The following is a 451236-nucleotide window of genomic DNA, read 5'->3' on the forward strand; positions in this document are numbered from 1 at the left end:
GACCGGCTGTACCGGATGGCCCGCGCGGTCGCGCTGCTGCAGGCCACCGGGCCGACACGCTTCCAGCTCCTGATCCGCTCCGAGGCCGACCTGCCGCCGGAACTGGTCAAGCGGTACACGGACAGCCGGCGGAAGGTGCTGCACGAGTTCGTCGCGGTCATCGAGGCGGGCATGAAGAGCGGCGAGTTCCGCACGGTCGACGCCCGGATCGCCGCACTCTCGATCATCGGCCAGTGCAACTGGATCGCCTGGTGGCACCACGACGGCACCCCCGAGGAGAACGAACGGGTAGCCGACCAGATCGCCGACCTGGCTGTGTCCTCCGTCCAAACCGCCGAAGACCGCTACCCCGAAGACAACGCTCGCCACCGAGCCCTGGCCCGCCTCCGCCGAGAACTCGACTACCTAGAACAAGTAATCGACGACTGACCACCCCCCGCCAGCACCCGCCAACCCAGCCGTCGACAAATCTGTCGTCCGGCAGGCTTTGGCGGTTCCGCTCAGTGGGTTGAGGTGTCGATCAGGGGTGATCGGTCAGCCAGTCGGCTATCGCTTGGGCGGCTAGTTCGGTGCCGGTTGGGGCTCCTTCGGAGAGGGGGCCGCCGAAGTGGGTGCCGGGGACGGATGCGACGGCGACGTCGTCTGTTGCGAGGGCAGCGCGGAAGCGGGCGATGTCTGCTGGGAACGACGCTTGGTCGCCGGTGAGTTCGAGGAGGAGGGATGGGACGGTGACGCCGGGGGCGCAGCGGGCGAAGTCTGCGTTGGTGGTGTTGGCGGACCAGGTCGAGAGCCACGCCTCGGCGGTTGCGATGCGGGCGAAGCCAACCAGGCCGTAGTTCGTCAGATCGGGGCGACGGCCGAAGAGCGAGCCGTACGGCCGTTCGTTGGGGTCGAGCGACAGATCTACGTTCCGCAGGTCGGCGTCGGTTCGGTACGTCGTCAGCAGTCGCGGCGCGATCGCCCGCCGTCGGTCGGCTACAGCGTCGGAGGTTTTGAACGCACGGTTCGCCGTACGCGACTCGGCCACCCACTCGAGCGCTCGCTCGTCGATCCGGGCCACCCGGGCCGCCTGCGCGGCGCGGTACGCCGCGACGAACTGCGCGTCATACGACGTCGACTCCGGAGCCGGAACGAAGCCGTTGGCCGCGGCGAACGGATCCAGCGAGGGATCAACCGACAATGGATCCGACTCGTCGACCACCGACGGATCGATCACCCGCAACAGCAGGGCTCCCTGCCCGGGATGCGGCGCCATGAACACGCACCCGTCCGGCAACGGCATCTCGGTCTCGCCCAGCGGCACCGGCCGCCCCGCCGGCGTCGCCGTCAAGCGCGCTCCTGGAGACAGCCCTGCCTGCTGACAGTAGAACGCCGCCAGCGTCGCCCCACCCGAGTGCCCGAGACACACCACCCGCTCGAACCCGAGCTCCCGCAACCGGACATGACCGGCCGCGAAGTCCACAATCGCCTGCTCGTGGAGCAGATTGAGGTCGTTGTTCGGCGAACGCGATCCCTGCGTCCACACGGCGTACCCGTAACGCAGCAGATACGGCACCGATGCGTGGTGCGTCACGTCCTGCCGCGGATGCATCAGCGTGACAACAGTACGAGCGCCGGGAGGCACCCGCAGTACTCCGCTCACCGTCGCGCCGTCACTCGTGGTCAGCTGGTGCACCGTGGTTTCGACGTTCTCGGGCTCGTCGAGCAGTTCGGCGTAGCGCCTGGCGCCGAGTCGGCTGATCGTCATCGGGCCTCGACTCGCAATGCGTCCTTGTCCCATTGGGTGATCCGGCACCCCGCCAGCCCGGCGACACACGAGTACCAGACGGCGTGCCGGCAGCCGGTCGCGCGCCGGTCGACGACGATCGGCTCGTCCGATTCGAGCACGACGTACGGGCCGATGCGCAGGGTCTTGACGGTCTCCTGTGCCGCGGCGACCTCGTGGACGCGAGTGTTCTCGGGGACATCGAGGACGAACAGCCGATGGGTCATGGCGCCACCGGGCCGGTCTCTTGCCAACGCTCGGCGCGCTCGACGATCAGTTCCGCCTTGCGGAGCAGGAGATCGTCCATGGTGTGGCCGGGCTGCTGCACTATGTCGACCAGCGCGTCGATCGTGAGGTTCGCGTCCAGGTCCTCCTGCGGGGTGACCGGGCGGAGCGCGCGGGTGATCTCGACCATGTACCCGTTCGGGTCGTGCGTGTAGATCGACTCGATCGTCTCGTGCTGGATCTGCATCTCGACCGGCCACTCCGACGCGTCGAGGCGACGCCGGTACTCCATCAGGTGGTCCTCGGAGTCGACGTGCAGCGCCAGGTGCCGCGAGCGCACGAAGAACTCCGGGGTGTTCGCGTCGAATCGTGCGTACACGTCGCCCTTGCCGACCGAACGATCCGCCGCCTCCAGGCCGAAGTAGTAGAAGAACGCGATCCGGTCGTCGTTGCCGATGTCGAAGAAGAAGTGGATGAAGTCCGGGTGGTCCTCAGGCCCCCAGCCCGCGGCGCAGATCGAGTGCACGACCGGGAAGCCCAGGACGTCGCGGTAGAACCGCACGGTCCCGGCCGGATCGAATGTCGGGAACGCCGCATGGTCGACCCCACGGACGAGGTGACTGCTCTCCAGCATCACAGCTCCTTCACTAGTTGCCCACGACGAAGCAGCGACCCCGCGCCCGCGATCGTCAACGGCAGGTCGAGCGCCTTGAGGATGCTGTACGCACCGGCCGTCGCAGCAGAGATCACGGGTACGCCGAACTCACGCTCCGCATCGTCGATCAATGGCAACGACGGCATCTGTACGCACGCCGACAGCACGAGCGCGTCCGCGTTCGACAGGTCCAGCGAACGCGCGGCCGCCATCACCTGCTCGCCGGGAATGCAGCCGACGGCGTGGTTGTCCTCGACCTCGAGCGCCCGCCAGTCGACGATCTCGAACCCCTCCGCCTCCAGGTACGTGACGACCTTCTCCGCCAATGGACGCAGGTACGGCGTCACCAGCGCGACCCGACGGGCCGGGATCGCGTGCAGCGCCTCGACGAGTGCGCCGGCACTGGATCGAACCTTCGACTCGGACCCGCCCGTCGCCAACTGCTCGGCGATCAGGCCCTCCACTCGTTGGTGCTCCCCCGGACCGGCCGCCATCAGCGCGACCAGGCACGCATACAGGATCACGTCCGGGCGGGCATCGCCCAGCTCCAGCACGCATCGCTCCCGCTGCGCGTTCATTGCCGCCAGCTGCGCGGGAGACACCGTCGCCATCCGCATCCGGCTCGAGTGGAACGAGAACCCCTGTCCCAGCAGAGCAGGCAGCTCCGTCTCCACCGTCACGTTCGAACTGGGAACGACGAGGCCGACCCGCGCAGTTGAAGTGTTCACCCCCTCAGTCTTCGACGCCAATGACGAAAAGTCAACACTAACGTCAGATCTGTGGATGCGCCGGATCCCTCGGCTAACCTCAGCCCCATGGGAAAGATCGTCGCCATTGCGTTCGCCGGACTTCTGATCGCGATCGGCGCCGTCTGGACCCTCCAGGGGCTGGGCTACCTCAAGGGCAGCTCGATGACCGGCCAAACGCTGTGGGCCACGGTCGGCCCGATCGTCGCGGCCTTCGGTGTAGCCCTCGTGATCGTCGCGATCCGCGGCCCTAAGAAGCGCTGACCCGCAGAACGGCCCACTGGTAGTGCATGACGCGACCGTCCTCCCAGGTCGCCCACTCCTCAATGTCGCCGTACTGCTCCAGCGCCGCGCGCAATCCGTCGTCCGACCGAATACTGAAGAACCGCCCAGGCCCGTAGCCCGTGCCGTCGCCCCAAACGCGCGGACGCAACCTCGGCCCGCAGCCCCAATCCCCGGCACGCCTCCACACTCGCCGGTGACAGATCGACCCCGGTGTAGGCGAACCCGGCTGCGGCGATCGCCTCGCCGTCGCGACCGGGTCCACACCCGATCTCGAGGACAGCGGTGCGGTTCTCGCAGCGCAGTCGGTCGAGGTACGCCGTACGCCGGGCGACTCGCGGCTCGGGAAGGTCGCGGTCGACCCGAGCCTGGAGTTCGCCGGTGTAGTAGGTGATCAGGTCCTGCTCACGTTCCGCGCGCGTCATCGGGTGGCTTTGAGGGCGAAGAAGAGGGGGATGCGCGGGGCGGCGTCGGGGAGGCGCCACCAGCCTTTGGGGGTTTGTTGCATCGACGGCCAGCGGGGCCAGGGGAGGACTTCGGATTCGCGGAGGGTCGTCAGTTGGAAGCCGGCGGAGGCGAGGGTGGTGACGATTTCGCCGAGGCCGTGGCGCCATTCGTAGCTGGTTTGGCGGCCGGGGACCTCGTCGCCTGTGTAGGTGACGGTGGAGTCGTGGGCGATCGGGCCGCGACCCTCGAGATAGTCGGCGCGCAGGATGAGATCGTCGGTCTCGCCCGGCAGCGAGACCTCCCGGAGGGCGTTGAGAAGCGGGTGGAACTCGACAATGTAGAGGACCCCACCGGGCTTCAAGAGCTCACGTACGACGTCCGCCCACTGCTGTAGGTCCGGGAGATAGCAGAGCGCACCCTTCCCCGTGTACACGATGTCGAACTGCCGCCCGCCGACGGCATCCACCGCGTCGTACACATTGGCGTGCACATACTCGACGTCCACCGCAGCATCGGCAGCGATCCGCCGGGCCGCCTCCAGCGACTTCTCCGACAGATCGAGACCAGTGGTTCGCGCACCACGGCGGGCGAACTCGATCGTCTCCGTGCCGAGATGGCACTGCAGATGCAGTACGTCGCGACCGTCGAGCGGCCCGAGGTCCGTCCACTCGTAGTCGGCGAACCAGAACTCGGCCGGCCGGTCGTAGAACGCACTGGCCGCGTGCAGCGGCGCCCGCGCGTTCCAGTCGGCCTCGTTGGCGGCCACCATCTGCTGCGTCTGCGCATCCAGAGTCACAACGAGCAGTCTCCCCCACTGACGGTCGACTCGAACGGCTACATTTCCACACCTCTTGTTCAAGGTTGGTGGATAAGGTTGAATAAGGGTATGGCACGGGTTGAGTTGCACCGCTGGCCCGGGCAACCCGACGGGTTCACCCGGGCGGAGCGCCTCGGCGGGTCGTACGAGCTGTATCTCCCCGACCCGCTGGCCGGGCGGAAGTTCGACCTGCCCGACGACGTGCTCGCGCTGCTCGAGGACGCCGCCGGCGATCTCGCCCGTCTGGACGCGACCGCGGCCGTGCTGACGAACTGCGAGGCGCTCGCACGCCTGCTGCTCCGGGCGGAGGCGGTCGGGTCGTCGCATATCGAGGGCCTGGTCGTCGGTGCGCGCCGGTTGCTCAAGGCCGACGTACTGCGGGACCGCATTCATGACGTGACGGCCGAGGAGGTGCTCGGTGCGGTCGACGCGATGACCTGGGTGACCGAATCGGTGCAGGCGGGCGACAAGCTCGAGGTCGACCATCTGCTCGAGGCACACCGGCGGTTGATGGCGCAGTCGCCGAACGCCGAGTACGGCGGCGAGATCCGCTACCTGCAGAACTGGATCGGCGGCCGCTCCCCCGCCGAGGCGTACTACGTCCCGCCGCCCGCGCAGCTGATCCCGGAACTGCTCGCCGACCTGATGACCTTCGTCCGCGAGTCGCGACTGCCGGTGCTGGCGAAGACCGCGATCGCGCACGCGCAGTTCGAGACGATCCATCCCTTTGCCGATGGCAACGGACGGACCGGCCGGGCTCTGATCCACCTGATCCTGCGCGCCGACGGCCTGATCACCCGTACGGTGCCACCCGTCTCGCTCTCGCTCGCCACGCACGCCACCGAGTACGTCGAGGCGCTGACCGCGTTCCGGTACGTCGGACGCGCGACGAGCGTCAAGGCCCGCGCCGCCGCGAACCCGTGGTTGCGGATGTTCGCCATGGCGTGTACGCAGGCGACCGCCGAGGCGGCCCGCTTCGAACAGACCGCGTCCGACCTCAAGAACGAATGGCGCGAACGAGCCGCACCGGTCCGCGCCGGCTCCGCGGCCGAGCTGCTGATCGAGGCGCTGCCCGCTGCGCCGGTGCTCACGCTCGCGGCCGCAGCCCAGCTGATCGACCGCTCCCAGCAGGCGGCGAACCAGGGCCTCGCGCGACTGGTCGACGCCCGTGTCCTGCGCGAGGTCACCGACGGACGACGCAACCGCGTCTACGAGGCGTCGGAGCTGATCGATGCGTTCACCTTGCTGGAGCGCCGGTTCGCCAGCCCGGCTGCGGACACGCGGATCGCACCGCCTAGCAGACCGATCCCGTCGAGGCCAGGACCGACACACTAGGTGGTTTGACTTTCCTGTCGCTTGCGAGCAAGAATTCGAACATATGTTCGAAGCGTACAGGGGAGCTTGTGATGGCGTTCGACTGGGACATCCTGCACCGGCCGTCGGCGATGGCGATGGTGCGCGGCCAGCTGGGCTTCAGCTGGATGGTGCTGTCCGGACGCCTCGCCCAGCTGACCGACGAGCAGTATTTCTGGCGGCCGAGCAGTGAGGCACTCACCGTTGTCCGGCGGCACTACGCCGCACCGTTCCGACCACTCGGGTCCGGCGAATGGGTCGCGCAATGGCCGGACGAGCCGGACCACCGGGGACCGCGGACGATCGCGTGGCTGATCGCGCACCTGACCGAGACGTTCTTCGAGCGCTGGGAGTGGACGTTCGGCGCGAGCCGGCAGAGCGGCGCGGACATCACCTTGCACGGCAACGCGCAGGACGCCGTCGCCTGGCTGACGTACTGGGTCGAGGCCTGGCAGGACGCGATCGCCGAGCTGGACGAGGGCGAAGTGATGACGATCGGCCTCAGCCAGGCCAACGAACTCGACGCCAGCGAACCCTTCGGGCACGTCGTGCTGCGGCTCAACCGCGAGCTGATCCACCACGGTTCAGAGATCATGACGCTCCAGGACCTGTACGCGGTCGCGGCGTGAGGACACAAGATGTGCGACATGCGGCGTGGCGCTACCACTAGATCTAGAGAAACCCGCTTAGCATCGCTACTACTGGTGGTTCGGATCGGTGAATACCACAAGATGTTGATCGATCCGAGGCAACAGGGGAATCCGGTGCGACTCCGGAGCTGCCCCGCAACGGTGTGCGGCCGTGCGGACAGTGCTGCCCAGGCCGGCGATGCTGCCGGTTCGGTCCGTGCTGCCCGGACACGTCCGCGAGTCCGGATACCTGCCACCGGTGCGTGCACCGCCGGTGCACGCGGTCCGAGACCTCGCGGGTGGGTCGCCGGGCGGACGGCAGTGTTCCCGGCCGGTGCTGCCGGTGCTGCTGGTTCCGTCGTGCCGCCTGCTCGCGGGTTCCCGGGTATCCGAACTCTTCTGGAGCGCACAGCTGTGACGATTGCTTCCTCATCCCCCGCGGCAACCCCAGCAGTATCGGGGCAGGCCGTCGAGCTGACCGTCGTCCGCCGCGACGGCAGCAGTACGCCGTTCGACACCACCAAGATCTCCGTCGCCATGACGAAGGCATTCCTCGCCGTCGAGGGCGCCGACGCCGGAACCACCCATCGGGTCCGTGACCTGGTGACCGACCTGACCGGCCGGGTCCTCGCGGCCCTCACCAGCCGCGGCCCGAATTCGTCCCCAGGTCGCCGCAGCGTGCAGGTCGAGGACATCCAGGACCAGGTCGAACTGGCGCTGATGCGTGCCGGCGAGCACCAGGTCGCCCGCGCCTACGTGCTCTACCGCGAGGAGCGGACCAAGGCCCGCACGCCCGCCGACCCGTCCGGGATCACCGACAAGCCGGCGCCGACCGTCCGCGCGGCCGACGGCAGCCGCTCCCCACTGGACGTCGAGCGGCTCCGGGTGATCGTCACCGAGGCCGCCCATGATCTCGACGCGGTCGACGCCGAGCTGATCCTGGACGCGACGCTCGGCTCCTGTTACGACGGCATCGCCGAGCACGAGGTCGAGCTCGCGCTGGTAATGGCCGCCCGGTCGTACGTCGAGACCGAGCCGCAGTACAGCTTCGCCGCCGCCCGCCTGCTGCTGGACCAGATCCGCCGCGAGGCACTCGGCCGTGTGCACGGCGAGCCCCGCCAGGCGAGCCAGGCCGACATGGCCCAGGGGTACGCCGAGTACTTCCCGCACTACATCCGGACCGGTATCGAGGCGGGACAGCTTGACCCGGAGCTCGGCGGCTTCGACCTCGAGCGCCTCGCCGCCGCGATCAGGCCCGAGCGCGACCTCGGCTTCACGTTTCTCGCGTTGCAGACGCTCTACGACCGCTATCTGCTGCACATCGACAAGGTGCGGTACGAGCTGCCGCAGGCGTTCTTCCTCCGGGTCGCGATGGGCATAGCGCTCCGCGAGGACGACCGCGACACCCGCGCGATCGAGTTCTACGAGCTGCTCAGCTCGTTCCGCTTCCTGTCGTCGACACCGACCCTGTTCAACTCCGGCACCACCCGCCCGCAGCTCTCGTCCTGCTTCCTGACCACCGTCGAGGACGACCTGTCCGGCATCTTCACCGGCATCCGCAACAACGCCCTGCTCGCGAAGTACTCCGGCGGCCTCGGCAACGACTGGACTCCGATCCGCGGCATCGGCGCTCACATTCGCGGCACCAACGGCGAGTCCCAGGGCATCATCCCGTTCCTGAAGGTCGCGAACGACACAGCCGTCGCAGTGAACCAGGGCGGGCGTCGCAAGGGCGCGGTGTGTGCGTATCTGGAGACGTGGCACATCGACATCGAGGAGTTTCTCGAGCTGCGGAAGAACACCGGTGACGAGCGGCGGCGGACGCATGACATGAACACCGCCAACTGGGTGCCTGACCTGTTCATGCAACGGGTCGAGGCCGATGGCGAGTGGACGTTGTTCTCTCCGGACGAGGTTCCGGACCTGCACGACCTGTACGGCGCGGCCTTCGCGGAGGCGTATGCCGGTTACGAGGCGGCGGCCGATCGTGGCGAGATCCGGGTCTTCAGGCGGGTCAAGGCGGTCGAGTTGTGGCGGCGGATGCTGACCGTGTTGTTCGAGACCGGGCATCCTTGGATCACGTTCAAGGACGCCGCCAATCTGCGGTCGCCGCAGCAGCACGACGGCGTGGTCCACTCGTCGAACCTGTGCACCGAGATCACGCTGAACACCACCGTCGACGAGACCGCGGTCTGCAACCTCGGCTCGGTCAACCTGGTGGCTCATCTGACCGCAGACGGTGTCGACGACGACCTGCTGCGAGAGACGGTCAGGACCGCGGTGCGGATGCTCGACAACGTCATCGACGTGAACTTCTACACCACCCCTGAAGCGGAGCGGGCGAACCAGCGGCATCGGCCGGTCGGTCTCGGCCTGATGGGATTCGCGGACGCGCTCGCCAAGCTGCGGATTCCGTATGCCTCCGACGCCGCGGTCGAGTTCGCGGACACGTCGATGGAGCAGGTCAGCTACCACGCGATCGAGGCGTCGAGCGAGCTGGCGGCCGAGCGCGGCAGCTACTCGTCGTACGACGGATCGCTGTGGAGTCTCGGGATCCTGCCCATCGACTCGCTCGACCTGCTGCACACCGCCCGCGACGGCGACGTGATCCTCGACCGGAGCACCCGGCTGGATTGGAAGACCCTGCGCGCGAAGGTCCTCCGCAACGGCATGCGGAACTCCAACGTGATGGCGATCGCGCCGACCGCCACGATCTCGAACATCTGCGGCGTCAGTCAGTCCATCGAGCCGACGTACAGCAACCTGTTCGTGAAGTCGAACATGTCCGGCGAGTTCACCGTCGCGAACCCGTACCTGGTCGCCGACCTGAAGGCGCGTGGGCTGTGGGACCAGGTGATGGTGTCGGACCTCAAGTACCACGACGGCGTGCTGGCCGGGATCGAGCGCGTCCCCGCCGACCTGCGCGAGCTGTACGCGACCGCGTTCGAGATCGACCCGCTGTGGCTGGTGAAGGCGGCCTCGCGGCGGCAGAAGTGGATCGATCAGTCGCAGTCGTTGAACCTCTACATGGCGAAGCCGTCCGGACGCGCGCTCGACGAGCTGTACCGGTCTGCGTGGCGCTACGGCCTCAAGACGACCTATTACCTGCGTTCCCAGTCAGCGACCCACGTGGAGAAGTCCACGCTGCAGGGCACCGACGGCCGGCTCAACGCCGTACCGGTTGCCCTGGCCGAACCAACCGGAGCGGTCTGCTCCATCGACGACCCCGACTGCGAGGCCTGCCAGTGAGCGCCATCTCGATCGGAGCCGACCGCGTCCAGGTCTCCGAGAAGCCCATGATCAACTCGCGCGCGGACGTCAACCAACTGCTCCCGCTGAAGTACACGTGGGCCTGGGAGAAGTACCTGAACGCCTGCAACAACCACTGGATGCCCACCGAGGTCTCGATGCAGGCCGATATCTCGCTGTGGAAGTCTCGCGACGGCCTCACCGCGGACGAACGGCTGATGCTCAAGCGGAACCTCGGCTTCTTCGCCACCGCTGAGTCCCTCGTCGCGAACAACATCGTCCTCGCGGTCTACCGCCAGCTGAGCAATCCCGAATGCCGGCAGTACCTCCTCCGCCAGGCGTTCGAGGAGGCTGTGCACACGCACACCTTCCAGTACATCTGTACGTCGCTCGGCCTGGACGAGGGCGAGCTGTTCAACATGTACCGCGAGGTCCCGTCGATCTCCGACAAGGACGCCTGGGCGCTGAAGTACACCCAGCACCTGGAGGACCCCGACTTCCGGACCGGTACGCCGGAGACCGACACGGCGTTCCTGCGAGACCTGATCGCGTTCTACGTCGTGTTCGAGGGAATGTGGTTCTACACGGGGTTCGCGCAGATCCTCTCGCTCGGCCGGCGGAACAAGATGGTCGGCATCGCGGAGCAGTACCAGTACATCCTGCGCGACGAGTCGATCCACCTGAACTTCGGTATCGACTGCATCAACCAGATCAAGCAGGAGAACCCGCACCTGTGGACGACAACGTTCCAGGCTGAGGTCCGGCAGATGCTGGCCGAGGCGTGCGAACTGGAGGTCGCGTACGGCCGCGCCACCCTGCCGAACGGCATGCTCGGCCTGACCGCGGAGCTCTGTGAGCAGTACATGCGCTTCGTCACCGACCGCCGTGCAGAACAAATCGGACTCGATCCGCTGTTCGGTGAAACGCGAAACCCCTTTGGATGGATGTCAGAGGTGATGGACCTGAGGAAGGAGAAGAACTTCTTCGAAACCCGAGTGATCGAGTACCAGTCCTCCAGCGGCCTGAGCTGGGACTGACCAACCCCTGACAGGGAGGCCCGCGGCGCAACTCGCCGCCCCGCGGGCCTCCCGCCGCCCAGAACCTGTGGATCAACGAAGGACTACCTGGTCAACCCATCGCTGCGGCTGTCCACCGCCGGCCGGACGCGGAGCATCTCCGCCACAGCCTGGCGCTTCCCGGCGGGCTGTTGCTCGTGCGGCAACCCGTCGGTCTGCCAATCGATGCAGTCCACGTAGGTGTCCCAAGGGTACGGCTTCAGATCGTCGGGAAGCTCCCAGTAAGGCTCCGTGCCCACTTCGTCGGCCAGGGCATTCAGGGAGGCGATCGAGTTGACCACCGGAGCCAGGGGTGCCGTACCAGGAGCCGGCCGGCCGGTCTGCCGGATCCGCCGCAGCCGTTCTTCCAGCTTGGCGATCGAGTTCTGCCACGGCGGCCGTCCCATCGCGTCGATCAGGTGAAAGGTGCCATCAGCATCGAAGTACACGTTGTTCCGGCCCCGGAGAGCGAAGAGTTCGCCGGTGCCGCGGGTGTACTCGCGGGCCGAATCGACAAAGGCGCGCGCAGCGGCAGCGAGCGGTGGACGGTTGCGGACAGCGTCGACGAACGCCGGCACCGTACTGTCCGGGGCCAGCCGGGTCAGCAACTCTGGCTCGAACCCCGGTGGCACCGATCGTTCGAGCCACTTCTGTCCCATCCGGGTGACATCGGCCACCGAGACCTGGCTAGGCGGTCGCATTCCAGTGGCGAAGTCGAGGCCACCCTCGAGGCTCCGCCACTCTTGTACGACGATCGGCGTCGTCAGCGTGTGCCGCGTCGTCGGGTCGATCACCTCGGGGAACCCAAGTTCGCGGAGCACGCGTCCCGGGAACGGAAACTCGAGCGCACCGCAGCCGCGAGGGACCGAGTGGCCCTCGCCGATCACCGACCGCATCCGCTCCAACCGTTCAGCGGTCAAGAGGGCCTGCGACAACAGCCGCGCGCGACCGACGTCGGCAATCGTCCCGTTCACCCAGTGCGCGAGTGCGTCGACGCCGAGGCTCTCGAGGATCAGCTTCGTGTCGAACCACTGCACCTTGAATGCCACGCCAGGGTACTGGACCGCCGTGTACACGAGTTGCTCATTTCCTCGTGCGCGGTAGGTCAGGTCGAGGCCGAGCACCGGCTGCTCCTCCTGGCGAAGCGCGAACACCTGGTCGGCCTCGGGGGGAACCGGCAGGTCCGTGGTCGACGGCGGAGGTCCGATCCGTTCCTCGACCAGCCGAGCCGCTTCGGCGTGAATCCGGCGAACGGTTCCGGCTCGCGATTGCCGAGCCACATCGGCTTGGTCCGCGGCCCCTCCCCCACTCGTCGCGGTCATGATCGATGCTACCAACGCCACCGGCGGCGAGCGAAGCTCACCCTCAGTCGAGGAGGGTGAGGATTTCTGCGGTGGTGCCGGTTTCGCCTAGGCGGGGGAAGATGCGGGTCAGGGAGTTCTCGTGGGCGTCGGCGGACATGTCCGTCATCGCGTCGGTGGCCAGCGTCACGTGGTAGCCGTGTTCGAACGCGGCGCGGGCGGTCGACTCGACGCCGATGCTGGTGGCGATGCCGGTCAGGACGATCTGGGTGATGCCACGACGGCGGAGGTGGAGGTCGAGGTCGGTGCCGTGGAACGCGCCCCAGTTCCGCTTCGTGACGATGATGTCGTCGGCATGACCGGCCAACTGGTCGACGATCTGGTCGGCACCCGGCTGCGCCTGGCGGGCGGATCGCCGCGGCTGCTCGGTGCGGCCGGGTACCCAGTCCGCGCCGTCGGCCGCGATGCTCACCCGGACGAGTACGACCAACAGGTTACGTTTGCGGAATGCCTCGGCGAGCTCGACGGTCTTCGCGATCACGTCCGGAGTCGCGTGCGGTTCGCCCGGGAGCGCGGTGACGCCGTTCTGCAGATCGATGACGACGAGTGCCGTCTTCGGGTCAAGAGTGGTGACAGGCACAGCAGGACCTCTCTAGTCGGGGAGTTGCAGGAGGGTGACGAGCGCGAGCAGACCGGCGACGACGAGCAGGAAGATCGCCATCTCGTGCAGGCCGGCCGTGGTCGCGCCGTGCTGGAAGAAGTGGGCGTTCGCCGCCGCCGAGATCAGCGCACCGACGTAGACGCAGGTCCGCAGCAGTCCGGCGGACGAGCCGATCCGCGCAGGATCGGCCTGCTTGTACAAGGCTGTCTGATTGGCGAGGTTGTTCAGGCCCTGCGGCACACCCGCGATCACACCGACGACGGCGAGGATCCAGATCGGGGTACGCGCGTCGACGAACAACTGCGCGGCCGCAGCCAGCAGCAAAAAGGCGCCGCCGGCAACTAGTTTGCCGCGGACCGCCGCCCGCCGGCCGGTGATCGCGGTGACCACGACGGCGGCCAGTGACAGCGGCAGCAGGAGCAGACCCGCCTTCGAAGCGTTCAGCCCGCGCGCCTCCTCCAGCCATTGGGTGAACCCGTACAGAAACGAGTACGCACCGACGTACGCGAGCACCTGTCGCGTGTACGTCATGATCAACGGGCGGTTGCCACCGAGTACGCGGAGATCGATGAACGGCGCAACGACCCGCAACTGCGCGATCACGAACGCCACGCCCACCAGGACAGCGAGCACCAGCAGCCACCACCGCGAGAGGGCAGGCCGCATCAGGAACAGCATCAACGAGACCAGCGTCGCGGCGAACAACACGATCCCGGCATAGTCGAGCCCTCCCCCGGTCCGCGAGCGAGCAGTCCGCGGCAGCCACAGCGAACCGAGGACCACGCAGATCAGCGACAGCGGGACGTTGATCGTGAAGATCAGGTGCCAGCCACCGAGCCCGATCAGCAGCCCGCCCAGCGTCGGGCCGATCACCGCGATCACCTGGTTCGCGATCGAGAGACTGCTGAGGATCGCGGCCGGGGTTTCCATCCCGGTCCAGTCGGCCTCGGTCCGGATCAACGACATCGCCGCCGGGTACGCCGCCGACGTACCGAAGCCGAGCAGCACGCGGGAGGCGATCAGTACGCCGAGGCTCGGGGCGAGCGCACCGAGCAGACCGGCCACGCCGACGAGCGAGGTGGCGATCAGGTACAGCGGCCGCGGCCCGAAGAGGTCGACCAGCCGACCCATCACGGGCTGGCCGACGGCGGTCGCCAGGTACAGGCCCGTGACCAGCCAGGCCGTTTGCGAGGGCGGTACGCCGAACGCGGCGCCGATCGGGATCAGCGCGACCGCGAGCATCGACGAGTTGATCGGGTTCAGGATCGACCCGACCAGCATCGGCGCGATCAGGCGCCGGTCGAAGCGTTGCTCCGTCAAACCCCAGCCGCCTCGATCGCATGGTCGAGCAGCGCGAGCGCCTTGATGATGGTCTGCCGGTCAGCCTCGGTGCAGTGCTCCTGCAGTGCCTGCGCCAGCCATTCCTGACGCACCTTGCGGTCGCCCTGCAACCGATGCCGGCCGACGGTCGTCAGCGACACCACCTGCCGCCGGCCGTCCGACGGATCGGGGTGCCGCTGGATCAGGTCGGCCTCGCGCAGCGCGCTCAGGATCGCGGCCATCGACTGCGGCCGGATCCGCTCCGCCGCCGCCAACTCGCTCGCCGACGCCGGGCCGTCCTTGTCCAGGCGGCTCAGCACCGACGACTGTGACGGGGTCAGGTCGTCGGTCTCGGCGAGCGCCTTCAGCCGGCGCTTGACCCGGCCGAAGACCACCCGCACCTCAGCCGCAGCTTGGGTCGCCGATGCAGAGATCACCGGACCACAATAATTTAGACAGTCTGAACTGTCCAGTTCAGACTGATCAGTTCGAGCTGACGGTTACGTCGAGAACCCCGATCACCTTGTTCAGCCGGGCGGCCACCCGCTCGGCGTCGAACCCGTTGCCCTCGACCACGACCCGCAGCTCGCCCCGGTCCAGCGACAACGCCAGCTCGCGGACGTCGTACGGATTCAGCAGTACGGCGATCCGCGCCAGCATCCCCTCGACCTCGACGACCGAGGCCGAGAACACCGTCACAGCCCTCTCCACCGCTAGCAGACTCATCGCGCGACCTCCTTGTGGCGGAGCAGACCGAACGTGAACCCGTCGACCAGCGCCCCCCAGGACGCCTCGACGATGTTGTGCCCGACGCCGACCGTCACCCACGAGCCCTCACCGTCGGCGGTCTCGATCAGGACCCTGATCACCGCGTCCGTCCCGTGCCCCTGGTCGAGGATCCGGACCTTGTAGTCGACCAGCTCGAACTTGTGCACCGCCGGGTACGCGCGCTCGATCGCCGTCCGCAGCGCGTGGTCGAGCGCGTTCACCGGCCCGTTGCCCTCGCCGGTGACGATCTCCCGCTCTCCCCCGGCGACCAGCTTCACCGTCGACTCCGACACCGCCTCGCCGTCGGCGCGCGACTCGGTGATCACCCGCCACGACTCGACGTCGAAGAAGCTCGGCCGCTTGCCGTCCACCTCCTCGGTGAGCAGCAGCCAGAACGACGCGTCGGCCGCCTCGAACGTGTACCCGCGCGACTCCAGGTCCTTCACCCGATCGGCCACCCGCCCGACGAGGTCCCGGTCGTTGCTGAGGTCGAACCCGAGCTCGCGACCCTTCAGCTCGATACTCGCCCGGCCGGCCATCTCCGACACCAGCATCCGCATGTCGTTGCCGACCAGCGCCGGATCCGTGTGCTGGTAGAGGTCCGGGTCCACCTTGATCGCGCTCGCGTGCAGCCCGGCCTTGTGCGCGAACGCGGAGAGCCCGACGTACGGCGCTCGGTTCGACGGCGGCACGTTCGTCACCTCAGCGATGGCGTGCGCGATCCGGAACGATTCGGCGAGGTTGCCCTCCGGCAGCAGTTTCATCGACCGCTTGAGCTCGAGGTTCGCGACGATCGCGAGCAGGTCGGCGTTGCCGGTACGTTCGCCGTACCCGTTGATCGTGCCCTGGACGTGCGTGACGCCGGCCTCGACAGCGGCGATCGAGTTCGCCACCGCGCAGCCGGCGTCGTTGTGACAGTGGATGCCGAGCCTGGCCCCGGTCGATTCCAGTACGTCGCGGACGACGTCCTGCAGCTCCCGCGGGAGAGTGCCGCCGTTCGTGTCGCACAGCGCCACCACGTCGGCCCCGGCCTCGGCGGCTACTCGTACGACCTCGAGCGCGTACGCCCGGTTCGCGCGGTAGCCGTCGAAGAAGTGCTCGGTGTCCAGGAAGACCCGCTGCCCGTTCTCCCGCAGGTGCCGGACGGTGTCCGCGACCATCCGGAGGTTCTCGTCCAGCGTGGTCCGCAGCGCCCGCTCGACATGCGCGTCGTGGCTCTTGGCAACGAGGGTGACGACCCCGGCGCCCGAGTCGCGGAGCGCGGCGACCTGCGGGTCGTCGGCGGCCGCGACCCCCGGCTTGCGGGTCGCGCCGAAGGCGGCGAACGTCGCGTTCCGCAGGTTCAGCTCGGTCCGCGCCCGCTCGAAGAACTCGGTGTCCTTGGGCACGGCACCCGGCCAGCCGCCCTCGATGAAGCCGACCCCCAGATCGTCCAGGTGCTGCGCGATGGCGATCTTGTCCGCCACGGACAGCGCCAACCCCTCCTGCTGCGCGCCGTCGCGCAGGGTGGTGTCGTACACGTGGAAGTCGTCCGAGATGCTCATGCGGGTCGGCCTTTCGGAGGAGCTGCGTTATTTCTTGGGCGAGGCAAACAAAAAACCCCTCGCATGGGTGCGAGAGGTCTGCGCGCTCAGGTACAGCTTGCTGAGCGCGCCTAGGGAATAATCACCCGATAGTGCTTCATGACGTTTTGCAGTCTGCCACACAATGTCCGGACCATGAGGCCCTCGTCTCGCATCCCGACCATTCAGTACGCAAACGGGTACTGGAGTTCAGGCCGTAAGTGACCAGCCCGGGTCGTCCCAGGCGGTGTAGAAGTCCTCGCGGGTCAGCGGCCGCAGGCCCCAGTCCTCACGGTCGAGGGCCTGGTCGGTGAGCATGCCCTCGTCGTCCTCGAGCCGCTGCCACCAGTACCGCGTGACCTCGCCGTCCTCGCCGACGCCGAGCTGGCGGATCACGACCCACTCCGCCTCGTGCCAGACGGCCTCGTAGAGCCAGTCGGTCCCGTAGTCGTCGACGGCCGCGCCGAACGTCCGGGGTGCCGTCCCGCGGTCCAGGTCCCGGATCAGCTCGACGGTGGACCGGATCGCCGACGCGGTGGCTTCGTCCCACCCCCGCCGTTCCGCGAGCTCCGCGTAGTACCCCTCGACCTCAGCCGGAAAGCCGCTCATGCCGCCCGACCCTATCGGGTTCCGCCGACGTCCGGCGCGTACGTCCCACCCGCCGAGCTGAGAAGAACCTATGAAAAACGCCCGGCAGCCGAGGCTGCCGGGCGCGGTTCAACACAGGTCAGAACGCGCGGGTCATCCAGCCGTGCGGGTCGGCCGCGCGCCCGTACTGCACGTCGAGGAGCGCGGAGCGGACGGCCGCGGTGACCGGGCCGCCGTTGCCGTCGCCGATCCGGGTCTCGCCGCCGCGCCACTTCAGCGAGGCGACCGGGGTGACGACCGCCGCCGTACCGCAGGCGAAGACTTCGCGCACCGTGCCGGAGGCGGCACCCTCGCGCCACTCGTCGACCGAGACCTTGCGCTCGGTGACGGTGTAGCCGAGGTCGGTGACCAGCTTCAGGATCGAGTCCCGGGTGACGCCCTCGAGGATCGTGCCGGACAGCTCCGGCGTGACGACGGAGTTGTCGTCGAGGACGAAGTACAGGTTCATCCCGCCGAGTTCCTCGACCCACTTCTTGTCGACGGCGTCCAGGAACGCGACCTGGTCGCAGCCCTGCTCGATCGCCTCGGCCTGGGCGAGCAGCGACGACGCGTAGTTGCCGCCGGTCTTCGCCGCGCCGGTTCCGCCGGGGGCCGCGCGGGTGTACTCCTCGCTCAGCCAGATCCGGACCGGCTTGACGCCGTTCGCGAAGTACGAGCCGGCCGGGGACGCGATCACGCAGTACGTCACCTGGGCCGACGGGCGGACGCCGAGGAACGGGTCCGAGCCGAACATGAACGGTCGCAGGTACAGCGAGGTCTCGCCGCCGCTCGGCACCCAGGCCTGGTCGAGCTCGACCAGCTTGTGCAGCGAGTCGAGGAAGACCGGGGTCGGCAGCTCCGGCAGCGCGAGCCGTTGCGCGGACCGCTGGAACCGGGCCGCGTTCGCCTCCGGGCGGAACAGGTGGATCGAGTCGTCGGGATGCCGGTAGGCCTTCATCCCTTCGAAGATCGTCTGGGCGTAGTGGAACACCGAGGTCGCCGGAGACAGCTCCAGCGGTCCGAAGGCGGTGATCCGTGCGTCGTGCCAGCCCTTCTCGGCCGTCCAGGTGGCGATCGCCATGTGGTCGGTGAAGTACTGCCCGAATCCCGGGTTCGCCAGGATCTGGGCGCGCTGGTCGTCGCTGGCCGGTTGGGTGTTGGGCTCAACGGTGAACTCTGAGGCGCTCATAGCCGCACCGTACCTCTCGACCAACTGGTCATGCGAGCGTCAGTGTGGGCCATCGGTCAGCCCGCCGCGCGCTTGGCGATCGCGTCGCCGATCTCGGCGGTACTGCGGGCGGCGCCCGTGCGCTCCTCGATGTCGGCCTCGACGGCCGCCTCGATCGTGCGCGCCGCCTCGGTCAGCCCGAGGTGCTGGAGCAGCAGCGCCGCGGACAGGATCGCCGCGGTCGGGTCGGCCTTCTGCTGGCCGGCGATGTCCGGCGCGGAGCCGTGCACCGGCTCGAACATGCTCGGCGCGGTCCGGTCCGGGTTGATGTTGCCGCTCGCGGCCAGCCCGATACCACCGCTGATCGCGGCCGCCAGGTCGGTGATGATGTCGCCGAACAGGTTGTCGGTGACGATCACGTCGAACCGCGCCGGGTCGGTGACCAGGAAGATCGTCGCGGCGTCCACGTGCAGGTAGTCGACCGTGATGTCCGGGAACTCCTCGGCGACCTTGTCGACGGTCCGCTTCCAGAGGTGACCGGCGTGCACGAGCACGTTGTTCTTGTGGACGAGCGTGAGCTTCTTCCGCGGCCGCGCCTGCGCCCGGGCGAAGGCGTCCCGGACGACGCGCTCGACGCCGTACGCCGTGTTCACCGACACCTCGGTGGCGATCTCGGCCGGGGTCCCGACCCGGAGCGCGCCGCCGTTGCCGACGTACGGGCCCTCGGTGCCCTCCCGGACGACGACGAAGTCGACGGTGCCCGGGTCGGCCAGCGGCGAGCCGACCGACGGGTAGATCTTCGACGGCCGCAGGTTCACGTAGTGGTCCAGGGTGAACCGGAGCTTGAGCAGCAGACCGCGCTCGAGGACGCCGGACGGGACACTGGGGTCGCCGACCGCGCCGAGCAGGATCGCGTCGTGCTTGCGGATCTCCTCGAGCTCGGCGTCCGGCAGCGTCTCACCGGTGGCGTGCCAGCGCTTCGCGCCGAGGTCGTACTCGGTCCGCTCGAACGTCACGCCGTGCTGCGCGGCTACCGCGTCGAGGACCTTCAGGGCCTCGGTGGTGACCTCGGGTCCGATCCCGTCACCCGGGACGACGGCCAGCGTGAAGTTCTTGTTCTCGCTCACTTGTTGGGTTCTCCCCCATTGTCACGGCGGTTCATGGCCTCTTGGACAGCCTTGACCTCGGCAGCACCTGAGGGCGCCGGGCGAGCCGGACGGCGCCGGCGGGCCGCCTTCCGCTCGCGGCCGTCGACGGCCGGCCAGTTGGCTGGATACATGTCGTACATGCTGTCCTCCCAAATATGTCGTGGGCGGCAGGGTGTGCACGAATTTACTCGCACGTCCGACTATTTCTCCACAATGCGGGCAGGTTGTCCCGGAATATGAGATTCGGGTGAGGTCCCCGGCCCGGACATGTGCAAGTCTCACCGAGTGAGTGCTCCTCCAGAACTGCCGCCGTTGGTGTCGGCAGCCCTCAGCCTGTCCGGCCGCCGCGGATTCGTCAGCTCCACCAGGAACGAGACCGGCCGGTTGCTCGCCACCCTCGCGGCCTCGAAGAACGGCCTGCTCGGTGAGCTCGGGACCGGCTGCGGCGTCGGATCGGCCTGGCTGCGCAGCGGCGCCGGCGAGGGGACCAACATCGTCACCGCGGAGAGCGACCCGCAGCTCGCGCAGGCGGTCGGCGAACTGTTCGCCGCCGACGAGCGGATCGAGGTCGTGTCGGCGGACTGGACCGCGCTGATCGAGCGCGGCCCGTTCGCGCTGCTGTTCGTGGACGCCCGCGAGGCAAAGCTGTCGGCCCGGGACGTGATCGCGGACGTGGTCGAGCCCGGCGGCTTCGTCGTCCTCGACGACTTCACGCCGTCGGCCGTCTGGCCGCCGATGTACGAGGGGCGTGTCGACACGCTCCGCCAGGAATGGCTGATGGACCAGCGCTTCACCACCGTCGAGGTGATGGTCGCCCCGGACGCCGCCGTACTGCTCGCCACCCGGCGCTAGAGGGCGCTCAGACGCCCTCCTAACTGAAGCGGGCCCGAGCTATGGAGCTCGGGCCCTTGTCAGCCGCCATGCGCCTGCGGGCGGCTGACCGCCTTCAGTAAAGCAGTCGTTGGGGCGAATCAGTCCTCGACGTCCACGGTACGGGCAGTGGCGGCCTGCACCGCGGTGGTGATCTCGTCCAGTACAGCAGGCGCGATCTTCGAGTCGACCGACAGCGCGACCAGCGCCTTGCCGCCCTTGCGGTCCCGGCTGACCTGCATACCGGCGATGTTCACGTCGGCGTCGCCGAGGATCCGGCCGATCTGGCCGACCGCGCCCGGACGGTCCTCGTAGGTCAGGAACGCGAGGTGCGCGGCGAGCTCGATCTCGACGTCGAACCCGTCGATCTCGACCAGCCGCTCCGACTGCCGGACACCGACCAGGGTGCCGGCCACCGACACCTGTGCACCGTCGGCGAGCGTGCCGCGGAGCGTGATCAGGTTGCGGTGCTCCGGGCTGTCGTGGTCGGTGAGGAGCCGGACCTCGAGGCCCCGCTCGGCCGCGAGCAGCGGCGCGTTCACGTAGGAGACGTTGTCCTCGACGACGTCCGCGAACACGCCCTTGAGCGCGGCGAGCTCGAGCACCTTCACGTCGTACTGGGTGATCTCGCCGCGGACCTCGACGTCGAGCTGCTGCGCGACGCCACCGGCCAGCGCGGTGAAGATCCGGCCGAGCTTCTCGGTCAGCGCGATCCCCGGACGGACGTCCTCGGCGATCACACCGCCCTGGACGTTCACGGCGTCCGGCACGAGCTCACCCGACAGCGCCAGCCGGACCGACTTCGCGACCGCGATGCCGGCCTTCTCCTGCGCTTCGTCGGTGGACGCGCCGAGGTGCGGCGTGACCACGACGTTCTCGAACTCGAACAGCGGCGAGTCGGTACACGGCTCGGACGCGAACACGTCCAGCCCGGCGCCCGCGACCCGGCCTTCCTTCAACGCGCTGTAGAGCGCCTGCTCGTCGACGATGCCGCCGCGGGCCGCGTTCACGATGATGACCTCGGGCTTGACCTTGTGCAGCTGCTCGTCGCCGATCAGGCCGATCGTCTCCGGGGTCTTCGGCAGGTGCACCGAGATGAAGTCACTGGCCGCCAGCAGCTCGTCCAGGGAGGCGAGCCGGACACCCATCTGCGCGGCCCGGCCGGCCTGCACGTACGGGTCGTAGGCGATCACGTTCATGCCGAAGGCGGCCAGCCGCTGCGCGACCAGGACACCGATCTTGCCGAGGCCGACGATGCCGACGGTCTTCTCGAACAGCTCGACACCGGAGTACTTGCTGCGCTTCCACTCGCCCTTCTTCAGCGACTCGTTCGCGGCCGGCACCCGGCGGGCGGAGGCGAGCAGCAGCGCGACCGCGAGCTCCGCGGCGCTGACGATGTTGGAGGTCGGGGCGTTCACGACCATCACCCCGGCCTGGGTGGCGGCCTTCACGTCCACGTTGTCGAGGCCGACGCCGGCGCGGGCGACGACCTTCAGCTTCTTCGCCGCCGCCAGTGCCTCGGCGTCGACCTTGGTGGCGCTGCGGATCAGGATGGCGTCGACGTCGGCGATGGCCGGAAGCAACTCGGCGCGGTCGGCGCCGTTGGTGTGCCGGATCTCGAAGTCGGGGCCGAGCGCCTCGACGGTGGCCGGGCTGAGCTCTTCGGCGATCAGGACGACGGGCCGGGTTACGTCAGTCAGGGAAGACATGGAGGAATCTCCTGCAGAAGCGGTAGGGGCTCGTGATCTTCAGAGCACCGCGCTGTGCCCGCTGAATTGATGGTACCGCGTCCGTCGCCGTGCGTTGTGCGGGGACCCGCATCCCGGTCAATCGGTCTCGCAGGCGACCGGGTCCGACGCCTTTACAGCACTGTTGATCACGAGCTTGCCGCCCGCCCGGACCAGCGTGAACCTGTTGTCCAGCCGGTTGCAGGTCCCGCCGCCGGCGCCCGCGGCGGTCGGCGAGAACAGCACGTCGTACGACATCCGCGCGTACGAGCCGTCCGGAGCGAGGGCGGTGATCCGCGGGTTGAAGAAGTACGCCGTACCGCGGCTCTGGCGATCCCGCTCCGGGGTCAGCGACTTGGCCAGCTGCGGCGAGTACAGGACCTGTACCGCGTTGAAGTCGTGCTTGTTCTGCAGCGTCAGATAGTTGGTGAGCAGCCCTTGGACCTCCAGCGCCAGCGGTGTCTTCGCCACCTGCAGCACCGGCGCCATCGTGCCCTGCGGACCACGCGAGTTCGGGCAGGTACCCGCCGCGGCAACGGTGATTCCGGACGGCGCGGGCGCGACGTACTCGCGGAGCTTGGCGAGCGGCACGACCGTGGCGGCCTGGACCGTCGCGCCGGTGACCAGGCCGACGAGCTCGCCGGACTTGTCCAGCACCGGGCCACCGAGCTTGGCCGCGTTCATGACCTCGCTCAGCGCCGTCGGGTCGGCCTCCGAACCGATCGCGTTGATCACCTGCCGGCCGGCCGCGGTGTACCCGATCAGTGCGCGTTCGGCCTTCCGCTCCGGAGCGTCCTGCGGCAGCTGCAGCGGTACGTCGTCGAAGCCGATCGACTGCAGTACGGCGACACCGTCGGCACTCGTCCCGAGCAGGTTGGCCCGCCGGATCCGCCCGTCGGGGGCCACCACGACGATGGCCATCGCCTGGTCGACCGCCGACGCGGCGGTGAGCACGCGGCCGTTGTCGACGAGGGCGCCCGAAGCCTCACCGGTGCCACCGCAGGTCGTGGCGAGCACCCGGACCACGGCCGGGCCGGCGGACTTCAGTACGGCGGCGGTGTCGATCCGGACACTGCGCTGCCGCAGGTACCAGCCCGTACCCGCGCCGGCCGCGACGATCACCATCAGCACGATCAAGCCGGCCAGGAAACGGCCGAAGATCCACGGTTCGCGCGGTGGCGGTTGCGGTCCACCCGGCCGGCTGGGTGCTTCCAGCTGGGTCAGCGACCCGGCGTCGGCCGGTAGCCGCCGGGGCGGTCGCGGCAGCGCGTTCCTGCCGTCCTGCACGCCCGCTCACCCCCGTCGTCGGTATCCGCTGCGTGACCGATTGTGCCAAAAAGAAAGGTCCGGGCCATCCACCTGGACAGCCCGGACCTTGATCAGCTGCCGGGTCAGCGGGCCGCGCTGCCCTCGACGTAGTCGTCGTCGTGCGACTTGACCCACGCCATCAGGCCGCGCAGTTCCTTGCCCACGGCCTCGATCGGATGCTCCTGGCTCTTCTTGCGGAACTCGGCGAACTCCGGCGCGCCGGCGTCCTGGTCGGCGATGAAGCGGGCCGCGAAGGTGCCGTCGGTGATGTCGTTCAGCACCTCCTTCATCCGGGCCTTCACCGACGCGTCGATGATCCGCGGACCGGACACGTAGTCGCCGTACTCGGCGGTGTCGGAGACCGACCAGCGCTGCTTGGCGATACCGCCTTCGTAGATCAGGTCGACGATCAGCTTGAGCTCGTGCAGGCACTCGAAGTACGCGACCTCGGGCTGGTAGCCGGCCTCGGTCAGCGTCTCGAAGCCGGCCTGGATCAGCGCCGACACACCACCGCAGAGGACGGCCTGCTCACCGAACAGGTCGGTCTCGGTCTCCTCGGTGAAGGTGGTCTTGATACCGCCGGCCCGCAGACCGCCGATGCCCTTCGCGTACGAGAGCGCCAGGTCCCAGGCCTTGCCGGTGGCGTCCTGCTCGACGGCCACCAGCACCGGTACGCCGCGGCCCTCGGAGTACTCGCGCCGGACCAGGTGGCCCGGACCCTTCGGCGCGACCATGAAGACGTCGACGCCGGCCGGGGGCTTGATGTAGCCGAACCGGATGTTGAAGCCGTGCCCGAAGACCAGCGCGTCGCCGTCGACCAGGTTCGGCTCGATGGCCTCCTTGTAGAGCTTGCGCTGCGCCGGGTCCGGAGCCAGCACGACGATCACGTCGGCCTCCTCCACCGCCTCGGCGGGCGTGACGACCCGCAGGCCCTGGGCCTCGGCCTTGGCGCGGCTCTTCGAACCTTCCGGCAGGCCGACGCGGACGTCGACGCCGGAGTCGCGCAGCGAGAGCGCGTGGGCGTGGCCCTGAGAGCCGTAGCCGAGGACGGCCACGTGCCGGCCCTGGATCACCGACAGGTCGGCGTTGTCGTCGTAGAACATTTCAGCAGCCACTTCGGGCACTTCTCCTTAGTGTTGATTCGGTACGGCGGCAGCGGTACGGCCCGGCGGCGGCGCCGGTACCGGGTGCGCGGGCTGGCGCTCGGCGGGTCGCGCCTGCACGTTCGGGGGTCCGGACTGGACATGCGGCGGCGGCACCGGAACCGGCCGCAGCGCGCGGTCGGAGATCGAGCGGCTGCCGCGGCCGATCGCCACCATGCCGGACTGCACCAGCTCGCGGACGCCGAAGGGTTCCAGCACCCGGAGCATGGCCTCGAGCTTCTCGGGGTTGCCGGTCGCCTCGATCGTGATCGCGTCCGGAGCCACGTCCACCACCTTGGCACGGAACAGCTGGACGGTCTCCAGCACCTGCCCGCGAGTCAGGGTGTCGGCCTTGACCTTGACCAGCAGCAGTTCGCGCTGGACGGTCTGGGTCGGTTCCAGCTCGACGATCTTGATCACGTTCACCAGCTTGTTGAGCTGCTTGGTGATCTGCTCCAGCGGCTGCTCGTCGACGGTCACCGCGATCGTCATCCGGGACACCTCGGGGTGCTCGGTCGGGCCGACCGCGAGCGAGTCGATGTTGAACCCGCGCCGCGAGATCAGCGCCGCCACCCGGGCCAGCACACCGTGCTTGTTCTCCACCAGGATGCTCAGCGTGTGTTTGGACATCAGAGCTCCTCGCCTTCCCAGGTCGGGGCCATGTCGCGGGCGATCTGGATCTCGTCGTTGCTGACGCCGGCGGCGACCATCGGCCAGACCATCGCGTCCCGGTGCACGACGAAGTCGACCACGACGGGAGCGTCGGTGACGGCCATCGCCTTCTCGATCGTGGCGTCCACAGAATCCTTGTCGGTGCAGCGCAGACCGACGCCGCCCATCGCCTCGGCCAGCTTGGCGAAGTCCGGGATCCGGGTCGAGTGCAGGTCGGTGTTGGAGTACCGCTTGTCGTAGAACAGCGTCTGCCACTGCCGGACCATGCCGAGCGACTGGTTGTTGATCACGGCAACCTTGATCGGGATGCCCTCGAGCGCGCAGGTGACGAGCTCCTGGTTGGTCATCTGGAAGCAGCCGTCGCCGTCGATCGCCCACACGGTCTTGTCCGGCCGCGCGACCTTCGCGCCCATCGCGGCGGGTACGGCGTACCCCATGGTGCCGAGGCCGCCGGAGTTCAGCCAGTGGCCGGGCTTCTCGAACGGCAGGAAGTGCGCGGACCACATCTGGTGCTGGCCGACGCCCGCGGTGTACACCGCGTCCGGTCCGGCGATCTCGCCGATCCGCTTGATCACGTGCTGCGGCGACAGCGTGCCGTCCTCGGGTTCGTCGTAACCGAGCGGGTAGCGGGTCCGGACGTCCTCCAGCTGGTGCCGCCAGGTCTCGTACGACGGGGTGCGGCCGGCGCTCGCGATCTCGGTCTTGAGGGCGCCGATCAGGTCGGTGATGACCTCCTTGCAGTCCCCCACGATCGGCACGTCCGCGGCGCGGTTCTTGCCGATCTCGGCCGGGTCGATGTCGGCGTGGATGACCTTCGCCTCCGGCGCGAACGAGTCCAGCTTGCCGGTCACCCGGTCGTCGAAGCGCGCACCGAGACAGATCAGCAGGTCCGAGCGCTGCAGCGCGCCGACCGCGGACACCGAGCCGTGCATGCCGGGCATCCCGAAGTGCAGCTCGTGGGTGTCGGGGAGCGCGCCGCGGGCCATCAGCGTGGTGACGACGGGGATGCCGAGCATCTCGGCCAGTTCCTTCAGCTCGGCGCTGGCCTGCGCGCGGATCACGCCACCGCCGACGTACAGCACCGGCTTCTCGGCCGCGGCGATCAGCCGGGCCGCCTCACGCACCTGCTTCGGGTGCGGGCGGGTCACCGGCCGGTAGCCGGGCAGCGACAGCTCGGTCGGCCACTGGAAGTCGACCATCGACTGCATCGCGTCCTTGGTCACGTCCACCAGCACCGGGCCGGGCCGGCCGGTGGAGGCGATGTGGAACGCCTCGGCGATCGTGGTGGCGATGTCGTTCGGGTCGTTGACCAGGAAGTTGTGCTTGGTGATCGGCATCGTGATGCCGCGGATGTCGGCCTCCTGGAAGGCGTCGGTACCGATCGCGGCGCTGGCGACCTGCCCGGTGATCGCCACCAGCGGCACCGAGTCCATGTACGCGTCGGCGATCGGCGTCACCAGGTTGGTCGCGCCCGGGCCCGAGGTCGCCATGCACACGCCGGTCTTGCCGGACGCGGAGGCATACCCCTGGGCGGCGTGGCCGGCGCCCTGCTCGTGACGTACCAGGATGTGGCGGATCTGGGTCGAGTCGAGCATCGGGTCGTACGCCGGGAGGATCGCGCCACCCGGGATGCCGAAGACGGTGTCCACTCCGGCATGTTCCAGTGCGCGGATCAGAGCCTGTGCCCCGGTCAGCTGCTCACTCATGAGAGAGCCTTCCTGTCCTGTCACGAATTGACTTGTTCGCGACCGATCCATCCTCGCTCGTGGCCGTTCCCGCCGCGCTACTGGGTCGCAGATAGTCGCATTGGCAACAAAAAACCCCTTCCGCCGGGTTGGCTGAAGGGGCGCGCTCGACTCTGTGGTCGCGTCAGTCGGCGCGCCGCACAAGTACGAGGAGAATCGATCGCATGTAGGCATTATTCGCCCCGAACCGGCGGCCGGGTCAAGCTGAGCCGTCCGGCGTCTCACTTGTTGAGACACCCGTCTTACGTTCGCTGTCTGCGTTGTTCGGGCCCGGGGTGGCTCCTAGGCTGCCACGGTGACCGACGATCCGTACGGCGATGAGCAACTGGTAGCCCTCTACGACCTGGACAATCCAGCCGGCGAGGACCACGCGTACTACCGGGCGCTGGCCGCGGGCGCGTCGAAGGTCTTGGACTTCGGGTGTGGCACCGGCCTGCTCACGCGATCCCTGGTCGCGCCAGGGCGGACCGTCATCGGGATCGACCCGAGCCCGACGATGCTCGGCTACGCGCGCCGTCAGCCCGGCGCTGACGCGGTGACGTGGATCGACGGCGACCACCACGCCGTACGGCCGACCGGTGACGTGGACCTGATCGTCAGCAGCGGCAACACGATGATGCATGTCGCCCAACATCTGCCCGCGTGCACCGCGTTGGCCGCCGCGCTCCGTCCCGGCGGGGTGTTCGCGTTCGAGTCGCGCAACCCGGCGGCGCGGGCCTGGGAGCAGTGGACGAGCGAGGCGACGTACGGCGAACGCGACACGATCGCCGGTCACCTCAAGGAGTGGCTCGAACTGATCGAGATCGCCGACGGCCGCGTGGTCTTCGACGCCCACAACGTCTTCGAAGACGGCCACGACGCCGTCTACCGCAACGTCCTGTACTTCCGCTCCGCCGAGGAAATCACCGAAGACCTGCGGACAGCCGGCTTCTCCGACATCACCATCAAGGGCGGCTGGCACGACGAACCCCTGACCACCGACTCCCGCCTGCTGGTGGTTCGCGCGACGAAGTAGGCTGAGGGCACCGCGACTGGCGTGGGTGGGGTACCACCGGGGAGCTTCGGGCGGGGCGTCGTCCGCCTGGGCGCCTCCGAGTTCGTCGGAGGTTGTGATGCGGTTGCGGTACGGGATGAATCCACAGCAGGCGGCGCGCGTCGAGGACGCGCCGTTCACGGTGCTCGCGGGTGCGCCGTCGTACATCAATGTGCTCGACGCGCTGACCGGGTGGCAGTTGGTGCGGGAGGCTTCGGCGCGGTTCGGCGTACCGGCGGCGGCGTCGTACAAGCATGTGTCACCGGCCGGTGCAGCGCTCGGTGCATCCGTGACCGAGGCGTACCGGCGAGCGCGCGACGCGGATCCGAAGTCCTCGTACGGCGACTTCGTCGCGGTCTCGCATCCGGTGGACCTCGAGCTGGCCGGCCTACTGAAGCGGGTCGTGTCGGACGGCATCATCGCGCCCGGGTACGACGAGGGCGTCCTGGAGATCCTCGCGGCGAAGAAGCGCGGGACGTACCTGGTGCTGGAGATGGACGCGTCGTACGAGCCGCCGGCGAAAGAGGTGCGCGACGTGTACGGCGTACGGCTCACGCAGGAGCGGGACGTTGCGCCACTCCCCCAGGATCTGCCGGACGACGCCGTCCTCGGGATGATTGTTGCCCGCTACACCCAATCGAACACCGTCGTGATGGTGAAGGACGGGATGACGATCGGTGTCGGCGCCGGGCAGCAGTCACGCGTCGACTGCACGCGCCTGGCCGGCGAGAAGGCGGCACTCTGGTCCTCCGAGCCGCTCACCGGGGTGACGATGGTCTCCGACGGGCACCTGCCCTTCGCGGACAACGTCGAGGTCGCCCACCGGTACGGCGTCACCCACATCGTCGAGCCCGGCGGCTCGATCCGCTCGTCCGAGGTCGCCGCCGCCTGCGCGGACCTCGGCATCACCTGGTCCGCTACGGGTCTGCGGCTCTTCAGACACTGAGCAGATAGGAGCCCGAGGCAACAGCCTCACGGACCTTGGCAGCCGTCTCCTCCGCGTCGAGCCTCGTCGTGTCGAGCGCGTGGCGTTCGAGCTCACCGAGGTCCGCGAAGGCCGCGTGCAGCCCGGTGAGCGCGTCGGTGTCGGTCAGCTCGACACCGGCGCGCGCCTGCCCGCGCTCCAAGGTGGTCGCGAGATCCGGCCGGAGTACGACGTACGACATCCGCCACTGCCCCTCCGCGGCCGCGGTCCGGTACGGCGGCAGGAACCACGGTCCGATGATGCCGTCCACCACGACGTCGTACCCGCCGTCGGCGAACACCGCGACCGCAGCGACGATCGCGTCCACCACCACGACGTTCTGCCGTTGCGATTCCGGCAGGTACGGCGGGATGAAGCCGGTCCGGATCGCCCGGAAGAACTCGTCGGTCGTCACATGCACCGTCGGACGCGCCGCGTCGGTTGCGACCAGCCGGGCCACCGTGGTCTTGCCTGAGCCGGATGGCCCGGTCAGCAGGAGGACATCACTCATAGTGCTGACGGTAACGGCTTCAGCCTCCCGCGACGCTCGGCAGGATGAGCAGCTCGTCCCCTTCCGACAATGGGGTCTGGAGGCCGTCGAGGTCGCGGATGTTGTCGTCGCGCAGGTACACGTTGACGTGCCGCCGCACCGCACCCTGCTCGTCGGTGAGCCGGCGCCGGAGCGGCGGGTCGAGCGCGGCGAAGGCCTCGGCCACCGTGGCGGCCTCGACCTGCACCCGTTCGGCCCCGCCCGCAAACGGGCGGAGCACGGTCGGCAGGCGTACTGCGATCATCCGACGACCGCCGCGCGCACGGTGAGGATGTCGGGCAGGTGGCTCGCGACCTCGGTCCAGGTGTCACCCGCGTCGGCGCTCGCGTAGACGCAGCCGTCCCGGGTGCCGACGTACACACCGGCCGGGTCGGCGGTGTCGGTCGTCATCGCGTCCCGCAGTACCGGGATGTAGGAGACGTCGGGCAGCCCGGACGACAGCGCCTCCCAGGTCGCGCCGGCATCGCGGGAGCGGAAGACCCGGCAGCGCGCGTCGGTCGGGATCCGGTTGCCGTCGGCGACCAAGGGGAACACGTACACGGTGTCGGGCTCGTGCGGGTGCACGACGATCGGGAAGCCGAAGTCCGACGGCAGGCCGTCCGCGATCGACTGCCAGCTCGCGCCGCCGTCGTCCGACCGGTACACGCCGTGGTGGTTCTGCGCGAACATCCGTTCCGGTACGTCGGGGTGCGCCGCCAGCTTGTGCACGCACTGGCCGAACTCCGGGTCCGGATCCGGCATGAAGTAGGCCTTGATCCCGTGGTTCGCCGGGGACCAGGTCTCACCGCCGTCCGTCGTCCGGTAGACGCCGCCGGTCGACATCGCCACGCTCAGCCGCAGCGGATCGGTCGGGTGCGGCAGCACGGTGTGCACCGCCTGCCCGCCGAACCCGGCGCCCCAGTCCTTGCGGTGCGGGTGGTCCCACAGACCGCGGACCAGGTTGAACGTGACGCCGCCGTCGGTCGACTTCCACAACGCCGACGGCTGCGATCCGGCGTAGACGACGCCGGGCTGGTCGGCCGGTGCCGCCTGGATCTGCCAGACCCGCTCGAGCGAGGCCTCGGCGTCCTGCGGGAAGCCGATCGAGCCCTCCGGTGGCTCGGCCCAGGTCTTGCCGAGGTCGTCGGAGTGGAAGACCGCGGGGCCCCAGTGTTCGCTGGTGCCGCCGACGAACAGCCGAGCGCCGTGCGCGCCGTCGCCACGCGTGTCGATGCCCACGGCGTACACGCCCTGCATCTCGAACTCCGGCACCGGCCCGTCGAGCTGCCAGTCCTTGCGGGCAGCGTCGCTCCGGCCGATCCAGAGCCCCTTCTTGGTCCCGATCAGCAGTACGGCCTCGGACATCGTCGTCCTCCCTCTACCGTGGTGGACCCCCCACCACATTGATCAACGGTTCCCCGGACGCGTAGCGCTCCATTTGCGCCCGCACCAGCCTGGCGACCCGCGGCGCGAACGCCGTCGAGGCCCCGCCGCGGTGCGGATTGATCAGCACGTTCGGAGCAGACCACAGCGGATGTCCGGCAGGCAACGGCTCGGGGTCGGTCACGTCCAACGCGGCCCGGATCCGGCCGGTGCCGAGCTCGGCGACCAGCGCGTCGGTGTCCACGACGACACCGCGAGCGACGTTCACCAGCAGGGCGCCGTCCTTCATCCGTTTCAGGAACGTCGCGTCCACCATCCGTGTGGTCTCCGGCGTCGCCGGAGTCAGCAGCACGACGACATCCGCGCGCGGCAGCAGCTCCGGCAGCTCGGTCAGCGGGTGTACGCCGTCCCGCTCCCGCCGCGCGACCCGGATCACGTCGCACTCGAACCCGCTCAGCCGGCGCTCCAGCGCCTCGCCGATCGCGCCGTACCCGAGGATCAGCACGGTCCGGTCGGCGAGCGAGTCGTCGACCTGGTCGTAGGAGTTCGGCCAGACCTGGCGCTCCTGGTCGCGGACCGCGCGCGGCAGGTTGCGGAACGAGGCGATGATCAGCCCGACCGCCAGCTCGGCCGTCGACGCGTCGTGCACGCCGCGGGCGTTGCAGAGCGTCACGTCGTCGGCGAGCCGCGACTGGACGTGCTCGAACCCGGCGGTCTGCAGCTGGACGACCTTCAGCGAGGGCATCTCCCGGACGACGTCGAACACGTCACCGCCGCCCATGTAGCTCGGCACGTAGAACTCCACCTGCTCGAGCGACTTCGGCCGCTCGCCACCGGCGAACCACTCCACCTCGATCCCCGCGGGGACCCCGCCGAGGAACGCCTCGGGATCCTCCCACGGCAGCCATGCCTTCACCACATCACCCATGCCGCAGAACCTACTCGGGGTCTGGGACACTTTTGAACTCCCGTGCCAGACATCGGGTGCCGTCGTAAGCTGGATCGGTGCCTTCGACATCGGATGTGGCGGCGGTGGTGGCGCACGATCAGGCCGTCGGCCGGCTGCGGGAGTCGTACGAACAGATTCCGCCGGGCGTGCCGGTCCGGCTGGCGAAACGCAGCTCGAACCTCTTCCGCCCGCGGACCGAGCTCGACCGCCCGGGGCTGGACGTCTCCCGGCTGACCGGCGTGATCAGCATCGACCAGGACGCGCGGACCGCCGACGTCCAGGGAATGTGTACCTACGAGGACCTGGTCGCGGCGACCCTCCCGTACGGGCTGACGCCGATGGTCGTACCGCAGCTCAAGACGATCACCCTCGGCGGCGCGGTCACCGGCCTCGGCATCGAGTCGTCGTCGTTCCGCGCCGGCCTGCCGCACGAGTCCGTCCTCGAACTCGACATCCTGACCGGCGCCGGCGCGTTGGTCACCGCACGTCCCGTGGGCGAGCACGCGGACCTGTTCCGGATGTTCCCGAACTCCTACGGCACGCTCGGCTACGCGACCCGGTTGCGGATCGAGCTCGACCGGATCTCGCCGTACATCGCGCTCCGCCACGTCCGGCTCGAGCTCGACGCGCTCGCCCCGGCGATCGACGAGATCGTTGCCTCCGGCACGTACGACGGCGAGCCGGTGCACTTCGTCGACGGGGTCGCGTTCAGCCCGTCGGAGGCGTACCTGACGCTCGGCCGGAACAGTGACGCCGCGGTGAAGACCAGCGACTACACCGGCCAGCAGATCTACTACCGGTCGATCCAGCAGCGCCCGACCGACTTCCTCACGGCGCACGACTACCTGTGGCGGTGGGACACGGACTGGTTCTGGTGTTCTGCTGCGTTCGGCGCCCAGCGTCCGGTCGTACGGCGATTGTGGCCGCGCCGCTGGCGCCGCAGCGACGTGTTCCACAAGATCGTCGGCTTCGAGAACCGGCACCACTTCGCCGCCCGGCTGAACCAGCGGCGCGGACGCCCGGACCGCGAACGCGTCATCCAGGACGTGGAGATCCCGGTCGCCCGGCTCGCCGACTTCCTGCGCTGGTTCGACGCGCAGGTCGGGATGCGGCCGGTGTGGCTGTGCCCGCTGCGGCTGCGCGGGTCGGAGTCCTGGCCGCTGTATCCGCTCAAGCCCGGGGAGACGTACGTGAACGTCGGCTTCTGGGGCACCGTACCGATCGCGCCCGGCGCGACCGACGGCGACGTCAACCGGCGCATCGAACAGGCGGTCACCGACTTCGGCGGCCACAAGTCCCTGTACTCCGACGCCTACTACGACCGCGACACCTTCGACCGGCTCTACAACGTGCCGGCTTTGACCGAGGTCAAGAATCGCTACGACCCGAACAACCGACTCACCGGACTCTACGAAAAGGCGGTGACGCGCCGATGACGACGCTAGCTACCCAGGTTTCCATCGCTGACGCGCTCACGACCGTGACCCCGGACGGTTTGCCTTTCCGGTTCACGGCGTACGACGGCAGCGCCACAGGCCCGGAAGACTCACCGATCCACATGCACCTGGCCTCGGAGCGCGGCCTGTCCTACATCCTGACCGCGCCCGGCGACCTCGGACTGGTGCGCGCGTACGCGATGGGCGACCTGGAGATCACCGGCGTGCACCCGGGCAACCCGTACGACCTGATGCGGATGATGCTCAACCAGGTGCACTTCGAGCGGCCGACCGCGGCGGAGGCACTGCGGATCGTCCGCGGGCTCGGCTGGAGCCACCTCAAGCCACCGCCCCCGCCGCCGCAGGAACACCTGCCGAAGTGGCGTCGTACTTTCGAAGGACTGCGGCACTCCAAGACCCGGGACAAAGCGGCGATCCACCACCACTACGATGTCTCGAACACCTTCTACGAGTACATCCTCGGGCCGTCGATGACCTACACCTGCGCCGTGTACCCGACGGCGGACTCGACACTCGAGCAGGCGCAGTACGAGAAGTACGACCTGGTCGCCCGCAAGCTCGACCTGAAGCCGGGCATGCGGCTGCTCGACGTCGGCTGCGGCTGGGGCGGCATGGTCCGGCACGCGGCCCGCGAGTACGGCGTGACCGCGCTGGGCGTCACGTTGTCGGCGGCCCAGGCGGAGTGGGCGACCGAGGCGATCAAGCGCGAGGGCCTGGAGGACCGGGCCGAGGTACGTTTCCTGGACTACCGCGACGTGGCGGAGCGGGACTTCGACGCCATCAGCTCGATCGGCCTGACCGAACACATCGGTGTCCGCAACTACCCGTCGTACTTCGGCTTCCTGCTGGACCGGCTCAAGCCCGGCGGCCGGCTGCTGAACCACTGCATCACCCGCCCGGACAACCGGTACCGCTCGACGGGTGCCTTCATCGACCGCTACATCTTCCCCGACGGTGAACTGATCGGCTCCGGCCGGATCATCGCCGAGGCGCAGGACGCGGGCTTCGAAGTCCGCCACGAGGAGAACCTCCGCGAGCACTACGCACTGACCCTGGCCGCCTGGTCCGACAACCTGGTCGCCCACTGGGACGAGGCGGTCACCGAGGTCGGCTACCCCACCGCGAAGATCTGGGGCCTCTACCTCGCCGCCTGCCGCGTCGGCTTCGAACGCAACAACACCCAACTCCACCAGGTCCTCGCCGTGAAACTCGACGAGAACGCCGACGCCCACTTCCCCCTCCGCCCCACCTGGGGAAGCTGACCCATCCGAGCTGCCGGTCGGCGCGGTCTTCAGCCGCGCCGGCCTTCGCGCCCACCGGTCGGCCGCCCATGCGGCGGCTAGCGTAGGGAGAGGGCTAGCGGAGGAGACGGGTGTGCGCGGTAGGGCTGCGGTGGTGGTGGCTGGGTTGGTGTTGGTGAGCGGGTGTTCGGAGGCGACGCCGAGTAGTTCTGGCTCGGCGTCGGCGCCGGCCACTTCCGGTACGACGGCGCAGGTGCGGACGTTGAAGCTCACGGTGGCCGGGACTGTGGCCACGGGGATCCAGGTCCCGTGGGGGTTGGCGTTCCTGCCGGACAAGAGTGCGCTCGTGGCGGAGCGGGACTCGGGGAAGGTGGTCCGGGTCGCCGGAGGGCAGGTCAGTGATGTGGGGGTTGTCGACGGGGTCAAGTCCTCGTCGGAGGGTGGGTTGCTGGGGTTGGCGGTGGATCCGGGGTATCCGGGGCGGCCGTACATCTACGCGTACTACTCGGGTGAGGGTGCCAACCGAATCGCGCGGATCACGTACCGGGATGGAAAGCTGTCGGATCAGCAGGTGATCCTCGACGGGATTCCGGAGGCGCCGATCCACAACGGTGGGCGGTTGCGGTTCGGGCCGGACGGGTTTCTGTACGCGGGGACGGGTGATGGGGCGGATCGGCCCAACTCGCAGGACGACAACTCGCTGGGTGGGAAGATCCTGCGGATCACGACCGATGGCAAGGCCGCGCCGGGGAACCCGGACGGGCGGGTGTGGATCACGAAGGGCCACCGGAACGTGCAGGGGCTCGCGTTCGACGGGAGCCAGTTGTACGCGTCCGAGTTCGGGCAGAACACCTGGGACGAGCTCAACGTGATCACCCCGGGGTCGAACTACGGCTGGCCGGCCGCGGAAGGGATGGAGGGCCTGGACGGGATGACCGACCCGATCGCGCAGTGGCACACCGCGGACGCGTCGCCGTCAGGGATCGCGTTCGCGAAGGGGTACATTTTCATGGCCGCGCTGCGCGGGCAGCGGCTGTGGGCGATACCTGTTGCCAATGGCAAGCGAATTGGCGAGCCGCAGGCGTTTTTCACCAACCGGTACGGGCGTTTGCGGACCGTCGAGGCCGCGCCGGACGGGTCGTTGTGGGTGACGACGTCGAACACCGACGGGCGCGGGCAGCCGCGCGCCGGCGACGATCGCATCCTGCGGGTGACGATCAGCACGTCCTGACGAGTCAACCGTTTGAGCTCTTCGGTCGTCTGGTACTTGTTGAAGGAACACGACACCGAGGAGGAGATCTTTATGCCGACCGGCCAGGCGTCTGGCGTCCCCAGCAGTGTGATCGCAGCGGTGAGCAGGTACGAGGATGCTCAGCGAACCGCTGACTACTTGCGAAGCTACGGGATGGACGCGAGGAGCCTGGAGATCGTCGGCGCCGGTCTCCGTCAGGCGAGCAGACGCAGCGTGGTACCGGTCGCGCGGATGACCGCGGTCGGCGCGGGCGTCGGTGCGCTGATCGGCGTACTCGCAGCCGTCTTCGTCACGCTGGTCGCCCAGACGACGCTGACGAGCTTCGCGGTTGTGCTGTGGGGCTTCGTGTACGGCGTACTCGTCGGGGCGCTGTGGAGCCTGTTCCGCGGGCTGGTGCGCAACCGCCCGGAGCTGGTCACCACGGAGATCGTCCCCACCCACTACGAACTCCGCTGCCCCACCGACGAACTCTCCGTCGCCCAAACCCTCCTCGCCGACGCCACCGACGTCGAAGACGCCCGAGCCGAACGCACCATCCTCGCCGACGCCCTCCAAGCAGAAGAAAACCAACGACACGCAGCCTGACCCCCCTCGCGCTGGGGACAGGAATCAGCGCGCCGGACCGGTCCGGCGCGCTGAGCGGGTTCCCAGGCGCCTCGTCGACGCGTGAGCGGGTCGCCGGGCGCGTGGTGGCGCCCGGCGGGGGGTGTTAGATGCCGAGTTTTTGGTTGAGGAGTTGGCGGACCTTGGCGGCGTCGGCTTGGCCTCGCATGTCTTTCATGACGGCGCCGATGAGGGCTCCGGCGGCGGCAGGTTTGCCGGAGTTGACCTTTTCGACGACGTCGGGGTTGGCGGCGATGGCTCGGTCGATCGCCTCCAGCAGGGCCGAGTCGTCGGACACGAGTGCCAGGCCGCGCTTCTCGATGATCTCGGCCGGCGTACCTTCACCGGCGAGCAGGCCCTCGAAGACCTGCCGTGCGAGCTTGTCGTTCAGCGTGCCTTCGTCGACGAGCTTCTGCACCTCGGCGACCTCCGCAGGACCGACCGCCAGCGCGTCCAGCTCCACGCCGGACTCGTTCGCCGACCGGGCCAGTTCGCCCAGCCACCACTTCTTGGCAGCCGACGCCGGGACACCCAGCTCGACCGTGGCGACAATCTGCTCGAGCGCGTTGCCGTTGATGACGTCGCGCATCTCGAGATCGGTGAAGCCCCAGTCCTCCTGCAGTCGCCCACGACGGGCCGACGGCAGCTCGGGCAGCGTCGCGCGCAGCTCGTCCACCCACTCCCGCGACGGCGCCACCGGTACGAGGTCAGGCTCCGGGAAGTACCGGTAGTCGTCCGCGTCCGACTTCTCCCGCCCGGACGTGGTGATGCCGGTGTCCTCGTGCCAATGCCGAGTCTCCTGCAGGATCTTCCCGCCGGACGCCAGCACCGCCGACTGGCGGGTGATCTCGTACGTCACAGCACGCTCGACCGAACGGAACGAGTTCACGTTCTTGGTCTCGGTACGAGTGCCGAGCACCGTGGACCCGGACGGCTTCAGCGACACGTTGACGTCCGCCCGCAGCGACCCCTGGTCCATCCGTACGTCGGAAACCCCGAGCGCCAGCAGCAGATCGCGCAGCATCGCGACGTACGCACGCGCCACCGCCGCGGCCTTGTCCCCCGGTACCTCGATCGTCTTGGTGACGATCTCGATCAGCGGGATGCCGGCCCGGTTGTAATCGACCAGCGAGTGCGTCGCACCGTGGATCCGGCCGGTCGAACCACCGACGTGCGTGGCCTTCCCGGTGTCCTCCTCCATGTGCGCGCGCTCGATCTCGATCCGGTACGTCTCGCCGTCGACGACGACCTCGGTCCAGCCGTTGAACGCGATCGGCTCGTCGTACTGCGAGGTCTGGAAGTTCTTCGGCATGTCCGGGTAGAAGTAGTTCTTCCGGGCGAACCGGCACCACTCGGCGATCTCGCAGTTCAGCGCGAGGCCGATCCGGATCGCGGACTCGACCGCCTTCGCGTTCACCACCGGCAGCGCGCCCGGCAGGCCGAGGCAGACCGGGCAGGTCTGGGTGTTCGGCGGGGCGCCGAACTCGGTCGGGCAGCCACAGAACATCTTCGACTTCGTGTTCAGCTCGACGTGCACCTCGAGACCCATGACCGGGTCGTACTGCGCCAGCGCGTCGTCGATTTCGAGAACTTGAGCGGTCATCGGGTCACCTCCAGCTCCGGAGCCTTCGTCATCAGTACGCCGCCCCACTGGTCGGCCAGTGCCGCCTCGAGCGCGCCGCCGACCTGGTACAGCAGGTCGTCGCGCATCACCGGCGCCATCACGTGGAAGCCGACCGGCAGGCCGTCCTCGTCGGCCAGCCCGCACGGGAACGACGCGGCCGCGTTGCCGGCCAGGTTGGACGGGATCGTGCAGAGGTCGTTCTTGTACATCGCGATCGGGTCGTCGATCCGGTCGCCGATCGCGAACGCCGTGGTCGGCGTGGCCGGCGACACCAGTACGTCGACCTGCTCGTAGGCGTTGGCGAAGTCGCGGGCGATCAGGGTCCGCACCTTCTGCGCCTGACCGTAGTAGGCGTCGTAGTACCCGCTGGACAGCGCGTGCGTGCCGAGAATGATCCGGCGCTTGACCTCGGCGCCGAAACCGGCCTCGCGGGTCAGCGCGGTCACCTTCTCGGCGCTGTTCTCGCCGTCGTCGCCGACGCGCAGGCCGTACCGCATCGCGTCGAACTTGGCCAGGTTGGACGAGGCCTCGCTCGGCAGGATCAGGTAGTACGCCGGGAGGGCGTACTGGAAGTGCGGGCAGGAGACCTCGACCACCTCGGCGCCGAGCTTGGTGAGCAGCTCGACCGCCTCGTGGAACCGGGCCTCGACACCTGGCTGGTACCCCTCGCCGCCCAGCTCCTTGACGACACCGATCCGCAGACCGGCGACGTCACCGTTGCGGGCGGCCGCGACCACCGGCGGCACGTCCTGGTTGATCGAGGTCGAGTCCATCGGATCCCAGCCGGCGATCGCCTCGTGCAGCAGCGCCGCGTCCAGGGTCGTCCGCGCACACGGGCCCGGTGTGTCGAGCGACGACGCCAGCGCGATGAGTCCGTACCGCGAGGTGCCGCCGTACGTCGGCTTGACGCCGACCGTGCCGGTGAACGCACCCGGCTGGCGGATCGAGCCGCCGGTGTCGGTGCCGATCGCGAGCGGCGCCTCGTACGCCGAGATGGCCGCGGACGAACCGCCGCCGGAACCGCCCGGGATCCGGGTCAGGTCCCACGGGTTGTGGGTCGTGCCGTACGCCGAGTTCTCGGTGGAGGAGCCCATCGCGAACTCGTCCATGTTGGTCTTGCCGAGGATCACGATCCCGGCCGCCTTGAGCCGCTTCACGACAGTGGAGTCGTACGGGGGCTTCCAGCCCTCGAGGATCTTCGAACCGGCCGTGGTCGGCACGCCCTCCTGGGTGAGCACGTCCTTCAGCGCCAGCGGCACACCGGCCAGCGGAGCGAGCTGCTCACCGGCGGCGCGCTTGTCGTCGACAGCCTTCGCCTGCGCCAGCGCACCCTCGGTGTCGACGTGCAGGAACGCGTGCACGGCACCGTCGACGGCGGCGATCCGGTCCAGGTGGGCCTGGGTGATCTCCACCGAACTGGCCTGCTTGGACGTCATCAACTCCGCGAGCTCCGCCGCGGTCTTCCTGGTGAGATCGCTCATGATCAGTCCTCCTCCAGGATCCGCGGCACCCGGAAGCGCTGCTCCTCCGCGGCCGGCGCGCCGGACAGCGCCTGCTCGGGGGTGAGGCACGGGACGTTCTCGTCCGCGCGCATCACGTTGGTCAGCGGCAGGGCGTGCGAGGTCGGCGGGATGTCGTCCGCCGCCACCTGGCTGACCTGCCCGACCAGGGTGATGATCTGGTCGAGCTGCGGCGCAAGGTGGTCGAGCTCCGCGTCGGAGAGCTCGATCCGCGCCAGTCGCGCCAGGTGCGCAACCTCTTCGCGGGTAATCGATGGCATGAACTGATCCAATGGTTCGCAGGACTTCCGCGGCGTTTCCCGCCGCACCCAAGTCATCCTAGTGGGCCGCTGTGACAGGTACGTTTCCTCGTCCCCCGACCTGTGGACAACGGGATGTTGAGATGGGCGGGCGTGTCTGTCCCTACCGCTCTGTAACATGGGCGGCGACAAGGCGTTACGCGCATGGTGATGGCTGGGAGATGACGTTCGGTGTTCCTGCTGCGCTTGATCATCCCCGACCGGCCCGGTTCGCTGGGCGTCGTGGCGACGGCCCTCGGTGAGGTGAACGCCGACATCCACGCGATCGAGATCGTCGAGCACCGCCGGGAGAACGGCACCGCGGTCGACGACATCGTGGTCGACCTGCCGCCCGGCGTGCTGCCGGACCGCCTGGTCTCGGCCTGCAACAGCGTTCCCGACGTCGAGGTCATCTGGTTCTCGCGGTACGGCGCCGGCGGCGGACTGCACATGGATCTGGAAGCCGTCGAGCAGATGACGTCCGCGCCGTCCGAGGCGATCGACATCCTGGTCGAGCAGGCACCGGCCGTGCTGCACGCGGACTGGGCTGCGCTCCTGGACGGTACCGGCAGCGAGGTGAAGGTCGCGCTGGAGACGAGCGCGACGCCGGAGTTCGGCGACGTGGCCGGTCAGTGGCTGCCGCTGGAGAAGGCGACCACGCTGGAGGCCCCGGATCACAAGGGTCTCGCGGAGTCCGTGCTGGTCGCGGCCCCACTGGAGTCCGACCGCCGGATCCTGGTCATCGGCCGCCGCGGCGGACCGGAGTTCCTCGGCTCCGAAGTGGCCCGGCTGTCATACCTCGCGTCACTCGCGGTCACAATCCGCGCGACAGCCTGATCACGCAGAGAAACACCCCGCTCAGCTGCGAGCGGGGTGTTCTCAGGTGAACTGGAAGTAGGCGAGAGCCCAGAGGCCGGCGATGACGAGCAGGATGACGACGCCGACCAGGGAAACGATCAGGATCGCCTGGCTGTTGCTGCCGTTGCGGTCCGGGAGGTCGAACTGCGTCGGACCCCAGGGTCCGCCGCCGTCGACGCGTCGGCTCGCCTCGGGCGGCGGCTGCGCCACCGTCCGCGACTCGCGCTTCTCCCGGGGGAACTTCAACTCCGGCCTCCCGTACCGCTGACTCAGGCGTAGAAGGTCTCGTACTCGATCGAGACGCGCTGCGAGCCGTAGCTGCCCGAGCTGTCGCCGTCGATCTCGACCTTCCAGCCGCCGACATAAGCAGCGTACTGCTTGCCGTCAGTGTGCGCCTCGACGTACGCCTTCACCGCTGCCGCGTTACCGCCCTGCAGGACACCGAACGCGTCGCCCAGCACCGACTTCATCGCGGTCTTCACCGCGCTGCCGTCGGCGGAGACGCTCAGCTCGAGGTCCTTGATGCCCTTGCCGGCGCTGGCGTAGAAGAACACGCGCTGCGAGCCGTACTCCCCGACGTCCTTGCGGCACGAGGTGGTGCAGACATATGACTTGGCCTTCAGTGCCGTGGTCATCTGGGCCGCCGTCGTGTCGAAGGTCTGGTCCGGCAGATCCAGCGACTCCTCGCCGTTCTTGTGGCCGGACAGCCGCAGGCTCGACCCGGAGTTGCTCAGCTGGAACTCGCCCCAGCCGGTGCTGACCTCGTCGGAGCGCTGGCCGGTCTTCACCGAGTCCTGGACCTTCGTCACCGAGTCGCCGCCGAACGTGTCGTTGCCGACCGCCTGCAGCACCTGGCCGAACGCGACCTGGGCGTTGTTGTTGTTGTCGTCGTCCGTGGTCTCCAGCCGGACGGCGATGATCGTGCCGTCGGACTTGAACTGGAAGATCGCGTCCGCCTGCTTGCTGCCGTCGTACTTGAAGCAGCCGCGGTGTGCGCCCTGGCCGGTGTTGAACAGGTCGCTGCAGCCGAAGCCCATGCCCTGCAACTTGTCGGTGATGCCCTTCGCCTGTCCGGTCGCGTTGCCGAGCTGGCCGCCGGTGCCCGGACCGGTGCCGGTGGACGGGGACGTCGAGGTCGACGGGTCGCCGCCCTGGGTCGACTGGCCGCTGGTCGGCTGGCTCGTCGGGGTGTCGTCATCGCCGCTGAACGCACGGATGCCGAGGAAGACCAGCAGTGCGATCACGATCAGGCCGACGACGCCACCGCCGATGAAGAACGGCAGCTTGTCCTTGCTGATACCGAACGGGCCTTTGTCGCGGCCACCCGGGCCGCCCGGACCGGTCGGCTGCCACTGACCACTGCCCTGGGGCTGCCATCCGCCCTGCTGCGGCGGACGTTGGCCCCAACCCTGCTGCTGGTACGCGCCACCCTGCTGCGGCGGCTGACCCCAACCGCCACCAGGCTGACCCTGCGGCTGGCCAGGCTGCTGCCCGGGCTGCTGTCCCCAGCCGCCACCGGGCTGACCCTGCTGCGGCGGACGCCCCTGCTGCGGAGGCTGACCATGCTGCTGCGGCGGCTGCACCCAGCCACCACCTTGAGCAGGAGGTTGTTGCCCCCAGCCACCTTGCTGCGGCGGTGGTGGCTGCTGCGGCCCGCCTGGTCCCCCGTGCTGCCCGCCTGGCTGGCCCCCCGGCTGCCCAGGACCCCACGGTCCCTGCGGCGGCGTCGTCATATTTGTTGCTCCTTCTGACCCAGATCTCGACGTGCAAAGTTAACAGTCGGACGGCTCAGCCGGTCCGCCGGATCCACCCGTCGCGAAAATCGTTTACGACCCGTCCGCAGCGGGTCTGCTCGCCACCGCCGCGGCGGCCTCGGCACCCTCGTCCAGCAGCACCTGGAACCCGGCCGAGTCCAGGATCGGTACGCCGAGCTGGACGGCCTTGTCGTACTTCGATCCGGGCGAATCGCCGACCACCACGAACGACGTCTTCTTCGACACCGAACCCGCGACCTTCCCGCCGCGCCCGACGATCGCCTCGGTCGCTTCGTCGCGGCTGAATCCCTCGACCGTCCCGGTCACCACGACGGACAGCCCGGTCAGTGTCTGCGGCAGCGTCGGACCGGTGCGTTCCTCGCGCATCACCACGCCGGACGCCTGCCACTTGTCCACGATCTGCTGGTGCCAGGGCACCTGGAACCACTCGATCATCGCCCGCGCGATGGTCGGCCCGACGCCCTCGATCTCGGCCAACTGCTCCTCGCTCGCCGCGCGGACGTCGTCGATGTTGTCGAACACCTCGGTGAGCGCGACAGCCGCGGTCGGTCCGACGTGCCGGATCGACAGCGCGACCATGACCCGCGACAACGGCTTGGTCTTCGCCTCCTCGAGGTTGGCCAAGAGCTTGCGCGCGTTCGCCGACAGCGCGCCGGCCTTCGTGGTGAAGAAGTCGCTCTCGGCGAGCTTCTCCTCGGTGAGCGCGAACAGGTCGCCCTCGTCCGCGATCAGGCCGCCGCGAATCAGCGCGTCCGCCGCCTTGAAGCCGAGCCCCTCGATGTCGAACGCGGACCGCCCGGCCAGATAGAACAGCCGCTCGCGCAGCTGACCCTGGCAGTACTGCGAGTTGGGACAGCGGATGTCGACGTCGGACTCCTTGGCCGGCGCCAGCAACGTGTCGCACCACGGGCAGTGCGTCGGCATCTCCCACGCGGGCAGGCCCTTCGGGCGCAGGTCGACGACCGGGCCGAGCACCTCGGGGATCACGTCGCCGGCCTTGCGCAGTACGACGGTGTCACCAGGGCGGACGTCCTTGCGGGCGACCTCCTTGGCGTTGTGGAGGGTCGCGTACTCCACCGTAGAGCCGGCCACCCGGACCGGCTCCATGTGCGCGAACGGGGTGACCCGGCCGGTGCGGCCGACGTTCACCTCGATCTCGATCAGCTTGGTGTTCACCTCTTCGGGCGGGTACTTGTACGCGATCGCCCAGCGTGGGGCGCTCGACGTCGACCCCAGCGCGCGCTGCAGGTCGAGCTCGTCGACCTTCACCACGACGCCGTCGATCTCGTGGTCGACCGAGTGCCGGTTCTCGCCGTAGTACGCGATGAACTCGTTGACCTCGGTGAGTGTGCCGACCCGGCGGGCGCGGTCGCTCACCGGGAGGCCCCACGCCTTGAGCTGCTCGTAGGCGTCGGAGAGCCGGCCAAAGGTGTGCCCCTCGACCTTGCCGAGGCCGTGGACGACGAACCGGAGCGGGCGGCCGGCCGAGACCCGCGGGTCCTTCTGGCGCAGCGATCCGGCCGCGCTGTTGCGTGGGTTGGAGAAGACGTCCTTGCCGGCCTCGACCAGTTGGGCGTTCAGCTCCTCGAAGTCCTCGACCCGGAAGTACACCTCGCCGCGGACCTCCAGGAATGCCGGGAGGTTGTCGCCCTTGAGCTGCTCGGGGATGCTCTTGATCGTGCGGACGTTGGGCGTGACGTCCTCGCCGGTGCGGCCGTCGCCGCGGGTGGCGCCACTGACGAGCTTGCCGTTCTCGTACACGAGGTCGAGGGCGAGACCGTCGACCTTGAGCTCGCAGAGGAACCCGCTGTCGTGGATCTGCTGCAGCGTCACCTCGCGCTCGAGCCGCTTCGCCCAGGCCTCCATCTGCTCGGCGGAGAACGCGTTGCCGAGGCTCTCCATCCGCATCGGATGGTTGACCGGCGTGAACAGCGTGGAGATCGGCGCGCCGACCTTCTGCGTGGGCGAGTCCGGCGTCCGAAGCTCCGGGTACTGCTCCTCGAGCCCCTGCAACTCGTGCATCAGCGCGTCGAAGTCGGCATCGGAGATGATCGGACTGGCCAGGTAGTACCGCGCGCGGTGGTCCTCGATCTCCTGGCTCAGCTCCGCATGCCGGGTCAGCACGTCCGCAGGTGCACCAACGTTCTCGCTCATAGGCAGAACTTACATCGGGCGACTGACAGTTTTCGGTTACTCGTCGGCGGCTTCGCCTACTACCTCGACGACCTCGCGGAGCAGTTTCAGGCGGGCTCGGGCGTCGGTGGGGGTCGGCGCGGCGGCCAGCCCGCAGGCGGGGGTTATCGCTACTTGCTTCAGGAGTTCTGGGTCGAGGCCCAGTTCGCGCCAGCGGCGTACCAGGGGCTCGGCGGCCTGGTCGGGGCGCGGGATCGGGCCGGTGGTCGGTACGACGCCCGCATAGATCTTGGTGCCGGCTTCTGCTGCGGTGGCGACCTGGTCCCAGGCGCCGTTGTTGAGCAGCGAGACGTCCATAGCGATGCCGCTGGCGCCCGACTTGGTGAATGCCTCGATCGGCGGACGTGCTGCGCAGCAGTGCAGAAGAGTGGGCGCAAACCCAGTGAAGAGGCTCAGCAGCTCCACCGCACCGGGCCCGTCGACGGAGCGGTGCTTGCTCCAGCCGGACGCTGTTGGCACAGCTCCGGCCAGTACGGCGGGCAGCCCGGGCTCATCGACCTGCAGGAGCACCTCCGCTCCAGGCACACGCTTGCGTACTTCGGCCACGTGCTGCTCCACGCCGTACGCCAAGGCCTGCGCGAGATCGCGCCGCGCACCGTAGTCGGCCAGGACCTTGTCGCCACGCGGACGCTCGACAGCAGCCGCAAGGGTCCACGGGCCGGTGACCTGTACCTTCAGCTGGCCCTCGTAGCCGTCGGCGTACTCCTCCAGCACGTCCAGGTCTTCCTGCAGCAGCGCCCGTGCGCGCCGCTGGTCCAGACTCGCCCGTGCGTCCCCGCCGCCGGTCAGCCGCCACCCGACCGGTTGCAGATCAGCGGCAAGCTCTGTGAGTACGGCGATCGTCCGGCTGATCATGTCGCCGTACGGGCGCGCCGGGAGCTCGGGCAGGAACGGGAGGTCGACCAGCTCGAGGACTGCGCGCATCCACTCGCGGATGTCGTCGCCGGGGACCGAGCCGAGTCCGGTGGTGGTCATACGGTGGCGCTGACGCGCTGGACCGAGTCGATGGTCGCTGAACCGATGACCCGTGTCCCGTCATACAGAACCACAGCCTGTCCTGGAGCGACAGCGGACGTCGGTTCCGCGAAGGTGACCTGTACGTGATTGCCCTGAACTGTCGCGACCACAGGGACCTCGTCCCCGTGCGCGCGGAGTTGGGCGGTCGCGTGGACGACGGAGTCGGCTGGGGCCGGGCCGCACCAACGGGGGTTGGAGGCGGTCAACTCGGAGACGGCGAGCTCCTCGCGGGAGCCGACGGTGACGGTGCGGTCGACGGGGCTGATGTCCAGGACGAAGCGGGGCTTGCCGTCCGCGGCGGGCGTACCGATCTTCAGGCCCTTGCGCTGGCCGATGGTGAAGCCGTGCGTCCCGGAGTGCTCGCCGAGCTTGTTGCCCTGTGCATCGACGATGTCACCGGGCGCCTCGCCGAGCTGCGCGCCCAGGAACCCGGCCGTGTTGCCGTCGGCAATGAAGCAGATGTCGTGGCTGTCCGGCTTCGCCGCCACCGACAGCCCGCGCCGCTCGGCCTCCTCGCGGACCTCGGTCTTCACCGTGTCGCCGAGCGGGAAGAATGCGTGCGCGAGCTGCGCCTGGGTCAGGACGCCGAGCACGTACGACTGGTCCTTGGCCGGGTCCACCGCCCGGTGCAGCTCGCGAGCGCCGTCCGGTGTGTCGACGATCCGCGCGTAGTGCCCGGTCGCGACCGCGTCGAAGCCGAGCGCCAGCGCCCGCTCCAGGACCGCGCTGAACTTGACCTTCTCGTTGCACCGCAGGCAGGGGTTCGGCGTCCGGCCGGCCGCGTACTCGCTGACGAAGTCCTCGACCACGTCGGCATGGAACCGCTCGGCCAGGTCCCAGACGTAGAACGGGATGCCGATCACGTCCGCGGCCCGCCGCGCGTCCCGCGAGTCCTCGATCGTGCAGCAGCCGCGCGCGCCGCTGCGGTACGACTGCGGGTTCCGGCTGAGTGCGAGGTGTACACCGGTCACGTCGTGCCCGGCCTCGGCCATCCGCGCCGCCGCGACCGCGGAGTCCACTCCGCCGGACATGGCTGCGAGTACCCGCATCAGGTGTTCCTTCCCACGTTCTGCAATCCGGCGGACTTCGCCCGCTCCACCACAGGTCCGATGTTGTCCAGGACCGCGTCGATATCGGCCCGGGTCGAGGTGTGCCCGAGGGTGAACCGGAGCGAGCCGCGGGCCCGCTGGTCGTCGTACCCCATCGCGAGCAGCACGTGGCTGGGCTCGGCGACGCCGGCATTGCACGCGGAACCGGTGGAGACCTCGATCCCCCGCGCGTCGAGCAACAGCAACAGCGAGTCGCCCTCGCAGTCGCTGAACGACAAGTGTGCATTACCGGGCAAGCGGCCGACCGGGTCACCGGAGAGCTTGGCGCCCTCGACGGTACTGGTGATGCCGTGCACGAGCGTGTCGCGCAGCTCGGTCAGCCGCGCCGCCTCCTCGGCCTGGTGCTGGACGGCGTAGTCGGTGGCGACCGCGAACCCGGCCGTCGCGGGCACGTCCAGGGTGCCGGAACGGACGTCGCGCTCCTGTCCCCCGCCGTGCAGGATCGGCGTCAGCTGCGTCTCCTTGTGCACGACCAGCGCGCCGATTCCGTACGGACCGCCGAGCTTGTGCGCCGACACCGTCATCGCGTCCACTCGGAGCGCGGCGAAGTCGACCGGCACCTGCCCGATCGCCTGGACGGCGTCGGTGTGCACGGGTACGCCGTACTCCTGGGCGATGGCCGCGACCTCGGTCACCGGCTGGAGCGTGCCGACCTCGTTGTTCGCCATCATCAGCGTGACGAAGGACACCGACGCCGGGTCGCGCTCGATCGCTCGCCGGACGTCGTCCGGGTCGACCCGGCCGAGCTCGTCGACCGGGAGCCACTCGATCTCGGCGCCCTCGTGCTGCCCGAGCCAGATCGCCGGGTCGAGGACCGCGTGGTGCTCGATGCCGCTGAGCAGGATCCGGCGGCGGCCTGGGTCCTGCGCCAGGCGAGACCACCACAGGCCCTTCAGCGCCAGGTTGTCCGCCTCGGTGCCGCCCGAGGTGAACACGACCTCGCTCGGCTGCGCCCCGAGTGCGGCGGCGATCGACTCGCGCGCCTCCTCGACGGTACGGCGGGCGCACCGACCGGAGCCGTGCAGGGAAGACGCGTTACCGGTGCGGCTGAGGTGATGGGTCATCGCCTCGATCGCGGCCGGGAGCATCGGGGTCGTCGCCGCGTGGTCGAGATACACCGTGCGACGGTCGGTGGCAGTCATATCGGTTTCAAGGGTATGTCCGGCGCGAATGTTCCCGCTCCCCGGGCGGGTCCTGGATCCGGTGACCCCGCTCGCACGTCATTCTTCCCGGGGGCACGAACCGGGCACGGAAGGCGGAATATGAACGACTGGTGGACCGAGCGCAGGCAGAACCAGCAGTTGTCCGATCTGCAGAGCGAGATGTCGTACGCGCGATCGGAGACGTCCAGCCTGCGGTCGCAGCTGTCCCGGATCCAGGGCAGCCTGCAGACCCGGGTGGAGAGCCTGTCGCGGGCGTTCGACGCGTTCGTCGAGCTGTCCGACCTGCGGCACGAGACGGTCGGGTTCACCGACGAGGCCGAGCTCCGGCGGTACGCGGCGCGGGTGGTGAGCGCGCTGGCGTCCGGTACGGAACTGCCACCGGCCGTCGATCCGGTACCGCAGTACTGGCTGGAGCCGGCTGTCACCGCACTGATCTCACTGCACGCCGGGGCACCCGACGAGGAGGCGGTGAGTACGGCGATCAAGCTCGACGAGCGCCGTACGTCGACGTTCCTGGCGCTGGCGTTGGCCGCGCTCGGGGAGCGGCACCTGGTGCGGACCGAGTGGCTGGAGGCGGCGTTCGGCGTACCGAATGACGACGGGACGTTGACGCGGGTCCAGCGGGTGCTGTGGACGACCGCGGCGCGCGGTGGGTTCGGGCCCGAGGCGCTGGAGCTTGTCGTTGCGAAGCTGCGGTTGGGAATGACGGCAGATGGCGCATGGCTGTCGAAGCTGGAATCCCGCGGGAGTGCGGGGTCGCGGCCGCGGGGGTTGAAGGCCACGGAGAAGCAGGACGACGCTTGGTACCGGTTGAGCCGGGTCGCGGACGCTGTGCAGTCGATCGTCGGCAACACCGAGGCGCGGGAGCCCGACCCGAGTCTGACCGCAGACGCCGAAGCGGAGCCGGAGAAGAACAGTGCGGCCGCGCTGTTGCGGTTGCTGATCTCGGAGGGCAGCGAACCGGAGCGCGAGACGCTGGCGCGGATCGCCGTACTCCGGGCTCGGGTCAGCGGGGGCTCCGACACGGTGGAGACGTTGGCGGACTCGGCCGGTACGGTCAACCAACTGCTCGCCGACGACCTGGCGATGTCCGCGGATCCTTATCTGGCGGCGACCGCGCTGCGCGTGATCGCGCCGTCGGTGCTGCCGGCGGTGGAGCAGCTCGCGCAGACCGCTGACCAGCCCGCGCCGACGCAGGTCACGGTGGACAGCGGCTCGCGGACGATCACCGTCCGCGCCGACGGACCGGACAAGCTCGAGCTCGGCGCGGCAACGACGGCCCTGACGTCCGGCGTAGGTGTCGCGACCGGCAAACAGAACGCACTGCCGATCGGGCTCGTCGTCGGCGGTCTGGTGGTCGCTGTCGGGCTCGGGCTGATCGTGCACTGGTTCTGGATCGTCGTCGGCGTGGTGATCGCGGGATTCGGCGTGAACAGCTACCTCAGACTCCGCTCGGCGTTGAAGGCGGACCGCGAACGCGCCGCCGGCGAAGCAACCAACCTGAACGACCGCTGCACCACCGCCGCCAATTCCCTGACGGACTACCTCGACAACACCCCGGCCCGCAAAGCCTCCATCACCGCCTCCCTCACCACCCTCCGCCAGCAGCTCGCAGGCTGACCGCCTCCCCCGCTGGCGGGTTGTTTGATCCCTGGCCCGTTGCAACCCGCCACCGGCCCAACAACCCGCCAGCGAGCAACTGGGCATGACGAAGGCCCGGCTCGGGGAACCGGGCCGGGCCTTCGGGGTGCTGGGTCAGGACTTGCGCTTGGTTACTTCTTCGGTGGCTGTGGGGAGGACCTTGTGGAGGTCGCCGACCACGCCGAAGTCGACCAGCTCGAAGATCGGGGCCTCGGGGTCCTTGTTGATCGCGACGATCGTCTTCGAGGTCTGCATACCGGCCCGGTGCTGGATGGCGCCGGAGATGCCGGCGGCCACGTACAGCTGCGGGGACACCGTCTTGCCGGTCTGACCGACCTGGTAGGCGTGCGGGTACCACCCCGAGTCGACCGCGGCACGGGACGCGCCGACCGCGGCGCCGAGCGAGTCGGCGAAGGCTTCGACCGGGCCGAAGTCGCCGCCGGTACCGCGGCCACCCGAGACGATGATCGCGGCCTCGGTCAGCTCCGGACGGCCGGTCGCCTCCCGCGGCTTGGAGTCGGTGATCCGGGCCGTCTTCGCGGCATCGGAGATCGTCACGTCGAACTCCTCCACCTCCGGAGACGTCTCCGCGACCTCCGGGGTGGCGGCATTCGGCTTGACAGTGATGATCGGCGTGCCATGGGTGACCTTCGCCTGCACGGTGAAGTTGCCCGCGAACACCGACTGCGTGGTCACCGGACCACCATCACCGGCCTGGACGTCGACGGCATCCGTGATCAGCCCGGAGTCCAGCTTGACCGCGAGCCGGGCCGCGATCTCTTTGCCCTCGGCGTTCGACGAGATCAGGATCGCCGACGGCTCCACCTTCGCCGCGACCTGCTGCAGCGCCTCGGCCTTCGGAGCCACCAGGTACTGCGAGAGCTCCGGGTTGGACAGTGCGATCACCTTGGTAGCGCCGTACTGCCCCAGGGCGGGCAGGGCGGCCTGCACATCGGAGCCGATGAAGACGGCGACCGGCTCGCCGAGCCGGCGGGCGATCGTGAGGAGCTCGGCGGTCGTCTTGCGGACAGTGCCCCCTGGGTTGTCCGTGTGGTCAACGAGAACCAGAACGTTCGACATGACTCAACCGCTCCTCAGAGGAACTTGTTCGTGGACAGGAACCCGACCAGCTCGGCAGCACCGCTACCGTCCTCGTCGGTGACGATCGTGCCGGCGCTGCGCGGCGGACGGGCGGTCACCTCGACCACCTCGGTCCACGCGCTCGAACCACCCACCTCGTCGGGGGTCAGCTCGAGGTCGGCCAGCGACCAGGTCTCGACCGGCTTCTTCTTCGCGGCCATGATGCCCTTGAACGACGGATACCGCGGCTCGTTGGCCTGGTCCGACACCGACAGCACCAGCGGCAGCGTGCCCTCGATGGTCTCGCTCGCGGTGTCGCCGTCGCGGCGGATCCGGACGGTCTGCCCGTCGACGGTCACCTCCGAGCCCAGCGTCACGGCCGGCAGCCCGAGCCGCTCCGACACCATCGCCGGAACCACACCCATGCCACCGTCGGTGGAGCCCATCCCGAACACGACCAGGTCGGCCTCGAGCTTGGCCAGCGCCTTGGCCAGGATCAGCGAGGTGGCCACCGCGTCCGAACCGTGGATCGCGTCATCGAGAACGTGGACACCGGCGTCGGCACCCATCTGCAGACCCTTCTTCACCGCGTCGGCGGCCTGCTCCGGCCCGACCGTGAGAACGGTCACTTCGGCGTCGCCGGCCTCCTTCACGGTGAGCGCGGTCTCGACGGCATACTCGTCCAGCTCGGACAGCAGCCCGTCGACACCGGCACGGTCCACCGTGTTGTCCTCCGAGCGGAAGCGGCGGTCCGCCGTGGCATCCGGCACGAACTTCGCGCAGACGACGATCTTCATAGCGTGTGGGACCCCTTCTGGTTAACGGTCTCTCCAAGCCTGCCACGGATGTTACCCGCGAGAAACATACGTCCGATGCGAGTCCCATCACAGTCTCCGGCACGACTAGTGTTGCGAACGTGACAGAGACGCTACCGCTCACCGGGGAGAGAACAGCGCCGGGGATCTGGCACGAGAACTATTGGTTCGCGCGTCATGACGCTGCCTATCGCTGGATCACGGCGAATCTGCCGGTCGGGCGAGCCGGCCGGGTCCTCGACGCCGGCTGCGGCGAGGGCTACGGCGCGGAGCTGCTTCGGCTGGCCGGGGCAGGCTCCGTGACCGGTCTCGACTATGAAGATACGACGTTGCGGCACGTCCGCCGGGTTTATCCACAGGTCAATGTCGCGCGCGGCAATCTCGTGCAGACGCCCTTCACCGACAGGGCTTTCACGACGATCACCTCACTGCAGACGATCGAGCACCTGTGGGAGCAACCGCGTTTCGTCGCCGAATGCGCCCGGATCCTCGCACCACAAGGCACCTTGGTCCTCAGTACGCCGAACCGCCTGACCTTCCCGAGCGGAAACTGGTACCACACCCGCGAACTGACCGCCGCCGAGTTCGCCGAGCTGCTCGAACCGCACTTCGAGATCACGCACGCGCTCGGGCTGCACCACGGCGCACGGCTCACGGCCTGGGAGGCGCAGCACGGCTCCTGTGTGGACGCACAGCTCGCCGCGCCGCACGAGCAGTGGGACGACAACTTGAACCGGCTGGTGCGCAGTACGACGTACGAGGACTTCGAGATTCGTCCAGGCGACCTGGACGAATCTCTCGACCTCATCCTGGTCGCTAGGGCCGGATGATCTTCTCGACGATCTTGCCGGCGATCAGGTAGACCAGCGCCGCGATTCCCCAGTTCACCAGCAGGGTGTTCTTCGCGGTCTGCAGCCGGAACAGATCCTTGAACGGGCCGACCAGGTCGTGCCCGCGCTCCAGGATCCAGCGCACGATCTCGTTGCTCTGGTTGGTCTGGTCGAGCGCGGTGAACAACGCGCCGAGAGCCAGAACAGCGGCCGCGAGCACCGCGATCAGCCAGATCAGCGAGGCGATCAGGGTGCGCAGCTTCTTGACGCCGGATCCGACGGAGCTCAGCGCCTGCTTGCCCCGGCCGGACGAGCTCACCGAAGAGCTCTTCGACACCACCGATTTGTTGCCCGAGGCACCTGACGGCTTCACCGGCGGCTTGCCGGCCGCACCCGTCACGGCAGCGGCCGGCCTGTCCGCGTCCTTACCGGCGTCGCCGGCACCCGCGCCCGCCGGACCCGCTACGGCATCCTCCGAGCTCGCCGCTGCCGGTTCGGCCGCCTTCTCCCGGGCCCGCTGCTCGGCCACGATCTCCGCTGCCGTCTTGGGCCGCGCGGTCTTCGTCGCGGTCACACCCGTACCCGCGGCACCGGTAGCCGCGTCATTCCCTGGCTCGTTCCCCGGCGTCGCGCCGGCCTTGGCGGCGTCGGCGGCCTTGGCCGCTTCCGCCTTCTCGTCCTGCGTACCCACGTCGTCCATCTCCTCAGCCGGGGTCGGTTCCTCGTCCGTGGCGGCCGGCGCTCTCCTCCGCCGGCCGACCGGGACCGGGCGCGGCGACAACCGCCGACGGGCACCCGCTACCGGTGCCGTCGCCGTACTGCTGTCCGCTGCCTGTCGATCCGGGTTCACGCTCACGCCCATGTCTGGTTCGTTCGTTTCAAGCACTGGTTCCAACGTAGCGCTACCGGGTACCGGCTCGGTCACGATGGGTACCGGATCGACCGCACGCGTCGGCGCCTGGGTGATCGAGCCATCGGCCGCGGCCTGGTCCAGCGGCGACCGGGCAGCCTGACCGGCCGGATCGATCGCAGCCTGGTCAGCCACGCTACTTCTCCTCTCCGATGCGCATCCGGTCGAGGCCTTCACTGCCGTCCCAGACGTCCGACCGGATGTGGGGGCCATAGTGCCCGACTGGTGAGTAACTTGAGAACCCCTCGGAGCTCTCTTTTTCACCACCTGCTTCTACCTCATCACCAGCCGCATCTTCCGGCGCCACGCTCGCAGGCTGCTCGACCGGCGGCATCCCGGCCTGCAGCAACGCGGCGGTCCGGTCGTTCGCGGCGGCCAGACCGGCCAGGTACTTGCGTCGCTCGGCGTCCTCGGCGTACCGCTTGGTCCGGTCCGCGAGCACCTTCGCCGGTACGCCGGCCGCCACCGCGTACGCCGGGATGTTGCCGCGGGCAACACTGTTGGCGCCGATCACCGCACCGCGGCCGATGTCGGTACCGCGGGTGACCGTGACCTTCGTGGCCAGCCAGCAGTCCGGACCGATCCGGACCGGCGACTTCACCAGGCCCTGGTCCTTGATCGGCAGGCCGAGGTCCTCGGTCTTGTGGTCGAAGTCGCAGATGTAGGTCCAGTCCGCGATCAGCGTCGACGCACCGATCTCGATGTCCAGGTAGCAGTTCACTGTGACGTCGCGGGCGAACACGACCTTGTCGCCGATCCGCAGCGTGCCCTCGTGCGCGCGCAGCCGGGTCTCGTCACCGAGATGCACCCAGCGGCCGAGCACGATCCGCCCGTGCCCGGGCCGCGCCACGATCTCCAGGTGCTTGCCGAGGAACACGAACCCCTCGGTGATCACCTGCGGATGCCGCAGCTTGAACCAGGCGAACCGCCAGTAGCGCTTCAGGTAGTACGGCGTCCACGCCCGATGGCGTACCACCCAGCGCAGATTCGCCACGGACAGCAACCGCATCGACACACCCTACTGCTTGTGCTACTGCTTGCCCCTACTGCTTGTTCGCGACCCCGGTGATCGAGACGTTGTAGTACAGCTCGTCCGGTACGACGGACGACAGCACCTTGTCGACCTTGGACAGCTGTAGCCACGACTTGTACGCGAACATCCTCCACCCGAACCCGAGCTTCTGCTCCGGTACGGCGGCCTCGAACGTACGGATCGGCCACCCGACCCACGCGGCGAGCAGCTCCTCGGTCACGGTCTTCACCTCGACGGCACCGGCCCGCTCCGCCGTCCGCGCCAGGGTGTCCGGGTCGAACGTGTGCAGGTCGACGACCGCCTCCAAGGCAGCCGCGCGGGACGACTCGTCGAGCTCCTCCTGCGGGCGCCGCCAGTGCGCGAGGGCCGGGAGCTTGGTGACGTTCGTGGTCGCCCACCAGGTGAAGCGGGACAGCCGCCGGGCCACGAAGTCGCCGTACCGCGTGGGCTCGCCGCAGATCACGAAGCGGCCGCCGGGCTTGAGCACGCGGAGCATCTCGCGGAACGCCAGCTCGACGTCCGGGATGTGGTGGATGACCGCGTGCCCGATGACCAGGTCGAACGTGTTGTCGTCGTACGGCAGCTTCTCCGCGTCCGCGACCCGGCCCTCGATCGCGAAGCCGAGGGTCTTCGCGTTCTTCTTCGCGGCCTCGACCATGCCCGGGGACAGGTCGGTGACGTGCGCCTCGTCGAGGACGCCGGCCAGCTTGAGGTTCAGCGTGAAGAAGCCGGTACCGGCGCCGATCTCGAGGGTCTTGCCGTACGGCCAGCCGCCGGTGCCGGCCACCGCGGTGAAGCGGTCCCGGGCGTAGTCGACGCAGCGTTCGTCGTACGAGATAGACCACTTCTCGTCGTACGTCGAAGCTTCCCAGTCGTGGTAGAGGACCTGGGCCAGCTTGTTGTCGTTCCAGGCGGCCTCGACCTCTTCGGCGGAGGCGGCGGGCTTCTCAGCGGAGGTGGTCATTCACTTTCCCTTGAACTCGGCCTTACCCGGGCCGTTCTCGACGAAGGACTTCATCCCGATCGTGCGGTCCTCGGTGGCGAACAGCGCGGCGAACTGCTGCCGCTCGATCTCCAGTCCGGTGCCCAGCTCGACGCCGAGGCCGGAGTCGATCGACTCCTTCGCGGCGCGGAGGGCCATCGCGGCGCCGGCGCTGAACTGCGCGGCCCAGGCGACCGCGGCGTCGTACACCTCGGCGGCCGGGACGACCTGGTCGACGAGGCCGATCCGGAGCGACTCGGCGGCGTCGACGAAGCGGCCGGTGTAGATGATGTCCTTGGCCTTCGACGGGCCGACCAGGCGGGACAGCCGCTGGGTACCGCCGGCGCCCGGGATGATGCCGAGCAGGATCTCCGGCTGGCCGAGCTTGGCGTCCTCGGCGGCTATCCGGTAGTCGGCGCAGAGCGCGAGTTCACAGCCGCCGCCGAGCGCGTAGCCGGTGATCGCGGCGACGGTCGGCTTCGGGATCGCGGCGACCGCGGACAGGGAGGACTGCAGCGGGCCGGAGCGCTTGGCCATGTCGGCGTACGACATGTCAGCCATTTCCTTGATGTCCGCACCGGCGGCGAAGACGCGTTCGCCGCCGTAGATCACCACCGCGCGGACGTCGTCGTCGGCGGTCGCCTGGAGCGCGGCGGCGCGGATCTCCTCCTGCACCTGCACATTCAGCGCGTTCATCTTCGGCCGATCCAGCCGGATCGTCCCCACACCTTCACTCACGGTGAGATTCACGAACTCGCCCATGCCTGAAGCTCCTTCGCTCTGGCCTACCCACGGGTCACAACTCCGGGAACGGTACCGGATGCGGACGTCCGGCACTCACCAAGCCCCGTGGCAACAAGCCGGACGGCCGCCGGTGAGCGTGCGCGGCGGCCGTCCGGAGGGGTTGGTGAGTGTTAGACGTCCACCGCTTGGCCTGACACGGCGGAGCGGCGGGCGGCGTCGACTATTTTCAGGGTGCGGAGGCCTACGGCGCCATCGGGTTGGGGGGTTACTGCCGGCGGCTTGCCGGGGGTGGCGGGGCCGCTGGTGCGGACGGCGTCGAGGAAGGTGTCGAGCATGGCCTCGTCGAGGTTGCCGCCGATCGCGAGGTAGACCTCACCGTTCTGGTCGGTGCCGCCGATGTGCGGCAGGAACGGTTCGATCTCGACCGAGCCGTTGGTGCCGGTGACCTGCAGCGAGACGCCACCCCAGGTCGGCCCGTTGTCGGGCACGCTCCACGAGCAGTCGATCGTTGCCATCAGCCCGTTGTCGTAGTTGATCGTGACCAGTCCCCCGGTCTCCACCTCGACGTTCTTGTCCTGGTGCAGGATCCGGTTCGCGGCGGCGTACACGCGGGTCGCGGTCGCCCCGCCGGTCAGCCCGTCGATCAGGTCGGCGCAGTGCACGGTGTGGTCGACGAGCGCTCCCCCACCGGCCAGTTCCGCGTCGGTGAACCACTGCCGGGCGTCGTACGGGATCTTCCCGTTGTTCGTTCCGAGTACGGCGAACACGTCGCCGAGCCGGCCCGCCTCGACGTTCGCGCGCAGCTGCAGGTACTCCGGCGCGAACCGGACCGGGTACGCGATCATCAGGATCGTCCCCGCCGCCTCGCACGCGGCGAGCATCGCCTCACCGTCGGCAACCTCGGTGGCCAGCGGCTTCTCGCACAACACGTGCGCACCGGCCGCAGCGGCCCGCTCCACGAGCTCCCGGTGCCCCGAGTTCTCCGAGGTCACCACCACCGCATCAGGTCCCCACGCGAACAGCTCGTCGTACGTGTCGACGTACGGAATGCCGAAAACCTTGGCAAGCTCGGCCCCGCGCGGACCGGCATCCGGCGCCGACGCGCCGTCGGGATCCGCGGACAACACCTCGACATCAGGCATCGCCCCGAGCAACTGCGCGTACGACCCTGCATGCACATGGGCAAACGACGCGATCGCAACCTTCAAGCTCATGCCACTGCTCCCGTCGAGACGAAGGTCTTCATGTCGATCGGCTGACCCGACTCCATCGACGCGCGCGCCGCCTCGGCCAGATACACCGCGGCCGCACCGTCGGTCGCGACCACCCGCGGCTCGGGCCCACCACGCAGCCCGATCGCCAGCTCCCGCAACTGCGTGAGATAGGGGCTCTCCCCCAACGACGACGGGATCAGCAGGTCACCGCCCCCGCTGTCCTGCAGCTCTTCCTTGTACCCGGTGTCCGCATCGGAGGCGAACTTCAGCACGCCGCTCGACCCGGCGATCTTGAACCCGGTCTGGAACGTCGTACCGGTCGCACCCCAGGTCGCCCGGCAGTGGCTGATCGCGCCGCTCTCGTGCGTCAGCGTCACGTGCGCCGCGACGTTCACGGGGCTGATGCCGTCCACGGTCGGCGGGTTCTGCGCCGCGTACACCGTGGTGACCTCGCCGCACAGCCAGCGTGCCTGGTCGAGGTCGTGCACCATCAGGTCCATGATCACGCCGCCCGAGCGGGCCACGTCGCGGTACCAGCCCGCGCCGGCCGGCGAGGACGCCTGCCGGTAGAACCGCGCGACCGCGACCTCACCGATCCGCCCGGCCTGGATTGCGTCGTACGCCGCCTTGTACGCCGGGAAGTACCGGACGACATGCGCCGGGTACAACCGGACGCCGGCCGCCGTCGCCGCGTCGATCACCTCGTGCGAATCGGCCGCGGTCAGCGTCAGCGGCTTCTCGCAGATCACGTTCTTGCCGGCCCCGATCGCGGCCAGCGTGATCTCCTTGTGGGTCGCCGACGGCGTGACGATGTCGACGAACTCGACCCCCTGCTCCGGAGCCAGGATCGCGTCCAGCGACGGGACGACCTCCAGGCCGTACTCCTCCGCCAGTGCCTCCGCGCCTTCCAGTGAGTAGACCAGGACGCGAGCGCCGACGGCCTTCCAGGACGCGGCGTGGACGTGCGAGATGTTGCCCGCGCCGATCAGACCTACGGTCAGACCGGCCAACTCTTCCGACATGTGAGTCCCCTGAAGTGGGTAAATTAGTAACGGTCCTTGCGTATCACTGCGCACAGGCGTTCGCAACCACCGTCTCACGAACACAACCACCTCACTATCGTGAACTGGCGCCGACTTGTGCAGAATGTGCCGGTGACAGAAGCGACCGCCGCCCCGAGCGCTCCCGGCCTGTCCGGTGAGACTGCCCCGCGTCCGGGGGCAGTGGTCCAGACCGGCGGGACGACGTTCACGCTGTGGGCGCCGGCCGCGGAGCGGGTCGAGCTCGCGCTGATCGCGGACGACGGGAGTCAGCGGAATCTCGACCTGACGCACGCCGGCGAGTTCTGGACCGGCTTCGTCCCGGGCGTCGGCGCCGGCCAGCGGTACGGGTACCGCGTGCACGGGCCGTTCGACCCCTCGCACGGGCTGCGGTTCAACCCGTCGAAACTGCTGCTCGACCCGTACGCGCGGGCCGTCGACGGTGACCTCGACTACGACAGCCCGCTGATCTACGACTCGTCCGACGGCGACTCGGCCGGGCACGTACCGGTCGGTGTCGTGGTCGCGGACACCGATCCCCCGCCGCCGATCAGCAAGCCGGTGCACTGGGGCGAGACGGTCATCTACGAGCTGCACACGAAGGGCTTCACGAAGCTGCATCCCGACGTACCCGAGCACCAGCGTGGGACGTACGCCGGTCTCGCCCACCCGTCGGTGATCAACTATCTGACCGACCTCGGCATCACGTCGGTGGAACTGCTACCGATCCATCACTTCCTCACCGAGCCGCCGATCGCGGCCCGCGGCCTGCCGAACTACTGGGGTTACAACACGCTCGGCTTCTTCGCGCCGCACGCGCCGTACAGCTCGTCGGGGTCGCGCGGTGAGCAGGTCACCGAGTTCAAGGCGATGGTCGCCGCGTTCCATGCCGCGGGCATCGAAGTGATCCTCGACGTGGTCTACAACCACACCGCCGAGGGCGGGTTCGACGGGCCGACGCTGAGCTTCCGCGGGATCGACAACCGCGCGTACTACCGGCTCTCCCAGGGCGCCGCGATGTACGACGTGACCGGTACGGGCAACTCCGTCGACACCTCGCACCCGCAGGTACGCCGGCTGGTGATGGACTCGCTGCGCTACTGGGTCGAGGAGATGGGCGTCGACGGGTTCCGGTTCGACCTGGCTGTCACGCTGGTGCGCAACGAGCGGCACGAGGTCGACATCCCGGACCACCCGTTCCTCGCCGAGGTGGCGGCGGACCCGGTGCTCGGCCGGGTGAAGCTGATCGCCGAGCCGTGGGACGTCGGCCCGTTCGGCTACCAGGTCGGCAACTTCGGTACGCCGTGGTCGGAGTGGAACGGCAAGTTCCGCGACAGTGTTCGCGACGTCTGGCGGAACACCTCCGACGGTGTGAAGGACCTCGCGTACCGGCTCTCCGGATCGAGCGACCTCTACGGCGACGACGGCCGGTACCCGTACGCGTCGATCAACTTCGTCACCGCACACGACGGGTTCACGTTGCGGGACCTGGTCAGCTACGACCACAAGCACAACGAGGCCAACCACGAGGACAACCGGGACGGTACCGACGACAACCGCTCGTGGAACTGCGGTGTCGAGGGCGAGACCGACGATCCGGGCGTGATCGCCTTGCGCAAACGGCAGATGGCGAACCTGATGTCGACGTTGATCCTGTCGACCGGCGTACCGATGATCACCGCCGGCGACGAGTGCGGGCGGACGCAGCACGGCAACAACAACGCGTACTGCCAGGACAGTGAGATCTCCTGGTTCGACTGGGCTCTGCCTGCCACCTGGTCCGACCACCTGGAGCTGACGAAGAAGCTGCTCGCGCTGCGGGCCGCACACCCCGCTCTGCGCCAGTGGCACTACTTCTCCGGGCAGCCTGTCGTTCCTGGCGGACGCAAGGACTTGTCATGGATCGCCCCGCACGGTGGCGAGATGACCGACGCGGACTGGTTCAACGGGAACCTCCGGACGATCGGCATGTTCCTGCGCGGCGACGCCCTGCGGGCCACCGACGCTCACGGCAACGCACTGACCGACAGCTCGTTCCTGCTCGCGCTCAACGCGACAGCCGAGACGCGGAACGTCGTCGTACCGGACGCGTCCTGGGCACCGGCGTACGAACTGGTCCTGGACACCAGCAACAGCATGGTGACCGAGGTCGAGGCCGGCGCGACGGTCCCGCTGGCACCACGCTGCCTGGTGCTGCTGCGCGCACTCTGAGCCATCGGAGGGGTTGTTAACCTTCCGCCTGTACATTCTTCGGTCACCTGCCGTTCATGTTCTGGGGGGATCGATGACACCGATCGGAGCGCTGCATCGCGCGATCATGCGCTGGGGCGAGGCCGAGCGGACCAGCTCGCGGCTCGCCCTGCAGCGGTGGGTGGACGGCGTGGCCTACGTCGACGTACAGGCGCGGACGTACGCGGACTACTGGACCCAGCAGAACGCGGCTGCACTCTCGGGCAGCGGGCCGTTGTGGGTTGTGCTGGGTGACTCGACTGCACAAGGCCTGGGTGCTTCCTCTCCACTGCATGGGTACGTCGGACAGGTGCTGAATGCCCTACGCCGTCAGGGAACGCCGTGGCGCGTGCTGAACCTCTCGCGGTCCGGTGCGCAAACCAGGCACGTGCTGGAAGACCAGCTGCCGTTGCTGGACGGTCTGACGCCGGCACTCGTCACCTGTGGCATCGGCAACAACGACATCCTCGCAACGCCTCCCCGACGATTCCGGGACCGCCTACGTCAGGTCATAGACAGCCTCCCCACGTCGTCAGTGGTCATGGACCTGACCGTGCCCGACCGGCTCTGGCGGATCGGTGGCGCAGTGAGCCCGTACGTCTCCGGTATCAACCAACTGATCTCCACCACAGCCACGTCGCGCGGCCTGCCGGTCGCACAGGTCTCGCGGTACGCACGGCCACCGTGGCGCGGCATGCTCGCTCCCGACGCGTTCCACCCCAACAACCTCGGCTACCGCCGCCACGCCGACGCCCTCCTCGCCGCCCTGCCGACCGGCGTACTCCAGCCTCAATAAAACCCCTGGGAAATTACTACGGATCCGGATAATCTGGATTCGTGGGAAATGATGAGTTGTTGTTGGTGTTGTTGCAGCGGGCGACGCACGTGACGTTGCACGTGTTGGGCCGGGAACTCGCCGACCTGGGGTTGACGCCGTCCGAGGTGAACGTGCTTGCGAACCTGGCGGACCGGGAGCCGCGGACCGTGTCCGAGCTCGGTGCCGCCGCGGGCGTGCGGCCTACGACGCTGACCGGCGTGCTCGATCGGCTTGCGGACAAGGGTCTGCTGGCCCGGGCACCACGACCAGGCGATCGGCGGGCGATCGAGATCGCGTTGACTCCCGACGGCGCCAAGAGCGCGAAGCGGGTTGCAAAGGCGTTCAAGGCCGTGGAGAGCGAGGCGGTCGCCGACCTGCCCGCATCGGCAGTCGAACAGGCCAGACAAGTACTCACAGCGCTGGCGGCGTCATGAGTACCTTCGACGAGCTGATGGGTGAGGTGATGTCGGGCGCGGAGCGCTTCGGGCATCGAGAGCACGTGCAGCTGACCTGGCTCGCCGTTCGGCGTTGCGGGACAGCCGGTGCCATGGAGCTGATCAGCGACGGCATCCGGCGGACGGCGCGGTACGCGGGAGTACCGCAGAAGTACAACGCGACCGTGAGCCGGGCCTGGGTCGAGCTGACGGCGTACCACATGAGCGAGGCGCCGGCCGAGAGCTTCCCGGAACTCCTCCGGCGGAACCCGGGCCTGCTCGACAAGCGCCTGCTGACCCGCTTCTACAGCTCGCGGACACTGGCGTCTTCACAAGCACGTACCGGATGGGTCGAGCCGGACGTGAAACCCTTCCCCTTTACTCTGCCCCAAGGGCAGGGGGTGTGATGGGCGCGTGTTGACGATCAGTGAGTTCGGGCGTCGGGCCGGCCTTTCGTTGAAGGCGTTGCGGCTGTACGACGTGTCCGGGCTGCTGGCTCCGGCGCAGGTGGACCCTGCCAACGGGTACCGGTGGTACGACGAGGAGCAACTGGAACGGGCGCGGCGGATCAGCGTACTGCGGCAGCTGGACATGCCGCTGACGACGATCTCCGAAGTACTCGGCGGGACCGACGAGGAGGGGTTGATCCGGCTCGACCGCTGGTGGGCCGCCGAGGAGGCGACCACCGCGGCGCGGCGGGCGACCTGGCAGTACCTCCGCGATCGGCTGTCCCGGTCGGGTACACCCGGCCTCGCGCCACGTCCGGTGCGGACCCGCGACGTACCGGCGACCAAGATCGCATCGATCCGGGCGGACACCGATCAGCAGTTGCTGGTCGGGGTGATCGTGACGTGCACCGACGAGATCATGACGTACCTGCGCGCCGCCGGTGCGACCGCGACCGTCGGGTCGTGGGTGATCTACCACGGCGCGGTCACGCCCGAGGCCGAGGCGACCGTCGAGGTGTGCGTCCCGTTCGACGGGCTCGTCGATCCGTCCGGGCGGATCGGCATCCGGGTCGAACCGGCACACCGCGAGGCGTACTGCACGATCACGATGGACGAATGCGCCTATCCGCGGATCATGCTCGCCTACGACCTCGTCTTCGATCACGTGCGCGCGTCCGGCGTACCCGAAGCCGGCCCGCCGCGCGAGGTGTACCGCCCGAACTGCCAGCTGCTCCCCCGCGACGAACCGGCCGTCGACATCGCACAGCCCATACTCCGCTGAAAGGACACCCCTGATGGACTACGCGATCCAGACCCCGTGGAGCGACCCCGGTCCGTACGCCGAGCTGTTCCACGCGCTCCCCGACGGCATCAACGGCATACCCGGCATCGCCGCGGTGGTACGCAACCTGCTGATCCACTACCGCGGCGGCGGCATCGAGTTCACCGGCGAACGCCTCGCCGAGATCGACAACCGGTGGGTGGCGGCGATCCTCGCGACCGACCAGAAGCGCAACGGTACGGCGCTCGCCGTCCCGCGGGAGCCGTTCGACCGGGTGGTCGGCTGCTGCCGGGACTACACGTTGCTGTTCGTCTCGGCCCTGCGCCACAAGGGCATCCCGGCACGTAGCCGAGTCGGGTTCGCGGACTACTTCGCCGAGGGTTTCAACCACGATCACGTCGTCGCGGAGTACTGGAACGGCGAGCGGTGGGTGATGATCGACGCGCAGATGGAGCCCGGCTCGGCACCCTTCGACGTCGCGGACATGCCGGCCGGGCCGCTCCGGTCCGCGGCCGAGGTGTGGCTCGGGTACCGCTCAGGTGAACTCGACGGCGATCGGTACGGCGCGAACCCGGAGCCACTCGGCGACCTGAAGCTGTACGGCGGCTGGTTCATCCGGAACTACGTGCACTACCAGCTCGCCCACCTGAACGGCGACGAGCTGCTGCTGTGGGACAACTGGGGCGCGATGTCGGACACACTCGACGGCGCCGACCTGGACCTGACCGACCGGATCGCCCAGCTGATGGTTGCCTCCGACAACGGAGACGAGACGGCAACCAAGGAGGTCGACGAGCTGTACCGGACGGACCCGGCGCTGACGTTCACCGGCCGGTCCTTCGTCACTTCTCCCGCAGGCGGCGCCTTCGCCTGGCAGGACCTCAACCGCTGAACCCGTGGCCGAGCCTCTCGAAGAGACGCTCGACCCGGGCACGGTGATCGTCGACGAGGTCAGCTGGTGCAGCTCCGGCCAGCTGGCGTCGTGCTGTCTCGGTGAGCACCGCGGTGTAGCCGGCGATGAAGAACGCGGCGAGCAGGTCGTCGTTCAGTTCCTCCGCGAGGGTCCGGCGTAGGTCGTCGGCGATCTCGCGGGCGCGGGCGATCAGCGCCGGGGACGCGGCGACCGTGGCGAAGAACGGTACCGATCCGTCTTTCAGCCCGGACAGCGCATGCCGTTCCTCGACGAGGTCGAGCGTCATCCGCCGCAGGGACACCAGTACGTCGCCGTGTGCCGCCGTACGCAGCAGCTCCACCGCGTCGTCGTAGCGATCGAGGAGCAGGTCTTCCTTGCGCGGAAAGTGCTTGAACACGGTCACACTCGACACACCCGCCGCGCGCGCGACCTCGGCCACCGTCACCTCGTCGAAGCCGCGCTGCAGGAACAGCTGGGTCGCGATCTGCGAGATCCTTGCGCGCGTCTGCGGGCCGCCGCGGGCCGCGGTTCTAGGCATCTGTGACCTCACTCTCTTGTGTCACTAAGCTTAGTCAGTTAACTTAGTGGCATGTCATCAGCTCCGGCAACTGTCATAGCAGGCGCCCCGCGCTCGCTGCGGGAGGCGTGGGTCGCGTTGGCCGGCCTCTCGGCGGTGTTTCTGTTCGAGATGCTCGACAATTCGATCCTCAACGTCGCGCTGCCCACCATCGGCCGCGAACTGCGCGCGTCGACGACGCAACTACAGTGGGTCGCCGGCGCGTACGCAGTGGTGTTCGGCGGGCTGATGCTCGCGTTCGGGGCGGTCGCGGACCGGTTCGGGCGGCGCCGGGTGATGCTCGCCGGGCTGGTACTGCTCGCAGCGGCGAGTCTGGCAACGGCGTTCGTGCGCTCGGTCGAGCAGCTGATCGCCGTACGTGTCGCGATGGGCGTCGCGGCCGCGATGACGACACCGGGGTCGATGGCGCTGACCTTCCGGTTGTTCGAGGACGACGGGCTGCGGGTACGCGCGACGACGCTGATCTCGACGGTCGGATTGATCGGGTTGGCGATCGGGCCGACAGCGGGTGGTTTCGTACTCGCGGTCGCGCCGTGGCAGGTGCTGTTGCTGGTGAACGTACCGATCGCGGTGCTGGCGATCATCGGTATCCGCCGCGGCATCGTTGCCGATCAGGCCGCCGACCTGCACCGCGATCCGATGGATGTGGTTGGCGCGATCCTCGGTACGACGACGATCGTGCTGGCGTTGGTCGCACCGACACTGATCGTCAACGAGGGCGCGGGGTCGTGGATCCCGTGGGCGTTCACGGGCGCGGCCGTCCTCGGAGCCGTCGCGTTCGTCGTCCGCGAGCGCGCTACGCAGTACCCGCTCCTCGATCTCAGGCTCGTGGCGCATCCACTGGTGTCCAGTGGCCTGGCGTTCAAGGCGGCCGCCGGGCTGGCGACCGCCGGGCTCGGGTACCTCGTGACGCTCCAGCTCCAGCTCGACTGGCGCTGGACTCCAGTCCTCGCCTCGCTCGGCCTACTCCCCGAGGTGGTCGTACTCGTCGCCGGAGGCGCACTGATCCGCCCGTTCGTCGAACGCGTCGGTCTCGAGCGCGCCGCGTGGACCAGCGCCGTGTCCGTCGTCCTCGGTCTGGCCGTGTACGGCGTGCTCGGTCGCCTCGGCTACCTCTGGGTCGCCGTCGCCCTGGTCCTGGTGGCCGCGGGCATGCGCGTCGTCGGAGTGGTTGCCGGAGTCAACGTACTGCGTGGTCTACCGAAGAACCGCACCACCATCGGCGCCGCTCTCACCGACACCGCCACAGAGGTAACGTCCGGCGCCGGCCTTGCCATCACCGGCACCGTCCTCGCGTCGATCTTCACCGGGCCAATCACCAGCCCGCACTGGACCGCCCACCAGACCGCCCAGTTCCACACCGCGACCACCACAGCCGCCCTGACGCTGACCGGCCTGGCCGCCGCACTGGTTGCCTACGGCATCATCCGCGCGAGGCGAGCCTGATCCGCAACCCGAGAGCCCTCCCGGGGACCGGAGAGAGGCTATGGCGTCTTCCTGGTCCCCAGGACCTCTTCCCGGTCCGCAGCCGAGCCGGGTGCGCGCGTAAACGCCCCCGCCTGGTGAGGCAGGCGGGGGCGTGTCTCTCAGATGGTGTTGGACCAGAACTCCGAGCCGGCGGGGAGGTCGGGGGTGGTGGGGTCGTCGGGGTCGGACGGGCCGGCGGCGAGGCCGAGTTCGGCGGCGGAGGCGAGGCCCTTGTGGTTCGGGACGACGCGGACCGTGTAACCGAACGGACCGGTGCGGTCCAGCTTCAGCTCGCCCTCGTAGCGGTGCCGGTTGCCCTCGTACGTCTCGGCCAGCGACAGCGTGGCGCGGACCGGATCGGTGATCTCGTCGTTGGCGTCGACGCGACCGTGCAGGACCTCGACACAGATGTCCGACGGCTCGAGACCACCGAGGGCGGCGAACGCCCGGATCCCGACCGTCGTACCGAGCTGCGGTACGTCGCCGAGACCCTGCAGCTCCACGTGGTCGACCCGGATCTCCGGCCACGCGGCGCGGACCTTCTGCTTCCAGGCGGCCAGCTCACGCGCACCGTCGTACGTCGAGTTCAACGCACGCGAGGACTGCGCGGCCGGTACGTACAGCTGCTCGACGTAGTCGCGGACCATCCGGGTCGCGAGCACCTTCGGGCCGAGCTCCTTGATCGTGTGCCGGAGCATCTCGATCCAGCGGCCCGGGACCTCACCGTCGTAGAACCGCGGCGCGACCTGCTTCTCGATGATGTCGTACAGCGCGTGCGCCTCGAGGTCGTCGCGGCGCTCGGTGTCCTCGATCCCCTCGGCGGACGGGATCGCCCAGCCGAACTCGTCGTCGTACCACTCGTCCCACCAGCCGTCCCGGATGGACAGGTTGAGCGCGCCGTTCAGCGCCGCCTTCATGCCCGACGTACCGCAGGCCTCGTACGGACGCAGCGGGTTGTTCAGCCACACGTCGCAGCCCGGGTACATCGGCTGCGCGAGCGCGATGTCGTAGTCCGGTACGAACACGATCCGGTGCCGCACCTCCGGGTCGTCGGCGAAGCGGACCATCTCCTGGATGAGCTTCTTGCCGCCCTCGTCGTGCGGGTGCGCCTTGCCGGCGATGACGATCTGCACCGGCCGCTGCGGGTGCAGCAGCAGCGCCTTCAGCCGGGCCGGGTCGCGCAGCATCAGCGTCAGCCGCTTGTACGACGGGACGCGCCGCGCGAAGCCCATCGTCAGGATGCCGGGGTCGAGGATCGAGTCGACCCAACCGAGCTCGGCCTCGCTGGCGCCCCGGTTCAGCCAGGACTGCCGCACCCGCGCGCGGGTGTCGTCGATGAACCGCTGGCGGAGCAGCCGCTTGGTCTCCCAGATCTGCGCGTCGGTGGTCTTGTCCAGACCCTCGAACACCTCGTCGCCCTCGGTCGTGTAGTTCGCGTAGGTCAGGTCGTGGATCTCGCGCGCGACCCACGTCGGCGCGTGTACGCCGTTGGTGATCGAGGTGATCGGTACGTCGATCGGGTCGAAGCTCGGCCACAGCCCCGCGAACATCCCGCGGCTGACCACGCCGTGCAGCTTCGACACACCGTTGGCGCGCTGGGCCAGCCGCAGCCCCATGATCGCCATGTTGAACAGCGCCGGGTCGCCGCCCTCGAAGTCCTCGGCGCCGAGCTCGAGGATCCGCTCGACCGGGACGCCCGGACCGAACACGTCCGGCGAGAAGTGCTGCTGGATCAGCTCGACCGGGAACCGGTCGATACCGGCCGGCACCGGGGTGTGCGTGGTGAAGACGGTGCCGCCGCGGTTCACCTCGAGCGCGGTGTCGAAGTCGAGGCCCTTCTCGACCGACAGCTCGCGGATCCGCTCGACGCCGAGGAAGCCGGCGTGGCCCTCGTTGGTGTGGAACACCTCGGGCGCGGCGTGACCGGTGATCCGGCAGTACGTACGCACCGCGCGGACACCGCCGACGCCGAGCAGCAGCTCCTGGAGCAGCCGGTGCTCGGTCGAACCGCCGTACAGCCGGTCGGTCACCTCGCGCTCGGACGGCTCGTTCTCCTCGATGTCGGAGTCGAGCATCAGCAGCGGCACGCGGCCGACCTGGGCGACCCAGATCTGCGCGTGCAGCTCGCGGTTGCCGGGCAGCGTCAGCGTGACGGTCGCCGGGGTCTCACCGTCGCGGAGCAGGCTGATCGGCAGCCCGTCCGGGTCCACCAGCGGGTAACGCTCCTGCTGCCAGCCCTCGGCGTTCAGCGACTGCGCGAAGTAGCCGTGCCGGTACAGCAGGCCGACGCCGATCAGCGGGACGCCGAGGTCGCTGGCCGCCTTCAGGTGGTCACCGGCGAGGATGCCGAGACCGCCGGAGTACTGCGGCAGGACGTGGGTGATGCCGAACTCCGGCGAGAAGTACGCGACCGCGTCGAGCGGTGAACCGCCCGCGGTCTGGAACCACCGGTCGTCGGTCACGTAGCTGTCCAGGTCGGCTACCGCCAGTTCGAGGCGGCGCAGGAAAGCATGGTCGTTCGCCAGCTCGTCGAGCCGGGCCGCCGGGATCTCACCGAGCAGCTTGACCGGGTCACCGCCGGTGCTCCGCCACAGCTGCGGGTCGACGGCCTCGAAGACGTCCTGCGTCTCCGGGTGCCAGGCCCAGCGGAGGTTGTTCACCAGGGTGCCCAGACCGGTCAGCGGCTCGGGCAGGACAGGGCGGACGGAGAATCGTCGTATCGCTCGCACCGGGACACCGTACCGGGCGACGGTGCGCAAAACACCCTCGGGATGCATCGATCTTGCAACGCGAGCAAGATTTTGCAGCCCGGTGTGTCACGAGCGGACTGTGGGAACCGATAACGTCAGACCTGCAGTGCTCGCCATTCGAACAGGGAGTTCATCCACGCCATGACTGGGCGCATCCCGATCACCGACGTCACCCCGACCGTCGACGCCGGAGCGTATCCGGCCAAGGCAGCCGTCGGCGAGACGTTCACCATCGCCGCGACCGTGTTCCGTGAGGGCCACGACGCGGTGAACGCGAACGTCGTGCTGACCTCGCCGTCGGGGCAGACCAGACGGATGCTGATGACCCCGGTCGGCCAGGGCACCGACCGCTGGACCGTCGACGTGACGCTGCAGGAGCAGGGCGCGTGGACGTTCGCGGTCGAGGGCTGGAGCGACCCGTACGGGACGTGGCGGCACAACGCCGAGATCAAGATCCCGGCCGGGATCGACGTCGACCTGATGTTCATGGAGGGCGCGGCCTTCTTCGACCGGGCGGCGGCCGGCGTACCACCGGCGGTCCGGGCGGACCGGTCCACGCTGAGCGACGCGGCGCATGCGCTGGCCAACGGCGCGCTTCCGCCGGAGGCGCGGCTGGCCGCGGGGATCTCCCCGCAGGTCCGCGCCGCGCTCGGGCGGTACCCGGTGCGCGAGCTGATCACCTCCTCGGAGACGTACCCGGTGTGGGTCGACCGGACCCGCGCCCTGTACGGCAGCTGGTACGAGTTCTTCCCGCGCTCGGAAGGTGCGGAGTACGACGAAGCCACCGACACGTGGAAGTCCGGCACCTTCCGGACGGCGGCCCGCCGGCTCGAGGCGGTCGCCAAGATGGGCTTCGACATCCTCTACGTGCCGCCGATCCACCCGATCGGGCACTCGTTCCGCAAGGGTCCGAACAACACGCTCGACCCGAAGCCTGGCGACCCGGGTTCGCCGTGGGCGATCGGCTCCGAGGACGGCGGGCACGACGCGATCCACCCGGAGCTCGGCACCTTCGAGGACTTCGAGTACTTCGTCGGCCGCGCGCGCGAGGTCGGCCTCGAGGTCGCGATCGACCTGGCGCTGCAGGCCTCGCCGGACCACCCGTGGGTCAAGGAGCACCCGAAGTGGTTCTCGGTCCGCGCCGACGGCTCGATCGCGTACGCCGAGAACCCGCCGAAGAAGTACCAGGACATCTACCCGATCAACTTCGACAACGACCCGGAAGGGATCTACGCCGAGGTCCTGCGGATCATCCGGCTGTGGATCTCCAAGGGCGTCACGGTGTTCCGGGTCGACAACCCGCACACGAAGCCGGTCAACTTCTGGGAGTACGTGCTCGGCGAGATCCGCAAGACCGACCCGGACGTGGTGTTCCTGTCGGAGGCGTTCACGCGCCGGCCGATGATGCAGGAGCTGGCCAAGGTCGGGTTCCACCAGTCGTACACCTACTTCACCTGGCGCAACGAGAAGTGGGAGCTCGAGGAGTACCTGACCGAGCTCACCAAGGAGACCGGCCACTTCCTGCGGCCGAACTTCTTCGTGAACACCCCCGACATCCTGACCGCCTACCTGCAGTACGGCGGGCCCGGCGCGTTCAAGATCCGGGCCGCGATCGCTGCCACGTCGTCGCCGGCCTGGGGCGTGTACGCCGGGTACGAACTGTTCGAGCACGTCGCGCTGCGGCCGGGGTCGGAGGAGTACCTCGACACCGAGAAGTTCCAGCTCCGCCCGCGGGACTGGGAGGCGGCGGAGCGGGAGGGGCGCACGCTGGCGCCGTACCTGACGCTGCTGAACAACATCCGCCGGCGGCACCCGGCGCTGCAGCAACTGCGCAACCTGACGCTGCACACGGTCGAGGACGAGGCGATCATGTGCTACTCGAAGCGCTCGACCACGCCGGACGGGCACAGCGACACCATCATCGTCGTGGTGAACACCGACCCGCACGCCGTCCGCGAGTCGATGGTCCACCTGGACATGGCCGCTCTCGGCATGCGTCCCGAGGACACCTTCACGGTCTACGACGAGATCAGCGGCGCGACCTGGCGCTGGGGTCAGCAGAACTACATCAAACTGGACCCCAACGCCGAACCCGCCCACGTTCTCGCCGTCCGCCGCGGCCAAGCCTGACAGGCCGAGGGTCTCCTCAGAGCGGAACGGTCTCCGGGTATTTGAGGCCCGCGCCGGTGTTCAGGGCGACCACTTGGTCGTCGGCGCGGATCCAGCCGGACTCGCGGAGCGAGCGGATGGCAGCGAAGTTGGCGGCTCCTTCGGGGCAGATGAACATCCCCTCCAGGCGGGCGACCCGGTGTTGTTCGGCGAGGATGTCCGCGTCGTCCACGGCGATCGCGCAGCCGTCGGTCTCCTGGATCGCCTGGAGCACGAGGAAGTCGCCCAGCGCCTTCGGCACTGTGATGCCGAAGGCAACGGTCTGGGCGTCTTCCCAGGGTTCGCTCTCGGCCAGGCCCTTCTCCCAGGCGCGGACGATCGGGGCGCACCCGGTGGATTGGACGGCGACCAGGCGCGGCAGCGGACCGTCGATCCAGCCGAGGTCACGGAGTTCGTTCAGCGCCTTCCAGATGCCGATGATGCCGACGCCGCCGCCGGTCGGGTAGACGATCACGTCCGGCAGCGACCATCCGAGCTGCTCGGCGATCTCCAGACCCATCGTCTTCTTGCCCTCGATCCGGTACGGCTCCTTCAGCGTCGACGCGTCGAAGTACCCGGTCTGCTCCCGGACATAGGCGGCCGCGTCCCCGATCAACCCGTCGATCAGCTGCAGCCGCGCCCCGACCACGCTCACCTCGCGCCGGCAGATCTCCGGCGCCGCGAGCGGCATCGCGATCAGCGCCTCCATCCCGGCCCGGGCCGCGTACGCCGCCCACGCCGACCCGGCGTTCCCGTTCGTCGGCATCGCGATCGTCCGGACGCCGACCTCGTACGCCCGTGATACCCCGACCGCGGCACCCCGCGCTTTGAACGTACCGGTCGGGATCAGCCCCTCGTCCTTCATCAGCAGCCGCTGCACGCCGAGCTCGGCGCCGTACCGCCGCAACGGCAGCAGCGGCGTCATCCCCTCGCCCATCGTCACCACGTTCTCGGGCGACCGCACCGGCAGCAGTTCGTGGTACCGCCACAGATCGGGCGCCCGCCCCACCAGGTCCGCTTTCGTCAGAGTCGGTACGCCGTACCGCGCGAGCAGCGGTGATCCGCACGGGCACAGGCCGATGATCTGATCGGCGTCATGGGTCGCACCGCACCGCGGGCATTCGAGGTGGCTCAAGGCAGAGAAGGTCACGCCCGCCGACGTTACCCGGCGCGGAGATCGGTGATCCGCGGGCGGTGGTCGGTGAGCCGGAAGCCGATGCCGCGGACCGCGTCGATGGTGGCGGTCGTGCCGAGGTCGTCGAGTTTGCGGCGTAGCCGTTTCACCACCGAGTGGACGTCTGCGGTGCCGCGGACGTTGCGGTCCCGCCAGACGGTGTGGTGCAGGGCCTCGTACGACCAGACCCGCGGCGGCGCCGACATCAACCGGCCGAGCAGCTCCACCTCGAGGTCGGTGAGCGGCACCTCGCGACCAGCCCAGCGGGCGACCGAACGGTCCGGGTCGATCGTGAGTACGTCGTCCGCAGCGGACTCGGTCTGCGGCTGGAGCGATGGTGCCGCGGGCGGTGGCGGCGTCGCGGCGACAAGCAGCCGGCGGAGTTCGTCGAGGCTGGAGACGAGCAGCAGCGGTGCAACGTCGTCGACGAGCTCGGCCAGCCGGACCCGTTGGTCCGGGGAGGCCGCGACCGCGATCAGCAGCGGGAAGTTCTCTGTCAGATCGGCGTCCGTCGGGGCGGGTTCACGGGCGGTGACCATCTGATCACGATGTCAACAGCCGACCGCGATCGTCAACGGAACTGACAACGTTTGCTCAGTTTGCTCACAGTTGCCTCGATCCGCGCGACAGTTAGTCACGAGTTGCTCACCAAGTGTGCTTGTTACCACGTTGTTCTGACACATAACGTCCTGCTGCAGCAAGTGACTCGGGGGAGTCGACTCGGGGTCTTTCAAGTGAGGGGCTGCAGAGATGTCACATCAACGAAAGGGACTCGCCAGATCGCTGGTGAGCACCCTGGCGGCGCTGGCCGTCGTCGCGACCGGGATGGCCGCCGCCGGCCAGGCCCAAGCGTCACCGCCGACCAAACCGGAAGCCACGCCATCGCCCGCCGCCAAGATCAAGCCGGAACTCCAAGCCAAGCTGGAAGGCAAGGACGCCAAGGCCGCGACGGACTACTGGGTCCGGTTCGCGGCGAAGGCCGACCTGACCGCCGCCAGCCGGATCACCAACTGGAACGAGCGCGGTACGGCGGTCGCCGCCGCGCTGAAGAAGGCCGCCGCGGACAGCCAGGCGAAGGTCCGCGCCGACCTGGACGCGCAGCACGTGAAGTACCAGGCGTTCTGGGGTACGAACGCGATCCGGATCGAGAACGGTTCGCTCGCGCTCGCCCAGGACCTGGCCACCCACACCGAGGTCGAGGGACTGTACGCACCGGTCCAGATCGAGGTACCGAAGGTCACGCCCGGCCAGCAGGAGAAGGCGGTCCAGTCGGTCGAGTGGGGCGTCGCGAACATCAAGGCGAACCAGGTCTGGTCGCAGTACGGCGACAAGGGTGAGGGCATCGTCGTCGCCAGCATCGACACCGGTGTGCAGTACGACCACCCGGCGCTGGTCCACCAGTACCGCGGCAACAACGGTGACGGCACCTTCAACCACAACTACAACTGGTTCGACGCGGCCGGCACCTCGCCGAACGCGCCGTCCGACGGCAACGGCCACGGCACCCACACGATGGGCACGATGGTCGGCGACGACGGCGGCGGCAACCAGATCGGGGTCGCGCCGGGCGTCAAGTGGATCGCCGCGAACGGCTGCTGCCCGAGCGACGCCGCGCTGATCTCGTCCGGTCAGTGGATGCTCGAGCCCACCGACCTCCAGGGGCAGAACCCGGACGCCAGCAAGCGCCCGAACGTGATCAACAACTCCTGGGGCTCGACGCTGCCGTCGAACGACCCGTTCATGGAGGACATCACCCTGGCCTGGACCGCGTCCGGGATCTTCGGTGCGTTCGCCAACGGCAACAGCGGATCGGCCTGCCAGAGCAGTGGTTCGCCAGGCAGTCTGACCAGCAACTACTCGGCCGGCGCGTACGACATCAACAACAACATCGCGTCGTTCTCCGGCCGCGGTGCGGGTCAGAACGGCACCATCAAGCCGAACATCTCGGCGCCCGGTGTCAACGTCCGCTCCAGCCTGCCGGGCAACACCTACGGCGCGTTCAACGGTACGTCGATGGCGACACCACACCTGACGGCCACCGTGGCGTTGCTGTGGGCCGCCTCGCCGGCGCTCAAGGGTGACGTCGCCGCCACCCGCGCGCTGCTGAACCAGACCGCGATCGACACGCCGGACAGCCAGTGCGGTGGTACCGACGCGAACAACAACGTGTACGGCCAGGGCCGCCTGGACGCGCTGGCGCTGGTGAGCGCCGCGCCGATCGGCGACACCGGCACGCTGTCCGGCACTGTCACCGCCGCCACCGGTGGTGCCCCGCTGGCCGGCGCGAGCGTGACGATCAAGGCCGCCGGCCAGCCCGACAAGACGCTGACCACGAGCAGCAACGGCACGTTCTCGTCGGTCCTGCAGGCCGGTGACTACAACCTGACGGTCGCGTCCTTCGGGTACAAGACCGCCACCGCCACGGCAACTGTGACCACTGGTCAGACCACCACCAAGAACTTCGCCCTGGAGAGCACTCCGCAGGTGAGTGTCGGTGGCACCGTCACGGACGGCTCCGGCCACGGCTGGCCGCTGTACGCGAAGGTGTCGGTCGAGGGTCCGGGTGGAGTATTCGACTACACGACCCCGAGCAACGGCCGGTACAGCCTGAAGGTCCCGTCGGGTGCGGCGTACTCGCTCAAGGTCGAGACGAAGTACCCGGGTTACACGACCGTCAGCCAGCCGATCACGGTCGGCAGCGGCAACCTGACCAAGAACATCGCGGTCCCGGCCGACGCCAACTCGTGCACCACCGCGCCCGGTTACAAGTGGGGCTCGGACGGCGTTTACGAGACCTTCGACACCGGCGCCGTACCGAACGGCTGGACCGTTGTCGACGGCAAGGGCAACGGGCAGGTCTGGAAGTTCGACGACCCGGGCAACCGGGGCAATCTGACCGGTGGCAGCGGCAAGTTCGCGGTCGTCGACAGCGACAAGTACGGCAGCGGCGGCTTGCAGGACACGTCGCTGGTCAGCCCGGTCGTCGACCTGAGCTCGGTCACCGCTCCGGTGATCCGGTTCAGCCAGGACCTGAACTGGTACCAGGGCGAGAAGGCCGACGTGGACCTGTCGGTCGACGGCGGCGCGACCTGGACCACCAAGGTCACCCAGATCGCGGACATCCGTGGAGTAAAGGAGATCGCGATCCCCGAGGCTGCCGGCAAGTCCGCCGTCCAGGTGCGGTTCCACTACTGGGACGCGTCGTACGCCTGGTGGTGGGAGGTCGACAACGTCCTGATCGGCAGCCAGGTCACCTGCGTGCCGACCGGCGGCGGCATCGTCGTCGGCAACGTCAAGGACGCCAACACGAACGGTTTCGTGAACGGTGCGGTCGTCACCCACGACGGCACCACCGAGAGCGCGACCACCGTGGCGACGCCGGAGGACACCGGTCTGAACGACGGCTTCTACTGGCTGTACTCCGCGGCCGACGGCAACCAGAACTTCACCGCCAAGGCAGGCAACTACGTCAGCTCGACCGCGACCGTTCCGGTCGAGGCCGACTGGACCACGACGGCCGACTACACGCTGAAGGCCGGCCAGCTGGCCGTCACGCCAGGGACCATCTCCGGCAACCTGAAGCTGCCGTCGGGCAAGGTGACCAAGTCGTTCAAGGTCACGAACACCGGTGGCGCGAACGTCGACGTGAAGTTCGGTGAGAAGGACGGCGGGTTCGTCCTGGAGAACGCGAACGGCACCAAGACCACCAAGGCGCAGGTCGAGAACGGGACCGGCGCACCGCTGCAGCGGCTCGCGGTCGGCACCTCGTTCGCCCGGATGCTGTCCGGCAAGACCGGCAGCACGCCGGCCGTCGCGAAGCCGCAGGCGGCTCCGTGGGCCGACATCGCCGACTACCCGGCGACCGTGATGGACAACCGGGTCGTCAACCTCGACGGCAAGGTCTACTCGATTGCCGGCGGCGACGGTAGTGCGTCGACGGCGAACAGCTACGTGTACGACCCGGTCGCGCTCGCGTGGACTGCGATCGCCCCGCTGCCGGGCGCCCGCAACGCGATCACCGTCGGCGTCGTGGGTGGCAAGATCATCGCCAGCTCCGGCTGGGGATCGTCGGGCCCGGCGTCGGAGACCTGGTCGTACGACCCGGCCGCCAACGCCTGGACCGCACTGGCCGCCAACCCGGCCCCGCGGGCCGCGGCGGGTCAGGCCGTCCTCGACGGCAAGCTGTACGCCGTCGGCGGCTGCACCACCGCCAACTGCCTCCCGATGAGCAACACCGTCGTCCGGTACGACCCGGCGGCGAACGCCTGGGAGACGCTGGCGAACTACCCGCAGTCGGTCGCGTTCGCGTCCTGCGGTGCCATCGACGGCAAGCTGTACTGCGCCGGTGGTAACGACGGCACGAACTCGCTCAAGGCGGCGTACGTCTACGACCCGGGGGCGGACTCCTGGTCCGCGATCGCTGACGCACCGGCCGACCACTGGGCGGCGTCGTACGCGGTCGCCGGCGGGAAGCTGCTGATCGTCGGCGGCGTCCAGGCCGGTGCGGTCACCAACGCCGGGTTCGCCTACGACCCGTCGGCCGAGACCTGGTCGGCGCTGCCGAACGCCAACCTGCCGCGGTACCGCGGTGGTGCGGCGTGTGGCTTCTACAAGGTCGGCGGCTCGTCCGGCGGCTTCACGGCCACGGCGGACAGTGAGGCCCTGCCGGGTCTCGAGGACTGCTCGGAGTCGTCGGCGGACGTGAGCTGGATGTCGCTCGACCAGACCGAGGTCACCCTGGCCCCGGGACAGTCGGCGACCGTCAAGGTCACGCTCTCCGCGAGTGTCGACCAGCCCGGTGTCTACTCGGGCGCCGTGACGATCGGCGAGAACACGCCGTACACCGTCCCGGCCGTCGGGGTGACGATGAACGTCACGCCGCCGACCACCTGGAGCAAGCTGATGGGCACGGTCACCGGCGTCAGCTCGGCCGGTGCGTCCGCTCCGCTGCCGGGCGCGATCGTCGAGGTGGACTCGTGGGCCCAGTCGTACACGTTCATCACCGACAAGGACGGTAAGTACGCGTACTGGCTGGACCGCCGCAACAACCCGCTCACCCTGATCGCCGCGAAGGACGGCTACAAGCCCCAGACCCGCACCACCAAGCTGGTCGCCGGCACGCCGGTCGTCGAAGACTTCGCCCTGAAGTCGATCAAGTAATGCAATGAAACACTCGGCCCCCGCGACCAGCAGGTCGCGGGGGCCGAGCCCTTCCCGGGTCTAGCATCCGGTGCATGGCCATGCTGCTGCTCGGGTCCGTCCTCACGGTCGTGACCGCGTGGTTCGTCGCGAGCTCGGTCCGCGAGGTGCTCTGGCTGCGCGGAGTACGCCGTACCGGCCGGAAGCTGACCGGCGAGGTCGTCGACAACGAAGCACGGCGTCGCTCGTACTACGGCGGGTACCTGCTCTATCCGGTGGTCAGTTATCACCTCGACGGCAAGCAGTACCGTGCCACGGTCCGCAACTGGCAGGGCAAGATCGAACTGGGCGCCGGGCTGCCGCTGCTGGTCGACCCCGACGACCCTTACTCCCCCGCGGTCGCCGACCGGGATGCGCTCGGGCGCAGCCTGCTCATCTCGTTGGTGATGCTTGCTGTGGCTCTGCTGCTGACCTACTGGGGCTGGCAGTACCGCTAGGCGGTCGGAAGTAGATGGAAGCCGACGCCGCGGACGGCGTGGATGGTGACGGTGGCGCCGAGGTTGCTCAACTTCTGGCGGAGGCGTTTGACCACCGAGTGAATGTGCGAGCCGTGGCCGAGGTGTTCATTGCCCCAGACGGCGTGGTGCAGGCGCTGGTAGGTCCAGACCCGGCCGGGTTCCGCGACCAGACAGTGCAGGAAGTCGTGCTCCAGCCGGGTCAGCGGCATTTCGCGGTCCTTCCAGCGGACCACCCGGCGGTCGACGTCCAGCTGTAGTTCGGCGACCGGCTCGGGCACCGCCTTGATCGGCGTGGGTCGCGGCGTACCGGCGACGAGCGTCTGCGTCGCGTTCGTGACACCGGTCAGTTCGAGGAACGCGCGCGCCTGGTCGGCATTCGACACCAGCAACAGCGCGTCGGCCTCACCCAGCATCCGCGCGAGCTGCACACGTTCGGCGGTGGACGCGGCCACGCCGATGATCAGCGACGAATCGGACGGTCTGTCTTCTGCCCCAGCGGCGATCGGCATCACGGCATGCCCCTCCCAGTCGAAACCGGCCCGCCACAAGTACTCTTCACGTCGCGAACCAAGTCAAGGGATTCACTGCGCAGCGGGCTGGCACATATGCGTCCTGTCCGAGACAGGACAACCAGCCAGGACAGGAAAACCCGCGACGCTCCCCGGAACCGCGTGCGATCGGCCGCCGGTACGGAGTACTCTCCTGGCGCACGGTCACTCTGACCGCATCCACGGAGGAACAGTGCTACCGCGGTTACCCCGTCTCGTTCGACGGCCACTTGTCATCTGGCTGCTCGCGGCCCTCGCGGTGCCGATTCTGCTGACGGCCGTGCTGGTGCCGGCCCGGGCCGGCACCACCGAGGACGACCTGCGTGAACGAACACAGGCGGCCTTGAAGGCTCGTGGGATCGAGACCAGCACGGTGGATTTCGACGGGCGGGACGCACACATCACTGTGCCGGCCGGCGTCGACGAGAGCACTGTCCGGGACGTCGTCGCCGGTGTCGACGGGGTGCGATCGGTGCAGGTCTCCGGAGGACAAGCGGCCACGCCGACTCCTACGCCCGCTCCTACGACATCAGCGCCGGTGCAGGCCGGCGTACCGGCGTTCGAGGTCGGGCGGACGGACCGGTCGATCCGGGTGCAGGCCCCGGTGCGGAGCCAGGCGGTTAAGGACGCGATCTCCGCGGAGGTGGCGCAGTTGCTCGGTGCGGACCGCGAGTACGACGACCGGACGACGATCTCCGCGGACGGTCTGGCCGACGCGTCGACGCTGTCCGCCCTGCTGCGGGCGCTCGCGATCGGGTCGGGTGACGCGTCGGTGCGGTACGACGGGAACACCGTGACGTTGTCCGGACAAGTACCGGACCAGGCGACCAAGGCGACGCTCGGACGAGCCGCGGCGAAGGCCGTACCGGGCGCGGTGATCGCGGATCAGCTCGTCCTGCCGGTGCCGTCGAAGACCGCGGTGAGCGAACCGTGCCGGACGTTCCCGAGCCGGCTGGCCGAGTTCGGCCGGGTGTACCGGATCAACTTCCTGTCCGGTACGTCGATCGTCAACGACGCGTCGAAGCCATCGATACCGAAGGCCGCCGCGTTGCTGAAGTCCTGTCCGACGGCCCGCGTCGAGCTGGCGGGTCACACCGACAACCTCGGCTCGGTCGCGTCCAGCCTGCCGTTGTCGGAACGCCGGGCCGCCGAGGTGAAGGCGGAACTGGTCCGGCTCGGCGTCGCCGCGGACCGGATCGTCACCAACGGGTACGGCGAATCGTTCCCGATCGCGTCGAACGCCACCGGTGCCGGGCGGATCGCCAACCGCCGGGTCGAGATCCGGCCGCGCTGACGAACCTGAATACCTCCGCGGTGCCTGACGGAGTAGTCTCACCGTGGTCCACAGCTTCTCCAGAGCTTCTCCAGGGGAATCCATGAGTTGGCTGATCGCACAGGTCTGGGTCTTGCTCCTCGTCGCCTTCGTCCTCGGCAGTGCGGCCGCGTGGCTGCTGCACCGCCTCCGCCCGTCGAAAGGCACCCGCTGATGAGCTGGCTGCTGAGAGACAACTGGCTGGGCTCCCTGCTCGCCTTCCTGCTCGGCGCCGCCATCACCTGGCGCCTCCTCAACCGCCCCTCCCCCGCGCCGACGTCTGCTCCGGCGGAACGTATGGCGCCGCCTGCTCCGGCGGAACGCGTAGCGCCGACGTCTGCTCCGGCGGAACGTGTGGCGTCGCCTGCTCCGGCACCGGTCGAGCGCCCCGCGCCGCCTGCTCCTGTGGTTGTGGACAAGCCCGCGTTCTCTCAGCTGATGGACGACGAGGCCACCCTGTTCGACCACATCGAGGAGGAGAAGCCCGCCGTACCGGCCGGGAGGTACGGCGAGGGTTCGGCCGACGCCGTGCCGCACCAGGGTCCGCCGGACGGCTTCACGATCAAGGGAAACGCACAGTCGATGCTGTTCCACACCCCGGACTCGCCGTACTACGGCCGCACCAAACCCGAGGTCTGGTTCCGCACCGAAGCCGACGCCGAACGAGCCGGCTTCACCAAGTACACCCGCCGCCCCCGCAAATCCCCCGACCCCCGCAGCTGACCCTCCCGCGTTCTGACCCGCAAACCGGCCTACGATCGCGACAGATCCACTACCCAGGAGGCGGAGTTGCAGCGCGAAATCACAGTTCCCTTCACCATTGCCGAGGACACCGAGGACGGCGGTTGGTACGCCGCGGCCGCTCTGACGCCGGAAGCGTTCGCCAACGGCGAGGGCGACACCCGTGAGGCGGCCATCGAGGATCTCAAGTCGGCGATCGCGCTGCTCGTCGAAGAGGTCGGCGTGCCCGAACAGCTCGTCCTGACGGTCGAGGTTCCGTAATGCCGAAGAAGTTCCGCGACGCCGACAAGGAGCTGAAGAACGCGGGCTTCAAGCCGGTCCGGCAGAACGGCAGCCACATCACCTACAAGGACGACAAGGGCAGGAGCGTCACCGTACCGAAGCACGGTGAGATCAAGACCGGCACCTGGGGCAACATCGAGCGGCAAGCTGGTCTCAAGCAGTCCGGGCAGCAGTCCTCGAGCGCCCAGGACACGCGGGCCGCACAGCGCGCGGCCGGCTCGGGCGTTGCGCCGCCCGGGCAGGGGGCTCGCGGCTCGGGGCAGGGCCAGCAGGACCAGTCGAGTGGTCGGCAGGACAAGAAGGAGTCCAAGCGGCGGTTCGGCCGCGGCGGTCGTTGACGGGCGGATCGACCCGGCGGGCGACGTACCGTGTTGTGCATTGACAGGCACAGCTTGGTGCGTCGCCCGATTGGTTGAAGGAGAACGCGATGGGAAGCGATGCGCTGGAGCCGCAGCAGCCGAGCGAGGTGCTGACGCCGGACGCCGTGTTTCTGGCCGGTGAAGGGGGCGAGGGGCGGGGGGTGAATGCGGACGAGGCCTACCCGGGTTTGCAGTCGGTGAATCTTCGAGGGGCGGCCCGCCGGCGTGGTGGTGGGCGGCGTGGTGGCATGGGTCAGCAGACCGCCAAGGAGCGCGAGGAGCGCGGCCGGAACCGGTGACGCGGTCCGTCATGTAATCGCAGTGTGGACTGAGCGCGAGCCCCATTTGCTTGTACTGGCAAAGGGCCGCCAGACTGTCCTGAACGCCTTGCGGGACCGCCTACCGACGGCGTCACCACATCACGGAACTGCTTCGGCCGCACGCACTACCGCCTCTTTTGAGTACGCCGTAACGGGGTACACGGAAGCAGTGCCCGGCCGAGCGGACCACACACTGTCGCCACGTCGTGGCAGCACGCTGTTGTCAAGCTGTAGTACCGCTAGGTTTGGAGACACCCGATGGAGGTGAGCGTGACCGACATGCTGCCGGAGCAGCACCACGGACTGACGAAGAGTGACCCGCTGTGGTTCAAGCGGGCCGTCTTCTACGAGGTCCTCGTGCGGTCCTTCAAGGACTCGAACGCCGACGGCATCGGCGACCTGCAGGGTCTGACCGAGAAACTCGACTATCTCGAGTGGCTCGGTGTCGACTGCCTCTGGTTACCCCCGTTCTATCCGTCGCCGTTGCGCGACGGCGGCTACGACATCTCCGACTACACCGAAGTGATGCCCGAGATCGGCACGGTCGCCGACTTCGGCGCGTTCCTCAAGCAGGCGCACGCCCGCGGTATCCGGGTGATCGTCGACTTCGTGATGAACCACACCTCCGACCAGCACCCCTGGTTCCAGGCGTCGCGGACAGACCCCGAGGGTCCGTACGGCGACTTCTACGTGTGGTCCGACACCGACGACAAGTACGCCGACGCGCGGATCATCTTCGTCGACACCGAGACCTCGAACTGGACCTGGGACCCGGTCCGCGGGCAGTACTTCTGGCACCGGTTCTACTCCAACCAGCCGGACCTGAACTTCGAGAACCCGGCCGTCGGCGACGCGATGATCGAGGCGCTGAAGTTCTGGCTGGACCTCGGCGTCGACGGTTTCCGGCTGGACGCGGTGCCGTACCTGTTCGAGACCGACGGCACGAACTGCGAGAACCTGCCGCGCACCCATGAGTTCCTGAAGCGGGTCCGCAAGGAGGTGGACGCGAACTACGAGGACCGCGTCCTGCTCTGCGAGGCGAACCAGTGGCCGGCCGACGTGGTCGAGTACTTCGGCGACCGCGACTCCGGTGGCGACGAGTGCCAGATGGCGTTCCACTTCCCGGTGATGCCGCGCATCTTCATGGGCGTCCGCCGGGAGTCCCGGTTCCCGATCTCGGAGATCCTGGCGCAGACGCCGGAGATCCCGGACACCTGCCAGTGGGGCATCTTCCTGCGCAACCACGACGAGCTGACGCTCGAGATGGTCACCGACGAGGACCGCGACTACATGTGGTCGGAGTACGCGCAGGACCCGCGGATGAAGGCGAACATCGGCATCCGCCGCCGGCTGGCGCCGCTGCTGGACAACGACACCAACAAGATGGAGTTGTTCACCGCGCTGCTGCTCAGCCTGCCGGGCTCCCCGATCCTGTACTACGGGGACGAGATCGGCATGGGCGACAACATCTGGCTCGGCGACCGCGACGGTGTCCGGACCCCGATGCAGTGGTCCCCGGACCGCAACGCGTCGTTCTCCACCGCCACCCCGGGCAAGCTCACGCTCCCGGTGATCATGGACCCGGTGTACGGGTTCCAGGCGGTCAATGTCGAGGCGGAGATGGAGAACGCCTCGTCCCTGTTGCACTGGACCCGGCGGATGATCCAGACCCGCAAGCAGCACCCCTGCTTCGGGATGGGCACGTTCACCGACCTCGGCGGCTCGAACCCGAGCGTGCTGTCGTACGTGCGCGAGTTCGGTGACGACGTGGTGCTGTGCGTCAACAACCTGTCCCGGTTCCCGCAGCCGATCGAGCTGGATCTGCGGCAGTGGCAGGGCGTGGAGCCGATCGAACTGCTGGGTGGTGTGCACTTCCCCGCGATCGGTGAGTTGCCCTACCTTCTGACCCTCGGCGCCCACGGTTTCTACTGGTTCCGGCTGCCGGCGGTGAAGCCGGAAGACCACGAGGAGAGCATTTAAGTGACTTCCCATCTGGACCAGGTCCAGTCCTTCTGCGCGACCCAGCGATGGTTCGGCGAGAAGGGACACGACGTCCACGTCGAAGCGCTGGCCACGTCGGCCTGGCTGTCGGACGCGGGCGCCTGGCCGGCGGTCCGGATCGGGTTCGTCTACTGTTCGGGCCCGCCCGGATCGGAGTTCCCGATCCGGGTGTACCAACTGCCGCTCAGCTATCACCGCGAACCGGCCGACAACCTCGGCCACGCGCTGGTCGGCGAGTGGATCGAGCAGGACCTCGACGACACCGAGGTCTGGGTGTACGACGCGCTGCACGACAAGGAAGCGACGCCGTACTGGCTGGACGCGCTGACTCACGGGCGCACACTGGACGGACTGGAGTTCCATCCCGTCCAGGCACCGGAGGGTTCGGTCGAGGTGCCGGAGGACGCGCAGTCGCTCGTCCTCACCGTCGAGCAGAGCAACACGTCGCTGGTGTTCGGTGACGTGGCCCTGCTGAAGGTGTTCCGCCGGCTCGAGCCCGGGAGCAACCCGGGCGTCGAGATCGAGTCGGCGCTCACCGAGGCCGGATCCGAACTGGTCCCGGCGGTGCTCGGATCCGCACGCGGTCGGTGGCCGCGAGCGGGCGGCGGCACCGACACCGGTGAGCTGGCGATGATGACGGTGTTCCAGAGCAACGCGACCGACGGCTGGTCGTTCGCGACCTCGTCGGTGCGGGACCTGTACGCCGAGGCCGACCTGCACGCCGAGGAGGTCGGCGGTGACTTCGCGCCCGAGTCGCACCGGCTCGGCGCGAGTACGGCACAGGTGCACTCGGAGCTGGCGAAGGCACTCGGCACCGACATCTGGGAGCCGGCCAAGCTGGTCGAGCACGCGTCCGCGATGCAGCGCCGGCTGGACCACGCGGCGTCGGTGATCCCGGAGCTGGAGCCGTACCGCGAGGGTCTCGGGCGGTGGTTCGACGCGTTGGCGGCGTACGACCAGCCCGTCACCGTGCAGCGGATCCACGGCGACTACCACCTCGGGCAGGTGCTGCGCACGATCGACGGCTGGAAGCTGATCGACTTCGAGGGGGAGCCGGCCAAGTCGCTGATCGAGCGGCGCGCGCTGGACACCCCGGTGAAGGACATCGCCGGGATGCTGCGCTCGTTCGACTACGCAGCCCGGTCGTTGCTGGCCGACCACCAGGGCGATCAGCAGATCGCGTACCGGGCGGCCGAATGGGCGGCCCGCAACCAGCAGGCGTTCTGCGAGGGGTACGCGGAGGTGTCCGGCACCGACGCGCGGCAGCAGAGCGTGCTGCTGAACGCGTTCCTGGCCGACAAGGTCGTGTACGAGGTCCTCTACGAGGCCCGCAATCGTCCCACCTGGCTCCAGATCCCACTGTCCGCAGCCGCCCAGCTGGCCGAGCAGTAACAGGAGGTTCCGATGAGCGAGCGTGAACCCTTCGAAGCGCCCGTGGTGCCGGCCGACGAGCCGGTGGTGACCGCGGTGGCGGTCGACCGGACCGCGCTGGAGCGGCTGGTGGCGGGCACGTTCCACGATCCGCATCAGATCCTCGGCCCGCATCTGGGTGAGCACGGGGTCACGGTGCGGGCGCTGCGGCCGTACGCGAAGAGCGTCACCGTGCTGTACGACGACCAGCGGCTCGAGCTGCGGCACGAGTTCGAGGGCGTCTGGGTCGGTGTCCTGGACACCGACAAGGTGCCGGACTACCGCCTCGAGGTCACCTACACCGACGGGCCCGCGACCGAGGTCGACGACCCGTACCGGTACCTGCCGTCGCTCGGCGAGGTCGACCTGCACCTGATCGGCGAGGGCCGGCACGAGCAGCTGTGGACGGTGCTCGGCGCGCACGTGCGCCGCTACGACGGCCCGGGTGGCCAGGTCACCGGGACGTCGTTCGCGGTCTGGGCGCCGAACGCACAGGGCATCCGGCTGACCGCGGACTTCAATTTCTGGGACGGCCGCGCGCATCCGATGCGGTCGCTGGGCGGCTCCGGCGTGTGGGAGCTGTTCGTCCCCGGCGTCGGCCCCGGCACCCGGTACAAGTTCGACATCTGCGGGCGCGACGGTGTCTGGCGGCAGAAGGCCGACCCGATGGCGAACCTGGCCGAGACGCCCCCGGCGAACGCGTCGGTCGTCCACGAGTCGACGTACGAGTGGGGCGACGACGCGTGGATCCAGCAGCGCGCGCGGAGCCAGGCGTACGCCGAGCCGATGAGCGTGTACGAAGTACATCTCGGCTCCTGGCGCAAGGGCAGGTCGTACCGCGAACTCGCCGACGAGCTCGTTGCCTATGTCAACGACATGGGGTTCACCCATGTCGAGTTCATGCCGGTGATGGAGCACCCGTTCGGCGGCTCCTGGGGCTACCAGGTCACGTCGTACTTCGCGCCGACCTCGCGGTTCGGTGACCCGGACGACTTCCGGCAGCTCGTCGACCGGCTGCACCAGGCCGGGATCGGCGTGATCGTGGACTGGGTGCCGGCGCACTTCCCGAAGGACGCCTGGGCGCTGGCCCGGTTCGACGGTACGCCGCTGTACGAGCACCCGGATCCGCGCCGCGGCGAGCAGCCCGACTGGGGCACGCTGGTGTTCGACTTCGGCCGCCCACAGGTACGGAACTTCCTGGTCGCGAACGCGATCTACTGGGCCGAGGAGTTCCACATCGACGGCCTGCGCGTCGACGCGGTCGCCTCGATGCTGTACCTGGACTACTCGCGCCAAGAGGGCCAGTGGGTCCCGAACCAGTACGGCGGCCGCGAGAACCTGGAGGCCGTCTCGTTCCTGCAGGAGATGAACGCGACGCTGTACAAGCGCGTCCCGGGCGTGATCACGGTTGCCGAGGAGTCGACGTCCTGGCCGGGGGTCACCCGCGCGACGCACCTCGGCGGGCTCGGGTTCGGGTTCAAGTGGAACATGGGCTGGATGAACGACTCGCTCCGCTACCTGGAGCACGAGCCGGTGCACCGGCAGTACCACCACCACGAGATGACGTTCTCGATGATGTACGCGTACTCCGAGAACTTCGTCCTCCCGCTCTCCCACGACGAGGTCGTGCACGGCAAGGGCTCGCTGCTGCGCAAGATGCCCGGTGACCGCTGGCAGCAGCTGGCGAACCTGCGCGCGTACCTGGCGATGATGTGGGCGCATCCGGGCAAGCAGCTGCTGTTCATGGGGTGTGAGTTCGGCCAGGAGTCGGAGTGGTCGGAGAAGGGCGAGCTCGACTGGTGGCTGCTGGAACACAGTGACCACAAGGGCCTGCAGGACCTGGTCCGCGACCTGAACGCGGTGTACAAGGACAACCCGGCGCTGTGGGGTACCGACCACGACGCGGAGAAGTTCAGCTGGATCGACGCGAACGACGCCGGCAACAACGTGTTCTCGTTCGTGCGGTACGGCTCCGAAGGTGAGCCGACCGTTGCCTGCATCACGAACTTCTCCGCGATCCCGCACCACGGGTACCGGCTCGGCCTGCCGTACGCGGGCCGCTGGGAAGAGGTCGTGAACACCGACGCGAACTCGTACGGCGGGTCCGGGGTCGGCAACTACGGCGCGGTCGAGGCGAACGGGACCGAGTGGCACGGGCTGCCGTCGAGCACGGAGCTGTCCGTACCACCCCTGGCGACGGTGTACCTGCGCTTCACCGGGTAGCGTTCACGGCGTGACCGTAGATCCGCTGTCCGATGGTGAGCTGACTCTGCGACCTTCGGAGCCGAACGGACAAATCACGAAGTTCACGGTCGAGCATCACTTCCCCGGCCACACCGGCGACACCATGGGCACGGTGGAGGTGCACCGGACCACGCCAGGAGTCGCTCTGGTCGTCTGGTCGCTCGAAGGCGGCCCCGGTGTGGCGGAGCAGGCTCTGCGGCTCGTCGCGGAGTACGCGTTCGGCGAGCTCGGGCTGGAGCGGTTGCAGGTCGAGGTGGATCCCGCGCTGCACACGTCGGCGCGGGTCGCGATCCGGTCGGGTTTCCGGCGCGAAGGCGTACTGCGTGGGGCCGCGCTGGTGGACGGTGAACGCCGGGACATCGCGATCTACGGGATGCGCGCCGGCGATCCGCGGCCGGACACCGTGACGGGCTGGACGGCGTTGATGGATTCGGCGCTGCCGAAGAAGCGCGTGATCGCGCACGTCGTCGTCCGGGACACGGCCGGCCGGGTGCTGCTGTGCCAGGTCAGCTACAAGAAGGACCTGGAGCTGCCGGGTGGTGTGGTCGAGCCGGACGAGGATCCGGCGACCGGTGCGTCCCGGGAGATGGAGGAGGAGCTCGGTACGGCGTTGCCGCTGCTCGGGATCCTCGCGATCGACTGGCTGCCGCGCTGGGAGGGCTGGGGCGACGCGGTCGAGATCCTGTACGACGGCGGCGTCCACGACCCGTCGCTGATCGACCGTCTCCACCCGGACGGCTTCGAGATCAAGGGCATCGCGTGGCGCGCGCCGGATGAACTGGCCGGACTGGTCTCACCGTTGAACGCCCGCCGCCTGCCGCTGCTCCTCGCGTCCCCCGACCAGCTTCACAACCTGAGCAACGGTTCGCCCATCAGCGATTGAGCTGGCCGACACACCACTGATAGTGCCCGTCACCCGCGTTCTCGTCGTAGATCGTGGCGGTGACGATCGCGTACGCCCGCCGGTAGAGCCGCATCAGCTGCCGATCGTGCCCCAACTCGACGAACCGCTCGGTCAGCAGATTATCGAGCCGCCGTGCGTCCGGCGAATACATGTCGAAGAACCCCGCCGCCAGCGAGGCCTCGAACGTACTGTCGCCCGCCGTCGACCAAAATCCCCAGTCCAGCACCGCCGCCACCCGCGCCCCGTCCATCAACACGTTCGGCGGACAAACATCCCCATGCACCACATTCAACTGCCGCTGACCCCCGAGCTGGGCCAGGTCGGCCACTGTTTCTTCCAGCAGTTCAGGGAAACCACGGACGTCCCGCTCCAGAAAGACGTTCGAGGCTGCAGCACGCCGCAGTACCAAGGCAGCCAGACTCTCACCCCACGACCCCACCCAAAACGCCTCACCTACCACCGGCAACAACGTGCTGGCCGGGCCAGGCTGCGCGGACCGCAGGGCCTCGACGACGGAAACGAACGCATCCAGCGCCACCGACTCAGCCAACCCGGCCTCGGACAGCGGCACCCCGACCAGCTTGTCCTCCACGCTGATCGCCAGCCCATCGTGCCCGGCGTCGACCGAGCGAATCCGCGGCGTCCGGAACGGTAACTCCGGCAACTCGTCCAGAAACGCCTTCAACGGCAACACGTCCTCGGGCCGCCGATCGAACCAGACCTTGCGCACGGTCCCGTCCCCGAGGTCGTAGACGGCACCTTCCATCCCCTGCCCGATCAGCTCCACCCGCCCGACCCTACCGATTCCTTTCCGGGCAGTCGCCGGTCAGTACAGCAACGGAAAGGAAACAACCATGGCAAGCACGGAATCTGAAGCCGTCCGCCGCCACTGGGCAGCCGCCCGGGAAGCCGGCCAGCAGGTGCGGATGGGACAGTGGGGACGGCAGGTGCTCGGGCTGTGACCGTACAAGGGGTGATCGTGAGCGAATTCTCCGAGCTGGCGGAGCCGTTCCGGAAGGAGCTGCTGGCGCACTGCTACCGGATGCTCGCGGCCGTGCACGAGGCCGAGGACGCCGTCCAGGAGACGTACCTGCGGGCCTGGCGGGCCTGGGACGACTTCGAGGGCCGGTCGTCGGTGCGGGTCTGGCTGTACCGGATCGCGACCAACGTCTGCCTGACCGCGCTCGAACAGCGCGGCCGGCGCGCGCTCCCGTCCGGAATCGTTGCCCCGAGCACCGATTTTGGCGGGACTCCGGCACCGGTGCCGGCGGGCATCGGCTGGATCGAGCCGATCGCGGAGTCACTGGTGGCTGCCGATCCCGCCTCGATCGTGACGCAGCGGGAGAGCCTGCGGTTGGCGCTGATCGCGGCGTTGCAGTACCTGCCGCCGAAGCAGCGCGCCGTACTGATCCTGCGTGAGGTGCTCGGGTTCCCGGCTGCCGAGGTCGCGAGCATGCTCGACACCTCGGTCGCGGCGGTGAAGAGCACGCTGCAACGCGCGCGGGCCCGGATCGACGAGACGGCTCCGACACAGGGCGAGGTCTACGAACCCACCGATCCCGCGGCCCGGGCGCTGCTCGACGACTACATCGCCGGCTTCGAGAACGCCGACACCGCCGCTCTCGAACGGGCGCTCCGCGCCGACGCGGCGCTCGAGATGGTCGGTACGACGACCTGGTTCGACGGCATGGTCTCCTGCCTGAAGGTGATGTCGGACGCGGCCGGCGAACCCGGCGACTGGCGGATGATCCCGATCATCGCGAACGGCCAGCCCGCCGTCGGCTCGTACTACAAGGGTGAGCCGTACGGCATCGCCGTCCTCACGCCTGCGCCCGGCGGCCTCACCCATATCCACGTTTTCAGCACCCCCTCGCTGGTCATGCACTTCGGGTTGCCTGCTACAGCTCCTGCACGGTGAGGCGGGCGCGGCGGCTGGTGCTGATCAGGGCGAGTGCGACGACGACGAGGCCGACGGCGATCATCGGCCACCACACGGTGTGCGCCGCGCGGACGAAGCGGTGTGGGTCGGTGGTCGCGGTCGCGCCGACGATCGAGCCGGCCACCGCGACGCCGAGCGACGTACCGGTCTGACGGCCGACCGAGGCGAGCGAGCCCGCCAGGCCGGCCATCGACGCGGGCATACCGGACACCGCGGAGTTCGCGATCGGCGGGTTGACCGTGCCGAGGAACACGCCGAACAGCAGGAAGATCGCGAGCACGATCGGAAGCGGGGTGGTCAACCCGATCGTGAGCGAGGCCGCCGCCCCTAGTGCGAGCGCCGTACCGGCGACGGTGAGCGGTAGGCGCGGACCGTGGGCGCCGACCACTCGGCCGGTGAGTGGTGAGAGTACGCAGATCAGCAGGCCGACCGGGAGCAGGCTGAGGCCGGCGTCGAGCGCGGACAGGTGGCGGACGCTCTGCAGGTAGAGCGTGGTGATGAACAGGAAGACGCCGAAGCCGCTGTACGCGACGAGCGCGATCACCACGGCCGAGCTGAACGGGACGCTGCGGAAGAGGCGGAGCTCGAGCATCGGTTCGGTGCGGCGGCGTTCGTACTGGATCAGCGTGACGGCCGCGATGGCGGCGACGACGAGCAGGGCGATGATCGGCGGGGCGGCCCAGCCGTGCTTCTCGGACTCGATGATCGCGGTGACGACGCCGCCGAGCAGCAGTACGACGAGGAGCTGACCGATCGGGTCGAAGCGCCGGCCGTGTGCGGCGCGGGACTCCGGGACGTACCGGCTGGTGAAGATCACCGCGAGCACGACGATCGGCAGGTTCACCCAGAAGATCGAGCGCCAGCCGGGACCGTCGACGAGCGCGCCACCGAGGATCGGACCGAGGACGAGCGAGAGTCCCGCGGTGGCGCCGAAGATACCGATCGCGCGGGCCCGTTCCGCACGGTCCGGGAAGACGCCGACCACGATCGCCATCGCGACCGGGTTGAGCATCGTGCCGCCGACCGCCTGCACGGCGCGGGCGGCGATCAGCGTGTCGATTCCGGGCGCGAGGCTGCAGAGTAGTGAGCCGAGCCCGAAGACGCTCAGGCCGAGGCGGAACATCCGCTTCCGGCCGTACCGGTCCGCAGTCGAGCCGGCCAGCATCAGGAAGCTCGCGAGCACCAGGGTGTAGGCGTCCACGGTCCACTGCAGCCCGGCCGTCGAGGCGTGCAGGTCGTCGCGGATCGCGGGCAGGGCCATGTTGACGATCGAGATGTCCATCACCGAGATCAGCAGGCTCGCGCAGCAGATGAGGAGGACCAGGTACCTCCGTACACTGGTCTGACCAGTGGCCTCGGTTGTTGTGGCGATCATGGGAACGACGTTACGATTTAGAGCGTGCTCGAAGTCAACGAACGCGGAATCAGCATCGCCGAAGCCGCCGAACGCACCGGCGTCAGCGTCCACACCCTGCGGTACTACGAACGCGCCGGGCTGGTCATCACCACGGTCGACCGCACCGCGGGCGGCCGCCGCCGGTACCGCCAGGTCGACCTCGACTGGATCAAGATCTGCACCAAGTTCCGGGCCACCGGCATGCCGATCCGCACCATCCGCAAGTACGCCGAACTCGTCACCGCGGGCCGAGGGAACGAGAAGGATCGCCTCGAACTCCTGGAGATGCACCGCGCCGAAATCCTGACCCAACTGGCCGAACTCCAGGAAAGCCTCGAACTCATCGACCACAAGATCGACGTCTACAAAGGTCGACTCCAAGCCGGTGACGCCGATCGTCTGTGGGCACCTACTCCAGAGAACTGAGTCTGTTGGTCAGGAAGCGGCGTTCGGTTTCGTTGGCGGTCAGGCGGATTGCCAGCTCGTAGCACCGGGCGGCTTCGGTGGGGCGGTTCAGGCGGGTGAGGATGTCGGCTCGGGTGGCCGGCAGGTAGGCGTAGCTTGCCAAGGCGGGTTCTTTGGCGAGGGTTTCCAGTTCGGCGAGGACTGCTTCGAGGTCGGCCCCCGGGACGAGACTGTGGGCGGCGGCTCGGTTGAGGGCGACGATCGGAGTCGGCCAGCTCAGCATCATCGCGTCGTACATACGGACCACCTGTTGCCAGTCCGTCTCCTCCCACGACGGCGCCGTCACATGCAAGCCAGCGACAGCCGCCTGCAACGCGAACCGCCCGTACCCACGCCGCAACGCCGCCGTCGCCCGCGAAACACCCTCCGCGAGCAACTTCCCGTCCCACCGCGACCGGTCCTGGTCCGCCAACAACACCAGCTCACCGTCGGCGCTCACCCGGGCGTCACCCCGCGCCTCGGTCATCAGTAGTAACCCGAGCAGCGCCTGCGGCTCCGGCTCGTCCGGCATCAACCGCTGCAGCAGCCGAGCCAACTCGATCGCCCGCCCGGTCAGGTCCGTCCGCGTCAACTCCGCCCCGGTCGCGACGTACCCGGCCGTGTACACCAGATGCACGACGGTCAGCACCACATCCATCCGCTCCGGCAGCTCGTGATCCGCCGGGATCCGGTACGGGATGCCCGCCGCCGCGATCTTCTTCTTCGCCCGCGTGATCCGCGCCGCCGCCGTCGCCTCGCTGATCAGCAGGACCGCGGCGACCTCCCGCGTCGTCAACCCGCAGATCAGTCGCAACGTCAACGCCACCTGCGACTCGCGCGCCAACGCCGGGTGACAGCAGGTGAACACGAGCCGCAGCGGATCCGTCGGCTGTTCGACCTCGCCGGGCTCCTCCACCAGCAGCGGCAGCTTCCGCCGCAGGTTCGTCTCCCGCCGTAGCAGATCCAGCGCGAGCCGCCGAGCGACCGTCGTCAACCACCCGCCGGGGTTGTCCGGGATCCCGTCCGGCCAGGTTCGCAGCGCCCGCACGAACGCGTCCTGCGTACAGTCCTCCGCCAGATCCAGGTCCCGGGTCAGCCGCACCACGGACGCCAGCACCGTCGACCAGCACTCCCGGTGTGCCTGGTCGACGACGCGGGTCACCTCGACCGCTTCGGTCACCTGCTCCCCCATTCCACTTCCGGGCGCGGGTACGCCGACGCCGACGAACGCCGGCGTACCCAGGCCACTGGTCAGACCGCCGGCGCGTCGCTCTCGGACGTCGGCATCACCGGACGGACCTCGACGTTCGCCGACGGGCAGAGCTTGGCCAGCTCGAGCGCCTGGTCCAGGTCGCGCGCCTCGAGCAGGTAGAACCCGCCGAGCGCCTCGCGGGTCTCGATGAACGGCCCGTCGGTGACCAGCGGCTCCGCACCCTGGCGGTTCTTCACGGTGCTCGCCGTGCTGGACCGCTCGAGCGCCTCCCCACCGAGGATCTGCGCCCCGGCCTTCTCCACGGCCGCCGCGAACTCGCCGTGCAGCTTCATCGCCTGCTCCCACTCGTCGCGGGTCAGGTTGTCGTACCAGTCCTCGCTGTCGAACAGCAGGAACATGTACTGCGCCATGTCGGACTCCCTCGTCTAGCGCTTCTTACTGGGCCTTGCTGGGCCTCTTACCGGACATCTTGCTGACGATCGCGACGACACGGAATCGACAACACCGGATCGGAATCTTTATTACCGTGGGGTACATGGAGCACTACGACGTTCTGGTCGTCGGCGCGGGACTGTCCGGGATCGGAGCGGCGTACCGCTTGCAGACCCGCTGCCCGGAGCGCACGTACGCGATCCTCGAGGCGCGGGAGACGCTCGGCGGCACCTGGGACCTGTTCCGGTACCCGGGGGTGCGGTCGGACTCGGACATGTTCACGCTCGGGTTCCCGTTCCACCCGTGGAAGGCGGCGAAGGCGATCGCCGACGGGCCCTCGATCCTGTCGTACCTGCACGAGACCGCGGCGAAGTACGGCATCGACAAGCACATCCGGTACGGCGAACGCGTTGTCCGCGCGTCCTGGTCGTCGGCGGACGCGCGGTGGACCGTGCACACATCGGCGACGTCGTACACGTGCTCGTTCCTGTACGTCTGCAGCGGGTACTACGACTATGACTCGGGGCACGTGGTCGACTTCGTGGGGCAGGACGAGTTCGAGGGGCAGGTCGTCCACCCGCAGCACTGGCCGGCCGACCTCGACTACACCGGCAAGCGGGTCGTCGTGGTCGGGAGCGGCGCGACGGCGGTCACGCTGGTGCCTGCGATGGCCGGTACGGCGGAACACGTCACGATGCTGCAGCGCTCGCCGAGCTACGTCGCGTCCCGTCCGGCCGTCGACGCGTTCTCGGACCGGATCCGTGCGGTACTCCCGGAGAACGCGGCGCACCGGGTGATCCGCGGGAAGAACGTTGCCCTGAGCACCCTGTTCTACAACGCTTTCCGGAGGTTTCCGGCGCATGCGGCGTGGTTGCTGAACAGTACGGTGGCGAAGCAACTGCCCGACTCGATCCCGGTGGATCCGCACTTCACGCCGCGCTACAAGCCGTGGGACGAACGGCTCTGCCTGGTGCCGGATGCCGACCTTTTCGAGGCGTTGCGGAACGGATCCGCCTCGGTGGTGACCGACGAGATCGACCGGTTCACTCCCTCCGGACTACTGCTCCGCTCGGGTCAGAAACTGGAGGCCGATCTCGTGGTCACCGCGACCGGCCTCCGCATGGTTGCACTCGGCAACATCAACCTCACCGTCGACGGGCGGACCGTGAACCCCGCTGACCGGTTCGTCTACAAGGGCATGATGCTCGACGGCGTACCGAACCTCGCCTGGTGCATCGGCTACACCAACAATTCGTGGACGCTCCGCTCGGACCTGACCTCACAGTACGTCTGCCGCCTCCTCAACCACCTCACCACAACCGGCACCCACACCTGCCGCGCCGACGTCGACCCGACCGACTACGACACCCCACGCCGCCCGGTCGTCGACCTCACCTCGGGCTACATCCGCCGAGCCGCCAACATCCTCCCCCGCCAAGGCCCCCACGGCCCCTGGCGCCTCCGCCAGAACTACCCCCGAGACCTCCTAACCCTCCGCTTCAGCCCGGTCGAGGACGGCATCATGCACTTCAGCTAGCACCTGTGGATAACTCGGCTCGCCTGGTGCGGAACTCGATAGACTTGAAGCGGAAAGGGCAGGGGCGAGGCACGCGATGCTGCTCCCTCAGCTCGGGACCGGCGCCGGGGGTTGCGGGCCGACGTAGGTGGCGATGGGGCGGATGATTTTCGGGTCGGTGGATTGTTCGAGGATGTTGGCGGACCAGCCGATGATGCGGCTGACGGCGAAGGTGGGGGTGAACATCGGGCGCGGGATGCCGCACAACTCCATCACCACGCCGGCGTAGAACTCGACGTTCGCGTACAGGTTGCGGCCGGGCTTGAGTTCGGCGAGTACGTCGACGATGCGCTGCTCGACCGTCGTCGCGAAGTCGACCAGGTCGCCGCCGATCCCCCGGGCGATGTCGCGGAGCATCAGCGACCGCGGATCCTCGGTCCGGTACACCGCGTGCCCGAATCCCATGATGCGATCCCCTGCGGACACCTTCGCGCGCACCCAGGCGTCGATGCGGTCCGGCGTACCGATCTCGTCCAGGCTCGCCAGCGCACGGTCCGGTGCGCCGCCGTGCAGCGGACCGGAGAACGCACCGATCGCGCCCGCCACCGCCGAGACGACGTCGGCACCGGTGGAGGCGATCACGCGTGCGGTGAAGGTCGACGCGTTGAACCCGTGGTCGACGGTCGACACCAGGTAGTGCTCGATCGCGGCAGCGTGTACGGCGGTGGGCTCGGCGCCGGTGACCAGGTACAGCCAGTTCTCCGCGGCGCTGAGGTCCGCTCGCGGCTCGAGCGGCTGCTGACCTTCGCGGAGGCGGTAGAGCGCGGCGAGGATCGTCGGGGTGACGGCGCAGACGAGCATCGCGTCGGCCTTACGGCGTACCGGATCCGCGTCCCAGAGCGGCGGCAGCGCGCGGACAGCGGCGAGGAGCGAGAGCGCCGTACGGAGGCCGGCGAGCGGGTTGAAGGTCGGACCAGCGGTCGCGATCGCCGGGAGTACGGCGCTGACCTCGTCGGGCAGGACGCGCAACGGGGCGAGCTCCGCGACGAACCGCTCGCGTTCGGCGGCGGTCGGGAGATGGCCCTCGAACATCAGGTACCAGACGTCTTCGAGGGTCTTGGACTTGGCGAGGTCGATCGCCGAGTACTGCCGGTAGTGGTAGAACCCCTCGTCACCACGGACGTCGCCGAGGGTCGTCTCGGTGACGACGACGTTGCGGAGGCCGGGCGGGACAGTGATCGTTGTTGACATAACTTCAGAGTTGACAGGCAATCAACTATTGTCAATATTGATCCAGTCAACATGAACGCTGGGAGGAGCGCGGATGCCAGCCGAAGGTGACGAGGATTACCTGACCACCGCCGAGGTCGCCCGCCGTCTGCAGGTCAAACCGGCCACCATCTACGCGTACGTCAGCCGAGGTCTCCTCACTAGCGTCCGCGCCCGCGGGCGCCGCGGCAGCCTCTTCCCCACCACCGAGGTGGAACGTCTCGCCGCCCGCTCGGTAGAACACTCCGGCGTGGTCGAACGCATCGAGTCAGAACTCACGCTGCTGAAGGACGACGAGCTCTACTACCGAGGCCACTCAGCCCGCCTGCTCGCTACCACCGCAACAGTCGAACAGGTCGCCAACCTCCTGTGGACCAACCAGCTCCCCGCCGCGGACGCGGCGGGCGCAGGCGGGGCGGGCGAGCGCGACGCCGGCGGCGCGGGTGCAGGCGCTGCGGGCGGGACGGGCACGGGCTGGGCGGGTGCGGGCGGGGCCGGCGCGGCAGGCACGAGCGGGACGGCCGCGGGCGGGGCCGGCGCGGCAGGCACGGGCGGGACGGCCGCGGGCGGCGCGGGCGCGGCGGGTGAGGGCGGGGCAGGTGCAGGCGGGGCCGGCGCGGCGGGCACGGGCGCGGCGGGCACGGGCGCGGCGGGGGCGGGTGCAGGCGGGGCAGGCGCGGCAGGCACAGGCGGGGCGGGCGCGGCAGGCGTGGGCGGGGCGGGCCTGGGCGTGGCGGGCGTGGGCGGGGCGGGCGTGGGCGGGGGGTTGTTTGCGGGTGATGCTGGCGAGGTCGAGTTGGCGCGGCGGGGGATGGGGGTGGTGCCGGAGGGGGCTCGGTTGGTGGATGGGGTTCGGGTGGGGGTGGCTGTCTTGGGGGCTGCGGATGGGTTGCGGTTCGATTTGTCGCCTGGCGCGGTGGTGGCTTCGGCTGGGCGGTTGATCGGGAATCTGGTGGCGGCCTTGCCGGGGCCAACCGTGAGCGGGACGTTGGGGGCTCGGTTGTGGCCGAAGTTGTCGGACGAGGACCCTCGGGCGGAGTTGCTCGATGCCGCGTTGATTCTGCTGGCCGATCACGGGCTCGCGGTGTCGACCGTGGCTGCTCGCGTCGCCGCGAGTGCTCGCGCCAACCTGTACGCCGTCATCTCCGCCGGACTCGGCGCACTCGACGGGCAGTACCACGGCGCCGCGCCGACCCTCGCGTACGAGTTCCTCGCGCGCGCCAGACACGACCCGCTGAAAGCCTTGTCGGACCAGTTGCGGACCGGCGAACCGATCCCCGGCTTCGGGCACAAGATCTACCAACAGCACGACCCGCGGGCCGAAGTACTCCTCGAACTCCTCGGCGACCATCCGATCGTCAGCACCGTGCGGGCGATCGCCGAGCGCGCACCGACGTTCCCCAACAGCGACCTCGCGATCGCAGCGCTCATGCACGCCTACAACTTCCGCCCCGACGCCGGCGACGCGCTCTTCGCGCTCGCCCGGATGATCGGCTGGACCGCCCACGCCCTCGAGGAGTACGCCGCCCCCGCCCTGCGCTTCCGCACGATGGGCATCTACACAGGCCAAGGTGGGCTGCCCTGAGGACAGCCCACCCACCACGTCCTACTTGGCCGTCAGCTTGAGCAACGTCGCGGCCCCCGGCGCGAGCGGGACCTGCACCGGGCCCACACGCTGCGGGACGTACGTCTGACGCCCCGGCTGGAACACACCGACCGACCCAACCGTCTGCGGGTTCACGGCAACGACCGCCTTCGCCCGCGCACTGTGCGACCGGTTCGCGACGAGCAACCATCGATCGCCCGACGCCGCATCGCGTGACCGGAAAGTCCCGACCACCACCGCGTCCCCGCTCACCCCCGACACCAGCGGGGTCGGCGTGAACCCGACCGCCCCGTTCGGCAGCGGCGTTTCGTTGGCGTGCTCAACGGTCTCGGACACCAGCGGCTTGAGCTCCCGTCCGACCGGATGCAACCAGTTCGTGTTGATCTGCTGCGCCGCGTAGTACCGCGAGGTCCGCTGCCCGTCGACCGTGATCAACGCCGGCCCGAATCCCTCACCGCGCGCGGCCTCGGGCGTCCAGTAGGTGAAGTACTGGATACCTTTGGCACCGTACGCGAGGCTGATGTTGATCTGCCACAGCAGCTCCGCCGGCGTCGGTTCCCGATGGTTGTTGTAGGCAAGCGTCTGGATGAACACCCAGGCCGGGACGTCGCCGTACAGCGCGGCGTCCCGGACGATCGCCCAGTTGTGGAAGTAGTTCGCGTCCTCGCGGCCCTCCGACAGCAGCGGATACCGGTCGAACGAGATCAGCGACGGCTTCACCACGTCCACGAAGTTCCGGTAGTACGTCGGATCGTCCGAGGGCAGCAGGTTGACGTACGGGAGCAGCTGCGGCGCGAGGTCCCGGGAGATCGCGAGCGCCTTGGCCAGCGTCGCGAACCAGCCCGCGCCGGGTTCGTCGTAGAAGTTGAAGCCGGCCAGCGACGAGTACGGGCCGTACGCGTCGCGCGCCCGGATGTAAAGCGCCTGTGCCTCGGCCGGCGTGACGCTGAGGAAATCTGTCGGGGTGTCAGAGATCGAGAACCAGCGGGACATGTTCCGGATCTGGATGTCGTCGGAGATCAGCATCTTCAGTCCGGCGTCGCGGGCCAGTCCCAACTGGTACTGGAAGATGTTGCCGTCGCCGGCGTAGTTCCCGGAGATGACGAAGTCGAAGCCGGCGTTCTTGATCTCGGCGAACCGCGCCGCCGTACTCGCGTACGGATGCGGCGGCCAGAACAACCCGATCGGAAACTCCGGCCCACCGGTGAGCGGGAGCGTGTCCGGCGACGGAACAGCGGCCGGGGCGGCACCGGCGGAAGCACCGCTGGCAGCGGCACCACCGGCAGACGCGGCCGAGGCAGCGGACGCGGTGCCGGTGGACGTGGCCGAGGCAGTGCCGGCGGAGGTGGAGGCGGCGGCCGTCGCGGCGACGGCGGTGGCACCGGCGCCGAGGAGCAAGGTACGGCGGCTCGGGCCGAGGATCTGGTGCGGACTCTGCATGACTCTCCTTCGGAAGGCGGACGAACGGAGAAAGCTCAGGACCGCCGGCGATGACCGGCGACCGCGTCGGCGGTGACATCGAAGGCCTGTTCGGCCAGCGGATAATCGCGTTGCGCCACCCCGAGGTACAGCGCGTCGAGCACGAGCATCTGCGCGTGCCGCCCGGCCAGTCCCCCGGTCCGGAACGTCACGTCGCGAGCGGCGGTGACCAGAACGATGTCCGCGACCTGCGCCAGCGGCGACCGCGGATAGTTGGTGATGGCAACGGTCGTGGCACCCTGCCGCCCGGATCTCGCCAACGGCTCGAGCACCTCGACCGTCTCGCCACTGTGCGAGATCCCGATCGCGACGTCCCCGGTCCCGAGCAACGCGGAACTGGTGAGCGCGGTGTGTACGTCGCTCCAACTGCTGGCGCTCCGGCCGATCCGGTGCAGCCGCAAGCGCAGGTCCTCGGCCACCGCAGCAGACCCGGCCACGGCGTACAGATCGATCCGCCGCGCGTCCGCGATCGCCTGCACGGCTCTCCCGAGCGCAGCGACGTCGAGCGCCGCGACGGTGTCCTCGAGCGCGCGGCTGTCGGCGCGGAGCAGCGTCCGGAGTACGTCGTCGAGCGAGTCGTCCGGTCCGACCTCGGACCCGGTCCCCCGCTCCCAACTGAGACTGGTCCGGCCGGTCTCAGCCGCCAACGCCAACCGCAGCTCGGCGTACCCGGACAGGCCGAGCGCGAGACAGAACCGAGTCACACTCGGCAGCGACGTACCGCACCGGTCGGCCAATTGCCCGATGGTCGACGACGCCACCGCCGCGGGATCACGCAGTACCTCGGTCGCGATCCGCGCCTGCGCCGGACTGAGCGCCGGCAGCAGGCCGTGGATCCGCGCCTCGAGACTGGGCAGCGGTGACTCGACAGTGCTCATGTAAAGAATTCTCAGAGCACGTCGACACCGATTTCAACAATTCACACTGACCGGTTCCGGTCACGCCGCCTAGAACAGCGCGGCCATCAACCGCCGGCGGGCCTTGATCACGCGCTCGTCGTCGCCGCCGACAACGTCGAACAGCTCGAGCAGGTGCAGCCGTACGGCGTTGCGCTCGTCGCCGGCTGTCACCTGGATCGTGGAGATCAGCCGCGCGAACGCATCGTCGACATGTCCGCCCATCAGGTCCACGTCCGCGACCAGCATCTGCGCCTCGACATCCGCCGGATTGTCCGCGGCGCGCGTCCGTACGTCGGCCGGCACGTCCTGCGTACGCTTCACCAGCTGCACCCGGGCCAGCCCGGACTTCGCCTCCGCGTCGTTCGGCGACTCCTTGAGCAGCTCCTCGTACGCCGCGATCGCGCCGTCCAGGTCGCCCGCGCCCAGGGCGGTCTCCGCCTTCTCGTACCGCGGGTTCGGCGCGTCCTCGTCGACCGGCTCGGCCGCCGGGCCGACCGGCTCCGCGCGCCCGGTGATTCCGTTCGCGACGGCGACAGTCAGCAGCTGGTCGAGGTACTGCCGGACCTCCGGCTCACCCAGCACGCCCTGGAACAGCGGGACCGGCTGACCGCGCAGGATCGCGATCACGACCGGTACTGCCTGGACGCCGAACGCCTGCGCCACCTGCGGGCTCGCGTCGACGTCGATCCGCGCCAGCAGGAACTTGCCGGCGTACTCGGTGGAGAGCTTGGTCAGCGCGGCGCTGAGCGTGGCGGCGCCCTGCGAACGAGGCGAGTACAGCTCGACCACGACCGGCGCCTGCAGCGAGCGCTCGATGACGTCGGCCTGGAAGTTGGCCTCGGTCACCTCGATCACATAAGCACCAGCGGCCCCGGCAGCACCGCCACCGGCGGGGGCGGCGGGCGCCGATCCGGCCGGTCTGCGCAGGGACGACAGGTCGACCGCCCCGGGACGGGAGAAGTTGGACTGGCTCACCGTGGTCCTCGCATTCCGTGCCTGCTCCGCATGTTCACAAACCTATCCTCTACGACGCCGCCGACTTGCGCTGCGCCCGGGTCACCATCAGCAACCGTGCCAGACCGGCACGCGTTCCCACGACCGCGACGCGATCGCCCGCGTTGACGGCCCGAGTGGCCGCCGGCTGCCAGTCCCAGGGCCCGTTCAGGTCCTGCCGTGCCAGGATGCGCAGGCCTTCGGCCTCGTTCAAGCTGCCCAACGGCCGCCCTTCGGCGACCGAGCCGGACTCGACCACGACCTCGGTCAGCAGCAGTACGCGCCGACCGGCCGGCACGATCACCTGACGGCGCTTGTCGCCGACCGCGGCCGCGACCGCCGGTGCGACCAGCATCGACACCGACCGGCTGTTGCCGAGGCCGAGCTGCCGCTCGACCCGCTCCGCCAGGTCGTGGTCGAACATCCGCATCGTGATCCGCGCGTCCGGGTTCAGCTCCTGCGCGACCATCGCCGACTCCAGGTTGGTGATGTCCCCGTCGGTGATCGCCAGCAACGCCTGGCAGCGCTGTACGCCGGCCAACCGCAGCGTCTCCTCGTTGCTGCTGTCGCCCACCACGACCGGGATCTTCAACCGATGCGCGACTTGTACGCCGGGCGCGTCGTCGCTCTGGTCGACCCCGACCACCGCGACGCCACGCTCGACCAGGATCTCCAGCACGCGGGCGCCGACCGTACCGAGGCCGCAGACCACCACGTGGTTGCGCGGCCGCCCGCGCACTCCGCCGATGATCCGCGACAGCCGCGCCCCGATCAGCGAGTCGACCACGACAGCGGTCAGCAGCGCCATCAGCACGATGCCGGTCAGCTGTACGACGACCGCACTGACCTTGACCCACGGCTCAGCGTCCTGGAACTTGTCGTCGTCGATCCCCGCCGACGTGACCACCCCGGCCGCGAGGTACAGCGCCCGCCACCACTCGATGTGTCCGAAGTAGTGCACGATCGCGGTCCCGATCGCGATCAGCAGCGCCATCAGCGCGGCGATCTTGCGGACCCGGCTGTCCAGGATGTCGCGGACCGCCATCACCCATCCGGCCGGGCGCACGCCGCGGCTGTACCAGAGCGTCCGTACGCCGGTACCGAGCACGATGTCGCCCGCCGGGTCGACGCCGGCCTGCGGCAACAATTGCGGCGTCGCGGACGAGGTGGTGTCGGCGAGCACGGTCAGGTGCGGCTCGCGGATCAGGTCGGCCTGACCGACGACGACCATCCGGCCGCCGAGCTCCATCCAGGTCAGTTCGTCGTCGTCGAGCGCGTCCGAGACGAACGCCGGCGCGGCGAGCGACGGTCCGTTGATCACCACGCAGTCGCCGAGCAGGCTGTTCAGCTGCCTGCCGAGCCGCGGATTCACCATCTGCAGGATGATCCGCAGGTCCCGGTCCATGTCGCGGGCGGTCAACGCGGTGTGGACGTTGTGCACGTCGTTGGTGTCGAGCAGCACCAGCGCGCGGGCAGTTGACGGCGTACCGTCGCGCGCATCGATACCGGCCTTGCGGAGCAGGGATTCACTGATCACCGGCGCGAGGATCACGGTCGCGCCGAGCTCCCCGATCCGGTCCCGGTGCCGCGACACCGGGTTGACGATCGCGGTCACCCGTTCGCCCGAGCTGACCAGCTCGGTGACCACCCGGAGCATCGTGCGGTCCGAGCCGCAGACCACGACCGGCCGTTCGTCGGCGGTCCCGGTCGCGGCGGACCGATAGGACGGTTCCTCAGAAGCGGGCGGGCTCTCGGTACTCGCCCCACTGTTCCCGAAGAACGTGACAGATTTCCCCCATCGTGGCCTCCGCACGCACTGCCTCCAGCATGGGCTCGATCAGGTTGCCAGTGCCGCTGGCCGCCTCCACCAGAGCCGATAGCGTACGACGTACCAGGTCCTCGTCGCGGTGGGACTTGCGCTCCGCGAGCACCCGGCACTGCTCGACCTCGACCTCGTGCGAGACCCGGAGGATCTCCAGTTCGCCGGAGACCGTGTCGGTGAGCGTGTTGACGCCGACGATCTTCTTCTCGCCCTTCTCGAGCTTCTGCTGGTACTCGAACGCGGCGTCGGCGATCTCGGCCATGAACCAGCCGTCCTCGATCCCGCGCAGGATCCCGCCGGTCATCGTCTCGTCCGGGCTCATCTCCTTGATCCGCGCGAAGATCTGCTCGGCCTCGGCCTCGATCTCGTCGGTGAGGGCCTCGACGTACCAGGAACCGCCGAGCGGGTCGGCGACGTTCGTGACGCCAACTTCCTCCATCAGCACCGACTGCGTGCGCAGCGCGATCTCGGCCGACTCCTCGGTCGGCAGCGCGAGCGTCTCGTCCAGCGCGTTGGTGTGCAGCGAGTTCGTCCCGCCGAGGACGGCGGCGAGCGCCTCGACGGCGGTCCGTACGACGTTGTTGTACGGCTGCTGCGCGGTCAGCGAGACGCCGGCGGTCTGGGTGTGGAAGCGCAGCCACTGTGCCTTGTCGGTCTTCGCGCCGTACACGTCCCGCAACCAGCGGGCCCAGATCCGGCGGGCGGCGCGGAACTTCGCGATCTCCTCGAAGAAGTCCAGGTGGCTGTCGAAGAAGAACGACAGACCGGGCGCGAACACGTCGACGTCCAAGCCGCGGCTCAGCCCGAGTTCGACGTACCCGAAACCGTCGGCGAGCGTGTAGGCGAGTTCCTGCGCGGCGGTCGAGCCGGCCTCGCGGATGTGGTACCCCGAGACGCTGAGCGGCTTGTACGCCGGGATCGTGGTCGCGCAGTACTCCATCAGGTCGCCGATCAGCCGCAGGTGCGGTTCCGGCGGGAACAGCCACTCCTTCTGCGCGATGTACTCCTTGAAGATGTCGGTCTGCAGCGTGCCGTTGAGCTTGGAGATGTCCGCGCCCTGCCGCTCGGCGGCGACCAGGTACATACAGAACGCCGGTACGGCGGGGCCGGAGATCGTCATCGAGGTGGTGACGTCCTGCAGCGGGATGTCCTTGAACAGCCGGTCCATGTCCGCGGCCGAGTCGATCGCGACGCCGCAGTGCCCGACCTCGCCGAGCGACTTCGGGTCGTCGGAGTCGCGGCCCATCAGCGTCGGCATGTCGAACGCGACCGACAGGCCGCCACCGCCGCCGTTCAGGATCATCTTGTACCGCTCGTTGGTCTGCTCGGCGTTGCCGAAACCGGCGAACTGACGGATCGTCCAGGTGCGGCCGCGGTAGCCGGTCGCGTACAGCCCGCGGGTGAACGGGAACTCGCCCGGCCAGCCGATCCGCTCCATCCGCGGGTCGTCGCTGCCTTCGGGCGGACCGTAGACCGGGGCGACCTCGGTGCCGGAGAGCGTGGTGAAATCCGCCTCCCGCTTGCGCGCGGCGTCGTACCGCTGCTGCCACCGGCTCCGGCCGGCCGCGATCTGCTCGGCATCCATCAGTCAGACCTCCCTAGGGACTGGTCCCTAAAATACTAGGACGTCCAACTATTTCCAATCGCGGGGTGCGTCACATCGCCGTGCTGTGGATCAGAAGTCGCCGGCGTTGTGGCGGAGGGGTTCGAGGACCGACCAGAGCATCTTCAACTGCTCGTCGGTCAGGCCGCGGAGCGCGAAGTCGGCGGCGACCAGGTCGGCGGTGGCGCGTTCGACCAGGTCACGGCCCTCGGGGGTGATCTCGCAGAGCACCGCGCGGCCGTCGTCCGGGTGCGGCGTCCGGGTCACGAGTCCGGCCGCCTCGAGCCGGCGGACGATCGACGTGACCGAGGTCGGGTGCACCTGGAGCCGCTCACCCATCTTCCCGAGCGGCAGCGACCCGCGGCGCGAGAACGTCAGCAGGACGAGCGCCTCGAACCGGGCGAACGTCAGCCCGTGCTTGCGGAGGATGTCGTCGAGCTCGTTGATCACGATCTGCTGCGCCCGCATCAGCGACGTGACCGCCCGCATCTGCTCGACCGCACCCCACCGCCGCCCCCACTGCCGCGACGCCTCGTCGATCGGATCGAACGGCAACGCCCTTCTCCTGGCCATGACCGGAACCTTAGCGCTGAAGGTCCGGACGGCGTCGAAGGGCTGAAAACTGTCGGGGGACTCTGGCAGGGTGCGGAGCATGAGATATCTGGAGCATCTGCGTGCCGACAGTGCGCGGCTCGGTGAGGTGGCGCGGACCGGGCTCGGCGCGGCGGTGCCGAACTGTCCCGGCTGGACGGTCGACGACGTGGTGCGGCACGTCGCGCAGGTGTACGCCCACAAGCTCGAGGTGCTGAAACACGGCGCGCTCCCCGATCCGTGGCCGCCGGACTTCTCCGGCCTCGACAGCCTCCAGTGGTACGACGAGATGCGGCAGGCAATCGTCGTCGCGCTGGAGAGTGCGGGCACGTCGACGCCGACGTGGACGTTCAACCCGCGCGACAGCACCTCCGGGTTCTGGTACCGGCGGATGGCGCACGAGACCGCGATCCACCGGATCGACGTCGAGCAGGCGCACGACGCGGTCACGCCGATCGACCCGTCGCTGGCCCTCGACGGTATCGACGAGGTGCTGTACCCGACGCTCGGCGGCCCGTGGTGGGAGGAGGGCGACACCGAGTACCCGATCGACGCCGCGATCCGGCTGCGGGCCGGCGGCCGGTCCTGGACGGTGCACGCCGACGCGACGAGTGTCGACGTACAGCACGGGGACAAGGGAGTGGTGGCGGCCGAGGTGGGTGGCGAGCCCGAGCAGGTCTACCTGTGGTTGTGGGGGCGGGCCGGCGAAGATGTGATCGAGATCCTCGGCGATCCGAACGTGGTGCGCGCCTTCCGGGGGAGAATTTCCGAGGCGTCGCAGTGAGGATGTCCTCTGTGGGAGTGGGCCGTTCGTTCCCTTCGTAGAACCCTGAGAAGGAGGACTCCGATGGCGCAGTACCTAGCACTCACTTACACGGCGGACGTCGACTGGTGGGCGCCCGAGCAGGCGGACGAACTGGCGGAGTACCGGCGCTTCGGCGTCGAGTACGCCGACCAGGTAAAGGCGAGCGCCGTCCTGCACCCGACCGCGACGGCAACCGTCGTCCGCGTGGAGGGCGCACGCGGCGGACCCGCCGTCACCACCGACGGCCCGTACGCCGAAACCAAAGAAGCCCTCACCGGCTACTACCTGATCGAGGCCGACGACCTCGAAGCAGCCATCAAGATCGCCGCCCAAATCCCAGCCGCCTGGTCCGGCGCCGTCGAAGTCCGCCCAGTCATCCTGGCGAAATAACACCCCCGAGACGTCCGGGGTGTGTGAGGGGCGAGGGTTGGAGTTGGTGTGGACGAGTTGTATGAGGTGGTGGCTGAGACGGTTCGGGTTGAGGGGGCGCGGATTCTTGCGTCCTTGATTCGGACGGTGGGGGATGTGCAACTGGCGGAGGATGCGGTGCAGGAGGCGGCGGTGGCGGCGTTGGGGGCTTGGCCCGTCACCGGGGTGCCGCCTGAGCCGCGAGCCTGGCTGACTGTTACCGCGCGACGGAAGGCGATCGACATCATCCGGCGAGAACGGGCCCGTGGCGCCAAGGAACGCGGCGGCCAGGACCTGATCGAACTCACCCGTCGCGACCTCGAGCCGGAGGAGGTCGTCCACGACGACCTGCTCCGGCTGATCTTCACCTGCTGCCACCCGACCCTGTCTCCGCCGACCCGGGTAGCGCTCGCGCTCCGCACCCTCTGCGGCCTCACCCCGGCCCAGATCGCCGGCGTACTCCTCACCACCGAGGCCGCGACAACCAAACGGCTCGTCCGCGCCCGGCAAAAGATCGCCGCCGCACGGATCCCGTACCGCGTACCGTCCGAGGCCGAGCTGCCCGAACGTCTGCCCGCCGTCAGCGCGGTCGTCCACAGTCTCTACACGGCAGGACACGCACCGGCCGAGGGCGAAGCAGCATACGACGTGGACCTCTGCGCGGAGGCGATCCGGCTGGCGGAGCTGCTGCACGCATTGCTACCGGACCAGCCGACCCCCACCGCCGTACTCGCGCTGCTCCTGCTGACCGAAGCGCGCCGACCGGCCCGGCTCGACGAGGACGGTCAGGTGGTCACGCTCGATCTGCAGGACCGCACGCAGTGGGACCAGCAGATGATTGCCCGCGGCATCGATCTCCTCAACGAGTCGCTGGAACTCTCCGGGCGGCAGGCGGACGCGTACCAGCTGCAGGCAGCGATCGCCGCCGAGCACGCCCGCGTCCCGAGCTACCACGCGACCGACTGGCACGAGATCGTCCGGCTGTACGACCTGCTCGTCGAGGTCTCCCCCAGCCCCGCGGCCGAACTCGCCCGGGTCGTGGCGATCGCCGAGACCGGCGACGTCGACACCGCGCTGAAGCTCCTCGCCGCGATCCCGGTCAGCTCCCGCCACCACGCCGTACGCGGCGAACTCCTCGCCCGCCAGTCCCGCTACCGAGAAGCCGCCGATGCACTGGCCGAGGCCCTGGCCGATGCCCCGGCCAACCATCCCGAGCACGCCCACCGAGAACGCAGACGCGACCACTTCCAGCAGCTCGCCGCCAACCAACCGCCAACCCACCCCCACACCGGCTGACCCCCGGCGGGCAGGGCGTTAGTCGTTGTCGGTCCAGTTGCCGCGTTCGCTGTTGAAGATCGACTTGGCTCCGGACGACGACGATGGCGGCGGGCTGGGCTGCGGTGGCTGCTTGGTCGTCGCGGTGACCGGCGCGTAGGCGCCGACCTCCTGGGCCGAGTCCATCCCGATCGGGCCGGTGCCGTCGTCGTCGGAGTCCTCGTCACCCTGCACGACGTCGACACTCGCGGACGCCCGCAGGCCGGTGCGCTGGATGACGCGCTGGATGGTCAGGTCCCGGTCGTCCGGACGGCTGACCCACTTGATCTCGCGGAAGCCCTGGTCCTGCGCGGCCGACTCGAAGACGAAGTGGCCGTAGCCGAGCATCCGCCCGATGATCGGCTTCTGCAGCGTGATGTCGAGGACCCGGGCGATCGGGGTGGTCGCGACCGTCTGCGAGAAGACGCCGCGGATCCGCATCACCCGCATGTTCGTGACCACGAACCTGTCCCGGTGCTGGGTGAGGAACTGCCAGAACGCATGCGCGAGCAGGACGAGCACGATCGCGAGCAGCACCGGCTGCCCCCCGATCGCGGTGGTCGCCATCGTCAGCAGCAGCGCCGCCGCGAGGATCACCTCGAGCATCGGCACCGTGAACACCACCCAGTGGTGCCGCACCTCGTCGATGACGACTTCGCCCTCGTCCGAGATCAGATGGCGCCGGACCTTCGGGTCGAAGATCCGGAACAGGCCTATTCCGGCCATCCACTCACTCCCCTGTCACGCGCTGATGTGTGACCCCGTGCACCCAAGTGTCCCGCACGATCACTCGCCACGGGACACCGTCAGGCACCTTTTCAGGGGCAGGTCACTTGAACAGCGCGGTCAGGAAGGTGATGACACTTCCGAACGCATCGCCCACGGCAGAGAACGCGCCCCCCACCGCTCCCGCGGCGTTGGCCGGCTGAGTGAACAGATAGAAGCCGGCAAAGGCGATGAGCGACCAGATCAGCAGCTTCTTCGGCATGTCGCCACTCCCTTGTTCCTAACCCACTCGGTCGACTGTGCTTTGAGTTTGTATCACGGACCGTCACCAATTGTCACTGACTGAACACAGCCCACCGCACAATGCTCACCAGCTACAAGGTCCATTCTGTAACGGATTCGGGGGCACGGCAGCCACCGGCGCGCCGCCCTGAGACGCAACTCCCCTTGCGGAGCGTAAATCCTGCGCTATTTGCCCGAAATCGGCACAACTCCCGGTGATCGAAAAGCAAAGACACGAAGTGACAGTGCGTGGCCGATTGTTCCACAGGGAGACAATCCTCACAAAGCGGCGATGAGTTCGTCGGCCGCCGAATACGGGTCGGTGCCGCCGTCGGCGACCTTTGCGGCGAGTACGTCGAGGCGGGCGTCGCCGTGCAGGTGCGCGAACCGTGATCGCAGGGCGGTGGTCGCGATCGCCTCGATCTCGTCCCGGGCGCGGCTGCGCCGGCGCTCCGTGAGTACGCCGTTCCCGGACATCCACGCGAGCCGGTCCTCGATCGCCTGGACGACCTCCCCGACTCCCTCGTTGCGCGAGGCCACCGTCTTCAGGATCGGCGGGGTCCACGAGCCCTCGGAGCGCTCGGCCAGTGCGAGCATCGCCCGGAGATCCCGGGTGACCGACTGGACGCCGTCGCGGTCGGCCTTGTTCACCACGTAGATGTCGCCGACCTCGAGGATTCCGGCCTTGGCGGCCTGGATGCCGTCGCCCATCCCGGGCGCGAGCAGCACCAGCGTGGTGTCGGCCATCCCGGCGATCTCCACCTCGGACTGACCGACACCGACGGTCTCCACCAGTACGACGTCGAAGCCGGCCGCGTCCAGTACGCGGAGCGCCTGCGGCGTGGACCACGACAGCCCACCGAGGTGCCCGCGGGACGCCATCGACCGGATGAACACACCCCGATCGGTCGCGTGGTCCTGCATCCGCACCCGGTCGCCGAGCAGGGCCCCACCGGAGAACGGCGACGACGGGTCCACCGCGAGTACGCCGACCCGCTTCCCGGTCTCGCGGTACGCCGAAACCAGCGCGGACGTCGACGTCGACTTGCCGACGCCCGGCGATCCGGTGATGCCGACGATGTGCGCGTTCCCGGCGTACGGCGCCAAGGCTGCCATCACGTCCCGCAACATCGGCGACTCGTCCTCAACCAACGAAATCAACCGAGCCACAGCCCGCGACTCCCCCTCCCGAGCCCGCCCCACCAACTCCCCCACAGGCGGCGTCCGACGCACCATCACCGCTCCCCCCGCTCACAAAGGCCGTTGGAGCGGACGGTGGGTGGGGTCGGTTTGGTGGGTGGGGCGGGGGGTGGGGTTGGCATCAGTTCTTGGGGACTCGGATGATCAGGGCGTCGCCTTGGCCGCCGCCGCCGCAGAGGGCGGCTGCTCCGGTCCCGCCGCCGCGGCGGCCTAGCTCGAGGGCCAGGTGCAGCACCAGTCGCGCGCCGGACATCCCGATCGGGTGGCCGAGGGCGATCGCACCGCCGTTCACATTGACCTTGTCCTCGGTGACCTGCAGCTCACGCGTCGATGCGATCCCGACCGCCGCGAACGCCTCGTTGATCTCGATCAGGTCGAGGTCGGCCGGCGCGATGCCTTCCTTCGAGCACGCCTTGACGATCGCGTTCGCCGGCTGGCTCTGCAGGGTCGAGTCCGGACCCGCGACCGAACCGTGCGCACCGATCTCGGCGATCCAGCTCAGCCCGAGCTCCTCGGCCTTCGCCTTGCTCATCACGACGACAGCACACCCGCCGTCGGAGATCTGCGACGCCGAACCGGCCGTGATCGTGCCGTCCTTGCCGAACGCCGGCCGCAGCTTCGCCAGCGCCTCCACCGAGGTGTCACCGCGAACACCCTCGTCGGTGTCCACCACGATCGGGTCGCCCTTACGCTGCGGCACCTCGACCGGAATCACCTCGTCCGCGAACACACCGTTCTTCCACGCCTCGGCGGCGCGCTGGTGCGAACGAGCGCTGAACTCGTCCTGCTCCTCGCGGGTCAGCTTCTCGACCGCGTTGTTCTGCTGGTCGGTGAGCGCGCCCATGGCCTGGTCGGTGAACGCGTCCCACAACCCGTCGTACGACATCGAGTCCACCAGCGTGGTGTCGCCGTACTTGAAACCCTCGCGGGACTTCGGCAGCAGGTGCGGCGCGTTGGTCATCGACTCCATCCCGCCGGCCACGACGATCTCGTACTCACCGGCCCGGATCAGCTGGTCGGCGAGCGCGATCGCGTTCAGCCCGGACAGGCAGACCTTGTTGATCGTGATCGCCGGTACGTTCATCGGGATGCCGCCCTTGACCGCGGCCTGGCGGGCCGTGATCTGACCGCCACCGGCCTGCAGCACCTGGCCCATGATCACGTACTCGACCTGGTCCGCGGCGACGCCCGCCTTCTGCAGTGCGCCCTGGATCGCGAACCCGCCGAGGTCCGCGCCGGTGAAGCTCTTGAGGCCGCCCAGCAACCGCCCGATCGGGGTCCGTGCACCGGCGACGATGACGCTTGAGTTCCGCGTGTCAGACATGCTGTCACGATACCTGCGGCGGCACTGGTACGCCGCTGGTCGGCGACGTCAGACCGGTCACACGGATCGTGTCGGGTGGACCACTTTCGATGGCCTCGGCCCCGGTCGTAGGCCACCCTGGCGGCATGGATCAGCTGTTCGACGCGATCGACCACGTCGGCATCGCGGTGGCCGACTTCGACGAGGCCGTCCGGTACTACGCCGACGTGTTCGGCATGACCGTGGCGCACGAGGAGATCAACGAGGAGCAGGGCGTCCGGGAGGCGATGCTGTCGGTCGGCGACTCCGGTTCCTCGATCCAGCTGCTGGCGCCGTTGTCGGACGCGTCGCCGATCGCGAAGTTCCTCGACGAGCGCGGCGCCGGCATCCAGCAGCTCGCGTACCGGGTGCACGACCTGGACGCGGTCTCCGCCGTACTGCGCGAACGCGGCGCGCGGCTGCTCTACGACGAACCGAAGCGCGGCACCGCCGGGTCCCGGGTGAACTTCATCCACCCGAAATCCGCCGGCGGCGTCCTGGTCGAACTCGTGGAGCCATCGACCTCGCACAGCCCGTGACGGCGCGCTGAACCCTCCTGGTTGTCGGTTCGGCGGACTACTCTGTTCGGGTGCTGAAGGACAGCGCCACCGACTCCTTGCACGGTGCGCCGGCCGGTTTCCAGCACGAGTTCTTCGTCCATGCCTCGGACGAGGAGTTCGTGCAGCGTTCGGCTGCGTTCATCTCCGAGGGTCTGGCGGCGGGGGAAACGATCGTGGCCGTGCTGCCACCGCAGCGGTTCGCGGGACTGCGCGACGCCCTCGGTGCGGCTCACGACGAGGTCCGTTTCGTCGACATGACCGTTGCCGGTGGCAACCCTGCGCGCCTGATCCCGTTCTGGCGCAGCATCCTCGAGGAGCATCCCGGACCGGTCCGCGGCCTGGGCGAACCGGCGTACCCGGGCCGGAGCGCGGCGGCCTACGACGAGGTGCTGCTGCACGAGGCACTGTCCGCGCTGGCGTTCGCGGACGACCGGTCGTTCCGGTTGTGCTGCGCGTACGAGGCGACTGTCGGGATCGATCCGACGGTGACGCACTCGGACCCGGGGGCCCTTGCGGAGAAGGAGTTCCGGACCGCGCTGGACGGCGTACCGGACCGGGCCGAGCGGTGGGAGTTCGGGCCGGCCGAGCTCGGCCAGGTGCGGCAGTGGCTGAGCGGCCAGGCGGCGTCGCACGGGGTATCGCGGGACCGCCTCGAGGACCTGTCGCTGGCGTTGCACGAGATCTGCACGAACAGCATCCGCTTCGGCGGCGGCCGCGGGAGGCTCGCCGTGTGGATCGCGAGCGGTGCACTGATCTGCGACGTGACCGACGGCGGCCGGATCGACAACCTGCTGGTCGGACGAGTGCTGCCGCCGCTCGACGGGCTCGGCGGCCGCGGTGTCTGGCTGGCGAACCAGCTCTGCGATCTGGTGCAGCTGCGGTCGGGGGACGACTTCACCCAGGTGCGGCTGCACACCCGCTTGCGCTGACCCGGCCGGCGACCGGACCGGATAGGACCACTGACAACGGTGGACTGATCGAGTGACGGTCGTCTCACCCGGCCTTCGCTGTGTTACAGCGCACAGCCAGGCGTGCATACTCAACGGTAAGTTCCGCTCACTGACCGCCTTTGCAGGAGGTACTCGCGTGTTGCAGATCCTCGAAGCGATCCTCTCCGGTGACACTGCCGCCGTCGGAGCGCTCGACGTACCGGAGCACTACCGCGGGATCACCGTGCACGCCGACGAGGCGACCATGTTCGAGGGGCTGGACGCCAAGGACAAGGATCCGCGGAAGAGCCTGCACCTGGACGACGTACCGACGCCCGAGCTCGGGCCGGGCGAGGCACTGGTCGCGGTGATGGCCAGCGCGATCAACTACAACACCGTGTGGACGTCGATCTTCGAACCGGTGTCGACGTTCTCGTTCCTCAAGCGGTACGGGAAGCTGTCGCCGCTGACGGCCCGCCACGACCTGCCGTACCACGTGGTCGGCTCCGACCTGGCCGGCGTCGTACTGCGGACCGGGCCCGGTGTGAACGCCTGGAAGCCCGGCGACGAGGTGGTCGCGCACTGCCTGTCGGTCGAACTGGAGTCGCCGGACGGGCACAACGACACGATGCTCGACTCCGAGCAGCGGATCTGGGGATTCGAGACGAACTTCGGCGGACTCGCGGAGCTCGCGCTGGTGAAATCGAACCAGCTGATGCCGAAGCCGGCACACCTCACCTGGGAGGAGGCGGCGTCGCCGGGGCTGGTGAACAGTACGGCGTACCGGCAACTGGTGTCGGCGAACGGCGCCAACATGAAGCAGGGCGACGTCGTACTGATCTGGGGCGCGTCCGGCGGACTCGGGTCGTACGCGACGCAGTTCGCCCTGAACGGCGGCGCGATCCCGGTCTGCGTGGTCTCGTCGCCGGAGAAGGCCGAGATCTGCCGCTCGATGGGCGCCTCGCTGATCATCGACCGGTCCGCCGAGGGCTACAGGTTCTGGAAGGACGAGCACACCCAGGACCCGAAGGAGTGGAAGCGGCTCGGCGCGCGGATCCGCGAGCTGACCGGCGGGGACGACCCGGACATCGTGTTCGAGCATCCGGGGCGGGAGACGTTCGGGGCGTCGGTGTTCGTCGCGCGCAAGGGCGGCACGATCGTGACGTGTGCGTCCACGTCCGGCTTCATGCACGAGTACGACAACCGGTACCTGTGGATGAACCTGAAACGGATCATCGGCTCTCACTTCGCCAACTACCGCGAGGCCTGGGAGGCGAACCGGTTGATCGCCCGCGGCATGGTGCATCCGACCGTCAGCCGGGTCTACCCGCTGGAGGAGACGGCCCAGGCGGCGTACGACGTACACCGCAACCTGCACCAAGGGAAGGTCGGCGTCCTGACGCTGGCCCCGACCGAAGGTCTCGGCGTCCGCGACCCCGAGCTCCGCGCCCGCCATCTGGACGCGATCAATCGCTTCCGCAACAGGTAGTTCGTTTGGGCGTTTGAGTGGGGTTCTGACAGGCTTAAGGTGAAGGATTCACGCTGAGCCGCCAGAAGGGAAACTCCGGAATGCCTGACGAGTCGAGCCTGCCGTTCTTCGACCGTACGGCGACCGCGGCCGGGGGCTTCCCGGTCAGCCGTCGCGGGTACGACAAGCAGGCGGTGGACGACTATGTCCGCGCGCTGGAGATGCAACTCGTCGAGGCGCGGAACCGGGCCGACGAGCTGCAGCGCAACGTCGCGCCGCTGCAGCACCAGCTCGAGGAGACCCGGCGCCAGCTCGAGGCCAGCGCCAACCCGTCGTACGCGGGGCTCGGCGACCGGGCCGCGCAGATCCTCCGGCTCGCCCAGGACCAGGCGTCCGAGGCGCTCGAGGAGGCCAAGCGCGAGGCCGAGGAGCTGCGCGCGAACGCCGCCAAGGAGGCCGCGGCCGCGCGGGCGGCCGGTGAGCGCGAGGCCGAGGACATCCGTACGGTCGCGCTGAACGAGGCCGACAGCATGCGCCGTACCGCCGAGGGTGACGCGGCCGAGCTGCGCCGGACGGCGGAGACCGAGGCGGCCGAGGTGCTGGAGGCGGCCCGCCGGAAGGCGGAGACGCTGCAGCTGACGGCCGAGTCGCAGGCGAGCACGCTGAAGAACGGCGCGCTGCACGAAGCGGAGAAGATCCGCACGGCGATCCAGCGCGAGTCGGCGGCGCTGCGCGCGCGGCTGGCGGACGAGCGCGAGCAGCAGGCCAAGGAGCTCGCGGACAAGCACCAGCAGATCGCGGCCGACACCGAGAACCTGACCACCCAGATGAAGGAGGCCGCCGAGGCGTCCGAGCGCCGGGTGGCCGAGGCGACCGAGCAGGCCCGCAAGATCCGCGCCGAGGCCGAGGAGTCGGCCGAGCGCACGCTCGCCCGGGCGCGGCGCGAGGCGGAGCAGTTGCTGACGACCGCGCGGACGCGGGCCGAGGCCGAGCTGGCGAACGCGGCCGACGAGGCGGAGCGGTCCCGTACGGTCGTCGCTCGCGAGACGGAGCGCCTCGCGAAGCGTCGGGACGGCATCCTCACGCAGATCGCCGGCCTGAACGAGATCGCCAGCAACATCGCCCGCCAAGCCGCCGAACTCGACTCCGAGACGGCCACACCGTACGCGAACCCATTCGCCCGCCCGGCCGAGTCTCCGCGCTCCACGCCCGCCACCCCAGGCACCGGCGCCGGCAGCCCCTTCGCCCCGGAGTCCTCCACCTTCGCCAGCGACAACCCGTTCGGCGCCAACACCTCCTCCCCCAGCGCCCCCAGCGCCCCCAGCGCCCCCAGCGCCCCCAGCGCATCGTCCAGCCCGTTCGGCGCAGCTTCAGGCGGCTCGCCGGCTCCGGGCGGCTCGGCGGCTCCGGGCGGTTCGGCAGCTGCCTCCGGCCCGTTCGGCGCAGCGCCGGGCGACAGCTCGGCTGCTCCGGGTGGCTCACCTGCTTCGGGCGGCTCGGCAGCCGCCTCCGGCCCGTTCGGCGCAGCGTCGAGCAGCAGCTCGGGCGCTCCGGCGACACCTGCCGCGGGCGGCTCGCCTGTTTCGGGTGGGTCGGCCGCTTCCTCTGGTTCGTTCGGGACCGACCCGTCTTCCGCGCCGGAGGCGTCGGCGGGTGGGACGGGACCGGTTGCTGGTAAGGCGCCCGGCTCCTCCACCGAGGGTGCTTACCCGGCGGCGACGGAGGACGACAACCCGTTCCCGGGTGCTACGCCGGGGCCGTCCGCTTCGTCGTACGACGACGAGGACGGACCGTTCACCGGCGCGAGCCCGTTCGTCGGCACGGGTGCGGGCGACGCACGAGTGGACGAGACGCGGATCGACAGCGGCCTGCGGGTCGACCCGAAGGACGCGGGCGACCTGTCCGACAAGACCAGCAAGACCGCCGGCGGCCCGGCGACCGGCGCCACAGCCGGCACCGCAGCCGGCACCGCAGGGAATGACGAGGACCCGAAGGACTCGACGATGGTGGACGAGTTCCGGCTGGGTGACCTCGACGCCGAGGACACTCGGGTGAACACGCGGCCGTCCGCCTCGGCGAAGTCCTCCGGGGGCAAGTCGTCCGCGGACGACAAGACCGATGCGGCCGGTTCGGGCGCACGATCCCCGAAGGACAAGATGTGACGCCACCCGGCGACGACACCTCCACAGCGACCACCGACGCGGACCTCGCCGCCAGTCAGGCGAGATCCGCGGCCGCCGAGGCCGAAGCCGCCGCCGGCAAGAGCGAACGAGCAGCCGCCGACGCGGCAGGCTCGGCCAAGTCCGCGGACGCCTCCGCCGACGCAGCCGACGACTCGGCCGACGACGCCGGGGCGTCCGCGCTGAAGGCGGGCGCAGCCACCGCCAAGGCTGACGACGACGTCGACATCGCCAGCGAAATGCTGATCGACGAACGGCACCCGTCCGAGGGGATGGGCCAGCCCGGCCCGCCGATCCGCCGCGGCAACCCGTTCACGTTCGGGTTCTTCGCGGCGCTCGGCGTACTCGTCGCCTGGGGACTGTGGAACGCGCTCGGCCAGGCGCGCTCGGTACTGATCCTGCTGCTGGTCTCGATCTTCATCGCGGTCGGCCTGAACCCGCTGGTCGAATGGTTCATGCGCCGCGGCCTGAAGCGCGGGCTGTCCGTCGGCGTGGTGTTCCTGCTGATGATCCTGGCGGTCGTCGGCGTCGGTTTCGCGATCGTCCCGGTGGTCACCGACCAGATCGATAGCCTGATCAAGAACGCGCCCGGCTACCTAGACCTGCTGCAGAAGTCGAAGACGCTGACGAACCTGAACAACAAGTACCACTTCATCCAGAAGGCGCAGGAGTACATCCAGGACCCGGCGCTGGCGCAGCGCGCGTTCGGCGGCATCCTCGGCGTCGGCAAGGTGGTCGCGAACGCGCTGTTCAACATGTTCACGATCTTGGTACTCACGCTGTACTTCCTGGCGTCGCTCCCGTCGATCAAGCGGGCCGCGTACAGCCTGGTCCCGAGCACCCGGCGCCGGCGCTTCTCGATCCTCGGCGACGAGGTGCTCGGCCGGGTCGGCGGCTACGTCAGCGGCCAGTTCATGGTGGCGCTGTGCGCGGGCGTCACGATGTTCGTGTTCCTGGAGATCATCGGGCTGCGCGAGTACGCCGTGGCGCTGGCGATCGTGGTGATGTTCTGCGACTTCATCCCGATGGTCGGCGGTTTCATCGGCGTCGTCGTGGTCTCCCTGATCGGCTTCACCGGCGGCCTCTGGACCGGCATCGCCTGCCTGATCTACGGCATCATCTACCAGCAGGTCGAGAACTACGTAGTAGCCCCCCGCATCATGCGCCGAGCCGTAGACATCCCCGGCGCCGTCACCGTCATCGCAGCCCTCCTGGGCGGCGCCCTCCTAGGCGTAGTAGGCGCCCTCCTCGCCATCCCCTCCGCAGCCGCCCTCCTCCTGATCATCCGAGAAGTCTGGGTCCGCAAAGCCGACGCCTCCTGACGAAGCTGTCGAGCAGTTGGGGAGGATTTCCGCCCAATCAGGGCAGGCAATCCTCCCCAACTGTTTCGTCGTGCGGGCGAGCGGCGGCCAACAGTTCGCGGTATCGGATGGAGAGTTCGGGTTCGTCGACACTCACCAACCCGACCCACGGAAAGCGGTCCCGCACATCACTCGCCTGAGCCAACTGCGAGACCCGTTGATGGGACACACCGAGAATCGTGCTCGCGTCTCTTACCGGGACGCCGGCGTGGGCCAGGGACGACGCGAGCTCGCGGGTCAGTTCGGCCATCATGAGCTCGAGGTCCTTTGCACGCCTTCGCAGGTCGTCGACCAGACCCTTCGCCGCAAGCAGATCCCGGCCGCCGGCCTCGATGCTGGACACCTCCACCGCAACCGTCGAGAGGGGTACGTCGGTCGACACCGCGATGTACTCCCGAGCCACCCGCTCGACCTCGTCCAGCCGCCGTGCCTGAGTCAACCCGTCAATCGCAGGCACCGCCACCAGCCACCAGCGCCCCTCACGCCTGACGGTCACCTCATACGTCTTCACCCGAACATTTTCGTCTATCCAGCTAGACAGCTTCAAGGCAAATCGATTGGACGGTTCAGGCGGTGACGTCGAGGATGAAGTGTTGGGCGGGGGTTAGGCGGTTGTAGGTGTTGACGCGGATGTAGGTCTGTTGGTCGAGTTGTTGGGGGAGGGTTCGGTGGGTGAAGTAGGCGTGGAGGGCTCGGCGGGGGGATTGGGTTCGGTTTCGGGTGCCGCCGTGCCATAGGTGGCTGTTGAAGATGACGACGGTGCCTGCTCGGCCCAGGAGTTGGAGCTCGTCGGGGTGGGCGGCGGCGGGGTCGGGCATTTCGTCGGCGGGGAGGGTGCCTCGGCGGTGGGAGCCGGGGACTACTCTCGTCGCGCCGTTCTCGGGGGTGAAGTCGTCGAGGAGCCAGATGGAGTTGCAGACCTGGTACTCGCCGGGTTCCACGGGGTGCCCGAAGTCGGCGTGGAGGTGCTGGTGTCCCTGGCCTGGTAGGGCGGCGCGGCTGTTGAGCGACGACAGGCGGAACTCGCCCAGCACGTGATGCATCGCGGCCAGTACGCGCGGGTGGCTGAAGCAGACCTCGAAGAGCGGGTCCTTGTTCACCAGGTCCGCCAGGCGGTCGGCGCCTTTCTCCTGGTGTACTTCGAGGCCGGCGCGATCGCCCTCGGCCGCGGTCAGTTCGGCGAGGCGCTTCGTGATCGCGGACACCTCCTCCGCGGACAGGATCCCCTCCAGCGGAAGGAATCCGTCGCGATCCAACTGTTCCTTCTCGGCCGGTGTCAGTACGTCGTCGGTGACGCCGAGGTCGCGTAACGCGGTCTGCATGTCCATCGCGGCTACTCCTTCACAAGATGCACGGATCGATGCAAGCATCAAGGCGGCGTACCCGCGAAACAATGCAGAAGGCGACAGAGGTTATGCACAAATCGCCACGGCTGCTCGGCGCCGGCGTCCACACCGCCGGCCCGGGCAAGGACTACCCGCTGCACGCGCACACCTCCTGGGAACTCGTGTACTACGTCCACGGCCGGATCACCTGCCCGGTCGGCGACGAGACGTACGACGCGACGCCCGGCACCGTGCTGCTCACTCCGCCGAACACCTGGCACGCGGAGCAGAGCCGCACCGGGTACGCGAACCGCTTCCTCCTGGTAGATGCCTCGAGCAACCACCCGTGGCCGCGAAGGTGCTACGACGACACCGACCACACGCTGCGCCGGGTGTTCGACGCAGTGGTCCGCGAGACCGACAGCGACGAGCTCCGCGCGATCCTGCTCGCCGAACTCGACCTCCGGCTCCGCCGCGCCGCCACCCCACCGCCCTCCCCCGCGGAACAGCTCGTCGCCCAAGCCGAGCAACTCTTCGAGGAACGCTTCGCCGAACACCCCCGGATCGCCGACATCGCCGTCGACCTGGGCATCTCCCCGTCAGGTCTGCGCGCCGCGTTCGCCCGAGTACGCCGTACCAGCCCGCAGGCCGCCCTCCAAGCCGTCCGCCCCCGCCACGCCCTCGCCCACATCCGCAACTCCACACTCCCCCTGCAAGCAATAGCCGACCTCACCGGCTACCACTCCGTCAGCCACCTCTCCCGCCACATAAAATCCACCACCGGCACCCCACCCGGCACCCACCGCGCCGCCTTAGGCTGACCCGATGGCGTACTTCGAACGGGTCGGTGACATGGCCTACCGGGCGACGGATGAGGTTGGGGGCGCGTGGGATACCGCGACGCAGCACATCGCGCCGGCGCTCGGGTTGCTGGCTCATGTGGTCGAGCGGGATCGGGACGTGCGGCGTACCGACGGGCTCATCGTCGGGCGGTTGTCGTACGACATCCTCGGCACGATCCCGATCGACGTGATGGACGTGCGGGTCAGGGTTGTGCGGCCGGGGCGGACCGTGGAGTTGGTGGAGGCGGCTCTGGGGCACGGTGGGCGGGATGCGGTGCTGCTGCGGGCGTGGTTGATGCGGCCCGGCGACACCGCGGCGATCGGCGGTACGGCGTACCCGAAGATCACGCCGGTCGACGACATGGAGCCGTGGGACCCGTCGTCGATCTGGCCGGGTGGGTTCATCGCGTCGGCCGAGGTACGGCGGCAGCAGGTCGAGCCCGGGCGCGCTTCGTTCTGGGTCCGTACGCCGGTACTCCTGATCGACGACGAGGACGTCAGCCCGCTGGCCCGCGCCGCCGGGCTGTTCGACATCGCGAACGGGATGACCGTCCGGGCGGACCCGAAGGAGGTGGCGTTCCCGAACGTCGACCTGACCGCGCACCTGTTCACCACACCGCGCGGCGACTGGCTCGGGTTCGACACCACCGTCACCTTCGGGCCCACCGGGATCGGCCTGACGAGCAGCGTCCTGCACGACGAACACGGCCCCATCGGCACCCTCGCCCAACTCCTCACCGTCCGCCCGAACTAGAAGGCCTCCTGCACGGTCGTGAGCTCGATCCCCCGATCCTCGATCGCCTGGCGGATGGCGGGATCGAGCACGATCTCCTGATCGGACAGCCGGTACTCCTCCGCCCACCGGTACGTGTCCGAGCCCGGCCGATGCAGCGCGCCGAGCTCGGGCTGCGCCGCCGCGCAGTGCGTCACGAGCAGATGCACCCCGGGCGTGAGCTTGTCCAAGTACTCCAGCACCCAGGCCTTCTTGTCGGTCTGATCGCTCAACGTCGAGATCGACCCGAAGCGTTGCGCCTCCACCGGCGAGTAGATGAACGGCTTCCCGACCGCGGCCGACACCTCGTCGTACGCCGACGGCACCGAAGCCCCCATGTGTACGTCGAGATACCCGATCGTCAGCCCCTCCGCGGTGAACTTCTCGACCTGCGCCGACAACTCCCGCACCGCGTCCTCGTGCGTGACGGCCGCCTGCGCGTCTGCCACCGTGCGCAAGAACGTTCCATCGGGCCCCACCAACGAAGCACCCGAGGTCAACGGCCGCCACCGGAGGAAGTCCCACTCACATGTCAACGTCTGATGCACGCCGAGCGGGATCCCGAACTCCCGCGCCAGCGCCGCCGCCTCGGTGAACCACGGACACGCCGCCATCGTCGAGACCTGCGTGACGATCCCTTCCCGGAACGCCTGCACGGTCCCTACGTTCACCGCATGACACATCCCGAAGTCGTCGCCCTGAACCACCAGCCGAACCCCAGCCACGTCCCAGCTCCTCTCGTTGACCGAACAAGAACAACCTACGGCCCGGCCAGCTTGCTGACCTCGGGGGTCGGGCTCGTGTGGAACGCGCAGGCGCGTGGGTACGACGCGAGGCAGCCGCGGGTCGTCATCAAGGCCGTGTAGTAGTCGATGTACCGGAACCCGTAGGTCTCGCCGCGCGCGAACGCCTGATGCCGGATCGCGGAGACCCAGCGGTAGAACGCCTCGTCGGAGATCGGCACGTACCGGGTGGGCGTGAAGCCCTCCATGTCCTCCCAGTTCTCGGCGTGCATGAACGTCCGGACGCCGTGCCGTGGCAGCTCGGCCACCCGCGCGGCGAGTTCGGCGTACGGCGTGAGCGCCTTGAAGTCCTCGTCCGCCTCGATCGGGAGTCCGGCCAGGAAGCGTGCCCGCTCCGCGACCAGTGCGGTGTTCTCGTGGTCGCCGTGGATCGAGTTCTTCCAGTGCGTGATGATCGTGTCGGGCTTCTTCTCCCGGATGATCCGGGCCAGCTCGAGTGCCACGTCGTCGGTCGACGGCAGGAACCCGTCGCTGTGGTCGAGCACCTGGAAGCCTGCGCCGATCGCCTCCGCGAACGCCGTCCCTTCGGCGATCTTCTGCTGCTTGTAGTCCGCCGGCGTCATCCGCGGGTGCCCGCGCTCGCCGGGGGTGAGCGCGACGATCGTCGCTGACGCGCCCTCCAGCACGAGCTTGGCGAGCGTCGGCCCGGCGGTCAGATCCATGTCACCGATGTGCGCGCCGATCGCCAGTACGTTGTTGGTCATAGCGGACTCCTCATTTCAGGCCACTGAGTACGACGCCCCGGACGTAGTACTTCTGCAACAGCAGGAACACGACCAGCACCGGCAGTGTGCTGATCACCAGCCCGGCCATCACGATCGGCATCGTCCGGTCCGGGTCGAGGAAGCTCTGCAGCAGTTGGATGCCGACCGGCAGGGTCTGCAGGTCCGGGTCGGACGACGAGATCAGCAGCGTCCAGATGTACTCGTTCCAGGTGCCGATGAACGTGATCAGGCCGAGCGTGATCGCCACCGGCTTGGTCTGCGGCAGCACGATCAGCCGCCAGGTCTGCCACTGGTTCGCGCCGTCGATCTTGGCCGCCTCGAGCATCTCGTCCGGCAGCGAGACCATGAACTGGCGCATCAGGAAGATGCCGAAACCACTGACCGTGAACGGCAGGATCAGCGCCACCAGGCTGGTGGTCAGCCCGCCGTCGCCGCCGCGACCGAGAATGTCGTTGCCGCCGGCAAGCGGCCAGTTCAGCATGATCAGGAACGTCGGGATCAGCAGCAGGAACGGCGGCAGCATCATCGTCGCGAGAATGAACCGGAAGATCACCGCGCGGCCCCGGAACCGTAGCTTGGCCAGCGCGTAACCGGCCATCGAGGACGTCACCAGCACGGAAACCGTGACGGACAGAGTGACGATCACACTGTTCCGGAACAGCCGCGGGAGCTCCAACTGCGAGAACGCTTCGCGATAGTTGTCCAGGTTGAACGACGACGGCAGGAACTTGTACGGAATCACGCCGTACTCCCCCGCGCCCTTGAACGAGCTCATCACCATGTCGAGGAACGGCATCACCATCGCCACCGCTCCGAGGATCACCACCAGGTACGCGAACCACGGGAACCGCCGTCTCACGAGGTTTCCTCCCCACGCCGCCGGGCGATCCACAACTGCAGCAGCGTGATCGCCAGGATGATCACGAACAGCACCATCGCCATCGCACTCGCCGTCCCCCAGGCGCCGTACTTGAACGCCCGCTGGTACATCTCGAACGCGGCAACATTGGTCGCGTTCACGGGGCCGCCGTCCCCGGTCATCACGATGATCAGCGCGAACGACTGCAACCCGCCGATGAACTGGGTGATCAGCACGAACAGCAAGGCGGGCCGGAGCAGCGGCAACGTGATCGACCAGAACAGATGCCACGAGTTCGCACCGTCCACCTCGGCCGCCTCGTAGTACTGCGTGGGGATCGCCTTGAGCCCGGCGGTCAGGATCAGTACGGCGCCACCGATCGACGCCCAGGCCTGGACAACGGTCACCGACGGAAGCGCGTACGACGCGTCGGACAGGAACCCGATGCTGTTCACGCCGAGCTTGTTCAGGACGCCGTTGATCAGGCCGGCCGGCTGGTACATCATCTTCCACACGTTGCCGATGGCCACCACCGTCGCGACCACCGGCAGGAAGTACAGCACCCGCCAGAAACCCTGGAACGACAGCCGGTCGATGCAGTAGGCCACGAGGACGGAGCCGAACGTTGCCAGGAACACCGACCCGAAGGCGAACAGCAGCGTGTTCACCAGGATCGGCTTCACGAAGATCCCGTTGAAGCTCAGTACGTCGCGGAAGTTCGACGTACCGGCCCACTTCAGCGTGCCGAGGTCGAAGCCGCCCCAGTCCGAGAACGCGAGCACGATCGCGAAGACGAACGGCAGGATCAGGAACACGCAGAAGAACAGCAGTGCGGGTGACAGGAACAGGTACGCCGCCCGCCCCTCGCGATGCAGCTTGCCGAGCCGCCGGGTGGGCGCGACCACAGCGCTCACCCTGCTGACCGCGGTCGTCATTGCGGCTTGACCGCCTTCGCGGCCTGGGCCAGGGCGTCGTCGGAGTTCTTGCCATCGGCAAGCACTCCCATGATCGCGTTGTGCAGCGCGGTCTTCGCCTCGTACGCGCCGGGCTGGTTCGGTTCGGCCATCGCGTACGTCGCCGCGTCGTAGATCGGGGCGAGGTTCGGGTCGGACAGCGACTTCTTGTACTCCGCCTGGTCCGCGGTCCGCGGTGGGATCAGGCCCTGGTCGGCAAGCCACTTACCGGTCTCCGTGACCTTGCCGTCGGGTGTCTTGTGCTCATTCATCCAGGTCAGGAACTTCCATGCCTCGGCGGCGTGCTTGCTGCGCTGGTTCACGCCCATGAAGAACCCGTACGCCAGCGAGCCCTTGCTGCCCGGCGTCGGGCCAGGGATCGCGGCGACGCCGACGTCGGTCGAGTAGTGGTCCTTCATCTGGGTCTTCAGGCTGCCGATCCACCAGCCGGCCTGGATCGCCATCGCGACGCCGCCGCTGCGGAACTGCTTGGTCGGCGAGATCGACGGGTTGGTGGCCTTCGCGGCCGCCAGGTCCGACTCGAACTTCAGCGCCGCCTTGCCCGCGGCATCGTCGAACTGCGCGGTGCCGTCCGGTGCGAGGAACTTGCCACCGGCGGAGTCGAGCAGCGACAGGAACGGGTGGACCGACTTGTTGTCGCCGTCCTGGATCAGGCTCAGGCCCTCGACCTGGATGTTGCCCTTCGCATCACGCTGCACCGTCTTCTTCGCGGCGTCGGCGAGCTCGGCCCAAGTCGTCGGTGGCTTGCTGATCCCGGCCGCGGCGAGGATCTTCTTGTTGTAGAAGAGCACGTAGGTGTTCAGCTCGGTCGGGTAACCGAGCAGTGTGTCGCCGGTGGTGACCGCGCCGAGCGCCGCCGGGCTGTACTCCGCCTTGATCTTGGCCGCGATGTCGTCCGGGACCTTCGCGACGACGTTCGCCTTCAGCAGCTGACCGCCCCACAGGCCGTACGCGCTGACGATGTCCGCGCCGCGGCCGCCGGTCTGCCGGACCGTCATCGTGGTCAGCAGGTCGTCGAACTTGACCACCTGCGACTTCACCTGGATCTTCGGGTTCTCCTTGTTCCACTCCTGGATCATCTTGTCCAGGCCTTCCTTCGACGGGCCGTCGCTGTAGTGACTCAGCAGCGTCAGCTCGACCTGGTCCCCGCCGCCACCAGAGCCGCTGCCGCCACCACAGGCGGCAGCACTCGCGAGCAGGCCGAGTGCAACAGCAAGCTTGATGCCCCTGGAAATCCTCATGGTCATTCCTTCTCGCCGGCCGGGAGCAACGGCGCCCGGAGGATGGTGAACGTGCGGGTGATCTCGAACCCGGTCTTCAGGTACAGCTGCCCCGCGGCGGACTTCTCGCCGGTCCACAGGAACCAGGCACTGTGCGCGCCGGCGGCAACCATCCGCTCCAGCGTCAGGTGCAGCAGCACCTTGCCGAGGCCGGTGCCGCGCGACGCCGGCAGGACCCCGAACGGCCCGAAGCGGTCGATCACGCCTTCATAGGTCCCGTGCATCGCCCAGCCGAGGATCGCCCCGCCAGGTGCCCGCGCCACCACGATCCTGTCCAGTGGCAGACCGGAGAGGACGCCCTCGCGGATCGCCCGTGCCCAGTCCGGGTTGAAGTCCGCGCCGGCGATCGCGATCAGTGCGGTCAGTTCGTCGTCGGACGGTGTGCCGAAGCTGTAGCCGTCGGCGCCCAGTTCGTCGATGCTTTTGCGAACGTCGTCAGGTACGGCGTACCCGACGAGACTGCGGTCCATCGCGACGGCGTCGTACCCGCGCTCGAAACCAAGTACTTTCAGCAGACTGGTCGCGGCTGGGTAGCGGGCGGAGTCGAGGCCGGGGAGGAAATAGTTGGGTGTGTAGGAGGAGAAGAAGACCTCAGTCCGGCCGTGGGAGCGCAACCAGTCAGTTGCTGCGGTCAACAATGCGCGGCCGACTCCGTGGCCCCGATGCTCGGGATGCACGAAGAAGAACGGGATCCAGCCGGTCGTAGGCTCGAGGTCATCGGCGTCCGCCGCGATCAGCCGGCGGACGGCGTACGCGGCGCCGACGATCTGATCATTGATCACGGCTACCTGGAGACCGGACGCGTCGAAGTTTCGATCGAGCAGGAAGAGGTCGCGGAAGCGCTGGTACGAGATCGGGTCGGCGGGTGCGGCGGCGGTCCATGCGGCCGCGATCGCCGGCCCGTCGCCGACCTGGAAGGAACGGATCATTTGGCATCTCTTTCGTAGACAAGTACGTCGGAGCGCACCCACTCCGCCGGGGTGGTTGCCGCAGGCAAGAGGTCTAGTGGGTTGTCGCCGGCTTCGAGGGCCTTGCGTAGGGAGTCCGAGCCCCACAGGCGGTCCAGCGACGGCAGCATCGCGAAGTCGTCCGGGTACAGCTCGCGCAGCACCCGCAGCATCGACAGCGCGGTCCGTACCGGCTCGAACGCGTCCCGGTCGACCAGATGCAGCTGTACGCCGGATACCGCGACGCCGGCGTGCTTGCTGAACACCGGCTCGAACCACGTCCGCCGGAACATCACCCCGGGCAGCCCGAGCGACCGCAGTGCCGGCACGAAGCGGTCGTCGACGTACGGCGCACCGATCGTCTCGAACGGTCGCGTCGTACCGCGCCCCTCGCTGAGGTTCGTACCTTCGAACAGCCCTGTGCCGGGATAGACCAACGCCGTGTCGAGGGTCGGCATGTTCGGCGACGGCGGTACCCAGGGTTCGACGCCGCGGGCGTCCGGGGTCCAGCCCTCCAGTTCGACGACGGTCGCCGTACCCAACTGCCGCGCGAGCTCGCCGACCGTCAGCCCGTGCCGCAGCGGGATCGGCGCCCGGCCGACGAAACTCTCGAACCCGGGCTGCAGCAGCGGTCCCTCGACCCGGACGCCGCCGAGCGGGTTCGGGCGATCGAGGACGACGAACGGTTTGCCGAGCCGTGCGGCCGCCTGCTGGCAGTCGTACATCGTCCAGACGTAGGTGTAGAACCGCGTCCCGATGTCCTGGATATCGAACAGCAGTACGTCGACGTCGGCGAACAGCTTGTCGAGCGCCTCGCCCTGCCGCTCGTACGTGTCGAAGACCGGCAACCCGGTGTCGGGGTCGACGCCCGCACCTTCACTCGCACCGGCTTGGGCCGTACCGCGAAGGCCGTGCTCGGGACCGAACAACGCCGTCAACGGCAACCCGGCCGCGCGCAACGCGACCGAGGTGGGCGTGAGATCCGGCAGCACACCGGTGAAGTTCGTGATCAGTCCCAGCCGCCCGTCCGGCACCAACCCCGGCTGCTCGGCCACCCGCTGCGCGCCGGTCCGGACCACCATCGCCACCACCAACCCAGATCGTGGATCCTGCAGGAACTGGGTTGAAAACTTACCGACGAATTCCGTCGAAGGTCAATGGATTACGGACAACCGTTTACCGGAGGAATGGCGTCAGCACCGCCAGGAAGTCGTCGAGGCGTTCGGCATGCACCCAATGGCCGGCCTCCGGAACCTCGGCGTACGCCGCCTGCGGGAAGTACGACGCGATCGTCGCGCGGTGGTCCTGCTGGACGTAGTCGGACTTGCCGCCGTAGATGAACAGCGTCGGGCCGTCGTACACCAGGCCCGCCGCCTCGGCCGGCCATCCGGAGATGGCCGGGAGGGCGGCCTCGATCACCGGGAGGTTGGGGCGCCAGCGGGCGCCGTCGGCGTCGAGAATCAGGTTCTGCAACAGGAACGCCCGCGTGCCGGGCGTTGGTACGGCGTCCACGAGCTGAGCGTCGACCTCGGCGCGGCGGGTGACCGAGGAGAGGTCGGCGTTGCGCATCGCGCGGGCGTACTCGACGAAGGCCGGCGGGTACGCGACGGGCGCCGCGTCGACGACCACGAGACGCTCCACCACGGACGGGTGCTGGAGCGCGGTCAACATCGCTGTCTTGCCGCCCATCGAGTGCCCGACCAGCGCGACCGGTCCGGCGCCGAGCGACTCGATCGTCTCGCGCACGTCGTCGGCCATCTCGGGGTAGCTCATCGTGTCGACGTGCGGCGAGCTGCCGTGGTTGCGCAGGTCGAACGCGAACACCCGGTGCCGGTCGGCGAGCCGCCGGGCCGCGGTCATCCAGTTCCGCCCCGAGCCGAACAGCCCGTGCATCACCACGACCGGCGTACCCGTTTCACCGTACGACGTGACCGGAAGCTTCATCCGCACAACACCTTTCAACGACTCCGTTGCCAGCACGCGGTGTGCCAGTGGCGTCGTTCGTCGAGGGACTGCGCGCCGCCGAGCGCGCCGAGCAGGCTGGGGTTGTCCGGCCACACCACGACGTGCGGCGTGGCCGGTGGGATCAGCTGGTCGCAGCCCGGGCAGCGGTACGACTTCGCCGACGCGGACCCGGAGACCCGCCGCACGTTCCACTCGCCGTCGGCCTTCAGCTCACGGGACTGGGTACCACCGAGCAGCGGCCGGTCACTGACCGGCCGCTGCCACTTGGAAGGCCTTCTGCGCGACATAGCCCTTCAAGGCTAGTCGTATGACCTAGCTCACCTGGCCACCGCGTACGTCGCGCAGCCGATCAGCTCCATCGACACCTGGAGGCGTTCGAGGCTGACGTTCTTGGCGATCGTGTCCTCGGGCGAGTGGTACGGCGGCTCGAGGTACGACGGCGCCAGCTCGCCGCGCCAGGAGAAGTTCGCCGACGCGATCCCGGCCTCCTGGAACGACTGGTGGTCGGAGGCGCCTCGTTGTACTGGTCCGACCAGTTGCGCGTCGTACCCGAGCCGTTGGCCGGCCGCGCGGACCGCGTCGGTCGCGGTGTTGGCGAGCCCGGTGAACGACAGCAGCCAGTACGTGACCGCCGGATCCCAACTGGTCGCGACCATGTCGTTCTGAAAGACGGCGCGATACCGGTCGCGCTGGTCCTGGGCGAGCTGCGCAACGTGGTACCGCGAGCCGAGCAGGCCCTGCTCCTCCGAACCCCAGAGCGCGAACCGGAGCGTCGCGTGGGTCGGGATCCGGCTGAACACCCGTGCGAGCTCCATCGTCAGCACGGTCCCCGAGCCGTCGTCGTTCGCCCCCGGAGCACCAGGAACGGTGTCGTAGTGACCGCTCACCATGACGACCGGCCCCTTGCCGCGACGTTCCCCGATCACGTTGTTCGAGATCAGCCCGCGGTGTGCCGTCGTACTGATCTTCAGCGGCAACGACGTGACCACGGCCAGGGCCTCGCGGATCAGGCGCTTCTGCACCTGCGCCACCCCGATCACCGGAATCGGTGCACTGGTCAGACCACTCGGCGAGAACGCCGACGCCCGCCGCGGGTACACCTGGTCGGCCGGCAGCAGGATCACGCCGACCGCACCACGCGCCGCGGCCTCCGCGACGAGGGCGGGACGCGCGGCCGCGGTGTCGTCCGCGATCACGATCGAACCCGCGACATCAGCCGGCCAGACCGGCGCAGTCGCCGGGCCGACGTCGCGCACCGGACCTTCGACCGTGACGTCGAGCTTGCCACCGGGTGCGGCCCCGGCCTGCCAGCACAGGTCGTCCGGCAGCATCCCGCGGACGTCGGCGATCTGTGCGAGGAACTTGTCCGCGACCGGGAACGGCTCCAACCGGGTCCGGTACCCGAACTTGTCGAGCTGACCGGCGATGTAGTCGGCGGCCCGCTTCTCGCTCTCCGTACCGCCGATGCGTGGACCGATCCGCTCCGACAGCACCTGGAGATGCTGCAGTGCGCGTTCGGAGGACAGCCCGGAGACGATCTCCCGGTCGTACCTGTCCAGTTTCGGCCGGGTCACTGCACCCGGCCGAAGATCGTCGGCGCCCCACGCGGGCGCGGCGGTCAAGGTTGAGGCTGCGGTGACGCCGGCTACGGCGCCGAGCAAGCCACGGCGACTAGGTCCTGGCTGGCGCTCCAGCGCCGTCGCGAGGAGGTGCTCGGTGCGGTGCATCGGCGTGCGGGAGCGAAGGACTCGATGCGGAGCATCGTGGCCTTCGCTCACGTGCGGCGAGGTGCCGTGCCGAGTGCCCCGCAGTAGGCGCTGGAGCGCCAGCCAGGACCTGGGACCGGATCTGTCGGTCATGAAGGTCTCCCTCAGAAAGGTGGGCGGCCCCGAGAGCCCAGACCGTAACTGAGAGCCAGCTGAGTGCCTAGGGTTTACGCAGCATTGCTCCGAAGTTCCTCGCCGACCGCATGCATATGGCGCAACCCCATTCGGTACGAATCGATCAAACCCGTTGAAACGTAGGGCATTCCGATGCTTTCGCAGTACTCGCGGACGATCGGCTGGGCGAACCGGAGGTTGGCCCGCGGCATGCTCGGGAACAGGTGGTGCTCGATCTGGTAGTTCAGCCCGCCCATCAGCCAGTCGGTGACCAGGCCGCCGTTCACGTTCCGGGACGTCAGCACCTGCTTCTCCAGGTGGCCCCAGTTGCTGTCGGCATCCGGCATCTCCATGCCCTTGTGGTTCGGCGCGAACACGCTGCCGAGGTGCAACCCGAAGACCATGTGGTGCACGAGCGCGAACACCAGCGCCTGGGCCGGCGAGAGGATCAGGAACAGCGCGCTGAAGTACAGCATCAGATGCGCGGCCATCAGGCCGATCTCCAGCTTCTCGGTCCGGCGGCGGGCGAGCAGGAACCGGATACTCGACACCTTCAGGTTGAAGCCCTCGAGCGTGAGCAGTGGGAAGAAGACTCGCGCCTGGTTGCGGGTCAGCCAGCCCTCCAGTCCCTTGCGGCCTTCGGCCTGCTGCAGCGTCCAGACGAAGACGCCCTCGCCGACGTCCGGATCCTTGTCGGTGTGGTTCGGGTTCGCGTGGTGGCGGTTGTGCTTGTCGACCCACCAGGCGTAGCTCATCCCGAGCACCAGGTTGCCGTGCAGCATCCCGATCCAGTCGTGCAGCTTGCGCGAACCGGCGATCTGCTGGTGCCCGGCGTCGTGCCCGAAGAACGCGGCCCGAGTGGTCAGGATCCCCAGCGGAAGTGCCAGCAGGATCACCCACCAGGACGCGCCGATCGCGGCAATCCCGGCCCAGGTCAGTGCCATCAGGACGACGTTGATCCCGATCGCCATCGCGTACGCCGCGGTCCGTCGTTCAAGGAGTCCGGCCGCCTTGATCTCACGTAACAGCGGGGAGAAATCACTACCCTTGGTGATTGTGGTGGTCGTCATGGGTCCAGCCTCCGCAACGTAGGTCGCACGCACACTGGGCCTGAACCCCGAGCGCTCCTGGAGCCAGCGCCCCACTCGAAAGGGGACTTAACCCCACCGCGCCTGAGCACACGCTGAGTCATGATGGGTGTCATGAGCATCGTCGCCACCACCTCCGACGCACCGCCGATGCGGTACCCGAAGTTCGCGCAGCCGTGGATCGCGCTGTTCCTGGCGATCCTGGCCGAGCTGGGGATCGCCCTGTTCGTGCTCAGCGTGGTGTCCGTGCCGCTGATCGCGGTCTGGGTCGGCATTCCGCTGCTGCTGGTAGTGGTTCCGGCCGCGCGCTGGTTCGCGAACTGTCACCGCACGATGCTTGCCGGTTTCCTCGGCGAGCGGATCCCGCGGCCGTACAAGCAACCGCCGATGCCCGGCATGCTGATGCGGTTGCGGACGATCCTGACCGACCCGCAGACCTGGCGGGACATCGTCTGGTTGCTGGCGAACGCCGTCGTCGGCTTCACGCTCAGCCTGCTCAGCGCCGTACTGTTCCTGGCCGGGCTCTTCTATTTGGTCTACCCGCTGCTCGTGGGCGTGACGCCGAAGGGTGTGTTCACCGAGCCGTTCGGCGGACTGTTCACGGTGAACTTCTGGACCAGCTTCCTGATGATGCCGGTGGCGCTCATCGCGTTCCTGATCTGGAACGCGGCCGGGGAGCGGCTGCTCAAGGCCAACGCGTTCCTGGCGCGCTCGCTGCTCGGCCCGACCGAGAGCGCCAAGCTGGCGATGCGGGTCCGTGAGCTGTCCGAGTCCCGGGCCGAGACCGTCGACACCCAGGCGGCCGAGCTGCGCCGGATCGAGCGCGACCTGCACGACGGCGCCCAGGCCCGGCTGGCCGCGCTCAGCATGAACCTCGGAATGGCCGAGGAGATGGTCGCCCGTGACCCGGCCCAGGCCGCCGCGCTGCTGACCGAGGCCCGGGAGTCCGCGAGTACGGCGCTGTCCGAGCTCCGCGACCTGGTCCGCGGCATCCACCCGCCGGTGCTCGCCGACCGCGGTCTCGAGGGTGCGGTCAAGGCGCTCGCGCTGACCTGCCCGTTCACGGTCGACGTCACCTTCGACGTCCCCGGCCGGCCGGCCGCTCCGGTCGAGTCCGCGGCGTACTTCGCGGTCGCCGAATGCCTGGCGAACGCGGTCAAGTACTCCGCCGCGACGAACGCCTGGATCCAGATCACCCACGAGGACGAGAAGCTGCACATGATCGTCGGCGACGACGGTGTGGGAGGCGCTACCGTCAGGCCGGGCGGCGGTCTGTACGGTATCGAGCGGCGGCTGGCCGCCTTCGACGGTACGTTGACCGTGGTGAGCCCGAGCGCCGGGCCGACCACTGTGATCATGGAGCTGCCTTGCGAGTCCTCATCGCTGAAGACCACGCCCTCCTCCGGGACGGCCTGATCCGCCTGCTGGAGGCGCACGACTTCGAGGTCGTGGAGGCGGTCGACAACGGACCCCGGCTGGTGCCCGCGCTCGTCGAGCACCGGCCGGACGTCGCGGTCGTCGACGTCCGGCTGCCACCGACGTTCACCGACGAGGGCCTGAAGGCCGCGATCGAGGCCCGGACCAAGGTCCCCGGCTTGCCGATCCTGGTGCTCTCGCAGTACGTCGAGCAGCTCTACGCCCGCGAGCTGCTCACCGGTGGCGGCGGTGGTGTCGGGTACCTGCTCAAGGACCGGGTCTCGAACGTCGCCGAGTTCCTGGACGCGGTCCGCCGGGTCGCCGGCGGCGGTACGGCGATGGACCCGGACGTGATCGGCCAACTGCTGGCCCGCAACACCAAGGACTCCCCCGTCAGCCGGCTCACGCCTCGCGAGTCCGAGGTCCTCGGCCTGATGGCCGAAGGCCGCTCGAACGCCGCCATCGCCGCCGCCCTGTTCGTCACCGAGAAGGCGGTCAGCAAACACACGAACAACATCTTCGCCAAACTCGACCTGCCCCCGTCGGAAGACGACAACCGCCGCGTGATGGCGGTCCTCACCTACCTGTCGTCGCGCTGAAAGCGGTCGGGCCGGATCCGGCGCAGGAACTCGCGGGTCCGGGGCTCGCGCGGGTTCTCCAGGACCTGCGCGGGCGGTCCGACCTCGAGGGGGCGGCCCTGGTGGAGGAAGCAGACCTGGTCGGCGACCTCGCGGGCGAAGGTCATCTCGTGGGTGCAGACGAGCATCGTCATGCCCTCGGACTTCAGTTCGCGGAGCAGGTCGAGGACCTCGCCGACGAGTTCCGGGTCGAGGGCGGAGGTCACCTCGTCGAGCAGCATCAGCTGGGGTGAGTTGACCATCGCGCGGGCGATCGCCGCGCGCTGCTGCTGACCGCCCGACAGTTCGTCCGGTTTCGCCGATGCCTTGTCCGACAGGCCGACCCGCTCGAGCATCTCCCCGGCCCGTGCCCGGGCGACGTCCCGCGGGACGCGATGGACGCGGATCGGGGCGAGCGTGATGTTGTCCAGCACGGTCAGATGCGGGAACAGGTTGTACGACTGGAACACGATCCCGATCCCGGAGCGGATCTTGTCCGCGTCGGCCCGCGGATCGGTGATGTCCTGGCCGGCCAGCTCGATCACACCGTCGTCGACTGTCTCCAGCAGGTTCACGCAGCGCAGCAACGTCGACTTCCCGGAGCCGGACGCCCCGATCAGGACAACGCACTCCCCCGCCGCGACGTCCAGGTCGAACCCGTCGAGTACCACGTTCTCGCCGTACGCCTTCCGCACCCCACGTAACGTCAACAGGCTCATACCTCCACCTCGCTTCGCTCGGTTCCGGTCTGAGCCAGGGCTGCTGTGTTTGATTGTTCGCTCGCTACGCTCACTCACAGCGGTCCGCCTCCCCCGCCGTACCAGCCCTGTCTGCGGGCGACGTAGTCGGTCAGCCGCGTCAACGGGATCGTCAGCGCGACGAACAGCAGCCCGGCCACGACGTACGGCGTGAAGTTGAAGTCCACGGCCGTCTCCAGCTGCGCGGCCCGGATCGCGTCGATGACGCCGAGGACCGCGATCAGTCCGGAGTCCTTCTGCAGGCTGACGAAGTCGTTCAGCAGCGGCGGCAGCACCCGGCGTACCGCTTGCGGGAGTACGACGAACCGCAGCGTCTGGCCGTACGTCAGCCCGAGGGAACGCGCGGCTGCCCGCTGCGACGGATGCACCGACTCGATCCCGGCGCGGAAGACCTCCGCGACGTACGACGAATAGGTCAGTACGAGCGCCGCGCCGCCCCAGATCACTGCCTGATTGGGCAGACCGCGCAACTGCAACGCCGGTACGCCGAAGCCGAGCAGGAAGATCACCAGCAGCAACGGCAGCCCGCGGAAGACATCTGTGTAGGCCGCCGCGAACACGCGCAACGGGAAGAAGATCGGCCCGCGCAGCGTCCGCATGATCGCCAGCGTCATCCCGAACACCACGATCAGCACCGCGCAGACCAGCATCACCCGGACGTTCAACCAGAGGCCTTGGGCAACGATCGGCAACGCCTGCCAGCCGCGGTGAACGTCGAAGAACGTCTCCCGGACCCGCGGCCAGCCCGGCGTCGAACCGATGCCCACGACAACCAACGCGAGCACGACCAGCGAGCTGACGACGGCGATCAGCGTCGACCGCCGCGCCTGCCTGCTCCGGTATGCGATCCGCTCACGCTGTACCTCGGACGGTTGCCAGCTACTCACGAGAGTTCTGGAGCGCCGGACTCGGTCAAGTACTGCTTCTGCAGGTTGGCGAGCGTGCCGTCAGCCTTCAGCGCGTCCACGGCCTGGGTGACGCAGGCGGTCAGCTTCGAGTTCTTCTCCAGTACGTAGCCGAACTGCTCGGCCTTCGCGCCGGCCGGAAGCTGCCCGACGATCTTGCCGTTGTCGAGCTGCGCCGCGGTCATGTAGAACGCGGTCGGCAGGTCGACCACGATTCCGTCGAGCTGCTTGTTCTTCAGCGCCTGCACCGCCAGGTCGTTGGAGTCGAACACGGCCGGCGTCTGCTTCGGCTTCACGACGTCGCGCAGCTCGGTGTAGCTCGTCGTACCGACCTGGGCGCCGAGTTTCGCGTCCGCCAGGTCGGCGACCGACTTCGCGTTCGCGATCTTGCTGCCCGCGGTGGTGATCACGGTCTGCCGAACGTCGTAGTACCCGGAGGAGAAGTCGACGGCCTTACGGCGCTCGTCGGAGATCGACACCTGGTTCACGTCCAGGTCGAACGCCTTCGGACCGGGCGCGAACGCGGTGTTGAACTGCACGGTCTGCCACTTCACCTCGCCCTTGTCGAACCCGAGCTTCTTGGCCAGTGCGTAGGTGACCGCCGACTCGTACCCCTTGCCGTTGCTCGGGTCGTTGTTGCTGAACCACGGTTCGTACGCCGGCTTGTCGGTGCCGACCGTCAACGTACCGGGCGTCTTCACCGCCAGCTTGTCCTTGGCGCAGGCATCCGCCCCCGACGGCGTCGACGGGCCGGAGGAGTTGTTGTCCTCCGGCGCACACGCTCCCAGTCCGATGACCGCCAGTACGGCCAGCCCCGCCACAACTGCACGCGTTCTCATGCGGAGAAGACTAAGACCTCCGGCGGTAGTCGGTGGGGCTTGATCCAGTGTGTAGACGGAAGCGGGTGGAGAAGTAGAGCGGGTCGGCGTACCCGACCTGGGCGGCGACCGAGGCGACCGGGCGGCTGGTGAGCTCGAGCAGGCGGGCGGCCGCGTCCAGGCGGCGGCGTTCGACGAACTGCTGCGGCGTGACGCCGAGCTGCTCGCGGAACAGGTGCGCGAACCGGGAGGTCGACAGATTCACCGCCCGGGCCAGCCGCGGTACGTCGAGGGTGGCGGTCAGGTCCTGGTCGATCAGTTCGATCGCGCGCAGCAGCCGGTCGTCGATCTGGACCGCCTTCGGGTTCTGGGTGTCGCACCACAGCAGCGCGGCCTCGAGCGAGTTCGCACTCAGCTGCTCGGCCTGCGGCAGGACACTGTGCTGATGCCGTACGGCGTCGCGCAGATGGTCCGCGATCCGGTGGAAGGTGGCCTCCGCCGGGCGCAGCTGGATGATGCCGGGGGCAACCTCCGGCCAGTCGAGCAGCGGCAGCCAGTCGGGCTTCGGGTGCAGGTGCGTGTACAGGAAGTGCCAGCGGTCGCCGACTGTCGCGTAGTCGTGCTCGGTGCCTGGTCGGACCAGTGTCACGGTGCCCGGGGTGGCGGCGACCTGACCGAATCGTCCCTGGCCGTCGAGGGTCTGGACCAACAGCCAGTCGGTCGTTCCACGGCGCCGATATGTCGCGTACTCAGGGCCTTCGTCGAATTCGCCGGTCACCAGCCGGCGTACCACCGGATGCGGCGACTCAGCAGGATGTCGAAGGTTCATAGCCAGATAGACTATCGCCGGTCCGACCGCCCGGACCACATCCTGGAGCCATGACCCAGACAGTCGTGGACATCTACCAGCGGGACGGCATCGTCCAGGTCCCCCAGTTGCTCGAGCCCACTGAGGTCGAGCGGATCAAGACGGTTTTCATGGAGCAGGTCGCCGTCGACCACTCGCTCGCGATCGACGACGGCGTACCGGACGACGACCCGCTGGCGAAGTACCCACGGTTCGTGCACCCGCACCGAGCGACCGGCACCGAGGCGGGGAAGATCTCGCTGGAGCTGATGCTCGACGGCCGGATCCTCGATGTCGTCCAGGCCCTGATCGGTCCGGCGCTCGGCGCCCAGTCGATGTTCTACTTCAAGCCGCCGGGCGCCCGCGGGCAGGCCCTGCACCAGGACAACACGTTCCTGCGCGCGGATCCGGAGACATGTCTCGCGGCCTGGATCGCGATCGACGACGTGGACGCGGACAACGGCGGGCTCGCGGTCGTGCCCGGCTCCCACAAGACCGAACTGGTCTGCCCGGAGCCGGCCGACCTGACCGAGTCGTTCACCAGCGTCGAGGTGCCGGTTCCCGACGGCCTGAGCAAGGTCCAGACCCGGATGAAGGCGGGCGACGTCCTCTTCTTCCACGGCAGCGTCGTCCACGGCTCCCGCCCGAACTCCACGGCGGACCGCTTCCGCCGTTCGCTGATCTTCCACTACATCCCCGAGGACAGCCAGGAAATCGCCGCCTTCTACAACCCCCTCGTCCGCCCCGACCGCCGCGAAACACTCCTCCCCGAAGCCCTCGGCGGCGGCCCCTGCGGCGACTACGCCGAAATGGAGCCCTAGGGTTCCCGCACCCCGCCACCGACCGACCGCGGCCGGGCCGCTCCCGGCCGCGACCCCGCGCCGGCGCCACCTGGACCGGCACCTGCACCGGCATCTGGGTTGGGGGTGGCACTCGGGGCGGCGAGGCCGGCTCCGGTGATCCGGCGCAGATCGGTCAACCGCTCGTCGAGGCGGCCCGGCAGCACAAGTCCGTGGGACTGCGGTCTCCCGCGGGCTTCGTGCTGTGTCACCGCGGCCTCGACCTCGGCGACGACCCACTGCGGAAGTTCTGCGCTGCGGTCGAGCAGCGGTTGGGCGCTCGCGTGGAACAACTCGTCCTCCGCCGGCGTCGGCGGCAGGTTGCGCAGGGCAAGGATCTGCTGTTCGGCCAGCCACGGTTCGGGGATCAGTCCGTCCGCGCCACGATGGCTCTCGTACCACACGTACCCGTCCCGGTCGACGATGTAGAGGTCGTCGACGGACGACTCCGACTCGATCGTCTGCGCGGTGCCGGGCACCAGCCGGTACGCCAGTCGGCCGCGCTCGGGCGGTACCCACCGGCCGATGCCCGTGTCGTCGACGGCCTGCTGGTACCGGCCCGCCCGGCCGAGCCGGCAGTTCGCCTCGTGCGTCACGACGTACACCAGGGCTACGCGGTAGTCGACGTCGCGGAAGCCGTCCACCCAGCCCCGCGCCAGTTCGGGCCGGTGCAGCGGCGCACTGGCGATCACGTCGTACTGCGGCGTGCCGCGCCTGAGGTGTTCCAGGCAGCGCCTGATCATGCCTGGCGGAAGGCTGCGCGCGATGTCGTCCGCGGCCAGGATCCCGCGTGCCCGCATGATCGCGTCGTACCGCGGATGCGCCGTGATGTCGTCGTCGAAGTCGTACACCGCGACCGTCCCCGGGCCGAGCGACGCCTGCAGCAGCCACTGCGTTGTCGACTTGCCCGAGCCCGGCGGACCGCCGATCAGCATCGCCAGCGGACGCTGCCCGGGCGCCCGCACCGGCTGCTGTTCCGGGGTGATCTGCGCGAGCCGCCGATCGACCAGCGCCCGCGCCTCGTACGCCGTGAGCTCCAGGCGGCTACTGGCGATCATCCGTCGAGCTCGGCCCGCAACCGGGCCAGCAACTCCGGATACGTGCTGATGACGGTACGTCGCTCCGCACCCGACATCGCGTCCAGCCGCCGCAGCTCGTTGTCCTGGAACCCGACCTGCGCAACGAGCTCGGCCCGGCGCTCCGGATCAGTCTCGCGTGCCGCGAGCGAGTTGTAACACGAAGCCACTGACTGGAGCAGCGTGCGGACCCGCTCCCGCTCGACCCGCTCCGCGGGACCGTGCGGCGGGACGGGTCGCCCACCGAGCGCGTCCGTCAGACGCTTGCGCACTTCGTCCGGCACCGTGCCTCCCTCCCGCGAGGCAAGCGTAGGTTCGCGGTGGGTCAGTTGGAGTAGTCGCGGAAGCCTCGGCCGGTTTTGCGGCCTAGGTAGCCGGCGGTGACGAGGTGTTCTAGGAGGGGGGCGGGGGCGAAGCCGGGTTCGCGGAATTCGAGGTAGAGGGTGCGTTGGATGGCCAGGGCTACGTCCAGACCGACGACGTCCAGGAGAGCGAAGGGGCCCATCGGGAGGCGGCAGCCGAGTTTCATCGCGGCGTCGATGTCGTCGACGCCGGCGTAGTGGGCCTCGAGCATCCGGACGGCGTCGTTCAGGTACGGGAACAGCAGCGCGTTGACGATGAAGCCGGCGCGGTCGCCGCAGCGGACCGGGTGCTTGCCAGCGGCAACGGCTACGGCGGCGACCGTGTCGGCGACCTCAGGGGCCGTGCTGACAGTGCTCACCACTTCGACGAGCTGCATCACCGGGGCCGGGTTGAAGAAGTGCAGGCCGACCACATCGGCGGGGCGCTTGGTCGCCATCGCCAGGTCGATCACCGGGAGCGACGAGGTCGTGGTCGCCAGGATCGCGCCCGGCTTGCAGATCTCGTCGAACGTCTCGAACAGCGCCTGCTTGACGCTCAGCTCCTCGACCACGGCCTCGATCACCAGGTCGGCGGAGGCGAGGTCGTCGAGTTTCGCCGTACCGGTCACCCGGCGCAGCGCGGCGTCCCGCTCCTCCGACGACGACTTCCCGCGCTGTACGCCCTTCTCCAGCGACCGTTCAAGCACGGCCCGGGCCCGTTGAACCTTCTCGGTCCCGCGAGCCACGTACAGCACGTCGTACCCAGCCTTGGCCAGCACCTCGACGATGCCGACCGCCATCGTCCCGGACCCGACCACGCCGACCTGCTTCACCGTACGGACCGCGACGTCGTCACCGGCGACAGCAGGCGTGTGCTCGTCGTCCACCACGACCGGTGAGTCCGCCGACTCGTAGGTGTAGAACCCGCGCCCGGTCTTCCGGCCGAGCAGCCCGGCGGTGACCATCTGCTTGAGGATCGGCGCCGGCGCGTGCAGCCGGTTCCGGCCCTGCTTGTACATCGTGTCGAGGATCTCGTACGCCGTGTCGAGACCGATCAGGTCCAGCAGCGCGAGCGGCCCCATCGGGTACCCGCAGCCGAGCCGCATCGCCGCGTCGACGTCCTCACGCGTGGCGTAGCGGGACTCGACCATCGACACCGCGTGGTTCAGGTACCCGAACAGCAACGCGTTCGCGATGAAACCGGCCCGGTCGGCCGCGACCACCGGGACCTTGTCGAGCCGGCGGGCCAGCGCCTGCACGTCCTCGACCACGTCCGGCTCGGTGACCACGGTCTTGATCACCTCGACGAACTCCTGCACCGGTGCCGGGTTGAAGAAGTGCATCCCGACCACCCGCCGCGGCCGCTGGGTGGCGACCGAGATCTCGGTGACCGACAACGACGAGGTGTTGGTGGCGAGGATCGCGTCCTCGCGGACGATCTTGTCCAGCGCGGCGAAGATCTCGCGCTTCAGTTCGAGCCGCTCGACGACCGCCTCGATCACCAGGTCGCAGTCCGCCAGCGCCTCCATCGAGGTGGCGAACGTGACCCGGTCGAACAGTGCCTGCTGGTCCTCGACCGACAGCTTGCCGCGCTTCACGGCCCGGTCGGTGGAGTGCTGGATGTGGCCGCGGCCGCGCTCGGCGGCCTCCTCGTCCCGCTCGACGCCGACCACGGTCAACCCGTGGCGCGCGAACACCTCGGCGATCCCGGCGCCCATCGTGCCGAGACCCACCACACCCACTGTCGTCAATTCCCGAGCCATGCTCTGCACTATGCCAGTCCCGATACTGGTCCGCCCATGAGTTGCGTCACCGGCGAGGTCAACCTCACATGGCTTCGTCAGTCACGACCGCGTCGCCAGGACCTGGAACCACGAGCCGATCTTGGAGTCGGTCCGGGTCAGCGCGTCGACGGTCCATCCGGTCGCGTTCAGCAACTCGCGCAGCGGTTCCTCCTGCCACAGGACGAAGTGCCGGGGCAGGTCGAGATGCCGGTTCGACCACTCCTCGCCCTTGCCCTCACGGGTCGCGAACGCCAGTACGGGCGCGCAGCGGGCCGCTTTCCGCAGTACGGCGGTCAGCTCGGCGCGATCGAAGTGCAGGAACACCGCGCTCGCGTACACCGCGTCGTACGGGCCGCCGTACTCGTCGGTGATCGCGTTGAGCCGGTCGGCGGCGTACCCGTCGGCCCGCATCATCTCGACGAACGCCTGAGTCGCGTCGGTACGGCGTACCAGGTAGCCGCGGCGTTCCAGCTCGAGCGCGTCCCGGCCGGTGCCGCTGCCGAGCTCCAGCAGCCGAGCCGGCGGCGCGACACGCGCGGCGAGCAGATCGATCAGCGCGTTGTTCGGATCCTGCGGGATCGTGTCGCGGAACTTGTCCGGGGCCTGCTCGTACGCGGCCAGCGTGACCTCGTTGTCCGAGGCGACCCGCGTCCATCCGTCACCGGTGTGCTCGACGACGGCGGGGAGCTTCAGGCCGAGATCGAGCCCGAGGACGACGACGGTCTCGCCCCGGTGCAGGTCCGCGATCGCCTGCAACTCCGCGTCCGGCCGCTGGGTCAACTCCGGTACGACGGTCAGCTTCACGCCGAGATGCTCCGCCAGGTTCGACCCGGCCGCCGCCTCGAACGGCCCGGCGTACACCTGGGCCACCCGCTCACCGACCACCGCGTCCTGGACGTCCCCCGGCAACAGCAGAATCCGCGCGGGACACATGAGATTCATCGGGCCACGTACTCCAAGGCGTCGGCGGCGTACTCCGGCCAGACGTCGGAGCGGTCGAGCGGGATCTTCACCCACTCCTTCATCGGCCTGCCCATGCCCGGATCGAACTGCTCCACGCCGTCCAGTTGGAGCGCCTTGGCCAGCGCCTCCGGCGGCAGCTTGAACGTCATGGCGTCGCCGAACATCCCGGCGACCACCTTCTTGCCGATCTTCAGGCACGGCATCCCGAACATGCTCCCGCGCACCACTCCGGCCGCCTCCAGCCCGGCCGCCACCGCGTCGTACGCCGCAACCGCCTCATCACTCACCTTCGGCATCATGCTCACCACCTTCCCACTCCTGCGCCCTCGTGCACTACGGTGCTTTGTCGTGCGCTTGGTGATTGCTACGTGTTCTGTGGACTACTCGGGGCGGCTGACGGCTCATCTGCCGATGGCGCCGCGGTTGCTGATGGTCAAGGCGGACGGGTCGGTGCTGATCCACGCCGACGGCGGGTCGTACAAACCGCTGAACTGGATGTCCCCGCCGTGCAAGCTGGTGGAGGAGGACAACGTCTGGAGCGTCACCAACAAGGCGGGCGAAGAGCTCCGGATCACCCTCGAGCAGGTGCACAGCGACACCGCGTACGAGCTCGGGCAGGACCCGGGACTGATCAAGGACGGCGTCGAGGCGCACCTGCAGGAGCTGCTCGCCGAGCACGTGCACACCTTCGGCGACGGCTGGACGCTGGTACGGCGGGAGTACCCGACCGCGATCGGCCCGGTCGACCTGCTGCTCCGCGACGCCGACGGCCGGCACGTCGCGGTCGAGATCAAGCGCCGCGGCGAGATCGACGGCGTCGAGCAGCTCACCCGGTACGTCGAACTGCTCAACCGCGACCCGCTGCTCGCCCCGGTGCGCGGCATCTTCGCCGCCCAGCTGATCAAGCCGCAGGCCCAGTTCCTGGCCACCGACCGCGGCCTGGAGTGCCTGACCGTCGACTACGACCTCCTGCGCGGCATGGAGTCCGACGTTCTGCGACTCTTCTAGATCCTGACAAAGCAGGAAATTTGCCCGATTTCGGGCAGAAGCTTTGCCATGGACCCCGAAACACTGCATGGTGGAGCCGTGATCAGTGAGGCGGCGGCGGTGGAGCCGGTGGACGAGTTGGCCGATCAGGTCAGCCGGACGACCGGACTGTCGGCGGATGTCGCGCGGCGCGTGGTCGCCGACGTACTGGCCTATTTCACCGAGACGACCGAGGAGTACGTCCGGCGCCGGCACCGTGAGCTGCAGACCTACGGTGCCCGCAACGACGAGATCTTCGCCCGGCTCGGCGCCGAGCTCCGGCACTGGCCGGTCCGCTCACCCGAACTCTCCGCCCGGCAGCTGCGACGGATCGTCTACGGCTGACCGGCACCAAACCCTTTCGAAAGGCACCCACTACATGTGCGGAATCGTCGGGTACGTCGGCACGAAGCCGGCCGCGCCCATCCTCGTGGACGGATTGGCCCGCTTGGAGTACCGCGGATACGACTCGGCGGGCGTTGCGGTCCTCGGCTCCAGCGAGCTGAAGGTGCACAAGGACGCCGGCCGGGTCCGTGAGCTGGAGGCGTCGCTGCCCAAGCGGTTCGGCGGCAAGCTCGGCATCGGGCACACCCGGTGGGCCACCCACGGCGGCCCGAGCAAGGACAACGCGCACCCGCACGCCAGCGGCAACGAGCGGATCGCGGTCGTGCACAACGGCATCTTCGACAACGCCGGGGCGATCCGCGCCCAGCTCGAGGACGCCGGCGTCAAGCTGCGCTCCGAGACCGACACCGAGGTGCTCGCGCACCTGATCGAGCAGGCCGACGGCGACACGCTCGAGGAGAAGGTGCTGGCCAGCCTGCGCCGGATCGAGGGTACGTACGGCATCGCGGTGATCGACCTGGACTTCCCGGACCGGATCGTGGTCGCCCGGAACGGCAGCCCGCTGATCCTCGGCATCGGCGACGGCGAGATGCACATCGCCTCCGACGCGGCCGCGCTGATCCGCTACACCCGCCAGGTCGTCTACTTGGACGACGGCGAGCTGGCCACCGTCCGCGCCGACGGGTACCGCACGTTCACCCAGGACGCCGCCCCGACCACGAAGACCGCCAAGACGGTCGAGTGGGAGGCCGAGGAGTTCGAGCGCGGCCTGCACGAGCACTTCATGATGAAGGAGATCCACGAGCAGCCGGACGCGGTCGGCCGGGTGATCCGCGGGCGGCTCGACGAGCGCTTCCACACCGTGCACCTCGGCGGCCTGAACATGGACGCGCGCGAGGCGCGGGAGATCAAGCGGGTCAAGATCCTCGGCTGCGGTTCGGCGTACTACGCCGGCCAGATGGGTGCGCAGTTCATCGAGGAGGTCGCGCGGATCCCCGCCGACGCGGAGCCGGCCTCGGAGTTCCGGTACCGCAACCCGGTGGTCGAGCGGGACACGCTGTACGTCGCGGTGTCGCAGTCGGGCGAGACGCTCGACACGCTGGTCGCCGTGCAGGAGCTGAAGCGCAAGGGCGGGCGCGTCATCGGTCTGGTGAACGCGGTCGGGTCGAGCATCGCGCGCGAGGTCGACGGCGGTGTGTACCTGCACGCCGGTCCCGAAGTGTCGGTCGCGTCGACGAAGGCGCTGACCAACATGGCGGTCGGGTTCGCGATGCTCGGCATCCACCTCGGCCGGATCCGGGACGTCTCCCCCGCCGACGGCCGGCGGCTGATCGAGGGCCTGAAGAAGCTGCCCGAGCACATCGCCGCGATCGTTGCGCAGGAGCAGGAGCTGGCGAAGATCGCCGGCCGGCTCGCGCAGCACGAGTCGCTGTTCTTCGTTGGCCGTACCCGCGGTTATCCGGTCGCGCGGGAAGGTGCGCAGAAGCTCAAGGAGATCTCGTACCGGCACGCCGAGGCGTACCAGACCTCGGAGCTGAAGCACGGTCCGCTCGCGCTGATCTCCCCGGACGTGCCGAGCGTCGCGATCGTCCCCGACGACGAACTGCTCGACCGGAACATCGGCGCGCTGCACGAGATCGGCGCGCGGTCGGGCCCGCTGTACGTCGTCACGCACCCGGGCGTCGAGGTACCGGACGGGGTCGCGGCGAAGATCGTCGTACCGAAGAACGAGCCGGAACTCGACCCGATCCTGCTCACGATCCCGCTGCAGATCATCGCGTACTACGCAGCTGTTGCCCTCGGCCACGATGTCGACAAGCCGCGGAACCTGGCCAAGTCGGTCACCGTCGAGTAGAACAACCCGCAGCCCCCGTCACGCTTCGCGTGACGGGGGCTGCACTGTTCGGTGTGCACCCGATCCCGAGGCTCTGTGGCCGCACCCGCCGCGCGGCACGGCGGGTGCGGCACTGCGGGTGGTGTGTTCAGAGCTGTTGGGTGGGTGGCTGCGCCCGGCGGGTGACGGTGGCGGCTTCTGCGGTTTCAGGCGTGGGTTGTCTCGTCAGGTTGGTGCCGGTGCCGACGGGGGTCATGCCGTCCAGGGCTCGGCGGATGAGTTGGGCCATCTCGGCCTTGCGGTCGGCTTCGGTGAGGGGGCGGGCGGCTTCGGTGGTGCGGGTGCGTTCGGGCTGGGTAGCGCCGTACGGGTGCAGGTTGAAGTCGTTCACCAGGCGCTTGCAGACCTCGACGCCGCGGACCGAGTTACCGGCCGCGTCGAGGCGCGGCGAGAACGTGACGACGGCGAGCCGCTTCGACGGGACGACCATCATCACGTTGCCGGACACCCCGCTCTTGGCCGGCAGCCCGACCTGGTGGGCGAAGTCGCCGGAACCGTCGTACATGCCGCTGTGCCCCATCACCGACAGCACCCGCCTGGTGGTTTCCGGTGAGAACACCCGCTCCCCCGAGTACGGCGCGACGCCGCCGCTCGCGAGCGTGGCACCGGCGGCCGCCAGCCGGGCCGCATCGACCTCGAGCGAACAGACCTGGAAGTAGAACTGCGCCGTCGCCGCGGTCCCGGCCAGTCCGCCGCCGCCCTTCAACCGCCCCTTCGCCGCCATCGCGAACGCCAACTGCCGGTTCCCGTCCCCGGTCTCGTCCTCGGCGTAGAAGGTCTCGGTGTCGGAGCCGGGCCGCTGCCCCATCATCGCGGTCCACGTCTCCTTGACGGTGTGGAACCGCTCGCTGTGCGCCTTCCCCGAACCGACCAGCGCCAGCGTCGCGATCGCGCCCGCGTTGATCATCGGGTTCCGCGGTTTGCGGTCCGGGTCGAGCGACAGCGTGGGATCGTTGAAGGTCCCGCCGCTCTGCTCCGTCCCGACCCAGCGGTCGACCTCGTCGGCGCCCAGTTCCTCGAGCGCCATCGCGTAGCTGAACGGCTTCGACGTGGACTGGACGCTGAACGGTACGGCGGCGTCACCGACCTGGAACACCTGGCCGTCCGCGGTACAGATCGCGATCCCGAACTTCTCCGGATCGGCGTCCCGCAGCGTCGGGATGTAGTCGGCGACCGCGCCGTCCCGGTTCGGCAGCAGGTCGGCGTAGATCTGCTCGATGCCCCGGCTGAGCTCCGCGAACTCGGCGGGCGAAATCGCCAGCTCGCCGTTCAGCGCCCGGGCGATCACACCGTCGCCGTGCTCCGCGATCCGGGCGAACTCCGGATAGTCGAGCTGCACCGGCTGTTGGTCGCTGCCGAGCCGCAGCGGCCGACCGTCGGCGTCGCGGGCACCGGCCAACGCCGACCGCACCCGCGGGTCGAGCGGATCGATCCCCGCCTGCCCCAACCGGCTGAGCAGTTCCCAGGTCCAGACCCGGCCGTCACCGTCCTTGTCGACACTCTCGAATGACCGGAGCAGCTTCTCCATTGCACCTTCCCCAGCTCGGCGGCAGACAGGGCACTCGCGACAGCGTTGTCGGCGGCAACAGGTTCGCCTGCTCGTATTTCCGGCGCGGTCACGTGGTGTTACGACCACATCAACCGGACAACTTGTTGGACAAGTCGAGTACTTGTACGATCACTCGGCATGGACCGCATCCGCCGCGTGCAGCTCTCGTCCGTCGTACTTCCGCTCGATCAACCGATCAGTGATGCGAAGGTGCTGACCGGGCGGCAGCGGCCGATGACCGAGGTGGTCTTCCTGTTCGCGGAGATCTGGACCGCTGACGGTCTTCAGGGGATCGGCTTCAGCTACTCCAAGCGCGCCGGCGGTCCGGCGCAGTACGCGCATGCGAAGGAAGTCGCGGCGGGCTTGCTCGGCGAGGACCCGTCGGACATCGCCAAGGCGTACGACAAGTTGCTCTGGGCCGGCGCTTCGGTCGGGCGTTCGGGTGTGGCCACGCAGGCGCTCGCGGCGATCGACATCGCGCTCTGGGACCTGAAGGCGAAGCGCGCCGGTCTCCCGCTGGCCAAGCTGCTCGGCGCGTATCGCGACTCGGTCCGTACGTACAACACTTCCGGCGGTTTCCTGCACGCGCCGATCGAGGAGGTGAAGGAGCGTGCTTCGCAATCACTTGCCGACGGCATCGGTGGGATCAAGATCAAGGTCGGGCAGCCGGACAGCCGGATCGACCTCGAGCGGGTCCGGGCGGTTCGCGAGCACCTCGGTGACGACGTACCGCTGATGGTGGACGCGAATCAGCAGTGGGACCGGCCGACCGCGCTACGGATCGGGCGCGTGCTCGAGCAGTTCGGTCTGGTGTGGATCGAGGAGCCAGTGGATGCGTACGACGCTGTCGGACACGCCGAACTGGCAGCCGCGCTGGACACCCCGATCGCGACCGGCGAGATGCTGTCCAGCGTCGGCGAACACGTCCGGCTGATCGAGACGCGGGCGGCCGACATCATCCAGCCGGACGCACCGCGGATCGGCGGTATCACGCCGTTCCTGAAGCTGGCGACGCTTGCCGACCACAACGGTCTGCAGCTCGCCCCGCACTTCGCGATGGAGATCCATCTGCACCTCGCGGCGGCGTACCCGCGGGAGCCGTGGGTGGAGCACTTCGAGTGGCTGAATCCCTTGTTCAACGAGCGTTTGGAGACGGTCGACGGGCGGATGCTCGTCCCGGACCGCCCCGGCCTCGGCTTCACCACCAGCGAGCAGTGCGCGCGCTGGACGGTCGACCGCTGCGAGTTCACGTGAGCGGGCTGGCGTACCAGGTCGTTGAGGATCTGAAGCAGCGGATCCTCAACGGTGAGATCGCGCCTGGCGAGAAGTTGCCGGGTGAGAACAGTCTGGTCGAGGAGTTCGGGGTCAGCCGGACCGTTGTCCGCGAGGCGGTGTCGCGACTGCAGGCGGCCGGGTTGGTGGAGACGTTCCAGGGCCGCGGCTCGTTCGTGCTCGAGATTCCGGAGCGTACGGCGGGACTGCGCGCGGTCCGATCGCACCGCGACGTACTCGAGCTGATGGACTTCCGGATCGGCGTCGAGAGCGAAGCGGCCGGGCTGGCGGCGGCACGGCGTACCGCCCATCAACTGCAGGGGATCGCGCGAGCCCTCGACGAGTTCCGCCGGGTCGGTGACGACCCGGCGCGGTCGGTGGAAGCCGACTTCGCGTTCCACCTGAAGGTCGCCGTTGCCTCGGGCAACCGATTCTACGCCGACTTGATCAACGACCTCGGCCCCATGATGATCATGTTGCCGCGAACCCGCCTGAACCCGGTCTACGAGATGTCCGACCCCGACCACCTGACCCGCGTCGTCCACGAACACGAGAACATCCACGCCGCGATCGCCCGCACCGACCCCGAGAGCGCCCGCGCGGCGGTGCGGGTGCACCTCGCGAACACCCGGCGGCGACTCACCAGCACGCAGCATCCGAGCTGAACCCGCACTGAACCGTCCAGCCGGCAGTGCGGGCGTCACAAGACTGGGCACAGACCCAACCTACCGGCAGGAACGCGGTCCGTCCCGGCTTGGGTCGACGTGGAATCGGGAGCCGGGGGTTGGGGAGGATCTGCCTCCCGAAAAGGAAGGAGATCCTCCCCAACCGATCAGATCTCCTGCGGATCGCGATCCTTTGCTTGATGGGCGCGGCGCTACCAGCGCGCTGTGTTGGGGGTGAACCCGGGATCCACAGACCGCATGTACGCCGTGTCGTCGCGCTTGCGGAGCCCGCATGCCAGGTACTGCTCGTGCAATTCGCCCAGCGCGTCGGCGTCCAGTTCCACGCCGAGCCCCGGCCCGTCAGGGACGGGCACGCTCCCGGACCGGAACGCCAGCACACCGGGCTTGATCACGTCCTCCGTCTTCCATGGGTAGTGCGTGTCGCACGCATACATGAGATTGGGCGTTGCGGCGGCCAGGTGGGTCATCGCGGCGAGGCTGATGCCGAGGTGCGAGTTCGAGTGCATCGACAGGCCCATGCCGAACGTGTCGCAGATACCGGCCAGCAGTTGCGAACGGCGTAGCCCACCCCAGTAGTGGTGGTCGGACAGGACGACCTGGACGGCGTCCGCGAGCACAGCAGGCTTGAGGTGGTCGAAGGCGATCACGCACATGTTGGTGGCGAGCGGGACATCGGTCCGGCGCGCGACTTCCGCCATCCCGTCGATCGTCGGCGTCGGATCCTCGAGGTACTCGATCACCCCGTCGAGCTCACGCGCGACCTTCACGGAGGTGTCGACGGTCCAGGCGCCGTTCGGATCGATCCGCAACTTGTGCTCCGGAAACGCGTCCGCCAGCGCCAGTATCGCCTCAACCTCGCGGTCCGGCGCGAACACACCGCCCTTCAACTTGATCGCCGTGAACCCGTACTCGCGGATCATTTTCCGCGCCTGCAGCACGATCCCGCCCGGGTCGACAGCCTCGCCCCACTCATCCAGTTCCGCACCCGGATGCGCAGCCCACTTGTAGAACAAGTACGCAGAGAACGGCACCGACTCGCGCACCGCACCACCGAGCAGGTCGACCACCGGACGCCCGAGCGCCTTGCCCTGGATGTCGAGCAGTGCGACCTCGTACGGCGACAGCACCACGTCGGCCGGATCTTGCAGGTTGAGCATCCCGCCGACCTTCGTACCACCGGCCGTCAGGACGTCGCGGACACGCCGGCGGAGTTCGTTGAGGTCGAACGCATCCAACTCGGGCAGGACGCCCGCGACGGCTTTCAACCGTTCTAGATGATCGTCGGCCGCATACGTCTCGCCCAGGCCCACCAGACCGTCGTCCGTGTGCACCTGGACGATGGTGCGGAGGGCGTACGGCTCGTGGACGCCGACGACGTTGAGGAGTGGCGGGTCCGCGAACGCGACCGGGGTCAGCTCGACTCGGGAAATTCGCGTCACACGTGTTCCTTCCGCTTGGCGAGTCGCCTGACGCCTGGTAGCAGCAGGACGAGGACGAGGACCGCGAGGACGGATCCGGAGATCGGACGGGTGAAGAAGCCGGCCGGGTTGCCGCCGAAGATCAGCAGGGACTGGCGTACGGCGGTCTCCATCACGCTGCCCAGCACGAACGCCAGCACCAGCGGTCCCGGCTCGAAGCCGAACTTCTTCATCAGGTAGCCGAGGACGCCGAACACGATCACCAGGAAGATGTCGAACACCTGGTTCGCCACCGTGTAGACGCCGAGCAGCGTGATCAGCACGGTGATCGGCGCGAGCACGGCCGGCCGGACCTTGAGGATCTTCACGAACAGCCCGACGAGCGGGATGCTCATGATCAGCAGCAGGATGTTGCCGAGGTACATCGAGTTGATCACGCCCCAGAACAGGTCCGGGTGTTCGGTCACCAACTGTGGGCCGGGTGGGATGCCCTGGATCAGCAGCGCACCGAACATCAGCGCCATCGTCGCGTTCGCCGGGATCCCCAGCGTCAGCAGCGGGATGAACGACGAGGTCGCGGCCGCGTTGTTCGCGGTCTCCGGTGCCGCCACGCCCTCGACCGCACCGCGCCCGAACCGCTCCGGCTGCTTGGCCCGGCGCTTCTCCACCGCGTAGGCGACCAGCGACGACAGCGTCGCGCCGCCGCCCGGAAGTACGCCGAGCACGAACCCGATCACCGAGCCGCGGGCGATCGCACCCCGCGACTGCCGCAGGTCGGACCGGGACGGCCAGGCGTTCGCGACCGCGATCGGCCGCTGCTGTCTGTGGTGCCGCTCCTCCAGGTTGTAGAGGATCTCGCCGAGCCCGAACAGACCCATCGCGATCGGTACGAAGTCGATGCCGTCGGCAAGGTTCAGGCTGTCGAAGGTGAACCGGTTCGCGCCGGTGAACGTGTCCCGCCCGACCGTTGCCAGCAGCAACCCCAGTCCGGCCGCGATCACCGCCTTCAACCGCCCGCCGTTTCCGACCGTCGCGACCAGCAGTACGCCGAACAGCGACAACGCGGCGTACTCCGGCGGACCGAAGTCCAGTGCCACTCCGGCGACCACCGGCGCGAGCAACGTCAGCCCGATGATCGACACCGTGCCGCCGATGAACGAACCGATCGCCGCGACCCCGAGCGCCGTACCGGCCCGCCCTTGTCTCGCCAACGCGAACCCGTCGAAGACAGTCACCACCGAGGACGCCTCGCCCGGGAGTCGGAGCAGTACGGACGTGATCGTGCCGCCGTACTGGGCGCCGTAGAAGATGCCGGCCAGCATGATGATCGCCGACACCGGCTGCACGCCGTACGTGATCGGCAGCAGGATGGCGATGGTCGCGGCCGGTCCGAGTCCGGGCAGGACGCCGATCAGCATGCCGATGACGACGCCGAGCAGGCAGTAGAGCAGGTTCGTGGGTTGCAGGACGACGCCGAAGCCGTCGATCAGAGCGCCCATCAGATCAGCCTGGGCAGCGGGATCTGCAGCAGCAGCACGAACAGTACGTAGAACGCCGCGACGGTGACGACGGTGATCACGACCGACGACACCCACGACTCCTTGCCGAGGAAGCGCAGCCACACGAACGTCAGCAGCAGCGACGGGATCTCGAATCCGATCGTCGGCAGCAGGGCGGCGAAGACGATCAGCGACAGTACGGCGATCGCGGTCAGCACACTCGCCCTGGAGAACTTCTCGGTGTCCGTACCGTGCCGGCCGACCAGTGCGAGCGCGACGGCGAGCACGGTCACGACCACGCTGACCACGAACGGCCACAATCCCGGCCCGGGGTGCGTCAACTGTCCCAGACCGAGCGCGACCGAGCCGACCAGCCCGCCGATTCCGATGGCACCGGCTACGATCGCGGCGCCCAGCTGCGACCACGGCCCGGCGTGCGGCGGCCGGTCCTCGGCCAGTTCGGCCTGCAGGCTCTCGGCGTCGATGCTCACTTCTTCGCCGCCAGCGAGATGCCGTACTGCTCGAGCTGCGCCTTGTACTTGGTGGAATATCCCTCGAGGATCTTCCGCACCTCGTCCGGCGACACCTCGATCGGCGTCAGGCAGTGCGCGTCGTTGAACTTCTTGTAGGCGTCGGTCGCGTACGTCTTCTTCGCCGCGTCGAGGAGTTTGGCCTTGACGGCGTCCGGCGTACCCTTCGGTGCCGTGAGGAAGCGGTACTGCGACACCACCACGTCGTACCCCTGCTCCTTGGCCGTCGGTACGTCGGGCAGGAACTTGATCCGCTCGGCCGAGAACACCGCGAGCGGGACGACCTTGCCGGCCTTCACCTGCTCGATGCCGTCGCCGACCTGGATCGTTGCCACGTCGACCTGACTGCCGAGCAGCGCGGTCAGCGCCGGGGCGCCGCCGTCGAACGGTACGTCGGTCGCCGGGATCGCGGCCTGCTTGAACGTCAGCGCCGACGCGAGTTGCGCGCCGGTCCCGACGCCGGTCGTGCCGTACTTGATGTTCTTGCCGGACTTCTTCAGATCGGCGATCGACGTGTAGCCCGAGCCGACCGGCGCGATCAGCACGTAGTCGTCCTGCGAGATCCCGCCGAGCAGGTCGAAGTCGTCCAGCTTGACCACCTCGTTCGCGGTCACCGCCAACGGGGTGATGGTGAACAGCGACGCGTTCTGGACGGCGATCTTGTAGCCGTCGGGTTTGGCCGCCTGGAGTTCCTTGGCGTTCAGGGCGCCGTTCGCCCCGGGCTTGTTGATCACCGGCACCGAGACGCCGAGGTCCTTGCTGATGCCCTCGGCCAGCGCCCGGGTGATCAGGTCGGTACTGCCACCGGGAGAAGCCCCGACGCTCATCTGGATGTTGCCGGTCGGGAAGTCGCCGTTGCCGCCGGTGGAGGTCGTCTTGACCGCATCGCAGCCGGCCAACACGACAGAGGCGCTGACCGCCGTCACCAGGACGCGGCGGCTGAGCTTGCTGGACACCATCGGTTCGTCCTCCTCTACGGGGCGTGGTCTGCGTGAGCGTAGGGACGGCGCTTCATGCGTGTCCAAGGCCGATGAGGCATCGAGTGATACCTTTCCGGCATAATGTTTTCGCTCGATCAGTTGAGTGCGTTCGTCGCGGTCGCCGAGGAGCTGCACTTCGGGCGGGCCGCCGAGCGGCTGAACATGACCCAGCCGCCGTTGAGCCGGCAGGTGCAGAAGCTCGAGCGGGCCGTCGGCGTCCGGCTCCTGGAGCGCGACAACCGCAAGGTCGAGCTGACCGAGGCCGGGCGCGCCTTTCTGGTCGAGGCCCGGCGGTTGCTGGCTCTGGTCGAGACCGCCGGGGACCTTGCCCGGCGGGTTGATCAAGGGGCCGCGGGCACTTTGCGGCTCGGGTTCACCGCGACCTCGGCGATCCGTACGTTGGGGCCGTTGCTGCGCCGGCTGTCCGAGGAGTTGCCGGACGTCGACGTGATCCTGCACGAGCGGGTGACGCCCGCGCAGCTCGACGGGTTGCTGCGCGGCGAGCTCGATCTGGGGCTCGGGCGGCCGCCGTTCGATCTCAACGTACTCGCCTCCCGGGTCGTGTTCCGCGAGCCGTTGTGTGCTGTTGTCCCCGGCAACCATCCGCTCGGGTCGCTCGGCCGGCCGCTGACCGCCGCGGACTTCGCCGGCGAGCCGGTGATCAGCTACTCGCCGACCCAGGCGCGGTACTTCCACGAGCTCACCGTCCGGTTCCTGGCGGCGTCGCACCCGCGGATCGAGCAACGGGTGCAGCAGATCCTCACCGTGATCCTCCTCGTCGCAGCCGGGCGCGGCGTCGCGCTGGTCCCGGCGTCGGCGCGCAGCCTCGGGGTCGACGGTGTGACGTACTGCGACCTCGACGGACCGGCCGATCTCGTCGAGCTGCACGCGATCTGGCGGCGGGACAACACCAGCGCCGTGCTGCGCCGAGTGTTGGCGATGCTCTCAGAGCATCAGTAGATCCAAAAACGATCTTGGACAGGTATTCACCCCGCTTCCTACGCTGAACTCTGTGTACTCCCCCGATGAACTCGCCGCGCAGCTCAAGACCGGGCTGCTCTCGTTCCCCGTCACCGCATTCCACGACGACCTGAGCTTCAACGAGGCGGCGTACCGCGAACACCTCTCGTGGTTGAGCCAGTACGACGTCGCAGGTCTGTTCGCCGCGGGCGGTACCGGCGAGGGGTTCTCGTTGACGCCTTCGGAGATCGACACCGTCGTACGGGCCGCGGTGTCCGAGGTCGATGGACGCGTGCCGGTGATCGCGCCTGCGACCGGTGGTACGGCGTCGGCGATCGAAGGGGCGCGCGCCGCGGAGGCTGCGGGCGCGGACGGGATCCTGCTGTTCCCGCCGTACCTGACGGAGGCCGGGCAGCGTGGTCTGATCGAGCATGTGTCTGCGGTGTGCCGTAGTACGAGTCTGGGCGTGACTGTGTACAGCCGGGCGAACGCGGTGCTCAGCGACGTGACAGTGGCTGAGCTCGCGGAGCGGAATGCGAACCTCGTCTGTTTGAAGGACGGGGTCGGGAACGTCGAGCAGATGACGCGGACGTACGCGCGGGTCGGTGAGCGGCTGACGTACATCGGCGGTCTGCCGACGGCGGAAACGTTCGCGCTGCCGCTGCTGCAACTCGGGTACAGCACGTACTCGTCGGCGATCTTCAACTTCGTCCCGGAGTTCGCGCTGGGGTTCTATGCGGATGTGCTGGCGCAGGATCGTTCAGCGGTCTACCGGAAGCTGAACGAGTTCGTGCTGCCCTATCTGGACATTCGCGATCGGACCAAGGGGTACGCCGTGTCGATCGTCAAGGCCGGTGTGAACGCGATCGGGCGCAATGCCGGGCCGGTGCGGCCGCCGCTGCAGGATCTGAACGCTGACGAGGTTGCCTTGCTCGCCGACCTGATCGGGAAGGTGTCATGACGCCGACGGTCGCATCGGTAGAAGTCGTACCGGTGGCCGGCCGCGACAGCATGCTGCTGAACCTCAGCGGCGCCCACGGCCCGTTCTTCACCCGCAACATCGTGCTGATCACCGACAGCACCGGAAACGTCGGCGTCGGCGAAGTCCCAGGCGGCGAGCCGATCGCCCAGACCATCCGCGCCGCCGCGCCACAGTTGGCAGGCCAAACCCTTGCCAAGTACCGAGGCCTGCTGCACACCGTTTCCAGAACCTTCGAAGGCCTCGACAGCAGTGGACGCGGGCTACAAACTTTCGACCTCCGTACGACGGTGCATGCCGTCACCGGGCTGGAGTCCGCGCTCCTCGACCTACTGGGCCAGCACCTCGGTGTACCAGTGGCCGAACTATTGGGCGAAGGGCAGCAACGCACCGAGGTCCCGGTACTGGGTTACTTGTTCTACGTAGGTGATGCGGCACAAACGGACCTGCCCTACCCCACCGACGAGGGTGGTGACGGGTGGGAGCGGCTGCGGCGCCGGCCCGTGTTGACGGCTGACGCGGTGGTGGAGCTGGCTGTCGCAGCTCAGGAGCGGTACGGATTTGTCGACTTCAAGCTGAAGGGCGGCGTGTTCGACCCGCACGTGGAGATCGACGCCGTGCGGGCGCTGCACAAGCGGTTTCCGGAGGCCCGGATCACCGTCGATCCGAACGGCGCATGGCTGTTGCGGGAGGCCGTGGCCGTCTGCGCGGGACTGGACGACGTACTCGCGTACGTCGAGGACCCGTGCGGCGCGGAAGGCGTGTTCTCCGGGCGGGAGACGATGGCCGAGTTCAAACGCCGGACCGGGCTCCGGACCGCGACGAACATGATCGCCACCGACTGGCGCGAGCTCGCGCACGCGATCCGTACCGAGGCGGTCGACATCCCGCTCGCCGACCCGCACTTCTGGACGATGGCCGGGTCGGTACGCGTCGCCCAACTGTGCAACGATTTCGGGCTCACCTGGGGGTCGCACTCCAACAACCACTTCGACATCTCGCTCGCGATGTTCACCCAGGTCGGCGCCGCGGCGCCCGGCGAGATCACCGCGCTCGACACGCACTGGATCTGGCAGGACGGGCAGGCGCTGACCAAGAACCCGTTGCGGATCAGCGGCGGCAAGATCGCCGTACCCACCGCTCCGGGCCTCGGCATCGAGCTCGACCGCGACGCCCTCGCGGCTGCTCATGAGCTCTATCTGGAGCACGGTCTCGGCGCGCGCAACGACGCGATCGCGATGCAGTACCTGATCGAGGACTGGCGGTTCGACCCGAAGCGGCCTTGTATGGTGCGGTGATGAAGGTCTTCTTGTCCACCGACATGGAAGGTACGGCGGGCGTCGTCGACTGGAGTCAGGCGCGCGGGCCCACCACCGAGTACGAGTACTACCGCCGCCAACTGCAGGCCGAGGTGAACGCCGCGATCGACGGCGCGCTGGCCGCGGGCGGGACGGAGTTCCTGGTCAACGACTCGCACTCGACGATGCAGAACCTGCTCCCGGACGAGCTGCACGGCCGGGCGAGCTACCTGTCCGGCAAGCACAAACCGCTGTACATGATGCAGGGCCTGGACAGCTCGTTCGACGCCGCGTTCTTCGTTTCGTACCACGGTTCGGCCGGGGCGACCGGGTCCGTGCTGCCGCACACGTACAACCCGCGCGCGATCGCCGAGGTCCGGCTGAACGGCGCGATCACCGGCGAGGCCGGGATCAACGCACTGGTCGCGCTCGCCCACCAGGTGCCGGTCGCACTGATCTCCGGCGACCGCACCACGATCGACGAGGCACAGCCGTTCTGCCCGGACATCGAATCGGTCGTGGTGAAGGAGTCGATCTCGCACAACGCCGCGCTGTCCGTACACCCCGAACGCGCCCGCGAACTCATCCACGACGGCGCCCGCCGAGCCCTCGCCCGGTTGAGCGACATCCGCCTACCAAGCATCACGCTCCCGGCCGAGCTCACCGTCCGCTTCCACAACCGCGCCTACGCCGACCTGGCCTGCCAACTCCGCAACACCGAACGCCGGGAAGACCGGGTCATTGCCCTACACAACGAAGACCCTCTGCAGCTCTACCGGACCTTCATCACCACAGTCTTCCTGACCCGCGGCGTCACCGACTGACAACGACGCCCGTCGCCGGCGGGTGGCGTGATCGGGGTTGGCGGGTAACAATCTGTTATGCGCGTGATCGTGGTGGGTGCGGGCGTGATCGGGTTGAGCTGTGCCATTCGGCTCGCCGAGGGCGGGTTCGAGGTGGCGGTGTTCGCCCGGGACCTGCCGTTGGAGACGACGTCGTCGGTGGCGGCCGCGCTCTGGTACCCGTACCTGTCGGCGCCCGAGGACCGGGTGGCGGGTTGGTCGCGGACGACGTACGAGGAGTTCGCCAAGCTCGCCGAGGTCGAGCCCGCGGTCGAGCTGCGGCACGGGCGGGAGTTTCTCACCGAACGTACGCCGGACCCGTCGTGGGCCGACGTACTGCCGGATCTCACCCGGGTCGGGTCGCCGCCGCCGGGGTTCGTCGACGGGTGGGCGTTCACGGCGCCGGTGATCGACATGCCGGCGTACCTACCCGCGCTGGTGAAACGGCTCGAGGCCGCCGGCGGAACGCTGACCCGCGCGGCACTGTCCGCGCTACCGACCGCTGCCGATCTGGTGGTGAACTGCGCCGGGCTCGGCGCCCGCCTGACCGCGAGCGACCCGACCGTGACGCCGGTCCGCGGCCAGGTGCTGACGGTCGAACCGTGCGGCCTGACCGACTGGCTGCTCGCGGACCGTTCGCCGAGCGAGTTGACGTACGTCATCCCGCGCAGGAACGACGTCGTCGTCGGCGGTACCAGCCAACCGGGCGACTGGAACCTCGCGGTCGACCCGAAGACCACCGAGCAGATCCTCGACCGCGCCGCCGAACTCGTCCCCCAACTGCGCAAGGCGAACATCATCCGCCAACGCGTCGGCCTCCGCCCCGCCCGCCCGGCGATCCGCTGCGAGCTGGTCCGCACCCGTGCCGGCGAGCCGATCATCCACTGCTACGGCCACGGCGGCTCCGGAATCACCCTCTCGTGGGGCTGCGCCGACGAGGTCCTTGACCTTGCCCGCACCGTCTGACCCCCTGATCATCCTCGACGGCGGCCTGTCGAACGCCCTCGAGGACCGCGGCCACGACCTGTCCGACGCGCTTTGGTCCGCCCGCCTGCTGCGCGACGACCCCGCGGAGGTCGCCGCCGTCCACCGCGCGTACTACGAGGCCGGCGCGATGGTAGCCACCACCGCGAGCTACCAGGCCAGCGTCCCCGGCTTCGAACGCGCTGGCGTCTCCCGCACCGAGGCGGAACGCCTGATCACCAACAGCGTCCGAATAGCCCGCCAAGTCCGCGACCAGTTCGACGCCGACCACCCCATCCCACCCCCGAGTCGACCACTACCCACGGCACCCACCAACCAGCCGCGGGCCGCGGGGGCGGGTGGGGGGCGGTTGGTGGCGGCTTCGGTTGGGCCGTACGGGGCGGTGCTTGCGGACGGGTCGGAGTATCGGGGACGGTACGGCGTGAGCCGGCGGGTGCTGCGCGACTTCCACGGCCCGCGGCTGGAACTGCTCGCGTCGGCTGGTCCGGACCTGCTCGCCGTCGAGACCATCCCCGACGCCGACGAGGCCGAGGTGCTGGTCGAGCTCCTCGCCGAACTCGACCTCCCCGCCTGGTTCTCGTACTCGATCGAAGGCACCCAGACCCGCGCCGGCCAACCGTTGGCAGCCGCCTTCGCCATCCCCGCCGCCATCAACCAGGTGATTGCCGTCGGCATCAACTGCTGCAACCCCGAGGACGTACTCCCCGCCGTCCGAACCGCCGTCGCCACCACCGCCAAACCCGCCGTCGCCTACCCCAACCGCGGCGAGACGTGGGACCCGGTCACCCGCACCTGGGTCGGCCATGGCGCGGGACCGGCGGAGTTCGCGCGCGACTGGACCGAGGCCGGAGCGACATACGTCGGCGGTTGCTGCCGAGTCGGCCCGAACGACATCCGCTCACTCGCGGCGCGCGTGGCCTAACCACCGCTGTTCTTCCAGTTTGCGGCTCAGACGCCGAGGACTTGGCAGAGGAGGTCTAGGGCGCCGGGGTAGGCGTGGTCGGGTGGGGTGCCGTAGCCGACGATTACTGCTTGGCGGGTGGCTGGGGTTGGGTTGAAGTGGTACTTCGTCAGGGTGGCCAGGCCCAGGCCTTGGCGGGCTGCTCTCGTGACGATGTCTTCGGCGTCGCCGGGGACGTCCAGGAGGACGTGGAGGCCTGCGGAGATGCCGGCGACCTTCACCTTGGGAGCTCGAACGGCGAGGAGTTCTACCAGGCGGTCCCGGCGGCGGCGGTAGTGCAGGCGGGAGCGGCGGACGTGGCGGTCGTAGTGGCCCGAGGCAATGTATTCGGCGAGGACGAGTTGTTCGAGCGTCGCGGTCTGGAAGTCGGCGGTCCGCTTGGCCGCGACCACCGGTTCGATCAGGCGTTGCGGCAGGACCATCCACGCCAGCCGTAGACCCGGCGCGAGGCTCTTGCTGGCCGTACCTGTGTAGACGACGCGTTCAGGATCGAGAGCCTGCAGCGCCCCGACGGCCTGCCGGTCGTACCGGAACTCGCCGTCGTAGTCGTCCTCGATCAGTACCGCCCCGGTCTCCCGCGCCCACTCGACGGCGGCGGTACGGCGTTCCGGTGCGAGCGGTACGCCGGTCGGCATCTGGTGCGCCGGCGTCAGCAACACTCCGGACCCGGTCAACTGCGAGGTGTCAGCACCCAGCGAGTCGACCGGTACGGCGGCCACGGACAACCCGCGCGCCCGGATCACGTCCCGGTGCAGGCCGTACCCGAACTCCTCGACCGCGATCGTCGTACCGCCGAGATTCTTGATCGCCTCGCTCAGCAGACTCAGCGCCTGGACCCACCCCGAACAGATCAGGATCCGCTCCGGGTCGGCTCGCACGCCGCGCGCCCGGGCCAGATAGTCCGCCAACTGATGCCGCAACTCGATCCGGCCGCGCGGATCGCCCAGCCCGAACGCCTCGTTCGGCGCCAAGGTCAACGCTTTGCGCGCCGCGGCCAGCCACTCGGTCCGCGGGAACGTCGCCACGTCCGGCGCACCCGGCGTCAGGTCGTACCGGAAACTACGGGCCTCCGGCAACGAGATCGGCGGCGTCGGCGGGGCGACGGCCCGCTCCGCGACGACCGTTCCGGAGCCCTGCCGCGCGGTCAGCCAGCCCTCCGCGACCAACTGCCCGTACGCGTCCGCCACCGTGTTCCGCGCGATGCCGAGGTCCTTGGCCAACGACCGCGACGACGGCAACCGGGTTCCCGCCGCCAGCCGGCCGCTCCGGATCGACTCGTGCAACGCCCGCACCAGATCGCTGCGGCCCCGGGTCACGCCGAGCTCGAGGTGCAGGTCCGCACCCGCCGAATTGGCCCGCTGTTCTGCCATAGAAGTGGACCATACACCTGGGCCGATCGCGACATAGGTTGGAGCCATGACAACGACATCGACAACGACGCGGCGGGTCAAGCTCGCCAATCTGGTACCGGACTTCTACAAGGCGATGATCGAGCTGGACGCGGTGTCCGACACCGGGCTCGACCCGAAGCTGGCGCACCTGGTACGGATCCGGGCCTCGCAGATCAACGGCTGCGCGTACTGCACCGACATGCACTCCCTCGACCTCCGTGAGCTCGGCGAGGACCAGCAGCAGCGGATCGCGCTGCTCCCGGTCTGGCGGGAGGCATCGAAGTTCTACACCGACCAGGAGAAGGCCGCGCTGCAGCTGACCGAGGCGATCACGCTGATCAGCGTCGACCACGTCCCGGACGACGTGTACGAGGTCGCGGCGCAGGCGTTCGACGAGAAGGAGCTGGCGCAGCTGATCGCGCTGATCATCACGATCAACATGTGGACCCGTGTCGGCGTCACCGGCCGGATGGAGCCCGGCCACTACAAGCCATGACGGCCGAAGACTTCCGGGCACTGCATCACGGCGGCACTCCGCTGGTCCTGCCGAATGCCTGGGACCCGGTGAGCGCACGCCTCGTCGCCGAGGCCGGCTTCCCCGCTGTTGCCACCAGCAGCGGGGCGGTCGCCCGTGTCCTCGGGTACGACGACGGCCAGCTGACCCCGGCGGCGACGATGTTCGACGCCGTGGCGCGGATTGCCCGCGCGGTCGACGTACCGGTGACGGCCGACATGGAGGCCGGGTACGGTCTGCCGGCGAAGGAGTTCGCGGAGCGGTTGCTGGAGACCGGCGCGGTCGGCTGCAACCTCGAGGACTCGGTCGACGGCGCGCTCGTCGACATCGCGCGCCAGGCCGACTATCTGGCCGAGGTACGGGCGGCCGCGGGTGCCGAGCTGGTGATCAACGCCCGCGTCGACACCTTCATCCGGCCGGTGGGCGACCCGGTCGGCGAAGCGGTACGGCGCGGACGCGAGTACCGCCGCGCCGGCGCCGATTGCGTCTACCCGATCCTCGCGCCGCTCGACCAACTCAAGCAGGTGGCCGAGGGCGTCGGCGGCCCGATCAACGGGCACGCGAAGACCGGCGGACCCGGGCCGGCTGAGCTCGCCGCGGCGGGCGCGACCCGGATCTCGTACGGGACCAGCGTGCACGACTACCTGATGAACCAGTTGCGCGAGCTACTCCCCCGGCTCTGAGAGCGTCCGCGGCAGGCCGAAGTACGGCGCGACCGTGGTCTCGAAATGCACGATCTCGTCGATCCGGTCACCGGACAGGCCGATCACCAGCACCCCGATCAGGTGCAGGCCGCCGGTGACCGGATCGCGGATGTACTCGCCCCAGGCCGGCTGCCCGTTGGCGCGGACCGGCACCATCGCCGCGATCTGCCGCTCGTGGGCGGCCAGCGCGGTGAAGAACCGGTGCGCCGCCTCGCGGCCCTGGTACTCGAACGGCAGCGGCGGCATCCGCACCCACGCGTCGCTGGTCATCAACGCGACCAGCGCATCCACGTCCTGCGCGGTGAAGGCCGCCACGAACCGCTCCGCCAACTCCTGCTCGTCCACAGTGGCCGGCGCCTTGGCCGGCACGTTGCCCGCCATCGTCACCCGAGCCCGGGCGAGCGCGCTCGTAACCGCCGCCTCGGTCAACCCGAGCAACTCAGCGGTCTCACTGGCGCGATACCCGAGAACGTCGCGCAGCAACAACACCGCGCGCTGGTTCGGCGGCAACAACTGCACCGCGGTCACGAACGCCAACGAGATCGCCTCGCGGGACTCGTACCGCGCCTCCGGTCCCGGCAACCGGTCCGGCAATCCGTCGAGCAGGTTGTCAGGATACGGCTGTAGCCACAATACCTCACCGGACCGCGACGGCTCCGGCGCCGGAACCGGCAGCGGTACGGCGTGCTGCGGCCGGCGTGACGACGACCGCAGCACGTTCAGGCACCGGTTCGTGGTGATGCGGTACAGCCAGGTCCGCACCGACGACCGGCCCTCGAACCCGCTCAGCCCGATCCATGCCGACAGCAAAGCCTCCTGCAGCGCGTCCTCCGCGTCCTGCAACGACCCGAGCATCCGGTAACAGTGCAGTTGCAGCTCCGCCCGATGCGGCTCGACCAGCGCCGCGAACGCGTCCCGGTCACCCTCACGCGCCCGCTGCAGCAGTTCGTCCGGCATGAGACACCTCCGTTCCCATTCTTCTCCCACCGTTGCTGACACCGGCACACGGCCGAATTGATCGCTACTGGTCCGACCAGTTCACTCGGCAGACGTGGTCTGTCCTCTGTGCAAGCACTGAGACAGCTCGAACGGAGAAACACCATGCAGAACACGGTGCAGAACAAGGTGCAGAACGCCACCGTCCTGATCACCGGCGCCAACCGGGGCATCGGGCAAGCACTCGTCGAGGAAGCCCTGCGCCAGGGCGCCGCCCAGGTGTACGCCGGTACCCGGGTCCCGCGCACGCACCAGGACCCGCGCGTCACGTACCTGAGCCTGGACGTGACCGATCAGGCGCAGATCGAGGCGGCGGCGAAGACCGTCGAGTCCCTGGACGTCCTGATCAACAACGCCGGGCACGCCGCGTACGACAATCTCAGCGACCGGGCGCTGCTCGAACGGCACCTGGCCGTGAACCTCTTCGGCCCGCATGCGGTCACCACGGCGTTCCTGCCGCAACTGGTCGAGTCGCACGGCGCCATCGTCAACGTGCTGTCCGTGGCAGCGTTGGCGTCGCTGCCGATCATTCCGGCGTACTCGATCTCCAAGGCGGCGGCGTTCTCGATGACCCAGGCGCAGCGGGCGTTGCTCGCACCGCAGGGCGTCCGCGTGCACGCCGTACTCACTGGTCCGACCGACACCGACATGTCCCGGGACCTCGACGCGCCGAAGGCGTCGCCGGAGTCGGTCGCGCGGGCAATCCTCGACGGTGTCGCGGCCGGTGACGAGGAGATCTTCCCGGATGCGATGTCCGCGATGCTCGCGCCGACATGGGCGAACGGTGCGGTCAAGGCGATGGAACGCCAGAACGCTGGGCTGGTCGCGGGCTGATCAGCTGAGCCGGCGCAGCGCGTAGACCAGCGCCCAGTCCTGGTCGTTCGCGATCGGATCGGCGACGTGGGCCGGCTGCCCGTTCACGCAGCTCGGGTACACGAAGGCGCACGTCGCCGATCCGTCCGGCGCGAAGCTGACCAGGTTCGCCCTGAGAATCGCTTCCTCGGCGCGATCGAGCCACGCGGCTTCCTCGGGCGTGACCAGCTCGCGCGGCCACGCGCCGTACACGACCGCACTCAACGCCGACCAGTAGTGCGGGAAGACGTCGCCCCACAGCCGCAACCGGCCGAACCAGTAACCGTCCCAGTGCCGGATCGCGATGTGCCGGAGCCGGACGTCAGGCTGGTCGCCCGCGAACGCGGTCAGCCACGGCAGACGGCGGGTCAGCTCCGCTCCGTCGATCTCCCCCGTCCGGTAGGCAGCGGCGAGCAGTTCGAGCAGCGGCGCGACCATCGACTGCTCGTAGTTCACCTCGTGCGGCGGCAGCTCGTCGCCGTACTGGATGAAGGTCTTGGCGTGCCGGACCAGGTGCTCGTGCAGGCCGAGTTCGCTGAGCAGCGGACCGAGGTCGAAGGCGAGGAAGTGGTCGCCGCCGAGTTCGTAGTACCGATCGAGGATGCGGGTGGCGCCGTCGCGGTCGCCCTGCCCGAGCAGGAAGCGCGCGAACCACGGGAAGTTGTACAGCCGCACGGCGTTCTGGTGGATGCTGTCGTCCTGGATCGTGCCCTCGGCGTCCATCAGGTACTCGCGGACGAACTCCTCGTACCCCGCCAGCGCCTCGTCCAGCTCGGTGCGATCACCCCAGCCGCGGTCGCGGACCTCCTGCAACAGCAGCGCCATACCGACGCGCTCACGGGCGTCGGACCAGTCTCGCCAACCGCTGGCCAGCACGGTCAGACCACTGTCATTGTCGTACGGCACGAACGCGTACCGGCGGCTCCCCGCGAGCTCCGGCCGACGCTGGTGGTCGAGGATGAACCGCACCCGGCGCTCGGCGATCACGCGGAGCGGCTCGTGGAAGAGCACCGCGATCCGGGACCTACCGTCCGTCGACGAGACGTACCGGACGCCAGGAGCGTCAGCCGTGACGGTCTGCCCATCACTCAGCTCCAGCGTCTCCCCCACCTCGAGTGCCAGTCTGTCCGCGTCGACCCGCGGATTCCGCTCGAACGCTGTGAGGTCGTCGTACCAACGGAGCTGCCAGGTCCAGCGGTACGTCGTACCAGGCGCGAGCGTGATCACCGGCTGACCGCCCATCGAGTGCGGCGACCGCGCGTGGTCAGTCACGTGCAAGTAGATGTGCCCGCGGACGTTGCTGCTCGTACCCGGCTCGCGGGACTCGACGGAGTACGCCCAGAGCTCGCCCTCCGTCAACTGCAGCCCCAGCCCCGGTCCGCTGCCGTCCATGGGCACCGCCCAGACCCAGGCGTCGGCACCACCGGTCCACACGTGCGCATGCACCGACCCGGTCAGACTCTCCCGGCTGGACGCATAGACGTCGCGGTACGGCGTACTGACCGCGACCGATCCGAGCTCGATCGGGCTCGAGCCGGTGTTGCGGAGCTCGTACGTCTCGGTCCACTGCTCCCCGAAGCGGCGGCCGACCCGCAGTTCGAGGTCGCCGAACTGGTACATCAGATCGATGCCGCTGCTCCGCCAGCGCGTGTACGCCGGGTTATCGAACCGGTACGATCCGCGGTCGGTGATCACGAAGCCCTTGCCCCACGCATGCAGGTTGTCGTGCAGTACGACGTCATCTGCGGAGGCGTCGAGCAGCAGACGCCGGCCGTCGGGGTGCAGCACCTGCGCCACTGCACCGTCGTCGAACAGCTGGACCCGGCCCGGCCCGAAGTCAAAACTTTCCACGATTCGCCAACCTATCGATGTCGAGAACCCCTCGGCGGCTCCGTCCCCCTGATGAGAACCACCCACCGAACAGACAGGAAGAAGCCATGAACCAGCAGCAGATCGCCGAGATCCTCGCCAAGCCGTACGCCCAGCAGCTCCTGCACGGCTCCGAGCCGGCCCGGTTCGCCTACGACGGCCTGGACGGGGACCCGCGGGTGATCCCGATCGGGTTCTGGGTCGAGGGCGACGACATCCTGATCGCGACCGTGCCGAAGTCCGCCAAGGTCGCGGCGCTGCGGAAGAACCCGAAGGTCGCGCTCACCATCGACACCGGCGCGTTCCCGCCCAAGGTACTGCTGCTCCGCGGTACCGCGGACCTCCAGCTGGTGCCCGGCGTACCCGAGGGCTACCTGACCGCGGGACACAAGGTGATGACCGACGAGCAGTACCCGGCCTGGGCCGAGGGCGTGAAGGCGCTCTACGACGAGATGGTCGTCATCCGGATCACGCTGACCTGGGCGAAGCTGCTCGACTTCGAGACCACGATCCCGAAGGCCGTCGAGGACATCATCAAGGAGAAGACGGCGAGCTAGTGGGATGCCGGTGGGTGGCCTGCAACGCTGCGGCCGCGCCCCGTACCGCGGCCGTGTGCGGCGCCGGTGCGGGGCGGACCACGGCACCGAGCCGCCGGCCGAGCTTGTACGTGATCTCCGGGCGGAGCGCGCCGCCTCCGGTGAGCAGGACGCCCCGGTCCAGGGCGTCCACCACCTGCGATCCACACGGCCCCTGCAACAGCTCGAGCATGGCCTCGCCGACAACGTCGACAACCGTACGGGCGTCGCCCAGCCCGATGTCGGTACGCCGGGCCTGCACCACGACTCCTTCCGCGATCAACCCGACCTCCGTGAGCTCGGCGCCTACATCCACAACCAGGAGCGGCTCGTAGACATCCACGCCCGCTCCGAGCGCGGCCGCCTTCACACCGTCGATCAGCACAACCGCCCCAAGCCCTCGCAGGACAGCGAGTAGATCGTCCCGGTGTTCGTCGTCAGACACCACCGGCGTGGTGGCGACCACAGTCAACCGCTCAAGCCGTTCCGACACCCCAGCCAGCACCGCTCGTCTCGCTGCACAGGTATCCACAATCCGCCCTCTCGAGACCAGACCGGCCGACGGCAGATCCACCGTGCGTCCGCTCGGGGTCCACAGGCGAAGGCGCGCACTACCCAGATCCAGCGCCAGGCCGCGCGCCCTCGGCTGCGGCATGCGACCGTGCGACCACTTCATCGGCCGGTTTCCCGGAGGCGGTGGCACTCCGCGCAGTAAAGGGTCTGTGGGCAGATGCGAAGGCGCGAGAGCTCGATCGGGCCGCGGCAGCTGCGGCACTCGCCGTAGTGACCGGTGTTCATCCGGTCCAGCGCGGCCTCGACATCTGCCAGCACCAGGCGAGCAGCACCCACCAGCTCCTCCAGCACAGCACCCCTGCTGAAACCGGCCAGCTGTTCGCGCCGGAACGCTCGCTGGTCCAGCAGGGTTGCTCGTAGTGCTGCCAGTTCCTCCCGCGGCAGAGTCCTCACCAGTCGTCCTCAGAGCGCCTGCTGCTGGCAGCGGACGCAGTACCGGACATACGGGAGAATCTCCAGCCGTCCCACCGGGATGTTGGCGTTGCAGCCGCCGCAGACGCCGTACGTACCATCCGCCACGCGCTCTTCCGCTGCGTCGATCTCCTTGAGCACCAGCCGGATCGCGGTGGTCTGCGCTGTGACCAGGTCCTCATTGGAGTTGGGTTTGTCGGCCTCCATCGCGTTCAGCTGCGCCAGGCGGGTGTTCCGCTCGTGCTGCAGCCGCTGGAGGATCTCGTGCACCCGGTGGTCGACGGGTGCGGTCTTCGGGCTGTTCATGTCCCCACCATGGCCGCTGCCACGACCGTTTCCCATGGGGACCAGCACCCATCTTTCGCCGGTGCGGCTGGGCAGAGCCTGCGATAGTGACTGAAACCCCGTCGCCCGAAAGGAGGGTGCGAGCAGTGTCGTTGTTCTGGCGGATCTTCGCCCTCAACGCGGTCGTTCTCGGTGCTGCGACCGCGCTGCTGCTGTGGGCGCCGGTGACGGTCTCGGTGCCTGTCCTGTTCACGGAGGCAGCCGTGCTGATCGGTGGTCTCGCGGTGATGCTGGTGGCCAACGCGGTACTCCTGCGCGTCGGTCTCGCCCCGCTGGCCCGGTTGAACCGGCGGATGTCGACGGTCGATGTACTGCGGCCCGGGCAGCGGCTGCCGGTCCGCGGGCACGGCGGCGTACCCGATCTGCTGCGGGCCTTCAACGACATGCTCGACCGGCTCGAGCAGGAGCGGGCGACCAGCGCGGCGCGGGCGTTGTCGGCGCAGGAGTCCGAGCGCCGGCGGATCGCCCGCGAGTTGCACGACGAGGTCGGACAGACGCTGACCGCCGTACTGATGGATCTGAAGCGCGCGGCGGACCGGGCGCCGGATCCGGGGCTGCGCGGCGAGTTGGTGCAGGCGCAGGAGACGACCCGGGCGAGTCTGGACGAGGTACGGCGGCTCGCACACCGGCTGCGGCCCGGCGTACTGGAGGATCTCGGGCTGACCAGTGCGCTGACCGCGCTCGCCGACGAGGTGTCGGATCACACGGGGTTGGAGATCCGGCGACGGTTCGACAGCGGCCTGGAGCTCGATGAGCAGACAGAGCTGGTGCTGTATCGGGTGGCTCAGGAAAGCCTGACCAACGTCGCTCGGCATGCGGGGGCTTCGCAGGTCGAGCTCGCGTTGGTTCGGGAGGGTTCGGCAGTGGTGCTGAGGATCGAGGACGACGGGCGAGGTACTGGGCTTGCGCACGAAGGCGCGGGCATCCGCGGGATGCGGGAACGGGCGTTGCTGATCGGCGCGACGCTGGAGATCGGAGACGGACACCACGGCGGCACGCGGGTCACTCTGACCGTCCGGCAGGCGTCATGACCACGAAGATCCTGCTGGCCGACGATCACGCGTTGGTCCGGCGCGGCGTGCGGCTGATCCTCGACGGCGAGCCGGATCTGCAGGTGGTCGCGGAGGCGTCCGACGGCAGCGAGGCGGTCGCGATCTGCCGCCGACAACCGATCGACCTCGCGATCCTCGACATCGCGATGCCGCGGATGACCGGGCTGCAGGCGGCCCGGGAGCTGTCGACGGTGGCGCCGGACGTGCGGGTGCTGATGCTGACGATGTACGGCAACGAGCAGTACTTCTTCCAGGCGCTGAAGGCCGGCGCGTCCGGGTACGTACTGAAGTCGGTGCTGGACCGGGATCTGGTCGAGGCCTGCCGGGCGACGATGCGCGGCGAGCCGTTCCTGTACCCGGGCGCGATGACGCGGCTGGTGCGCAGCTACCTGGACCGGATCAAGCGGGGCGCAGACCTGCCGCAGCAGATCCTCACCGCGCGCGAGGAGGAGATCCTCAAGCTGGTTGCCGAGGGCAACTCGTCGAAGGAGATCGCGGAGCTGCTGACGATCAGCGTGAAGACGGTCGAGCGGCACCGCTCCAACATCCTGCAGAAGCTGGGCCTGCGCGACCGGCTGGACCTGACCCGCTACGCGATCCGCGCAGGCTTGCTCGAACCGTGAACCGGCGCGTGGATAATGGAATACCAAATCGGAGGAGGTTCGGGTGGGTGAGGCCGAACGCGTGACGCGGCAGTTGCGCGAGGAGATCCTCGACGGCGTCCGCGCGCCCGGCGACCGGCTCGTCGAGCGTGAGCTCGCGAGCGCGCTCGACGTCAGCCGGGTGCCGGTGCGGGAGGCCCTCAAGGCGCTCGTCAGCGAGGGCCTGGTGACACTGCGGCCGCGGTCGTGGGCGGTGGTGCGGACCTTCACGGACTCCGACATCGCGGATCTGATCGAGGTACGGACGGCTTTCGAGCCGCTGACGTTCCGGCTGGCGGCGCAACGGCGTACCCGCGATGGGCTGGAACGCTTACAGGCAACGCTGGACGAACACCTGGCGGCGGCGAAGGCCGGCAACGCGGTGCTGGCGCGGCGGAAGGCGGCCGACTTCCACGAACAGGTCACCGAACTGGCCTGCAACGAACTGCTGACGGAGATCGAACGCCCACTCCGCAGCCGGATGCGCTGGCTGCTCACCCAGCACGACGACCTCCTCGGCGTCGCCCGGCAACACCGCGAGCTCTGCACAGCCATCGCCAACCGGGATGTCGAACTCGCCGAACGACTGGCCGCCGAACACCTGGCCCACTCCCAGCAAATCCTGCGCGACCTCCGCTCGTAGGTTTGGTATACCATTCAGCCCATGACCTCTGTGCTGCTTGCCGACGTGCGCCCGTGGGGTGGGGATGCGGTCGACGTGACCATCGTCGACGGTCTCATCTCGGAGCTGTCCCCCGCCGGGAGCGGCGGTGCGGCCGATGAGCGCATCGATGGGCGTGGCCTGCTCGCGCTGCCGGGGTTCGTGAACGCGCACGCGCATGTAGACAAGAGCTGGTGGGGCCAGAAATGGGTCTCCTACGGCGGCGAGCCGACCACCCAGGGCCGGATCGCGCACGAGCGGGCTGAGCGGGACAAGTACGGGATCCCGAGCGTGGACAGTACGAAGGCGGTACTGCGGGAGTTCGTCCGGCACGGCACGACGGCCACCCGGACGCATGTCGACGTCGACCTCGGCGTCGGGCTGCGCGGGATCGCCGGCGTGCTCGAGGCAGCCGACGACCTGAACGGTGCGGTCGAGATCGAGCTGGTCGCGTTCCCGCAGGACGGCGTACTGCGGCGTCCCGGCGTACTCGAGCTGCTCGACAAGGCGGCGGCCGAAGGGGCGACCAGTATCGGCGGCCTCGACCCGGCGACGATCGACCGCGACCCGGTCGGCCAGCTGGACGCGCTGTTCGAGATCGCGACCCGGCGCGACGTCGGGCTCGACCTGCACCTGCACGACCACGGCGACCTCGGCGCGTTCCAGTACGAGCTGATCGCCGAACGCACGATCCAGGCCGGCCTGCAGGGCAAGGTGAACGTCTCTCACGGGTTCGCGCTCGGCGAGCTGCCCTCGGCGCGACGCGCCGACCTGGTCCAGCTGCTCGGCGAGGCCGGGATCTCCTGGACCACTGTCGCCCCGCCGGCGTCGGCGCCGCTGCCGTTCCGCGAGATGCGCGCCGCGGGCGTGCCGATCGGCCTCGGTACGGACGGCATCCGCGACCTGTGGTCGCCGTACGGTGATGGTGACCTGTTGCAGGTCGCCCGCGGATTCGCCCGGCTGCACGGACTGCGCACCGACGAGGACCTGACGTATGCGGTCGAGCTCGCGACGACGTACGGCGCTCCCTTCGTCCACCGGGAGAACCACGGCCTGACCGTCGGAGCCCGCGCCGACATCGTGCTGCTCGACGCGGAGAACGCGCCGGACGTACTGGTGCGCGCCCCGCGCCGTGAAGTCGTGATCGCCGCTGGACAGGTCGTGGTCCGCGACGGCGAACTCCAGGTGTGAGCACCGCGACGAACTACCGTAGGGCTTGTGACAGTGCGAGTGCGGCGCATCTACGAGGCTGTGGAGCCTGACGACGGGGTCCGAGTGCTGGTGGACCGGCTGTGGCCACGCGGTGTCAGCAAGGCACGGGCTCAGCTGGACGACTGGTGCAAGGACGTGGCGCCGTCCACCGAGCTGCGAGAGTGGTACGGGCATGACCCTGAGCGGTACGACGAGTTCGCACGGCGGTACGAGCTCGAGCTGAAGGAGCCTGCGCAGACTGCTGCGTTCGCCCGGTTGAGGGAGTTTGCGGGTGGCCGGCTGACGTTGCTGACGGCGACCAAGGAGCTGGAGATCAGTCAGGCGGCTGTTCTGGCCGAGCTACTTCAGAAGAAGTGAGCGGGAACCTTTCTCGTGGCAGCGACACATGAAGGGTGTCAGCCGGCCCGAGATCGGAGTGTGCATGCGGAGCAGTCCATGAATGGCCTGCGGGTAGTCGAACTGTCGGACGGGAGTCTGTGGGAGCGGGCGACCGCCGGGGACGCGGAGGCGTTCGGGGAGTTGTACGACCGGCATGCGCAGGCCGTGTACTCGTTCCTGTACCGGCGGACCGGGTCGTGGAGTGATGCCGAGGACCTGACCTCGACGGTGTTCCTGCACGCGTGGCGCCGGCGGGCGGACGTCGTACTCGACCGCGACTCGGCCCTGCCGTGGCTGCTGCGAGCGGCTGACTACACCGCCCGCAACGAGTGGCGCGCCAAGCTCCGGTACCGCCGTGCGGTCGCGGCCGCGCACGTGCTGGTCAGCAACGTCCGCGACCACGCCGACGAAGTGGCAGGGCGGATCGACGACGACCAGCGGCTGCAGCAGGCGCGGGAGGCGATGAAACGGCTGCCGAAGCACGAGCGCGAGATCGTCGAGCTGTGCATCTGGGCCGGCCTCGACCAGCAGGCCGCGGCGGTAGCACTGGACGTACCGCTCGGCACCGTCAAGTCCCGGCTGTCCCGGGCCCGCAAGCACCTGCGTGAGCTGGACCTTCTCACCACCCTGGAGTCACCGGCATGATCACCTCCGCACCCGACCTCCGCCCGGAAACCCGGGCACGCCAGCGGGCCGAGCTCACCGCGATCGTCGCGCACGAGGCCGCCCACAAGCCACGCAACCGCGTCGTACCGCTGCTGGCGGCCGCGGCCGTCCTCGCCGTCACGGCCGGCCTCGCGTTCGGGGTCCCGGCGCTGCGGCACACCAACGCGCCGGCTCCGGTGACGCAGCCGAGGCAGACCGTGGAGCCGCTGGACACCGCGGACAAGGCGCGGCTCGGCAAGCTCTGCGCAGCACGATTCGGCTTCCCGCCGGCCAAGCAGCCCCACCAGGTGCTGGACGGATTCCGGTTCACGGACCCGCCGGCCGGCGCCTACACGACGACCTGGGTGGTCATCAAGAGCGCCGGATCGTGGACACCCTGCGGGTTCGATGCCAAGGGCAACCTGAACTCCGGTTTCCCGCAGGGCCGGGACCAGGACCTGTACCGGCCGATCGAGCTGCGCGGGATCGGCTCCGGCGCCTACGCCGCGCAGATCAAGCGCATCACCGTTGCCGTCGGCAACCAGGAACCGGTCGAGGCGGTACTGCGGAACGGCTACTACTACAGCGCCGTACCGTACGTCCGTCTCCGCGGCCCGCACTCCGACAGCACGCCACGCGTCTACGTGGTTCGCGGGTACGACGCCGACGGCAAGCTGGTCTACACCAGCCCGCGGACCGACGGCGAGGTCCACGCGCAGAGCAACACCTGCTACGTGAACCCCAGCGGCAAGGTCATCGTGTGGGTGACGCCGCACCCGGACCCGAAGACCTGCCGCAAGTCGTACGTCTGGAACTACGGGCCGAACTGATCAGGGACGCAGTACGACGCTGGACTCCGCAGTGAGCGCAAGGAAGGTCAGGGACTCCTGCAGGTACAGAGTGACGTTGTCGGCGTCATGGGACAGGTATCCGATGGAGAGGTCCTGGCCGAGGTGCAGCTCGTAGTCCCCGCCGCGCGTGGACACCAGCAACGCACCCTCGAGCGCCGGAGCCCAGATGATCTCGCCGTCGCCGACCAGCCGGGACAGGTGGTCGCGGATCGGGTAACCGTGGTCAGTGGTCTCGGCCACGGCCGTGTACACATCGGCCGACAGCAGCAGGCTGTACGGCCCGCTGACCCCTGCCAGCCGCAGCGCCTGCAGGGCCTTGGCGACCGCGTCCGGAAGGTCCTTCGGGTCACCGGGCAGCGTCAGTACGTCGTTCGATGAACTCGGGGCGAGGCCGAGGATGCCGGCGGGGCCGGAGCCGTGGAAGACCAGGTGGTCCTCGGCGTACGCGATCCGCTTCGCCGCGTCCTTCACCGGCTGCCAGTCGGAGTCCTTCGCGCCACGCTCCACGTCGTCGACCGCCTGCCTGGTCACGGTGAAGGGCACACGCAGCTCGATGATCGGCTGCGACTGCCGCCGCAGTGCCTGCACGCCGTCACCCAGAGACGCCCCCAGGGCCTCGACGGACTCCGTGTGACCGGTACCGACCGAGGACAGTCCCGGTCCGGCCGGGCCGACCAGGTCGACGACGCGGCGGCCGGCGATGTCGCGGGTGAACGTACGCCGAGCCTCCTCCTCGATCTCGCCCCAGGCGGCGTCCGAGATCGGGGCCAGCTCGCGGTGCAGGTTGTTGGTCATGTACGACTCCTTCTCAGACTGCCGATCCCGAGCGAGCCGTCCGGACTGGTCGCCGGCCCCCGGGTGCTGGGTGCTTCGAGGAACTCCGCGGTCGGTACGAAGAACAGACTGCCCGTGACCGCGGTCGAGAAGTCAAGGATCCGGTCGTGGTTGCCGGGCGGCTCGCCGACGAACATCCGCTGCAGCATCCGCTCGATCACCGCGGGCGTCGCGGCGTACCCGATGAAGTAGGTACCGAACTCGCCCGCGCCCGGCGTGCCGAAGGCCATGTTGTCCCGGACGATCTGCCGCTCGGTGCCGTCCGGGTCGACGATCGTGGTCGCGGCGACGTGCGAGTTCGCCGGCTGGTCGGTCAACTCGATGTCGCTGAGCTTCTGCCGGCCGATCACGCGTTCCTGCTCCGCAACCGGCAGCGCCTGCCACGCGTCCAGGTCGTGCAGGTACTTCTGGACGATCACGTAGCTGCCCCCGGCGTACGCCGGATCCTGGTCGCCGATCGTGACCGCAGCGGTCGCCGCGCGACCCTCCGGGTTCTCCGTACCGTCGACGAAGCCGAGGAGGTCGCGCTCGTCGAAGTACTTGAACCCTTGGACCTCGTCGAGCACCTGCACGTGGCCGGCGAGCCGTCGCAGCACCTGGCGTTCCAGTTCGAAGCACAGGTCGAGGCGGCGGGAGCGGAGATGGAACAGCAGGTCGCCGTGCGTCGCCGGAGCGGTGTGCCGCGCACCGGACAGCCCGCGGAACGGGTGCAGGTCACGCGGCGGCGGGGCTTGGTACAGCCGCCGCCACAGCGACGAGCCGATGCCGACGACACAGCTGAGCTGGTCCTCCGGAGCACGGAAGCCGACCGCGCGGGTCAGACCGGCCAGGTCCGCCAGCAGAGCCCGCGCGGTGTCCTCCGAACCGGGACGTACATCGACCACCAGGAAGATCGCCGCCTTCGCGGGCTCCCGTAGTACGTCCTGGCTCATCGGGTTACGACCACCACTTGCCGCTCGCCGACAGCGCGTCCGCGGTCCCTCCGGTGGTGTCGAGGCCGTCCAGGCCGGCCATCGCGCCCTCGTCCAACTCGAAGCCGAAGACGTCGAAGTTCTCCACGATCCGGTCCTGGTGGATCGACTTCGGGATCACCGACAGGCCCTTCTGGATCGCCCAGCGGATCAGCACCTGCGCCGGCGTGTGCCCGGTCTCCTCGGCGAACCGGGTGACCACCGGCTCGTCCAGGTGCCGGCCGGTGCCGAGCGGGCTGTACGCCTGGACGACGACGCCGGCCGCCTCGCAGGCGTCGACGAGCCCGGCGCGGTACTCGAACGGGCTGAACTGGACCTGGTTGACGACCGGCTGGATCCGGGCGACCTTGCCCAGCTCGGCGAGCTCGGTGGCGCTGAAGTTCGAGATGCCGATGCCCTTGGTGAGCCCGGCGTCGACCGCGGCCTCCATCCCCGGCCAGGCCCAGGTCGGGCCGCCCTGCGGCCAGTGGATCAGGTACAGGTCGAGGTAGTCGGTGCCGAGCCGCTCGAGGCTCTTCTCGGCCTCGACCCGGGCGTCCTTGCCGCCCGGGTAGAACTTCGTGGTCAGGAAGATCTCCTCGCGCGGGATCCCGCTCTCCCGGATCGCCTTCCCGACACTGGCTTCGTTGCCGTACGCCTGCGCGGTGTCGATCAGCCGGTACCCGGCCTCGAGCGCCCAGGTCACCGCCCGCTCGGTCTCCACACCCTCCTGGACCTGCCAGACGCCCAGGCCCAACTGCGGCAGTTCGGTTCCATTCGAAAGCGTGCGCGTGGTCATGGACCTCTTCCTACCACGCCCTACAACTTGTTGGCCTGGCGGATCACGTCCACCACGTCGGACATCATGCCGGTCAGGTCGTAGTCCTTCGGTGTGTAGATCGCGGCCACGCCGGCAGCGCGCAGGGCGGCGGCGTCGGCTTCGGGGACGATGCCGCCGACGACGACCGGGACGTCTTCGAGGCCGGCTTCGCGGAGCCCCTCGACCACCTGCGGGACCAGTTCCATGTGCGAGCCGGACAGGATCGACAGGCCGACGCAGTGCACGTCCTCGGCGACCGCGGCGGCGACGATCTGCTCGGGGGTCAGGCGGATGCCCTGGTAGACGACCTCGAAGCCGACGTCGCGCGCGCGGACCGCGACCTGCTCGGCGCCGTTCGAGTGCCCGTCCAGACCGGGCTTGCCGACCAGGAACCGAAGTCGTCCGCCCAGCTCGGCCGACGTCGCGCCGACCTTCTCCCGGACCGCGGCGATCTCGGCGCCACCACCGGACACCCCGACTGATCCGGAGACGCCTGTCGGTGCGCGGTACTCGCCGTACATCTCCCGCAGTACGCCGGCCCACTCCCCCGTCGTCACACCGGCGCGGGCGCATTCGAGCGTGACCGGCATCAGGTTGTCGGTCGTCTTCGCGGCCGCCCGCAGCCTGGCCAGCGCGGCCTCGACCGCGTCCGCTTCCCGCTCGGCACGCCATATCCGCAGCGACTCGAGCGCGGCCGACTCGGCGGCCGGGTCGACGGTCTGGATCGCGGTGTCCAGGTCGGCGGTCAGCGGCGACGGCTCGGTGTTCTCGAACTTGTTCACGCCGACGACGATCTGCTCGCCGGACTCGATCCGCTGCCTGCGTTCGGCGTGCGAGGCGACCAGCGCCTGCTTCAGGTATCCGCTCTCGACCGCGGCGACCGCCCCGCCCATCGCCTGGACCCGGTCGATCTCCTCCTGCGCGCCCGCGACCAGTTCGTCGACCTTCGCCTCGATCACGTGCGACCCGTCGAAGATGTCGTCGTACTCCAGCAGGTCGGACTCGTAGGCAAGAACCTGCTGCATCCGCAACGACCACTGCTGGTCCCAGGGCCGCGGCAGCCCGAGCGCCTCGTTCCAGGCCGGCAGCTGGACCGCGCGCGCCCGCGCGTTCTTCGACAGCGTCACGCCGAGCATCTCCAGCACGATCCGCTGCACGTTGTTCTCCGGCTGCGCCTCGGTCAGCCCGAGCGAGTTCACCTGGACGCCGTACCGCAGGCGGCGCGCCTTCGCATCGGTGACGCCGTACCGCTCCAGCGTCAGCGTGTCCCAGAGGCGGACGAACGCGCGCATCTTGCACGTCTCCTCGATGAACCGCACGCCCGCGTTCACGAAGAACGAGATCCGCTGGACGACGTCCCCGAACCGCTCCGGCGGTACCTGCCCGCCGTCGCGGACCCGGTCCAGCACCGCGATCGCGGTCGACAATGCGAACGCGAGCTCCTGGACGGGCGTCGCGCCGGCCTCCTGCAGGTGGTAGCTGCAGATGTTGATCGGGTTCCACTTCGGCATGTTCGCGACCGTGTACGCGATCAGGTCGGTGGTCAGCCGCAGCGACGCGTCCGGCGGGAACGCGTACGTGCCGCGGGACAGGTACTCCTTGACGATGTCGTTCTGCGTCGTACCGGTCAGCTCGTCCGGCAGCGCGCCCTGCTCCTGCGCGGCGACCTGGTAGAGCGCGAGCAACCACATCGCGGTCGCGTTGATCGTCATCGACGTGTTCATCTGCGCCAACGGGATCTGGTCGAACAGCGCGCGTACGTCACCCAGATGCGCGACCGGTACGCCGACCTTCCCGACCTCGCCCTTCGCGAGCGGATGGTCCGCGTCGTACCCGGTCTGCGTCGGCAGGTCGAAGGCGACCGACAGCCCGGTCTGCCCCTTCGCCAGGTTCCGCCGGAACAGCGCGTTGGACTCGGCCGCGGAGGAGTGGCCCGCGTACGTCCGCATCACCCAGGGTCGATCCATGTACCCGAGAGTAGGACTCTGTGCCCTTGTGAGTCCCGTCCTCGTGACTGGTGTCACCAGGGGTGTGGATCACACTCAGGCGCTGATCGGGAGGGGTGTTCGCTCGACGTTCAGGACGCGGTGCAGGCGGGTGACGGCGAGGATTCTGATCACCGAGGGCATCGGGTGCCAGAGGACCAACTGGCGGCCGAGGAGCTGGGTGCGGCGGTGGGTGGCGACCAGCAGGCCGAGGCCGGTGGCGTCGACCGCGTCGACCTCCTCGAGGTCGACGATCACGTCGCCGACGGAGGTGTCGATCAGGTGGTTGAGGGTTTGACGGACGTCACCCACAGATCGGACGTCCAGGATGCCGGTCAGGTGTACCACGTTGTCGGGGTCGCCTGTTGTGTCAGGGTTTTCAGTGTTTCCAGGGTTGTCAGGGTTGTCAGCAAGCTCGAGCATGTCCGGGCCCTCCGCTCTTCCGGCGGCCCCCGAGTTCATCGGCCGCGTGACAGCGTCTGTCATGGCTTGTGTTGGTAAAGACTCCCCGAAGACACGGAAGGTTGCCAACCTCTCGCGATCTTTTGTTTCGCGAGACAATGTGATGGTGTTCGCCGAGGATTACTTCCTGTTCCCGGTGGTGGCCATCGCCCTGGCCGGCGTGATGGTGCTGCTGTGCCGCTGGGCGTTCTCGAAGGCGAAGGGCGGGTCACTGGTCCGCCGGGTCGACCAGACCCCCGCCGAGCGGGACTCGTTCGGTCTGCTCACCGACATCCGCACGGTCTCGAACTACAACGACGCCCGGGTGCTGGTCGCGCGGCTGAAGGACTTCGGGATCAAGGCGACCGCGGCCCGCACCACCGACGGCTGGACGATCTACGTCTGGCCGCGGGACGAGGCCGCCGCCCGCGGTCTGCTCGATCATTCCTGATGTACACCTGAGAGCCCTCTCGGACGTCTCCACACCATGACGTCCGAAGCCGGTATGGCGTTTCCCTGGCGAGCTGTCGTACCTGCTGACGAGGACGCCGGGGTCCTGGAGGCGTCGGTGCACGACCCCGAGCGGTTCTCGGTGGTCTTCGACAAGTACTTCGGCCAGGTCCACGGCTACGTCGCCCGGCGGCTCGGGACCGATGTCGCGGACGACCTGGCGGCGGAGACGTTCCTGATCGCGTTCCGGCAGCGGGAGCGGTTCGACCGGCGCAACGGCGTGGTCCGGGCGTGGCTGTACGGCATCGCCACCAATCTGATCCGCCGGCACCGGCGGGACGAAGTACGTGCGTGGCGGTCCGCCGCGAGGTTGCCGGCGCCGGTACCGGCCGCACCGCACGAGGACCGCGTCGCGGCTCAAGTGACGGCGCAAGGCCTGTCTCGCGAACTGGCTGCCGCGTTGGCGAAGCTGAACGCCAAGGACCGGGAGGTGCTCCTGCTCGTGGCGCTCGGCCAACTGACGTACGACGAGGTCGCCGCGGCGCTGGGGATCGCGTACGGGACCGTATGCTCGCGGCTGTCCCGGGCGAGACGGGTCGTCCGTGCAGCAGTCGCCAACCCGGCGGAGGACGAGTCATGAACGAGTTCGACGTACTGCGGAAAGCGTTCCCGGAGCAGGAGCCGCCGGCACCGGAGGTGGCCGAGGCTGCCCGCCGTCGGCTCGTTGACCGACCACGTGAGTCGTTCGCGCGGACAGGCTGGCTCGGCACGGTGATCACGGCAGCCACTGCACTCGTAGCGGTGGCAGGCCTTGGCGGCGCGCTGTTGATGGGACGCAGTGGTGCTCTACCGGCACCTCCGGCCACCACTACTGCCCCTCGGGTCACGACTGCGGCCGAGGTATTGATCGCGCTCGCGGTCCAGCAGGAGAAGAACGAGAAGGTCTCCGGGAAGTACTTCCGCGTGCGGAGCCTGCAGGTGACGACAGGGAAGTACACCCGGCGAACCATCATCGAGAGCTGGATGCCGATGAAGCCAGGGGTCGCCTCCTGGTTCGGCTGGGTCGACCTGCAGCATCCGGCACCGGTCGTGAACAAGATGTCGTTCGGCGACGTACCGCCCGGCTACTACTTGACCGGTGAAACACCGCTGAGCGCCGAACAGATCGCTGCGCTGCCTACTGACCCCGCAGTTCTCCGCAAGACGCTCTCGACACCGGGACTGACTGGGGCCAACCAGGACTACTCGGTGTTCTCAGCCGCCGGCCGCCTCCTGTTCGAGATGCCCTCACCCCCGAAGCTCCGCGGCGCCACACTCCGCGTACTGGCCGCCCTCCCCGGCACCCGCATCCGCGCCGGCGTCAAGGACCCGATCGGCCGCACCGGCACCGAGATCAGCATCACGCCGCCGCGCACGACGATGTTGGCCCTGTCGACGACGTACATCATCGACCCGACCAGCGGCCGCCTCCTGAGCTCCACAACCCACGGCCCGAAGACCGGCTCGACCGTCGTCCTCGAATCCGGCTGGACCGACGCCAAGCCCACTCCGCCGTCGACCCACATCCGGTAGTGCGGCTTCGGTCGGGGTCTAGGGTCGGGGTATGGGGACTCTGCTTGAGCTGGATCTGACCCGCGGTGTACTCGAGACGCCGCCTGCCTCGCCGATCGCGGCGTTCCGTGCGCGGCATCTGCCGACGTTGCGGGAGTTGGTGGGGGCGCTGCGGAAGGGCGCCCGCGACGACGGTGTTGTCGGGGTGGTTGCCCACCTCGGTGGTCATCGGCTGTCGCTCGCGCAGGTGCAGGAGCTGCGCGAGGCAGTCGCGGACTTCCGTACGTCGGGGAAGCCGGCCGTGGCATGGACCGAGTCGTTCGGCGAGACCGGCCAGGGCACGGTCCCGTACTACCTGGCCACGGCGTTCGAGGAGATCTGGGTGCAGCCCTCCGGCGACCTGGCGATCACGGGTGTGACCGTGCAGGCCGTCTTCATCCGCGGTGCGCTGGACAAGGCCGGGGTGATCCCGCAGTTCGGCAAGCGGGCCGAGTACAAGACGGCGGCCGACACGTTCACGGAGCGGGAGATGACGGAGCCTGCCCGGGAGATGGCGTCGCGGCTGGCGGAGTCGGCGTACGAGCAGATCGTCGAGGGCATCGCCGTACGTCGGCGGCTGGACACCGCAAAGGTGCGGGAGCTCGTCGACAGTGCGCCGATGCCCGCGCAGGCAGGTCTCGATGCCGGTCTGGTGGATCGGCTCGGCTACCGGTCGGACGTGTACGACGAGCTGGAGAAGCAGCTGCAGTACGACGACAGGCTCCTGGCAGAGCGGTACATCCGCCGTGGTCCGCGGACGCTGGAGGAAGTACGCAAGACGCTCCCGTGGCCGCAGAAGCCGCTCGTGGCGGTAGTACGCGTCACGGGTGGTATTTCCGTCGGCCGCAACTCCAACAGTCCCATGGGTGGCCCCGGCTCCGGCTCGGACACCGTGGGCGCCGCCTTGCGCGCTGTAGCCGACAACGACCACGTCAAGGCAGTAGTGCTGCGCGTCGACAGTCCTGGTGGTTCGTACGTCGCCTCCGACGCCATCCGCAACGAGGTACTGCGCCTGCGCTCCACGGGACGGCCTGTCATCGCGTCGATGGGTGGTGTCGCCGCCTCCGGTGGGTACTTCGTCGCGATGCCCGCTGACGTCATCGTGGCTCAGCCGGGCACCATCACGGGTTCCATCGGCGTCCTGACCGGCAAGGGCGTCGTACGCGATGCACTGGGTCGCATCGGGATCTCCCGCGAGGCCGTGTCCGAGGGAGCGAACGCCGAGATGTTCTCGGCGCAGGAGGAGTTCACGGAAGAGCAGTGGGCGCGGCTGGAGGAGATCCTCGACCGCATCTACAAGGACTTCGTGGCGAAGGCCGCCCAGGACAGGGGTCTCCCGGAGGAACGGCTGGAGTCGCTGGCACGCGGGCGGGTGTGGACCGGGGCGGACGCGCACAGCCACAAGCTCGTCGACGAGCTGGGCGGGTTCCAGCACGCGCTGACGCTGGCTTGCAACCGGGCCGGTCTGGACCGCGACGAGATCGCCGTGACCTCAGTACCGCACCGCAACCTGCTCAGCCAGCTGAAGGCGCCGACGACGACCGATGATCTGGCAGTCAGCGCGGCACCGTTGACACTCGACGGCCTGACCACCGGTCTCTACAACGCGCTGGGGCTACCCCATGCGGGCGTGCTGCGGATGCCGTTCTCCTGGGAGATCAGCTAGTCGCGTTCGCCGCCTGGCACCCAGAGGACGTCGCCGCCGGAGGAGAGGTTGGCGACCCGGCCGAGGATGAAGAGCAGGTCGGACAGGCGGTTCAGGTAGGTGATCGCGAGCAAGTTGATCGCCGGGCCGTGCGCCTCGACGGCGGCCCAGCCGGCCCGCTCGGCCCGGCGGACGACCGCGCGGGCCACGTTCAGGTACGCGGCGCCCTCGGTACCGCCGGGCAGGATGAACGAGCGAAGCTTGGTCAAACGATTGTTGTACTCGTCGCACCAGCCCTCGAGCCGGTCGACGTACTCCTGGGTGATCCGCAGCGGCGGGTACTCCGGATCGGGCGTGATCGGGTTGCACAGGTCCGCGCCGACGTCGAACAGGTCGTTCTGGATCCGGGTCAGCAGCACGACGATCGCGCTGTTCAAGTGCCCGGCGGCGATCGCCACCCCGATCGCCGAGTTCGCCTCGTCGACCTCGCCGTACGCGGCCAGCCGCGGATCGGTCTTCGACGTCGTCGAATTGTCGCCGAGGCGGGTCTCGCCCGCGTCACCGGTGCGGGTGTAGATCCGCGTCAAGTTCACAGCCATGCGAGGACTCTACGCAAAGGCGGATCTGCTCAAACGCTACAGTCGACCGGTGGAACGGTTTCGGATCGCGGGTGAGGCACGGCTCGACGGCACTGTCGAGGTGTCCGGGGCGAAGAACAGCGTGCTCAAGCTGATGGCGGCAGCGCTGCTGGCGGAGGGTACGACGACGCTGCGGCAGGTGCCGGGCATTCTCGACGTGACGTTCATGGCGCAACTGCTGGACACGCTCGGTTGCGAGGTGAAGGTGGACGGCGAGCTCGGGATCGCGACGATCGCGGTGCCGGGGAGCATCGGGCACCAGTGCGACTACGAACTGGTCCGCAAGCTGCGGGCGTCGATCTCGGTGCTCGGGCCGCTGCTGGGCCGCTGCGGCCAGGCGGAGGTGGCGCTGCCGGGCGGCGACAACATCGGATCCCGCGGGCTGAACATGCATGTCGCCGGTCTGGAGGCGATGGGCGCGAAGGTGCACATCGAGCACGGCTTCGTGATCGCCGAGGCGCCGCAGGGCCTGCACGGCGCCGAGATCTGGCTGGACTTCCCGAGCGTCGGCGCGACCGAGACGATCATGATGGCAGCCGTGCTCGCGAAGGGTACGACGATCATCGAGAACGCCGCCCGCGAACCGGAGATCCAGGACATCGCCGCGATGCTGGTGGAGATGGGCGCGCTGATCGACGGCGCCGGGTCGCCGCGGATCGAGATCACCGGTGTCGACGGCCTGCTCAACCCGGTCGACCACGTGGTCGTGCCGGACCGGATCGTGTCCGGTAGCTGGGCGTTCGCGGCCGCGATCACCAAGGGTGACATCACGGTCAGCAACGGGCACGCGGAGCATCTCGAGCTGCCGCTCGACAAGCTGCACAAGGCCGGCGCCGAGATCACCGTGCTGAACCCGGGCTTCCGGGTCCGGATGCACGACCGGCCGAAGCCGGTGGACGTGGTGACGCTGCCGTACCCCGGGTTCGCGACCGACCTGCAGGCGTTCGTGATCGCGCTCAACGCGCTGAGCGACGGCGCCGCGATGGTCACCGAGAACCTGTTCGAGGGCCGGTTCACGTTCGCGCAGGAGCTCACCCGGCTCGGCGCACAGATCCAGACCGACGGGCATCACGCGGTCGTCCGCGGCGTACCGCGGCTGTCCGGTGCGCCGGTGGTCGCGTCCGACATCCGCGCCGGCGCGGCGCTGGTACTCGCGGGTCTCGCCGCCGAGGGTGAGACGTTGGTGTCGGCCGCCCACCACGTGCACCGCGGCTACACCGACTTCGCCGGCAACCTGCGCCGGCTCGGCGCCGACGTCGTGGTCGAGCCGGACGAAGCGGAACTGTACTGGAACTGAACCGGCATTCTTCCGGCACTCTTCCGGAACTTCGAGCCGATGGGCCGATTCTCCGGGTTAGGGTCTCTGCATGAGTGAGCGCGTGGTGAAGCCGGTTGGGCGGGGATTCCTGTTTCTCGACTCGCATCCTGCGGGGTGCGCGCGGGTGGTGCGGGACATGGCCGCGGAGGCCTCGTCGCGACCGGCGGACAAGCGGCGGACGGCGCTGGTGATCGGGTCGAGTTCGGGGTACGGGCTGGCCACCACGATCGCGGGGCTCGCGCGGTTCGGGATCGACGGGATCGGCGTCTGCTTCGAGAAGGCAGCCACCGCGCGCCGTACGGCGACCGCCGGGTGGTACCGCACTGCCGAGACCGCCGCACTCGCGGAAGAGCTGGGCCGCTCGTGGACGTTCGTGAACGCGGACGCCTTCGCAGACACCACCAAGGACGAGGTGCTCGACCTGGTCGCGGCGAAGCTCGGCAAGCTCGACCACCTGATCTACAGCGTCGCCGCCCCACGTCGTACCGACCCGCGCACCGGCGAGACGTACCAGTCGGTGCTGAAGGCGATCGGCGCGCCGCACAGCACGAAGAGCCTGACCTTCGAGGACGGCGCGCCCGTCCTGCAGGAAGCGGTTCCGATCGAGGTCGCGAGCGACGACGAGATCGCGCAGACCGTGAGGGTGATGGGCGGCGAGGACTGGACCCGCTGGGTCACCGCGCTGCAGGACCGCGACCTGCTCGCGCCTGGGTTCAACACCGTCGCGCTCACCTACATCGGCTCCGAGCTGACCGGCCCGCTGTACCGCCAGGGCTCGATCGGCGCGGCGAAGGCCGACCTCGAGCAGACCGCGCTGAAGCTCGCCGCCGACGGCGTGACCGCGATGACCTCGGTGAACGGCGCCGCCGTCACCCAGTCGTCGTCCGCGATCCCCGGCATCGGCCTCTACGTGAGCATCCTGCACAACGTGACCGCGCTGCAGACCCCTGTGCAGCAGTCGATCGAGCTGTGGAACCAGCTCACCGGCGAGACCCCGCTCGACCTCGACACCGAGGGCCGTATCCGCCTCGACCGGTGGGAGCTGTCCGACGAGGTGCAGACCGCCGTTCGAGCGAACTGGGAGGCCGCAACCCAGGACAACCTCGCCGACCTCGCAGACGCCGAGTGGTTCCTGGCCGAAGTGCGCCGCCTGTACGGCTTCGCCGTACCGGACGTGGACTACGAGGCGGAGACCGAGGTCGATGTGGAGTGGCCTACAGGGGCTTGAAAGACTCCATTTCCAGGACGAGTTCGGCTGCTTCGTCGGAGGCCGTCAGATCGACCGAGGCGGTGATGCGCCAGTCGTGGTTGCCCTCGGGGTCGTCGATGATCTGCTGGACCTCCCAGTAGCCCGGGTGCTCCTCGACCAGGAACAGCGCGGGACCGCGGGCCGCGGGGCCGGTGCCGACGACCTCGTGTTCGGCGTAGTACGCCGTACCCGCCTCGGCCCAGCGGCCCGCGTCCCAGCCCGCTTCGCCGTCGAGTTGGCCCAGCTCGGCCCAGCGGTGCAGGGCGAGCAGCTCGACGCGGCGGAACATCGCGTTGCGGACGAGTACCCGGAAGGCCCTTGTGTTCAAGGTGATCCGGCGCGGTCCGGCAGGCGTCGGCGCGACGGCCTCCTCGTCGGTCGGGTTCGTCAGCTCCTCCCACTCGTCGAGCAGGCTGGAGTCGGTCTGGCGTACCACTTCGCCGAGCCACTCGATCAGGTCGGCCAGGTCGTCGTCCACCTTGTCCGGCGGTACGGTCTGCCGCAGCGCCTTGTACGCGTCGCTGAGATACCGCAGTACGACGCCCTCCGAGCGCGCGAGCCCGTAGAACCCGATGAACTCGCCGAACGTCATCGCCCGCTCGAACATGTCCCGGACCACAGCCTTCGGAGACAGCCCGGTGTCGGCGATCCACGGATGCGTCTGCCGGTACATCTCGAACGTTGCCTCGAGCAACTCCTGGAGCGGCTTCGGCCAGCTGACGTCCTCGAGCAACTCCATCCGTTCGTCGTACTCGATGCCCTGGGCCTTCATCGCGTTGACCGCCTCGCCCCTGGCGTGGTGCTCCTGCGCCCACAGCACCGCACGCGGATCCTCCAGCGTTGCCTCGATGATCGAGACGACGTCGAGGGCGTACGACGGATCCGCGGGATCGAGCAGGTCCAGCGCGGCCAGTGCGAACGTCGAGAGCGGCTGGTTGAGGCTGAAGTCCTTCTGCAGGTCCACGGTGAGGCGGAGGAACCGGCCGTTCTCGTCCGGCTCGTCGAGGCGTTCGACGACACCCGCGGTGACGAGGGTGCGGTAGATCTGGATCGCGCGGCGGATCAGCCGGACCTGCGCGCGGGAGTCCTCGTGGTTGTCGCGGAGCAGGCTCCGCATGCTCTCGAACGCGTTGCCGTTGCGGGCGATCACGTTCAGCAGCATCGCGTGGCTGACCCGCATCCGGGACTGCAGCGCCTCCGGCTCGGCCGCGACCAGCCGGTCGAAGGTGTCCTCGCCCCAGGTGACGAACCCCTCCGGCGGCTTCTTCCGCTGCACCTTGCGCTGCTTCTTCGGGTCGTCCCCGGCCTTCGCCAGGGCCTTCACGTTCTCGACGACGTGGTCCGGGGCCTGGACGACGACGGTGCCGGACGTGTCGTACCCGGCGCGGCCGGCGCGGCCCGCGATCTGGTGGAACTCGCGCGCCTTCAGGATCCGCTGGCGGCGTCCGTCGTACTTGCTGAGCGCGGTGAGGACGACGGTCCGGATCGGGACGTTGATGCCGACGCCGAGCGTATCGGTGCCGCAGATGACCTTGAGCAGCCCGGCCTGCGCGAGCTGCTCGACGAGCCTGCGGTACTTCGGGAGCATGCCGGCGTGGTGGACGCCGATACCGTGCTTCACGAGCCGCTGCAGTGTCCGCCCGAAACCCTTGCTGAACCGGAAGTTCCCGATCAGCTCGTTGATCTTCTCTTTCTCCTCCTTCGAGGAGACGTTGATGCTCATCAACGCCTGCGCGCGTTCGAGAGCGGCGGCCTGGGTGAAGTGGACGACGTACACCGGGGCCTGGTGCGTGGTGAGCAGCTCTTCGAGGGTCTCGTGCAGGGCGGTCGTGACGTACTTGTAGATCAGCGGGACCGGGCGCTCGCCGGACGCGACGATCGCGGTCGGACGGCCGGTCCTGCGGGACAGGTCGATCTTGAAGCGCTCGACGTCGCCGAGGGTCGCCGACATCAGGATGAACTGCGCCTTCGGCAGCTCGAGCAGCGGCACCTGCCAGGCCCAGCCGCGGTCCGGCTCGGAGTAGAAGTGGAACTCGTCCATCACCACCTGGCCGACCTCAGCGTCCGAACCCTCGCGGAGCGCGATGTTGGCGAGGACTTCCGCCGTACAGCAGATGATCGGCGCACCGGCGTTCACCGAGGCGTCACCGGTCAGCATCCCGACCTTGTCCGCCCCGAAGATGTCGCACAGCGCGAAGAACTTCTCCGACACGAGCGCCTTGATCGGCGCGGTGTAGAACGTCCGCTGGTTGTTGGCAAGCGCCGCGAAGTGCGCCCCCGTCGCGACGAGGCTCTTCCCGGACCCGGTAGGCGTCGACAGGATCACGTTCGACCCCGTCATCACCTCGATCAACGCCTCTTCCTGAGCCGGGTACAACGAGATCCCCTGCTCGGCCACCCAGCCTTGGAACCCATCGAACAGCGCATCAGGCTCGGCAGTCCCCGGAAGTTTCTCAATCAGCGTCATCAGGACCCATTGTCCCTGAACAACCAACCGGCCAACTCCCCCGGGTCCTATCCCTCCACGACTGGCTTGCCGGTGGTCGTTTCCACTACGTGGGCCAGGAAGTCGCGGGTGTCCGCGAGTAGCTCCGAGTGGCCGTCGTACGTCGACACGCCCTCTCCGGCGCGAAGGTACAGACCCTCCTTGAGGACGCGGTGCCAGCGCTGGTCGTAGGCGGTCAGCGCCCAGCGACCGGCCCGGCACTTGGCGGTCTGCTCGCCGGTGGCCAGCAGATGGTGGAGGCGCGTGGAGGCGAGGATGCAGTGGGTGAGGATGTAGTCGCGCCGACGCTCGTCCGCCGGGAGATCCGCGACAGTCGCGCGGGCGAGACCCTCCGCGTTGCGGCGCCAGTAGGTGTCGAGATTGCCGACGGTGTACTCCCGCAGCGCCTGCTTGTCCGTCCACACCGTCAGCGTCGACAACTCAGGACCGGTGATGGTGATACCAGCGGACGCCAGCTCGTGCCACGCGACCATCCACGCCGGTGAGCAGTGCACCAGAAGCTCACCGGAGTTGATCACCTCCGGCCTGGCCGGCACCGTCCGCGGATCGCGCGCCAGGTCGTCGGCCAGCACGAACGGCCCGTCGAACCTGATCGGCGAGTACTCCGCAAGCTCCGCGTGCAGTTCTCGCAGTACCTCAACCTCCCGGACGTCGGGCGGCCGCGCAACGGTAGCCAGGAAGTCGACGTCCGACTCTTGCGGCGCCCACTCCCCGAAAGCCAATCCGCCGTGCAGATAAAGCCCTGTCACGAACCCGGGCGGCAGCTCCCGCTCGACCAGCAGCAGGAAGCGATCACACAACTCCCGCACGGGACCGGGCAGTGTCACAGCACGTCCATCCACGGTGGCCATGCTTCAACCGACGCCCGCCAACCGAAGTTTGTTCGCGGTCAGTTGAAGGTGAGCCAGGTGCCCGCGAGGGGCTGCTGGCCGATGCCGGGCTTGGACCAGTCGCAGACGCCGGTGGGGAAGATCGTTTGGAGGCGGTGCCAGTCGGCATCGGTGAAGGTGGGGTAGTCCGACCGCACCGGCGCGCGGAGCTTGCACTTGATGATGTCTGCGGCGATGCCGGCGCCCGCGACCTCGCGGGGGAAGGACGCCGACGGGTAGAGCTTCTCGCAGGTTGAGGACGGGTTGCGGTCCAGCGGCTGAGCGACGAAACCGGATGGACCGCGGCAGCCCTCGACCAGGGTGGCGGGCCGGGCGGCGATGATTTTCGCGATCCTCGGGCGCGCTGTCTCGTCGGCCGTCAACACGGTCAGCCATTGGTCCATCGAGTCGACGGCATGCTGCAGTAGCGGGCTCGCGGTGGAGAAGAGGCCGTAGCGCGCGTCCTCGAGCAGGCTGACCTGGTTCGCCGCCGTGCCGTTCGCCTTCAGCAGCCGAGCCCGCAGCGAGAGTGTGTGGTACCGGACGTGGATGTCGCCGTACGACTGCGTGTCGTAGTACGCGCGGTAGTCGATGATCGGCACGTCCTTCAACCCACCGCCACCGCTCGTCAGCCGCCCGGTCCGGTACGCCGCCCGCACCGCCAGCGGATCCGCGACGGTACGGCGTGGTACCAGGTTGGCGTCGGCGTCGAACCCGCCGATCGACGCGTTCAGGTCGAGGAACTGCGCCGGCGTGATCGCCCCGGACTTCAGCACCTTCCAGCCGTACTGCACGCCGACGTTGTCGAGCGGCCGCCGTACGAATCCGGTCGACGGATCCACCCCGTACACGTTGATCGTGTGGTCGAACACATCGCACCGCGTGCCGCGAGGGTTGGTCACCGGGTCGTACCGCAGGCCCACAGGTGCCATCCCGCAGTTCTGCCGCGGGTCGATCCGCGCGGCAGAGAGCGCCATACTCGGCAGCGTCGCGTACGTCTGGAACCCCGACACCTTCCGCTTCTGCTCCTGCGTCCACGGCACCCGGGCCCGGGACGCGAAATAGGAGTCCAGCAACCGCGAGTCGCTGATGAACGACACCGTCCCGAACCCGACCTCCGGGAACGAGCACCCGACGAGGATGCCGTCGAAGATCCCCGGATAGTTGTCGGTGATCTGGTGCGCCTGGTACGACCCGCCCGAGCACCCGAAGCCGACAGTGAAATCGGGCCGCCCGTAGTGCTCGACGAACAGTTCCTTCGTCATCATCGCCGACTCGGCCGCCGTCAGGTCGTTGCAGTTCTGCCCGAAGACGTTCAGCGACGACGACAGCAACGCGTACCCACGCCCGAGCAGGAAGGCGTCCGTCACACCACCGGTCGTCGTCCCGGACCGGTACCACCCACCGGCGCACCCGCCGCCGAGCGTGAAGATCACCCGGCCGTTCCAGCTGCTCGAACGCCGCGTCGGCGTCGGCGCAGCCTCTCGCAGTGGATCGTGCAACATGGTCGTCTGGACGACGGCCCGGTTCGCGCTCCCGGTCTCCATCCGCACGATGAACGGATCACCGTCGTCGGTCTGCGCGAGATCGGCCGGATACGACCTCGTACCGGCCGGCCAGGCAGCCCATCGCCCCGCGGTGGTCCGGTAGAAGTAGTCGACGCGCGGCGCAATCGTGCAGTTCTCGTCCAACGGAGCGCCGAGCGTCCCGCCGATCACCGGGATCGTGAACTGCGCGGTCTCACACCGGAACGGCTGCTCGTGCGGCCCGGAGAACACCGGCCCTTCGCGCGGATAGTTCCGCACTTCCAGCGTCGTACCGCGTCCGTTCCCGGCGGCCCGGAGTACGTTCGTACCGAGCCGCAGGCCGCCGACCAGGCCGGTCAGACCGTCGCCGTCGGCAACGAACAACGACGAGACGTCGCGACCGTTCAAGGAGACCTGCACGTGCGCGTCCGGCGAAGCGACGTGCACCAGCGCGTCGCCGCCGGTCACCTTGTCGGGGTGCCCGGACAAGATCTCCAGCTTCAGGTCCCGGGACGCGGCAGCCGGGACCAGCGGTACGACGAGCGCACCGGCGAGCAGCGCGAGGAGCAGGCGGACCGGTCGGGAACGAAGCACGGATCCTCCTTGCTCGGCGACTACCTCATTGTCACGCGCTCAGGAGTCACGGTGGGTGCGGATCTCTTCCGGCCAGGCCAACGGGATCTTCAGGTTCTCCGACAGCAGGCGCTGGTAGTCGGCCAGGTGGGTGGGATCGTTACGGACCTTGCGTGGGGACAGCCCTTCGGTCAGGCAGAACCCGACCAGTGCGCCGACCGCCTCGCCGATACTCCATTCGACCGGGTGCAGGCGGTAACAACCGTTGGTGATGTGCGTGGTACCGATGTTCTTGTTCGCCGGGAGCAGGTTGTCGACCCGCACCGGGATCAGCGCGCCGAGCGGGATCTGGAACGGGTACGCCTCGATGTCGACGTAGCTGCGGCCGGCCGTACTCGGGTGCAGGTCGATCCGGTACCGGCCGAGCCCGACCGTGTCCGCGAAGATCTCACTGCCCGTGGAGGAAGCCCGGGCCTCGACGCCGACGTGCTGCTCGAGCACAGTGAACTCGGCCTGGATCCGGCGCGCTTCCCGGATGTACGGCGTCTTCGCGAGACCGTCCGCCGTACCGGTGACATCGGGGCGCAGGCGCAGCCCGGGGTACCCGCCCTCGGTCTGCATCCAGTACAGGAACGACAGCGACAGGTCTCGGCTCGCCGCCAAGGCGTCCGAAGCCTCCGGAAGCAACGGCTTCTCCCAGTAGTCGAGCTGCGGCCAGTTCACCACCGTGACGTCCGGGATCGCCTTGTCGACAAAGTTGCTACTAGCAAGGATCTGCCGGTACCGCCAGAGCGAGAACGGCGCGCGCTTCGACGGGTTCGCCTCGAGCAGCTTCCACTCGCGCCGCTCCAGCGTCACCGGTACGACGTCCGTCCAGGACAACTGTGATCCCGGCCAGAACGGCGCGACCGTGTCCCGCCAGTGCTCGTAGCCGGCGGGGCGGTCGATCGTGTGGTCCTCCCCCGGCCGGTGCTCGAGCGCGAAGCACCACGAGAACGCCTGCTGATCAAGGGGATTCGCGACCTCGGGCGCATGCAGCTCGCCGGTCTGGTCGCGGCCTTCGGCGCCGATCACATGCTCGACGCCGCCGAGCTCCAGCAGGTCGCCGAGCTCGGTCGCGTCCACGACGTACGACGCCGACACCGTCACCTCGTCACCCGTCCGGAGGTCCTTGAGCGTGACCGCCTCGATCACGTCGCCGTTCGTACCGACCTCGACCGGCTCGTGCTCCATGAACACGATCAGCCGCCCGGACGCCCGCCACGGCGCGAGCATCTCCTCCAGGACAGCGGCGGCGACACGCGGCTCGTGGCAGAACCGGCTGACCACGCCGAGCCCGGGATCGAGCAGCGGATCGGCCGCGGCCTCGGGCGTCAGTGGGTAGTTGCGCCGGTAGTACTCGCGGATCCGGCGGCGGAGTTCGGCGTACCCGGAGGCCGCGTACTGCTCGATCCACGGGTGCTCGTCCGGCGGCACCAGTTGGCTGGTCAGCTGCCCACCGAGCCAGTCGGTCGGCTCGGTCAGGACGACGCGGCGGCCGAGGCGGACCGCGGTCAACGCGGCGGCGACACCACCGAGCCCACCGCCGACGACCAGGACATCAGTTTCCACCGATTCACTCCTTAGCTCGTGGCGCGGCGACCGTTTCGCCCGCCACCAGGTCACAGGCCACCAGTCGGCTGACCGGCGCGGCCTCCGGATCCTCGACCCGCGCGACCAGCGCGTCGATCGCGATCCGGCCGATCTCCTTGCGCGGGATCGCCAGGCAGTCCCAGCGCTCACCCGATCCCTCCAGTACAGCGACCGAGAGGTCCTCCGGCACCTGCCTGCCGCGCGCGGCCAGCCCCGTCCGCAGTTCCTCGGCCAAACTGATGCTCTCGGCAACCACCGCGGTCTCGGGACCGGTCGCCAGTTCGTCCAGCCATTCCTCGGACAGCCCCGGCTCGCCTCGGAACCCGGGCGACCGGTCGTGCAGCCCGAGCCGCTCGACCGCGGCGCGGTACCCGGCACGGCGGTCGAAGTACGCCTCCTGCTCGATGCCCTGCCGCAGGTAGGCGAAATACCGATGACCGCGATCGGCGAGCGACGCCACCAGCCGGTCGGTGCCGTCGATGTAGTCCGGGACGATGCATGGGATCTCCGCGCCGGGCACCTCCCGGCGGCCGATGTGGACGAACAGGTACCCGTCGTGCCACAGCCGGGCGAGCTCCTCGCGATCGGTCGCGGCACCGAGCAGGACCGTCCCGTCCGCGAGGTTGAGCCGGTTGGTCCCGTCCCGGTAGATCCGCCGCCGGCCGTCGCTCGTACCGGTCGAAGTGAACAGGACCAGGTCGTACCCAAGCTGTTCGGCGCGCTCCTCGATCCCCAGCAGGAACTCGAAGTAGAAGTCCTCGCGGGCGTGCGGGAAGACCGCCTCGAAGGTGTGTACGCCGAGCAGCCGGTTGCGCTTGTTCCGCAGGTTCCGCGCGGCGGCGTTCGGGACGTACCCGAGCTCCTTGACCGCGGCCAGGATCCGCTCCCGCGTCTCGACCGGGATCCGGTCCACGTCGCCGCTCACGACCCGCGACACCGCGGACTGCGAGACGCCCGCGAGCCGGGCGACGTCGGACTGCCTTGGCGCTTTCATACTTTCTCCCAGTGTGCATTCATACGTATGAGCGCTCATCGGCGAGCTGCTCTTACGTATGCGCAGAACCTACGAAGGCGACGGACAACCTGTCAAGGCCGAGCAACGACAATCACCGGATGCTTACCGGCCACCGCCACGTCGTACCGCGCCTCCACCCGCCACCTCCGCCGCAGCAGCTCGGTCTGCTCCGGCAGCAGAATCGTCACCACCAGCCCACCCGGCAACAGCACCTCCCGCCACCGCCGTAGGGCCGACGGAACGTCCTCAGACCCGACGCGCACATCCCACGGCGGATTGCTGAGCACCCGATCGAACCCACTCTCCACCCACCGAGCATCCCCGCGCCGCCACACCACCCCCGCACCCTCCGAATGACGTGCGCCCCGGCGGTCAGCGGCGCCTGCTGCGGTCGCCCAGTTTGCCCTGGCCGCTGCTGTGGCGGCGGGATCTCGGTCTATGCCGAGGTAGTGGGCTCTCGGCTCCAGGTGATGGGCTTCCAGAAGGATGGTTCCGGCGCCGCAGAAAGGGTCCAGTACTCGGTGCTCGGGCGCCGGGCCGGACAGGCGGGCCATCGCGGCGGCCACAGGTGGGTGGAGGCTACCGGGGACGGTGTGTTGGCGGTATGGCCGCCGGTGAAGGGGTTCGGCGTACGGACGCAGCGCGATCCAGAGCGTCTTGCCGTCGAGGACCACGCGCCACTCGGCCCGTTCGTCAGGCGGTACGACGCCGTGCCGGCGCGAGTGGTACCGCCCACCGGTCAGCCGGGCGATCCGCTCCCCCACCGCGTCCTCGACGTCGTACCGGTTGAAGTTCCGTACCCCGACGAACGACGCCGACACCGCGAACGCCCCACCCGTGACAGCCACCGACGGCAGAGCGGCACGTATCGCAGCGACCACGCCGGCCTTCGCCCGCCCCGGGTCCGGCGTCAGCCCGTACACGACGAACAGGTCGTCGGCCACCCGCGGCGGATCGACCAATCCCTCGACCACCACCTGCCGCTTGGACACCTCGACCACTCGATGCCCCGCGGCGGCGACCTCCTCGGCCACCAACCATTCCAGACCTGCAACAGCACGCAGCAACACCAGTGCAGAACGCACGAAGAGTCTCCCGGCAAGAACCCGGGAGCAACCAACCGGCTACTCCCGCGTCGCCGGCCAAGGGCAGAACGCCACACGAAGGGCCGGCGGAGCTCAGCCCAGTCGGAAGAAGAAACTCTTCATGCGCGTGATCCTGGCACACCAGCGACGGAGTGCCCACCGATTTTCAGGCGGAGAACTACTGCTCCAGGTCCCTCAGAGGTAGGTCTGGGTGCTCGGCGGAGCCGACTCCATCCAGGCCAGGACGCCGGTCAGCGCTTCTTCGGTCATCGCGAAGTGGACCGTGCGGTCGGTGAGCTTCGCGTCCACGATCACGTGGCCGGCGTACGTCACCAGCGGCTCGTTGCCCATCGGGCGGCGGGTCGTGACACCCTCGAGCTGGCGGCGGTTCACGGTCAGCTTGGGCCACCAGGCGAGGCTGAAGACCCGGAACCACTGCAGGTCGTCGCCGACGTAGCGGGCCAGGCCGAGGGCCCAGCCGCGGCCGTGTTCCTTCTCGGCGAGCTGCAGGCTGCAATCAAAAGTTCCGCCGTCCCTGGACAACCAGCGACGGCGGAACGCGACCAGCACGATGAACAGTACGGCGGCAAGCAGACAGACCCCGACGACATCGAGGACTGTCCTCATACGTTGCCAACCTCATTTCCGGTGCCATGAGCGGGTACTTGCCCCGGGCACCCCGGAGAACCGTACTGCCAAGTGACGATATTCGATTGTGCCGATTATGGCAGGTCGACTCAGGAGGTCTGCTCGGCGGCCCGAACCCTGGCCTCGGCGAGTCGGACCTCGTCGTTGGCGTCGTCGGTGTCGAGGCCGGCGGCAAGCGCCTGCTCGAGGTCCCGGCGGGCCTCTTCGAGGTCGATGTCGTGACCCATCTCGGCGTTCTCGGCCAGGATCGAGACCCGGTCGTTCGCCACCGAGATGAAGCCGTCCGGCGCGGCCGCGACGAAGTACTCGTCGTCGACGGTCCGCACCTGGACGGTGCCGCCCTGCAGCAGGCCCAGCAACGGCGCGTGGCCGGGCAGGATACCGACGTCACCGTCGGTGGTGCGGGCGATGACGATCTTCGCCTGCCCCTGCCAGACCGTCCGCTCGGCGGCGACCAATGCCACCTCCAGGTGGGCAGCCATCAGTTGTCCTTCTGCAGCTCGGCCCACTTGCGGTCGACATCCTCCAGCGAGCCGACGTTGAAGAAGGCCTGCTCGGCGACGTGGTCGTATTCGCCCTCGGTGATCTTCTTGAACGACTCGACGGTGTCCTTCAGCGGCACCGTCGAACCCGGCACGTTGGTGAACTTCTCCGCCATGTAGGTGTTCTGCGAGAGGAACTGCTCGATCCGGCGCGCCCGCGCGACGGTGATCTTGTCCTCTTCGGAGAGCTCGTCGACACCCAGGATCGCGATGATGTCCTGCAGTTCCTTGTTCTTCTGCAGGATCTGCTTCACCCGGACGGCGACGTCGTAGTGCTCCTGGCCGATGTACTGCGGGTCGAGGATCCGCGACGTCGAGGTCAGCGGGTCGACGGCCGGGTACAGACCACGAGCGGCGATGTCACGCGAGAGCTCGGTGGTCGCGTCCAAGTGCGCGAACGTGGTGGCCGGCGCCGGGTCGGTGTAGTCGTCGGCGGGTACGTAGATCGCCTGCATCGAGGTGATCGAGTGACCGCGGGTCGACGTGATCCGCTCCTGCAGCACGCCCATCTCGTCGGCCAGGTTCGGCTGGTAACCAACCGCGGACGGCATCCGGCCGAGCAGCGTGGAAACCTCGGAACCGGCCTGGGTGAACCGGAAGATGTTGTCGATGAACAGCAGCACGTCCTGCTGCTTGACGTCGCGGAAGTACTCCGCCATCGTCAGCGCCGACAGTGCCACCCGCAGCCGCGTGCCCGGCGGCTCGTCCATCTGACCGAACACCAGTGCGGTGTCCTTGAAGACGCCGGCCTCTTCCATCTCGTTGATGAGGTCGTTGCCCTCACGGGTCCGCTCGCCGACGCCGGCGAACACCGACGTACCACCGAAGTTGTGGGCGATCCGGTAGATCATCTCCTGGATCAGAACGGTCTTGCCGACACCCGCACCGCCGAACAGACCGATCTTGCCGCCCTGCACGTACGGCGTGAGCAGGTCGAGCACCTTGATGCCGGTCTCCAGCATCTCGGTCTTGGACTCGAGCTGGTCGAAGGCCGGCGCCTTGCGGTGGATCGGCCAGCGCTCGGTGATCTCGAACTCGGACTCGTCCTGGTTCAGGCACTTGCCGGTGACGGACCAGACCCGGCCCTTGGTGACGTCACCGACCGGGACGGAGATCGCCGCGCCGGTGTCGCGCACCTCGGTGCCGCGGACCAGGCCGTCGGTCGGCTTCATCGAGATCGCCCGGACGATGTTGTCGCCGACGTGCAGCGCCACCTCGAGGGTGATCGTCTGGGTGGTGTCGCCGAGGGTGATGTCCACCTCGAGCGCGTTGTAGATCTCGGGCATCGCGTCCGCCGGGAACTCGACGTCGACGACCGGGCCGATCACCCGGGCGACGCGGCCGATACCGGCGGCACCAGCCTCGTTGTTCTTCTCGGTAACCGTGGCAGTCATCTCTCTCACTCGCTCCCGGCGTTCGCGTCGGCGAGCGCGCTCGCGCCACCGACGATCTCGCTGATTTCCTGGGTAATTTGCGCCTGGCGGGCCTGGTTCAGGTCCCGCGTCAGCTTCTCGATCAGGTCCTGCGCGTTGTCGGTCGCGGACTTCATCGCCCGCTGCCGATTGGCCAGCTCGGAGGCGGCCGCCTGCAGCATGCACCAGTGGATCCGGCTGGCGACGTACTTCGGCAGCAGCCCGTCGAGGACCTCCTCCGCGGAGGGCTCGAACTCGTACAGCGGCAGGACCTCGTCGTCGGCCGGGGCCTCTTCACCCTCGACGACCTCCAGCGGCAACAGCCGGATGACGTCGGTGCGCTGGGTGAGCATCGACACGAACCGGGTGAAGACGATGTGGATCTCGTCCACGCCGCCCTCCTCGGTCGGGGTCAGGAACGCCTCGATCAGCGCGTCGGCGATCTCCCGGGCCCGGGCGAAGCTCGGGCTGTCGGAGTCACCGGACCACGACTGCGCCACCTCGCGCTGGCGGAACGTGTAGTACGCGATGCCCTTGCGGCCGCTGAGGTACGGGACGATCTCTTTCTCGTCCTCGCGGAGCAGCTGGTTCAGGCGCTCACCCTCACGGATCACGTTCGACGAGTAGGCGCCGGCCTGACCGCGGTCGGAGGTGATCAGCAGCACCGCGGCACGCCGCGGGTTCTCCTTCTCGGTGGTCAGCGGGTGGTCGACGTTCGAGAACGTCGCCACCGCCGACACGGCACGGGTGAGCTCACGCGCGTACGGACCGGCCGCCGCGGCGCGCTGCTGCGCCTTGACGATCCGGGACGCCGCGATGAGCTCCATCGCGCGGGTGAGCTTCTTGATCGTCGTGACCGAGGCCTTCCGATCGCGTAGCTCCCGCAGGTTGGCTGGCACGGTGGATCAGCCCCGCTTCTGCTTGACGATCTGCTCCTGGTCGACGTCCGCCTCGTCCATCGCCTCGGCCTCGGCCTCGGTGCCGAGCAGCGTGCCCTCGGAGGTCTGGAACGTCGGCTTGAAGGACTTCAGCGCCTCCGTCACGGCCTGCGCCTCGTCGTCGCCGAACAGCCCGGACTCGCGGATCGCGTCGAGCACCTTGCCCTCCCGGCGCAGGTAGTCCAGGAAGTCCCGCTCGAAGCGCAGCACGTCGTTCACCGGTACGTCGTCGAAGTGCCCGTTGGTACCGGCCCAGATCGAGACGATCTGGTCCTCGACCGGGTACGGCGAGTACTGCGGCTGGCGGAGCAGCTGGACGAGCCGCTGGCCGCGGTCCAGCTGCCGGCGCGAGGTGGCGTCCAGGTCGGAGGCGAACATCGCGAACGCCTCCATCGCGCGGAACTGGGCGAGGTCGATCTTCAGCGTGCCGGACACGTTCTTCATGCCCTTCACCTGCGCGGCGCCGCCGACCCGGGAGACCGAGATACCGACGTCGATGGCCGGCCGGATGTTGGCGTTGAACAGGTCGGACTGCAGGAAGATCTGCCCGTCGGTGATCGAGATGACGTTGGTCGGGATGAACGCCGAGACGTCGTTCGCCTTGGTCTCGATGATCGGCAGACCGGTCATCGAGCCGGCGCCGAGCTCGTCGGACAGCTTCGCGCAACGCTCGAGCAGCCGGCTGTGCAGGTAGAAGACGTCACCCGGGTACGCCTCGCGGCCGGGCGGGCGACGCAGCAGCAGCGACATCGCGCGGTACGCCTCGGCCTGCTTGGTCAGGTCGTCGAAGACGATCAGCACGTGCTTGCCCTGGTACATCCAGTGCTGGCCGATCGAGGAGCCGGTGTACGGCGCGACGTACTTGAAGCCGGCCGGGTCGGACGCCGGGGAGGCGACGATGGTGGTGTACTCCATCGCGCCGGCCTCTTCGAGCGCGCCGCGGACGGCGGCGATCGTCGAGCCCTTCTGGCCGATCGCGACGTAGATGCAGCGGACCTGCTTCTTCGGGTCGCCGGACTCCCAGTTGGCCTTCTGGTTGATGATCGTGTCGATCGCGATCGCGGTCTTGCCGGTCTTACGGTCGCCGATGATCAGCTCGCGCTGGCCGCGGCCGATCGGGATCATGCCGTCGATGGCCTTGATACCGGTCTGCAGCGGCTGGCGGACCTCCTGGCGGTCCATCACGCCGGCGGCCTGGATCTCGAGCGCGCGCTGGCCCTCGATGCCCTGGATCTCGCCGAGGCCGTCGATCGGCTTGCCGAGCGGGTCGACCACGCGGCCGAGGTAGCCCTCGCCGACCGGGACGGACAGGATCCGGCCGGTCCGGCGGACCTGCTGGCCCTCCTCGATGCCGTCGTACTCACCGAGGATGACGACACCGATCTCGCGCACGTCGAGGTTCAGCGCGATGCCCTCGGCGCCGTTCTCGAAGACGAGCAGTTCGTTGGTCATCACCGACGGCAGGCCCTCGACGTGGGCGATACCGTCACCCGCGTCGACGACGGTGCCGACTTCTTCAGCGGTGGTGTCGGCCGGTTGGTACTCGGTGACGAACCGATCGAGCGCGTCCCGGATCTCCTCCGGCCTGATCGTGAGCTCAGCCATTGTGTTTCCTTTGTCTAGGAGGGCCGTCAGCCCGCGATGCGCCGTTGCGCGTCGTCGAGCCGGGCCGCGATGGTTCCGTCGATCACTTCGTCGCCGATGTCCACCCGGACGCCGCCGACCACTCCTCGGTCGACGATGACGTTCAGCTGGATGTCCCGGCCGTACTGCCTGCCGAGTGCTGCCGCGAGCCGGGTGCGCTCCGCCTCGGTCAGGTCGGTGGCCACTCGCACGGTCGCGATGCTGGCGTTCCGCCGGGCCGCCGCGGCGACCTGGTAGGCGCGCATCGAGCCCGCGAAGTTCCGGCCCCGGCCGTCCACGGCCCGCTCGGCCAGCCGCACCGTGGTGGAGTCGGCCTTGCCCTGCAGCAGTCCGCGGATCAGCTCCTGGCGGTGCTCGACCGGGATCGCCCGGTCGCCCAGCTTCTCGGCCAGGGCCCGCTCGGCGGCGACCACCCGGTCCAGCCGGAACAGCTCGTCCTCGACCTCGTCCAGCTTCCGCCGGCTGTCGGCGTAGGCCACCTCGGCCTCGACGCTGAGCTGGTCGAGGGCGTCACCGAGGTCGCGGCCGCTGACCCAGCGACCGGCCACCGCGGCGGACAGGATCTCCTGCGCCTGGGCGGAGATCTTGCCGGCGAACAACTGCCCGGCCAGGGCGACCTTGGCCTCCGACGGCCGGGCCGGGTCGGTCAGGGCACGCCGGAGCGCGCCGTTGCCGTCCAGCAACTTGGCGATCGAGAACAGCTCGCTGCCCAGGCCTTCGGCCGGGGCGGCACCCGCCAGGGCCTGCTCGGCCCGGGCGAGTGACTCGTTCGACGCGCCGCGCATCAGCCGTCCGTTCCGACTGCCTGACGAGCGGACTCGGACTCTTCCAGCTCGGCCAGGAACCGCTCGACGGTGCGGCGCTGGCGCGCCTCGTCCTCGAGCGACTCGCCGACGATCCGGCCGGCCAGCGTGGTCGCCATGTGGCCGACCTCGCTACGCAGCGAGGCCACTGCCTGCGCCCGCTCGGCGTCGATCTGGGCCCGCGCGTGCGTGACGATCCGCTCGGCCTCGGCGTTCGCCTGCTCGCGCATCTCCGCGATGATCACCGCACCCTGCTCACGGGCGTCCTCGCGGATCTTGGCAGCCTCCTGCCGGGCCTCGGCCAGCTGCGCGTTGTACTTCTCCAAAGCCGCCTTCGCCTCGGCCTGGGCCTGCTTGGCCTCGTTCATCCCGCCTTCGATCGCCTGGGTCCGATCGGCGTACGCCTTCTCGAACTTGGGAACGACCACCTTGGCGAAGGCGATGGCCAGCAGGACCAGGAAGACGAACCCGAAGATGATCTCGGCGGTGTGCGGCAACAACGGATTCGGAGCCGCTTCGAGCGGTAGCACCAACGTCGTCATGTCTGAATCCTGTCAGTCAGTGGAAAGGTTGCTCAGCGGAAGACGAACGCGAGCGCGATACCGATGATCGCCAGAACCTCGGTGACGCCGAAGCCGATCCAGGCGATCGACTGCAGCTTGCTCTGGGCCTCCGGCTGACGCGCGGTGCCGTTGATCACCGCGGCGAAGATCAGACCGACGCCGACGCCCGGGCCGATCGCGGCGAGGCCGTAGCCGAGGATGGCGATGTTGCCGCTGATTGCGAGAGCGATGTTGCTCACCATTGCGGTGTTTTCCTTTCGGTACGGATAGGTGCTATCCGGGTTTCCGTTACAACGGGTCTATTGGACTTGCGGATCAGTGCTCTTCGGAGATGGCGCTGCCGATGTACTGCGCGGTCAGCACCACGAAGATGTACGCCTGGATGGACTGCACGAACACCTCGAGTGCGGCGATCGCGATGCCCATGACGAACGTGACGACGCCGACGCCGGCGTAGAACACCTTCCCGGACTCGAACACCAGGTACTCACCACCGAGGACGAAGACGCCCAGCAGCAGGTGACCGGCGAACATGTTCGCGAACAACCGCAGGCTCAGCGAGATCGGCCGGACCAGGATGTTCGAGATGAACTCGATCGGAATCATCAGCGGCATCAGCCAGGCCGGAACCCCGGCCGGCATCGTCTGGTGCTTGAAGTAGCCCCAGGCGCCGTGCTTCCGGATGCCGACGGCGTTGTAGATCACCCAGCTCATCACGGCCGCGACGTACGCCCAGCCGGCGTGGCTGAAGGTCGGGAACTGGATCAGCGGGATCGAGCCGGCCAGGTTGTTCAGCAGCATGAAGAAGAACAGGCCGCACAGGTACGGCACGTACTTCATGTACTCCTGGCTGCCGATCGCGTCGCGAGCGATCGAGTTGCGAACGAAGTTGTACGCGAGCTCGCCGGTGAACTGCAGCTTGCTCGGCACGACGGCGGCCTTGCGGGACGCACCCCAGAAGAACCAGACGATCACCACGACGGTCAGCGCGGCCACCAGGACGGGCTTGGTGAACCAATCGACGCCGGGGATGATCGGCGGGAGATCGAAGCTTTCTGGACCGGGTGGGGTGAACTCGGTCGAAACGCCGGCAATCACCGGGTCTCCTCTCGCGTCGTGCTCAAGTCGGACGCCTTATGGCTAAGGGCAGGGCGGCTCAGGGCAGGGCAGCTCAGGGGGCGGTCAACAACGTCAGACCCGGTAGGGGCCGGGCCTGTCGTCAGGACCGCGACCCGTACCGGAAGTGCAACATCAAGATGGTCAGGCCGGCGCCGAGAACAACGCCCACCACGACCAGGAACTGGGTGCCGAAGAGTCGGTCCAACCCGAACCCGATGCCCCCGTACACCAGGACACCGCCGATCAAGTAGGACAGGACCCGCCAGCCGTCGCCCGAATTGGGGGGTGATGGCTTCGGATCCTGGTTCTCGCTCATTGGCACCCGAAACGTACCAGTTGGCAACACATCCAGTCACACCGGCACCAGTAATCTCCACCACAGCAGGCGAAACGTTACTCAGGGTGCTCATGCCACTACCTCTTTGTCGAGGTCGTAGATCGGCACCCGGAGCCGGGACCAGGACCAGATCTCGCCGGCCATCCAGCCCATCACGACCACCACGGCGACCACACCGAGCACGGTCAGATTCACGTGCCGGGCCAGCGAATCCGAGTTCAGCGCGAGCGCGAGCAGGCCGCCGAAGACCGCGATCCGGCCGGTGTACGACGCCATCGCGATCGCCAGCTGCATCGTTGGAGTGGACCGGCGGGACAGGTGCAGCGCGAACAGGCCGGCACCGGAGAAGACGATCACCATCAGCAGGCCGAGCAGCGCTCCCCAGAGACCGGGCAGACCGGCCGCGACGGTCGAGACAGCGGTGGCGTTCACGCCGACGACCAGGGCCGCGACCAGGGCGCCGCGCAGCATTGCCAGCGCCGGGTGCCTGGTTGCTTGTCCGGCGGGTTTCGGGCTGTGGGCCGTAGGAGCCATCTGGTGGTTCCGTCCTGCTGGCGTGCTGGTCTCGCGGCCAGCTCGTCGGGTGGGCGGGGTCAGGGGTGTCGCTGTTATTTGCTGGTGCTTGTGAAAACTAGCACAAAGTCTGCACGGTCAGCAAAACGAGTCCCCTGCCGCTGTACAGCCACACCCTATCGGTAGGCCACACTGACCGCTGGTCTGGTCCCTCTCAGCGGTCTCTCAGACTTTGGCGAGCGGTTTCCGCGAACGCCCCGGGAGACCGGTCGTGAGCAGCACCGCGGTGACTGCGACGGCCAGCACGATCAGCGCCGTCCACCAGTACAGAACCAGGCCGAGGACCACCACGCCGTAGGCGATCAAAGCGGTCCACAGGTACATCAGCAGGACGGCGCGGCGGTGCGAGTGGCCGCGCTGCATGAGCCGGTGGTGCAGGTGCTGTTTGTCGGCGGCGAACGGTGAGCGGCCGGCCTTGGTCCGGCGGATGTACGCCAACGTCAGGTCGAGCGCGGGGATCGCGAGGATGGCGATTGGCAGCACCAACGGAAGCAACGCGGGCAGCAGGCTGGAGCCGCCGACCTCGTACGGGACCGCGTTCGGGTCCATCTGGCCGGTCAGGCTGATCGTCGACGCGGCCAGCATCAGGCCGATCAGCAGGGCGCCGGAGTCGCCCATGAAAACCCTTGCGGGGAAGAAGTTGTGCGGCAGGAAGCCGAGACAGGCGCCGGCCAGCGCGACCGTGATCAGCGTCGAGGTGGTCGCCCGGTCGAGGTTCTCGTGCACGTTGAGCAGGTAGGAGTAGATGAAGAACGCGGTCGCGCCGATCGCGGTCACGCCGGCCGCGAGTCCGTCCAGGCCGTCGACGAAGTTCACCGCGTTGCAGGACACCAGCAGGATGCCCGCGGTGAGGACGGCGAGCTGCGCGGGCGACGGCGAGATCACGCCGCCGGGCAGCGGAAGCCAGTACAACTGGATGCCTTGGACAACGAGTACGCCGACCGCGAGCACCTCGCCGGCCAGCTTGGTGATCGCGTCCAGCTCGTACAGGTCGTCGACCACGCCGACCGCGCAGATCACCACGCCGCCGACCAGGATCGCGCGGGCGTCGTGCGCGACCTGCAGGCTGTTGCCGAGGAACGGCAGGTTGCTGGCGACCGCGTACCCGGCGATCAGGCCGCCGAGGATCGACAGGCCGCCGAAGTACGGGATCGGCACCTTGTGCACGTCCCGGGCCCGGACCTTGGCGACCGCGCCGTACCGCATCGCGATCTGCCGGGCGACGCCGGTCAGCAGAAAAGTCGTGGCCATCGCCACGAACAGGACCAGCAAGTACTCGCGCACTAATCCGCAGGCCTCACATCGGAATCGGTTTTCGCCTCGCCCTGATTGGACGCCTCGACAACCCCATCGGTTGGCTTCTCATCCTCCGGCTTCTCGTCGACCGGTTTCTCGTCGGCCGGCTTCTCGTCCTCCGGCTTCTCGTCGGCAGGCTTCTCGTCGGCAGGCTTCTCGTCGGCCGGCTTCTCGTCCTGCGGCTTCTCGTCCTGCGGCTTCTCGTCCACGGGTCGCTCGTCCACCGGCCGGTCGTCGGCGCCCTGATCGGTGGTGGGCTGGTCGGTGGGCGGGTGGTCCTCGGAGTCGCTGGTTACGTCGGGGACGATCGCGCGGAGTTGCTCGAGGGAGAGGGCGCCGACGCGCAGGACGCGCGGTGTCTCGCCGGTGATGTCGACGATGGTGGACGGCTGTCCGCCGGCCGCCTCGCCTCCGTCGAGGTACACCGCGACCAGCTCACCCAACTGCTCCTCGGCGTCGTACACGTCCAGCGCGGCCGCGCGACCGGAGGTGTTCGCCGAGCTGACCGCGAGCGGACCGGTCCGCGACAGCAGCTCGCGGGTGTTCTCGTGGTCCGGCACCCGCAGCGCGACCGTGCCCTGGGTCTCCCCCAGGTCCCACATCAGCGAGCTCTGCGCGTGGCAGATCACCGTCAGCGGCCCGGGCCAGAACTCCTGGCAAAGCTTCCGCCCGCCCTCCGGGATGTCGGTGGCGAGCGCGTCCAGCGACTCCACCACCGAGATCAGCACCGGCGGCGGCATGTCCCGCCCGCGACCCTTGGCGTCCAGCAGTCGCTGCACGGCCTCGGCCTTGAAGGCGTCGGCGGCGATCCCGTAGACGGTGTCGGTCGGCAGCACGACCAGGTCACCGGCCTCGATGGCATCCACCGCAGCGCGGTAGGCCGGTGCCAGTTCGTCCCCGGTGAAGTCGAAGCGCTCACTCACGGAGTGAATCGTGCCACTCACGCGGGCCGGGACTCCAACCGGGTCGTTGCTGACAAACCGTTGTCAACTTCCACCCCTGTCGCGCCCGGCAATCCTTAGGATCCTCGGCATGACCGTGACCCGTGAGTTCCTCGCCGGATTGCCGAAAGCCGAGCTGCATGTCCACCACGTCGGGTCCGCCTCGCCGCGGATCGTCGCCGAGCTCGCCGCCCGGCACCCCGGCTCGCCGGTGCCGGCCGATCCGGCCGCGCTGACGGAGTACTTCAAGTTCAGCGACTTCGCCCACTTCATCGACATCTACCTGTCCGTCGTCGAGCTGATCAAGACGCCCGAGGACGTCCGGTTGCTGACCTACGAGATCGCCCGCGAGATGTCCGAGCAGCAGAACCTGCGGTACGCCGAGCTCACGGTCACGCCGTACACGTCGGTGATCCGCGGCATCCAGGCCGAGGCGTTCTGCGAGGCGATCGAGGACGCCCGGGTCGCGGCCGAGAAGGAGTTCGGGCTGGTACTGCGGTGGATCTTCGACATCTCCGGTGAGGCCGGCCTGCCCGCCGCTGACGAGACGCTGCGGATCGCGACCAAGATCCGCCCCGAAGGACTGATCGGCTTCGGCCTCGGCGGCCCGGAGATCGGCGTACCGCGGCCGCAGTTCCAGCCGCACTTCGAGGCGGCTGTCGCGGCCGGGCTGCACAGCGTGCCGCATGCGGGCGAGACCACCGGCCCGCAGACGATCTGGGACGCGCTGCAGGTGCTGAAGGCCGAGCGGATCGGCCACGGTACGTCGACGATGGAGGACCCGGCGCTGGTCGACTACCTCGGCGAACACCGGATCCCGCTCGAGGTCAGCCCGACCTCGAACATCGCCACCCGCGCGGTCGCGTCGTACGACGTCCACCCGCTGCGCGCGATGGTCGACGCGGGCCTGGTGGTGACGATCAACTCCGACGACCCGCCGATGTTCGGCACCGACCTCACCAACGAGTACGCCGTCGCCGCCCGGCTGCTGGATCTGGACGAGGCCGGCGTCGGCGAGCTGGCGAAGACCGCGGTCCGCGAGTCGTTCGCCGAGGACTCGGTGAAGACCGCGATCGTGTCCGAGATCGACGCGTACATCGGGTCGGTATAGCCCTGGTCTCATGTGGTTGGCTGGGGTGATGCGCAGAGTCGGTGTGGCGGTAGCCGTCGTACTGCTGGGCCTGGCGGGCTGCAGCGACAGTAAGCCGGCACCTGCGACTGCACCACCTGCGACGACAGCACACCCCAGTCCCAGCCCAAGTCCCACTCCCCCGCCTGCGCCGCGCGGGCTGCCGCGGGGCGGGCGCGTGTTGTTCCCGAAGTACCAGCTGGTCGCGTACGTCGGGCTGCCGGGCTCTCCTGCGCTGGGACCGCTGGACAAGGACCTTGATGCCAAGGCGGCGAAGCTCGAGACACTGTCCCGTGCGTATGCGGCTGGTCGCACACCGCAGCCCGTGCTCGAGCTGATCGCCGTGGTCGCGCGAGGCTCGCGCGGCAAGGACGGGCTGTACCGCGGGCGGCTGGACGACGCGAAGATCGAGCAGTATCTGGCGGTCGCGCGCAAGCACAAGATGCTGCTCCTGCTCGACATCCAGCCGGGGCGGGCGAAGATCCTGCCCGAGGTGAAGCGGCTCGAGCGGTGGCTGAAGGAGCCGGACGTCGGGCTCGCGTTCGACCCGGAGTGGGCGGTCGGTCCGACGCAGGTGCCGGGCCGGGTGTTCGGGCACACAACGGGACGCGAGCTCGACAGCATCGCGGCGTACCTGTCGGGACTGGTGACGGCGCATCACCTGCCGGAGAAGGCGTTCGTGTTCCACCAACTCTCGACCAGGATCGTCAGCGACGAGGCCGCGCTGAAGGCGCACCCCGGCGTGGTGACGATCAAGTCGGTCGACGGGATCGGCACCCGCGAGGACAAACTCAAGACCTGGGCAAAGCTCACCACGAACCTGCCACCAGCCGTCCACGCCGGCTTCAAACTCTTCTACACCGAAGACACACGCCACGGCCCCCTGATGACCCCCACCCAGGTCCTGTCCCTGAAGCCGCGACCCGAGCTGGTGGTCTACGAATGATCTCGATCGCCCTCGCCAACGTCGCGGGCGGCCGGCTCGTCGGGGCGGACGGGTACGCGGACGCCGACCGTACGGCGGACTTCGGGCGGGCGCTCGCGGGTCTGCATCCCGACGTACTGATCATCACCGAGCTGGACACCCGGAGCGATCAGCTGGAGCGGCTGGGGACGGCGGCGATACCGGGGCGGAGGCTTTCGTACGCTCAGCAGGAGTTCTCCGACTCGCACATCCCGGGTGTCGAGCGGCTGGGGGTCGGCATCGTGTCGGCGTACCCGCTGACCGAGCTGGAGCGAATCGACCTGCCGGATCCGCCGATCGACTTCCTGCACTGGCGGACGGGTGCGCCGATGGACCCTTCGGTGAGCGGCTCGGGATGGTGGACGCGTTCGGCGATCCGCCGCCCGCGACCACGCCCGACGGACGGTCGATCGACCGGCTGTTCGCCACCCCGGACCTGGTCAGCCGGGACGTCGAGGTGGTCCAGGTTCCCGGGGCAGATCACCACCTCGTCGCCTGCCGCCTCGAGCGCAGGACGCAGGACGCACCTGGCACCAGCCGGATCCGCGAGCAGGACCTCGCCCGGCCGCCCGCACATCCGGTACGGCGCGGACGTGGATTCTGTCGATAGGTTTCAACTCACTCTCAGCGGGATACCTCTATCGGCGGGCACAGACAACCGCCCGGAGCTGTTCGCAGGAAAGTGGTTTCGTGATGGCCAGTGGTTGGTATGCCGCCGTTGATCGGGTTCGCGCCTCGTGGTTGGGGAACGCGGGCCGGGCAGAACTCATTGCCGCAGGTACGTTGCTCGTCCTGGCGCTGGCGGCGTTCGCCGCTACCGCCGTCCTCCAGTAGGTCTTAGCGAGGACGTCAGACTCGTCGGCCGGTCGCGAACCTGTTGCGGGCGGCCAAGTCACGTTGGTCGCGCACTTCCGTGAACAGTCCGGTGGCGGCGAAGACCGCCGGGGCCGACTCGCCCTGAACGTCCGCGTGCTCACAGGCGAACCAGCCGCCGGGCTTCAGCAACCGGCCCGCCGTCGCCGCGACCACCTTGATCTCGTCGAGCCCGTCGTCACCGGACCACAGCGCGAGCGCCGGATCGTGGTCGCGCACCTCGGTCGTCACGGATTCCCAGGCGGTCAGCGGGATGTACGGCGGGTTGGAGATCACCGCGTCCACCTGGCCGTCGAGCTCCGGCAGGCACCCGTCGATGTCGCCCTCGTGCAGGATCGCCCCGGTACCGTCCAGGTTGCGCCGCGCCCAGGCGACCGCGTCCGCCGACAACTCCACGGCGTGCACCGTACTATCCGGACGTTCGGTGGCGATCGCACCGGCAATGGCTCCCGACCCGGTGCACAGGTCGACCACGAGCGGGTTCCGCACGCCGGCGATCCGCTCGAGGATCCACCCGACCATCACCTCGGTCTCCGGCCGCGGTACGAACACCCCTGGCCCCACCACAAGCTCCCGATACCGAAAACCCGCCGTCCCGGTGAGATGCTGCAACGGCTCGCGCCCGGCCCGCCGCGCGATCAACTCCTCGAACCGCCCCAACTGCTCCCCGGTCGGCTCACGCAACAGCATCCGGCTGGACCCGGTGACAAACGCAAGCAGCTCCGCCGCGTCATACTCCGGCGACGCAACCCCAGCCTCCCGCAGCCGCTCCGCCGCCTCCGCGACGAGCTCTTTCACACTCATTGAGAGTCGACGGCCTCGAGGCGTGCTGCCAGATCCGCGTCCGTGAGCGCCTTGATGACCGGCTCGAGATCGCCACCGAGCACCTGGTCGAGGTTGTGGGCCTTGTAGCCGACCCGGTGGTCGGAGAAGCGGTTTTCGGGGAAGTTGTACGTGCGCACGCGCTCCGACCGGTCCACCGTGCGGATCTGCGATCGCCGGGCGTCCGACGCCTCCTGGTCGGCCGCCTCCTGCGCAGCCGCCAGCAACCGGGCACGCAGCACCCGCATCGCCTGCTCGCGGTTCTGCAGCTGGGACTTCTCGTTCTGCATCGACACCACGATGCCGGTCGGCAGGTGCGTGATGCGTACGGCGGAGTCGGTCGTGTTGACGCTCTGCCCACCCGGCCCGGACGACCGGAACACGTCGATCCGCAGGTCGTTCGGGTCGATCTCGACATCCACGTCCTCGGCCTCCGGCAGCACGAGGACGCCGGCCGCGGAGGTGTGGATCCGCCCCTGCGACTCGGTCACGGGCACCCGCTGTACCCGGTGCACGCCGCCCTCGAACTTCAGCTTCGCGTACGGCGCCTCGCCCGGCTCCGGCGTACCTTTCGCCTTCACCGCGACCGTGATCGACTTGTACCCGCCGAGGTCGGACTCGGCGGAGTCGAGCACCTCGGTCTTCCAGTTCTGCGACTCGGCGTACTTCAGGTACATCTTCAGCAGGTCGCCGGCGAACAGCGCGGACTCGTCGCCGCCCTCGCCGGCCTTGATCTCGAGGATCGCGTCCTTGTCGTCGTTGGGGTCCCGCGGCACGAGCAGTGTCTGCAGCCGCTCCGCGAGCTCCTCGCGGCGGCCGGTCAGCCGGGTCGCCTCCTCGGCGAACGCCGGGTCCTCGGCCGCGAGCTCCCGCGCCGCCTCGATGTCGTCACCGGTCTGCAGCCACTCGTCGTAGGTCCGGACGACCGGCGCGAGCGCGGCGTACCGCTTGCCGACCCGGCGGGCATTGGCCTGGTCGGAGTGCAGCTCCGGCTCCGACATCTGCCGCTCCAGCTCGGCGTACTCCGCCTTCAGCGTCTCCACCGCTTCGAACATCGCGCACTCCTCCTCTCGAACCAACCCTGACAACACAAACCGCGCGCCGGTCCCGCCCAGAACGGGCGGAACCGGCGCGCGGCAGGAAAGCTACTTCTTGGCGTAGCGCTTCTCGAAGCGGGCGACGCGGCCACCGGTGTCGAGAATCTTCTGCTTGCCGGTGTAGAAGGGGTGGCACTGCGAGCACACATCGGCGTGGATGACGCCGTTCTCCGCGGTCGAGCGCGTGGTGAACGTGGCGCCACAGGTGCAGGTCACCGTGGTCTCGACGTACGTCGGGTGGATATCAGCCTTCACAACAAGTCTCCTAGGAATCAGGTGCCCCGGGTCGCCCACACGGTGCGAACGTGAACCGGAACCGACAGACCAGTTTGCCACCCGAGGGCGGCAAACTGGTAATCGAGGTCGATCAGTCGCCGTTGGTGGTGCTGTGCGTAGAACCAGTTGACGGCGTGGTCTTGTTGACCTGGAGTAGGAACTCGATGTTCGACTTGCTCTCCTTGAGCTTGCCGATCAGGAGTTCGAGTGCGGCCTGGCCGTCGAGGGCGGAGAGCACCCGGCGAAGCTTCCAGACCACCTGGGTCTCCTCCTTCGACATCAGCAGCTCCTCGCGGCGCGTACCCGAGGCGACCACGTCGATCGCCGGGAAGATCCGCCGGTCGGCGAACTCGCGGCGCAGCCGGAGCTCCATGTTGCCGGTGCCCTTGAACTCCTCGAAGATCACCTCGTCCATCTTCGAGCCGGTCTCGATCAGCGCGGTCGCGAGGATGGTCAGCGAGCCGCCGTCCTCGATGTTGCGGGCCGCACCGAAGAACCGCTTCGGCGGGTACAGCGCGGACGAGTCCACACCACCGGACAGGATCCGGCCGCTGGCCGGTGCCGCGATGTTGTACGCGCGGCCGAGCCGGGTGATCGAGTCGAGCAGTACGACGACGTCGTGCCCGAGCTCCACCAGCCGCTTGGCCCGCTCGATCGCCAGCTCCGCGACCGTGGTGTGGTCGTCGGCCGGCCGGTCGAACGTCGAGGCGATCACCTCGCCCTTGACCGTGCGCTGCATGTCGGTGACTTCTTCGGGCCGCTCGTCCACCAGCACGACCATCAGGTGTACTTCCGGGTTGTTCGTGGTGATCGCGTTGGCGAGCGCCTGCAGCACCATCGTCTTACCGGCCTTCGGCGGGGAGACGATCAGGCCGCGCTGGCCCTTGCCGATCGGGCTGACGATGTCGACGATCCGGGTGGTGAGGATGCCCGGTTCGGTCTCCAGCCGGAGCCGCTCGGTCGCGTACAGCGGGGTGAGCTTGTTGAAGTCCTGCCGCTGCTTGGCGATCTCCGGGTCCGCACCGTTCACGGTGTCGATCCGGACCAGCGGGTTGAACTTCTCCTTGCGCTCGCCCTCCTGCGGCTGCTTGACCGCACCGGTGATCGCGTCACCCTTGCGCAGGCCGTAGCGCTTCACCATCGAGAGCGCGACGTACACGTCGTTCGGGCCGGGCAGGTAGCCGCTGGTCCGGACGAACGCGTAGTTGTCGAGTACGTCGAGGATGCCGGCCGCGGGGACCAGGATGTCGTCCTCGGTGATCGTCGGCTCGGCGTCGTACCGCTCGCCACGACCACGGCTGCGGGTGTTCTCCCGGCCGCCGTCGCGACCGTCGCGACCGCTGTCCCGGCCACCGTCGCGGCCGCTCTGGCCGTCGCGGTTCCGGTCCCGGTCGCGACCCCGGCGGCGCCGGCGACGGCCCTCGCCTTCCTCGCCCCGGTCCAGGTTCCGGTCGTTCTGGTCCTGGCGGTCCTGCCGGTCCTGCCGGTCCTGGCGGTCCGGCCGGTCCTGGCGGTCCTGACGGTTCCGCTGGTTGTCGCCGCGGGTGTCCCGGCCCTGACCGTCGCGGGACTGACCGTCGCGGCCCTGACCGTCGCGGCCCTGACCGTCGCGTCCCTGACCGTCGCGGGACTGGTTGTCACGGTTCTGGTTGTCGCGGGCCTGTTCGCGGGTGCTGTCGCGCTGACCGTCGCGGTTGTTGTCCCGGGCATTGTCGCGGTTCTGCTCGCGGTTCTGGTTGTCGCGGCTCCGGTTGCTGTTCCGGTCGCGGTTCCGGGCCTGGCTCTCACCACGGTCGTCGGTGCGCTCGTCGACCTGGACGGCACCGTTCTGCGCGGCCTGCTCCGGCTGCGTCTGCTTCGCCGCGGGCGCTTCGACGGCATCGTGCTGCGGAGCCGCACCGTTCTGCCGGGCGTCGTGCTGCAGGGCCGCGTCCGAGGCCGCGTTCTGGGCGGCCACGCTCGGAGCAGCTGCGTTCTGGGAAGCCGAGTTCTCGGGAGCTGCGTTCTGAGCGGCAGCGTCCTGGGGGGCCGCGTCCTTCTGCGCGGCGGCGCGGGTCCGGCGACTGCCGCCCTCGCGCTTGGCCGGCGCCTCGGCGGTCTTCGCCGGCGCCTCGACGGTCTCGTCGAGCGTCGGCTGCGTCGCCTTCGCCCGGCTACCGCCGGTAGAGCCGCCCGCGGAGGATCCCCCCTGAGCGGCCTTGATCGCCTCGATCAGCTGGCCCTTGCGCAGTGCGCCGGTGCCCTTGATGCCGAGCGTCCCGGCGAGCTGCTTGAGCTCGGGGAGCAGCATGCCCTCGAGGCCGCCGCCAGCTTTCCGGCGACGCGTGGCGGTGGTTGCCGCGGCGTCAGCTCCGCTGGAGGCTTCAACAGTTTCTGTCACGTGAGGTCCTTCCCACACGGATCGTCGAGGGCCTGCACGGCCCATCGACCAATTTCATTCCACCCACGGCCACACAACGGGCACGCGGGGTACAAGAGGTCTCTCGCTTCGATCTGAGTCCCCCCGGACATCTCCGACGCAGGCGGCGTAAGTCACATCCACAGGAGGGTCGCCACACAACACAGGGTGCCGGGAGCACAGCCCGGATCGTGGCGAGAGCACGCCGATCACCTGGAGGGGATCGGGTGAGTCGAGACTAGCACCACAACGGGTCGTTCTGCCGACTCACGGGGTACAACGCGTGTCCGGGACCCCGCATTCCCCGCGTCAGCCCGCCTCCATCGACCAGACCTGTACGCCGACTGGATCGATCCCCAGCTCGTACTTCGTCCAGCCGTCCGGGGCGTCCGGCGTACTCCGGAAAAACGTGCTCTGACCTGCGCTCTTGTCGCCGTTGGTGCCGAGTACGGCGACCGTCGGGCCGGCGCCGCTGACGATCGCGGCGAGACCGCTGCCGCGCAGTTTGTGGACCAGCGCGAGGCTCTCCGGCATGGCCGGTTCGCGGTACTCCTGGTGCAGGCGATCCTCGGTCGCGGTCAGCAGCAATTCGGGCCGGCCGGTGAGGGCGGCGACGAGCAGCGCGGCCTTTCCGGCGTTGGCGGCGGCGTCGGTGTGGGAAACAACGCCCGGCAGCAGCCCGCGCGCCTCCTTGGTCAGCACGCGGTTGTCCGGTACGTACGCGACAACAGCAGTTCCCGCCGCCGGTTCGAGCTTTACCGCGCGGCCGCGCTCTTCAAATGACGGAGCGCCTTCGGTCCAAGCGATAGTGAACGCTCCGAGTGCTGCCGCTGCAACGTTGTCGGGGTGCCCTTCGATCTCGTTCGCCAGTACGACGAGACGCTCGCGATCGAGCTGCTCGCCGGCCAGCGCGTACGCCGCCGCGAGCCCGCCGACGATCGCGGCCGACGAGGAGCCGAGCCCGCGTCCGTGCGGAATCCGGTTCTCACACCGCAACGTGAATCCCGGCACCGGAGCACCCAGCGCCTCCAGGCCCGCCCGGATCGACCGCACCACCAGGTGCGACTCGTCCAGCGGCACTTCGCCCTCGCCACACCCGCTGACCTGCACAGTCACCCCGGATCCACCCGGGGTGACCACCAGATCGTCGTACAAACTGAGCGCCAGCCCGAACGCATCGAACCCAGGCCCGAGATTGGCACTCGTAGCCGGCACCCGCACCCGCACCTGGTCACACGCCCGTCGGGCACCCGCGTGCTGCGGCTGCGCCGCACGCTCGTCCGCCGCACGCCCCGGCGACCCAGCGGACCCGACGACCGTGCGTTCCGACGTGTCGCCACCGTGCTGGGCGGGCGCGGTCACCTCTTCTCCCATCACAGCCCCGCTCAGGCCAGACCAGCGATACGAGCGACGGCGTCGGTGTCTGCCGGGGTTACCGGGGGTTCCTCGAAGCTCACGTGGCCGAGGGCCGTGTCGATGTCCTTCAAGCCGTGGCCGGTGACGGTGACGACGACCGTGGAGCCGCCGGGAAGTTCGCCCTTGGACTTCGCCTGCAGCAGACCGGCGACGCCGGCCGCCGAAGCGGGCTCGACGAAGACACCCTCGCGGGCGGCGAGCTCACGCTGAGCGGTGAGGATCTGCTCGTCGGTGACCAGGTCGATCCGGCCGCCGGACTCGTCCCGCGCGGCCTCGGCCAGCATCCAGGACGCCGGGTTCCCGACCCGGATCGCGGTCGCCGCGGTCTCCGGCTTCTCGACGATCGCGCCCCGCACGATCGGCGCCGCACCCTCGGCCTGGAAGCCCCACATCTTCGGCTTCCGGGTCGCGAGCTTGTCCTTGGCGTACTCCTGGTATCCCTTCCAGTACGCCGCGATGTTCCCGGCGTTCCCGACCGGCAACACGTGCAGGTCCGGCGCGTCACCGAGCGCGTCACAGATCTCGAACGACGCGGTCTTCTGCCCCTCGAGCCGCACCGGGTTCACCGAGTTCACCAGCGCGACCGGGTAGTTCTTGCCGAGCTCGCGCACGATCCGCAGACAGTCGTCGAACCCGCCGTCGATCTGCACCAGCTTCGCGCCGTGCACGACCGCCTGCGCGAGCTTGCCCTTCGCGATCCGCCCGGCCGGGATCACCACCAGCGGCAGCATCCCCGCGCGGACGGCGTAGGCGGCGGCGGACGCCGAGGTGTTACCGGTCGACGCACACACGACCGCCTTGTCGCCGGCCTGCGCGGCGAGCGAGATCGCGACGGTCATCCCGCGGTCCTTGAACGAGCCGGTCGGGTTGTTGCCCTCGACCTTCAGCCACACCTCGCAGCCGGTCTGCTCGCTCAGCCACTGCGCGGCCACCAGCGGCGTCCCGCCCTCGCCGAGCGTGACCACCGGCGTGTCCGCCGAAACGGGAAGCCGGTCTCTGTACTCCTCGATCACGCCACGCCACTGGTGAACCATTTAGTTACTCGCCTTCTACCCGCATCACACTGCTGACTTCACGGACGATGTCCATGTCCCGCAAGGACTCCACGGTCGCGGACAACGCGGCGTCGGTCGCGGTGTGGGTGACCACCACCAGTTGCGCGTCGCTGCCCCGGCCCTCCTGGCGGACGGTCTGGATCGACACGTCGTGCTCGGAGAAGGCCTGGGCCACCGCCGCCAGTACACCGGCCTTGTCGGCCACGTCCAGCGACACGTGGTAACGGGTCATCGCCGCACCCATCGGCCGCACGGCCCGCTGGGTGTACGACGACTCGCCGACCCCCGGCACACCCTTGAGCCGGTTGCGCGCGGCGGACACCAGATCCCCGAGGACTGCACTGGCCGTCGGGGCGCCGCCGGCACCACGACCATAGAACATCAGCCGCCCGGCCGCCTTGCTTTCCACGAAAACGGCGTTGTACGCGTCCCGGACACTGGCCAGCGGATGGGTCAGCGGGATCATCGCCGGGTACACCCGGGCGCTCACCGAGTCGGTCCGTTCGTCCAGCTCGCAGATCGCCAGCGACTTCACCACGCAGCCCATCTCCCGGGCGGAGGCGATGTCGGTCGCGGTCACCTCGGTGATGCCCTCGCGGTGCACGTCGGCGATCGACACCCGGGTGTGGAACGCCAGGCTGGCGAGCAGCGCGGCCTTGGCGGCAGCGTCGAAGCCCTCGATGTCGGCGGTCGGGTCGGCCTCGGCGTACCCGAGGGCCTGGGCCTCCTCGAGCGCCTCGTCGAAGCCGGCGCCGGTGCTGTCCATCTTGTCGAGGATGTAGTTCGTGGTGCCGTTGACGATGCCCATCACCCGGACCACGTCGTCACCGGCCAGCGACTCGCGCAGCGGCCGCAGGATCGGGATCGCCCCGGCCACCGCGGCCTCGAAGTACAGGTCGCGCTGGTACTTCTCGGCGGCCGCGAAGAGCGTCGGGCCGTCCTCGGCGAGCAGGGCCTTGTTCGCGGTGACGACCGAGGCGCCGTGCTCGAGCGCGGTCAGGATCAGGCCGCGGGCGGGTTCGAGGCCGCCGATCACCTCGATCACCAGGTCCAGGTCGCCGCGCGACACCAGCGCCTGCGCGTCGGTCGTGATCAGGCTCGGGTCGACCGCGATGTCGCGCTCGCGTCCGGCCCGCCGGACGGCGATGCCCGCGATCTCCAGGCGGGCGCCGACACGGGCCGCCAAATGGTCCGCCTGCTCGGTCAGGATCCGCACCACCTCGGTGCCGACCACGCCACAACCGAGCAGGCCTACCTTGAGAGGTTTTTCGTCGTTCATTCGGCAGCACCCATGTCCAGGAGAAGCAGGTCGTCTTCGGTCTCACGGCGTACCACGACGCGCGTTCGGCCGTCCTTGACCGCGATCACCGGTGGCCGCGGCACGTGGTTGTAGTTGCTCGCCATCGACCGGCAGTACGCGCCGGTCCCCGGTACGGCGACCAGGTCGCCGGGCCGTAGGTCGGCCGGCAGGAACTCGTCCTTGACGACGATGTCACCGGCTTCGCAGTGCTTGCCGACCACGCGGGCCAGCGTCGCCGGGGCGTCGGAGTACCGGTTCGCGAGTGTGCAGGAGTAGTCGGCGTCGTACAGCGCGGCGCGGATGTTGTCGCTCATCCCGCCGTCCACCGACACGTACGTCCGGGCCGCGCCGGCGTCCAGCTCGACCTCCTTCACGGTGCCGACCGAGTACACCGTGCACACCGCCGGGCCGACGATCGCGCGGCCGGGCTCGATCGACACCTTCGGTACGTCGACGTCGAACGCGCGGCACTCGTGCTCGACGATCTTGCCCATCTCGGTGGCCAGCTGCGCCGGGTCGGAGGGATCGTCCTGCGTGGTGTACGCGATGCCGAAGCCGCCGCCCAGGTCGAGCTCCGGCATGTCCACGCCGAGTTCGTCGGAAACCCTTGCGTGCAAGGCGATCACGCGCTTCGCGGCGACTTCGAACCCGGAGGAGTCGAAGATCTGCGAACCGATGTGCGAGTGCAGGCCGAGCAGCTCGAGCTCGGGCGCTTCGTTGATCCGGGCAACGGCTTCGAAGGCCGCGCCGGAGGTGATCGAGAAGCCGAACTTCTGGTCCTCGTGCGCGGTCGCGATGTACTCGTGGGTGTGCGCCTCGACGCCCGCAGTGACCCGGACCATCACCGGCGCGACCACCCCACGCTCGCCGGCCAGCTCGATCAGCCGCGTGATCTCGTGCTGCGAGTCGACGATGATCCGGCCGACCCCGGCGTCCAGCGCGCGGGCCAGCTCGGACTCGGACTTGTTGTTGCCATGGAACCCCAGCCGCTTCGGGTCGGCACCGGCCCGCAGCGCGACCGCCAGCTCTCCCCCGCTGCAGACGTCGAGGTTCAAGCCCTCTTCCATCACCCAGCGGACGATCGTCGTACACAGGAACGCCTTGCCGGCGTAGTACACGTCGAAGTCCTTGAATGCGTGCTTGAACGCGCGGGCCCGGGCGCGGAAGTCGTCTTCGTCCAGGACGTACGCCGGGCTGCCGTGCTCGGCGACCAGGTCGCGGACGTCGACGCCACCGACCACGAGGGCACCTTCGGCGTCCTTCTTCGCGTTCATCGACCACAGCGACGGGACCAGCTCGTTGGGATCGCGGGGAGCGCGCAGCCAGGGCGGTGCCCGGTGGCCGATGTCGGCGTGCAGCGCGCCCGCCTCGTGCGCCCTCACATCCGCTCCGGTGCGGAGACGCCGAGCAGGTCCAGCCCGTTGGCGAGCACGGTCCGGGTCGCGGAGACCAGGGTCAGCCGAGCCTTGTGCACCGGCTCCACCTCCTCGTCGCCGCGCGGCAGCACGCGGCAGCTGTCGTAGAACTTGTGGAACGCGGACGCGGTGTCCTCGAGGTACCGGGCGATCCGGTGCGGCTCGCGCAGCTCGGCGGCGGTCGCGACGACGCGCGGGAACTCGGCGAGCGCGCGGAGCAGGTCGCCCTCGCGCTCGTGGCTCAGCAGCCCCGGGTCGAACTCGTCCAGCTTGATCCCGAGCTCGTCGGCGTTGCGCAGGATCGAGGCGAGCCGGGCGTGCGCGTACTGCACGTAGAAGACCGGGTTCTCGCTGGCCTGGCGGGTCATCTCCTCGATGTCCAGGGTCAGCGGCGAATCGGCCGGGTAGCGGCAGAGCGTGTAGCGGAGGCCGTCGACGCCGCCCTCCTCGACCAGCTCCGCGAGCGTGACGATCGTTCCGGCCCGCTTGGACAGCCGCATCTCCTCGCCGCCCTTGAGGATCTTCACCAGCTGGCCGATCAGGATCTCGATGTTGTGCTCGGGGTCGTCGCCGGCGCAGGCCGCGATCGCCTTCAGCCGGTTCACGTAGCCGTGGTGGTCGGCGCCGAGCAGATAGATACAGGTCTCGAACCCGCGCTCGCGCTTGTTCACGTAGTACGCCGCGTCGGAAGCGAAGTACGTCGGCTCGCCGTTCGACCGGATCAGCACCCGGTCCTTGTCGTCGGTGAAGTCGGTCGTCCGCATCCACAGCGCGTCGTCGGCCTCGTACAGGTGACCCTGGTCACGGAGCTTCTGGATCGCGTGCGGTACGCCGTCCTGCTCGTGCAGGCTGCGCTCGGAGAACCAGACGTCGAACTTCGTCCGGAAGTGCTCGAGCTGCTCCTGCTGCTCCTTGAGCTGGCGCTCGTACCCCGCCTCGCGGAACGCGACCAGCTGCTCGTCCTCCGGCAGCGTAAGGATGTCCGGGATCTCGGCGACGATCCGCTGGGCGAGCTCCAGGATGTACTCGCCGTGGTAGCCGTCCTCGGGGATCTTGTGCCCGTGCGCGGCCGCCCGCAGGCTCTCGCCGAACTTGTCCATCTGGTTGCCGCGGTCGTTGATGTAGAACTCGCGGGACACACTCGCCCCGGCCGCGGTCAGCACCCGGGCCAGCGCGTCGCCGACGGCGGCCCAGCGGGTATGACCCAGGTGCAGCGGACCGGTCGGGTTCGCCGAGATGAACTCGAGGTTGATCGTCCGGCCCTGCAGGCTGTCGCTGGTGCCGTACTTCTCGCCGGCCTCCAGGATCGACTGCGCGACCTTGCCCTGGGCATCGGCCGCGACCCGGAGGTTGATGAAGCCGGGGCCGGCGATCTCGACGGCGGTGATCGCCTCGTCGTCGCGCAGCTTCGCGGCCAGCAGCTCGGCGAACTGGCGCGGGTTCAGCCCGGCGCGCTTGCCGAGCTGCATCGCGACGTTGGTGGCGTAGTCCCCGTGCTCGGGGTTCTTGGGTCGCTCGACCTTCAGCTCGCGCGGCAGCCCGCCCTCGACGGTGATGGTGCCGTCGGCGGCGAGCGCGGCCAGGGCCTGCAGGATCTTCTCAGCGAGCTGTTCCGGAGTCACCGGATCAGCCTAATGGGCTTCCGCCGAAACCCTTGACTCGCTATCCACAGCGCGGTACGACGGTCACTCCCACGGATTGACCAGCTCGATCCCGGTGCCGTCGAAGTCCTTGGTGTTGCGCGTCGCGAGAGTCGCGCCGGCGACCCGGCAGATCGCGGCGATCTGCGCATCGGGAAGGTCGATCGGCAGGCCCGCACGCTCGCGTCCGACCACGACCTCGGGATACAGCGAAGCAGCCGCGTTGTCGAACGGCAGGATCGCCTCCGCGAACTCGTCGAAGATCTCGTCGGCGGCAGCCTCCAGCACCGTCTTCCGCCGGCCGCTTGGCATCCGCCTGAGCCCGTACCGGATCTCGGCGACGGTGATCGCCGCTGTACACAAGCCGTTCGAGCGATGTCCGGCGTACCAGTTGACGACAGCTTCGTCCGGTCTGGCTTTCATCAGTTCAGACCCGACATTGGTATCGAACACGATCATCAGTCGAAGTCCACGACCCGGGGCTTGCTGTTGCGCGGAGGAATGTCCAGGTCGACACCGCCCAGCTCGGCGAATCGCTCATGGAGTCGCTGCAGGAGATTCTGCTCTTCTTCTTCCGTTCCGACAGCTTCGACGATGATGGCCCGGGCCTCCGCCTCCATCGATCGGCCGTGCCGGGCCGCCCGGACCCGCAGCCGGTGCTTCACCTTGTCATCGAGATTGCGCACTGTGATCGCCGCCATCGCCACCACCTCCTGCCATCAATGATAGCAGCGCTTGCAGTGCTCAATGGCGCGCTGTGATCTCGATGTGACTGTTGCGTACCAGTGGGGTGTCCCAAGCGGCGGGTTTGCCGTCGACGGTCACGCTCAGGTTATTGCAGGCGCCGGCGAGGCACTTGGCGTCGTACTGGACTCCCCAGAGGGTGAAGAACTGGGCGAGGGTCGACTGTTCGGCGGCGGTTTTGGCCTCTACCCAGACCTCGCCGTCGGTGGTGTGGGTGTGTACGGCGGCCTGCTGGGCGCGGAGCTTGTCGATGCCGATCCCGGCCGCGACCTGCACCGGCTTGCCGTCGAGGGTGACCGCGATGTTCAACGTGTACGGCGAAGGGCCGGAGAAATCGAGCGGGAGCCGCTCGAACCCGGCCTTGTCGATGTACGAGACCGCGTCCCGGGGCGCGTCCCACGGCGGCGCGCCGGTCCGCAGGTCAGCGGCCGCCGGCGCCGCCGGGCCGACCTGGCAGCCGGTCAGCACGCCGCCGGCGAGCAGCAGCGCACCCGCCGTACCAGCCCACCTGCCAGCTCTCATGGAGAGTCAGATTGCCAGGTGAGCGGGGACAGCGGGACGCCGGGGTCAGCGCTCGGACGGCATCAGGATCCACAGCGCGATGTAGATCAGGAACTGCGGGCCGGGCAGCAGGCAGCTGACCACGAAGATCAGCCGCATCGTGTTGGACGAGATCCCGAACCGGCGAGCCAGTCCGGAGCAGACACCGCCGATCCAGCGATCGTTTGACGGGCGAACCAGAGTGCTGGCCATGAGTACCGTTTCCTTTCCACCGTTGGGCTTACCTCCACTATGACGGCGGCCGCGGCGGATCTGATCCCACCGCGGCGGTCTTCCAGGGTCCGCTCAGGGTGATCCTGGAACCAGTTCCGGAGCACCACGCCGGACCACACCCCGATTCGGGATCCGGCCCCAGTTCCTGCTACTGTTCTGCTCGTTCCTGAGCCCCCGTAGCTCAGGGGATAGAGCACCGCCCTCCGGAGGCGGGTGCGCAGGTTCGAATCCTGCCGGGGGCGCGACCGATCTGGCCGATCCTTGTGCGCAAAGAGCGCGCACAGTGATCGGCCGCCGTGTTTTCTGGGGGCGGAGCCCCCAGACCCCGCCCCGGGAGGGCTCCGCCCCCCGGACCCCCACCGTGAGTCGCTCCGCTCCCTCAGTCCGCCCGGGCGCTTCGCTCCGCTCGCTCACTCAGCCGCTGGGCCGCTTCGCTCCCCTGGTTCTTATGGGAGTGATTCGCCTCGCTCGCTCGCTTGTCGAGGCCGACCCGGACCCCGCCGGAGGTTGCTCCGCTCGCTTGGTCGGACGGGGCGCTTCGCTCCGCTCGCTCACTCGGGCTGGTGGAGACGCTTCGCTTCGCTCGCTCGGGTTGGTCTACACGCTTCGCTTCGCTCGCTTGCCTGGGTACGCGGCTCCGCCTCCCGGACCCCCGGCGTGAGGTCGCTTCGCTCAGTTGGCAGACCTGGGCGCTTCGCTCCGCTCGCTCGCTTGGTGGTTAGGCCGCCTCGCTTCGCTCGCTCGCTTGTCGTGGGGCGGGCTCCCCTCGACCCGGCGCAGGTCGCTCCGCTTACCTCGTCGGACTCGGACACTCGGCAGGTGGGGCACTTCGCTTCGCTCGCTCGCTTGTCGGGGGCTCGACCCGGACCCCCGCTGTGGGTCGCTTCGCTCGATTGGCTGGGTGAGGCGCTTCGTTTCGCTTGCTGGGGTGGGGTTAGGGGGTTCTGTCTTCGCCGGGGGTTTTGCCGAAGGCTTTTTGGTAGTCGTGGGTGAACTGGCTGGGGCTGGCGTAGCCGACCTCGTGGGCGATGGTGGCGGCGGGGGTGGCGCGGGTTCGGAGCTGGATGCGGGCCTGCTGGAGGCGGAGTTGTTTCTGGAACTGGATGGGGGTCATCGACGTCGCGGCGCGGAAGTGGCGGTGGAAGGTCGACGGGCTCATGCCGGCCAGCTCGGCCAGGTCGGCGACGCGGAGTTGGGCGCTGGGGTTTCGGCGGATCCAGCGGATCGCCTCGGCGATGTGCGCCAGCATGCCGTCGGCGAGGCCGATCTGCCGGACCAGCGAACCCTGCTCGCCGGTGAGCAGCCGCCACAGGATCTCGCGGCGGATGCCCGCGGCCAGCACCCGCACGTCGTCCGGACGGTCCGCGATCCGGAGCAGCCGGACGACCGGATCGAGCAGCTCGTCGTCCGCGTCGCTCACCACCAGACCGCCGTACTGCGCCGGACGCGCCGGCAGCTCCAGCAGCAGCGACGCGATCTCGGCCGGATCGAGTCGCAGGCTGACGACCGTGAACGGTTCCTCCCGGGTCGCCTTCGCCGCCTGACCGATCACCGGCAGATCCAGCGAGGTGACCAGGTACTGCCCAGCACCGTACTCGTACGGCACTCCGTTCAGCAGCGTCCGTTTGAGACCGGAGGCGACGATCGCCACCGACGGTTCCGAGATGCCGGCCTCCAGCTCGGTCCGCGCGTCGCGCCGGCTGACCCGGACCCCCGGCAGCAGCTCTCTGCTGTGCTCGTGCCGATACCCCACGGCGTACCGGCAGATCAGGCCCCGCAGCTCGTCGAGCAGTTCCACGTCCCCAGCTTGACAGGATCCGGCAAGACCCGGCCAGGATCGCGCTCACGCTGCCGTCCCACCGGCTGGTCTGATCGAAGGAAGGCCCCGCAGGGGCAGGCACAGCAGGAACGGAGTACGGCAGTGAAACGACGCATCCTCGGCGCAACCGGCATGTCGGTCAGTGAGTTCGCCCTCGGCGCGATGATGTTCGGTGCCATGGGCAACCCCGACCACGAGGACGCCGTACGCATCATCAACCGGGCGCTGGACGCCGGCGTCAACCTGATCGACACCGCCGACGTGTACTCCGCCGGCGAGTCCGAACAGATCGTCGGTACGGCGATCCGCACCCGGCGCGACGAGGTGGTGCTGGCGACCAAGTTCGGTATGCCGATGGGCGCGGACCCGAACCAGCGCGGCGCCTCCCGGCGCTGGACCGTACGCTCGGTGGAGAACAGCCTGCGCCGGCTCGGTACCGACCACCTGGACCTGTATCAGCTGCACCGCCCGGACCACGACACCGACCAGGGCGAGACCCTCGCCGCGCTGTCGGATCTCGTTCAGGCCGGGAAGATCCTGGCCTTCGGCTCCTCGATGTTCCCGGCCGAGACGATCGTCGAGGCGCAGTGGACCGCCGAGCGCCGCGGCACCCACCGGTACCTGACCGAACAGTGCATGTACTCGATCTTCACCCGCCGAGCCGAAGCGGCGGTCTTCCCCGTCACCCAGCGACACGGCCTTGGCGTACTCACCTTCAGCCCGTTGAACGGAGGCTGGCTGTCCGGCCGGACAGACCCGGCCGCGAGCCATCGGGCCACGCTGCGGCCGGAGAGCTACGACCCTGCCGGGCCGACCGGCCGGGTCAAGGCGGCCACGGCCGCCAAGCTGGCGGCCCTGGCAGCCGAGGCCGGGCTGACGTTGCCGCAACTGGCAACCGCGTTCGTTCGCGAACATCCCGCGGTGACCTCGGTCATCATCGGTCCGCGGACGCAGGACCAACTCGAGAGCCTGTTGACCGGCGCCGAGATCCGGTTGTCCGCGGACGTGCTCGACCGGATCGACGAGCTTGTCCCGCCGGGCACCGAGCTCGACCCGGCGGACAACTACGCGACGACGCCGCCCGCGATCGAGCACGCCGAGTTGCGTCGCCGGTCAGGCGGCGGACTCAGCTGATGCCGCAGGCTGTGCGGCAGTAGTTCCACATCTGTTGGCGGGCTGCGTCCGACTCGCGGGTGCTACCGAGGTAATGGGCAGGGCGGATCTGACGGTCGTGCCAGAACTTGCCGGTGGCGGGCCGCGATTCGGTCGCGGCCAGCCACACCGTGGTGTCTGCGCCTTCTTCGGCGGTGCGCAGGAAGGGTCTGGTGAGTCGGCTGAAACCGGGAAGGGACTCTGCGAGGCCTGGGGTTTCAGACCAGCCGGGATGCATCGCGCCGACGAAGACCGGTGTCAACTCCGCGGCCAGGAGTGGAGTCAGTGCGACCTGGACACGTTTGCTTCGGGCGTAGGCGACCGCTGGTTTGTAGGGGGCTTCGCGATACTCGGGGTCTGTCGGGAGGGGCTGGGTGTACATGCCGCCGGAGGACACGAAGACGACTCTCGACAGCTGATGTTTCAGCAGCTCGGTCAGCAGGAGCGGGCCGAGAACGTGGGTGGCCAGCGTGAGCTCGTGGCCCTGGGCGGATTCGGTACGTCGAGGAGGCATCACGCCGGCGTTGTGGATCAAGGCATGGACGGGATCGATCAGCCCGGCGGCGTACCGGCGTACAGCGTCCAGATCGGAGATGTCGCACTCGTCGACCACGAACTCCGCACTGGGGACCTCACGGCGCAGATCGGCCAGCGTGGAGGCGGCACGCTCCGCGTCGCGGACCAAGAGTCTGACCGTGGCGCCCAGGCGCGCGAGGCCCGCGGCAGTTGCCTTGCCGAGGCCGGAGCGGGCTCCGGTGACCACGGCAGTCTTGCCGGTCAAAGAGCCGGGCGCCGGGTCGTCGGCGGGCCAGCCGCGACTGCGGAGGCCGTAGCCGATGCGGGTGTAACCGGGGACTACCAGACGGTCCAGCACGGTGTCGAGGTTCATGCGGTCAACCTGCTCAGCGCATTGCGGAGTCCTTCCTCGGCCGCGTCTCCGAGGCGGTCGAAGGACTTGCGCAGGAACGGTTCCACGAAGCGGGCGAGACCCTTGAGCCGGAACTCCGCCCGGTACGTGACCCGGGTGAGGTGGGACTCGGGATGGAAGGTCATGGTGTCGTGGGCAACGATCGTACGGTTCTCGCCGCGCAGGACGATCCGGTCCGGGCGGACACGCTCCTCGACCACGTAGGTGAGCTCGGTCTCGCGGCCGTTGAAGCGGGACGTGTTGTGGTACGTCGTACCGACTCCGCCGTCGCCTGAGGCCAGCGTGGTACGGACCGTGCCGGGATCCCACTCCTGCGTGGTGCGGAAGTCTGCGAGGTAGTCGAAGGCCCGCGCTGCGTCGGCCGCTACCGTGACTTCGCGTTCGATGACGATCATGGTTTGTCCTCCGTTCGTTCGGCGGCGTGCGCGATGTTGCGCTGCATGCCGCCGAAGACGACGTCGTGGAACGGGCGGACGGCCGCCCAGTACAGCTCCCCCGGCAGACCGCGCGGATGGAACAACGCGCGCTGCCGGAACAGCGTGCGACCTTGCTCGTCGGTGCCGGCGCGCAACTCGAGCCACGCCTCGCCCGGCAGTCGCATTTCGGCGCGGAGCCGCAGCAGCCGGCCACGTTCCAACGTTTCGACCCGCCACCAGTCGAGCGGGTCGCCCACCGACAGGGTGTCGGGGTGCAGCCGGCCACGGCGCAGTCCGGGGCCGCCGACGACCCGGTCGAGCAGGCCGCGGGTCCACCAGCCGAGTCGCCACGAGTACCAGCCGCGGCGCCCACCGATGCCCTCGATCACCTTCCAGAGACGTTCCGGCGGCGCGCCGACCGTGCAGTCGCGCTGGTCGACGTACAGCGAGCCGCCCGACCAGTCCGGATCGCTCGGCAGCGGATCGCTCGGTGCGCCCGGTGTCGAGGCGGACGCCCACGACGTACTGACGTCGAGATCGTGCACCTTCGTCAGCGCGAGCTCGACAGCCCGGTCGAACCCGATGCCGCCCTCGGGCCGCGGGGGAACGTACTGGTCGATGGCGTGGTCCTTGCAGACCACCTCGTGCACCAGGCTGTCGACGAGCGGCCGCGCGATGCCGCTCGGCACCGGCGTGACCAGGCCGACCCAATGACTCGACAGACCGGGCGTCAGCAGCGGCACCGTCACGATCTGCCGGGGCCGCAGGCCTGCAACGGCCGCGTAGCGCTGCATCATCGCGCGGTACGTCAGCACGTCCGGTCCGCCGATGTCGAAGCCACGGCTCACGTCGGCCGGCATCCGCGCAGCTCCGACCAGGTAGCGCAGTACGTCGCGGACGGCGATCGGCTGGATCCGTGTGTCCAGCCAGCGCGGCGTGACCATCACCGGCAGCCGTTCGGTCAGGTAGCGCAACATCTCGAACGACGCCGAGCCGGAGCCGATGATCACCGCGGCCCGCAGCACGGTCGTCGGTACGCCACTGGCCAGCAAGATCTCGCCTACCTCGCGGCGGGAACCGAGGTGCGGCGACAGGTCCTCCTCGTCCGGATACAGCCCGCCGAGGTATACGATCCGGCCGACTCCGGACTCGCGGCAGACCTTTCCGAACGCGAGTGCGGTACGCCGGTCGCGCACCTCGAACCGCCGACCGGAGCCCATCGAGTGGATCAGGTAGTAGGCGACGTCGGTGCCCTCCAGCGCTCTCGTCAGGGCGGCCGGGTCGGACGCATCGCCGGCCACAACCTCGATCCGGGACCTCCACGGGCGGGCGTCGAGCCGCTCCGGGTGCCGGGCCAGGACGCGCACGTCGTACCCCGCGGTCAGCAGCTCCGGGACCAGCCGCCCGCCGATGTAGCCGGTTGCCCCTGTGACCAGGACCCGGGTCATCGCTCGGCCAGCCGCTCTGCCGCGGTGACCGGGTCGTGGTCGACGTACCGCGCTCCGACCGCGGCTGCGAGTTCCGTGGACGCGCCCGCTCCCGCCAGCGCAACCGAACAGCTCTGGGCCAGCCGGGCGAGGCCGGGACGGATCGCGTCGAAGCGGGCGGCGTCCGAGGCCGACAGCATCACCAGGTCGGGTTCGACGACTCCCGCGGTGCGTTCAATGTCCGTCATTGGGGAGTCGGCGCCCAGGAAGACCACGCGCCAGCCGGAGCGGCGCAGGACGAGGCCGAAGGCCAGCAGGGCGATGTCGTGGAGCTCCCCGGGCGGACAGGCCAGCAGGGCCCTCGGACCTGCGCCGCCACCCCAGCCGCGGGACAGCGCCGCGAGCCGCGAGCGGACGACGTTGCTGGCGAAGTGCTCCTGCGCCACGGTCACCTCGGCGCGGGACCACCGGACCCCAAGGTCGTGCAGGTACGGGATCAGTACGTCGCGGATCACGGCCTCGATCGTCAGGGTGGCGAACAGTTCGTCCAGTACGACGTGGGCCGCCCGCTCGTCCAGGTCGTCCAATGCCACCCGGAGACTCGCGGCGGCACCCACTGTCGCGGTCCGTACGGCGACAGGGTCCAGGTCGGGCATCTGGGCAGGCACCGGCTCGGCGAGGACGGCACGCGCCGCCTCCGCGGCGGACAGGCCGTCGGCGAGATACGCGCGCATCCGCTGCACCCGGCGGACGTCGAGCTCGGAGTACAGCCGGAAGCCGCCCGCGGAGCGCGTCGGCGACAGCAGGCCGTACCGGGTTTCCCAGGCGCGCAGGACGTGCTCGCTGACGCCGGCGCGCTTGCTCAACGCGCCGATCCGCAACGAGCCGGGCATCGAAGTCTCCATGGGATCACTATACAAACATTAGACATACCTTTGACGAAGTGCAACTTTTATGCCTAATCTCTAGACAGACCTTCGACAGCGTGGAGCATCCGATGACTGAATCCGTGGCCGTGATCGGCGCCGGCGTGTCCGGCCTGACCGCCGGCTATCTGCTCGCGCGCCGGTTCGACGTCACCCTGTTCGAGGCCGAGTCCCGGCTGGGTGGCCATGCCCACACCCACGACGTGACCGATCCGGCCGGACGCCGGCTGGCGGTCGACACCGGTTTCATCGTGCACAACGCCAGCACGTATCCCCTGCTGCGCCGGCTGTTCGGCGAGCTCGGTGTGGGGACGCAGCCGACCGAGATGAGCATGAGTATCAGCGACCCGTCCAGCGGCCTGGAGTTCGCAGGAGGTCGTGGAGTGGGCGGTGTGTTCGCGCAGCGCCGCCGACTCCTCGACGTCTCGTTCTGGCAGCTCTTGACCGAGGTACGCCGGTTCCACCGTCGCGCGGCCGCCTATATCGCGGAGGGTTCGGAGGACGATCTGACGACCTTCGGAGAGTTCCTGGAGGCCGAGGGCTTCAGCCCTGCGTTTGTCCGCCGCTACGCCGTCCCCGTGGTGTCCTGCGTGTGGTCCTGCGGTGGTAGCTCAGCCTTGACGTACCCAGCCCGCTACCTGTTCCGCTTCCTCGACCACCACGGCATGCTCTCGGTCGGCGGCTCACCCCAGTGGCTGACCGTCACGGGCGGCTCTCGTGTCTACGTCGACGCCGTGGCGGACCGCCTCGACGCGGTGCGGGCCGGGCAATCGGTCCGCACCGTCCAGCGACACCCGGACGGTGTCACGGTGACCGTTGCCGACGGCAGCACGTTGGACTTCGACCGGGTGTTTCTGGCAACGCACGCGGATCAAGCACTGACCCTGTTGGCCGACGCGACACCGGACGAGAAGGCTGTACTCGGTTCCTTCGAGTACAGCCACAACCAGACGGTCCTGCACACCGACGTGTCGTTGCTGCCCGCAACGAAGAACGCCCGCGCCTCATGGAACTACGTAGTACGTCCGGGCGCGCCGTTGACGACGTACTGGATGAATCGGCTGCAGGGGCTCGACACCGACGAGACCTACCTCGTGACACTGAACGGTGCCGAGACGGTCGATCCGGCGAAGGTGATCGCACGGATGGACTATCGGCACCCCATCTACACCCCGGAGGCTGTCGCCGCGCAGGGGCGGCTGGCAGGCCTCGAGACCGGTCGGGTCGCGCTGGCGGGGGCGTACCACGGCTGGGGCTTCCATGAGGACGGCTGCCGCGCCGGCGTCGCGGCCGCCGAGTCCTTCGGGGTCCGCTGGTGACGGTCGCCGGAGAGCTCCCCCAACTCCCGGCGATCGTCACCGGCTTCGTCCGGCACGCCCGGTCCGGTCCGGTACGGCACGCGTTCCGGCACCGCGCGTACCAGTGGCTGGTCGACCTGGACGACGTACCGCGGCTGCCGTGGTACCTCCGTCCGCTGGCGCACTTCGACTCGCGCGACCACGTGGACCTGCGGCGCTACCTGGCCGACAACGGGATCGAGTACGACGGCCGGGTCGTCATGCTCGCCAACGCACGAGTACTGGGTCACGTCTTCGACCCCCTCACCGTCTACTGGTGCCTCGACGGCCCGTACGTCGTCGCCGAGGTCCACAACACGTACGGCGAACGACACGTGTACCTGCTCCGCCCGGACGAGCACGGCACTGCCCGTACGGCCAAGGAGTTCTACGTGTCGCCCTTCTACGACGTGTCGGGCAGCTACCGGCTCACGTTCGAGCTGGACCGTGAACGCATCAGGGTGCAGGTCAGACTGTCCAAGGACGACCGGACTGTGTTCGGCGCGAGCTTCGACGGCGTACCGCGACCTGCTACGCGCAAGGCAGTTCTCACGACTGCCCTGCGGATGCCATTGATGCCACAGCGAGTGTCAGCACTCATCCGGATGCACGGCGTGTGGCTGTGGGCGAGGCGACTGCCCGTGGTGAAGCGATGAGGGCCCGGATCGCCCGGCTGATCGTCGACCGAATGTTCGACCAGCTACCCGTACGCGCGGTCTACCCGGATGGGACGGTCCGTGGCCGCGGTGGACCGGAGCTCCGCATCGTCCGGCCGGAGGCCATGTTCGAACGCATTGCCCGCAGCCCCAAGATCGGCCTGGGCGAGGCGTATCAGGCAGGCGACTGGACGGCCGGCGAAGGAACCGACCTGGGCGAGCTGCTGACGCCCTTCGCGGCCCGGGTCACCCAACTCGTCCCGCGACCGCTGCTCAAACTCAGGTGGCTCGTGGACAAGCGGATGCCGCGCACGCTGCGCAACACCCCAACAGGTGCCCGGAGCAACATCAGCGCGCACTACGACCTCAGCAACGCGCTGTTCGCCGCGTTCCTCGACCCCGGGATGACGTACAGCTCCGCACTGTTCGATCACGCCGGCCAGGACCTCGAGGAAGCTCAGCGGCGTAAGGTCGAGCGCATCCTGGACCAGGCCGGCGTCGGCGCCGGGACCCGGTTGCTGGAGATCGGCATCGGTTGGGGCACGCTGGCGATCGCGGCGGCTCAGCGGGGCGCGCACGTCACCGGCATCACCTTGTCGACCGAGCAGTTGCGGCTGGCCAGGAGGCGGGTCGCCGACGCGGGACTGACCCATCGGGTCGAACTGCGGTTACAGGACTACCGCGCGGTGACCGGTTCCTACGACGCGATCGTCAGCGTGGAGATGATCGAGGCGGTGGGGGCCGAGTACTGGCCGGAGTATTTCCGCACGCTCGAGCGGCTGCTCGCGCCGGGCGGATCCATTGCCCTGCAGGCGATTCTGATGGACCACGATCGGATGCTGGTCACCCGGAACTCGTACGGCTGGATCCAGAAGTACATCTTTCCCGGCGGGCTGATCCCGTCCCGGACCGCGATCGACGAGACGCTGGCGAAGTACGCACAACTGGCGGTCGAAGACGACTACCGGTTCGGTGCGGACTACGCGGAGACGCTCCGGCGGTGGCGGCACAACTTCGCGGCCAACTGGCCGCTCATCCGGGAGCAGGGATTCGACGAGACGTTCCGGCGGACGTGGGAGTTCTACCTGGCCTACAGCGAGGCCGGCTTCGCCTCCGGGTACCTCGACGTCGGGCAACTGCGTCTGGGTCAGCTGTCGGGCAGCGAGAACATCGACAGGACCACCCGGTCCTTGCCGGGGGCTGCGGCCAGGTAGGGCTCGATCAGCTCGGTGAAGCGGGCGCGGAAGTCGTCCAGGTCCTGTTGGCTCATGTACATCGCCAGTTGGGAGTAGCCGACCTGGTTCATGCGTGGGTAGAGGTCGCCGTTGTCGATGACTCTGTCGAAGTCGGCGGCCAGCCGGGTGAGCATCATCAGGAACGCCTGCCGGTGCTGGTCGGGGGTCATCGCCCGGGCCTCACGCTCGTCGATCCGGCCGACCTTGGTCTGGTCGAGGGTGAGAGTTCGTTCGGTGGTGCCGCGGATCTTCCGTTCGCGCACGACCGTCAGGTAGCCGGCGTCGATCAGCGCTGCCACATGGCGGTAGAGCGTCGTCGCCGGGATGTCGGGGAGGTCGCGTTTGAGGTCCGTGGTGGTGACCTCGCGACCTAGGACCCGTTGCATGATGCGCCAGCGGATCGGGTGCAGCAGGACGTCCAGCACCGGGGTCGGCGACTCCGCCATCAGCTCTCCATCAGGGTTCTTTCAGGGTATCCATTGATACCAACAGTGGTAATAATAGCGGAAACGGAAGCATTCACCTTCGCCCGAGGAGACGTGCCGTGTCGCTCACCCGTCGTACGTTGCTCAAGTCCGCGGCGGCCGCTGTGCCGGTTGCTGCGCTCACCACTCTGCCTTCATCCGCCATTACGGTCCGGGAACCGTTCGCGATCGGCCGGTTGGTGGACAAGATCGAGGCCGGGATGGCGAAGTACGCGATTCCCGGCGCAGGGCTCGGGGTCTGGTACCGCGGCCGCGAGTACATGCGCGGCTTCGGCGTGACCAACTTGGACACCAAGGAGCCGGTGTCGCCGGACACCGCGTTCCGGATCGGGTCGACGTCCAAGACGTTCACCGCGACCGCGATCATGCGCCTGGTCGAGCAGGGGCGGATCAGCCTGGAGCGGCCGGTCCGTGCGTACCTGCCGGACTTCGCGGCCGCCGATCCCGCGGTCGCACGACGGGTCACCGTACGGCAGTTGCTGAACCACTCGGCCGGCTGGCAGGGCGACTACTTCGAGGACACCGGGGACGGCGACGACGCGCTGGCGAAGTACGTCGCGGATCTGACGAAGGTCCCGCAGCTCACACCGCTCGGAAAGGTGTTCTCGTACAACAACGCCGCCCTCGGCGTCGCCGGGCGAGTACTGGAGGCCGTGTACGGGAAGCCGTACGAAACCGCCGTACGGGAGCTGTTGCTCGACCCGCTCGAGCTGGAGCACAGCAGGTTCTTCCGGAGCGAGCTGGACGGGTTGAGCGTGGCTACGGCGCACAACGTCGTCAACGGCAAGGCCGTGGCCGAGCCGTTGTTCGACGCGATGCCCCGGAGCCTGCACGCGGCAGGCGGGTTGATCTCGAGCGCCCGGGACCAGCTGCGGTACGCACGGTTCCACCTGGGACACCGGGGTCTTCCCCCGGTGCTCAGCGACCGCACCAGGCTTGCCATGCAGTCACACCCGGGCCCTGGCGGCACGCTGTTCGTGGAGCTGAACGGTGTCGGTGTCAGCTGGATGCTGCGGCCTACAGCACAAGGACCGACGGTGGTGCAGCACGGTGGGGACTGGAACGGCCAGCACTCCGGTTTCCTGTTCGTACCGCAGCGGGACTTCGCGATCACGCTGCTCACCAATTCCGAGAGCGGGCCGACGCTGCTGGCTGAGCTGTTCGCTGACGACTGGGCGTTGCAGGAGTTCGCAGGGCTCAACAACCTCCCCGCCGTGCCGCGCCCGCCTCACCGGCTGAGCGAGTACGTGGGCACGTACGTCGCACAGCAGATCGGCTTCGACGGCAAGTCCGAGGAGATCGGTCTTGATGTCACGGCCGACAACGGCGAGCTGGCGGCGAGTGTTGGCGGCCAGCCGATGTTCCGGTTCGCCTTCTATCGCAAGGACTTCGTACTGGCGCTCAACCCGGACGGCACGTCCACCCACACCCGTGCGGACTTCGTCCGTGGCAAGAGCGGCCAGGTGGAGTGGCTGCGGTTCAGCGGCCGGCTGTTCCGCTTCCACCCCACTGGCACCCGCCGGCCGAAGGCATTCAGCCACCGCGTCCTCTAGTCCGTACTGACCATCCACAGGTGCCCGTCGGGGTCGGTGAAGGTCGCGAGGTACGCCCAGGGCTCACGGGTCGGTGCGGTGACCTGCACCGCCCCCGCGGCGACGGCCCTCGCCACTGCCGCGTCGACAGCCTCCTCGCTGTCGACGCGCAGGCCGAGGATGCACTCGCTCTGGCCGGGTGCGGCCGCCGGCTGCTTGCCGAGGACCCAGCCGAACCCGCCGGTCGGGATCAGCATCATCGTCACGTCGTCGGCGAGCCGGAACTGCAGCGGCTCGGGGATCCCGTCCGGTCCGAGCTCGTCGCCGACCGGCGTGAGCCCGAGGGCCTGCCGGTAGAAGGCGTGCGAGCGTGGGCGGTCGTCGATCGGGAGGCTGATGATCATCGGGCAACTCCTGCGGTGAAGCGGTCGGCGGCGTGGCCGGACAGGTGGCCGGGTGGGAGGTGACGGCCGCTGAGGACCATCAGCAGATCCTGCGCCGTACCGGTGAGCGGGCGGCCGGTGCCGAACGTCCACGGTAGGTCGGTGGCCCGCAGCTGTACGTCGGCCAGGTCCACCGCGAAGTACTTCACATGCTTGGGCCGCAACGCTCCGAGGACGTACTGAACACGCTCGTGCGGCACCTGGCGGTCGATGCCCAGGGCAATGGTCATGTCGAGCCCGTGGATCACGTCGTGCGAGAGCGCACCCTCGAAGCCACCACCGGGCGGTTTCCAAGGATTGTCGACGTTCTGCTGCAGACATTCGACCAGCTCCGCCGACGTGAGCCGCTCCGCGTCCTGCCGCGCCTGCCGGTCGGCGTACCGGTTGAAGTTGCCCCCGGCCCGGATCATCCCGGCGACGAATCGCGGCGGCCGGATCCGGTATGCCATCGTGATGTGCGAGACCACCTCCCGCACCCGCCAGCCGGTACACAACGTCGGCCGATCCCAATCCACCTCGGGGAGTCCACGCAGCAGCTCCGCGAGGTCGGTCCGCTCCCCCGCCACAGCATCTCTGATATCCGTCATACCCGACCGACGAACGGATCAGGCGGTGACAGACACCTCCTGCAATCTCTTCTCCAGATAGCGGCGCTCGGCCTCGGTCGTAGCCAGTGCCAGGGCCTCCCGGTAGGACTCGGCAGCTTCGGTGCGGCGGCCGAGGCGGCGGAGGAAGTCCGCACGCGTCGCGGGGAGCAGGTAGTAGCCCGTCAACTCGCCCGCAGCCAGTTCGTCGACCAGGCGGAGACCTACAGCCGGGCCGTCTGCCATGCCGATCGCTACAGCTCGGTTGAGTGCGACCACTGGGGTTTGCGGGAGTTGCGCATACAGGGCGGCGATCTGGTGCCAGTCCGTTTCTGCCGGCGCGGCGGCTGTTGCGTGACACGCAGCGATCGCTGCTTGGATCTGGTACGGACCGGGATGCCCACGGTGCAGTGCGGAGTCCAGAACTTCTACGGCCTCTGCGATCTGCGCGTGGTCCCACCTGGCGCGGTCCTGGTCGTCCAGGGTGACCAGGGCTCCGTCCGGTGCCAGCCGTGTTTCGCGGCGCGCGTCGTGGAAGAGCATGAGCGCAAGGAGCCCAGCGGCCTCAGGTTCGTCCGGCATGAGTTGGCGCAGCAGCCGCGCGAGGCGGATCGCTTCAGTGGTCAGCTGGCGTCTGACGACATCGGAGTACCCCTCGTTGAAGAGGAGGTACAGCACGGCCAGTACTGCGGGGGTGCGCTCAGGCAGGAGGCGTGCGGGCGGTACGCGGTACGGGATGCCTGCGTGCTGGATCTTCTGCTTCGCCCGCGTCAGCCGCTTCGACATGGTCGTCTCCGGTACCAGGAACGCGCGGGCGATCTCCGCCGTACTCAGACCGGCCAGGGTCCGCAACGTAAGGGCCACGCGCGCCTCCATGGCCAGCGCGGGATGGCAACACGTGAACATCAACCGCAGCCGGTCGTCCGGTACGTCGTACTGCTGCTCTTGCTGCTCTTGCTGGTCTACGCCGAGCGCCGCGATCTCCTGCAGCTTGGCCGCGCCCACAGCCTCGCGGCGCAGCCAGTCGATCGCACGGTTGCGTGCGGTCGTCGTCAGCCACGCACCAGGCCGGTCGGGTACGCCGTCGGACGGCCAGCGCTGGAGCGCCGCCGCAAAGGCTTCCTGCGCGCACTCCTCAGCCAACTGCCAGTCGCCGGTCAACCGGATCAGCGTGGCGACCACCTGGCCCCACTCCTGCCGGTAGATCTCCTCGAACGTCACACCGGCGGCTCGAACACGGGCCGGATCTCGATCGTGCCGTACCCGGCGGCCGGGTGCTTCGCCGCGATCTCGATCGCCTCGTCCAGATCGGCGCAGTCGATCAGCACGAAGCCGCCGATCTGTTCCTTGGTCTCGGCGAACGGCCCGTCGGTGAGCAGTACGTCGCCGTCGCGAACCCGGACCGTGGTGGCCTCGTCCGGCGGCCGCAACCCGGCCCCGCCCGCCACCACGCCGCGGGCTTCCATCTCCTCGGTCCAGCCGCCGCAGCCGTCGTTCGCGTGCGCCGCCGCGGACTCGTCGCCGGCAATCATCAGCAGGTACTTCACGCCCTCATCCTCGCAGGTCTAGCGTCGGCAGCAAGGAACTCTTTGGGGGAGGTACGGCGATGACAGGTCGGATCGTGCACTTCGAGGTGCCGTACGACGACGGTGAGCGAGCGCGGGCGTTCTACCGCGAGGCGTTCGGGTGGAACCTGATGGAGATGCCCGAACTGAACTACACGATGGTGTCCACCGGGCCGGTGAACGACCAGCAGATGCCGGCCGAACCGGGCTTCATCAACGGCGGGATGTTCCAGCGCGGCACCGGCAACGCCGATCTCACCCGGCCGGTGCTGACCGTCGACGTATCCGACATCGACGCGGCGTGGAAGACGATCGAGAGCCTCGGCGGGGAGCGGGTCGGCGAGAAGCTGCCGGTCGGCGACATGGGCTTCGCCGCGTACTTCAAGGACCCGGAGGGCAATATTCTCGGCCTCTGGCAATCAGCCTGACGCCGGGTTGTCACCGGAGCGACCTAGACTGCGGAGAGTGTTGGCTCCGGTGGCGTCCTCGGGAGGACTGAATGCCTGACCGTATCCAGACCATTGCGTATCCGGCGCCCGGGTCGCGGCCGTCACGGCGGGATCCGGATCCGCTGGCCCCGCATGTGATCGTGCTGTTCGGCGCGACCGGTGACCTGGCCAAGCGCAAGCTGCTGCCGGGCCTGGCCTATCTGCAGCAGTCCCGGTTCACCCCCGACGTCCGGATCATCGGTACGGCGACCGAGGACCTGACCACCGAGGAGTTCCGGGGCCGCGCCCGGGAGGCGGTCGAGACGTTCGGCATGCACAAGCTGACCGACGAGCAGTGGGCGCAGTTCGCCGAGACGCTCGAGTACGTGCCGGTGACGGCCGGACCGGAGGCGCTCGCGGCCGCGGTGAAGGCGGCCGAGGAGCTGCTCGGCCCGGACACCCGGCGGCTGCACTACCTGTCGGTGCCGCCGAAGGCGGCCCAGGCAGTCATCGCGATGCTCCGGGACGCCGATCTGGTCGAGCGCGCCCGGGTGGTGATGGAGAAGCCGTTCGGCGACGACCTGGCCAGCGCGATCGAGCTCAACGACTTCGTCCACGAGACCTTCGACGAGTCGCAGATCTTCCGGATCGACCACTTCCTCGGCAAGGAAGCCGCGCTGAACATCCTCGCCTTCCGGTTCGCGAACGGCCTGTTCGAGCCGATCTGGAACCGCAACTTCATCGACCACGTGCAGATCGACATCCCCGAGTCGCTCGGCCTGGACCAGCGGGCCACCTTCTACGAGCCGACCGGCGCGTTCAAGGACATGGTCGTCACGCACCTGATGCAGGTGATGTCGTTCGTCGCGATGGAGCCGCCGACGGCCCTGGAACCGCGGGCGATCTCGGAGGAGAAGAACAAGGTCTTCCGGTCGATGCTGCCGCTGGACCCGGCCTGCGTCGTTCGCGGTCAGTACTCCGGTTACCGCCACGAGCAGGGTGTCGCGCCGGATTCCGACACCGAGACGTTCATCGCGCTGAAGGTCGAGATCGACAACTGGCGCTGGGCGGGCGTGCCGTTCTTCCTGCGGACCGGGAAGAAGATGGCCGAGGGCCAGCGGATCATCTCGATCGCGTTCAAGGAGGCACCGAAGACGATGTTCCCGGCCGGTTCCGGGGTCGGCTCGGAAGGCCCGGACCACCTGACCTTCGACCTGGCCGACTCGTCGCGGGTGTCGCTGTCGTTCTACGGCAAGCGCCCCGGGCCGGGCATGCGGCTGGAGAAGCTGTCGATGCAGTTCTCCACGCAGGAGACGGCCGGCGCCGCCGACGTACTCGAGGCGTACGAGCGGCTGATCCTGGACGCGATGCGCGGGGACCACACGCTGTTCACCACCGCCGAGGGCATCGAGTCGCTGTGGGACCGCTCCGCGCCGCTGCTCGAGGACCCGCCGCCCGTCAAGCCGTACCAGCCCGGCACCTGGGGCCCGAACGCGATCCACCAGCTGATCGCCCCGCGCGCCTGGCGGCTCCCCTTCGAGCGGGAGTGGCGGGAGTAGTTCGTTAGGCTGCCGCGCATGCGGGAGATTCTGGTCATCGGGGTCGGTGCGGGCGATCCGGAACAGGTGACGATGCAGGCCGTGTCGGCGCTGAACCGGACCGACGTGTTCTTCGTGCTCGACAAGGGCGAGGTCAAGCAGGAGCTGGTCGATCTCCGGTCGGAGATCCTCCGGCGGTACGCGACCTCGAAGCAGTACCGCGTCGTCGTCGGCCAGGATCCGGAGCGGGACCGGACGACACCGGCGTACGTCGAAGCCGTCGACGACTGGCGGCGCCGCCGCGCCGACGTGATCGCGGAGCTGATCGCGGCCGAGCTGGGCGAGGACCAGGTCGGGGCGTTCCTGGTCTGGGGCGATCCGTCGCTGTACGACAGCACGCTGGCGATCCTCGACGACATCACCGCGCGCGGCGAGCTGGCGTTCGAGGTGGAGGTGATCCCCGGCATCAGCAGCGTGTCGACGCTGGCCGCCCGGCACCGGGTCGGGCTGAACCAGGTCGGCCGCCCGATCCAGATCACCACCGGCCGCCGCCTCGCTGCCGAGTGGCCGGACGGGGTGGACGACGTCGTGGTGATGCTGGATGCGCAGACAGCGTTCAGCCGACATGTCGACCAGGACGCCGACATCTACTGGGGCGCCTATCTGGGAACACCGGATGAACTGCTGATCTCGGGGCCGTTGCACGAGGTCGCGCCCGAGATCGAGAAGGCCCGCGCCGAGGCCCGCGAGCGCAAGGGGTGGATCATGGATACGTACCTCTTGAGGCGTCCGGGTAGACCAAAGTCTTAGTGGCTTTGGCCGTCCGACCGAAGCCGTCTCGGACGTGTCCGGCAGAGGCTGCTGGGTATGAAGAGAATCTTGGCGGTGTTGGCGGCGAGCGGACTGTCGGTGGCTTTCGCGGCGCCTGGTGAGGCTGCGCAACCTTCTACTACGGTGCGGACCGACAAAGGGCTGGTGGCGAGCAGGACCGTCGGCGATGCCCTCGTTTACGACGGGATCCCGTACGCCGCTCCGCCCGTTGGTGCGTTGCGATGGAAGGCGCCGCAGCCGGTTCGGGCCTGGAACGGCGTACGGCCGTCGGAGATCGCGAATCTTTGCCCGCAGCAACCGAATTCCGAAGCGCCGGACGGGTCGACCACCGAGGACTGCCTCTATCTGAACGTGACGACGCCGGCGAAACCGTCCACCAAGCCGCGTGCGGTGGTCGTGTGGATACCCGGCGGCGGGTTCTTCTCCGGTGCCGGCAGCAGCTACGAGGCTTCGAAGTTCGCGGCGCGCGGTGACGTGGTCGTTGTCACGGTCAACTACCGGCTCGGCATCTTCGGTTTCTTCGGATACCCCGGTCTGCCGGGCTCAGGGACGTTCGGCGTGCAGGATCAGCAGGCGGCGCTGCGCTGGGTGCAGCGGAACGCCCGCGCGTTCGGCGGCGACCGGCGCAACGTCACGGTCGCGGGCGAATCGGCCGGCGGGATGAGCGTCTGCACGCAACTCACCTCCCCGACGTCGACAGGCCTGTTCGCGAAGGCGATCATGCAGAGCGGCTCGTGCGCGTTCAACTGGGCCGACAACAGCCAGTACCCGGGCCAGGCCGCGGACTCGCCGTGGATCCCGGCGCGCCGGGTCGAGGCGAACGGCAAGGACTGGGCGAAGAGCAAGAAGCTGTCCTGCACCACGATCGAGTGCCTGCGCGGCCTCAAGACCGACGTACTCATGGACGACCTCATGCAGTTCACCCAGATCGGGTACGGCGAAAGTGCCGCCGTGCCGTTCAGCCCCGCGAAGGCGATGAAGGCCGGGCTGTTCCACCGGGTGCCGATCATCTCCGGAAACAACCACGACGAGGCGAACGGGTGGCTGCCCGCGTTCGGAGACATCAAGGACTACCCGGCGCTGGTGAAGAACATGGTCGGCGCTGCGAAGGCGCCTGCGGTACTGCGTCACTACCCGCAGTCCCGCTACGAGTCCGCGGCCGCGGCGTGGGGTGCTGTGACGACGGACCGGATCTGGTCGTGCACGCAGGTCGCCACGGATCAGCAGGCCGCTCGGAAGATGCCTGTGTACGCGTACGAGTTCGCGGACAAGCACTCACCGATTTCGACGCCGGGGCTGGGCGCCGCACATGCCATGGAGCTGCCGTACCTGTTCCGGCTCGGCGGGTTCGACCTGCCGATGTCCGCGACCCAGCAGACGCTGTCGAACCAGATGATCGACTACTGGACGGCCTTCGCCCGCACCGGCAACCCGAACGGTCCCGGCCGCCCGCAGTGGTCCCCTACCACCGGCGGGTCGGTCAGCGGCCTCTCACTCGCACCGACCGACCAGACCGGCATCCGCAACGTCAGCATCAGCTCGGAACACCAGTGTGACTTCTGGGCGTCTCTGGGTGCTTGATGCGCCACACCCGCATCACCATCGACGGCAGGAGTAGCAGCAGCATCGCGTAGAAGTTGACGCCCGGCACGAGGGAGCCGAGCAGGAACGCGACCAGCGTGAACCCGGTCAGCACCAGGGAGCCGACCAGCTCCCGTTGACTGACCGGGTTGTCCGGTGCCTCGAGCTCCCGGTGCCCGCGGACCATCACGGCGAGCCCGGACTGACAGATGCTGAGCACAAGGATGGTTCCGATGTACAGACCGGCGACGAACCGATCGCTGTCGAACGCGCCGATGATCTCGGTGGTGAACGGCAGCACGACGATCGTGAGCAGCCAGAGCAGGTTCAGCCGCATGAGGCCCGGGGTGTAGAACCGGACATGCTCGAAGATCCGGTGGTGCCCCAGCCAGAAGTTCGCGATCACGACGAAGCTCAGCAGGAACGTGAAGATCTCCTGCCGGTGCTCGGTGATCACACTGGCGGCGTCACCGCCGTGGCTCTTCACCTCGGGCACCAGGTCCACCAGTGGCAGTACGAGCAGCGTGATGGCGATCGCGACGACCGCGTCCGTGAACAGCACCAGCCGGTCAGGGTCTCTCGTCGTACTCACGGCCGCCAACAGTAGCTGTTTTCCGGAGCATCGTGACTGCCAGCACGGCGGCCGCGAGTACGAAACCGGCCGCAGCCAGCCAGGCTGCGCCGTAGCCGTCCCGCAGCGCGAGCAGTTCCCCTTCGGCTGCGCGGCCGGCAGTGGTCGAGGCCGCGAGCGTGGCGAGTACTGCGGTTCCGACGGCTGCACCGGCTTGCTGAGCGGTGTTGTTCAGTCCTGATGCCAGTCCGGCGTCGCTCGGATCCGCACCGGACATGGCCAACATGATGGCGGCCGGGATCGCCACACCGATGCCTGCGCCCATGACGGCGAGCACCGGTCCGACGTCGACGACGTACGAGCCGTCCACTGGCGCCCTGCTGATCCAGAGCAGTGCCAGCAGGAAGACGAGGAGTCCCGCGATCAGCATCTTGCGCGGGCCGAAGCGGACGGTCAGGCGTGGCGCGAGTGACAGGGACATCAGTGCGTTCATGAGGGGCGCGGGCAGGAACGCCAGGCCGGTCGTGAGCGAGTCGTAGCCGAGTACGCGCTGCACGTAGAGCGCGGTGGTGAACTGGAAGCCGAAGCCGGCGGCGAAGAGCAGGACGACGATGAGGTTGGCCACGGTGAGCTGGCGCTTACGGAAGATGCGTAGGGCAAGCAGTGGGTTCTTGATGCGTGCCTGCCGTACGACGAACGCCGTCAGCAGCAGGACCGCCGCGGTCGCTTCCAAGAGCGTCCGGGGCAGCGTCGCTTGCGGTTCTGCCGTCTGGACGATCGTGTACACGGCCAGGGACAACCCGGCGGTTACCAGTACTGCGCCGACCACGTCTGCACCGTTCGCAAGGCCGAGACCCGGTTGATGAGCCAGCAGCCGTACGGCGAACACGAGCGCCGCCAGACCGATCGGGACGTTGATGAGGAACGCCCAGTGCCAGCCGATCGTCTGCGTGATCACGCCACCGAAGATGAGGCCGATCGACGCACCGCTGGCCGCGGTGAAGCTGTAGACGCCCATCGCCCGCGCCTGCTCGCCCGGTGCCGGGAACAGGTTCACGATCATCCCCAGAATCACCGCCGACGCGAGCGCCCCACCGACCCCCTGCAGGAACCGCCCGGCGATCAGCGCGCCGGCGTCGGTCGCCAGTCCGCACCACAACGACGCAGCCGTGAACAACCCGAGCCCCGCGACGAAGACGCGCTTGCTCCCGACGAGGTCGCCGATCCGCCCGGCCAGTAGCAACAGGCCCGCGAACGCGATCAGGTACGAGTTCATCACCCAGGCCAGCCCGGCCTGCGAAAAGCCCAGATCCCCTTGGATCGTCGGCAACGCGACCGTCACCACGGTCCCGTCCAGAATGATCATCAACTGCATCACGCAGAGCACGACCAGCGCCTTCGCCCGCCCGCGCGCCGCAACCGCCCCGACGCCGTCCACCAACTCGCCTACAGCCACAGCCTTCTCCCATCTCCAGACCGGATGAGAGAGACCTTAACAGATAGTCCTGTAATAGACGATCTTCTATCGGAGGATTTATCCGACGCGTTGGCGGGAGCGCCGGACCGGCTGGGCAGTCACCGGGGTGGCGAGCGGGCCGTCCACGAGCGTGGTGATCGCAGCGACGAACGGCTCGCGCTGCGAGGCGGCGAGGGCGGCCAGGGCCTCGGCGTGGACACGGTCGACGATGCGCTGACCTTCGGCGGCGATCCGGGCGCCGGACTCGGTGACGGCGATGATGCGGGCGCGGCGATCGGTGGCCGACGGCTTGCGTTCGGCGTACCCGGCCTTCTCCAGCGCGTCGACCGTCACGACCATCGTGGTCTTGTCCATGTAGGCCAGCTCGGCAATCTGGATCTGGGTGCGCTCTGCCTCGAGCGCGTGCCGCAGAACGCACTGCATGCGCAGCGTCAGGCCGATCTCGGCCAGCGCAGCGGACAACTGCGTCTCCAGCACGTGGCCGGCATGCGTCAGATAGCCCGTGAGATCAGGGACGGTACGTTCCGGAAGTTGCGCCATACCGTCGAGAGTAGCCCGAAACTATCTACCCCCAGATAATCCCAAGCCAGATTATTCCCGGCGAGCGCCGCAGCTTGCCAGCCCGAACGGGCGCGGGAATGCGACGGCTTGGTTGGTGTGGACTGCGGTGTCGTGAAATCGCGAGCTGAGGGGCTGCGGCGCGGGTTGCCTGGGAGGTATGACTACGCAGCTCGCAACCCGGCCGGCCGTGCGGTGGTACGGCGTCGGCGCGGTGACGCTCGGGATCTTCGCGATCGTCACCACGGAGATCCTCCCCATCGGCCTGCTCACTCCGATCGGCGCGGACTTCGCACTCACGCCGGGGCGTACCGGGTGGCTGATGACGATGCCAGGGCTCATCGCCGCGGTCGCGGCTCCGGTCGTCACGCTCGCTACGGCCCGGCTGGACCGGCGATTGATGCTGTGCGCACTGATGGTCCTGCTGGCCGTCGCCGGCTTCCTCGCCGCGGCCGCGCCGTTCTTCTGGCTCGAGCTCGTCGCGCGGTTCCTGGTCGGTCTGACGATCGGCGGCTTCTGGTCGATCGGCGCGGGTTTGGCCGGGCGGCTGGTGCCGGAGCCCTGGACGACCCGGGCCACGGCCGTCATCTTCTCGGCGGTCCCTCTGGGCTCGGTGCTCGGCGTACCGGCTGGGACCTTCGTCGGTGAGCTGGTGGGCTGGCGTACGTCGTTCGCTGCACTCGGGGTGCTGTCGGTACTGGCCCTGGTCGCGCTGCGTACTACGGTGCCGCCGCTTCCGCCACTGCAGGTGACGCGTGCCGCGGTACTCGGGAAGGCGCTCCGCAGCAGCCGAATGGCCGTCGTCGTCACGTGTCTGATCGTGACGGCGCATTTCGCGACCTACACGTACGTGACGCCGTTCCTGCGAGAGGTGGTGCGGCCGGAGCTCATCGGGTTGTTCCTCCTGGTGTACGGCGCTGCGGGTCTGGTGGGCAACATCGTCGCCGGGCTGTACGCCGGGCGGACGACCTTCGCGGTCTGTGCGGGGTTGATCGCCGCGGCGACGTTGCTGATGCCGGTGGCAGGCCGCAGTACCGCAGGGGCGTTGCTCTTGCTGGTGGTGTGGGGGCTGGGGTACGGCGGCGTACCGGTGTGTTCGATGAGCATGTTCGCCGCGGCTGTGCCTGAGTCTCGGGAGGCCGCGACTGTGTGGTTCACCTCCTCTTTCCAGGCCGTCTTGTCGGCTGGAGCACTGGTCGGCGGGCTGGTGGTGGACGCCTGGTCGGTGTCGGTGGTGATGGTGGCCGGTGGGTGCTGCGCGGTGCTGACGGTGGGCGTCCTGCTGTGGTCCAGAACACAGCAGGATTCGGGCACGTAGCATCACGCCTGTGGCGAGGACCGAAGTCGACCGATGCCCTGGTGTGCTGTCCGTACACCAGGCCGCTGACGGCGGTCTGGCCCGTGTACGGCTGCCTGGCGGACGGCTGACGCCGGCACAGCTCGACGTACTGCGGCTGGCTGCCGCAGAGCTGGGTGACGGGCGCCTGGAGCTCACGTCCCGCGCCAACGTCCAGCTGCGTGGGCTGGCCGCCGACGGACCGCGGGAGTTGTCGGACCGGTTGTTCACGGCTGGGTTGTTGCCGTCGATCGCTCACGAGCGCGTACGCAACATCCTGGCATCCCCGCTGTCCGGACTGGACGAGGAGTCGCGGTACGACGTACTCCCGCTGGCTGCTGCCCTGGACCAGGCGCTGTGCGCACGCCCCGCGCTGGCTGAGCTGCCGGGCCGGTTCCTGTTCGCACTGGACGACGGGCGCGGCGATCTGACCGACCTCCACGCCGACGTGCATGTACGTGCGCTGGACGAGCACTCCGCCCTGCTGTGCATCGGTGCTTATGCCACGCAGGTCGACTGGCCCAGCGTTCCAGACCTCATGCTCGATGCAGCCCAGTCCTTCCTCGCGCTCCGCGACCAGGAGTGGCGGATCGCCGAGCTCGCTGGCGGCGCAGAGCAGATCTTCCGACAACTGGGCCTGCAGCCAAGCGAGACGGCGGCTCCAACAACGGTGTCTGCCACCGCTGGCGTCCACGGCTCGGCTCTCGTAGTCACCGTGCCCCTGGGCAGCCTCACCCAAGAGCAGGCGGCGGCGCTGACACAGGTCGCTCCCGAGATCCGCATCACCCCATGGCGCTCAGTCGTGGTGCCGGCAACTGCACGCGGCCTGCAAGACGTCGGGCTGATCACCACACCGAACTCGCTGTGGGAAGGCGTAACCGCCTGCGCCGGCCGCCCTGGCTGCGCGAAGGCCCTGGCCGACGTCAGAGCAGACGCGACCCGTCTGATGCCGGAGATGGAGAGAGACGGCAGGCGGGTGCATTGGTCTGCGTGTGAGCGGCGCTGTGGAAAGCCGGGGGGATTGTTCGTGGATGTGGTGTCGGTGGCGGACGGGTATCTGGTGGATGGGGAACGGGTGTGAGTTACGAGTACGAGCGGGACGGCGCGGAGATCTACCGGCGGTCGTTCGCGACGATTCGGGCCGAGGCGGAGCTCGGTGGACTGCCGAGTGACGTCGCGCAGGTTGCGGTACGGATGATTCATGCGTCCGGGATGACCGACCTGGTCGCGGATCTCGAGTGGTCGCCTGGCGTGGTGAAGGCTGCTCGCGCCGCGCTTCAGGCCGGCGCGCCCGTGTTGTGCGACGCCCAGATGGTCGCGGCCGGTATCACCCGCCGTCGCCTGCCGGCCGACAACGAGGTGATCTGCACGCTGCAGGACCCACGGACCGTCGAACTCGCGCAGCAACTGCGGACCACCCGCAGCGCAGCGGCTGTCGACCTGTGGACGGACCGCCTCGACGGCGCGGTTGTTGCCATCGGCAACGCTCCGACGACACTGTTCCGGCTGCTCGAGGTCGTCGCCGCGGGCGCACCGCGGCCGGCCGCGGTGCTCGGCATCCCGGTCGGATTCATCGGCGCCGCCGAATCCAAGCAGGCGCTGGCCGGGAACGACCTCGGCCTGGAATACCTGGTGGTGAAGGGCCGGCGCGGCGGAAGTGCGATCACCGCCGCCGCCGTCAACGCGATTGCGAGTGAGGAAGAGTGACCGGTCGGCTGTGGGGCGTCGGTCTGGGCCCCGGTGATCCCGAGCTCGTGACGGTGAAGGCGGCGCGGTTGATCGGCGCCGCGGACGTGATCGCCTTTCACAGTGCGCGGCACGGGCGGAGTATCGCGCGGTCGGTCGCCGCGCCGTACCTGACCGAGGGTCAGCTCGAGGAGCACCTCGTCTACCCGTTGACCACCGAGACCACCGACCACCCGCGCGGCTACCAGGGCGCGATGGACGACTTCTACGCCGACTGCGCCGCCCGGCTGGCCGCGCACCTCGACGCCGGTCGTGACGTCGTCGTCCTCGCGGAAGGCGACCCGCTCTTCTACGGCTCGTACATGCACATGCACAAGCGCCTCACGGACCGCTACCCGTGCGAGGTCGTCCCAGGCGTGACCTCGGTCAGCGCGGCGGCCGCCGTACTCGGCCGCCCGCTCTGCGAACGCGACGAGATCCTCACCGTCCTACCAGGCACGCTCCCACCGGACGTCCTCGCCGACCGCCTCCGCTCCACCGACGCGGCAGCCGTCATGAAGCTCGGGCGCACCTTCGGAGGAGTTCGTGAGGCCTTCGAACTCGCAGGCCGCGCCGACGAGGCCTGGTACGTCGAACGCGCGACCACGGACGCCCAGCGAACGCTCCCGCTCAACGACGTCGACCCGGACGAGGTTCCGTACTTCTCCCTCGCCCTGCTCCCGAGCCCCCTCAACAACACCTTCACTCCGCCAACCACGAAGACGGCACACGAGGGCTCGGTGACCGTAGTGGGCCTCGGCCCGGCCGGCCCCGAGTGGATGACGCCTGAGGTACGGGCCGCGATCGCAGGCGCCGACGACGTCATCGGCTACACGACGTACGTGGACCGCCTCCCGGACCGCGCCCGTCAGCGGAAACACGGTTCGGACAACCGCGTGGAGTCCGAGCGGGCCGCCTTCGCGCTGGACCTGGCCCGCAAGGGCTCCAAGGTCGTCGTGGTGTCCTCCGGCGACCCAGGCGTGTTCGCCATGGCCAGTGCGGTCACAGAGGTCGCCGCAGAGCCGGAGTACGCCGACATCGCCGTACACGTGCTGCCTGGCATGACGGCAGCTCAGGCCGTCGCCAGCCGCGTCGGAGCACCGCTGGGACACGACTACTGCGTGCTGTCGCTGTCGGATCGCCTGAAGCCGTGGGAGATCATCGCGCAGCGGCTGACGGCCGCCGCGCAGGCAGACCTGGCGATCGCGATCTACAACCCCGCCTCGAAGTCCCGCACCTGGCAGGTGGAAGCCACTCGCGACCTGCTTCTCGAACACCGCTCCCCCGACACACCGGTCGTCGTCGGCCGCGACGTGGGCGGCCCGGAGGAGTCGATCACCGTGACAACCCTCGCCGAACTCGCCGCTCAAACGATTGACATGCGTTGCCTGTTGCTGATCGGCTCGTCGCAGACCCGTACCGTGACCCGCCCCGCGGGTGCGCTCGTCTTCACTCCGCGTCGCTACCCCGAGACGCTCAGTGAAGGCACACCAGGAGTCAGTTAAATCCGTACTCCGCTTGTGTCAGGCACAGCACGGACGGGTAGAGACGCCCCGGAAGCCGATCTGTGAGGAGTCAGCGGACATGAGCCAGCAGTACCCGGGCGACACCGCCACGATCACCACGCCCGCCGGTGACACCAGCACCCAGCGGTACGAGGAGGCGCGCGCAGCGGCCAGCCGGGCGATGGACACGATCACCGTGGCCCCGGAGCAGCCACTGCGGACTCCACCGGAGGCCCCTGAGAACGCAGACCTCGACCTGGACCTGCTGTCCTACCGCGGGTTCAAGTTCGGCGCCGCCTTCTTCGGCTACCTGATCGCGATCTCCATGTCCGTACTCCTGATGGCTGCCGTGTCCGCAGCCTCGTTCGGCACCGCGCAGGTGCTCGACTACACGACCAGTGACGCGAAGGCGCAGCCCGGTGCGGCCTTGATCACCGCGGCCGGTGTCAGCATCTTCATGCTCATGCTGGCGTTCTACAGCGGCGGCTACGTCGCCGGCCGCCTGGCGCGCTTCGACGGCGGACGGCAAGGCTTCGGGGTCTGGGTGATCGCCCTGCTCGTCGGAGTGGTCGCAGCGGGTCTCGGATGGTTCCTGGACAGCCAGTACAGCCTGGTCGACGACGTGAACTGGCCGAGCCTGGCACTGTCCCACAACACGCTGCTCCTCGGCGGCGGCGTCGCGGCCGCCACCCTGCTGCTCCTGACGCTGCTGGCCGCGCTCGTCGGCGGCAAGGCCGGAAAGCGTTACCACGACCGCATCGACGAATTGCTCTGAGCTGGTTCCGTCGGTTTCCCCGCCGGGTACTTGTTCGAGTACACGGGGCTTGTCCGGTGAGGAGAAGCTGACATGACTCAGCAACACGAAGAAGACACCCGCGTCGAGCGGCTCGGACCGTCCGAGATGTACGCCGACGAGAGCCCGGCGACGTCCACCCGGGACGAGGTCGTGCCGTCGCACCGCCGCTCCACGAGCGGGGCCACGTTCTACGGCTGGCTGGTCGCGATCGGCATGATCGCCCTGCTGACCGGGATCATCGGAGCGATCGCGACAGCGGTCGACTACGCGCTCACCATCAACTGGAACGCAGCCAAGGGCAGTGCCAGTACGGCCGGCACCGTCGGGATCGTCTCGGTCGTGGTCCTGCTGCTGGTACTGGCGATCGCCTACTACTCCGGCGGCTCCGTCGCCGCGCGGCTCGCGCGGGCGCACGGCGGGCTGCACGGTTTCGGCGTCTGGCTGCTCGGCATCGTCGTGACCGCGATCGTCGCGGGGCTCGCGGCGCTGGCCGGTTCGGAGTACGACGTACTGAACCGGGTCGACCTGCCCTCGCTGCCGATCGCGGACAACACGCTGACGACCGGCGGTCTGGTCGCGGTCGCTGCCGCTGTGGTCATCACGCTGATCGCCGCGGTCGCCGGCGGTCTGTCAGGGCAGCGACGGATCGACTAGCACCTGGGAAGAGCTGAGCCTGGCTTCGCGTTGATCACCATGTGCTCGAAGTAGCGGTGATCGGTGCGGGCCAGGCGGGGCTGTCCGCCGCGTACCACCTCGTCCGTCTCGGCTTCACGCCGTTCGACGAGGTGGTCGTGCTGGACCGCAACGCCGAGCCGGGCGGTGCCTGGCAGCACCGGTGGGACTCGCTGACGATGCACGACGTGCACGGGATCGCCAACCTGCCCGGTGTACCGGTGCCGTCCAGTGTCGGCGCGGAGCGGGCGAACCAGTTCGTTCCGTCGTACTTCGCTGACTACGAGAAGCGGTTCGAGCTCCCCGTCGTACGACCCGTGGCGGTCGAGAGTGTGCGGGAGATCGACGGCGGGTTCGCGCTCGAGACGTCAGCCGGCAAGTACTCTGCGGCGGCTCTCGTCAACGCGACGGGAACGTGGGACCGGCCGTTCATTCCGTGGTACCCGGGCATTGAGACGTTCAAGGGTCGTCAACTGCACACTGCGGACTACCGTGGCGCGGCTGAGCTGGCCGGACAGCACGTGCTTGTCGTCGGCGGCGGAGCGTCCGCGGTGCAACTGCTGGCGGAGATCTCCGAAGTGGCGACCACTACGTGGGTTACCCGACGCCCTCCCGAATGGCGCACCGGTGAGGACTTCACGCCGGAGTACGGGCGTCAGGTCGTGGCACGCGTCGAAGAGCGTGTCCGTGCCGGTCTGCCACCGCGCAGCGTCGTCAGCGTGACCGGACTGCATCTGCGCGAGCAGGAACAGGCTGCGTGGGCCCGTGGTGTCTACAGTCGCCTGCCCATGTTCTCCCGCATCACCCCGGACGGTGTGGAATGGCCTGACGGCAGCCAGCAGCACGTGGACACGATCCTTTGGGCCACCGGCTTCCGCGCAGACCTCGCCCACCTGGCCCCGCTACACCTTCGCGAGCGCTCCGGAGGCATCCGAATGAACGGCACAGCGACCGTCCTCGACCCACGCATCCACCTGGTCGGCTACGGCCCGTCCGCCAGCACGATCGGCGCCAACCGCGCAGGCTTTACCGCTGCCCGAGCCCTCCGCGATGTCCTGCGGTCAACGCATGATCAGGGTGAGCAGGTCAGCGCCTAGCGTCGTCAGGGCGTCGTTGTTGAGGTGGTAGGCGACGAAGCGGCCCTCGCGTTCGGCTGTCACCAGGCCGGCTCTGGTGAGTGCACGGAGATGACGGGTGACCTGGGTGGGATGCAGGCCCCAGAGCGCCGCGATCTCTCCTGCCGTGCGGGGCTCGCTGGCTACGGCTCGGCAGACCTGCAGGCGGTCGGGCGATGCCAGCGCGTCCAGCCGGGCGCGGATCTGCTGGGCGGTCGGTACGTCGGCCGCGCGGCCGACTGCCGGGTACAGGATCGTGATCGGTTCGCCCGGGATCTCGCCGACGAACAAGTGCGGGGCAATGTAGTTGCTGGGGGCAAGCAACAGCGAGCGCGTGCTGATATCGATCCGCTTGCTCTGCACCTTCTGCACGACGACACTGTCGGCGTCCCGTACGTCGATGGCGGCGTCCAGCGAACGCAGCATGACGCCTACGCCGTCACGTATCGCCAGGTCGCGGTCGTGCCGACCACGGGCGGCCAGGGCGTCGCGTGACTCGTCCCAGACGTGGCGGAACCACTCCCGCCAGCAGGCGTCCAGCAGGTCGGTGAAGCGCCGTACCGGCTCAGCAGGGTCCGTCAGGAGCGCCTCCACCAGTACTGCGGTCGACCGGCCACGACTGCGCGCCCAGTGGAGTACGGCGGCGTTGTCGGTGGCGCGGCTGCTCAACGGACGGCCGCGCAGGGGACGGACCAGTTCGGCGGCCACCTCCTCCGGCGGACGCTTCTTGAGCGCTGCGAGCTCGTCGTCCCATGACGGCATCCCGATCGCGGGTGAGGTCGCGAAGAAGCGTGCCCGGACCGCGCGCACAGTCCAGGTCCACTGCGCGAGCTCCGCCCGAAGCCCATCCGACAGCGGCACCCTGGCTGCCCATTCAGCACGGTCATGGTGCCGCGGCTCGGCCAGGACATGGAGCGCGCAGCCGAGCTCGATCAGCGGTGAGGCGACGTGACGAATCCGCTCGGCGTCGAGCAGGCTCACGCCCGCGAGAACAGTCGGCACTCAGTCCTTCAGTTTGAACTGGAGGTCGGTGACCCAGTCGTTCATGTCGGGGACCTCGCGGGGGTCGGAGCGGTAGACCTCGAGGCGGGCGGTCCAGTGGTCGCCGGTGGCGTCCCACTCCACGCCCTGCTCCTCGCCCCAGGCGAGCAGATCGCCGGTCGCCTGCACCAGACCGTCGGGGTGTCCGTGATACGTGCTGGTCGCGTACCGGCCGGCCGGGATCACCCCGGTGACGATCTCGCCCTCGCCGGAGTGCAGGTCGTCGACCGGGAACCCGATCTCGAGCGTCAGCCCCGCCTCCATGTCGACCACGTCGTACTTGAAGAACGGTGCGTCGTTCGGCGCGATCTCCTTGGCCGCGAGCCAGTCGACCACCTCCCGCATCCGGTCCGCGAACGCCGCGATCCCGTCCATCGCGACCGTGCCCCGCAACGCGACGTACGGCCGCTCCCCCAACTCCACGATCTCCGGCATGACGATCCTCCGAAACTCGATGTTGTCCACAACCTACCGGAGCAGCCAGGAGCAGCGGTGTACTGAGTGCAGGGGGTTGTCATGGTCAAGTTTCTCGCCGCGGTTCTCGCACTCTTACTGATCGGCCTACCGGCGTACGGCGAGCCGACGACGCCGATCACCTACAACGCCGGTACGACGGCCACCCGGTTCACCGGACCGGCCTTCGACACCTGCACCGCGCCGACGCTCGCGCAGATGACCGCGTGGAAGGCCTCGCCGTACAAGGCCATCGCGATCTACTTCGGTGGCGTCAACCGAACGTGTGCGCAGTCGCAGCTGACACCGGCCTGGGTCACGTCGGTCACCGCCATGGGCTGGCGGCTCGTGCCCGTCTACCTTGGTCTCCAAGCGCCCTGTGGCACCCGCAAGTACAAGATGTCCACGGCCTCCTCCAACCGCGACGCGGTCCGGGACGCCGACGACGCGGTCGCGAAGGCCAAGGCACTGGGCCTGCTGCCCGGCAGCGCGCTCTACAACGACATGGAGAACTACGACCGCACCAACACCGTGTGCCGGTCTGCGGTCCTGCACTACCTGTCCGCGTGGACGAAAGAGCTGCACGCGCAGCGCTACGTCTCCGGGGTGTATGTCAACCAGGCCTCGGGCGCCCCCGACCTCGCAGCGGCCTACAACTCGAGCTCCTACGCCCGGCCGGACGCCCTGTGGATCGCCCGCTGGGACGGCAACAGCGCCCTGACCGGTTGGCCGCCCGTACCGAACACGTTCTGGGCCGTCGGTCAGCGGGGCAAGCAGTACCGGGGCGACCACACCGAGACGTACGGCGGCGTGACGCTCAACATCGACAACGACCGCTTCGACGCACCGGTCGCCAGCGTTGCGTACCGGTACACCGTCCGTACGACGATCCACTCGTACAGCGGGCCGTCCACGGCGTACCCGGTCCGCTCTACCATCGCGGCCGGCGCAGCGGTCCGCCTTGTGTGCCAGACGTTCGGGCCGAAGATCGGTACGACGACGGTGTGGGACAAGCTCATCGACGGTACGTACGTCACCGACTACTACGTCCGTACGCCGAACAAGACCGGCTACAGCGCACCGCTGCCGGGCTGCAGCTTCCCGTTCCAGACCACGATCAACGGGCTCTCCCGGCGGTACGGCCCGGGTACGGCGTACGCGACGTACCCGAGCACACTGCCGATCGGTTCACTTGCCTGGGTGACCTGCCAGGCTCCCGGTTCCAAGGTCGGTACCACAGCGGTCTGGGACCGTCTGACCGACAGGAGCTGGGTGACTGACTACTACGTTGCCACAGGGAGCAACACGTCGTACACGGCACCGATCCGCCGCTGCTAGCTCGCCCACGGCGGCTGAACCGCCGTGCCGTCCGCCATGTAGCCGGTGAAGCCCGCGGTGACCGCGACGATCAGCTCTGCCTTCTCCTCGCCGAGATTGGTCAACGAGATCGGCTCACCGGCCGGTACGACGAGAGCGTCGCCCGGGCCGAGCTTCTCCTCGCTGATCTGCACGCTGCCCTTGAGCACCATGAACACCTCGTCGCGGTCCAGCGTGTGCGGTGCGTCGCCGCCGTGGCCGACGTCGACGGTGAGCCGCCAGGTGCACAGCCCGGCCGAACCGCGGGCCGGCGCGGCGTACCCGGTGAACTCGACCCCCGGCAAGTGGAACCGCGGCGCCTCGTCCGCTCTGATGACCTGCATTGGTCCCCCTCCTCATTTAGACAAGCTGACTTGACCAAGTCAGCTTGACTATCATGACCGGTATGACGCGCTCGGGCAAGACCGATATCGGCATCCTGCTGATCCTCGCGGACCAGGAGTTCGTCCGCGAACTCCGCGAGTACGTGACCAGTCAGGGCTTCGACGACCAAGGGCGGTCGGACGGCTTCGTCCTCCGCACGCTGCACGACGGCCCGACCACGATCAGCCGGCTCGCCGACCGGCTGGTGATCACCAAGCAGGGCGCCGGCCAGATCGCCGACGACATGGAACGGCGCGGGTACCTCGAACGGCTCCCCGATCCGTCCGACGCCCGCGCCCGTCTCCTGCACCTGACCGCTCGCGGCGAAGCTGCCCTCGCGGCCGCCCGCCGGTTCCACCAGACCTACGAACGCCGCCTGCGCAAGCGCCTCGGCGACGCAGCGGTCGACACCTTCCGCGACGTACTGACCGAGATGGCCGGCGAGGCCCAGGTCAGCACGCCGCACTTCCGCGCGCTGATGTTCTAGAAGTACTGCTGTTCTAGAAGTACTGCGGGAACAGGTCGTTGGTCGGCCAGGACCTGACGCCGTTCGCGGCCGTCCACAGGGCCGCGTCGATATCGCCGTACGACTTGCCGCTCGCGTCGTCGCGGCGGTTGAACAGAGCGGCCCAGCTCATCCCGTTGTACGTGCGGACCATCAGCGTGTACGTGCCGGGCATGCTGCCGGTGTGCCACGTGTTCCGGCCGGTGCCACCGGTGACCGGGCGGATCTGCCAGCCGAGACCGTAGTACCAGCCGTCGGAGTTCACGCCGATCGACGGCTTCGCCCAGACGCGGCTCAGCGACGTACTGTTCAGGACGCTCGACGGCGCGTCGAACATCTTCGCCCAGCGCACCAGATCCGGCGCGCTGGCGATCCAGCCGCCGTTCGCGTCCTGGATCCGCATGCTGAACGTGCCGTACGGCGCGGGCACCTTCGTCCCGCTCATGTCGAGGACCGTCGGCCCGGAGTACTGCGACTCGTACGACGTCTCGCCGCTGTGCTTCGCGATCGAGTACCCGAGTGCCATCCGGTTGATCTTCAGCGGCGCGAGCAACTTCTGCTTGACGTAGTTCTCGTAGCTGAGCCCGCTGACCTTCTCGATCACGCGGCCGGCCAGCGTGTAGCCGAAGTTCGAGTACGCGTACTTCGTCCCCGGGTCGAAGTCGAGCTTCTGCCCGGCGACGTACTTGATCACGTCCGACGTGTGCAGCTCCATCGGTACGCCGAGCGTCCGGGAGATCGTGGCGTCCTTCCACTCGGGGTCACCGGACACGTCCCGATCCCAGCCGCCCAGGTGCTGCAACACCTTCCACAACGTGATCTTCGACCAGCGCGGGTCCCGGGTCAGCCCGGCGGCCGGCTTGATCTCGATGATGTTCGCGACCGGCGTCGACAGGCTCACCTTCCCGTCCTGCACGAGCTTCACGATCGCGGCGGCGGTGATCGACTTCGACAAGCTCGCGATCCGGAACAACGACGTCGGCTGCACGGTCAGCGCGGTCGACGTACTGTAGCCGCGGGCAAGCACCAGCCGGCCTTTGTACGTGACCGCGAGCTGCCCGCCGGTGATCCCGCGGGCCTGCATGAACGCCTTCATCTGATTGTCGAACCCGGCCAACGCCGCCACCGCGGTCCCGGTCGTCTTCCAGGTAGCAGCAGCATCAGCAGGCCGCCCGATCAGATAACCGGCCCCGGTCCCCACCGCAGCGGTAGCACCAGTAGCAACAGCCAACTTCCCGAGACTCCGGCGCGACAACTCCACGAACGTCTTCTCCTTCGACACAGGGGGCAAACGTCGCAGAGTCTTTCATCCAAGAGGTCTACTCGAGTGATGCCTAGGAGGTGTAGGAGAGGAACGCCAAGTAGATCGGTATGTCCGCGCCCGCATGGAAGAGGGACGAGGGAATGATGCTCCCGGAGCTGCGTGTGAGGTAGCCGCCGATCAGTCCGAGCGGGAAGGCGAACAGGACGGCCAGGACCAACGCAGAGGCCGCGTAGGTGACGCCGATGTGCCATGACGCGAAGATGCCTGCCTGGATGAAAGTCGCCAGGTAGGGCCCGAAAGCGACGTTGAGCCTGGACATCAGTAGCCCACGGAACATCAGCTCCTCGAGGAAGCCGTTGGCAAGCACCGCGACCAGGAGCGCTGGTGTCAGGCCGAGATAGCGGCCGAGGCCGACGGCGCCATGCACAGGCAGGAAGCGCGAGCGGGACAGAGCCCTGAACGTCAGTACGTAAAAGGCGACCAACCCGACGATCGCGATCACATACGCCCGTCCGAATCGTCCTCTGCGAACGGAGATCGACGCCGGCGAGCTCCTCGAGATCAAGAGCACCGCCACGACGGCGAGAACCGTGAGTACCAACTCGTCGAGCGCGACGACCACTGTACCCCGAGCCGTCGAGGCCAATGGGTTGCCGGTGATCGGAGGGCTGTGCAGGACATCGGCGGTGAGGAATCCGGGCACGTAACGGTCGGCCAGTACGAAAAGGGCGAGGCCGAAGAATGCCAGGGGGATCTCCCAGTACCGGCGCATGGCTGCGCTGCGCCTTGTCGCCAACGCGAGCGCAAGGTAGACAGCTGGTACGGCGAAACTCCCGGCCAGCCGAGCGGCGCCCTCGGGAACGTATCCGACGGCGACCGGCAGGAACCCGGCAGCAAGGCACGCGACGGCGAAGGCCGCCTGCCAGCCCGGGCCCCGGCCCACCTCATCTCTGGGTGATGCAGATACCTGCGCTTCCGGCACCCTGTCGTGCTGAGCTCGGGAGCTCATCGCCTGACATCCCCTGGCCGGGCCGTCGACCACAGTCCGCCGACGTCGACCCGGTTGGCCCGGACCCAGATCATCGCGTTCTGCGCGCCGAATGTCGCCCCCAGGACCAGCAGCAGCTCGCCGATGACGAAGCCCCGAGGACGGTGGGCCGTGAAACCGAGGAAGGCGAACGGCAGGCGGACCACGATGAGCACCGCCCAGGTCACCAGCGTCATCGCAGTCCCCTTGGCCAGCACCCGGCCGGCTTCGGCCCAGACCCGGAAGGTCGTTCCCCGCCACACGCCGACAGCCAGACCGATGACCAGCCCGACGCCGAGGACGGACATACCCGCGCCCGGGACGAGGGGTTGGCGGACCAACTGTTCGAGGCCGAGCAAGCCCAGAACCGCCGGCAGCACCACCAGCCTGAGACCCCTGACAGGCTGCGCGCTCATCTGCCGGTAGAGGACGAAGGCGATCACGCCCGCATAGATGACGACGTTGGCCACAAGGCCGACAAGCTGGTCCCCGGACATCTGCACTCCGTTCGGAGCGTAAGTCTTACCGTAACTAGTACGGTACCTCCATGGAGCACCCTGTCAAGGCCGGGCGGAAACGTCGGCCACGCGGCTCGCTGACCCGGCAACAGGTAGTCGACACTGCGCTCGAACTGGCCGACGCCGAGGGCCTCGAAGCCCTCACCATGCCGACGCTGGCCCGCCGTCTCGACTGCGGGGTGATGACCATCTACGGCTATGTGGACAGCAAGGAGGACCTGCTCGATGCCATTGCCCAACGAGGCCTGCGCGATCTCCGGCTTCCCCGTCCGCTCCCAGCCGGCACCGCGCCGATCCTTGTCGCCTGGGGGCGGGCCCTGCGGCTGAACCTGATCGACCACCCGAGCCTGCCGATGATCTTCCTGTCCCGGGCAGTGATCGGCCCCGGCATCCTGCACGGCCTCGAAGCCGTACTCGGTCGGCTGGCCGAGGCCGGGATGCCGCCCGCCCGCGGCGTCCACGCGATCTACGCCATCCTGACCTACGCCACCGGCTTCGTCGCCTGGGAGATGCCGCGGACCCGCCGCCAATCACGCGCGGCGTACGCAGCGAGCTGGCGGCGTGAAGTGGCCGGCCTCCCACCCGGGCACCTGCCGTTGGTCGCCGGCATCCTCGACGAGCTTCCGGAAGTCGCCGGCGAGTCCCAGTTCGAGCTGGGACTGACCGCCCTGGCCACCGGCCTGACACTCAACCCCGGCAACTGACCCGATCCACAACGCCTACGACATCGCCAAACCGGCGACGGCCTCCGCCGTGCGGAGGGTGTCTCTGCCGAGCGGCTGGAAGTTGATCTGGGTGCAGAGCAGGCCGGTCGACACCCGCTCGATCACGCCCCATTCCCAGGTGGCCACGGGGTCGAGACCCGTTCGCGCGGCCAACCGACGGGCCCGCTCGAGCGGATCACCAGCGAGCAGCTCGACCGGGTCCCCACGCATCAGGACTCCCAGGTCGTACTCCGCTTCCGCGAGCAGACCGTCCGGATCGACCAACTTGAAGCCGTCGTCGCTCTGCAACGCGTTCAGCTGGTGTACGTCGCCGTGGACCAGTACGGCCTTCTCGTCGCGATGCGCAAGCTCGCGCCGGCGCGCTGAGACGAGAGCGTGCTCGACCACCTTCTCTGAACAGGGATGATCGAGTTCCTCCCACAACCTCGTGATGAACTCGGCGAGCCACCGCGCCTTCTCGGCTCCGGTAGGCAACCCAGAATCCGCCGCCGGCCGCCAGATCAGCGCCGCAGTATCGCAAAGAATCTCGAGCCGACGTCCCAGCGGCAGCCCCAACTCAAACATCGGCCGCCCCAACCGCTCCATGAGCAGCGCCCCCTGCTCGGCGTCATACCGATAGAGCTCCGGGCACCCGTCTCCCTCAACAATCCGAAGCACCGCCGCCTCGTTCCCGGCGTCCTTCCCCCCACCTGGAATCACCACCTTCAGAACCGCCGGCGTCCCATCCGCCCGGATCGCATCAGCGACAAACGCCTCCGACCCACCCGCGTACGCCCGCCCGACCGTGATCCCCCACGCAGCCTCAAGCCCCGCCACAACGGCCGGCAACCCCTCAAGCCACCCCTCGGCACCAGCAGCCCAAGCCTTACTCCGCACAGCCTCCGGCACCTCGATCACCCCCGCAGTCTCACACCAAACTCCCGCCACAGCAGGTGATTTAGCCGGAGCCAGCCGGTAGATCGCCCTAGGTGTCTGTTGCTGGCGGGACTCACTTCTTGGCGTACGCCCCTGGCGCAGTCGCGGCGTACCGGGCGGCGATCGTGCGGACCGCCTCGTCAACTACCTGAGCGACGCGCTCGGCGCTCACCTCCCAGCCCGGCACCAGGAGTGTCGGCCAGAAAACGTAGTTGGAGATCATGCCGAGGAACTGGGTCGCTGCGAGGTCCACGTCCTCGACTCGCACCGTTCCCGCCTCGTGCTCAGCCAGGAGGTAGCTGCGCACCGACTCGAAGTAGGGCAGCTTCCCGTGCGAGAACTGCGCATGGGCCAACTCGGGGAACCGCGGCAGTTCGGCGATGACGATCCGGAACAGGTCGGTCATCTGGGGCCGGCTCAACAGCTCGGCGTAGCGGCGACCGATGGCGCCGAGCCCGGCAACGAGGTTGCCTGCGGGCGGCGGAGCCTCTTCGTCGGCGGTCGACCAGGACTCGGTGACGATGGCGTCGAACAGGGCGGCCTTGCTCGGAAATTGCTTGAACAAGGTGGCGCGCGAGACACCCGAGCGCTCTGCGATCCGCGCCAGCGACGTCCGGTCGTAGCCCAACTCGAGGAAGAGCGCGGTCGCGGCTGTCACGATCAGCGCGCGCTTTTCCTGGGCGACGCGTTGGTGGTACGTCGGTATGACACTGCTCATGGACCGAATATACGAGGTGAGTGGCTTGACTCACCACGGTCGCCGTCCTACTGTCGAGGCAGTGGTGAGTCACTCGACTCGCCATCAGCCGGCCGGTCATCGCCCGATGATCCCGGTCAGTCACCCACGTACCGAAGGATCCGATGAACCGCTTCGACAACCAGACCGTGCTCGTGACCGGTGGTACCGGCGGTCAGGGCTCGAGCCACGTACGCGCGTTTCACGCAGAGGGAGCGAACGTGGTGATCGGCGACATCGACGCGCAACGCGGCGCTGCTCTGGCCGACGAACTCGGGCCCCGTGCTCACTTCACCCGCCTCGACGTCACCGACGAGAACTCGTGGTCCGCCGCTGTGCTGGTCGCCGAGAGGGTCTTCGGCGCCCTCAACGTGCTCGTCAACAACGCGGGCGTACAGAATCCACCCGCGCCGATCGAAAAGACGGACCAGGCCACCTGGTCGCGCATCCTCGACATCAACCTCACCGGGACCTTCCTCGGCATCAAGGTCGCCGCTCCCGCTCTGCGCCGCGCGGCAGGGGGAGCCATCGTCAACATCGCATCGACCATGGGCCTGGGTGGCACGGCGCACTACGCGCCGTACGTCGCCAGCAAGTGGGCCGTGCGAGGTCTCACCCGAACGGCAGCACTTGAGCTCGGCCGCGACCACATCCGGGTGAACACCATCCATCCCGGCGTGATCTCGACCTCCTTCATCCACGAACCAGCAGCCGGCACCACCGCAGCAATCGGCGACTTCTACTCACCCGAGCCATTCGCCATCCCCCGGCTTGGGGAGCCGATCGACGTCACCCGGCTTCTCCTGTTCCTTACCTCGTCGGAGGCGTCGTTCATCACCGGGTCGGAGTACGTCATCGACGGTGGGCTCCTCCTCGGCCCCGTCCTACAGCCCGAGACCGCATGAGCGCTCAAGTCACGCCCGGGTCGAACGACTCCCAACGGGATACGTCTTTGTCCCACTTGCCCGACCACGTCCGACGAGCCATCGAGATCACCCCCGCCGCAGGCACCAGCGAACGGATCATCGACATCACGACGCTGGGACGACGCACCGGCCGGCCACGCCGGATCGAAATCTTCTTCTACCGCGCTGCAGGCGCCACCTACCTGTGTAGCGGCGCCGGCGGTGCCGCGACCGACTGGCATGCGAACCTTCTCGCCAATCCCAACTTCACCTTCCACCTCAAGAACGGGCTCCGCGCCGACCTGCCCGCACGGGCCACGCCTGTCACCGACCCGACTGAACGTCAGGCCGTGCTGGCGGAGATCGTCGCAGATCTCAATCAGCCCCACGATCCCGGCACCATCCGCCCCACCCGCCTCGAAGACTGGGCCGCCAGCCGGCTGATGCGCATCAGCTTCCGGCCGTGATCGCGGACCCAGCGCCCCACGAAAAGGCGACCTCACCAGCCGGCCGGCGGACGCGACCAGCGCTGAGCTTCCGACGGAATACCCGTCCCCCTCACGGACGCGCGGCATGCGGCGGTAGGACGCCGCCGGAGGCTGCCAGAAGAACAGGCGCCGCCAAGCGGTGACCTTTCCGGGCGGAACCCAAATCTCCGGTCGATGCGATGGGCTGAGCGACGGCAGTGCGCCGCCGAAGGCGGCCAACAAAACAGCCGCCGCGAAGCGGTGACCGTCCCACACAGCACCCGCCACTCAAGTGGATACACCGCACCCGGCAGCGGCAGCACGCCGCTACCGGCGGCCAGCAAACAGCTACCGCGGGGCGGTGACCTTTCCGGGCGGGACGCGTGCCTCAGGCGGATGCGGTGGGCCGGGCGGCGGCAGCACGCCGCCGGGGGCGGCAAGAAGACAGCTGCCGCAAAGCGGTGACCTTCCCGCAAAGCACCTGTATTTCGGGCGGATACGCCGCGTCCGGTGGCGGCAGCACGCCGCCGAAGGCGGCCAACAAGACAGCCGCCGCGAAGCGGTGACCTTCCACGCAGCACCCGTCTCTCGGGCGGATACGCCGCGGCCGATGGCGGTAGCACGCCGCCGGAGGCGGCCTAAAGGACAGCCAGCGCGAAAGCGCTGTCCTTTGGGCGGGTTCTTGTGGGTTAGTCGACGACGGTGGCGTAGGAGATTACGCCTCGGCGGATTTGGTCTACTACTGAGCGGGCGGTGGTGCGTAGGGGGGTGGGGCCGGCGGCGTCGGCTATTTGTTCGGTGAGGTCTATGAGTTGTTTGACCCAGCGGACGAAGTCACCCGCGGCCAGGTCGGACTCGTACAGGACCTCGGCCAACGAAGCGCCGGACGCCCAGCGGAACGCCGGCCAGCAGAAGTTGAGGTCCATCGAACGCAGGAAGTCGACGCGCATGTCGCGTTCCAGTGCGGACAGATCGCGCCAGATCGAGCCCATCCGTTCCAGTGCGACCCGTACGTCGCCCCGCGGCAACCGCGGCGACGTCGGCTCGTCCTTCGAGCGCGACTCGTAGACGAGCGCCGCCAAACAGGCCGCCAACTCCGGCACCGTCAGGTCGTCGAAAACTCCTTGCCGTAGGCACTCAGCCGCGACGAGGTCGAGTTCGGTGTAGATCCGCGCGAGCCGATCCCCCGCCTCGGTCGTCTTGTCGCCGTCCAAGTAGTGCAGCGCATCCAGCACCTGACACACCCGGTCGAACTGCCGCGCAATGGTGTTCGTCCGCTGCTCGATCTTCCGCTGCACTTCGCGGTTCTCGCGGTCGAGCCGGAAGTACCGTTCCGCCCAGCGAGCGTGGTCCTCGCGGTCCGAGCACCCATGGCACGGATGGGCACGCAGCGCCGCGCGCATCTCCTGCAACTCCGGATCGTCGGCGTGCGCAACGACGTCCCGATGGCGCGACGACGGCGGACCGTCCTCGCCGAGCAGGTCGGTGCGGTTGCGCAGTACCTGGGCGAGCTCGCGGCGCTGCTGCGGGTTGCGCGGGTTGAACTTGCGCGGGATCCGCAACGACCCGATCGCCTCCACGGGTGTCGGGAAGTCGACCATCGACAGCTTCCGCACCTGCCGGTCCAGCGTCAGCACGGTCGGCCGCGGCCCTTCCCGCTCCGATCGCATCCCCGGGTCCAGCACCAGCGCCCAGCCGGCGCTCCGCCCGGCCGGGATCCGGATGATGTCACCGACCCGAAGCTTCTCGATCGACTCCTGCGCCTCGACCCGCCGGTCGAGTTTGCGGCGCTTCGACCCGGACGCCTCGCGCTCCCCGATCCGCCGGCGCAGCGCGGCGTACTCCAGGAAGTCACCGAGGTGGCACTCGATCGACTCCTTGTACCCCTCGAGCGCCTCGGTGTTGCGCTGCACCTGCCGCGCCAGCCCGACGACGGCCTGGTCGGACTGGAACTGCGCGAACGACAGCTCGAGCATGTCCCTCGCCCGCGTCCGCCCGACCTGGCGGACCAGGTTGACGGCCATGTTGTACGACGGGGAGAACGACGACCGCAGCGGATACGTACGCGTCGACGCGAGCCCGGCCACGGCGCGCGGGTCGAACCCGGGCTGCCACAGCACGACCGCGTGCCCCTCGACGTCGATGCCGCGCCGCCCGGCCCGCCCGGTGAGCTGGGTGTACTCCCCCGGCGTGATGTCGACGTGCGCCTCGCCGTTCCACTTGGACAGCTTCTCGAGTACGACGGTACGCGCCGGCATGTTGATGCCCAGGGCAAGCGTCTCGGTGGCGAACACGACCTTGATCAGCCCGCGCGCGAACAGCTCCTCGACAACCTCCTTGAACGCGGCGAGCATGCCCGCGTGGTGCGCCGCGATGCCGCGGGACAGCGCCTCGGCGAAGTCGTGGTACCCGAGCACGCCGAGGTCCTCGTCCGGGAGGTCGGCCGTACGCTCGGCGACCACCCGCTTGATCTCGTCGCGCTCCGACGGTTTCGTCAGTCGCAGCCCGGACCGCAGGCACTGCACGACCGCGTCCTCGCAGCCCTTGCGGGAGAAGATGAAGAAGATCGCCGGCAGCAGCGCGCCCGCGTCGAGCTCCTCGACGACATCGGAGCGGTACGGCGTGAAGTGCGTCTTCGCCGGCCGGTTCTTCGGCAGGTCCCGCCGGCGCCGGGGTTTGCGCGAGTCGTCGCGGAAGATCCGGCTGTCGTCGCGGGCGATCCGGACGAGCTGCGGGTTGACCAGGTCCCGTACGTCGGCCTTCACCGCCGAAGCCTTCGCCGGGTTGCCGGACCGGCCCGACTGACCCGACACAGGAGCGCCGACCCGAGCGGTCGGCGCCTCACCGGCGAACAGGTCGTGCAGCCGCTTCCCGACCATCACGTGCTGGAACAGCGGCACCGGCCGCTTCTCCTCCAGGACGACGACGGTGTTGCCGCGGACGGTCTCCAGCCAGTCGCCGAACTCTTCCGCGTTACTCACGGTCGCCGACAGCGAGACCACCGAGACCGAGTCCGGCAGGTGGATCAGCACCTCTTCCCAGACCGCACCGCGGGCCCGGTCGGCCAGGTAGTGCACCTCGTCCATCACGACGTACGACAGGCCGAGCAGGGTGTTCGAACCGGCGTACAGCATGTTCCGCAGCACCTCAGTGGTCATCACCACGATCGGGGCCTCGGAGTTGATCGAGTTGTCGCCGGTGAGCAGCCCGACCTTGTCGGCGCCGTACCGGCTGACGAGGTCGCCGTACTTCTGGTTGCTCAGCGCCTTGATCGGGGTGGTGTAGAAGCACTTCTGCCCGCGCTCCAGCGCCAGGTGCACGGCGAACTCGCCGACCAGCGTCTTCCCGGAGCCGGTCGGCGCCGCGACCAGCACCTGATGCCCGTCCTCGAGGGCGGCGCACGCACGCAACTGGAACTCGTCCAGCTCGAAGTCGTAGAGCGCCCGGAACTCCTTCACAGCGGGATGCTCCTGGTCCGAGCGGAACACGGCGTATTTCTCGGACGGGGTGCTCATGGCTCCAATCTATGCGACAGCACCCCCAAAGCCACGCTGGGTCAGCCACTGCGCGGCTCGGGTCAGAGCGGCGTCCGCCTCGTCCATCACGCCGAGGTTGAACTGGTACACGTGCGGAGCACCCGCGACCACGTCCAGGCTCACGTCCACTTCCTGCTCCGCCGCTCGGGCTGCGAACCGCAACGAGTCGTCGAGCAGCACCTCGGCGGTGCCGACCTGGATCAGCAGTGGGGGCAGCCCGGTCAGGTCCGCGAGGAGCGGGCTGGCCAGCTCGTCCTTCGGGTCGTGACCGGCCAGGTAGGCGTCGACGTAGGCGACGAAGTGCTCCCGGCTGAACAGCGGATCCAGGTCGCCACGGTTGTCCATGCTCGCACCGGACAGCGTCATGTCGGTCCACGGCGAGAACACGACGGCCGCGGGCGGCAGCCGTAGACCCTCCCGGCGCGCGGCCAGCATGGTGGCCAGCGCCAGCCCTCCACCGGCGGAGTCACCGGCGATCAGGACGTCCCGTCCGTTGTCCTGCAGGGCCTTGTACGCCGCCAACGCGTCGTCGAGCGCGGCGGGGAACGGGTGTTCCGGCGCCAATCGGTATTCGAGGGACACGGCTCGTAATCCGGTCTGGCGCACGATCGGAGCGGCAATATTCGCGCCGATGCGTGCGGACCCGATCATGTATCCGCCGCCGTGCAGATAGAGGATCACCCCGTCACCGTTCGAACCCTCCACGCTGATATCGAGGGCAGGAACACCGCCGACGGTCGTCGGAGTCAGCGTGACGTCATCCCCCAGCGGGCGGTCGGCGAAGCCCGCGGCGAAGCTGGCCCGTTGCTCCTCCGGCGTCCGCCGAGGGTCGCCCTTGGTGATGAAGCTGCGCGCCAGCGCACGTTGTTCCCGGCTCATAGCTGCCTCCTGATAGATTCTGAGGAATATAGTTCTCTTCAACTACATTCCGAGGAATCTAATTCCGTGACTGATCTCACAGTATTGTTCACGGACCTGGTCCGGTTGGAAACGCGGTTGTACAACGCTCTCGACAGCCGGCTGAAGGCCGATCACGACCTGCCGCTCGGCCAGTTCGAGTTCCTCCGGTTCATCGACGCGCACGGGACGGCCCGGGTCTTCGATCTCGCCCAGGAGATGGCGATCACGGTCGGCGCCACCAGCAAGGCCGTCGACCGGCTCGAGGCGGCCGGGCGGATCCGCCGTGCGGCGAACCCTTCGGACCGCCGCTCCTCCCTCGTCGAACTCACCCCGGCCGGCGCCGAGGTCCTCGAAGCCGCGACCCCGACGGTCGAGGCCGAGCTGCAGCTGTGGCTCGGCTCGGTATTGCCGGCCCCGGCACTCGAGAAGCTCGCCACCAACCTGTCGATGCTCCGGCAACGCGCCGAGCTCGATCCGCGCACGGACCGCCACCACTCATCAACCACAGCCGGCTGACCGGGTCCGCGCTCAGCCCCGACCGCCGAACGGCGGCCGGCGCGAGTTGGTCAGTGGCTCAGATCCGCCCGGACATGACGCAGCCGGGCTCCCTTCCCTGGTGGTCCGATGGGAGCCCGGCTGCGGTCCGTGGTGGGACTAGTCGATGTGGTACGGGTCGCCGTACACCTTCCAGTCCAGCGGAGTGTTCAGATCGAGGTTGCCCTTCTTCAGCCAGACCCGCTGCGCGGTGTCGACCCGGCTGGTGTCGCTGTGCGCCTCCTCCTGCTTCATCGCCCAGACGCGGGCGTCCAGGAAGGCGTTCAGGTACGTCGTCTCGTTGCCGCCCTGCGACGGAGGCTTCGCGTGGCTCAGCGCGCGCTTGCGGATCCCGCCGAAGCTGGTCGGGTCGTCACCGTCGCCGTGCATGACGATCGCGTCGTAGTAGCAGAACTGCCCGAGCGTCCGCAGCCCGTCGGCCTTGCCCTGCTTGACGGCCGGGTTGAAGTAGACCCGGTCGCGCTCGTCGTTCTGGCACTGCTGGAACACCGAGTCCTTGGCCGCGGTCTTCCAGTCCCTGGTGTAGTTCGGGTCGAGGCCCTGATGCGAGTCGCTGCCGTTCACCTTCCGCAGCGCGGGCAGGTACTTCGCCAGCACGTTGCCTGACTTGCGGTCGGTGTACAGCTGGACCAGGTCGAGCATGTCGCCGGTGCCGGAGCAGAACCCGATGATGCCCGCGGTGTAGCCGCGGCCGTCGTCGATGTCCTCGATGTACTTGTACTGCGCCTTCCAGTCCAGCGACGAGTTCTCGGCGCTGCAGACGATCTCCATCGCGATCTCCTTCTTCGCGGGATCGTCCAGGCCGGTCGCCTTCACACCGACCGCGGCGTCGGCGGGCGACGCGAAGCGGGCGGCGGCGAGCCCGGCCGGCACCGCCGCGGCGGACAGGCCGAGCAGCAGTGCGGAGCGGCGCGTGAGGCGGCGGGTTGGGCGGTTCTCCATGAGGTCCTCCGAGGGGCGTCCGAGGAATGCAACTGTTAGGAAGCTTTCCTATCAGACAGAGGCCGGAGTTGAGAACACCTCGGACGTTAATGTTTTCAGTGGAAGACGGTCAGTGCGCCGGGGGCGACGCCGACGTCCACCGGCAGCGGCCCGAGCGGCTCGCCGTCCGCGTACGCCGTGATGCCCGGCGACTCGATCCGCACCGACCGGCCGCGCAGCGCCCGCACCGCCGGGTGGCCGACATGGGTGCCCTTCGACAGCTTCGGGAACAGCTGCAGCAGCGTCATCCGCGACACCGGCTCGATGATCGTGACGTCCAGCATCCCGTCGTCGATCTCGGCGCCGGCGCAGATCTGCAGTCCGCCGCCGTACGTCGGCCCGGTACCGACCGCGACGAGCATCGCGGCGGTCTCGATCACCTCGCCGTCGACGGTCACGACGTACTCCAGCGGAGTGAACGTACGCAGCTCCGCGAGGGTCGCGACCGTGTAGCGCGAACTGCCCTTCGGCCAGGACATCGCGTTGGCGCGCTTGTTCACGAGTGAGTCGAAGCCGCCCGCGACGACGGTGGTGATGAACTCGTCCTTGGCGACCGCAAGGTCGACCGCGCGGGTCCGCCCGGCGATCACCAGGTCGGCCGCTGCCTCCGGGTCCTTCAGCGGTACGCCGAGACCGCGGGCGAAGTCGTTCCCGGTACCGGCCGGGATGACCCCGAACGGCATCCCCGAGTTGGCCAGCACCTGAGCGCCGAGGTGGATCGTGCCGTCACCGCCGATCAGCGCGACCGCGTCCGCTCCGGAGGCGACCACCTCGGCGGCGATCCGCCCGACGTCCTCCGCGCAGGTGGTGGTGTGGACGTCGACCGTCAGCCCCGCGGCCGCCAGCCGCTCCCGTACTGCCGGGGCGATCCGCGCACCACGACCTCTACCGCTGGTGGGGTTCACCACCAGCGCGATCCGACGGTTCACCTAGACGCCCCTCGAACCCCCGCGCCGAAGGCGCGACAGTAGTGCTGACATCAGTCGGCCAGGAGTTCGTCGTTGCGGACTTTTCGGCGCTTGTCGTTGATCCGGGCGATCACCTCGGAGGCGAAGAACAGCACGCACATCGGGATCGCCAGCAGGCACATCGTGAACGGGTCGCCGGACGGCGTCGCGACCGCCGCGAACACGAAGATCACCAGGATGATGTACGGCCGGAACTTCGCCAGCGCGGACGCCGGCACCACACCGACCATGTTCAGCAGCACCACGACCAGCGGGATCAGGAACGCGATACCGAACACCAGCAACGTCCGGATCACGAAGTCGAGATACTTGCCGAGCTCGATCAGGTTCTGCACCTGGTCCGGGGTGAAGCCCAGCAGGATCTGGATGCCCTTCGGCAGGGTCCAATAGCCGAGCGCGATACCGGTCGCGAACAACGGTGCGGCGATCGCGGCGAACAGGTACGCCCACTTCTTCTCGTTGCGGTGCAGACCGGGCGCGATGAACGCCCACAGCTGGTACAGCCAGATCGGGCCGGCCACGATCAGGCCGAGCAGCGCGGACACCTTGATCCGGAACGTCAGCGGGTCACCGACGCCCTGGAAGGTGAGCTGCGGCTTCAGGCCGCGGTTCACCGCGAACGGCCGGACGGCCGTCTCGAACGGGTGCTTGAGGATCTCCAGCGCCTGGTAGTAGATGAACCAGGCCGCAACCGTGCACACCACGATCGCGAGCACGCTGATGAGCAACCGGTTCCGGAGCTCGACAATGTGCTCGCGCAGGGTCATCCGACCCTCTGGGTCCTTCGGGCGGCGGTCTTCTTTCGCCTTCCGTCGCCCGAACTTCACCATCGACACAGGTGCGGCGTTCTGTTCAGTTGGCCGTGTGCGTCGGCGGCAGGCCGTCGCCCGGCGCCTGGCCGTTCGCCTGGTTCGGCTGCGCCTGAGTCTGGGCCGGAGTCTGGGCCTGAGTCTGCTGGACCGGCTGCTGAACCTGGACCGGGGCCTGCGAGGCCTCGTCGGTCAGCTCCGCGTCCTTCTTCTTGGAGCCGACTTCGTCTTCCCAGATCTTCTTCGACTTGCCGAGCTGCTTCACCAGCTGCGGCAGCTTCGCCGATCCGAACAGCAGCACGACGATCGCGAGGATGACGAGCCACTCTGCGCCTTGGGGCATACCGAGGAGCGGTGCTGCCATGTCGATCTCCCTATCATCATCAAACTCTGCCAACATCAACTCGGGACTCGAGCCAGAGTTCGTGGCCGAATACTACGCCGGAGCCTGCGCGTCCTCACGGTTATGTCCAGATTGCGCGGCGTCCAGCTTGGACTGGGCGGCGACCAACTCACGCGTCAGTGCCTTGCCCTGGCGCCACAGCTTCAGCGCGAGCAGGGCGAGGACGACTGTCCACACCACCACGACCGCGACGAAGAGCAGGAACCAGTACATACCCAGGAGCCTAGCCGGTCCTGACCCGCGGGCCACGACCCGCGGTGCGTCTCCGCGGACAACGGTGCCGGAACGTGATGGTAAAACCGAGTGTCGCGCAGGGTGCGTTCGAAGGGGTTGAGGGGTGCGGATGAGGCGGATCGGGGCCGCGGAGCGGCAGGCACGGCTCGGGCGCCGGCACCGGCTGGGCGCGGGTTGCCAGGCGGCGGACCCGGTCGAGGCGGCTGCGTCGATGGTCGCTCTGCACGCGACCGATCCGGCCACGGTGCACCTGAGCGTTGCGGCGCGAGTACCAGGCAGTGAGGTCGCGAGCACGGAGCGTGCACTGTACGAGGACCGCACGCTGATCCGGATGCTGGGCATGCGCCGGACCGTGTTCGTCGTACCGACGCCGTTCGCTCCTGTCATCCAGGCAGCGTGTACCGATGACATCGCGGTGAAGCAGCGGAAGTTGCTGGTGAAGCACCTGGCCGAGGCGGGCGTGGCCGAGGACGCCGAGGCGTGTGGGCAATGGCTGGCTGCGGTAGAGGAGTCCACGGCGACCGCACTGGCATTGCGGGGATCGGCTACTGCACAGGAGCTGTCTGCGGACGAGCCGCGGTTGCGGACACGGCTCAACATGGCCACTGGGAAGTCGTACGCAGCACAGCCTTATGTGACGAGCAGGGTCTTGTTCCAGCTGTCCGCTGAGGGCCGGATCGTGCGTGGCCGTCCGCTGGGCACCTGGTTGAGCGGCCAGCACCAGTGGTCGCCGTCTGCGAACTGGCTGCCCGGTGGGCTCGGCAACAAGCCGCCGGCGGAGGAGGCGCGTACGGCGCTCGCACGGGCTTGGCTCGCTTCGTTCGGCCCGGGCACGGCGGCCGACCTGCAGTGGTACGCCGGTTGGACACTAGGGCAGACCCGTAAGGCACTCGCGGCTGTGCGGGCCGTTGAGGTGGAGCTGGACGGTCAGATCGGGTACGTGCTGCCTGATGACGAAGGCCCCGAGGACCCGGTCGATCCTTGGGTGGCGTTCCTGCCCGGGCTCGATCCGACGCCGATGGGATGGAAGGAGCGGGACTGGTTCCTCGGCCCGCACAAGTCGAAGCTGTTCGACAACACCGGCAACATCGGCCCGACCATCTGGTCCGACGGCCGGATCATCGGCGGCTGGGGACAGCCGGAGTCGGGTGAGGTGCGGTACGAGTTGCTCGAGGACGTCGGTGCCGACGTGACCGCGCTCGTCGAGGCCGAGGCCGACCGCTGGACCACCTGGCTGGCCGGCGTCCGCGTCACGCCGCGCTTCCGCTCCCCGCTCGAGAAGCAGCTCAGCCAGGGCTAGGGACTAGACGTCGTACGCCGAGAGGGCGTCGCGGGCGGTCGCGGCGATCTGGGTGCTGAGCTCGGGTGGGTCGAGAACCGTGGCGGCGCCGCCGAGGCGGAGGACCAGGCGCTGGAGCCAGTTGGTGTCGGCGACCCGGAGCTTCACGATCAGCGAGCCCTCGGGGCCTTCCTCGACGGACTCGTTCGGGTAGTACTCCGCGACCCAGCGCGCGGGCGGGGCGAGCCGGAGCGTGGCCAGCAGGTCCCGCTCGGACGGCTGGAACATCCCGTTCGACAGGTCGCGCGGGGTCGCCTCCGGCGGCGGTTCGCTCGGCAGGTCGAGCAGCTTCACGTCGGCGATCCGGTCGAGCCGGAACAGCCGGACGTCCTCGGCCAGCCGGCACCACGCCTCGAGGTACGTGCGCCCCTCGGACACCACCAGCCGCATCGGGTCCACGTCCCGCTCGGTCGTCTCGTCGCGCGACGGTACGTCGTACGTCAGGTGCAGGCGGCGCTTGGTCGCCAGCCCGCGGTTCACGATCTCGGCGATCTCGGGTGCGGCCGGCTCCACGTGGACGTGCGCGGCGGCGCCTTCGCTGGCCGCGGCCGCCTCGCCGGCGGCGCGCTCCAGCTTCGCGATCGCGCGGTCGACGGCGTCCCGGTCCGGTCCGGCCGTCACCTCGCGGAGCGTGCGGAGGGCGGTCAGCAGCGCGAGCGCCTCGTCCGCGGCCAGCCGCAGCGGCCGGGCCAGGTAGTCCGCGTTGTTGATGTGGATGACACCTTCGCCCTCGGCGGACTCGATGTCGATCTCGATCAGGTCGCCCATCTGCGCGCCGGGCAGCCCGCAGAACCACAGCACCTTCAGATCCGCGATGATCTGCTTCGGCCGGACGCCGAATTCCTTCGCGACGTCGTCCACCCGGGCGCCGTCGTTCTCCCGCAGGTACGGCACAAGTGCCAGCAAGCGCTGCACCTGATCACGCGCAGAACTCATCCCGCCACCGTCCGCAGCCGCCACAGCACGCCGTCGAGGACGTCGCCAGGTCCCTCGACGACCGCGTCCGGACCGTACGACGCGATCTCCTCGGCGAGCACGGACGAATCGGCGTACGGGACGTGCAGCAGGTCCCAACCGTCCTCGTACGGCTCGATGGCGTTCGCGCGGCGGCGCAGGCTCACGCAGGACCCGGTCCGGGCGCGGACCTTCGCCTCGGACGTCGGCCGCGGCGGCGCCAGCTCCGTCACCAGCGAGCGCAGGTCCGTCCCCTCCGGCACGGTGAACGCGCCGGGCTCTCCCACCGTCTTGACCGCGCCCGGGATCCGCGACAGCCGGAACATCCGGGTCGCCTGCCGGTCCCGGTCGCGCCCGACGACGTACCACCGGCCGTGCCAGGACACGATGCCCCACGGCTCCAGAGTGCGTGTGGTCGGCTCGGAGGCCCCGCTACGGAGGTGCTGGAACCGGACCACCTGACGGGCCACGACGGCCGCCCACAGCGGGTCGAAGGCCGGCTCGGACGCGCCCACGTGCGGCTCGATCGCGCTCAGCGCGGACTGGTCGGTCTGGATACCGGCCGCCTTCAGCTTCAGCACTGCGGAGGTGGTCGCCTCCGACAGCCCGGCGTGCTGCCACACGCGCGCGGCGACACCGAGGACAGCCGCCTCGTCGGGCTCGAGCTGCACTTCGGGGAGCTCGAAGACGTCGCGGCGGATCCGGTAGCCGACGTCGTCGGAGAAGAACTTGTCGATCGTGCCCATCTCGATCGGGATGCCGAGGTCGCGTAGCTCGTCCTTGTCCCGCTCGAACATCTTCTCGAAGGCGTCGTCGGTCTGGCCCGCGTACCCCTCGACGACCTCGCGGATCCGCTCCTTGGTCACATAGGTGCGCGCGACCAGGAGGCAGATGACCACATTGAGCAGCCGCTCACTCTTCCGCGCCGACACCCGACCACCTTACGGCCTCCGGCCGTCCAAAACCCGCCTTTCCGCACCGAAACTTCGAACACCGGTTCGACCCGCTAATCTCGGCCTGTGATTCGTTGGCGGGACGGTGTGGTGGCGCAGGTCGGGCGGAGCTGGGCCGGTGCGCTCGAACTGAGTGTGACGGTGGGAGAACAGTCCGTGCGCGCGCTGGCGTACCCGGACCTCGTCGGTACGCCTGTCGTGGGCGATCGGGTCCTGCTGAACGTCGGTGCGCTGGACCGGGGTCTCGGGACAGGTGGATACGCGCTGGTCGTCGCCGTACCGGACCGGCTGCCGGAGGACCCGCCCGAACACGGGCATCTGGTGAAGGCGCGCTACACGCCGCTGCAGGCCATGGTGCTGGGAGCGGACGAGCAGGACTCCCCCGACCACGACGTCCTACGGGACGCGGACGACCTCTTCGGTACTCCGGTGATCGTCGCAGACCTCCACTCAGCGCTGCCAGCCGTCCTAGCGGGTGTGTACGAGGCTCGGCCGACCACACGGGTCGTCTACGTGATGACCGATGGCGGGGCGCTCCCCCTGGCGTTCTCGCGGACAGTCGCGACGCTACGGGAGGCCGGCTGGCTCAGCGGTACGGTCACGGTCGGCCAGGCGTACGGCGGGGACCGTGAAGCGGTCACGGTCCACACCGGGTTGCTGACCGCAGTACAGGTGCTCGCGGCCGAGCTGGTCGTCATCACGCAAGGCCCGGGCAACCTGGGCACGGGGACGCGCTGGGGCTTCTCCGGGGTGCAGTCGGGTGAGGCGGTCAACGCCATCGGCACCCTGGGCGGCCGGGCGGTCGCGTCGCTGCGCATCTCCGAAGCAGACCCGCGTCCGCGTCACCGCGGGATCTCCCACCACAGCCTCACCGCGTACGGCCGCGTAGCGCTCCAGCCGGCCGACGTCGTCGTACCGGACCTGCCTGGCGACTTCGGCGACGCCGTACGCGATGCGGCCGAGCCCCTGAAGGCACGGCACCGCGTGGTCCGCGTAGGTGTCGTTGGTCTGCACGATGCGATGCTGGCCGCTCCCGTGAAGTTGTCGACGATGGGTCGCGGTCTCGACGAAGACCGCGCGTACTTCGAAGCCGCAGCCGCCGCAGGGCGCCACGCGGCCGGTCTGGTGGACGTGCCCGCACTCAGCTGAGCGGTGGGGGCAGGTCTACCTGGGCTGGGGTTGCAGCACTCCTGATCGGAGCGGCCCGCGCGGCGACAGTGGTGTAATGAACAGCACCAAGCACCGCAACCTCACGATTCACGACGTGGCCAGGCCCGCGCCGCCGTTGGCTGTCCGGGGCGCGACCACGCTGTGGCTCGCCGCGGTCGGTGCCGGTGTCGCCGAGTCGGTCCTCGGAGTTCTCGGCGCGATCGCCGACGGCACCCCGGTCCTCGGCCTGATGGTCCAGATCGCGTTCCGCGCGATCGTGTACGGCGGCCTGTTCGTCGTCATCGACCGGTACTTCCGGCCCGGTGTGCGGTGGTCCCGCTGGCTGCTCACCGGCCTGCTCGGCACCGTCGGCATCGCGTCGCTGGTGGCCGGCCCGATCGGCTGGCTGCTGCACAACGGCGACTTCGGCGCCATCCACTGGTCCGCATCGTTCGTCGCGTTCGCTGTGATCCGCTGCATCCACGTCTCCGCGGTGATCGGCGCGATCGCGCTGAGCTTCCAACCGGACGCGAACCGCTGGTTCCGCCGCCGGTGAAATGCCGAAGGACCGGCTCCCTGTCGTGGGAGCCGGTCCTTCGGGGCGCTTTTACTGGCCGGTCTGCTTCGGGGCCGGGAAGGCGTTCAGGATGTCGATCACCGCGAACGCGTTCACGGTCTTGCCGGCCTGGTCCTTGGAGGCCGGGAGCTCGACGAGGACGCGGCTGCCGATCGGGATACCGGCCAGTCCGTCCAGGGCGCCGGTCTGGCCGTTCGGGCCGGGGCCGACCTGGAGCTGGTCGGTCGGGGCGGCCGGCTGCGCGGCGCTCTGCGCGGTCGCGGGCTGCGCGTCCCAGGTGCTGGCCTGCTTCTTGCCCGTGTAGTCGTACACCACGTAGCGGCCGATCAGCTGGCTGGACTTCTCGATCGGCTTGCCCTTGCCGAGCGCGAACACGACCGGCTTGCCGGGTTTGGCCGGCGGCTTGGTACCGGCCGCGACGGTCACCTTCGGCTCGGCGTTCAGCGGGCCGGTGACCTTGATCTTGGTCGGCGTCGACGGGGTCACCGGGGTGGCGTCCAGCGGGGTGTCGTTGGCGGCCGCGGCGACCAGGTCGACGACGAAGATCAGCGTGTCGTCGCCCTTGATGCCGGCCTGCGAGTTGCCCTCGGACTTGTAGCCCTTGTCGGACGGGATCGAGAGCAGCACCCGGCTGCCGATCTTCTTGCCGACCAGGCCCTCGTCCCAGCCGGCGATGACGCCGCCGACCCCGATCGGGAACGACGACGGCGCGCCGCGGTCGTAGGAGTTGTCGAAGACCTTGCCGTCGCGCCAGATCTGACCGAGGTAGTTCGCGGTGAGCAGCTCGCCCTTCTTCACCACCGGGCCGTCGCCCTCCTTGAGGACCTCGGTCACCAGCTGCTTGTCCGGGTCACCCTCTCGGTGCGTGATGGTCGGCTTCTGCCCGAAGTCCGACGTCACCTTGACCCCGGCGGCATCGAACTCGCTCTTCTTGTCCGATCCGCACGCCACCAGGGACGACCCCAGCGCCGCAACCACGACCAGACTCAACAACTTGCGCACGAAACCAGCACCTCGAACCATCCCGGCGCCAGTGTGCGCCGCTTGCCTCCGGTCAACGACGCCGACCACCCTAGCTGCCCGCTTCAAAATGGGCTGCGGCCGCCCGCGTCACCTTTACGTCACAGCACTGGCGACCGAGCACTTTATTCAGCCCGCACCTACATGCTGGCGATGAGCTTTTCGACTCGTTCGTCGTGGGACTTGAACGGGTCCTTGCACAGGACCGTGCGCTGGGCCTGGTCGTTGAGCTTGAGGTGGACCCAGTCGACGGTGAAGTCGCGGCGGCGCTCCTGCGCCCGCTTGATGAACTCGCCGCGCAGCCGGGCCCGCGTGGTCTGCGGCGGCACCGACTTCGCCTCGAAGACCCGCAGGTCGTCGACGACCCGGGTGACCGCGCCCTTGCGCTCGAGCAGGTAGTACAACCCGCGCGGCCGGTGGATGTCGTGGTAGGCCAGGTCGAGCTGCGCGACCCGCGGGCTGGCCAGGCCGAGGTTGTTCTGCGACCGGTAGCGCTCGATCAGCCGGTACTTGATCACCCAGTCGATCTCGCGCTCGATCCCGGACAGGTCGCCGGACTCGATCGCCTTCAGCGTCCGCTCCCACAGCGACAGCGCGCGCTCCACCGCCGGGGTGCCGAGCTCGCGGCGGTCGACGAAGTCGCGCGCCTTGGTCAGGTACTCCATCTGGATGTCGAGTGCGCTCGCCTCGCGGCCGTTCGCCAGCCGGACCTCGCGGCGGCCGGTCATGTCGTGGCTGATCTCCCGGATCGCCCGGATCGGGTTGTCCAGGGTCAGGTCGCGCATCACGATGCCGGCCTCGATCATCCGCAGCACCAGGTCGGTGCTGGCCACCTTGAGCAGCATGGTGGTCTCGGACATGTTCGAGTCGCCGACGATCACGTGCAGCCGGCGGAACCGCTCGGCGTCGGCGTGCGGCTCGTCCCGGGTGTTGATGATCGGCCGGGACCGGGTGGTCGCGCTGGAGACCCCCTCCCAGATGTGTTCGGCGCGCTGGGACACCGAGTACACCGCGCCGCGGGGCGTCTGCAGCACCTTGCCGGCGCCGCAGATCAGCTGCCGGGTGACCAGGAACGGGATCAGCACGTCGGCGAGCTTGGCGAAGTCGCCGTGCCGGCTGACCAGGTAGTTCTCGTGGCAGCCGTAGCTGTTCCCGGCCGAGTCGGTGTTGTTCTTGAACAGGTAGACGTCGCCGAAGATGCCCTCGTCGTGCAGCCGCTTCTGCGCGTCCACCAGCAGGCCCTCGAGGATCCGCTCACCGGCCTTGTCGTGCGCGATCAGGTCGGTGACCGAGTCGCACTCACCGGTGGCGTACTCCGGGTGCGAGCCCACGTCCAGGTACAGCCGGGCGCCGTTGCGGAGGAAGACGTTGCTGCTCCGCCCCCAGGACACGACACGCCGGAAGAGGTACCGCGCGACCTCGTCCGGGGTCAGTCGCCGCTGCCCCCGGAACGTACAGGTGACGCCGTACTCGTTCTCGAGACCGAAGATTCGCCGGTTCACATCACCCACACTACGGCGCCGTTCCGACAACCGGGGGCTGTCCCAGGCGCGCCGTCGTCCGGCGTTACCCCTTTGATGCCCGCAACATTGTGTCGTCCGCCCGCATCGAGACCACTGACGAAAGGTGTTCAGATGATCAAGTACGGGCGAACGCTCGCCGCCGCGACCCTCGTGACCAGCGCTTTGGTGACCGCGCCGGCCGGCGCGGCACCTGCCACGAGTGCCACCACCACGGCGGCCTGCTCCCTGCGGCTCGGGTCGGTCACTCCAGGTGGTGACCACACCAGCCAGACCATCACCGCGACTCCGTCGGCAAATCCCCGGCAGGTCGGACCGAAAGACCTCTACCCGGACGGTCAGGCGCATCTACCGACCGCGATCCGGACCGAGCTCGTCGTACCGGCCGGTGAGGAGCGCACCGGACTGGTCGCGCTAGGTTCGCGGATGTACGGCACCAGTTACCTGACCGACGGTACGGGGACCGCGGTCGTACCGGGCTCGGTCACGCAGACGCTGATCGGCGGCGGCTGGGACGACCTCCACAAGTACGTCGAGCTCAGCCATGCCGCTCCCGGAGGCATCGAGCGGACCAACGTCTACTCGTTGATCAACCAGTTCACCGACGGCCTGATCGCGCGCTGGACGGTCACCCCGAGCGGCTGGAAGTACTACACGACGTTCGGCGGCTTCAAATCGGTCAAGACCATGGCGCTGATCGGGCAAGGCAGCACGTACGACACGTTCCTGGCCACGACCAATGGTGGCGCGCTCTACACGGTGAAGGTACCGACCGGCGCGGGGAAGCCGGTGGTGACAAAGATCCGCACGTCGACCTGGCAGGGCTTCGAGACGCTGATCGCGGAGAAGTGCGGCAACTACGGCACACTCCTGCTCGGCATCGACAAGGACACGGGCACGGGCTACCTGTACGCCGTAGGCCACGCGAACGGCACAGCCACCGTGATCAAGGGCCTCGGCAAGGTACCCACCACGTTCCCGGCCGCGGACTCGTACTTCCGTTTCTACAACACCGGCACCGTCCTCAACGGCGGCTGAGTCCTCCACCCTGCGAAAGGGGCCGAAATGGCCAGATTGGCGATTGCCTTGGGGGCGGCGATGGCGGCGGCGGTGCTGGTGCCAGGACCAGCGCGGGCCGGCACCGAGCAGGCGGCTGCTGCTTGTTCGATGACGCTTGGTGCGGTGACGGTGCAGGGCGATCACAAGTTCCGGACCATCACAGCGACGTCGCCGGTGCACGCGGGTACGCCGGTGGTTGGGCCGAAGGCACTGTTTCCGGTGGATCAGGTCGGGCTTGCTTCGTCGGTCGGGTGGGAGCCGGATCCGCCGTCGGGGATGGCGAAGAGCGGGTACGTGCGGATCGTCAACGACCTCTACCGGTTCCGGTACGTCACGGACGTGAGCACGGGGCAGCTCGACCCGGAGTCGTACGAGAAGACGAAGATCGGCGGCGGCTGGATCCACCAGACGTACTTCGAGCAGTCCAAGGGACACACCTACGCGTTGGAGGGGAACGTCATCACCCGCTGGACAGTGGACGGGTCCGTCTGGCGCAGCAAGGCGACGTACAGCGGATTCTCCGCAGTCAAGACGATGACCCTGATCAGTCAGACGCGCACGTACGACACCTTCCTCGCCAACACACGCGGAGGAGCGCTCTACACGATCCGCATCCCGTTCAGCGGCGCACCTGTGGTCAAGAAGGTACGTACGTCGACCTGGCAGACGTTCGAGACGCTCATCGCCGAGAAGTGCGGTACGCAGAGCACGCTGTTGCTTGCGATCGACAAGGACAGCCGCGACGCGTACCTGTACGCCGTGAGCCACGCCAACGGCACGGCCACGGTCATCAAGGGTCTGGGCAAGGTCGGCGACCAGCTGGTCGCGCCCGAGGACAAGACGTACTTCCGGTACTTCCCCGCTAGCTCCGAGTCCGACGTACGGCTGTACGGCGAGTAGCCGCTACCGCGCCGCGCCGCGGACCGCCGCCTGCTGCTGAGCCGTCAAGGCCAGCCGCATGGTTTCGAAGGTGTGCTCCTGCGGCGCGGCCGTGGTGGTCCGCTCGCGTACGTCGCGGAGCAGGTCGGCGTAGTACGTCGTCTCGATGCCCGAGCAGTCGATGTACTGCGTACCCTCCTGGTTCACCAGGAACAGGTGGTCGCCGCCGTCGCGGCCTGCGATGTCGACGTACTTGCGGAGCTCGATGTAGCCGTCCGTACCGAGGATCATCAACCGGCCGTCGCCCCACGTCCCCAGCCCGGCAGGCGTGTACCAGTCGACGCGGATGTAGCCCTGGGCGTTCTCGCTGCGCAGCAGGATCTCACCGAAGTCCTGCAGTCCCGGCTCGTCGGGGTTGCCGAAGTTCCCGACCGTACTGGTCACGATCTCGGCTGTCCGTGCCCCGGTGAACCACAGGAACTGGTCGATCTGGTGCGACGCGATGTCGGTCAGGATGCCGCCGTACCGCGCCTTGTCGTAGAACCAGTCCGGGCGGCCCGCGCCGCCGGACAGGTGCGCACGGTCGCCGATCCGGTGCGGGCCGAGCCCGAGCGTCTGGACGACGGTCCCGATCCGGCCCGCGCGGACCAGCTCACCGGCCTTGATCACGCTCGGCACCTCGAACCGCTCCGAGAACGTCACCGACCAGAACCGGCCCGAACTGTCGACGGCCTTCTTGATCTCCTCGAGCTGGTCGAGGCTCACGCAGCCCGGCTTGTCCGTGACCACGTCCTTCCCGGCGAGCATCGCCGCGACCGCGATCGGCCCGCGCCGGTCCGGTACGCCGGCGGTCACGATCAGGTCGATCCCGTCCCGCGCGACCAGCTCCTCAGGGCTGTCGGCGACCGGCACGTCCGGGTACTGCTCGCGCATCGAGACGGCGACGGCCGCGGACGGGTCGTCGGTCGCCATCGCGACGAACTCCGCGCCGGCGTCGATCAGCCCGGCGACCTGACCGAAGATGTGCGCGTGGTCGAGCCCGACCGCGGCGAACCGGACAGCGTGCGTGGAAGACAAGGTGTTCCTCCGAACCGTCGTGATGTCTGCGCAGCTCAGCCTATGCCACACCGGCAAGCGTTTCCCAACGGCGGGTGGTTGAGCGGGTGACTTGATTGCTCGGTGACACTGGAGTCACGAGGCGACCAAGGGGTAGAGCCGTGAGCCGGACGCGAGTGGCGATTGCGGACGACGACGTCCTGCTGCGCGAGGGTCTGGCCAGTCTGCTCGAGCGGTCCGGCTTCGCCGTGTTGGGTACGGCAGGCGACGGCGCCGAGCTCTTGGAGCTGGTACGTCGCCAAGCGCCGGACCTGGTCGTCGTCGACATCCGGATGCCGCCGGAGCACTCGACCGAGGGACTCGACGCGGCTGACGTGATCCGCCGCGAACGTCCGGGCACAGCCGTCGTACTGCTGTCGGCACACGTCGAGGTCGAGCACGCTCTGCAGCTGATGGCCGCGGGACACGGTGTCGGCTACCTGCTCAAGAGCCGAGTCACAGACGTCGACGAGTTCCTGGAGAGCCTGCGGCGCGTTGCGCGTGGAGGGTCGGTGGTAGATCCGGCCCTGGTTCAAGAGCTGGTCGACGCTCAGCACCGCAACGACCCGTTGGCCGCACTGAGCGAGCGGGAACGCGAGGTGTTGTCCCTGGTTGCACAGGGCCGTTCGAACGCCGGTGTGGCCCGCCGGCTCTGGGTTACCGAAGGGACCGTCGAGAAGCACGTCCGCAGCATCCTGACCAAGCTGGACATTCCAGAGGCCGACGACGATCACCGGCGCGTGCTCGCGGTACTGAGGTATTTGGACGGTCGCTGATGTCGCGCCGCGGTGGTGTCGCTGTACGGGTGGCGGTCGCGAGTGGCCTGCTGATGGTCCTCGTCGGCTCCGGCTTCGTCGTGCTGTTGGTGTCGGTGCAAGGCCTGCGTGGGTCTGAACACGAGGCGCAGCACACGTCCGCAGTACTGACCAGTGCGCACCAGGTGGAGCGGTTGGTGAATGACCTGGCGACAGGGCAACAGGACTATGTCATCACCGGTCAGCAGAAGTTCCTGGCGCCGTGGGAGCAAGCGGCTGCCCAGCTGCCGCAACAGACCGCTGCGCTGCAGCAGCTCGTGGCCGGCAGTCCGGACGAGCTCTCTCGGGCGCAAGCAGCCGGGCGGAGCATCACGTCGTACCTGCAGGACTACTCGTTGCCGCAGATCCAGACCGTTCGGCAGGACCCGGACTCCACCCGGACCGAGGCGGCGATCAGTGAAGGCACCCGGCGGGTCGCCGCGATCCGTTCGGTGCTCGACGCACTGATCTCGAGGGAGCAGCAGCTGTCCACGACCGAACAGCGGCAGTCCGACGCGATCGCCGACCGTTCGCTGGTGGCGGCGATGGCCGGGCTGGCCGGTTCGGTCGTACTCGTGCTGGGGTTCACGGTCTACCTGACGCGCGCGATCGTCCGGCCGGTGCGGGTGACCGCCGAGATGGCCAACCGGCTGGCCGCCGGCGATCTCGCGGTCCGGGTCCCGGAGACCGGCGTCGGCGAGATCCGCACGCTGGAACGGACCTTCAACACGATGGCGGCCTCGCTCGGTACGGCGAGCGCGGACCTGGCGGCGTCCCGCGCCCGGATCGTCCGGTCGTCGGACGAGACCCGGCGGCGGATCGAACGCGACCTGCACGACGGCATCCAGCAGCGGCTGGTTTCGCTCGCCCTCGACGTCCGCGCGCTGCAGGCCGACGGCGCAACCGCCGAACTTGATGGTGTGGCCAACGGTCTCGCCGCCACCCTGGACGAACTCCGGGAGATTGCCCGCGGCATCCATCCGGCGATCCTCACCCAGGGCGGGATCGAACCGGCGGTACGGATGCTCGCGCGCCGTTCGAAGCTCCCGGTCGAGGTCGCGGTCGACGTACCTGCTCGGCTGCCCGCGCCCGTCGAGGCGGCCGCGTACTACGTGGTGTGCGAGGCGCTGTCCAACGCCGCCAAGCATGCCGACGCGTCCGGAGCGATTGTCGACGTACGGATTGTCGGCAACGTACTCAGGCTGTCCGTGCAGGACGACGGCCGCGGCGGAGCGGACCCGGCGAGGGGCTCCGGCCTGGTCGGACTCGACGACCGGATCGCCGCGCTCGACGGGACCCTGAAAGTCGAAAGCCCTTCAGGTAAAGGAACTACGCTCACCGTCACGGTGCCGCTGTAATACCGGTAGCAGTACAGGCAGCAGGGATGCGACCCGCCGTCCGGCGCTGGGATGCTGGTGCCATGCGGTGCGTGATCGTCGACGACAGCCGGCGTTTCCTGGACGCGGCCCGGGGGCTGCTGGTCCGCGAGGGCGTCGCGGTCGTCGGTACGGCGACCACGACCGCCGAGGCGGCCGGCCTGATCGGGCGGCTCCGGCCGGACGTGGTGCTGGTCGACATCGACCTCGGCGGCGAGAGCGGGTTCGACCTCATCACTCGGCTGCGGGCCGACGGCGAGTCGGCGCCGATGATCCTGATCTCCAGCCACGCGGAGCAGGACTACGCGGACCTGATCGCGGCCAGCCCGGCGATCGGGTTCGTCGCCAAGACCAGCCTGTCCGCCGGCGCGATCCGCCGCCTCCTCAACCGTTGATCAGGCCGTCGCAACCGTTCATCAGGCCGAACCGTTGATCAGGACGACACCCGTTGATCAGGCCGTCTTGCCCCGCCGTACGACGGCGTCGAAGCCGGCCGCGAGCAGCAGGACGGCACCGGTGACGACCCACTCGTACCCGGACGAGTTCGCGCCCTGGATCAGGTCGCTCATCCCGTTGATGATCACCGCGACCACCAGCCCGCCGAGGACCGCGTCGATCATCCGCCCGCGGCCGCCGAACAACGACGTACCGCCGATCACCGCGGCACCGACCGCCAGCAGCAGCGTGTTGCCGGCACCCGCGTTCGACTGCACCGACTGCAACAGGGACGCGGCGATGAAGCCGGAGACGGCGGCCATCCCGGAGCAGATCACGAACACCGAGATCCGGATCCGCGACACCGCGACACCGCCGCGCCGGGACGCCTCCTCATTGCCGCCGACGGCGTACACATGCCGCCCGTACCTGGTCCGGCTGAGCACGAAGTGCCAGACGACGAACAGCAGCACGAGCAGTACGACGACCCACGGCTCGCCCTGCGCCTTGTTGCTGAAGAACGCGTTGCTGATCAGGTTGCGGTTGATGCCCATCTCGTAGGTGAACGCGATCCCGAGCAGCGCCACCCCGGCCACCTTCGCCACGACCACGACGACCGGCGTCGCCGCGAGGCCGTTGCGGCGCCTCGATCGCACGTCGCTGAGTTTCACCGCGGCGTACCCGAGGACGAAGACGCCGAGCAGCACCCAGCCCAGCCACAGCGGGACGAAGCTGTTCTCCAGCGCGATCAACGGCGTACCGGCGGGCAGGGTCACCGAACCCTGGCCCCCGACCAGGATCAGCGTCGCGCCCTGGAACGCGAGAAACGTGGCCAGTGTGATCACGAACGACGGAATGCCCGCCTTCGCCCGCAACCAGCCCATCACGAAGCCGATCGCCAGGCCGACCGCGAATCCGGCCAGGATCGCCAGCCACCACGTCCAGCCGTGCCGCAGCATCAGGATCGCCATGATCGCCGAACACAGCCCGCCGGTGGTGCCCGCGGACAGGTCGATCTCGCCGAGCAGCAGGACGAACACCAGGCCCATCGCCATCACGATGATCGGCGCGGCCTGGATCACCAGCGCCTCCAGGTTGTACGCGCTCAGGAAGCCCTGGTGGACGATCGCGAAGAACGCGGTGATCACGATCAGCCCGACGACGGCCGGCGCCGACCCGAGCTCGCCGCCGCGGAGCCGGACGACGTAGTCGCGGACGTACGAACTCAACGCGCTCGGCACACGAGGAGGCGCTGGGTGCGGGTTGTCGACGATCGTCGTGTTCACAATGCCCCCGAGGTGATCAGCTCGACGACCTGCGTCTGGGTGACCTCGGTACGCCGTACCTGGGTCGCCATCCGGCCGAGGAACAGCACCGCGATGGAGTCGGCCACCTTCATCACGTCGTTCATGTTGTGCGAGACGAGCACGACCGCCACGCCACGATCCGCGAGCCGCCGGACCAGGTCGAGGACCTGCTCGGTCTGCGCGACACCGAGGGCCGCGGTCGGCTCGTCGAGGATCACGATCTTCGAGCTCCACAGCACCGACTTCGCGATCGCGACGGTCTGCCGTTGACCACCGGACAGGCTCGCGACCTTCTGCCGTACCGAACGCACGGTACGGACCGACAGCGACGTCAGTGTCTCGGTGGCCAGCTGCTCCATCGAGTTCTCGTCCAGCGTGTGCAGCCGGCCGATCCGCTCGCGGCCGAGGAACATGTTGCCGACGACATCGAGGTTGTCGCAGAGCGCCAGGTCCTGGTGGACGATCTCGATGCCGAGGTGCGCGGCGTCCCGCGGCTCGTGCAGCTGCTGCGGCGTACCGTCGATCAGGATCTCGCCCTCGTCGATCCGGTAGATGCCGCCGATGCACTTCACCAGCGTCGACTTGCCCGCGCCGTTGTCCCCGACCAGCGCGGTGACCTCACCGGCCGCGGCGCCGAAGTCCACCGACGACAGCGCCACGACCGGACCGAACGACTTGCCGACCCCATGGAGCTCCAAGATCCTCACGAGGTGTGGATCCCGTTCTCGGTGCAGAGCTTCATCAGCGCGGCCGTCGGGCAGACCGATTGCGCGGTCTCGTACCCGTCCGTCACCGGCAGCGCGACGTTCTTCTTGGTGATCACGGTCGGCGCCGCCAGGTACGACGGGACGTCGCGGCCGCTCGCCGGATCCTTGATCGTCGCGGGCGCGGTCGGCTTCTGCCCGGCCAGGATCTGCCCGGCGAGTTTGATCGCCACGTCCGCCTCACCGGCGACCGGCTTGTAGATCGTGAAGCACTGGGTGCCGGCCATCACGTTGTCGAGGCCGCCCGCGGTCGCGTCCTGCCCGGATACCGCGACCTTTCCGGCCAGGTTCTGCGACTTCAGCACGTTGATCACCGACTGCGCCATGGTGTCGTTGGCAACCATCACCGCACCGATGTTCGGGTTCTTGCCGAGCATCGTGGTGAACACGGTCTGCGCGGTCGCCGGATCCCAGTTGCCGGTCTGCTCGCCGAGCTTCGTCCAGCCCTTCTGCTTCGACAGTACGGAGTTGTACCCCTGCGCGAACAGCGTCGCGTTGTTGTCGGTCGGCGCGCCGTCGATGTCGACGTACCCGACCGTGCTCTTGCCCGCGACCTGCGGGCAGGACGTCAGCGCTTTGCCCTGGTCCTCGCCGACCTTCACGTTGTCGTAGGAGACGTAGTACTCCGCGGTGCCGCCGGTGGTCAGCCGGTCGTAGTCGATCGCGACCACGTTGTGCTGCTTGGCCAGCGACTCGATCGCCTTGCCGGACCCGGAGTCGAGGTTGGTCACGAGCAGTACGCCGATGCCCTTGTTGATCAGGGCCTGCGCCTGCGATTCCATCGTGGTCGCGCTGCCGTTCGCGTTGTCGATGTAGCAGGTCAGCTTGTTGTCCGTGCACTGCTTGCGCAGTTCGTTCGGATCGGCGGAGACCCAGCGCGGCGACGAGGCCGTGTCCGGCAGCAGGATGCCGACCTTCGCGTTCGCGGGCGGCGCGCTGCTGCTGCCGCCGGACGACGAGTTGTTGTTGCTGTTGCCACAGGCAACAAGACCGGCCATGAGTGCCAGGGTGGTCCCGGTCAGCGCGACAGCTCGGGATGTTGTTCGCATCGTGCGCCCTTCATGATCGCCGCGGGGTTGTCTCCTGGTCAGGATGCGGTCCGGACCGGACCCGCGTCCTCGCAGCAGGCCGGAACAACGCCGTACCGGCTAGCAGGGGTACGGGTCTGCAGCCAGCGTTACTGCACCGCCCGCGGTCCGGAGCGATCGTGCGGATATGGCCACTTCTGTTGCACATCCCTCGACGGAGCGGAACCGGCCAGGTCTGCGGCGTGACATCGGTTTCGTCGGCCTGATCTGGGCGTCCGAGGGATCGATCATCGGCTCCGGCTGGTTGTTCGGCGCGCAGGGCGCGCTGTCCACGGCGGGCCCCGCGGCGATCATCTCCTGGGTGATCGGCGGGGTCGCGATCCTGATCCTCGCGCTGACGCACGCCGAGCTGGGCGGCATGTACCCGGTCTCCGGCGGTACGGCACGGTTCCCGCACTACGCGTTCGGTGGCGCGGCCGGTGCGTCGTTCGGCTGGTTCTCCTGGCTGCAGGCGGCCACGGTGGCGCCGATCGAGGTGCTGGCGATGATCACCTACGGCACGCACTACTCGTTCGCGAAGGGCTGGGAGAAGACCAAGGGCGGGCAGCACATCCTGACCGCGCCGGGGATCGTGGTGGCGATCGTACTGATGGCGGTGATCACCGCGATCAACTTCCTCAGCATCCGGATGCTGGCCCGTACCAACAGCGCGGCGACCTGGTGGAAGGTCGGCATCCCGTTGCTGACGATCTTCGTGCTGGCCATCGCACAGTTCCACGGCAGTAACTTCACCGCGGCCGACGGGTTCAACCCGGGTGGCGCGAAGGGCATCCTGTCGGCGGTGTCGACCAGCGGCATCATCTTCGCGCTGCTCGGGTTCGAGCAGGCCGACCAGTTGGCCGGCGAGAGCAGCAACCCGCGGCGGGACATCCCGCGCGCGGTCATCGGGTCGATCGTGATCGGGGCGCTGATCTACATCGCGCTGCAGGTCGCGTTCCTCGGCGCGCTGCCGGCGTCACAGGTCAAGGGCACCTGGGCGACGGCCGCGTTCAACACGTTGACGGGTCCGTTCGCACAGGTCGCGTCGCTGGCCTCGCTCGGCTGGCTCGCCACGATCCTGTACATCGACGCGATCATCTCCCCAGGTGGTACCGGGCTGATCTACATCACCGGCAGCTCGCGGGTCTCGTACGGGCTGAGCCGCAACGGGTACGTACCGTCGGTGTTCGAGAGGACCAACGACCGCGGCGTACCGTGGGTCGGTCTGATCACCGCGTTCGTGATCGGCTGCATCTGCTTCCTGCCGTTCCCGAGCTGGCGGTCGCTGGTCGGGCTGATCACCAGCGCCAGCGTGCTGATGTACGCCGGGGCGCCGCTGTCGCTCGGCGTCTTCCGGAACCGGATGCCGAACGCGCAGCGCCCGTACCGGTTGCCGGGGGCAACGTGGTTGTCACCGCTCGCGTTCGTGGTCGCGAACCTGCTGATCCTGTGGTCCGGCTGGACGACCGACTGGAAGCTCGGCGTCGCGATCCTGATCGGGTACGTGATCCTGATCGCGAACCGGGTGTTCAAGCTGAACCCGATCACCCCGCAGCTCGACCTGCGCGCGGCGGAGTGGTTGCCGGTGTACCTGATCGGGATGGGACTGATCGTGTACCTGAGCGACTTCGGACCGCTCAAGCACCCGTGGTTCCCACTCTGGTGGGACATCCTCGCGGTGGCCGTGTTCAGCGTGATCATCTACTACTGGGCGATCGCGGTCGCACTCCCGACCGAACGCATCCAGGAAATGGTCGACAGCGTCGTCCTCCCAGAAGAAGAAAACATCGCCGGCTGACCGCACGGCTTGTCCTGGTTTCACCGCGGAACTCGAGCACGGCCGCCACCCCCTCGGCCGTGCTCGACCATGCTTGCTGCTGCTTGCCTCTGCTTGCCTCTGCTTGCCGCACCACGCGGCTCCGGCGCGGTGCTACAGGTCGACCAGGTCGAGGAGTTGGCCGAGTTCGCTGTGGTCGAGTTCGCGGAGTTCGCCGGTGTGCAGGTTGCCGCGGCGGACCGGGCCGATCGCGGTCCGGGTCAGCCGCTTCACCGGATGCCCGACGGCGTCGAACATCCGGCGTACGATCCGGTTCCGGCCCTCGTGCAGGCTCATCTCGATCAGCGTGCGGCCCGGTACGGTCGACACGATCTTCACGGTGTCGGCGCGCGCCGGTCCGTCGTCGAGCTCGATCCCGTCCAGGAGCCGGCGCAGTACGGCCGGCTTGACGTTGCCGTCGACCTCGGCGACGTACGTCTTCGACACCTCGTACGACGGGTGCGCGAGCCGGTGCGCGAACTCCCCGTGATTGGTGAGCAGCAGCAGCCCTTCGGTGTCGGTGTCCAGCCGGCCGATGTGGAACAACCGCTCCGGGCGATCCTGCACGAAGTCGGTGATACAAGGCCTGCCCTGCGGATCCGACATCGTCGTCACCACGCCGCGCGGCTTGTTCAGTACCAGGTAGACATGCGCACTGACCGGCGGAATCCGAGCCCCGTCCACCCGAATGACCGCCGTCTCCGGATCCACCCGAACCCCGAACTCGGTCACCACCCGCCCGTCGACCTCGACCCGCCCCTCCTCGATCATCAATTCAGCCGTCCGCCGAGAAGCCACCCCCGCCCGAGCCAAAACCTTCTGCAACCGAACCCCACCCTCATCCCCCATACCGCACCCCACCTGCATCGCTGTGGTCGCCCGCGTCACCGCGCTCGCGCGCGTCACTGTGGTTCCCCGCGTCAGCGTCGCTTTGGTTGCCTGGGTCGGCGTCGGCGCCACCCGCATCTTCCACCCGTTCGTCGGCGCCGGACACGTCCTCACCATCGAGCTCGCCGCCCACACCTACCGCATCCAGCGCGGCACCGTCGGGCCGCTCCGCCGTACCAACAGCATCCTGCGCAGCCAGCATGCCCACGTCCTCGAGAGGCCCGTCTGCATCGGCCTCGCCATCACCATCCGACCGGCCGCCTACCGCAGCGTCCTCGGCAGTGTCGGTCTGCTCCGCCCTACCCACGGCCGGACGCTCGTCGAGCTCGGGCTGGTTCGACGCACCTGGCGTCGCGTGCTCGTCCGTCGCGTTCTCAGGGTGCTGAGGCGCGTCGGCCGCAGCGTGCTCGTCGATCTGCTCCGCGTCTTCGGTGGAGGCGCCTCGCGTGAGGTCGGCGTCCGCGTCCGTCGCCGAGGTTGGGTCTGTGGGAGCTGCTTCCGGGTCGGCCTCTGTGGAGGTGGGTGGGAGGGTTTGGGCGGCTAGTTCTTCTTCGATGTCGTCCATTTCGGGGAGGTACGGGGCCAACTCGGGGAGGTCGTCGAGGGACTGCATGCCCATGCGTTCGAGGAAGTATGTGGTGGTGCGGTACAGGGTGGCTTGCGACTCGGTGTCGGCGCCGGCTTCCTCGACGAGGCCGCGGGCGACGAGGGTACGCATGACGCCGTCTACGTTGACGCCGCGGATCGCCGACACGCGGGCGCGGCTGACGGGCTGCTTGTACGCGACCACTGCCAGCGTTTCCAGGGCGGCCTGGGTCAGCCGCGCCTGCTGGCCGTCGAGTACGAAGCGTTCGACGTACTGCGCCGCCTCCGGGCGGGTGTAGAACCGCCAGCCGCCGCCGATCTCACGCAGGTCGAACCCGCGCCCCTGCTCGGTGTACTCCGCCGCGAGCCCGGCCAGCGCCTCCGCGATGTCACCGGTGTTACGCCCGACAGCTCGCGCCAACGTGAGCACCGGCAACGGCTCGTCCGTCACCATCAAAATAGCCTCGAGCGCCCGCCGCATCGTCGCGTCGTCAACAACAACCTCATCCCCCACCACCAACGCAGTCTGCCCCGCCGGCAGATAGTCCTCGTCGTCCCCAGACGCCCCGTCGCCACCCGCAACCCCGAAGCCGGCGTCACCGTCTGCGGCGTCACCGTCTGCGGCGTCACCGTCTGCGGCGTCACCGTCGGTCGGCTCGGAGGCCCCCGTGGCGTCGTCGAGGCCGGGCGTGGTGGCGCCACCATCCACGTCGTCGGCGCCGGTGGGCTCGGAGTCATCCGCGGCGTCGCCGGGACCGGGCGTGGCGGCGATTGCGTCTCCGCCGGACGAGGTCCCGTCGCCGTCGTCCGGCGTACCCACACCCGCGGACGCCGAGGAGCGGTCAGCAGCCGAGGCGACGTCGGTGTCCGACGTACCCTCACCCGTGGACGCGGAGGGGCGCTCGGCGGCGGAGGCGTCCGACGTACCGTCGCCGGTGGATGTTCTCGCGGCGTCGGTGGCCGGCGTACCTTCGCCCGCAGACGCGGAGGAGCGGTCGGCGGCGGAGACGGCGTCGGTGTCCGACGTACCTTCACCCGCAGACGCGGAGGGGCCTTTGGCGGCAAACGCGGAGCCGGTGTCCGAAGCACCCTCGCCCGCGGACTCGGACGAACGGTCGGTGGCGGAGGCGACGTCGGTGTCCGGGGTGGCGGGGTGGGGGGCGTTGGTGGGGTCGTTCCGGGGGGTGTTGGTTTGGTCGGTCACTGGTTTGCCGTCTCGTCATGGGTGGGGGGCGGGCCCGGTTCGATGTCGGAATCGTCGGTGAGGCTGGGGCCTGGCTCCAGGAAGTCGGGGTCGTCGTCGACCACTGGGGCCTCGCCGGACTCGTCGGCGGGTTTCTGTTCTTCGTCGAACTCGTCGCTCACCGCGATGTCGCCGTCGTCGGTACCCGTCCAGCGGATCGTCAACTCACCCAACGGTGTAACCTGGTCGAACGACACCGCCGCCTCCCGGAACAGCTCCAGCAACGCCAGGAACCGGCACACCGTCGTCACCGTGTCCGGCGAATCGGCCACCAGCGACCGGAACGTCGCACTCCGCTGCCGCCGCAACCGGTCCACGATCACGATCGCCTGCTCCCGCACGGTGACGGCCGGCGCGTGCAGGTGCTCCAGCGACACCCCCGGCGGTACGTCGTTCTTCGGCGCGAGCGCCCGCGCAGCCAGCGCCGCGAGCCCCGCCGGGTCGATCCCGAGCAGTACCTCCGGCAACAGTTCGGCGAACCGCGGCTCCACCCCGACGGCCCGCGGGAATCGCCGGGACTCCAGAGCCATCCGCTCCTGCATCAGCGCCGCGATCTGCTTGAACGCCCGGTACTGCAGCAGCCGCGCGAACAGCAGGTCCCGCGCCTCCAGCAGCGCCAGGTCCTCGTCGTCCTCGACCTCGCCCTTCGGCAGCAGCCGCGCCGCCTTCAGGTCGAGCAGCGTCGCCGCGATCAGCAGGAACTCCGACGTCTGGTCGAGGTCCCACTCCGAGCCCAGCGCCTTGATGTGCGCGATGAAGTCGTCGGTGATCACCGACAGCGCGATCTCGGTGATGTCCAGCTTGTGTTTCGAGATCAGCTGCAGCAGCAGGTCGAACGGCCCCTCGAAGTTCTCCAGGTGGACGCTGAACCCCTTGCCCTCGGCAACAGTCGCGTCGGGCCCGAGGTCGACCGGATCCGACACGGTCACTCCGCGCCCTTGAGCTCCGCGGCCGGGCCCTCCGCCGCGCGCAGCCGCCGGACCAGCACCGAGTCCGGCCCGTGGTCGACGAAGTCGGCGAGCAGCACGTCGATCGCCTCGCGGACGATCCGGCCGCGGTCGGCGGTCAGGCCGTGCTCCGCGCGTAGCGCTAGTCTGGTCTGTTCCAGGCCGAGCAGCTCCTCCTCCGTCACGTACACGGTGATCTTCGTGTCGTGCCGGATCCGACCACTCGACTTCCGGTCGTCGACGACCGTCGTGCGGGACCGCACGGAGGCGGGTCCGTCAGTGGTGGTGCGCTTCTCGGGTCTGGTCTGCTTCGGTGCCGCACCCCCGAAGAGTTCACTGGCACCTGGCAGGCTCACCCGGCGGGACAACGCGCCAGCACCTCCTTGGCGAGATCGCGGTACTGCGTAGCCGCTTGGGACGAGGGGGCGTACGTCGTGATCGGTTCGCCGACGACCGTGGTCTCGGGGAACTTGACGGTACGCCGGATGACCGTGTGGAAGACGCGTTCGTCGAAGGCCTGGACCACCCGGTCCAGCACCTCCCGGGCGTGCGTCGTCCGCCCGTCGAACATGGTGCCGAGGATCCCGACGATCTCCAGCTTGGGGTTCAGCCGGTCCTGCACCTTGGCGATCGTGTCGGTCAGCATGGCCAGGCCGCGGAGCGCGAAGAACTCGCATTCCAGCGGTACGACGATGCCGTTCGAGGCGGTCAGCGCGTTCACGGTGAGCAGGCCCAGCGACGGCGCGCAGTCGATCAGGATCACGTCGTACAACGGGATGATCGGGTCCAGCACGCGCTGCAGGGTGTACTCGCGGGCGACCTCCTGGACCAGCTGGACCTCGGCCGCAGACAGGTCGATGTTGGCCGGCAGCAGGTCGAGGTTCGGCACGTTGGTGGCCCGGATGACCTCGTCGGCGGTGATGTCGCGCTGCATCAGCAGGTTGTAGACCGACAGCTCGAGGTCGTGCGGCTGCACCCCGAGGCCGATCGACGCGGACCCCTGCGGGTCGAAGTCGATCAGCAGCACCTTGCGACCGGTCTCGGCGATCGCCGCGCCGAGGTTGATCGTGGTGGTGGTCTTGCCGACGCCGCCCTTCTGGTTGCACATCGCGATCACCTGCGCCGGCCCGGTCTTGGTCGGTGGCAGCGGCTCCGGCAGGTCCGGCAGTGGCCTGCCGGTCGGCCCGATCTTTTGACGCGGGCCGTTCGGGTCGTTCACGGGTGCGAGATCCTCCGCGGTGAGCTTGGCCGTCGGCTTCGGCATCTCCGCATAGTTGTCGGGCAGGGAACGCGGCGGCACGGGTGCCGGCCGGGGCGGAGTGGGCTCGTGGCTGGGGGGCGTGCTGATCGGCTGGACCGGATCCGGCGCGGGATACTGCCCCGGCAGGTGGCCCATCTCGTGTTCGGTGCCCGGGAATGTCGACTCGTTCATGACTCGTCAAACCTTTCAACCGATACGGGCGATCCCAGCGACTGTAAGCGTGCATTCAAGCACTCTCAACCAGCCACTCCGCACCGGGGTGGGGCTGTTTGTCGACAAAGCTCCGAACCCGGCTGATCATGCTCCCCGGGTGACCAACCGTCACCAGATGATCGCACACCGTTCGTGCGCGGAAGTCACCGGGGTGCTACGACGAAAGAGCGCGCGGATGGGAGGTCGCATAGACCTCGCGCAGCTTGTCCACCGTGACCAGTGTGTAGACCTGGGTGGTGGTGACGGACGCGTGGCCGAGCAGTTCCTGGACGACCCGTACGTCGGCGCCGCCGTCGAGGAGGTGCGTCGCGTACGAGTGACGCAGCGTGTGCGGCGAGATCTCCTTGGCGATGCCCGCGCGTTCCGCGGCACGACGCAGTACCGTCCAGGCGCTCTGCCGGGACAAGCGGCCGCCGCGGGCGTTCAGGAACAGCGCGGGAGTGCCACGGCCGCGCGACACGAGCTCGGGGCGGCCACGGACCTGGTACGCCGACAGGGCGTCACGCGCGTACGTGCCGACGGGTACTACTCGCTCCTTACTGCCCTTGCCGCGCAGCAGAACCGCACCGGCGTCCAGGTCGATGTCGTCGACGTCCAGACCGACCGCCTCCGAGATGCGGGCGCCGGTACCGTACAGGAACTCCAGCAGAGCCGCGTCCCGCGTGGCGAGGACGGCTGGTTCCGCCTCGGCTCCAGCGGCCGCTGCGAGGATCCGGGTGACCTCGTCGACCGACAGGGCCTTCGGTAGCCGCTGCGGTGGTACAGGGGGCTTCACGGCCGCCGCAGGGTCCACCGCGGTCAGCCCCTCCCGTACGCAGAACTTGTGGAACCCCCTGACGGCCACCACCGTCCGGCCCGCGCTGGAGGCGGTCAGCGGCGGATGCTCCGCGTCCCCCTCGCGCAGCCGCATCAGGAAGTCGCCGACGACGGCCTCGGTGATCCGGCCGAGGTCGTCGATGCCGACGGCTGCCAGGTAGCCGCCGTACCGGCGCAGGTCACGCCGGTACGACGCCAGAGTGTTCGCGGCCAGGCCGCGCTCCACCGTCAGGTGGTCAAGGTAAGCACCGACCGCCCGGCTGATACTCAGACCAGCACCTCGTCCAGCTTCAGCTGCGCCAGGTCGTGCGCCTCGGCGACCGGACCGTACGTGACGTGTCCGTCGAACGTGTTCAGGCCCAGCGCGAGGCTGTGGTCCGACTTCAGCGCCTCCCGCCAGCCGAGGTTCGCCAGCTCGATCGCGTACGGCAGGGTCACGTTGGTGAGCGCGTACGTCGAGGTGTTCGGGACCGCGCCGGGCATGTTCGCGACGCAGTAGAACAGCGAGTTGTGGACCTTGTAGACCGGGTCGGCGTGCGTGGTCGGCCGCGAGTCCTCGAAGCAGCCGCCCTGGTCGATCGCGATGTCGACGAGCACGCTGCCGGGCTTCATCCGGCTGACCATGTCGTTGGTGACCAGCTTCGGCGCCTTCGCCCCGACCACCAGCACCGCGCCGATCACCAGGTCCGCCTCGAGCACCGCGCGCTCGATCTCGTACGCGTTCGAGGCGATCGTCAGCAGGTGGCCCTGGTAGATCTGGTCGGCCTGCCGCAGCCGCGCGATGTTCCGGTCGAACAGCTGCACCTGCGCCTGCATACCGAGCGCGATCGCGGCCGCGTTCATGCCGGACACACCCGCGCCGAGGATCACCACGCGAGCCGGATGCACGCCGGAGACGCCGCCGAGCAGTACGCCGCGGCCGCCGCCCTGCGCCATCAGGTGGTAGGCACCAGACTGCGGGGCGAGCCGGCCGGCCACCTCGCTCATCGGCGCCAGCAGCGGGAGCGTGCCGTCCGGCAGCTGCACCGTCTCGTACGCGATGCCGGTGATGCCCGACTTGAGCAACGCCTCGGTGGTGTCCTGGCTGGCCGCGAGGTGCAGGTACGTGAACAGCACCTGGTCCCTGCGCATCCGGTGGTACTCCTCCGCCACCGGTTCCTTCACCTTGAGCACCAGCTCCGCGTCCGCCCAGACGTCGTCCGCTTCCGCCACGATCCGCGCCCCGGCGGCGACGTACTCGTCGTCCGGGATCAGTGAACCGTCGCCTGCCCCCTGCTCGATCAGAACCTCGTGCCCGCTGCGCACGAACTCGTGCACGCCGGACGGGGTGATCGCCACCCGGTACTCGTGGTTCTTGACTTCCTTGGGAACTCCGACCTTCACAACTCGCCCTTCTTTCACGTCCAGGTGTGCGGCCCACATCGTTGTGTCCGCGGCCCGGCGGTTGAGGGGACGCCTGCCAGGTCGCTGCCGAGTGTATGCCTGCGGGGTTCATACCACCCGTCCGGATGGTCTGATCGTGACGCGACCTTACGGAGATGATGACGCGGCTGACACAGCAACGATCATTGACGGCTACTCATAGTGGTCGGGGATGCTGGGGGTGGACGTACTACGAGAGGAGCGCACGGGTGGCGATGGAACTGGGACGGTACGGCGTGTGGCACGGCGGGCAGCACTACGGACCGGAGCTCGCCGCCGGGCTGGAGCAGGCCGGGTACGGGGCGCTCTGGCTGGGCGGGTCGCCGGCCGCCGGGTTGCGCGACGCCGAGGTGTTGCTGGCCGCAACGACGTCGGTTGCCGTCGGCACCAGCATCGTCAACATCTGGGCCTCAGCGGCGGCCGAGGTCGCGGCGTCGTACCACCGGCTCGAGGACGAGCACCCGGGGCGGTTCCTGCTCGGTATCGGGATCGGGCACCGGGAGCACACCGGCGAGTACAAGTCGCCGTACGAGACGATCGTCGGTTTCCTCGACGAGCTCGACGACGCGAAGGTGCCGGCCGACCGGCGGGCGCTGGCCGCGCTCGGCCCGAAGGTGCTGCAACTGTCCGGCGCGCGGACGGCCGGCGCGCTGCCGTACCTGACCACGCCGGAGCACACCCGCGAGGCGCGGCGCACGCTCGGCGGCGGAGTGCTGCTCGCGCCGGAGCAGATGGTCGTGCTGGAGACCGATCCGGAGATCGCCCGGGCGGTGGCCCGGGACCGGCTGGCGACGTACCTGCAGCTGAGCAACTACCTGGCCAGCTGGCGGCGGCTTGGCTTCACCGACGACGACTTCACCAACGGCGGCAGCGACAAACTCGTCGACGCGATGGTGCTGCACGGCTCCGCGGTCGAGGTCGCGGCGGGCCTGAAGGCCCATCTGGACGCCGGCGCGGACCACGTCGCGATCCAGCTCCTCGGCCACGAAGGCATCGACCTGCTACCGGGATACGAGGCACTGGCGACGGTCCTGGAATAGGTCTTGATTCCGGCCTGAAACGGTGGAACATCGGCAGTAGGTGCACCACATCGGTGTGGTGCATGTTGGAGGTGTTCCCATGACTGAGCGACACGAGTTGCGATGGGGCGGCTTCGCCGGGGTGGCTTTCGTCGTCCTGGCCATGCTGGGCAGGTTCCTGCCCGGCAACCCTCCGACGGTCGGTGATTCCGACAGCACGATCTCGAGCTGGGTCGCCGACCACCGGGGCATGATCCTGCTGAGTTCGTTGCTCTGGGCGGCCGCTGCCGGGTTGGTGATCTGGTTCGCGGCGGCGTTCGCCGAGGCGATGCGCGAGCGGGCCGAGCGCAGCGACGTACACCTGGCACTGCTGGCGGGTTCGGTACTGGTCGGCGGCGCGCTGTTCGTGAACGCCGGGATGCAGGCGGCGACCGCGTCCGGCATCGCCGGGCGGGACGCGGCGATCACGCTGTCGATGTTCGAGCTCGGGACGCTGACCACGACCCTGATCGGCTTCGCGGCGGCGCTCCCGCTGGCCGCGGCCGGGATCGGCGTACTGCGTACGCGTCTGATGCCGAACTGGCTCGGCTACCTGGCCCTGCTGGCCGCCGTGGTCTCGTTCCTCGGCGCGTTCGGCGTCTTCGCCACCAGCGGCGCGTTCGTCGCAGGCGGCTGGCTGATGACCACGGTCCCGCTCCTGCTGTCCGCCATCTGGGTACTCGCGGCCAGCGGCTACATGGTCCGCGAACACCTACCGGAACTGACCACAGGAGACACCGCCGTACCGCAGATGTAGCTAACCAAGGCCCTTCTCCACGAGGAGGTTGTCGGGCAGAGTGCTGGGCATGACTGAGCTGCCCTCCGAGTACCACCGCAGGCTCCCGATCGGCCAACGTATGTCGGTCGAGCCGTTGCTGGGTGACGCGCTGTTCCCGTTCGAAGGCGACGTGCAGGTGGCGCCGCTGGCCGAGCCGGTGCTGCCGGAACCGCCCCGCAGCGGCGAGCCCGGTGGAAAGCCGTGCCCCAAGTGCTCGGAGCCGGACAAGCTCGTGATCTGGCGGGACGCGCAGTGGCAGCTGAAGGCGTTCGGGCCCGGTGGGCTGCCGTTCGTGGCGGTGCTCGAGCCGCAGGAGCACTACCGGCTCGACAACCTGCCCGCGGAACTGACCGCGAAGCTCGGACCGATGATCCAGCGGGTCGCGAACGCGATCCGCCGGATCGACGCCGTCGGCCGGACGCACTTCAACCGCTGGGGCGACGGCAGCGAACACTTCCACCTGTGGTTCCTCGCCCGCCCCGCCGGCATGATGCAACTCCGCGGCGCGATGATCGCCGTCTGGGACGACCTGCTCCCGAAGATTCCGGCCGAGGAGTTCACCGCCAACGCCCACCTGGTCGCCGCCGCCCTGGCCGAGGACGGCGGCGAGGTGGTCATCGGCTGACTACAGGGCGCCCAGCCGGCGGGCGACGAGAATGTTCGTCGTCCGGATGGGAGCGCCGTCCACGCCGGTCGGGTCGTCCGGGGTCGGCGCGATTCCGCCGGCCGCGACCCGGTCGAGCACGGCCAGCCCGAGGCGGTCGACCGTACCGAAGATCGTGTAGTTCGGCCGCAGCCGCGAGTCGGCGAACACCAGGAAGAACTGCGAGCCGTTCGTGTTCGGTCCGGCGTTTGCCATCGCGACCGTGCCGCGCGCGTACACCTTGCTGGTCCCGGTCGGGTCGGTCGGCCAGTTCGGCAGGCCGGTGGGCAGTTCGTCCTTGTACTGGTACCCGGGGCCGCCCTCGCCCGTACCGCTCGGGTCACCGCACTGCAGCACCTTCAGCGTGGGGTACAGCGTCAGCCGGTGGCACGTGGTGAAGTCGTAGAACCGGCTCTTCGCCAGATGCAGGAAGCTCTGCACTGTGCACGGCGCCTTGGCACGGTCCAAGGACAGCACCATCGGCCCCTGATTGGTCGCAACCACCACCTTGACGATTCCCTTGTCCGGTGTCGGCTGCGGGTCCGGCGGTAGCGACACCGGCCGCACCGCCGGGTCGTCCGGGGTCGACGTATAGCCACAAGGACCGCTGGTACTGGTCGCGGCGTCTGCTGGTGCCGTCGCCACCAACAGACTCGCCACCGTGAGCACCGCGAGTACGAGCGCTCTCTTCATCAGGCATCCCTCCCGCAACGGTGAACGGTTCCTGGGCAGCGTGATCCTCACAGCCGCCCGCGTCAATGTCACGGCCGCACCCCACCGTGCCGAACCTCAGCGGTCTTTCGCTGGCCAGGGGCTGTCGGCGGGGCGGAGGGTTTCGAAACCGGGGCCGTTGAGGGCGGTCCAGGTGGCCAGGGCGCCCATGATCAGGATCGGGTTCTGGAGTTGGCCGGCCAGCGCGGCCGCGACGACGTCGATGAGCGGCGCCCAGACCGTTTCCATGTCGGCTTCTTCGGCGACGCGTTCGAACGCCTCCTCGGCCGGCGACAGGTCGCGGGCCAGAAAGATGCGGACCGCCTCGTCGGTCAGGCCGGGTGAGGTGAACGCGTCGACCAGGATCCGCCAGTCGGCGGCCTTGGTCGCGGTCTCCTCCCACAGTTCACGCTCGGCGCCCAGACGGTACTGCTCGCCCTGCACGTCGAGCAGGCCGGCCGGGGCCTCGAGCAGCTTGTGGCCGACCGGATGCCGGTACTGGCGGACCAGCAGCATCCGGTTGTTCTCGTCCAGCGCCACCACGCCCACAGCTCCGGGATGTACGACGACGTCGCGGACGAACGGCGTACCGCCTGGCGGTTCGATCGTGTCCCGCCGGACCGAGATCACCCGCCCGGTCTCGTGCACCACCTCCGACGCCGAGACGGGCCAGTGCTCCGGCCGGTCGGCGAGGCCCGCGCCGAACCGGAGCTCGGGATAGTCCTTCATCGGGCCTTGACCGCAGTCTTCTTCGCAGCAGCCGGCTTCGGCTCCTCGACCGGCAGCCGGGACTCGCGCTGCCGGTCCAGGGCGGCCGAGACCAGGCCGGAGAACAGCGGGTGCGGCTTGGTCGGCCGCGACCGCAGCTCCGGGTGCGCCTGGGTGGCCACGAAGTACGGGTGCACGGACCGGTCCAGCTCGATGAACTCGACCAGCTCATGGTCCGGCGAGAGGCCGCTGAACACCAGGCCGGCGGTCTCCAGCTTGTCCCGGTAGGCGTTGTTCACCTCGTAGCGGTGCCGGTGCCGCTCCTGGATCGACGGGGCGCCGTACAGGCCGCGGACGATCGAGCCCTCGGCCAGGTTCGCCGGGTACAGGCCGAGCCGCATCGTGCCGCCCATGTCGCCGGTACCGGAGACGATGTGCTTCTGCTCCTCCATCGTCGCGATCACCGGCTGCTCGGCGTCCGGGTCGAACTCGCTGGAGTTCGCCTGGTCCAGGCCGGCCAGGTTCCGCGCGACCTCGATCACCATGCACTGCAGCCCGAGGCACAGCCCCAGGATCGGGATGCCTTGCTCGCGGGCGAACCGGATCGCGCCGATCTTGCCCTCGATGCCGCGGACCCCGAACCCGCCGGGGATGCAGATCGCGTCCACGTCACCGAGCAGCCGGGCCGCCGCTTCCGGAGTGGCGCACTCGTCGGAGGCGATCCAGCGCAGGTTCACCCGGGCGTCGTTGTCGAAGCCACCCGCCCGCAGCGCCTCGGCGACCGACAGGTACGCGTCCGGTAGATCGATGTACTTGCCGACCAGCGCGACCGTGACCTCGTCCTTCGGGTGGTGCACGACCCGCAGCAACTCGTCCCAGCGGGTCCAGTCGACGTCGCGGAACTGCAGGTTGAGGCGGCGTACGACGTACGCGTCCAGGCCCTCGGCGTGCACGACCTTCGGGATGTCGTAGATCGACGGCGCGTCGACGGCGGCCACCACGGCCTCGACGTCGACGTCACACATCAGCGAGATCTTCCGCTTCACGCTGTCCGGTATCGGCCGGTCGGCGCGGCAGACGATCGCGTCCGGCTGGATACCGATCGAGCGCAGCGCGGCCACCGAGTGCTGGGTCGGCTTGGTCTTCAGCTCACCGCTCGGTGCCATGTACGGCACCAGCGAGATGTGCAGGAAGAACACGTTGTCGCGGCCCACGTCGTGCCGGACCTGCCGGGCCGCCTCCAGGAACGGCAGTGACTCGATGTCACCGACGGTGCCGCCGATCTCGTGCAGGACGACGTCGACATCCGGGCCCGCCATCGCGAGCATCCGTTCCTTGATCTCGTTGGTGATGTGCGGGATGACCTGGACGGTGTCGCCGAGGTACTCGCCGCGGCGTTCCTTGGCGATCACGCTGGAGTAGATCTGGCCGGTCGTCACGTTCGCGACGGCGGACAGGTCCCGGTCCAAGAACCGCTCGTAGTGGCCGATGTCGAGGTCGGTCTCGGCGCCGTCGTTGGTGACGAACACCTCGCCGTGCTGGAACGGATTCATCGTGCCGGGATCGACGTTGAGGTACGGATCCAGTTTCTGCATGGTGACCCGGATGCCGCGCGCCGTCAGCAGACTGCCGAGGCTGGACGCTGTCAGTCCCTTGCCGAGACTGGATGCCACGCCACCGGTGACGAATACGTGCTTGGTCTGCTGGGAATTCGAAGCCCTGTCCACGGGCCTCCAGCCTACCTCTTGTCAAGCACCGGTCGCGACGAGACCCGCGTAGATGTCGAGCAGATTCTTTGCCACCGCGTCCTCGTCCATCCACCGGGCGGCCAACTCCCGGCCCCGTGTCCGCATAGCGTTCGCCGTGTCGGGCTCGGACAGCACCGCCCGGACCCCGTCCGCCAGACCGTCCGCGTCGCCTGGAAACGCCAGTACCGCGCTGTCGTCGACCAGCTCTGGTACGCCGCCGACCGCGGTCGCGACGACCGGTACGCCGACCTGCATGGCCTCCTGCAGTACGAGTGCCCGCGCCTCCCAGTGAGACGTGAGCAGAAACACGTCCGCGGCGCCGAGCAGGTCCGCCACGTCGTTGCGGTGTCCCAGCAGCCGGACTGGTAGCTGCTCCGCGTCGATCCGCGCCTGGAGGTTGTCCCGCAACGGTCCGTCACCGACGACGACGAACACCGCGTCCGGTGTGGACTCGTGGACGCGATGCGCCACCGACAGCAAGGTCGGGTAGTCCTTCTGCGGCGCCAGCCGGCCCACGGTGAGTACGACGGGCTGGTCGCGGAGCCCCAGCTCACGACGGACCGCGATGCGCGACTTGCGGATCGTGGGCATCGCAGGAGCGGCCACAGGTGCTAGCTGAGCGTTACGAGCGCCCAGGCTCTTGGCCAGCTCCACGAGATCGGTGGAGGCACCCAGCGTCAGGTCGGCGCCTCTGGCAACCAGCCGCTGCCCCATGCGCATCACCAGGCCTCGAGGACCCGGTGCGATCACCGCGTTGTGCCAGGTGACCACCAATGGGCGCAGCCGGGACCTGTCGCGGAGCGCGGTCATGCCGGCGCGGTAGCCGTGCGCATGGATCACGTCGCAGCCGCGGAGACCAGCTGCCTGCGTCACGACGGTCGCGGGCGCGAAGTCGAAGTGCTCAGCAGTGCCAGGCGGCGCGCAGACCACCACATCATGCCCCGCACTCACGAACCGAGGCACCAGCGAGACGACGTGCTGCCCGATCCCACCCCGCGCCTCGGCGAGCAGCAGCCCGATCCTCATCGTTTCTCCCGTCGTACGAGGGCGCGTGCGTCCGCGCGATCCAATGCAAGCACGACCACGGCGTACACGCCGACAACGGCCAGCCCGGACAGCAGCGAGAACAGCACGGCCTTACCGACTCCACCATGCCCTGCAGGCAGGGAAACAACCCATCCGGCTGCACCCGCCAGTGCGGCGCCTGCGAGCGCAGTGAGGTGTGCACGCGGGACACCGGTCAGTACGCCGGGCCCTGCCTCGCGACGCAGTACCAGGAGCAGTACGAACGCTCCTACGACCATGCCGATCGACATGGCGGCCGCCAGCGCAGGTACGGCGTCCCAGCGAGCAGTGAGCACCACACCGGCTATCGCTACGAGTACCCAGGCGCCTGAGGTCACCACAGCGACCTCACGCCCCGAGTGGCGTGCGTAGAGCACGCGGCCGACGTGCATGAGTACGGCGAACCCGATGGCCGCGGGCGCGAACGCCAGCAGGCCGTTGGCGAGTGAGGTCGCCTGGGCCGCCTGCACCGCGCCGTCGTCGTACGCGAAGATCCGCGCGACCGGTACCGCTGTACCGATCAGCAAGGCTGCGCCCGCGCCGCCCGCGAGCATGACGGCTCGCGTGGAGGTGGACGCATACCGGTCGAACTCCTCCCCTGCCTCGAAGGCGGCCGCGAGCCGCGGGAAGACCGCTGTCGTGATCGGGACCGCGAGGACGGCGTACGGCAGCAGGTAGATCGCGTTCGCCCACGTGTAGACGGCGATGCTGCCCGCCACGCCGCGATGGTTGGCCAGGTACGTCGTCACGACGAAGGTGAGCTGCTGCGCGATCAGTACGGCGAGACCCGCGAACGCCAGCCGCCGCAGGACCGGGCCGACGCCGGGGTCCAGACGCAAGGTCGGTCTGATCGGAAGGCGCAACATGAGCATCGGCAGGAAGGCCGTCAACGCCAAGGCAGCCACACCCGCCGTCGTACCCCAGGCCAGCAGATCGGTGGAGCCCTGCGATGCGGCGTCCGCGTTGGGAGCGGCGACAGCGAAGGCGAAGTACGTCGCGACGACGACGAGGCTGGAGATCAGCGGGGCGAGCGCGCCGGCCGCGAATCGCTTGTGGGACTGGAGTACTGCGGTCGCGACGACAGCGATGGCGTAGCCGAAGACCTGCGGTACGAAGATCGCCAGCATCCGGGTCGCGGTCGCGGTGGAACTCCCACACTCCGCGCCGGGATCGAGCATCGCGCTGGTGTACCGGCCCGCCAGAAGCCAAGCCAGCAAGGCAATCGGGGCCAGCAGGACGAACGACCAGGTGAGCAACGCGCCGATGATCCGGCCCTGCGCGGCACGATCGCCCCGAGCCACCGGACCGGCCAGCACCGGAATCACCGCGCCGGCCAAGGCCCCGCCGGCAACCACTTCGAACAGGATGTTCGGGAGCTGGTTGGCCGTCGTGTAGGCCTCGGCGAGACAGCCCGCGCCGACGGTCTTCGAGAACACCAGCCAGCGGCCGAACCCGACCACCCGCGCCAGAACGGTGACCGCTGCGACAACCAGTGCGGCGCGGGCGACCCGACTCACCTGGGTCGTCGGCCCCACTGGTCGATCTTGTCGAGGGTGGGGGTGTCGGCGATGACCTTGGTGAAGCTGACCTTCTCGCTGGCCAGGTTGAGGCCGACGACGAGCGCCAGCGCCAGCGTCTTCAGCGGACGCGGGAGGGTGGCGGCGAGGGTCGTACCGGTGATGGCGCCGAGACCGTTCGCGCCGCAGTCGCCGAGCATCGCGCGTTCGCCGAGATCCGACGGAGCGGCCGCCGCGGCGGCGCCGACGACAGCACCGGCCGGGCCGTTGACCACGGCGAGCGGCGCGTTCAAAGCGGTGACAGCCTTGAGCGCACGCCCCGGACGAAGGTCGAGCAAGTTGGTGAGGTTCGCCGTACCGGCAATCAAGGCGCCGTCGGCAACTACTCCGGCGACGGCCTTCACCCCGCGCGACTTCCGCGGCAGCAACGCGGCGGCGGCGAGACCGGCAGCACCGACACCGAGGATCTTGATCGCGCCGCTGGTCACCTCGCCGCGTTTCAACGCTGTCAGGTGACCGCGGAAACCCTTGGCCTGTGTCGTTCCGCGCAGATCGTCGTACGCACCGACGGCGCCCGACACCGCACCCGCGACGACCGCGGCGGCCTTCACCTTGCTGTTGCCGCGCGAGGCGATCACCCCCGCCAGCGCACCGAGCACCGCGCCCGGACCCTCGAGCAGGGTCACCGGCTCACCACGGTGGTTCGTCCGCTCGAACGGCGTCCGGTTCTCCTTCGGCAACTTCTCCGCCGCGCGCTCGAGCCCGGCGGTAGCCGCCGCCGCGACGGCAGCGCTCAGAATTCCCACGTCAGTTGTCCTTCGTCTGTACGGCCGACGGCGCCACGCCGTTCTTCGCGTTGATCGCGCCGTACTGCCCCGCCTTGCCCGTCGCCTGCTCGGCGAGTGCGAAGACCACCGTCATCTGACCGGCGGGGAGATCGGCCACGTCCACCGAGGAAACGATCTTGGTGGCGTCGGAGTCACTCCGCAAGGCCTTGAGCAGGCCGCCGTCGTTCGCGGTGTCCGGCGTACCGGCCACGACGACTCCGCCGCTGCCCATGTCCAGGCCCTTGATGAAGTCCACAGCATCGACGTACGACGAGTTGTCCGGGAGCGGCGTCGGCGGCTGCGCGGCGATCACCACGATCAGGCTCGACCGGTCCTTGACCGTCGACGGCTTGAGCGACAGCAGCTTCGCGCCGGTCAGCCCGCTGAGCACCTTGATGGAGTCCGCGTCGGCGGTCTTGCCTTCTTCCTTGGCCGCGACCCCTCGGGCGAGCAGCAGCCCGGCCCGCTGGTACGTCGTACTGTCCTTGGGGAAGTCCATGTCCGCGGTGACCAGCTGCTGGACGAGCGTGTCGACCAGCTGGCGCTGCCCGGTGTCGAACAGCTTCGAGTCCAGCGAGACCTTGGTGGAGACCGTGCCGCCGGCCTTCTCCAGCTCGGCCTGGACACCGTCGCTCAGGTCGCTGTCGGCGTTCGGCATCGTCACCAGCGTGATCTTCTTGTTCGCCAGCTTGCCGTCGGTCAGCCCGGCGGTCACCTTCGCGACGTAGTCGTCGCGGTACTTGTCGAGCGCCTTCAGCTGGACCAGCTCCGCGCGCGCGTCGGTGAGCTGCTGGCGGTCCTTCTCGGCCTGACTGGCCACGATCTCGCTGCCGGTGCCCTTCAGCGGACCGGCGCCGAGCACCACACCCGCGCCCAGGGCGAAGAAGATCGCCACGATCGAGACGATGTGGTAGCGAAAGTCGATCACTGGAACAGCTCCCGGATCCAATAGACGAAGTCGCTCCAGCGTGCCCGAAGGATCGACCACAAGACATCGTCCGCGCCGATGGCGACCATCGCCATTCCGACCGCGAACAGGCCGGCCACGATCAGCGCGACCACCTGGAACGTCGAGACCCGGCTGCGGTAGAGCCGGCCGACGCCCTTGGCGTCGACCAGCTTCGCTCCGACCCGGAGCCGGGTGATGAACGTGCTCGCCATCCCGGAGCGGCCCTTGTCGAGGAACTCCACCAGCGAGTTGTGAGTGCCGACCGCGACGATCAGCGAGGCGCCCTTGGAGTCGGCGAGCAGCATCGCGACGTCCTCGCTGGTGCCGGTGGCCGGGAACTCGATCGAGTCCACACCGAGCCGCTCCAGCCGTTCGGAGCCGGGCGCGCGGCCGTCACGGTACGCGTGCACGACCACCTCGGCGCCGCATTTCAGCGTCTCGTCCTTGACCGAGTCCATGTCGCCGACGATCAGGTCCGGGACGTACCCGTTCTCGACCAGGGCGTCCGCGCCGCCGTCGACACCGATCAGCACCGGCCGGTACTCGCGGATGTACGGCTTCAGCGCGACCAGGTCGTCGCGGTAGTCGTACCCGCGGACCACGATCAGGACGTGCCTGCCCTCCATCGGGGTGTGGATCTCGGGTACGCCGACGCCGTCGAGCAGCAGGTCCTTCTCCCGGCGCAGGTACTCCAGGGTGTTCGCGGTGAACGCCTCGAGCTGGGTGGACAGCCCCGACCGGGCGTCCTCCATCAGCTCGGCGACCGACTTGCTGTTCTGGGCGAGGCCCTTCGCGACCGCCTCGTGACCGCGGTACAGCGTGCCCTCGTCGAGCCGGACGCGCTCCCCCTCGTGCAGGATCGAGAACACCTCGCGGCCGACGCCGTCGACGAGCGGGATACCGGCCTCGACCAGGATCTCCGGCCCGAGGTTCGGGTACCGGCCGCTGATCGAATCGGCCACGTTCACCACCGCGGCGACCTTGCAGTCGACCAGCGCCTCGGCGCTCACCCGGTCCAGGTCGACGTGGTCGATGACCGCGATCTCGCCCGGCCGGAGCCGTTTGGTGAGATTCTTGGTACGCCGATCCAGCCGGACCACACCGGTGACACCGGGCAGTTCAGTGGTACGTGCTCTCCGCAGGCTGGGCAGTTTCATCGCGCTCTCATCCTGCCATGTCAAGAGCCCCCTACCGGTTCATTTACCCGAGTGCCCCCTTGTTCACGCACCGAATTAACGGTGACTGTGCGTGTTTGGGGCGATAAATCATCCTTTGGAACGACTTTTCTTCTTGGGTTTGTGACGCTCCGCGGCGAGCGCGAGCAGTTCTTCGGCGTGCGCCTGGGCGGCGTCGGAGTTCTCCAGGCCGGCCATCATCCGCGACAGTTCCTTGAGCCGGGCGTCGTCGTCCAGCGCGACCAGGCCACTCGTGGTGACGGAGCCGTCGTCGCTCTTGAGGACGACCGCGTGACGATCGGCGAACGCGGCCACCTGCGGCAGGTGCGTCACCACGATCACCTGTGCCTTCTCGGCCAGCCGCGCGAGCCGCTTGCCGACCTCGACCGCTGCACGCCCGCCGATCCCGGCGTCGATCTCGTCGAACACCAGCGTGGGCACGGGATGCGTGTCCGACAGGATCACCTCGAGCGCGAGCATCACCCTCGACAGCTCACCACCCGATGCGGCCTTCTGCAGCGGTCGTGCCGGGCTGCCCGGGTTCGCCGCGAAACAGAACTCGACCTCGTCGATCCCGAACGGACCCGCCGTCGTCTCGTGCACCTCCACCGACAGCTTCGCGTGCGGCATCGCCAGCCCGGTCAGCTCTTCCGAGACCGCGACGCCCAGGCGTTCCGCGGCCTCGATCCGGGCCTCGCGCATCTGCCGGCCTAGCTCCGCGAGCTTCGCATCGAGCTCGGCCAGCTCGGCCGTCAACTGCTCGACCCGCTCGTCACTGCCGTCGAGCTCGGCCAGCCTGGTCGCGGCCCGCTTCGCCCACTCCAGCACCTCATCGACGACACCCTCGTCGGCACCGTACTTGCGCACCAGCCCGTGCAGGAGCGAACGGCGCTCGCTCACCACGGACAGCCTGGCCGGATCGGTGTCGACATCAGCGGCGTACGACGAGAGCTCTTGCGCCAGATCCGCTGCCAGGTAACCGAGCTCGCCCGCACGGTCCGCGAGTTCGGCCAGCTTCGGGTCGTGGTCGCGCTCGGCGTCGAGGACCTGTTTCGTCAACGCCAGCAGGCCGAGTACGTCGTTCGGCCGGTTCGAATCGAGGTCCTCCGACGCCAGCGCGTCCGCGGCGGTGGTGGCCGCAGTCCGGAGACCGTCGGCGTACGCGAGGCGCTCCTCCTCGGCCGCGAGCTCGATGTCCTCGCCCGGCAACGGCTCCGCCTTCGCGACCTCGTCCAGTCCGAACCGCAGCAGATCCGCCTCGGCCAGGCGGTCGCGCTCGCGGGTGGTCAGCTCGGTCAGCTCCGCCTCGACCTCGCGGTGCCGTTTGTACGCCGCGGAGTACTCCTGCAGCGGAACGAGAACCGCCTTGCCGGCAAAGGTATCGAGCGTCTCGCGCTGCCGGGCCGGCTGCAGCAGCCGCCACTGATCCGCCTGCCCGTGGATCGCGACCAGATCGCCGGAGACCTCGCCCAGCACCGACACCGGTACGGACGCACCACCGAGGAAGGCCCGCGATCGGCCCTCGGACGACAGCTCGCGCGCGATCAGCAGCTCGTCGTCGTCCAGCTCGCCGCCGCGGTCCTCGGCCTGCTGCACGATCGCCCGCGGTACGGCGCTCGCGCGGCCCTCGACCCGCGCCCGCCGGGTCCCGTGCCGCACCAGACCGCTGTCGGCGCGACCTCCGAGCAGCATGTTCACACCGGTCACGACCATCGTCTTGCCGGCGCCGGTCTCGCCCGTGACAGCGGTGAAACCCGGGTCGAGGTCCAACGTCGCGTCCTCGATCACGCCCAGCCCGGTGATGCGGATCTCTGACAGCATGGCTCTAGTTTCCGTTTCCGTTGCGTTTGCGTTCGGCGGCGCCGCGCCAGCCGAGAACCGGGAGGTCGAACTTCGCCACCAGCCGGTCGGTGAACGGCGCCTCGTGCGCCCGGGCCAGCCGGACCGGTGTCGCGGCCCGCCGGAGCGTGATCTCGGCGCCGGGCGGCACCTCGACCATCCGCCGGCCGTCGCACCACAGCACGCCGCGCCCGTTCCAGGTCGGGACCAGCTCGATCGACAGCCGCGACGTCGGCGCCACCACGATCGGCCGGGAGAACAACGCGTGCGCGCTCAGCGGCACGAGCAGGATCGCCTCGACCTCCGGCCAGACGATCGGACCGCCGGCCGAGAACGCGTACGCCGTACTGCCGGTCGGGGTCGCGACCACGACACCGTCGCAGCCCCAGCGCGACAGCGGGCGGTCGTCCACCTCGACGAGGATCTCGAGCATCTTCTCCCGGGCGGCCTTCTCGATGCTGGCCTCGTTGAGCGCCCAGGTCTCGAAGATCAGCTCGTCGTCGAGGCGTACGTCGACGGCCAGCGTCATCCGCTCCTCGACCGTGTAGGTCCGGTCGACCACGACCTGGACGATCCGCTCCAGGTCGTCCACCTCGGCCTCGGCCAGGAACCCGACGTGGCCCAGGTTCACCCCGAGCACCGGCGTACCGTGCGGACGGGCCAGCTCGGCGCCGCGCAGGATCGAGCCGTCGCCGCCGAGCACCATGATCAGCTCGACGTCGCTGGCCGCCTTCTCCGGGTCGTCGACGATCTCCACCGGGTCGAGCTTGAGCTCCTCGGCCTCACCGCCGAGCAACCGGACCTGCATCCCGGCGCCGGTCAGCAGCCGGTGTGCGTCGCGGGCGACCTCGACCGCCTGCTCCCGGCCGGTGTGCGTCACCAGCAGCACGCGCCGTGGCTCGTGCTCAGCCAACCCTGCCGCTCCCTTCACTCTTTTCCCACCCCACCGCCCCGGTCATTGCGGGCCACGCTCGATGGCCGACTGGAGCATCGTCTCATCGAGAGGCGGCGCTTCCCGACGTATCCACAGGAAGTATTCGACATTTCCTGACGGACCAGGCAACGGACTGGCAGCGACGCCCGCGATCCCCCATCCCAGTTCCTGCGCCTTCGCGGCAACGCCCCGGACCGCGTCGGCGCGCAGCTCGGGGTCGCGGACGACGCCGCCCTTGCCGAGGCGGTCCTTGCCGACCTCGAACTGCGGCTTCACCATCAGTACCAGTTCGCCGTCCGGCTTCACCACGCCGAGCAGCGCGGGCAGGACCAGCGTCAGGCTGATGAAGCTCAGATCGCTGACCACGAGATCGACCGGATCCCCGCCGATGTCGGCCAACGTCAGCGTGCGGACGTTGGTCCGGTCCATCACGGTGACGCGCTCGTCGGTCTGCAACGCCCACACGAGTTGCCCGTACCCGACGTCGACCGCGATCACGTGCGCGGCCTCGTTGCGCAGCAGTACGTCGGTGAACCCGCCGGTCGACGCACCGGCGTCGAGGGTACGGCGGCCCTTCACCTGCACGTCCGGGAACGCCTCGAGCGCGCCGATCAGCTTGTGCGCACCGCGGCTCGCGTACCCGGGGTCGTCGTGGTCGGACGTGTCGACGACGATCGGGGCGTCCGCGGCCACGCCGGTCGCCGGTTTGCTCGCCACCGCCCCGGAGACCTTCACCTTGCCGGCCGCGATCAGCTCACTGGCGTGCTCCCGGGAGCGCGCCAGCTGACGCCGGACCAGCTCGGCGTCGAGTCGCGACCGCTTGACTGCCTTGGCCTTGGCCACTCTCGGCCGCTCAGCCCCGGTCGTTCTGCTCGGCGTCGGCCTCGACCAGCGCGGACTGCAGCCGCTCGTGCAGGTCGGCGTACACGTCGGCGTGCTCACTGACCGGCCGGTCACGCAAGTCGTCCAGCCGCGCCATCGTCTCCTCCACCAACGGATGACCACCCTCGGCGCTGTCGTCGCCGTACGCCGAGGATCCGGCGCCCAGCTCGTCCTGGGGAAGGTCCTCGGCCGGGTCTTCGGCGGAGCCGGCCTCGAAGGCGTGCTCGTGTTCCTGCCCGGGTGCCCGGGCGAACTCGGGCCCGAACTCGACCGCCGCGGGATCGACATGGTCCTGAGCACCGGGCTCGGTGTCGTAGTCCGGCTGCGCCTCGGTCTCCTCCGACCCGTACGGATCGAAGCCCGGCTCCACGTCGGGATCCACGTCCGGTGGGAACTGCTCGCCAGGATGCTCAGTCATCTCAGGCCTTCTTCGCGATCTTCTTCGCGGGAGCCTTCTTGGCCGCCTTCTTCGCGACAGCCTTCTTGGCCGGCGCGGCCTTCTTGGCAACCGCCTTCTTCGCCGGTGGCGTCTGCTTGACCGGCAGGTCCTCGACCACGGTCGCCTCGACAACCGGGGCAGGTTCCCGTACCGACTCCTGCGCTGACTCCCGGGCGGCCGCGGCGGCGTGTGCCTCGGCCAGCTCGGTCTCCAGCGCTTTCACCCGGCGGGTGAGCGCGGCAACCTCCTCGGAGCGGACGAACCCGAGCCGCGCGACCGCGCCCTCGACCTCGTTCGCCACGATCGCCTGCAGCAGCTGACGGTTGCTCTTGCTGGTGGCAACGATCTCGTCGGCCAGGTCACTCACCCTGGTCGTCAGCGAGTCCGCCCCGGTCTGCTGCAACAGCGCCTTCGCAGCGGACTGGGCCTTCTGCTTGGTGACCTCGGTCAGCCCGTTCGCCAGCTGTACGTATCCGCGCAGCGCGTCCATCACCATGACTGCCTCCTAGCGTCGTCCCAGCAACGGTATCGCCTCGGCGCCGCAATACCAGGCAGACCTCCCTACTTGTCGAGGCCGATCCGGTGCAGCGCGGCATCCAGCGCGATCGAATCCGCTGTCGGCGCAGGCTTCGGCCGGGGCCGCCGGGCCCGGGTGGTCGCCTTGACGGGCTTCACCGGCTCGGCGGGCGCGTCGACCGCGGTCCAGACCGCGGACAGGATCGCGCGCAGACCGTCGTACGGCGCTCCCTCGCCCTTGACCGTCACCGCGTTGTCGACGACCTCGGCGGTCCAGCCCTCGCACGTGTGCTTGCTGCCGTCCACGGTCACGCCCGGCTGCTTCTCGGCGAGCGCACTGAGATCTGCCGCGATGTACGTCGGGCGCCGGTTCTTCGGCGCCCGCGCCAGGTCGTACGCGTCGTGGACCCCGGTCGCCACCCACAGACTCGCGATACCGACCGCGTTCGCACCCTCGATGTCGGAGTCCAGCCGGTCCCCGATCATCAACGGGCGCTTGGCTTTCAGGCGTTCGATGCTCGTCTCCAGCAGCGGCGGCTCGGGCTTTCCGGCGACCACCGGATCGACCTCGACCGCGGCGCGGACCGCCTGGACCAGCGTGCCGTTCCCGGGCGCCTTGCCCGCCGCGGTCGGGATCGTCTCGTCCATGTTGGTCGCGAACCACTTCGCGCCCTCGTTGATCGCGTGCGCGCCGTCGGCGAGCATCACCCAGTTCACGTCCGGGTCGAAGCCCTGCGCGACCGCGACCGGGTGCGCGTCACTCGACCGGACCGGGGTCAGCCCGTACTCCTCAAGCGCGACATGCAGCCCCTCGCCACCGACCACGAGCACCGGCGAACCCTTGGGGAACTCGTTCGCGATCAGCTTCGCGGCGGCCTGCGCGGACGTCACCACGTCGTCGGCGATCACGTCCAGCCCGAACGACGCGAGGTGCTCGGCAACCACCCGGGCCGGCCGGCTCGCGTTGTTCGTGATGTACCCGATCCGCATGCCTTCCTTGGCGGCCTTGCGCAGGTTCTCGGGCGCGTCCGGCACCGGATCGGGCCCGACGTACACGACGCCGTCGAGGTCCAGCAGCGCTACGTCGTACCGGCTCGCGAGCGCTTCGTCACACGCGGACAGCGGTTCTGGAGCGGTTCGTTCCTTGCTCATGAATCACCCCGTACGATTCCGCGCATGCCGGATGCGGTACTGAGACTCGATCCCCTGCGCGCGTGGCGGTTCGTCGCGGGCAAGGTGAGTGCGCTGGGGGCCGTCACGTCACCGCCGTACGACGTACTGGAACCCGCCATCGTCCGGCGGCTGACTGACTCTGATCTGCACAACATGGTGAGGCTCATCCTTCCACGCGATCCGGAGCTCGGACCGGGGCGGTACGACGAACCCGCGCACCGGCTCGCCGGGTGGCAGCGCGACGGCGTGGTGATACAGGACGAGCGACCCGCGCTGTACGTGTACGAGCAGCGCCTGGGCGGCGCCGTACTGTGCGGCCTGATCGGCTTGCTGCGGCTGGATCCGACCCGTCGCGTCGTACTTCCGCACGAGAACGTGATGCCGCACTGGGTCGACGACCGGCTGCGGCTGATGGAGGCGACCGACGCGGATCTCGAGCCCATCCTGCTCGCGTACTCCGGAGGTGGTGCGGCCAGTGACGCCGTGGACGCGGCACGGGATGGGGAGCCTTGGCTCGAGGCCGAGACAGATCACGGGGCTGAGCACCGGATCTGGCGCATCGAGGACCCAGCTCTGATCGCAGAGATCTCGGAGGAGCTGTCCAAGCACGAAGCGCTGATCGCGGACGGACACCACCGATACGCGGCGTACCTGGAACGTCAGCTGCGGGAGCCGTACCGGCCGGGCGCGGCGGTGGGTCTGGCGATGCTCGTGGACTACGTACGGCATCCGCTGACGTTGGATCCGATCCACCGGGTCATACCGGGTCTCGACCTGGATACCGTGCGGCTGCGGACACCTGGTGACTGGCAGATGCAACCTGGACGCGTGGAGGGCGACCCGAACCGCATCTCGGTGACGGACGGCTCGAGCTGGTTGACGCTGCACAGTGCGTCCGACGCACCTACGGTGACGCTGCTGCACGAGGTGTTGCTGCCGGCGTGGGGGGTCGCTGAGGACAACCTGGGCTTTCACCACACGCTTGCTGATGCGCTGGCACTGGCTGACGCCCGGCAGGTCGCCGTTGAACTGACCGCGCCCACCATGGACCAGGTACTACGTTCCGCGGCACAGGGCGTCGTACTGCCGCAGAAGGCCACGTCGTTCGGGCCGAAGCCGCGGGTAGGGCTGCTGTTCCGGATGCTCTGAGGGTCAGGGCCGGTGGTACAAGCTGAGGAACTGCTCGCGCAGGGGCTTGCGAGCCGCCCTGTGGCGCTCTGTGAGGCGCCCGAGGGTGAACGAGAGCTCTGGGTCGTCCTGAGCCGCCGCGTCGTCAGCCATGGCTGTCAGCGCGTCTGCCGCGGCGCAGTGGTCCTGGTGCTGTCCCAGGAGCTCCTGGTAGGTCGCTGCGTGGGCTGCTGTGGCTTTGGCTTCGTCGCCTAGCACGGCGGCGCTGGTGTCGGCGGCGTACCGGACGCGCTTCGCCAGGAGACGTACCTCGTGCCAGTCGTCGTCCGGGGACCACGGCTTGAGCTTGTCGGCTTCCTGATTGAACTTCTCGGTGGCTGCGTGAAGGAGCTTGGGCAGGACCTCGCTGCAGGGCTTGTCCGCGCTCGGCTTGAGGTCGGGGGCTGCGGCGATGGCTTCCAGGGTGTTGAGCAGGTCTCTGGTGGAATCGCCTAGTACGACCTCGGTCGCGCGGGCGGCTGCGCGGTCCAGGCCGAGGGTGAGGGCGGTGAGGATCGTGTCGACGTGCTCCTCGTTGTCCTCGCTCGTGGTGTTCTCGCGGACGAGCGCGGCGATCACCTCGAGGTCACGGGCCTCACCACAGGCGTCAGCCAGAGCCGCCAGGTCGGCGCGCAGCCCGGTAGCCCAGTCGCCGGCCAGCAGCTTGCGAAACAACTTCAAGTCACTCCGCAACCGCCGGCACGACACCCGCACCTGATGGATGGCGTCATCCTCCCCACCCGCCACCATCCCCACCGACATCTCCAACCGCCGCGCCCCCTTCAAAAGCGCAGCCGCCACCAACTCCCCAACCACCAACCCCCCACCCACAACCCCTACTCCCCGCCGCCCTTAACCCCCGCACCGCCGCCGGCCTCATCGCCGCTGTTCGCCTCCGCGTCGTCCCGCTCCGCTACCGCAGACCCAGCCGCTACGTCAGAGTCAGCGTCGTCGGCGTCCTCATCTCCAGCGACCAGCTCAGCCTCCGCCGCACCCGCAACGTCCACGCCGTCAGCGTCATCCGCCGCGTCGACCACGTCGACCTCGTCCACGTCGACCTCGTCCACGTCGACCTCGTCCACGTCGACCTCGTCCACGTCGACCTCGTCCACGTCGACCTCGTCCGTGCCGCCGTCCGCCTCGTCGGCGTCCTCGTCCTCGTCAGCGTCGGCTTCGTCGGCGTACTCGTCTTCGAAGTACTCGTCGTTCACGACCGTGTCGTCTTCGTCGAGGTCGGTGAACTCGAGCCCCTCGAGCTGCGCGGCCCGCTCGGCGGCACCCGTCGTACCGTCCCCGTCGACACCAGCCGCCCGGTGGAACCACACCAGTGCGTCATCCGTACGACCAACAGCCTCCAGCGCGTCGGCGTACGCGTACCGCAACCGCGGCAACCAGTCCGCCTTCGTACGCTTCGTCAGCTCCGGTACGTCGAGCATCTGCACCGCCGCCGCGTTCTGCCCCATGTCCCGCCGCGCGCCGGCCGCCACGATCAGCAGCTCGATCTGCGTCGGCTCGGACAGGTCGTGCACGTGCTTGTCCTTGGTCAGCGCCAGCGCCTTGTCCGGCCGCCCGAGCGCCCGCTCGCAGTCGGCCATCATCGCGAGCACCTCGTGGTTCCCGGTCATCCGCCGTACCGCACGAAACTCGGTGAGCGCCTCGTCGTAGTGCTCAGCCAGGTACGCCGTGATGGCAACCGCCTCACGCACCCCACCAAGCCGCGCCGCCAGGCGCCGCGCCACACGCGCGTGCTGGTACGCCAGCTCCGGATCGTCATCGAGGAACCGCCCCGACGCCACCAGGTGCTGCGCCACCAGATCGGCCAACGACCGTGGCAACGACCGAAGCTCGGCCTTCACCCCACGATCGAGCTCGGCCCCGGTAATCCCTTCCGGAATCTTCGGGTCATCGCGCCGAGGCCCAACCTTCTCCTCACGCTCCTCCCGCCGGAACCCACCCCGCCGATCATCCCGCCCCCGAGAATCCCGCTCATCCCGCCGAAAACCCCCACGCTCCCCGCGCCCAGCCCCACCAGCCCGAGCCGGCCCCCGCCCCCGCGAGTCCCCACCACGCTCATCCCGCCGAAACCCACCCCGACTGTCCGCACGCTCATCCCGCCCATACCCACCACGGCTGTCCGAACCACGGCTGTCCGCACGCTGGCCACCGCCGTACGCACCCCGCTCGTCCCCACCACGGTCGTCACGCCGGTATCCACCCCGCTCATCCCGCCGGAACCCGCCGCGCGAGTCTCCCCCACGCTCATCCCGCCGGAACCCACCGCCGTCACCACCGCGCTCAGACCGGAACCCACCACGATCCTCGCCGCCACGCCCGCCGCGCGACTCGCCACCACGGCCGTCCGCACGCTCATCACGCCCGTACCCGCGACTGTCCCCGCGCTCGTCGCGCCCGTACCCACCGCGACTGTCCCCGCGCTGGTCACGCCCGTACCCACCGCGACTGTCTCCGCGCTGGTCACGCCCGTACCCGCCACGGCTGTCTCGGCGCTCGTCACGCCCGTACTCACCACGGTCCGCACGCTGGCCGGCGCCGTACCCCCCGCGCTCGTCACCACCGCGCTCGTCGCGCCGGTATCCACCGCGCTCGTCACGTCCGCCACGGTCGTCCCGCCGCGAACCGGCTACCCCACGGCCCGCACCAGCCCCGCGCCCAGCGCCACGCTCATCGCGACGGTACCCGCCGCGGTCCTCGCGCCCGTCACCGGCCATCTGCCCACCGAACGGCTCCCGCCGCGCCTTGTCATCCCCCCGAGACCCGGCAAACCCACGCCGATTCTCCGACGAACCATCCCCGTACGACGAACCACCGGAACGCCCAGCCCCACCGGACCGCCCGCCGGCAAACCCACCGCGCCCCGCAGGCGCCCCACCAGAACGCGGACCAGACCCCCCACGCGCCCCGCCGGTACCAGTCCTTGCCCCGCCAGAGCCAGCCCGAGCTCCACCGGCCCCGGACCACCCGGAACCGGATACACCGCGCCCAGACCCACCCGAACGCCCACCGCCCGATCCCGACCAACCAGAGCCCGAACCACCACGCGCCGAGTCACCGCCCGAACCACCGGCCCCGGACCACCCGGCCCCAGACCGCCCGCCCCCGGCACCAGCCCCAGACCGAGGACCGCCCGACCGAGGAGCCCCGGACCGTCCCGCTCCCGAACCGCCCGATCCACCCGAACCAGAGCCACTCGAACCCGAGCCAGACCGCCCCGAACCACCGAAGCCAGACCGCCCAGCCCCGGAGCCACCAGAACCGGACCGACCGGAACCCGAGCGATTGCCGGAGTCGGAGCGTCCACCCCCAGAACGGCCGGACCGGCCGGAACCCCCGGAGGAACCGCGACGGTCCCCTGAACCGGAGCGAGGATTGCGAGGTGGCGTCGCCACGATGACTCCTAACAATGCTGAAGAACTGTAATCGGACAAACGTTACCGTCCATCCCAACAATCCACCGCATCGCCCACTTCCCACCAACCCCCACCCGAACCTCCCACAGCAACCCAACCCCACCGCGACGCACGGGTGGCCGAGGCGCTGGGCCGGTCGGTGTCAGTTAAGTGGTTTCGCGCGGGGGTCAGCTGAGTCGTCCGGCGCACCAGGGCAGTGGGCATGCGAGACGGACTGAGACTGGCCCTGGCGAGTGGACGCGTTGAGCTGGTCAGCGTGAGTTGAGTGGTTCCGCGCCGGGCCGGGGTTCTGTTGTCGCGGCGTGCGGCAGGCGGTAGCGCGTCCGGCGGACAAGAACCGATCGCGAAGATCGGCGACCAGGAGCCGCGTTCCGCGCGGGCCGGCCCTGCGAACAAGCTGAGGACTGCGATGTACTGGCCGCCGAGGCGGTCACCCGAAGCAGCGGAGCAACGCTGTGGGTCGGGGTCGGTTGTTGGCGCCAGGCGGGTCCGGGCGAAGGAGCGGGACGCCCGGACCCGCGTAGTGCCCTGTGCTGGGATGCCGGCTGCTGAGAGCGGGCTGCTGAGGCGCCGGAGCGGTTCACGGCGCCGGGTCGAGCAAGCTGGGCGAAGGAACGGCCAAGATACTGGGTAGTGGCCGGTGCGGGAACTACGAGATCGGAGTGCTGGCCGCGGGAGCGGCGGCCGGTGTGGCGGTCGAGCGGACGGTCATCGGCCGGCGCTCGGGGCAGCGCAAGCAGCTCGAGGCGGAGCCGTTCGGCTCCGAGCCCGGTACGCCGTACATCTTCACCGCCGACGACGGCGTCGAGTTGTACGTCGAGGTCGACGAGCTGAAGCGGTCCCACCGCGAGACGCGGGCGCCAGGTACGGGCTGCCGAGGCGGGGCTACTGCGGGCGCCTGCTGAGGCAGTCTGTGGCGTACAGCCTGCTGAAGGCAGCGGACCGGCGCGGTTGATGGCACGAGCCGTGGCGCGGGGCGAACGACCGCGGCCAGGTACGGCGCGGCGCCACGCGAAGGCTGACCAGGTGCGGGCTACTGGTGCGGGCTACTGGTGCGGGCTACTCGTGCGGGCCAGTGGCGCGGACTGTTGGAGGCGACCTGCCAAGTGCGGACTGCCGGGACGCTGTAGCGAAGGGGTTGATGGCGTCAGACGAGCAAGGCCGGTGAAGAGTGGGCGGGGTGAAGGTCGCGCTGGCCTCAAGCGACCAGGGAGAACGCGCGGGCGGGAACTGTCCGGGGGCGATCGTCCAGGCGGTGGGTGCCGACAGCGCGGCAGTTGAGCAGCAGACAGGACTGCACTCAGCGCAGGTGCCGGCAGACAGAGCCGCACTCAGCGCGGGGTGCCGGCGGCCGGGAACCGTCCAGGCGTCCGTGCCTACAGCCGAAGCCTCCGACGCCGGCGACCGCCAGTGGCCGGCGGCGGCCGAGCTCGATGCGATGCGGCCCGTGCAGTCCGGCCGTCCGCAGCGGGAAACCGTCAGGGCGGTCCGCGGCGGGAAACCGTCAGGGGCGGTCCGCTGTCGGGATGTCTTCGGCGGTACAAAGCGTCTGGGGAAATGTTAAGGGCCACCCCTTGTGGGGTGGCCCTTAACAGTGTGAATGTCCGGCGGCGTCCTACTCTCCCACGACCTCCCGGTCGCAGTACCATCGGCGCTGAAGGGCTTAACTTCCAGGTTCGGAATGGAGACTGGGTGTTTCCCCGACGCTATGGCCACCGAAACTCTATGAGAACACTATCAACCTGCCAAGCCACACACCCCTTGAGGGTGTGATTGCTGGGGGTGACCGTATCCTGGGAACCGTACAGCGAACGCGAACATCGTTACATAGCGCAAAATCAAGGCTTGAAGTTTAAGTGTGTGACAAGCCCTCGGCCTATTAGTACCAGTCAGCTCCACACCTTACGGCGCTTCCACTTCTGGCCTATCAACCCAGTGGTCTACTGGGGGCCTTACCCGGTTAACCCGGTGGGAGACCTCATCTTGAAGCGTGCTTCCCGCTTAGATGCTTTCAGCGGTTATCACTCCCGAACGTAGCCAACCAGCCGTGCTCCTGGCGGAACAACTGGCACACCAGAGGTTCGTCCACCCCGGTCCTCTCGTACTAGGGGCAGCCCTTCTCAAGTCTCCTGCGCGCGCAGCGGATAGGGACCGAACTGTCTCACGACGTTCTAAACCCAGCTCGCGTGCCGCTTTAATGGGCGAACAGCCCAACCCTTGGGACCTACTCCAGCCCCAGGATGCGACGAGCCGACATCGAGGTGCCAAACCATCCCGTCGATATGGACTCTTGGGGAAGATCAGCCTGTTATCCCCGGGGTACCTTTTATCCGTTGAGCGACGGTGCTCCCACATGCCACCGCCGGATCACTAGTTCCGACTTTCGTCCCTGCTCGACATGTCTGTCTCACAGTCAAGCTCCCTTGTGCACTTACACTCGACACCTGATTGCCAACCAGGCTGAGGGAACCTTTGAGCGCCTCCGTTACCTTTTAGGAGGCGACCGCCCCAGTCAAACTACCCACCAGGCACTGTCCCTGATCCGGATAACGGACCAAAGTTAGACAGCCAGAACAATCAGAGTGGTATTTCAACGATGACTCCACCCGAACTGGCGTCCGAGCTTCACAGTCTCCCACCTATCCTACACAAATTGTACCGACCACCAATACCAAGTTGTAGTAAAGGTCCCGGGGTCTTTCCGTCCTGCTGCGCGTAACGAGCATCTTTACTCGTAATGCAATTTCGCCGAGTCCACGGTTGAGACAGCGCCCAAGTCGTTACGCCATTCGTGCAGGTCGGAACTTACCCGACAAGGAATTTCGCTACCTTAGGATGGTTATAGTTACCACCGCCGTTTACTGGCGCTTAAGTTCAAAGCTTCGCCGGCCGAAACCAGCTAACCTGTCCCCTTAACGTTCCAGCACCGGGCAGGCGTCAGTCCGTATACATCGAATTACTTCTTCGCACGGACCTGTGTTTTTAGTAAACAGTCGCTTGGGCCTGGTCTCTGCGACCATCACCGCTTCCACCAGCAAGTGGTGTAACGGATCCGGTCCCCCTTCTCCCGAAGTTACGGGGGCATTTTGCCGAGTTCCTTAACCATGGTTCACTCGATCGCCTCGGTATTCTCTACCTGATCACCTGTGTCGGTTTGGGGTACGGGCGGCTCTAACACTCACTGCGAAGTTTTTCTCGGCAGCATGGGATCATCCACTTCCCCTGAACGGGTCCGCCTCGGCTCTCAGGCTATATGAGACACGGATTTGCCTATGCCTCGCCCTACCACCTTGCCCGCGGATCAGCTTGCGCCTACCATCGCCGCGGTTGGACTACCCTCCTGCGTCACTCCTCAATGCACCTACTACCACCTCGGGTCACCAACTCCACCAATCCGTCCGAAGACATCATGACTTCATTGGTTTAGCATCAGCGGGTTCGGTCGGGTCGTGTTAATGCCGGTACGGGAATATCAACCCGTTGTCCATCGACTACGCCTGTCGGCCTCGCCTTAGGTCCCGACTTACCCAGGGCAGATTAGCTTGACCCTGGAACCCTTGATCATCCGGCGGACGGGTTTCTCACCCGTCATTCGCTACTCATGCCTGCATTCTCACTCGTGCAGCATCCACAACTCCATCACTAGGCTGCTTCACACGCTGCACGACGCTCCCCTACCCACCCACACACCTGGATGTCGATCAAGTCGACACCGGGTACTTGTGTGAGTGCCACAGCTTCGGCGGATTGCTTGAGCCCCGCTACATTGTCGGCGCGGAATCACTTGACCAGTGAGCTATTACGCACTCTTTCAAGGGTGGCTGCTTCTAAGCCAACCTCCTGGTTGTCTGGGCAACTCCACATCCTTTTCCACTTAGCAATCGCTTAGGGGCCTTAGCTGGTGATCTGGGCTGTTTCCCTCTCGACTACGGAGCTTATCCCCCGCAGTCTCACTGCCGCGCTCTCACTTACCGGCATTCGGAGTTTGGCTGATTTCGGTAAGCCGGTAAGCCCCCTAGACCATCCAGTGCTCTACCTCCGGTAAGAAACACACGACGCTGCACCTATATGCATTTCGGGGAGAACCAGCTATCACGGAGTTTGATTGGCCTTTCACCCCTATCCACAGGTCATCCCCCAGGTTTTCAACCCTGGTGGGTTCGGTCCTCCACGCGGTCTTACCCACGCTTCAACCTGCCCATGGATAGATCACTCCGCTTCGGGTCTAGAGCATGCGACTATATCGCCCTATTCAGACTCGCTTTCGCTACGGCTACCCCACACGGGTTAACCTCGCCACACACCACTAACTCGCAGGCTCATTCTTCAAAAGGCACGCCGTCACACCCACAAAGTGAATGCTCCGACGGATTGTAGGCAACCGGTTTCAGGTACTATTTCACTCCCCTCCCGGGGTACTTTTCATCTTTCCCTCACGGTACTAGTCCGCTATCGGTCACCAAGAAGTATTTAGGCTTAGCGGGTGGTCCCGCCAGATTCACACGAGATTTCAAGAGTCCCGTGCTACTTGGGAAAACACTCGAGAGTCACTGTCTTACGCCTACAGGGCTATAACCCACTACGGCTCAACATTCCAGAAGATTCGACTTCAACAGTGATTGATAACTCTCCGGTCTCACGGCATTAAGACCTGAATGCTCCCACAACCCCATATACGCAACGCACGCCGGCTATCACACGCACATGGTTTAGCCTCATCCGCTTTCGCTCGCCACTACTCACGGAATCACTATTGTTTTCTCTTCCTACGGGTACTGAGATGTTTCACTTCCCCGCGTTCCCTCCAGAACCCTATGTGTTCAGGCACTGGTAACTGGCTTTAGAATGCCAGCTGGGTTTCCCCATTCGGACACCCCCGGATCACAGCTCGGTTGCCAACTCCCCGGGGCTTATCGCAGGCTCCAACGTCCTTCATCGGCTCTTGGTACCAAGACATCCACCGATTGCCCTTAGTAGCTTGTCACAAAACTAAAAGCAAAATTACGCTACAAAGAGATGCTCGCGTCCACTATACAGTTCTCAAAATACGGGCAGGAACACCAGCCCCAACCCGACACCTACCAAGAAGAACCCTCACCCCAGGGAAACAACACACCCAGAACAAGAACCCCCTCGACGGTTTATCGAAGGCCGGCCCCAGCCACCAACCACACCCAAACGAGTGTGACCGTGACCCAGAAGAAACAGTCCAACCTGATCACTCAGGCAGGCCCGATTCCTCAGGACCCAACAGCGCGCCTCGGCCCATCCCCCAACCTCTCACTCACGTTCCACGCATCCATCCCGAAGAATGACTGCAGTACTAGCTCGCTCGAGCAGGTTCCAGACCTAATGGTCAATGTTCCACATTCCGAAGCACCATCACCCCAAGAACATTCGCCTTGGAAGGCGATGACATGGACACTCACTAAACGGAGTGCCAAGTGCTCCTTAGAAAGGAGGTGATCCAGCCGCACCTTCCGGTACGGCTACCTTGTTACGACTTCGTCCTAATCGCCAGCCCCACCTTCGACGGCTCCCTCCACAAGGGTTAGGCCACCGGCTTCGGGTGTTGCCGACTTTCATGACGTGACGGGCGGTGTGTACAAGGCCCGGGAACGTATTCACCGCAGCGTTGCTGATCTGCGATTACTAGCGACTCCGACTTCATGGGGTCGAGTTGCAGACCCCAATCCGAACTGAGACCGGCTTTTTGGGATTCGCTCCACCTTACAGTTTCGCAGCCCTTTGTACCGGCCATTGTAGCATGCGTGAAGCCCTGGACATAAGGGGCATGATGACTTGACGTCATCCCCACCTTCCTCCGAGTTGACCCCGGCAGTCTCCTATGAGTCCCCACCACCCCGAAGGGCGTGCTGGCAACATAGGACGAGGGTTGCGCTCGTTGCGGGACTTAACCCAACATCTCACGACACGAGCTGACGACAGCCATGCACCACCTGTATAGGACCCTTACGGACCCCCCATCTCTGGAGGATTTCCCTATATGTCAAACCCAGGTAAGGTTCTTCGCGTTGCATCGAATTAATCCGCATGCTCCGCCGCTTGTGCGGGCCCCCGTCAATTCCTTTGAGTTTTAGCCTTGCGGCCGTACTCCCCAGGCGGGGCGCTTAATGCGTTAGCTGCGGCACGGAGGACGTGGAATGTCCCCCACACCTAGCGCCCAACGTTTACGGCGTGGACTACCAGGGTATCTAATCCTGTTCGCTACCCACGCTTTCGCTCCTCAGCGTCAGGTAAGGCCCAGAGAGCCGCCTTCGCCACCGGTGTTCTTCCTGATATCTGCGCATTCCACCGCTACACCAGGAGTTCCGCTCTCCCCTGCCTACCTCTAGTCTGCCCGTATCGGAAGCAGGCTCGGGGTTAAGCCCCGAGTTTTCACTCCCGACGTGACGAACCGCCTACGAGCCCTTTACGCCCAATAATTCCGGACAACGCTCGGACCCTACGTATTACCGCGGCTGCTGGCACGTAGTTGGCCGGTCCTTCTTCTGCAGGTACCGTCACTCTCGCTTCGTCCCTGCTGAAAGAGGTTTACAACCCGAAGGCCGTCATCCCTCACGCGGCGTTGCTGCGTCAGACTTTCGTCCATTGCGCAATATTCCCCACTGCTGCCTCCCGTAGGAGTCTGGGCCGTGTCTCAGTCCCAGTGTGGCCGGTCGCCCTCTCAGGCCGGCTACCCGTCGACGCCTTGGTAGGCCATTACCCCACCAACAAGCTGATAGGCCGCGAGCCCATCCCCAACCGCCAGAACTTTCAACCACACCCCATGAGGAGCACGGTATTATCCGGTATTAGACCCCGTTTCCGAGGCTTATCCCAAAGTTGAGGGTAGGTTGCTCACGTGTTACTCACCCGTTCGCCGCTCGTGTACCCCCGAAGGGGCCTTACCGCTCGACTTGCATGTGTTAAGCACGCCGCCAGCGTTCGTCCTGAGCCAGGATCAAACTCTCCGTTGAAAAATATAGACAACCGAAACCAAAGGCTCCGGACAGTCAACAACATCGAATGATCCTTTGAATCAGAAACAACCCTAAACTGGCTTGTTATCCGTATAAATTTCAAAGGAATCCGCCACAGACAAACAACCATCCACACCCACACCAGAAAACCCTGGGGGGCAAGGATCGTCATCTAATGCCTGTGAACGGGGTTAATGCATCTTTCGGCATTGACTTTCGGCACGCTGTTGAGTTCTCAAGAATCGGACGCACACCGCAGCTTGGCCTTGCAGCCAGGCTCCCGGGGCAACCTGCGTTACTCTACCGGATCAGATCCACCGAGTCAAGACCCGATTTTTCCCGATCCCCATCCCCTCTCAGGGAGGCCCGCGTCTCGCTGGCCGACCCGAGTCCGAAGACGCGTTCCGGCTGAGCTAGCCTTTGGGGGTTTTGGAAGGTCCGGCCGCTTTCGCGTCCCGCGCTCGCTTCCAACAAGAAGAACATTACGTGGCTCCCAGGTGACCGGTCAAATCGGCTCCCGGTGGGCTGAATCACAGGCTTGTAATTTGCCTTCGGCAACCCGGATGTGGGAGTGGAGACCACTCCCACACGCGACCGGCGACGAGCCGTCAGCCCTGCGCCGGCGAAGCCAGAACCCCTGCAAATGAACGCTTCCCGCGCCGCAGCACGAGCACGCCACCCGGCAGCAGGTCGTCCGCGGCCGGTACGTACTCCGCGTCCTTCACCTTCTCGTTGTTCAGGTACGCGCCGCCCTCGGCCACCGTGCGCCGGGCGGCCGACTTGCTCGCGACCAGGCCTGACTTCACCAGCAGGTCGCCGTATGTCGGCATCTGTTCACCTGCGCCCAGCTCCACGTGCGGTGCTTCGCGGAGTGCGGCGACGAGGGTGGAGCCATCCAGCGACGCCAACTCCCCCTGGCCGAACAGGGCCTTCGACGCTTCCTGCACTCGCCGCGTCTCCTCGGCGCCGTGCACCAGCGTCGTCACGTCCTCTGCGAGCACCCGTTGCGCTTCCCGCGCCTGGGGCCGTTCTGCGGTCGCCTGCTCGAGTGCAGCGATCTCCTCCGCAGTACGGAACGTGTAGAACCGCACCAGCTGCATCACGTCACGGTCGTCGCTGTTGAACCAGAACTGGTAGAACGCGTACGGCGTCGTCAGCTCACGGTCCAGCCAAACGGTCCCGGACTCCGTCTTGCCGAACTTGGTCCCGTCCGCCTTCGTGACCAGTGGTGTTGCCAAGGCATGCGCCTTGCCTTGATCAGTACGGCGGATGAGCTCCACGCCCGCAGTCAGGTTTCCCCACTGGTCGCTACCACCCGTCTGCAGCGTGCAGTTGTGGCGCCGGTACAGCTCCAGGAAGTCCAGCGACTGCAGCAGCACGTAGCTGAACTCGGTGTAGCTGATCCCCTGCTCCAGCCGCGCCTTCACCACCTCGCGGCCGAGCATCCGGTTCACCGGGAAGTGCTTCCCGATGTCCCGGAGGAAGTCGAGCGTGTTGAGGTCCTTGGTCCAGTCGTAGTTGTTGACGATCCGGGCCGGGTTGGGGAGCGAGGGGTCGAAGTCGACGAACTTCTCCACCTGGGAGCGCACCCGCTCCACCCACTCGTGCACCACGTCCTTGGGGTTCAGCACCCGCTCGGACGTCTCCTTGGGGTCACCGATCAACCCGGTGGCGCCACCGACCAGCCCGATCGGGTTGTGGCCGGCCAGCTGGAGCCGCCGCAGCGTCAGCAGCTGCAGCAGGTTCCCCATGTGCAGGCTGGGCGCGGTGGGGTCGAAACCGACATAGGAGGTGATCGGCCCTGCCGCCATGGAGGCCCGGAGGGCGTCCGGATCGGTGGAGTGGGCGATCAGGCCACGGCTCTCCAGGTCGTCAAGCACCTGAGTGCGGCGTTCGGTCACTAGTTCTCTCCTCGAGTACGTCGGTCACTACTAGTGTCCTGTACGACGAGAACGGGGCGCTCAGGTGGTCTCGGGATGTGCGAGCACCGCCCGCAGTTGCGGACGGAGGGCGTGTCCGTCAGGTCCCTGCACCGTGACCGCGGTCGGCCGGTGCGGGTCGTGGGCGCCAGGGTCGGTGTTGGGCACCGGCAGACCGTGGGAGAGCACCTGCTCGGCCGGGGTCAGCTGGCGGATGCCGATGGCGAGCACATGGTCCGGGTGGGTCTGTGCGAAGTCGCCGTATAGCTGGGGGTCGTGCTGGCCGTCGTCGCCGATCAGCACCCACCGCACGTTCGGGAACTCGCGGGCCAGCCGGCGTAGGGCCGTTCGCTTGTGCTCCTGGCCGCTCCGGAACCATCCGGTGTTCGTTGGGCCCCAGTCCGTCATCAGCAATGGCCCCGGCGGGTACCCGTGCCGCTCGAAGAAGCGTGTCAGTGTCGGAGCGGTGTTCCATGCGCCAGTCGACAGGTAGAACATCGGGGCACCCGGGTGGTCCGCCAGCAGCTCCTCATACAGAGCGGCCATTCCTGGTACGACGCGGCGCGCCTGCTCGTCACGTACGAACGTGTTCCAGGCCGCGATCAACGGCCGCGGCAGCATCGTCAGGATCACCGTGTCGTCGATGTCGCTGACAAGACCGAACGTCGCGTCCGGATCCGGGACGAAGATCCGCGCCCGTGCCTGGCGATCGCCGTGGACGCCCAGGAGGATCTCGTGCCAACCAGGCGGAAGCACGACCGGCACGGTGAGGTCGATGAAGCCACCGCGATCGGTGACGGCCTCGAACGTCTGCCCGCTGACTGTGACAGTCACAGGCACCTTCACTGCGGGCGCCGTGACGAACACGCGCCAGCCGCGGATCACCTGGTCCTCGTCGTACCGCGGCTGATTGCGCGGGTCGCGCCCGAGCACCACCCGCGCGAGCACGCGGACGAACTCGGTGTTGCCGTACCCGACCTGCGGGATGATCCGCTCCTGCCAGCCGCGCCGCCGCAGTATCGCCTGCAACCCGACGTTGAACCAGTCCTCGAGACGGGACGAGTAGTGCGGACGGGCCATACCAGAAACCTACCCGGAGCATGGGCCGCTAGTCGTCCTCCCCCGCGGTCCTCGGACAGTTGTTCCGCGAGTTCATCTGGTCTCGAGCGAACTGTCGGCGGCATCTTCTACGGTCTCCTCATGACCGCTCTCGGAATGTGCTTCCCGCGTACCTACCCGGCCGCGCTCGTCACCGATGTCGCGCGGCGCCTCGACCGCGGCGGCGCGGACGGGCTGTGGATCATCGAGGACTGCTTCTACACCGCCGGTCCGTCGCTGGTGTCGGCCGCGCTGACGTCGACCGAGCGGCTCACCGTCGGGCTCGGGATCGTGCCCGCGGTGGTCCGAACGGCAGCGGTGACCGCGATGGAGTTCGCGACGCTGGAGGCGCTCGGGCCGGGGCGCTTCCTGCCCGGGATCGGTCATGGGGTGCAGTCCTGGATGGGGCAGATGGGCGTCCGGCCGAAGTCTCCGCTGACGACGCTCGAGGAGGTCACGACGGCCGTCACCCGGTTGCTGCGGGGTGAAGAGGTGAGCTTCGAGGGCAAGGTGGTGTACCTCGACAAGGTTCAGCTCGATGCGCCGCCGGCCGACGTTCCGCCGATCCTGCTCGGTGTGCAGGGGCCGAAGTCGATGGCGCTCGCGGGGCGGGTCGCGGACGGGGTCGTGCTCGCGGAGCCGGCCACCGCGCCGTATGTGCGGCAGTCGGTGCAGTACGCCGGATCGCCCGAGGGGTTCGTGGTCGCGACGTTCACGGCGATGTGCATCCGGGCCGAGCGGAAGGCGGCGTACGAGTGGACCGCGCCGTGGCTCGGGTCGCGGATTGCCGATCGGGCGCCGCAGCTGACCGCGCTGCCGTTCTTCGAGGAGTTGCACAAGCTGTACGACGCGGGCGGTGAGGCCGCGCTGGTCGGTATGCCGCGCGACTGGTGGACCGCGATCGGCGCAGTCGGGACGCTCGACGACGCGGCCGCGCACCTCGACGGGCTGGAGGCGGCCGGGGTGAATCACGTCGGGCTGTTCCCGGATCCGGAGGTGGAGCACGGGCTGCCGCAGCTGGACTACGTGCTCGAGTTGGCGAAGCGTTAGGAGCGTTTCTTCGGGACGTGCGGGCGGTACGGCGAGACCGTCGGGTCGTTCGGGATCCAGAAGCGCCACGCGCGGTCGGCGGCTTCGCGGAGACCGACGCGGGGGCCGGTGGACGGTACGCCGTCGTACCCGGGGCCGTCGAGGAGCCGGATCGGTGAGTCCTTGGCCAGCAGGTCGGCGCCGTTACCCTCCCGACCGATGCCAAGGGCAACACACAGGCGCGCCGGACCGCGCGCGAGGTCGCGGTCCGGGTCGGCGGCGGGTCGCTTGTTCACAGGACCCGGTCTCACCTGGTTGAGGACGGACTTCTGCGGGGCGGGTTGGCCGCGGCGGATGCGGGCCAGTTCGACGCCTTCGATGATCTCGCCGGCTCGGAGCAGCACCGCGGACGGTTTGTTCTCGGGGCCGACGACAACGTTCATGCAGAAGTGCATGCCGTACGTGAAGTACACGTACAAGAACCCGGGCGGCCCGAACATCACCGCGTTCCGTGGAGTCTGCCCGCGGTAGGCATGTGAGCCCGGATCGTTCGGCCCGTCGTACGCCTCGACCTCGGTCAGCCGCACCGCGACGGCCCCCTCGTCGCTGGTGCTGCGCAGCACCGTCCCGAGCAGCTTCGGCGCCACGTCGAGCACAGGACCAGCCAGAACTGAACGCCGCATGCGCAGCACCTTAAGCGAGGCGGGTGGCGTGTTGTTGGGTGCGGGTGCGGAGTTCGGTTAGTTGGGATTCGACTTGGGGTTGGGCGGTGCCGCCGCGGGTGTTGCGGGAGGCCAGGGAGCCTTGGACGGTCAGGGCGGAGCGGACCTCTGGGGTGAGGTGGGGGGAGATTGCGGCCAGGTCCTCGTCGGAGAGGTCCCAGAGTTCGATGCCGCGTTTCTCGCAGGCCTGGACGCAGGCGCCGGCGAGCTCGTGGGCCACACGGAACGGGACCTTCTGGCGGACCAGCCATTCGGCGATGTCGGTGGCGAGCGAGAAGCCCTGCGGGGCCAGCTCCTCGAGGCGCTCGGAGTTGAAGCGCAGCGTCCGGATCATCCCGGTGAACGCGGGCAGCAGCACCTCGAGGGTGTCGATGGAGTCGAAGACCGGTTCCTTGTCCTCCTGCAGGTCCCGGTTGTACGCGAGCGGCTGCGCCTTCAGCGTCGCCAGCAGACCGCTCAGGTTGCCGATCAGCCGGCCGGCCTTGCCGCGTGCCAGTTCCGCGATGTCCGGGTTCTTCTTCTGCGGCATGATGCTCGACCCGGTCGAGAACGCGTCGTCCAGCTCGACGAAACCGAACTCCTTCGTCGCCCAGATGATCACCTCTTCGGCCTGCCGGGACAGGTCGACGCCGATCTGCGCCAGCACGAAGGCGAACTCCGCGACGAAGTCCCGCGACGACGTGCCGTCGATCGAGTTCGCTGACGAGTTCGTGAAACCGAGCTCCACAGCAACGAACTGCGGGTCGAGGCCGAGCGAGCTACCGGCCAAAGCACCTGAGCCGTACGGCGAGTCCGCAGCAACGCGGGCGTCCCAGTCGGCCAGCCGGTCGAGGTCCCGGATCAGCGGCCATGCGTGCGCGAGCAGATGGTGGGACAGCAGTACCGGCTGCGCGTGCTGAAGGTGGGTACGGCCAGGCATCGCCACGCCAAGGTGCTGCGCCGCCTGGTCCGCCAGTGTTTCCACCTGTGCCAGCAGCAACCGCCCGATGATCCGGCCATGGTCGCGGAGGTAGCTCTTGAAGAGGGTCGCGACCTGGTCGTTCCGGGAGCGCCCGGCGCGCAGCCGGCCGCCCAGCTCGGCACCGAGCCGATCCAGCAACCCGTGCTCCAGCGCCGTGTGCACATCTTCGTCGTCCTCGGCGGGCAGGAAGCGCCCCGCGAGGACGTCGGCCAGCAGCTCGTCGAGCCCCGCCAGCATCGCGGTCAGGTCGTCGCCGGTCAGCAGCCCCGCACGGTGCAGCACCTTCGCGTGGGCCTTCGAGCCGGCGATGTCGTACGGCGCCAGCCGCCAGTCGAAGTGCGTGGACTTGCTCAACGCCGCCAGCGCGTCGGCCGGACCACCCGAAAAGCGGGCGCCCCACAACGCCGACTCCCTCGCACCGCTCTCACCTGAACCCACACCAACATCCTCTCTCAGTCGAAGCCAGGGCTGACCTGTTATGTCACCACTGGCAGGTTGTAACGGGCCAGCGGTGAAACAACCGGCCAGCGGTCGGGGGACCGGGCTAGCGGCCGCCGTTGTCGGGCCGCGGTTCGGAGCGGGCGGCGAGGGACAGGAAGCGGGCGGCCAGCGCCTGCCCGCCGGTGGGATTGCGGGAGACGACCATGACGGTGTCGTCGCCGGCGATGGTGCCGAGAACGTCGTCCAGTCCCACGTGGTCGATCGCCGACGCGAAGTACTGGGCCGCTCCCGGCGGAGTTCGCAGGATGACCAGGTTGGCGCTGCCCTCCGCTGACACCAGGAGCTCGGACGCCACCCGAGCCAGCCGCGCTTCGAAGGCCGCCGCCTCGCCGGCGCGTGGCGTACGGTCGCCGCCTTCACCGGGTACGGCGTACACGAGCTGGCCGGTGGAGTCGCGCACCTTCACCGCACCGATCTCGACCAGGTCCCGCGAGAGCGTCGCCTGCCCGACCACCAGGCCGGACGCGGCGAGCAGATCCGCCAGCTCGGTCTGCGACCGCACCGGCTGCCGCCCGAGCAGATCGACGATCCGCTGCTGCCGCGCGGTCTTGGTGGTCGGTACGGCGATACTCATCCGTCAAAGCTCCTTGCCAGCAGCCACGACAGCAGCGCCTTCTGCGCGTGCAGCCGGTTCTCGGCCTCGTCCCAGACGACCGACTGCGGGCCGTCGATCACGGCCGCCTCGATCTCCTTGCCACGATAGGCGGGCAGGCAGTGCAACACGATCGCATCCGGCTTCGCCTTGCCGAGCAGTTGTTCGGTGACGGCGTACGGCACGAACGGCGCCTCGCGCTCCGCCGCCTCGGCCTCCTGCCCCATCGAGACCCAGGTGTCGGTGGCAACGACATCGGCACCGTCGACCGCGGCGGCCGCGTCCGCGGTCCACGCGACAGATCCGCCCGTCGACGCAGCGATCTCCGCGGCCCGCGCGAGGATCGCAGGGTCCGGTTGATACTCAGCGGGCGAACCGACCACGACATGCATTCCGGCGGTCGCGCCGCCGAGCAGGTACGAGTGGGACATGTTGTTCGCGCCGTCGCCGAGGTAGACGAGCTTCAGCCCGGCCGTGGCGCCCTTGTGCTGCCGTACGGTCTGCAGGTCCGCGAGGATCTGGCACGGGTGGAACTCGTCGGTCAGCGCGTTGACGACCGGCACCGACGACGCCGCCGCCATCTCCTCGATCCGCGCCTGACCGAACGTCCGCCAGACGATCGCCGCGACCTGCCGGTCGAGTACCCGCGCGGTGTCCGCGATCGGCTCGCCGCGGCCCAGTTGCGAGGTCTGCGCGTCGATCACGAGCGGTACGCCGCCCAGCTCGGCGATCCCGACCGCGAACGAGATCCGGGTGCGCGTCGACGTCTTGTCGAAGATCACCGCGACGGTCTTCGGGCCCTCGAGCGGCTTGTGCCCGTACCTGTCCCCCGCCAGCTGCGCAGCCAGGGTGAGTACCTCGTCCTGTTCGACCGGCGAGAGGTCGTCGTCCCGCAGGAAGTGCCGCACCATCAGATCTCCACCTTGTCGAGCAGCCCGGGGAGGGCTGCGACGAAACTGTCGGCATCAGCCTTGCTGAGGATGTACGGCGGTGCCAGCCGCAACGCGTCCGGGATCGGGTTGTTGATCACGAACCCGGCCTCCAGCGCGAGCGCCGCCACCTGGTCCGACACCGGCTTGGTGAGCTGGATCGCGAGCAGCAGCCCGCGCCCGCGGACGCCCGCGATCAGCGGGTGGTCGAGCCCGATCACCGACGACGCGAGGTGGTTGCCGACGGCATTCACCTGGTCCAGCAGGCCGTCGCGCTCGATCACGGTCAGCACCGCGAGCCCGGCGATCGCCGCGACCGGGTTGCCGCCGAACGTGGTCCCGTGGTTCCCCGGCTGCAGCAGGTCCGCGGCAGCCCCGAGCCCGATGCACGCGCCGATCGGAATGCCCGCGCCCAGCCCCTTCGCCACCGTCACCAGATCCGGCGTGATCCCCTCGGCCTCGAAAGCGAACCAGCTCCCGGTCCGCCCGATCCCGGTCTGGATCTCGTCGATCCACAGCAGCGCGCCGTGCTCGGAGGTGATCCGCCGCGCGGCCTGCAGATATCCGGCCGGCGGTACGACGACACCGTTCTCGCCCTGGATCGGCTCGAGCACCACCGCTGCGGTCTCGTCGTCGACGGCAGCCGCCAGCGCCTCGGCGTCGCCGTACGGAACGAATTCCACGTCGCCCGGGAGCGGCGCGAACGCCTCGCGGTACGCCGGCTTCCACGTGACGGCCAGCGCGCCCATCGACCGCCCGTGGAAGGCGCCGACGGTGGAGACGATCTTGGTCCGGCCGGTGCGCCGGGTGATCTTGAACGCGGCCTCGTTCGCCTCGGTGCCGGAGTTCGTGAAGAACACCTTGCCCGGGGTGTCGAAGAGACCGAGGAGTTTCTCGGCCAGGGCGATCTGCGGTGCGGAGGCGAAGAAGTTCGACACGTGGCCGAGCGTGGCGAGCTGCGAGGTCACCGCGGACACCACGAACGGGTGCGCGTGACCGAGGCAGTTCACCGCGAGCCCGCCGAGCAGGTCGAGGTACTTGTTGCCGTCGGCATCCCACAGGTACGCGCCCTCGCCGCGGACCAGCACGCGCTTCGGCGCACCGAAGGTGTTCATCAAGGCACTCGAGTACCGAGCAGTGAGCGCGGCCTGTGAGCCGTCGATCGTGACGAGTTCGGTCATGACGGGATCACCTGGGTTCCACTTCCGGCGTCGGTGAAGATCTCCAGCAGCAACGAGTGCGGCACGCGGCCGTCGATCACGGTGGCGCGGGACACACCCGACTCGACCGCGCGCAGGCAGGCCTCCATCTTCGGGACCATGCCGGAGGCCAGCGACGGCAGCAGCTCGGCAAGCTCGGCGGTATCGATCTGGGTGATGATCTCGTCGCTGTCCGGCCAGTTCCGGTACAGCCCGGCGACGTCGGTGAGTACGACGAGCTTCTCGGCCCCGAGCGCCGAGGCCAGCGCGGCCGCGGCGGTGTCTGCGTTCACGTTGTGCGCCAGGCCGTCCTCGTCCGGTGCGATCGTCGACACGACCGGGATCCGGCCCGCGTCGATCAGGTCGATCACCGCTTCCGGCCGGACCTCGACGACATCCCCGACCAGCCCGATGTCCACCTGCTCCCCGTCGACCAGCGCGGTACGGCGTTCCGCGGTGAACAGGCCCGCGTCCTCGCCGGACATGCCGACCGCGAACGGACCGTGCGCGTTCAGCAGCCCGACGAGCTCGCGGCCGACCTTGCCGACGAGCACCATGCCGACGACGTCCATCGCCTCGGGCGTGGTGACCCGGAGCCCGCCGCGGAACTCGCTGTCGATCCCGAGCCGGCCGAGCATGTCGCTGATCTGCGGTCCGCCACCGTGGACGACCACGACCCGGACCCCGGCGTACCGCAGGAACACGATGTCCTCGGCGAACGCGCGCTTGAGTTTCTCGTCGACCATCGCGTTCCCGCCGTACTTCACCACGACAGTCTTGCCGTGGAACTGCTTCAGCCACGGCAGCGCCTCGGTCAGTACGGCGGCCTTCTCGATCGCATCCGCCTGGATCATGACGAGTACGCCGAGTTCTCTTCGACGTACGCGTGCGACAGGTCCGTGGTGAGGACGGTCGCGGACGCCGGGCCGGCGTGCAGGTCGATGACGACGTCGATCTCCAGGCCGCTCAGGTCGGCCTCGGAGCGGTCGACGCCCTTGCCGCCGGCGACACAGATGGCGGCGCCGTTCAGCGTGATGTCGAGCAGCGCCGGGTCGAACGCCGTGGGCGCGTTGCCGACCGCCATCGCGATCCGTCCCCAGTTCGGATCGGAGGCGAAGAACGCCGTCTTGCACAGGTTGTCCTCGGCAACGACCTTGGCGGCGGCCAGCGCCTCCGCCTCGGACGCCGCGCCCTGCACGGTGATGCTCACGTGCTTGGTGACGCCCTCCGCGTCCGCCTGCAACTGCTTCACCAGGTCAGCAGCCAGTGCGGTCAGTGCGGCCTCGAAGGCCTCCGGCGTCACGGTCACCCCGGAGGCTCCCGAGCTGAGCAGCAGCACGGTGTCGTTGGTCGACGTACCACCGTCGACGTCGAGCCGGTTGAACGTCTTGCCGACCGCGTTGCGGAGCGCGTGGTCGAGGTGCGGCTGGTCGAGAACGGCGTCGGTGGTGAGCACGCTCAGCATGGTCGCCATGTTCGGCGCACACATCCCCGCGCCCTTCGCGAACCCGCCGATGCTCCATCCGTCCGGGTGCTTCAGCGCGGCCTGCTTCGGCACGTTGTCGGTCGTCATCACCGCGGTCGCCGCCGACAGCCCCGCGGCCGCATCGTCACCGAGAGCTTCAACAGCTTTGTCGATCCCCGGGATCAACACATCCATCGGAAGTCGCTCGCCGATCAGGCCGGTGGAACAGACGCCGATCTGCGCAGCACCCACGCCCAAGACAGACGCCAGCTTCTCTGCGGTCTTGTGCGTGTCCTGGAAACCTTCAGGACCGGTGCAAGCGTTCGCGCCACCGGAGTTGAGCACCACAGCCTTCAAAGCGCCCGCGGTCAGCACCTGCTGCGACCACAGCACGGGTGCGGCCTTCACCTTGTTCGTGGTGAAGACCCCGGCGGCCGCGTCGAGCGGGCCGTCGTTCACGACGACGGTGAGGTCCGGCGTACCGGCGGGCTTGATCCCGGCGATCACCCCGGCCGCGCGGAAGCCTGCCGGCGCGGTCACTCCGGCGCTCCGATCGACTTGGGTGGCGGGAGTGACAGCTACGGTCACGGGGCGACTCCTACGAGAGGCAGGGCCAGGGTCTCGTCGAGCCCTTTGGCCAGGTTCATGCACTGCACGGCGGCGCCGGCGGTGCCCTTGGTGAGGTTGTCCATCGCGGCCACGATGACGGCGCGGCCGGTCCGCTGGTCCAGGGCGACCTGGAGTTGCACGGTGTTCGCCCCGAGGGTGGCCTGCGTCTGCGGCCACTGCCCCTCGGGCAGCAGGTGGATGAAGGGCTCGTCGACGTACGCGTCCTCGTACGCCTTCCGCAGCGTCGCGTAGTCGGTGCCGTCGGCAACCGGCGCGCTGCAGGTGGCGAGGATGCCACGGGCCATCGGTGCGAGTACCGGTGTGAACGACACGCTCACGGGCTGTGCGGCGTACGGCGTGAGGTTCTGCTCGATCTCCGGGGTGTGCCGATGTACGCCGCCGACGCCGTACGCCGAGGCGGAGCCCATCACCTCCGCGCCGAGCAGATGCGCCTTTGGGGCCCTGCCCGCGCCCGACGTCCCACTGACCGCGACGACCACGAGCTGACCGGGGTCGACGAGGCCCTGCTGTACGGCGGGGAGCATCGCCAGGGTGGAGACGGTCGGATAACAACCCGGTACGGCGACTCGGTTCGAACCACGGAGCTTGTCCCGTTGACCAGGGAGCTCCGGGAGCCCGTACGGCCACGAGCCGGCGTGCTCGCCGCCGTAGAACTCGGCCCACACCTCGGCCCCGGTCAGCCGGAAGTCCGCGCCGCAGTCGATCACGGTGATGTCATCGCCGAGCTGCTCGGCGATTCCAGCGGACTGTCCGTGCGGCAGGGCCAGGAACACCACGTCGTGACCGGCGAGGTTCTCCGCCGTGGTCTCGACCAGGATGCGCCCGGCCAACGGCACGAGGTGCGGGTGGTGCACGCCGAGCGCCGTACCGGCGTTCCCGCCGGCGGTCAGCGCGCCGATCTCCACCTCGGGGTGGCTGCTCAGCAACCGGAGCAGCTCGCCCCCCGCATAGCCACTGGCACCGGCCACCGCCACCTTCACGCTCATGTGAATGAGTATGCCACGAGACGGAAGAATATCCAACAACCACGTCCGCTTGGTCACCTACCCAATCACCGCCAGTGGAACCGGCTGTGACGCGGGTCATGTCACACCGTGGCGCCGGCGCGTGTCCGTGAGGGAGACGACGACCTGGAGGTGGGTTTGATGGCGCGGATCGAGCTGGAGCACAAGCGGACCTGGTTCGTGCGGCTGGCGGAGTGGGGCAGCCGACGTAAATACGGCGAGGTGCTGGATCCCGGGAAGGCTGCACTGCACAACCGGCGGGTGCTGACCACGATGCTGATGTTGGAGGGCTCCGCCGCGCGCTGGAACAAGCTCGATCCCGGCCTGAAGGCGCTCGCGGTGATGGCGACGTCGGCCCGGATCGGCTGCAGCTGGTGCATGGACTTCGGCTACTGGGAGTTCCATCACCAGGATGTCGACCAGGCGAAGCTTCGGGATGTGCCAGTGTGGCGGGACAGCTACGTCTACTCGGATCTGGAGCGCGCCGTGATGGACTACGCCGAAGCGATGACGGCGACCCCGCCGGAGGTCACCGACGAACAGGCCGAGCGGTTGCGGGCAGACCTCACCGACGAACAACTGGTCGAACTCACGGCCGCCGTCTCGCTGGAGAACTACCGCTCCCGGACGAACGCGGCGCTCGGGCTGACCAGCCAGGGCTTCAAGGAGTACTGCGACCTGAGGCCGGTGCAGTGACCGAGGAAGAGCTGGCCGCGGAGTTCGCCGAGCATCGTCAGGTGCTCGTCGGTGCGGCGTACCGCGTGGTCGGGAGCGTCAGCGACGCGGAGGACGTGGTCCAGGAGGCTTGGCTTCGCTGGGCTGCCGTAGACCACGAGGAGATCCGCGACCCCAGGGCGTACCTGATCCGGATCACCACCCGTCTCGCGCTCAACAAGCTGCGCGAACAGAAGGCGCGCCGGGAGGCGTACGTCGGGCCGTGGCTGCCCGAACCGCTCGCCACCGATGACGACGACCCGGCGGCCGCGGTCGAGCTGGCGGATTCGGTCAGTATGGCGATGCTCGTCGTCCTCGAGACGCTATCGCCACTCGAGCGCGCGACGTTCGTACTGCGGGAGGTCTTCGAGCTGCCGTACGACGAGATCGCGGACACGCTCGGGCGGTCGGAGTCCGCCGTCCGGCAGCTCGCCCATCGCGCCCGCGAGCACGTCCACGCCCGGCAACCGCGGCACCGCGTGGACAAGGCCCGGCACGACGAGCTGACCATGCGGTTCATGCAGGCCGCCGGCAGCGGCGACTTCGACCAGGTGGTCGCGCTGCTCGCGCCGGACGCCGTACTGATCAGCGACGGCGGCGGCAAGAAGCGCGCCGCGCTGCGGCCGATCCAGGGCGCGGAGAAGATCGCCCGCTGGCTGTTCGCGGTGCTCGCGGACAACCCGGGCTTCGAGATCCGGGTGGCGTCGCTGAACGACGAGCTCGCTTACATCGCGTACTTCGACGACCAGCCGGACACGGTCACGTTCATGAAGAGCACGGACGGGCGGATCACCGAGCTGTACCTGATCCGGAACCCGGACAAGCTGAGCCACGTTCCCCTGCTGGAGCCGTAGACTATCTGCAACTCAGTCGCAGCTGGAAGAGCAGAAGACCAGAAGCTCCCGCCCCCTCGCTTCGCTCGGGGGCCGGGGGTATTGAATCGAGCTGGAGGCGCGGTGAAGTATCTGGTGGCGGATCCGGACGAGGCACTCGATCCGGGGTTGCGGGCGGACCTGCTGGACACCTGGGTGGCCGCGACGAACGCGGGTGGCGCGGTCGGGTACACGCCGCCCGCGCCGGTGGACCTGGTCGCGGAGAACCTGGACGGCGCGCTCGGCCGGGTCGCGGCCGGGCTCGATCTACTCGGCGTGCTGCACAACGGCGAGCGGTACGTCGGCATGGGCATGCTGGTGTCGCGCGGGAGCGCGTTACAGGCGCACTGGCGGACGGTGCTGCGGGTGATGGTGCATCCGGAGTACCAGGGCAACGGCGCCGGACGGTTGCTGATGGAGGGTCTGCGCGGTTCCGCGGTCGACCTCGGCCTCGAGCAGTTGCAACTGACGATCCGCGGCGGGCTCGGCCTGGAGAACTTCTACGGACCGCTCGGCTACCGCGTCGTCGGCACCCATCCCCGCGCGATCCGGGTCGCCCCGGACGACTACCGCGACGAGATCATGCTGGTGAAGGACCTCTAGTGTCGTGAGTCGTTAATCCTGGTGCAGTAGCGGGCGATGGATTCGAGGATTTGATCGGCGGTTTTGGTCCACACGTAGGGTCGTGGATTGTCGTTCCAGGTGTTGATCCAGGCGCGGATGTCTGCGTTGAGTTCGCGGACGGAGCGGTGGGTGCCGCGGCGGAGTTTCTTGGTGGTCAGTTCACCGAACCAGCGCTCGACGAGGTTGAGCCAGGATGAGCTGGTGGGGGTGAAGTGCAGCACGAAGCGTGGGTGCGCGGTGAGCCAGCGTTTCACCGCAGGTGTTTTGTGGGTGGAGGCGTTGTCGAGTACGACGTGCACGTCGTACTCGGCTGGTACTTCGCGGTCGATGGTGGCGAGGAATTTCTTGAACTCGATCGCGCGGTGCCGGGCGTGCAGGGAACCGATGACGGTGCCGGTGGCGATGTCGAGCGCCGCGTACAGGCTGGAGGTGCCGGCGCGTTTGTAGTCGTGACTGGCCCGGACCGGCGTGCCGGGCATCATTGGGAAGATCGGCGCGGTGCGGTCCAAGGCCTGGATCTGGGACTTCTCGTCCACACATAGCACCACCGCGGCCTCGGGCGGGTTCAGGTAGAGCCCGACCACGTCGTGGACCTTGTCGATGAACAACGGATCCTTGCTCAGCTTCCACGAATCCTGCCGGTGCGGCTGCAGCCCGAACGCCCGCCAGATCCGCGACACCGCCGACTGCGACAACCCCAACTCGGCCGCCAGCGACCGCGTCGACCAGTGCGTGGCATCCTTCGGAGCTGTCTCCAGCGTCGTGGTGATCACCGCCTCGACCTGCTCATCGCGCACCGTCCGCGGCCGGCCCGGCCGCGGCTCGTCCAGCAAACCGTCCAAGCCCTGCTCGACAAACCGCGCCCGCCACCGCCGCGCCGTCGCGACATGGACATCCAGCTTGCGGGCCACCGCGCTCGTACTCAGCCCATCGGCCGCGGCCAGCACAATCCTCGACCGCACCGCCAGCCCGTTCGCCGACGTCGCACGCCGCGACCACGCCACCAACTGCGCACGCTGCTCATCGGACAACACCACCGCAGGAGCTACTGGATCCGGCACGAACCCACACTACCCAACTACCACTGAACTAATGACTCACGACACTAGTTCACCGTCGGCTGCGAGCCAGCCCCACGAGAGTTGCGCCGAGTGCCACCAGTAGGGCGGCCAGGGTGAGGACCACCGGTGGCGGGCCACCGGTCGGGGGGCGCTCCACCGATTCTGCGGTCACGTTGGCCGGCGCCGCGGTCGCAGACGTCATCGTTGAGGTTCCGATGAATGCCGCGACCGGCTTGAGCGTGACCGTACCGCCGGTGCCCGCGCTGTTCGGTTCTGCAGTCACCATCAGCGGGCCGGCGACAGTCACCGCGAGCAGCGCGGTGTCCGAAGTACCGTTCGCGTCGGTCACCCGGTATGCGAGCGCCCGCGTCGTACCGGCGAAGCCCTTCGCCGGGGTGTAGGTGACCGCACCATCCTCCACGACGAACGTGCCCTCGCCCGGAGCCGTGACCGACTTCTTCTGCTGCCCGTCGGAAGGATCGCGCAGTACGACGGAATCCGTGCGCAGCGGCGCCGACTGGTCCCCCGGCTTGTCGTTCTTCAGGACATTGACGGTCACCGGCGTATCGAACGGAGTCTCGGCGCTGTCGTCGGCGATCACCGGCCGGACCGGATCGACCGTGACGGTGATCGTCGAGCGGGCCGCGTTGTGGTTCGAGTCCTTCACCTCGTACGCGACCGGCCGCGCCGTACCGGAGAACGTCGCTTCCGGCGTGAACGTGACCTTGCCGTTGGCAACGACGTACGTCCCCTCGCCCTCACTGACCTGATTGACCAGCACGCCGTCCGTACCCAGGAGCAGGAGTGAGTCGGGCTCGAGCTGAGCTCCGGGGCCGGGTCTGTCGTTCGCGAGCGGGTCGATGGTCACCGCGACGTGCTGCTTGGTCCGGGCGTCGTCCGGCAGCGCGACCGGCCGCGCCTGCACGGTCACCGTCAACACACCGGACCCGAGCGTGCCGTTGCGGTCGGCAACCTGGTACCCCACCGGGACCGCGACGCCCGCGTACCCGTCGATCGGCGCGAACCGGATCGCACCCGTCGGCTGCACCGTGAACGTCCCCTCCCCCGGGACGACGAGCGACGGCAGCGGGTCGCCGTTCACCGGGTCGACCAGCCGGACGCCGCCGGCTGTCAGCGGTGCGCTCGGGTCGCCGGGCTGGTCGTTCGCCAGTACGTCAACGGTGATCGCGGTCGCGTACGGCGTCGTCGCGGTGTCGTCCTTGATCACCGGGACGATCGGCGCGACGCTCACCGTGACGGACGAGCTCGCGAGGTTCCCGGTCGAGTCCTTGACCCGGTACGCGACCGAGACGGCGCCGCGGTACGCCGGTTCCGGGTCGAAGGTGATCTTTCCGGACTTCACGGTGAAGCTGCCCTGCCCCGGGACGACTGCAGTCGGGCCCCAAGTCGTGCCGTACACCTGCAGCGACGCCGGATCGAGCCGAGCGCCGGTCCCGGGCTCGTCGTTCGCGAGCGGGTCGACGGTGACCGTGACGTTCTGCTTGGTGTCGATCGGGTCCGCGACGGCCTTCGGTCCACTTCCGACCGTCAACAGCAGCAAGCCTTCCGCTGTGGTCCCGTTGGCGTCCGCGATCCGGTACGTCGTCGGCGTCGTCACGCCCTGGAACCCCTTGGCCGGCGTGAACTTCACGCCGCCGTACGCGTCGACGGCGTATGTCCCCTCGCCGGTCCGCGTCAGCGTCTTGCTGTACTTGCCGTTCGCGTCCTTCAGCTCGACGCCGGCGGGCTGCAGCGGCGCCGACGGGTCGCCGGGCTTGTCGTTCGCGAGCACGTTGACGGTGATCGCATGTCCGTACGGCGTGATCGCGGAGTCGTCGACGGCCACCGGGTCGACCGGTACGACGGTCACCGTCAGCGTCGCGCCGGCGTAGTTGCCGTCGGAGTCGGCGACGCGGTACGCGACCGGTTGCGCCGTGCCGCGGAACGCGGGCACCGGGTCGAACCGGATCGCCCCGCTCGGCAGGACCGTGTACGTGCCCTCGCGCGGAGCCGTCACCTTCTTCGCGGACCCGATCAGCTCGACCGATCCGCTGTTCAGCGTCGCATCAGTACCGGGACGGTCGTTGGACAGCACGTTGATCGTCACGGTCACGTTCTGCAGCGTGGAGCCGGTGTCGGCGACGGCGATCGGCGGCTGGCCGACGGTGACGGTCAACCGGGCGGTCGTCGTGGTCCCGTTCGTATCGGCGACCTGGTACGTCAGCGGCGTACCCGGCCCGCGGAATGTCGCCGCCGGATCGAACCGGACAGCTCCCCCGTCTACGGTGTACGTTCCCTCGTTCAGGATCCGTACCACCTCCTTCGCCAGCCCGTCCGCCGGATCGATCAGCTGCAGACTGCCCGGTACGAGCGGGGCTGCCGGGTCGCCCGCCTTGTCGTTGACGAGCACGCTCACGGTGACGGTCCTGTCGTACGGCGTCCGCGCGGTGTCGTCGGCGGCGATCGGGGTGATCGGCGCGATCGTGACCGTGATCGTCGAGCGCGCGGTCTGCCCGAACTCGTCGGAGACCTGATACGTCACCTTGGCCGCCGTACCGGTGAACGTCGGCAGCGGATCGACGGTGACCGTGCCGTCCGGGTTGGCCTGGTACACGGCCTGGCCAGGGATGTTCACCAGCTTCTTCAGCGCGCCGTCGGCCGGGGCGACGAGCGTGAGGCTGTGTGGATCGAGCACGGTGCCGACGCCGGGGACGTCGTTGGTCAGTGGACTCAGCCGGACAGGGACGTTCTGCTTGCCGGTCACGGTGTCGGGTTCGGCGGTCGGCGGCGCGGGCTTCGCGACGGTCACGGTCAGCGTTGCGGTGGTCGTCGTACCGTTCACGTCCGCGACGCTGTAGGTGACCGGCGTCGCGACGCCGGCGAACTTCGGCTCCGGGTCGACCTCGATCGTGCCGTCAGCCTTCGTCGTGTACTTCGCCTGCCCGGGCACTACGAGCGTCGCCGCCGGGCCGACCAGCCGTACGGTTCTCGGCACCAGAGGGGTCGACGGGTCGCCGGCCTTGTCGTTAGCGAGCACCGGCACGGTGACGTCGGTGTCGTACGCCGTACTCGCGGTGTCGTCAGCGGCCTCCGGCTGCACCTTCGTCACGCGCACCGTCAGCGTCGACTTCCCGATCGCACCGTTGCCGTCGGCAACCTGGTAGCCGACCGGGGTCGCCGTCCCGCTGAAGGACGGCAGCGGATCGAAGGCCACCGTGCCGTCGGGTTTGACCACGTACTTCCCCTGGCCGGCGACCACGAGTGAGAGCGCCGGATGGGTCGCGGCCAGCAGACGTACGCTGCCGGGCGTCAACGGTGCGCCGGTCGGGCCGGGCTTGTCGTTGTCGAGGACGGACGCGACCACGTTCCGTCCTTGCAGCGTGGTGATCGTGTCCGGGTTCGCGACCGGCGGGCCCGGCGCCGCGACCGAGACGGTGAGCTGAGCGCGGGCCGCCGTGCCGTTCTTGTCGAGCACTTGGTAGGTGATCGGCGTACCGACACCGGTGAAGCCGTGCAGCGGGTCGAAGGTGATCCTGCCGGCGGCCGCGACATACGTGCCCTGGTGCGCGATCGTCAGCTTGTCGAGCAGCTGCTTGGTGACAGGGTCGATGAGCCGCAGCGTCGACGGGATGAGCGGTGCGTCCGGCGAACCGGGCAGGTCGTTGTCGAGGACTGGTACGACGACGGCGGTGTCGAACGCGGTCGAGACCGAGTCACCGTTGGCGACCGGCGTCACTGGGGTGACCGTGACGGTGAGCGTGGACTCGGCGGTCTGGTGCGTGCTGTCGGTGACGCGGTAGCCGATCGACGGACCGACGCCGGTGAACTGCGGTACGGGGACGAAGTCGACGCCGCCGTCGGGCTTCACGACGTACTCGCCCTCGCCCGCGATCACGATCTCCTTCTTGAACGTCGCGTCCGCCGGATCACGCAGTAGGACCGAACCCGGAACAAGCTGCACTCCGGTGGCCGCGTGGTCGTTGGCGAGCGGCTTCACGCTCACGCTGGTGTTCTGCGGCGTGGACGCGGTGTCAGGGGTGGCGACCGGGCGGTCCGGGAGGGCCACGGTGACAGTCAGCTTCGCGGTCGCCGTCGTACCGTTGCTATCGGCAACGCGATAGCCGACCGGTTTCGCCGTACCGACGAAGCCTGGGACCGGCTCGACGCGGACGGTGCCGTCGGTTCCGGCGACGTACTTCGCCTGGCCGACGACGTTGACCATCTGGCCGCACGTCTGATTGTCGACAATGCACAACGTGTTGGGGACGAGCTGCGCGGTCGGATCGCCCGGCTTGTCGTTCGCGAGCACGTTCACGATCACGGGAGCATTGAAGGCGGTCGTCGCGCTGTCGTCGGCCAGCAGCGGCGGAGGCGGCGGCGTGATCGCGAACGGGTAGTCCTCGACCTCGCCCGCATCGGCCGCACCGGTCGGCTCCTCGACCTGCGCGTTGTTGTACCCGACCCGCATCCGCGCGTACGACGCACCGGCCTTCGGCGCGATCTCGCTCCACCGCAACGTCACCGTCGTCTGCCCGGCAGCGAACGAGCTGCACGCCCGCTCCCCCGGATCGAACGTCCCGTTGACGTTGAGGTCGATCCACCCACAAGCACGCCCGGCCTTCGACGCACCGGCCAACTGCAGGTCGGCGGAGTACGACGTCTTGCCGGTGTGCAGCGGTGCGAAGACGGCACCGTCATCGCCCTGATCCGGCACCGCCGGGCCAGTCGCCGCGTTGGCAACGGTCGCGTTGTCCTCGGTGACGCTCTTGCCGAGTTGTACGTCGCTCAGCACCGACCACGCAGCGCCGTACGACGCGGGCGCATCGCCGAAGTCCTCCGGCGTCGACGCGACGATCGAGAACGCGTCGCCGGACGAGCCGTTGTTCAGCGCGGGCAGCTTCGGGTGCTTGGTGAACAGCGCGCTGACGTCGAAGCTGACCTTCGTGACCACGCCGTTCACCCGGATCGAGCCGCAGGCGGCGGTTGCCGAGGTATCGAGGCCGGACGGGGACTTGGTGTTGACGCAGTTCGGGCCGGTGTCGTGGTTCGCGGCCGTGATCGTGTCACTGGTGACGGCGAGGTTGTTGCCCTGGCCGAGCTTCGTGAGGCTGACACCTGGCGTGGTGAGCTTCAGGACCGCGTGCAGTTCGGACTGCGCGACCGTCTGGCCGCTCACGGTCCGGGTGACCGAACCGCCGAGACCGCCGACGTGCAGGACCGGATTGCGCACCGGCTGCGAGAACGCGATCGTCAGCGTGCCGCGGTCGTCGCACCCGCCGGTGGACGCACAGTCGCCGGTGTTCACCACGACGTCCTGCGCAGGCGTCTTCGTCCCGATCGCCGGCTGGTATGTCGTCGGCGTACTCCCGAGGAAACCTGCCGTCGACGGATCGCCGAGCGCGGTCAACCCGCTCGTGCTGATCGTCTGCCGCAGTCCGGAGCCTGGCATCACGGTGGTCGCCGCATCGGTGAACGACGCGGTCGGGACCTCGTAGGCACCGGCAGTGATGCTGCTGAGGCTCAGCAGGCAGGCGGTAAGAAGAATGGCCCCCGGTCGGGTTGCCCGCATGTGTCCAGCCCTCCCGAGCAATCACAAAAGACGGCCGCGGGCGGGCGAACCTTGCCACGTCATGTTACGGGACAATCACTGTCCGAGTTCGTAGATCCTGACCTTGCCGATGCTGTGTCGCAGGACGGCCAACTGGTCGAGCGCGGGCGCCACGGGTCCGTTGCGGGCGTCGGCGTACAGCCAGCGGACGCCGTACTCGCCGTGCAGTTTCCGTAGGGCTGCCGGGGTCGGTGCAGTGAGTGCCTGCTCGGTGAGCGCGTAGCGGTCCGGCCACGGCGACGGCTGTTCGGTGTAGCGGTGACCGCCCTGGCCCTGCTTGGCCATCGCCTGGTTGGTGTACGCCCAGCCTTCGAGGAAGGTACGGCGGCCGGCGATCCCACTGACCAGGTAGCCGCGAGCGTCGCAGCCTGACGCGATCGAGCCCGCCGGGCGGCACCACGTGTTGGTGGCGACCACGTCGGTTGTCGCCGAATTCTGGCCGAGCCACAACGCCGCCTCGGCCTCGTCCGGGTACACCCACCAGTGCGCAGCCCGGTACGTCGGTGCCTTCTCGGTGTCCCCGCGGACCGCGCTCTGCAGGAACGAGCTGATCGGTGCGGTGGAGAGCAGTACGAGTACGACGAGCATGCCGCCGCCGGCTTGCCGCAACGTCAGACGCCAGACGAGCAGCAGGAAGAGCGTGATGCCGAGGACAACCAGCAGCATCCGCGTGCTGAGCCACAGTTGGCGACCGGTCGAGGCCGCTGGAACACCGCGTGCCCAGACGAGCAGACCGGCGTACCCGATCGACAGGACGAAGGCCGCGATCGCGATCGGGATCGGTCGCCCCGACGCACGTGCACTGGTCGCGGCGAACCAGCCCGCTCCGGCCAGGCTGAACGGTGCGGCTGTGTAGACGAAGTACGACTCGCTCACCGAGGGGTGGTCGACCAGGAGATAGCCGGCCCAGCCCGCGATCATCGCGCCGAGCAGGAACCACGCGATCGGGTCCTTCCGGCCCATGACGCCGAAGCCGGCCCAGGACATCGCCTGCAGAGTCAGCAGCAGGCCTAGCAGCAGGCTGAGTGTTCCGAGCACCTCCCCGTGCATGAGAGCCGGGAGAATCAGGCCGCCGTCACCTGGTTGCGTCTTATCGCCCGTGGCAGCTGTGTAGACGGGCAGTGACTTTAGTACGGCCAGGAACTGTAAGCGGGAACCACTGGTACTGCCGGCAACGCTCAGGAAGGTGATGGCGCCGACAACGAGCAGTACGGCAGTCGTACCGATCAGGCGCCAAGGGAGGCGTCGCGTTGTCACCAGTACATAGAGGGCAGCCAGGCCGACGGCTCCTACGAGAAGCGGGAGCACTGTGGGCTTAGAGCCGCCACCTACTAGCACTACGGGCACTATCAACAGCCAGAGCCACCGGGTGCCGTTTCTGAACAGCAGTTCGATCAAGAACACCGCTACGGCAACAGCCGCGACCATGCCGAAGGTCTGCGACGGGCTGAGCAGGCTGACGGGCGGTGCGAGGTTCACGCTGGTGTCGACCAACAAGAACAGCTGCGGCGCGGCCAGGGCGAGTGCCGCGAGTACGCCGGTCCACCACGTGCGGCTGACGGTTCTGGCGAGGGTTGCGCAGACGAGCAGCGAGACGACCAGCCATGGGAGGACCCAGAGTCGGAACAGTACGACGAGCGGTGTGAGCCGCGTCGTGTCCACGGCCGCGGCCATGTCGGCGTTGGCGAACCAGTGGTAGTCGAGGCGCTCCCCCACGACCTGCGGAAGCTGGGGCGGCACCGAGCGCGTCAGCTCGTGCACCATCGACAGGTGGTAGAGCAGGTCCGGGTAGTACGCCTTACCGTCGGGGGGCATCGCGTGGTACGCCATCACGCCGAACGTGGTCGCACCGATCATCACCGCCGCGGACACGGCCAAGCAGACGGTCCATGCGAACGGCAACGGCTTGGGCTCGGCGATCCGGAAGTATCGCCGCCCCGCGATCGCGAACCCGATCAGCAGCAGCGCCGGCCAGACGATCAACCACCGTTGCCAGCCGAGCGCGGTGAAGATCGCCCAGCCGATCAACTGCCAGGTCGCGCCGACGACCGACCCGAGCCCGAGATCCTCCGCCCAGTTACCGGTACTGCGCCAGACCGCCCGCAGGATCAGCGTGCCGGGCAGCGCGATCGCGCCCGCGAAGTACGCGGCGTACTTGAGCACCGGCCCGGGGCCGACGTCCCCGAGCGCAACGAACCCGCCGACCGCCACCAGAATCGGCAGCAGCCACGGGACAGCCCGCTTCATCTCTGAGAGGGCGTCTTGGTTTCGTGGACCGGCTCCTGGTGGCCGTGGTCCTCCAGGCTGTCGTAGCCGACGAGGAACTGCGGCCTCCGCTGGCTCGACTGGAACAAGCGCGCCACGTACTCACCGAGCAGACCGAGACAGAGCAGCTGGATCGCGCCGATCACGCTGACCGCGAGCACCGTCGACGTCCAACCGGGAATGCTGCGGCCGGTCAGCTTGATCACCAGCGCGCCGATCACGAACACGCCGGACATCGCGCCACCGAGCAGCCCGAGCCAGGTCGCCAGCCGCAACGGCGCCGCCGAGAACGCGGTCACGCTGTCGAACGCCAGCCGGATCATCTTCGAGACGCTGTACTTCGTGGTGCCGGCTGCGCGCTCCGCCCGGACGTACCTCACCTCGGTGCTCGGGAAGCCGAGCCACGGGATCACAAGCCGGAACACCCGGCCGTCGTCGGGCAGCGCGTTCACCGCGTCCACCACCCGGCGCGTCACCAGCCGGAAGTCGGCCGCGTCGAACGGGATCTCCTTGCCGACCAGGCGGCACATCAACCGGTAGTACAGCCGGGCGCTGGTCCGCTTCGCCCACGAGTCGCTCGAGCGGTCGGAGCGGACGCCGTACACGACGTCGACGTCCTCTTCTTCGACGGCGCGCAGGAACTCGGCGATCACCTCGGGCGGATCCTGCAGGTCGGCGTCGATCGTGACGACGTACCGGCCGCGGGCGCGGCGGAAACCGGCCGACTGCGCGGCCTGGTGACCACTGTTGCGGAGCAGCCTGATGACGCGCAGCTGCGGCCAGTCCTTCGCGGCGTCGAGCAGCAGCGCGGCGGTCCTGTCCCGGCTGCCGTCGTCGACGACGAGCAGTTCGTACGCGATCCCGAGCCCGTCGAGCAACGGGTGCATCCGCTGGAAGAAGATCGGCAGCACCTCTTCCTCGTCGTACATCGGTACGACGACGGAGAGCTCGGGCTTGTCCCGCATCGGCTGCCTTTCGGATCAGATCAGAGGTTGACCTTAGCGTGCCCTAGGTCGGCGAGATCGCCACCGCTCCGGTGCGGCGCGGGTCGCCGACCGCCAGCAGGCCGTCGGCCGGATCCCAGAACGCGGCCGCGACACCGCCGAAGTACATCGAGTGCGGCGGCATCGGGCGGGTCGGCAACGCGGTCGAACCGGACACCGGCAGGTCGTCCTCGTAGTCGACGACGACATCCTCGCGGACGCGGACGTGCAGCCGCGGATGCTCGACGGCCTCGCGGAGGCTGAGCCCGCCGTGCGTGTACAGGGCGTAGACCTGGGCGATCGCAGTGGGGATCCGGTCCGAACCGGGCGAGCTGATCGCGAGCACGGCGCCGTCGCTGTCGCGTCGGGCGACGCTCGGCGCCATGTTCGAGGTGAGCCGGGTGCCCGGGGCGAGGCTGTGCGGGCCGCCGTGCAGGAGCTCCTGCTCACCGAGCGCGTTGTTCAGCCAGATGCCGGTGCCCGGGGTGAGTACGCCGGAGCCGTAGCCCGAGGAGACCGTGATCGCGCACGCGTCGCCCTCGTCGTCGACGACCGACACCGTCGCCGTACTCGGGGAGGTCAGCGCGCGCAGGTCACCGGCCGCGGCCAGGTCGAGCAGCTTCTGCCCTTCGAGCTTCCGTGCGTCCTCCGCATCGAGCTCTGCGAGCCGGCGGCCCAGTACGGCGTGCTGCACGTCGATCAGGCGCTCCAGCTCCGACTGCCGCCAGCTCCCGTCGGTCGGTACGCCATCGAGCAGCGCGAGCATCGCCGCCGCCGCGACTCCACCGACCGCGGGCGGCGGGTTCGTGGCGAGCCGCCAGCCGTTCTGCTTCACGACCAGGGCCGGACGGACGACGGCCTCGTACGCCGCGAGGTCCTCGGCGGTGAGGATGCCGTCGTTCGCGGCCATGTCCTGGATCAGGAGCTGGGCGAGCTGGCCGGTGTACATGGTCTCGGCGCCGTCGCGGCCGATCAGCTCGAGCGCCTCGGCCAACTCCGGGATCACGACCGTACTGCCGGCCTTGATCACCTCGCCGTCCGCGTCGTGTACGACACCGTGGCTGGGTTGGTGCCAGCCGAAGATGATCTCGTGGGTGAAGCCGAGGTAGTACCCCGAGGTGCGGCTCAGCGGGAAACCGTTGCGGGCGACGTCGATCGCGGGCTGGACGACCTCACGCCACGGCGCCTTCCCGGATCGGCGATGGGCCAGGTCGAGCGCCTTCATCCCGCCCGGTGTGGCGACCGATCCGTGGCCGACGGTGGTCGTCGTACCGCCGCCGTAGTCGGTGGTGATGTCCCAGACGCCGCGCCCGAAGCTGTCCGTCGACAGGCCGCGGCCGGGCATCTCCACCCAGCCGTCGATCGTGACCGGCTCACCGCCGGCCACCTGCAGCGTGACGAACCCACCGGACGCCGGCGACACCACACCGATCTCGTTCACCATCGTGACGAGCGTGGCCGCGATCGCGGCATCCACCGCATTGCCGCCCTCGGCCGCCACCCGCACACCGGCATCGGCAGCCGCCACATTCGGCGCCGCCACCGCCACCCGCGGATGCCTGCCGCTCATCGCAACCGACCCGCCCGGTCGGGGGTGACCGGGGGACTCGTGCGGGCGCCCGTGGGCATGGTGGTCAGCCGACCCGTTGGACGGCGTTGAAGCGGTCGACCGTCACCTGGACCGCGGCCTGGCGGGCATCGGCGACCTCGTTCTCCTTCAGCGTGCGGTCCGGGGCCCGGAATCGCAGCGCGAACGCCAGCGACTTCTTGCCCTCGCCGATCTGCTCGCCCGTGTACACGTCGAACAGCCGCACCGACTCCAGCAGCTCGCCCGCACCTTCGGCCAGCGCATCCTGTACGTCGGCCGCCGGGACGTCCGCCGCCACGATCAGCGCGACATCCTCCTTCGCGACCGGGTACGACGAGAACGGGTGCGCGGTGATCGACTCCGGGCCCGCCGCGATCAGCGCGTCCAGGTCCAGCTCGAGCGCACTCGACCGGGCCGGCAACCCGAACGCCTGGCACACCTTCGGGTGCAGTTCGCCCGCGTGACCGACGACCGTGCCGTCTTCGAGCGAGAACTCCGCACACCGGCCCGGGTGCCACGGCGCGAGCTCCGCGTTCTTCACCACCGGCTCGACGCCGACCGCGGACGCGATCAGCCGAGCGATCTGCACCGCGTCGGCCCAGCCGGCCGGACGGCCCTTGCCCCACCAGCCGGTCGGCGTCAGCGAACCGGTCAGCACCGCGCCGACGTGGAGCGGCTGGTCCGGGAGGGCGTCGTACAGCGCCTGGATCTCGTCGTCGCTCGGGCGATGCGCCACCGACGGCAGCGGCGCGGGCTTCGTCTCGGCCTTGGGCAGGAAGACCAGGCCGGTCTGGAAGATCGCCAGGTCCGTGGCGCCGCGGCCGACGTTCCGCTCGGCGGTCCGGAGCAGGGTCGCGAGCAGGGTCGTCTGCATCGACGGCTCTTCGTCGGACAGCGGGTTGACCAGCTTGACCGTCGTACGCCGGGAATCGTCGGCCGGAATAGCCATCGCGTCGAAGTCGGCGTCACCCGTGAACGGATAGGACACCACCTCGGTCAGCCCGGCACCGACCAGCGCGGTCGCCACCCGACGCCGCCGCCGCTGCGACACCGTGAGCCCCTGCCCACCCGGCGCCGCCGGCAACACCGAAGGCACGTTGTCGTACCCGAACAGCCGAATGACTTCCTCGGCAAAGTCGTTCGGATCCCGCAAATCCGGCCGCCAGGACGGCGGGGTCACCGCCAACAGATCATCACCAACCAGCCTGGACGATCCAAGGGTGGTGGTACCGACGGTCTCGAGCGCGGGGGCGTGTGCACCCGCCGCCAACGGAGCGGCGACCGCGTCAGCCGCGGCAGCCTCGACCGTACAGCCGACGGACTGCAGGTGCTTCAGAGTCTCGTCCAAGGTGATGACCGCGCCGGCGACTCGGGCTGCGTGGTCGGCGCGGAGGTTGACCGGGGACGGGGCCGGGTGTGTGTCGACGACGGTCTCGTCCGGGAGGATCGTGCCGCCGGCGTGTTCGGCGAGCAGGTCCGCGACGCGCTGGGCGGCGTACCGCGGGAGGGCCGGGTCGACCTCGCGTTCGAAGCGCCGCGATGCCTCCGACGACAACTTGTGCCGGCGCGACGCGCGCGCGATCACGATCGGGTCGAAGTGCGCGGCCTCGATCACGACATCGGTGGTCGCATCGGAGATCTCGGTCGACGCACCACCCATCACGCCCGCGATACCGATCGGCCCGGAGTCGTCGGTGATCAGCAGGTCCTCGGCGTCCAGCTCGCGGGTCTGGTCGTCGAGCGTCATCAGCTTCTCGCCGGCGTTCGCCCGCCGGACGACGATCCCGCCGGACAGCCGCGCCTCGTCGTAGGTGTGGATCGGCTGCCCGAGCTCGAGCATCACGTAGTTCGCGACGTCGACCCCGATCGAGATCGGCCGCATCCCGGACGCGAGCAGCCGCTTCTGCATCCACCGCGGCGACAACGCCTGCGGGTCGATCCCGGTCACCGTCCGCGTCACGAACACGCTGCACGCGCCAGCATCGTCGACGCGCACCGGATACCCATTCGCACCCGAACCGTTCAACGCGAGCTCGGCCGGATCCTTGAGCGGTACGCCGTACGCCGTCGCCGCCTCGCGCGCGACGCCGCGGATCGACAGGCAGTACCCGCGGTCGGGCGTCACCGCGATGTCCAGCACGTCGTCCCGCAGCGAGAGCAGCTCGATCGCGTCGTCACCCGGCTTCGCCTCGCCGGGCTCGAGCACCACGATCCCGTGCGTGCCGTCGTCGCCGAGGCCGAGCTCCGTGCTCGAGCAGATCATGCCGTTCGACACGTGCCCGTACGTCTTCCGCGCGGCGATCGCGAACCCGCCGGGCAGCACCGCACCCGGCAGCACGACGACCACGAGATCTCCGACCTCGAAGTTGTGGGCGCCACAAACCACCCACTGCGGCTCGTCCTTGCCGATGTCGAGCGAACACCAGCGGATCGTCTTGCCGTTCTTCTGCGGCTCGTTCTCGTACGTCAGCACCTTGCCGACCACGAGCGGCCCGGTCAGGTCGGACTCCTCGACGGTCTCCACCTCGAGGCCGGCCCGGATCAGCTGCTCCGCGACCTGGCGGCCGGTGACGTCAGCCGGGAGGTCGACGTACTCACGAAGCCATGACAGTGGGACCCGCATCAGATCTCCATCCCGAACTGGCGGCTGAACCGCACGTCACCCTCGACCATGTCCCGCATGTCCTCGACGCCGTTGCGGAACATCAGCGTCCGCTCCAGGCCCATGCCGAAGGCGAAGCCCGAGTACCGCTCGGTGTCGATGCCGTTGGCCTGCAGCACCCGCGGGTTCACCACGCCGCAGCCGCCCCACTCGATCCAGCCCTCGCTGCCACAGGTACGGCACGGGCGGTCCGGGTTGCCGACGGACGCGCCGCGGCAGACGAAGCACTTCAGGTCGACCTCGGCCGACGGCTCGGTGAACGGGAAGAAGTTCGGCCGGAGCCGCGCCTCCAGGCCCTCGCCGAACATCGACACGACGAAGTGGTCCAGGGTGCCCTTGAGGTGGGCGAGCGTGATGCCTTCGTCCACCACGAGGCCCTCGACCTGGTAGAAGACCGGCGTGTGCGTCGCGTCCAGCTCGTCGGTGCGGAACACCCGGCCCGGGCAGATCACGTAGATCGGCGGCTTGCGGCTCAGCATCGACCGCGACTGCACCGGCGACGTGTGCGTCCGCAGCACCTTGCCGGAGCCGGCCGGCTCGACGAAGAAGGTGTCCTGCATCTGCCGCGCCGGGTGGTCGGGCTGGAAGTTCAGCGCGTCGAAGTTGAGCCACTCGGCCTCGACCTCGGGACCCTCGGCGACATCCCAGCCGAGCGCAGTGAACACGTCCGCGACCTGTTCGGAGATCAGCGACAGCGGGTGCCGCGCGCCCAGCTCGGGGGTGTGCCACGGCAGCGTCACGTCGACACGCTCGGTGGCGAGCATCTGCTCCTCGTGCTCGGCCTCGAGCACCGCGAGCCGGGCCGCGAACGCCTCGTTGATCGCCTTCCGGGCGGCGCCGATCCGCTGACCGGCCTCCTTGCGGGCCTGCGGCGGCAGCGCGCCGATCTCCCGGTTGGCCAGCACGATCGGCGACTTGTCGCCCAGATGCGCCGACTTCGCCTCCTGCAGGGCAGCCAGATCGGCCGCCCCGGTAAACGCCGTCAAGGCCTCGTCACGGGTCCGCTCCACCTCTTCGGCATGCAGCGGCGTCACTTCGACCGGGTCGTAATCAGTGTTGGGACCGGACATGGCTCGCTCTCGGGTTGGTACGTCTGCGGATTGCAGTCTAGAAACCCCAACCCCAAGACCGTGAATCGGCCGTCCACAACCCCGCGCGGATCACCCCAGTTTGTGCCGGGCGCGGATCGTTCCGATCAGGAGGCCGAGGGCCGCGAGGAAGGCTCCCATGCCGATCGGGAGGTAGAAGTACGGGTACTTCGTGGCCAAGCCCGGGTCGTTCCACGGCTCGTGGCCGGGCGGTGGCTCCACGAGGATGAGGCACACTGCCCCGGTCAGGTCGTATCCGGCCGCGAGAACCAGGGTGAGTATGGCGAGGCCGCGTGACCATGCGAGCACGCGGCGCTTGCCACGGGAGCGGCCGTTGAGCATGGTGCCCAGGCCGAACGGCAGGAGAATCAGCATCGACATCAGGACCAAGTTGGCGAGTTGCTGATGGTCAGGCACAACTCGGCATCCTGTCAGTGCACCGGGTCGTCCACGGTCGCGGTGTCCTGGACCTTGGCCTGACCCTTCGGGAGGACTGCGAGGGCGACGACGGCACCAGCGAGCGCGCCCGCGGCGCCGACCGTCATCGCGATCGACATGGCGTCGACGAAGGCGTGCTTTGCGGCGAGGAAGAAGTCCGGGCCCAGGGCGAGGGTGTCGGCGATCGACTTACGCGCCGCCTCGGGGACCGAGTCCGGAAGGGCCGACGAGTACGCCGCCGCCAACACACTGCCCAGTACGGCGACCGACAGCGCGGCGCCCGTCTGCTGGACGGTGTCGTTCATCGCGGAGCCGACGCCACGGTGGTCCGGCGGCACGGCCTGCATCAGCAAGGTGTACGCGGCCGGACCGGCCAGGCCGCCGCCGACGCCCATCACGAGCAGGCCGACGATCAGCAGTCCGTACCCGCTGGTGTCCGACACCTGCGTCAGGATCGCGAAGCTGCCCGCGATGATCAGCAGCCCGAGGGAAATCAGTGTCCGGTCGGCGATCTTCTTTCCGAGCGTCGCGCCCAGACCGTTGAACAGCGCTGCCGACAACGCGTACGGGATCAGCGCCAGCCCGGCCTTCAACGGCGTGTACCCGAGCGCGAACTGCAGGTACTGCGTCAGCGCCAGCAGCAGGCCACCCGCGGTGAACGACAGCAGCACGATCGAGAAACTCGTACCGCTGAACCGCCGGTCCTTGAACAACGCGAGCGGCACCATCGGATGCTCACTCCGCTTCTCCCACAGCGCGAACGCCGTCAGCGCGACCACGCCGACCGCCAGCCCGCCGAGCACCCGGGCCGATCCCCAGCCGTGCAGCGGGATCGAGACGATCGCCCACACGATCGACGCCATCCCGACCATCGTCAGCACCGCACCCACCGGGTCGACGTCGCGCGCCGGGCCCTTCGACTCCGGGATCAGCGCGAGCGTGCCGATGATCGCGAGCACCGCGATCGGCACGTTCAGCAGGAAGATCGAACCCCACCAGAAGTGGTTCAGCAGGACGCCGCCGACCGTCGGGCCGGCCACCACGCCGACCATCGCGACCATCGACCAGCCGGCCATCGCCTTGCGCTGCTCCTCCGGCGGGAACACCGTGAACAGCAGCGACAGCGTGCTCGGCATCAGCAGCGAGCCACCGACGCCCATCAGCCCGCGGCAGGCGATGAGTTGCCACGGGTTCTCGGCGAGGGTGGCGAGCAGCGAGGCGGCGCCGAAGATCACCAGGCCGAACAGCAGCATCTTCCGTCGCCCGTACCGGTCGGACAGGCTTCCGGCGGTCAGCAAGAGCCCGGCGAACGCCAGGATGTAGGCGTCGATCACCCACTGGATATCGGCAGGAGTCGCGTCCAGGTCGCGCATCAGCGACGGGATGGCCAGGTTCAGCACGGTGTTGTCGACGACCAGAACCAGCAGGCTCAGGCACAGGATCAGCAGGATCCACCAGCGCCGGGGGTGCCCGGTCGCGGTTTCCGAAGACTCGAACGGTGTACTAGTCACTCGCACACTGTACGACGAACTCGTACGCCGTGCGAGTCCTTTGTAGGATGGCGGCATGAAGGACACGATCTGGACCAGGGAACGCAAGGCGTCCCCCGCTCGCGAGACGCTCAGCCGGGACCAGATCGTGGCCACCGCGATGAAGCTCCTCGACACCGAGGGCCTGACCGGCCTGAGCATGCGCAAGCTGGCCGCGAAGCTCGACTCCGGCGCGACCAGCCTGTACTGGCACGTCCCGACCAAGGACGACCTGATCGACCTGCTGATCGACGAGGTCTGGGGCGAGATCGACGTACCCGAACCGGAGCTGGCCGGCTGGCGGAGCGGGGCACTGCTGTTCGGGCACAGCCTGCGGTCCGCCGTACTGCGCCATCCCTGGCTGCCCGAGGTGATGTACACCCGGCCGAGCATCGGGCCGAAGGCGATGGGACTCGGCGCCCGCGGCATGGTGCTGTTCGGCGCGGCCGGGTTCTCCGACCGCGAGGTCGACCTGGCGATGGGCAGCGTGATGTCGTACGTCCTGGGTACGGCCAGCGCCGAGGTCGCCACCCGCGAGATGCGCCGCAAGTCCGGACAGTCCGAGCACGAGTGGGTCGCCGACCTGCTCGAGCAGGCCCAGTCCGCGGCCGGCGACTACCCCGAGATGCAGGCGTCCGTACGCCGCCGGACCGCGACCGACCTCGACACCGCCCTCACCGAGTCCTTCGTCTACGGCCTCGACGCGTTGCTCGACGGCCTCCAGACACGCGTCAAGAAGTAAGGCCGAACCAGGGCTCCTTCGCGAGCTCCTCGCGCAGCACCTCCCGGTCCCGTTCGTCAGAGATCGTGTCCATCAGCTCCTGGACCCGCTGAAGCTCGTGGCGGGCCCAATTGGTGTCCCCGGCCGCCGCCAGCGCACGGGCGAGCGCCTCCCGGGCGAACGGTTCGTCCCAGTCCCCCATCCGCTCCGGGTGCGCCAGGACGAGTTCGAGGCAGCGACGTGCATGGTGCAGGCCGAGCTCGACGCGGCCGATCCGGAGTGCGACCCGGGCGATCAGGTGCTCGCCGCGGGCGTGGTTCGCCTCGTTCCCGGCCTCCAGCCAGTGCAGGCAGGCGGCGTACGCGCCGTACAGCATCCGCTCCTGGTCCACGAGCGGGCTGGTCTCGTCGATCTGCTCGAGCAGATCCCAGGTCTCGTTGTTGAGCTCGACCCCGAAGTACCGGTGCAGCTCTCGCCCTTCGACGAACTCGGTCGCGACCTTCTGCATGAGCTCCGGCCAGCTGGCCAGCCCGTACTCGCGGGCGATCGTCAACTGCGCGTCCCGCAACGTGAAGCCGGCCGGATCGAAAGCAGGGTGGTAGGCGCGCGCCAGCCCGATCGCATCGGGGCGCCCCTTGACGACGGCCTTACGCAACTCCTTCGCCCGGGCGCGCAACTGGCTGAGACTCGCCTTCGCAGGCAGCGGTGTAGCAGACATTCGACAGTCCTCCCAGACAGCCCGCTCCGCTGACCAGGCCGTCCCGAAGGGTCGATCGGCCGTCATGCAAGGTCCAACAGTCCAGGTGCACTCAGTGCTTGCCGCGAAGAGGAGGCGCCCTGACACGCGCTCCCCCAACGCTGACACGCGCGCCGATGCAGCGTCAACTTGGGAGCGCACGAGGTCAGCCACGGACGCGCGCGGCTTCGGCCGCACGCACAGCCGGGTCGCCGTCGCCACCGTCAGGAACGTGGTGATCGCTTACTGTGCCCTTCGGGCTGCGCCGGCGCCGCGTCCAGTGAGCCGTCGATCACGGCGGCGGCGACCACACTGAGCTTGCGTCCGTTGCGACGCGCGTAAGAGCGCAGCGTGGTGAAAGCCGCGTCGACGCCGATGCCGGCACGCTCGGCCAGCACTCCTTTGGCCTGTTCGATCACGATGCGGCTGTTCAGCGCCGCCTGCAGTTGTTCGGCGACGATCTCGCCGTGTCGCACGGTCCGTTCCTGCAACAGGCCGATGGTGGCGACGTCGGAGAGTGCTTGACCGACCACGATGTCGTCGTCGCTCAGGTTGGACTCGGTCCGGCAGAACAGATTTATCGCTCCGATGACCTGTCGGCGCAGCCGCAGCGGCAAGGCATGCACGGAGTGGAAGCCGGCCGCGGCCGTCGCCGCGTGGAAGCGCGGCCAGCGGGCCTTGACCTCGGCCAGGTCGAGGTTCACGACCGGTTGCCCGGTGGTGAAGCACTCCAGACAGGGTCCTCCGGACTCCTGCAGCTCGAACAGCTCCAGCAAGCGGGCCTGGTCGCTGGTGGAGGCCAGCACATGCAGTTGCCCTTGCGGGTCGGCCAGGAGGAGACCGGCCGCGTCGGCCTGGAGCAGTTCGACGCTGCGCTCGGTCAGGGTGTGCAGGAAGTCGATCACGTCGAAATCGGCGACGAGGGTATCGGCAAGCTCGACGAACACGCCTGCCAGTTGCTGCTGCCTGCTCATGGCATTCTCTTTCCTGACGTGATCGCTATATCCGGGTCGTAGCTATTCATGATGATCGTCCTCGGGCCCGAAACGTAATTTCCGGGTGACCACGTCCTTGGCCACATCGATCAGTGGACGTTGGCTGCTGTACGCGTGGGCCTGCAGGCGCAACAGAGCCTCGGCAAGGCTGATCCCGGCCTGCGCCGTGATCATGCCGGTCGCCTGATGAATCTCACGGCGGCTGTCGACGGCCTCGGCCAGCTCAGGATGCAGCGGCCGGCCCGGCGCGGCGTCGTCCTGCAGATGCAACAGGATCGTCGTGGCTGCCTCGGCGAATGCCAGCGCCCCGGCCAGCTGAGGACTGTCCAGCGGACCGGTCGTGTCACGGTACAGGTCGAGGGTTCCGAGCCGGATCGCACCGACCTGCAGCGGGAACGCGAACACGGCAGCGATACCTGTCTCGAGGGCGGCGGCGGTGAAGCCCGGCCACCGCGAGGCTCCCGTGGCGGCCAGGTCCGGCTGCAGCACCGGCCGCCCATCTGACGACGCGTCCACGCACGGGCCCTCGCCGAGGGTCGCCTGGAGGTCTTCCATCACCGCGGCCGGCCCGTCCGTGGCAGTGATCGTGCCGCCGTGGCCGGCAGCCGTCAGCAACGCCAGCCCCACTCCGGTGACCGGTATCGCCACCACACAGGCACGGCAAAGGCGCTCCGGGAGCCCCGCTGTCCCACCGGCTGTGATATCGGCCAGGATCCGCCGAACCCGCAAGGATGACACCTGACCAGACCGCCCTCCCACACCATGTCGTCGACCGAAGCCCGCCCCCGATCATCCGGCACGCACAGAGACCGCGGCGATTCTGGTGGGAGGCCGACGGGTGCTGACCAACTCGTCCACCACGACGCGGAGCTTGTTGTTGTCCTGCGAACAGCGGCGCAACACTGCGAACGCCTGGTCGGCGTCGATTGCGTAGCGTTCCATCAGCCGCCCCTGAGCCTGACCGATGGTCGAGCTGGCCTCTGCCACCTGCGCCAGCATCGATGTCCGCTGCACGGTGTCGACCGCGACTGAGGCGTGCCGGGCCAGCACGCTCGCGATGACCTCGTCTGCGGCAGTGAACTGGCCCGGGTGGGCCTGGTAGAGATTGAGCGCGCCGAGAGGCGACCGGGTGGTGAACAGCCGGACTGTGAGCACGTTGCGCAGCCCCAGCTCGGCCACCGCTGGACTCCACCGCGGCCACCGCGGATCACTGACTGTGTCGCCGACCAGGACGTCGTAGTGCTCGCTGCCCACCGGGACACAGGGTCCCTCACCGTACTCCAGTTGGAGCTGATCAGCGTGCTCCACCCGCAGGTCCGTGACACCGGCCGTCTGCAAATGGTTCCCGCGCTGCATCAGGATCAGCCCGGCGCAATCGCATCCGGGGAGGCGCAGCGCGCAGTCCAGCACCAGGTCCACCGTCTCGGCCATGGTTGCCGCGCTGTACAACTCGACCGCCAACTCCCCGAACGCGGCGGCCACCAAGCCTGTCGGCCGTGAACCTGCACTGCGGTGGTGACTGCTCTTGGACAGCTGATGGTCCACAGGTTGTGTGAGAAACATGGGCCGACTCCCTGCAACGAACACCCCGATGGAGGGCAGCCGGGTCCAGGGCAGCCGAATACCGCTTCGAATTTCAGCGATGTGATGCCTCGAACATACCGCCATTTCGCGCCCACAGCACTACTGAAGTCCTTGCTTGCGGACGTCGAAGGTCCAGTCGTGCCGCGATCCCGGGCCGAACTCCGACGAATCGGACCACCGCGGTGTCCGCGGGCCGGAATTTCGTCATCCGGCGGCGATCGTCCGGGCCCGGCGCAACTCGGCCCCGACATCACGGAGGTGGCGGAGCACCGCGCCGTACGACGCGGACGCCGAGGCCTCCACGTAGGGCACCTGGTGCGACTCACAGAAGCGCCGAACCACCGGCTGCGCCACCCGGAGATTGGGCCGCGGCATGCTCGGGAACAGATGGTGCTCGATCTGGTAGTTGAGGCCACCCAGCACGAAGTCGAGGACCGGCCCGCCACGCACGTTGCGAGACGTGATCACCTGCCGCAACAACGGGTCAGCGGCCTGCTCGGCGGACAGAACCGGCATCCCCTTGTGATTGGGGGCGAACGAGCAACCGAGATATACCCCGAGCAACCCCTGGTGGATCACGAGAAAGACGCCCGCCTGCAGCCAGGTCATGGTGCTCAACAGCAGGACGACATAACCGCAGAAATGGACCCCGAGCAGAGTTAACTCTGTGGTTCTCGACCGGATGCCCGGCTTCAGCAGGGCACGGACGCTGGAGACGTGCAGGTTGAGTGCCTCGAGCAACAACAGGGGAAAGAACAACGAGGCTTGGTGACGCGTCAGCCATCCGGCTGCCCCCTTCCTCGCGGACGCCTGCGCCGCGTCGAACACCAGGATGCCGGGGAGGACGTCGGGATCTTCCTCGAGGTCGTTCGGGTGGGCGTGGTGAGCGTTGTGCTTGTCGATCCACCACCCGTAGCTCAGTCCGTTCAGCACGTTGGCGTTCAGCAATCCGAGCAGCATGGTCGGCACCCGCTTGCGGGCGACCTGGTGGTGACCCACGTCGTGACCCAAGAAGCCGATCTGCGCGGACACGATTGCCAACGCGACCGCGAGCAGCATCAGCCACCAGGAGTTCCGCAGCAGCACCATCGCGGTGACAACGCCACCGAGCCCGATCAGGTTGGCGATCAGCAGGACGGCGTAGAACCCCGGGCGTCGACGCTGCAAGCCGAGGCTACGGATCTCCCGGGCCAGTTCGGCGTAACCGCTGGCGGGCGGGGTGGCATTGGTACTTCGCGTGCTGATGGACATCCCTGGACTCCAATGTGTCGCGTCCTCGCCACCGGGTCCAGGGCAGCCGCTCTCAGCTCAGCATACGCCGAGTAGCGCAAAGTGCAGGCTGTCCATTCTTGTCGATCCGCGGTCATGGCAGGTCCCTCGCCACAACCGGCCCGGCAGATCGAACGGCAGGCCGGTCATCGGCGGTGTTCCCGGGCGGACGCGTACAGGCAGATGGCGGCGGCGGTGGCCAGGTTGAGGGACTCGGCGCGGCCGTAGATCGGGACTTTCACTGAGTGGTCTACGAGGGCGTTGATGCCGTCGGGGAGGCCGTGGGCCTCGTTGCCGAAGAGCCAGACGGTCGGCTTCGCGAGCGTGCCGTCGTCGATGCAGGTGTCCAGGTCGGTGGCGCCGTACCCGTCCGCGGCGAGCACCTGCAGGCCTTGCTCACGCCACGACGCCACGGCGGCGACGATGTCGACGTCGGTGCTGACCGGGACGTGGAAGATGCTGCCGACGCTGGCCCGCACCGCCTTCGGGTTGTGCGGGTCGACGGACTCGGCCGACAGTACGACGGCATCCGCGCCGGCAGCGTCCGCCGTACGGATCAAGGTGCCGACGTTGCCCGGATCGCGGACCTGGACCCCGGCCGCGACGAGCTTGATCGCATCGGTCCGCAGCGGAACCGTCACCAGCGTGCAGACGGCGACCACGCCCTGCGAGGTGACGGTCTCGCTCAGCGTCTCGATCGCGGCCCGGTCCACCTCGAACCATGGCACACCGGCCGCGGCGGCCAGGTCGTACAGGTCACGGTGCCGAGCGGCGACGGCGGGTTCGGCGTACACCTCGACGACCAGTTCGCGGTGCTCGAGCGCCTCCCGGACGGCCTGCGGACCCTCGACCAGGAATCGGCCGGCCTTGCGCCGGAACGCGCGAGTGGCGAGCCTCCGGGCCTGTTTGATCCGCGCGGACTGCGCGGTCAACAGACCAGGGCTCGCCACTTGTGGAGTGCGGGTGGAACTCAGGCTGCGGCGTCGGACTTCGGCGCGTTCACGTCCGCCGGCAGGGCGGCCTTGGCCACCTGCACGAGCGCGGAGAACGCCGCCGGGTCGTTGACGGCGAGGTCGGCGAGGATCTTGCGGTCCACCTCGACCTCGGCCAGGCGCAGGCCCTGGATGAAGCGGTTGTAGGTCAGGTCCTCGGCGCGGACCGCGGCGTTGATGCGCTGGATCCACAGCTTGCGGAAGTCGCCCTTGCGCGCCTTGCGGTCACGGTAGGCGTACACGAGCGAGTGGGTGACCTGCTCCTTGGCCTTGCGGTACAGCCGCGAGCGCTGGCCGCGGTAACCGCTGGCCTGCTCGAGTACGACCCGGCGCTTCTTGTGGGCGTTGACTGCCCGCTTCACGCGTGCCATGAGGTGTTACTCCTTGTATTTCTGCGCCGGAGCCGGACGGATGCCCACTCGGCGGGGGATGTGCTGGGGGTGGGGGTGCTCAGATGCCGAGCAGCTTCTTGGCCTTCTTCACGTACGCCGGGGCGACCTCGACGGTGCCGGACAGGCGGCGCTTGCGCTTCGACGACTTCGCCTCGGCGAGGTGCCGGATACCGGTCTGCTCACGACGGATCTTGCCCGACCCGGTGACCCGGACCCGCTTCTTCATCCCCGAGTGGGTCTTCATCTTCGGCATGGCTGTTCTGCTCCTGAACTTTCTTCGTTGACTCGATCTTCGGTGTGACGGCTCCGGCTGCCTCGGGCGGCCGGAGCGCAACAGTCACTCCGGGTCGAGGTTGTCGGCCGGACCCTTCGGCTTCTTGGTGACACCGGCGGCGCGCTCGGCCTCGTGAGCCTGGGCCTGCTCGGCGCGTTCCTTGCGCTCCGCTTCCTCCTCGGCCTCCCGCTCGGCCTTCCGCTGCGCCTTCTCGGCTTCCACGTCCACGCGCGCTTCGGACTTCTTCTTGTGCGGTCCGAGCACCATGATCATGTTCCGGCCGTCCTGGCGTGGCGAGGACTCGACGAAGCCGAGCTCGTTCACGTCCTCGGCCAGCCGCTGCAGCAACCGGAACCCGAGCTCGGGCCGGGACTGCTCACGTCCGCGGAACATGATGGTGATCTTGACCTTGTCCCCGGCCTTCAGGAACCGCACCACGTGACCCTTCTTGGTCTCGTAGTCGTGCGGGTCGATCTTCGGCCGCAGCTTCATCTCTTTGATGATGGTGTTGGTCTGGTTCCGGCGGGACTCGCGCGCCTTCTGCGCGGTCTCGTACTTGTACTTGCCGAAATCCATCAACTTGCAGACCGGAGGCCGTGCGGTCGCCGCGACCTCGACCAGGTCGAGGTCGGCCTCCTGGGCCAGCCGCAGTGCGTCCTCGATCCGGACGATGCCTACCTGCTCACCGTTCGGTCCGACCAGCCGCACCTCGGGAACGCGGATGCGCTCGTTGACGCGCAAATCAGTGGTGATGGGTCCTCCTGGGTTGAACTCGTACTGGATGCCACCTCGTGATCGGAGCGCCTCCTGAAAAACACGAAGGCCCTCGTGCGATCACACGAAGGCCCAATTCCCAGTTGTACGACGTCCCAACCCTGAGCGGGAGGTACGCCGTACGTTGACCGGGACCCGCCGACTGTCCATCGACTGGGTGGGAGGTGGCCCTCCGCTTAGACTTGAACCGTTGGCTCGCCCGTCGTATTCCACTCAGGGGTCACCAGCGGACCAGGTCGGTCGCCGTGCAAGAGTAGCAGCATGAGCGACGCAGATGCCACTTCGCAGCCCGACCCCCTGGCGACCGCCTCCCGCGACATCGCCGAGGTCCCTGCCGTGGAGATCATCTCCACCGCCGCACTCCACCTGATGAGTGCGGCCGCGGTCAACCTCGGCCTGGCCGCCGACCTGCCCGAGCACAAGGACCTCGACGAGGCCCGCTCGCTGATCGACTCGCTGGCCGGCCTGCTCGACGCTGCCGCCCCCTCGCTCGGCCACCACCACGCCGCACCGCTGCGGGACGGCCTCCGCTCGCTGCAGCTCGCGTTCCGCGAGGCCAGCTCGATCCAGGACGAGCCCGGCCAAGGCCCCGGCGAGAAGTACACCGGAGCGGTCTACCCCGCCGCCACCAAGTAACTCCTCCGAGCCCGTTCAGTCGGCACGGCATACCAGCTCCAGCCGGGAGCGAGTCAGCAGGTAAGGAACCGCGCCGGCGAAGAGCGGCACCAGTAGAGCCACCCCTGCGATCACGGCCCATGGCACGACAACCGTTGGGGAACCGACCACGGTGTGGGCGGTGAACCCGTACAGGGTGCCGACAGCGACCCCGAGCACGCACCCCAGCTGCCCGAGGAACCAGCCCTGCGCCGCCGCCAGCCCGCGGCGCAGCCGGGGCGGTGCGCCAACGGCTGCCAGCGTCGCGAAGTCTGTACGTCCCTCGGACATCGAGAGCGCGACAGACATGGCAACGCCCAGCAGCGTCGCTGTCAGCCCCGCGAGCAACAGTCCGATCGAGGCTTTGCGTACGGGACTCTGGTAGCCGTGCTCGACCTTCAACACGTCCTCGTGACCGAGCAGCTTCGCCACTGCGGCCAGCTGAGCATCGCTCGGTTGCTCCCGCAGGCTGAAGTGGACGGAATCCACGTCGGCCCTTCCGAGACGCCGTGCTGCCTCCGTGCTGACCAAGGCCGACCTGGGAAGCACGCCTGCACGCGGTGGTGAGGTCACGACCGCGGCTGGATACGCGAAGGCACTCCGCCCTTCTATGTCGTCCCCGCGGGCCAGCTTCACCGTGCCGTCGTGCGCCATCGTCGCCAGCGGTACGACGACCTTGCCCTGGCGTAGCGCGGCCGCAGCACGACGCCCCCAGTCGAGGAACCGAGCCACGTACGCCGGGTCGACGGCCGTGAGCGAGTAGCCGCTCCCGAGAACGCTGCCGTTCGCGACGTAACCGTCGGTCGCCTTGGTGCCGTTCAGTACGACGGTGCCGATCTCGTACCGGTGCTCGACCGGCAGCAGGCTCTGTACGCGGTCCACGAGCTGGGGTGAATACGGGACGGAGCCGTCGAACTGCAGCACCGCGTCGCCGATCCGCCCGGCCGGCTCGTAGTTCTGCGCCTTGGCGGCCGACTGGTTCACCAGTGCGAACGCGAGTGCCGTCGTTCCGGCGACCGCGATCATGATCGCGGTCGTGACCGGGCCCGTGCGGTGGCGGTGGCGCGACGCGTCCCGCAGCGCGAGCCGCATGCTCAGCGGGACGCGCCGCACACTGCCCGCGAGCTTGCCGACCAGTGCGGGGAGCATCCAGACGAGGCCGGCGACAATCAGAGTGATACCGACGACAACCACGGCGACCGGGAACGTCGGTGACGCCGACGCGACGCGGGAGATCTGCGCCGGGTCTGCCGCGGCCCGCTCCGCCCGCGCGGTGTCGAGCGCTGCGGCCAGTTGGACGTTGCCGATCACCGACAGAACCAGGCCGACAGCAACTAGCACCACTGCGACCAGTCGCAGTCTGGTCGCCCCGGCGACCCCCGCAAACCGGGCCGCCAGTGCTGCGAGTGGCGGGCGGCGGGCCGCACCGATCGCCGGCACCAGGGCTGATGCGAGACCTGCAGCCAGTCCGATGGCAACCACTCCGAGCAACTGCAGCCAGGGGATCTGCCACTGGACGATCAGCCGCGACGCCGCGTTCTCCCACCAGGACCTCCCAAGCAGCGCGGTCACCACGCCGAGTACCAGTCCCCCGGCGGCGCCGAGCACGCCGGCGTACAAGCCCTGCGCCAGCACGACCCGCCGTACGTCGGCCGTCGTACCGCCGACAGCTGTGACGAGCCCGAGCTCTCGTGTCTGCCGGCGGGCGACGACCGCGAACGCAGTGCCGGCGAGCAGGACGAGCTCCAGTACGGCGAAGCCGATGATCAGCACCCGCGCCGCCATGCCGCCCAACGGATCGCGTGGCGTCGGAGGCGGGTCGATGACGGCCGCCCGGGAAACCAACGTCAGGTGCTGCTGGGCGAGCTTGTCCGCGAGCGCGTCGACATCGGTTCCCGACGGCAGATCGACGAGGTATTGCGCCTCGGAATCATCCGCGACCGGTGGAGCGAATACCTGCCGGTCGTTCGGCAGGTCGAGCGTCCGCGCGATGCCGACGATCCGGTACTGGCGTCCGTCCGCGCCCGTCAGCACTCCGCCGGAACGCACCTGCAGGTGCTCCGCCAGCGCGGGCGACAACGCGACCTCGTCACGCCTGGCCGGCATCCGCCCCTGGTCGAGTCGATACGTACCTGCCGCCAGTGGCGTGAAGTTGCCCGTCACCAGCCCCACAGTCAGGTCGGCGGCACTCCCCCGGAGCTCCATGTCCCCGTTGAGCGTGGTCGCCCGCGCGACGACCGATCCGCGCGGCAGCGCCCGCCGTACGTCGGTCCGCCCCGAGGGCGCTGTGAGCTTCGCGTCCGCCGACCCGAGCACGGTCCGTGCGAGCACCTCACCGGTCGGATTCGTTCCGCGGTGCACCACGCTGAACCAGCTCCCGGCCAGTACGGGCAACCCGACGAGCGCAGCGATCAGCAGCGTCCGCCCCAGCGTGCGCCGCGCGGACCGTCGGGCCAGCCGCAGCGCGAGCACCCAGTCAGTGAGAACCTTCGACATGGATACTGAGTATGCATACCCGGTATCTACTGCGCAAACTTGATTGACCGAGCAGCTAGGGTCGGACGCTGTGCTCGACCTGCCGCCGCCAGTCCCGAAGCTCGACGCCCAGCAGTTGCTGGAGGACGTGAACCGGATCACCGGCGCCGGGCTCCAGTTCGTGGGGCAGCCGGCCGGTGGCGAGGTGGGGGCCGCGTTCGTGCGCTGGCCCGATGGGCGGGACGCGGTGCTGACGCGTGGCGCCGGTGGGTTGAGCGAATTACGGCGTACGGCGGAGGCGCTCGAGGCGGCGCGCGGACAGGGGTTGCCGGTGCCGCAGTACCAACTGCTGGCCGAGGTGCCGGACGGCGTCGGCGTGGTGCAGGAGCGACTGCCCGGCCGAGCGCCGGAACAGGTCGACCGGAAGTTGCTCGAGGCCATGATCGAGCTGGCCGAGCTGTTCGCCGGGATCGCACCTGACCTACCGGTGCCGTCGCTGCATCTGCTGGAGAGCGGCCCGGGCTTTTGCCTGCACGAGTCGCTCGAGCGGTACGACAACCGCACGCGCAAACTGCTCGCCTGGATCCACGAGGTCGGCCGCAGCGCACCGGGCGAGATGACCGGCGACGACCTCGTCCATCCCGACTTCCACACCGGCAACGTCCTCGTCGACGACACCGGCGCGATCGCCGGCATCATCGACTGGGACGGCATCGGCCGCGGCGACCGGCACTTCGGCCTGGTCACGTTGCGCTTCGACGCCCACGTACGGACAACCGACCTCGCCTGGTTCGACGAACTCCTGCACGACCTCCTCGACCCTGCCGTACTACGCCTCTACTGGGCGCACATGGCCTTACGCATGGTCGACTGGTCGATCCGCCATCACACGGCCGCCGACGTCACTCACTGGCTGGAGTTCGCCGCGGCTATCCCTTGACAGCGCCTTCCTCGACGCCCTTGAAGAAGAAGCGTTGCAGGGTGGCGAAGACGATCACGATCGGGATGAACGCGATCATCGTGCCGGCCGCGATCAGCCGTGGGTTGTTGCTGAAGGTGCCGGACAGGTACTGCAGGCCGACCGTCAACGTGTACTTGTTCGGGTCGGTCAGCACGATCAGTGGCCAGAGGAAGTCGTCCCAGGCGCCGATGAAGGCGAAGATCGCGATCACGCTGATCGTCCCGCGCACCGACGGCAGGCCGATGTACACGAACCGCTGCCAGGCGTTCGCGCCGTCCACGATCGCGGCCTGGTCGACCTCCAGCGGCAGGGCACGGAAGGCGTTGTACATCAGCAGTACGTTGAGCGCGCCGATCATGCCGGGCAGCGCGACGCCGAGCAGCGTGTTCGCCAGTCCGAACTCCCGGACCGTGACGTACTGCGAGATGATCGTGACCTCCCCCGGCAGCACCAGCGTCGCGAGGAAGAGGCCGAGGACGATCTTGCGGCCGCGGAACTGCAGCCGGGAGATCGCGAAGCCGGCCAGCGAGGCACCGATGACGTTGCCGCCGACAACCAGTACGGCGACCACGAGCGAGTTCCGCGCATAGTCGAGCACCGGGATGGTGTCGGTGACCTCCTTGTAGTGGCTGAACGTCGGTTGCGCCGGCAGCAGCCGCGGGATCCGGGTGTAGATGTCCTCGCCGGATCCCTTCAGCGATGTCGACAGTTGCCAGAGGAACGGCCCGATCGTGATCAGCAGCACGAACACCAGCAGGATGTACCGCACGACCTTCTCCCGCGGTGACACCGAATTGAACCCGAAGGCTCGGCTGCGCTTCCGGGACGGAACAGCCAGCGGCGCCTCGGTGGGCCGGTCGGTCACAGTCGTCATGCCTCGGCTCCTCGACGGTTGAGACGGGCAAGTACCAGCATCGGTACGACGGTGACGAAGAACAGCACGATCGACAGCGCGGACGCGTACCCGAGGTTGCCCTCGAAGCCCTGGCTGTACTGCTGGATCAGCATCACCACCGAGTTGTCCCGGCCGCCCGGTCCGCCCTTGCCACCGCTCAGAATGAACAGCTCGGAGAACACCCGCAGCGCGGACACCGAGATCAGGATCGAGATCAGGATCATCGTGCCGCGGACGCCGGGGATCGTCACATGGATGAACCGGCGAAGCGGCGAAGCACCGTCGACCGCCGCCGCCTCATGCAGCTCACGCCCGACGTTCCCGAGGGCGGCCAGGTAGATGATCATGTAGTACCCGAGGCCCTTCCAGACGGTCAGGCTGATTGCGCTGAGCAACAACAGCCACTGGTCGGACAGGAAGGGCAGCGGCCCGGAGATCACCCCGAGCTTCTCGGCCAGCCCGTTGACCAGGCCCCGGTCGTCGAGGATCCACTGCCAGATCAGCGCCACCACGACCGCGGACGCCACCACCGGTGTGTAGAACGCCGTCCGGAAGAAGGTGATACCCGGCAACTTCTTCTCGACCAGTACGGCGAGCAGCAGCGGCAGGACCGTGAGGAACGGCAGACAGACCACCATGTAGATGACGCTGTTCAGCAAGGCCCAGCGCAACTGCTCGTCGTGCAGCAGGGTCTCGAAGTTCTTCAGCCCGACGAAGTGGCCGCCGCCGATCGGCCTGGCGTTCGTGAACGACAGGATGACGGTGTTGATCGACGGCCACAGGTTGAACACCAGCAACCACGTGAGTGCCGGTATCACCAGCACCCACGGGGTGAACCACCGGTTGGATCGCATCAGGAGGTCAGCAGCTGGTTGGCCTTCGCCACCGCGGCGTCGAGCGCCGCCTGCGACGAGATCTTGCCGGAGATCGCCAGCGAGATCTGCTGACCGATGAAGTCATTGGTCGCACCACTGATCACCGGCGGCTGCAGGTTCTTCGCCTTCGCCAGCGACTGGAACGCCAGGACCTTGGCGTCGCTCTCCGGCGTGCCGTCGGACTTGGAGAAGTACGGGTCCTGGGCGGAGGCCTTGGTGGAGGGGAAGATGTTCACGATCTTCGCGAACGCGGCCTGGTTCTCGGCGTTGGTGACGAACCGGGCGAGTGCGATCGCGGCCGCCTGGTTCTTGGTCTTGGCCGAGACCGACAGGCCCTGCACGTACAGCGGCGGGGTGTCCAGCGCCGGCGACGGGACGACCTTGCCCTTCAGCGACGGGTTGTCCTTGACGAAGTCCTGGATCGCGTTGCCACCGCCGGTGGTCCAGGCGACCTTGCCCTGGGTGAACAGCTTCGAGTTGCCCAGGTACTCGTTGGTCAGGATGTCGCGCGGCATGTACCCGGCCTTGTAGGCGTCGCGGTACTTGTCCAGCAGCGCGGCCGCCGCAGGAGTGTTGAAGACGAACTTCTTGCCGTCGTCGGAGATGATCTTGACCCCGGCGTTGGTGAAGTCGCCGATCCCAGGCAGCCGGCTCATCAGGTATTCCTTGCCGCCGGTCTTGTCGTGCATCACCTTGGCGGCGGCGAGCAGTTCGTCGAAGGTCTTCGGCGGGTTCTTCACGTCCAGGCCGGCCGCGGCGAACTTGGTCGCGTTCCAGTAGTCGATGTCGGTGTTCAGGTACCACGGGTAGCCGAAGGTGCCGCTCATCCCCTGGTACTGGTACGCCTGCACGCCACCCGCGACGTACTCGTCGTTCAGCTTCGGGTCCGCGGCGGCGACGTCGAGCAGCATGTTCTGCTTGGCCAGGCTGAGCGCGAAGTCCGGCGGCAGGTTGGTCACGTCCGGCAGCTGGCCGGCCGACGCCTGGCTCAGCACCTTCTTGTCGTAGCCGTCGCCGGGCTGGTCCAGCCAGGTGACGTGCGTGCCCGGGTACTTCGCCTCGAACGCCTTGATCACGCCTTCGACGTACGAGGTGAACTTGGGCTTCAGCGCCCAGGTCTGGAAGCTGACCTCACCGGTCACCTGGGCGTTCGCGTCCACGGTCGGCTTGGCCCCGCTGCTGCCGCCGGAGTCCTCGGAACCGAGGCCGCAGCCGGCGAGGGTAAGGGCGGCGGCGACAAGACTTGCCATCAGCGCCGGACGGCGTCTACGCATGGGATCTCCTGGATTTGATAAACCGGTATAGCTCCCGAACTATCCACATCGTAGAATCCGCTGTCAAGGGCAGGAGGTATCACGATGGCGAGACCCACGATCGCGGACATCGCGACCAGGGCCGGGGTGTCGAAGGGTGCGGTGTCGTTCGCGCTGAACGGGCGGCCGGGGGTGAGCGACGCGACCCGGGAGCGGATCCTGAAGATCGCCGAGCAGATGAGCTGGCGGCCGCACAGCGCGGCCCGGGCGCTCGGCGCGTCCCGGGTGGACTCGGTCGGCATGGTGATCGCCCGGCCGGCCCGGACGCTCGGCGTCGAGCCGTTCTTCGCGCACCTGCTGTCCGGCGTCCAGTCCGGGCTGTCCGCCGAGTCGATCTCGCTGCAACTGCTGATCGTCGAGGACACCGCCGCCGAGATCGAGGTGTACCGGCGCTGGGCGTCGGAGCACCGCGTCGACGGCGTGATCCTCGTCGACCTGACCGTGAAAGACCCGCGCGTCGACGAGCTGAAGGCGCTGGAGCTGCCGGCCGTGGTGATCGGCGGTCGCGGCGGCAAAGGCGCGCTCGCCTCCGTCTGGGCCGACGACCGGGACGCCATGCTGGCGATCGTCGAGTACCTGGCCGCCCTCGGTCACCGCCGGATCGCGCACATCGCCGGTACGCCGAACTTCCAGCACACGCAGCGCCGGATCCGCGCGGTCCGGGACGCCGCGCCCCGGCTCGGGCTGGTCGACGCGCCGTCGCTGACCACGGACTTCAGCGACGCCGAGGGCGCCGCGATCACCCGCAAGCTGCTCTCCCAGCCGAAGCGCCCGACCGCGATCGTCTACGACAGCGACGTGATGGCCGTCGCCGGGCTCGGGGTCGCGATGGAGATGGGCGTCGCGGTGCCGGGCGAGCTGTCGATCGTCGCGTTCGACGACTCGATCCTGACCCAGCTGATGCACCCGGCGCTGACCGCGCTGTCCCGGGACACCTTCGACTTCGGCCGCCAGGCCGCCGAGGTGCTGCTCGACACGATCGCCGACCCGAGCACGGTGATCAACCGCCGGACCGCCGACCCGGTGCTGACCGTCCGCGAGTCGACCGCGCCACCAGGGTAATGTTTGCACTACCGGCCTAAACCGATTTAGCATCCTCGCCATGGCTGCGCAGACCACCACACCGCGATTCGGTGCGAACTACGTTCCCTCGGCGGGGTGGTTCTACAGCTGGCTCGACTACGACGGCGACGCGGTGCGGCGGGACTTCGCGGACCTGGCCGGGATGGGTCTGGACCACGTCCGGGTGTTCCCGGTGTGGCCGTGGATCCAGCCGAACCGGGCGATCATCCGCGAGCGCGCGATCGCCGACCTGCTGGACACGATCGACGCCGCCGCGGAGCACGGCCTGACAGTCGCGGTCGACCTGATCCAGGGCCACCTGTCGAGCTTCGACTTCCTGCCGTCGTGGATGCTGACCTGGCACAAGAGCAGCGTGTTCGAGGACCGCACGGTCCGCGACGGGCTCACGGCGTACGTCGACACAGTCGCGCGGGCGGTGGCGACGAAGCCGAACGTCTTCGCGATCACGCTCGGGAACGAGGTCAACAACCTCTGGCCGGACAGCTCGACGACTCCGGAGGCGTCGACGGCCTGGGCCCAGGAACTGCTGGCCACGCTCAAGAAGGCCGCGCCCGAGGTGCTGGCGCTGCACTCGATCTTCGACGACGCCTGGTACGCGTCCGACCATCCGTTCCACCCGGCCGACGCGGTGGATCTCGGCGATCTGACCACCGTCCACTCGTGGGTCTTCAACGGGGTCTCTCGAGTGGACGGCCCGCTCGGCCCGGCGACGCTCACGCACGCCGACTACCTGATCGAGCTGGCGCGATCGCTGGCACCCGAGCGGCCCGTCTGGTTGCAGGAGGTCGGCGTACCGGGGCCGGACATCCCGGTCGAGCTGCAGGCCGAGTTCACCCGGCGGACCGTCTCGAACGTGCTCACGAATCCGGCGTTGTACGGCGTGACATGGTGGTCGTCGCACGACATCGACCGGCGGCTGCTCGACTTCCCGGACCGCGAGTACGATCTCGGCCTGTTCACCGTCGACCACCAGCGCAAGCCGGCCGCGCAGGCGCTGTCGGAGCTGATCGCCGACGTCCGGCTGAACGGCGTACCGCAGAAGACGCCGGTGACCACGCTCACCGCTCCGATCAACCTCCGCACACAGCCGGAGCGGCGCGCGGAAGTTGCCCCCGGCAGCGAATTCCACCTGCAGTGGGTCACCGCCCGCGCGGCCGGCCCGGTCCGGATCGCTTCAGCTTAAGGACGCTTCGCGATCAGGACTTCGATGCCGTCGAGGATGCGGGCCAGGCCGAACTCGAGGTCGTCGTCAAGTTCGTCCTGGTACTCCGCGTTCAGGTAGAGCGAGGCCACCGTCGGGTAGTCGCCCGCCAGCAGCCGCGGTACCAGGAAGCGGCCGACCTGCTCGGCCTGTACCGGTGCGTTGTCGCTGTTGCCGAGTTGCCGCGCGAGACTCGCGTAGTTGCGCGCCCAGCCGTCGAGCAGCACCAGGCAGCCGAGGTTGTCGTGCTGGCTCAGCCCGGTCTGGTCGAGCGCCGCCAGCATCACCTCGACCCAGCGCAGCACGTTCGGCGTGAACGGCGCGCCACGGATCGGTACGTCCAGCAGCCACGGACGTTCGGCGTACTGCTTGACCAGGGCATCGACCCACGCGATCGCGGCCGCCCGCCAGCCGTCCGGCAGCTCCGGCGGCGTGCCGACGGCCTTGTCGTGGACGAGCACGATCAGCTCTTCCTTGGACCGGACGTAGCGGTACATCGCGTTCGTGGTGACGCCGAGCCGGCCGGCGATCCGCTGCAGCGAGATCGCCTCGAACCCGTACCGGTCGCCGAACTCGATGCCGGTGGCCACGATCTGCTCGATCGTCAGAGCCGGCTTCGGCCCGCGCCGCTGCACCGGCTGGACGCCCCAGGACAGCGCGAGACCCGGCGGCAGCTCGTCGGGGTCCTCGGTCATGGTTCCCATCCTGTCGTACGCCGGGCGCCGCCGAACAGGGGTGTTAACACCACCTCGAAACGGGTCTTGCACCCCGCGCCGCCGAAACTGTTCAACCCATACGCTTTTTCACATCGGAACCTACCTGAAAGGACCCACTCCCATGAACAACGTGCTCGAGGGCCTCCTCACTCCCGACCAGGTGCAGCTCACCGACGCCGACCGCCGGGCCGCGATCAGCAAGCTCGACAGCGCGGTACGCCAGGCCGCCCTCACCCCCTCGCAGGCCGCCGACCGGCACGAACAGGTCCTCGCGGCCCGGACCCGCGGCGAGCTCCGGAACATCCTGTCCACGGTGGTGAACGCAGCCCCGCCGCGCGGGCTGACAGTGGCGCTCCAGGCGGTCAGTGGTGCTTGGCTCGTCGCCTGCGTGGTCCAGTTCGTGGTCTGGCTGGCGCTGGCAGTCTTCGGCCACTTCGACGGGCCGTGGTGGCTGTGGTCCGATCTCGGCCTCGGTGCGATCGTTGCGATGCTGTGGTGGACGAACGAGTCCTATCACCGCAAGAACGACGTCCTGGTCGCCGCATGAACGCGCCGGTGCAACTCACCGACGTACGGAAGGTCTACGGCAACGGTCCCGGAGCAGTCGACGCACTGGCCGGGGTGACCTACGGCTTCGCGGCCGGCACCTTCACCGCGGTGATGGGACCATCCGGATCAGGCAAGAGCACGCTGTTGCACTGTGCGGCCGGGCTCGATACACCGACGGCCGGCTCGGTGCAGTTGGCCGGACAGTCGTTGCAGGGGCTCGACGAGACCGCGCTGACTCGGCTGCGGCGGGAGCATGTCGCGTTCGTGTTCCAGTCGTTCAACCTGATGCCGGCGCTGACCGTGTGGCAGAACGTCGTACTCGCGATGACGCTGGCCGGGAAGCAGCCCGACGACGCCTGGGTGAGCGAGGTGATCCGGCGGGTCGGGCTCGGCGATCGGATCCGGCACCGGCCGGGTGAACTGTCCGGCGGGCAGCAGCAACGGGTGGCGATCGCCCGGGCGCTGGCCGGCCGCACCGCGATCACCTTCGCCGACGAGCCGACCGGCGCGCTCGACACGACCACCGCCCTGGAGGTCCTGACCCTCCTCCGCGACCAGTCCCGGCAACTCGGCCAGACCATCGTCATGGTCACCCACGACCCGGTCGCCGCGTCGTACGCCGACCGCGTCGTGTTCCTGGTCGACGGCCAGATCGTCTCCGAATCCTCCAGCCCGACGCCGGAAACAGTCGCCGCCGAGCTGGCCCGCCTCAGCACCACCCGCCGCGCCCGTACGACCGCCGGCTGACGTCCGCGCTCCCAGCTACCCGGCCTCGTCCTACCTTCTCCGAGGGAGATCCCATGTTCCGCCTCGCCGTCACCACCCTGCGGTACCGGACCGCCGCCTTCTTCGCGATCTTCGTCGCGGTGCTGCTCGGCGGGGCCCTGCTCAGCGCCGCCGGAGGTCTGCTCGAAACCGGCCTCCGCCTGAACGCCCCGCCGCAGCGCCTCGCCGCCGCCCCGATCGTCGTCACCGGCGACCCTGCGTACCACCCACCGAACGGCAGCGGCTCGGCCGCGTTCCCGGAACGCCACCGGGTGGAGGCCGCCCTCGTCACCGAACTCGCGCACACTCCAGGCGTGGGAAAAGCAGTCGCCGACAGGTCGTTCCCAGCAGTCCTCAGCACCTCGCAGGCCGGTGAGCTTGCTGGGCATGCGTGGACATCGGCTGGGTTGACGCCGTACCGGCTGGTCGCCGGCCAGGCGCCGCGGGGTGGGCAGGTGGTGGTGGACGAGCGGTTGGCCGGAGCAACCAGGCCCGGTCAGCGGGTGACGATCGTTGTCGGCGGTGAGCCGCGGGAGTTCGTGGTGGCCGGCGTTGCGGTTGCCCAACATCAGGTTGACGTGCCGGCCGTGTTCTTCGCGGATGCGGACGTGCCGGCCGGGGTGGACGCGATCGGTGTGTTCCCGGCCGGTGGTACGTCGGCGCGCGACCTCGCGAAGCGTCTCGAGTTGCCGGCCGGCGTGAAGGCGTACACAGGCGACGACCGCGGTGTCGCCGAGTTCGACGGGATTGCGACCAGCCTCCCGCTGATCATCATGGCGGGTGTGTTCGGCGGGATGGTCGCTGTGGTTATGGCGCTCGTCGTCTCGGCGACGATCGGCCTCTCGGTCCGCCAGCGCCGCCGCGAGCTCGCCCTGCTCCGCGCCAGCGGCGCCACCCCGCGTCAGGTCGCCAGGATGGTGATCGCCGAGACCATGGTGGTCGGCGTCCTCGGCCTCGTTCTCGGCCTGCTCTGCGGGCGGATCGCCGGCAGCTGGATCTTCGGGATGCTGGCCGACGGCGGCGTCGTCCCGCCGCAGCTGCGCTTCGACCAGGGCCCGCTTCCTTTCGCCGGCGCCGCCGTGCTCACGTTCGCCGTTCTACGCATCACCGTCGGGTTCGCCGCTGCCCGCGCATCCCGCATCCGCCCGATCCAAGCGCTCGCCGAAGCCGCCGTACCGAACGTCGCACTGAGCCGGGTCCGGATTCTCATCGGCCTGGTGTTCGCCGGCGCGACCGTGGCGATCGCGCTCTCCACTCCGTTCATGGGTCCGGCCAACGCTGCGGCGATCGGTGGACCGGCGGCGCTGACCGGCTCGATCGCGGTCGCCGTACTCGCGCCGCTCGTCATTCGGCGCGCATTGCTCCCCCGCATCACCAGGGTGGTCGAAAAACGCGGTACCGGCGGCGTCCTGGCCGTGATCAACCTGCGCGTCCGCGCGGTGCAGTTCGGCGCGGTCCTGGTCCCGATCACGATCGCCACGGCGATTGCCATCGGCAACATCTACTCGCAGAGCACCCAGCAGAAGGCGGCCGAGGACGCGTTCACGAACATCCTGTCCGGCGACGTCGTGATCACATCCACCGCGGGCGGCGTCCCGGCGTCGCTCACCGAGGCGGCCCGCTCCTTCGCCGGCGTCACCGCCGTGTCCGAGCTGGTCCGGAGCAAGGGCTGGATCGAGGAGCCGTACGACACGTCGCACACCAGCGACGCGTGGCCGCTGCTCGGTCTGAGCGGCCCGGTCTACAAGGGCAAGGTGACGAAGGGCTCGCTCGGCCGCCTGACCGGCGACACGATCGCGATCCCGCCCGGTATGGCGAAGAAGCTGAAGGTCGACGTCGGTTCGGAGCTGGGCGTACGACTCGGCGACGGCGCGCTGGTCAGGCTCAAGGTGGTCGCACTGGCCGAAGGGCCGTCCGGCTACGAATCCCTGCTGCTCCCCGCGCGGCTGCTGGCCGCCCACACCACGTCCGGCCTCCCCAGCCAACTGCTGCTGACGACGGACAAGAGCAGGGCCGCGCTCAGGACCGACCTGTCCAAGTGGCCCGGTACGTCGATCAGCGGCCGGAGCGTGCTCGCCGACGGACTGGACACTGGGCTCGGCGTGGACGCGTGGATCGGCTACCTGCTCGCGGCGATCGCGGTGGCGTACACGGCGATCGCCTCGATCAACACGATCGCGGTCGCGGTCCTGGACCGGCGGCGCGAGTTCGGGCTGCAGCGGCTGACCGGGTCGACCCGGCGCGAGGTGTCCCGGATGCTCGGCCTGGAGGGGCTGCTGATCGCGGCGCTCGGGCTGCTCGCCGGGCTGGTCACGGCCGCGTTCACGGTGGTCCCGATCGCCGGCGCGACCCGCGGGTGGCCGATCCCGTCCGGTCCGGCGTGGATCCTGCCGGCCTGGGTGGCCGTGGTCCTGCTGCTGGTCCTGCCGACGACCGCGATCACCGGCCGGATCGCGATGCGCGCCAAGCCGATGGACGCGCTGAGCTCACCGGTCGGCTGAGGTTTCCGGAAAGAAATCGTCGCCTGGCGCGAAATTCTTTCCGGAAAGCGGGTCAGTCCGCCGGTTCGATCCAGGCGTAGCCGCCGTCTTCCAGGCGTACGACCTGGAGGCCGGCGGCCAAGCGCCGTACGTCGTCGGTCTCGATCACGCCGGTCGCCGGGCCGGCGATGTCCAGCACGATCGCGGCCGCGCCTTCCTGGACCGCCGCGGTCGCGACCAGCTGCGTGCGCTGCGGCATCGGGCGGGCCGCCGGATCCCAGCGGGCCAGGCTCTCGCTGCCGGTGAACGCGAGCAGCGCGTTCCGGCCGTCCTGGCCCTTGAGCAGGACCACCGCCATGTCCGACGTCTTGTCGTGCGCGAGCCCGTTCTCGTCGTACTCGACGTCGCCGAGCATCGCGACCACCGGGACGAGCAGCCGGGCCCGGGTGAGCGCCGCGAGTACCGCGCCGTCGTCGCCCGCGGCCAGTGCCGCGGCGAGCGCCGGATCGGCCGAGCCGTCGTCGTTGCCGAACCCGGTGAAAGCCAAACGCCGCTCTGGTTGCACGAACGTATTCTCCCCGACAGCTGTTTCAGGGGTACGTCAGGGCTGTTCCCCCCTTGGTTCGCGGGCCATCTGTGCGAGCCTGGACATGTGCCTACTTACGACGCTTCGACGCTCCTGCCGCTCTGCGCAGGCTTGACGCTGCTCGGACTGATCGGCTCGTGGTTCGCGTGGCGACGCCGCGGGCTCGCGGCCGGGACGCGCGGGGTAGCCTGGTCGCTGCTGCCGGTGTCGCTGTACATGACCGGCCTGCTCAAGGTGCTGTGGGAGGTCGTGCGCTCGGTGGTGAGCTGGGCCGCTCACCTGATCTTCTCGCCGACCGTCTGGGCCGGCGTCGCGCTGTTCGGTGTCTCTGTGGTGCTGTACGTCGTGTCCGGCGTCGCCCGCGGCCGGAGCCCGAAGGAGAAGGCCCAGAAGGAGAAGGCACAGAAGAAGCCCGCCTCGCCCGCGGGTCAGCTGACGACCACAGGCCCCGCGCCGGCGTCAGCCACGACCGCCAAAGCTGCCAAGCCGTCAAAGGGGAAGGCGAAGCAGCAGGAATCGTCGGAGTTCGACGAGATCGAGGACATCCTGAAGCGCCATGGAATCAACTGAGAAGGCCTCGCCGCTGACCATCGACTCGCTGCTGGACAACGTTCAGGCCGGCCCCCCGCGCCTGGGCCGGACCAGACTGATCGGCATCGACGGACCGGCCGGCTCCGGGAAGACGACGCTGGCCGCCCGCCTCGAAGCCCGCGCGAAACTGCGCGACCTCAACACGTACGTCATCCACATGGACGACCTGTACGACGGCTGGACCGGAGCCGAGCGCGGCTTCGCCCTGCTCCGCGACCACGTCCTGCAGCGACTGGCGGACGGCCGCGAGGGCCGCTACCGCCGCTACGACTGGTACCAGGGCGCGTACGCCGAGCTGCACGTCGTACCGAACACCGTCGACCTGCTGATCGTCGAGGGCGTCACCGCCTGCGACCGGGACGCGGCGCACTGGCAGTCGCTGCGGTTGTGGGTCGAGACGTCCAACCAGGTCCGCCTGGACCGCGGGATCGAGCGGGACGGCGAGGCGCTCCGCGACCACTGGCTCGAGTGGATGCGCTGGGAGCGCGACCACTTCGCCGAGCAGGGCACCCGGTCCCGCGCCCACGTGATCGTCGACGGCGACCCGTCGACGCCGTACGACTCCTCGCTGGAACTGGTCGCGACCTCGGTCGCGTTACCGCCTCACGACTCCGCGGCGTCCTGAAGCCCGTCCCACGACCACCGGGTCACGGCCTGATCGTCGTCGATGTCCTCGGTGCGATGCCGGTACATCGTGTTGAAGGTGGCCCAGGCGAAGTAGTCGTGCAGGACCTGCCGTAGCCGCGAGTCGGTGAGGTCCGCGTCGGTCATCGCCTGGTCGAAGCACGCGATCGCGAGCCGGTTCATCTCGTCGTGCTCGCCGTTCCCGGCGTGCCGGCGCTGCACCTCGGCCTCGGTGCCGTACGTCGTCGTGTACGCCGGCGGGCCGCCGAGCGCTTCACCCCAGTACGTCGCCAGCCGCTCGACGTGATCGGGCTTCGCCCCGCCGTGGAACGCGTGGCTGACCACCTCGTCGGCCATCACCCGCTCGTGCCACGCGGCCGCGAGCCGCTGCATGCCTTCCGCCCCACCCGCCGCTTCGTAAACGGTCTCCATGCGGGCAGTCTGCACCACGGCGGCGAGCTGGTCACGGGCCTGCGCACGTTCCGGTTCGGAGCCGGCCTTCGCGATCGCCTGCTCGTACGCGGTGATTGCCTCAGGCAAACGCCCGAGGCGGCGGAGGAGATCGGCACGAGCCAGCGCGTACGGATAGTAGTCCTGCAGGCGCGGGTCGCTCTTCAGGTCGTCGATGAGCGCCAGCCCTTCGGCGGGGCCGTCGCGGAAGGCAATCGCCGCGGCCCGGTTCAGCGCGATCACCGGCGACGGTTCGAGCCGCAGGAGTACGTCGTACAGCTGGACGATCTGCGGCCAGTCGGTGCTCGCGAAGTCGGGGGCCTCGTCGTGGACGGCGTTGATCGCGGCCTGGACCGCGTAGGGGCCGGCGTCGGCGAGGGCCGTGACCACGAGGTCGCGTCCTTCGGCGATCATCTCGTGGTCCCAGCGCGAGCGGTCCTGATCCTCGAGCAGGACCGGTTTGCCGTCCGGATCGCTGCGCGCGTCGCGGCGGGCGTGGACGAGGAGCATGAGCGCGAGCAGGCCCGTGACCTCGCGTGCGTCCGCGAGCAGGCGGTGCAGGATCCGGGCCAGGCGGATCGCTTCCTCCGCGAGGTCCAGGCGTTGCAGGTACGGCCCGGAGCTGGCGGCGTACCCCTCGGTGAAGACCGAGTAGATCACCTGCAGTACGCCGGGCAGCCGCTCGGGCAGCTCGTCCGGACCGGGCACGCGGAACGGGATCCGTGCCTCGCGGATCTTCTTCTTCGCGCGGACGATCCGTTTCGCCATCGTCGCGGTCGGGACCAGGAACGCGCGGGCGACCTCCGGTGTGGTCAGCCCGGCGAGGCAGCGCAGCGTCAGCGCGCCGCGGTCCTCAGGTGCCAGCGCGGGATGGGCGCAGGTGAAGAACAGCTGGAGCCGTTCGTCGGGGAGCTCGTCGCCGGCGGCTTGCGGCGCGGAGCGATCCGCCTCGACCTGGAGGACCGCGAGCTTCGCGGCGTACACCTGGTCACGCCGGAGCCGGTCGACCGCCTTGCGCCGGGCCGTGGTCATCAGCCAGCCGCCCGGGTTCGGCGGTACGCCGTCGACCGGCCAGCGGGTCAGCGCCGCCTCGATCGCCTCCGACGTGACCTCCTCGGCCAGGTCGAGATCGCCGAACCGCCGGGCGAGCGCGGCCAGCAACCGGCCGCGCTCCTCCCGGAAGACCTCCTCGACCTGCCGCATCTCAGAAGTCGGCGACCGGCCGGACGTCGACCGATCCGCCGCCCCGCGACCCCGGGCACTTCGCGGCCCAATCGAGCGCGACGTCCAGATCCGGTACGTCGATCACGTAGAACCCGCCGAGCACCTCCCGGGTCTCCGCGAACGGGCCGTCCACCACGGTCCGCTTCCCGTCGTTGGCGACCTGGACGCGGGTCGAGGTGACCAGGTCGGCCAGCGACTCGGACGCGACCACCACGCCGGCGTCCTGGATCTCCTTGTCGAACCGCATCCAGTCCTCCGGCTCACACCCCACCGGCGCGTTGTCCGGGTCGAGCTCACCGGCGTTGATCAGCAGCACGTACTTCACGTCGTACCTCCTCGGCAGCCTGTCTACAGCATCACCACGAACGGGCTCGCCTCCGATGGACATGCTGGGTGAGGATTGGCGCATGAGTGTCTTGCCTTCGGGCGAACAATGGATCCTGCGCGGCGGCGGGTACGAGGCGACCGTGGTGAGCGTCGGCGGTGGGTTGCGCGGGCTCACGTACGACGGGCGGCCGGTTCTGCTCGCCTACGGGGAGGACGAACTGGCGCACGCCGGCATCGGGCAGCACCTGTTCCCGTGGCCGAACCGGATCACCGACGGCGAGTACACGTTCAACGGCGTCACGCAGCACCTGTCGCTGAGCGAGCCGGCCCGGCGGAACGCGATCCACGGCCTGACCCGGTGGGCCAACTGGGAACGCCTCGACGACGGCTCCGACGAGTCGACGGCCACCGTCACCCACCGCCTCCACGGCGAGCCGGGCTACCCCCACCAACTCGACCTCCGGGTCACCTACCACCTGACAGATCAGCTGCAGGTCACGGCAACCGCTACCAACATCGGTCGGACCGCGGCGCCGTACGGCTACGGTGCACATCCGTATCTGACGGTAGGACGACAGCTCGACGAATGCGTACTCGAGTTCGAAGCAGCCGAGCGCCTGGAACTGTCGGACCGGATGGCACCGACGGGTTCGGTTCCAGTAGCAGGGTCGCCGTACGACTTCCGCGGCGGCCGGCTGATCGGCTCAACCGTGATCGACAACGCCTTCACCGGACTCGACGGCGAGTGGTCCGTCACCCTCACCGACCCCGACACCGGAGCTCGCTCCGTGTTGACCAGCAACACCAAATGGATGCAACTGTTCACCGGCGAACCGGTAGGCCGCTCAGCCCTGGCAGTGGAACCGATGACCTGCCCACCGAACGCCTTCAGCACCGGCGACGACCTGATCGTCCTGCAACCGGGCGAGTCCCACACGACTACCTTTCAGGTGTCGGCCTAGCCCCGGCCCCGTGCTCGCGGGCGACCGCCGCCAGCTCCTTGGCAGCGCGCGTCGCCCGCGTACCCTCGGACGCCTGCACCGCGAGGATCCCGATCCGGTTGTCCTCGGCATCGAACAACTGCAGCCACGCGTCACCGGGCCGGAACCGCAGCGCGGTGACCTCGGACCACTTCAACGTGTACGACCGGAACACGTTCCGCACCCGCAGCCGGTCCGGGTACGCGGTCACCCGCAGCGTCGACATCCGGTACAGGATCCACAGCACCGCCCCGAAGAACGCCAGCAATGTGATCCGCTGGAACCAGTCGAAGCTGGCCCGGTCCGACGGCGACAGCCGGAACCAGATCACCCCGAATACCGCGATCAGCGACAGCCCCATGCCGGCGGACATCCCGGTCACGATCCAGGGATGGAAGGTCAGCAACCGGTCCCGGGAGGCCATCTCAAATCCGGCAGGCGTGGATATCGGTGGTGAGGATCGCACGCGCTCCGACCTCCCACAGCTGGTCCATCAGCCGCTGCGCCTCGGCCCGCTGGACCATCACCCGGACGGCGACCCAGCCCTGGCGGTGCAGCGGCGAGATCGTCGGCGACTCCAGCCCCGGCGCGACCGAGGTGGCCGCGTCGACGTCCTCGGCGCGGATGTCGTAGTCCATCATCACGTAGTTGCGCGCGATCAGTACGCCTTCGAGCCGCCGTACCAGCTGCTGCAGACCGTTCGGCGGAGTCTCGACGCCGTGCCGCTTGATCAGGACGGCCTCGGACTGCAGGATCGGGTCGCCGAACACCTCGAGCCCCGCCTGGCGCAGCGTCGTACCGGTCTCGACGACGTCCGCGATCACGTCCGCGACGCCGAGCTGTACGGCGGACTCGACGGCACCGTCCAGCCGTACCACCGAGGCCTCGACACCGTTCTCGGCAAGGTGGTCCTGGAGCACCCCGGCGTACGACGTGGCGATCCGCTTGCCCGACAGGTCCTTGATCGAGTCCGCGACGCCCGGGCGGCCGGCGAACCGGAACGTGGACGACCCGAACCCGAGGCCCATGATCACGTCCGCGTCCGCGTGCGAGTCGAGCACCAGGTCGCGGCCGGAAATCCCGACGTCGAGCGTGCCCTCGCCGACGTACACGGCGATGTCGCGCGGGCGCAGGTAGTAGAACTCGACCTCGTTGGCCGAGTCGGTGAGCGTCAGGTCCTTGGTGCTCCGGCGCTGCTTGTAGCCGGCCTCGGACAACATCTCGGTGGCGGCCTCGCTCAGCGAGCCCTTGTTCGGTACTGCGACGCGCAGCATGGCAACTGCCCTTCCTGGAGGTGAACCGGTGATCTGCGGGAGCGGCTCCTACAGATGTCGGTACACGTCCTCGAGGTCCAGGCCGAGCGCGTGCATCATCACCTGGGCGTGGTACAGCAGCTGCGACAGTTCCTCCGCAGCGCGCTCCTTGCCCTCGTACTCGGCGGCCATCCAGGACTCGGCGGCCTCTTCGACCAGCTTCTTCCCGATCGCGTGCACGCCGGCATCCAGCGCCGCCACGGTCCCGGAACCCTCCGGCCGCGTCCGCGCCTTCTCTCCCAGCTCGGCGAACAGCTCGTCAAAAGTCTTCATCGCGCGGCCAAGCCTACGGGGCGCGTCCAGGAGCCGGGCGGCCAGGTCCGGTGGGCGGACCATACTGAACGGATGGAGATCTCGGTGATGCTGGCCGTCGAGGACGCTCCGGCGGCCGCGGCGTGGTACGCGCGGGCACTCGGCGCGGTCGAGCTGTGGAACCTGGGCAGCGTGATCGGGCTGAGCGTCGGCGGCGCGCCGTTGTTCCTCGGCGAGCCGGGGAACAACATCTGGAAGACACCCGCCGACACCGGGGCACCGACGGTCCGGGTCGAGGTGTTCGTCGACGATCCGGACTCCTTCGTCGCGCGGGCCGTCGAGGCCGGGGCCGACGGCAGCTTCGACCCGGTCCGCGATCACGCCGTACCGTGGGGCACCCATCGGCAGGGCTCGTTCCTGGACCCGTTCGGGCACCTGTGGTTCGTCGGCGACCGCTCGCCGCTGGGCCCTGCCGAGCGCGGCTGAGGATCTGTATGCAGAGTCCGCGGAGAATTCGGGAGCTGGGTCTTGTCGTCGGTACTTTGCCTACCGGGCCGTTGAATGCGATCACCGACGTGCCCGGGGTGCGGGTCGGTCAGACGACCATCACCGGGGACGGGTTGAACACCGGGGTGACCGCGATCGTCCCGTCCGGCTGGGAGACGACGCTGCCCGCGGCGGTTGCTGTTGGCAACGGATACGGGAAGCTGATCGGGACCACTCAGGTGGACGAGCTCGGCGTGATCGAAACCCCGATCCTGCTGACCGGCACTCTCAGTACGTTCCGGGTCGCGGACGCCTTCCTCACCTGGCTGCTCGACCGCAACCCGCAAGCCACCAGCCTCAACCCGATCGTCGGCGAAACCAACGACGGCCACCTGTCAGACATCCGCCGCCGCCCGATCACCCCCGCCCACGTACACAACGCGCTGGACAACGCCACCTCCGACCTTCCTGCCGAAGGATGCGCAGGAGCAGGCACCGGCACCACCGCCCTAGGCTTCAAAGCGGGCATCGGCACCGCCTCCCGGACGCTCCGCACCTCACCCGCCGGCGGGTACACGGTTGGTGTGTTGGTGCAGGCGAACTTCTCCGGATTGTTGACCGTGCTCGGGCGACCTGTGCCTGCTCCGCCGATTGATGCTGACGGCAACTCGTGCATGATCGTGGTGGCGACCGATCTGCCGCTCGACTCGCGGCAGCTCGGGCGGTTGGCTCGGCGGGCGGTCTTCGCGATGGCTCGGGTCGGCTCGGACTACGCGCCGGGCAGCGGCGACTACGCGATCGCGTTCAGCACGAGCCGTACGGCGACGTACGCCGAGCGCGACCTCCGGGCCCCGTTTCAAGCCGTCACCGAATCCGTCGAGGAGGCGCTCCTCAACTCACTGACGATGGCCCACACCACGACCGGCTTCAACAACCACAAGGCCCACGCGGTCCCCCACGACCTGCTCCGATAACAACACGCCGAAGGCAACCACGGCCGCCACCGTCCGGACCAGATGCGCCAACTGCCAACGATCCCGGACCGATGCCCAGTCCGACGGCGGCTGCTGCACCGACCATGACAGCTGATCCGAGTTGATCGGCAGATTCACCACGATTGTCGTCACGAACACAACCACCAGCAGCGCGACAGCCGCCAGCACCATGCGCCGCGCACTCCCCCGGCTCCGAACCGCAACCACGACCGTCGCAACAAACGCCGGGATCAGCGTCACCGCAGCGAGCTTGTCCAACGAGTCCAACTCGACCACCCGCACCTGCGTGTAGACCGACCCGTCAAAGCCACGCAACGACGTCTCCAACACCAGCACGCACAGCAGGAACCCGCTGAACAACCCGGTGAACAGCAGGCTCACACCACGCACGATCCGCGTCATCAGTAGCCCACGCCGACCGGCTGGCCGATCGTCGCCGGGTTGTCGAGAACCGACAACATCAGATGCGCCACGTCAGCCCGCGAGATCAAGTACCCGCCGTTGACGGTCCCGCCGATCTCGGTGCGGTAGTGCCCGGTCAGCGCCCTACTGTTCAACTTCGGCGGCCGCACGATCGTCCAGTCGGTCGCGCTGCTCATGATGGCCGCCTCCATCACCCGCAGGTCGGCGTACACGTCGGCGGCGAACAGGTTGATCAGCGGGAAAATCACCCGCCGGTTCAGGAAGTCCGCCGGCACCGGCCCGATCGGCGCGGCGCTCACCGCCACGAACCGCCGTACCCCGACCGCTTCCATCGCGGCCAGGATCGACTTCGTACTCCGGGACGCGACCGGCCCGTCCTTGCGACCGCGCGGCCCCACGCCCGAGATGACCGCCGTACTGCCGTCGACCGCCTCGCGCAGCGGCTCCGCCGAGTCCAGACCGGGCACCCGCACCACGTCCAGCGACGGATGCTCCAACTCGAACGCGGACGACGCGCGGATCACCGCCGTCACCTTCTGCCCCGCGTCGAGTGCCTGCCGGACGACGTGACCGCCGATCCCGCCCGTCGCGCCGAACACCGTGATCCTCATCGGACGCCTCCTGTGCGCTACCGTAATTCTGATCTCCAACTCATATAGTACGGAACTCATAAGATATGGAACAGACACAAACAGGTGACGCGCGCCACCGTCGGCGGGCCGGCAACGAGATCAAGGCGGCGATCCGCGACCTGCGGATCCAGCTCGCGTTGTTCAACCACCAGGTCGGCGGCAGGCTGGCACTCAAGGACGTCGACCTCGACTGCCTCGACGTGCTGGCCCGCAGCGGCCCGCTCACGCCGAGCGCCCTGGCGCGGCAGGCAGGACTGCACCCGGCGACGCTGACCGGGATCCTCGACCGGCTCGAACGCGGCGGCTGGATCGCGCGCGACCGCGGGCAGACGGACCGGCGCAGCGTGACGATCCGGCTGCTCCCCGATCGCGGGTCCGAGGTGATCCGGCTGTACCAGCCGATGATCGGCGCGATGGACGACGTACTCGCGGACTACAGCGAGACCGAGCTCTCGCTGATCGCCGACTTCCTGCGGCGTACCGCTGCTGCCGGGGAGCAGGCGAACGGGGAGCTGGCTCAGGAGTAGAGGTCGGCCAGTTTCTGGCCGAGCTGTTTGAGTTCTACGCGGAGCTCCTGCGGTTCCAGTACTTCTACTGCGTCACCGAAGCGGCTGAGCGTGGCGGCTGCGTTCGGTACGGACTCGATCGGGATCGTCACCACAAAGCTCCCGTCCGGCTCCGGGACGGCGGCCGCGACCGCCTTGACCAGTGCGGGGAACGAGACGTCGTACATCCTCTGAGCGAGTCCTGCAGACACTCTGACGACTGCATCCGCGGTGAAACGGACGCGGTCGAACCCCTCCAGGTGGTTCTGCCAGAACTGCTCCAGGTTGAAGTCCTCGGCGCGCTCGAACTCCTCCTGCGTCGGGGTGAGTTCGAGGATGTTGGAGACCCGGTATGTCCGTAGTCCGGTGGGTGTGGCGGCGACGACGTACCAGGCTCCGTTCTTGAGTACGAGACCGTACGGCTCGAGGAGGCGCTCGACCTCGCGGGGCTCCTCCCACCTGCGGTACAGGACCTTCACGCGGCGATCGTGGAGCACCGCGTCGGCGACGGCTGCGAGCTGTGGCGAGTTCTCGGCGTCCTGGTACCAGGCGGGCAGGTCGAGGTGGAAGCGGTTCTTCAAACGCCCAGCCCGGTCGCGTTGGTCCGGTGCGAGTGCCGCTAGGAGCTTGAGCTCGGCCGCACTCGTCTCTGCGGTCAGGCCGAGCGCGGCGGCGGCTCCCGGCATACCGACGAGGAAGAGGGCGGCCGCCTCTTGTTCGGTGAGGCCGGTGAGGCGGGTGCGGTAGCCCTCCACCAGGCGGTACCCGCCTGCGCGGCCCTGGTCGGCGTACACGGGCACGCCGGCAGCCGCGAGCGCCTCGACGTCACGGTAGATCGTCCGCAGTGACACCTCGAGCTCATCCGCGAGCTCCCGCGCGGTCAGCCGCCGGCGCGTCTGCAGCAGCAACAGGATCGACAGGAGCCGGCTCGAACGCATACTCCGAGGTTAGTCCCGATCGCTGCCATGGGTTGTCAGGTATTGCTCGGACGCTTGGCGTATGACATGGGACAAGGTGACCGGGGACTTCGACTTCCTCAACGGGTACTTCGACGTACGCCACCGGACGCTGAAGCAGGCGCTCGCCGGGTGCGCCGAGTGGCTCGAGTACGACGGGACCACGACGGCGCGGACGTACTTCGACGGCCAGATCAGCATCGACGAGATGCGCTTCCCGACGAAGGGCTCGTACGGATTGTCGCTGCGGCTGTTCGACCCGATCGCGCAGGAGTGGAGCATCTGGTGGGTCGACAGCCGGACCATGCAGCTGTACCCGCCGGTGCGCGGCGGCTGGGCCGCGGACGGGTCGAGCTGCCGGCTGGTCGGAGAGGACACGCTGGACGGCAAGCCGATCCTGTGCAGCTACGAGTGGTCCGACATCACCGACGAGACCGCGCACTGGGAGCAGGCGTTCTCCCCCGACGGCGGTCTGACGTGGGAGACCAACTGGATCATGGACTTCACCCGCCGGGCCACTCCGCCGCCGTCCTTGGAGCTGCCGAAGCTCACCGACGACTTCGACTTCCTGGTCGGGCGCTGGGCCTTCCACAACCGACGCCGCCGGCCTGTGCTGGGCGAGCCGTTCACCTGGTACGAACACGAGGCCACGATGGAGGCGACGACGTACTTCGACGGGGCGATCAGCTTCGACGAAGGCTGGTTCCCGAGCGAAGGCTTCCGCGGAGCGACCTTCCGCCTGTACGACCCGGTCGCCGAGACCTGGTCCATCCACTGGATCAACAGCACCCGCGGCCAACTCGAAACCCCCGTCATCGGCGCATTCTCCGAAGGCACCGGAGTCTTCGAAGGCCCCGACACCTGGGAGGGCCAACCCATCGACGTCCGCTTCCTCTGGACCCCAGGCACCGACAAAGCCGCCTGGGAACAGTCCTTCTCCACCGACGCCGGCCAAACGTGGACCACCAACTGGTACATGGAACACACGCGCCTGAAGTGAGCACTCGCGCTGCCCGGCCGCTGCCGAGCTACTTCGCCGGTGGCGGGTTGTAGCAGGGCAGCGATGAAATAACCCGCCAGGGGCGGCTAAACCAGTTGGCGGACTGCGGTCAGTGTGGCTAGGGCGGCTTGGGTGGCTTCGTAGCCTTTGTCTTCGCGGCTGTCGGGGAGGCCGGCGCGGTCCAGGGCCTGGGGGTCGTTGTCGCAGGTGAGGACGCCGAAGCCGACCGGTACGCCGGTGCTTACACCGACCTGCATCAGACCGTCTGTGGTCGCTTGGCAGACGTACTCGAAGTGCGGTGTATCCCCACGAATCACCACACCGAGCGCGACCACAGCGTCGTACCCGGCTTTTGCCGCATGCAACGAAGCGACGGGCAGCTCGAAGGAGCCGGGTACGCGGATCACCGTGTGGTCGGTGACGCCGGAGTCCTCCAACGCGCGCAGAGCACCGGCAAGCAGACCGTCGGTGACCTTCGGGTGCCAGAGGGCGGCGACGATGGCGACGCGGGCGCCTTCGGCGCGGGGGGCTTCGATGGTGGGTGCTCCGCTGCCCGACATCAGACGGCTCCGTTCTCTTCGGTCAGCAGGCCATCGGGGAGGTGATGGCCCATCCGGTCGCGCTTGGTGCGCAGGTACCGCAGGTTGTGTTCGGTGGGGTCGATCGAGATCCCGCGCCGCTCGACGACCTCGATGCCGTACCCCTGGACGCCCGCGAGCTTGTCAGGGTTGTTCGTCAACAGCCGCACCGACTTCACGCCAAGGTCGGCCAGGATCTGTGCCCCGGTCCCGTAGTCGCGAGCGTCGGCCGGTAGACCGAGATCCAGGTTCGCGTCGACGGTGTCCCGCCCGGCGTCCTGCAGCTCATAAGCCTGCAGCTTGTGCAGCAGCCCGATCCCGCGCCCCTCATGCCCGCGCAGGTAAACCACGACCCCGCCCTCGGCCGCGACCTGCCGCATCGCCTCGTCCAACTGCGGTCCGCAGTCGCACCGCAGCGACCCGAACACGTCGCCGGTCAGGCACTCGGAGTGCAGGCGCACCAACGTCGGCCCGTCGCCGAGCTCACCCCGCACCAGCGCGAGCTGCTCAGAACCGTCCACGACGTTGCGGTAGCCGTGGGCAACGAAATCGCCGTACTGCGTCGGCAGCGTCGTCGTCGCGACCCGCTGGATCTGCGATTCGGTACGCCGCCGGTACCGGATCAGGTCGTCGATCGAGACCAGGACCAGCCCGTGCTCGTCGGCGAACTCGCGCAGCTCCGGCCCGCGCTTCATCGTCCCGTCGTCGTTCACCATTTCCGAGATCACCGCGGCCGGTGTCAGGCCGGCCATCCGGGCGAGATCGATCGACGCCTCGGTGTGGCCGGGCCGGACGAGTACGCCGCCCTCGCGGCCGCGCAACGGGAACACGTGTCCGGGCTGGACCAGATCGTACGGCTCCGATGCGGAATCTGTGAGTACCCGGATCGTCCGCGCGCGGTCCGCCGCCGAGATGCCGGTACTGATCCCGTCGCGGGCGTCGACGGAGATCGTGTACGCCGTACGCATCCGCTCGCGGTTGTGCGGCGTCATCAACGGGATCCCGAGCCGGTCGAGCTCGGCGCCCTCCATCGGCACGCACACCACGCCGGAGCTGTACCGGATCAGGAACGCCAGCAACTCCGGCGTCGCCTTGGACGCGGCGAAGATCAGGTCGCCCTCGTTCTCGCGGTCCTCGTCGTCGACCACGATCACCGCGCGGCCGGCGCGGATCTCGTGGATCGCTTCCTCGATCGTGTCGAGCCTCAACGAGCCCATCTCAGCCCACCACCACTGCCTCGGGGGCTGCGGCCCGCTCGCGGTTCTGGATCTTCCACCAGGACGCGAACCCGATCACACAGAACAGCCCGTACACCACGTACATGGTCGCCGACGGGTAGAACTTCGCCTGCACCAGCAGCGGTACGCCGACCACGTCGACGGCGATCCAGATCAGCCAGAACTCGACGAACCCGCGGGCCATCCCGTACGTCGCCAGGATCGACCCGGTGAGGATCCACGCGTCCCACTGCGGGCCCCACGAGCCGAGCGCCTTCAGTACGAAGTACGCGATCGCGTAGAGCACCACGCCGATACCGAGCAGCTCGAGCCGCTCCCGCATCGTCGCCCACCGCGGCTGGACCGCGGCGGTCGCACCGTGATGACGGGTCTGGTACCAGCGGTACCACCCGTACAGGCTGATCAGTGCGAAGAACACCTGCCGGCCGGCCTGGCCCCAGAGGTCCTTGTCCTGCGGGGTGTCGAAGATGCCGCCGACGAAGACCGTGAACAGCAGCACGTTGCCGACGATGCCGACCGGCCACGCCGCGACCAGGCGGCGCATCCCGAACAGCGCGCTGGCCAGGCCGAACACGTTGCCGACGATCTCCCGCACCAGTACCGGCGAGCCGGCGATCGTGACCTGCGAGGTCAGCAGCCAGTTGATCGGGTTCACTTGTTGCCTCCAGCAACAGAAGAGGGGATGGCGCCCGCGGTCAGCAGGCGTTCGACGTACTTCGCGATCACATCGACTTCCAGATTCACCGTGTCGCCGACCTGGTTCGATCCGAGCACGGTCAGCTCCAGCGTCGTCGGGATCAGGCTGACCCCGAACGTGCCGGTGTCGTCGTCCACGTCGGTGACCGTCAGCGACACCCCGTCGATGGCGATCGATCCCTTCTCGGCGACGTACTTCAGGATCTCCGGCGAGGTCGCGATCCGGACGTCCTCCCAGCGCTCGCCGGGCGTCCGCGAGGCGATCGTGCCGGTACCGTCGACGTGGCCCTGGACGATGTGCCCGCCGAGCCGTTCGTGCGCGGCGACCGCGCGTTCGAGGTTGACCGGCGAGCCCTTCTCGAGGCCGCCCAAGCTGGTGCGCTGCAGCGTCTCGCGCATCACGTCCGCGGTGAACACGCCGCCGCCGTAGTCCACCACCGTGAGGCAACAGCCGTTGACCGCGATCGACGCGCCGTGTGCCGCGTCCTCGGTGACCCGCGGCCCGCGGACGGTAAGCCGCGCGGCGTCCCCGTCGAGGTCCAGGGACTCGACCGTGCCGAGTTCTTCGATGATGCCGGTGAACATCTACTTTCCTCCCAGAGGAACCAGGGTCAACCGGACGTCGTTCCCGAGCCGGGTGACGTCCGCTAGCTTGAACCGCCGCAGGTGGTCGATCGATTCCGCGCCGAGGTCGCCGACCGCCGCGAACCCTGAACCGAGGACGGCCGGGGCGACGTACGCGACGATCTGGTCGACCAGGCCGGCGCGCAGGAACGCGGCCGCGAGCGTCGGGCCGCCTTCGAGCCACAGGTGCCGGATCTGCCGGTCGTCGAGCTGCCGGAGCACCTCGGCGGGATCGTGGGTCGGCAGCAGTAGCGTCTCAGCTCGGTCGTTGCGGACCCGCGCGGCCGCCGGGACCTCGCGGTCGCCGACCACCACACGTAACGGCTGCCGCGGCGCCGGTACGTCGTTCTCGTCCCGGACCGTGAGTTCGGGGTCGTCGTCGAGCACGGTCTGCGTACCGACGGCGATCGCGTCGCACTCGGCGCGCTTGCGGTGGACGTCGGCGCGCGCGATCGGGCCGGTGATCCACTTGCTCGTCCGGTCCGGCGCCGCGGACCGCCCGTCCAGCGTGGTCGCGAACTTCCAGGTGACGAACGGGCGCCCGACCCGGACGCTGTGCAGCCACACGTGGTTGACGGCTTCCGCCTCGGACTGCAGCAGGCCCTGTACAACCTCGATGTTCTTGCTGCGCAGCTTCTCCGCGCCACCGGAGGCCGTCCTGTTCGGATCGGGTACGGCGTACACCACGCGCGCGACGCCCGCCTCGATCAGCGCGTCCGCGCACGGCCCGGTGCGGCCGGTGTGATTACAAGGCTCCAGCGTCACGTACGCCGTACCGCCGCGGGCGCGGGCACCGGCCATCCGGAGCGCCTCGACCTCCGCATGCGGGCCGCCGGCAACGGCATGGAACCCTTCGCCGACCGGATGGCCGTCGCTCGCGGTGATCACACAACCCACGACCGGGTTGGGATGGGTACTGCCGATGCCACGTGCGGCCAGCTCGACGGCACGCCGCATCCAGGCGGCATCCATCGGCGACACGTCGTTCACTGCTCGGGCCCCTCGTCGTCACGGACGCGCTGCCGGGGCTTCGCTCGGCACATCTGCTCCGCCGCCGTCGCCGGAACCACCTGGGTCCCAACGCCAGGTCCGTCACCGGACCCCTCGCCGCCGCGGTCCCGCAGGCCTCACAGCCCACGCTCCGCGCCGCCGGGCGCCAGAGCACACCCGCCGACCGCGTGCGCCTCCCATCCGGACTTTCACCGTCGGTCCCGGAATTCCACCAGGTCAACCGCTTCTTCTTGCGAAGTCGCGGGTCGCGGACTGTCACCGCCGGCTCGGAATTACACCGACCCCGGAGCACGCGAGTGGGTTTCACTCGTGCCTCAAGTATGCCTCGTCCCGCAACCTCCACCACGACCCAGGTCACATCGTGGCCGCGGCGTTTGCTATTGCAAAATCATCTTTGCAGTTGCAAAGTACGCGTATGGAACAGAGCGCGCAGAACGTGCGGCAGCAGGTCGAACTGTACGGCGAACCGCTGGGCGAGGTGGTACGCCGGGTCACCGCGGCGCTCGGACTGACCCAAGGTGGGCTCGCGCAGGTGATCGGACTGTCGGCGCCGATGCTCTCGCAACTGGTCAGCGCCCAACGCGTGAAGATCGGCAACCCCGCCGTGGTAGCACGCCTGCGAGCCGCCTCAGAACTCGCCGACCTGGCCATCGCCGGCGGAATCGACCCAACCGACGTCCCCGCCGAACTGAACACCATCCGCTCCACCACCACCGCCTACCCCACCCCAACCACCCACACCCACCCCACCCGAGCCAACCACTCAACCCCACCACCCGACCCGTGGCCGACCGCACCTTCCGAAAGCTCGCCGGCCGTACCCTCAGACATGGCGCGGGCACCCGGGTTGGCCGCCGGAGTCGGGTCGTCGGTCGGTCGGGGGGCGACTGTTCGGGCCAAGCTCTCGCCGGGGTCCGGGGCGGCCGCTCAACCGCAGCAGCCGGTCGCACCGTGGTCGTCTGATCAGCCGGATCTGTCGGCTGCTACCTGGCCGATCGGCCAACCGAACCCGTCGGCCACACCTTGGGCGACCGTTTCGGGCGAGCTTCCGGCGCGTGTCGTCGTTCGGGAGATCCAGGATCTGTTCCGGGCGGTCGCGTCGGCCGAGGAGATCCAGCGGGCGGCCGCGGCAGCGGCAGAGGAATCACCGGCAGTCGCCGAGCTATTACTTGCCTACGGCACCGGCCGGACCGCGGACGCACTCGCGCACTATGACGAGCATCACGGCTGACCACCCCTGATATACCACAAGCCAACTGCACTTTGAGCGCCGTCTCACGCCTTGTCGCGACGGAATGCGAAGTCCCCGGCCTGGTGTTGGGTTGCGATGGCAGGGCCGATCGTCCTGCGTCCATTCAGGTGAGGAGACAGTTGTGCGTGCGTTTCGGCGGGTTGTCGCAGTGGTCGGGGCGATCACCTTGGCGGCCGCGATGGTTGCCTGCGGCAGCGATCAGAAGGATGCCAGATCCGGCCCCGACCTGGGCCTGATCAAGCCCGGAACACTGAGGATCGGCACGCTCACCGACGCGCCACCGAACGTGTACGTGAAGGACGGCAAGTTCACCGGATTCGACAACGACCTGATCACCGCGGTCGCGGCCAAGCTGAACCTGAAGCCCGAGTTCGTCGGCACCGACTTCTCGGCACTGCTCTCGCAGGTCAACGGCGGTCAGTTCGACCTCGGCAGCTCGTCGATCACGATCACCGAGGCCCGCAAGAAGACCGTTGCGTTCAGCAACGGATACGACTTCGGCTACCTCGGTCTGAACACCACGAAGAACTCCGGCATCACGAGCTTCGACCAGCTCTCCGGCAAGCGGGTCGTGGTGGTCCAGGGCACCGTCCAGGACGACTACGCCACCAGCAAGGGCCTCAACCCGGTCCGCGTCCCGAACTACAACGCCGCACTCGGCCAGCTCAAGGCCGGTACGGCCGACGCCTGGGTCTCCCCCGCCGAGATCGGCGAGAAGATGGCCAAGGAGCAGGGCGGTGGCACGGTGATCCTGGCCGCGAAGGAGCTCAGTGACGCGCCGATGGCGTTCGCCGTCGCGAAGAACAACGACAAGCTCCGCGACGCCGTGAACAAGGCCCTCGACGAGGTGATCGCGGACGGAACCTGGACCAAGCTGGTCGAGCAGTACTACCCGGGTCGCGCCGTACCGGCGAACTTCAAGCCGGGCAGCGGATCGGTCAAGTTCACGGCTCCCAAAGTCTGATGGACATCTGGTCCACCCTGCGTGACACCTTCCTCGACTGGGAGTCGATGAAGGCAGTGCTGCCCGAGATGCTGAAGGTCGGGCTGGTCAACACCCTCATCCTGGCGGCCGCCTCGGTCGTGCTGGGCACTGTGCTCGGCATGATCGTGGCGGTCCTCGCCCTGTCCAGGACGCGTTGGCTGCGCTGGCCGGCGAAGATCTACACCGACATCTTCCGCGGCCTGCCCGCGATCCTCACCATCCTGCTGATCGGGCAGGGCCTGTCCCCGATCACCCGGCACTGGTGGGGCCCGAACCCGTACCCGCTCGGCATCCTCGCGCTGTCGCTGATCGCGGCCGCGTACATCGGGGAGATCTTCCGCTCCGGCATCCAGAGCGTGGAGAAGGGTCAGCTCGAGGCCGCCCGCGCGCTCGGGTTCAGCTACCCCAGCGGCATGCGGCTGGTCGTCATCCCGCAAGGGGTACGGCGGGTGCTGCCGGCGCTGGTGAACCAGTTCATCGCGCTCGTGAAGGACTCCAGCCTGGTCTACTTCCTCGGTCTGCTGGCGAGTCAGCGTGAGCTGTTCCGGATCGGGCAGGACGCGGCCGCGACCAACGGCAACCTGTCGCCGTTGCTGCTCGCGGGGATCTTCTACCTGGTGATCACGGTGCCGTTGACGCACCTGGTGAACCACTTCGACAAGCGTCTGCGCGAAGGGCGTCCGGTCGACGTAGTGCTGGAGGAGGCCGAGCATGCAATCCGTTGAGGCCGCGAGCCTGGAGGTCAAGGGCGTCGAGCTCGCGTTCGGCAGCAACAAGGTGCTGCGCGGTGTCGACCTCGCCGTACCGGCCGGGCAGACCGCGTGCGTGATCGGGCCGTCGGGCTCCGGCAAGTCGACGTTGCTGCGCGCGATCAACCGTTTGCTCGAACCGGATGCCGGCGACGTGAAGCTCGGCGGCGAGTCGGTACTGCGGGGTGACCCGGACGTGCTGCGGCGCCGGATCGGGATGGTGTTCCAGCACTTCAACCTGTTTCCGCACAAGAGCGTGCTCGACAACATCACGCTGCCGCTGCGCAAGATCAAGAAACTCGACACCGAATCCGCGCGGGCGGCGGCGCGCGAACAGCTCGAACTGGTCGGCCTCGCGCACAAGGCGACCGCGCGCCCCGGCAACCTGTCCGGCGGGCAGCAGCAGCGGGTCGCGATCGCGCGGGCGCTGGCGATGAAGCCCGAGGTGATGCTGTTCGACGAGGCCACATCGGCGCTCGACCCCGAACTGGTGAAGGGCGTGCTCGCGCTGATGGCGGACCTCGCCGCGGCCGGCATGACGATGGTCGTGGTCACCCACGAGATGGGCTTCGCGCGGGAGGTCGCGGACCAGGTCGCGTTCATGGATCACGGCGTCGTGGTCGAATCCGGCGTACCGGAACAGCTCTTCACCGCCGCCGAGTCGCCCAGATTGCGCCAGTTCCTCTCCCAAGTGCTCTGAGTGGCCCGATCCAGGCGCGGCCGGGGCGCCGCGGTACGTCTATCTCACCTTCGACGACGGGCCGAGCCGGTACACCCCACAGATCCGCGCGCAGACCGGTTACACCCGCCGCTGCCTGCGTCCGCCGTACGGCGGTACGAACAAGCTGGTGGCCCGCAGGGCGGCAACGCTCGGCAAGAAGCTCCGGGTGTGGACGATCGACACCCGCGACTGGTCGCGTCCCGGATCCTCAGTGATCGTGCGCCGGGCGCTGGCGAACCGTCCGGTATCCGTGAATTGTTGATACGGAAGCGGCGTGGGCGCTGGCTTTCGCGGGTGGTTCACGCAGGGTTGGACGGGTGAGGAAGTGACCACCCACCGCCCTGGGGGGAACATGGACGTTCGCTTGACGCGTGCGGGGAACAGGGCCGTCGGCCTGGCGGTGATGATGCTGGTGAGCGCGGTGATCGGCTCGGTCGTGGTCGCGGCCGCGAAGTCACCGGCCAAGCCCGTCACGCCCACGCCGCCGGCCGCTGCGCCTGCGGCCGTCACCCCGAGCCCGACGCCGCTGCCGACGAAGTACGTCGTACTGACGTTCGACGACGGTCCCGATGCCGAGTACACCCCGAAGGTGTTGGACATCCTCGCGCTGTACGGCGCGAAGGCGACCTTCTTCGAGGTCGGTCAGAACGTGCGCAAGCATCCCGAGCTGACCAAGCAGTTGCACGCGGCCGGTCACAGCGTGCAGAACCACACCTGGGACCACAGCGATCTCCGCAAGCTCACCGCGGCCAGGTTCCAGCAGGAGGTCAGGCTGACGGACCAGGCGATCCGCGCGCAGATCGGTAGTACGCCGGGTTGTCTGCGGCCGCCGTACGGCGGGGTGAACCCGGCCGTCAGGCAGCGCGCGCGGCAACTGGGCAAGGACCTCGTCGTGTGGACGGTCGACTCGCGCGACTGGACCAAGCCTGGTACGGCGGCCATCGTGCAACGCGTACTGAAGAACGTGCACAGCGGCTCGGTGATCCTGATGCACGACGGCGGCGGCAACCGCTCGCAGACGGTCGCCGCGCTGCCGACGATCCTCAAGGCGCTCAAGGCGCAGGGGTACGGCTTCCGCACGCTGACCTGCTAGGAGAGCGCGGTCACCAGCGGTACGACGTCGGCGATCGAGGCGACGATCCGGGTCGGGCGGTACGGGAACCGCTCGACCTCGTGCTCGCCGGTCGACCCGGTCAGCACGAGCACGCTCCGCAGGCCCGCCTCGAGACCGCTGATGATGTCGGTGTCCATCCGGTCGCCGATCATCACGGTCGTCTCGGAGTGGCCCTCGATCCGGTTCAGCGCGCTGCGCATCATCAGCGGGTTCGGCTTGCCGACGAAGTACGGCGCGACGCCGGTGGCGCGGGTGATCAGCGCGGCCACCGAACCGGTCGCCGGCAGCGGCCCCTCCTGCGACGGACCGGTCGGATCCGGGTTCGTCGCGATGAACCGCGCGCCTTCGGCGATCAGCCGGATCGCGCGGGTGATCGCCTCGAACGAGTACGTGCGGGTCTCGCCGAGGACGACGTAGTCCGGGTCGCGCTCGGTGAGGACGTACCCGATCTCGTGCAGTGCGGTGGTCAGGCCGGCCTCACCGATCACGTACGCCGTCCCGCCCGGCCGCTGGTCGTCGAGGAACTGGGCAGTGGCCAGCGCGCTGGTCCAGATCGACGTCTCCGGGATGTCGATGCCCGCGGCAAGCAGCCGGGCACGCAGGTCCCGCGGCGTGAAGATCGAGTTGTTCGTGAGAACCAGGAACTTCTTGCCGGACGCCTGCAGCGCGGCGATGAAGTCGCTGGCGCCGGGGATCGACCGCTCCTCGTGCACCAGGACGCCGTCCATGTCGGTCAGCCAGGTTTCCACCGGTTTGGGCTCGCTCACGCTGCTCATCGTAGAGTGCCGCCGCCTCCACCCCGACCCACCGCGCGGCGGGTCCGCCTAGTGGGCGGTGGATTGTTCGGCGAGGTTGCGGAGTTTGTCGATCATCGCGTTCGGGTCGTCGGCGGCGTAGACCGCGGAGCCGGCTACGAACACGTCGGCACCCGCGTCGGCGCAGCGTTCGATCGTCTCGACCGAGACGCCGCCGTCGATCTCGATCCACACGTCCAGGCCGTGCTTGCCGAGCAGCTCGCGCGTACGGCGGATCTTCGGCAGGCAGAGGTCCAGGAACTTCTGCCCGCCGAACCCAGGCTCGACGGTCATGATCAGGACCATGTCGAGCTCGCCCAGCAGGTCCTCGTACGGCTCGATCGGCGTCGCCGGCCGCAGCGCCATCGCGGCCCGCGCACCCTTGGCGCGGATCTCCCGCGCGGTCCGCACCGGGGCGCGGCACGCCTCGATGTGGAACGTGACGCTGGACGCGCCGGCCTCGACGTACCCAGGCGCCCAGCGATCCGGGTCCTCGATCATCAGGTGACAGTCGAGCGGCAGATCGGTCGACTTCGCCAACGACTCGACCACCGGCATCCCGAGCGTCAGATTCGGCACGAAGTGGTTGTCCATCACGTCGACATGCAGCCAGTCCGCATTCGACACAGCCGCGGCCTCATCGGCCAGCCGAGCAAAGTCAGCGGACAGGATGCTAGGCGCGATCTGAATCCCCATAGCGCCAATCTATCGACCACCCACGGCCACCCGACCATCCGGTGACTGCGTGAGGTGGCGGAGCTCACCCGAGGAGCTCGGCGGTGAGGACCTCACGGAGCGTGGTGGCGGGGCGGCCGAGAAGCTTCGGCAGCGCGGGGTCGACGACCGCGAACTCACCACGTCGGGCGGCCTGGAAGATCCCGAGGGTCAGATCGACCACGAACTCCGGCATCCCGCGGTCGAGCGCGTCCTGTCTCCACTCGTCGTCCGGGACGGTGACGCGGGTGATCCGCCGGCCGCTGAGGTCGGAGGCGATCGCGGCGACGTCGGCGTAATCGAGTAGTTCGGGACCGGTGAGCGCGGGAGTGATGCCGTCCAGGCGCTGGGAATCGGTCAACGCGACGACCGCCGCGTCGGCGAGGTCGCGGTGAGCGGTCCACGAAACCGGTCCGTCCTCCGGGAGGATCAGCTCGCCGGTTTCCATTGCGGATCGGAGCATGAAGACCGTCGTACTCGCGTAGAAACCGTTGCGCAGCGCGGTGAACGGTACGCCCGAACTCGCCAGGTCCTGCTCCGTCGCGGCGTGACCGCGGGTGGCGACGAAGCGCGAGTCGAGGCTGGCGGCCTGATGGCTGGTGTAGAGGATGCGCTCGGCGCCGGCGGACTTCGCGGTCTCGATCGCGAGGCGGTGCGGCGCCGGGTCGGCCGGACCGGAGACGATCAGCACCTGGGTGGCGCCGTCGAACGCGGTCGCCAGCGCGGCCGGGTCGTCGAAGTCGGCGCGCCGTACCCGGATCCCGCGGGCAGCGAGGTCCGCGGCCTTCTCCGGTTCGCGGACGCTGACGCCCAGCCGGCCGGCCGGTACCTGCTCGGCGAGACGCTCGACGACGGCCCGTCCGAGTCGGCCGGTACCTCCGGTGACGATGATCATGAAGAACTCCTTGTTATCAGTGGAAACAGGATTACGCTATCACTGGAAACAGAGGTGGCCAAGCGTTACGGTTGCGTCCGTGGACGAGAGCACAGGCAGCCGAGACGGGATGCGGGCGCAGATCGTCGAGGTCGCCGCCGGGCTGCTCGCGACCGGCGGCCGGGACGCGGTGTCCACGCGAGCCGTTGCCGGCGCGGCGGGCACGCAGGCGCCGACGATCTACCGGCTGTTCGGCGACAAGGACGGGTTGCTGCAAGCCGTGCTCGAGTACGGCTTCGCGAAGTACCTCGCCGAGAAGCCGCCGCACGACCCGACGGCGGACCCGATCGCGGACCTGCGCGCCGGGTGGGACCTGCACGTCGGCTTCGGCCTGGCGAACCGGGAGCTGTTCCTGCTGATGTACGCCGACACGCAGCCGGGAAAACCCCCGGCGGCGGCCGAGGCGGGGTTGGCGATCCTGCGGACGCGGATCCGTCACCTGGCAGCGGCGGGTCGGCTGCGCGTGTCCGAGGATCTGGCCGTCGACATGGTCCAGGCGGCCGGCTCAGGCGCCGTACTCACCCTGCTCAACACCCCCGAGAACAAGCGGGACCCACGCCTGGCCGACGCGATGTTCGACGCCGTGGTCGCGGCGATCACCACGCCGGACGACGACGGCGCGACGCGCGGTCGGCCCGCTGCCGAAGGTGTGACGGCCGCCGCCAATGCGTTGCAGGCGTATCTGCCGGAGCTTCGGATGTTGACCGACGGGGAGCGTCAGGTGCTGGGCGAGTGGCTCGCCCGGATCACCCGCTGATATTCGTTCGCAGCCAGGTGAGGGCTTCGGCGGGTGTTTCGACGACGTCCAGGCCGGATGGGAGCGGGGGGCGGCGAATGATGACTACCGGTATATGCAGACGGCGGGCCGCGCGGAGTTTGGGGGCGGTGGCGGCGCCGCCGCTGTTCTTGGTGACCAGTACGTCGATGCGGTGCCGCTGCAGGAGCTCCACCTCGTCGGATTCCGTGAAGGGTCCGCGCGCGAGGAGGAGCTCGCACCAGGTCGGTGCGGGCTCCGGCGGATCGACGCAACGGGCCAAGGTCCACAGACCGGTACCCGCGAATGCGTCAAGCCCCTGACGCCCGATCGTCAGAAACACCCGCGACCCAACCCGAGACAGCAGTTCCGCCGCCGCAGCAGCCGTATCAACCCAATACCACTCGGCTGAAGAGTCCTCCCAGGCTGGACGGCTGAGGATGAGGTGGGGGGTGGCGGTTTGGGTGGTGGCGGTGGTGGCGTTGGTGGTTATCTGGGTGGCGAAGGGGTGGGTGGCGTCGATGACGGCGTCGACCGGGTTGGTTCGGAGCCAGGCGGTGAGGCCTTCGGGGCCGCCGAAGCCGCCGGTGCGGACTTCGCCGACCGGGTGCTGGGGAGCGGTGGTGCGGCCGGCCAGGGAGGAGACGACTTCGATGCCGGCGGCGACCAGGAGGCGGGCCAGTTCGCGGGCCTCGCCGGTGCCGCCGAGGAGCAGGACTCTCATCGCGCGCGGGTGGTCGAGTACAGGTGGCTGTCGCGAAAGGTCGTTGCCGACAGCACCTTTCCGGCGATGATCACGGCGGTACGGCGAATGCCTGCGGCACGTACTTGTTCGGCGATGTCCGCCAACGTGCCGCGCAGTACCACGTCGTCCTCGCGGGACGCACGGGCAACGACCGCCACCGGGCAGTCGGCGCCGTAGTTCGGGAGGAGTTCAGCGACAACACGGTCGATCTGCTGGACCGCCAGGTGCAGAACGATCGTCGCGCGGCTCGCACCGAGGGTCGCGAGGTCCTCCCCCGGCGGCATCGCGCTCGCGCTGCCACTGATCCGGGTCAGGACAACCGTCTGACCGACCTCCGGGACGGTCAGCTCACGGTTGAGCGTGGCGGCGGCTGCGGCGTACGCCGGTACTCCGGGCGTGACGTCGTACGGGATCTGCAACGCGTCGAGGCGACGCATCTGCTCGGCCATCGCGCTGAAGACGGACGGGTCACCGGAGTGCAGGCGGGCGACGTCGTGGCCGGCGGCGTGGGCGGTGGCGAGTTCGCCGATGATCTCGTCGAGGTTGAGGTTGGCCGTGTCGACCTTGCGGGCGTCCGGCGGGCAGTGGTCGAGGAGCTCGACGGGGACGAGTGCACCGGCGTACAAGCAGACCGGTGAGGACGCGATCAGGTCGCGGCCGCGCACGGTGATGAGGTCAGCCGCGCCTGGGCCGGCGCCGATGAAGTGGACCGTCATTTCGTCACGCTCCAGATGGTGACGGGCATGGCGGGGCGCCAGCCGGTCATGGTGCCGATCGCGGAGGCGCGGTGTACATCGAGGCGTACGAGGTCGCCGCCGTACGTCTTGTACCACTGGACGATGAGCGCCTCCGTCTCCAGCGTGACGCCATTCGCGACCAGACGGCCGCCGGGGCGGAGTGCGTTCCAGCAGGCGTCGAACAGGCCGGGGGCGGTTGCTCCGCCGCCGATGAAGATCGCGTCGGGTGCTTCGAGGCCTTCCAAAGCTGTGGGTGCGGGGCCTTCGACGACGGTGACTGCGGCGCCGAGGTTGAGTGCGTTGCGTTCGAGGCGTTTGGCGCGGGTGGGGTCGCGTTCGATGGCGATCGCCCGGCAGGTCGGGTGGTGGCGGGACCATTCGATCGCGATGCTGCCGGCGCCGCCGCCGATGTCCCAGAGGAGTTGGCCGGGTACGGGGGCGAGGCGGGAGAGCGAGACCGCGCGTACTTCGCGCTTGGTGAGCTGGCCGTCGCTCTCGTACGCGTCGTCGGGGAGGCCGGGGACGGTGGAGAGGATCGGTGCGTCGGCGGGGCATTCGACCGCGATGACGTTGAGCGGGTCGACGTCGGCGGACCAGTCGGCGGCTGTTGTGGTGCGGATGCGTTCGGTCGGGCCGTCCAGTTGTTCGAGGACGGTGAAGGTGCTGTTGCCGTAGCCGCGGGCGGTGAGTAGTTGGGCGACTTCTGCGGGGGTTTGGGCGGTGCGGCTGAGGATGAGGAGGCGCCGGTTGGGTTGGAGGTGCGGGTGCAGGCGGTCGACCGGGTTGGTGACCAGGCTCACCACCTGTACCTGATCCTGCGCCCACCCGAGCCGCGCACACGCCAGCGAGACGCTGGACGGATGCGGGATGACGCGTACGGCATCCACCCCGAGCATCCGCACCAGCGTCGTACCAATCCCATGGAACGTCGGATCGCCGCTCGCCAGCACACACACCCGGCGCCCCCGAAACTCCGCCAACAATCGAGGCAGTCCCTCGGAAAGCGGCGACGGCCAAGCCACAGCCTCAAACGAGCCCGATGGAACGAGGCCTAGTTGGCGGGGGCTGCCTAGGAGGATTTCGGCTGTGGCTAGGGCTGATTGGGCTTCGGGGGTGAGGCCGGGCCAGCCGTCGGGGCCTATGCCGACGACGGTGATGGGGTCAGCCGGCATTGCCGAGGGCCTTTGTGATGGTGATTTCGAGGACGACGCGCGTGGGGTTGGGGCGGGGTTGTTTGTAGCGCTTGGCGTAGCGGGTCACCGCGTCCAGGACGTGGGCCGGGTCGTCGCTGACCACGGCGCGGCCCTCCAGCGTGCTCCAGCGGCGGCCGTCCACCTGCGTCACCGCGACGGATGCCTCTCCCAGCCGACGGATCGTCCGCGCCTTGTACGACGTACCGGAGCAGATGACCCGTACCAGCCCGGCGTCCGGGTCCAGCGTCGCGCCGACCGGGGTCGCATGGACCGTACCGTCTGCCCGGACAGTGCTCAGCACACACAGGTGCCGTTCGGTCCAGAACTCGACCAGTTGCTCACTCAACACCCAGCGATCGTAGACAGGCCCGCCCGGCGGTGAACCGGGCGGGCCTGCGAGCGCCGGACCCCTCAGACCAGCGCCGTCCTCAGTCAGCCGATATCGCGCCGGCGGAAGGTGGCGAAGCCCGCGATCGTCAGCGCCGCCGCGATCGCGGTCAGCCAGATCACCGGGGTCGCGGAGAAGTCACCACCCGGCAGCCGCGGCGTGTGGCCGTACGGGCTGAGGTCGATCATCCACTGCGGCAGGTTGAAGATCTCGCCGAACTGCCCGATCAGCAGGAACAGCCCGTACAACCCCCAGCCCGCGGCGACCAGCTTCGGCGCCACCCCGAACAGAACCACAACCAATGCGGTGACCAGCCAGATCGCAGGGAGCTGTACGGCGGCCGCCGCCAGCATCCGAGGCACCTGACGCCCCATGTTGCCCAGCGACGCGCCACTCGAGACACCTGAGCCGAGCCCCGCAACCAGAATCAGCACACCAGTACCGAGCAAAGCCATCAGCACATGACTCGCCAACCACCGCCCACGCGTCACACCGGTCGCCAGCAACGGCTCGGCCCGCAGCGCGGTCTCCTCCGACCGCAGTCGCAAAGCGGCCTGGATACCGAACGCTGACGCCAGCAGCCCCATCACGCCCATCTCGGTCGCCAGGAACGCGTCGGTGATGCCCTCGACGCCACCCAGCTTCTGCACCATTTCGCGAGCACTGTCACTCGTCACGAACCCGTCGACGTTGCTGGCAATGTTGCCGACCAGCAGCCCCAGCAGCAGGAAGGCGAAACCCCACGCCAGCAAGGAGCCGCGGTGCAGTCGCCACGCCAACGCCAGCGGTGACCGCAGGGAAGCAGCCGCCCGCGGTGGTCCAGGCCGCGGCCGAACCAGACCGGCGCCAAGATCGCGCCGCCGGATCAGTGCGGTCGCCGCGGCGACAAGAACCGCCAGGAACACCAGTGGCACCAGTAGTACGGCCCAGTGATCACCGGCGTACGCACGGACCTGCTGCGACCAACCGATCGGTGACAGCCAGGACACCCACTGCGTACTGCCGTCCGCGGACGAGTCCCCGACAGCCCTCAGTACGTACGACACACCCAACACGACCGCGGTGAGCCCGTTGGCGGCCCGCGCGCTCTCGGTGACCTGTGCCGTCACCGCACCGACGCCCGCGAAGGACAGACCGGCCGCAGCCCACATCAGCCCGAACGCGAACGACCCCGTGGCATCCAGTCCGCTCCCGATCAAGGAGAGCGCAGTCACCAGCCCGAGCACGATCACCGTCGCGGACGACACGATCAGCCCGGCGGCCAGAGCGGCGTACCGGCCGAGTACTCCGGCACTCAGCAACTCGAGCCGCCCGGACTCCTCCTCGGTCCGGGTGTGCCGTACGACGAGCATGCCGGCCAGCAACCCGACGAGCAGTGCACCGAACGCCGTGAGCTTGAACAGCGAGACCTCTCCGAGCGAGGACTCGTCGAAGATCCGCCCGTACAACGAGACCAGTGCGGGCGAAGCGTTCGACGTTCGCGCGGCCTCGACCAGCGCGTTCTTGTCGGAGTACAGGCTGATCGACGCCTTGGCCGACCCGGCCGCCGACAGGACGAAGACGACCACCCAGATCGGGATCAGCAACCGGTCGCGGCGCAGCGCGAGCCGCACCAGCGTCCCGGTACCGACGAAGTCGTTCATCGCACCGCCGCCCCGTGATCCGGAACAGCCTCAGCCGGTACGTCTTCCTCGTAGTGCCGCAGGAACAGCTCCTCCAGCGTCGGCGGCTGCGCGACCAGGGTCCTGATCCCGCTCGCCGACAGTTGCCGCATCACCGCATCGAGCTGGGCGGTGTCCACCTCGCACCGCACCCGGTTGCCCTCGACATCGAGGTCGTGCACCCCCGGCAGCTCCGCCAGCCCGTTCGGCGATCCGGCCAGCTCGGCGTGGATCGACGTACGGGTGAGGTGCCGAAGCTCAGCGAGCGTGCCGGTCTCGACCACCTTGCCGCGGCGGATGATGCTGACCCGGTCGCACAGCGCCTCGACTTCGGACAGGATGTGGCTCGACAGCAGCACGGTGCGGTCGCGCTGACGCTCCTCCTCGATGCACTGCCGGAACACCTCCTCCATCAGCGGGTCGAGGCCGGAGGTCGGCTCGTCCAGGATCAGCAGCTCCACGTCCGAGGACAGCGCCGCAACCAGCGCGACCTTCTGCCGGTTGCCCTTGGAGTAGGTCCGGCCCTTCTTGGTCGGGTCCAGATCGAACCGGCGGAGCAGCTCGTCGCGCTTCTTCTCGTCCAGCCCGCCGCGCAGCCGGCCGAGCAGGTCGATCACCTCTCCGCCGGTCAGGTTCGGCCACAGGTTCACGTCGCCGGGAACGTACGCGAGCCGCCGGTGCAGCTTCGCCGCGTCGTGCCACGGGTCGCCGCCGAGCAGCGAGACATCGCCGGCGTCACCCCGCAGCAGGCCGAGCAGGACCCGGATGGTGGTGGACTTCCCGGCGCCGTTCGGCCCGAGGAAGCCGTGCACCTCGCCGGTTCTGACCTCGAGGTCGAGCCCGTCGAGGGCGTGCGTACTGCCGTACGACTTGTGCAGTCCGGAGACCACAATGGCTGATGTCATGATTCATAACGTACACTTCATTCAGAAGTTTGTGAATCTTGCTAACAGATTTCTGGCGCGGCAGAGGAGATGATGGGGCGGTGAGTGCACATCGGGACGACGACGCCGTCAAGCGGTACACCGAACAGTTCGGCAACTTGCTGGCGGAGACCGGCTGGCCGCGGATGGCGGCCCGGGTGTTCGCCGCGATCCTGTCCAGCGTGGACGGCCGGATGACCGCTGCCGAGCTGTCCGACCAGCTGCAGGCGAGTCCGGCCGCGGTGTCCGGCGCGGTGAACTACCTGCTCCAGCTCCGCCTCGCGACCCGCGAGCGCGAGCCAGGCACCCGTCGCGACGTGTACGTCGTCCAGGACGACGCGTGGTACCAGACGATGATGACCGAGGACGCGTCGCTCGCCCGCTGGTCGGTCTCGCTCCGCAAGGTCCTCGACGCCGCCGGCGAAGGCACCGAAGCGCACCGGCGGATCCGGGTCTCGCTCGGCTTCATCGACTTCATCGGCGAAGAGGTGAAGGGCCTGAGCGAACGCTGGATCAAACGCAAGGCCGAGATCGACGCCGAACTGGACGCGGAGTACGGCGGCTAGAGCTCGTAGACGGTGAAGATCGTGCAGTAGATCGGTGGCGACTCCAGACCCGGGTAGTACAGCCGGCCCGCCTCGTCGGTGATCTTGAAGTACGCCGTGGATGCGCCGACCTGTGATGGCGCCTGGAGGGACATCGTCACCGTCACCAGGTCGCCCGGCGCCGCGTCGGGGACCGGGGCCCGGTTCGGCGAACGGAGATGGCCCGGGGTTCCGGCGCCGCCCTGACGGGTGAGCCACCGGTTGCACCACGGCCGCTCGCCGCTGTTGCGGAGTACCCACGTCTTCTCGAACGTCTCGTCCTGGCGTACCTGCGTACCGTCCGGAACGGTTTCCCCCACGAGCTCGGCCCGGTCGTCGGGGTGATGGTCGATCGGCACCGAACCACCGAGCAGTACCGGCTGGACGTGCCGGCGGAGGTCGCGCTGGGACATGTCCCGGCCGGCGCGGACGGCGGCGTCGAGTTCCATCAGCTGATTCACCAGCGCCTGGTTCGCGCCGAACGAGTCGTCGTACCACTCGATCAGCTCGCGGCTCGGCTTGGTGTGACCGCGCTCGACCCGGGACAGATGCCCCTTGTCCCATCCGGACTCCGCAGCCGCCCGGGTCAACGGCATACCGGACGCCTCCCGGAGCTCACGCATCCGGGAACCGATCACAACGCGAGCCTGTGCTGGCCTCACAGTGCACTCTCCGGTCCGACCGTTGCCCACTGCGACAACACCGTAACGCTCTGATTCTCTGTAAAAAAGTGGCACTTCGCCAGTCGCCCAGCGAAAAGGACCACCACCATGCGTACCGCCCTCATGCGCATCACCGCCCGCGTTGCCGTCACCACCCTTCTCGCCGGTGCCGCCGCCCTCGGCACCGGCGTACTCCCCGCGAGCGCCGCCACCGGGACCGTCGTCACCGACAGCGGCACCGGCGTCGCGATCCGGTCCGGGAACGCGACCAGCTTCGCCTCGGTCGGCAACCAGCCGAACGGAACCGTCGAGATCGACTGCCAGGTGTACGGCGAACCCGTCACCGGCAAGTACGGCCGCAGCCTGATCTGGGACCACATCCCCGGCAAGGGCTACATCACCGACTCCTACGTCAACACCGGCAGCAGCGGGCTGATTGCGCCGCTCTGCACCAGCAACCCGCGCGCCGACAAGGCGATCGCCTGGTACTCCTCACGCAACGGCTCGACCGCGTTCCAGGGGTACTGCGAGATGGCCGCAGAGAACTCGTTCGGAAAGACCGGGGTCTGGGCCTCGGCCACCGCGGACTGGAACGACGCGGTGAACCGCGGCGTCGCCCACCCCGGCGACCTGAACCCACCGAAGGGCGCCCTGGTGTTCTGGGACCTCGCGGCCCCCTACGGCCATGTCGGCGTGGCCCGCGGTGACGGCTACTTCTGGGCCACCAGCGTCAACGGCGCGATCGGCCTCGCCAAGCTCCCGTACTACTCCAACTACCGCGGCTGGGCCTGGCCGAACTTCTGACAGGACCTGAAGCCGGGCAGGCGAGCACCTGGACGCGCGTTCCGCCCCTCACGCGTCCAGGTGCTCGACCCTGTCCAGCCAGTCGTCGACCAGCGCGCGGTACAGCTCCGATCCGGGGCCGGGAAGGAAGTGGTCCTCCTGGTCGAGTACGGCGTACGTCGCGCGCGGGTAGTCGTCGAGGATCGGCCACGCGTCGGCGTACCCGGCGATCGTGTCCTGGCGGCCGGTGACGATCAGGGTCGGGCGGTCGAAGTGGGTCGACGGGTCTTCGCTCAGCCCGTACGTCGAGGGGTCGCGCTGGATGCGGCCGAGGAACTCGACGTCGGCCAATTCCTCCGCGTCGTCGTAGTACTTGTGCTGGCGATCGCGAGCCGGGGACGGCAGCAGGTGCTCGTCCGTCGGGAGCGTGCGGCGGGTGCGGTCGATGACGATGCCTGGTGCTCTGAGCAACAGTCCTAGGACTTGGGCCGGGTTCCTTTTGAGGATGCCTCGGGCGTGCAGCGCGCCGGCCGACGTACCTGCGAGGGCGAATGGTTCGGCACCGGCCACTTCGCTGATCAGCGCAGCAATGGCGGACACCATGCCGTCCTGGTTGGTGATGGTCGGGTCGGCCGGGGACTTGCCGGTGCCGGGTGGGTCCACGTAGATGCGGCGCCAGCCGGTGCGACGTTCGAAGACGGGTTCGTGGAGGTCGCGGCCTTCGCCGGCGTCGCCGCCCCAGCTGGGGAGGAAGAAGATCGGGCGGCCGGCGCCGAAGGACTCGTAGTACACGCTGCGACCTTATCCAGCGCGGCCGCTGATCACTGAGCCTTTCTGTTCACAGCAGAAGGCGGGCGTTCGCCCGAGCCACGTTCGATCAGCGCGCACGGCAGCACGATCCGCTGCGGCGGGCGGGTGTCCGTGCCGGACGCGCGATCGAGCAGCAACCGGGCCGCGCTGCGGCCGAGCTCGGCGATGTCGGAGGCAACGACCGTTACCGGCGTCGGCAGCATGTCGGCGAGCCGGAAGTCGTCGAACCCGACCACCGCGGGCTCCTGACCGAGCTCGCCGAGCGCCCGCAGCACACCCTCGACCAGGAAGTTCGTCGAGGCGAAGATCGCGGTCGGCGGGTCCGGTCGCAGCATCACCTCGCGGGTCGCCTTCTCGGCGGCCTCCGCGTTGCCCTCCGGCAGCTGGATCACCAGCGACTCGTCGACCTCGACGCCCGCCGCCCGGTGCGCCCGGCGGAACCCGCGTAACCGGCGGCCGATCGTGTAGTACGACGGTGCGAGGATGATCGCGATCCGCTCGTGGCCCTGCCGGAGCAGGTGCTCGGCCGCGATCCGGCCGCCGCCCTCGTTGTCGACCATCACGATGTCCGCCTCGATCCCGGTCGCCGGGCGGTCGACGAACACCACCGGTACGCCGGCTCCCTGCAGAAACGCGTGATCGCCCTGGTCGGGGACGATCATCAGACCGGCCACCTGCCGGCTGACCAGCTCCTTGATCGCGCGCTTCTCGCCCTCCGGGTCCTCGTCGACGCTCCCGAGCACCACGGCGTACCCGGACTGGCCGGCGATCTCCAGCGACGCCTTCGCGATGCTCGCGTAGAACGGGTTGGTCAGGTCACCGAGGACCAGCGCGAGGCTGGTCGACTTCTTGCCCGGGCGGAGCGCGCGGGCCACCTCGTTGCGCTGGAAGCCGAGCTCGTCGATCGCCGCGCGGACCCGCTGCGCGGTCTCGTCCCGGACACCGTGGCCACCGTTCACCACCCGGGACACCGTGCCGAGGCCGACGCCGGCCCGGCGCGCGACGTCGATCATCGTCGGCCGGGGGTGCTCCGGCTGGTTTGGAAACGTTTCGGACACGGGGTTGACTTCCTTTTCACGACACGGCATCGTCACCCAACAGTAAGAGTTGGAAACGTTACCGTCCAGGAGGCCGGATGAATTCCGTTCCCGAGCGGAGCGAGGGAAGCATCAGCGCGAGTTCTCCAGGCGGAGCTGCCACCAGGACGCGGCGTAGCCGTGGTGGTATGAGCCGCAACGCCGGCTCCGATGTGAAGGCGGCGTACCTGTTCATCGCGCCCGCGGTGATCGGGTTCGGCGTCTTCGTGGGGTATCCGCTGATCCGATCGTTCTACCTCGCGCTGACGAAGTACAACGGGTTGACCGACCCGGTCTTCGTTGGCCTCGGCAACTTCCGGAGGCTGTTCACGACCGACCCGGCGTTCTGGCCGGCGTTGCGGGCGACCGGCTATCTGGTGTTGCTCTATGTCCCGTTGTCGCTGGTCCTCGGGCTGGCGCTGGCGATGTTCTGCAACCAGCGGTTCGCCGGGGTCCGGGTCGTGCGCACGCTCGCATACCTGCCGGTCGTACTGCCCGCGGTCGCGACGATCACGCTCTGGAAGTTCATGCTCGACCCGCAGGTCGGATTGCTGAACACGATCCTCGACCGGCTCGGCCTGCCGACGAGCCTGTGGTTGCAGAGCCCGAAGATGGCGATGCCTTCCGTAGTACTGGTGATGCTATGGGGCGTCGGCGGCACGATGATCATCTTCCTGGCCGCGCTGCAGTCGGTGCCGACCGAGCTGTACGAGGCGGCCAAGGTGGACGGCGCCGGCCCGTGGTCGATGTTCTTCCGGATCACGATGCCGATGATCAGCCCGATCATGCTGCTGCAGGTGATCCTGCAGACCACGGCCGCACTGCAGACCTTCAACCAGCCGAAGATCCTCACCAACGGCGGGCCTGGGTTCAGCACCAACGTGCTGATGCTCTCGATCTACAACAACGGCTTCCCCACCCTGGGCCGGATCCCGCAGCTGGGATACGCGTCCGCGCAGGTGTGGGTGCTGTTCGTCATCATCATTGCCGTCATCGCCCTGACCGCGAAGTTCTCCTCGCTCTGGACCTACAGTGACAACAACTGAAGCCTCCCTGCCCGCTGTGTCCGAGGTGGCCCGCCCGGCGAAGAAGAGACCACGCGCGATCGGTACGACGGCGTGGTACGTCGTCGCGCTGTTCATCTGCGCGGTGATGGTCGTCCCGCTGCTGTGGATGATCACCATCGGGCTGAAGGACAAGACCGCGGTCTTCGACATCCCGCCGAGGTTGCTCCCGCACGAGTTCCACTGGAGCAACTTCATCAAGGGCCCGCAGGCGATCCACTTCCCACGGCTGTTCCTGAACTCGGTCGTTATCACCGCGCTCAGCGTGCTCGGCGGTGTGATGACCGCGATGATGGCCGGGTACGCGCTCGCCCGGTTGCGTTTCCCCGGCCGCAAGGTGTGGTTCTACCTGTTCGTCGGCAGCATGCTGCTGCCGGGCGTGGTCGGCCTGATCCCGTTGTTCCAGATGTACAAGAGCATCGGGTGGTACGACACCTGGCTGCCGCTGATCGTGCCGGCGTTCCTCGGCGGGAACCCGTTGTTCATCTTCCTGGCCCGGCAGTACTTTCTCGCGATCCCCTATTCCATCGATGAAGCGGCCAAGATCGACGGCGCCGGGCACCTGCGGATCTTCGTCAGCGTGATGCTGCCGTTGACCCGGCCGGCCTGGCTGACGATGGCGATCCTCGCGTTCCAGGCGTCCTGGAACGACTACCTGAATCCACTGGTCTACCTGTACTCGTCCGGCAAGTGGCCGTTGTCGGTGGGTATGGCGTCGTTCATCTCGCCGTTCGCCGGGAAGACGCCGGACTGGAGCTACTACATGGCCACCAACCTGCTGTACATGCTGCCGCCGCTGATCATCTTCTTCGCCGCGCAGCGCTACTTCATCCAGGGCCTCGGCGCTCTCGGCAGCACGAACCAGAAATGAGGATTGTTGTGAAGCGGATTATGGGCGTCACCGCGCTCGCTTGCGCGGGGTTGCTGACGGCAACGGCCTGCAGCGGCGGGTCCGGATCGGGTGGTTCCGGCAACGGTCCGGTCACCGTGACCGTGATGACGTGGGAGTCGGCCGACACCAACGCCGCGATCAAGAAGGCGCTGGCGGACTTCAAGGACGACAACATCAAGGTCGACCTGCTCGAGTCACCGAGTGGTCAGTACGGCGACAAGCTCGCGTCGCTGACCCAGGCGAAGAAGCTGCCGGACCTGTTCTGGTGCGGTAACGACACCGAGCAGCAGTACACGTCGCAGGGCCTCCTGGTCGACTGGGCCGACAAGATCAAGAACGGCGACGGCGACTTCAACGCCGACAAGTTCGTACCGTCCGCGATGGACAACTGGAAGACCGCGGACGGCCAGATGGGTGGTCTGCCGTCGCTGATGAACACGTACGGCGTCTGGTACAACGCCGACGCGTTCACCGCCGCGGGCCTGCCGCTGCCGAAGGCCGGCTGGACGTGGGACGAGATGTACGCCGACGCCGCGAAGCTCGCGAACAAGAACGGCGCGAAGTACGGCCTGGTCGCCGACCAGCTGACCAGCGCCGACGGTCCGTTCACGATGAGCATGTACTCCGTGTCCGCGGGTGGGGCGCCGTTCACCGACAACGTGAACCACCCGACGAAGGCCGAGGCCGACGACAAGTACACCGAAGGCGTGACGAAGCTCGCCGCCGCGATCAAGAACGGGTCGGTCGCGCCGCCCGGGTACGACGCGTCGAACGTGCAGTCGCTGTTCGCGGCCGGCAAGGTGCCGATGACGTTCGGCGGCCAGTGGCTGGCGGCCGGGTTCCAGACCGACAAGCCGAAGATCAAGTACGGGTTCGCGCCGTTCCCGCAGGTGCAGACGCCGACCACGCTGTACGACTCGGTCGGTATCTGCACGCCGCAGTACACCAAGGACCAGGACGCGACGTTCAAGGTGCTCGAGTACATCAACACCAAGGTGTGGGACGCCGTACTGCCTGCATCGCCCGTTGCGCCGCCGGCGTACACGCCCGCGCAGGCGAGCTACTTCGACGCGCTGACGAAGGCGCAGCAGAGCACCGTCGTCGACACGGTCAAGGCTGACCTGGCCGCGGAGAAGACAGTCGGTGTCCGGTTCACCACCCAGTGGGCCAGCCAGGTCGGCGACCTGACGACCGCCAACTACCAGCCCATCCTGAGCGGCAAGAAGCCGATCACCGACCTACCCGCGTACATCGACAAGATCAACGGGCTGATCAAACAAGGGAGCTAAACGGCCTCCCAGAGTGACAACGCGAAGCGGGCTTTGCCGTCGGTCCACCATGCGGCCGGGGTGAAGCACGCTTTGTCGAGCTCGGCTTCCACTCCGGCGCGCTGGAACTTCGCGGAGATCTCGGTGCTGATCTCCTCCCCTTCCTCGAAGCTCACCTCGAGGTGGATCTCCGGGATCAGCACACTCATCGCGCGGGTGGCGCGCAGATGCATCTCGATCCACTCGTTGTCGGCGTCCCAGATCGCGACGTGCTCGAACGCGTCGACGTCGAAGTCCGCGCCGAGCTGGCGGTTGATCACCCGCAGCACGTTCTTGTTGAACTCCGCGGTGACACCGGCCGCGTCGTCGTACGCGGCGACCAGGGTCGCCGGGTCCTTCACCAGGTCGGTGCCGAGCAGCAGCCATTCGCCGGGCTCGAGCACGTCACGGATCGAACGGTAGAACGTCTCCCGTTCGGCCGGGATCAGGTTGCCGATCGTGCCGCCGAGGAACGCCACCAGTCGCGGCGGGTCGCCCGGGAGCTTGTCGAGGTGCGCCGTGAAGTCCCCGACGACGCCGTGGACGTCGATCGTCGGGTAGTCGGCGTTGATCGCATCGGCGGCGTCACGCAGCGCGGACTCGGAGACGTCCATAGGTACAAAACTGGTCAGCGTGCCGTGGTCGCGCAGCCCGTCCAGTAGCAGGCGGGTCTTCTCCGAGGAACCGGAGCCGAGCTCGACCAGCGTGTGCGCGTTGGTCAGCGCCGCGATCTGACCGGCGCGCGTGTGCAGGATCTCGCGCTCGGCGCGGGTCGGGTAGTACTCCGGGAGGCGGGTGATCTCCTCGAACAGCTCGCTCCCCCGTGCATCGTAGAACCACTTCGGCGGCAACCACTTCGGTGTCGCCGACAGCCCCGCCCGGACGTCGTCCCGCAGTGCACGGGCCGCGTAGTCCGGGGTCAGGTGTACGTCGATCAGCGTCACAACTGTCCTTCCATCGGGGTGACCTGCAGGTCCGCGGCGGTAGCCACCAGCAGGGAACGATCAGGTACTGCGGTCCACTCGCCGTCCCCGAACGGTTCGGAGGCGACGGTGACGGAGTCCGGCGTACGACGAACATGCAGCGAATGCGTCCACGCGGTCGCGATCAGCTGCTCGCCGTCGGTCAGCAGGAAGTTCAACCGCGATCCGGGTGCTGCCGTCTCCACCTCGTCGACGACCGCTGCGACCGCGTCCGCCGGCGGCACGCCCTCGCCGAGGCGATGGGCGACCAGGGCCCACAGGAAGACCGAGTCGATCGGCGCGTCAAGACCCAGCAGTCCCGCCACCGGCAACTGCTCCGCGAGCTTGAGCGTCGCCTCCGGCCAGCCCGGAACGCGCCCGTTGTGACTGAACAGCCAGTGTCCCGAGGCGAACGGTGCGACCGCCGACTGACCGTACGGCATCCCGACTGTCCCGTTCCGCACGGCGGCGACGACGGCACCTGAGCGGATCGAGCCGGCCAGGCCCGGAAGGTTCTCGTCGGTCCAGATCGGCACGTCGCGCCGGTAGCGCACCGGCCCGCCGGAGATGGCGGCATCCCCTTCCGGATACCAGCCGAGGCCGAAGCCGTCGGCGTTGACCGAGCCGCCGCCGCGCATGTCCGACGGCGCCCAACTCTGCTCGTACAACGAATGGTCGGGGTCCAGGACCAGCGACGCGAGGGTCACCGGCGGGCCCAGGTAGGCGAGGTGGCGGCACATCAGGAGTGCAGCTCCTCGGGGCGCGGGTCGCGGGCGCAGCGGAAGCCGGCGAAGATCTGCCGGCGGATCGGGTAGTCCCAGTTGCGGAACGTACTGCGGGCCACCACCTCGTCCGTGCCGAACGAGCCGCCGCGGAGCACCTTGTACTCCGGGCCGAAGAAGACCAGCGAGTACTCGTCGTAGGGCCACGCGCGGAACCCCGGGTACCCGCGGAAGTCGCTCGACGTCCACTCCCACAGATCACCGATCAGCTGCTCCACCCCGAGCGGCGACGCCCCGGCCGGATACGCCCCGACCGGCGCCGGCGACAGATGCCGCTGCCCCAGGTTCGCGTGCTGCGGCCCCGGCGACTCGTCGCCCCATGGGAACCGCCGCGTCCGCCCGGAAGCAGGATCGAACCGCGCCGCGAACTCCCACTCCTCCTCGGTCGGCAGCCGCTTCCCCGCCCACTTCGCGTACGCCTCGGCCTCGTAGAAGCAGACGTGCATCACCGGCTCGTCCAGCGGCAACCGCTCTCGGTGACCGAACCGCAGCCGCCACCACTCCCCGTCCGCCTGCGACCAGAACCTTGGGGCGACCAACGACGCCTTCTGCACGTGCGCCCACCCGGCCTCCGACCACCACTGCGGATCGGAGTAACCGCCGCCGAGTACGAAGTTCAGGTAGTCCCCGTTCGTCACCGGCACGGTGTCGATCACGAACGGCTGCACGTGGACGGCGTGCGCAGGCCGCTCGTTGTCCAACGCCCAGGGCTCGATCGACGTACCCATCTCGAACACACCACCCGGTACGAAAACCTCCGCCGACGGCAGCACCCGCCCGGCGGGCGGTGGTGGCGCGTCCAGCACCGGAGCGCCCTCGCGCAGCTGGTGCGTCGCCAGCATCGTCTCGTCGTGCTGCTGCTCGTGCTGCGTGATCATCCCGAACGCGAAGGCGTTGTCGACGAGCTCACGCCCGGCGTCGAACTTCACGTGATCCAGCACGTCGAGCACCTTGTCGCGTACTTCGTTCACGTACGCCCGGGTCTCCGCCGGACCGAGCAGCGGCAGCGCCGGACGGTCCGCCCGCGGATGCTGGAACGCGTCGTACAGCTCGTCGATGTCCTGCCGCAGCGGCTCGCGGCCGCCCACGTCACGGACCAGCCAGAGCTCCTCCTGGTTGCCGACGTGGGCGTAGTCCCAGACGAGTGGGGACATCAGCTTCGAGTGCTGCTTGACCAGGTCGTCGGTGTCGACCGCGTCGGTCAGCTGCACCGTGCGGGCGCGGGACCGCTCCAGCTGCTCACCGGCGTAGGCCCGCAGACCCTCGGCCGACAGGTCGGACAGTTGGTGATTCATGAAGCTCGCCTTCCTTGGGTGTTGTCGACGATGCGCTGCAGCCGGGTCGCGACGGCAGCGGTGAGTTCGGGATCCGCACCGGTCCGGTCCAGGACCGCGGTGCCGAGCGCGACCACGTCCCGGGCGGCGCGCAGCACCAACCGGTCCTTCAGCCCCTCGCGGGCGGCAGGGAACCAGCGGCCGGCGGCCGGCTCGGCCGCGGCCAGCACCTGGTCGAGCGGCGCGGCCATCAGTGCGGTGAGCAGCAGGGTCGGGGCGATCCACCCGTCACCCGGCTGCGCGTCGAGGTAGCGGACCTCGAGGTACCCACGGGGCCGCACCGGCGGGAACAATGTGGACAGGTGGTAGTCGAGGTCGTCGTACGTCGGCCTGTCGCCGGGCAGTGCGCCGTCCGCCCAGGCGCCGAACGTGAGCCCGGTCGGCGCGTCCCACGTCTCGCCCCGCCGCAAGCACAGCACCGGGGCCTCCATTGCCGTCCGTGCCCAGGCGGCAGCCGGGTCGGCGTCGAGTGGGGGCGGTTCGGTGAAGGGGGCGCAGGTGCCGAAGGTGGCCTGAGTACGAGCTGAGGCCCAGCCGGTGTCGGCGCCGGCGCGGCGGCGCGAGTTGGCGAACAGGGCGACCAGTGCGGGACCGAGATCGTGCAGGGCGCGCCAGCGCAGAGCGGTCTGGTCCGAGTCTCCGGCGTCGAGGCAGACCTGCAAGCCGGCGGTGCTGCACATCATCCGCGGGCCGTGGGGTCCGAGACGCTGGAAGGCGCGTTCCATCGCGGCGTACCGCGGGACGGTGAGGATGCGGCGGGGTGGCCGGAAGGGATCCAGGCCGTACCGGCCGGGGACCAGGCCGGCGTCCAGCAGCAAAGAGGTGAGCTCGGCGGCGTCGGCGGCGGTGTCGTCGATCAGTCGCGGGATCGAGTCCGTCGCGGGGCCGGAAATCTCCACCTGGCCACCCGGCTCAACGGTGACCAGAGCACCCCGGCTCAACGGCAGCTGCGGACTGCCGCGGACCAGGGTCGCGGGGGCGTGCTCGCCCAGGGCCTTGCTGAGTTGTCCGGCGTCGAGCGGCCGGTGCGGGTCTTCCGCATGATGCACGGTCCACTCGAGCTCGACGCCGTACAGCCGAGGTGGGCCGTGCTTGAAACAGACCATCGCGACGTAGCCCTCCGCCTCGGCCCGGGAGCCGATCGGGGTCGTCGCCAGCAAACCACCGGGCGAGGTCACGTCAGCGAACCTAGCTCCGGGTCCAGGGCTGGACAACCGACCAGAAAATTACCGGTCGGTGACACCTGGGCAGCGAATCGACTCATGCCCGCCATGCTTCCCGCCGCCACCGACAGAAATCGGGCGGATGAGCCACCCTTGGATTCCGCTCTGGGCGAACATCAACGAAAGCGCGGACAAGTGGTGCACGCCGTCACGTTCGGAAGCACGTAGAAGTAGCAACACGAGGTACGCAGCTTCTGCTCCAGAGACACCCCGAACGCCTCCGCCGCGCGCTCGACCAGCTCCCCGCCTTTCACCAACCGCAGCGCGGCCCGCACCTCGTCCTCCACCGCGCCGAACCGCTGCAACGACCCGAGCTTCACCCCGGGCCGGTAGGAGTTCAGGAACGCGTTGACGTGCGCCGCATGCTGCGCGGCCGCAACCTCGACCGGAACGACCCGATCGGACAGCAGCGCCACCTCAGCCGGGTAGTGAGCCACAGGATGCCGCTTGAACGCCAGCGCAGCAGGAGAAACCTCCGGCGAGAACCCGGTCGCTGCAGAGCTGACTGCGGCAACGAGAGACGGCACCTGTACGTACCACATCAGCGTGAACATCGCCGCGACCTGCACAGGCGGCTCGATCGCATAGTCCCGCGCGTAGTCAGCCGCGGCCGCGGCACGCCAGGCCGACGTCGGATCGCCACCCGCCTGCTGCTCCGCGATGAGCTGAGAACACGAGACCCACTCCGGCCCCGGAAACGAGTCCGCCGTACGCACGGACAACCAGCTGACCGAGTCAGCCAGCACGTCCGCCAGGCGGCCAACGGTGTAGCTCACCCGGCCAGCCTACGATCCGGTACGACGACCGGTGCGCCACCGACCTCCACCACGGTGGCCTTCAACCCGAACACCTCATCCAGCAAGTCAGCCGTGAGTACGTCGACCGGACGGCCTTCCGCAGCGATCCGCCCCTCCCCCATCACGACCAAGTGGTCGGCGTACTGCGCGGCCAGTGTCAGGTCGTGCAACACCGTGACGACTGTCCGGCCTGTCGTGGCAGCCCCGTGCACCACGTTCATCACGTCAACAGCATGTGCCAGGTCCAAGTACGTCGTGGGCTCGTCGAGAAGCAGGTGCTGCGTCCCCTGCGCCAGCACCATCGCGATCCACACCCGCTGCCGCTGTCCACCGGACAGCTGATCCACCGGACGCTCCCGCAACTCCGTCAACTCAACAGCGCGCAGGGCCTCCTCAATGGCGGCGTCGTCCTCAGCGGTAAGCCGTCCGAACAGCCCGCGATGCGGATGGCGTCCACGAGACACCAGTTCGGCCGCGGTGATCCCTTCTGGAGTCACGGGTCCCTGCGGCAGCACACCGAGCCTTCTCGCGAGCTCCCGCGCCGGCAGTTGGTGGATGTCCTTGCCGTCCAGCAGCACCTGTCCGCTCCGCGGTGTGAGCAGTCTGCTCATCCCGCGCAGCAGGGTGGACTTGCCGGACCCGTTCGGTCCTACCACTGCAGTCAGCTGTCCAGTAGGAACCTCCAGTGTCAGCCCGTCCACGACAGGCGTCGCAGCGTCGTACGCGAGGGTCAGGTTCTCGACGTGCACGGTTCAGCGTCCCTTCTGCTGACGACCGATGAGATGAAGCAGGTACGGCGCTCCGCAGGCAGCCGTGACCACACCGACTGGCAACTCGTACGGGCCGACGTGGGCCCAGTGCAACCCGTTGCGCGCCAACAGATCTGCCAGGACCACGAAGAGCGCGCCCAGCAGCGCAGTGGTCAGCAAGGGCGGCCGCTCCATCCGGGTGAGCCGCTGTGCGACCTGGGGCGCCACCAGTGCGACAAAGGCGATCGGCCCTGCGCCAGCTGTTGCCATGGCGGCCAGCACTGTGGCGATCACCAGCAGTGCCAGCCTGATCCGCGCCACCCGGACGCCGAGCGACGACGCCACGTCGTCACCGAGGACGAGCGCGGACAGGTCGCGGTTGAACATCATTGCCACCGGCAACAGCAGGACGACCGCGATCAGTACCGGGATCGCGTCGCTCCAGGCCCGCGCGTTGAGCGATCCGGCCAGCCAGGCGGCCGCGCGGCCCGCGTCGTTCACGTCACCGATCACGAGCAACCACGCGACCAACGAGTTCGCCGCCGCAGCGACCCCGACTCCGATCAGCACCACCTTGCCAGCGTCCACGACTCCACGCTGGACCGACAGCGCGCCGACGACGAGCGTCGCCAGCAACCCGCCGAGTACTGCTGCCAGTGGGATGCCGACCTTCGCCGCGAAGCCGGAGATGTTGCCGCCGCCGGTGCCCGCGAGCACGATCACCGCGACGGCGCCCGCGGAGGCGCCCGAGTTGACGCCGACGATGTCGGGACTGGCCAGCGGGTTGCGTGACAGCGTCTGCAACAACGCGCCGGAGACGGCGAACGCGATCCCCACCAGCAGACCGGTCGCCACCCGCGGCAGGCGGAGTTCGAGGACGACGAGCCGGGTACCACGCCGGCCGCCGCCGAGCAGTACTTCGATCACGTCCGCGACCGGGAGTTTCGTCGTACCGACGCTCAACGACACCAGGGCGACGACGATCGCCAGCGCGGCGAACAGGATGCTGAGGGCAACGGTTCGCGATCTCACAGGGCCACCGCCCGGCGGCGTACGACGAGGACGAAGAGCGGGGCGCCGACGATGCCGAGCACCACGCCGGCCTGTACTTCGCCGGCGCCGCCGACGAGCCGGCCGACGAGATCCGCGAGTACCAGCGCGGTCGCGCCGATCACGCCCGCCGCGGGGATCAGCCAGGTGTTGCGGGCGCCGAAGATCCGCCGCGCGACGTGCCCGGACAGCAAGCCCAGGAACCCGATCGGACCACACGCCGCGACACCGGCGGCGGTCAGCAGCCCGATCGCTCCCAGACCGACCAGGCGCGCCCGACGTACCGACAACCCGAGGCCGGCCGCGACGTCGTCGCCGAGGGCGAGCAGGTCGAGGTCTCGGGCGTTGACCGCGGCGAGCAGCAGGCCGAGTACGGCGAACGGGAGTACCTGACCGGCCACGTCCAGGCCGCGGCCCGCGACCGAACCGACTGCCCAGAAGCGGTAACTGTCCAGGGTGTTCGCGTCGAGCAGGACGATCGCGGACGTCAACGCACCGAGCATCGCCGCCACGGCCGCACCTGTCAGCGCCAGCCCGACCGGGGACGCGCCGCTGCCGCGCGAGGCCAGCTGCTGGACGGCGAAGGTCGCGATGAGCGCTCCGATCAGCGCAACCCATACGGTCGACGAGACGGAGTCGACCAGGCCCAACTGCAGCCCGAGCACCACGGCGAACGCGGCACCTGAGCTCACGCCGAAGATGCCCGGCTCAGCCAGCGCATTCCGGGTATGCCCTTGCATCAACGTGCCGGCCACGCCGAGACAGCCCCCGATCAGCACGGCGACTACAGTCCGCGGCAACCGCAGACTACGAACAATCACGCCGGCATCAGAACCGTTGTTCGCGACCAACGCATGCCACAACGCACCGGGGCCCAACCAACGCGAGCCCAGTACGAGGCTTGCGGTGAACGCCAGCATTAGCACCACGGCGAGAGCAAGCAGAACCACGGCGCGCCGTGTGACCAGGTGGGAGGGCGAGGGCGGACGCGCCGGGTTCGCCGGTCCGGCTGCCGGGTTTGGGGGCGGCGGCGCGGGGGGTTGTGTTGAGGGCGGGGGCATAGGTTAGGTTTGCCTTACTTCGAGGTGGAGAGCCACCTTAACCTGCCACTCGTGCCGATCTGGAGACACCCGTGCGCCTGCCCCGCATCGCCGCCCTGTTCGCCATCACCGTCAGCACCGTCAGCATCGCTACCGTCAGCCTGACGGCGTGCGGTTCGTCCGGAGCCGACGACGACCCGGCCGCCGCCGGCTCGGCGGGCGCGGGCTTCCCGCGGACGGTCGAGCACGCGATGGGCAAGACCGAGATCAAGACCAAGCCGAAGCGGGTGGTCGCGCTCGACACCAGCTACGTGGACGCGACGCTGGCCCTGGACACGCAGGTCGTCGGGTACACCGACTACCGGACCATCAACGGGCAGCTCCCGGACTACCTCGGCGACGAGCGGAAGACGTACGGCGCCGAGGCCGAGTCGGTCGGCACGCTGGCCGAACCGAACCTGGAGAAGATCGCCGCGCTGAACCCGGACCTGATCATCACCGCGAAGGTCCGGCACGAGAAGCTGTACGACCAGCTGTCCGCGATCGCGCCGACGATCATGTCCGAGACGACCGGCGCGACCTGGAAGGACAACATTCGGCTGGAGGCCAAGGCGCTCGGCCAGGAGGACCTCGCGGAGAAGGAGATCTCGGCGTACGAGCAGGCCGCGAAGACCGTCGGCGACGCGATCAACGCGAAGGCGAACCACCCGACGATCTCGGTGGTCCGGTTCGTCGACGGGCCGACCCGGCTGTACCAGAACGCCAGCTACTCCGGGATCGTGCTGAAGGACGCCGGCCTGAAGCGGCCGAAGTCCCAGGACGTCAACGGGTTCGCGCTGGAGATCAGCCCGGAGCGGATCAAGGACGCCGACGCCGACGCGATCTTCGTCACGACGTACGCCGACGAGAAGGGGCTGAGCGCGAAGACGGCCGCCCAGTTCAAGGCGAACCCGCTGTGGAAGCCGCTCGCCGCGAAGGTGCACGACGTACCGGACCTCACCTGGATGACGGCGGTCGGTCTGCAGGGCGCGTGGTCGATCCTGAACGACCTGGCCAAGACCTTCGGCGTGCCCGCACCCGTCAAGCCCGCCTGAGCCCGCGCAGGTAGGGTCGGGCGCATGACGGCTCTCACGCGGTGGCACGTCGGTCCGTGGACGACGCGGGGGACGCGGCCGGGTGAGACGCCGGTGCCCGGGCGGCGGCGGACGACCGATGAGCTGAACTTCGACGTCGTCGGGCTGGCGCGGATCCTGGGCCGGCGGCTGTCCGGGCGGGACGAACTGCAGGTCCGCCTGTGGCAGAACGAGCTCCGTCCGACCCACACCCGCCGGTGCGGCGTCCACACGCTCGCCGACCCGGCGAACGCGCAACTCCTGCACGAAACCGCCCAGGAAGCCCTTGCCTGGCTGGCCGAACGCGCGCCTGCCGGCTACGAGTTCGTCCTCACCGACGCCGTCGAACTGCGTCCGCTCCTCGACCTGACCGCAGACGTCGTCGCCGTCGAAGCCGTCGTACAACTGACCGACGTACCACTCCCGGCCGCCCGCCTGGCAACAGCACATGTACGCCCCGGCTGGTACGCCGGTGATGCGGTGTGCAACTGGTCCGGCCCACACACCACGTCAGACGAAGCAATAGCCGCAGTACAAGCAGCCCGCTCCGAACTGGTCGACCAGCTAACCGCGGCGGGCCACGCAGCCCTCGCAGCGACAGCAGACCGCTGGCCGGCAGTACCAGTCGAGCACGCGTAGCCGCCCTACCGCTCCGCGGCACGAGCTGCTCGCCGGTCCCCGTGCCGTGGGCCGGGCGGCTCCTGCTCTGCTTCTCGCCCGCCGGCCGCGCGGAGCGCGGCCGGCGGGCGGTCAGTTGGAGCCGGTGGCGGTGCCTGCGGGCGCCGCGGCCAGGTTGGCGTGGAGGAACCCGATCTCAGCTTCGACCACCTGTTCGTGGGCGTTGGTGAAGGGGGCGTAGTGGTTGCCGGGGACCTGGAGGACCGCGGCCTTGGGGGTGGTGGCGGCCGCTTTCAGGGTGGGGGCTACCAGGGCTGACTTGTCGTCCTGGCAGACGACGTACAGGATCGGGCAGCGGGCGTCCGGGGCGTACTTGGCTGGACGGTAGAGCGCTGCGGGAAGGACTGAGCGGGCGGCGATCGCCTGCTGCCAGTCGGGGTAGCGGTTGTCGGGGCTCAGGATGTCGCTGCCGAGCTGGGCGTCCGGGGTGTTGAGGAGCGCTACCGTGCCGGTGGGGCCGGCCAGGTCAACCAGGCGCGGCGGACGGTTGAACCAGCTGCCCACGACGTCGAGCAGTGAGCGGCCGAGCAGCCGTACGGCGATGCCGGACGACTGGTAGCGCGAGGCGTGGCGCGTGACAGTAGGCCCGTCGACGTTGGCCGACTGGGCGATCGCCGCCGAGAGGCCGAGGTCTTCGGACGCGAGCTGGACGATGTAACCGCCGGGCAGCGAGAACGCCCAGATCGCGACCCGCTCGACACCGGGCAGCGTCTTCGCGTACGCGATCGCCGCCCGCCAGTCGTCCAGCTGGTCACGGACCCGCGCGACCTGCCGCGGCTCACCGGCACTCTCGCCGAAGTGCCGGTGGTCGAACGCCAGCACGCTGAATCCGGCCGCGGCGAACCGCTCCGCGAACCGATCCGTCCCCGGCTCCTTCGTGACTCCGAAGCCGCCGGTCATCACCACGCAGCCACCGTTGGTCCCCGGGTAGTGCCAGGCCGCGCACGAAACGCCGGAACTCGTGAAGTACACCTTGTCGCGCATGACAGAAGTGAACCACGTGGTTCGCAAACTGTCTACGTCTGTTCCTCGCGCTCCAACGCCCTGGTCAGCGCCGCGAACCCCGCCTCGATCCCGGCGGCGTCGCCACTGGTCCGCCACTCGATCAGGAAGCCGCGCAGCGTGCCGAGGATCAGCTCTGCCACCTCGGTACGGCGCTGTTCGTCCCAGTCGTCCGGGCACATCGCGAGCAACGTCGGCAGGTACTGGCGCGACGCCGACCGCGCGAGATCGGCGTACCGCGCGGCGTCGTACATGGCCAGGCCGATCGCCTGGTCGAGTACCCACGACTCCTCGCCGATCAGCGTCGGCCACATCGACCGAACCCGCGCGGCCAGCGAGCCGCCCTGCTCGGCCGCGGCGGTGACGGCGCGGGTGATGCGACGGTCGCGCAGTTGCAGGACCGCCTGTGTCAGCAGGTCTTCCGGGCCGTCGAAGTGGTACAGCAGCACCTTGTGCGTCGTACCGGCCGCCCGGGCCGCGCGCCGCAGCGAGAAGTCGACCAGCCCGTTCTGCCCGAGGTCGTCGGCGACCTTGTCGAGCAGTTCCCGCCGCCGGGCCTCACCCCGCGGCGACTTCGCCGACCGCCGGTACCCTGCGTCGGTCATGTGAAGCTCGCGACGAAGTAGCCGACTCCGTACGGCGCTGCTTCGTAGGTGAGGTCGCCGTTCAGCGCGGTGTTCTCCAGGGCTCCCGCGAGGACCTGCCAGGGGGCGCGGCCGGCGGCTTGGAGTTCGGTTGCCAGCTGTGGGTCGAGGGCTTGGAGTACGTCGAGATCCTTGTGCTGGAAGGCGTTTGCGACGGTGGTGTCGAAGATCTCGGCGCGCGGGTGCAGGTGCACTGGAGAGTGCTCGCTGCGCCGGGCTGATCCGTCACCCATCACCAGCAGTCCGATCCTTTCGTTGCTGCTGGCAATCTCCCGTCCCAGCCGCACGCAGTCCGCCGGCGCCGCATCAACCGCCACCGCCCGGTACGTCCGCGGCAGCCGAGCCGCCTTCGTCTGCTCGAGCAACCAACCCCCAACCGCCAAAGACAACGGAAGCACCGCAGGCCCCACCCCGATCCGCACCTGCGGTGCGCCATAAGCCCCAAAACCGCCACCGGCCGAGGCGTCGTAGGTGCCTTCAGCTCCAGAGCCGACGACGAGGATGTGGGTTGTTTCGGCCAGGTGGTTGATCGCGGTCAGGCAGGCGGTTCGGAGGTCGGCCAGGTCGGGGGCGGCGCCGGTGGCTACTTCGGGGACGAGGAGGGGTGGGTGGGGGCAGACCGCGGCGGCGGTGACGGGCACGGTCAGGCCTCTCGGACGTAGCGGAAGAACAGGTAGTCGTCCGACGCGGCCAGCGTCGACTTGAGCTGGAGTTGGCGGGTGATGGTGGACGGCACACCGGCGGTGATCCGCCCGGCGCCGGGCCCGGCCAGGAGCGGCGCGAGGGTGAGGGACAGCTCGTCCACGAGGTCGGCAGCGGTCAGTGAACCGAGCAGATGCGGTCCGCCCTCGGAGAGCACCTGCGTCATCCCGCGCGCGCTGAACTCGTCGACGGCCGCCTGTAGATCGACCTCCGCGTCCCCCACCACCAGCACCTCGGCGACCTCCGCGAGCGCCTCGCGGCGATCGGGCGGCGACGCGGCGTGCGTCACCAGGATCGGCCGTACGGCGGACTTGAACACCGGGTTCACCGGGCTCAGCTCGAGCCGCGACGACACGATCGCCAGCGTCGGGTTCTCCGCGAGCCCCGCCCCGAGCCGCCACGAGCGAGCCGCCCCGGACAGCTTCAGCGGGTTGTACCCCTCCTCGCGGATCGTCCCGGCCCCGACCAGCACGACGTCCGCGAGCCGCCGGATCATGCTGAACACCCGGCTGTCCGAGTCGCTGGTCAGCGCCTTCGACAGCCCGTCGATCTCGACCGCGCCGTCCAGGCTGGTGACGAAGTTCGCCCGCAGGTGCGGCACGGACCGGTCCGGGACCTCGTACAGCGCGATCAGTTCGTCGTCGGACAGCTCGTCGAGTTGTTGCATCAGGCAAGGCTCCTTCGGGTTCCGGCAGGTTGCGCGGCGCCACGCAGTACGGCAACGAAATCGAGCGCCTGCCGGGCCGCCGGTACGTCGTGTACCCGGACAACGCGGGCGCCCAACCAGGCAGAGACAGTCAGCGCGGCGAGCGTCCCGTTGCCGCGCTGACCCGGCGGCAGTTCGAGGGTCTCGCCAATGAAATCCTTGTTCGACACGGCCACCAGGACTGGCCAGCCGGTGCCGGCGAGTTCGTCGAGGCGGCGGGTCAGCTCGAGCGACTGCAGCGTGTTCTTGCCGAAGTCGTGCGTCGGGTCGATCAGGATCCCATCCCGCCGGACACCGGCCGCGACCGCGCGGTCCGCGAGCGCGGTCGTCGTACGGATCACGTCCGCGACCACGTCGTCGTAGGCCATCCGGTGTGGATCGGTGCGCGGCGAGAGGCCGCCGACGTGGCTGCAGACCAGTCCGGTACCGAATTCGGCGGCCGCGTTCACCAGGTCGGGATCCGCGCCGGCCCAGGTGTCGTTGATCAGATCCGCGCCGGCCTCGGCGACCCGGCGCGCGACGCCGCTGCGGTAGGTGTCGACGCTGATCACCAGCTCCGGATGCCGGGCGCGGATCCCGGCGACGAAGTCCACGGTCCGGCGGAGTTCCTCGGTCTCGCTGACGGGTTCGCCGTACCCGGCCTTGACGCCGCCGATGTCGACCAGGTCGGCCCCTTCGCCGGCCGCCTTGTCGATCGCCGCGTACGCCGCGTCGGTCGCGTAGGTCGCGCCGCGGTCGAAGAACGAGTCCGGCGTCCGGTTGATGATCGCCATCAGCGCGAACTCGCCGGCACCGAACGACCGCTTGCCGAGGCGGAGAATTCCGTCGTCTGCCACGGCTCCGACTCTACGTGGCCCAGGCCCTCGGGCTGAGACGGGTACTTGTCTCCGGCACGCATTCCTGCTTATCTTGGCTCCAGGTTGGGAGAACAGCCTGTGGCGCAGGATTTCGCGCCGGCACGCTGTGTGGCGATCCAAGTGATCAGATGACCCTCCCGAACTCATCTCATCCAGATCGCTCCGTCGCGGGCGTCGAATGGTTGCGCCCGGCAACAAGTATTGCCATCCCGGCCGGGCGGTTGTCGCGCGGCCCCACCGGCCGGGATCAGTAACGGGTACGTCGGCGCTCGGTTGTGTGCGGCCAGAACGGCGGGCCGGGTCACAGCCGGGGCACGACGGGTCACCGACGGTGGTACACGAGCTGACGCCGGGGCGTGCACGGGGAGGGTCACGCCCTGGCGTCACTACCGTCGGGAGGGTGCTGCGGACCAGTTTCGAAGGACCGGCTGTCAACAGGGGGGCGTCCGGTCAGGCGTGCGATCAGGTCCGCGGCTACATCCCGTAGCTTGCGGTTGTTGTTCTGCGAATGCCGGCGCAGCAGCTCGAAGGCCGTCCGCGCGTCACAGCGCTGCTGACTCATCAACACGCCCAGCGCTTGGTCGATGACCGATCGCGATGCCAGCGCCTGTTCGAGCTGGGCACCCAGTTCGGACTGCTGCACTGTGCGGGCGGCCAGCGCGAGCGTCGTCGCCGCCTGCTCGGCGTAGGCGGCCGCCCGCTCGCGATCGGCCTCGCTGAACGTGTCCGGCCGGTCGTAGCCGTACAGGTTCAGCACGCCGATCGTCCGGCCGTCGACCACCAGCGGGAAGGCCAATGACGCCTTCACGCCGAGCTTCCGTGCCGCCGCGGCGTACGAGTCCCACCGCTCGTCCCGCGCCTGGTCCGGGACGTCGACCACGGCTCCGGTGGCGAGGGCCTCCAGACAGGGCCCTTCGCCGAGGCTGTACTGCTGCTCGTCGATCACGGCCGCCCGCGCGTCGCTGGCCACCAGCGTCACCAGCTGGCCGTCGTACCGGGTGGTGATCCCGCAGGAGGCCGGCGGTTCGACGATCTTCGCGGCGACGTCCGCGACCTTGGCCAGCAACTCCTCCAGATCGGGCCCGGACATCAGCAGCGAGTGCACCGAGCTCAGCGCATCGGTGAACGGCACCCGCTCCGCATCGGCCACTCCCCCACCTCGATCCGCGCACGCGACACCTGCGCCGCCCCAGACCGACGATCGCGCAACCGCCCGGCAACTTCAGCGTACGCCGGAACGCCCGGTGACGCGGGACGCCGCCGCCGACTGCCCAAATCACCCCATATCCTATAGGATCTCGTCCAACATCCCGCCCACCGCTGCAGAACGGCTCCCGCATGGCACGCTTCACCGAGTTCGAGACGTACGACGTCCGCTTCCCCACGTCGTTGCACCTGGACGGCTCCGATGCGATGAACACCGACCCGGACTACTCCGCGGCGTACGTCATCCTGCGCACCGACGCCGGTGACGGGCTGGAGGGGCACGGGTTCGCGTTCACGATCGGCCGCGGCAACGACGTCGAGACGACCGCGATCGAGGCGCTGCGGCACCACGTGCTCGGCCTCGACCTGGACGCCACCCTCGGTGACCTCGGCGGGTTCTGGAAGTCGCTCGTGCACGACTCGCAGCTGCGCTGGCTCGGTCCCGAGAAGGGGGTCATGCACATGGCGATCGGCGCGGTCGTGAACGCGGTGTGGGACCTGGCCGCCAAGCGGGCCGGCGTACCGCTGTGGAAGCTGCTCTCGGACCTGACCCCGGAGCAGATCGTCGACCTCGTCGACTTCCGGTACCTGACCGACGCGCTGACCCCGGACGAGGCGCTGGACATCCTGCGCAAGGCGGAGGCCGGGCGCGCCGAACGCGAGGCGATACTGCGCGAGCGCGGGTATCCGGCGTACACCACGACCCCGGGCTGGCTCGGGTACGACGACGCGAAACTGGTCCGGCTCTGCCGCGAGGCGGTCGCGGACGGGTTCACCCAGATCAAGCTGAAGGTCGGCGCGAACCTCGACGACGACATCCGCCGGATGCGGCTGGCCCGTGAGGCGGTCGGCCCGGACATCCGGATCGCGATCGACGCCAACCAGCGCTGGGACGTCCCGGAGGCGATCCGCTGGATCGAGGCGCTGGCGCCGTACGACGTCTGGTGGGTCGAGGAACCGACCAGCCCGGACGACATCCTCGGGCACGCCGCGATCGCCCGGGCGATCGCGCCGATCCGGGTCGCGACCGGTGAACACGTACAGAACCGGGTCGTGTTCAAGCAGCTGCTGCAGGCGCAGGCGCTGTCCTTCCTGCAGATCGACTCCGCCCGGGTGGCGGGTGTCAACGAGAACATCGCGAACCTGCTGCTGGCGGCCAAGTTCGGCGTACCGGTGTGCCCACACGCGGGTGGGGTAGGACTGTGTGAGCTGGTCCAGCACCTGTCGATGTTCGACTACGTTGCGGTCAGTGGATCGATGGACGACCGGGTGATCGAGTTCGTGGACCACCTGCACGAGCACTTCCTGGATCCGGTGACGATCCGGGACGGGCACTACGTGGCACCGGTACGGCCCGGGTTCGGCGCGGAGCTGGATGCCGAGACGCTGACCGATTTCCGGTACCCGGGTGGCAAGATCTGGACCGACCTCAAGGAGAACTCGTGAACGATTTCGACGGCCTGCGGGCTGTTGTCACCGGCGGTGCGTCCGGGATCGGGCTGGCCGCGGCCCGGCAGCTGGCGTCCCGCGGTGCCCAGGTGGTCGTGTTCGACCTGAAGCCCGAGGTCGACGAGCCGCTGACCGGGATCGCCGCCGACGTCACCGACGACGCCTCGATCAAGGCCGCGGTCGCCGCGGCCGCGCTGCAGCTCGGCGGGATCGACATCCTGGTGAACAACGCCGGCATCGGGGCGCAGGGTGACGTCAGCGCGAACGACGACGACGAATGGCACCGGGTGCTGGACGTGAACGTGGTCGGCGTCGCGCGGGTGACCCGGGCCGCGCTGCCGTACCTGCGGAAGTCGGCCGCGGCCGCGATCGTCAACACCTGCTCGATCGCCGCCACCGCGGGCCTGCCGAACCGTGCGGTGTACTCGGCCAGCAAGGGCGCGGTGCTCGCGCTGACGATGGCGATGGCCGCGGATCACGTACGCGAAGGGATCCGGGTGAACTGCGTCAACCCCGGTACGGCGGACACGCCGTGGGTCGGCCGCCTGCTCGACGTGGCGGCCGATCCGGCGGCGGAACGGGCCGCGCTCGAGGCCCGGCAGCCGATGGGCCGGCTGGTGTCGGCGGACGAGGTCGCCGCGGCGATCGCGTACCTGGCGAGCCCGCTGTCGGGTTCGACGACCGGGACGGCGCTCGCGGTCGACGGCGGGATGCAGAACCTGCGGCTGCCGGCGGTGAAATCGTGAAACTCTTTCCGGAAGGTCAGCGGGTCGGCCTCGGCGGTGCGCCGCTGGGCAACCTGCTCGGCGAGGTGCACGAGGGCGACGCGATCGCGACCGTGAACGCCGCCTGGGACGAGGGCTGGCGGTACTTCGACACCGCGCCGCACTACGGGCTCGGTCTCGCGGAGGAGCGGCTCGGGCTCGGGTTGCGCGGCAAGCCGCGGGACGAGTACGTGCTCTCGAGCAAGGTCGGACGCATCATCTACGAGGCGTCCGATGCTGCTGTCGACGACGAGGGTTTCGAGGTCAGTACGACGCGGCGGCGGCGCTGGGACTTCTCGCGGGACGGCGTACTGCAGAGCATCGAGGACTCGCTGCGGCGGATCGGGACGGACCGGCTGGACGTCGTGTACGTGCACGATCCGGACGACCACTACGAGGAGGCGGTCGCGACCGCGTTCCCGACGCTGATCGAGCTCCGCGACCAGGGCGTGATCGGGGCGATCGGCTCCGGTATGAACCAGACGGCGATGCTGACCCGGTTCGTCCAGGAGATCGACATCGACGTGATCATGCTGGCCGGGCGGTACTCGCTGATCGATCCTGATGCGCTGGACGACGTACTGCCCGCCTGCCTGCAGAACGACGTCCAGGTAGTTGCCGTCGGCATCTTCAACTCCGGCCTCCTCTCCCAGCCCCGCCCGGCCGCCGGCGCCACCTTCAACTACGAGCCGGCCGCGCAACCCCTCGTCGACAAGGCCAACAAGATCGCCGACATCTGCGAGTCCCACAACACCACCCTCCCCGCCGCCGCCCTGGCCTTCCCCCTGGCCCACCCAGCAGTCGCGGGCATCGCCGTCGGCTGCCGCACTGCCGACGAGGTCCACACCAACGCCACCCTCTCCCGAACCGAAGTCCCCCCCGCGGTCTGGTCCGACCTCAAGTCAGCCGGCCTACTAAGGGACGACGCACCTACTCCGTAGAGGTTGTGCGGGAGGCCAGGTGGAGGGCTAGGCGTTCGTCTGGGTTTGTGAGATCTACGCCGAGGAGGTGCTGGATCTTGGCTATGCGGGCTGATGCTGTGTTGCGGTGGATGCCTAGTACTGCGGCTGTTTCGGCCAAGGACGACTCTGTGTCCAGGTAGACGGCCAGGGTGGTGACCAGGTCGCCCGGTTGGTCCTTGATGGGGGCCAGGAGCGCCCGGGCGGCCGGCTGGAACGTGTCGGTGCGGGTCCACGCGAGCAGCAGTTGCGCCAGCCCCAGGCGGTCCACATGGAGGAAACGGCCTGTCTCGGCACGACCCCGCGCCAGGCCGGCGGCGTCGCCTGCTTCTGCGAGGGTGGTGGCGATGCCGCTCGGTCCGGGCTGGACCCGACCTACACCGACATACGTGTCCACCGTCACGAGACGACGCTGCACCCGGCGGATCGCGGCTGCTTGTTGCTGTACTTCGGTCGCGGTCGGCTCGCGTACCGCGGTGATCCACGCCGACCACCCATCGCCCTGCTCGACCACGACCGCCCGCAGACCCTCCGCGTCGAACGCCTCCACCACGTCGGTACGCCGGCCCGCGACGTCCACCTGCCCGTCCGCACCGATCCGGATCCCGGTATGCCAGCCGTCGAGCTGCCAGCCGAGGTCCACGGCCCGTCTCCTGGCCGCCTCGGACGGCTCGCCGTGCAACAGCTCCCCGAGGAGCGACGTACGCTGCCGCGCGTCCCGCTCCAGCTCGAGCCTGCGGAGCGCCAACCGCTCTCCCACAGCCGGTGCGACGACGGTCAGCACCTCGGGTACGGCGGCCACCTCAGCCGGAACCACATCGGGCAACCGCGCCACCAGCCAGCAGACAGGTCCCACGCTGAGGACCGCAACCGCCAGCAGCACAGCCCCGCTCGCAAGATCCACCCGGTACGGCGCCGCCCACGCCACAGGCACCTGCGGCACCGCAGCCACCAACGCCGCCCGGTCCTCCGGCTCCAGCGGATCACCCGCCAGCGTGCCACCGTCAGCACCCGCCAGCGTCACCGGACGATCCAGTACGGCGGACGTTGTCCGTAGTACCGACGGCAAATCACCACCGGCCCGCCTGAGCGCAGCCACGGCTCGCAGCACCAGGTCCGACCGTAGTACCTCGGGCTCGGCCGTCACGCGCCGCAGATACTCGTGCGCAGCCAGCGGATCCGGGCACCCCAGTACGGGCAACTGCAACCGCTCCGCCAGCAGCTCGGCCCCACGCCCCAACGGCTCAGTCCCCGCCAACAGCAAAGCCCCCGCGCCCGCAGCCGCCGCCCGACTGATCAGCGCATCCACTCGCCAGTCCCGATGGTCCTCGACCACCAAGACCACCAACACCCGCCCTGCCAACCCCTCAGGCTGAGCCCCCACCCCCAACACCACGAACGAACCGGTGATCCCAGCAGGGTGCTGCGCTGGTCCGGCCAGCACCACCACGTCTCGCCAGCCGGGGGACGTGAGCATGGCGCCCAGGGTGGTCACGAGGCCTCCAGGAGTTGAGGATTGCAGGAGAGGCCGAAGGCTTCTGGGGAAACGTGGTGGAGGCGGTCCGGGTGGTTCCACCAGGTGGGGGCCGGGAGGGCTACGACTACTACCTCGTCGCCGGTGCGAATGGCGTCCACCGCGATGGGCTGAAGAGTACGGCGATCCAACACACAGAGGAGGTCAGGTGTGCTGACCGCGGGCGCACCGTCGACGAGCGCCAGCAAGTACTCGTTCTCGGTCTCGATGCGGATGACTGTTCGGTCGGCGGAGTCGACCACGCACAGGCTCCCGCGACCGAACGCCGCACCGCCGTCCGCGATCACGTGCCGGGCGACCTCCTCCACCCGCCCGCTCCCCAGTAACCGCCCGCCCAACCCGTCAGCAACCTCAGAAGGTCCGGCACCAGGCTCCAACGCTGCATGTGCCCGACCAAGCCCGAGCGCTCGCGTAAGGCTCCCCTCGACAGCGTCGACCGCCGCAGCCTCAACCGGAGTCGGCGCCAACGCGAGCACCGCCCACCCGCCGGTGTGCGCCACGAAACTCCGAACGGCACGCTCCAACCCACCGGCATCGACGTTGTCGACCACGATCACCTGCCCGCTCGGCTCGCTCAGCGCACACGGCGTGAGCGACCGGCCGGCCACTGCCCACGAGAACTGGTCCAGGCGCGGCAACGCCCGTCCCATCAGATCCGCGTCGACCACCGGCAACCCGAGATCGAGCGCAGCGATCAACGGCGTCAGCCCGTTCAGCCCGCCGGCCTCGAGCGACATCAGCCCGGTCACCTCTGTACCGGTCCACCGGCTGACCGCCCGTACCGCCGCCTCGAACTCACCGCCGCTCGGAAGCTTCTCCATCAACACGCTGGTCGCGCCAACGACCCCGATCGGGCTCACCGACACACCGGGCAGGTCCGATGCATCCCGCAGTACCAACTCCCCCGCCCCGAGCCGCCGCCGCAACATCCGCCCGAACGCGCCCGTATCGCCCCCGCCACCGGAGCCGAGCAACGTGACCCCTGTGACTAGCGCCCCCAGATCCCGCTCCCGGACCACCGTGCTCATGGCTCGATCCTCCCACCGCGGACCTCCACCACTCATCAACTGCACCGAACCAGCCACGCCGCGCTTCCCCTGAGCGTGGCTCGGGGCCGCGCCTCGAGGTTAGTGAGTGCTGGAAGTCCGGGTGGAACCCCGGCCCGCCGCGGAGGGGTCAGCACGGCGGGCCGAGGGTCAGGGGGCGAGGGAGGTTGCGACGCCGGCGGGCGTCTCGGCCCGGTCCTCGACCGGGTTGAACTCGACGTCCAGCCCGAAGCAGGACGGGCCGAAGACGGCCAGCGCCTCGGGCGTTCGCATCAGGGCCGGGGTCGAGATACCCACGACCGTGACGCGTTGGCCGTAGCGCAGGCCCTCGGTGGTGATCGGCTCCGCGGTATCGCCCTCCAGTACGCAGATCAGGTCCGGCACCGTGCACACCACCTCGCCGTCGACCTCCGCGACCAGGTTCTCGTTCTGGAAGCGCAGCTCCAGCTCGGACGTCCCGTCGTACGACGTGAACCGCGCCCGCCCGCGCGCGAAGCCCTCGAGGGTACGGCGTTCCACGTCGACGACCTTCCCGCGGAACAGCACCCGCAGGTGGCTGTACAGCGTCGGCGCCAACGCGTCCCTGATCGCCTCGACCGGATCCGCGTGCACGGCCCGCGCCTCGCGGACGGCCCGTCCGATCGACAGCCCGAGCGACAGCGTCCGCGGTACGGCGGTCCGCTTCACCTCCGCGCCCGTCATCGAGTACTCCGCGATGTGCGCGACCCCGCCCAGCCGGATCGTGATCCCGCGCGCCAGCCACTCCATCTGCTTGTTGTCCGTACCGGTGTCGATCACCACGGTCTCGTCGTGCTCGCCCGCGATCGCCATCGGCGACCCCGGTACGCCGTACACCGAGAACGTCTCCATCTGCAGTTCGGGGAACGCCCGGCCCATCCCGTCCGCGTCGACCACCGGCAGACCGGTGCGCGCGGCAACGAGCAGCGGGATCATCGAGTTGATGCCGCCGCATTCGATCGGCATGGTCGCGTCGGCGTGCCGGCCGAGGTGTTTCTCCAGCGCCCGCAGCGCTCCGACGGGTTCGCTGCCGCGCGGGATCTTCTCCACGATCACGGTCGGCGCGCCCATCTGCGCGGTCGGGATCACGAACGCGTCGTCCGCGAGCTCGTCCGGATCGACTACGGTCACCGGCCCGTGCTCGCGGATCGCCTGTTCGACGAGCAGCCGCCCGATCAACGGGTCGCCACCACCGCCGGTGCCGAGGATCGCCGCACCGCGGGCGAGATCCCTCAGGTGCTCGATTCCGAGCTGCCAACTCATACCGTCTCCAGCGCGCGGATCGGGTCGAGGTCGTAGCCGAAGTACCGGGGGCCGACCAGCTCGATGCCTTCCGGTGAGTGCCAGCGTTCGTCGGCGGGTGCGGCGAGCACGCTGACTCGATGGCCGTACCGCAGGGCCTCGGTGGTGATCGGTTCGCCGGACTCGGTGTCGAGCACGATGATCAGGTCCGGTGTGGTGGCAACCGCCGTACCGTCGAGCTCCGCGACGAGGTGCTCGTTCTGGAAGCGCAGCACCATCAACCGCCCGTGCGACGCGTCCAGCCCGTCGACGGCGGCGTCACCGCGGGCGAAGCCGGTCGTCGTACGGCGTTGTACGTCGACCACCTTGCCGACGTGCAGCAGCCGCCCGCCGAGTTCGTCCACCACGGCCGCGACCGGATCGGTGTGCGCACGCTGGGCCTTCTCGATCGCCCGGCCGATCGTGACGCACTTGCTGAGCGTGCCGGCGACGAACGACTCGCGGACCTCGGCGCCGGTCATCGCGTAGAGCGAGACGATCGCGGAACAGCCCATGTCGACCGTCGCGGAGCGGGCCAGGCGTTCGGCCCACGCGTTGGTGACCGTGTCGAAGACGCCGCGGTTGCCCTTCTCGTCGACGATCGACATCGGCGTCGCCTCGATCCCGGCGAGTGTCGGCAGCACCATCTGCAACTCGGGGAACGCCCGGCCCATCCCGTCGCCGTCCACCAGGGGCAGCCCGAGTTGTGCGGCGGCGATCACCGGTACGGTCGAGTTCACACCACCGGCCTCGATACAGGCCAGGTGGGTCGGCGTCTTCCCGACGTACTTCGCCAGCGTCTGCACCGCGACCGAGATCTGGTCGGCCGACGGCAACTTCTCCACCATCACCGTTGGTGCGCCCATCATCGCGACCGGCAGTACGCAGGCGTCGTCCGGAAGGTCGCCGACGGCAACGATCTCGACCGCGCCGTGCTCCTTCAACGCCTCCTGCGCCAACAACCGCCCGATATGCGGATCACCGCCCCCGCCAGTCCCCAGCACCGCAGCCCCACGCGCCAGCGCACCCAGATCCTCAGCCCTGAGTTTCATCGGGTCTCCCCCAGCCGCAGGTCGCCGACCGCCTTGCAGCGGATGCGGGTGGCATTGCCGGGCAGGTACGGGATCGGGACCTCGTCGAAGTCGACGATCCGGACCGCGGCCGGGTCGGCGCCGGCGGCGACCGCGCGGTCGACGGCCTCCTGGCGCGCCTCGTCGACCACCGCGTCCCGGCGGCCCGGGTCGATCGCGTACACCCGGTCGACCTCGCCGCCGACCTGGGCGATCGCCGCGCCGATCGCGTTCGCGACCGCGAAGTTCTCCGGCCGGTGCACGGCGAGACTGCCGGGCAGGTCGTCCGGCAGCAGGATCGACCCGCCGCCGACCGCCACCACCGGCAGCGGGTCCGGCGACGTACGCATCCGCTCGACCGCGTCCGCGATGTCAGCGGCTACCCGGGCGAGCGCGGCCTTCACCAGCGTGGGATCGAGATCGGCGACGGCGTCCGCGGACCCCACGTCGGCCCGGCCGGCGGCGACCGCGATGTCGGTCGCGGTCAACGTCCGGCCGCCGAAGACCAGCGCCTCCTCGGTCAACCGGTACCCGACCGAGCGCGGCCCGACCGTCACCTGGGCGTTGTCCGAGGCAACCAGACTGCCGCCGCCGATGCCGATGCTGAGGACGTCGGGCATCCGGAAGTTCGTCCGGACACCGGCCACGTCGACCTCGGTCGTCGCCTCCCGCGGGAAGCCGTGGGTGAGCACGCCGACGTCGCTCGTGGTACCGCCGACGTCGACCACCGCGCAGGTGTCGAGGCCGGACAGCAGCGCCGCCCCGCGCATCGAGTTGGTCGGACCGGACGCGAACGTGGCGACCGGGTACCGGCGGGCGAAGTCGACGTCCATCAGCGTGCCGTCGTTCTGGCTCAAGTAGAGCGGCGCGGAGATGCCATGACCCGCAACCGCGCCGGCAAGCCCGTCGACGATCGACGCCGCGAGTTCGCGCAGCGCGGCGTTGATGATGGTCGCGTTCTCGCGCTCGAGCAGACCGATCCGGCCGATCTCGTGGGACAGCGAGATCGCCACGTCGTCACCGAGCTCATCGCGCAGGATCTCCGCCGCACGCAGCTCGAACTCGTTGCTGACCGGCGAGAACACCGACGAGATCGCCACCGACCGTACGCCGTGCCGCACCATGTCGGCGGCGTGCCGGCGGAGCTCGTCCTCGTCCAGCTCGGCGATGTGCCGGCCGTCGAACTCATGCCCGCCGTGCGCCAGGTAGCTCCGCCCGTTGATCGCCTCGACGAGCCGCTCCGGCCAGTCCACCAGCGGCGGCAGCGAGGCCGTCGCCGGGAGACCGAGCCGCAGCGCGGCGGTCGGGGCGAGCCGCCGGGCCTCGATCAGAGCGTTGATGAAGTGCGTGGTGCCGATCATCACGGCCTGCACCTGGGCCGGGTCGAAGGATCGCTCCGCCTGCAGCCGGTCCAGGGTGTCGATGATGCCGGCCGTCACGTCCGCACTGGTCGCGGACTTGTTCGCCGCCAGCACATTGACGTCGGCACCCTCGCCGTCCAGCAGCACGGCGTCGGTGTTGGTGCCACCGACATCGATACCTATACGCATTCGGGGTTTTCCCTTCAGTTGGTCGCAGGTAGGGCGTTCACGTCGGGGGTGGTTTCGGCTTCCATCGTGTGGCTGGTGCCGATGCCGCGGATCAGGCCGAGTCTCCCTGCGACGACGTACGCCAGGAAGCCGACGACCAGGGAGTTGATGCTCGGCAGGCCCCAGGCGACGTACTTGCCGATCAGGGCGGCGCCGACCCAGATCACGATCGTCGCCGGTACCCAGGTCGGCGCCGTCGCGGGCAGCGTGCCGCCGGCGCGGGAGGCGTCCAGGTCGGGGCGCCAGCGCTTCACCACGAAGTACTCCGCGACCATGATGCCGGCGATCGGCGGGAACGCGACGCCGAGCACGATCAGGAACTGGGTGAACTTGTCCAGGATCCCGCCGGCCGCGAGCACGCTGCCGAGGACGCCCACCACCAGCGTCACCGCCGCCCGATTGACCCGCCGGCCGAAGACCGTACCGATGAAGTTCACCACACCGAGGCCGGAGCTGTAGAGGTTCCAGTCGTTGATCTTGATCGTGCCGAGAATGATCACCAGGGTGCCGACCCAGCCGACCGACGAGGTGACGATCGTGATGACGTTGGCCGAGCCAACGGCATGCGCGAGCAGTACGCCGACCAGTCCGATCACGTACTCGCCGAGCGTGATCCCGAGGACGGTCTGTTTGACGACGTCACCGACGCTACGGTTGTAGCGGGTCATGTCCGGGGTGATCACCGCGCCGACGATGAAGCCGCCGGCGACGAGCGTCGTACCGGCGAGCATGCTGAGGTGCGGACCCGGCGGCGCCGAGCTGACCAGCGAACCGAGGCTGTGGTCGGACAGTTCGCTGATGATCGACCAGCCGACCAGCAGCAGGAACGCCGGGACGGTCACGTACGCGACCCACGCCATCGAGTGGAAGCCGCGCAGTACGACGAGCGTGACGGCCAGACCGAAGACGAGCGACCAGCCCCACGTCGGGAGGACGCCGATCAACTGGCTGAGGCCGGCCGCCGAGACCGCGGACTGAATGCCGAACCACCCGATCAGGCTGATCCCGATCGCCAGCCCGATCAGCGAGGACCCGGCCTGGCCGAACCCGGTCCAGCGGGCGATCACCGACGTCTGCAGCCCTTCGCGGGCGCCGATCACGCCGATCAGGATCGCGACCAGTTCGAGGATCACCGCGCCCAGCGTGAGCGCCCAGAACGCATGCCAGAAGCTCATCCCGAACCCGAGCGTCGCACCGAGCAGGAACTGGCTGAGCGCCGAGATCTGCCCGAACCGCTGCGTCGCGACGGACCACCAGGAGTACCGCGCATGTTCGGGGACGCGGGCGAGTGCGTAGTCGTCAGCACCTACAGAAGAACCGGCCATCGGGACCTCCAGCTCTGGGATTTCACCGAACGTACGACTGCCGACGGCCCACCTCACCGTCCAGTGTGCACACCCGCCGCCTGCCGACTGTGCATCTCGCCCAGCTCTGTACTGTTGTCGCGATCCCCGGACGCATACACAACTGCGGAGCGCGACTGCCTCGCCTACTCGGCGTACTCACTGTGGTCGCCGGAGTGTTCGCGATGCACGGCCTCACGTCCCACCACTAAGCGGCAATGGCCGTGCCTGGTACGCCGATGGTCGTGATGGAGCATCCGGTCGAGGTCCATGTGATGCCCGCGGATGGGATGCAGGACATGGGCGGCGCCTGTATGGGGGTGCTGACCGGGCTCGTACTGCTGCTGGCGCTGCTGCTCGGTTTGCGCAGCCTGCTGGTGTGGCGTGCCGTTGGTGTTCCGATCTACCAGCTGACACGGGCACTAGAAGAGCGGTCGCCGCCGCGGGTGGTGCTGTCTTCCTTGGGAGTACTGCGGATATAGGCCGACGTGCGCCTTGTTCCGCCGTACCTCACACACAACCCAAGGAATTGGATGACGCACGTCTACCGCACTACCGCTGTACTACTTCTGCTGGTCGCCGCCGCCGGCTGTGGGTCAGGAAGCTGGCGACCGCAATCAAGGCGGCGCAGGACCCGGAGATCAGGTTGATGTCCGGGTGGCTGACCGGCTGGGGTAAGACGGTCCCGACTCCCGGTGAACATGCCGGTCATGCGATGACCGGCATGATGAGCCCGCAGGAGATGGACGACCTGGCCAGGGCCAGCGGCAGCATGTACGACCGCATGTGGGTCACGATGATGATCAAGCACCACCAAGGCGCGGTGATGATGGCCAAGACCGAGCAGGCAACCGGCAAGGCCGCGGCGGTCATCGCCCTGGCCAAGAAGATCCAGGCGGCGCAGACAACCGAGATCGCCACGATGCAACGCCTGCTCGGCCGGCTGCCCGCGGCCTGACCGGTCATCTTTCCGGAAAGAAGTCGTCGCTGGGCCCCGGTTTCTTTCCGGAAACCCCGGCTATCCCACCGCAGCCCACACCACCGCGAGGCTGTCTCGGCGGCCGAGTTGTTCTACCCGGTGGGCTACCCGGGTGCTCTGTTGTTCGAGGGCACCCGGGTCGTCGGCTTCGAGGTGGAGGATCAGGTGGTCGGGGGTGGATCGGATCGTCCAGGTTGCGGTGCCGAGATCGACCACCAGTTCGTCGGCGGACTCGGACACCACCTGGAGGCCGCCCGGGCCGTGGGACAGGTGGCTGGTCAGTTGGCTGCGGTAGCGGTCGGCGCGCGGGGTTTCCACGTGCGCTTCGAGAGCTGGCACGACGGACTCCTTTTTCGAGACACTGTGTCTCGATCATAGGCATAGAATCCAGCTATGCCTAAGTTGTGGGAGCACACGATCGCCTCGCATCGGTCCGCGGTCCACGAAGCGATCCTCGACGCGGCCGCCGCGTTGGTGGCGGAGCGCGGCGTGACGGGGGTGACCATGGCGGAGGTGGCGCAGCGTGCGGGGGTTGGGCGGGCCACGTTGTACAAGTACTTCGGGGACGTCGACGCGGTGTTGTCCGCGTGGCATCGGCGCCAGGTCGGCGTACATCTCCAGCAGCTCGAGGACGTCTGGCAACGCACCCACCGGATCGACGACGTGTTGGAGGCGTACGCCTTCATCCGGCACGAGCATCCATCGACGACAGCTCCGTCGATCCACCGGCAGCAGCACGTCGACCACGCCCGCGACCAGCTGATCGACTTCGTCGCGGAGCGGCTCGGCGACGTGCGGAGCGACGTACCGAAGAAGGAGCTTGCCGCGTACGCCGTGCACGCCCTCAACGCCGCAGGCGCCGCACCGTCGAAAGCGGCGGTACGGCGCCTGGTGGCGGTGACGCTGAGCGGGCTACGCGGCGAGGCGGGTCGGTGAGAGGTCGAGGCTGCGCAGCAGCTGGGCGTTGAGGGCGACCACGATCGTCGAGATCGACATCAACAGCGCGCCCGCGGCCGGCGAGACCACGACCCCGGCGAAGGCCAGTACGCCGGCGGCCAGCGGGACCGTGATGACGTTGTAACCGGTCGCCCAGACGAGGTTCTGCCACATCTTGCGGTAGCTCGCCTTCGACAGATCGATCACCGACAGCACCGCCCGCGGGTCGTCCGCGGCCAGCACCACCCCGGCGGACTCGATCGCGACGTCCGTACCGGCACCGATCGCGATACCGACCTCGGCCCGGGCCAGCGCGGGCGCGTCGTTCACGCCGTCGCCGACCATCGCGACCTTCAGCCCACGCGCCTGCAGCTCCGCGACCTTCGCGTCCTTGTCCTGCGGCAGCACCTCCGCGAACACCTCGTCGATCCCGAGCTCGCGCGCCACCGCGTCCGCGACCTGATGCGCGTCACCGGTGATCATCGCGACCTTCACGCCCCGCTGGTGCAACGCCGCGACGGCCTGCCGGGACTCCTCGCGTACCTCGTCCTCGAGCGCGATCGCCCCCAGCACCTCCCCGTCCCGAACCACATGCAGCACCGCGGCACCACGAGCCTTCCACTCGGCGACCTCGGCCTCGAGTGCGTCCGGTTCGGCGAAGCCGTTCTCCCGCAGGTACGCCGGCCCGCCGACCGCGACCTCGGATCCGTCGACAACCGCCTGCACCCCACGCCCGGTCAACGACCGGAACTCGGTGGCCACCAACCGCCCGTTGCCTCCGGCAACTTCATCGGACGCGCCGGCGCCGCCGTCCACGGTGCGGACGTCCGCGGTGCGGACGTGCGCGGTGCGGAGGTGCAGCGCGCCGGCGGCGCGCACGCCAGGCTCCGCGCCAGCTCCGCGCCAGGCATCCTCGGCCCCATTGTCCGCACCGGCAGCGTGCGCCCGGACGATTGCCTTCGCCAACGGATGCTCGCTGTCCGCCTCGACCGCGGCGGCCAGCGCCAGCAGCTCGTCCCTGGAGACCGACCCGACGGCAGCAACGCCGGTGACCGCAGGCTCGCCCTTGGTCAGCGTGCCGGTCTTGTCGAACAGCACCGCGTCGACAGTCCGCATCCGCTCCAGCGCCAACCGGTTCTTCACCAGTACTCCGGTCTTCGCGGCCCGCTCCGTGGAGATCGCGATCACCAGCGGGATGGCCAGCCCGAGGGCGTGCGGGCAGGCGATCACCAGCACCGTCACGGTCCGGGTGACAGCCTCGTCCAGCTTGCCCAGCAACGCCCACACCACGAACGTGATCAACCCCGAGATCGAGGCGAAGTAGAACAGGAACGCCGCCGCGCGGTCGGCCAGCGCCTGCGCCCGGGACGAGGACGCCTGCGCCTCGGCGACCAGCTGCTGAATCCCGGCCAGCGCGGTGTCGTCGCCGACCGCGGTGATCTCGACCCGCAGAGCGTTGTCGGTGGCAACGGTCCCGGCGACGACCTGGTCGCCGGCGCCACGCGAGACCGGGCGCGATTCGCCGGTGATCATCGACTCGTCCACCTCGGCCTGCCCGTCGACCACCGTACCGTCGGCCGGGACCCGCCCGCCGGACCGTACGAGTACGACGTCACCGGCCTGCAACTCGTGCAGCGCGACCTCGACCACACCGTCCTCGGTCACCTTCTCGGCCGAGTCGGGCAGCAACGCGGCCAGTGCGTCCAGCGCACCGGACGCGGCGCCGAGCGCCCGCATCTCCAGCCAGTGCCCGAGCAGCATGATCACGATCAGCAGCGCGAGCTCCCACCAGAAGTCCAGATCGAACCCGCCGAGCTTCAGCGTGGTCACCCAGGACGCGACGAACGCCACCGTGATCGCCATCGAGATCAACAGCATCATCCCGGGCTGCCGAGACTTCAGCTCGCTCCACCCGCCGGTCAGGAACGGCCGCCCACCGTACAGGAAGATCACCGTGCCGAGCACCGGCGCGATCAGCCCCGACCCCGGGAACTCCGGCGGCATGTAGCCGAGCAGGTCCGCGAACATGTGACTGAAGAACACCACCGGCACCGCCAGCCCCAAGCTGATCCAGAACCGATCCTTGAACTGCGCCGCATGATCCCCATGCCCACCATGTCCACCATGCCCGTCATGACCACCGTGCTGATGCTGCTCGTGCTCATCCATGCCCGAGAACATACCCCTAGGGGGTATCGAAATCAAGACCGCCCCGGAACCGCGTACCCGGACTCGTAGGCATACATCACCAACTGGGCCCGGTCCCGGCACTCCAGCTTGGTGAGCAGATGACTCACGTGCGACTTGACAGTGCCGTACCCGAGATGCAGCCGCTGCGCGATCTCCTGGTTCGACAACCCTTGAGCCACCGCCCGCAGCACGTCACGTTCACGATCGGTCAGACCGTCGTCGGCGGTGACCGCCCGCGCGCCGGGCAGCGCGGCGAACCGTTCGATCAATCGTCGGGTGATCCGCGGATGCAGCAGCGCCTCGCCCGCCGACACCACCTCGATCGCCTCGAGCAACTGGGCCGGACGCGTCTCCTTGAGCAGGAACCCGCTGGCGCCCGAACGTAGCGCCTCCAGTACGAGTTCGTCCTCGTCGAAGGTCGTCAGCACGACCACCCGCGTCTCCCGGCAGGCCGGGTCGGCCAGGATCGTGCGGGTCGCGGACAGCCCGTCGAGGTGCGGCATCCGGACGTCCATCAGGACGACATCGGGCGCGGTACGCCGGCACAGCACGATCGCCTCCAGTCCGTCCCGCGCCTCGCCGACCACGTCGATCTCATCGGCCGAGCGGAGCAGCAGCACGAATCCCGCCCGCACCAGGTCCTGGTCGTCGACGACCGCGACCCGGATCACCGCCGGACTCCGACCGGAAGCGTGGCGTGTACCCGGAAACCGTTGCCATGGACGCCGTACTCCACCCGGCCGCCGACCAGACGGGCCCGCTCCTCGAGTCCGATCAGCCCATGGCCGGACCCGGTTCCGGAGGACCGCGCCGGTCCCGGGTCGACGACCTCGAGACCGATCGAGGCACCGACCAAGGTGACCGTCACGGTCGCGGTCGTGGCGGCGGAGTGCTTGACGATGTTGGTCAGCGATTCCTGCACGATCCGGTACGCCGTCAGCGAGATCGCGGCGTCGAGCTCCGGCGCCGTACTCGGAAGTGTCAGCGTGACGTCGAGTCCCGCGCCACGGAGGTCCGCGACCAGTTCGGCGAGGTCGTCGATCCCGCGGGTCGGCGGCCGCGTCCCGTCCTCGTTCTCCGACCGCAACATGCCCAGCATCGAGCGGGTCTGCTCGAGCGCCCGGCGACTGGTGTCGGCGATGACTTCGAGCGAGCGCTCAGCCGCGTCCGCGTCGACGCGGATCAAATGGGCGCCGACCCCGGCCTGAACGGCGATCAGCGACATGCTGTGCGCGACCACGTCGTGCAGTTCGCGGGCGATCCGCAGCCGCTCCTCAGTGATCGCGGCCTGTACCTGATCCCGCTGCTGCCGGCGCCGGGAACGGATCGCATCACCGACCGCCCACGCAGCCACCAGGAGCGCGACGGCCTGCAGCAGGTCGGACATCCCCAGATCCGGTACGTCGAGCAGCGCCAGGCCCACGAAGCACGCCACCCCGACGCCCAACCCCGCGAGCCCCTCGGGGCGGCGGCCGTGTGCGGCGAGTGAGTAGAGACTGAACAGCAGCAGCACGGACAACAAGCCGATGTAGTGCCCCGACAGGCTGACGACCAGGCTGCCGATCACCATCACGGCGTACGACGTCAACGGCCGGCGGCGGCGCCACGCGAGTGCTCCGGCCGCGGCCGCGGTGGCCACGACCGAGAGCACGTCCGGGCTCTCCAGCTGAGGGTCGATCGACGCCGGGTCGTTGTTCAGCAGCGAGGCGAGCGCTGCCGCCGCGCAGCCGGCGCCGAGCACCGGATCGAGGTACGGCGACCAGCGTTGCGACGCGACGATCCACCAACTCTGCCGGCCCGAGGCCGGCGCAAGCTGCCCCCTCATATCCGGAGACTACGCGCGCACGGCCTGGACTGGCTGCGGTTCGGTCGACGCAGCAGGCGTCCGCCAGACCCGCGACCAGCGGAGCAGCACGAGCGCCATCACGGCACAGGCCCCGAGGGTTGCGAACCCCGTCTCACCGGCGACGTACGCGAGGCTCGAACCGGAGGTCGCGACGACAGCCGAGGCACCGAGGTCGAAGACGGTGTTCGCCACGTTGTGCGCGATCGCGACCGGCCAGACAGTCTTCGAGCGGTCCCAGAGCCACGCGTAGAGCACACCGGCCGCGGTGATCGTGAGCACGGCACACGGCGCGACGATCCACCGCGCACCGCCGGTGTCGTACGTCGTGGCGATCAGGATCAGCGGCAGGTGGAAACAGCCGTGGGCGAAACCGGTCACGACAGCGGCCCGCCGACGGCCGGTCAACTGCTGGAACCGCGGCAGCAGGTATCCACGCCAACCGATCTCCTCACCGAGGATGATCGCGGTCGGAACCACCAGCGCGATCACCAGATCGACCAACCACCCGGCCGAGAAACGACCGAGGTGCAGCGTTCCGGCACCGACCAGCAGCGCCGTACCGTACGCGCCGCCGCAGAGCAGCAGTGGTACTACGACCGCGGCAGGCCACGACCGGAAACCGGCCCTGCTCAGCCCGATCCCGCGCCAGAGAGCGCGGCGGCTTCCGCGCGGCGTGACGGTGAAGGTCAGGATGCCGACGGTCACGGTCGGGACCATGACACTGAGCAACAGGTTGAGATGCGCGTGCGGCAGGCCGAGCGCGATGGCCAGCGCGAGCAGGTAGGCGATGGTCAGGTAGGCGACGATCTCACGCGTTGTTTTCATGCACCCACGGTCCAGGCAGACCCGGGGGTACCGCGTCTGCCTGGAGACCTCGCTTACCTCTGTCTGCAGACAGAGCCGCTAGAGCGGATCGATGTCGGTCAGCGATTCCGGGGTCAGCTCGAGCCAGCGGGTGATTCCGATCTCGCGGAGGAACGGTACGTCGTGGCTGGCGATCACGAGGGCACCGTTGTACGACGCGAGGGCGTCCTTCAACTGCCCGACGCTCGCCAGGTCGAGGTTGTTCGTCGGCTCGTCGAGCATCAGCAACTGCGGGGGCGGCTCCGCCAGCAGCAAGGCCGCCAGCGTCGCCCGGAACCGCTCACCACCCGACAACGTCCTGACGAGCTGATCCGCCGCCCGCCCGCGGAACAAGAACCGTGCCAACCGCGCCCGCCGCTCCTGGTTCTCCGTCCCCAGAGCCAGCAACGCCAGGTTGTCGACGATCGACAGGTCGTCGCGCAGCAGGTCGAGCCGCTGTGGCAGGTACCGGAACGGCACCGCGGGCAGCTCCCCCGCCACGATCGACTGCAGCAACGTCGTCTTCCCGGCACCGTTCGGCCCGGTCAGCGCGATCCGCTCCGGACCCCGGATCTCCAGGTCGACGTGCGCCCCGGTCCGCAGTACGTGGTCCGCCAGCCGCAGCACCACCCGACCCGCAGGTACGGCGGTCTTCGGCAGGTCGACGCGGATCGTCTCGTCGTCGTGGACCTTGTCCTCGGCGTCCGCGAGCGCCTCCTGCGCGGACTCGAGCCGCTCGGACTGCATCCCGAGGTGCTTGCCGGCCGACACCTGCGCCGCCCGCTTCAGCCCGCCCGCGACGATCTTCGGGATCCCGCCCTGCTCGAAGGCGCGCTGCCCGCGGGCGCGGCGCTGGTCCATCTTCATCCGCGCGTCGATCAGGTCCTTCTTCTGTTTGCGTACGTCGGCCTCCGCCGCCCGGAGCATCCGCTCCGCGGCCTCCTGCTCGACCGCGACCGCCTCCTCGTACGCGGTCAGGTTGCCGCCGTACCAGGTGACCTCGCCCTTGCGCAGGTCGCCGATCTGGTCGACCCGGTCGAGCAGCTCCCGGTCGTGCGACACGATCAGCAACGCACCACGGAACTGGTCGACGGCGTCGTACAGGTGCCGCCGCGCCCGCAGGTCGAGGTTGTTGGTCGGCTCGTCGAGCAGCAGTACGTCGGGACGCCGGAGCAGCTCGGCCGCAAGCCCGAGCAGGATCGTCTCGCCGCCGGACAGCTCGCCGACGCTGCGGTCCAGGCCGACCGCGCCGAGGCCGAGCTTGCCGAGCAGCGCCTCGGCGCGTTCGTCGACGTCCCAGTCGTCGCCGACGATCGCGAAGTTCTGCTCGGACGCGTCACCGGACTCGATCGCGGTGATCGCCCGGCGGACCGTTTCGATGCCGAGGGCCTGATCGACCCGCAACGAGGTGTCGAGGGTCAGGTCCTGCGGCAGGTATCCGAGCTCGCCGCTGACCCGGATCGCCCCGCGTTGCGGGGTGAGCCGGCCGGCGATCAGCCGGAGCAGCGTCGACTTGCCGGCGCCGTTGCGGCCGACCAGTCCGGAGCGGACCGGGCCCGCCACGAACGTCAGACCGTCGAACAGCGCCTCGCCGTCGGGCCAGGCGAAGAAGAGATCGGTACAGGACAGGGAAAAGCTCATGAGTTGTCAACTCCAGCTGAGGTCTCGGACGAGACCGCGCACGCGACGGTGGCGGTCGATCGGTTGAAGGCGAGAGCCTCAGTTCGACAACTCGAACCCCTGACGTCGGGAATATGACAGCAGAAGCTTACGGACCCGGCCGGGACCGATCAACCGTTTTCCGAGTACTTGCGCCAGGCAACGACCACCAGGTCGACGAACGCCACCCCGGTGAACAACCCGAAGACGATCACCCAGCCGGCGGGCAGGTCGTACCCGACCGCGAGCGCCGTACTCACCGCGAACAGCACCAGCCCGAACGCCGACAGCACGATCCGCAGCGTCAACGCGCTTCGTGGTGGCGGCGGCTCAAAAGCCATACCTCCGCTGTACCCCTAAGGCGCCTTGCGTAGCCAGGTCTCGACGCCGGCGATGTGGGCGGTCATCCAGGCGCGCGCCGCCTCGGCGTCGGCGCTCTCGATCGCGTCCAGGATCGCGGCGTGTTCGGACAACGTCCGCTCGACCGCACCGGCCTGGGTGACGCCACGCCAGATCCGGGCCCGCTGGGTCGCGCCGGAGACACCGTCCAGCAGCGAGCACACCACCTGGTTGCCGGTCGCCTCGGCGATCCCGCGGTGGAACTGCAGGTCGTTCGCGACCAGTTCCTCGACGCCGGCGTCGGCGGCCAGGTCGCTGCACAGCAGCCGCAGCTCGGTGATCTTCTCCGGGGTGATCCGGCTCGCGGCCAGCGCGGCGACACCGGGCTCGAGCAACCGCCGTACCTCGAAGAACTGCAGTATCGAGTCGTCGCGGTGCAGGTCGACCATGAAGCTCAGCGCGTCCAGCAGGTGAGCCGAGTCGAGGCTGGTGACGTACGTACCGTCACCGTGCCGGACGTCGAGCACGTTCACCAGCGTGAGCGCCTTGACCGCTTCCCGCAGCGAGTTCCGCGACAGCCCCAGCCGGGCGGCCAGGTCCGCCTCCTTCGGCAGCCGATCCCCCGGCCCGAGTTCCCCCGAGGTGATCATCCCCTTGATCTTGACGATCGCCTCATCCGTCAGCGCCATTTCGTCAGTATGCCCCCGCAAGGGGTGTCTACGATCCGCTCATGAGCGCGACACCGGGGTACTCGGGCAAACCACTGGCCGCCAAGCTCGGTATCAAGGCCGACCACCTCGTGCTGCTCGACAACGCCCCGCCCGGTTTCGCCGTCGAAGGACTTCCGGACGGTACGGCGCTCACCCGGCGCCTCGGCCGCACGCCGTACGACGTCGTGCTGATGTTCTGTCCCGACCGGGCCCGGCTGGCGAAGCGGCTGCCGGTCCTGCTGCCGCGGACCGCGACCGCCGGGATGATCTGGACCGCCTGGCCGAAGCGCTCCTCCGGCGTGCCGACCGATCTGGACGAGAACGGCATCCGCGAGCTCGCGCTCCCGCTCGGCGTTGTCGACGTCAAGGTGTGCGCGATCGACGCCACCTGGTCCGGGCTCAAGCTGGTCCGCCGACTCAGTAACCGATGAAGGCCAATCATGCCCAGGTGGACTGATTTCGAGCGTGACGTTGGCCACACTTTTGCACGGTCCTGATCATCGCGGCCGGTGAGTGTGCAACTGCATACAGTGGGCAGCCGCGCTCAACAGGCCACCCGGCGGACCCTGAAAGCGGCCCGGACAGTGGGCCGGAATTCCACCCCTGCAAGGCGTCCCGCAGCACCGGCCGTCGCTCTCCGCAGCGGGCCGCGATGAGAGGAACGGGTGTGGCCTGAAACACCTTTGTGAGCAGTGTTTCAGGCGCTGATGGATCGGCCCGCCAAGGCCCGACCACTCGACACACTGGTCCGGTGGTCCCCGGCTGTGGAAGTGGTCGCGGTGCTATTAGCCTTTGCATGGGGCACCACCCATAACATCAGCATTAACCAACCGTGCTACCGGACCCGAAATCGGAAGAGGCGAACTGCCAAGTGGCCACCGAGCCATCAGACACCAATCCCCTAGCAGCCTTCGGTGCGAACGAATGGCTGGTCGACGAGCTGTACGAGAAGTACCAGCAGGACCCGAATTCGGTGGATCCGGCGTGGCTCGACTTCTTCAAGACGTACAACCCTGATGGTGCAGCGAAGCCGGTGACCACCACCCCGGCCGACGCGCCCCGTCCGGACGCGGTATCGGACAACAAGACGCCCGAGGCGCCGAGCCGCGGCACCGCTGCCGCCGCGCCCGCCTCCAGCGCGCCCGCCGCGACGACCGCGGCCGCGCAGCCCTCCGCGCCGACGCCGGCCGTCGCGCAGACGGCACCGCAGCAGCAGCCCGCAGCCAAGCAAGCACCGGCCCAGTCCGGCGCCCCGACCGGAGGCACGGTGAACCAGCCGCCCAGCGCCCAGCCCAAGGCCGCACCCGCGACGAGCGCCGACACGCAGCGGCAGATCCTCCGCGGGGCCCCGGCGCGAACCGCGCAGAACATGGAGACCAGCCTCTCCGTGCCGACCGCGACCAGCGTTCGCCAGGTGCCGGTCAAGCTGCTGATCGACAACCGGATCGTCATCAACAACCACCTGAAGCGCGCTCGCGGCGGCAAGGTGTCGTTCACGCACCTGATCGGCTGGGCGCTGGTCAAGGCGCTGAAGACGCTGCCGGAGATGAACGCGTCGTACGACGAGACCGACGGCAAGCCGACGCTCGTCCAGCCGGCCCACATCAATCTCGGCCTGGCCATCGACATGCAGAAGCCCGACGGCACCCGGCAGCTGCTGGTGCCGTCGATCAAGGGCGCCGACGAGATGACGTTCGCCGACTTCTGGATGGCCTACGAGGACATCGTCCGGCGGGCCCGGGACAACAAGCTCGCGCTGCCGGACTTCCAGGGCACCACGATCAGCCTGACCAACCCCGGCACGATCGGCACCCAGCACTCGGTGCCGCGGCTGATGAGCGGCCAGGGTTGCATCGTCGGCGTCGGCGCGATGGAGTACCCGTCGGAGTACCAGGGCGCGGCCGAGGAGACGATGGCCAAGCTCGCGGTCAGCAAGGTGATGACGCTGACCTCGACGTACGACCACCGGATCATCCAGGGCGCCCAGTCGGGTGAGTTCCTGCGCCGGATCCACCAGCTGCTGCTCGGCCAGGAGGGTTTCTACGACGAGATCTTCCAGAGCCTGCGGATCCCGTACGAGCCGATCCGCTGGGCCGCCGACCTCCCGCACAGCCACGAGGAGGACATCAGCAAGCAGGCCCGGATCCTCGAGCTGATCCACGCGTTCCGGGTGCGCGGCCACATCATGGCCGACACCGACCCGCTGGAGTACAAGCAGCGCAGCCACCCGGACCTGGACGTCGCCACCCACGGCCTGACGCTGTGGGACCTGGACCGCGAGTTCGCCACCGGATCGTTCGGCGGCAGCGACCGGCGGTTCATGAAGCTGCGCGAGATCCTCGGCATCCTGCGCGACTCGTACTGCCGGACCACCGGTATCGAGTACATGCACATCCAGGACCCCGAGCAGCGCAAGTGGATCCAGGAGCGGGTCGAGCGGCCGCACACCAAGCCGCCGCGCGAGGAGCAGCTGCGGATCCTGGCCAAGCTGAACGAGGCCGAGGCGTTCGAGACCTTCCTGCAGACCAAGTACGTCGGTCAGCGCCGGTTCTCGCTCGAGGGCGCGGAGACCACGATCCCGCTGCTCGACGAGCTCTGCGAGGAGGCCGCCGGCGCCGGGCTGGACGAGGTCGCGATCGGGATGGCGCACCGCGGCCGGCTGAACGTCCTGGCGAACATCGTCGGCAAGTCGTACGGCCAGATCTTCCGCGAGTTCGAGGGCAACATCGACCCGCGGACCGTGCAGGGCTCCGGTGACGTCAAGTACCACCTGGGCGCCGAGGGCGAGTTCGTCTCCGAGTTCGGCGACAAGATCAAGGTCTCGGTGGCGGCGAACCCGTCGCACCTGGAGACCGTCGACCCGGTGCTCGAGGGCATCGTCCGGGCCAAGCAGGACATCCTGGACCGCGGCGCCGCGTTCCCGGTGCTGCCGGTGCTGGTCCACGGTGATGCGGCCTTCGCCGGCCAGGGCGTGGTCGCGGAGACGCTGAACCTGTCCCAGCTGCGCGGGTACCGCACCGGCGGCACGATCCACGTGATCGTGAACAACCAGGTCGGCTTCACCACCTCGCCGGCCTCGTCCCGCTCGTCGATGTACTCCACCGACGTCGCGCGGATGGTGCAGGCGCCGATCTTCCACGTGAACGGCGACGACCCCGAGGCCTGCATCCGGGTCGCGGACCTCGCGTTCGAGTACCGCCAGGCGTTCAACAAGGACGTCGTCATCGACCTGGTCTGCTACCGCCGCCGCGGTCACAACGAGGGTGACGACCCGAGCTTCACCCAGCCGCTGATGTACGACCTGATCGAGCAGAAGCGCTCGGTCCGCAAGCTGTACACCGAGGCGCTGATCGGTCGTGGCGACATCACGATCGAAGAGGCCGAGCAGGCGATGCAGGACTTCCAGCAGCGCCTCGAGCGGGTGTTCGCGGAGGTTCGCGACGCGAAGAACGAGCCGGACACGCCGGCGCCGTACGTCACCGTCCCGGTCTACCCGGACAAGCCGGAAGGCCCGGACGCGACCGCGATCAGCCGCGAGACGCTGAAGAAGATCGCCGACGCGTACACCACGCTGCCCGAGGGCTTCACCGTGCACCCGAAGGTGCAGCCGCAGCTGCAGCGCCGGGCGCACGCGATCACCGAGGGCCCGCTGGACTGGGCCAGCGCGGAGATCACCGCGTTCGGTTCGCTGCTGCTCGACGGGCGGCCGGTCCGGCTGGCCGGTCAGGACAGCCGCCGCGGTACGTTCGTCCAGCGGTTCGCCGCTGTCATCGACCGGGTCAACGGGCAGGACCACGTCCCGCTGCAGCACCTGGACGAGGGCAACCAGGCGAACTTCTACGTCTACGACTCGCTGCTCAGCGAGTACGCCGCCCTCGGCTTCGAGTACGGGTACTCCGTTGCCCGTCCGGAGGCGCTGGTGCTCTGGGAGGCGCAGTTCGGCGACTTCGTCAACGGCGCCCAGTCGGTCATCGACGAGTACATCTCGTCCGGTGAGGCGAAGTGGGGCCAGAAGTCGGGCGTCGTCCTGCTGCTGCCGCACGGGTACGAGGGCCAGGGCCCGGACCACACGTCGGCCCGGATCGAGCGGTTCCTGCAGCTGTGCGCCGAGAACGCGATGACCGTCGCGCAGCCGTCGACGCCGGCGTCGTACTTCCACCTGCTCCGCCGGCACACGCTCGGCGAGGAGCACGTGCCGATGATCGTCTTCACGCCGAAGCAGCTGCTGCGGCGCAAGGAGGCGGTGTCGCAGCCGGAGGAGCTGACCCACGGCACCTTCCGGCCGGTGCTCGGCGATGCCGAGGCGGAGGCGAACGCGGACGCCGTGGAGCGCGTCATCCTGGCGTCGGGCCGGATCGTGTACGACCTGCTCGCCGAGCGGAAGAAGGTCGAGCCGGACAAGATCAGCACCGCGATCGTCCGGGTCGAGCAGCTGTACCCGCTGCCCGCGGACGAGGTCGTGGCCGAGCTGGCGAAGTACCCGAACGCCACGGAGATCCGCTGGGTGCAGGACGAGCCGGCGAACCAGGGTCCGTGGCCGTTCATGGCGCTGAACCTGACCGAGCACCTGGGCGGCAAGCCGTTCTACCGGGTGTCCCGGCCGGC

At 68.7% G+C, this 451236-nt stretch carries 438 protein-coding genes, 1 tRNA gene, 3 rRNA genes and 3 riboswitches (2 of these 445 cut by a window edge); of the genes, 160 read left to right on the top strand and 282 right to left on the bottom strand.

What is annotated here, in order from left to right:
- Positions 1 to 429 carry the 3' portion of a TetR/AcrR family transcriptional regulator gene (locus tag FB475_RS03510; protein ID WP_141852486.1) on the top strand. Its footprint begins 279 nt before the window's first position, so 429 of the gene's 708 nt are visible here — the last part of the coding sequence; the start codon falls outside the window, past its left edge; it ends in the stop codon at positions 427 to 429.
- 91 nt (positions 430 to 520) lie between these two features.
- Here the strand turns inward: FB475_RS03510 and FB475_RS03515 are convergent, their stop codons facing one another.
- From FB475_RS03515 to FB475_RS03530, 4 genes are read right to left on the bottom strand one after another with little or no spacing between them, the layout of a single operon-like run.
- Positions 521 to 1747 carry an alpha/beta hydrolase family protein gene (locus tag FB475_RS03515; RefSeq protein WP_141852488.1) on the bottom strand — a complete coding sequence of 409 codons (1227 nt, stop codon included), beginning with the start codon at positions 1745 to 1747 and terminating at the stop codon, positions 521 to 523.
- Positions 1744 to 1992 (bottom strand): hypothetical protein, encoded by a 249-nt coding sequence (locus FB475_RS03520; protein ID WP_141852490.1) that lies wholly within the window; start codon positions 1990 to 1992, stop codon positions 1744 to 1746. The genes FB475_RS03515 and FB475_RS03520 overlap by 4 nt, the downstream gene beginning before the upstream one ends.
- On the bottom strand, positions 1989 to 2624 hold the full coding sequence (locus FB475_RS03525; RefSeq protein ID WP_141852492.1) for a VOC family protein: 636 nt from the start codon (positions 2622 to 2624) through the stop codon (positions 1989 to 1991). Before FB475_RS03525 ends, FB475_RS03520 begins: the two co-directional genes overlap by 4 nt.
- A complete protein-coding gene (locus FB475_RS03530) occupies positions 2624 to 3373 on the bottom strand; it encodes a maleate cis-trans isomerase family protein (protein WP_185759049.1) in 750 nt (249 codons plus the stop codon). Before FB475_RS03530 ends, FB475_RS03525 begins: the two co-directional genes overlap by 1 nt.
- Positions 3374 to 3460: 87 nt before the next feature.
- Here FB475_RS03530 and FB475_RS03535 point away from each other — a divergent pair, with 87 nt between their 5' ends.
- Positions 3461 to 3655, top strand: coding sequence for a hypothetical protein (locus tag FB475_RS03535; protein WP_141852496.1), 195 nt, complete (start codon positions 3461 to 3463; stop codon positions 3653 to 3655).
- A gap of 59 nt (positions 3656 to 3714) precedes the next feature.
- Here the strand turns inward: FB475_RS03535 and FB475_RS03540 are convergent, their stop codons facing one another.
- Both FB475_RS03540 and FB475_RS03545 read right to left on the bottom strand, forming a co-directional pair.
- A complete protein-coding gene (locus FB475_RS03540) occupies positions 3715 to 4098 on the bottom strand; it encodes a class I SAM-dependent methyltransferase (protein ID WP_141852498.1) in 384 nt (127 codons plus the stop codon).
- Positions 4095 to 4916: a class I SAM-dependent methyltransferase gene (locus FB475_RS03545; RefSeq protein WP_141852500.1), complete on the bottom strand. Its 822-nt coding sequence runs from the start codon at positions 4914 to 4916 to the stop codon at positions 4095 to 4097. The genes FB475_RS03540 and FB475_RS03545 overlap by 4 nt, the downstream gene beginning before the upstream one ends.
- 90 nt (positions 4917 to 5006) lie before the next feature.
- On the opposite strand from FB475_RS03545, the gene FB475_RS03550 reads away from it, so the two are divergent.
- From FB475_RS03550 to FB475_RS03565, 4 genes are all read left to right on the top strand, one after another.
- Positions 5007 to 6272 (top strand): Fic family protein, encoded by a 1266-nt coding sequence (locus FB475_RS03550; protein WP_238331939.1) that lies wholly within the window; start codon positions 5007 to 5009, stop codon positions 6270 to 6272.
- A gap of 71 nt (positions 6273 to 6343) precedes the next feature.
- Positions 6344 to 6919 carry a DinB family protein gene (locus FB475_RS03555; RefSeq protein ID WP_141852502.1) on the top strand — a complete coding sequence of 192 codons (576 nt, stop codon included), beginning with the start codon at positions 6344 to 6346 and terminating at the stop codon, positions 6917 to 6919.
- Between the two features lie 59 nt (positions 6920 to 6978).
- Positions 6979 to 7191, top strand: a riboswitch (cobalamin riboswitch).
- A 142-nt stretch (positions 7192 to 7333) separates the two neighbouring features.
- Entirely contained in the window at positions 7334 to 10168 is a 2835-nt protein-coding gene (locus FB475_RS03560) for a ribonucleoside-diphosphate reductase subunit alpha (protein ID WP_202878247.1), read from the top strand.
- Positions 10165 to 11205 carry a ribonucleotide-diphosphate reductase subunit beta gene (locus FB475_RS03565; RefSeq protein ID WP_238331940.1) on the top strand — a complete coding sequence of 347 codons (1041 nt, stop codon included), beginning with the start codon at positions 10165 to 10167 and terminating at the stop codon, positions 11203 to 11205. The genes FB475_RS03560 and FB475_RS03565 overlap by 4 nt, the downstream gene beginning before the upstream one ends.
- Positions 11206 to 11288: 83 nt before the next feature.
- Here the strand turns inward: FB475_RS03565 and FB475_RS03570 are convergent, their stop codons facing one another.
- From FB475_RS03570 to FB475_RS03610, 9 genes are all read right to left on the bottom strand, one after another.
- Positions 11289 to 12503 carry a hypothetical protein gene (locus FB475_RS03570; RefSeq protein WP_141852504.1) on the bottom strand — a complete coding sequence of 405 codons (1215 nt, stop codon included), beginning with the start codon at positions 12501 to 12503 and terminating at the stop codon, positions 11289 to 11291.
- Between the two features lie 85 nt (positions 12504 to 12588).
- Positions 12589 to 13164 carry an isochorismatase family protein gene (locus FB475_RS03575; protein ID WP_141852506.1) on the bottom strand — a complete coding sequence of 192 codons (576 nt, stop codon included), beginning with the start codon at positions 13162 to 13164 and terminating at the stop codon, positions 12589 to 12591.
- Positions 13165 to 13176: 12 nt separating this feature from the next.
- On the bottom strand, positions 13177 to 14505 hold the full coding sequence (locus FB475_RS03580; protein ID WP_202878248.1) for an MFS transporter: 1329 nt from the start codon (positions 14503 to 14505) through the stop codon (positions 13177 to 13179).
- The gene (locus FB475_RS03585; protein WP_202878249.1) at positions 14502 to 14942 is read right to left on the bottom strand and encodes a MarR family winged helix-turn-helix transcriptional regulator; all 441 of its coding nucleotides are present in this window, start codon (positions 14940 to 14942) and stop codon (positions 14502 to 14504) included. Before FB475_RS03585 ends, FB475_RS03580 begins: the two co-directional genes overlap by 4 nt.
- Before the next feature lie 46 nt (positions 14943 to 14988).
- Positions 14989 to 15231: a hypothetical protein gene (locus FB475_RS03590; protein ID WP_141852507.1), complete on the bottom strand. Its 243-nt coding sequence runs from the start codon at positions 15229 to 15231 to the stop codon at positions 14989 to 14991.
- A complete protein-coding gene (gene cimA, locus FB475_RS03595; protein WP_141852508.1) occupies positions 15228 to 16817 on the bottom strand; it encodes a citramalate synthase in 1590 nt (529 codons plus the stop codon). The genes FB475_RS03590 and cimA overlap by 4 nt, the downstream gene beginning before the upstream one ends.
- Before the next feature lie 228 nt (positions 16818 to 17045).
- A complete protein-coding gene (locus FB475_RS03600; protein WP_141852509.1) occupies positions 17046 to 17444 on the bottom strand; it encodes a hypothetical protein in 399 nt (132 codons plus the stop codon).
- Between the two features lie 118 nt (positions 17445 to 17562).
- Complete coding sequence (locus FB475_RS03605) at positions 17563 to 18651, bottom strand: branched-chain amino acid aminotransferase (protein WP_141852510.1); 1089 nt, start codon at positions 18649 to 18651, stop codon at positions 17563 to 17565.
- A 56-nt stretch (positions 18652 to 18707) separates the two neighbouring features.
- The gene (locus FB475_RS03610) at positions 18708 to 19757 is read right to left on the bottom strand and encodes a 3-isopropylmalate dehydrogenase (RefSeq protein ID WP_141852511.1); all 1050 of its coding nucleotides are present in this window, start codon (positions 19755 to 19757) and stop codon (positions 18708 to 18710) included.
- 306 nt (positions 19758 to 20063) lie between these two features.
- On the opposite strand from FB475_RS03610, the gene FB475_RS03615 reads away from it, so the two are divergent.
- Complete coding sequence (locus FB475_RS03615; RefSeq protein ID WP_141852512.1) at positions 20064 to 20630, top strand: O-methyltransferase; 567 nt, start codon at positions 20064 to 20066, stop codon at positions 20628 to 20630.
- Positions 20631 to 20749: 119 nt separating this feature from the next.
- Here FB475_RS03615 and serA read toward each other — a convergent pair whose 3' ends face one another.
- From serA to FB475_RS03640, 5 genes are all read right to left on the bottom strand, one after another.
- Positions 20750 to 22357, bottom strand: a complete 1608-nt coding sequence (serA, locus tag FB475_RS03620) for a phosphoglycerate dehydrogenase (RefSeq protein ID WP_141852513.1) — start codon at positions 22355 to 22357, stop codon at positions 20750 to 20752.
- A gap of 117 nt (positions 22358 to 22474) precedes the next feature.
- Positions 22475 to 23662 carry a S1 family peptidase gene (locus tag FB475_RS03625; protein ID WP_141852514.1) on the bottom strand — a complete coding sequence of 396 codons (1188 nt, stop codon included), beginning with the start codon at positions 23660 to 23662 and terminating at the stop codon, positions 22475 to 22477.
- Positions 23663 to 23766: 104 nt separating this feature from the next.
- A complete protein-coding gene (ilvC, locus tag FB475_RS03630) occupies positions 23767 to 24786 on the bottom strand; it encodes a ketol-acid reductoisomerase (protein ID WP_141857784.1) in 1020 nt (339 codons plus the stop codon).
- Between the two features lie 27 nt (positions 24787 to 24813).
- Positions 24814 to 25455 carry an acetolactate synthase small subunit gene (ilvN, locus tag FB475_RS03635; protein WP_141852515.1) on the bottom strand — a complete coding sequence of 214 codons (642 nt, stop codon included), beginning with the start codon at positions 25453 to 25455 and terminating at the stop codon, positions 24814 to 24816.
- Positions 25455 to 27203 (bottom strand): acetolactate synthase large subunit, encoded by a 1749-nt coding sequence (locus FB475_RS03640; protein ID WP_238331941.1) that lies wholly within the window; start codon positions 27201 to 27203, stop codon positions 25455 to 25457. Before FB475_RS03640 ends, ilvN begins: the two co-directional genes overlap by 1 nt.
- 334 nt (positions 27204 to 27537) lie before the next feature.
- Between FB475_RS03640 and FB475_RS03645 the strand changes: the two genes are divergently transcribed.
- A complete protein-coding gene (locus FB475_RS03645; RefSeq protein ID WP_141852517.1) occupies positions 27538 to 28257 on the top strand; it encodes a class I SAM-dependent methyltransferase in 720 nt (239 codons plus the stop codon).
- A gap of 2 nt (positions 28258 to 28259) precedes the next feature.
- Positions 28260 to 28336, top strand: a riboswitch (ZMP/ZTP riboswitch).
- Positions 28337 to 28354: 18 nt separating this feature from the next.
- Positions 28355 to 29221, top strand: a complete 867-nt coding sequence (locus FB475_RS03650) for a 5-aminoimidazole-4-carboxamide ribonucleotide transformylase (RefSeq protein WP_141852518.1) — start codon at positions 28355 to 28357, stop codon at positions 29219 to 29221.
- Here FB475_RS03650 and FB475_RS03655 read toward each other — a convergent pair.
- The 4 genes from FB475_RS03655 to FB475_RS03670 are packed head-to-tail and all read right to left on the bottom strand — an operon-like array spanning position 29211 to position 32079.
- Entirely contained in the window at positions 29211 to 29750 is a 540-nt protein-coding gene (locus tag FB475_RS03655) for an AAA family ATPase (protein WP_141852519.1), read from the bottom strand. The genes FB475_RS03650 and FB475_RS03655 overlap by 11 nt on opposite strands.
- Positions 29751 to 29769: 19 nt before the next feature.
- Positions 29770 to 30033 carry a MoaD/ThiS family protein gene (locus tag FB475_RS03660; RefSeq protein WP_141852520.1) on the bottom strand — a complete coding sequence of 88 codons (264 nt, stop codon included), beginning with the start codon at positions 30031 to 30033 and terminating at the stop codon, positions 29770 to 29772.
- Positions 30030 to 31133, bottom strand: coding sequence for a WD40/YVTN/BNR-like repeat-containing protein (locus tag FB475_RS03665; protein ID WP_141852521.1), 1104 nt, complete (start codon positions 31131 to 31133; stop codon positions 30030 to 30032). The genes FB475_RS03660 and FB475_RS03665 overlap by 4 nt, the downstream gene beginning before the upstream one ends.
- A 13-nt stretch (positions 31134 to 31146) precedes the next feature.
- The gene (locus tag FB475_RS03670; RefSeq protein ID WP_141852522.1) at positions 31147 to 32079 is read right to left on the bottom strand and encodes a 2-hydroxyacid dehydrogenase; all 933 of its coding nucleotides are present in this window, start codon (positions 32077 to 32079) and stop codon (positions 31147 to 31149) included.
- 77 nt (positions 32080 to 32156) lie between these two features.
- On the opposite strand from FB475_RS03670, the gene FB475_RS03675 reads away from it, so the two are divergent.
- The 4 genes from FB475_RS03675 to FB475_RS03690 all read left to right on the top strand — a co-directional run bounded on the left by FB475_RS03675 (position 32157) and on the right by FB475_RS03690 (position 36635).
- Complete coding sequence (locus FB475_RS03675) at positions 32157 to 33536, top strand: FAD-binding oxidoreductase (RefSeq protein WP_238331942.1); 1380 nt, start codon at positions 32157 to 32159, stop codon at positions 33534 to 33536.
- Entirely contained in the window at positions 33533 to 34819 is a 1287-nt protein-coding gene (locus FB475_RS03680) for an SAM-dependent methyltransferase (RefSeq protein WP_141852523.1), read from the top strand. The genes FB475_RS03675 and FB475_RS03680 overlap by 4 nt, the downstream gene beginning before the upstream one ends.
- A gap of 112 nt (positions 34820 to 34931) precedes the next feature.
- Positions 34932 to 36029 carry a PQQ-dependent sugar dehydrogenase gene (locus tag FB475_RS03685; RefSeq protein WP_141852524.1) on the top strand — a complete coding sequence of 366 codons (1098 nt, stop codon included), beginning with the start codon at positions 34932 to 34934 and terminating at the stop codon, positions 36027 to 36029.
- Positions 36030 to 36203: 174 nt separating this feature from the next.
- Positions 36204 to 36635: a hypothetical protein gene (locus FB475_RS03690; protein ID WP_141852525.1), complete on the top strand. Its 432-nt coding sequence runs from the start codon at positions 36204 to 36206 to the stop codon at positions 36633 to 36635.
- A 124-nt stretch (positions 36636 to 36759) separates the two neighbouring features.
- On the opposite strand, the gene gatB is transcribed toward FB475_RS03690, so the two are convergent.
- From gatB to gatC, 3 genes are read right to left on the bottom strand one after another with little or no spacing between them, the layout of a single operon-like run.
- Complete coding sequence (gatB, locus tag FB475_RS03695) at positions 36760 to 38256, bottom strand: Asp-tRNA(Asn)/Glu-tRNA(Gln) amidotransferase subunit GatB (RefSeq protein WP_141852526.1); 1497 nt, start codon at positions 38254 to 38256, stop codon at positions 36760 to 36762.
- Positions 38253 to 39758 carry an Asp-tRNA(Asn)/Glu-tRNA(Gln) amidotransferase subunit GatA gene (gene gatA, locus FB475_RS03700; RefSeq protein ID WP_141852527.1) on the bottom strand — a complete coding sequence of 502 codons (1506 nt, stop codon included), beginning with the start codon at positions 39756 to 39758 and terminating at the stop codon, positions 38253 to 38255. Before gatA ends, gatB begins: the two co-directional genes overlap by 4 nt.
- Positions 39759 to 39760: 2 nt before the next feature.
- Positions 39761 to 40057 carry an Asp-tRNA(Asn)/Glu-tRNA(Gln) amidotransferase subunit GatC gene (gene gatC, locus FB475_RS03705; protein WP_141852528.1) on the bottom strand — a complete coding sequence of 99 codons (297 nt, stop codon included), beginning with the start codon at positions 40055 to 40057 and terminating at the stop codon, positions 39761 to 39763.
- 210 nt (positions 40058 to 40267) lie between these two features.
- Here gatC and FB475_RS03710 point away from each other — a divergent pair, with 210 nt between their 5' ends.
- Positions 40268 to 40912, top strand: coding sequence for an ACT domain-containing protein (locus FB475_RS03710; protein WP_141852529.1), 645 nt, complete (start codon positions 40268 to 40270; stop codon positions 40910 to 40912).
- A 42-nt stretch (positions 40913 to 40954) separates the two neighbouring features.
- On the opposite strand, the gene FB475_RS03715 is transcribed toward FB475_RS03710, so the two are convergent.
- From FB475_RS03715 to FB475_RS03740, 6 genes are all read right to left on the bottom strand, one after another.
- Positions 40955 to 41179: a hypothetical protein gene (locus FB475_RS03715; protein ID WP_141852530.1), complete on the bottom strand. Its 225-nt coding sequence runs from the start codon at positions 41177 to 41179 to the stop codon at positions 40955 to 40957.
- 23 nt (positions 41180 to 41202) lie between these two features.
- Positions 41203 to 42516 carry a hypothetical protein gene (locus tag FB475_RS03720; protein ID WP_238331943.1) on the bottom strand — a complete coding sequence of 438 codons (1314 nt, stop codon included), beginning with the start codon at positions 42514 to 42516 and terminating at the stop codon, positions 41203 to 41205.
- Between the two features lie 243 nt (positions 42517 to 42759).
- Entirely contained in the window at positions 42760 to 44862 is a 2103-nt protein-coding gene (ligA, locus tag FB475_RS03725) for an NAD-dependent DNA ligase LigA (protein WP_141852532.1), read from the bottom strand.
- Positions 44863 to 44898: 36 nt separating this feature from the next.
- On the bottom strand, positions 44899 to 45876 hold the full coding sequence (locus FB475_RS03730) for a uroporphyrinogen decarboxylase/cobalamine-independent methonine synthase family protein (protein ID WP_141852533.1): 978 nt from the start codon (positions 45874 to 45876) through the stop codon (positions 44899 to 44901).
- Complete coding sequence (gene mnmA / locus FB475_RS03735) at positions 45873 to 46967, bottom strand: tRNA 2-thiouridine(34) synthase MnmA (RefSeq protein ID WP_141852534.1); 1095 nt, start codon at positions 46965 to 46967, stop codon at positions 45873 to 45875. The genes FB475_RS03730 and mnmA overlap by 4 nt, the downstream gene beginning before the upstream one ends.
- The gene (locus FB475_RS03740; protein WP_141852535.1) at positions 46967 to 48169 is read right to left on the bottom strand and encodes a cysteine desulfurase family protein; all 1203 of its coding nucleotides are present in this window, start codon (positions 48167 to 48169) and stop codon (positions 46967 to 46969) included. The genes mnmA and FB475_RS03740 overlap by 1 nt, the downstream gene beginning before the upstream one ends.
- Positions 48170 to 48289: 120 nt before the next feature.
- On the opposite strand from FB475_RS03740, the gene FB475_RS03745 reads away from it, so the two are divergent.
- On the top strand, positions 48290 to 49810 hold the full coding sequence (locus FB475_RS03745; RefSeq protein ID WP_141852536.1) for a hypothetical protein: 1521 nt from the start codon (positions 48290 to 48292) through the stop codon (positions 49808 to 49810).
- 135 nt (positions 49811 to 49945) lie between these two features.
- Here the strand turns inward: FB475_RS03745 and FB475_RS03750 are convergent, their stop codons facing one another.
- Both FB475_RS03750 and FB475_RS03755 read right to left on the bottom strand, forming a co-directional pair.
- Positions 49946 to 50911 (bottom strand): electron transfer flavoprotein subunit alpha/FixB family protein, encoded by a 966-nt coding sequence (locus FB475_RS03750; protein WP_141852537.1) that lies wholly within the window; start codon positions 50909 to 50911, stop codon positions 49946 to 49948.
- Positions 50912 to 50925: 14 nt separating this feature from the next.
- Positions 50926 to 51708 (bottom strand): electron transfer flavoprotein subunit beta/FixA family protein, encoded by a 783-nt coding sequence (locus tag FB475_RS03755; protein WP_141852538.1) that lies wholly within the window; start codon positions 51706 to 51708, stop codon positions 50926 to 50928.
- Positions 51709 to 51827: 119 nt separating this feature from the next.
- Between FB475_RS03755 and FB475_RS03760 the strand changes: the two genes are divergently transcribed.
- Positions 51828 to 52556 (top strand): class I SAM-dependent methyltransferase, encoded by a 729-nt coding sequence (locus FB475_RS03760; RefSeq protein WP_141852539.1) that lies wholly within the window; start codon positions 51828 to 51830, stop codon positions 52554 to 52556.
- Here FB475_RS03760 and FB475_RS03765 read toward each other — a convergent pair.
- The 6 genes from FB475_RS03765 to FB475_RS03790 all read right to left on the bottom strand — a co-directional run bounded on the left by FB475_RS03765 (position 52543) and on the right by FB475_RS03790 (position 58461).
- Positions 52543 to 53601 (bottom strand): hypothetical protein, encoded by a 1059-nt coding sequence (locus FB475_RS03765; RefSeq protein ID WP_141852540.1) that lies wholly within the window; start codon positions 53599 to 53601, stop codon positions 52543 to 52545. The genes FB475_RS03760 and FB475_RS03765 overlap by 14 nt on opposite strands.
- A 1-nt stretch (position 53602) precedes the next feature.
- Positions 53603 to 54475, bottom strand: coding sequence for an acyltransferase (locus tag FB475_RS03770; protein ID WP_141852541.1), 873 nt, complete (start codon positions 54473 to 54475; stop codon positions 53603 to 53605).
- Between the two features lie 34 nt (positions 54476 to 54509).
- Positions 54510 to 55463, bottom strand: coding sequence for a class I SAM-dependent methyltransferase (locus FB475_RS03775; protein ID WP_141852542.1), 954 nt, complete (start codon positions 55461 to 55463; stop codon positions 54510 to 54512).
- Positions 55464 to 56243 (bottom strand): enoyl-CoA hydratase/isomerase family protein, encoded by a 780-nt coding sequence (locus FB475_RS03780; protein WP_141852544.1) that lies wholly within the window; start codon positions 56241 to 56243, stop codon positions 55464 to 55466.
- A gap of 152 nt (positions 56244 to 56395) precedes the next feature.
- Positions 56396 to 57439, bottom strand: a complete 1044-nt coding sequence (locus FB475_RS03785) for a Gfo/Idh/MocA family protein (RefSeq protein ID WP_141852546.1) — start codon at positions 57437 to 57439, stop codon at positions 56396 to 56398.
- Positions 57436 to 58461 carry a Gfo/Idh/MocA family protein gene (locus tag FB475_RS03790; protein ID WP_141852548.1) on the bottom strand — a complete coding sequence of 342 codons (1026 nt, stop codon included), beginning with the start codon at positions 58459 to 58461 and terminating at the stop codon, positions 57436 to 57438. The genes FB475_RS03785 and FB475_RS03790 overlap by 4 nt, the downstream gene beginning before the upstream one ends.
- Before the next feature lie 168 nt (positions 58462 to 58629).
- Between FB475_RS03790 and glgX the strand changes: the two genes are divergently transcribed.
- The 6 genes from glgX (at position 58630) to FB475_RS03820 (ending at position 64081) form a co-directional block, all read left to right on the top strand.
- Positions 58630 to 60690, top strand: coding sequence for a glycogen debranching protein GlgX (glgX, locus tag FB475_RS03795; protein WP_420359219.1), 2061 nt, complete (start codon positions 58630 to 58632; stop codon positions 60688 to 60690).
- Positions 60691 to 60763: 73 nt separating this feature from the next.
- Entirely contained in the window at positions 60764 to 61504 is a 741-nt protein-coding gene (locus FB475_RS03800; RefSeq protein WP_141852552.1) for an SGNH/GDSL hydrolase family protein, read from the top strand.
- 41 nt (positions 61505 to 61545) lie between these two features.
- Positions 61546 to 61959 carry a MarR family winged helix-turn-helix transcriptional regulator gene (locus FB475_RS03805; RefSeq protein WP_202878250.1) on the top strand — a complete coding sequence of 138 codons (414 nt, stop codon included), beginning with the start codon at positions 61546 to 61548 and terminating at the stop codon, positions 61957 to 61959.
- Positions 61956 to 62366, top strand: coding sequence for a hypothetical protein (locus FB475_RS03810; RefSeq protein ID WP_202878251.1), 411 nt, complete (start codon positions 61956 to 61958; stop codon positions 62364 to 62366). Before FB475_RS03805 ends, FB475_RS03810 begins: the two co-directional genes overlap by 4 nt.
- A gap of 7 nt (positions 62367 to 62373) precedes the next feature.
- The gene (locus tag FB475_RS03815) at positions 62374 to 63189 is read left to right on the top strand and encodes a MerR family transcriptional regulator (RefSeq protein ID WP_141852554.1); all 816 of its coding nucleotides are present in this window, start codon (positions 62374 to 62376) and stop codon (positions 63187 to 63189) included.
- A 13-nt stretch (positions 63190 to 63202) separates the two neighbouring features.
- Complete coding sequence (locus FB475_RS03820; RefSeq protein ID WP_141852557.1) at positions 63203 to 64081, top strand: transglutaminase domain-containing protein; 879 nt, start codon at positions 63203 to 63205, stop codon at positions 64079 to 64081.
- Here the strand turns inward: FB475_RS03820 and FB475_RS03825 are convergent.
- On the bottom strand, positions 64071 to 64640 hold the full coding sequence (locus FB475_RS03825; protein WP_141852559.1) for a TetR/AcrR family transcriptional regulator: 570 nt from the start codon (positions 64638 to 64640) through the stop codon (positions 64071 to 64073). The genes FB475_RS03820 and FB475_RS03825 overlap by 11 nt on opposite strands.
- A gap of 51 nt (positions 64641 to 64691) precedes the next feature.
- Here FB475_RS03825 and FB475_RS03830 point away from each other — a divergent pair, with 51 nt between their 5' ends.
- On the top strand, positions 64692 to 66125 hold the full coding sequence (locus FB475_RS03830; RefSeq protein ID WP_141852561.1) for an MFS transporter: 1434 nt from the start codon (positions 64692 to 64694) through the stop codon (positions 66123 to 66125).
- Positions 66126 to 66265: 140 nt separating this feature from the next.
- Here the strand turns inward: FB475_RS03830 and glgP are convergent, their stop codons facing one another.
- Entirely contained in the window at positions 66266 to 68875 is a 2610-nt protein-coding gene (gene glgP / locus FB475_RS03835) for an alpha-glucan family phosphorylase (protein WP_141852563.1), read from the bottom strand.
- A 162-nt stretch (positions 68876 to 69037) separates the two neighbouring features.
- On the opposite strand from glgP, the gene FB475_RS03840 reads away from it, so the two are divergent.
- Positions 69038 to 71026: an alpha-1,4-glucan--maltose-1-phosphate maltosyltransferase gene (locus tag FB475_RS03840; RefSeq protein ID WP_141852565.1), complete on the top strand. Its 1989-nt coding sequence runs from the start codon at positions 69038 to 69040 to the stop codon at positions 71024 to 71026.
- A gap of 16 nt (positions 71027 to 71042) precedes the next feature.
- On the opposite strand, the gene FB475_RS03845 is transcribed toward FB475_RS03840, so the two are convergent.
- Positions 71043 to 72194: a threonine synthase gene (locus FB475_RS03845; RefSeq protein WP_141852567.1), complete on the bottom strand. Its 1152-nt coding sequence runs from the start codon at positions 72192 to 72194 to the stop codon at positions 71043 to 71045.
- A gap of 11 nt (positions 72195 to 72205) precedes the next feature.
- Positions 72206 to 72757: a winged helix-turn-helix domain-containing protein gene (locus FB475_RS03850; protein WP_141852569.1), complete on the bottom strand. Its 552-nt coding sequence runs from the start codon at positions 72755 to 72757 to the stop codon at positions 72206 to 72208.
- A gap of 211 nt (positions 72758 to 72968) precedes the next feature.
- Here FB475_RS03850 and FB475_RS03855 point away from each other — a divergent pair, with 211 nt between their 5' ends.
- Both FB475_RS03855 and FB475_RS03860 read left to right on the top strand, forming a co-directional pair.
- Positions 72969 to 77378, top strand: a complete 4410-nt coding sequence (locus FB475_RS03855; RefSeq protein WP_141852571.1) for a S8 family serine peptidase — start codon at positions 72969 to 72971, stop codon at positions 77376 to 77378.
- 74 nt (positions 77379 to 77452) lie between these two features.
- Positions 77453 to 77854: a DUF3592 domain-containing protein gene (locus FB475_RS03860; protein WP_141852573.1), complete on the top strand. Its 402-nt coding sequence runs from the start codon at positions 77453 to 77455 to the stop codon at positions 77852 to 77854.
- On the opposite strand, the gene FB475_RS03865 is transcribed toward FB475_RS03860, so the two are convergent.
- Positions 77851 to 78384 (bottom strand): winged helix-turn-helix domain-containing protein, encoded by a 534-nt coding sequence (locus tag FB475_RS03865; RefSeq protein ID WP_141852575.1) that lies wholly within the window; start codon positions 78382 to 78384, stop codon positions 77851 to 77853. The two genes, FB475_RS03860 and FB475_RS03865, sit on opposite strands and share 4 nt — an antisense overlap.
- 298 nt (positions 78385 to 78682) lie before the next feature.
- Between FB475_RS03865 and arfA the strand changes: the two genes are divergently transcribed.
- The 9 genes from arfA (at position 78683) to FB475_RS03910 (ending at position 87975) form a co-directional block, all read left to right on the top strand.
- Positions 78683 to 79717 (top strand): channel-forming protein ArfA/OmpATb, encoded by a 1035-nt coding sequence (gene arfA / locus FB475_RS03870; protein WP_238331945.1) that lies wholly within the window; start codon positions 78683 to 78685, stop codon positions 79715 to 79717.
- A 192-nt stretch (positions 79718 to 79909) separates the two neighbouring features.
- Positions 79910 to 80458 carry a sunset domain-containing protein gene (locus FB475_RS03875; RefSeq protein WP_141852580.1) on the top strand — a complete coding sequence of 183 codons (549 nt, stop codon included), beginning with the start codon at positions 79910 to 79912 and terminating at the stop codon, positions 80456 to 80458.
- Between the two features lie 66 nt (positions 80459 to 80524).
- Positions 80525 to 80737, top strand: a complete 213-nt coding sequence (locus FB475_RS03880; RefSeq protein WP_141852582.1) for a hypothetical protein — start codon at positions 80525 to 80527, stop codon at positions 80735 to 80737.
- Positions 80737 to 81096: a type II toxin-antitoxin system HicA family toxin gene (locus FB475_RS03885; RefSeq protein WP_141852585.1), complete on the top strand. Its 360-nt coding sequence runs from the start codon at positions 80737 to 80739 to the stop codon at positions 81094 to 81096. Before FB475_RS03880 ends, FB475_RS03885 begins: the two co-directional genes overlap by 1 nt.
- A gap of 89 nt (positions 81097 to 81185) precedes the next feature.
- On the top strand, positions 81186 to 81416 hold the full coding sequence (locus tag FB475_RS03890; protein ID WP_141852587.1) for a hypothetical protein: 231 nt from the start codon (positions 81186 to 81188) through the stop codon (positions 81414 to 81416).
- 279 nt (positions 81417 to 81695) lie between these two features.
- Complete coding sequence (gene treS, locus FB475_RS03895) at positions 81696 to 83417, top strand: maltose alpha-D-glucosyltransferase (protein WP_141852589.1); 1722 nt, start codon at positions 81696 to 81698, stop codon at positions 83415 to 83417.
- Complete coding sequence (locus FB475_RS03900; protein WP_141852591.1) at positions 83418 to 84830, top strand: maltokinase N-terminal cap-like domain-containing protein; 1413 nt, start codon at positions 83418 to 83420, stop codon at positions 84828 to 84830.
- A 12-nt stretch (positions 84831 to 84842) separates the two neighbouring features.
- Positions 84843 to 87071: a 1,4-alpha-glucan branching protein GlgB gene (gene glgB, locus FB475_RS03905; RefSeq protein ID WP_141852593.1), complete on the top strand. Its 2229-nt coding sequence runs from the start codon at positions 84843 to 84845 to the stop codon at positions 87069 to 87071.
- A 10-nt stretch (positions 87072 to 87081) separates the two neighbouring features.
- Positions 87082 to 87975, top strand: coding sequence for an NUDIX hydrolase (locus FB475_RS03910; protein ID WP_238331946.1), 894 nt, complete (start codon positions 87082 to 87084; stop codon positions 87973 to 87975).
- On the opposite strand, the gene FB475_RS03915 is transcribed toward FB475_RS03910, so the two are convergent.
- Entirely contained in the window at positions 87965 to 88783 is an 819-nt protein-coding gene (locus FB475_RS03915) for a phosphotransferase (protein ID WP_141852596.1), read from the bottom strand. The two genes, FB475_RS03910 and FB475_RS03915, sit on opposite strands and share 11 nt — an antisense overlap.
- Positions 88784 to 88975: 192 nt before the next feature.
- Here FB475_RS03915 and FB475_RS03920 point away from each other — a divergent pair, with 192 nt between their 5' ends.
- Complete coding sequence (locus FB475_RS03920) at positions 88976 to 89914, top strand: RNA polymerase subunit sigma-70 (RefSeq protein ID WP_141852598.1); 939 nt, start codon at positions 88976 to 88978, stop codon at positions 89912 to 89914.
- On the opposite strand, the gene FB475_RS03925 is transcribed toward FB475_RS03920, so the two are convergent.
- A complete protein-coding gene (locus tag FB475_RS03925) occupies positions 89895 to 91310 on the bottom strand; it encodes an MFS transporter (RefSeq protein WP_141852600.1) in 1416 nt (471 codons plus the stop codon). The genes FB475_RS03920 and FB475_RS03925 overlap by 20 nt on opposite strands.
- A 24-nt stretch (positions 91311 to 91334) precedes the next feature.
- Here FB475_RS03925 and FB475_RS03930 point away from each other — a divergent pair, with 24 nt between their 5' ends.
- Positions 91335 to 91757 (top strand): MerR family transcriptional regulator, encoded by a 423-nt coding sequence (locus FB475_RS03930; protein WP_141852603.1) that lies wholly within the window; start codon positions 91335 to 91337, stop codon positions 91755 to 91757.
- Here the strand turns inward: FB475_RS03930 and FB475_RS03935 are convergent.
- Both FB475_RS03935 and FB475_RS03940 read right to left on the bottom strand, forming a co-directional pair.
- On the bottom strand, positions 91741 to 92955 hold the full coding sequence (locus tag FB475_RS03935; protein ID WP_238331947.1) for an RNA polymerase sigma factor: 1215 nt from the start codon (positions 92953 to 92955) through the stop codon (positions 91741 to 91743). The genes FB475_RS03930 and FB475_RS03935 overlap by 17 nt on opposite strands.
- A 71-nt stretch (positions 92956 to 93026) precedes the next feature.
- Positions 93027 to 93398 carry a YciI family protein gene (locus FB475_RS03940; RefSeq protein ID WP_141852607.1) on the bottom strand — a complete coding sequence of 124 codons (372 nt, stop codon included), beginning with the start codon at positions 93396 to 93398 and terminating at the stop codon, positions 93027 to 93029.
- A 125-nt stretch (positions 93399 to 93523) separates the two neighbouring features.
- Here FB475_RS03940 and FB475_RS03945 point away from each other — a divergent pair, with 125 nt between their 5' ends.
- Positions 93524 to 94957, top strand: a complete 1434-nt coding sequence (locus FB475_RS03945) for a flavin-containing monooxygenase (RefSeq protein ID WP_141852609.1) — start codon at positions 93524 to 93526, stop codon at positions 94955 to 94957.
- Positions 94958 to 95044: 87 nt separating this feature from the next.
- On the opposite strand, the gene FB475_RS03950 is transcribed toward FB475_RS03945, so the two are convergent.
- The gene (locus tag FB475_RS03950; RefSeq protein WP_141852611.1) at positions 95045 to 96187 is read right to left on the bottom strand and encodes a citrate/2-methylcitrate synthase; all 1143 of its coding nucleotides are present in this window, start codon (positions 96185 to 96187) and stop codon (positions 95045 to 95047) included.
- A 73-nt stretch (positions 96188 to 96260) separates the two neighbouring features.
- On the opposite strand from FB475_RS03950, the gene FB475_RS38030 reads away from it, so the two are divergent.
- Positions 96261 to 97790, top strand: a complete 1530-nt coding sequence (locus FB475_RS38030; RefSeq protein ID WP_141852613.1) for a citrate synthase — start codon at positions 96261 to 96263, stop codon at positions 97788 to 97790.
- A 21-nt stretch (positions 97791 to 97811) separates the two neighbouring features.
- Here the strand turns inward: FB475_RS38030 and FB475_RS03960 are convergent, their stop codons facing one another.
- The 6 genes from FB475_RS03960 to FB475_RS03990 form a co-directional block, all read right to left on the bottom strand.
- Positions 97812 to 99251, bottom strand: a complete 1440-nt coding sequence (locus FB475_RS03960) for a hypothetical protein (protein WP_238331948.1) — start codon at positions 99249 to 99251, stop codon at positions 97812 to 97814.
- Positions 99252 to 99286: 35 nt separating this feature from the next.
- On the bottom strand, positions 99287 to 100168 hold the full coding sequence (locus FB475_RS03970; RefSeq protein WP_141852616.1) for a MurR/RpiR family transcriptional regulator: 882 nt from the start codon (positions 100166 to 100168) through the stop codon (positions 99287 to 99289).
- Positions 100169 to 100237: 69 nt separating this feature from the next.
- A complete protein-coding gene (locus FB475_RS03975) occupies positions 100238 to 101164 on the bottom strand; it encodes a tetratricopeptide repeat protein (protein ID WP_141852617.1) in 927 nt (308 codons plus the stop codon).
- A 49-nt stretch (positions 101165 to 101213) separates the two neighbouring features.
- Positions 101214 to 102995: an NAD-binding protein gene (locus FB475_RS03980; RefSeq protein WP_141852618.1), complete on the bottom strand. Its 1782-nt coding sequence runs from the start codon at positions 102993 to 102995 to the stop codon at positions 101214 to 101216.
- Entirely contained in the window at positions 102916 to 104589 is a 1674-nt protein-coding gene (locus FB475_RS03985) for a coenzyme B12-dependent isobutyryl-CoA mutase large subunit (RefSeq protein ID WP_141852620.1), read from the bottom strand. Before FB475_RS03985 ends, FB475_RS03980 begins: the two co-directional genes overlap by 80 nt.
- 90 nt (positions 104590 to 104679) lie before the next feature.
- A complete protein-coding gene (locus FB475_RS03990; protein ID WP_141852622.1) occupies positions 104680 to 105180 on the bottom strand; it encodes a MarR family winged helix-turn-helix transcriptional regulator in 501 nt (166 codons plus the stop codon).
- A 79-nt stretch (positions 105181 to 105259) separates the two neighbouring features.
- Here FB475_RS03990 and FB475_RS03995 point away from each other — a divergent pair, with 79 nt between their 5' ends.
- The 3 genes from FB475_RS03995 to FB475_RS04005 all read left to right on the top strand — a co-directional run bounded on the left by FB475_RS03995 (position 105260) and on the right by FB475_RS04005 (position 107707).
- On the top strand, positions 105260 to 105982 hold the full coding sequence (locus FB475_RS03995) for a maleylpyruvate isomerase family mycothiol-dependent enzyme (protein ID WP_141852624.1): 723 nt from the start codon (positions 105260 to 105262) through the stop codon (positions 105980 to 105982).
- A 63-nt stretch (positions 105983 to 106045) separates the two neighbouring features.
- Positions 106046 to 106393, top strand: a complete 348-nt coding sequence (locus tag FB475_RS04000) for a YciI family protein (protein WP_141852627.1) — start codon at positions 106046 to 106048, stop codon at positions 106391 to 106393.
- Between the two features lie 69 nt (positions 106394 to 106462).
- A complete protein-coding gene (locus FB475_RS04005) occupies positions 106463 to 107707 on the top strand; it encodes an RNA polymerase sigma factor (RefSeq protein ID WP_337678211.1) in 1245 nt (414 codons plus the stop codon).
- Between the two features lie 18 nt (positions 107708 to 107725).
- Here FB475_RS04005 and FB475_RS04010 read toward each other — a convergent pair whose 3' ends face one another.
- The 4 genes from FB475_RS04010 to FB475_RS04020 form a co-directional block, all read right to left on the bottom strand.
- On the bottom strand, positions 107726 to 108451 hold the full coding sequence (locus tag FB475_RS04010; RefSeq protein ID WP_141852631.1) for a PH domain-containing protein: 726 nt from the start codon (positions 108449 to 108451) through the stop codon (positions 107726 to 107728).
- A 103-nt stretch (positions 108452 to 108554) separates the two neighbouring features.
- Positions 108555 to 108713, bottom strand: coding sequence for a hypothetical protein (locus tag FB475_RS36630; protein WP_185759051.1), 159 nt, complete (start codon positions 108711 to 108713; stop codon positions 108555 to 108557).
- 299 nt (positions 108714 to 109012) lie between these two features.
- Positions 109013 to 109969 (bottom strand): methylmalonyl Co-A mutase-associated GTPase MeaB, encoded by a 957-nt coding sequence (gene meaB / locus FB475_RS04015; protein WP_141852633.1) that lies wholly within the window; start codon positions 109967 to 109969, stop codon positions 109013 to 109015.
- A gap of 85 nt (positions 109970 to 110054) precedes the next feature.
- Entirely contained in the window at positions 110055 to 111257 is a 1203-nt protein-coding gene (locus tag FB475_RS04020) for an acetyl-CoA C-acetyltransferase (protein ID WP_141852635.1), read from the bottom strand.
- Positions 111258 to 111382: 125 nt separating this feature from the next.
- Between FB475_RS04020 and mce the strand changes: the two genes are divergently transcribed.
- The 5 genes from mce to FB475_RS04045 all read left to right on the top strand — a co-directional run bounded on the left by mce (position 111383) and on the right by FB475_RS04045 (position 117734).
- Complete coding sequence (mce, locus tag FB475_RS04025) at positions 111383 to 111814, top strand: methylmalonyl-CoA epimerase (protein ID WP_141852637.1); 432 nt, start codon at positions 111383 to 111385, stop codon at positions 111812 to 111814.
- 50 nt (positions 111815 to 111864) lie between these two features.
- Entirely contained in the window at positions 111865 to 112764 is a 900-nt protein-coding gene (locus FB475_RS04030) for a sensor histidine kinase (protein WP_141852639.1), read from the top strand.
- Between the two features lie 157 nt (positions 112765 to 112921).
- Entirely contained in the window at positions 112922 to 114253 is a 1332-nt protein-coding gene (gene ccrA / locus FB475_RS04035) for a crotonyl-CoA carboxylase/reductase (RefSeq protein ID WP_185759053.1), read from the top strand.
- Positions 114254 to 114333: 80 nt separating this feature from the next.
- Positions 114334 to 116394 carry a coiled-coil domain-containing protein gene (locus tag FB475_RS37405; RefSeq protein ID WP_141852640.1) on the top strand — a complete coding sequence of 687 codons (2061 nt, stop codon included), beginning with the start codon at positions 114334 to 114336 and terminating at the stop codon, positions 116392 to 116394.
- Positions 116391 to 117734: an AI-2E family transporter gene (locus FB475_RS04045; protein ID WP_141852642.1), complete on the top strand. Its 1344-nt coding sequence runs from the start codon at positions 116391 to 116393 to the stop codon at positions 117732 to 117734. Before FB475_RS37405 ends, FB475_RS04045 begins: the two co-directional genes overlap by 4 nt.
- A 37-nt stretch (positions 117735 to 117771) precedes the next feature.
- Here the strand turns inward: FB475_RS04045 and FB475_RS37145 are convergent, their stop codons facing one another.
- The gene (locus FB475_RS37145) at positions 117772 to 118284 is read right to left on the bottom strand and encodes a hypothetical protein (RefSeq protein ID WP_202878253.1); all 513 of its coding nucleotides are present in this window, start codon (positions 118282 to 118284) and stop codon (positions 117772 to 117774) included.
- A 55-nt stretch (positions 118285 to 118339) separates the two neighbouring features.
- Positions 118340 to 119101: a phytanoyl-CoA dioxygenase family protein gene (locus tag FB475_RS04055; protein ID WP_141852644.1), complete on the bottom strand. Its 762-nt coding sequence runs from the start codon at positions 119099 to 119101 to the stop codon at positions 118340 to 118342.
- Between the two features lie 86 nt (positions 119102 to 119187).
- Here FB475_RS04055 and FB475_RS04060 point away from each other — a divergent pair, with 86 nt between their 5' ends.
- Both FB475_RS04060 and FB475_RS04065 read left to right on the top strand, forming a co-directional pair.
- On the top strand, positions 119188 to 119919 hold the full coding sequence (locus tag FB475_RS04060) for a helix-turn-helix transcriptional regulator (RefSeq protein WP_185759054.1): 732 nt from the start codon (positions 119188 to 119190) through the stop codon (positions 119917 to 119919).
- Positions 119920 to 119923: 4 nt separating this feature from the next.
- Entirely contained in the window at positions 119924 to 120694 is a 771-nt protein-coding gene (locus FB475_RS04065) for an acyl-CoA thioesterase domain-containing protein (RefSeq protein ID WP_141852648.1), read from the top strand.
- Here the strand turns inward: FB475_RS04065 and FB475_RS04070 are convergent.
- The 11 genes from FB475_RS04070 to FB475_RS04125 form a co-directional block, all read right to left on the bottom strand.
- A complete protein-coding gene (locus tag FB475_RS04070) occupies positions 120691 to 121437 on the bottom strand; it encodes a carbohydrate deacetylase (protein ID WP_141852649.1) in 747 nt (248 codons plus the stop codon). The two genes, FB475_RS04065 and FB475_RS04070, sit on opposite strands and share 4 nt — an antisense overlap.
- 35 nt (positions 121438 to 121472) lie before the next feature.
- A complete protein-coding gene (locus FB475_RS04075; protein ID WP_141852651.1) occupies positions 121473 to 122219 on the bottom strand; it encodes a PIG-L deacetylase family protein in 747 nt (248 codons plus the stop codon).
- A gap of 10 nt (positions 122220 to 122229) precedes the next feature.
- Positions 122230 to 123099: a carbohydrate ABC transporter permease gene (locus tag FB475_RS04080; protein ID WP_185759056.1), complete on the bottom strand. Its 870-nt coding sequence runs from the start codon at positions 123097 to 123099 to the stop codon at positions 122230 to 122232.
- The gene (locus FB475_RS04085) at positions 123096 to 124004 is read right to left on the bottom strand and encodes a carbohydrate ABC transporter permease (RefSeq protein ID WP_238331949.1); all 909 of its coding nucleotides are present in this window, start codon (positions 124002 to 124004) and stop codon (positions 123096 to 123098) included. Before FB475_RS04085 ends, FB475_RS04080 begins: the two co-directional genes overlap by 4 nt.
- 26 nt (positions 124005 to 124030) lie before the next feature.
- On the bottom strand, positions 124031 to 125314 hold the full coding sequence (locus FB475_RS04090; protein ID WP_141852655.1) for an extracellular solute-binding protein: 1284 nt from the start codon (positions 125312 to 125314) through the stop codon (positions 124031 to 124033).
- A gap of 2 nt (positions 125315 to 125316) precedes the next feature.
- Positions 125317 to 126282 carry a GNAT family N-acetyltransferase gene (locus tag FB475_RS04095; RefSeq protein ID WP_141852657.1) on the bottom strand — a complete coding sequence of 322 codons (966 nt, stop codon included), beginning with the start codon at positions 126280 to 126282 and terminating at the stop codon, positions 125317 to 125319.
- Entirely contained in the window at positions 126279 to 127382 is a 1104-nt protein-coding gene (locus FB475_RS04100; RefSeq protein ID WP_141857792.1) for an exo-beta-N-acetylmuramidase NamZ family protein, read from the bottom strand. The genes FB475_RS04095 and FB475_RS04100 overlap by 4 nt, the downstream gene beginning before the upstream one ends.
- 94 nt (positions 127383 to 127476) lie before the next feature.
- On the bottom strand, positions 127477 to 128244 hold the full coding sequence (locus tag FB475_RS04105) for an alpha/beta fold hydrolase (protein ID WP_141852659.1): 768 nt from the start codon (positions 128242 to 128244) through the stop codon (positions 127477 to 127479).
- A 14-nt stretch (positions 128245 to 128258) separates the two neighbouring features.
- Positions 128259 to 128552, bottom strand: a complete 294-nt coding sequence (locus FB475_RS04110; RefSeq protein ID WP_141852661.1) for a hypothetical protein — start codon at positions 128550 to 128552, stop codon at positions 128259 to 128261.
- A 30-nt stretch (positions 128553 to 128582) separates the two neighbouring features.
- The gene (locus FB475_RS04115; protein WP_238331950.1) at positions 128583 to 130124 is read right to left on the bottom strand and encodes a M28 family metallopeptidase; all 1542 of its coding nucleotides are present in this window, start codon (positions 130122 to 130124) and stop codon (positions 128583 to 128585) included.
- Between the two features lie 74 nt (positions 130125 to 130198).
- Positions 130199 to 131215, bottom strand: a complete 1017-nt coding sequence (locus FB475_RS04125; protein ID WP_141852662.1) for a fatty acid desaturase family protein — start codon at positions 131213 to 131215, stop codon at positions 130199 to 130201.
- A gap of 132 nt (positions 131216 to 131347) precedes the next feature.
- On the opposite strand from FB475_RS04125, the gene FB475_RS04130 reads away from it, so the two are divergent.
- Both FB475_RS04130 and FB475_RS04135 read left to right on the top strand, forming a co-directional pair.
- Complete coding sequence (locus FB475_RS04130; protein ID WP_141852664.1) at positions 131348 to 132649, top strand: sensor histidine kinase; 1302 nt, start codon at positions 131348 to 131350, stop codon at positions 132647 to 132649.
- Positions 132601 to 133248: a response regulator gene (locus FB475_RS04135; RefSeq protein WP_141852666.1), complete on the top strand. Its 648-nt coding sequence runs from the start codon at positions 132601 to 132603 to the stop codon at positions 133246 to 133248. The genes FB475_RS04130 and FB475_RS04135 overlap by 49 nt, the downstream gene beginning before the upstream one ends.
- Here FB475_RS04135 and FB475_RS04140 read toward each other — a convergent pair.
- From FB475_RS04140 to FB475_RS04155, 4 genes are all read right to left on the bottom strand, one after another.
- The gene (locus tag FB475_RS04140; RefSeq protein ID WP_141852668.1) at positions 133230 to 133985 is read right to left on the bottom strand and encodes an amino acid ABC transporter ATP-binding protein; all 756 of its coding nucleotides are present in this window, start codon (positions 133983 to 133985) and stop codon (positions 133230 to 133232) included. The two genes, FB475_RS04135 and FB475_RS04140, sit on opposite strands and share 19 nt — an antisense overlap.
- A gap of 74 nt (positions 133986 to 134059) precedes the next feature.
- On the bottom strand, positions 134060 to 134911 hold the full coding sequence (locus tag FB475_RS04145) for an amino acid ABC transporter permease (RefSeq protein WP_185759058.1): 852 nt from the start codon (positions 134909 to 134911) through the stop codon (positions 134060 to 134062).
- Positions 134908 to 135768: an ABC transporter substrate-binding protein gene (locus tag FB475_RS04150; RefSeq protein WP_141852670.1), complete on the bottom strand. Its 861-nt coding sequence runs from the start codon at positions 135766 to 135768 to the stop codon at positions 134908 to 134910. Before FB475_RS04150 ends, FB475_RS04145 begins: the two co-directional genes overlap by 4 nt.
- Before the next feature lie 10 nt (positions 135769 to 135778).
- Complete coding sequence (locus FB475_RS04155; RefSeq protein WP_141852672.1) at positions 135779 to 136576, bottom strand: helix-turn-helix domain-containing protein; 798 nt, start codon at positions 136574 to 136576, stop codon at positions 135779 to 135781.
- A 50-nt stretch (positions 136577 to 136626) separates the two neighbouring features.
- Between FB475_RS04155 and FB475_RS04160 the strand changes: the two genes are divergently transcribed.
- Positions 136627 to 137415: a phytanoyl-CoA dioxygenase family protein gene (locus FB475_RS04160; protein ID WP_141852674.1), complete on the top strand. Its 789-nt coding sequence runs from the start codon at positions 136627 to 136629 to the stop codon at positions 137413 to 137415.
- Here FB475_RS04160 and FB475_RS04165 read toward each other — a convergent pair.
- From FB475_RS04165 to FB475_RS04185, 5 genes are all read right to left on the bottom strand, one after another.
- A complete protein-coding gene (locus tag FB475_RS04165) occupies positions 137412 to 138491 on the bottom strand; it encodes a zeta toxin family protein (RefSeq protein WP_141852676.1) in 1080 nt (359 codons plus the stop codon). The two genes, FB475_RS04160 and FB475_RS04165, sit on opposite strands and share 4 nt — an antisense overlap.
- Positions 138488 to 138793, bottom strand: a complete 306-nt coding sequence (locus FB475_RS04170) for a hypothetical protein (RefSeq protein ID WP_141852678.1) — start codon at positions 138791 to 138793, stop codon at positions 138488 to 138490. The genes FB475_RS04165 and FB475_RS04170 overlap by 4 nt, the downstream gene beginning before the upstream one ends.
- A gap of 41 nt (positions 138794 to 138834) precedes the next feature.
- A complete protein-coding gene (locus FB475_RS04175) occupies positions 138835 to 140613 on the bottom strand; it encodes a 3-hydroxyacyl-CoA dehydrogenase family protein (RefSeq protein WP_141852680.1) in 1779 nt (592 codons plus the stop codon).
- A gap of 81 nt (positions 140614 to 140694) precedes the next feature.
- Positions 140695 to 141576 carry a class I SAM-dependent methyltransferase gene (locus FB475_RS04180; protein ID WP_141852681.1) on the bottom strand — a complete coding sequence of 294 codons (882 nt, stop codon included), beginning with the start codon at positions 141574 to 141576 and terminating at the stop codon, positions 140695 to 140697.
- A complete protein-coding gene (locus FB475_RS04185; protein ID WP_141852683.1) occupies positions 141573 to 141896 on the bottom strand; it encodes a hypothetical protein in 324 nt (107 codons plus the stop codon). Before FB475_RS04185 ends, FB475_RS04180 begins: the two co-directional genes overlap by 4 nt.
- Between FB475_RS04185 and nucS the strand changes: the two genes are divergently transcribed.
- The 3 genes from nucS (at position 141895) to glmS (ending at position 144823) form a co-directional block, all read left to right on the top strand.
- Positions 141895 to 142605: an endonuclease NucS gene (gene nucS / locus FB475_RS04190; RefSeq protein WP_272952052.1), complete on the top strand. Its 711-nt coding sequence runs from the start codon at positions 141895 to 141897 to the stop codon at positions 142603 to 142605. The genes FB475_RS04185 and nucS overlap by 2 nt on opposite strands.
- Positions 142606 to 142683: 78 nt before the next feature.
- Complete coding sequence (locus tag FB475_RS04195; protein ID WP_238331951.1) at positions 142684 to 142968, top strand: hypothetical protein; 285 nt, start codon at positions 142684 to 142686, stop codon at positions 142966 to 142968.
- 34 nt (positions 142969 to 143002) lie between these two features.
- The gene (gene glmS / locus FB475_RS04200) at positions 143003 to 144823 is read left to right on the top strand and encodes a glutamine--fructose-6-phosphate transaminase (isomerizing) (RefSeq protein WP_141852688.1); all 1821 of its coding nucleotides are present in this window, start codon (positions 143003 to 143005) and stop codon (positions 144821 to 144823) included.
- 127 nt (positions 144824 to 144950) lie between these two features.
- Here glmS and glsA read toward each other — a convergent pair whose 3' ends face one another.
- Positions 144951 to 146390 carry a glutaminase A gene (gene glsA, locus FB475_RS04205; protein ID WP_141852690.1) on the bottom strand — a complete coding sequence of 480 codons (1440 nt, stop codon included), beginning with the start codon at positions 146388 to 146390 and terminating at the stop codon, positions 144951 to 144953.
- Between the two features lie 159 nt (positions 146391 to 146549).
- On the opposite strand from glsA, the gene FB475_RS04210 reads away from it, so the two are divergent.
- Positions 146550 to 147665, top strand: a complete 1116-nt coding sequence (locus FB475_RS04210; protein WP_141852692.1) for an L-talarate/galactarate dehydratase — start codon at positions 146550 to 146552, stop codon at positions 147663 to 147665.
- A complete protein-coding gene (locus tag FB475_RS38035) occupies positions 147662 to 148348 on the top strand; it encodes a FadR/GntR family transcriptional regulator (RefSeq protein ID WP_141852694.1) in 687 nt (228 codons plus the stop codon). The genes FB475_RS04210 and FB475_RS38035 overlap by 4 nt, the downstream gene beginning before the upstream one ends.
- A 212-nt stretch (positions 148349 to 148560) precedes the next feature.
- Here the strand turns inward: FB475_RS38035 and FB475_RS04220 are convergent, their stop codons facing one another.
- Genes FB475_RS04220 through FB475_RS04235 form a run of 4 tightly spaced genes read right to left on the bottom strand, consistent with a single transcriptional unit; the run spans position 148561 to position 152775 of the window.
- On the bottom strand, positions 148561 to 149808 hold the full coding sequence (locus FB475_RS04220) for a glucarate dehydratase family protein (RefSeq protein ID WP_141852696.1): 1248 nt from the start codon (positions 149806 to 149808) through the stop codon (positions 148561 to 148563).
- The gene (locus FB475_RS04225) at positions 149805 to 151286 is read right to left on the bottom strand and encodes a tripartite tricarboxylate transporter permease (protein ID WP_141852698.1); all 1482 of its coding nucleotides are present in this window, start codon (positions 151284 to 151286) and stop codon (positions 149805 to 149807) included. The genes FB475_RS04220 and FB475_RS04225 overlap by 4 nt, the downstream gene beginning before the upstream one ends.
- On the bottom strand, positions 151286 to 151777 hold the full coding sequence (locus tag FB475_RS04230; protein WP_141852700.1) for a tripartite tricarboxylate transporter TctB family protein: 492 nt from the start codon (positions 151775 to 151777) through the stop codon (positions 151286 to 151288). The genes FB475_RS04225 and FB475_RS04230 overlap by 1 nt, the downstream gene beginning before the upstream one ends.
- On the bottom strand, positions 151774 to 152775 hold the full coding sequence (locus tag FB475_RS04235) for a tripartite tricarboxylate transporter substrate binding protein (RefSeq protein ID WP_141852702.1): 1002 nt from the start codon (positions 152773 to 152775) through the stop codon (positions 151774 to 151776). The genes FB475_RS04230 and FB475_RS04235 overlap by 4 nt, the downstream gene beginning before the upstream one ends.
- Before the next feature lie 102 nt (positions 152776 to 152877).
- On the opposite strand from FB475_RS04235, the gene FB475_RS04240 reads away from it, so the two are divergent.
- Genes FB475_RS04240 through mmuM form a run of 6 tightly spaced genes read left to right on the top strand, consistent with a single transcriptional unit; the run spans position 152878 to position 158781 of the window.
- The gene (locus FB475_RS04240) at positions 152878 to 153756 is read left to right on the top strand and encodes a LysR family transcriptional regulator (protein ID WP_141852704.1); all 879 of its coding nucleotides are present in this window, start codon (positions 152878 to 152880) and stop codon (positions 153754 to 153756) included.
- A 52-nt stretch (positions 153757 to 153808) separates the two neighbouring features.
- Entirely contained in the window at positions 153809 to 154717 is a 909-nt protein-coding gene (kdgD, locus tag FB475_RS04245; RefSeq protein WP_238331952.1) for a 5-dehydro-4-deoxyglucarate dehydratase, read from the top strand.
- The gene (locus FB475_RS04250; RefSeq protein ID WP_141852708.1) at positions 154714 to 156033 is read left to right on the top strand and encodes an enolase C-terminal domain-like protein; all 1320 of its coding nucleotides are present in this window, start codon (positions 154714 to 154716) and stop codon (positions 156031 to 156033) included. The genes kdgD and FB475_RS04250 overlap by 4 nt, the downstream gene beginning before the upstream one ends.
- On the top strand, positions 156033 to 156857 hold the full coding sequence (locus FB475_RS04255) for a M55 family metallopeptidase (RefSeq protein WP_141852710.1): 825 nt from the start codon (positions 156033 to 156035) through the stop codon (positions 156855 to 156857). The genes FB475_RS04250 and FB475_RS04255 overlap by 1 nt, the downstream gene beginning before the upstream one ends.
- A 57-nt stretch (positions 156858 to 156914) precedes the next feature.
- Positions 156915 to 157841, top strand: coding sequence for an FAD-dependent oxidoreductase (locus tag FB475_RS04260; protein WP_141852712.1), 927 nt, complete (start codon positions 156915 to 156917; stop codon positions 157839 to 157841).
- Complete coding sequence (gene mmuM / locus FB475_RS04265; RefSeq protein WP_238331953.1) at positions 157825 to 158781, top strand: homocysteine S-methyltransferase; 957 nt, start codon at positions 157825 to 157827, stop codon at positions 158779 to 158781. Before FB475_RS04260 ends, mmuM begins: the two co-directional genes overlap by 17 nt.
- 26 nt (positions 158782 to 158807) lie before the next feature.
- On the opposite strand, the gene pdxR is transcribed toward mmuM, so the two are convergent.
- Entirely contained in the window at positions 158808 to 160190 is a 1383-nt protein-coding gene (pdxR, locus tag FB475_RS04270; protein ID WP_141852714.1) for a MocR-like pyridoxine biosynthesis transcription factor PdxR, read from the bottom strand.
- A 46-nt stretch (positions 160191 to 160236) separates the two neighbouring features.
- On the opposite strand from pdxR, the gene FB475_RS04275 reads away from it, so the two are divergent.
- Complete coding sequence (locus tag FB475_RS04275; RefSeq protein WP_141852716.1) at positions 160237 to 160707, top strand: carboxymuconolactone decarboxylase family protein; 471 nt, start codon at positions 160237 to 160239, stop codon at positions 160705 to 160707.
- Complete coding sequence (locus FB475_RS04280; protein WP_141852718.1) at positions 160704 to 161408, top strand: isocitrate lyase/PEP mutase family protein; 705 nt, start codon at positions 160704 to 160706, stop codon at positions 161406 to 161408. Before FB475_RS04275 ends, FB475_RS04280 begins: the two co-directional genes overlap by 4 nt.
- Here FB475_RS04280 and FB475_RS04285 read toward each other — a convergent pair.
- Positions 161391 to 162386, bottom strand: coding sequence for a sigma-70 family RNA polymerase sigma factor (locus FB475_RS04285; RefSeq protein WP_141852720.1), 996 nt, complete (start codon positions 162384 to 162386; stop codon positions 161391 to 161393). The genes FB475_RS04280 and FB475_RS04285 overlap by 18 nt on opposite strands.
- A 144-nt stretch (positions 162387 to 162530) precedes the next feature.
- On the opposite strand from FB475_RS04285, the gene FB475_RS04290 reads away from it, so the two are divergent.
- On the top strand, positions 162531 to 163259 hold the full coding sequence (locus FB475_RS04290) for an SDR family NAD(P)-dependent oxidoreductase (protein ID WP_141852722.1): 729 nt from the start codon (positions 162531 to 162533) through the stop codon (positions 163257 to 163259).
- Here FB475_RS04290 and FB475_RS04295 read toward each other — a convergent pair whose 3' ends face one another.
- Positions 163260 to 165128, bottom strand: coding sequence for a hypothetical protein (locus FB475_RS04295; RefSeq protein WP_238331954.1), 1869 nt, complete (start codon positions 165126 to 165128; stop codon positions 163260 to 163262).
- Positions 165129 to 165214: 86 nt separating this feature from the next.
- Between FB475_RS04295 and FB475_RS04300 the strand changes: the two genes are divergently transcribed.
- Positions 165215 to 165703, top strand: coding sequence for a pyridoxamine 5'-phosphate oxidase family protein (locus tag FB475_RS04300; RefSeq protein WP_141852724.1), 489 nt, complete (start codon positions 165215 to 165217; stop codon positions 165701 to 165703).
- On the opposite strand, the gene FB475_RS04305 is transcribed toward FB475_RS04300, so the two are convergent.
- From FB475_RS04305 to FB475_RS04315, 3 genes are all read right to left on the bottom strand, one after another.
- Entirely contained in the window at positions 165681 to 166214 is a 534-nt protein-coding gene (locus tag FB475_RS04305; RefSeq protein ID WP_185759060.1) for a rod shape-determining protein, read from the bottom strand. The genes FB475_RS04300 and FB475_RS04305 overlap by 23 nt on opposite strands.
- 179 nt (positions 166215 to 166393) lie before the next feature.
- Complete coding sequence (locus tag FB475_RS04310; RefSeq protein ID WP_202878254.1) at positions 166394 to 166687, bottom strand: TraR/DksA family transcriptional regulator; 294 nt, start codon at positions 166685 to 166687, stop codon at positions 166394 to 166396.
- A 9-nt stretch (positions 166688 to 166696) separates the two neighbouring features.
- Positions 166697 to 167011 (bottom strand): TraR/DksA family transcriptional regulator, encoded by a 315-nt coding sequence (locus tag FB475_RS04315; protein WP_141852728.1) that lies wholly within the window; start codon positions 167009 to 167011, stop codon positions 166697 to 166699.
- 125 nt (positions 167012 to 167136) lie between these two features.
- On the opposite strand from FB475_RS04315, the gene FB475_RS04320 reads away from it, so the two are divergent.
- The 7 genes from FB475_RS04320 (at position 167137) to FB475_RS04350 (ending at position 172469) form a co-directional block, all read left to right on the top strand.
- A complete protein-coding gene (locus FB475_RS04320; protein WP_185759062.1) occupies positions 167137 to 168081 on the top strand; it encodes a HAMP domain-containing sensor histidine kinase in 945 nt (314 codons plus the stop codon).
- Positions 168078 to 168725: a response regulator gene (locus tag FB475_RS04325; protein ID WP_141852730.1), complete on the top strand. Its 648-nt coding sequence runs from the start codon at positions 168078 to 168080 to the stop codon at positions 168723 to 168725. Before FB475_RS04320 ends, FB475_RS04325 begins: the two co-directional genes overlap by 4 nt.
- 43 nt (positions 168726 to 168768) lie before the next feature.
- Positions 168769 to 169386 (top strand): GntR family transcriptional regulator, encoded by a 618-nt coding sequence (locus tag FB475_RS04330; protein ID WP_141852732.1) that lies wholly within the window; start codon positions 168769 to 168771, stop codon positions 169384 to 169386.
- 21 nt (positions 169387 to 169407) lie between these two features.
- Positions 169408 to 170595, top strand: a complete 1188-nt coding sequence (locus FB475_RS04335; RefSeq protein ID WP_141852734.1) for an amidohydrolase — start codon at positions 169408 to 169410, stop codon at positions 170593 to 170595.
- Positions 170596 to 170622: 27 nt separating this feature from the next.
- Entirely contained in the window at positions 170623 to 170973 is a 351-nt protein-coding gene (locus FB475_RS04340; protein WP_141852736.1) for a DUF488 domain-containing protein, read from the top strand.
- 78 nt (positions 170974 to 171051) lie between these two features.
- Positions 171052 to 171639: an RNA polymerase sigma factor gene (locus FB475_RS04345; RefSeq protein WP_141852738.1), complete on the top strand. Its 588-nt coding sequence runs from the start codon at positions 171052 to 171054 to the stop codon at positions 171637 to 171639.
- A complete protein-coding gene (locus FB475_RS04350; RefSeq protein ID WP_141852740.1) occupies positions 171636 to 172469 on the top strand; it encodes a hypothetical protein in 834 nt (277 codons plus the stop codon). The genes FB475_RS04345 and FB475_RS04350 overlap by 4 nt, the downstream gene beginning before the upstream one ends.
- Here FB475_RS04350 and FB475_RS04355 read toward each other — a convergent pair whose 3' ends face one another.
- Genes FB475_RS04355 through FB475_RS04375 form a run of 5 tightly spaced genes read right to left on the bottom strand, consistent with a single transcriptional unit; the run spans position 172470 to position 177565 of the window.
- Positions 172470 to 173285, bottom strand: coding sequence for a family 1 encapsulin nanocompartment shell protein (locus tag FB475_RS04355; protein ID WP_141852742.1), 816 nt, complete (start codon positions 173283 to 173285; stop codon positions 172470 to 172472).
- On the bottom strand, positions 173282 to 174256 hold the full coding sequence (locus tag FB475_RS04360; protein WP_141852744.1) for a Dyp-type peroxidase: 975 nt from the start codon (positions 174254 to 174256) through the stop codon (positions 173282 to 173284). Before FB475_RS04360 ends, FB475_RS04355 begins: the two co-directional genes overlap by 4 nt.
- Positions 174257 to 174260: 4 nt before the next feature.
- The gene (locus FB475_RS04365; protein ID WP_141852747.1) at positions 174261 to 175073 is read right to left on the bottom strand and encodes an aldo/keto reductase; all 813 of its coding nucleotides are present in this window, start codon (positions 175071 to 175073) and stop codon (positions 174261 to 174263) included.
- Between the two features lie 20 nt (positions 175074 to 175093).
- The gene (locus FB475_RS04370) at positions 175094 to 177118 is read right to left on the bottom strand and encodes a methylmalonyl-CoA mutase family protein (protein WP_272952053.1); all 2025 of its coding nucleotides are present in this window, start codon (positions 177116 to 177118) and stop codon (positions 175094 to 175096) included.
- An 18-nt stretch (positions 177119 to 177136) separates the two neighbouring features.
- Positions 177137 to 177565, bottom strand: coding sequence for an STAS domain-containing protein (locus FB475_RS04375; protein ID WP_337678195.1), 429 nt, complete (start codon positions 177563 to 177565; stop codon positions 177137 to 177139).
- Positions 177566 to 177644: 79 nt separating this feature from the next.
- On the opposite strand from FB475_RS04375, the gene FB475_RS04380 reads away from it, so the two are divergent.
- The 4 genes from FB475_RS04380 to sppA are packed head-to-tail and all read left to right on the top strand — an operon-like array spanning position 177645 to position 181226.
- The gene (locus tag FB475_RS04380) at positions 177645 to 177971 is read left to right on the top strand and encodes a hypothetical protein (protein ID WP_141857801.1); all 327 of its coding nucleotides are present in this window, start codon (positions 177645 to 177647) and stop codon (positions 177969 to 177971) included.
- A 36-nt stretch (positions 177972 to 178007) separates the two neighbouring features.
- Positions 178008 to 178610, top strand: a complete 603-nt coding sequence (locus FB475_RS04385; RefSeq protein ID WP_185759064.1) for an RNA polymerase sigma factor — start codon at positions 178008 to 178010, stop codon at positions 178608 to 178610.
- The gene (locus tag FB475_RS04390) at positions 178607 to 179542 is read left to right on the top strand and encodes a CU044_5270 family protein (protein ID WP_141852751.1); all 936 of its coding nucleotides are present in this window, start codon (positions 178607 to 178609) and stop codon (positions 179540 to 179542) included. The genes FB475_RS04385 and FB475_RS04390 overlap by 4 nt, the downstream gene beginning before the upstream one ends.
- A 31-nt stretch (positions 179543 to 179573) precedes the next feature.
- The gene (sppA, locus tag FB475_RS04395) at positions 179574 to 181226 is read left to right on the top strand and encodes a signal peptide peptidase SppA (protein WP_141852753.1); all 1653 of its coding nucleotides are present in this window, start codon (positions 179574 to 179576) and stop codon (positions 181224 to 181226) included.
- Here the strand turns inward: sppA and FB475_RS04400 are convergent.
- Positions 181223 to 181804, bottom strand: coding sequence for a cob(I)yrinic acid a,c-diamide adenosyltransferase (locus FB475_RS04400; RefSeq protein WP_141852755.1), 582 nt, complete (start codon positions 181802 to 181804; stop codon positions 181223 to 181225). The genes sppA and FB475_RS04400 overlap by 4 nt on opposite strands.
- A gap of 49 nt (positions 181805 to 181853) precedes the next feature.
- On the opposite strand from FB475_RS04400, the gene murA reads away from it, so the two are divergent.
- On the top strand, positions 181854 to 183140 hold the full coding sequence (gene murA / locus FB475_RS04405) for a UDP-N-acetylglucosamine 1-carboxyvinyltransferase (protein ID WP_141852757.1): 1287 nt from the start codon (positions 181854 to 181856) through the stop codon (positions 183138 to 183140).
- A gap of 70 nt (positions 183141 to 183210) precedes the next feature.
- Positions 183211 to 184389 (top strand): enoyl-[acyl-carrier-protein] reductase FabV, encoded by a 1179-nt coding sequence (gene fabV, locus FB475_RS04410; protein WP_141852759.1) that lies wholly within the window; start codon positions 183211 to 183213, stop codon positions 184387 to 184389.
- On the opposite strand, the gene FB475_RS04415 is transcribed toward fabV, so the two are convergent.
- From FB475_RS04415 to FB475_RS38040, 19 genes are all read right to left on the bottom strand, one after another.
- Entirely contained in the window at positions 184376 to 186877 is a 2502-nt protein-coding gene (locus FB475_RS04415) for a DEAD/DEAH box helicase (protein WP_141852761.1), read from the bottom strand. The two genes, fabV and FB475_RS04415, sit on opposite strands and share 14 nt — an antisense overlap.
- 47 nt (positions 186878 to 186924) lie before the next feature.
- Positions 186925 to 187758 carry an aminoglycoside adenylyltransferase domain-containing protein gene (locus tag FB475_RS04420; RefSeq protein WP_185759066.1) on the bottom strand — a complete coding sequence of 278 codons (834 nt, stop codon included), beginning with the start codon at positions 187756 to 187758 and terminating at the stop codon, positions 186925 to 186927.
- A gap of 47 nt (positions 187759 to 187805) precedes the next feature.
- Entirely contained in the window at positions 187806 to 189905 is a 2100-nt protein-coding gene (locus tag FB475_RS04425; RefSeq protein WP_141852765.1) for a DUF6351 family protein, read from the bottom strand.
- A gap of 39 nt (positions 189906 to 189944) precedes the next feature.
- Positions 189945 to 191495, bottom strand: coding sequence for an FAD-dependent oxidoreductase (locus FB475_RS04430; RefSeq protein WP_141852767.1), 1551 nt, complete (start codon positions 191493 to 191495; stop codon positions 189945 to 189947).
- A gap of 4 nt (positions 191496 to 191499) precedes the next feature.
- A complete protein-coding gene (locus FB475_RS04435; RefSeq protein WP_141852769.1) occupies positions 191500 to 192510 on the bottom strand; it encodes a LacI family DNA-binding transcriptional regulator in 1011 nt (336 codons plus the stop codon).
- Between the two features lie 92 nt (positions 192511 to 192602).
- A complete protein-coding gene (locus FB475_RS04440; RefSeq protein WP_141852771.1) occupies positions 192603 to 193616 on the bottom strand; it encodes a methyltransferase domain-containing protein in 1014 nt (337 codons plus the stop codon).
- A gap of 195 nt (positions 193617 to 193811) precedes the next feature.
- Positions 193812 to 194243 carry a DUF2550 domain-containing protein gene (locus FB475_RS04445; RefSeq protein WP_141852773.1) on the bottom strand — a complete coding sequence of 144 codons (432 nt, stop codon included), beginning with the start codon at positions 194241 to 194243 and terminating at the stop codon, positions 193812 to 193814.
- A 110-nt stretch (positions 194244 to 194353) separates the two neighbouring features.
- Positions 194354 to 194746: a F0F1 ATP synthase subunit epsilon gene (locus FB475_RS04450; protein WP_141852776.1), complete on the bottom strand. Its 393-nt coding sequence runs from the start codon at positions 194744 to 194746 to the stop codon at positions 194354 to 194356.
- Positions 194746 to 196200 carry a F0F1 ATP synthase subunit beta gene (gene atpD / locus FB475_RS04455; protein WP_141852778.1) on the bottom strand — a complete coding sequence of 485 codons (1455 nt, stop codon included), beginning with the start codon at positions 196198 to 196200 and terminating at the stop codon, positions 194746 to 194748. Before atpD ends, FB475_RS04450 begins: the two co-directional genes overlap by 1 nt.
- 5 nt (positions 196201 to 196205) lie before the next feature.
- Positions 196206 to 197117, bottom strand: a complete 912-nt coding sequence (locus FB475_RS04460; protein ID WP_141852780.1) for a F0F1 ATP synthase subunit gamma — start codon at positions 197115 to 197117, stop codon at positions 196206 to 196208.
- A gap of 6 nt (positions 197118 to 197123) precedes the next feature.
- Positions 197124 to 198761 (bottom strand): F0F1 ATP synthase subunit alpha, encoded by a 1638-nt coding sequence (atpA, locus tag FB475_RS04465; protein ID WP_141852782.1) that lies wholly within the window; start codon positions 198759 to 198761, stop codon positions 197124 to 197126.
- A gap of 26 nt (positions 198762 to 198787) precedes the next feature.
- Positions 198788 to 199585 carry a F0F1 ATP synthase subunit delta gene (locus FB475_RS04470; protein ID WP_141852784.1) on the bottom strand — a complete coding sequence of 266 codons (798 nt, stop codon included), beginning with the start codon at positions 199583 to 199585 and terminating at the stop codon, positions 198788 to 198790.
- Positions 199585 to 200145, bottom strand: a complete 561-nt coding sequence (locus FB475_RS04475; RefSeq protein WP_141852786.1) for a F0F1 ATP synthase subunit B — start codon at positions 200143 to 200145, stop codon at positions 199585 to 199587. The genes FB475_RS04470 and FB475_RS04475 overlap by 1 nt, the downstream gene beginning before the upstream one ends.
- A gap of 32 nt (positions 200146 to 200177) precedes the next feature.
- Entirely contained in the window at positions 200178 to 200408 is a 231-nt protein-coding gene (atpE, locus tag FB475_RS04480; protein WP_141852788.1) for an ATP synthase F0 subunit C, read from the bottom strand.
- A 73-nt stretch (positions 200409 to 200481) separates the two neighbouring features.
- Entirely contained in the window at positions 200482 to 201264 is a 783-nt protein-coding gene (gene atpB, locus FB475_RS04485) for a F0F1 ATP synthase subunit A (protein ID WP_141852790.1), read from the bottom strand.
- A gap of 121 nt (positions 201265 to 201385) precedes the next feature.
- Positions 201386 to 201601: a hypothetical protein gene (locus FB475_RS04490; protein ID WP_141852792.1), complete on the bottom strand. Its 216-nt coding sequence runs from the start codon at positions 201599 to 201601 to the stop codon at positions 201386 to 201388.
- A 90-nt stretch (positions 201602 to 201691) separates the two neighbouring features.
- Positions 201692 to 202156, bottom strand: a complete 465-nt coding sequence (locus FB475_RS04495; protein WP_141852794.1) for a Cg1360 family ATP-synthase-associated protein — start codon at positions 202154 to 202156, stop codon at positions 201692 to 201694.
- Positions 202157 to 202360: 204 nt separating this feature from the next.
- The gene (locus FB475_RS04500) at positions 202361 to 203479 is read right to left on the bottom strand and encodes a glycosyltransferase family 4 protein (RefSeq protein ID WP_141852795.1); all 1119 of its coding nucleotides are present in this window, start codon (positions 203477 to 203479) and stop codon (positions 202361 to 202363) included.
- The gene (locus FB475_RS38040) at positions 203479 to 204414 is read right to left on the bottom strand and encodes an L-threonylcarbamoyladenylate synthase (RefSeq protein WP_272952054.1); all 936 of its coding nucleotides are present in this window, start codon (positions 204412 to 204414) and stop codon (positions 203479 to 203481) included. The genes FB475_RS04500 and FB475_RS38040 overlap by 1 nt, the downstream gene beginning before the upstream one ends.
- 109 nt (positions 204415 to 204523) lie before the next feature.
- On the opposite strand from FB475_RS38040, the gene FB475_RS04510 reads away from it, so the two are divergent.
- The 3 genes from FB475_RS04510 (at position 204524) to FB475_RS04520 (ending at position 207247) form a co-directional block, all read left to right on the top strand.
- A complete protein-coding gene (locus FB475_RS04510) occupies positions 204524 to 205543 on the top strand; it encodes an adenosine deaminase (protein WP_141852797.1) in 1020 nt (339 codons plus the stop codon).
- 196 nt (positions 205544 to 205739) lie between these two features.
- The gene (locus FB475_RS04515) at positions 205740 to 206507 is read left to right on the top strand and encodes a hypothetical protein (RefSeq protein WP_238331956.1); all 768 of its coding nucleotides are present in this window, start codon (positions 205740 to 205742) and stop codon (positions 206505 to 206507) included.
- Complete coding sequence (locus FB475_RS04520) at positions 206504 to 207247, top strand: endonuclease/exonuclease/phosphatase family protein (RefSeq protein ID WP_141852802.1); 744 nt, start codon at positions 206504 to 206506, stop codon at positions 207245 to 207247. Before FB475_RS04515 ends, FB475_RS04520 begins: the two co-directional genes overlap by 4 nt.
- 127 nt (positions 207248 to 207374) lie before the next feature.
- Here the strand turns inward: FB475_RS04520 and prmC are convergent, their stop codons facing one another.
- The 13 genes from prmC to FB475_RS04585 all read right to left on the bottom strand — a co-directional run bounded on the left by prmC (position 207375) and on the right by FB475_RS04585 (position 220314).
- A complete protein-coding gene (gene prmC, locus FB475_RS04525; RefSeq protein WP_141852804.1) occupies positions 207375 to 208202 on the bottom strand; it encodes a peptide chain release factor N(5)-glutamine methyltransferase in 828 nt (275 codons plus the stop codon).
- Complete coding sequence (gene prfA / locus FB475_RS04530) at positions 208199 to 209275, bottom strand: peptide chain release factor 1 (protein WP_141852806.1); 1077 nt, start codon at positions 209273 to 209275, stop codon at positions 208199 to 208201. The genes prmC and prfA overlap by 4 nt, the downstream gene beginning before the upstream one ends.
- A 90-nt stretch (positions 209276 to 209365) precedes the next feature.
- Positions 209366 to 209572 (bottom strand): 50S ribosomal protein L31, encoded by a 207-nt coding sequence (rpmE, locus tag FB475_RS04535; protein ID WP_134111279.1) that lies wholly within the window; start codon positions 209570 to 209572, stop codon positions 209366 to 209368.
- 112 nt (positions 209573 to 209684) lie between these two features.
- On the bottom strand, positions 209685 to 211973 hold the full coding sequence (rho, locus tag FB475_RS04540; protein ID WP_238331957.1) for a transcription termination factor Rho: 2289 nt from the start codon (positions 211971 to 211973) through the stop codon (positions 209685 to 209687).
- A 327-nt stretch (positions 211974 to 212300) separates the two neighbouring features.
- On the bottom strand, positions 212301 to 213353 hold the full coding sequence (gene thrB / locus FB475_RS04545) for a homoserine kinase (protein ID WP_238331958.1): 1053 nt from the start codon (positions 213351 to 213353) through the stop codon (positions 212301 to 212303).
- Between the two features lie 23 nt (positions 213354 to 213376).
- The gene (gene thrC / locus FB475_RS04550; RefSeq protein ID WP_141852812.1) at positions 213377 to 214441 is read right to left on the bottom strand and encodes a threonine synthase; all 1065 of its coding nucleotides are present in this window, start codon (positions 214439 to 214441) and stop codon (positions 213377 to 213379) included.
- Positions 214442 to 214445: 4 nt separating this feature from the next.
- Positions 214446 to 215741: a homoserine dehydrogenase gene (locus FB475_RS04555; protein WP_141852814.1), complete on the bottom strand. Its 1296-nt coding sequence runs from the start codon at positions 215739 to 215741 to the stop codon at positions 214446 to 214448.
- Positions 215738 to 217144: a diaminopimelate decarboxylase gene (lysA, locus tag FB475_RS04560; protein ID WP_141852816.1), complete on the bottom strand. Its 1407-nt coding sequence runs from the start codon at positions 217142 to 217144 to the stop codon at positions 215738 to 215740. Before lysA ends, FB475_RS04555 begins: the two co-directional genes overlap by 4 nt.
- A complete protein-coding gene (gene argS, locus FB475_RS04565) occupies positions 217141 to 218799 on the bottom strand; it encodes an arginine--tRNA ligase (protein WP_141852818.1) in 1659 nt (552 codons plus the stop codon). Before argS ends, lysA begins: the two co-directional genes overlap by 4 nt.
- Before the next feature lie 63 nt (positions 218800 to 218862).
- Positions 218863 to 219276, bottom strand: a complete 414-nt coding sequence (locus FB475_RS04570; RefSeq protein WP_141852820.1) for a type II toxin-antitoxin system VapC family toxin — start codon at positions 219274 to 219276, stop codon at positions 218863 to 218865.
- Positions 219276 to 219518 carry a FitA-like ribbon-helix-helix domain-containing protein gene (locus tag FB475_RS04575; protein ID WP_141852822.1) on the bottom strand — a complete coding sequence of 81 codons (243 nt, stop codon included), beginning with the start codon at positions 219516 to 219518 and terminating at the stop codon, positions 219276 to 219278. Before FB475_RS04575 ends, FB475_RS04570 begins: the two co-directional genes overlap by 1 nt.
- A gap of 43 nt (positions 219519 to 219561) precedes the next feature.
- Complete coding sequence (locus FB475_RS04580; RefSeq protein ID WP_141852824.1) at positions 219562 to 220083, bottom strand: hypothetical protein; 522 nt, start codon at positions 220081 to 220083, stop codon at positions 219562 to 219564.
- 45 nt (positions 220084 to 220128) lie between these two features.
- Positions 220129 to 220314, bottom strand: a complete 186-nt coding sequence (locus tag FB475_RS04585) for a PspC domain-containing protein (protein WP_141852826.1) — start codon at positions 220312 to 220314, stop codon at positions 220129 to 220131.
- A 191-nt stretch (positions 220315 to 220505) separates the two neighbouring features.
- On the opposite strand from FB475_RS04585, the gene FB475_RS04590 reads away from it, so the two are divergent.
- Positions 220506 to 220577 (top strand) — tRNA-Arg (locus FB475_RS04590).
- Between the two features lie 692 nt (positions 220578 to 221269).
- Here FB475_RS04590 and FB475_RS04595 read toward each other — a convergent pair.
- Positions 221270 to 222133 carry an AraC family transcriptional regulator gene (locus FB475_RS04595; protein ID WP_141852828.1) on the bottom strand — a complete coding sequence of 288 codons (864 nt, stop codon included), beginning with the start codon at positions 222131 to 222133 and terminating at the stop codon, positions 221270 to 221272.
- Positions 222134 to 222256: 123 nt separating this feature from the next.
- On the opposite strand from FB475_RS04595, the gene FB475_RS04600 reads away from it, so the two are divergent.
- Positions 222257 to 223288 (top strand): aldo/keto reductase, encoded by a 1032-nt coding sequence (locus tag FB475_RS04600; RefSeq protein WP_141852830.1) that lies wholly within the window; start codon positions 222257 to 222259, stop codon positions 223286 to 223288.
- Here the strand turns inward: FB475_RS04600 and FB475_RS04605 are convergent.
- Genes FB475_RS04605 through FB475_RS04620 form a run of 4 tightly spaced genes read right to left on the bottom strand, consistent with a single transcriptional unit; the run spans position 223281 to position 226982 of the window.
- Complete coding sequence (locus FB475_RS04605; protein ID WP_141852832.1) at positions 223281 to 224195, bottom strand: SDR family NAD(P)-dependent oxidoreductase; 915 nt, start codon at positions 224193 to 224195, stop codon at positions 223281 to 223283. The genes FB475_RS04600 and FB475_RS04605 overlap by 8 nt on opposite strands.
- On the bottom strand, positions 224192 to 224629 hold the full coding sequence (locus tag FB475_RS04610; protein WP_141852835.1) for an SRPBCC family protein: 438 nt from the start codon (positions 224627 to 224629) through the stop codon (positions 224192 to 224194). Before FB475_RS04610 ends, FB475_RS04605 begins: the two co-directional genes overlap by 4 nt.
- A complete protein-coding gene (locus FB475_RS04615) occupies positions 224626 to 226098 on the bottom strand; it encodes an SDR family oxidoreductase (protein WP_141852837.1) in 1473 nt (490 codons plus the stop codon). Before FB475_RS04615 ends, FB475_RS04610 begins: the two co-directional genes overlap by 4 nt.
- Positions 226095 to 226982: a MerR family transcriptional regulator gene (locus tag FB475_RS04620; RefSeq protein WP_141852839.1), complete on the bottom strand. Its 888-nt coding sequence runs from the start codon at positions 226980 to 226982 to the stop codon at positions 226095 to 226097. The genes FB475_RS04615 and FB475_RS04620 overlap by 4 nt, the downstream gene beginning before the upstream one ends.
- Before the next feature lie 92 nt (positions 226983 to 227074).
- On the opposite strand from FB475_RS04620, the gene FB475_RS37425 reads away from it, so the two are divergent.
- The 3 genes from FB475_RS37425 to FB475_RS04635 are packed head-to-tail and all read left to right on the top strand — an operon-like array spanning position 227075 to position 230210.
- Positions 227075 to 228322, top strand: coding sequence for an NAD(P)/FAD-dependent oxidoreductase (locus tag FB475_RS37425; RefSeq protein ID WP_141852841.1), 1248 nt, complete (start codon positions 227075 to 227077; stop codon positions 228320 to 228322).
- Positions 228319 to 228996: a DUF1365 domain-containing protein gene (locus FB475_RS37430; protein WP_141852843.1), complete on the top strand. Its 678-nt coding sequence runs from the start codon at positions 228319 to 228321 to the stop codon at positions 228994 to 228996. Before FB475_RS37425 ends, FB475_RS37430 begins: the two co-directional genes overlap by 4 nt.
- Entirely contained in the window at positions 228993 to 230210 is a 1218-nt protein-coding gene (locus FB475_RS04635) for an SAM-dependent methyltransferase (RefSeq protein WP_141852845.1), read from the top strand. Before FB475_RS37430 ends, FB475_RS04635 begins: the two co-directional genes overlap by 4 nt.
- On the opposite strand, the gene FB475_RS04640 is transcribed toward FB475_RS04635, so the two are convergent.
- Positions 230144 to 230677: a helix-turn-helix domain-containing protein gene (locus tag FB475_RS04640; RefSeq protein ID WP_141852847.1), complete on the bottom strand. Its 534-nt coding sequence runs from the start codon at positions 230675 to 230677 to the stop codon at positions 230144 to 230146. The genes FB475_RS04635 and FB475_RS04640 overlap by 67 nt on opposite strands.
- Positions 230678 to 230775: 98 nt before the next feature.
- On the opposite strand from FB475_RS04640, the gene FB475_RS04645 reads away from it, so the two are divergent.
- Positions 230776 to 232269 carry a serine hydrolase gene (locus FB475_RS04645; protein ID WP_141852849.1) on the top strand — a complete coding sequence of 498 codons (1494 nt, stop codon included), beginning with the start codon at positions 230776 to 230778 and terminating at the stop codon, positions 232267 to 232269.
- On the opposite strand, the gene FB475_RS04650 is transcribed toward FB475_RS04645, so the two are convergent.
- Genes FB475_RS04650 through FB475_RS04665 form a run of 4 tightly spaced genes read right to left on the bottom strand, consistent with a single transcriptional unit; the run spans position 232266 to position 234822 of the window.
- Positions 232266 to 232652, bottom strand: a complete 387-nt coding sequence (locus FB475_RS04650) for a VOC family protein (protein WP_185759068.1) — start codon at positions 232650 to 232652, stop codon at positions 232266 to 232268. The genes FB475_RS04645 and FB475_RS04650 overlap by 4 nt on opposite strands.
- Positions 232649 to 233278 carry a maleylpyruvate isomerase family mycothiol-dependent enzyme gene (locus tag FB475_RS04655; RefSeq protein ID WP_141852851.1) on the bottom strand — a complete coding sequence of 210 codons (630 nt, stop codon included), beginning with the start codon at positions 233276 to 233278 and terminating at the stop codon, positions 232649 to 232651. Before FB475_RS04655 ends, FB475_RS04650 begins: the two co-directional genes overlap by 4 nt.
- Positions 233279 to 233296: 18 nt before the next feature.
- Positions 233297 to 234496 (bottom strand): RNA polymerase sigma factor, encoded by a 1200-nt coding sequence (locus FB475_RS04660; protein WP_141852853.1) that lies wholly within the window; start codon positions 234494 to 234496, stop codon positions 233297 to 233299.
- Positions 234493 to 234822: a YciI family protein gene (locus FB475_RS04665; RefSeq protein ID WP_141852855.1), complete on the bottom strand. Its 330-nt coding sequence runs from the start codon at positions 234820 to 234822 to the stop codon at positions 234493 to 234495. The genes FB475_RS04660 and FB475_RS04665 overlap by 4 nt, the downstream gene beginning before the upstream one ends.
- A 59-nt stretch (positions 234823 to 234881) precedes the next feature.
- Between FB475_RS04665 and FB475_RS04670 the strand changes: the two genes are divergently transcribed.
- From FB475_RS04670 to FB475_RS04685, 4 genes are all read left to right on the top strand, one after another.
- Positions 234882 to 235268 (top strand): VOC family protein, encoded by a 387-nt coding sequence (locus FB475_RS04670; protein WP_141852858.1) that lies wholly within the window; start codon positions 234882 to 234884, stop codon positions 235266 to 235268.
- Between the two features lie 71 nt (positions 235269 to 235339).
- Positions 235340 to 236827: a glucose-6-phosphate dehydrogenase gene (gene zwf / locus FB475_RS04675; protein WP_141852860.1), complete on the top strand. Its 1488-nt coding sequence runs from the start codon at positions 235340 to 235342 to the stop codon at positions 236825 to 236827.
- Between the two features lie 18 nt (positions 236828 to 236845).
- Positions 236846 to 237616: a precorrin-6A synthase (deacetylating) gene (gene cobF / locus FB475_RS04680; protein WP_141852862.1), complete on the top strand. Its 771-nt coding sequence runs from the start codon at positions 236846 to 236848 to the stop codon at positions 237614 to 237616.
- Between the two features lie 57 nt (positions 237617 to 237673).
- On the top strand, positions 237674 to 239218 hold the full coding sequence (locus FB475_RS04685; protein WP_202878255.1) for a carboxylesterase/lipase family protein: 1545 nt from the start codon (positions 237674 to 237676) through the stop codon (positions 239216 to 239218).
- Here FB475_RS04685 and FB475_RS04690 read toward each other — a convergent pair.
- From FB475_RS04690 to FB475_RS04700, 3 genes are all read right to left on the bottom strand, one after another.
- Entirely contained in the window at positions 239172 to 239810 is a 639-nt protein-coding gene (locus tag FB475_RS04690) for a TMEM175 family protein (protein ID WP_185759070.1), read from the bottom strand. The two genes, FB475_RS04685 and FB475_RS04690, sit on opposite strands and share 47 nt — an antisense overlap.
- Positions 239788 to 241245, bottom strand: coding sequence for a DHA2 family efflux MFS transporter permease subunit (locus FB475_RS04695; RefSeq protein ID WP_238331959.1), 1458 nt, complete (start codon positions 241243 to 241245; stop codon positions 239788 to 239790). The genes FB475_RS04690 and FB475_RS04695 overlap by 23 nt, the downstream gene beginning before the upstream one ends.
- 78 nt (positions 241246 to 241323) lie before the next feature.
- A complete protein-coding gene (locus tag FB475_RS04700; protein WP_141852866.1) occupies positions 241324 to 241806 on the bottom strand; it encodes a MarR family winged helix-turn-helix transcriptional regulator in 483 nt (160 codons plus the stop codon).
- Between the two features lie 178 nt (positions 241807 to 241984).
- Between FB475_RS04700 and FB475_RS04705 the strand changes: the two genes are divergently transcribed.
- From FB475_RS04705 to FB475_RS04735, 7 genes are all read left to right on the top strand, one after another.
- Positions 241985 to 243142 (top strand): MFS transporter, encoded by a 1158-nt coding sequence (locus tag FB475_RS04705; RefSeq protein WP_141852869.1) that lies wholly within the window; start codon positions 241985 to 241987, stop codon positions 243140 to 243142.
- Between the two features lie 10 nt (positions 243143 to 243152).
- On the top strand, positions 243153 to 244241 hold the full coding sequence (locus tag FB475_RS04710; protein WP_238331960.1) for a nitrite/sulfite reductase: 1089 nt from the start codon (positions 243153 to 243155) through the stop codon (positions 244239 to 244241).
- A complete protein-coding gene (locus FB475_RS04715) occupies positions 244238 to 244867 on the top strand; it encodes a precorrin-8X methylmutase (protein WP_141852873.1) in 630 nt (209 codons plus the stop codon). Before FB475_RS04710 ends, FB475_RS04715 begins: the two co-directional genes overlap by 4 nt.
- Positions 244864 to 246390 carry a precorrin-3B C(17)-methyltransferase gene (cobJ, locus tag FB475_RS04720; RefSeq protein WP_141852875.1) on the top strand — a complete coding sequence of 509 codons (1527 nt, stop codon included), beginning with the start codon at positions 244864 to 244866 and terminating at the stop codon, positions 246388 to 246390. Before FB475_RS04715 ends, cobJ begins: the two co-directional genes overlap by 4 nt.
- A gap of 79 nt (positions 246391 to 246469) precedes the next feature.
- The gene (locus tag FB475_RS04725; RefSeq protein WP_141852877.1) at positions 246470 to 247165 is read left to right on the top strand and encodes a hypothetical protein; all 696 of its coding nucleotides are present in this window, start codon (positions 246470 to 246472) and stop codon (positions 247163 to 247165) included.
- Positions 247166 to 247237: 72 nt separating this feature from the next.
- Positions 247238 to 247840 (top strand): hypothetical protein, encoded by a 603-nt coding sequence (locus FB475_RS04730; RefSeq protein ID WP_141852879.1) that lies wholly within the window; start codon positions 247238 to 247240, stop codon positions 247838 to 247840.
- Between the two features lie 41 nt (positions 247841 to 247881).
- The gene (locus FB475_RS04735; RefSeq protein ID WP_141852881.1) at positions 247882 to 248955 is read left to right on the top strand and encodes an FAD-dependent oxidoreductase; all 1074 of its coding nucleotides are present in this window, start codon (positions 247882 to 247884) and stop codon (positions 248953 to 248955) included.
- Here FB475_RS04735 and FB475_RS04740 read toward each other — a convergent pair.
- Together FB475_RS04740 and FB475_RS04745 are read right to left on the bottom strand one after the other, a co-directional pair.
- Complete coding sequence (locus tag FB475_RS04740; protein WP_141852883.1) at positions 248920 to 249975, bottom strand: ArsR/SmtB family transcription factor; 1056 nt, start codon at positions 249973 to 249975, stop codon at positions 248920 to 248922. The two genes, FB475_RS04735 and FB475_RS04740, sit on opposite strands and share 36 nt — an antisense overlap.
- Complete coding sequence (locus FB475_RS04745) at positions 249976 to 250449, bottom strand: GyrI-like domain-containing protein (protein WP_141852885.1); 474 nt, start codon at positions 250447 to 250449, stop codon at positions 249976 to 249978. It lies immediately after the preceding gene.
- Positions 250450 to 250530: 81 nt separating this feature from the next.
- Between FB475_RS04745 and FB475_RS04750 the strand changes: the two genes are divergently transcribed.
- Positions 250531 to 251805, top strand: a complete 1275-nt coding sequence (locus tag FB475_RS04750; RefSeq protein ID WP_141852887.1) for a glycoside hydrolase domain-containing protein — start codon at positions 250531 to 250533, stop codon at positions 251803 to 251805.
- On the opposite strand, the gene FB475_RS04755 is transcribed toward FB475_RS04750, so the two are convergent.
- On the bottom strand, positions 251802 to 252167 hold the full coding sequence (locus FB475_RS04755; protein WP_141852889.1) for a cupin domain-containing protein: 366 nt from the start codon (positions 252165 to 252167) through the stop codon (positions 251802 to 251804). The two genes, FB475_RS04750 and FB475_RS04755, sit on opposite strands and share 4 nt — an antisense overlap.
- 62 nt (positions 252168 to 252229) lie before the next feature.
- Between FB475_RS04755 and FB475_RS04760 the strand changes: the two genes are divergently transcribed.
- Positions 252230 to 252694 (top strand): MarR family winged helix-turn-helix transcriptional regulator, encoded by a 465-nt coding sequence (locus FB475_RS04760; protein WP_185759072.1) that lies wholly within the window; start codon positions 252230 to 252232, stop codon positions 252692 to 252694.
- Positions 252695 to 252707: 13 nt separating this feature from the next.
- Here the strand turns inward: FB475_RS04760 and FB475_RS04765 are convergent, their stop codons facing one another.
- The 3 genes from FB475_RS04765 to FB475_RS04775 form a co-directional block, all read right to left on the bottom strand.
- Positions 252708 to 253994, bottom strand: coding sequence for a serine hydrolase domain-containing protein (locus FB475_RS04765; RefSeq protein WP_202878256.1), 1287 nt, complete (start codon positions 253992 to 253994; stop codon positions 252708 to 252710).
- A gap of 52 nt (positions 253995 to 254046) precedes the next feature.
- Positions 254047 to 254919, bottom strand: a complete 873-nt coding sequence (locus FB475_RS04770; RefSeq protein WP_185759074.1) for a CPBP family intramembrane glutamic endopeptidase — start codon at positions 254917 to 254919, stop codon at positions 254047 to 254049.
- A 62-nt stretch (positions 254920 to 254981) separates the two neighbouring features.
- The gene (locus tag FB475_RS04775; protein ID WP_141852894.1) at positions 254982 to 255500 is read right to left on the bottom strand and encodes a CcdC protein domain-containing protein; all 519 of its coding nucleotides are present in this window, start codon (positions 255498 to 255500) and stop codon (positions 254982 to 254984) included.
- A 50-nt stretch (positions 255501 to 255550) separates the two neighbouring features.
- On the opposite strand from FB475_RS04775, the gene FB475_RS04780 reads away from it, so the two are divergent.
- Entirely contained in the window at positions 255551 to 256225 is a 675-nt protein-coding gene (locus FB475_RS04780) for a TetR/AcrR family transcriptional regulator (protein ID WP_141852896.1), read from the top strand.
- A 15-nt stretch (positions 256226 to 256240) separates the two neighbouring features.
- On the opposite strand, the gene FB475_RS04785 is transcribed toward FB475_RS04780, so the two are convergent.
- Both FB475_RS04785 and FB475_RS04790 read right to left on the bottom strand, forming a co-directional pair.
- The gene (locus FB475_RS04785) at positions 256241 to 257143 is read right to left on the bottom strand and encodes an aminoglycoside phosphotransferase family protein (protein WP_141852898.1); all 903 of its coding nucleotides are present in this window, start codon (positions 257141 to 257143) and stop codon (positions 256241 to 256243) included.
- Between the two features lie 91 nt (positions 257144 to 257234).
- Positions 257235 to 257879, bottom strand: a complete 645-nt coding sequence (locus FB475_RS04790) for a TetR/AcrR family transcriptional regulator (RefSeq protein ID WP_141852901.1) — start codon at positions 257877 to 257879, stop codon at positions 257235 to 257237.
- Positions 257880 to 258022: 143 nt separating this feature from the next.
- Here FB475_RS04790 and FB475_RS04795 point away from each other — a divergent pair, with 143 nt between their 5' ends.
- Together FB475_RS04795 and FB475_RS04800 are read left to right on the top strand one after the other, a co-directional pair.
- Complete coding sequence (locus FB475_RS04795; RefSeq protein ID WP_141852903.1) at positions 258023 to 258802, top strand: glucose 1-dehydrogenase; 780 nt, start codon at positions 258023 to 258025, stop codon at positions 258800 to 258802.
- A gap of 56 nt (positions 258803 to 258858) precedes the next feature.
- Positions 258859 to 259269, top strand: a complete 411-nt coding sequence (locus FB475_RS04800; protein ID WP_238331961.1) for a nitroreductase/quinone reductase family protein — start codon at positions 258859 to 258861, stop codon at positions 259267 to 259269.
- A gap of 689 nt (positions 259270 to 259958) precedes the next feature.
- Here the strand turns inward: FB475_RS04800 and FB475_RS04805 are convergent.
- Both FB475_RS04805 and FB475_RS04810 read right to left on the bottom strand, forming a co-directional pair.
- Positions 259959 to 262784 carry a DEAD/DEAH box helicase gene (locus FB475_RS04805; RefSeq protein WP_141852907.1) on the bottom strand — a complete coding sequence of 942 codons (2826 nt, stop codon included), beginning with the start codon at positions 262782 to 262784 and terminating at the stop codon, positions 259959 to 259961.
- Positions 262785 to 262793: 9 nt separating this feature from the next.
- Positions 262794 to 263684, bottom strand: a complete 891-nt coding sequence (locus FB475_RS04810) for an alpha/beta hydrolase (RefSeq protein ID WP_141852909.1) — start codon at positions 263682 to 263684, stop codon at positions 262794 to 262796.
- Between the two features lie 66 nt (positions 263685 to 263750).
- Between FB475_RS04810 and FB475_RS04815 the strand changes: the two genes are divergently transcribed.
- On the top strand, positions 263751 to 264221 hold the full coding sequence (locus FB475_RS04815; protein ID WP_141852911.1) for a MarR family winged helix-turn-helix transcriptional regulator: 471 nt from the start codon (positions 263751 to 263753) through the stop codon (positions 264219 to 264221).
- A gap of 138 nt (positions 264222 to 264359) precedes the next feature.
- On the opposite strand, the gene FB475_RS04820 is transcribed toward FB475_RS04815, so the two are convergent.
- The 5 genes from FB475_RS04820 to FB475_RS04840 form a co-directional block, all read right to left on the bottom strand.
- On the bottom strand, positions 264360 to 265202 hold the full coding sequence (locus tag FB475_RS04820; RefSeq protein ID WP_141852912.1) for a chitosanase: 843 nt from the start codon (positions 265200 to 265202) through the stop codon (positions 264360 to 264362).
- A gap of 95 nt (positions 265203 to 265297) precedes the next feature.
- Positions 265298 to 266170, bottom strand: a complete 873-nt coding sequence (locus FB475_RS04825; RefSeq protein ID WP_141852914.1) for a diacylglycerol/lipid kinase family protein — start codon at positions 266168 to 266170, stop codon at positions 265298 to 265300.
- Positions 266171 to 266220: 50 nt separating this feature from the next.
- A complete protein-coding gene (tatC, locus tag FB475_RS04830) occupies positions 266221 to 266976 on the bottom strand; it encodes a twin-arginine translocase subunit TatC (RefSeq protein WP_141852915.1) in 756 nt (251 codons plus the stop codon).
- Between the two features lie 85 nt (positions 266977 to 267061).
- A complete protein-coding gene (locus FB475_RS04835; RefSeq protein ID WP_141852917.1) occupies positions 267062 to 267382 on the bottom strand; it encodes a twin-arginine translocase TatA/TatE family subunit in 321 nt (106 codons plus the stop codon).
- A gap of 72 nt (positions 267383 to 267454) precedes the next feature.
- The gene (locus tag FB475_RS04840) at positions 267455 to 267634 is read right to left on the bottom strand and encodes a hypothetical protein (RefSeq protein ID WP_141852919.1); all 180 of its coding nucleotides are present in this window, start codon (positions 267632 to 267634) and stop codon (positions 267455 to 267457) included.
- 130 nt (positions 267635 to 267764) lie between these two features.
- Here FB475_RS04840 and FB475_RS04845 point away from each other — a divergent pair, with 130 nt between their 5' ends.
- Complete coding sequence (locus tag FB475_RS04845; RefSeq protein ID WP_141852921.1) at positions 267765 to 268955, top strand: winged helix DNA-binding domain-containing protein; 1191 nt, start codon at positions 267765 to 267767, stop codon at positions 268953 to 268955.
- A 3-nt stretch (positions 268956 to 268958) separates the two neighbouring features.
- On the opposite strand, the gene FB475_RS04850 is transcribed toward FB475_RS04845, so the two are convergent.
- Both FB475_RS04850 and FB475_RS04855 read right to left on the bottom strand, forming a co-directional pair.
- Positions 268959 to 269930: a helix-turn-helix transcriptional regulator gene (locus tag FB475_RS04850; RefSeq protein ID WP_141852923.1), complete on the bottom strand. Its 972-nt coding sequence runs from the start codon at positions 269928 to 269930 to the stop codon at positions 268959 to 268961.
- Positions 269927 to 270880 (bottom strand): helix-turn-helix transcriptional regulator, encoded by a 954-nt coding sequence (locus FB475_RS04855; RefSeq protein ID WP_141852925.1) that lies wholly within the window; start codon positions 270878 to 270880, stop codon positions 269927 to 269929. The genes FB475_RS04850 and FB475_RS04855 overlap by 4 nt, the downstream gene beginning before the upstream one ends.
- Before the next feature lie 87 nt (positions 270881 to 270967).
- Here FB475_RS04855 and FB475_RS04860 point away from each other — a divergent pair, with 87 nt between their 5' ends.
- Complete coding sequence (locus FB475_RS04860) at positions 270968 to 272050, top strand: DUF3866 family protein (RefSeq protein WP_141852926.1); 1083 nt, start codon at positions 270968 to 270970, stop codon at positions 272048 to 272050.
- A 76-nt stretch (positions 272051 to 272126) separates the two neighbouring features.
- Positions 272127 to 272606, top strand: a complete 480-nt coding sequence (locus tag FB475_RS04865; protein WP_141852928.1) for a hypothetical protein — start codon at positions 272127 to 272129, stop codon at positions 272604 to 272606.
- A gap of 51 nt (positions 272607 to 272657) precedes the next feature.
- On the opposite strand, the gene FB475_RS04870 is transcribed toward FB475_RS04865, so the two are convergent.
- A complete protein-coding gene (locus tag FB475_RS04870) occupies positions 272658 to 273629 on the bottom strand; it encodes an FKBP-type peptidyl-prolyl cis-trans isomerase (protein WP_141852930.1) in 972 nt (323 codons plus the stop codon).
- Between the two features lie 158 nt (positions 273630 to 273787).
- Positions 273788 to 275149, bottom strand: a complete 1362-nt coding sequence (pafA, locus tag FB475_RS04875; protein ID WP_141852932.1) for a Pup--protein ligase — start codon at positions 275147 to 275149, stop codon at positions 273788 to 273790.
- Between the two features lie 132 nt (positions 275150 to 275281).
- On the opposite strand from pafA, the gene FB475_RS04880 reads away from it, so the two are divergent.
- A complete protein-coding gene (locus FB475_RS04880) occupies positions 275282 to 276205 on the top strand; it encodes a hypothetical protein (protein WP_141852934.1) in 924 nt (307 codons plus the stop codon).
- A gap of 27 nt (positions 276206 to 276232) precedes the next feature.
- The gene (locus tag FB475_RS04885) at positions 276233 to 277126 is read left to right on the top strand and encodes a hypothetical protein (protein WP_141852935.1); all 894 of its coding nucleotides are present in this window, start codon (positions 276233 to 276235) and stop codon (positions 277124 to 277126) included.
- Positions 277127 to 277129: 3 nt separating this feature from the next.
- On the opposite strand, the gene FB475_RS04890 is transcribed toward FB475_RS04885, so the two are convergent.
- On the bottom strand, positions 277130 to 278182 hold the full coding sequence (locus FB475_RS04890) for a Gfo/Idh/MocA family protein (protein ID WP_141852937.1): 1053 nt from the start codon (positions 278180 to 278182) through the stop codon (positions 277130 to 277132).
- A 140-nt stretch (positions 278183 to 278322) separates the two neighbouring features.
- Between FB475_RS04890 and FB475_RS04895 the strand changes: the two genes are divergently transcribed.
- From FB475_RS04895 to FB475_RS04905, 3 genes are read left to right on the top strand one after another with little or no spacing between them, the layout of a single operon-like run.
- Positions 278323 to 278976, top strand: a complete 654-nt coding sequence (locus tag FB475_RS04895) for a response regulator transcription factor (RefSeq protein ID WP_141852939.1) — start codon at positions 278323 to 278325, stop codon at positions 278974 to 278976.
- Between the two features lie 29 nt (positions 278977 to 279005).
- Complete coding sequence (locus FB475_RS04900; RefSeq protein ID WP_185759076.1) at positions 279006 to 280352, top strand: sensor histidine kinase; 1347 nt, start codon at positions 279006 to 279008, stop codon at positions 280350 to 280352.
- A 26-nt stretch (positions 280353 to 280378) separates the two neighbouring features.
- Positions 280379 to 280765, top strand: coding sequence for a response regulator (locus tag FB475_RS04905; RefSeq protein ID WP_202878257.1), 387 nt, complete (start codon positions 280379 to 280381; stop codon positions 280763 to 280765).
- 57 nt (positions 280766 to 280822) lie between these two features.
- Here the strand turns inward: FB475_RS04905 and FB475_RS04910 are convergent, their stop codons facing one another.
- From FB475_RS04910 to FB475_RS04920, 3 genes are read right to left on the bottom strand one after another with little or no spacing between them, the layout of a single operon-like run.
- Positions 280823 to 282091 carry a sugar ABC transporter permease gene (locus FB475_RS04910; protein WP_141852942.1) on the bottom strand — a complete coding sequence of 423 codons (1269 nt, stop codon included), beginning with the start codon at positions 282089 to 282091 and terminating at the stop codon, positions 280823 to 280825.
- Positions 282088 to 282819, bottom strand: coding sequence for an ATP-binding cassette domain-containing protein (locus FB475_RS04915; protein ID WP_202878258.1), 732 nt, complete (start codon positions 282817 to 282819; stop codon positions 282088 to 282090). Before FB475_RS04915 ends, FB475_RS04910 begins: the two co-directional genes overlap by 4 nt.
- Complete coding sequence (locus FB475_RS04920; protein WP_141852944.1) at positions 282816 to 283925, bottom strand: sugar ABC transporter substrate-binding protein; 1110 nt, start codon at positions 283923 to 283925, stop codon at positions 282816 to 282818. Before FB475_RS04920 ends, FB475_RS04915 begins: the two co-directional genes overlap by 4 nt.
- Positions 283926 to 284091: 166 nt before the next feature.
- Between FB475_RS04920 and FB475_RS04925 the strand changes: the two genes are divergently transcribed.
- Positions 284092 to 285741 carry an APC family permease gene (locus FB475_RS04925; protein ID WP_141852946.1) on the top strand — a complete coding sequence of 550 codons (1650 nt, stop codon included), beginning with the start codon at positions 284092 to 284094 and terminating at the stop codon, positions 285739 to 285741.
- Positions 285742 to 285873: 132 nt separating this feature from the next.
- Here the strand turns inward: FB475_RS04925 and FB475_RS04930 are convergent, their stop codons facing one another.
- The 7 genes from FB475_RS04930 to ald all read right to left on the bottom strand — a co-directional run bounded on the left by FB475_RS04930 (position 285874) and on the right by ald (position 293095).
- Positions 285874 to 286608, bottom strand: coding sequence for a pseudouridine synthase (locus FB475_RS04930; RefSeq protein WP_141852948.1), 735 nt, complete (start codon positions 286606 to 286608; stop codon positions 285874 to 285876).
- A complete protein-coding gene (gene scpB, locus FB475_RS38260; RefSeq protein WP_337678196.1) occupies positions 286598 to 288436 on the bottom strand; it encodes an SMC-Scp complex subunit ScpB in 1839 nt (612 codons plus the stop codon). Before scpB ends, FB475_RS04930 begins: the two co-directional genes overlap by 11 nt.
- Positions 288433 to 289398 (bottom strand): segregation and condensation protein A, encoded by a 966-nt coding sequence (locus FB475_RS04940; RefSeq protein WP_141852950.1) that lies wholly within the window; start codon positions 289396 to 289398, stop codon positions 288433 to 288435. Before FB475_RS04940 ends, scpB begins: the two co-directional genes overlap by 4 nt.
- A 2-nt stretch (positions 289399 to 289400) precedes the next feature.
- Positions 289401 to 289685 (bottom strand): hypothetical protein, encoded by a 285-nt coding sequence (locus tag FB475_RS04945; RefSeq protein ID WP_420359199.1) that lies wholly within the window; start codon positions 289683 to 289685, stop codon positions 289401 to 289403.
- 89 nt (positions 289686 to 289774) lie between these two features.
- Complete coding sequence (locus FB475_RS04950; protein WP_238331962.1) at positions 289775 to 290854, bottom strand: ParA family protein; 1080 nt, start codon at positions 290852 to 290854, stop codon at positions 289775 to 289777.
- A gap of 196 nt (positions 290855 to 291050) precedes the next feature.
- Positions 291051 to 291983 (bottom strand): site-specific tyrosine recombinase XerD, encoded by a 933-nt coding sequence (gene xerD, locus FB475_RS04955; RefSeq protein WP_141857812.1) that lies wholly within the window; start codon positions 291981 to 291983, stop codon positions 291051 to 291053.
- Positions 291980 to 293095 carry an alanine dehydrogenase gene (gene ald, locus FB475_RS04960; protein ID WP_141852954.1) on the bottom strand — a complete coding sequence of 372 codons (1116 nt, stop codon included), beginning with the start codon at positions 293093 to 293095 and terminating at the stop codon, positions 291980 to 291982. Before ald ends, xerD begins: the two co-directional genes overlap by 4 nt.
- 254 nt (positions 293096 to 293349) lie before the next feature.
- Here ald and FB475_RS04965 point away from each other — a divergent pair, with 254 nt between their 5' ends.
- The 3 genes from FB475_RS04965 (at position 293350) to FB475_RS04975 (ending at position 295595) form a co-directional block, all read left to right on the top strand.
- Complete coding sequence (locus tag FB475_RS04965; RefSeq protein WP_185759322.1) at positions 293350 to 294174, top strand: LLM class F420-dependent oxidoreductase; 825 nt, start codon at positions 293350 to 293352, stop codon at positions 294172 to 294174.
- 79 nt (positions 294175 to 294253) lie between these two features.
- A complete protein-coding gene (locus FB475_RS04970) occupies positions 294254 to 294949 on the top strand; it encodes a hypothetical protein (RefSeq protein ID WP_141852958.1) in 696 nt (231 codons plus the stop codon).
- Positions 294950 to 294998: 49 nt separating this feature from the next.
- Positions 294999 to 295595 carry an HIT family protein gene (locus FB475_RS04975; RefSeq protein ID WP_141852960.1) on the top strand — a complete coding sequence of 199 codons (597 nt, stop codon included), beginning with the start codon at positions 294999 to 295001 and terminating at the stop codon, positions 295593 to 295595.
- Here the strand turns inward: FB475_RS04975 and FB475_RS04980 are convergent, their stop codons facing one another.
- The 14 genes from FB475_RS04980 to FB475_RS05045 all read right to left on the bottom strand — a co-directional run bounded on the left by FB475_RS04980 (position 295596) and on the right by FB475_RS05045 (position 310075).
- Entirely contained in the window at positions 295596 to 296306 is a 711-nt protein-coding gene (locus FB475_RS04980; RefSeq protein WP_141852962.1) for a peptidylprolyl isomerase, read from the bottom strand.
- Between the two features lie 96 nt (positions 296307 to 296402).
- Complete coding sequence (locus FB475_RS04985; protein ID WP_141852964.1) at positions 296403 to 297053, bottom strand: NUDIX domain-containing protein; 651 nt, start codon at positions 297051 to 297053, stop codon at positions 296403 to 296405.
- The gene (locus tag FB475_RS04990; protein WP_141852966.1) at positions 297050 to 298759 is read right to left on the bottom strand and encodes a CTP synthase; all 1710 of its coding nucleotides are present in this window, start codon (positions 298757 to 298759) and stop codon (positions 297050 to 297052) included. Before FB475_RS04990 ends, FB475_RS04985 begins: the two co-directional genes overlap by 4 nt.
- Positions 298760 to 298780: 21 nt before the next feature.
- Positions 298781 to 299806 (bottom strand): glycosyltransferase family 4 protein, encoded by a 1026-nt coding sequence (locus FB475_RS04995; RefSeq protein WP_141852968.1) that lies wholly within the window; start codon positions 299804 to 299806, stop codon positions 298781 to 298783.
- A complete protein-coding gene (gene murJ / locus FB475_RS05000) occupies positions 299803 to 301380 on the bottom strand; it encodes a murein biosynthesis integral membrane protein MurJ (RefSeq protein ID WP_238331964.1) in 1578 nt (525 codons plus the stop codon). The genes FB475_RS04995 and murJ overlap by 4 nt, the downstream gene beginning before the upstream one ends.
- Positions 301359 to 302168 carry a hypothetical protein gene (locus FB475_RS05005; RefSeq protein ID WP_141852970.1) on the bottom strand — a complete coding sequence of 270 codons (810 nt, stop codon included), beginning with the start codon at positions 302166 to 302168 and terminating at the stop codon, positions 301359 to 301361. Before FB475_RS05005 ends, murJ begins: the two co-directional genes overlap by 22 nt.
- Before the next feature lies 1 nt (position 302169).
- The gene (locus FB475_RS05010) at positions 302170 to 303117 is read right to left on the bottom strand and encodes a copper transporter (RefSeq protein WP_141852972.1); all 948 of its coding nucleotides are present in this window, start codon (positions 303115 to 303117) and stop codon (positions 302170 to 302172) included.
- Entirely contained in the window at positions 303114 to 304295 is a 1182-nt protein-coding gene (gene steA / locus FB475_RS05015) for a putative cytokinetic ring protein SteA (RefSeq protein ID WP_141852974.1), read from the bottom strand. Before steA ends, FB475_RS05010 begins: the two co-directional genes overlap by 4 nt.
- Before the next feature lie 108 nt (positions 304296 to 304403).
- A complete protein-coding gene (recN, locus tag FB475_RS05020) occupies positions 304404 to 306134 on the bottom strand; it encodes a DNA repair protein RecN (protein ID WP_141852976.1) in 1731 nt (576 codons plus the stop codon).
- 4 nt (positions 306135 to 306138) lie between these two features.
- Entirely contained in the window at positions 306139 to 307065 is a 927-nt protein-coding gene (locus tag FB475_RS05025) for an NAD kinase (RefSeq protein WP_141852978.1), read from the bottom strand.
- Positions 307066 to 307107: 42 nt separating this feature from the next.
- Positions 307108 to 307929 (bottom strand): TlyA family RNA methyltransferase, encoded by an 822-nt coding sequence (locus FB475_RS05030; RefSeq protein WP_141852980.1) that lies wholly within the window; start codon positions 307927 to 307929, stop codon positions 307108 to 307110.
- Between the two features lie 10 nt (positions 307930 to 307939).
- Positions 307940 to 308386 carry a hypothetical protein gene (locus FB475_RS05035; protein ID WP_141852982.1) on the bottom strand — a complete coding sequence of 149 codons (447 nt, stop codon included), beginning with the start codon at positions 308384 to 308386 and terminating at the stop codon, positions 307940 to 307942.
- Between the two features lies 1 nt (position 308387).
- Positions 308388 to 308903, bottom strand: a complete 516-nt coding sequence (locus FB475_RS05040; protein ID WP_141852984.1) for a phasin family protein — start codon at positions 308901 to 308903, stop codon at positions 308388 to 308390.
- A 65-nt stretch (positions 308904 to 308968) separates the two neighbouring features.
- Entirely contained in the window at positions 308969 to 310075 is a 1107-nt protein-coding gene (locus tag FB475_RS05045; RefSeq protein ID WP_141852986.1) for an HAD-IIA family hydrolase, read from the bottom strand.
- Positions 310076 to 310099: 24 nt separating this feature from the next.
- On the opposite strand from FB475_RS05045, the gene FB475_RS05050 reads away from it, so the two are divergent.
- Positions 310100 to 311245 (top strand): DUF1015 family protein, encoded by a 1146-nt coding sequence (locus FB475_RS05050; protein WP_141852988.1) that lies wholly within the window; start codon positions 310100 to 310102, stop codon positions 311243 to 311245.
- 3 nt (positions 311246 to 311248) lie between these two features.
- Here FB475_RS05050 and FB475_RS05055 read toward each other — a convergent pair whose 3' ends face one another.
- The 3 genes from FB475_RS05055 to FB475_RS36640 form a co-directional block, all read right to left on the bottom strand.
- Positions 311249 to 312025 carry a CHAD domain-containing protein gene (locus tag FB475_RS05055; RefSeq protein WP_337678212.1) on the bottom strand — a complete coding sequence of 259 codons (777 nt, stop codon included), beginning with the start codon at positions 312023 to 312025 and terminating at the stop codon, positions 311249 to 311251.
- 74 nt (positions 312026 to 312099) lie between these two features.
- The gene (locus FB475_RS05065) at positions 312100 to 313119 is read right to left on the bottom strand and encodes a hypothetical protein (RefSeq protein WP_238331965.1); all 1020 of its coding nucleotides are present in this window, start codon (positions 313117 to 313119) and stop codon (positions 312100 to 312102) included.
- A complete protein-coding gene (locus FB475_RS36640) occupies positions 313116 to 313874 on the bottom strand; it encodes a hypothetical protein (protein ID WP_185759078.1) in 759 nt (252 codons plus the stop codon). Before FB475_RS36640 ends, FB475_RS05065 begins: the two co-directional genes overlap by 4 nt.
- Before the next feature lie 1479 nt (positions 313875 to 315353).
- Here FB475_RS36640 and FB475_RS05070 point away from each other — a divergent pair.
- Positions 315354 to 315596, top strand: coding sequence for a hypothetical protein (locus tag FB475_RS05070; protein ID WP_238331966.1), 243 nt, complete (start codon positions 315354 to 315356; stop codon positions 315594 to 315596).
- 697 nt (positions 315597 to 316293) lie between these two features.
- On the opposite strand, the gene rrf is transcribed toward FB475_RS05070, so the two are convergent.
- From rrf to FB475_RS05095, 5 genes are all read right to left on the bottom strand, one after another.
- Positions 316294 to 316411: ribosomal RNA gene (gene rrf, locus FB475_RS05075) — 5S ribosomal RNA — on the bottom strand.
- Between the two features lie 139 nt (positions 316412 to 316550).
- A 23S ribosomal RNA gene (locus tag FB475_RS05080) occupies positions 316551 to 319675 on the bottom strand.
- A gap of 471 nt (positions 319676 to 320146) precedes the next feature.
- Positions 320147 to 321671 (bottom strand): 16S ribosomal RNA (locus tag FB475_RS05085).
- The 16S, 23S and 5S rRNA genes sit together here, the layout of an rRNA operon.
- Positions 321672 to 322282: 611 nt before the next feature.
- Positions 322283 to 323575, bottom strand: a complete 1293-nt coding sequence (gene tyrS, locus FB475_RS05090) for a tyrosine--tRNA ligase (RefSeq protein WP_141852992.1) — start codon at positions 323573 to 323575, stop codon at positions 322283 to 322285.
- A 60-nt stretch (positions 323576 to 323635) separates the two neighbouring features.
- Complete coding sequence (locus FB475_RS05095; protein ID WP_141852994.1) at positions 323636 to 324673, bottom strand: App1 family protein; 1038 nt, start codon at positions 324671 to 324673, stop codon at positions 323636 to 323638.
- 120 nt (positions 324674 to 324793) lie between these two features.
- Between FB475_RS05095 and FB475_RS05100 the strand changes: the two genes are divergently transcribed.
- Positions 324794 to 325741, top strand: a complete 948-nt coding sequence (locus tag FB475_RS05100; protein WP_238331967.1) for an LLM class flavin-dependent oxidoreductase — start codon at positions 324794 to 324796, stop codon at positions 325739 to 325741.
- Here FB475_RS05100 and FB475_RS05105 read toward each other — a convergent pair.
- The 8 genes from FB475_RS05105 to argC all read right to left on the bottom strand — a co-directional run bounded on the left by FB475_RS05105 (position 325738) and on the right by argC (position 333705).
- Entirely contained in the window at positions 325738 to 326403 is a 666-nt protein-coding gene (locus FB475_RS05105) for a DNA-3-methyladenine glycosylase (RefSeq protein WP_141852997.1), read from the bottom strand. The two genes, FB475_RS05100 and FB475_RS05105, sit on opposite strands and share 4 nt — an antisense overlap.
- 10 nt (positions 326404 to 326413) lie before the next feature.
- On the bottom strand, positions 326414 to 327883 hold the full coding sequence (gene argH, locus FB475_RS05110) for an argininosuccinate lyase (protein ID WP_420359220.1): 1470 nt from the start codon (positions 327881 to 327883) through the stop codon (positions 326414 to 326416).
- Between the two features lie 64 nt (positions 327884 to 327947).
- The gene (locus tag FB475_RS05115; protein ID WP_141853001.1) at positions 327948 to 328478 is read right to left on the bottom strand and encodes an arginine repressor; all 531 of its coding nucleotides are present in this window, start codon (positions 328476 to 328478) and stop codon (positions 327948 to 327950) included.
- On the bottom strand, positions 328475 to 329407 hold the full coding sequence (gene argF, locus FB475_RS05120) for an ornithine carbamoyltransferase (RefSeq protein ID WP_141853003.1): 933 nt from the start codon (positions 329405 to 329407) through the stop codon (positions 328475 to 328477). Before argF ends, FB475_RS05115 begins: the two co-directional genes overlap by 4 nt.
- A complete protein-coding gene (locus FB475_RS05125) occupies positions 329407 to 330606 on the bottom strand; it encodes an acetylornithine transaminase (protein ID WP_141853005.1) in 1200 nt (399 codons plus the stop codon). Before FB475_RS05125 ends, argF begins: the two co-directional genes overlap by 1 nt.
- Positions 330603 to 331478: an acetylglutamate kinase gene (gene argB / locus FB475_RS05130; protein WP_141853007.1), complete on the bottom strand. Its 876-nt coding sequence runs from the start codon at positions 331476 to 331478 to the stop codon at positions 330603 to 330605. Before argB ends, FB475_RS05125 begins: the two co-directional genes overlap by 4 nt.
- Entirely contained in the window at positions 331475 to 332677 is a 1203-nt protein-coding gene (gene argJ, locus FB475_RS05135; RefSeq protein ID WP_141853009.1) for a bifunctional glutamate N-acetyltransferase/amino-acid acetyltransferase ArgJ, read from the bottom strand. Before argJ ends, argB begins: the two co-directional genes overlap by 4 nt.
- Positions 332674 to 333705 (bottom strand): N-acetyl-gamma-glutamyl-phosphate reductase, encoded by a 1032-nt coding sequence (gene argC / locus FB475_RS05140; RefSeq protein ID WP_141853011.1) that lies wholly within the window; start codon positions 333703 to 333705, stop codon positions 332674 to 332676. Before argC ends, argJ begins: the two co-directional genes overlap by 4 nt.
- Before the next feature lie 159 nt (positions 333706 to 333864).
- On the opposite strand from argC, the gene FB475_RS05145 reads away from it, so the two are divergent.
- From FB475_RS05145 to FB475_RS05155, 3 genes are all read left to right on the top strand, one after another.
- Positions 333865 to 334419, top strand: coding sequence for a carboxymuconolactone decarboxylase family protein (locus tag FB475_RS05145; protein WP_141853013.1), 555 nt, complete (start codon positions 333865 to 333867; stop codon positions 334417 to 334419).
- Complete coding sequence (locus tag FB475_RS05150; protein WP_141853015.1) at positions 334416 to 335291, top strand: RNA polymerase sigma-70 factor; 876 nt, start codon at positions 334416 to 334418, stop codon at positions 335289 to 335291. Before FB475_RS05145 ends, FB475_RS05150 begins: the two co-directional genes overlap by 4 nt.
- A gap of 102 nt (positions 335292 to 335393) precedes the next feature.
- Positions 335394 to 335912: a GNAT family N-acetyltransferase gene (locus FB475_RS05155; protein ID WP_141853017.1), complete on the top strand. Its 519-nt coding sequence runs from the start codon at positions 335394 to 335396 to the stop codon at positions 335910 to 335912.
- On the opposite strand, the gene FB475_RS05160 is transcribed toward FB475_RS05155, so the two are convergent.
- The 9 genes from FB475_RS05160 to FB475_RS05200 all read right to left on the bottom strand — a co-directional run bounded on the left by FB475_RS05160 (position 335909) and on the right by FB475_RS05200 (position 353137).
- Positions 335909 to 336994, bottom strand: coding sequence for an IS630 family transposase (locus FB475_RS05160; RefSeq protein ID WP_141853019.1), 1086 nt, complete (start codon positions 336992 to 336994; stop codon positions 335909 to 335911). The genes FB475_RS05155 and FB475_RS05160 overlap by 4 nt on opposite strands.
- 49 nt (positions 336995 to 337043) lie before the next feature.
- Positions 337044 to 342563 (bottom strand): Ig-like domain-containing protein, encoded by a 5520-nt coding sequence (locus FB475_RS05165; RefSeq protein ID WP_141853021.1) that lies wholly within the window; start codon positions 342561 to 342563, stop codon positions 337044 to 337046.
- A gap of 75 nt (positions 342564 to 342638) precedes the next feature.
- Positions 342639 to 344849 carry a hypothetical protein gene (locus FB475_RS05170; protein WP_141853023.1) on the bottom strand — a complete coding sequence of 737 codons (2211 nt, stop codon included), beginning with the start codon at positions 344847 to 344849 and terminating at the stop codon, positions 342639 to 342641.
- The gene (locus FB475_RS05175; protein WP_141853025.1) at positions 344846 to 345832 is read right to left on the bottom strand and encodes a glycosyltransferase family 2 protein; all 987 of its coding nucleotides are present in this window, start codon (positions 345830 to 345832) and stop codon (positions 344846 to 344848) included. Before FB475_RS05175 ends, FB475_RS05170 begins: the two co-directional genes overlap by 4 nt.
- 43 nt (positions 345833 to 345875) lie before the next feature.
- Positions 345876 to 347420: a gamma-glutamyltransferase gene (locus tag FB475_RS05180; protein ID WP_141853027.1), complete on the bottom strand. Its 1545-nt coding sequence runs from the start codon at positions 347418 to 347420 to the stop codon at positions 345876 to 345878.
- A 64-nt stretch (positions 347421 to 347484) separates the two neighbouring features.
- Positions 347485 to 350061 carry a phenylalanine--tRNA ligase subunit beta gene (gene pheT, locus FB475_RS05185; RefSeq protein ID WP_141853029.1) on the bottom strand — a complete coding sequence of 859 codons (2577 nt, stop codon included), beginning with the start codon at positions 350059 to 350061 and terminating at the stop codon, positions 347485 to 347487.
- Positions 350061 to 351170: a phenylalanine--tRNA ligase subunit alpha gene (pheS, locus tag FB475_RS05190; RefSeq protein ID WP_141853031.1), complete on the bottom strand. Its 1110-nt coding sequence runs from the start codon at positions 351168 to 351170 to the stop codon at positions 350061 to 350063. Before pheS ends, pheT begins: the two co-directional genes overlap by 1 nt.
- Positions 351171 to 351260: 90 nt before the next feature.
- Positions 351261 to 351569, bottom strand: a complete 309-nt coding sequence (locus FB475_RS05195) for a hypothetical protein (RefSeq protein ID WP_238331968.1) — start codon at positions 351567 to 351569, stop codon at positions 351261 to 351263.
- Positions 351570 to 351619: 50 nt separating this feature from the next.
- On the bottom strand, positions 351620 to 353137 hold the full coding sequence (locus tag FB475_RS05200) for an MFS transporter (protein ID WP_238331969.1): 1518 nt from the start codon (positions 353135 to 353137) through the stop codon (positions 351620 to 351622).
- A 55-nt stretch (positions 353138 to 353192) separates the two neighbouring features.
- On the opposite strand from FB475_RS05200, the gene FB475_RS05205 reads away from it, so the two are divergent.
- Positions 353193 to 353897, top strand: a complete 705-nt coding sequence (locus tag FB475_RS05205) for a TetR/AcrR family transcriptional regulator (RefSeq protein WP_141853037.1) — start codon at positions 353193 to 353195, stop codon at positions 353895 to 353897.
- On the opposite strand, the gene FB475_RS05210 is transcribed toward FB475_RS05205, so the two are convergent.
- From FB475_RS05210 to infC, 9 genes are all read right to left on the bottom strand, one after another.
- Complete coding sequence (locus FB475_RS05210) at positions 353887 to 354594, bottom strand: hypothetical protein (protein WP_141853039.1); 708 nt, start codon at positions 354592 to 354594, stop codon at positions 353887 to 353889. The genes FB475_RS05205 and FB475_RS05210 overlap by 11 nt on opposite strands.
- A 242-nt stretch (positions 354595 to 354836) precedes the next feature.
- Complete coding sequence (locus FB475_RS05215; RefSeq protein ID WP_141853041.1) at positions 354837 to 355586, bottom strand: GAF and ANTAR domain-containing protein; 750 nt, start codon at positions 355584 to 355586, stop codon at positions 354837 to 354839.
- 42 nt (positions 355587 to 355628) lie between these two features.
- A complete protein-coding gene (locus FB475_RS05220; RefSeq protein WP_202878259.1) occupies positions 355629 to 356258 on the bottom strand; it encodes a GAF and ANTAR domain-containing protein in 630 nt (209 codons plus the stop codon).
- Positions 356259 to 356396: 138 nt separating this feature from the next.
- Positions 356397 to 357170: a GAF and ANTAR domain-containing protein gene (locus tag FB475_RS05225; RefSeq protein ID WP_185759080.1), complete on the bottom strand. Its 774-nt coding sequence runs from the start codon at positions 357168 to 357170 to the stop codon at positions 356397 to 356399.
- Between the two features lie 225 nt (positions 357171 to 357395).
- Positions 357396 to 358442 (bottom strand): fatty acid desaturase family protein, encoded by a 1047-nt coding sequence (locus FB475_RS05230; RefSeq protein WP_141853047.1) that lies wholly within the window; start codon positions 358440 to 358442, stop codon positions 357396 to 357398.
- A 164-nt stretch (positions 358443 to 358606) separates the two neighbouring features.
- Entirely contained in the window at positions 358607 to 359410 is an 804-nt protein-coding gene (locus FB475_RS05235; RefSeq protein WP_141853048.1) for a TrmH family RNA methyltransferase, read from the bottom strand.
- 20 nt (positions 359411 to 359430) lie between these two features.
- Positions 359431 to 359823 carry a 50S ribosomal protein L20 gene (gene rplT / locus FB475_RS05240; RefSeq protein WP_131367113.1) on the bottom strand — a complete coding sequence of 131 codons (393 nt, stop codon included), beginning with the start codon at positions 359821 to 359823 and terminating at the stop codon, positions 359431 to 359433.
- 79 nt (positions 359824 to 359902) lie between these two features.
- Entirely contained in the window at positions 359903 to 360097 is a 195-nt protein-coding gene (gene rpmI / locus FB475_RS05245; protein ID WP_141853049.1) for a 50S ribosomal protein L35, read from the bottom strand.
- A gap of 84 nt (positions 360098 to 360181) precedes the next feature.
- Positions 360182 to 360859, bottom strand: coding sequence for a translation initiation factor IF-3 (gene infC, locus FB475_RS05250; protein WP_238331970.1), 678 nt, complete (start codon positions 360857 to 360859; stop codon positions 360182 to 360184).
- A 294-nt stretch (positions 360860 to 361153) separates the two neighbouring features.
- Here infC and FB475_RS05255 point away from each other — a divergent pair, with 294 nt between their 5' ends.
- Positions 361154 to 361528 carry a DUF1844 domain-containing protein gene (locus FB475_RS05255; RefSeq protein ID WP_141853053.1) on the top strand — a complete coding sequence of 125 codons (375 nt, stop codon included), beginning with the start codon at positions 361154 to 361156 and terminating at the stop codon, positions 361526 to 361528.
- 15 nt (positions 361529 to 361543) lie between these two features.
- On the opposite strand, the gene FB475_RS05260 is transcribed toward FB475_RS05255, so the two are convergent.
- The gene (locus FB475_RS05260) at positions 361544 to 364042 is read right to left on the bottom strand and encodes an ABC transporter permease (RefSeq protein WP_141853055.1); all 2499 of its coding nucleotides are present in this window, start codon (positions 364040 to 364042) and stop codon (positions 361544 to 361546) included.
- Positions 364043 to 364112: 70 nt separating this feature from the next.
- Here FB475_RS05260 and FB475_RS05265 point away from each other — a divergent pair, with 70 nt between their 5' ends.
- The gene (locus FB475_RS05265; protein ID WP_185759082.1) at positions 364113 to 364961 is read left to right on the top strand and encodes a phosphotransferase; all 849 of its coding nucleotides are present in this window, start codon (positions 364113 to 364115) and stop codon (positions 364959 to 364961) included.
- Here FB475_RS05265 and FB475_RS05270 read toward each other — a convergent pair.
- Genes FB475_RS05270 through FB475_RS05280 form a run of 3 tightly spaced genes read right to left on the bottom strand, consistent with a single transcriptional unit; the run spans position 364951 to position 368026 of the window.
- Complete coding sequence (locus tag FB475_RS05270; protein WP_141853059.1) at positions 364951 to 365856, bottom strand: carbohydrate ABC transporter permease; 906 nt, start codon at positions 365854 to 365856, stop codon at positions 364951 to 364953. The genes FB475_RS05265 and FB475_RS05270 overlap by 11 nt on opposite strands.
- A complete protein-coding gene (locus FB475_RS05275; RefSeq protein ID WP_141853061.1) occupies positions 365853 to 366731 on the bottom strand; it encodes a carbohydrate ABC transporter permease in 879 nt (292 codons plus the stop codon). Before FB475_RS05275 ends, FB475_RS05270 begins: the two co-directional genes overlap by 4 nt.
- Positions 366731 to 368026 (bottom strand): ABC transporter substrate-binding protein, encoded by a 1296-nt coding sequence (locus tag FB475_RS05280; RefSeq protein ID WP_141853063.1) that lies wholly within the window; start codon positions 368024 to 368026, stop codon positions 366731 to 366733. The genes FB475_RS05275 and FB475_RS05280 overlap by 1 nt, the downstream gene beginning before the upstream one ends.
- A gap of 84 nt (positions 368027 to 368110) precedes the next feature.
- Between FB475_RS05280 and FB475_RS05285 the strand changes: the two genes are divergently transcribed.
- Together FB475_RS05285 and FB475_RS05290 are read left to right on the top strand one after the other, a co-directional pair.
- Entirely contained in the window at positions 368111 to 369127 is a 1017-nt protein-coding gene (locus tag FB475_RS05285) for a LacI family DNA-binding transcriptional regulator (protein ID WP_141853065.1), read from the top strand.
- Between the two features lie 40 nt (positions 369128 to 369167).
- Entirely contained in the window at positions 369168 to 370331 is a 1164-nt protein-coding gene (locus tag FB475_RS05290; RefSeq protein WP_141853067.1) for a glycoside hydrolase 5 family protein, read from the top strand.
- On the opposite strand, the gene FB475_RS05295 is transcribed toward FB475_RS05290, so the two are convergent.
- On the bottom strand, positions 370328 to 371044 hold the full coding sequence (locus FB475_RS05295) for a TetR/AcrR family transcriptional regulator (protein WP_141853069.1): 717 nt from the start codon (positions 371042 to 371044) through the stop codon (positions 370328 to 370330). The two genes, FB475_RS05290 and FB475_RS05295, sit on opposite strands and share 4 nt — an antisense overlap.
- Positions 371045 to 371186: 142 nt before the next feature.
- Here FB475_RS05295 and FB475_RS05300 point away from each other — a divergent pair, with 142 nt between their 5' ends.
- The 3 genes from FB475_RS05300 to FB475_RS05310 are packed head-to-tail and all read left to right on the top strand — an operon-like array spanning position 371187 to position 374880.
- Entirely contained in the window at positions 371187 to 371612 is a 426-nt protein-coding gene (locus FB475_RS05300) for a DUF1707 SHOCT-like domain-containing protein (RefSeq protein WP_141853071.1), read from the top strand.
- Positions 371609 to 372361: an ABC transporter ATP-binding protein gene (locus FB475_RS05305; protein ID WP_141853073.1), complete on the top strand. Its 753-nt coding sequence runs from the start codon at positions 371609 to 371611 to the stop codon at positions 372359 to 372361. The genes FB475_RS05300 and FB475_RS05305 overlap by 4 nt, the downstream gene beginning before the upstream one ends.
- 53 nt (positions 372362 to 372414) lie before the next feature.
- Positions 372415 to 374880, top strand: a complete 2466-nt coding sequence (locus tag FB475_RS05310; protein WP_141853075.1) for an ABC transporter permease — start codon at positions 372415 to 372417, stop codon at positions 374878 to 374880.
- A gap of 52 nt (positions 374881 to 374932) precedes the next feature.
- On the opposite strand, the gene FB475_RS05315 is transcribed toward FB475_RS05310, so the two are convergent.
- Entirely contained in the window at positions 374933 to 375424 is a 492-nt protein-coding gene (locus tag FB475_RS05315) for an SseB family protein (protein WP_141853077.1), read from the bottom strand.
- A gap of 87 nt (positions 375425 to 375511) precedes the next feature.
- On the opposite strand from FB475_RS05315, the gene FB475_RS05320 reads away from it, so the two are divergent.
- Positions 375512 to 376015: a hypothetical protein gene (locus FB475_RS05320; protein ID WP_141853079.1), complete on the top strand. Its 504-nt coding sequence runs from the start codon at positions 375512 to 375514 to the stop codon at positions 376013 to 376015.
- Positions 376002 to 376661, top strand: coding sequence for a uridine kinase family protein (locus tag FB475_RS05325; RefSeq protein WP_141853082.1), 660 nt, complete (start codon positions 376002 to 376004; stop codon positions 376659 to 376661). The genes FB475_RS05320 and FB475_RS05325 overlap by 14 nt, the downstream gene beginning before the upstream one ends.
- Here the strand turns inward: FB475_RS05325 and FB475_RS05330 are convergent.
- Entirely contained in the window at positions 376640 to 378313 is a 1674-nt protein-coding gene (locus tag FB475_RS05330; RefSeq protein ID WP_141853084.1) for a DUF6596 domain-containing protein, read from the bottom strand. The two genes, FB475_RS05325 and FB475_RS05330, sit on opposite strands and share 22 nt — an antisense overlap.
- Position 378314: 1 nt before the next feature.
- Positions 378315 to 378659: a YciI family protein gene (locus tag FB475_RS05335; RefSeq protein ID WP_141853085.1), complete on the bottom strand. Its 345-nt coding sequence runs from the start codon at positions 378657 to 378659 to the stop codon at positions 378315 to 378317.
- Between the two features lie 82 nt (positions 378660 to 378741).
- Here FB475_RS05335 and FB475_RS05340 point away from each other — a divergent pair, with 82 nt between their 5' ends.
- On the top strand, positions 378742 to 379623 hold the full coding sequence (locus FB475_RS05340; protein WP_141853087.1) for an aldose 1-epimerase family protein: 882 nt from the start codon (positions 378742 to 378744) through the stop codon (positions 379621 to 379623).
- Here FB475_RS05340 and FB475_RS05345 read toward each other — a convergent pair.
- From FB475_RS05345 to FB475_RS05355, 3 genes are read right to left on the bottom strand one after another with little or no spacing between them, the layout of a single operon-like run.
- Positions 379601 to 380065, bottom strand: coding sequence for a PH domain-containing protein (locus FB475_RS05345; RefSeq protein WP_141853089.1), 465 nt, complete (start codon positions 380063 to 380065; stop codon positions 379601 to 379603). The genes FB475_RS05340 and FB475_RS05345 overlap by 23 nt on opposite strands.
- Before the next feature lies 1 nt (position 380066).
- A complete protein-coding gene (gene hisG / locus FB475_RS05350; RefSeq protein ID WP_141853091.1) occupies positions 380067 to 380915 on the bottom strand; it encodes an ATP phosphoribosyltransferase in 849 nt (282 codons plus the stop codon).
- 48 nt (positions 380916 to 380963) lie between these two features.
- A complete protein-coding gene (locus FB475_RS05355) occupies positions 380964 to 381227 on the bottom strand; it encodes a phosphoribosyl-ATP diphosphatase (RefSeq protein WP_141853093.1) in 264 nt (87 codons plus the stop codon).
- A gap of 72 nt (positions 381228 to 381299) precedes the next feature.
- On the opposite strand from FB475_RS05355, the gene FB475_RS05360 reads away from it, so the two are divergent.
- Positions 381300 to 381692 (top strand): VOC family protein, encoded by a 393-nt coding sequence (locus tag FB475_RS05360; RefSeq protein WP_141853095.1) that lies wholly within the window; start codon positions 381300 to 381302, stop codon positions 381690 to 381692.
- An 89-nt stretch (positions 381693 to 381781) separates the two neighbouring features.
- Positions 381782 to 382666, top strand: coding sequence for a P1 family peptidase (locus FB475_RS05365; protein WP_238331971.1), 885 nt, complete (start codon positions 381782 to 381784; stop codon positions 382664 to 382666).
- Here FB475_RS05365 and FB475_RS05370 read toward each other — a convergent pair.
- Both FB475_RS05370 and FB475_RS05375 read right to left on the bottom strand, forming a co-directional pair.
- A complete protein-coding gene (locus tag FB475_RS05370; RefSeq protein WP_238331972.1) occupies positions 382589 to 383068 on the bottom strand; it encodes an anthrone oxygenase family protein in 480 nt (159 codons plus the stop codon). The two genes, FB475_RS05365 and FB475_RS05370, sit on opposite strands and share 78 nt — an antisense overlap.
- Before the next feature lie 20 nt (positions 383069 to 383088).
- A complete protein-coding gene (locus tag FB475_RS05375) occupies positions 383089 to 383721 on the bottom strand; it encodes an NAD(P)-dependent oxidoreductase (RefSeq protein WP_141853101.1) in 633 nt (210 codons plus the stop codon).
- A 65-nt stretch (positions 383722 to 383786) separates the two neighbouring features.
- Here FB475_RS05375 and FB475_RS05380 point away from each other — a divergent pair, with 65 nt between their 5' ends.
- Positions 383787 to 384269 (top strand): MarR family transcriptional regulator, encoded by a 483-nt coding sequence (locus FB475_RS05380; protein ID WP_141853103.1) that lies wholly within the window; start codon positions 383787 to 383789, stop codon positions 384267 to 384269.
- Here the strand turns inward: FB475_RS05380 and FB475_RS05385 are convergent.
- The gene (locus FB475_RS05385) at positions 384260 to 385225 is read right to left on the bottom strand and encodes a helix-turn-helix transcriptional regulator (RefSeq protein ID WP_141853105.1); all 966 of its coding nucleotides are present in this window, start codon (positions 385223 to 385225) and stop codon (positions 384260 to 384262) included. The genes FB475_RS05380 and FB475_RS05385 overlap by 10 nt on opposite strands.
- Positions 385226 to 385286: 61 nt before the next feature.
- Here FB475_RS05385 and FB475_RS37155 point away from each other — a divergent pair, with 61 nt between their 5' ends.
- The gene (locus FB475_RS37155) at positions 385287 to 386243 is read left to right on the top strand and encodes a hypothetical protein (RefSeq protein WP_202878260.1); all 957 of its coding nucleotides are present in this window, start codon (positions 385287 to 385289) and stop codon (positions 386241 to 386243) included.
- A gap of 86 nt (positions 386244 to 386329) precedes the next feature.
- Here FB475_RS37155 and ribH read toward each other — a convergent pair whose 3' ends face one another.
- The 5 genes from ribH to ribD are packed head-to-tail and all read right to left on the bottom strand — an operon-like array spanning position 386330 to position 390351.
- The gene (ribH, locus tag FB475_RS05395) at positions 386330 to 386803 is read right to left on the bottom strand and encodes a 6,7-dimethyl-8-ribityllumazine synthase (RefSeq protein ID WP_141853107.1); all 474 of its coding nucleotides are present in this window, start codon (positions 386801 to 386803) and stop codon (positions 386330 to 386332) included.
- On the bottom strand, positions 386803 to 388038 hold the full coding sequence (locus FB475_RS05400) for a bifunctional 3,4-dihydroxy-2-butanone-4-phosphate synthase/GTP cyclohydrolase II (protein ID WP_141853109.1): 1236 nt from the start codon (positions 388036 to 388038) through the stop codon (positions 386803 to 386805). Before FB475_RS05400 ends, ribH begins: the two co-directional genes overlap by 1 nt.
- A gap of 1 nt (position 388039) precedes the next feature.
- On the bottom strand, positions 388040 to 388714 hold the full coding sequence (gene pnuC, locus FB475_RS05405) for a nicotinamide riboside transporter PnuC (RefSeq protein WP_141853111.1): 675 nt from the start codon (positions 388712 to 388714) through the stop codon (positions 388040 to 388042).
- Entirely contained in the window at positions 388711 to 389340 is a 630-nt protein-coding gene (locus tag FB475_RS05410) for a riboflavin synthase (protein ID WP_141853113.1), read from the bottom strand. The genes pnuC and FB475_RS05410 overlap by 4 nt, the downstream gene beginning before the upstream one ends.
- A complete protein-coding gene (gene ribD, locus FB475_RS05415; RefSeq protein WP_337678213.1) occupies positions 389341 to 390351 on the bottom strand; it encodes a bifunctional diaminohydroxyphosphoribosylaminopyrimidine deaminase/5-amino-6-(5-phosphoribosylamino)uracil reductase RibD in 1011 nt (336 codons plus the stop codon). It abuts the gene before it with no gap.
- 203 nt (positions 390352 to 390554) lie between these two features.
- Positions 390555 to 390685, bottom strand: a riboswitch (FMN riboswitch).
- Between the two features lie 120 nt (positions 390686 to 390805).
- On the opposite strand from ribD, the gene FB475_RS36645 reads away from it, so the two are divergent.
- The 5 genes from FB475_RS36645 (at position 390806) to FB475_RS05450 (ending at position 395190) form a co-directional block, all read left to right on the top strand.
- Entirely contained in the window at positions 390806 to 391621 is an 816-nt protein-coding gene (locus FB475_RS36645) for a helix-turn-helix domain-containing protein (protein ID WP_185759084.1), read from the top strand.
- Between the two features lie 142 nt (positions 391622 to 391763).
- On the top strand, positions 391764 to 392606 hold the full coding sequence (locus FB475_RS05430; RefSeq protein ID WP_185759086.1) for a substrate-binding periplasmic protein: 843 nt from the start codon (positions 391764 to 391766) through the stop codon (positions 392604 to 392606).
- Complete coding sequence (locus FB475_RS05435; RefSeq protein WP_141853117.1) at positions 392606 to 393352, top strand: amino acid ABC transporter permease; 747 nt, start codon at positions 392606 to 392608, stop codon at positions 393350 to 393352. Before FB475_RS05430 ends, FB475_RS05435 begins: the two co-directional genes overlap by 1 nt.
- Positions 393339 to 394076 carry an amino acid ABC transporter ATP-binding protein gene (locus FB475_RS05440; RefSeq protein ID WP_141853119.1) on the top strand — a complete coding sequence of 246 codons (738 nt, stop codon included), beginning with the start codon at positions 393339 to 393341 and terminating at the stop codon, positions 394074 to 394076. The genes FB475_RS05435 and FB475_RS05440 overlap by 14 nt, the downstream gene beginning before the upstream one ends.
- Before the next feature lie 385 nt (positions 394077 to 394461).
- Positions 394462 to 395190 (top strand): polysaccharide deacetylase family protein, encoded by a 729-nt coding sequence (locus FB475_RS05450; RefSeq protein ID WP_238331973.1) that lies wholly within the window; start codon positions 394462 to 394464, stop codon positions 395188 to 395190.
- Here the strand turns inward: FB475_RS05450 and FB475_RS05455 are convergent.
- The 3 genes from FB475_RS05455 to FB475_RS05465 form a co-directional block, all read right to left on the bottom strand.
- Positions 395187 to 395987, bottom strand: a complete 801-nt coding sequence (locus tag FB475_RS05455; RefSeq protein WP_141853121.1) for an HAD-IIA family hydrolase — start codon at positions 395985 to 395987, stop codon at positions 395187 to 395189. The genes FB475_RS05450 and FB475_RS05455 overlap by 4 nt on opposite strands.
- A 48-nt stretch (positions 395988 to 396035) precedes the next feature.
- Entirely contained in the window at positions 396036 to 396701 is a 666-nt protein-coding gene (gene rpe / locus FB475_RS05460; protein WP_141853122.1) for a ribulose-phosphate 3-epimerase, read from the bottom strand.
- Positions 396702 to 396765: 64 nt separating this feature from the next.
- Positions 396766 to 397614, bottom strand: coding sequence for an SDR family oxidoreductase (locus FB475_RS05465; RefSeq protein ID WP_141853124.1), 849 nt, complete (start codon positions 397612 to 397614; stop codon positions 396766 to 396768).
- A 79-nt stretch (positions 397615 to 397693) separates the two neighbouring features.
- Here FB475_RS05465 and FB475_RS05470 point away from each other — a divergent pair, with 79 nt between their 5' ends.
- Positions 397694 to 398410 carry a TetR/AcrR family transcriptional regulator gene (locus FB475_RS05470; RefSeq protein ID WP_238331974.1) on the top strand — a complete coding sequence of 239 codons (717 nt, stop codon included), beginning with the start codon at positions 397694 to 397696 and terminating at the stop codon, positions 398408 to 398410.
- On the opposite strand, the gene FB475_RS05475 is transcribed toward FB475_RS05470, so the two are convergent.
- The 6 genes from FB475_RS05475 to FB475_RS05500 form a co-directional block, all read right to left on the bottom strand.
- Positions 398400 to 399131 carry a cobalt-precorrin-6A reductase gene (locus FB475_RS05475; protein ID WP_141853126.1) on the bottom strand — a complete coding sequence of 244 codons (732 nt, stop codon included), beginning with the start codon at positions 399129 to 399131 and terminating at the stop codon, positions 398400 to 398402. The genes FB475_RS05470 and FB475_RS05475 overlap by 11 nt on opposite strands.
- Positions 399128 to 399868, bottom strand: a complete 741-nt coding sequence (cobM, locus tag FB475_RS05480; RefSeq protein WP_141853128.1) for a precorrin-4 C(11)-methyltransferase — start codon at positions 399866 to 399868, stop codon at positions 399128 to 399130. The genes FB475_RS05475 and cobM overlap by 4 nt, the downstream gene beginning before the upstream one ends.
- Positions 399865 to 401061 (bottom strand): precorrin-6y C5,15-methyltransferase (decarboxylating) subunit CbiE, encoded by a 1197-nt coding sequence (gene cbiE / locus FB475_RS05485; RefSeq protein WP_141853129.1) that lies wholly within the window; start codon positions 401059 to 401061, stop codon positions 399865 to 399867. The genes cobM and cbiE overlap by 4 nt, the downstream gene beginning before the upstream one ends.
- Positions 401051 to 401431 (bottom strand): PPOX class F420-dependent oxidoreductase, encoded by a 381-nt coding sequence (locus FB475_RS05490; protein WP_141853130.1) that lies wholly within the window; start codon positions 401429 to 401431, stop codon positions 401051 to 401053. The genes cbiE and FB475_RS05490 overlap by 11 nt, the downstream gene beginning before the upstream one ends.
- A gap of 83 nt (positions 401432 to 401514) precedes the next feature.
- On the bottom strand, positions 401515 to 403113 hold the full coding sequence (locus FB475_RS05495; protein ID WP_141853131.1) for an ABC transporter permease: 1599 nt from the start codon (positions 403111 to 403113) through the stop codon (positions 401515 to 401517).
- A complete protein-coding gene (locus tag FB475_RS05500) occupies positions 403110 to 404036 on the bottom strand; it encodes an ABC transporter ATP-binding protein (RefSeq protein WP_141853132.1) in 927 nt (308 codons plus the stop codon). Before FB475_RS05500 ends, FB475_RS05495 begins: the two co-directional genes overlap by 4 nt.
- An 80-nt stretch (positions 404037 to 404116) precedes the next feature.
- Here FB475_RS05500 and FB475_RS05505 point away from each other — a divergent pair, with 80 nt between their 5' ends.
- Positions 404117 to 404620: a GbsR/MarR family transcriptional regulator gene (locus tag FB475_RS05505; RefSeq protein WP_141853133.1), complete on the top strand. Its 504-nt coding sequence runs from the start codon at positions 404117 to 404119 to the stop codon at positions 404618 to 404620.
- On the opposite strand, the gene FB475_RS05510 is transcribed toward FB475_RS05505, so the two are convergent.
- On the bottom strand, positions 404617 to 405261 hold the full coding sequence (locus tag FB475_RS05510; RefSeq protein ID WP_238331975.1) for an NBR1-Ig-like domain-containing protein: 645 nt from the start codon (positions 405259 to 405261) through the stop codon (positions 404617 to 404619). The two genes, FB475_RS05505 and FB475_RS05510, sit on opposite strands and share 4 nt — an antisense overlap.
- Positions 405262 to 405408: 147 nt before the next feature.
- Between FB475_RS05510 and FB475_RS05515 the strand changes: the two genes are divergently transcribed.
- Positions 405409 to 406104: an SH3 domain-containing protein gene (locus FB475_RS05515; protein WP_141853135.1), complete on the top strand. Its 696-nt coding sequence runs from the start codon at positions 405409 to 405411 to the stop codon at positions 406102 to 406104.
- 48 nt (positions 406105 to 406152) lie between these two features.
- Here the strand turns inward: FB475_RS05515 and FB475_RS05520 are convergent, their stop codons facing one another.
- Together FB475_RS05520 and FB475_RS05525 are read right to left on the bottom strand one after the other, a co-directional pair.
- Positions 406153 to 406875, bottom strand: a complete 723-nt coding sequence (locus FB475_RS05520; RefSeq protein WP_141853136.1) for an alpha/beta fold hydrolase — start codon at positions 406873 to 406875, stop codon at positions 406153 to 406155.
- Positions 406876 to 406904: 29 nt separating this feature from the next.
- Positions 406905 to 407951, bottom strand: a complete 1047-nt coding sequence (locus FB475_RS05525; protein WP_238331976.1) for a LacI family DNA-binding transcriptional regulator — start codon at positions 407949 to 407951, stop codon at positions 406905 to 406907.
- A gap of 167 nt (positions 407952 to 408118) precedes the next feature.
- Between FB475_RS05525 and FB475_RS05530 the strand changes: the two genes are divergently transcribed.
- Genes FB475_RS05530 through FB475_RS05540 form a run of 3 tightly spaced genes read left to right on the top strand, consistent with a single transcriptional unit; the run spans position 408119 to position 411214 of the window.
- On the top strand, positions 408119 to 409015 hold the full coding sequence (locus tag FB475_RS05530) for a carbohydrate ABC transporter permease (protein WP_238331977.1): 897 nt from the start codon (positions 408119 to 408121) through the stop codon (positions 409013 to 409015).
- A complete protein-coding gene (locus FB475_RS05535; RefSeq protein ID WP_238331978.1) occupies positions 409002 to 409904 on the top strand; it encodes a carbohydrate ABC transporter permease in 903 nt (300 codons plus the stop codon). Before FB475_RS05530 ends, FB475_RS05535 begins: the two co-directional genes overlap by 14 nt.
- Positions 409901 to 411214 carry an ABC transporter substrate-binding protein gene (locus FB475_RS05540; RefSeq protein WP_238331979.1) on the top strand — a complete coding sequence of 438 codons (1314 nt, stop codon included), beginning with the start codon at positions 409901 to 409903 and terminating at the stop codon, positions 411212 to 411214. The genes FB475_RS05535 and FB475_RS05540 overlap by 4 nt, the downstream gene beginning before the upstream one ends.
- Here the strand turns inward: FB475_RS05540 and egtD are convergent.
- The 8 genes from egtD to FB475_RS05580 all read right to left on the bottom strand — a co-directional run bounded on the left by egtD (position 411211) and on the right by FB475_RS05580 (position 419049).
- Positions 411211 to 412176, bottom strand: coding sequence for an L-histidine N(alpha)-methyltransferase (gene egtD / locus FB475_RS05545; RefSeq protein ID WP_141853137.1), 966 nt, complete (start codon positions 412174 to 412176; stop codon positions 411211 to 411213). The genes FB475_RS05540 and egtD overlap by 4 nt on opposite strands.
- Entirely contained in the window at positions 412173 to 412934 is a 762-nt protein-coding gene (gene egtC / locus FB475_RS05550; protein ID WP_141853138.1) for an ergothioneine biosynthesis protein EgtC, read from the bottom strand. Before egtC ends, egtD begins: the two co-directional genes overlap by 4 nt.
- Positions 412934 to 414271, bottom strand: a complete 1338-nt coding sequence (gene egtB / locus FB475_RS05555; protein WP_141853140.1) for an ergothioneine biosynthesis protein EgtB — start codon at positions 414269 to 414271, stop codon at positions 412934 to 412936. Before egtB ends, egtC begins: the two co-directional genes overlap by 1 nt.
- On the bottom strand, positions 414268 to 415488 hold the full coding sequence (locus FB475_RS05560) for a glutamate-cysteine ligase family protein (RefSeq protein WP_141853142.1): 1221 nt from the start codon (positions 415486 to 415488) through the stop codon (positions 414268 to 414270). The genes egtB and FB475_RS05560 overlap by 4 nt, the downstream gene beginning before the upstream one ends.
- Positions 415489 to 415649: 161 nt before the next feature.
- Positions 415650 to 416309, bottom strand: coding sequence for a (2Fe-2S)-binding protein (locus FB475_RS05565; RefSeq protein ID WP_141853144.1), 660 nt, complete (start codon positions 416307 to 416309; stop codon positions 415650 to 415652).
- Positions 416306 to 417079 carry an ABC transporter ATP-binding protein gene (locus tag FB475_RS05570; RefSeq protein WP_141853145.1) on the bottom strand — a complete coding sequence of 258 codons (774 nt, stop codon included), beginning with the start codon at positions 417077 to 417079 and terminating at the stop codon, positions 416306 to 416308. Before FB475_RS05570 ends, FB475_RS05565 begins: the two co-directional genes overlap by 4 nt.
- A 3-nt stretch (positions 417080 to 417082) precedes the next feature.
- Entirely contained in the window at positions 417083 to 418111 is a 1029-nt protein-coding gene (locus tag FB475_RS05575; protein WP_141853147.1) for a FecCD family ABC transporter permease, read from the bottom strand.
- A complete protein-coding gene (locus tag FB475_RS05580; RefSeq protein WP_202878396.1) occupies positions 418108 to 419049 on the bottom strand; it encodes a FecCD family ABC transporter permease in 942 nt (313 codons plus the stop codon). The genes FB475_RS05575 and FB475_RS05580 overlap by 4 nt, the downstream gene beginning before the upstream one ends.
- Before the next feature lie 212 nt (positions 419050 to 419261).
- Between FB475_RS05580 and FB475_RS05585 the strand changes: the two genes are divergently transcribed.
- Together FB475_RS05585 and FB475_RS05590 are read left to right on the top strand one after the other, a co-directional pair.
- Positions 419262 to 420263 (top strand): ABC transporter substrate-binding protein, encoded by a 1002-nt coding sequence (locus FB475_RS05585; protein ID WP_238331980.1) that lies wholly within the window; start codon positions 419262 to 419264, stop codon positions 420261 to 420263.
- Between the two features lie 24 nt (positions 420264 to 420287).
- On the top strand, positions 420288 to 420920 hold the full coding sequence (locus FB475_RS05590) for a hypothetical protein (RefSeq protein WP_141853151.1): 633 nt from the start codon (positions 420288 to 420290) through the stop codon (positions 420918 to 420920).
- A 111-nt stretch (positions 420921 to 421031) separates the two neighbouring features.
- On the opposite strand, the gene FB475_RS05595 is transcribed toward FB475_RS05590, so the two are convergent.
- The 6 genes from FB475_RS05595 to FB475_RS05620 form a co-directional block, all read right to left on the bottom strand.
- Positions 421032 to 421943: an alpha/beta hydrolase gene (locus FB475_RS05595; RefSeq protein WP_141853153.1), complete on the bottom strand. Its 912-nt coding sequence runs from the start codon at positions 421941 to 421943 to the stop codon at positions 421032 to 421034.
- Between the two features lie 32 nt (positions 421944 to 421975).
- The gene (locus FB475_RS05600; RefSeq protein WP_141853155.1) at positions 421976 to 422566 is read right to left on the bottom strand and encodes a TetR/AcrR family transcriptional regulator; all 591 of its coding nucleotides are present in this window, start codon (positions 422564 to 422566) and stop codon (positions 421976 to 421978) included.
- The gene (locus FB475_RS05605) at positions 422563 to 423246 is read right to left on the bottom strand and encodes a class III extradiol dioxygenase subunit B-like domain-containing protein (RefSeq protein WP_141853157.1); all 684 of its coding nucleotides are present in this window, start codon (positions 423244 to 423246) and stop codon (positions 422563 to 422565) included. The genes FB475_RS05600 and FB475_RS05605 overlap by 4 nt, the downstream gene beginning before the upstream one ends.
- Positions 423247 to 423248: 2 nt before the next feature.
- Complete coding sequence (locus FB475_RS05610) at positions 423249 to 423974, bottom strand: pyrimidine reductase family protein (RefSeq protein ID WP_141853159.1); 726 nt, start codon at positions 423972 to 423974, stop codon at positions 423249 to 423251.
- A complete protein-coding gene (gene folP, locus FB475_RS05615) occupies positions 423974 to 424849 on the bottom strand; it encodes a dihydropteroate synthase (RefSeq protein WP_185759088.1) in 876 nt (291 codons plus the stop codon). Before folP ends, FB475_RS05610 begins: the two co-directional genes overlap by 1 nt.
- Before the next feature lie 391 nt (positions 424850 to 425240).
- Positions 425241 to 426020: a GAF and ANTAR domain-containing protein gene (locus FB475_RS05620; RefSeq protein ID WP_238331981.1), complete on the bottom strand. Its 780-nt coding sequence runs from the start codon at positions 426018 to 426020 to the stop codon at positions 425241 to 425243.
- 188 nt (positions 426021 to 426208) lie between these two features.
- On the opposite strand from FB475_RS05620, the gene FB475_RS05625 reads away from it, so the two are divergent.
- Genes FB475_RS05625 through FB475_RS05635 form a run of 3 tightly spaced genes read left to right on the top strand, consistent with a single transcriptional unit; the run spans position 426209 to position 429230 of the window.
- On the top strand, positions 426209 to 427522 hold the full coding sequence (locus FB475_RS05625; protein WP_141853163.1) for an L-fuconate dehydratase: 1314 nt from the start codon (positions 426209 to 426211) through the stop codon (positions 427520 to 427522).
- Positions 427519 to 428271: an SDR family NAD(P)-dependent oxidoreductase gene (locus FB475_RS05630; RefSeq protein WP_141853164.1), complete on the top strand. Its 753-nt coding sequence runs from the start codon at positions 427519 to 427521 to the stop codon at positions 428269 to 428271. The genes FB475_RS05625 and FB475_RS05630 overlap by 4 nt, the downstream gene beginning before the upstream one ends.
- Entirely contained in the window at positions 428268 to 429230 is a 963-nt protein-coding gene (locus FB475_RS05635; RefSeq protein ID WP_141853166.1) for an aldo/keto reductase, read from the top strand. Before FB475_RS05630 ends, FB475_RS05635 begins: the two co-directional genes overlap by 4 nt.
- Here FB475_RS05635 and FB475_RS38045 read toward each other — a convergent pair.
- The 6 genes from FB475_RS38045 to FB475_RS05665 form a co-directional block, all read right to left on the bottom strand.
- Positions 429220 to 430743, bottom strand: coding sequence for a PucR family transcriptional regulator (locus FB475_RS38045; RefSeq protein WP_202878263.1), 1524 nt, complete (start codon positions 430741 to 430743; stop codon positions 429220 to 429222). The genes FB475_RS05635 and FB475_RS38045 overlap by 11 nt on opposite strands.
- The gene (locus FB475_RS05645; RefSeq protein WP_141853168.1) at positions 430740 to 431810 is read right to left on the bottom strand and encodes a DUF917 domain-containing protein; all 1071 of its coding nucleotides are present in this window, start codon (positions 431808 to 431810) and stop codon (positions 430740 to 430742) included. The genes FB475_RS38045 and FB475_RS05645 overlap by 4 nt, the downstream gene beginning before the upstream one ends.
- A gap of 168 nt (positions 431811 to 431978) precedes the next feature.
- Positions 431979 to 433109, bottom strand: coding sequence for a DUF917 domain-containing protein (locus FB475_RS05650; protein ID WP_141853170.1), 1131 nt, complete (start codon positions 433107 to 433109; stop codon positions 431979 to 431981).
- Positions 433106 to 434179, bottom strand: a complete 1074-nt coding sequence (locus FB475_RS05655; RefSeq protein ID WP_141853172.1) for a DUF917 domain-containing protein — start codon at positions 434177 to 434179, stop codon at positions 433106 to 433108. The genes FB475_RS05650 and FB475_RS05655 overlap by 4 nt, the downstream gene beginning before the upstream one ends.
- The gene (locus FB475_RS05660) at positions 434176 to 435747 is read right to left on the bottom strand and encodes a hydantoinase/oxoprolinase N-terminal domain-containing protein (protein ID WP_141853174.1); all 1572 of its coding nucleotides are present in this window, start codon (positions 435745 to 435747) and stop codon (positions 434176 to 434178) included. Before FB475_RS05660 ends, FB475_RS05655 begins: the two co-directional genes overlap by 4 nt.
- Before the next feature lie 14 nt (positions 435748 to 435761).
- A complete protein-coding gene (locus FB475_RS05665) occupies positions 435762 to 437111 on the bottom strand; it encodes a purine-cytosine permease family protein (RefSeq protein ID WP_141853176.1) in 1350 nt (449 codons plus the stop codon).
- A 236-nt stretch (positions 437112 to 437347) separates the two neighbouring features.
- On the opposite strand from FB475_RS05665, the gene FB475_RS05670 reads away from it, so the two are divergent.
- Together FB475_RS05670 and FB475_RS05675 are read left to right on the top strand one after the other, a co-directional pair.
- The gene (locus FB475_RS05670) at positions 437348 to 437611 is read left to right on the top strand and encodes a hypothetical protein (RefSeq protein WP_141853178.1); all 264 of its coding nucleotides are present in this window, start codon (positions 437348 to 437350) and stop codon (positions 437609 to 437611) included.
- 47 nt (positions 437612 to 437658) lie between these two features.
- Positions 437659 to 438087, top strand: a complete 429-nt coding sequence (locus FB475_RS05675; protein WP_238331982.1) for a DUF305 domain-containing protein — start codon at positions 437659 to 437661, stop codon at positions 438085 to 438087.
- A gap of 60 nt (positions 438088 to 438147) precedes the next feature.
- Here FB475_RS05675 and FB475_RS05680 read toward each other — a convergent pair whose 3' ends face one another.
- Positions 438148 to 438447: a DUF2218 domain-containing protein gene (locus FB475_RS05680; protein WP_141853182.1), complete on the bottom strand. Its 300-nt coding sequence runs from the start codon at positions 438445 to 438447 to the stop codon at positions 438148 to 438150.
- Positions 438448 to 438501: 54 nt separating this feature from the next.
- Here FB475_RS05680 and FB475_RS05685 point away from each other — a divergent pair, with 54 nt between their 5' ends.
- Complete coding sequence (locus tag FB475_RS05685) at positions 438502 to 439044, top strand: TetR/AcrR family transcriptional regulator (RefSeq protein ID WP_141853185.1); 543 nt, start codon at positions 438502 to 438504, stop codon at positions 439042 to 439044.
- On the opposite strand, the gene FB475_RS05690 is transcribed toward FB475_RS05685, so the two are convergent.
- The 7 genes from FB475_RS05690 to FB475_RS05720 form a co-directional block, all read right to left on the bottom strand.
- Positions 439021 to 441213: a heavy metal translocating P-type ATPase gene (locus tag FB475_RS05690; protein ID WP_337678197.1), complete on the bottom strand. Its 2193-nt coding sequence runs from the start codon at positions 441211 to 441213 to the stop codon at positions 439021 to 439023. The genes FB475_RS05685 and FB475_RS05690 overlap by 24 nt on opposite strands.
- Positions 441214 to 441245: 32 nt before the next feature.
- Positions 441246 to 441905, bottom strand: a complete 660-nt coding sequence (locus FB475_RS05695) for a response regulator (protein WP_141853188.1) — start codon at positions 441903 to 441905, stop codon at positions 441246 to 441248.
- Positions 441902 to 443059, bottom strand: a complete 1158-nt coding sequence (locus tag FB475_RS05700) for a sensor histidine kinase (protein WP_141853190.1) — start codon at positions 443057 to 443059, stop codon at positions 441902 to 441904. The genes FB475_RS05695 and FB475_RS05700 overlap by 4 nt, the downstream gene beginning before the upstream one ends.
- Positions 443060 to 443068: 9 nt before the next feature.
- On the bottom strand, positions 443069 to 443905 hold the full coding sequence (locus FB475_RS05705) for a CPBP family intramembrane glutamic endopeptidase (RefSeq protein ID WP_141853192.1): 837 nt from the start codon (positions 443903 to 443905) through the stop codon (positions 443069 to 443071).
- Between the two features lie 78 nt (positions 443906 to 443983).
- Positions 443984 to 445564, bottom strand: a complete 1581-nt coding sequence (locus FB475_RS05710) for an ABC-F family ATP-binding cassette domain-containing protein (protein WP_141853194.1) — start codon at positions 445562 to 445564, stop codon at positions 443984 to 443986.
- A 149-nt stretch (positions 445565 to 445713) separates the two neighbouring features.
- The gene (locus FB475_RS05715) at positions 445714 to 445923 is read right to left on the bottom strand and encodes a DUF6343 family protein (protein WP_141853196.1); all 210 of its coding nucleotides are present in this window, start codon (positions 445921 to 445923) and stop codon (positions 445714 to 445716) included.
- 15 nt (positions 445924 to 445938) lie between these two features.
- A complete protein-coding gene (locus FB475_RS05720) occupies positions 445939 to 446610 on the bottom strand; it encodes a FadR/GntR family transcriptional regulator (protein ID WP_141853198.1) in 672 nt (223 codons plus the stop codon).
- Between the two features lie 41 nt (positions 446611 to 446651).
- On the opposite strand from FB475_RS05720, the gene FB475_RS05725 reads away from it, so the two are divergent.
- Positions 446652 to 447062, top strand: coding sequence for a DUF3052 domain-containing protein (locus FB475_RS05725; protein ID WP_141853200.1), 411 nt, complete (start codon positions 446652 to 446654; stop codon positions 447060 to 447062).
- Between the two features lie 440 nt (positions 447063 to 447502).
- Positions 447503 to 451236 carry the 5' portion of a multifunctional oxoglutarate decarboxylase/oxoglutarate dehydrogenase thiamine pyrophosphate-binding subunit/dihydrolipoyllysine-residue succinyltransferase subunit gene (locus FB475_RS05730; RefSeq protein ID WP_185759091.1) on the top strand. Its footprint extends 79 nt past the window's final position, so only the first 3734 of its 3813 coding nucleotides appear in the window; the start codon lies at positions 447503 to 447505; its stop codon lies beyond the right edge, outside the window.

It is taken from the genome of Kribbella jejuensis, from assembly GCF_006715085.1.
GTDB classification, from domain to species: Bacteria; Actinomycetota; Actinomycetes; order Propionibacteriales; family Kribbellaceae; genus Kribbella; species Kribbella jejuensis.

What these genes read in the sequence shown, in the direction of transcription:
- FB475_RS03840 (WP_141852565.1), top strand. Translation starts at nt 69,038, where the DNA reads ATGACTGGGCGCATCCCGATCACCGACGTCACCCCGACCGTCGACGCC.
- FB475_RS04275 (WP_141852716.1), top strand. Translation starts at nt 160,237, where the DNA reads ATGACAACGACATCGACAACGACGCGGCGGGTCAAGCTCGCCAATCTG.
- FB475_RS03540 (WP_141852498.1), bottom strand. Translation starts at nt 4,098, where the DNA reads ATGACGCGCGCGGAACGTGAGCAGGACCTGATCACCTACTACACCGGC.
- FB475_RS04105 (WP_141852659.1), bottom strand. Translation starts at nt 128,244, where the DNA reads ATGAAGCTTCCGGTCACGTCGTACGGTGAAACGGGTACGCCGGTCGTG.
- cobM (WP_141853128.1), bottom strand. Translation starts at nt 399,868, where the DNA reads ATGACGGTCCACTTCATCGGCGCCGGCCCAGGCGCGGCTGACCTCATC.
- FB475_RS03885 (WP_141852585.1), top strand. Translation starts at nt 80,737, where the DNA reads ATGCCGAAGAAGTTCCGCGACGCCGACAAGGAGCTGAAGAACGCGGGC.
- FB475_RS05495 (WP_141853131.1), bottom strand. Translation starts at nt 403,113, where the DNA reads ATGAACGACTTCGTCGGTACCGGGACGCTGGTGCGGCTCGCGCTGCGC.
- argC (WP_141853011.1), bottom strand. Translation starts at nt 333,705, where the DNA reads ATGAGCGTGAAGGTGGCGGTGGCCGGTGCCAGTGGCTATGCGGGGGGC.
- atpA (WP_141852782.1), bottom strand. Translation starts at nt 198,761, where the DNA reads ATGGCTGAGCTCACGATCAGGCCGGAGGAGATCCGGGACGCGCTCGAT.
- FB475_RS04700 (WP_141852866.1), bottom strand. Translation starts at nt 241,806, where the DNA reads ATGGCGCAACTTCCGGAACGTACCGTCCCTGATCTCACGGGCTATCTG.
- FB475_RS05195 (WP_238331968.1), bottom strand. Translation starts at nt 351,569, where the DNA reads ATGTCGATGCTGATTCTCCTGCCGTTCGGCCTGGGCACCATGCTCAAC.
- cobF (WP_141852862.1), top strand. Translation starts at nt 236,846, where the DNA reads ATGCGGGAGATTCTGGTCATCGGGGTCGGTGCGGGCGATCCGGAACAG.
- FB475_RS04820 (WP_141852912.1), bottom strand. Translation starts at nt 265,202, where the DNA reads ATGGAGAACCGCCCAACCCGCCGCCTCACGCGCCGCTCCGCACTGCTG.
- FB475_RS03550 (WP_238331939.1), top strand. Translation starts at nt 5,007, where the DNA reads ATGGCACGGGTTGAGTTGCACCGCTGGCCCGGGCAACCCGACGGGTTC.
- FB475_RS05435 (WP_141853117.1), top strand. Translation starts at nt 392,606, where the DNA reads ATGGACATCTGGTCCACCCTGCGTGACACCTTCCTCGACTGGGAGTCG.
- FB475_RS04555 (WP_141852814.1), bottom strand. Translation starts at nt 215,741, where the DNA reads ATGAACGACGAAAAACCTCTCAAGGTAGGCCTGCTCGGTTGTGGCGTG.
- FB475_RS04755 (WP_141852889.1), bottom strand. Translation starts at nt 252,167, where the DNA reads ATGCAGGTCATCAGAGCGGACGAGGCGCCGCGGTTCCACTTGCCGGGG.
- FB475_RS05225 (WP_185759080.1), bottom strand. Translation starts at nt 357,170, where the DNA reads ATGTTTCTCACACAACCTGTGGACCATCAGCTGTCCAAGAGCAGTCAC.
- FB475_RS05625 (WP_141853163.1), top strand. Translation starts at nt 426,209, where the DNA reads ATGGCACGCTTCACCGAGTTCGAGACGTACGACGTCCGCTTCCCCACG.
- FB475_RS03740 (WP_141852535.1), bottom strand. Translation starts at nt 48,169, where the DNA reads ATGACTGCCACCGACCGTCGCACGGTGTATCTCGACCACGCGGCGACG.
- FB475_RS04805 (WP_141852907.1), bottom strand. Translation starts at nt 262,784, where the DNA reads ATGAGCACCCCGTCCGAGAAATACGCCGTGTTCCGCTCGGACCAGGAG.
- FB475_RS04175 (WP_141852680.1), bottom strand. Translation starts at nt 140,613, where the DNA reads ATGGCTCGGGAATTGACGACAGTGGGTGTGGTGGGTCTCGGCACGATG.
- FB475_RS05580 (WP_202878396.1), bottom strand. Translation starts at nt 419,049, where the DNA reads ATGCTGGCGTTCACCGCAAGCCTCGTACTGGGCTCGCGTTGGTTGGGC.
- FB475_RS04385 (WP_185759064.1), top strand. Translation starts at nt 178,008, where the DNA reads ATGACGTCCGAAGCCGGTATGGCGTTTCCCTGGCGAGCTGTCGTACCT.
- FB475_RS04885 (WP_141852935.1), top strand. Translation starts at nt 276,233, where the DNA reads ATGGCCAGATTGGCGATTGCCTTGGGGGCGGCGATGGCGGCGGCGGTG.
- glsA (WP_141852690.1), bottom strand. Translation starts at nt 146,390, where the DNA reads ATGGAGAAGCTGCTCCGGTCATTCGAGAGTGTCGACAAGGACGGTGAC.
- FB475_RS03995 (WP_141852624.1), top strand. Translation starts at nt 105,260, where the DNA reads ATGAGATATCTGGAGCATCTGCGTGCCGACAGTGCGCGGCTCGGTGAG.
- FB475_RS03750 (WP_141852537.1), bottom strand. Translation starts at nt 50,911, where the DNA reads ATGTCGAACGTTCTGGTTCTCGTTGACCACACGGACAACCCAGGGGGC.
- FB475_RS05170 (WP_141853023.1), bottom strand. Translation starts at nt 344,849, where the DNA reads ATGAAGCGGGCTGTCCCGTGGCTGCTGCCGATTCTGGTGGCGGTCGGC.
- FB475_RS04730 (WP_141852879.1), top strand. Translation starts at nt 247,238, where the DNA reads ATGACTCAGCAACACGAAGAAGACACCCGCGTCGAGCGGCTCGGACCG.
- FB475_RS03855 (WP_141852571.1), top strand. Translation starts at nt 72,969, where the DNA reads ATGTCACATCAACGAAAGGGACTCGCCAGATCGCTGGTGAGCACCCTG.
- FB475_RS04620 (WP_141852839.1), bottom strand. Translation starts at nt 226,982, where the DNA reads ATGGAGACTTCGATGCCCGGCTCGTTGCGGATCGGCGCGTTGAGCAAG.
- FB475_RS05610 (WP_141853159.1), bottom strand. Translation starts at nt 423,974, where the DNA reads ATGCAACAACTCGACGAGCTGTCCGACGACGAACTGATCGCGCTGTAC.
- FB475_RS05465 (WP_141853124.1), bottom strand. Translation starts at nt 397,614, where the DNA reads ATGATCATCGTCACCGGAGGTACCGGCCGACTCGGACGGGCCGTCGTC.
- FB475_RS04850 (WP_141852923.1), bottom strand. Translation starts at nt 269,930, where the DNA reads ATGAGTTCTGCGCGTGATCAGGTGCAGCGCTTGCTGGCACTTGTGCCG.
- FB475_RS05210 (WP_141853039.1), bottom strand. Translation starts at nt 354,594, where the DNA reads ATGTCTGCTACACCGCTGCCTGCGAAGGCGAGTCTCAGCCAGTTGCGC.
- FB475_RS04950 (WP_238331962.1), bottom strand. Translation starts at nt 290,854, where the DNA reads ATGAACGAGTCGACATTCCCGGGCACCGAACACGAGATGGGCCACCTG.
- FB475_RS03985 (WP_141852620.1), bottom strand. Translation starts at nt 104,589, where the DNA reads ATGGATGCCGAGCAGATCGCGGCCGGCCGGAGCCGGTGGCAGCAGCGG.
- FB475_RS05050 (WP_141852988.1), top strand. Translation starts at nt 310,100, where the DNA reads ATGCCGGATGCGGTACTGAGACTCGATCCCCTGCGCGCGTGGCGGTTC.
- ribH (WP_141853107.1), bottom strand. Translation starts at nt 386,803, where the DNA reads ATGTCGGGCAGCGGAGCACCCACCATCGAAGCCCCCCGCGCCGAAGGC.
- treS (WP_141852589.1), top strand. Translation starts at nt 81,696, where the DNA reads ATGGAGGTGAGCGTGACCGACATGCTGCCGGAGCAGCACCACGGACTG.
- FB475_RS05055 (WP_337678212.1), bottom strand. Translation starts at nt 312,025, where the DNA reads ATGTCGGTGGGGATGGTGGCGGGTGGGGAGGATGACGCCATCCATCAG.
- FB475_RS04670 (WP_141852858.1), top strand. Translation starts at nt 234,882, where the DNA reads ATGACAGGTCGGATCGTGCACTTCGAGGTGCCGTACGACGACGGTGAG.
- rpe (WP_141853122.1), bottom strand. Translation starts at nt 396,701, where the DNA reads ATGGGGATTCAGATCGCGCCTAGCATCCTGTCCGCTGACTTTGCTCGG.
- FB475_RS03875 (WP_141852580.1), top strand. Translation starts at nt 79,910, where the DNA reads ATGAGCTGGCTGCTGAGAGACAACTGGCTGGGCTCCCTGCTCGCCTTC.
- FB475_RS04100 (WP_141857792.1), bottom strand. Translation starts at nt 127,382, where the DNA reads ATGGTGGTCCGGACCGGCGCGCAGCGGGTGGCCGAGCAGCCGGGGTTG.
- FB475_RS04380 (WP_141857801.1), top strand. Translation starts at nt 177,645, where the DNA reads ATGGTGTTCGCCGAGGATTACTTCCTGTTCCCGGTGGTGGCCATCGCC.
- FB475_RS03780 (WP_141852544.1), bottom strand. Translation starts at nt 56,243, where the DNA reads ATGGGCGAGTTCGTGAATCTCACCGTGAGTGAAGGTGTGGGGACGATC.
- atpE (WP_141852788.1), bottom strand. Translation starts at nt 200,408, where the DNA reads ATGGTGAGCAACATCGCTCTCGCAATCAGCGGCAACATCGCCATCCTC.
- meaB (WP_141852633.1), bottom strand. Translation starts at nt 109,969, where the DNA reads ATGGTGCGTCGGACGCCGCCTGTGGGGGAGTTGGTGGGGCGGGCTCGG.
- FB475_RS04840 (WP_141852919.1), bottom strand. Translation starts at nt 267,634, where the DNA reads ATGTACTGGTTCCTGCTCTTCGTCGCGGTCGTGGTGGTGTGGACAGTC.
- FB475_RS04980 (WP_141852962.1), bottom strand. Translation starts at nt 296,306, where the DNA reads ATGAAGAGAGCGCTCGTACTCGCGGTGCTCACGGTGGCGAGTCTGTTG.
- FB475_RS03535 (WP_141852496.1), top strand. Translation starts at nt 3,461, where the DNA reads ATGGGAAAGATCGTCGCCATTGCGTTCGCCGGACTTCTGATCGCGATC.
- thrC (WP_141852812.1), bottom strand. Translation starts at nt 214,441, where the DNA reads ATGGTTCACCAGTGGCGTGGCGTGATCGAGGAGTACAGAGACCGGCTT.
- FB475_RS05455 (WP_141853121.1), bottom strand. Translation starts at nt 395,987, where the DNA reads ATGAGCAGCGTGAGCGAGCCCAAACCGGTGGAAACCTGGCTGACCGAC.
- FB475_RS03590 (WP_141852507.1), bottom strand. Translation starts at nt 15,231, where the DNA reads ATGAGTCTGCTAGCGGTGGAGAGGGCTGTGACGGTGTTCTCGGCCTCG.
- cimA (WP_141852508.1), bottom strand. Translation starts at nt 16,817, where the DNA reads ATGAGCATCTCGGACGACTTCCACGTGTACGACACCACCCTGCGCGAC.
- gatA (WP_141852527.1), bottom strand. Translation starts at nt 39,758, where the DNA reads ATGAGCGATCTCACCAGGAAGACCGCGGCGGAGCTCGCGGAGTTGATG.
- FB475_RS04165 (WP_141852676.1), bottom strand. Translation starts at nt 138,491, where the DNA reads ATGATCGCCAGTAGCCGCCTGGAGCTCACGGCGTACGAGGCGCGGGCG.
- FB475_RS04160 (WP_141852674.1), top strand. Translation starts at nt 136,627, where the DNA reads ATGACCCAGACAGTCGTGGACATCTACCAGCGGGACGGCATCGTCCAG.
- FB475_RS04520 (WP_141852802.1), top strand. Translation starts at nt 206,504, where the DNA reads ATGATCTCGATCGCCCTCGCCAACGTCGCGGGCGGCCGGCTCGTCGGG.
- FB475_RS04060 (WP_185759054.1), top strand. Translation starts at nt 119,188, where the DNA reads ATGCACAAATCGCCACGGCTGCTCGGCGCCGGCGTCCACACCGCCGGC.
- FB475_RS05305 (WP_141853073.1), top strand. Translation starts at nt 371,609, where the DNA reads ATGAACGCGCCGGTGCAACTCACCGACGTACGGAAGGTCTACGGCAAC.
- FB475_RS05475 (WP_141853126.1), bottom strand. Translation starts at nt 399,131, where the DNA reads ATGAGAGTCCTGCTCCTCGGCGGCACCGGCGAGGCCCGCGAACTGGCC.
- FB475_RS05360 (WP_141853095.1), top strand. Translation starts at nt 381,300, where the DNA reads ATGGAGATCTCGGTGATGCTGGCCGTCGAGGACGCTCCGGCGGCCGCG.
- FB475_RS04970 (WP_141852958.1), top strand. Translation starts at nt 294,254, where the DNA reads ATGACTGAGCGACACGAGTTGCGATGGGGCGGCTTCGCCGGGGTGGCT.
- FB475_RS04750 (WP_141852887.1), top strand. Translation starts at nt 250,531, where the DNA reads ATGGTCAAGTTTCTCGCCGCGGTTCTCGCACTCTTACTGATCGGCCTA.
- FB475_RS05645 (WP_141853168.1), bottom strand. Translation starts at nt 431,810, where the DNA reads ATGAGCACGGTGGTCCGGGAGCGGGATCTGGGGGCGCTAGTCACAGGG.
- FB475_RS04345 (WP_141852738.1), top strand. Translation starts at nt 171,052, where the DNA reads ATGAATGGCCTGCGGGTAGTCGAACTGTCGGACGGGAGTCTGTGGGAG.
- FB475_RS05310 (WP_141853075.1), top strand. Translation starts at nt 372,415, where the DNA reads ATGTTCCGCCTCGCCGTCACCACCCTGCGGTACCGGACCGCCGCCTTC.
- FB475_RS03755 (WP_141852538.1), bottom strand. Translation starts at nt 51,708, where the DNA reads ATGAAGATCGTCGTCTGCGCGAAGTTCGTGCCGGATGCCACGGCGGAC.
- FB475_RS04225 (WP_141852698.1), bottom strand. Translation starts at nt 151,286, where the DNA reads ATGGGCGCTCTGATCGACGGCTTCGGCGTCGTCCTGCAACCCACGAAC.
- FB475_RS04090 (WP_141852655.1), bottom strand. Translation starts at nt 125,314, where the DNA reads ATGAGGATTTCCAGGGGCATCAAGCTTGCTGTTGCACTCGGCCTGCTC.
- FB475_RS03990 (WP_141852622.1), bottom strand. Translation starts at nt 105,180, where the DNA reads ATGGCCAGGAGAAGGGCGTTGCCGTTCGATCCGATCGACGAGGCGTCG.
- FB475_RS05380 (WP_141853103.1), top strand. Translation starts at nt 383,787, where the DNA reads ATGGAACAGACACAAACAGGTGACGCGCGCCACCGTCGGCGGGCCGGC.
- FB475_RS04435 (WP_141852769.1), bottom strand. Translation starts at nt 192,510, where the DNA reads ATGAAAGCGCCAAGGCAGTCCGACGTCGCCCGGCTCGCGGGCGTCTCG.
- mnmA (WP_141852534.1), bottom strand. Translation starts at nt 46,967, where the DNA reads ATGCGGGTACTCGCAGCCATGTCCGGCGGAGTGGACTCCGCGGTCGCG.
- FB475_RS04360 (WP_141852744.1), bottom strand. Translation starts at nt 174,256, where the DNA reads ATGAGCCAGGACGTACTACGGGAGCCCGCGAAGGCGGCGATCTTCCTG.
- FB475_RS05300 (WP_141853071.1), top strand. Translation starts at nt 371,187, where the DNA reads ATGAACAACGTGCTCGAGGGCCTCCTCACTCCCGACCAGGTGCAGCTC.
- FB475_RS03925 (WP_141852600.1), bottom strand. Translation starts at nt 91,310, where the DNA reads ATGATCGCCACAACAACCGAGGCCACTGGTCAGACCAGTGTACGGAGG.
- FB475_RS04095 (WP_141852657.1), bottom strand. Translation starts at nt 126,282, where the DNA reads ATGATCCGTTCCTTCCAGGTCGGCGACGGGCCGGCGATCGCGGCCGCA.
- FB475_RS04640 (WP_141852847.1), bottom strand. Translation starts at nt 230,677, where the DNA reads ATGGCGGAGTCGCCGACCCCGGTGCTGGACGTCCTGCTGCACCCGATC.
- FB475_RS05530 (WP_238331977.1), top strand. Translation starts at nt 408,119, where the DNA reads ATGAGCCGCAACGCCGGCTCCGATGTGAAGGCGGCGTACCTGTTCATC.
- FB475_RS03745 (WP_141852536.1), top strand. Translation starts at nt 48,290, where the DNA reads ATGAACGACTGGTGGACCGAGCGCAGGCAGAACCAGCAGTTGTCCGAT.
- glmS (WP_141852688.1), top strand. Translation starts at nt 143,003, where the DNA reads ATGTGCGGAATCGTCGGGTACGTCGGCACGAAGCCGGCCGCGCCCATC.
- FB475_RS03810 (WP_202878251.1), top strand. Translation starts at nt 61,956, where the DNA reads ATGAGTACCTTCGACGAGCTGATGGGTGAGGTGATGTCGGGCGCGGAG.
- ligA (WP_141852532.1), bottom strand. Translation starts at nt 44,862, where the DNA reads ATGAGCGAGAACGTTGGTGCACCTGCGGACGTGCTGACCCGGCATGCG.
- FB475_RS04350 (WP_141852740.1), top strand. Translation starts at nt 171,636, where the DNA reads ATGATCACCTCCGCACCCGACCTCCGCCCGGAAACCCGGGCACGCCAG.
- FB475_RS04610 (WP_141852835.1), bottom strand. Translation starts at nt 224,629, where the DNA reads ATGATCGTCATCGAACGCGAAGTCACGGTAGCGGCCGACGCAGCGCGG.
- FB475_RS03730 (WP_141852533.1), bottom strand. Translation starts at nt 45,876, where the DNA reads ATGACCACCACCGGACTCGGCTCGGTCCCCGGCGACGACATCCGCGAG.
- FB475_RS04705 (WP_141852869.1), top strand. Translation starts at nt 241,985, where the DNA reads ATGACTACGCAGCTCGCAACCCGGCCGGCCGTGCGGTGGTACGGCGTC.
- FB475_RS04905 (WP_202878257.1), top strand. Translation starts at nt 280,379, where the DNA reads ATGCGACCCGCCGTCCGGCGCTGGGATGCTGGTGCCATGCGGTGCGTG.
- FB475_RS04010 (WP_141852631.1), bottom strand. Translation starts at nt 108,451, where the DNA reads ATGGCCGGAATAGGCCTGTTCCGGATCTTCGACCCGAAGGTCCGGCGC.
- FB475_RS05510 (WP_238331975.1), bottom strand. Translation starts at nt 405,261, where the DNA reads ATGCGTGAGCTCCGGGAGGCGTCCGGTATGCCGTTGACCCGGGCGGCT.
- FB475_RS05590 (WP_141853151.1), top strand. Translation starts at nt 420,288, where the DNA reads ATGACGGCTCTCACGCGGTGGCACGTCGGTCCGTGGACGACGCGGGGG.
- FB475_RS03850 (WP_141852569.1), bottom strand. Translation starts at nt 72,757, where the DNA reads ATGGTCACCGCCCGTGAACCCGCCCCGACGGACGCCGATCTGACAGAG.
- FB475_RS05285 (WP_141853065.1), top strand. Translation starts at nt 368,111, where the DNA reads ATGGCGAGACCCACGATCGCGGACATCGCGACCAGGGCCGGGGTGTCG.
- prfA (WP_141852806.1), bottom strand. Translation starts at nt 209,275, where the DNA reads ATGTTCGAAGCGGTGGAGACGCTGAAGGCGGAGTACGCCGAGCTGGAG.
- FB475_RS04965 (WP_185759322.1), top strand. Translation starts at nt 293,350, where the DNA reads ATGGAACTGGGACGGTACGGCGTGTGGCACGGCGGGCAGCACTACGGA.
- FB475_RS03515 (WP_141852488.1), bottom strand. Translation starts at nt 1,747, where the DNA reads ATGACGATCAGCCGACTCGGCGCCAGGCGCTACGCCGAACTGCTCGAC.
- FB475_RS04880 (WP_141852934.1), top strand. Translation starts at nt 275,282, where the DNA reads ATGATCAAGTACGGGCGAACGCTCGCCGCCGCGACCCTCGTGACCAGC.
- FB475_RS04325 (WP_141852730.1), top strand. Translation starts at nt 168,078, where the DNA reads ATGACCACGAAGATCCTGCTGGCCGACGATCACGCGTTGGTCCGGCGC.
- FB475_RS05665 (WP_141853176.1), bottom strand. Translation starts at nt 437,111, where the DNA reads ATGGCCGGTTCTTCTGTAGGTGCTGACGACTACGCACTCGCCCGCGTC.
- FB475_RS04250 (WP_141852708.1), top strand. Translation starts at nt 154,714, where the DNA reads ATGACGCCGACGGTCGCATCGGTAGAAGTCGTACCGGTGGCCGGCCGC.
- FB475_RS03670 (WP_141852522.1), bottom strand. Translation starts at nt 32,079, where the DNA reads ATGGGTGATGTGGTGAAGGCATGGCTGCCGTGGGAGGATCCCGAGGCG.
- FB475_RS03665 (WP_141852521.1), bottom strand. Translation starts at nt 31,133, where the DNA reads ATGTCCGAGGCCGTACTGCTGATCGGGACCAAGAAGGGGCTCTGGATC.
- FB475_RS05690 (WP_337678197.1), bottom strand. Translation starts at nt 441,213, where the DNA reads ATGGATGAGCACGAGCAGCATCAGCACGGTGGTCATGACGGGCATGGT.
- FB475_RS04000 (WP_141852627.1), top strand. Translation starts at nt 106,046, where the DNA reads ATGGCGCAGTACCTAGCACTCACTTACACGGCGGACGTCGACTGGTGG.
- atpD (WP_141852778.1), bottom strand. Translation starts at nt 196,200, where the DNA reads ATGACTGCCACGGTTACCGAGAAGAACAACGAGGCTGGTGCCGCCGGT.
- FB475_RS04235 (WP_141852702.1), bottom strand. Translation starts at nt 152,775, where the DNA reads ATGGTGTCCAGCAAGCTCAGCCGCCGCGTCCTGGTGACGGCGGTCAGC.
- FB475_RS04650 (WP_185759068.1), bottom strand. Translation starts at nt 232,652, where the DNA reads ATGATCATCAGCCTCCCGATCGACGACCGCCCACGCTCGCACGCCTTC.
- FB475_RS05165 (WP_141853021.1), bottom strand. Translation starts at nt 342,563, where the DNA reads ATGCGGGCAACCCGACCGGGGGCCATTCTTCTTACCGCCTGCCTGCTG.
- FB475_RS03775 (WP_141852542.1), bottom strand. Translation starts at nt 55,463, where the DNA reads ATGACCACCTCCGCTGAGAAGCCCGCCGCCTCCGCCGAAGAGGTCGAG.
- FB475_RS05035 (WP_141852982.1), bottom strand. Translation starts at nt 308,386, where the DNA reads ATGACTGAGCATCCTGGCGAGCAGTTCCCACCGGACGTGGATCCCGAC.
- FB475_RS04605 (WP_141852832.1), bottom strand. Translation starts at nt 224,195, where the DNA reads ATGAACCTCGACACCGTGCTGGACCGTCTGGTAGTCCCCGGTTACACC.
- FB475_RS04865 (WP_141852928.1), top strand. Translation starts at nt 272,127, where the DNA reads ATGAACAGCACCAAGCACCGCAACCTCACGATTCACGACGTGGCCAGG.
- FB475_RS37425 (WP_141852841.1), top strand. Translation starts at nt 227,075, where the DNA reads ATGACTGAATCCGTGGCCGTGATCGGCGCCGGCGTGTCCGGCCTGACC.
- FB475_RS04130 (WP_141852664.1), top strand. Translation starts at nt 131,348, where the DNA reads ATGAGCATCGTCGCCACCACCTCCGACGCACCGCCGATGCGGTACCCG.
- FB475_RS04490 (WP_141852792.1), bottom strand. Translation starts at nt 201,601, where the DNA reads ATGAGCGAGAACCAGGATCCGAAGCCATCACCCCCCAATTCGGGCGAC.
- FB475_RS04075 (WP_141852651.1), bottom strand. Translation starts at nt 122,219, where the DNA reads ATGACCAACAACGTACTGGCGATCGGCGCGCACATCGGTGACATGGAT.
- FB475_RS05595 (WP_141853153.1), bottom strand. Translation starts at nt 421,943, where the DNA reads ATGCGCGACAAGGTGTACTTCACGAGTTCCGGCGTTTCGTGCGCGGCC.
- FB475_RS04575 (WP_141852822.1), bottom strand. Translation starts at nt 219,518, where the DNA reads ATGGCGGCGATCACAGTGCGCAATCTCGATGACAAGGTGAAGCACCGG.
- FB475_RS03600 (WP_141852509.1), bottom strand. Translation starts at nt 17,444, where the DNA reads ATGAGCGGCTTTCCGGCTGAGGTCGAGGGGTACTACGCGGAGCTCGCG.
- FB475_RS04020 (WP_141852635.1), bottom strand. Translation starts at nt 111,257, where the DNA reads ATGTCTGACACGCGGAACTCAAGCGTCATCGTCGCCGGTGCACGGACC.
- sppA (WP_141852753.1), top strand. Translation starts at nt 179,574, where the DNA reads ATGGGGACTCTGCTTGAGCTGGATCTGACCCGCGGTGTACTCGAGACG.
- FB475_RS04570 (WP_141852820.1), bottom strand. Translation starts at nt 219,276, where the DNA reads ATGATCGTGTTCGATACCAATGTCGGGTCTGAACTGATGAAAGCCAGA.
- FB475_RS04155 (WP_141852672.1), bottom strand. Translation starts at nt 136,576, where the DNA reads ATGAACCTTCGACATCCTGCTGAGTCGCCGCATCCGGTGGTACGCCGG.
- FB475_RS05180 (WP_141853027.1), bottom strand. Translation starts at nt 347,420, where the DNA reads ATGAGCGGCAGGCATCCGCGGGTGGCGGTGGCGGCGCCGAATGTGGCG.
- FB475_RS04975 (WP_141852960.1), top strand. Translation starts at nt 294,999, where the DNA reads ATGACTGAGCTGCCCTCCGAGTACCACCGCAGGCTCCCGATCGGCCAA.
- FB475_RS05515 (WP_141853135.1), top strand. Translation starts at nt 405,409, where the DNA reads ATGCGTACCGCCCTCATGCGCATCACCGCCCGCGTTGCCGTCACCACC.
- FB475_RS05685 (WP_141853185.1), top strand. Translation starts at nt 438,502, where the DNA reads ATGCCTAAGTTGTGGGAGCACACGATCGCCTCGCATCGGTCCGCGGTC.
- FB475_RS05040 (WP_141852984.1), bottom strand. Translation starts at nt 308,903, where the DNA reads ATGGTGATGGACGCGCTGCGCGGATACGTACAGCTGGCGAACGGGCTG.
- FB475_RS04725 (WP_141852877.1), top strand. Translation starts at nt 246,470, where the DNA reads ATGAGCCAGCAGTACCCGGGCGACACCGCCACGATCACCACGCCCGCC.
- pdxR (WP_141852714.1), bottom strand. Translation starts at nt 160,190, where the DNA reads ATGGCAGAACAGCGGGCCAATTCGGCGGGTGCGGACCTGCACCTCGAG.
- FB475_RS03605 (WP_141852510.1), bottom strand. Translation starts at nt 18,651, where the DNA reads ATGAGCGCCTCAGAGTTCACCGTTGAGCCCAACACCCAACCGGCCAGC.
- FB475_RS05270 (WP_141853059.1), bottom strand. Translation starts at nt 365,856, where the DNA reads ATGACGACTGTGACCGACCGGCCCACCGAGGCGCCGCTGGCTGTTCCG.
- FB475_RS04110 (WP_141852661.1), bottom strand. Translation starts at nt 128,552, where the DNA reads ATGTCGCGCAGAAGGCCTTCCAAGTGGCAGCGGCCGGTCAGTGACCGG.
- FB475_RS04510 (WP_141852797.1), top strand. Translation starts at nt 204,524, where the DNA reads ATGACCGTGACCCGTGAGTTCCTCGCCGGATTGCCGAAAGCCGAGCTG.
- FB475_RS04390 (WP_141852751.1), top strand. Translation starts at nt 178,607, where the DNA reads ATGAACGAGTTCGACGTACTGCGGAAAGCGTTCCCGGAGCAGGAGCCG.
- FB475_RS04745 (WP_141852885.1), bottom strand. Translation starts at nt 250,449, where the DNA reads ATGCCGGAGATCGTGGAGTTGGGGGAGCGGCCGTACGTCGCGTTGCGG.
- FB475_RS05670 (WP_141853178.1), top strand. Translation starts at nt 437,348, where the DNA reads ATGGCCGTGCCTGGTACGCCGATGGTCGTGATGGAGCATCCGGTCGAG.
- FB475_RS05710 (WP_141853194.1), bottom strand. Translation starts at nt 445,564, where the DNA reads ATGAGCTTTTCCCTGTCCTGTACCGATCTCTTCTTCGCCTGGCCCGAC.
- FB475_RS05100 (WP_238331967.1), top strand. Translation starts at nt 324,794, where the DNA reads ATGACCGCTCTCGGAATGTGCTTCCCGCGTACCTACCCGGCCGCGCTC.
- hisG (WP_141853091.1), bottom strand. Translation starts at nt 380,915, where the DNA reads ATGCTGCGCGTCGCAGTACCGAACAAGGGCTCGCTGAGCGAGGCCGCC.
- FB475_RS04585 (WP_141852826.1), bottom strand. Translation starts at nt 220,314, where the DNA reads ATGGCCAGCACTCTGGTTCGCCCGTCAAACGATCGCTGGATCGGCGGT.
- ilvC (WP_141857784.1), bottom strand. Translation starts at nt 24,786, where the DNA reads ATGTTCTACGACGACAACGCCGACCTGTCGGTGATCCAGGGCCGGCAC.
- FB475_RS05175 (WP_141853025.1), bottom strand. Translation starts at nt 345,832, where the DNA reads ATGCGGGACAAGCCCGAGCTCTCCGTCGTCGTACCGATGTACGACGAG.
- FB475_RS05600 (WP_141853155.1), bottom strand. Translation starts at nt 422,566, where the DNA reads ATGACCGACGCAGGGTACCGGCGGTCGGCGAAGTCGCCGCGGGGTGAG.
- FB475_RS03770 (WP_141852541.1), bottom strand. Translation starts at nt 54,475, where the DNA reads ATGCGGTTGCTGTCCGTGGCGAATCTGCGCTGGGTGGTACGCCATCGG.
- FB475_RS05410 (WP_141853113.1), bottom strand. Translation starts at nt 389,340, where the DNA reads ATGTTCACCGGCATCATCGAAGAACTCGGCACGGTCGAGTCCCTGGAC.
- FB475_RS03785 (WP_141852546.1), bottom strand. Translation starts at nt 57,439, where the DNA reads ATGAGCTTGAAGGTTGCGATCGCGTCGTTTGCCCATGTGCATGCAGGG.
- FB475_RS03650 (WP_141852518.1), top strand. Translation starts at nt 28,355, where the DNA reads ATGCGGTTGCGGTACGGGATGAATCCACAGCAGGCGGCGCGCGTCGAG.
- FB475_RS04180 (WP_141852681.1), bottom strand. Translation starts at nt 141,576, where the DNA reads ATGAATCTCATGTGTCCCGCGCGGATTCTGCTGTTGCCGGGGGACGTC.
- FB475_RS04400 (WP_141852755.1), bottom strand. Translation starts at nt 181,804, where the DNA reads ATGGCTGTGAACTTGACGCGGATCTACACCCGCACCGGTGACGCGGGC.
- FB475_RS03800 (WP_141852552.1), top strand. Translation starts at nt 60,764, where the DNA reads ATGACACCGATCGGAGCGCTGCATCGCGCGATCATGCGCTGGGGCGAG.
- FB475_RS03865 (WP_141852575.1), bottom strand. Translation starts at nt 78,384, where the DNA reads ATGCCGATCGCCGCTGGGGCAGAAGACAGACCGTCCGATTCGTCGCTG.
- FB475_RS04415 (WP_141852761.1), bottom strand. Translation starts at nt 186,877, where the DNA reads ATGACGCTGATTGAGAAACTTCCGGGGACTGCCGAGCCTGATGCGCTG.
- cbiE (WP_141853129.1), bottom strand. Translation starts at nt 401,061, where the DNA reads ATGCCGGCTGACCCCATCACCGTCGTCGGCATAGGCCCCGACGGCTGG.
- FB475_RS05125 (WP_141853005.1), bottom strand. Translation starts at nt 330,606, where the DNA reads ATGACCGAACTCGTCACGATCGACGGCTCACAGGCCGCGCTCACTGCT.
- FB475_RS05330 (WP_141853084.1), bottom strand. Translation starts at nt 378,313, where the DNA reads ATGCGGCAGGTCGAGGAGGTCTTCCGGGAGGAGCGCGGCCGGTTGCTG.
- FB475_RS36630 (WP_185759051.1), bottom strand. Translation starts at nt 108,713, where the DNA reads ATGCCGAAGAAGCTGCTGATCTGGTCGCTCATCGCCTTTGCCGGCTTC.
- FB475_RS04930 (WP_141852948.1), bottom strand. Translation starts at nt 286,608, where the DNA reads ATGGGGGATGAGGGTGGGGTTCGGTTGCAGAAGGTTTTGGCTCGGGCG.
- FB475_RS05105 (WP_141852997.1), bottom strand. Translation starts at nt 326,403, where the DNA reads ATGCGGCGTTCAGTTCTGGCTGGTCCTGTGCTCGACGTGGCGCCGAAG.
- FB475_RS05660 (WP_141853174.1), bottom strand. Translation starts at nt 435,747, where the DNA reads ATGCGTATAGGTATCGATGTCGGTGGCACCAACACCGACGCCGTGCTG.
- FB475_RS37405 (WP_141852640.1), top strand. Translation starts at nt 114,334, where the DNA reads ATGCCTGACGAGTCGAGCCTGCCGTTCTTCGACCGTACGGCGACCGCG.
- FB475_RS03970 (WP_141852616.1), bottom strand. Translation starts at nt 100,168, where the DNA reads ATGAGCACTGTCGAGTCACCGCTGCCCAGTCTCGAGGCGCGGATCCAC.
- FB475_RS04445 (WP_141852773.1), bottom strand. Translation starts at nt 194,243, where the DNA reads ATGAGGACAGTCCTCGATGTCGTCGGGGTCTGTCTGCTTGCCGCCGTA.
- FB475_RS03660 (WP_141852520.1), bottom strand. Translation starts at nt 30,033, where the DNA reads ATGATCGCAGTACGCCTGCCGACCGTGCTCCGCCCGTTTGCGGGCGGG.
- ribD (WP_337678213.1), bottom strand. Translation starts at nt 390,351, where the DNA reads ATGGATGCCGCCTGGATGCGGCGTGCCGTCGAGCTGGCCGCACGTGGC.
- FB475_RS05290 (WP_141853067.1), top strand. Translation starts at nt 369,168, where the DNA reads ATGGCTGCGCAGACCACCACACCGCGATTCGGTGCGAACTACGTTCCC.
- FB475_RS05045 (WP_141852986.1), bottom strand. Translation starts at nt 310,075, where the DNA reads ATGAGCAAGGAACGAACCGCTCCAGAACCGCTGTCCGCGTGTGACGAA.
- FB475_RS04255 (WP_141852710.1), top strand. Translation starts at nt 156,033, where the DNA reads ATGAAGGTCTTCTTGTCCACCGACATGGAAGGTACGGCGGGCGTCGTC.
- pheT (WP_141853029.1), bottom strand. Translation starts at nt 350,061, where the DNA reads ATGCGGGTCCCACTGTCATGGCTTCGTGAGTACGTCGACCTCCCGGCT.
- FB475_RS04790 (WP_141852901.1), bottom strand. Translation starts at nt 257,879, where the DNA reads ATGAGCAGTGTCATACCGACGTACCACCAACGCGTCGCCCAGGAAAAG.
- FB475_RS04055 (WP_141852644.1), bottom strand. Translation starts at nt 119,101, where the DNA reads ATGGACATGCAGACCGCGTTACGCGACCTCGGCGTCACCGACGACGTA.
- FB475_RS03945 (WP_141852609.1), top strand. Translation starts at nt 93,524, where the DNA reads ATGGAGCACTACGACGTTCTGGTCGTCGGCGCGGGACTGTCCGGGATC.
- FB475_RS03830 (WP_141852561.1), top strand. Translation starts at nt 64,692, where the DNA reads ATGTCATCAGCTCCGGCAACTGTCATAGCAGGCGCCCCGCGCTCGCTG.
- FB475_RS04355 (WP_141852742.1), bottom strand. Translation starts at nt 173,285, where the DNA reads ATGACCAACAACCTGCACCGCGAGCTGGCCCCGATCTCGGACGCCGCC.
- steA (WP_141852974.1), bottom strand. Translation starts at nt 304,295, where the DNA reads ATGAAACTGCCCAGCCTGCGGAGAGCACGTACCACTGAACTGCCCGGT.
- rpmI (WP_141853049.1), bottom strand. Translation starts at nt 360,097, where the DNA reads ATGCCGAAGATGAAGACCCACTCGGGGATGAAGAAGCGGGTCCGGGTC.
- FB475_RS04185 (WP_141852683.1), bottom strand. Translation starts at nt 141,896, where the DNA reads ATGATGCCGAAGGTGAGTGATGAGGCGGTTGCGGCGTACGACGCGGTG.
- FB475_RS05375 (WP_141853101.1), bottom strand. Translation starts at nt 383,721, where the DNA reads ATGAGGATCACGGTGTTCGGCGCGACGGGCGGGATCGGCGGTCACGTC.
- FB475_RS04995 (WP_141852968.1), bottom strand. Translation starts at nt 299,806, where the DNA reads ATGAGGATCGGGCTGCTGCTCGCCGAGGCGCGGGGTGGGATCGGGCAG.
- FB475_RS05705 (WP_141853192.1), bottom strand. Translation starts at nt 443,905, where the DNA reads ATGAAAACAACGCGTGAGATCGTCGCCTACCTGACCATCGCCTACCTG.
- FB475_RS04760 (WP_185759072.1), top strand. Translation starts at nt 252,230, where the DNA reads ATGACGCGCTCGGGCAAGACCGATATCGGCATCCTGCTGATCCTCGCG.
- FB475_RS04260 (WP_141852712.1), top strand. Translation starts at nt 156,915, where the DNA reads ATGCGCGTGATCGTGGTGGGTGCGGGCGTGATCGGGTTGAGCTGTGCC.
- FB475_RS04280 (WP_141852718.1), top strand. Translation starts at nt 160,704, where the DNA reads ATGACGGCCGAAGACTTCCGGGCACTGCATCACGGCGGCACTCCGCTG.
- FB475_RS04470 (WP_141852784.1), bottom strand. Translation starts at nt 199,585, where the DNA reads ATGCGCGGCGCGTCGAACGAGTCACTCGCCCGGGCCGAGCAGGCCCTG.
- FB475_RS04140 (WP_141852668.1), bottom strand. Translation starts at nt 133,985, where the DNA reads ATGAGCCTGTTGACGTTACGTGGGGTGCGGAAGGCGTACGGCGAGAAC.
- FB475_RS04845 (WP_141852921.1), top strand. Translation starts at nt 267,765, where the DNA reads ATGAGGCGGATCGGGGCCGCGGAGCGGCAGGCACGGCTCGGGCGCCGG.
- FB475_RS03960 (WP_238331948.1), bottom strand. Translation starts at nt 99,251, where the DNA reads ATGCAGAGTCCGCACCAGATCCTCGGCCCGAGCCGCCGTACCTTGCTC.
- FB475_RS05715 (WP_141853196.1), bottom strand. Translation starts at nt 445,923, where the DNA reads ATGGCTTTTGAGCCGCCGCCACCACGAAGCGCGTTGACGCTGCGGATC.
- FB475_RS05355 (WP_141853093.1), bottom strand. Translation starts at nt 381,227, where the DNA reads ATGAAGACTTTTGACGAGCTGTTCGCCGAGCTGGGAGAGAAGGCGCGG.
- FB475_RS05215 (WP_141853041.1), bottom strand. Translation starts at nt 355,586, where the DNA reads ATGAGCAGGCAGCAGCAACTGGCAGGCGTGTTCGTCGAGCTTGCCGAT.
- FB475_RS05325 (WP_141853082.1), top strand. Translation starts at nt 376,002, where the DNA reads ATGGAATCAACTGAGAAGGCCTCGCCGCTGACCATCGACTCGCTGCTG.
- FB475_RS05700 (WP_141853190.1), bottom strand. Translation starts at nt 443,059, where the DNA reads ATGAGGGGGCAGCTTGCGCCGGCCTCGGGCCGGCAGAGTTGGTGGATC.
- serA (WP_141852513.1), bottom strand. Translation starts at nt 22,357, where the DNA reads ATGTCTTCCCTGACTGACGTAACCCGGCCCGTCGTCCTGATCGCCGAA.
- FB475_RS04315 (WP_141852728.1), bottom strand. Translation starts at nt 167,011, where the DNA reads ATGAACAGCCCGAAGACCGCACCCGTCGACCACCGGGTGCACGAGATC.
- FB475_RS05095 (WP_141852994.1), bottom strand. Translation starts at nt 324,673, where the DNA reads ATGGCCCGTCCGCACTACTCGTCCCGTCTCGAGGACTGGTTCAACGTC.
- prmC (WP_141852804.1), bottom strand. Translation starts at nt 208,202, where the DNA reads ATGAGTGTGAAAGAGCTCGTCGCGGAGGCGGCGGAGCGGCTGCGGGAG.
- FB475_RS05540 (WP_238331979.1), top strand. Translation starts at nt 409,901, where the DNA reads ATGAGGATTGTTGTGAAGCGGATTATGGGCGTCACCGCGCTCGCTTGC.
- FB475_RS04920 (WP_141852944.1), bottom strand. Translation starts at nt 283,925, where the DNA reads ATGCGAACAACATCCCGAGCTGTCGCGCTGACCGGGACCACCCTGGCA.
- argF (WP_141853003.1), bottom strand. Translation starts at nt 329,407, where the DNA reads ATGGTGCGGCACTTCCTGCGGGACGACGACCTCTCGCCGGTCGAACAG.
- FB475_RS04580 (WP_141852824.1), bottom strand. Translation starts at nt 220,083, where the DNA reads ATGAGAGCTGGCAGGTGGGCTGGTACGGCGGGTGCGCTGCTGCTCGCC.
- FB475_RS05145 (WP_141853013.1), top strand. Translation starts at nt 333,865, where the DNA reads ATGGCGCGGATCGAGCTGGAGCACAAGCGGACCTGGTTCGTGCGGCTG.
- zwf (WP_141852860.1), top strand. Translation starts at nt 235,340, where the DNA reads ATGCCTGACCGTATCCAGACCATTGCGTATCCGGCGCCCGGGTCGCGG.
- FB475_RS04615 (WP_141852837.1), bottom strand. Translation starts at nt 226,098, where the DNA reads ATGACCCGGGTCCTGGTCACAGGGGCAACCGGCTACATCGGCGGGCGG.
- FB475_RS03525 (WP_141852492.1), bottom strand. Translation starts at nt 2,624, where the DNA reads ATGCTGGAGAGCAGTCACCTCGTCCGTGGGGTCGACCATGCGGCGTTC.
- FB475_RS04115 (WP_238331950.1), bottom strand. Translation starts at nt 130,124, where the DNA reads ATGACCGACAGATCCGGTCCCAGGTCCTGGCTGGCGCTCCAGCGCCTA.
- FB475_RS03555 (WP_141852502.1), top strand. Translation starts at nt 6,344, where the DNA reads ATGGCGTTCGACTGGGACATCCTGCACCGGCCGTCGGCGATGGCGATG.
- egtB (WP_141853140.1), bottom strand. Translation starts at nt 414,271, where the DNA reads ATGAATCACCAACTGTCCGACCTGTCGGCCGAGGGTCTGCGGGCCTAC.
- FB475_RS04780 (WP_141852896.1), top strand. Translation starts at nt 255,551, where the DNA reads ATGGAGCACCCTGTCAAGGCCGGGCGGAAACGTCGGCCACGCGGCTCG.
- FB475_RS05230 (WP_141853047.1), bottom strand. Translation starts at nt 358,442, where the DNA reads ATGTCCATCAGCACGCGAAGTACCAATGCCACCCCGCCCGCCAGCGGT.
- rplT (WP_131367113.1), bottom strand. Translation starts at nt 359,823, where the DNA reads ATGGCACGCGTGAAGCGGGCAGTCAACGCCCACAAGAAGCGCCGGGTC.
- FB475_RS03890 (WP_141852587.1), top strand. Translation starts at nt 81,186, where the DNA reads ATGGGAAGCGATGCGCTGGAGCCGCAGCAGCCGAGCGAGGTGCTGACG.
- FB475_RS04635 (WP_141852845.1), top strand. Translation starts at nt 228,993, where the DNA reads ATGAGGGCCCGGATCGCCCGGCTGATCGTCGACCGAATGTTCGACCAG.
- FB475_RS04285 (WP_141852720.1), bottom strand. Translation starts at nt 162,386, where the DNA reads ATGCCGGACGAACTGCTGCAGCGGGCGCGTGAGGGTGACCGGGACGCG.
- FB475_RS03825 (WP_141852559.1), bottom strand. Translation starts at nt 64,640, where the DNA reads ATGCCTAGAACCGCGGCCCGCGGCGGCCCGCAGACGCGCGCAAGGATC.
- FB475_RS05280 (WP_141853063.1), bottom strand. Translation starts at nt 368,026, where the DNA reads ATGCGTAGACGCCGTCCGGCGCTGATGGCAAGTCTTGTCGCCGCCGCC.
- glgB (WP_141852593.1), top strand. Translation starts at nt 84,843, where the DNA reads ATGAGCGAGCGTGAACCCTTCGAAGCGCCCGTGGTGCCGGCCGACGAG.
- FB475_RS04775 (WP_141852894.1), bottom strand. Translation starts at nt 255,500, where the DNA reads ATGTCCGGGGACCAGCTTGTCGGCCTTGTGGCCAACGTCGTCATCTAT.
- FB475_RS03820 (WP_141852557.1), top strand. Translation starts at nt 63,203, where the DNA reads ATGGACTACGCGATCCAGACCCCGTGGAGCGACCCCGGTCCGTACGCC.
- FB475_RS05115 (WP_141853001.1), bottom strand. Translation starts at nt 328,478, where the DNA reads ATGAGTATCGCCGTACCGACCACCAAGACCGCGCGGCAGCAGCGGATC.
- FB475_RS04365 (WP_141852747.1), bottom strand. Translation starts at nt 175,073, where the DNA reads ATGACCACGCGCACGCTTTCGAATGGAACCGAACTGCCGCAGTTGGGC.
- FB475_RS04240 (WP_141852704.1), top strand. Translation starts at nt 152,878, where the DNA reads ATGTTTTCGCTCGATCAGTTGAGTGCGTTCGTCGCGGTCGCCGAGGAG.
- FB475_RS04375 (WP_337678195.1), bottom strand. Translation starts at nt 177,565, where the DNA reads ATGACAGACGCTGTCACGCGGCCGATGAACTCGGGGGCCGCCGGAAGA.
- fabV (WP_141852759.1), top strand. Translation starts at nt 183,211, where the DNA reads ATGAGTGAGCGCGTGGTGAAGCCGGTTGGGCGGGGATTCCTGTTTCTC.
- FB475_RS04835 (WP_141852917.1), bottom strand. Translation starts at nt 267,382, where the DNA reads ATGGCAGCACCGCTCCTCGGTATGCCCCAAGGCGCAGAGTGGCTCGTC.
- FB475_RS04985 (WP_141852964.1), bottom strand. Translation starts at nt 297,053, where the DNA reads ATGAAGGACTATCCCGAGCTCCGGTTCGGCGCGGGCCTCGCCGACCGG.
- FB475_RS05655 (WP_141853172.1), bottom strand. Translation starts at nt 434,179, where the DNA reads ATGAAACTCAGGGCTGAGGATCTGGGTGCGCTGGCGCGTGGGGCTGCG.
- argB (WP_141853007.1), bottom strand. Translation starts at nt 331,478, where the DNA reads ATGATCCAGGCGGATGCGATCGAGAAGGCCGCCGTACTGACCGAGGCG.
- FB475_RS04290 (WP_141852722.1), top strand. Translation starts at nt 162,531, where the DNA reads ATGCAGAACACGGTGCAGAACAAGGTGCAGAACGCCACCGTCCTGATC.
- FB475_RS05255 (WP_141853053.1), top strand. Translation starts at nt 361,154, where the DNA reads ATGAGCGACGCAGATGCCACTTCGCAGCCCGACCCCCTGGCGACCGCC.
- FB475_RS05385 (WP_141853105.1), bottom strand. Translation starts at nt 385,225, where the DNA reads ATGCGTTCGAGCCGGCTCCTGTCGATCCTGTTGCTGCTGCAGACGCGC.
- FB475_RS05440 (WP_141853119.1), top strand. Translation starts at nt 393,339, where the DNA reads ATGCAATCCGTTGAGGCCGCGAGCCTGGAGGTCAAGGGCGTCGAGCTC.
- FB475_RS04655 (WP_141852851.1), bottom strand. Translation starts at nt 233,278, where the DNA reads ATGACGGATATCAGAGATGCTGTGGCGGGGGAGCGGACCGACCTCGCG.
- FB475_RS04810 (WP_141852909.1), bottom strand. Translation starts at nt 263,684, where the DNA reads ATGAGCCGGGAACAACGTGCGCTGGCGCGCAGCTTCATCACCAAGGGC.
- gatB (WP_141852526.1), bottom strand. Translation starts at nt 38,256, where the DNA reads ATGACCGCTCAAGTTCTCGAAATCGACGACGCGCTGGCGCAGTACGAC.
- FB475_RS05400 (WP_141853109.1), bottom strand. Translation starts at nt 388,038, where the DNA reads ATGGGCTCGTTGAGGCTCGACACGATCGAGGAAGCGATCCACGAGATC.
- FB475_RS04685 (WP_202878255.1), top strand. Translation starts at nt 237,674, where the DNA reads ATGAAGAGAATCTTGGCGGTGTTGGCGGCGAGCGGACTGTCGGTGGCT.
- FB475_RS03690 (WP_141852525.1), top strand. Translation starts at nt 36,204, where the DNA reads ATGGACGCGAGGAGCCTGGAGATCGTCGGCGCCGGTCTCCGTCAGGCG.
- FB475_RS03655 (WP_141852519.1), bottom strand. Translation starts at nt 29,750, where the DNA reads ATGAGTGATGTCCTCCTGCTGACCGGGCCATCCGGCTCAGGCAAGACC.
- FB475_RS04210 (WP_141852692.1), top strand. Translation starts at nt 146,550, where the DNA reads ATGGACCGCATCCGCCGCGTGCAGCTCTCGTCCGTCGTACTTCCGCTC.
- FB475_RS05275 (WP_141853061.1), bottom strand. Translation starts at nt 366,731, where the DNA reads ATGCGATCCAACCGGTGGTTCACCCCGTGGGTGCTGGTGATACCGGCA.
- FB475_RS05295 (WP_141853069.1), bottom strand. Translation starts at nt 371,044, where the DNA reads ATGACCGAGGACCCCGACGAGCTGCCGCCGGGTCTCGCGCTGTCCTGG.
- FB475_RS05500 (WP_141853132.1), bottom strand. Translation starts at nt 404,036, where the DNA reads ATGACATCAGCCATTGTGGTCTCCGGACTGCACAAGTCGTACGGCAGT.
- FB475_RS03950 (WP_141852611.1), bottom strand. Translation starts at nt 96,187, where the DNA reads ATGTCAACAACGATCACTGTCCCGCCCGGCCTCCGCAACGTCGTCGTC.
- FB475_RS05345 (WP_141853089.1), bottom strand. Translation starts at nt 380,065, where the DNA reads ATGGCCTCCCGGGACCGGTTGCTGACCTTCCATCCCTGGATCGTGACC.
- FB475_RS05205 (WP_141853037.1), top strand. Translation starts at nt 353,193, where the DNA reads ATGAAGGACACGATCTGGACCAGGGAACGCAAGGCGTCCCCCGCTCGC.
- ilvN (WP_141852515.1), bottom strand. Translation starts at nt 25,455, where the DNA reads ATGTCCAAACACACGCTGAGCATCCTGGTGGAGAACAAGCACGGTGTG.
- FB475_RS03790 (WP_141852548.1), bottom strand. Translation starts at nt 58,461, where the DNA reads ATGTCGGAAGAGTTGGCCGGTCTGACCGTAGGTCTGATCGGCGCGGGC.
- FB475_RS04125 (WP_141852662.1), bottom strand. Translation starts at nt 131,215, where the DNA reads ATGACGACCACCACAATCACCAAGGGTAGTGATTTCTCCCCGCTGTTA.
- FB475_RS03940 (WP_141852607.1), bottom strand. Translation starts at nt 93,398, where the DNA reads ATGGCGCAGTACATGTTCCTGCTGTTCGACAGCGAGGACTGGTACGAC.
- FB475_RS04475 (WP_141852786.1), bottom strand. Translation starts at nt 200,145, where the DNA reads ATGACGACGTTGGTGCTACCGCTCGAAGCGGCTCCGAATCCGTTGTTG.
- FB475_RS04150 (WP_141852670.1), bottom strand. Translation starts at nt 135,768, where the DNA reads ATGAGAACGCGTGCAGTTGTGGCGGGGCTGGCCGTACTGGCGGTCATC.
- FB475_RS03680 (WP_141852523.1), top strand. Translation starts at nt 33,533, where the DNA reads ATGACGACGCTAGCTACCCAGGTTTCCATCGCTGACGCGCTCACGACC.
- FB475_RS03860 (WP_141852573.1), top strand. Translation starts at nt 77,453, where the DNA reads ATGGCCATGCTGCTGCTCGGGTCCGTCCTCACGGTCGTGACCGCGTGG.
- FB475_RS05260 (WP_141853055.1), bottom strand. Translation starts at nt 364,042, where the DNA reads ATGTCGAAGGTTCTCACTGACTGGGTGCTCGCGCTGCGGCTGGCCCGA.
- FB475_RS38030 (WP_141852613.1), top strand. Translation starts at nt 96,261, where the DNA reads ATGCCAGCCGAAGGTGACGAGGATTACCTGACCACCGCCGAGGTCGCC.
- FB475_RS04925 (WP_141852946.1), top strand. Translation starts at nt 284,092, where the DNA reads ATGGCCACTTCTGTTGCACATCCCTCGACGGAGCGGAACCGGCCAGGT.
- FB475_RS04335 (WP_141852734.1), top strand. Translation starts at nt 169,408, where the DNA reads ATGACCTCTGTGCTGCTTGCCGACGTGCGCCCGTGGGGTGGGGATGCG.
- FB475_RS04300 (WP_141852724.1), top strand. Translation starts at nt 165,215, where the DNA reads ATGAACCAGCAGCAGATCGCCGAGATCCTCGCCAAGCCGTACGCCCAG.
- FB475_RS37155 (WP_202878260.1), top strand. Translation starts at nt 385,287, where the DNA reads ATGACATGGGACAAGGTGACCGGGGACTTCGACTTCCTCAACGGGTAC.
- FB475_RS05650 (WP_141853170.1), bottom strand. Translation starts at nt 433,109, where the DNA reads ATGAGTTGGCAGCTCGGAATCGAGCACCTGAGGGATCTCGCCCGCGGT.
- FB475_RS36645 (WP_185759084.1), top strand. Translation starts at nt 390,806, where the DNA reads ATGGAACAGAGCGCGCAGAACGTGCGGCAGCAGGTCGAACTGTACGGC.
- FB475_RS03640 (WP_238331941.1), bottom strand. Translation starts at nt 27,203, where the DNA reads ATGAGTGAGCAGCTGACCGGGGCACAGGCTCTGATCCGCGCACTGGAA.
- FB475_RS04795 (WP_141852903.1), top strand. Translation starts at nt 258,023, where the DNA reads ATGAACCGCTTCGACAACCAGACCGTGCTCGTGACCGGTGGTACCGGC.
- FB475_RS04450 (WP_141852776.1), bottom strand. Translation starts at nt 194,746, where the DNA reads ATGGCTGCCCACCTGGAGGTGGCATTGGTCGCCGCCGAGCGGACGGTC.
- tatC (WP_141852915.1), bottom strand. Translation starts at nt 266,976, where the DNA reads ATGACCCTGCGCGAGCACATTGTCGAGCTCCGGAACCGGTTGCTCATC.
- FB475_RS04065 (WP_141852648.1), top strand. Translation starts at nt 119,924, where the DNA reads ATGGCGTACTTCGAACGGGTCGGTGACATGGCCTACCGGGCGACGGAT.
- FB475_RS04495 (WP_141852794.1), bottom strand. Translation starts at nt 202,156, where the DNA reads ATGGCTCCTACGGCCCACAGCCCGAAACCCGCCGGACAAGCAACCAGG.
- egtC (WP_141853138.1), bottom strand. Translation starts at nt 412,934, where the DNA reads ATGTGCCGCCACCTCGCCTACCTGGGCCCGCCGGTGACCCTCGCGTCG.
- FB475_RS05340 (WP_141853087.1), top strand. Translation starts at nt 378,742, where the DNA reads ATGAGTGTCTTGCCTTCGGGCGAACAATGGATCCTGCGCGGCGGCGGG.
- FB475_RS05720 (WP_141853198.1), bottom strand. Translation starts at nt 446,610, where the DNA reads ATGGCGCTGACGGATGAGGCGATCGTCAAGATCAAGGGGATGATCACC.
- gatC (WP_141852528.1), bottom strand. Translation starts at nt 40,057, where the DNA reads ATGCCATCGATTACCCGCGAAGAGGTTGCGCACCTGGCGCGACTGGCG.
- recN (WP_141852976.1), bottom strand. Translation starts at nt 306,134, where the DNA reads ATGCTGTCAGAGATCCGCATCACCGGGCTGGGCGTGATCGAGGACGCG.
- FB475_RS03520 (WP_141852490.1), bottom strand. Translation starts at nt 1,992, where the DNA reads ATGACCCATCGGCTGTTCGTCCTCGATGTCCCCGAGAACACTCGCGTC.
- nucS (WP_272952052.1), top strand. Translation starts at nt 141,895, where the DNA reads ATGCTCACCACCTTCCCACTCCTGCGCCCTCGTGCACTACGGTGCTTT.
- mce (WP_141852637.1), top strand. Translation starts at nt 111,383, where the DNA reads ATGGATCAGCTGTTCGACGCGATCGACCACGTCGGCATCGCGGTGGCC.
- FB475_RS05725 (WP_141853200.1), top strand. Translation starts at nt 446,652, where the DNA reads ATGAGCGCGACACCGGGGTACTCGGGCAAACCACTGGCCGCCAAGCTC.
- pheS (WP_141853031.1), bottom strand. Translation starts at nt 351,170, where the DNA reads ATGTCCGGTCCCAACACTGATTACGACCCGGTCGAAGTGACGCCGCTG.